At 66.0% G+C, this 416,864-nt stretch carries 376 protein-coding genes, 1 tRNA gene and 22 pseudogenes; 177 read left to right on the forward strand and 222 right to left on the reverse strand.

Annotated elements, in window-relative coordinates; genetic code table 11:
- Positions 1-906 (forward strand): plasmid replication initiator TrfA, encoded by a 906-nt coding sequence (gene trfA / locus THSYN_RS29300; protein WP_100922654.1) that lies wholly within the window; start codon positions 1-3, stop codon positions 904-906.
- Positions 907-2,152: 1,246 nt separating this feature from the next.
- Here the strand turns inward: trfA and THSYN_RS29305 are convergent.
- Entirely contained in the window at positions 2,153-3,139 is a 987-nt protein-coding gene (locus THSYN_RS29305) for a site-specific integrase (protein WP_100922655.1), read from the reverse strand.
- Between the two features lie 304 nt (positions 3,140-3,443).
- On the opposite strand from THSYN_RS29305, the gene THSYN_RS29310 reads away from it, so the two are divergent.
- The 4 genes from THSYN_RS29310 (at position 3,444) to THSYN_RS29325 (ending at position 5,997) form a co-directional block, all read left to right on the forward strand.
- Complete coding sequence (locus THSYN_RS29310) at positions 3,444-4,484, forward strand: DNA-binding protein (protein WP_100922656.1); 1,041 nt, start codon at positions 3,444-3,446, stop codon at positions 4,482-4,484.
- 48 nt (positions 4,485-4,532) lie between these two features.
- On the forward strand, positions 4,533-5,456 hold the full coding sequence (locus tag THSYN_RS29315) for a carotenoid oxygenase family protein (protein ID WP_100922657.1): 924 nt from the start codon (positions 4,533-4,535) through the stop codon (positions 5,454-5,456).
- The gene (locus THSYN_RS29320) at positions 5,431-5,637 is read left to right on the forward strand and encodes a hypothetical protein (RefSeq protein WP_157818018.1); all 207 of its coding nucleotides are present in this window, start codon (positions 5,431-5,433) and stop codon (positions 5,635-5,637) included. The genes THSYN_RS29315 and THSYN_RS29320 overlap by 26 nt, the downstream gene beginning before the upstream one ends.
- 84 nt (positions 5,638-5,721) lie before the next feature.
- Entirely contained in the window at positions 5,722-5,997 is a 276-nt protein-coding gene (locus THSYN_RS29325; RefSeq protein WP_100922659.1) for a carotenoid oxygenase family protein, read from the forward strand.
- A gap of 124 nt (positions 5,998-6,121) precedes the next feature.
- Here the strand turns inward: THSYN_RS29325 and THSYN_RS29330 are convergent, their stop codons facing one another.
- The 6 genes and pseudogenes from THSYN_RS29330 to THSYN_RS34465 form a co-directional block, all read right to left on the reverse strand.
- Entirely contained in the window at positions 6,122-7,126 is a 1,005-nt protein-coding gene (locus THSYN_RS29330) for a DUF6081 family protein (RefSeq protein ID WP_100922660.1), read from the reverse strand.
- Positions 7,127-7,440: 314 nt separating this feature from the next.
- The gene (locus THSYN_RS29335; RefSeq protein ID WP_100922661.1) at positions 7,441-9,003 is read right to left on the reverse strand and encodes a CapA family protein; all 1,563 of its coding nucleotides are present in this window, start codon (positions 9,001-9,003) and stop codon (positions 7,441-7,443) included.
- A complete protein-coding gene (locus THSYN_RS29340) occupies positions 9,000-11,804 on the reverse strand; it encodes a DUF3160 domain-containing protein (RefSeq protein ID WP_100922662.1) in 2,805 nt (934 codons plus the stop codon). Before THSYN_RS29340 ends, THSYN_RS29335 begins: the two co-directional genes overlap by 4 nt.
- Before the next feature lie 29 nt (positions 11,805-11,833).
- Positions 11,834-12,979, reverse strand: a complete 1,146-nt coding sequence (locus tag THSYN_RS29345) for a lysozyme inhibitor LprI family protein (protein WP_157818019.1) — start codon at positions 12,977-12,979, stop codon at positions 11,834-11,836.
- Positions 12,980-13,225: 246 nt separating this feature from the next.
- A pseudogene (locus THSYN_RS29350) lies at positions 13,226-13,666 on the reverse strand (tRNA(His) guanylyltransferase Thg1 family protein); the annotation flags it as partial.
- A 305-nt stretch (positions 13,667-13,971) separates the two neighbouring features.
- Positions 13,972-14,121 (reverse strand): hypothetical protein, encoded by a 150-nt coding sequence (locus tag THSYN_RS34465; RefSeq protein WP_157818020.1) that lies wholly within the window; start codon positions 14,119-14,121, stop codon positions 13,972-13,974.
- Between the two features lie 95 nt (positions 14,122-14,216).
- On the opposite strand from THSYN_RS34465, the gene THSYN_RS29355 reads away from it, so the two are divergent.
- Positions 14,217-14,651, forward strand: coding sequence for a YqaA family protein (locus THSYN_RS29355; protein WP_172965399.1), 435 nt, complete (start codon positions 14,217-14,219; stop codon positions 14,649-14,651).
- Positions 14,652-14,694: 43 nt separating this feature from the next.
- A pseudogene (locus THSYN_RS29360) lies at positions 14,695-14,868 on the forward strand (OsmC family protein); the annotation flags it as partial.
- On the opposite strand, the gene THSYN_RS36400 reads toward THSYN_RS29360, so the two are convergent.
- The 4 genes from THSYN_RS36400 to THSYN_RS29375 are packed head-to-tail and all read right to left on the reverse strand — an operon-like array spanning position 14,821 to position 16,280.
- On the reverse strand, positions 14,821-14,997 hold the full coding sequence (locus THSYN_RS36400) for a hypothetical protein (protein ID WP_236849025.1): 177 nt from the start codon (positions 14,995-14,997) through the stop codon (positions 14,821-14,823). The pseudogene THSYN_RS29360 and the gene THSYN_RS36400 sit on opposite strands and share 48 nt — an antisense overlap.
- Before the next feature lie 4 nt (positions 14,998-15,001).
- Positions 15,002-15,511, reverse strand: coding sequence for a YkgJ family cysteine cluster protein (locus THSYN_RS29365; protein WP_100922664.1), 510 nt, complete (start codon positions 15,509-15,511; stop codon positions 15,002-15,004).
- Positions 15,512-15,522: 11 nt separating this feature from the next.
- A complete protein-coding gene (locus tag THSYN_RS29370) occupies positions 15,523-16,026 on the reverse strand; it encodes a hypothetical protein (RefSeq protein WP_100922665.1) in 504 nt (167 codons plus the stop codon).
- The gene (locus THSYN_RS29375) at positions 16,026-16,280 is read right to left on the reverse strand and encodes a GNAT family protein (RefSeq protein ID WP_100922666.1); all 255 of its coding nucleotides are present in this window, start codon (positions 16,278-16,280) and stop codon (positions 16,026-16,028) included. Before THSYN_RS29375 ends, THSYN_RS29370 begins: the two co-directional genes overlap by 1 nt.
- Before the next feature lie 95 nt (positions 16,281-16,375).
- Between THSYN_RS29375 and THSYN_RS29380 the strand changes: the two genes are divergently transcribed.
- The 3 genes from THSYN_RS29380 to THSYN_RS29390 all read left to right on the forward strand — a co-directional run bounded on the left by THSYN_RS29380 (position 16,376) and on the right by THSYN_RS29390 (position 18,774).
- The gene (locus THSYN_RS29380) at positions 16,376-17,857 is read left to right on the forward strand and encodes an ankyrin repeat domain-containing protein (RefSeq protein WP_100922667.1); all 1,482 of its coding nucleotides are present in this window, start codon (positions 16,376-16,378) and stop codon (positions 17,855-17,857) included.
- Between the two features lie 102 nt (positions 17,858-17,959).
- Positions 17,960-18,301, forward strand: a complete 342-nt coding sequence (locus THSYN_RS29385) for a hypothetical protein (RefSeq protein ID WP_100922668.1) — start codon at positions 17,960-17,962, stop codon at positions 18,299-18,301.
- Between the two features lie 257 nt (positions 18,302-18,558).
- The gene (locus tag THSYN_RS29390) at positions 18,559-18,774 is read left to right on the forward strand and encodes a hypothetical protein (protein ID WP_157818021.1); all 216 of its coding nucleotides are present in this window, start codon (positions 18,559-18,561) and stop codon (positions 18,772-18,774) included.
- A 146-nt stretch (positions 18,775-18,920) separates the two neighbouring features.
- Here the strand turns inward: THSYN_RS29390 and THSYN_RS29395 are convergent, their stop codons facing one another.
- The 3 genes from THSYN_RS29395 to THSYN_RS35055 form a co-directional block, all read right to left on the reverse strand.
- Entirely contained in the window at positions 18,921-19,649 is a 729-nt protein-coding gene (locus THSYN_RS29395; protein ID WP_100922670.1) for a glutathione S-transferase C-terminal domain-containing protein, read from the reverse strand.
- Between the two features lie 114 nt (positions 19,650-19,763).
- Positions 19,764-20,651, reverse strand: a complete 888-nt coding sequence (locus THSYN_RS29400) for a 5-bromo-4-chloroindolyl phosphate hydrolysis family protein (RefSeq protein WP_100922671.1) — start codon at positions 20,649-20,651, stop codon at positions 19,764-19,766.
- Between the two features lie 12 nt (positions 20,652-20,663).
- Positions 20,664-20,807, reverse strand: a complete 144-nt coding sequence (locus tag THSYN_RS35055) for a hypothetical protein (RefSeq protein ID WP_172965400.1) — start codon at positions 20,805-20,807, stop codon at positions 20,664-20,666.
- 32 nt (positions 20,808-20,839) lie between these two features.
- On the opposite strand from THSYN_RS35055, the gene THSYN_RS29405 reads away from it, so the two are divergent.
- The gene (locus tag THSYN_RS29405; protein ID WP_157818022.1) at positions 20,840-21,070 is read left to right on the forward strand and encodes a hypothetical protein; all 231 of its coding nucleotides are present in this window, start codon (positions 20,840-20,842) and stop codon (positions 21,068-21,070) included.
- 80 nt (positions 21,071-21,150) lie between these two features.
- On the opposite strand, the gene THSYN_RS29410 is transcribed toward THSYN_RS29405, so the two are convergent.
- The 5 genes from THSYN_RS29410 to THSYN_RS29430 form a co-directional block, all read right to left on the reverse strand.
- Complete coding sequence (locus tag THSYN_RS29410) at positions 21,151-21,822, reverse strand: TIGR04282 family arsenosugar biosynthesis glycosyltransferase (protein ID WP_100922673.1); 672 nt, start codon at positions 21,820-21,822, stop codon at positions 21,151-21,153.
- 3 nt (positions 21,823-21,825) lie between these two features.
- Positions 21,826-22,791 (reverse strand): arsenosugar biosynthesis radical SAM (seleno)protein ArsS, encoded by a 966-nt coding sequence (gene arsS, locus THSYN_RS29415; RefSeq protein WP_100922674.1) that lies wholly within the window; start codon positions 22,789-22,791, stop codon positions 21,826-21,828.
- A gap of 41 nt (positions 22,792-22,832) precedes the next feature.
- Complete coding sequence (locus tag THSYN_RS29420; protein ID WP_100922675.1) at positions 22,833-23,738, reverse strand: sterol desaturase family protein; 906 nt, start codon at positions 23,736-23,738, stop codon at positions 22,833-22,835.
- Positions 23,735-24,451 carry a TIGR04283 family arsenosugar biosynthesis glycosyltransferase gene (locus THSYN_RS29425; RefSeq protein ID WP_236849026.1) on the reverse strand — a complete coding sequence of 239 codons (717 nt, stop codon included), beginning with the start codon at positions 24,449-24,451 and terminating at the stop codon, positions 23,735-23,737. The genes THSYN_RS29420 and THSYN_RS29425 overlap by 4 nt, the downstream gene beginning before the upstream one ends.
- 315 nt (positions 24,452-24,766) lie before the next feature.
- A complete protein-coding gene (locus tag THSYN_RS29430; protein ID WP_100922676.1) occupies positions 24,767-25,705 on the reverse strand; it encodes a nucleoside recognition family protein in 939 nt (312 codons plus the stop codon).
- Positions 25,706-25,919: 214 nt separating this feature from the next.
- Between THSYN_RS29430 and THSYN_RS29435 the strand changes: the two genes are divergently transcribed.
- The 14 genes from THSYN_RS29435 (at position 25,920) to THSYN_RS29495 (ending at position 43,694) form a co-directional block, all read left to right on the forward strand.
- The gene (locus THSYN_RS29435; protein WP_100922955.1) at positions 25,920-26,540 is read left to right on the forward strand and encodes an IS607 family transposase; all 621 of its coding nucleotides are present in this window, start codon (positions 25,920-25,922) and stop codon (positions 26,538-26,540) included.
- Complete coding sequence (locus THSYN_RS29440) at positions 26,537-27,736, forward strand: RNA-guided endonuclease InsQ/TnpB family protein (RefSeq protein ID WP_100922677.1); 1,200 nt, start codon at positions 26,537-26,539, stop codon at positions 27,734-27,736. The genes THSYN_RS29435 and THSYN_RS29440 overlap by 4 nt, the downstream gene beginning before the upstream one ends.
- Positions 27,737-27,883: 147 nt before the next feature.
- Positions 27,884-29,971 carry a protein-disulfide reductase DsbD family protein gene (locus THSYN_RS29445; protein WP_100922678.1) on the forward strand — a complete coding sequence of 696 codons (2,088 nt, stop codon included), beginning with the start codon at positions 27,884-27,886 and terminating at the stop codon, positions 29,969-29,971.
- A 41-nt stretch (positions 29,972-30,012) separates the two neighbouring features.
- Complete coding sequence (locus THSYN_RS29450; RefSeq protein ID WP_418219958.1) at positions 30,013-30,660, forward strand: thioredoxin family protein; 648 nt, start codon at positions 30,013-30,015, stop codon at positions 30,658-30,660.
- A 70-nt stretch (positions 30,661-30,730) separates the two neighbouring features.
- Positions 30,731-30,883 carry a PIN domain-containing protein gene (locus THSYN_RS34470; RefSeq protein WP_157818023.1) on the forward strand — a complete coding sequence of 51 codons (153 nt, stop codon included), beginning with the start codon at positions 30,731-30,733 and terminating at the stop codon, positions 30,881-30,883.
- A gap of 93 nt (positions 30,884-30,976) precedes the next feature.
- Positions 30,977-33,166, forward strand: coding sequence for an ATP-binding protein (locus tag THSYN_RS36405; RefSeq protein ID WP_100922679.1), 2,190 nt, complete (start codon positions 30,977-30,979; stop codon positions 33,164-33,166).
- A gap of 3 nt (positions 33,167-33,169) precedes the next feature.
- A complete protein-coding gene (locus THSYN_RS29460) occupies positions 33,170-33,628 on the forward strand; it encodes a response regulator (RefSeq protein WP_100922680.1) in 459 nt (152 codons plus the stop codon).
- The gene (locus tag THSYN_RS29465; RefSeq protein WP_100922681.1) at positions 33,625-36,129 is read left to right on the forward strand and encodes a hybrid sensor histidine kinase/response regulator; all 2,505 of its coding nucleotides are present in this window, start codon (positions 33,625-33,627) and stop codon (positions 36,127-36,129) included. The genes THSYN_RS29460 and THSYN_RS29465 overlap by 4 nt, the downstream gene beginning before the upstream one ends.
- A gap of 547 nt (positions 36,130-36,676) precedes the next feature.
- Positions 36,677-38,047 carry a replication initiation protein gene (locus THSYN_RS29470; RefSeq protein ID WP_100922682.1) on the forward strand — a complete coding sequence of 457 codons (1,371 nt, stop codon included), beginning with the start codon at positions 36,677-36,679 and terminating at the stop codon, positions 38,045-38,047.
- Positions 38,048-38,276: 229 nt separating this feature from the next.
- Positions 38,277-38,591, forward strand: a complete 315-nt coding sequence (locus tag THSYN_RS29475) for a hypothetical protein (protein WP_100922683.1) — start codon at positions 38,277-38,279, stop codon at positions 38,589-38,591.
- Positions 38,592-38,702: 111 nt separating this feature from the next.
- Entirely contained in the window at positions 38,703-39,359 is a 657-nt protein-coding gene (locus THSYN_RS29480) for a cobalamin B12-binding domain-containing protein (RefSeq protein ID WP_172965401.1), read from the forward strand.
- A 12-nt stretch (positions 39,360-39,371) separates the two neighbouring features.
- A complete protein-coding gene (locus tag THSYN_RS29485) occupies positions 39,372-40,388 on the forward strand; it encodes a uroporphyrinogen decarboxylase family protein (RefSeq protein WP_100922684.1) in 1,017 nt (338 codons plus the stop codon).
- A 4-nt stretch (positions 40,389-40,392) separates the two neighbouring features.
- On the forward strand, positions 40,393-42,036 hold the full coding sequence (locus THSYN_RS29490) for an ASKHA domain-containing protein (RefSeq protein ID WP_100922685.1): 1,644 nt from the start codon (positions 40,393-40,395) through the stop codon (positions 42,034-42,036).
- On the forward strand, positions 42,033-43,694 hold the full coding sequence (locus tag THSYN_RS29495) for a sensor domain-containing diguanylate cyclase (protein WP_100922686.1): 1,662 nt from the start codon (positions 42,033-42,035) through the stop codon (positions 43,692-43,694). Before THSYN_RS29490 ends, THSYN_RS29495 begins: the two co-directional genes overlap by 4 nt.
- Here THSYN_RS29495 and THSYN_RS29500 read toward each other — a convergent pair.
- Both THSYN_RS29500 and THSYN_RS29505 read right to left on the reverse strand, forming a co-directional pair.
- Positions 43,616-44,329 carry an SGNH/GDSL hydrolase family protein gene (locus THSYN_RS29500; protein WP_157818024.1) on the reverse strand — a complete coding sequence of 238 codons (714 nt, stop codon included), beginning with the start codon at positions 44,327-44,329 and terminating at the stop codon, positions 43,616-43,618. The genes THSYN_RS29495 and THSYN_RS29500 overlap by 79 nt on opposite strands.
- 346 nt (positions 44,330-44,675) lie before the next feature.
- Positions 44,676-45,584: a LysR family transcriptional regulator gene (locus THSYN_RS29505; RefSeq protein ID WP_100922688.1), complete on the reverse strand. Its 909-nt coding sequence runs from the start codon at positions 45,582-45,584 to the stop codon at positions 44,676-44,678.
- A gap of 280 nt (positions 45,585-45,864) precedes the next feature.
- Between THSYN_RS29505 and THSYN_RS29510 the strand changes: the two genes are divergently transcribed.
- Positions 45,865-47,514, forward strand: coding sequence for an NADH-quinone oxidoreductase subunit L (locus THSYN_RS29510; protein ID WP_100922689.1), 1,650 nt, complete (start codon positions 45,865-45,867; stop codon positions 47,512-47,514).
- Between the two features lie 2 nt (positions 47,515-47,516).
- The gene (locus tag THSYN_RS29515) at positions 47,517-50,084 is read left to right on the forward strand and encodes a YbcC family protein (protein WP_100922690.1); all 2,568 of its coding nucleotides are present in this window, start codon (positions 47,517-47,519) and stop codon (positions 50,082-50,084) included.
- A gap of 190 nt (positions 50,085-50,274) precedes the next feature.
- Here the strand turns inward: THSYN_RS29515 and THSYN_RS29520 are convergent, their stop codons facing one another.
- The 4 genes from THSYN_RS29520 to THSYN_RS29525 form a co-directional block, all read right to left on the reverse strand.
- The gene (locus tag THSYN_RS29520; RefSeq protein WP_100922691.1) at positions 50,275-50,841 is read right to left on the reverse strand and encodes a hypothetical protein; all 567 of its coding nucleotides are present in this window, start codon (positions 50,839-50,841) and stop codon (positions 50,275-50,277) included.
- Between the two features lie 344 nt (positions 50,842-51,185).
- On the reverse strand, positions 51,186-51,815 hold the full coding sequence (locus THSYN_RS34475; RefSeq protein ID WP_157818025.1) for a hypothetical protein: 630 nt from the start codon (positions 51,813-51,815) through the stop codon (positions 51,186-51,188).
- A complete protein-coding gene (locus THSYN_RS34480) occupies positions 51,793-52,263 on the reverse strand; it encodes a hypothetical protein (protein WP_157818026.1) in 471 nt (156 codons plus the stop codon). Before THSYN_RS34480 ends, THSYN_RS34475 begins: the two co-directional genes overlap by 23 nt.
- Positions 52,264-52,450: 187 nt before the next feature.
- Positions 52,451-52,681 (reverse strand): conjugal transfer protein TraD, encoded by a 231-nt coding sequence (locus THSYN_RS29525; RefSeq protein WP_100922692.1) that lies wholly within the window; start codon positions 52,679-52,681, stop codon positions 52,451-52,453.
- Positions 52,682-52,826: 145 nt separating this feature from the next.
- Here THSYN_RS29525 and THSYN_RS29530 point away from each other — a divergent pair, with 145 nt between their 5' ends.
- The gene (locus tag THSYN_RS29530; protein ID WP_100922693.1) at positions 52,827-53,048 is read left to right on the forward strand and encodes a MobA/MobL family protein; all 222 of its coding nucleotides are present in this window, start codon (positions 52,827-52,829) and stop codon (positions 53,046-53,048) included.
- Between the two features lie 13 nt (positions 53,049-53,061).
- Here the strand turns inward: THSYN_RS29530 and THSYN_RS29535 are convergent.
- A pseudogene (locus THSYN_RS29535) lies at positions 53,062-53,238 on the reverse strand (DUF190 domain-containing protein); the annotation flags it as partial.
- A 76-nt stretch (positions 53,239-53,314) separates the two neighbouring features.
- On the opposite strand from THSYN_RS29535, the gene THSYN_RS29540 reads away from it, so the two are divergent.
- The 4 genes and pseudogenes from THSYN_RS29540 to THSYN_RS29550 all read left to right on the forward strand — a co-directional run.
- Entirely contained in the window at positions 53,315-53,443 is a 129-nt protein-coding gene (locus THSYN_RS29540) for a type II toxin-antitoxin system Phd/YefM family antitoxin (protein ID WP_100922695.1), read from the forward strand.
- A 55-nt stretch (positions 53,444-53,498) separates the two neighbouring features.
- Positions 53,499-53,702 (forward strand): hypothetical protein, encoded by a 204-nt coding sequence (locus THSYN_RS34485; RefSeq protein WP_157818027.1) that lies wholly within the window; start codon positions 53,499-53,501, stop codon positions 53,700-53,702.
- Positions 53,703-53,764: 62 nt separating this feature from the next.
- A complete protein-coding gene (locus tag THSYN_RS29545) occupies positions 53,765-53,938 on the forward strand; it encodes a hypothetical protein (RefSeq protein WP_236849028.1) in 174 nt (57 codons plus the stop codon).
- Positions 53,939-53,953: 15 nt separating this feature from the next.
- Positions 53,954-54,310: pseudogene (locus THSYN_RS29550) on the forward strand (hypothetical protein); the annotation flags it as partial.
- A gap of 441 nt (positions 54,311-54,751) precedes the next feature.
- Here THSYN_RS29550 and THSYN_RS29555 read toward each other — a convergent pair.
- Both THSYN_RS29555 and THSYN_RS29560 read right to left on the reverse strand, forming a co-directional pair.
- Positions 54,752-55,051 carry a type II toxin-antitoxin system RelE/ParE family toxin gene (locus THSYN_RS29555; RefSeq protein ID WP_335582528.1) on the reverse strand — a complete coding sequence of 100 codons (300 nt, stop codon included), beginning with the start codon at positions 55,049-55,051 and terminating at the stop codon, positions 54,752-54,754.
- 11 nt (positions 55,052-55,062) lie between these two features.
- Positions 55,063-55,305, reverse strand: a complete 243-nt coding sequence (locus THSYN_RS29560; RefSeq protein WP_100922698.1) for a type II toxin-antitoxin system ParD family antitoxin — start codon at positions 55,303-55,305, stop codon at positions 55,063-55,065.
- A 205-nt stretch (positions 55,306-55,510) separates the two neighbouring features.
- Here THSYN_RS29560 and THSYN_RS29565 point away from each other — a divergent pair, with 205 nt between their 5' ends.
- Both THSYN_RS29565 and THSYN_RS29570 read left to right on the forward strand, forming a co-directional pair.
- Entirely contained in the window at positions 55,511-55,717 is a 207-nt protein-coding gene (locus THSYN_RS29565) for a hypothetical protein (protein ID WP_100922699.1), read from the forward strand.
- A gap of 124 nt (positions 55,718-55,841) precedes the next feature.
- Positions 55,842-55,982, forward strand: a pseudogene (locus THSYN_RS29570) (Fic family protein); the annotation flags it as partial.
- 1,119 nt (positions 55,983-57,101) lie between these two features.
- Here the strand turns inward: THSYN_RS29570 and THSYN_RS29580 are convergent.
- The 4 genes from THSYN_RS29580 to THSYN_RS29595 form a co-directional block, all read right to left on the reverse strand.
- Complete coding sequence (locus THSYN_RS29580) at positions 57,102-57,347, reverse strand: BrnA antitoxin family protein (protein WP_335582529.1); 246 nt, start codon at positions 57,345-57,347, stop codon at positions 57,102-57,104.
- Positions 57,348-57,366: 19 nt separating this feature from the next.
- The gene (locus tag THSYN_RS29585) at positions 57,367-57,636 is read right to left on the reverse strand and encodes a BrnT family toxin (RefSeq protein WP_100922701.1); all 270 of its coding nucleotides are present in this window, start codon (positions 57,634-57,636) and stop codon (positions 57,367-57,369) included.
- A 489-nt stretch (positions 57,637-58,125) separates the two neighbouring features.
- On the reverse strand, positions 58,126-58,752 hold the full coding sequence (locus THSYN_RS29590) for a GNAT family N-acetyltransferase (RefSeq protein WP_100922702.1): 627 nt from the start codon (positions 58,750-58,752) through the stop codon (positions 58,126-58,128).
- Between the two features lies 1 nt (position 58,753).
- Positions 58,754-59,053 (reverse strand): type II toxin-antitoxin system TacA family antitoxin, encoded by a 300-nt coding sequence (locus THSYN_RS29595; RefSeq protein ID WP_100922703.1) that lies wholly within the window; start codon positions 59,051-59,053, stop codon positions 58,754-58,756.
- Between the two features lie 228 nt (positions 59,054-59,281).
- Here THSYN_RS29595 and THSYN_RS37540 point away from each other — a divergent pair, with 228 nt between their 5' ends.
- From THSYN_RS37540 to THSYN_RS36415, 6 genes and pseudogenes are all read left to right on the forward strand, one after another.
- Positions 59,282-59,383 carry a ribbon-helix-helix domain-containing protein gene (locus THSYN_RS37540; protein WP_418219959.1) on the forward strand — a complete coding sequence of 34 codons (102 nt, stop codon included), beginning with the start codon at positions 59,282-59,284 and terminating at the stop codon, positions 59,381-59,383.
- A 37-nt stretch (positions 59,384-59,420) separates the two neighbouring features.
- On the forward strand, positions 59,421-59,567 hold the full coding sequence (locus THSYN_RS37545) for a hypothetical protein (protein WP_418219960.1): 147 nt from the start codon (positions 59,421-59,423) through the stop codon (positions 59,565-59,567).
- Positions 59,568-59,650: 83 nt separating this feature from the next.
- Positions 59,651-59,845: a PIN domain-containing protein gene (locus THSYN_RS29605; RefSeq protein ID WP_335582530.1), complete on the forward strand. Its 195-nt coding sequence runs from the start codon at positions 59,651-59,653 to the stop codon at positions 59,843-59,845.
- A gap of 5 nt (positions 59,846-59,850) precedes the next feature.
- Positions 59,851-60,108, forward strand: coding sequence for a hypothetical protein (locus THSYN_RS35560; protein ID WP_216644827.1), 258 nt, complete (start codon positions 59,851-59,853; stop codon positions 60,106-60,108).
- Positions 60,105-60,641 (forward strand): annotated as a pseudogene (locus THSYN_RS29615) (tyrosine-type recombinase/integrase); the annotation flags it as partial. The gene THSYN_RS35560 and the pseudogene THSYN_RS29615, both read left to right, overlap by 4 nt.
- A gap of 320 nt (positions 60,642-60,961) precedes the next feature.
- A complete protein-coding gene (locus THSYN_RS36415; protein ID WP_236849030.1) occupies positions 60,962-61,258 on the forward strand; it encodes a hypothetical protein in 297 nt (98 codons plus the stop codon).
- Between the two features lie 802 nt (positions 61,259-62,060).
- On the opposite strand, the gene THSYN_RS29625 is transcribed toward THSYN_RS36415, so the two are convergent.
- The 11 genes and pseudogenes from THSYN_RS29625 to THSYN_RS36420 form a co-directional block, all read right to left on the reverse strand.
- Positions 62,061-63,458 carry a TfuA-like protein gene (locus tag THSYN_RS29625; RefSeq protein ID WP_100922705.1) on the reverse strand — a complete coding sequence of 466 codons (1,398 nt, stop codon included), beginning with the start codon at positions 63,456-63,458 and terminating at the stop codon, positions 62,061-62,063.
- The gene (locus tag THSYN_RS29630) at positions 63,431-64,684 is read right to left on the reverse strand and encodes a YcaO-like family protein (RefSeq protein ID WP_100922706.1); all 1,254 of its coding nucleotides are present in this window, start codon (positions 64,682-64,684) and stop codon (positions 63,431-63,433) included. Before THSYN_RS29630 ends, THSYN_RS29625 begins: the two co-directional genes overlap by 28 nt.
- Positions 64,681-65,490 carry an amidohydrolase family protein gene (locus THSYN_RS29635; protein WP_100922707.1) on the reverse strand — a complete coding sequence of 270 codons (810 nt, stop codon included), beginning with the start codon at positions 65,488-65,490 and terminating at the stop codon, positions 64,681-64,683. The genes THSYN_RS29630 and THSYN_RS29635 overlap by 4 nt, the downstream gene beginning before the upstream one ends.
- Entirely contained in the window at positions 65,487-66,713 is a 1,227-nt protein-coding gene (locus tag THSYN_RS29640) for a radical SAM protein (protein ID WP_100922708.1), read from the reverse strand. Before THSYN_RS29640 ends, THSYN_RS29635 begins: the two co-directional genes overlap by 4 nt.
- Positions 66,714-68,138: a PqqD family peptide modification chaperone gene (locus THSYN_RS29645; RefSeq protein WP_100922709.1), complete on the reverse strand. Its 1,425-nt coding sequence runs from the start codon at positions 68,136-68,138 to the stop codon at positions 66,714-66,716. It lies immediately after the preceding gene.
- A gap of 174 nt (positions 68,139-68,312) precedes the next feature.
- Complete coding sequence (gene tnpC, locus THSYN_RS29650) at positions 68,313-69,998, reverse strand: IS66 family transposase (protein ID WP_157817550.1); 1,686 nt, start codon at positions 69,996-69,998, stop codon at positions 68,313-68,315.
- 71 nt (positions 69,999-70,069) lie between these two features.
- A complete protein-coding gene (tnpB, locus tag THSYN_RS29655; RefSeq protein WP_100918902.1) occupies positions 70,070-70,426 on the reverse strand; it encodes an IS66 family insertion sequence element accessory protein TnpB in 357 nt (118 codons plus the stop codon).
- Positions 70,414-70,824 (reverse strand): hypothetical protein, encoded by a 411-nt coding sequence (locus tag THSYN_RS29660; protein ID WP_100918903.1) that lies wholly within the window; start codon positions 70,822-70,824, stop codon positions 70,414-70,416. The genes tnpB (THSYN_RS29655) and THSYN_RS29660 overlap by 13 nt, the downstream gene beginning before the upstream one ends.
- A 110-nt stretch (positions 70,825-70,934) precedes the next feature.
- Positions 70,935-71,732, reverse strand: coding sequence for a hypothetical protein (locus THSYN_RS34490; protein WP_157818029.1), 798 nt, complete (start codon positions 71,730-71,732; stop codon positions 70,935-70,937).
- 310 nt (positions 71,733-72,042) lie between these two features.
- Complete coding sequence (locus THSYN_RS29665; protein WP_100922710.1) at positions 72,043-72,270, reverse strand: hypothetical protein; 228 nt, start codon at positions 72,268-72,270, stop codon at positions 72,043-72,045.
- 170 nt (positions 72,271-72,440) lie between these two features.
- A pseudogene (locus THSYN_RS36420) lies at positions 72,441-72,593 on the reverse strand (universal stress protein); the annotation flags it as partial.
- Positions 72,594-72,890: 297 nt separating this feature from the next.
- Between THSYN_RS36420 and THSYN_RS29675 the strand changes: the two are divergent.
- Both THSYN_RS29675 and THSYN_RS29680 read left to right on the forward strand, forming a co-directional pair.
- Entirely contained in the window at positions 72,891-73,178 is a 288-nt protein-coding gene (locus tag THSYN_RS29675; RefSeq protein ID WP_100922712.1) for a ribbon-helix-helix domain-containing protein, read from the forward strand.
- 41 nt (positions 73,179-73,219) lie between these two features.
- Positions 73,220-73,465, forward strand: coding sequence for a type II toxin-antitoxin system RelE/ParE family toxin (locus tag THSYN_RS29680; RefSeq protein WP_236849043.1), 246 nt, complete (start codon positions 73,220-73,222; stop codon positions 73,463-73,465).
- Between the two features lie 316 nt (positions 73,466-73,781).
- Here the strand turns inward: THSYN_RS29680 and ihfA are convergent, their stop codons facing one another.
- Positions 73,782-74,126, reverse strand: a complete 345-nt coding sequence (gene ihfA / locus THSYN_RS29685; protein WP_100922714.1) for an integration host factor subunit alpha — start codon at positions 74,124-74,126, stop codon at positions 73,782-73,784.
- Between the two features lie 453 nt (positions 74,127-74,579).
- Here ihfA and THSYN_RS29690 point away from each other — a divergent pair, with 453 nt between their 5' ends.
- A complete protein-coding gene (locus THSYN_RS29690; RefSeq protein ID WP_100922715.1) occupies positions 74,580-75,539 on the forward strand; it encodes a PDDEXK nuclease domain-containing protein in 960 nt (319 codons plus the stop codon).
- Positions 75,540-76,428: 889 nt separating this feature from the next.
- Here THSYN_RS29690 and THSYN_RS29700 read toward each other — a convergent pair.
- The 3 genes from THSYN_RS29700 to THSYN_RS34500 are packed head-to-tail and all read right to left on the reverse strand — an operon-like array spanning position 76,429 to position 77,771.
- Positions 76,429-76,896, reverse strand: a complete 468-nt coding sequence (locus tag THSYN_RS29700; protein ID WP_100922716.1) for a protein-export chaperone SecB — start codon at positions 76,894-76,896, stop codon at positions 76,429-76,431.
- 16 nt (positions 76,897-76,912) lie between these two features.
- A complete protein-coding gene (locus THSYN_RS34495; protein WP_157818030.1) occupies positions 76,913-77,206 on the reverse strand; it encodes a hypothetical protein in 294 nt (97 codons plus the stop codon).
- Complete coding sequence (locus THSYN_RS34500; RefSeq protein WP_157818031.1) at positions 77,196-77,771, reverse strand: hypothetical protein; 576 nt, start codon at positions 77,769-77,771, stop codon at positions 77,196-77,198. Before THSYN_RS34500 ends, THSYN_RS34495 begins: the two co-directional genes overlap by 11 nt.
- 1,096 nt (positions 77,772-78,867) lie before the next feature.
- On the opposite strand from THSYN_RS34500, the gene THSYN_RS29705 reads away from it, so the two are divergent.
- The 14 genes from THSYN_RS29705 to THSYN_RS29770 all read left to right on the forward strand — a co-directional run bounded on the left by THSYN_RS29705 (position 78,868) and on the right by THSYN_RS29770 (position 89,999).
- The gene (locus tag THSYN_RS29705; protein ID WP_100922717.1) at positions 78,868-80,283 is read left to right on the forward strand and encodes a form I ribulose bisphosphate carboxylase large subunit; all 1,416 of its coding nucleotides are present in this window, start codon (positions 78,868-78,870) and stop codon (positions 80,281-80,283) included.
- A gap of 52 nt (positions 80,284-80,335) precedes the next feature.
- Positions 80,336-80,680 carry a ribulose bisphosphate carboxylase small subunit gene (locus THSYN_RS29710; RefSeq protein ID WP_100922718.1) on the forward strand — a complete coding sequence of 115 codons (345 nt, stop codon included), beginning with the start codon at positions 80,336-80,338 and terminating at the stop codon, positions 80,678-80,680.
- A 226-nt stretch (positions 80,681-80,906) separates the two neighbouring features.
- Entirely contained in the window at positions 80,907-83,366 is a 2,460-nt protein-coding gene (locus THSYN_RS29715) for a CsoS2 family carboxysome shell protein (RefSeq protein ID WP_172965403.1), read from the forward strand.
- 120 nt (positions 83,367-83,486) lie between these two features.
- Positions 83,487-85,061 carry a carboxysome shell carbonic anhydrase gene (locus tag THSYN_RS29720; RefSeq protein ID WP_100922719.1) on the forward strand — a complete coding sequence of 525 codons (1,575 nt, stop codon included), beginning with the start codon at positions 83,487-83,489 and terminating at the stop codon, positions 85,059-85,061.
- Positions 85,058-85,312 (forward strand): carboxysome peptide A, encoded by a 255-nt coding sequence (locus THSYN_RS29725; RefSeq protein WP_100922720.1) that lies wholly within the window; start codon positions 85,058-85,060, stop codon positions 85,310-85,312. The genes THSYN_RS29720 and THSYN_RS29725 overlap by 4 nt, the downstream gene beginning before the upstream one ends.
- Positions 85,312-85,605 (forward strand): carboxysome peptide B, encoded by a 294-nt coding sequence (locus THSYN_RS29730; protein WP_100922721.1) that lies wholly within the window; start codon positions 85,312-85,314, stop codon positions 85,603-85,605. The genes THSYN_RS29725 and THSYN_RS29730 overlap by 1 nt, the downstream gene beginning before the upstream one ends.
- Positions 85,606-85,646: 41 nt before the next feature.
- Positions 85,647-85,967: a BMC domain-containing protein gene (locus tag THSYN_RS29735; RefSeq protein ID WP_100922722.1), complete on the forward strand. Its 321-nt coding sequence runs from the start codon at positions 85,647-85,649 to the stop codon at positions 85,965-85,967.
- Positions 85,968-86,053: 86 nt separating this feature from the next.
- Complete coding sequence (locus tag THSYN_RS29740) at positions 86,054-86,374, forward strand: BMC domain-containing protein (protein ID WP_100922723.1); 321 nt, start codon at positions 86,054-86,056, stop codon at positions 86,372-86,374.
- Positions 86,375-86,399: 25 nt separating this feature from the next.
- The gene (locus THSYN_RS29745; protein WP_100922724.1) at positions 86,400-86,876 is read left to right on the forward strand and encodes a ferritin-like domain-containing protein; all 477 of its coding nucleotides are present in this window, start codon (positions 86,400-86,402) and stop codon (positions 86,874-86,876) included.
- A gap of 28 nt (positions 86,877-86,904) precedes the next feature.
- The gene (locus tag THSYN_RS29750) at positions 86,905-87,168 is read left to right on the forward strand and encodes a 4a-hydroxytetrahydrobiopterin dehydratase (RefSeq protein WP_100922725.1); all 264 of its coding nucleotides are present in this window, start codon (positions 86,905-86,907) and stop codon (positions 87,166-87,168) included.
- Between the two features lie 205 nt (positions 87,169-87,373).
- Positions 87,374-87,628 (forward strand): hypothetical protein, encoded by a 255-nt coding sequence (locus THSYN_RS29755; protein WP_100922726.1) that lies wholly within the window; start codon positions 87,374-87,376, stop codon positions 87,626-87,628.
- Positions 87,629-87,736: 108 nt separating this feature from the next.
- Positions 87,737-88,726: a LysR family transcriptional regulator gene (locus tag THSYN_RS29760; RefSeq protein ID WP_172965412.1), complete on the forward strand. Its 990-nt coding sequence runs from the start codon at positions 87,737-87,739 to the stop codon at positions 88,724-88,726.
- Complete coding sequence (locus THSYN_RS29765) at positions 88,719-89,333, forward strand: BMC domain-containing protein (RefSeq protein WP_100922728.1); 615 nt, start codon at positions 88,719-88,721, stop codon at positions 89,331-89,333. Before THSYN_RS29760 ends, THSYN_RS29765 begins: the two co-directional genes overlap by 8 nt.
- Positions 89,334-89,375: 42 nt before the next feature.
- On the forward strand, positions 89,376-89,999 hold the full coding sequence (locus THSYN_RS29770; protein ID WP_100922729.1) for an NUDIX hydrolase: 624 nt from the start codon (positions 89,376-89,378) through the stop codon (positions 89,997-89,999).
- Here the strand turns inward: THSYN_RS29770 and THSYN_RS29775 are convergent.
- From THSYN_RS29775 to THSYN_RS29795, 6 genes and pseudogenes are all read right to left on the reverse strand, one after another.
- A complete protein-coding gene (locus tag THSYN_RS29775) occupies positions 89,923-91,227 on the reverse strand; it encodes a PAS domain-containing sensor histidine kinase (RefSeq protein ID WP_157818032.1) in 1,305 nt (434 codons plus the stop codon). The two genes, THSYN_RS29770 and THSYN_RS29775, sit on opposite strands and share 77 nt — an antisense overlap.
- 239 nt (positions 91,228-91,466) lie before the next feature.
- Positions 91,467-93,254 (reverse strand): SulP family inorganic anion transporter, encoded by a 1,788-nt coding sequence (locus tag THSYN_RS29780; protein WP_100922731.1) that lies wholly within the window; start codon positions 93,252-93,254, stop codon positions 91,467-91,469.
- 72 nt (positions 93,255-93,326) lie between these two features.
- Complete coding sequence (locus THSYN_RS34505) at positions 93,327-93,602, reverse strand: hypothetical protein (protein WP_157818033.1); 276 nt, start codon at positions 93,600-93,602, stop codon at positions 93,327-93,329.
- A 41-nt stretch (positions 93,603-93,643) separates the two neighbouring features.
- Positions 93,644-93,739: pseudogene (locus THSYN_RS36425) on the reverse strand (alpha/beta fold hydrolase); the annotation flags it as partial.
- A 95-nt stretch (positions 93,740-93,834) separates the two neighbouring features.
- A complete protein-coding gene (locus THSYN_RS29790; RefSeq protein ID WP_157818034.1) occupies positions 93,835-94,812 on the reverse strand; it encodes a ParB/RepB/Spo0J family partition protein in 978 nt (325 codons plus the stop codon).
- 60 nt (positions 94,813-94,872) lie between these two features.
- Complete coding sequence (locus THSYN_RS29795) at positions 94,873-96,303, reverse strand: glycoside hydrolase family 1 protein (RefSeq protein ID WP_100922733.1); 1,431 nt, start codon at positions 96,301-96,303, stop codon at positions 94,873-94,875.
- A 198-nt stretch (positions 96,304-96,501) separates the two neighbouring features.
- Here THSYN_RS29795 and THSYN_RS29800 point away from each other — a divergent pair, with 198 nt between their 5' ends.
- The 3 genes from THSYN_RS29800 to THSYN_RS29810 are packed head-to-tail and all read left to right on the forward strand — an operon-like array spanning position 96,502 to position 98,553.
- Positions 96,502-97,113: a LemA family protein gene (locus THSYN_RS29800; protein WP_100922734.1), complete on the forward strand. Its 612-nt coding sequence runs from the start codon at positions 96,502-96,504 to the stop codon at positions 97,111-97,113.
- Between the two features lie 2 nt (positions 97,114-97,115).
- Positions 97,116-98,051 carry a TPM domain-containing protein gene (locus THSYN_RS29805; RefSeq protein WP_100922735.1) on the forward strand — a complete coding sequence of 312 codons (936 nt, stop codon included), beginning with the start codon at positions 97,116-97,118 and terminating at the stop codon, positions 98,049-98,051.
- A gap of 10 nt (positions 98,052-98,061) precedes the next feature.
- On the forward strand, positions 98,062-98,553 hold the full coding sequence (locus THSYN_RS29810) for a TPM domain-containing protein (protein ID WP_100922736.1): 492 nt from the start codon (positions 98,062-98,064) through the stop codon (positions 98,551-98,553).
- Between the two features lie 18 nt (positions 98,554-98,571).
- Here the strand turns inward: THSYN_RS29810 and THSYN_RS29815 are convergent, their stop codons facing one another.
- The 7 genes and pseudogenes from THSYN_RS29815 to THSYN_RS29850 all read right to left on the reverse strand — a co-directional run bounded on the left by THSYN_RS29815 (position 98,572) and on the right by THSYN_RS29850 (position 103,432).
- On the reverse strand, positions 98,572-99,021 hold the full coding sequence (locus THSYN_RS29815; RefSeq protein ID WP_100922737.1) for a cupin domain-containing protein: 450 nt from the start codon (positions 99,019-99,021) through the stop codon (positions 98,572-98,574).
- Positions 99,022-99,031: 10 nt separating this feature from the next.
- Positions 99,032-99,776 (reverse strand): annotated as a pseudogene (pxpA, locus tag THSYN_RS29825) (5-oxoprolinase subunit PxpA).
- A 33-nt stretch (positions 99,777-99,809) separates the two neighbouring features.
- Positions 99,810-100,814 carry a 5-oxoprolinase subunit C family protein gene (locus tag THSYN_RS29830; RefSeq protein ID WP_100922740.1) on the reverse strand — a complete coding sequence of 335 codons (1,005 nt, stop codon included), beginning with the start codon at positions 100,812-100,814 and terminating at the stop codon, positions 99,810-99,812.
- A complete protein-coding gene (pxpB, locus tag THSYN_RS29835; protein ID WP_100922741.1) occupies positions 100,802-101,494 on the reverse strand; it encodes a 5-oxoprolinase subunit PxpB in 693 nt (230 codons plus the stop codon). The genes THSYN_RS29830 and pxpB overlap by 13 nt, the downstream gene beginning before the upstream one ends.
- A gap of 126 nt (positions 101,495-101,620) precedes the next feature.
- Positions 101,621-102,190 (reverse strand): Uma2 family endonuclease, encoded by a 570-nt coding sequence (locus THSYN_RS29840; RefSeq protein WP_100922742.1) that lies wholly within the window; start codon positions 102,188-102,190, stop codon positions 101,621-101,623.
- Positions 102,191-102,593: 403 nt separating this feature from the next.
- On the reverse strand, positions 102,594-102,947 hold the full coding sequence (locus THSYN_RS29845; protein WP_100922743.1) for a ferric reductase-like transmembrane domain-containing protein: 354 nt from the start codon (positions 102,945-102,947) through the stop codon (positions 102,594-102,596).
- 308 nt (positions 102,948-103,255) lie between these two features.
- A complete protein-coding gene (locus THSYN_RS29850) occupies positions 103,256-103,432 on the reverse strand; it encodes a CsbD family protein (RefSeq protein WP_100922744.1) in 177 nt (58 codons plus the stop codon).
- A gap of 515 nt (positions 103,433-103,947) precedes the next feature.
- On the opposite strand from THSYN_RS29850, the gene THSYN_RS29855 reads away from it, so the two are divergent.
- Entirely contained in the window at positions 103,948-104,391 is a 444-nt protein-coding gene (locus tag THSYN_RS29855; protein ID WP_100922745.1) for a hemerythrin domain-containing protein, read from the forward strand.
- A gap of 38 nt (positions 104,392-104,429) precedes the next feature.
- Here THSYN_RS29855 and THSYN_RS29860 read toward each other — a convergent pair whose 3' ends face one another.
- Positions 104,430-106,139, reverse strand: coding sequence for an alpha-keto acid decarboxylase family protein (locus tag THSYN_RS29860; RefSeq protein WP_100922746.1), 1,710 nt, complete (start codon positions 106,137-106,139; stop codon positions 104,430-104,432).
- A gap of 1,090 nt (positions 106,140-107,229) precedes the next feature.
- On the opposite strand from THSYN_RS29860, the gene THSYN_RS29865 reads away from it, so the two are divergent.
- The 3 genes from THSYN_RS29865 to THSYN_RS29875 all read left to right on the forward strand — a co-directional run bounded on the left by THSYN_RS29865 (position 107,230) and on the right by THSYN_RS29875 (position 111,991).
- A complete protein-coding gene (locus THSYN_RS29865) occupies positions 107,230-107,424 on the forward strand; it encodes an alanine-zipper protein (protein ID WP_100922747.1) in 195 nt (64 codons plus the stop codon).
- A 262-nt stretch (positions 107,425-107,686) separates the two neighbouring features.
- On the forward strand, positions 107,687-109,768 hold the full coding sequence (pta, locus tag THSYN_RS29870) for a phosphate acetyltransferase (RefSeq protein WP_100922748.1): 2,082 nt from the start codon (positions 107,687-107,689) through the stop codon (positions 109,766-109,768).
- A gap of 177 nt (positions 109,769-109,945) precedes the next feature.
- Entirely contained in the window at positions 109,946-111,991 is a 2,046-nt protein-coding gene (locus THSYN_RS29875) for a tetratricopeptide repeat protein (protein ID WP_236849045.1), read from the forward strand.
- Positions 111,992-112,121: 130 nt separating this feature from the next.
- Here THSYN_RS29875 and THSYN_RS29880 read toward each other — a convergent pair whose 3' ends face one another.
- The 3 genes and pseudogenes from THSYN_RS29880 to THSYN_RS29890 form a co-directional block, all read right to left on the reverse strand.
- Positions 112,122-112,448 carry a type II toxin-antitoxin system PemK/MazF family toxin gene (locus THSYN_RS29880; protein ID WP_172965404.1) on the reverse strand — a complete coding sequence of 109 codons (327 nt, stop codon included), beginning with the start codon at positions 112,446-112,448 and terminating at the stop codon, positions 112,122-112,124.
- On the reverse strand, positions 112,445-112,669 hold the full coding sequence (locus tag THSYN_RS29885) for an antitoxin MazE family protein (RefSeq protein WP_100922750.1): 225 nt from the start codon (positions 112,667-112,669) through the stop codon (positions 112,445-112,447). Before THSYN_RS29885 ends, THSYN_RS29880 begins: the two co-directional genes overlap by 4 nt.
- 468 nt (positions 112,670-113,137) lie before the next feature.
- Positions 113,138-113,822, reverse strand: a pseudogene (locus tag THSYN_RS29890) (PDDEXK nuclease domain-containing protein); the annotation flags it as partial.
- Positions 113,823-114,276: 454 nt separating this feature from the next.
- Here THSYN_RS29890 and THSYN_RS29895 point away from each other — a divergent pair.
- Positions 114,277-114,423, forward strand: a pseudogene (locus THSYN_RS29895) (HU family DNA-binding protein); the annotation flags it as partial.
- 184 nt (positions 114,424-114,607) lie between these two features.
- On the opposite strand, the gene THSYN_RS29900 reads toward THSYN_RS29895, so the two are convergent.
- The 9 genes from THSYN_RS29900 to THSYN_RS29940 all read right to left on the reverse strand — a co-directional run bounded on the left by THSYN_RS29900 (position 114,608) and on the right by THSYN_RS29940 (position 143,161).
- Positions 114,608-116,068 carry an ImmA/IrrE family metallo-endopeptidase gene (locus tag THSYN_RS29900; protein WP_157818035.1) on the reverse strand — a complete coding sequence of 487 codons (1,461 nt, stop codon included), beginning with the start codon at positions 116,066-116,068 and terminating at the stop codon, positions 114,608-114,610.
- Positions 116,065-116,469, reverse strand: coding sequence for a hypothetical protein (locus THSYN_RS34510; protein ID WP_157818036.1), 405 nt, complete (start codon positions 116,467-116,469; stop codon positions 116,065-116,067). The genes THSYN_RS29900 and THSYN_RS34510 overlap by 4 nt, the downstream gene beginning before the upstream one ends.
- A 632-nt stretch (positions 116,470-117,101) precedes the next feature.
- Entirely contained in the window at positions 117,102-126,062 is an 8,961-nt protein-coding gene (locus tag THSYN_RS36790; RefSeq protein ID WP_100922754.1) for an Ig-like domain-containing protein, read from the reverse strand.
- 36 nt (positions 126,063-126,098) lie between these two features.
- On the reverse strand, positions 126,099-129,911 hold the full coding sequence (locus THSYN_RS34515) for a S8 family serine peptidase (protein WP_157818037.1): 3,813 nt from the start codon (positions 129,909-129,911) through the stop codon (positions 126,099-126,101).
- 5 nt (positions 129,912-129,916) lie between these two features.
- Positions 129,917-133,864, reverse strand: a complete 3,948-nt coding sequence (locus THSYN_RS29920; RefSeq protein ID WP_100922755.1) for an Ig-like domain-containing protein — start codon at positions 133,862-133,864, stop codon at positions 129,917-129,919.
- Between the two features lie 15 nt (positions 133,865-133,879).
- Positions 133,880-134,401: a hypothetical protein gene (locus THSYN_RS29925; protein ID WP_172965405.1), complete on the reverse strand. Its 522-nt coding sequence runs from the start codon at positions 134,399-134,401 to the stop codon at positions 133,880-133,882.
- 610 nt (positions 134,402-135,011) lie between these two features.
- The gene (locus THSYN_RS29930) at positions 135,012-135,770 is read right to left on the reverse strand and encodes a ProQ/FINO family protein (protein WP_100922757.1); all 759 of its coding nucleotides are present in this window, start codon (positions 135,768-135,770) and stop codon (positions 135,012-135,014) included.
- A 117-nt stretch (positions 135,771-135,887) separates the two neighbouring features.
- A complete protein-coding gene (locus THSYN_RS29935) occupies positions 135,888-137,042 on the reverse strand; it encodes a hypothetical protein (RefSeq protein ID WP_100922758.1) in 1,155 nt (384 codons plus the stop codon).
- Positions 137,043-137,044: 2 nt separating this feature from the next.
- Positions 137,045-143,161 (reverse strand): hypothetical protein, encoded by a 6,117-nt coding sequence (locus THSYN_RS29940; protein WP_157818040.1) that lies wholly within the window; start codon positions 143,159-143,161, stop codon positions 137,045-137,047.
- A 309-nt stretch (positions 143,162-143,470) separates the two neighbouring features.
- Here THSYN_RS29940 and THSYN_RS29945 point away from each other — a divergent pair, with 309 nt between their 5' ends.
- Positions 143,471-143,872, forward strand: a complete 402-nt coding sequence (locus THSYN_RS29945) for a hypothetical protein (protein ID WP_100922760.1) — start codon at positions 143,471-143,473, stop codon at positions 143,870-143,872.
- A 116-nt stretch (positions 143,873-143,988) separates the two neighbouring features.
- On the opposite strand, the gene THSYN_RS29950 is transcribed toward THSYN_RS29945, so the two are convergent.
- From THSYN_RS29950 to THSYN_RS29970, 7 genes and pseudogenes are all read right to left on the reverse strand, one after another.
- The gene (locus tag THSYN_RS29950; protein ID WP_418219961.1) at positions 143,989-144,222 is read right to left on the reverse strand and encodes a helix-turn-helix domain-containing protein; all 234 of its coding nucleotides are present in this window, start codon (positions 144,220-144,222) and stop codon (positions 143,989-143,991) included.
- Positions 144,196-144,320 (reverse strand): annotated as a pseudogene (locus tag THSYN_RS37070) (recombinase family protein); the annotation flags it as partial. The pseudogene THSYN_RS37070 and the gene THSYN_RS29950, both read right to left, overlap by 27 nt.
- Positions 144,321-144,559: 239 nt before the next feature.
- Entirely contained in the window at positions 144,560-144,784 is a 225-nt protein-coding gene (locus THSYN_RS29955) for a recombinase family protein (RefSeq protein WP_335582533.1), read from the reverse strand.
- A gap of 348 nt (positions 144,785-145,132) precedes the next feature.
- Entirely contained in the window at positions 145,133-145,303 is a 171-nt protein-coding gene (locus THSYN_RS34520) for a hypothetical protein (RefSeq protein WP_157818041.1), read from the reverse strand.
- Positions 145,304-146,224, reverse strand: coding sequence for a type IV toxin-antitoxin system AbiEi family antitoxin domain-containing protein (locus THSYN_RS29960; protein WP_100922761.1), 921 nt, complete (start codon positions 146,222-146,224; stop codon positions 145,304-145,306).
- 293 nt (positions 146,225-146,517) lie between these two features.
- Complete coding sequence (locus THSYN_RS29965; protein WP_100922762.1) at positions 146,518-146,706, reverse strand: CPXCG motif-containing cysteine-rich protein; 189 nt, start codon at positions 146,704-146,706, stop codon at positions 146,518-146,520.
- Between the two features lie 156 nt (positions 146,707-146,862).
- Positions 146,863-147,687, reverse strand: a complete 825-nt coding sequence (locus THSYN_RS29970; protein ID WP_236849032.1) for a site-specific integrase — start codon at positions 147,685-147,687, stop codon at positions 146,863-146,865.
- Between THSYN_RS29970 and THSYN_RS29975 the strand changes: the two genes are divergently transcribed.
- The gene (locus THSYN_RS29975; RefSeq protein WP_236849033.1) at positions 147,637-148,533 is read left to right on the forward strand and encodes a coiled-coil domain-containing protein; all 897 of its coding nucleotides are present in this window, start codon (positions 147,637-147,639) and stop codon (positions 148,531-148,533) included. The two genes, THSYN_RS29970 and THSYN_RS29975, sit on opposite strands and share 51 nt — an antisense overlap.
- A 36-nt stretch (positions 148,534-148,569) precedes the next feature.
- On the opposite strand, the gene THSYN_RS29980 is transcribed toward THSYN_RS29975, so the two are convergent.
- Positions 148,570-149,271, reverse strand: coding sequence for a glutathione S-transferase C-terminal domain-containing protein (locus tag THSYN_RS29980; RefSeq protein WP_100922765.1), 702 nt, complete (start codon positions 149,269-149,271; stop codon positions 148,570-148,572).
- Between the two features lie 307 nt (positions 149,272-149,578).
- Here THSYN_RS29980 and THSYN_RS29985 point away from each other — a divergent pair, with 307 nt between their 5' ends.
- The gene (locus tag THSYN_RS29985; protein WP_100922766.1) at positions 149,579-150,049 is read left to right on the forward strand and encodes a hypothetical protein; all 471 of its coding nucleotides are present in this window, start codon (positions 149,579-149,581) and stop codon (positions 150,047-150,049) included.
- Positions 150,050-150,147: 98 nt separating this feature from the next.
- On the opposite strand, the gene THSYN_RS29990 is transcribed toward THSYN_RS29985, so the two are convergent.
- The 3 genes from THSYN_RS29990 to THSYN_RS30000 are packed head-to-tail and all read right to left on the reverse strand — an operon-like array spanning position 150,148 to position 151,795.
- Positions 150,148-150,558, reverse strand: a complete 411-nt coding sequence (locus tag THSYN_RS29990; protein ID WP_216644828.1) for a hypothetical protein — start codon at positions 150,556-150,558, stop codon at positions 150,148-150,150.
- Positions 150,555-151,373, reverse strand: coding sequence for a sterol desaturase family protein (locus THSYN_RS29995; protein ID WP_100922767.1), 819 nt, complete (start codon positions 151,371-151,373; stop codon positions 150,555-150,557). Before THSYN_RS29995 ends, THSYN_RS29990 begins: the two co-directional genes overlap by 4 nt.
- Positions 151,370-151,795, reverse strand: a complete 426-nt coding sequence (locus THSYN_RS30000; RefSeq protein ID WP_236849034.1) for a hypothetical protein — start codon at positions 151,793-151,795, stop codon at positions 151,370-151,372. The genes THSYN_RS29995 and THSYN_RS30000 overlap by 4 nt, the downstream gene beginning before the upstream one ends.
- Before the next feature lie 679 nt (positions 151,796-152,474).
- Here THSYN_RS30000 and THSYN_RS34525 point away from each other — a divergent pair.
- Positions 152,475-152,645: a hypothetical protein gene (locus tag THSYN_RS34525; RefSeq protein WP_157818042.1), complete on the forward strand. Its 171-nt coding sequence runs from the start codon at positions 152,475-152,477 to the stop codon at positions 152,643-152,645.
- Positions 152,646-152,812: 167 nt separating this feature from the next.
- On the opposite strand, the gene THSYN_RS30005 is transcribed toward THSYN_RS34525, so the two are convergent.
- From THSYN_RS30005 to THSYN_RS30030, 6 genes are all read right to left on the reverse strand, one after another.
- Positions 152,813-153,325: a hypothetical protein gene (locus THSYN_RS30005; protein WP_157818043.1), complete on the reverse strand. Its 513-nt coding sequence runs from the start codon at positions 153,323-153,325 to the stop codon at positions 152,813-152,815.
- A 201-nt stretch (positions 153,326-153,526) separates the two neighbouring features.
- On the reverse strand, positions 153,527-153,946 hold the full coding sequence (locus THSYN_RS30010) for a c-type cytochrome (protein WP_100922769.1): 420 nt from the start codon (positions 153,944-153,946) through the stop codon (positions 153,527-153,529).
- Complete coding sequence (locus tag THSYN_RS30015; RefSeq protein WP_100922770.1) at positions 153,943-155,520, reverse strand: flavin monoamine oxidase family protein; 1,578 nt, start codon at positions 155,518-155,520, stop codon at positions 153,943-153,945. Before THSYN_RS30015 ends, THSYN_RS30010 begins: the two co-directional genes overlap by 4 nt.
- A gap of 234 nt (positions 155,521-155,754) precedes the next feature.
- Positions 155,755-156,084 carry an integration host factor subunit alpha gene (locus THSYN_RS30020; RefSeq protein ID WP_100922771.1) on the reverse strand — a complete coding sequence of 110 codons (330 nt, stop codon included), beginning with the start codon at positions 156,082-156,084 and terminating at the stop codon, positions 155,755-155,757.
- 63 nt (positions 156,085-156,147) lie between these two features.
- A complete protein-coding gene (locus tag THSYN_RS30025; RefSeq protein ID WP_236849035.1) occupies positions 156,148-157,452 on the reverse strand; it encodes a Y-family DNA polymerase in 1,305 nt (434 codons plus the stop codon).
- 494 nt (positions 157,453-157,946) lie between these two features.
- Complete coding sequence (locus tag THSYN_RS30030) at positions 157,947-158,813, reverse strand: phosphodiester glycosidase family protein (RefSeq protein WP_157818044.1); 867 nt, start codon at positions 158,811-158,813, stop codon at positions 157,947-157,949.
- A 1,945-nt stretch (positions 158,814-160,758) separates the two neighbouring features.
- On the opposite strand from THSYN_RS30030, the gene THSYN_RS30035 reads away from it, so the two are divergent.
- Positions 160,759-161,202, forward strand: coding sequence for a helix-turn-helix domain-containing protein (locus tag THSYN_RS30035; protein ID WP_100922773.1), 444 nt, complete (start codon positions 160,759-160,761; stop codon positions 161,200-161,202).
- 30 nt (positions 161,203-161,232) lie between these two features.
- Here THSYN_RS30035 and THSYN_RS34530 read toward each other — a convergent pair whose 3' ends face one another.
- From THSYN_RS34530 to THSYN_RS30065, 8 genes are all read right to left on the reverse strand, one after another.
- Complete coding sequence (locus THSYN_RS34530) at positions 161,233-161,394, reverse strand: hypothetical protein (RefSeq protein ID WP_157818045.1); 162 nt, start codon at positions 161,392-161,394, stop codon at positions 161,233-161,235.
- A 209-nt stretch (positions 161,395-161,603) separates the two neighbouring features.
- Positions 161,604-161,738 (reverse strand): hypothetical protein, encoded by a 135-nt coding sequence (locus THSYN_RS36795; RefSeq protein WP_257791274.1) that lies wholly within the window; start codon positions 161,736-161,738, stop codon positions 161,604-161,606.
- A gap of 11 nt (positions 161,739-161,749) precedes the next feature.
- The gene (locus THSYN_RS36440) at positions 161,750-162,109 is read right to left on the reverse strand and encodes a thioredoxin domain-containing protein (protein ID WP_236849036.1); all 360 of its coding nucleotides are present in this window, start codon (positions 162,107-162,109) and stop codon (positions 161,750-161,752) included.
- Entirely contained in the window at positions 162,066-162,362 is a 297-nt protein-coding gene (locus THSYN_RS36445) for a disulfide isomerase DsbC N-terminal domain-containing protein (RefSeq protein ID WP_236849037.1), read from the reverse strand. The genes THSYN_RS36440 and THSYN_RS36445 overlap by 44 nt, the downstream gene beginning before the upstream one ends.
- Positions 162,363-163,297: 935 nt before the next feature.
- Entirely contained in the window at positions 163,298-164,053 is a 756-nt protein-coding gene (locus THSYN_RS30050) for a hypothetical protein (RefSeq protein WP_100922774.1), read from the reverse strand.
- Position 164,054: 1 nt separating this feature from the next.
- Entirely contained in the window at positions 164,055-169,034 is a 4,980-nt protein-coding gene (locus THSYN_RS30055; protein WP_100922775.1) for a hypothetical protein, read from the reverse strand.
- Positions 169,035-169,173: 139 nt separating this feature from the next.
- Positions 169,174-171,372, reverse strand: a complete 2,199-nt coding sequence (locus THSYN_RS30060) for an AAA family ATPase (protein ID WP_100922776.1) — start codon at positions 171,370-171,372, stop codon at positions 169,174-169,176.
- Between the two features lie 2 nt (positions 171,373-171,374).
- Positions 171,375-171,800, reverse strand: a complete 426-nt coding sequence (locus tag THSYN_RS30065; protein WP_100922777.1) for a hypothetical protein — start codon at positions 171,798-171,800, stop codon at positions 171,375-171,377.
- Positions 171,801-171,981: 181 nt separating this feature from the next.
- Here THSYN_RS30065 and THSYN_RS30070 point away from each other — a divergent pair, with 181 nt between their 5' ends.
- From THSYN_RS30070 to THSYN_RS30080, 3 genes are all read left to right on the forward strand, one after another.
- Positions 171,982-172,992 carry a helix-turn-helix transcriptional regulator gene (locus THSYN_RS30070; RefSeq protein WP_100922778.1) on the forward strand — a complete coding sequence of 337 codons (1,011 nt, stop codon included), beginning with the start codon at positions 171,982-171,984 and terminating at the stop codon, positions 172,990-172,992.
- A 360-nt stretch (positions 172,993-173,352) separates the two neighbouring features.
- Positions 173,353-173,685, forward strand: a complete 333-nt coding sequence (locus THSYN_RS30075) for a type II toxin-antitoxin system prevent-host-death family antitoxin (RefSeq protein ID WP_100922779.1) — start codon at positions 173,353-173,355, stop codon at positions 173,683-173,685.
- Positions 173,682-174,197 carry a PIN domain-containing protein gene (locus THSYN_RS30080; RefSeq protein WP_100922780.1) on the forward strand — a complete coding sequence of 172 codons (516 nt, stop codon included), beginning with the start codon at positions 173,682-173,684 and terminating at the stop codon, positions 174,195-174,197. Before THSYN_RS30075 ends, THSYN_RS30080 begins: the two co-directional genes overlap by 4 nt.
- A gap of 34 nt (positions 174,198-174,231) precedes the next feature.
- Here THSYN_RS30080 and THSYN_RS36450 read toward each other — a convergent pair whose 3' ends face one another.
- From THSYN_RS36450 to THSYN_RS30150, 14 genes and pseudogenes are all read right to left on the reverse strand, one after another.
- On the reverse strand, positions 174,232-174,411 hold the full coding sequence (locus THSYN_RS36450) for a TrbI/VirB10 family protein (RefSeq protein WP_236849038.1): 180 nt from the start codon (positions 174,409-174,411) through the stop codon (positions 174,232-174,234).
- 124 nt (positions 174,412-174,535) lie between these two features.
- Positions 174,536-174,928, reverse strand: coding sequence for a TraB/VirB10 family protein (locus THSYN_RS36455; RefSeq protein ID WP_236849050.1), 393 nt, complete (start codon positions 174,926-174,928; stop codon positions 174,536-174,538).
- 86 nt (positions 174,929-175,014) lie between these two features.
- Positions 175,015-175,278: pseudogene (locus tag THSYN_RS30090) on the reverse strand (TraE/TraK family type IV conjugative transfer system protein); the annotation flags it as partial.
- Between the two features lie 183 nt (positions 175,279-175,461).
- Positions 175,462-176,142, reverse strand: coding sequence for a toprim domain-containing protein (locus THSYN_RS30100; RefSeq protein WP_100922781.1), 681 nt, complete (start codon positions 176,140-176,142; stop codon positions 175,462-175,464).
- 30 nt (positions 176,143-176,172) lie between these two features.
- Complete coding sequence (locus THSYN_RS30105) at positions 176,173-177,948, reverse strand: ribonuclease catalytic domain-containing protein (RefSeq protein ID WP_100922782.1); 1,776 nt, start codon at positions 177,946-177,948, stop codon at positions 176,173-176,175.
- A gap of 217 nt (positions 177,949-178,165) precedes the next feature.
- Complete coding sequence (locus THSYN_RS30110) at positions 178,166-180,415, reverse strand: ATP-dependent helicase (RefSeq protein WP_100922783.1); 2,250 nt, start codon at positions 180,413-180,415, stop codon at positions 178,166-178,168.
- A gap of 9 nt (positions 180,416-180,424) precedes the next feature.
- Positions 180,425-181,438, reverse strand: coding sequence for an AcrVA2 family anti-CRISPR protein (locus THSYN_RS30115; protein ID WP_100922784.1), 1,014 nt, complete (start codon positions 181,436-181,438; stop codon positions 180,425-180,427).
- A gap of 213 nt (positions 181,439-181,651) precedes the next feature.
- The gene (locus THSYN_RS30120) at positions 181,652-182,395 is read right to left on the reverse strand and encodes a PRTRC system protein B (RefSeq protein WP_100922785.1); all 744 of its coding nucleotides are present in this window, start codon (positions 182,393-182,395) and stop codon (positions 181,652-181,654) included.
- On the reverse strand, positions 182,382-183,512 hold the full coding sequence (locus THSYN_RS30125) for a hypothetical protein (RefSeq protein ID WP_100922786.1): 1,131 nt from the start codon (positions 183,510-183,512) through the stop codon (positions 182,382-182,384). The genes THSYN_RS30120 and THSYN_RS30125 overlap by 14 nt, the downstream gene beginning before the upstream one ends.
- A 201-nt stretch (positions 183,513-183,713) precedes the next feature.
- Positions 183,714-183,932 carry a PRTRC system protein C gene (locus tag THSYN_RS30130; RefSeq protein WP_100922787.1) on the reverse strand — a complete coding sequence of 73 codons (219 nt, stop codon included), beginning with the start codon at positions 183,930-183,932 and terminating at the stop codon, positions 183,714-183,716.
- Between the two features lie 24 nt (positions 183,933-183,956).
- Positions 183,957-184,748 (reverse strand): PRTRC system ThiF family protein, encoded by a 792-nt coding sequence (locus tag THSYN_RS30135; protein WP_100922788.1) that lies wholly within the window; start codon positions 184,746-184,748, stop codon positions 183,957-183,959.
- Between the two features lie 7 nt (positions 184,749-184,755).
- The gene (locus tag THSYN_RS30140) at positions 184,756-185,217 is read right to left on the reverse strand and encodes a PRTRC system protein E (protein ID WP_100922789.1); all 462 of its coding nucleotides are present in this window, start codon (positions 185,215-185,217) and stop codon (positions 184,756-184,758) included.
- 67 nt (positions 185,218-185,284) lie between these two features.
- On the reverse strand, positions 185,285-187,042 hold the full coding sequence (locus THSYN_RS30145; protein WP_100922790.1) for a PRTRC system ParB family protein: 1,758 nt from the start codon (positions 187,040-187,042) through the stop codon (positions 185,285-185,287).
- A gap of 1,052 nt (positions 187,043-188,094) precedes the next feature.
- The gene (locus THSYN_RS30150) at positions 188,095-189,444 is read right to left on the reverse strand and encodes an IS701 family transposase (RefSeq protein ID WP_157817463.1); all 1,350 of its coding nucleotides are present in this window, start codon (positions 189,442-189,444) and stop codon (positions 188,095-188,097) included.
- 235 nt (positions 189,445-189,679) lie between these two features.
- Between THSYN_RS30150 and THSYN_RS30155 the strand changes: the two genes are divergently transcribed.
- From THSYN_RS30155 to THSYN_RS30195, 10 genes are all read left to right on the forward strand, one after another.
- Positions 189,680-190,090 carry a hypothetical protein gene (locus tag THSYN_RS30155; protein WP_100922791.1) on the forward strand — a complete coding sequence of 137 codons (411 nt, stop codon included), beginning with the start codon at positions 189,680-189,682 and terminating at the stop codon, positions 190,088-190,090.
- 245 nt (positions 190,091-190,335) lie between these two features.
- Entirely contained in the window at positions 190,336-190,725 is a 390-nt protein-coding gene (locus THSYN_RS30160; RefSeq protein ID WP_100922792.1) for a hypothetical protein, read from the forward strand.
- Positions 190,726-191,214: a hypothetical protein gene (locus THSYN_RS30165; protein ID WP_100922793.1), complete on the forward strand. Its 489-nt coding sequence runs from the start codon at positions 190,726-190,728 to the stop codon at positions 191,212-191,214.
- A 53-nt stretch (positions 191,215-191,267) separates the two neighbouring features.
- Positions 191,268-192,125, forward strand: coding sequence for a hypothetical protein (locus THSYN_RS30170; RefSeq protein ID WP_100922794.1), 858 nt, complete (start codon positions 191,268-191,270; stop codon positions 192,123-192,125).
- On the forward strand, positions 192,122-194,872 hold the full coding sequence (locus THSYN_RS30175; protein WP_100922795.1) for an SNF2-related protein: 2,751 nt from the start codon (positions 192,122-192,124) through the stop codon (positions 194,870-194,872). Before THSYN_RS30170 ends, THSYN_RS30175 begins: the two co-directional genes overlap by 4 nt.
- Positions 194,775-195,287 (forward strand): helicase-related protein, encoded by a 513-nt coding sequence (locus THSYN_RS30180; protein WP_100922796.1) that lies wholly within the window; start codon positions 194,775-194,777, stop codon positions 195,285-195,287. The genes THSYN_RS30175 and THSYN_RS30180 overlap by 98 nt, the downstream gene beginning before the upstream one ends.
- Positions 195,288-195,556: 269 nt before the next feature.
- Positions 195,557-196,267 carry a DNA-binding protein gene (locus THSYN_RS30185; RefSeq protein WP_236849039.1) on the forward strand — a complete coding sequence of 237 codons (711 nt, stop codon included), beginning with the start codon at positions 195,557-195,559 and terminating at the stop codon, positions 196,265-196,267.
- Positions 196,268-196,312: 45 nt separating this feature from the next.
- Positions 196,313-196,501: a hypothetical protein gene (locus THSYN_RS35065; protein WP_100922821.1), complete on the forward strand. Its 189-nt coding sequence runs from the start codon at positions 196,313-196,315 to the stop codon at positions 196,499-196,501.
- Between the two features lie 158 nt (positions 196,502-196,659).
- The gene (locus THSYN_RS30190) at positions 196,660-197,658 is read left to right on the forward strand and encodes an Rpn family recombination-promoting nuclease/putative transposase (RefSeq protein WP_100922822.1); all 999 of its coding nucleotides are present in this window, start codon (positions 196,660-196,662) and stop codon (positions 197,656-197,658) included.
- A 200-nt stretch (positions 197,659-197,858) separates the two neighbouring features.
- Positions 197,859-198,971, forward strand: coding sequence for a hypothetical protein (locus THSYN_RS30195; RefSeq protein ID WP_100922797.1), 1,113 nt, complete (start codon positions 197,859-197,861; stop codon positions 198,969-198,971).
- 60 nt (positions 198,972-199,031) lie between these two features.
- On the opposite strand, the gene THSYN_RS30200 is transcribed toward THSYN_RS30195, so the two are convergent.
- The 4 genes from THSYN_RS30200 to THSYN_RS30220 form a co-directional block, all read right to left on the reverse strand.
- Entirely contained in the window at positions 199,032-199,397 is a 366-nt protein-coding gene (locus THSYN_RS30200; RefSeq protein WP_100922960.1) for a DNA-binding protein, read from the reverse strand.
- Between the two features lie 360 nt (positions 199,398-199,757).
- A complete protein-coding gene (locus THSYN_RS30210) occupies positions 199,758-200,924 on the reverse strand; it encodes an IS4 family transposase (RefSeq protein ID WP_100922798.1) in 1,167 nt (388 codons plus the stop codon).
- A 110-nt stretch (positions 200,925-201,034) separates the two neighbouring features.
- The gene (locus THSYN_RS30215; protein WP_236849040.1) at positions 201,035-201,475 is read right to left on the reverse strand and encodes a GNAT family N-acetyltransferase; all 441 of its coding nucleotides are present in this window, start codon (positions 201,473-201,475) and stop codon (positions 201,035-201,037) included.
- 20 nt (positions 201,476-201,495) lie between these two features.
- A complete protein-coding gene (locus THSYN_RS30220) occupies positions 201,496-201,708 on the reverse strand; it encodes a hypothetical protein (RefSeq protein WP_236849041.1) in 213 nt (70 codons plus the stop codon).
- Between the two features lie 267 nt (positions 201,709-201,975).
- Between THSYN_RS30220 and THSYN_RS30225 the strand changes: the two genes are divergently transcribed.
- The 7 genes from THSYN_RS30225 to THSYN_RS30255 all read left to right on the forward strand — a co-directional run bounded on the left by THSYN_RS30225 (position 201,976) and on the right by THSYN_RS30255 (position 208,642).
- Positions 201,976-202,194: a hypothetical protein gene (locus THSYN_RS30225; RefSeq protein ID WP_236849042.1), complete on the forward strand. Its 219-nt coding sequence runs from the start codon at positions 201,976-201,978 to the stop codon at positions 202,192-202,194.
- A gap of 195 nt (positions 202,195-202,389) precedes the next feature.
- Positions 202,390-203,802 carry a transposase gene (locus THSYN_RS30230; RefSeq protein WP_100922801.1) on the forward strand — a complete coding sequence of 471 codons (1,413 nt, stop codon included), beginning with the start codon at positions 202,390-202,392 and terminating at the stop codon, positions 203,800-203,802.
- A gap of 205 nt (positions 203,803-204,007) precedes the next feature.
- Positions 204,008-205,345 carry a hypothetical protein gene (locus tag THSYN_RS30235; protein ID WP_236849051.1) on the forward strand — a complete coding sequence of 446 codons (1,338 nt, stop codon included), beginning with the start codon at positions 204,008-204,010 and terminating at the stop codon, positions 205,343-205,345.
- Positions 205,345-206,979, forward strand: a complete 1,635-nt coding sequence (locus tag THSYN_RS30240; protein ID WP_100922802.1) for a DUF935 domain-containing protein — start codon at positions 205,345-205,347, stop codon at positions 206,977-206,979. The genes THSYN_RS30235 and THSYN_RS30240 overlap by 1 nt, the downstream gene beginning before the upstream one ends.
- A 2-nt stretch (positions 206,980-206,981) precedes the next feature.
- On the forward strand, positions 206,982-207,233 hold the full coding sequence (locus THSYN_RS30245; protein ID WP_100922803.1) for a hypothetical protein: 252 nt from the start codon (positions 206,982-206,984) through the stop codon (positions 207,231-207,233).
- The gene (locus THSYN_RS30250; protein ID WP_100922804.1) at positions 207,226-207,429 is read left to right on the forward strand and encodes a hypothetical protein; all 204 of its coding nucleotides are present in this window, start codon (positions 207,226-207,228) and stop codon (positions 207,427-207,429) included. The genes THSYN_RS30245 and THSYN_RS30250 overlap by 8 nt, the downstream gene beginning before the upstream one ends.
- Positions 207,422-208,642 (forward strand): phage minor head protein, encoded by a 1,221-nt coding sequence (locus THSYN_RS30255; protein ID WP_100922805.1) that lies wholly within the window; start codon positions 207,422-207,424, stop codon positions 208,640-208,642. The genes THSYN_RS30250 and THSYN_RS30255 overlap by 8 nt, the downstream gene beginning before the upstream one ends.
- A 3-nt stretch (positions 208,643-208,645) precedes the next feature.
- Here THSYN_RS30255 and THSYN_RS34540 read toward each other — a convergent pair.
- Positions 208,646-208,718, reverse strand: a tRNA-Asn gene (locus THSYN_RS34540).
- A 36-nt stretch (positions 208,719-208,754) separates the two neighbouring features.
- On the opposite strand from THSYN_RS34540, the gene THSYN_RS30260 reads away from it, so the two are divergent.
- From THSYN_RS30260 to THSYN_RS30345, 20 genes are all read left to right on the forward strand, one after another.
- On the forward strand, positions 208,755-209,282 hold the full coding sequence (locus THSYN_RS30260; RefSeq protein WP_157818048.1) for a phage virion morphogenesis protein: 528 nt from the start codon (positions 208,755-208,757) through the stop codon (positions 209,280-209,282).
- Between the two features lie 202 nt (positions 209,283-209,484).
- A complete protein-coding gene (locus THSYN_RS30265) occupies positions 209,485-210,564 on the forward strand; it encodes a phage protease (RefSeq protein ID WP_100922807.1) in 1,080 nt (359 codons plus the stop codon).
- Entirely contained in the window at positions 210,561-211,322 is a 762-nt protein-coding gene (locus tag THSYN_RS30270) for a hypothetical protein (RefSeq protein ID WP_100922808.1), read from the forward strand. Before THSYN_RS30265 ends, THSYN_RS30270 begins: the two co-directional genes overlap by 4 nt.
- A gap of 5 nt (positions 211,323-211,327) precedes the next feature.
- A complete protein-coding gene (locus tag THSYN_RS30275; RefSeq protein ID WP_100922809.1) occupies positions 211,328-211,774 on the forward strand; it encodes a Mu-like prophage major head subunit gpT family protein in 447 nt (148 codons plus the stop codon).
- Positions 211,775-211,884: 110 nt separating this feature from the next.
- Positions 211,885-213,051 (forward strand): IS4 family transposase, encoded by a 1,167-nt coding sequence (locus THSYN_RS30280; protein ID WP_100922798.1) that lies wholly within the window; start codon positions 211,885-211,887, stop codon positions 213,049-213,051.
- Entirely contained in the window at positions 213,044-213,634 is a 591-nt protein-coding gene (locus THSYN_RS30285; protein WP_100922810.1) for a hypothetical protein, read from the forward strand. Before THSYN_RS30280 ends, THSYN_RS30285 begins: the two co-directional genes overlap by 8 nt.
- 10 nt (positions 213,635-213,644) lie before the next feature.
- Positions 213,645-213,872: a hypothetical protein gene (locus THSYN_RS34545; RefSeq protein ID WP_157818049.1), complete on the forward strand. Its 228-nt coding sequence runs from the start codon at positions 213,645-213,647 to the stop codon at positions 213,870-213,872.
- On the forward strand, positions 213,869-214,195 hold the full coding sequence (locus tag THSYN_RS30290; RefSeq protein ID WP_157818050.1) for an HU family DNA-binding protein: 327 nt from the start codon (positions 213,869-213,871) through the stop codon (positions 214,193-214,195). Before THSYN_RS34545 ends, THSYN_RS30290 begins: the two co-directional genes overlap by 4 nt.
- 3 nt (positions 214,196-214,198) lie before the next feature.
- The gene (locus THSYN_RS30295; RefSeq protein ID WP_100922812.1) at positions 214,199-214,642 is read left to right on the forward strand and encodes a gp436 family protein; all 444 of its coding nucleotides are present in this window, start codon (positions 214,199-214,201) and stop codon (positions 214,640-214,642) included.
- Complete coding sequence (locus THSYN_RS35565; protein WP_157818051.1) at positions 214,639-216,303, forward strand: hypothetical protein; 1,665 nt, start codon at positions 214,639-214,641, stop codon at positions 216,301-216,303. The genes THSYN_RS30295 and THSYN_RS35565 overlap by 4 nt, the downstream gene beginning before the upstream one ends.
- On the forward strand, positions 216,300-216,878 hold the full coding sequence (locus THSYN_RS30305) for a hypothetical protein (protein WP_100922813.1): 579 nt from the start codon (positions 216,300-216,302) through the stop codon (positions 216,876-216,878). Before THSYN_RS35565 ends, THSYN_RS30305 begins: the two co-directional genes overlap by 4 nt.
- Complete coding sequence (locus tag THSYN_RS36460) at positions 216,875-217,192, forward strand: hypothetical protein (RefSeq protein ID WP_236849049.1); 318 nt, start codon at positions 216,875-216,877, stop codon at positions 217,190-217,192. Before THSYN_RS30305 ends, THSYN_RS36460 begins: the two co-directional genes overlap by 4 nt.
- Positions 217,189-217,641, forward strand: coding sequence for a hypothetical protein (locus THSYN_RS30310; RefSeq protein ID WP_236849046.1), 453 nt, complete (start codon positions 217,189-217,191; stop codon positions 217,639-217,641). The genes THSYN_RS36460 and THSYN_RS30310 overlap by 4 nt, the downstream gene beginning before the upstream one ends.
- Positions 217,642-217,922: 281 nt before the next feature.
- A complete protein-coding gene (locus THSYN_RS30315; RefSeq protein WP_100922815.1) occupies positions 217,923-218,588 on the forward strand; it encodes a response regulator transcription factor in 666 nt (221 codons plus the stop codon).
- A 151-nt stretch (positions 218,589-218,739) separates the two neighbouring features.
- Complete coding sequence (locus THSYN_RS30320; RefSeq protein WP_236849005.1) at positions 218,740-219,960, forward strand: sensor histidine kinase; 1,221 nt, start codon at positions 218,740-218,742, stop codon at positions 219,958-219,960.
- Between the two features lie 116 nt (positions 219,961-220,076).
- The gene (locus THSYN_RS30325) at positions 220,077-221,297 is read left to right on the forward strand and encodes a TolC family protein (protein WP_100922816.1); all 1,221 of its coding nucleotides are present in this window, start codon (positions 220,077-220,079) and stop codon (positions 221,295-221,297) included.
- A 215-nt stretch (positions 221,298-221,512) separates the two neighbouring features.
- Entirely contained in the window at positions 221,513-222,622 is a 1,110-nt protein-coding gene (locus THSYN_RS30330; protein ID WP_100922817.1) for an efflux RND transporter periplasmic adaptor subunit, read from the forward strand.
- A gap of 10 nt (positions 222,623-222,632) precedes the next feature.
- A complete protein-coding gene (locus THSYN_RS30335; protein WP_100922818.1) occupies positions 222,633-225,731 on the forward strand; it encodes an efflux RND transporter permease subunit in 3,099 nt (1,032 codons plus the stop codon).
- Between the two features lie 7 nt (positions 225,732-225,738).
- Positions 225,739-226,140 carry a hypothetical protein gene (locus THSYN_RS30340; RefSeq protein WP_100922819.1) on the forward strand — a complete coding sequence of 134 codons (402 nt, stop codon included), beginning with the start codon at positions 225,739-225,741 and terminating at the stop codon, positions 226,138-226,140.
- Positions 226,137-226,463 (forward strand): DUF3240 family protein, encoded by a 327-nt coding sequence (locus THSYN_RS30345; RefSeq protein WP_100922820.1) that lies wholly within the window; start codon positions 226,137-226,139, stop codon positions 226,461-226,463. The genes THSYN_RS30340 and THSYN_RS30345 overlap by 4 nt, the downstream gene beginning before the upstream one ends.
- A 127-nt stretch (positions 226,464-226,590) precedes the next feature.
- On the opposite strand, the gene THSYN_RS34555 is transcribed toward THSYN_RS30345, so the two are convergent.
- Positions 226,591-226,758, reverse strand: a complete 168-nt coding sequence (locus THSYN_RS34555) for a hypothetical protein (protein ID WP_157818053.1) — start codon at positions 226,756-226,758, stop codon at positions 226,591-226,593.
- Positions 226,759-227,058: 300 nt separating this feature from the next.
- Here THSYN_RS34555 and THSYN_RS30355 point away from each other — a divergent pair, with 300 nt between their 5' ends.
- From THSYN_RS30355 to THSYN_RS30365, 3 genes are all read left to right on the forward strand, one after another.
- The gene (locus THSYN_RS30355; protein WP_157818054.1) at positions 227,059-227,292 is read left to right on the forward strand and encodes a hypothetical protein; all 234 of its coding nucleotides are present in this window, start codon (positions 227,059-227,061) and stop codon (positions 227,290-227,292) included.
- Between the two features lie 158 nt (positions 227,293-227,450).
- Positions 227,451-228,449: an Rpn family recombination-promoting nuclease/putative transposase gene (locus THSYN_RS30360; RefSeq protein WP_100922822.1), complete on the forward strand. Its 999-nt coding sequence runs from the start codon at positions 227,451-227,453 to the stop codon at positions 228,447-228,449.
- 200 nt (positions 228,450-228,649) lie between these two features.
- Positions 228,650-229,762: a hypothetical protein gene (locus THSYN_RS30365; RefSeq protein ID WP_100922797.1), complete on the forward strand. Its 1,113-nt coding sequence runs from the start codon at positions 228,650-228,652 to the stop codon at positions 229,760-229,762.
- A 60-nt stretch (positions 229,763-229,822) separates the two neighbouring features.
- Here THSYN_RS30365 and THSYN_RS30370 read toward each other — a convergent pair whose 3' ends face one another.
- The 3 genes from THSYN_RS30370 to THSYN_RS30380 form a co-directional block, all read right to left on the reverse strand.
- Positions 229,823-230,191 (reverse strand): DNA-binding protein, encoded by a 369-nt coding sequence (locus THSYN_RS30370; RefSeq protein WP_172965406.1) that lies wholly within the window; start codon positions 230,189-230,191, stop codon positions 229,823-229,825.
- A gap of 227 nt (positions 230,192-230,418) precedes the next feature.
- Positions 230,419-230,937 carry a GNAT family N-acetyltransferase gene (locus THSYN_RS30375; RefSeq protein ID WP_236849006.1) on the reverse strand — a complete coding sequence of 173 codons (519 nt, stop codon included), beginning with the start codon at positions 230,935-230,937 and terminating at the stop codon, positions 230,419-230,421.
- A 2-nt stretch (positions 230,938-230,939) separates the two neighbouring features.
- On the reverse strand, positions 230,940-231,155 hold the full coding sequence (locus tag THSYN_RS30380; RefSeq protein ID WP_236849007.1) for a hypothetical protein: 216 nt from the start codon (positions 231,153-231,155) through the stop codon (positions 230,940-230,942).
- Between the two features lie 120 nt (positions 231,156-231,275).
- Here THSYN_RS30380 and THSYN_RS30385 point away from each other — a divergent pair, with 120 nt between their 5' ends.
- Complete coding sequence (locus tag THSYN_RS30385; protein ID WP_236849008.1) at positions 231,276-231,689, forward strand: hypothetical protein; 414 nt, start codon at positions 231,276-231,278, stop codon at positions 231,687-231,689.
- A gap of 376 nt (positions 231,690-232,065) precedes the next feature.
- Here the strand turns inward: THSYN_RS30385 and THSYN_RS30390 are convergent, their stop codons facing one another.
- Positions 232,066-233,514 (reverse strand): nucleotidyl transferase AbiEii/AbiGii toxin family protein, encoded by a 1,449-nt coding sequence (locus THSYN_RS30390; RefSeq protein WP_100922825.1) that lies wholly within the window; start codon positions 233,512-233,514, stop codon positions 232,066-232,068.
- 9 nt (positions 233,515-233,523) lie between these two features.
- Complete coding sequence (locus THSYN_RS30395) at positions 233,524-234,321, reverse strand: type IV toxin-antitoxin system AbiEi family antitoxin domain-containing protein (RefSeq protein ID WP_100922826.1); 798 nt, start codon at positions 234,319-234,321, stop codon at positions 233,524-233,526.
- A gap of 866 nt (positions 234,322-235,187) precedes the next feature.
- Between THSYN_RS30395 and THSYN_RS30400 the strand changes: the two genes are divergently transcribed.
- Both THSYN_RS30400 and THSYN_RS30405 read left to right on the forward strand, forming a co-directional pair.
- On the forward strand, positions 235,188-236,078 hold the full coding sequence (locus tag THSYN_RS30400) for an RpnC/YadD family protein (RefSeq protein WP_157818055.1): 891 nt from the start codon (positions 235,188-235,190) through the stop codon (positions 236,076-236,078).
- Between the two features lie 542 nt (positions 236,079-236,620).
- Positions 236,621-238,336, forward strand: a complete 1,716-nt coding sequence (locus THSYN_RS30405; RefSeq protein WP_100918684.1) for a hypothetical protein — start codon at positions 236,621-236,623, stop codon at positions 238,334-238,336.
- Here THSYN_RS30405 and THSYN_RS30410 read toward each other — a convergent pair.
- From THSYN_RS30410 to mobI, 13 genes are all read right to left on the reverse strand, one after another.
- Positions 238,316-239,488: a hypothetical protein gene (locus tag THSYN_RS30410; protein WP_100922828.1), complete on the reverse strand. Its 1,173-nt coding sequence runs from the start codon at positions 239,486-239,488 to the stop codon at positions 238,316-238,318. The genes THSYN_RS30405 and THSYN_RS30410 overlap by 21 nt on opposite strands.
- A gap of 5 nt (positions 239,489-239,493) precedes the next feature.
- Positions 239,494-240,585, reverse strand: a complete 1,092-nt coding sequence (locus THSYN_RS30415) for a response regulator transcription factor (RefSeq protein ID WP_100922829.1) — start codon at positions 240,583-240,585, stop codon at positions 239,494-239,496.
- Complete coding sequence (locus THSYN_RS30420) at positions 240,585-241,886, reverse strand: TraB/VirB10 family protein (protein ID WP_100922830.1); 1,302 nt, start codon at positions 241,884-241,886, stop codon at positions 240,585-240,587. The genes THSYN_RS30415 and THSYN_RS30420 overlap by 1 nt, the downstream gene beginning before the upstream one ends.
- Complete coding sequence (locus THSYN_RS30425; protein ID WP_100922831.1) at positions 241,883-242,926, reverse strand: TraK domain-containing protein; 1,044 nt, start codon at positions 242,924-242,926, stop codon at positions 241,883-241,885. The genes THSYN_RS30420 and THSYN_RS30425 overlap by 4 nt, the downstream gene beginning before the upstream one ends.
- Complete coding sequence (locus tag THSYN_RS30430) at positions 242,923-243,510, reverse strand: TraE/TraK family type IV conjugative transfer system protein (RefSeq protein WP_100922832.1); 588 nt, start codon at positions 243,508-243,510, stop codon at positions 242,923-242,925. The genes THSYN_RS30425 and THSYN_RS30430 overlap by 4 nt, the downstream gene beginning before the upstream one ends.
- On the reverse strand, positions 243,507-243,800 hold the full coding sequence (traL, locus tag THSYN_RS30435) for a type IV conjugative transfer system protein TraL (protein ID WP_100922833.1): 294 nt from the start codon (positions 243,798-243,800) through the stop codon (positions 243,507-243,509). Before traL ends, THSYN_RS30430 begins: the two co-directional genes overlap by 4 nt.
- A gap of 208 nt (positions 243,801-244,008) precedes the next feature.
- Positions 244,009-248,553, reverse strand: a complete 4,545-nt coding sequence (locus THSYN_RS30440) for a sacsin N-terminal ATP-binding-like domain-containing protein (protein ID WP_100922834.1) — start codon at positions 248,551-248,553, stop codon at positions 244,009-244,011.
- A 58-nt stretch (positions 248,554-248,611) separates the two neighbouring features.
- Positions 248,612-248,938: a type II toxin-antitoxin system RelE/ParE family toxin gene (locus THSYN_RS30445; protein ID WP_100922835.1), complete on the reverse strand. Its 327-nt coding sequence runs from the start codon at positions 248,936-248,938 to the stop codon at positions 248,612-248,614.
- 4 nt (positions 248,939-248,942) lie between these two features.
- The gene (locus THSYN_RS30450) at positions 248,943-249,212 is read right to left on the reverse strand and encodes a type II toxin-antitoxin system Phd/YefM family antitoxin (RefSeq protein ID WP_100922963.1); all 270 of its coding nucleotides are present in this window, start codon (positions 249,210-249,212) and stop codon (positions 248,943-248,945) included.
- Positions 249,213-249,604: 392 nt separating this feature from the next.
- On the reverse strand, positions 249,605-250,273 hold the full coding sequence (locus THSYN_RS30455; protein ID WP_100922836.1) for an IncC plasmid conjugative DNA transfer DtrJ family protein: 669 nt from the start codon (positions 250,271-250,273) through the stop codon (positions 249,605-249,607).
- Positions 250,266-252,671, reverse strand: coding sequence for a conjugative transfer system coupling protein TraD (traD, locus tag THSYN_RS30460; protein ID WP_100922837.1), 2,406 nt, complete (start codon positions 252,669-252,671; stop codon positions 250,266-250,268). Before traD ends, THSYN_RS30455 begins: the two co-directional genes overlap by 8 nt.
- Complete coding sequence (gene mobH, locus THSYN_RS30465) at positions 252,668-255,028, reverse strand: MobH family relaxase (RefSeq protein WP_172965407.1); 2,361 nt, start codon at positions 255,026-255,028, stop codon at positions 252,668-252,670. Before mobH ends, traD begins: the two co-directional genes overlap by 4 nt.
- Before the next feature lie 98 nt (positions 255,029-255,126).
- The gene (mobI, locus tag THSYN_RS30470) at positions 255,127-255,669 is read right to left on the reverse strand and encodes a conjugative transfer protein MobI(A/C) (RefSeq protein ID WP_100922839.1); all 543 of its coding nucleotides are present in this window, start codon (positions 255,667-255,669) and stop codon (positions 255,127-255,129) included.
- A 638-nt stretch (positions 255,670-256,307) separates the two neighbouring features.
- On the opposite strand from mobI, the gene THSYN_RS30475 reads away from it, so the two are divergent.
- From THSYN_RS30475 to traF, 6 genes are all read left to right on the forward strand, one after another.
- Positions 256,308-257,297 carry a ParM/StbA family protein gene (locus THSYN_RS30475; protein ID WP_100922840.1) on the forward strand — a complete coding sequence of 330 codons (990 nt, stop codon included), beginning with the start codon at positions 256,308-256,310 and terminating at the stop codon, positions 257,295-257,297.
- Positions 257,287-257,568: a hypothetical protein gene (locus THSYN_RS30480; RefSeq protein WP_100922841.1), complete on the forward strand. Its 282-nt coding sequence runs from the start codon at positions 257,287-257,289 to the stop codon at positions 257,566-257,568. Before THSYN_RS30475 ends, THSYN_RS30480 begins: the two co-directional genes overlap by 11 nt.
- Before the next feature lie 133 nt (positions 257,569-257,701).
- Positions 257,702-258,658, forward strand: a complete 957-nt coding sequence (locus THSYN_RS30485; RefSeq protein WP_236849009.1) for a lytic transglycosylase domain-containing protein — start codon at positions 257,702-257,704, stop codon at positions 258,656-258,658.
- The gene (locus tag THSYN_RS30490) at positions 258,643-258,990 is read left to right on the forward strand and encodes a hypothetical protein (protein ID WP_100922842.1); all 348 of its coding nucleotides are present in this window, start codon (positions 258,643-258,645) and stop codon (positions 258,988-258,990) included. The genes THSYN_RS30485 and THSYN_RS30490 overlap by 16 nt, the downstream gene beginning before the upstream one ends.
- Entirely contained in the window at positions 258,977-259,471 is a 495-nt protein-coding gene (locus THSYN_RS30495) for a FlhC family transcriptional regulator (protein ID WP_157818056.1), read from the forward strand. Before THSYN_RS30490 ends, THSYN_RS30495 begins: the two co-directional genes overlap by 14 nt.
- A 37-nt stretch (positions 259,472-259,508) precedes the next feature.
- Positions 259,509-260,432 (forward strand): conjugal transfer protein TraF, encoded by a 924-nt coding sequence (gene traF / locus THSYN_RS30500; RefSeq protein ID WP_236849047.1) that lies wholly within the window; start codon positions 259,509-259,511, stop codon positions 260,430-260,432.
- 167 nt (positions 260,433-260,599) lie between these two features.
- Here traF and THSYN_RS36590 read toward each other — a convergent pair whose 3' ends face one another.
- Both THSYN_RS36590 and THSYN_RS30510 read right to left on the reverse strand, forming a co-directional pair.
- Positions 260,600-260,995, reverse strand: a complete 396-nt coding sequence (locus THSYN_RS36590) for a hypothetical protein (RefSeq protein ID WP_100917962.1) — start codon at positions 260,993-260,995, stop codon at positions 260,600-260,602.
- Between the two features lie 31 nt (positions 260,996-261,026).
- On the reverse strand, positions 261,027-262,361 hold the full coding sequence (locus THSYN_RS30510; protein ID WP_216644545.1) for an ISAs1 family transposase: 1,335 nt from the start codon (positions 262,359-262,361) through the stop codon (positions 261,027-261,029).
- 177 nt (positions 262,362-262,538) lie between these two features.
- Between THSYN_RS30510 and THSYN_RS30515 the strand changes: the two genes are divergently transcribed.
- The 4 genes from THSYN_RS30515 (at position 262,539) to tnpC (THSYN_RS30530) (ending at position 266,511) form a co-directional block, all read left to right on the forward strand.
- Positions 262,539-263,825 (forward strand): ISKra4 family transposase, encoded by a 1,287-nt coding sequence (locus THSYN_RS30515; RefSeq protein WP_100922845.1) that lies wholly within the window; start codon positions 262,539-262,541, stop codon positions 263,823-263,825.
- A 174-nt stretch (positions 263,826-263,999) separates the two neighbouring features.
- Entirely contained in the window at positions 264,000-264,410 is a 411-nt protein-coding gene (locus tag THSYN_RS30520) for a hypothetical protein (RefSeq protein WP_100918903.1), read from the forward strand.
- The gene (gene tnpB, locus THSYN_RS30525; RefSeq protein WP_100918902.1) at positions 264,398-264,754 is read left to right on the forward strand and encodes an IS66 family insertion sequence element accessory protein TnpB; all 357 of its coding nucleotides are present in this window, start codon (positions 264,398-264,400) and stop codon (positions 264,752-264,754) included. Before THSYN_RS30520 ends, tnpB (THSYN_RS30525) begins: the two co-directional genes overlap by 13 nt.
- A 71-nt stretch (positions 264,755-264,825) precedes the next feature.
- On the forward strand, positions 264,826-266,511 hold the full coding sequence (gene tnpC, locus THSYN_RS30530; protein ID WP_157817550.1) for an IS66 family transposase: 1,686 nt from the start codon (positions 264,826-264,828) through the stop codon (positions 266,509-266,511).
- A 249-nt stretch (positions 266,512-266,760) separates the two neighbouring features.
- Here the strand turns inward: tnpC (THSYN_RS30530) and THSYN_RS30535 are convergent.
- The 11 genes and pseudogenes from THSYN_RS30535 to THSYN_RS30585 all read right to left on the reverse strand — a co-directional run.
- Positions 266,761-267,258 (reverse strand): annotated as a pseudogene (locus tag THSYN_RS30535) (reverse transcriptase N-terminal domain-containing protein); the annotation flags it as partial.
- Between the two features lie 574 nt (positions 267,259-267,832).
- Positions 267,833-269,230 (reverse strand): IS701 family transposase, encoded by a 1,398-nt coding sequence (locus THSYN_RS30540; RefSeq protein ID WP_157817576.1) that lies wholly within the window; start codon positions 269,228-269,230, stop codon positions 267,833-267,835.
- A gap of 112 nt (positions 269,231-269,342) precedes the next feature.
- Positions 269,343-269,792 (reverse strand): single-stranded DNA-binding protein, encoded by a 450-nt coding sequence (locus THSYN_RS30545; protein WP_100922847.1) that lies wholly within the window; start codon positions 269,790-269,792, stop codon positions 269,343-269,345.
- 369 nt (positions 269,793-270,161) lie between these two features.
- Positions 270,162-270,677, reverse strand: a pseudogene (locus THSYN_RS30550) (NAD(P)H-binding protein); the annotation flags it as partial.
- A 1,730-nt stretch (positions 270,678-272,407) separates the two neighbouring features.
- Positions 272,408-273,145 (reverse strand): CDP-alcohol phosphatidyltransferase family protein, encoded by a 738-nt coding sequence (locus tag THSYN_RS30555; protein WP_100922848.1) that lies wholly within the window; start codon positions 273,143-273,145, stop codon positions 272,408-272,410.
- Complete coding sequence (locus tag THSYN_RS30560; protein ID WP_100922849.1) at positions 273,142-274,116, reverse strand: RibD family protein; 975 nt, start codon at positions 274,114-274,116, stop codon at positions 273,142-273,144. Before THSYN_RS30560 ends, THSYN_RS30555 begins: the two co-directional genes overlap by 4 nt.
- Before the next feature lie 82 nt (positions 274,117-274,198).
- The gene (locus THSYN_RS30565) at positions 274,199-274,756 is read right to left on the reverse strand and encodes a cytochrome b (protein ID WP_100922850.1); all 558 of its coding nucleotides are present in this window, start codon (positions 274,754-274,756) and stop codon (positions 274,199-274,201) included.
- Positions 274,757-274,877: 121 nt separating this feature from the next.
- Entirely contained in the window at positions 274,878-275,804 is a 927-nt protein-coding gene (locus tag THSYN_RS30570) for a class I SAM-dependent methyltransferase (protein WP_100922851.1), read from the reverse strand.
- Positions 275,797-276,789, reverse strand: coding sequence for a glycosyltransferase family 4 protein (locus tag THSYN_RS30575; RefSeq protein ID WP_100922852.1), 993 nt, complete (start codon positions 276,787-276,789; stop codon positions 275,797-275,799). Before THSYN_RS30575 ends, THSYN_RS30570 begins: the two co-directional genes overlap by 8 nt.
- An 89-nt stretch (positions 276,790-276,878) precedes the next feature.
- Positions 276,879-277,283 carry a 6-pyruvoyl trahydropterin synthase family protein gene (locus tag THSYN_RS30580; protein ID WP_100922853.1) on the reverse strand — a complete coding sequence of 135 codons (405 nt, stop codon included), beginning with the start codon at positions 277,281-277,283 and terminating at the stop codon, positions 276,879-276,881.
- A gap of 12 nt (positions 277,284-277,295) precedes the next feature.
- Entirely contained in the window at positions 277,296-278,324 is a 1,029-nt protein-coding gene (locus THSYN_RS30585; RefSeq protein WP_236849010.1) for a zinc-dependent alcohol dehydrogenase, read from the reverse strand.
- 362 nt (positions 278,325-278,686) lie between these two features.
- On the opposite strand from THSYN_RS30585, the gene THSYN_RS37075 reads away from it, so the two are divergent.
- Positions 278,687-279,766: a transposase gene (locus THSYN_RS37075; RefSeq protein ID WP_157818057.1), complete on the forward strand. Its 1,080-nt coding sequence runs from the start codon at positions 278,687-278,689 to the stop codon at positions 279,764-279,766.
- On the forward strand, positions 279,763-280,539 hold the full coding sequence (locus THSYN_RS30595; RefSeq protein ID WP_236849011.1) for an ABC transporter ATP-binding protein: 777 nt from the start codon (positions 279,763-279,765) through the stop codon (positions 280,537-280,539). Before THSYN_RS37075 ends, THSYN_RS30595 begins: the two co-directional genes overlap by 4 nt.
- A 175-nt stretch (positions 280,540-280,714) precedes the next feature.
- Here THSYN_RS30595 and THSYN_RS30600 read toward each other — a convergent pair whose 3' ends face one another.
- Complete coding sequence (locus THSYN_RS30600) at positions 280,715-282,421, reverse strand: uracil-xanthine permease family protein (RefSeq protein ID WP_157818058.1); 1,707 nt, start codon at positions 282,419-282,421, stop codon at positions 280,715-280,717.
- A gap of 515 nt (positions 282,422-282,936) precedes the next feature.
- Here THSYN_RS30600 and THSYN_RS30605 point away from each other — a divergent pair.
- Complete coding sequence (locus THSYN_RS30605) at positions 282,937-284,724, forward strand: solute carrier family 23 protein (protein ID WP_157818059.1); 1,788 nt, start codon at positions 282,937-282,939, stop codon at positions 284,722-284,724.
- Positions 284,725-284,753: 29 nt separating this feature from the next.
- A complete protein-coding gene (locus THSYN_RS30610) occupies positions 284,754-285,266 on the forward strand; it encodes a hypothetical protein (protein ID WP_100922856.1) in 513 nt (170 codons plus the stop codon).
- On the opposite strand, the pseudogene THSYN_RS30615 reads toward THSYN_RS30610, so the two are convergent.
- From THSYN_RS30615 to THSYN_RS30625, 3 genes and pseudogenes are all read right to left on the reverse strand, one after another.
- Positions 285,259-285,987 (reverse strand): annotated as a pseudogene (locus THSYN_RS30615) (ATP-binding cassette domain-containing protein); the annotation flags it as partial. The gene THSYN_RS30610 and the pseudogene THSYN_RS30615 sit on opposite strands and share 8 nt — an antisense overlap.
- A gap of 28 nt (positions 285,988-286,015) precedes the next feature.
- Positions 286,016-286,438: pseudogene (locus THSYN_RS37550) on the reverse strand (ABC transporter transmembrane domain-containing protein); the annotation flags it as partial.
- Between the two features lie 92 nt (positions 286,439-286,530).
- Positions 286,531-286,851: an NHLP leader peptide family RiPP precursor gene (locus tag THSYN_RS30625; protein ID WP_100922858.1), complete on the reverse strand. Its 321-nt coding sequence runs from the start codon at positions 286,849-286,851 to the stop codon at positions 286,531-286,533.
- Positions 286,852-287,065: 214 nt separating this feature from the next.
- Here THSYN_RS30625 and THSYN_RS30630 point away from each other — a divergent pair, with 214 nt between their 5' ends.
- From THSYN_RS30630 to THSYN_RS30650, 5 genes are all read left to right on the forward strand, one after another.
- Positions 287,066-287,587 carry a hypothetical protein gene (locus THSYN_RS30630; RefSeq protein WP_100922859.1) on the forward strand — a complete coding sequence of 174 codons (522 nt, stop codon included), beginning with the start codon at positions 287,066-287,068 and terminating at the stop codon, positions 287,585-287,587.
- Between the two features lie 32 nt (positions 287,588-287,619).
- Complete coding sequence (locus tag THSYN_RS30635; protein ID WP_100922860.1) at positions 287,620-287,958, forward strand: STAS domain-containing protein; 339 nt, start codon at positions 287,620-287,622, stop codon at positions 287,956-287,958.
- Positions 287,959-288,181: 223 nt separating this feature from the next.
- Positions 288,182-289,096: an ABC transporter substrate-binding protein gene (locus THSYN_RS30640; protein WP_236849012.1), complete on the forward strand. Its 915-nt coding sequence runs from the start codon at positions 288,182-288,184 to the stop codon at positions 289,094-289,096.
- 95 nt (positions 289,097-289,191) lie between these two features.
- Positions 289,192-291,270, forward strand: coding sequence for a SpoIIE family protein phosphatase (locus THSYN_RS30645; protein ID WP_157818062.1), 2,079 nt, complete (start codon positions 289,192-289,194; stop codon positions 291,268-291,270).
- Positions 291,198-291,482, forward strand: a complete 285-nt coding sequence (locus THSYN_RS30650) for an ATP-binding protein (protein WP_236849013.1) — start codon at positions 291,198-291,200, stop codon at positions 291,480-291,482. Before THSYN_RS30645 ends, THSYN_RS30650 begins: the two co-directional genes overlap by 73 nt.
- Before the next feature lie 144 nt (positions 291,483-291,626).
- On the opposite strand, the gene THSYN_RS30655 is transcribed toward THSYN_RS30650, so the two are convergent.
- The 13 genes and pseudogenes from THSYN_RS30655 to THSYN_RS30720 all read right to left on the reverse strand — a co-directional run bounded on the left by THSYN_RS30655 (position 291,627) and on the right by THSYN_RS30720 (position 307,042).
- Positions 291,627-292,670 (reverse strand): GNAT family protein, encoded by a 1,044-nt coding sequence (locus tag THSYN_RS30655; RefSeq protein WP_100922862.1) that lies wholly within the window; start codon positions 292,668-292,670, stop codon positions 291,627-291,629.
- Between the two features lie 153 nt (positions 292,671-292,823).
- Positions 292,824-293,663 (reverse strand): FAD binding domain-containing protein, encoded by an 840-nt coding sequence (locus THSYN_RS30660; protein WP_100922863.1) that lies wholly within the window; start codon positions 293,661-293,663, stop codon positions 292,824-292,826.
- Entirely contained in the window at positions 293,660-294,136 is a 477-nt protein-coding gene (locus THSYN_RS30665; RefSeq protein WP_100922864.1) for a (2Fe-2S)-binding protein, read from the reverse strand. The genes THSYN_RS30660 and THSYN_RS30665 overlap by 4 nt, the downstream gene beginning before the upstream one ends.
- A gap of 182 nt (positions 294,137-294,318) precedes the next feature.
- Positions 294,319-294,540: pseudogene (locus THSYN_RS36475) on the reverse strand (molybdopterin cofactor-binding domain-containing protein); the annotation flags it as partial.
- A gap of 3 nt (positions 294,541-294,543) precedes the next feature.
- Positions 294,544-295,947 carry a transposase gene (locus THSYN_RS30675; RefSeq protein ID WP_100922865.1) on the reverse strand — a complete coding sequence of 468 codons (1,404 nt, stop codon included), beginning with the start codon at positions 295,945-295,947 and terminating at the stop codon, positions 294,544-294,546.
- Positions 295,944-296,573 carry an IS607 family transposase gene (locus THSYN_RS30680; RefSeq protein ID WP_100922866.1) on the reverse strand — a complete coding sequence of 210 codons (630 nt, stop codon included), beginning with the start codon at positions 296,571-296,573 and terminating at the stop codon, positions 295,944-295,946. Before THSYN_RS30680 ends, THSYN_RS30675 begins: the two co-directional genes overlap by 4 nt.
- A 111-nt stretch (positions 296,574-296,684) precedes the next feature.
- Positions 296,685-297,878 carry an MFS transporter gene (locus tag THSYN_RS30685; RefSeq protein WP_100922867.1) on the reverse strand — a complete coding sequence of 398 codons (1,194 nt, stop codon included), beginning with the start codon at positions 297,876-297,878 and terminating at the stop codon, positions 296,685-296,687.
- 139 nt (positions 297,879-298,017) lie between these two features.
- The gene (gene hisC, locus THSYN_RS30690) at positions 298,018-299,127 is read right to left on the reverse strand and encodes a histidinol-phosphate transaminase (RefSeq protein WP_100922868.1); all 1,110 of its coding nucleotides are present in this window, start codon (positions 299,125-299,127) and stop codon (positions 298,018-298,020) included.
- A complete protein-coding gene (locus tag THSYN_RS30695; RefSeq protein ID WP_157818064.1) occupies positions 299,124-300,533 on the reverse strand; it encodes an ATP-binding protein in 1,410 nt (469 codons plus the stop codon). Before THSYN_RS30695 ends, hisC begins: the two co-directional genes overlap by 4 nt.
- A gap of 260 nt (positions 300,534-300,793) precedes the next feature.
- Positions 300,794-301,342, reverse strand: a pseudogene (locus THSYN_RS30705) (zinc-dependent alcohol dehydrogenase); the annotation flags it as partial.
- Positions 301,343-301,408: 66 nt separating this feature from the next.
- Positions 301,409-303,124, reverse strand: a complete 1,716-nt coding sequence (locus tag THSYN_RS30710) for a hypothetical protein (RefSeq protein ID WP_100919993.1) — start codon at positions 303,122-303,124, stop codon at positions 301,409-301,411.
- A 307-nt stretch (positions 303,125-303,431) separates the two neighbouring features.
- Positions 303,432-305,069 (reverse strand): oleate hydratase, encoded by a 1,638-nt coding sequence (locus THSYN_RS30715; protein ID WP_100922871.1) that lies wholly within the window; start codon positions 305,067-305,069, stop codon positions 303,432-303,434.
- 203 nt (positions 305,070-305,272) lie between these two features.
- The gene (locus THSYN_RS30720) at positions 305,273-307,042 is read right to left on the reverse strand and encodes an oleate hydratase (RefSeq protein ID WP_100922872.1); all 1,770 of its coding nucleotides are present in this window, start codon (positions 307,040-307,042) and stop codon (positions 305,273-305,275) included.
- Positions 307,043-307,537: 495 nt separating this feature from the next.
- On the opposite strand from THSYN_RS30720, the gene THSYN_RS36800 reads away from it, so the two are divergent.
- Positions 307,538-307,663, forward strand: a complete 126-nt coding sequence (locus THSYN_RS36800; protein WP_257791271.1) for a hypothetical protein — start codon at positions 307,538-307,540, stop codon at positions 307,661-307,663.
- Positions 307,664-307,679: 16 nt separating this feature from the next.
- On the opposite strand, the gene THSYN_RS30725 is transcribed toward THSYN_RS36800, so the two are convergent.
- Both THSYN_RS30725 and THSYN_RS30730 read right to left on the reverse strand, forming a co-directional pair.
- Positions 307,680-308,516 carry an SWIM zinc finger family protein gene (locus tag THSYN_RS30725; protein WP_100922873.1) on the reverse strand — a complete coding sequence of 279 codons (837 nt, stop codon included), beginning with the start codon at positions 308,514-308,516 and terminating at the stop codon, positions 307,680-307,682.
- Positions 308,517-308,518: 2 nt separating this feature from the next.
- A complete protein-coding gene (locus tag THSYN_RS30730; protein ID WP_100922969.1) occupies positions 308,519-311,611 on the reverse strand; it encodes a DEAD/DEAH box helicase in 3,093 nt (1,030 codons plus the stop codon).
- A gap of 451 nt (positions 311,612-312,062) precedes the next feature.
- Between THSYN_RS30730 and THSYN_RS36805 the strand changes: the two genes are divergently transcribed.
- Genes THSYN_RS36805 through THSYN_RS30740 form a run of 3 tightly spaced genes read left to right on the forward strand, consistent with a single transcriptional unit; the run spans position 312,063 to position 313,721 of the window.
- Positions 312,063-312,185 carry a hypothetical protein gene (locus THSYN_RS36805; protein ID WP_257791272.1) on the forward strand — a complete coding sequence of 41 codons (123 nt, stop codon included), beginning with the start codon at positions 312,063-312,065 and terminating at the stop codon, positions 312,183-312,185.
- Positions 312,182-313,408, forward strand: a complete 1,227-nt coding sequence (locus THSYN_RS30735) for a hypothetical protein (protein ID WP_100922874.1) — start codon at positions 312,182-312,184, stop codon at positions 313,406-313,408. The genes THSYN_RS36805 and THSYN_RS30735 overlap by 4 nt, the downstream gene beginning before the upstream one ends.
- Positions 313,392-313,721 (forward strand): GNAT family N-acetyltransferase, encoded by a 330-nt coding sequence (locus THSYN_RS30740; RefSeq protein ID WP_100922875.1) that lies wholly within the window; start codon positions 313,392-313,394, stop codon positions 313,719-313,721. The genes THSYN_RS30735 and THSYN_RS30740 overlap by 17 nt, the downstream gene beginning before the upstream one ends.
- Positions 313,722-314,046: 325 nt before the next feature.
- Here THSYN_RS30740 and THSYN_RS30745 read toward each other — a convergent pair whose 3' ends face one another.
- The 5 genes and pseudogenes from THSYN_RS30745 to THSYN_RS30765 all read right to left on the reverse strand — a co-directional run bounded on the left by THSYN_RS30745 (position 314,047) and on the right by THSYN_RS30765 (position 318,641).
- Complete coding sequence (locus THSYN_RS30745; RefSeq protein ID WP_172965409.1) at positions 314,047-316,032, reverse strand: tetratricopeptide repeat protein; 1,986 nt, start codon at positions 316,030-316,032, stop codon at positions 314,047-314,049.
- 478 nt (positions 316,033-316,510) lie between these two features.
- Positions 316,511-316,970 (reverse strand): annotated as a pseudogene (locus THSYN_RS30750) (polysaccharide deacetylase family protein).
- Positions 316,970-317,842 (reverse strand): GNAT family N-acetyltransferase, encoded by an 873-nt coding sequence (locus tag THSYN_RS30755; RefSeq protein WP_100922876.1) that lies wholly within the window; start codon positions 317,840-317,842, stop codon positions 316,970-316,972. The pseudogene THSYN_RS30750 and the gene THSYN_RS30755 overlap by 1 nt, the downstream one beginning before the upstream one ends.
- Positions 317,839-318,036 carry a hypothetical protein gene (locus THSYN_RS30760; protein WP_100922877.1) on the reverse strand — a complete coding sequence of 66 codons (198 nt, stop codon included), beginning with the start codon at positions 318,034-318,036 and terminating at the stop codon, positions 317,839-317,841. The genes THSYN_RS30755 and THSYN_RS30760 overlap by 4 nt, the downstream gene beginning before the upstream one ends.
- Positions 318,037-318,206: 170 nt before the next feature.
- On the reverse strand, positions 318,207-318,641 hold the full coding sequence (locus THSYN_RS30765) for a YqaA family protein (RefSeq protein WP_100922878.1): 435 nt from the start codon (positions 318,639-318,641) through the stop codon (positions 318,207-318,209).
- 63 nt (positions 318,642-318,704) lie between these two features.
- Between THSYN_RS30765 and THSYN_RS30770 the strand changes: the two genes are divergently transcribed.
- Positions 318,705-319,553 carry a tRNA(His) guanylyltransferase Thg1 family protein gene (locus THSYN_RS30770; RefSeq protein WP_100922879.1) on the forward strand — a complete coding sequence of 283 codons (849 nt, stop codon included), beginning with the start codon at positions 318,705-318,707 and terminating at the stop codon, positions 319,551-319,553.
- On the forward strand, positions 319,546-320,463 hold the full coding sequence (locus THSYN_RS30775; RefSeq protein ID WP_100922880.1) for a nucleotidyltransferase domain-containing protein: 918 nt from the start codon (positions 319,546-319,548) through the stop codon (positions 320,461-320,463). Before THSYN_RS30770 ends, THSYN_RS30775 begins: the two co-directional genes overlap by 8 nt.
- On the opposite strand, the gene THSYN_RS30780 is transcribed toward THSYN_RS30775, so the two are convergent.
- From THSYN_RS30780 to pglW, 17 genes are all read right to left on the reverse strand, one after another.
- Positions 320,395-320,802, reverse strand: a complete 408-nt coding sequence (locus tag THSYN_RS30780) for a carotenoid oxygenase family protein (RefSeq protein ID WP_157818066.1) — start codon at positions 320,800-320,802, stop codon at positions 320,395-320,397. The genes THSYN_RS30775 and THSYN_RS30780 overlap by 69 nt on opposite strands.
- Before the next feature lie 654 nt (positions 320,803-321,456).
- On the reverse strand, positions 321,457-321,627 hold the full coding sequence (locus THSYN_RS34575) for a hypothetical protein (RefSeq protein ID WP_157818067.1): 171 nt from the start codon (positions 321,625-321,627) through the stop codon (positions 321,457-321,459).
- Positions 321,628-322,389: 762 nt separating this feature from the next.
- The gene (locus THSYN_RS30785) at positions 322,390-324,489 is read right to left on the reverse strand and encodes a DEAD/DEAH box helicase (RefSeq protein ID WP_100922882.1); all 2,100 of its coding nucleotides are present in this window, start codon (positions 324,487-324,489) and stop codon (positions 322,390-322,392) included.
- Complete coding sequence (gene brxD, locus THSYN_RS30790; RefSeq protein WP_100922883.1) at positions 324,486-325,796, reverse strand: BREX system ATP-binding protein BrxD; 1,311 nt, start codon at positions 325,794-325,796, stop codon at positions 324,486-324,488. Before brxD ends, THSYN_RS30785 begins: the two co-directional genes overlap by 4 nt.
- Before the next feature lies 1 nt (position 325,797).
- A complete protein-coding gene (gene pglZ / locus THSYN_RS30795; RefSeq protein ID WP_100922884.1) occupies positions 325,798-328,512 on the reverse strand; it encodes a BREX-2 system phosphatase PglZ in 2,715 nt (904 codons plus the stop codon).
- Positions 328,512-332,231 carry a BREX-2 system ATPase PglY family protein gene (locus THSYN_RS30800; RefSeq protein ID WP_100922885.1) on the reverse strand — a complete coding sequence of 1,240 codons (3,720 nt, stop codon included), beginning with the start codon at positions 332,229-332,231 and terminating at the stop codon, positions 328,512-328,514. Before THSYN_RS30800 ends, pglZ begins: the two co-directional genes overlap by 1 nt.
- Positions 332,232-332,298: 67 nt before the next feature.
- Positions 332,299-333,720 (reverse strand): KAP family NTPase, encoded by a 1,422-nt coding sequence (locus THSYN_RS30805; RefSeq protein ID WP_216644824.1) that lies wholly within the window; start codon positions 333,718-333,720, stop codon positions 332,299-332,301.
- Between the two features lie 52 nt (positions 333,721-333,772).
- The gene (locus tag THSYN_RS30810) at positions 333,773-335,119 is read right to left on the reverse strand and encodes a tyrosine-protein kinase family protein (RefSeq protein WP_100922887.1); all 1,347 of its coding nucleotides are present in this window, start codon (positions 335,117-335,119) and stop codon (positions 333,773-333,775) included.
- Positions 335,119-335,568 (reverse strand): hypothetical protein, encoded by a 450-nt coding sequence (locus THSYN_RS30815; protein ID WP_100922888.1) that lies wholly within the window; start codon positions 335,566-335,568, stop codon positions 335,119-335,121. The genes THSYN_RS30810 and THSYN_RS30815 overlap by 1 nt, the downstream gene beginning before the upstream one ends.
- Before the next feature lie 196 nt (positions 335,569-335,764).
- Positions 335,765-336,025: a FitA-like ribbon-helix-helix domain-containing protein gene (locus THSYN_RS30820; RefSeq protein WP_100922889.1), complete on the reverse strand. Its 261-nt coding sequence runs from the start codon at positions 336,023-336,025 to the stop codon at positions 335,765-335,767.
- A gap of 46 nt (positions 336,026-336,071) precedes the next feature.
- Entirely contained in the window at positions 336,072-336,203 is a 132-nt protein-coding gene (locus THSYN_RS36810; RefSeq protein WP_257791273.1) for a hypothetical protein, read from the reverse strand.
- Positions 336,200-337,375, reverse strand: a complete 1,176-nt coding sequence (pglX, locus tag THSYN_RS30825) for a BREX-2 system adenine-specific DNA-methyltransferase PglX (RefSeq protein WP_100922890.1) — start codon at positions 337,373-337,375, stop codon at positions 336,200-336,202. The genes THSYN_RS36810 and pglX (THSYN_RS30825) overlap by 4 nt, the downstream gene beginning before the upstream one ends.
- An 83-nt stretch (positions 337,376-337,458) precedes the next feature.
- Positions 337,459-337,746, reverse strand: a complete 288-nt coding sequence (locus THSYN_RS30830; protein ID WP_100922891.1) for a hypothetical protein — start codon at positions 337,744-337,746, stop codon at positions 337,459-337,461.
- A 132-nt stretch (positions 337,747-337,878) separates the two neighbouring features.
- A complete protein-coding gene (gene pglX / locus THSYN_RS30835; protein ID WP_100922892.1) occupies positions 337,879-340,356 on the reverse strand; it encodes a BREX-2 system adenine-specific DNA-methyltransferase PglX in 2,478 nt (825 codons plus the stop codon).
- Positions 340,357-340,614: 258 nt separating this feature from the next.
- Positions 340,615-340,950, reverse strand: a complete 336-nt coding sequence (locus tag THSYN_RS30840) for a type II toxin-antitoxin system PemK/MazF family toxin (protein ID WP_100922893.1) — start codon at positions 340,948-340,950, stop codon at positions 340,615-340,617.
- Positions 340,937-341,161: a ribbon-helix-helix domain-containing protein gene (locus THSYN_RS30845; protein WP_100922894.1), complete on the reverse strand. Its 225-nt coding sequence runs from the start codon at positions 341,159-341,161 to the stop codon at positions 340,937-340,939. The genes THSYN_RS30840 and THSYN_RS30845 overlap by 14 nt, the downstream gene beginning before the upstream one ends.
- Positions 341,162-341,245: 84 nt before the next feature.
- The gene (pglW, locus tag THSYN_RS30850) at positions 341,246-345,481 is read right to left on the reverse strand and encodes a BREX system serine/threonine kinase PglW (RefSeq protein ID WP_100922895.1); all 4,236 of its coding nucleotides are present in this window, start codon (positions 345,479-345,481) and stop codon (positions 341,246-341,248) included.
- A gap of 191 nt (positions 345,482-345,672) precedes the next feature.
- On the opposite strand from pglW, the gene THSYN_RS30855 reads away from it, so the two are divergent.
- Complete coding sequence (locus tag THSYN_RS30855; RefSeq protein ID WP_100922896.1) at positions 345,673-345,912, forward strand: type II toxin-antitoxin system ParD family antitoxin; 240 nt, start codon at positions 345,673-345,675, stop codon at positions 345,910-345,912.
- Between the two features lie 11 nt (positions 345,913-345,923).
- Positions 345,924-346,178 carry a type II toxin-antitoxin system RelE/ParE family toxin gene (locus tag THSYN_RS30860; protein WP_236849015.1) on the forward strand — a complete coding sequence of 85 codons (255 nt, stop codon included), beginning with the start codon at positions 345,924-345,926 and terminating at the stop codon, positions 346,176-346,178.
- On the opposite strand, the gene THSYN_RS30865 is transcribed toward THSYN_RS30860, so the two are convergent.
- The 3 genes from THSYN_RS30865 to THSYN_RS30875 form a co-directional block, all read right to left on the reverse strand.
- Entirely contained in the window at positions 346,159-347,019 is an 861-nt protein-coding gene (locus THSYN_RS30865) for a transglutaminase family protein (protein ID WP_100922898.1), read from the reverse strand. The genes THSYN_RS30860 and THSYN_RS30865 overlap by 20 nt on opposite strands.
- Positions 347,020-347,196: 177 nt before the next feature.
- Positions 347,197-347,874, reverse strand: coding sequence for an HAD hydrolase-like protein (locus tag THSYN_RS30870; RefSeq protein WP_100922899.1), 678 nt, complete (start codon positions 347,872-347,874; stop codon positions 347,197-347,199).
- A gap of 314 nt (positions 347,875-348,188) precedes the next feature.
- Positions 348,189-349,274 (reverse strand): phospholipase A, encoded by a 1,086-nt coding sequence (locus tag THSYN_RS30875; RefSeq protein WP_100922900.1) that lies wholly within the window; start codon positions 349,272-349,274, stop codon positions 348,189-348,191.
- A gap of 200 nt (positions 349,275-349,474) precedes the next feature.
- On the opposite strand from THSYN_RS30875, the pseudogene THSYN_RS36480 reads away from it, so the two are divergent.
- Positions 349,475-349,606, forward strand: a pseudogene (locus THSYN_RS36480) (multinuclear nonheme iron-dependent oxidase); the annotation flags it as partial.
- Between the two features lie 8 nt (positions 349,607-349,614).
- Positions 349,615-349,962: a hypothetical protein gene (locus THSYN_RS30885; protein ID WP_100922902.1), complete on the forward strand. Its 348-nt coding sequence runs from the start codon at positions 349,615-349,617 to the stop codon at positions 349,960-349,962.
- 141 nt (positions 349,963-350,103) lie between these two features.
- On the opposite strand, the gene THSYN_RS30890 is transcribed toward THSYN_RS30885, so the two are convergent.
- From THSYN_RS30890 to THSYN_RS36490, 3 genes are read right to left on the reverse strand one after another with little or no spacing between them, the layout of a single operon-like run.
- Positions 350,104-350,280, reverse strand: a complete 177-nt coding sequence (locus THSYN_RS30890) for a zf-HC2 domain-containing protein (RefSeq protein ID WP_335582525.1) — start codon at positions 350,278-350,280, stop codon at positions 350,104-350,106.
- A 19-nt stretch (positions 350,281-350,299) separates the two neighbouring features.
- Positions 350,300-350,440 (reverse strand): hypothetical protein, encoded by a 141-nt coding sequence (locus THSYN_RS36485; RefSeq protein WP_418219957.1) that lies wholly within the window; start codon positions 350,438-350,440, stop codon positions 350,300-350,302.
- Complete coding sequence (locus THSYN_RS36490; protein ID WP_236849016.1) at positions 350,437-350,625, reverse strand: cytochrome-c peroxidase; 189 nt, start codon at positions 350,623-350,625, stop codon at positions 350,437-350,439. Before THSYN_RS36490 ends, THSYN_RS36485 begins: the two co-directional genes overlap by 4 nt.
- 493 nt (positions 350,626-351,118) lie before the next feature.
- Here THSYN_RS36490 and THSYN_RS30900 point away from each other — a divergent pair, with 493 nt between their 5' ends.
- The 9 genes from THSYN_RS30900 (at position 351,119) to THSYN_RS30940 (ending at position 363,386) form a co-directional block, all read left to right on the forward strand.
- Positions 351,119-353,482 carry a hypothetical protein gene (locus THSYN_RS30900; protein ID WP_100922905.1) on the forward strand — a complete coding sequence of 788 codons (2,364 nt, stop codon included), beginning with the start codon at positions 351,119-351,121 and terminating at the stop codon, positions 353,480-353,482.
- Positions 353,483-353,733: 251 nt separating this feature from the next.
- Positions 353,734-354,051 (forward strand): BrnA antitoxin family protein, encoded by a 318-nt coding sequence (locus THSYN_RS30905; RefSeq protein ID WP_236849017.1) that lies wholly within the window; start codon positions 353,734-353,736, stop codon positions 354,049-354,051.
- A 187-nt stretch (positions 354,052-354,238) separates the two neighbouring features.
- Positions 354,239-355,264: a hypothetical protein gene (locus THSYN_RS30910; protein ID WP_100922906.1), complete on the forward strand. Its 1,026-nt coding sequence runs from the start codon at positions 354,239-354,241 to the stop codon at positions 355,262-355,264.
- Positions 355,231-355,506 (forward strand): hypothetical protein, encoded by a 276-nt coding sequence (locus THSYN_RS30915; protein ID WP_100922907.1) that lies wholly within the window; start codon positions 355,231-355,233, stop codon positions 355,504-355,506. The genes THSYN_RS30910 and THSYN_RS30915 overlap by 34 nt, the downstream gene beginning before the upstream one ends.
- A gap of 35 nt (positions 355,507-355,541) precedes the next feature.
- Positions 355,542-357,836 (forward strand): tetratricopeptide repeat protein, encoded by a 2,295-nt coding sequence (locus THSYN_RS30920; protein WP_335582534.1) that lies wholly within the window; start codon positions 355,542-355,544, stop codon positions 357,834-357,836.
- Between the two features lie 479 nt (positions 357,837-358,315).
- Positions 358,316-358,792 carry an RpnC/YadD family protein gene (locus THSYN_RS30925; RefSeq protein WP_216644825.1) on the forward strand — a complete coding sequence of 159 codons (477 nt, stop codon included), beginning with the start codon at positions 358,316-358,318 and terminating at the stop codon, positions 358,790-358,792.
- Between the two features lie 234 nt (positions 358,793-359,026).
- On the forward strand, positions 359,027-360,955 hold the full coding sequence (locus THSYN_RS30930; RefSeq protein WP_236849018.1) for a PhoX family protein: 1,929 nt from the start codon (positions 359,027-359,029) through the stop codon (positions 360,953-360,955).
- A gap of 423 nt (positions 360,956-361,378) precedes the next feature.
- Positions 361,379-362,299, forward strand: a complete 921-nt coding sequence (gene ppk2 / locus THSYN_RS30935) for a polyphosphate kinase 2 (RefSeq protein ID WP_100922910.1) — start codon at positions 361,379-361,381, stop codon at positions 362,297-362,299.
- Between the two features lie 133 nt (positions 362,300-362,432).
- On the forward strand, positions 362,433-363,386 hold the full coding sequence (locus tag THSYN_RS30940) for an acetylxylan esterase (protein WP_100922911.1): 954 nt from the start codon (positions 362,433-362,435) through the stop codon (positions 363,384-363,386).
- Between the two features lie 315 nt (positions 363,387-363,701).
- Here the strand turns inward: THSYN_RS30940 and THSYN_RS30945 are convergent, their stop codons facing one another.
- Positions 363,702-365,684 carry a VTT domain-containing protein gene (locus THSYN_RS30945; RefSeq protein ID WP_100922912.1) on the reverse strand — a complete coding sequence of 661 codons (1,983 nt, stop codon included), beginning with the start codon at positions 365,682-365,684 and terminating at the stop codon, positions 363,702-363,704.
- 776 nt (positions 365,685-366,460) lie between these two features.
- On the opposite strand from THSYN_RS30945, the gene THSYN_RS30950 reads away from it, so the two are divergent.
- Positions 366,461-368,137, forward strand: coding sequence for a DUF6399 domain-containing protein (locus tag THSYN_RS30950; RefSeq protein WP_100918590.1), 1,677 nt, complete (start codon positions 366,461-366,463; stop codon positions 368,135-368,137).
- A 69-nt stretch (positions 368,138-368,206) separates the two neighbouring features.
- Here the strand turns inward: THSYN_RS30950 and THSYN_RS30955 are convergent, their stop codons facing one another.
- The gene (locus tag THSYN_RS30955; RefSeq protein ID WP_100922913.1) at positions 368,207-368,422 is read right to left on the reverse strand and encodes a type II toxin-antitoxin system PrlF family antitoxin; all 216 of its coding nucleotides are present in this window, start codon (positions 368,420-368,422) and stop codon (positions 368,207-368,209) included.
- 923 nt (positions 368,423-369,345) lie between these two features.
- Here THSYN_RS30955 and THSYN_RS30960 point away from each other — a divergent pair.
- Positions 369,346-370,281 carry an HNH endonuclease gene (locus THSYN_RS30960; RefSeq protein WP_100922914.1) on the forward strand — a complete coding sequence of 312 codons (936 nt, stop codon included), beginning with the start codon at positions 369,346-369,348 and terminating at the stop codon, positions 370,279-370,281.
- Positions 370,282-370,398: 117 nt separating this feature from the next.
- The gene (locus THSYN_RS30965) at positions 370,399-371,370 is read left to right on the forward strand and encodes a CorA family divalent cation transporter (protein ID WP_100922915.1); all 972 of its coding nucleotides are present in this window, start codon (positions 370,399-370,401) and stop codon (positions 371,368-371,370) included.
- A 76-nt stretch (positions 371,371-371,446) separates the two neighbouring features.
- Here THSYN_RS30965 and THSYN_RS30970 read toward each other — a convergent pair whose 3' ends face one another.
- The 5 genes from THSYN_RS30970 to THSYN_RS30995 all read right to left on the reverse strand — a co-directional run bounded on the left by THSYN_RS30970 (position 371,447) and on the right by THSYN_RS30995 (position 377,072).
- A complete protein-coding gene (locus THSYN_RS30970; protein ID WP_157818069.1) occupies positions 371,447-371,710 on the reverse strand; it encodes a hypothetical protein in 264 nt (87 codons plus the stop codon).
- Between the two features lie 562 nt (positions 371,711-372,272).
- Positions 372,273-373,304 (reverse strand): phosphate ABC transporter substrate-binding protein PstS, encoded by a 1,032-nt coding sequence (gene pstS / locus THSYN_RS30975; RefSeq protein WP_100922917.1) that lies wholly within the window; start codon positions 373,302-373,304, stop codon positions 372,273-372,275.
- 467 nt (positions 373,305-373,771) lie between these two features.
- Complete coding sequence (locus THSYN_RS30985; RefSeq protein WP_100922919.1) at positions 373,772-375,631, reverse strand: pyruvate kinase; 1,860 nt, start codon at positions 375,629-375,631, stop codon at positions 373,772-373,774.
- Positions 375,632-375,893: 262 nt separating this feature from the next.
- Entirely contained in the window at positions 375,894-376,361 is a 468-nt protein-coding gene (locus THSYN_RS30990) for a hypothetical protein (RefSeq protein ID WP_100922920.1), read from the reverse strand.
- A gap of 159 nt (positions 376,362-376,520) precedes the next feature.
- A complete protein-coding gene (locus THSYN_RS30995; RefSeq protein ID WP_100922921.1) occupies positions 376,521-377,072 on the reverse strand; it encodes a pyruvoyl-dependent arginine decarboxylase in 552 nt (183 codons plus the stop codon).
- A gap of 73 nt (positions 377,073-377,145) precedes the next feature.
- On the opposite strand from THSYN_RS30995, the gene speB reads away from it, so the two are divergent.
- From speB to THSYN_RS31025, 6 genes are all read left to right on the forward strand, one after another.
- Complete coding sequence (gene speB, locus THSYN_RS31000) at positions 377,146-378,030, forward strand: agmatinase (protein WP_100922971.1); 885 nt, start codon at positions 377,146-377,148, stop codon at positions 378,028-378,030.
- Between the two features lie 718 nt (positions 378,031-378,748).
- Entirely contained in the window at positions 378,749-380,179 is a 1,431-nt protein-coding gene (locus tag THSYN_RS31005) for a bifunctional enoyl-CoA hydratase/phosphate acetyltransferase (RefSeq protein ID WP_100922922.1), read from the forward strand.
- Between the two features lie 10 nt (positions 380,180-380,189).
- A complete protein-coding gene (locus THSYN_RS31010; RefSeq protein ID WP_100922923.1) occupies positions 380,190-381,389 on the forward strand; it encodes an acetate/propionate family kinase in 1,200 nt (399 codons plus the stop codon).
- 32 nt (positions 381,390-381,421) lie between these two features.
- Positions 381,422-382,201 (forward strand): enoyl-ACP reductase FabI, encoded by a 780-nt coding sequence (gene fabI, locus THSYN_RS31015; RefSeq protein WP_100922924.1) that lies wholly within the window; start codon positions 381,422-381,424, stop codon positions 382,199-382,201.
- Positions 382,202-382,245: 44 nt separating this feature from the next.
- Complete coding sequence (locus THSYN_RS31020; protein WP_100922925.1) at positions 382,246-384,675, forward strand: alpha/beta fold hydrolase; 2,430 nt, start codon at positions 382,246-382,248, stop codon at positions 384,673-384,675.
- 178 nt (positions 384,676-384,853) lie between these two features.
- Positions 384,854-385,081 carry a DUF2283 domain-containing protein gene (locus tag THSYN_RS31025; RefSeq protein WP_100922926.1) on the forward strand — a complete coding sequence of 76 codons (228 nt, stop codon included), beginning with the start codon at positions 384,854-384,856 and terminating at the stop codon, positions 385,079-385,081.
- A 96-nt stretch (positions 385,082-385,177) separates the two neighbouring features.
- On the opposite strand, the gene THSYN_RS31030 is transcribed toward THSYN_RS31025, so the two are convergent.
- The 4 genes from THSYN_RS31030 to phoU form a co-directional block, all read right to left on the reverse strand.
- Entirely contained in the window at positions 385,178-385,678 is a 501-nt protein-coding gene (locus tag THSYN_RS31030; RefSeq protein WP_100922927.1) for a GNAT family N-acetyltransferase, read from the reverse strand.
- Between the two features lie 120 nt (positions 385,679-385,798).
- Positions 385,799-386,263, reverse strand: coding sequence for a hypothetical protein (locus tag THSYN_RS31035; protein WP_216644826.1), 465 nt, complete (start codon positions 386,261-386,263; stop codon positions 385,799-385,801).
- A gap of 667 nt (positions 386,264-386,930) precedes the next feature.
- The gene (locus THSYN_RS31040) at positions 386,931-388,406 is read right to left on the reverse strand and encodes an esterase-like activity of phytase family protein (RefSeq protein ID WP_100922928.1); all 1,476 of its coding nucleotides are present in this window, start codon (positions 388,404-388,406) and stop codon (positions 386,931-386,933) included.
- A gap of 8 nt (positions 388,407-388,414) precedes the next feature.
- Positions 388,415-389,083, reverse strand: a complete 669-nt coding sequence (gene phoU, locus THSYN_RS31045) for a phosphate signaling complex protein PhoU (protein ID WP_236849019.1) — start codon at positions 389,081-389,083, stop codon at positions 388,415-388,417.
- A 526-nt stretch (positions 389,084-389,609) separates the two neighbouring features.
- On the opposite strand from phoU, the gene THSYN_RS31050 reads away from it, so the two are divergent.
- Both THSYN_RS31050 and THSYN_RS37080 read left to right on the forward strand, forming a co-directional pair.
- Positions 389,610-390,218 carry a DUF2887 domain-containing protein gene (locus tag THSYN_RS31050; RefSeq protein WP_335582526.1) on the forward strand — a complete coding sequence of 203 codons (609 nt, stop codon included), beginning with the start codon at positions 389,610-389,612 and terminating at the stop codon, positions 390,216-390,218.
- Positions 390,203-390,475 carry a DUF4351 domain-containing protein gene (locus tag THSYN_RS37080; protein ID WP_335582527.1) on the forward strand — a complete coding sequence of 91 codons (273 nt, stop codon included), beginning with the start codon at positions 390,203-390,205 and terminating at the stop codon, positions 390,473-390,475. Before THSYN_RS31050 ends, THSYN_RS37080 begins: the two co-directional genes overlap by 16 nt.
- A 118-nt stretch (positions 390,476-390,593) precedes the next feature.
- Here THSYN_RS37080 and THSYN_RS31055 read toward each other — a convergent pair whose 3' ends face one another.
- The 4 genes from THSYN_RS31055 to THSYN_RS31070 form a co-directional block, all read right to left on the reverse strand.
- The gene (locus THSYN_RS31055) at positions 390,594-391,346 is read right to left on the reverse strand and encodes a hypothetical protein (protein ID WP_100922929.1); all 753 of its coding nucleotides are present in this window, start codon (positions 391,344-391,346) and stop codon (positions 390,594-390,596) included.
- Between the two features lie 48 nt (positions 391,347-391,394).
- Entirely contained in the window at positions 391,395-391,691 is a 297-nt protein-coding gene (locus tag THSYN_RS31060; protein WP_100922930.1) for an XRE family transcriptional regulator, read from the reverse strand.
- Positions 391,684-392,043 carry a type II toxin-antitoxin system RelE/ParE family toxin gene (locus tag THSYN_RS31065; RefSeq protein ID WP_100922931.1) on the reverse strand — a complete coding sequence of 120 codons (360 nt, stop codon included), beginning with the start codon at positions 392,041-392,043 and terminating at the stop codon, positions 391,684-391,686. The genes THSYN_RS31060 and THSYN_RS31065 overlap by 8 nt, the downstream gene beginning before the upstream one ends.
- Before the next feature lie 81 nt (positions 392,044-392,124).
- Entirely contained in the window at positions 392,125-392,397 is a 273-nt protein-coding gene (locus tag THSYN_RS31070; protein WP_100922932.1) for a hypothetical protein, read from the reverse strand.
- Between the two features lie 421 nt (positions 392,398-392,818).
- Between THSYN_RS31070 and pstS (THSYN_RS31075) the strand changes: the two genes are divergently transcribed.
- From pstS (THSYN_RS31075) to THSYN_RS31100, 6 genes are read left to right on the forward strand one after another with little or no spacing between them, the layout of a single operon-like run.
- A complete protein-coding gene (gene pstS, locus THSYN_RS31075) occupies positions 392,819-393,877 on the forward strand; it encodes a phosphate ABC transporter substrate-binding protein PstS (protein ID WP_100922933.1) in 1,059 nt (352 codons plus the stop codon).
- 9 nt (positions 393,878-393,886) lie between these two features.
- Entirely contained in the window at positions 393,887-394,858 is a 972-nt protein-coding gene (pstC, locus tag THSYN_RS31080) for a phosphate ABC transporter permease subunit PstC (protein ID WP_100922934.1), read from the forward strand.
- A complete protein-coding gene (gene pstA / locus THSYN_RS31085) occupies positions 394,858-395,760 on the forward strand; it encodes a phosphate ABC transporter permease PstA (protein ID WP_100922935.1) in 903 nt (300 codons plus the stop codon). The genes pstC and pstA overlap by 1 nt, the downstream gene beginning before the upstream one ends.
- A gap of 31 nt (positions 395,761-395,791) precedes the next feature.
- A complete protein-coding gene (gene pstB / locus THSYN_RS31090) occupies positions 395,792-396,616 on the forward strand; it encodes a phosphate ABC transporter ATP-binding protein PstB (RefSeq protein WP_100922936.1) in 825 nt (274 codons plus the stop codon).
- Between the two features lie 25 nt (positions 396,617-396,641).
- Positions 396,642-397,727 carry a phosphate ABC transporter substrate-binding protein PstS gene (gene pstS, locus THSYN_RS31095; RefSeq protein WP_100922937.1) on the forward strand — a complete coding sequence of 362 codons (1,086 nt, stop codon included), beginning with the start codon at positions 396,642-396,644 and terminating at the stop codon, positions 397,725-397,727.
- A 30-nt stretch (positions 397,728-397,757) separates the two neighbouring features.
- The gene (locus THSYN_RS31100; protein ID WP_236849020.1) at positions 397,758-398,507 is read left to right on the forward strand and encodes a hypothetical protein; all 750 of its coding nucleotides are present in this window, start codon (positions 397,758-397,760) and stop codon (positions 398,505-398,507) included.
- Here THSYN_RS31100 and THSYN_RS31105 read toward each other — a convergent pair.
- Complete coding sequence (locus THSYN_RS31105) at positions 398,470-399,810, reverse strand: DUF3422 family protein (protein ID WP_100922938.1); 1,341 nt, start codon at positions 399,808-399,810, stop codon at positions 398,470-398,472. The genes THSYN_RS31100 and THSYN_RS31105 overlap by 38 nt on opposite strands.
- 287 nt (positions 399,811-400,097) lie before the next feature.
- On the reverse strand, positions 400,098-400,331 hold the full coding sequence (locus THSYN_RS31110; protein ID WP_100922939.1) for a TraR/DksA C4-type zinc finger protein: 234 nt from the start codon (positions 400,329-400,331) through the stop codon (positions 400,098-400,100).
- A gap of 355 nt (positions 400,332-400,686) precedes the next feature.
- Between THSYN_RS31110 and THSYN_RS31115 the strand changes: the two genes are divergently transcribed.
- The gene (locus THSYN_RS31115; RefSeq protein WP_236849021.1) at positions 400,687-402,273 is read left to right on the forward strand and encodes a CHAD domain-containing protein; all 1,587 of its coding nucleotides are present in this window, start codon (positions 400,687-400,689) and stop codon (positions 402,271-402,273) included.
- 109 nt (positions 402,274-402,382) lie between these two features.
- Here the strand turns inward: THSYN_RS31115 and trhA are convergent, their stop codons facing one another.
- Positions 402,383-402,997: a PAQR family membrane homeostasis protein TrhA gene (gene trhA / locus THSYN_RS31120; protein ID WP_100922940.1), complete on the reverse strand. Its 615-nt coding sequence runs from the start codon at positions 402,995-402,997 to the stop codon at positions 402,383-402,385.
- 205 nt (positions 402,998-403,202) lie between these two features.
- Here trhA and THSYN_RS31125 point away from each other — a divergent pair, with 205 nt between their 5' ends.
- From THSYN_RS31125 to THSYN_RS31135, 3 genes are all read left to right on the forward strand, one after another.
- Complete coding sequence (locus THSYN_RS31125) at positions 403,203-404,984, forward strand: extracellular solute-binding protein (RefSeq protein ID WP_100922941.1); 1,782 nt, start codon at positions 403,203-403,205, stop codon at positions 404,982-404,984.
- Between the two features lie 83 nt (positions 404,985-405,067).
- Positions 405,068-406,540, forward strand: a complete 1,473-nt coding sequence (locus THSYN_RS31130) for a type 2 periplasmic-binding domain-containing protein (RefSeq protein WP_236849022.1) — start codon at positions 405,068-405,070, stop codon at positions 406,538-406,540.
- Positions 406,541-406,559: 19 nt separating this feature from the next.
- Positions 406,560-407,234, forward strand: coding sequence for a hypothetical protein (locus THSYN_RS31135; protein WP_236849023.1), 675 nt, complete (start codon positions 406,560-406,562; stop codon positions 407,232-407,234).
- A gap of 131 nt (positions 407,235-407,365) precedes the next feature.
- Here THSYN_RS31135 and THSYN_RS31140 read toward each other — a convergent pair whose 3' ends face one another.
- The 6 genes and pseudogenes from THSYN_RS31140 to THSYN_RS31165 all read right to left on the reverse strand — a co-directional run bounded on the left by THSYN_RS31140 (position 407,366) and on the right by THSYN_RS31165 (position 411,855).
- Complete coding sequence (locus THSYN_RS31140) at positions 407,366-408,094, reverse strand: esterase family protein (protein ID WP_100922943.1); 729 nt, start codon at positions 408,092-408,094, stop codon at positions 407,366-407,368.
- A 198-nt stretch (positions 408,095-408,292) separates the two neighbouring features.
- Positions 408,293-408,505 (reverse strand): annotated as a pseudogene (locus THSYN_RS36495) (acetylxylan esterase); the annotation flags it as partial.
- A 21-nt stretch (positions 408,506-408,526) separates the two neighbouring features.
- On the reverse strand, positions 408,527-409,159 hold the full coding sequence (locus tag THSYN_RS31150) for a DUF4010 domain-containing protein (RefSeq protein ID WP_100922944.1): 633 nt from the start codon (positions 409,157-409,159) through the stop codon (positions 408,527-408,529).
- 345 nt (positions 409,160-409,504) lie between these two features.
- Positions 409,505-409,966: a GNAT family N-acetyltransferase gene (locus THSYN_RS31155; RefSeq protein ID WP_100922945.1), complete on the reverse strand. Its 462-nt coding sequence runs from the start codon at positions 409,964-409,966 to the stop codon at positions 409,505-409,507.
- Positions 409,967-409,980: 14 nt separating this feature from the next.
- Complete coding sequence (locus THSYN_RS31160; protein ID WP_100922946.1) at positions 409,981-410,346, reverse strand: DMT family transporter; 366 nt, start codon at positions 410,344-410,346, stop codon at positions 409,981-409,983.
- 345 nt (positions 410,347-410,691) lie between these two features.
- Positions 410,692-411,855: a glycosyltransferase gene (locus THSYN_RS31165; RefSeq protein ID WP_100922947.1), complete on the reverse strand. Its 1,164-nt coding sequence runs from the start codon at positions 411,853-411,855 to the stop codon at positions 410,692-410,694.
- A 197-nt stretch (positions 411,856-412,052) separates the two neighbouring features.
- Between THSYN_RS31165 and THSYN_RS31170 the strand changes: the two genes are divergently transcribed.
- Together THSYN_RS31170 and THSYN_RS31175 are read left to right on the forward strand one after the other, a co-directional pair.
- Entirely contained in the window at positions 412,053-412,865 is an 813-nt protein-coding gene (locus tag THSYN_RS31170; protein WP_100922948.1) for a UDP-2,3-diacylglucosamine diphosphatase, read from the forward strand.
- A 321-nt stretch (positions 412,866-413,186) separates the two neighbouring features.
- Positions 413,187-414,197, forward strand: a complete 1,011-nt coding sequence (locus THSYN_RS31175; RefSeq protein ID WP_100917404.1) for an IS1 family transposase — start codon at positions 413,187-413,189, stop codon at positions 414,195-414,197.
- Positions 414,198-414,805: 608 nt separating this feature from the next.
- Here the strand turns inward: THSYN_RS31175 and THSYN_RS31185 are convergent.
- Complete coding sequence (locus tag THSYN_RS31185) at positions 414,806-415,690, reverse strand: ParB/RepB/Spo0J family partition protein (RefSeq protein ID WP_157818070.1); 885 nt, start codon at positions 415,688-415,690, stop codon at positions 414,806-414,808.
- 92 nt (positions 415,691-415,782) lie between these two features.
- Positions 415,783-416,649 carry a ParA family protein gene (locus THSYN_RS31190; RefSeq protein ID WP_157818071.1) on the reverse strand — a complete coding sequence of 289 codons (867 nt, stop codon included), beginning with the start codon at positions 416,647-416,649 and terminating at the stop codon, positions 415,783-415,785.
- Positions 416,650-416,864 lie beyond the last annotated feature (215 nt).

Raw genomic sequence — 416,864 nt, forward strand, 5'->3', positions numbered from 1 at the left:
ATGCTTGCAGATCCAAGCACCCTCACCGACAGTGACGAACATTCCGGTTCGAGTCTCGCGGAAACGATGTCGCGTTTGGAACGTCGGCTCGCACAGCGGGCCCCTCAGAATTTTCCCAAAAGATCCCAGCCGACGATTGCTGAAACAAGTATCCTCCAACTACCGATCTGGCCCGAGCAGCGACGTGGGGTCCCCAACGACTTAGTTCGCGGAGCGCTGTTCACGGTCGGAAACGTCCGCATCAAGCGCAATTTTCTCAAGAACAGCTTAATCGCTACGCTGTCGGGTCTGGAGATCCGTTACACCGGGGAAGAACTCCGGCAAGACGATCAAGACGTCTTCCTGCAAATTGTCCATCTCGCCCGCTTGGTGCCACTAGGCGCCCCAGTTACTTTCACGGCGCACGCGATGCTCCAGAGTCTCAAGTGGCACCCGAACGTCCGCTCCTATACTCGCCTGCGCGACACGATCACAAGGCTCAAGGCCACGGGGCTGGAAGTTAGAGGTGACCAACGAGGGTATTCCGGATCCCTGATCAGAGATTTCTCTTGGAAGGACGACTCCACGGGCAACAACTCAAGGGTCTGGGGCGTCCGCCTGGAACCGGAGATTGCAGCACTTTTCAACCATGTCGCTTACAGCCAGATCGAGTGGGAACAGAGACTTGCCCTAGGCCACCTGGCCAAGTGGCTGCACTCCTTCTACCATACGCACCGGCGACCCGTGGCGATCAGGGTCGATACAATTCGCCGGTTATGCGGATCCGCCACGAAGGACCTGTCAAAGTTCCGACAACTGCTGCGCGATGCCCTCCAGGAACTTTGCGCAGTCACATTTCTAACCGACTACGCGATTAATCCAGAGAGAGATCTCGTCCGCGTGGTCCGCTCGACATCAACCGAGTAGGCGCCACCGACCCCCGTTGGGCTGGTTGCCAAATTCAGGGGCCGAAAGGGCAAGGAATTCGTGTCGTGAAGTAGACCGTCAGCACCCCGCGGTGCTCCCCCGGGCGCCCACCCTGGAACGACATCTCGCCCGCTCACGAGTTTTTTTGCCGAGTTCGTGCGGCAACCCAGCCGTTCTTCACCGCAACCTCTCGCTAACCCTAAAGTCTCGCTTCTCGCCAGATCCTTAGATCCTTACGCTGGTGCGCAGACTGCAACCGCCGCTCCTTCGGCCTACCCCACTGCACGACCAACCTCCGGAAAGCAGGCGGCTGGCCGGTGGCCGATCCTTTGTAGACAAGAGCGCTTGGCGTGAACTGACTCGCGCTCGTGCTCCGTCTCGACAAATCCTCCTGTTCGTAAGACTCACCGCGATCCGCGATCCGCGCTCGTGCAACGAGGTAGGACAAGCCGCCCAATCTTCGTGGGGCAAGGCTATTCTCGTCTCAGTCCAGATCCGGGAGCCGCGTTGTCGACCTCGTGCATCGAAGTAGGCAGTTCTCACCCCACCCTCGGTCTCCAGTCTCGTGCAATGAAGTAGCGGATGCGCAGTTGTCCCCGGGTCGCCTGTCAGCGCCGCAACCGCCAGCGGCACCCCGCTACCACGCCAGTCAAGGTCGGTAAGTGCTTACTCGTCTTCGAGGATCGTGTTCGCTGCTCCCCGATTTCCCACACCGTCCACACGCCGCCAACGCCCTCGGACTCGCTTGTGCGGCACCCAACACTCGTGCAATGAAGTCGCTGATTCGTGCAACGGAGTAGACCCATGCGTGCAACGAAGTAGGTGATCTCGTGCAAAGAGGTAGATTATTTCGTGCTTTGAGGTAGACAAAAGTCGATTTTTTGCATATTTTTTTTTATATTACATCATGTTACAGCGTTCTCGCGAAACCCTAATCTTTATCTTAATCTTCTTTTTAATCGTTTCTTAAGAAAGCTCTCTAACTTGTGTCGACTCCCCAGGGAGTTTCCGTGTCAGCCAAGTCCTGACTGGACATCGGTTAACTTCAAACTCGTGGAACCGGCAATTGCGGTCCCAGCCGAGGCCCAAATACTGTTGCGCACGGACGTTACGGCCTACCTGGGCCTGCGTGAGAAAGACCAGCCTCAGATGAGGGAGACGGTGCAGTGGTCGGCCTGTCGCGTGCTTGGTTCACGCGATGACGGCATCGCTGCGAGGCGGGGAAACTGCTGGTGTCGTGTCGGCGTCAGAGCAGACCCTCTCCGGCATGATCTTGGAACTCCGCACTGCGGCGCACGTAGACCATCACGGTTTTCGGGTCCTTGTGGCGGGAGACCTCCATCATCTTGAACAGACTCGCCTTGGCCAGCGCCGCCGAAGTCATGAAGCCGGCGCGCAGGCTATGGCCGGCGTAGTCGTCGGGATCGAGGCCGACGGCGCGCGCGCAGCGCTTGACCACCCCAGCGATGCTGTGAGCGCTGAGCGACTCCCCTGACACCACGTCGCCGCGGTACATGCGGCGAAAGACCGGCCCGTTGATGATGGCCGCGCCGGCAAGCCAGTCGCGCACCGCCCGCACCGGACAGTAGGCCTCGCCGCGGATGACCGGCACGATCTGCCCCAGCCCTTCGGCATCCGTTTTTGACTGACGGATATGCACCCGCAGCCCGCGCTGGGCCTCCTCGAGATCCTCCACGCGCAACGCCGCCAGTTCCGCCCGGCGCAACGCGCCGGCAAACCCGAGCGTGAGGAGGGCCCGATCACGCCGTCCCTGGTGCGTCGTGTTGTCCAGCGTATCGACCATCGCCCGCAACACCTCAGCGAGCGCCGGGGCCTTCTGCTGCGGCGCCGCGCCACGGGTGCGGGCAATACCGTGCAGGGTGCCGCGCACCAGTTCCGCGTTGGTCGGCGGCTCGTAGTCGCATAACCGGTGGGCGAGCCGGATCGCCGCGGCTCGACGGCGGATGGTGCTCACCTTGCGGCCCTGCTCGGCCTCCGCGGCGAGGTAGGCCGCCACCGTCTCTGGCGTGGCGGGCAGGGCGCACAAGCCGCGGGCATCACACCAAGCGGTATACAGTGTCCAATCAGACCGGTAGGCGCGGCGCGTCGCTGCGGCGTGCCGCGCGGCGAAGTAGTGCGCGAGGCGGGTCCGGTCAGCGTCGCCCAGGAGCGCGTCCGCGGTGACGGACGGCGCGCCGACGGGCCAGGGCAGGGGCGGGGCGTTGGCGGCCATGGTGGTGCGGTTCCTGGGTCAGCGGGCGGGGTGACGCGCAGCGTTGCGCGGCTGGGGTCCGCGTTGGCGTGGGCGCGGCGGGCTGCGGCATTCGCCATGGTAGTCCAAACGGCGTTAGCTAACGAGAAAGGGGATTATCGCAATCTATCAACAAAAAAGCAGCGTTTCTCACTGAAAAGCATATAACATACTCTCAGTGTTTTTCTCTCGTGACGCACGGCAGGCTACGCCAGGACCAGGCCGGGCAGGGCAGGGTGCCGCCCATGCTGAGCGACTGGGCAGTAACTCCAGGGTACGTAGACAGATGGCCAGCATCACGACAACCCGCGAGTCGGCCAAGACGGCGGCCCTGGCAATCCTGCGCCGCGGCGAACGCCCGACCGCGGAGAAGGTCCGCGCCGCGCTCGGTCACGGGGCCCAGCAGACCATCCTCAGCGCCCTTGATGAATTTTGGGCCGAACTGGGCGAGCGGCTGCGCGAGCCACGACTACCGACGGCGGTGGTCGACGCCGCCGCGGCCTTGTGGTCGCTGGCCCTGCAGGAGGGTGCGCAGCAGTGGGACACCGAGCGGGCCGCGGCCGCGACCCGGGTGGCGGAACTGGCGGCCCTGATCGACCAGTTGCGGGTGGAGCAGGCGGCGATGCTGACCCAGTGCGACCAGCACCAGGGCGAGAACCGACAACTGACGGCGCGCTTGGATGAGGCGACCTTGGCGCTCGGTGCCACCCGGCAGGAGGCGGCCGACTTGACGCATCGGGTGCAAGGCCTCGAAGCGGTCGCCGCGGCGTTACGCAGCGAACTCGCGGCGGAGCGCACCGGTCGCGCGGGCGATCAGGCAACCTGGCTCCAGCAGGTCGATGAAACCCGCCAACGGCTGAAGGCGGCCGAGGGGGCCTTGGCCAAGACCCAGCGGGCGTTGGACCAAATCCGGGACACCGAGGCGGCGCAACGCGCCGACTTGGCACGGACCAGCCAACGCGGTGCGGACCTGGAGCGACACCTCCAGGAGCAGGTGGCCGCCGTCGCCGACCTGCGCACGCGCATGGAGGACCAAGCCGCGCAGCAGCGGGAGCTGCAAGCCGCGCTGGCGACGGCGACGCACGAACGCGACCAAGCGGCCGGTGCCGCGGCCCAGGCCGACACCGAGTGCGCGACCCTGCGCGCCCGCTGCGCCTACCTCGAACAGGAGCGTCAGACCCATCTGGCACAGCTCGCCGCGGGCAGTGAGGCCTCGGTGGAGGCCGCCCGGGCGCTCCGGCGGGACCTTCAAGAGCTGCTCCGGCCGGTACTCGAACAACGCAATCCACCGACCGCGCCAGTGCCGGGGGCAGTGCCGACCCCGTGAGTGTCGCGGTCAGGGCACGCCAACCCATCCCGGAGCACCACCGATCCAATGACCGCCACCCTCTCCAGCGCCGACATGGTCGAGATCCTCGCCGCGGCCAATGGTACCGTCGCGCAGGAATATACCGACCACGATCTGGTGTGTACCCAGGGCGCGGTGCCCCCGGACTTGGACGGCACCCTGTACCGCAACGGGCCGGGCCGCCTGGAATGCGGCGGCCTGCCCTATGGCCACGCCTTCGACGGGGACGGCCACGTCCAGCGCCTGGCCTGCGCCGGGGGACGCGTGCGCTATACCAATCGCTTCGTGCGCACTCCGGACTTCGTTGCGGAAGAAGTGGCCGGCCGCCTGCTGTATCGCGGGTTCGGTACCAATCGGCCGGGCGGGGTGCTGGCCAATGCCCTGCGTCTACGATTCAAGAACACCGCCAACACCAATGTCATCTGGCATAGCGGTCAGCTCCTCGCCTTGTGGGAGGGCGGGCTGCCCTACCGCTTGGACCCCCGCAGCCTCGCGACGCTGGGGGCGGATGACTATGCCGGAAAGCTGCGCAATCCGTTCTCGCCCCTCGACCGCTGGCTGACCCCGGAACTACCCTTTTCCGCCCATCCACGCCGCGATGCGACCACCGGCGACCTGTTCAACTTCGGCGTCCTGCCCGGTGCCAGGCAAAACCGGCTGATCCTCTACCGCGTGGCCGCCGACGGCACCCTGGTCGAGCGCCGGGTCCAGGTACTGCCCCATTGCAGCTTCATCCACGACTTCGCCCTCACCCGCCGCTACCTCGTCTTCCTGGTGCCCCAGGCGGCCTACGATTTCACCCGGGTCCTGCTCGGGCTCAGGACCCTGGTGAGCTCACTGCGCGTCGCCGGGGAGCGGCCCCTGGAGGTGTTGCTGATCCCGCGCGACGGTGGACCCGCGCCACCTGGCGGCCGGTCCGGGGTTCGTGTTCCACATCGCCCAGGGCTATGACCGCGCCGATGGGACGCTGGAACTGGACCTGGTCCGCTACCCCGAATTCCCCCGGCTCGAGTGTCCCGCGTCAGTGTTCGCGCCCGACCGCCCGATCCTGGCCCCGAAGCTCGAGCGTCTGACCATCGACCCCGTGGCCGGTACCTGCCGCACCCGCCCCCTTGAGTCCGCGGATCGCTGAGCTGCCGCGGGTCGCACCGGGCGGTGACGGGCCGCGGCGCTACATTTTCAGTCTCGGTGCCCCGCCGTCAGGCCGCGCCCCTTTTTGACGTGCATCCAGCGGCTGGATACGCAGACCGGGGCGGACCTGGTCCAGGAGTTCCATCCCGACCTCCCGGGCGAGCCCATCCCGATCCCCGGCGGTCGCGACGAGGCCGCCTGGGTGCTGACCCTCGTCTACCGGGCGGCGGCCCGCCGCACGGACCTGGTGATGCTGCGCGGCGCCGACTTGGGTCTCCAGGCGGTCCTGCCCCTACCCCACGCGACCCCGCCCGGGTTTCATGGGAATTGGGTGGAGGCCGCGGTACTGGGGGGCTCCTGATCACCGCTCGGGCTCGCCGGGCACGGAACCGAGCGCCCCCGGCGTCTTCGGGTGAGGGCCGATGGTCCCGGCGGGAGCCGGGTTGCTACATCATGGCGCAGAGGTGCCGCGCGCAGCAGTCTTGTCATTTGGTCTTCCTGGTGACCCTAAAACTATCCCAGGTGCCGATCGCGCCTTGTCCGAACAACCGCTCAGACAGCGGGATCGACACGCTCAACTCAGGCGCCGCAGGATGCTGGTAAGGAAATGCGTCGAGCAGGCTGAACAGACCATGGCCGATGACGAACGAATTGAGGCGATCTTTCAACGGTTCCCCATCACCGGTGGAAGGCGCGTAGCCCGTATAGGACATCCCTTGCTTATCCAGTGGGATGCCGACATTGTCAACGCGGGTGAAGACCTGTCCGTTAAGGAAGTACTCGACGTACGATTCGTGCGGCCCGCGCGTGTAGCGAATGGCGACCTTGGCGGTTTTGCCGGGTTTGATCTTCGCTGTTTTGATGATCTGGGTGTAGGCGAGGTCGAGCGGGGTTCCCGGACTGGCCGTCACGACGGTGGGTAACCTTTCGATCAATGCGAATGCCGTGTCACCTGCGATGAACCAATCAAACAGCTGCCCCGTCTCGAAATTGATCATGTTGAGCACGACGCCGGCTTGCTGCCCCGGCAGCAGGGTCTGCTCGAACGGCTTGTCACACGGGTCACCAACATTGAGGTAGGATCCAGGAGGGCCATAGCAGCCGACGATGATGCGGCCGTCCTGCGTGCCAGGCGTCTGCGCAGTAATGTTGGCGGAGAATTCCAGTGAACCTGTCTCTGGTACCTCAAAGCTTTGCGTGCTGATCCCCAGGTATTTCAGATGGTCGAACACGCTGTAATCGGCGCCGACGTGGAAGGGCGCCGCGCTGACGGTCGTCCCGAACTTCGTGACGGAGCGCGTGCCGCCCGCGTTCAACTCCAGCGGGCCGTAGATGTTGGCCCACATCTGCTGATACTCGCTTTCGCCTTGCGCGTCGTATTTCACCACTTGGGTGCCCGGCGGGGCCGTCCCAGCCATGGTGCTGCCTGCCACGACCAGTAGTGCTGCCGCTGTCAACGCGACAAGACATCCGCGATCAGCGATGTTCATTGCAAACCTCACAATTTCAGTCAGCCCCCGCACGGCCCGCGAATGCGATGCACCGGACAGGAATACCGTATTCGCGCCGTTGTGTCCCGGTCTCACGATCGGTTTGGCGTTTGGTTCTGCCTGCATGGGCTTAGCGGCACCACTGTGCTAAAGCCTGAGCATATTAGTAGGAGAAACCAGAAATCGACCTAAGTCAAGACAAATTTTCAGCGGGAACTTGCCGGGCGATGGTGTCACCCGTGCGCCAGGCAAATATGGGGCTTGGACGTTGTGTACCTGTGGTCTTCGGGCTGTCCACTGATCCAGCCCGGCGGCTATCCGTCGCTGGGGTCACCGCCAGGGATCACTGGCGGCCCGGGTCCCTCGAGGGTCTCTATCCAGAGTTCGCGACAGCGTGCGAGTGCGGCCGCAGCGTCCCAGCCCGAGAAGCCGAAACCGTTCCAGCGATAGGCCGCGACCCGGGTGCGCGGCGTCGCGGGGTCCGGTACCAGAAAGGAGTCGCCGCGGTGCAGGGCGCACAGGACCCTGCTGTCGTCCGGCAAGAGCGCGGTGTCGAGCAGCGGCCAGGCGAGCGCGCTCCCGCGCCAGCGGGGGACCAGCCCCTGCGGCGAGATTGCATAAACGTAGGGGCGCGGGTCGTCCGCCAGGTCCAGCGACGACGGGTGTCGTTCCAGGGCCAGCAGCAGGGTCGGGCCCTGCGCTCCTGCAAGCCGGCCGGCATCCAGAGCCAGGAGTTCCAGCGGCCGGGTCTGCCACCGCGCGTGGCCCGACTCCAGGGCCGCGAGCGCGATCCGCGTGGGTGCGCCCGGCGTATCCGCGGCGACTGACACCGGCCGCAGCACCAGCCCCGCCACCCTGAAATCGGGGCCCAGGGCGACCGTACAGGCGTCGCGTGGCGCTCCCGTGGCAGGGCTCTGCGGCGACGCCTGGACCAACTGCGGGAAGGCGCTCCCGACCGGCGTCCGGGTGGCGATCAGGGTGCACCTCAGCCGCCCCTGCCCGATCCGGCAGTCGGCGAGTGCACCCTGCTTGGTGGCCGGGTATTTCTGATCGAAGACATGATTGCCGAGCGAATAGAATACCGGCTTGCCGTCCAGACATTCCGCCGGCTGGACCACATGGGGGTGGTGACCGACGATCAGGTCCGCGCCCTGACCGATCAGCCAGCGCGCCGCCCGGCGCTGTTCGATCGAGGGCCACTCCAGCAGTTCGCTGCCCCAATGCACAGAGACCACCACCAGGTTCGCCAGCCGGCGGGCCAGGCGCAGCCGCTGCGCGAGCAGCCGGGAGGGCAGGGCGAGGCGCCGGCCCTGGGCGTCCGGCACCATTGAGAAGGCCACCAGGCCCAGGGTCACGCCGCCCAGGCGCCGGAAGCGCGGCGATCCCTCAAAGTCGACGGCGTCCAATCCGGCCCGCGCCAGCGCCTCGCCGGTGGCCCGCAGCCCCGCTTCGCCCAGATCGCCCGCGTGGTTGTTGGCCAGCCCGAGGGTGCGAAAACCTGCCGCGCTCAGGCGCTGCACTGCGGTCTCGGGGATGGCGAAGCAGGGTCGGGGCTGGGGACTTGGCACACACTCGGTGGCGACACCCACCGCGCCCTCCAGGTTGCCCAGGACCCAATCGGCCTGGCGGAAGAGCGGCGGCCAGCGGTCCCAAGGGCCCTGGCCAGTGCGCTGCATCTCGGCCTGCACCTGGCGCGACAACAGGATATCTCCAGTGAAAAGGAGTTGAACTTCACCCGCAACCCCCGCCAGGCCCCGGCGGTCGGCCCCGGCCAGCCCTTCCCCGCAGCGGCCCCCGGGGGGCCACAGGAACAGGAACAGGAACAGGACGAGGATCCCCCTCCAGGCCCCTGGCCCCCATGCGTCCCAACTGATCAAAACGGGTCTCCGTCGGGCAGGCCGAGTCGCGACACGAAGGGGGCGATCCAGGCCGGATGCGCCTGGGTGCCGAGCATCTGTCGCCAGGCGGCGTCATCCAGGAGCCGCGGCGAGGCAAATTCGTAGAATGAGTAGACGGCCCCCTTGACCAGTTGCCGGCGCCCATAGAAGGGCACCACCTGATCCCATTCCATGGGGCGGCCGACCGCGGCCATCAGATAGGGACCATCACCCGCCACGTCGGCGATCTTGGGCATGGGGTCGGGGTTCGATAAGGCGAGTTCCTTGTTCGCCAGGCTCTTGAACACCAGGAAATGGTGCTCGGCGACTCTGGCCACATGATAGATCGCCTCATAGTCCGCGCCGCTCAGACCCTCGCCGCGGTCCTGCCGTTCGGCCATCGCCTTGAAGCGTCTGGCCTGGTCCGCGGTGTCGTGCAGCCGCCCCGAAACCGCCTGGCGCAGGGGCTCCAGTTCGCTCCCGTCCTCGGTGGCCATCTCGCCGCGCAAGAGGCCCGCGCTGTCGTCCACCAGGGCCTGGAGCAAGTCGAACAGGGTGGCGATCGCCTCGAAGGTCCGGGGGTCCGGCTCCACCGCCCCGCGCGGCGGGCTGAAAACGATGTTCTCGAAGCCGGACTCGCCGCCTTCTGCGGCCACCCGTTCGTTGACCAGCACGGTGGCATGACGCAGTGTCGCCCAGGAGGCCAGACCGGTCTGTAGCCGCTTCGCCTGCCACAGTGCCCCGTCACCCTGGTCGGGTGCCTTCAGGTCCCCCGCCCATTGCATCGCCAGGGCGTCGATCCAGCGGTTGTAGAGGTCGCCACCCGTCCCCGCGGCGTGGCGCTGCCCCAGCTCCGCGAGGACCGGGCGTAACCGCGGGTAGCGGTCCAGCTCGTTGCGCAGCAGGCTGCTCGCCAAGGGGCTGCCCAGGGCGGCGGCGAGGTCCAGCGCCGAGGGGAGGATGCGCGGACCCGCGGGACCGGTGATCTGCTCGGCTTCGGGCCAATCGGGGTGAAAGACGGTCGCGAGCAGCACCTCGTTGTCGAATCCCCAGGAGAGCGGGAACAGCGCCGCCTGGTCGGCCGGATGCCGGGCGTAGGCGGGCAGGGTGCCCCTGTCGCCCCAGACCAGGGGGGCGCGCGAGGGTGCGATGAAGGCGCGGTAAGGAGACACCCAGCGGGCCGCCGCCGCGCGCAGCGCCGACGGCAGGTCCTGCAGGGCCGCCACCGGGGCGCCCTTGGGGGCGAGCTTGGTGAGATAGGTGAAGGCCTTGAAATAGTTCTGGAACTCCGGGTCGGCGCTATAGTGCCCGCGCGGCAGCAATTCGCCATAGGTGAGCGGTATCCCCAGGGCCGGTGACTGCGCCACCCCCTGGGCACGCTGGATCAGGGCGACCTCGGGGTCCTGTGCACCGCTGGTGGGGTCGCGCAGCGCGGCCAAGGTGGCGAAGACCCGGGCCCAGGGCGAGGCGGGGGCAGCGGTCCGGAACTGCCGGTCGGCCGCCGCCACCAGATCCCAGAAGGCGGGGATCGACTGGTGCCGCTCAGTGGTGATGAAGAGCCCCTCGTAGGCGGCTGCCAGCAGTTCCCAAAAGATGTCCGTCGTCACCAGATAGGGACGTGCCGGGGTCGGCCCGCCCTCCTGATCGAGGGCATAGGACTCGCTCTCATAGAGGCTGTAGACCTGCTCCAGGTCCAGGTCGCGCAGCAGTCCGCCGCGGCGCTCGATCAGGTCGCGGTCCGCCGGCGCCTGCGCGAACAGCCAGGCGTTGGTTACATCCGCCAGCGGGACCGTGATCGGACAATAGACCAGGCGCAAGCCTGAGTCCGTGCGCTCGACCCCGACCAGGCCCCGGCCGTCGGGGACCGAGGAGGGCGTCCCGTCGAACCGGTGCCCCGCGCACTGCGGGCTCCGGCGCTGCCCCCGGTCGAGGATGACCGTCACCCCCGTGCTCCCGGGCTGCCACTGGATCAGCCCCAGCCCGTTCGGCGTGACGGTCACCGAGCCCCCGCGCAAGGAGTTGTCCAGGAGGTCCCGGGTGCCGGCCCAGTGGTCCCCGGCATAGGTGGCCACATGGAAGCGATGCCCCTGATCTTCCCACAACAGGAGATGGCCGCCGGGATGGAATCCCAGCGGCAGGGCCCAGTCGGCGGCGATCTCGCTCGGTGGACCGGCGGCGTCCGCAAACCGCGTGAAACCGCCCTTGGGTCCGATCGCCTGATAACCGCGCCGCCCGTCCTCGGTGATGGAGCGGATCGCGTAGCGTCCGTCGGCCCCCTTGAGCCCGAAGAAGAGGCGATAGGCCAGGACCGGGTTGCCGGCCCCGTCGCGGCCCGTCTCGAAGGGGCGGGGACCGACCATCAGGCGCCGGATCTTCTGCGGCGAGCGATAGATGGTCTCCAGCCGGCGGCTCTGCGGGTCGGCCGCGACCTGGGCGATGACCTGTTCGCCGCCCTGGGTCCCGGCCAGAAAGAGGCGCTCCCCGCGCGGGTGCCAGGCCAAAGCCCGCGCGGTGAAACCGTCGGGCAGGGGCCGGTCCGCGACCGGCCGGGTGCCGTCCAGGGTCCAGAAGCGCAGGACCTGACCGCCGCCAGCCCGCCGCACCAGGGCCGCAACCGTGGCACCAGCGGGTGAGACGTCGGTATCGATCACCGTCTCGTCCGCGTCCAGGGCCAGGCTGGTCTCGGCCGCAGGTGAGGGGCTGACGGCGAGTTGCGGCGGATCGAAGAGGTCCGTACCCGGTGCCGGCGGCCCGCCGAGCAGGGTGAGGACGATCAGGGCAATGAGGTGACGGGGTTTCATATGATGTCGCTCCAGGGTAAGGGGGCAGATCAACCCTTGAGGTCCGGACGTGATCCGCCCGTCAGCGAGCCCTCCAGCCGTTGCAGACGGGTTTCCAGGGTGTCCAATCGCTGCGTCGTCACAGTGCCGACAGACGTAAGGCTTCCCGCCGCCTCCAGGGCCGCGACCGCCCGCGCAACGACCTGCGCCTCCGACTCACCAGGACGCCGCAGGTGGTTCAGGCGTTCGCGGGTTTCGACATCCAGACGCAGCGCTGTGGTTCTTACCCGAGGCTGGCGTTGGCCGCCAAGGCCCCGCACAAGCGTAAGCAGACGCACGTAGGCGGGTTGGGTGGCGCCGGTTCGGGAGCGACTCAGCCAGGCGAACAAGCCCAGGGCCAGGGCTAGCGTGAACACCGCAACCGCGAGGCCATGCCCGTTACTCGTTGGGGACGCAGCCGAGGGTTCCGTGGTTGCCGGTGAGCGCAGTTCGGGTAGGGGCAGTTGCGGTATGGTCGATTCGGGCACGGATGTCGGCGGTCCGACGGCCGGCATGACGGTTTGCGCGGTTGCCGCAGGAACTGACTCAACGTCGAGGTTCGCGGGTGTCGGCGGGCGTGCGGTTGCCGGTGCAGTCGTCTGTGCCGATGGGGGGACGGCTGGCGCTGGAGAGACCGCAGGGGTGAGTGTCTCGGTCGGGGCCGCCAAGAGATCTTCCAACTGACCGATCCTCTCGGCGTAGACGGCGCGCAGGCAGTCAACGGTGTCGCAGGCCTCGCGTTGTTTCTTCAGCCAGGCCTTCTGCATCTGTTCAGGCGCCAGGCCGCGCGCCTGCAATTGCGCATAGAGAGCCCCCATTCTGAGGTCTTGGGCATGAACCTCAGGGGCCGCGCAGACGAGGTGCTCGACGACCGTTTTCGCCTGATTGCAGTTCCAAACGGCAACGGGTTTCCACGGGGCACGCGGTGGCGGCGGCCGGGTCGTCACTTGACTTTCGGTTGGCTCCTGCGCTTCGACACAACCATCTTTGTAGGCGTATAAGTTACCGCCGCCGTTCCTGGCACACCAGGCGTCGCCTGCCGGGTAGCGGCAGGCGCTCGCGGGGTTGTCAGTAGCAACACAGGTAGCGCCGACGAACCGCGCTAAGCCGGCGCAGAAAAGCGCCGCCGCACATTGGCTGATAACATTCCTTTTCATTGTGAAATCCGCAAGTTTTGAGTCTATTCCAAGGTGCGTGGCGGTTCAGGCGCCTGGGGTGGCAGCCGGGGCAGGGGAGGGGAGACGCTGGTCGTTTCAGTCATCGTCGTCCTCAGCGCGGGTGCAAGCGTGATCCGCAGCCCGGTCACGGGCGGTCTCGGTACTGGTCCGGTCAGCGGTGCCGCGGCGCGCCGGCGCCTCCACGAGAAAGCAGTGGCCTTCCAGCAGGCGGCCAAGCGCCCGCTCGTAGTCCTCCTTCCAGGGTAACTGTTCGTCGGTGTGCAGTTCCCGCCGCGTGGTCAGGGTGACTTCCCCGGTGAGGGGATTGCGTCCGACCCGCTCGCGTTCGACCCAGTAGACGGCGAAGCCGCGTTTCTGCCAGGTCGGGAGCGCATCGAAGTTGACTCCGTGCTGGAACAGCAACTCATGCAACAGCAGCGAGATCTCGTCGCTTTCGCTGTAGGCGAGGAGGACGTTGAAGCCGCAGGTCATCAGGTGCCGACAGGCGGCGGCCATCAGGTCGCGAAAGCCGGGGTCGAAGGGCGCCTCGAACTGACAAACCTCCTTGGTCAAGCGGGTGAAACCACGGCCGTCGAGGCGGGCCACGATCTGGAATCCCGGCGGGACCGGGTGGTCCAGGGCCGCCTCGAACTGGCGCATACGCGCCTCCAGGTCGGTGCTACGCATGGTTCGCCTCGCGAATGGTGAAGGCCCCGTCGGCGCCCCAGACGTCGAACAGGGGTTGATCCGCAGATGGGTGTCCACGAACCGCTCCTTGAAGAAGGTGGACTTGCCGGCGGCCTGAATGCCGGAGAACAGGACCATTTCCATCGTGCCTCCGCTGATCAATCGTGGGTGGACCGGCTGGCTCACCCCTTCGGACCCCAATGGCCGTGCCGACGGGCGCCAGACGCGCCCTCGCGCCGCACGCCTGGACGATCCAGTCGCTCACGTTGGACACGCCGCTCGTGGGGACGTGCGCTTGCGCGGGCTCATCCTAAAGCATCCTGACGGCGCCAGCCGCAGAGGGCGTCGCGCGGGATGTCGGTCTCCTTCACCAACTGCGCCACGCTGACGTTGCGGGGCGGCAGCAGCTTCGCCACGATGCTGTCTTTGGACTCGTCCGAAGAGGTTGTCAACATGCGTCGCCTTGTTCATGATCCCGCGATGCTTGCGCGGCCCCAGGTCGGTGATGCCCTATCCTCACACAAGTCCTCCCAGGGAGAAGCAACTTCTGATGTCCTCGGCTTATGTGGGGCTCTTCCTTGCGGCCTTCGGGGCTGCCACCTTGCTACCGTTGCAATCCGAAGCGGTCATGGTTGGGCTGCTGCTGCTGCGAGACCATCCGCCTTGGGCGCTCGTGACAGCGGCGAGTGTCGGTAATGTACTGGGCTCGGTGGTGAACTGGCTGCTCGGGCGCGCGCTCGCGCGGGGGCGCGCCAGGACCTGGTTGCCGGTGGGCGCGCAGCGGTTGGCAGCAGCGCGGCGCGGCTACCACCGATACGGTCGGTGGTCATTGCTGCTGAGTTGGATGCCGGTCATCGGCGATCCGCTGACCCTGGTGGCCGGCGTGCTGGGCGAACCGCTGTGGCGCTTCGTGCTGATCGTGTCGTTGGCGAAGTTGGGACGCTACGTGGTGATCGCCGCCGTCACGTTGGGCATCGTTGCGTAATGCTCGACCGGCCGAAGCGCGGTAGCAAATCCCAGACCCTGACCCAGCCACCGGCGGCAGCGGGCAAGCGGCCTGTTCCGGCGACATGCTGCTCGAGGCCTTGGTGGCCTGTGCGGGCGTGACCCTGAACGCGGTTGCCACGGCGCTTGGCATTGAGTTGCGAGACGCCTCACTGCTGGCCGAAGGCGATCTGGACTTTCGCGGGACGCTCGGGCTGCCGGCTGACCGCCTTGATCTCCGATACCGCCTCCTTCAGGCGTTGGGCGGCCAGACTGGAACCGCGCCAACTGAAGCCGCGGGCGCGCAACCGCGGGCGAAAGGCCCAGGGGTAACTGGGGCGCTTCATGTGGTCAGGGTGCCGGTGACGGCGGCTCGAACCACTCGGTCAATGCACGGGGCTCGCCCAGGTCGGCGAGTTGGCGATCGATGGCAGCGTGGTTGCCCCACACCACGTCTGCCAAGGCGCCGCCGGCGACGCGGGCTTCGAGGTCATGGCAATAGAGCCCCAGGTGACGCTGTACATAGAAGCCGTAGGTGCGGCAGGCCACCGGGCGCTGGGCATAGACCAGACAGGCGTTGGACGTCCGGTCCAGGAGCGGGCAGACAACAGGTCGTGACCGCTGGCCGACCAAGGCCGCCAGGTTCCGGCGGATCTCCCGCAACGGTTGCGGCGCGAGCGCGGCGAGGCCCGCGCGCAGCAGGTCCCATTCCGCTGCCGTGAGTTGGGGTACGTCGGCGAGCGCCCGGCAACAACTGGCGCAGCCTTTGCCGCACGGCCAGTCGGGATGCTCCCCCCGGATCTTTCGCACACGCGCGTCGATCTCGTCATGGAGTCGGGCCAACGGCCAGGGAGGGAACATCAGCCACCCGGCTATTTGAGTTTGATATCTTCGCGTTTCGCGTCCGCCATGGCCTCCGGTTCGAGATCCTCGGCGTAACGATTCAGGCGGACGAAGAGTCCCCAGCCGGCGAGCAGCACCCCGGCCGCGACGACGATGCTCGCGGCATAGAGCAAGTGTCCCGGGTCCTCGTGCGCTGCCTTGAAGGTTGCAACCAGGCCTTCGATGGTCAGCGCCACCACGACGACCACCAGAAAGCGCGATAGAAAACGTCGCACGCGGGTCGGCCCGCTGATGTGCGCGTCGCGCATGACCTCTTCTTCGGCAATGGTCTGTGCGATCTGCAGCGCCACCACCGCCGCCGCCAGCAAACCCACGGCCTCGATAACCGCTTGCGCGGCACCGCGATCCAGCCCCCCCATCACGGCGAGCCAGCCTGTTTTGGCGGCGATCACGATGAGCGCGAGGGCCGCGCAGGCAAAGAGAATGGCCATGCATCCGTGGACGATCGAAAACGCGCGCCGCAGGGTCTTCATCAGGTCATCATGACACAGCAACGAGAGGATATGGGTCTTGCCTGAGTATGGACTATCTGGAATCGGCTTCGGTTGGTCTGTCCGAGCCGCAGCCGGATATAGTGCTCGGCCATGGGCGCCGAGAAGGGGTGCGGGACCGAGATCACGGTGTCGGCGACCTCGCGTCGACCGGCCGCGGTCTGGAGACCGGCGCAGTCGCTCAGAGCCAGGGGGCGCAGAACGAGCCGCGCGGTGGTAATCTCCTTTTCGGGCATGGTCTTGAGTCCGCAGATGCAGGCGACTGAACAAAGCGCGATGATAGCCGCGGGCGGCCGGCGCGGGAATCCGGGTCGCGCTCGGCGCGGCACCGTTGGCCCCGCGGGCTGTCCCCGACCCCGACGCGCTGCCCCGCGCCGTGGCGCGCGGCAACTTGGAGGAGACGGCCGCGCTGCTCGGGCTGGGCGCCGACACCGACGGCCGGCTCGGCGGGCGCACCGCCCTGATGATCGCCGCGGAGCGCGGTCGGCGCGACCTCGTAGACCGGCTGATCGTCGGCGGCGCCCGGGTCGAGGCCGAGACCGAGCGCGGGGAAACCGCCCTGATCTTCGCTGTGCGGGGCGGGCACCGCGCGGCCGCCCAAGCCCTGCTCGCCCACGGTGCCGATGCCAATACCGTTGACCTGACCACCGATGTCTTGGGGCGGCCGGTGCAGTCGGGGAAGGGCGAGCGGTTGCAGGCGCCGTTGCGGGTTGACCTGACCACCGATGTCTTGAGGCGGCCGGTGCCGCCGCCGTCCCCGCGCTCTGCTCCCGCTCCGACTGCCACTGCCGCCGCCCCGAACGGGGCCGCGGGCACCCGGCGTCCCCAGCCGCCACCCGTGGGCCGCCCGGTGCTGCGCATCGCCGTGGACAATGGCGATGTCGCGCTGGCCTCGGCGCTGCTCGCGCATGGCGCCGCGGTCAAGACCCCCAGCGCCGGGAGCCGCCCGATCCTGGCCGCCGCGCTGGCGCACGACGACAGTGCCATGGCACTGGCCCTGTTGAAGCAGGGCGCCGGTCTCACACCGGAGCGTGATACCGCCTGGACCGCCCGGGTACTGCCCGCGCCGCCGCGGGCCGAGCGGTTGTTGCCGCCGCCCGCGTTGCCGCCCGGGGTCCCGGTCGTCCTGCCGCCGGGTGTCGGGGACCTGCCCGCCCCGGACCTGTCGGCGACCGTCACGAAGACCGCCTGGACCCCGCTGATGGCCGTGGCGACCTGCTGCGACGCCGCGGTGGTCAAGGCCCTGCTCGCCAAGGGCGCGAACGCCGATTGCCGCACCCGGGGTGATGAACCAGCGCTCTGTGTTCGAGACAGCGGTTTGCCGCGCGTTCCCTCGTCGTCTGATCGCTGCACGCCGGGCCGGGATTGGACCCCCCTGCGCGCCGCCGCGTCCCTGGGCCACCTCGGGGTGGTGCGCGTCCTGGCCGCCCATGGGGTCGATGTCAATGCCAAGGGTGCAGACGGGGTCACGGTCCTGACGGCAGCCCTGGAAGGCAAACACCTGGGGACGGCCAGGCTGCTGCTCGACCAGGGCACCCCCAATGCCGGGAGGGAGGTCGGGCGAGGTACCGGGGTGATCGCTGGGGTGGCCGCCGGGCCGGCCGGCGCCGCCGCGTTGTTCGAGGCCGCGCAGCGCGGCGAGGTCGAGCTGGCCCGGGGCGCCGCTATCAATGCCCGGGACCCTCGCGGACGCATCGCCTGTCCGTCGCCGGCGACCGGCATCAGAACGCGCTCTCGATCCGGCCCGGACCGACCGCGGGGCCGCCGACGCCCCCGGGGCCCTGAGCATCGCCGCCGCCCTGGGGCACTGTGAGTTGGCGGCGCTGCTGCCGGCCCGGGGGCGCGGGTCGATGCCCGCAACGCCGACGGCTGGACGGTCCTGACCTAAGCGGTCCAATACGGTCATCCCGAGGCCGTGCCACTGCTGCTGGAGCAGAGTGCCGAACCCGCCGTGCTGGCCCGGATCATGCCGCCAGGCACCCATGTGCGACTGATGCTCGCTGCCCTGCTGCCCTTTGCCGCCTGTGGTCTGCAATGGCTGCTGTGGGGCTACATCGCCCCTATGCCTGGCTCCTGTTTTTCCCGGCGGCCGGTTCGACCTGTCTTTCGCCGCGACGCCCGAGTCTGCCGCTGGGAGTCCGTTGCCATGAGCGACGCGGCCGAACCAAGGGCGGCGATGCCGCTCAAGACCTTCCTGCGCCGCCTGATCTGGATCCTGCCGGTGTTGCTGCCGGCGGCGTGGCTGGCCTACGGATGAACTCTCCCAGCCAGCGCGAGCCGCCGGCTTTCATCAGTCGGGTGGTATCTCAAGGCGCTGCGCGGCGATCCAGTGTCCGGCGTGGGTCAGCGAACAGACTGCCGCGCGATGTCTGGCCTATCATATCGAATCCATGAATTACAGAGAGCCAAGCAATGAGACCTAACACCGCTAAGACTCCGCTTCCCAGCGACAATCGGCGTCGCGCCGTACGCCACGCATTGCGCTATCCGGTCTTGCTGGCTGACTGCGACGCAATGACCCGCAACATCAGTGGTTCGGGCGCGTATTTCGAGACGGATCGCCGGATGGTGGTGGATCAACCAATCAGCTTTGCCCTTGTGTTACCTGCCGCCCCCCCCGACGCTGCCGCCAAGCCCTATCCCTGGCGCGAGGGGCGTGTCGTGGATGGGCGAGTCGTGCGGGTAGATACGGGCGAGACGGGGCAGGAGGGTATTTGCGTCGCTTTTTAGCACTGTCCATGCCGGGCGTTGCGCGGGAGGCGCCGGCTCCCCGCGTTACGCAGAGGTTCGTTTGCGCAACCGCCATAGCGTATGGAATGCCCGAATTCTACGGTGCCCCGACGTGGCGGCTGATGGCACACGTGTTGGGTCAACCCCTAAATGGCGGCTCTGTCGCCCAGGCAATCAATTCTGGGGACGCCTACGACCGCATGGATGTCACGGCAGTGGCGGACGAGAGTTTCATGCTCATCGACGAATCGCTTTAAGGGTGTCGCGATTTCGTAGAAATGGATGTTGGCAATGAATCCATAGATGTTGGCGTCGATGCTGGTGGGCGTGTCGCCATGTACGTAGCCATGGGTCGGAATAAGATCGCCGAGCACCCCCAGGTCGGCAAGTCCGCGCGCTATCGCGTCATCGGGTTCGTAACGGCCGATGCCCTGAAAGTAGTAGCGCTGGCGGTTGAATTCCTTGGCCTTGAGCAGATCTTCGTCGGTCAGGCTCGGGTGTTCGCGTTTCAGTGCCGAGCTGAAGGCGGGCCAGTATCGCTCGTCCTGCCAGCGTGAATACGACATAACCCAGTAAAGATCATCCAGCATGCGGGTAATCAGCAGGTTCATGTTGCGCTGCGAGCGGGTGAGCGCGGCATCGATGGTCAGGCCATGCGTGCGGATGAGATGGGCGATGATGGTTTCGCTGTCTCCAACCGCCTCGCCGTCATCGACGATGTAGGGGAGTTGGCCGCGCGGCGCCGGCGATGAGTCGAAGATGTGTGCCTGCTCGAATGGCAGTCCGGCCAGCCGCAGGAATGCGTAAACCTTCAGCCCATAGGGATTGTTATCGGCCACACCGAACAGCGACGGGAAAGAATAAAGCGTCAGCATCGGGCATTCTCCGTTGTAGACTTCACCAGCCCCGCTCGCTGAGCCGTCGCGTGCGCCGCCTGCGCGGTGCCTCCCCGCCGCGGTACCGACGGGCCGCCAGCCGCGTCTGCTCCATCAAATGATCCCTTCGCGTTTGAGCTGTTGGGTCAGCACCTCGATTTTTACGTCAAGTTGCTCCACGTCGCTTTCCAACAACGTCTGCTGCTGTTCCCGGAAGACGTCCTCGACCGTGATCAGCGCGTGGCGGAAACGTTCATCGAGCTCCGGCGCGCTGATTCGATTGTGGGTTTTCGCATAGTCCTCGACGACGTTCTGGACCCCGTCGAGATAGATGTTGAGGAATTTGCGCGCCCGGCGCAGCTCACGCGGGTCTTCCTCCAGTCGGTCGAGGATCGCTCGCGCAAGTGCGATGATGCGCCGCAGCCGCGTGCCCAACTCGGGCTGACGGATGTCGCGGCTGGCCTGCTCGATGGCGGCGAGCGCGCGCTCGGCTTGTGCCAGCATGGTCAGCGCTTGTTCGCCGATGCCGGTGTGCAAGTCTCTGCCGGTGTGCAGGTCGAAGCCGTAGGTGAGATAGCAGCCGAGCAGGGCGACGAGTGCGAAGGCGGCGGCAATGGCGGGGGGGTGACCGACCCCGAGCCAGGCGGTCGTGCCGGTGGCGAGGCCGATGAGCGCGCTGCCCAGCGTCTTGACCGGCCACTGCCCGCCGGCGAGCCCCCCGGCGCGCAACAGTCCGCGCCGCACCAGCAGTGCGCCGCCCAAGAATAGGGCGTAGGCGATGGCGTTGCCGAGGAACGGCGCCAGTTGTCCCCGCGCCAATGACACCGCGGCGGCAACCGGAAGCGGGAGCGGTACCAGGAACAGCAGCAGTCCCGCGACGGATGACGGCCGGGTGGCGCCGAAGCGGGGTGCCCATCCGTGGTTGCGCACCCGTTTCCACAGCAGCCTCAACAGGGCGGCGGTGATCAGGGCGACAGCAGCGAGCAGCAACAGGCGCGGCATGGCGTGGCTCTTTTAGCCCGGGGCAACGACAGGGGCACGCGCGTTGGCGGCCGCGGCGGGGGATGCGCAGGAAACCAGCAGCGACTGCCAGGCAGCGACGCCGATGGCGCTGAGAATCAGCAGGATGCCGACAACCCTGCGCAGGCGCTCGGGCATGGATACAGCACTCCAGGGCAATGGTCAGGTTCATGGACGATGCTGCTGTCGCGGCGACCGCATCGACGTTCGCAGAGGAATCGGACAATAATACACGACAAGCGGATAACGTGGCCGTGCTGCTTGCGGAACTTGTCGGCGTTCGGCGATCGGCCAGTTTCAACCAGGATAAGCCGGGATGCCGGGCCTTGATCATTGTTCCGGCCGGTGGCCGCCTTCTGGAGTCCAAGGCTTCAGCCTTGGTCTTGTACATCCAAGGCTGAAGCCTTGGACTCCGACCCGGGGTGGTCGGAACGATGATCAAGGCCGGATGTCGGGCACGGATGGCTCCGCGGGCGCTTGGCTAAGCAGGCGGGGGCAGGCCGAGCGCCGCGGGCAGAGAGACCAGATCCTCGGGACGGTCGATATCACGCAGGCACTCCAGACGGGACCAGCGCCAGCCGAGTGCGTCGAGCCGCTGTCCCGTGAGCTCGGCGACCCGGTCGCTGCCCCAGGGCATCCGCTCGAAGAGCGAGTCATCGACGCGGCGCAAACCCAGCAGGACATAGCCGCCGTCCAGTGCCGGGCCCAGGACGGCGTCTTGCTGCCCCAGTGCGGTGAGCGCCGCGCCGAGATAGTCCGGCGAGAGCTCGGGGCAGTCGCTGCCGACCAGGATGACGGCCGCGGCGCGCGTCAGGGCCGCGCGGGCGGCGTGCGCCAGGCGCATGCCCAGGTCCTGGCCCTCCTGGACATGGAGGTCGAGCGGCCAGCGCGCTGCCAGCCCAACGAAACAGGGGTGATCTGCATCGGGAGTGACCCACAGCTCGACCCTTGCCAGCCCCGCGGCGCAGAGCCGTCCGACGGTGTCCTCCAGCAGCCGCCGATGCAGGCGGGCCGCACCCTGCGCACCCAGCGCGGGGATGAGGCGGGTCTTGGCCGCGCCGGCCACGGGTGCGCGCCCGAAGACGAGGATGCGGGCGTCCAGTGCGCAACCGTGCGCCGGGGTCTGGCGCTGACCTTGCCGCTGGGCTGGCATGACTCAGCCGGCCAGCGCGCCCGAGCAACTCGATCCCTGTCCGGCGGTGCAGCCATAGCAGTGGTCCGCCACCTGGATCGGCAGCCCCGGCAGGCGCGCCACATCAAGGTCGCGCAGGTGCAGGCGTGAGCGGGTGCCGACGTGGAGCGGGAGGTCGAGCATCTGATTGAAGTCGCAGTCGTAGACGAAACCCCGCCAGTCGATGCTGATCAGGTCGCGGCACATGACCGAGCCCAGGTTATCGGCGCGATGGGCTGATTTCAGCAGTTGCAGATAGGCGTCGAACCGGCCCGTGGAGATCAGGGTGCTGCCGAAGCGCTGGATCGGCATATTGGCCAGGGTATAGAGGCGGTCGAACCGGATGCCGTATTCCTCGGCCAGCCGCGCCCGATAGGCCGTCTCCAGGCCCGTCTGTGCGGGCGGCAGCACCGGGCCCTGGGGGTTGTAGACCAGGCTCAGCACCAGCAAGGAATCGCTGCTGCCGTAACCCAGGGCGTTGAGCCGTCGCAGGCCGGCGATGCTGGCGTCGAACACCCCCTTGCCGCGCTGCGCCTCGACCTCGTCGCGCAGGTAGCCGGGCAGCGAGGCGATGATCTCGACGCCCGCGGCGGCCAGGAATTCCGCCAGGTCCTCCTGGCCGGGTTCAGCGAGGATGGTGAGATTGCAGCGGTCGATGACGCGCACCCCCAGGGCGCGTGCCCTGGTCACGAGGTCGCGAAAGTCCGGGTGCAGCTCGGGCGCGCCGCCGGTGAGATCCAGGGTCTCGATGCCGCCGCGTGCCAGTACCGCCAGGATGGTGTCGATGGTGTCCCGGTCCATGCGCTCGGTGCGGTTCGGCCCCGCCGCGACATGGCAATGCAGACAGGACAGATTGCAGCGGTAGCCCAGATTGGCCTGCAGGGTCTTGAGGTCGCCGCGACGGAGCGCGGGAAAGTCGCTGTCGCGCAAGCGCGGGAGTGTGGCATGCATGATCGATTGGCCTGGCTCAACTGGTATGGAGGTTTCACTGGTTATGCGCGGGCCGACTGCGCGCGACCGATAGTGCGCACGAGTCCCATCAGCTCATCCAGGTCGCGGCAGGCCTGCAGGCGCTGGGCGTCGATGCACAGGGCCGGTGCGGCCCTGGTCCCAGGCGGCGGTCCCGGCGGCAACTCCGCCAAAAAGGGGATGGCAAGCAGCCGCAGCGGACGCTGCCAGGCGTCGCCCGCGAAGCGGCCGATGCCGAAACGGATCGCCTGGGTGTCCTCGCGCAACCGCAGCGATCCGAATAGCCGGTCCCAGAAGGAGAAGATGGTGCCGTAATTGGAATCCGTCTCGATCCGGATCGCCGAGTGGTGCACGCGGTGCATGGAGGGCGGGACGATGAGCCGCCGCAGCCCCCGCTCGATGTGCACCGGCACGGCCAGATTGCTGTGATGCAAGAGGATCACGGCGACCATGACGGCCTTGTAGAATACGAAGGTCTCAAGGCTCATGCCGAGGGCGACGATCACGGGCAGGTTCGCCAGGCCCGACAGCAGGATCTCGCCGGGATGAAAGCGCAGCGCTGTGGTGCAGTCCATGGCGGGGTCCGTGTGATGAACACGGTGGAAGCGCCACAGGAAGGGTATCCGGTGATTGGCGCGGTGCCAGGTATACATCCAGAGATCAAAGAGCAGCAAGCTGATCAGGGCGCCGCCGAGCCCGCCGGGGTCGAGGCGCGCGCACAGCCCCCAACCCTGCTCGCTGCCGAGACGCAAGGCCCAAAGCAGGAGCGGTGCCAGCGCCGCACCGACCACGCCGCTGGCGATGGCCAGAGCAAGATTGCGGGCGCCATGGACATAGCGCCGGTCGCGGGCCTGGTAATAGGGCTGGACACCCTCGGCCACAAAGAGCCCCGCCAAGACGGCGAGGCCGACCCACAGGTCGAGCGTCATGCCGCATCACCCCGCGGGAGCGCGCCGCGTTGCCGTTCATAGATGGCCGCGAGGCGCGCGGGCGGGGCGCCAAGCAGGAAGCGCGCGAGCAAGAGGCCGTTGGCCAACTGCTGTCGCGCCGGCCCGTTGGCCAGAAAGCGGCTGGCCGAGGTGGTCACCGCGCTCGGCAGCTTGGCGATGCGGCTGCACTGGTGGCTGCACTGGCGCACGCGGCGGGCCAGTTCCACGTCCTCGAACAGCGGCCAGTCGGGGAAGCCGCCGACGGCATCGAAGAGGTCGCGCCGGATGGTCATGGCCTGATCGCCGAAGGTCGTCAGCCGCGACTCGAAACGCGAGCCCCAGGCATAGGCATTGAGCAGCCAGTGGCGCCGGTCGAAGGCGAGCCGGAAGCAGGCCATCCCGATGCCGGGGTCGCGAAAGGCGGCCGCGAGGACCATCGCGGCATCGCGGGGCAGGTCCGTGTCGTCGTGCAGGAACATCAGCAGCTCGCCCGCGGCGGCGCGGGCCCCGCCGTTGCACTGGGTCCCACGACCGCGCGGTGCCCTGACCAGTTGCCAGCCCTCAGGCAGCGGCGGCGCCGCGCGCGCAACCAGGTCGTCGGGCTCGCAGACAATGATCTGCGCACCGGGAAGACACGCGGCGGTCCGAGCGCAGCGCTCGCGCAGCGCCATGCCCAGGCCCCGGGTCGGGACGACGACGGAGACTGGCCGCATCGGTGAACTATCTCTAAAGTGAAGGTCCTAAGCTGCCTAGGTGGGTGCGCCGGGAGTTGCTGAAAACCCCCAGTATCCCAGTCCTTCGGCTCGGCGCTGCGCCTCCGGCGCTGCTCGCGTCCTGACCGGGCCTGGTCAAGTGCCCAGGTGCGAAGGCGCTTGAAGACACCGCGCGCCATTGCGAATGGGGGTACGACATCATGTGCGACGGGCGGATACGGGGTCTGGCCATCGTCGGAACGATGATGCTGCGCTGACCCTGTGTGGAAGCAACGGCGCTCGCTGGGAAATGGCCTGGGTGCGAGGCCCCGCCCCTCAGGTCCAGGTGAGATGGCCGAGGGTGCGCAGCGCGATCCCAATGCAGGCGCCCAGGGCCGCCGGCTTCCAGACCGCGGCGACCCGGCGACCGGCCGCGATCAGCACGGCGACGCCGACCAGGTCCAAGGGCGAAATCAGAAAGTCGGCGCTGGCGTTCAGGAGTTCGACGCTGAGCTGGCCGGCGCGGCGCAGGTCGTCCACGACCCCCATCATCGCCGTGCCGCCGGCCAGGTATTTGGTCAGGCTGGGCAGGACCAGTACCGGGTCGATCCCGGCCGGCCCCAGGAGCGGTGCCAAGGCCGCGGTGATCAGGTCGATGACGCCGAAGCGCTTCAGGGCAGTGACCGCGACCAGCGACAGCACCAGCATGGGGATGGCACCGATGGCGATCTTGAACGCCTCGGCGCCGGCGCGGTTGATGACGTCGAGCACTCCCTTGGCGTTGTCGGCGACGGGGTGATGCAGGGTTTCGTCCAGCGTCGCCTCGGCGCACGACAGCCGCCGGCCGAAGAGATAATAGGTCGCCGCCGCCGCGGTCAGGCCGCCCAGCAGCGAAAAGACCAAGGTGGGGCCGAACGCGAGGCCCATCGTCAGCATCGGGAACACGACATTGGCCTGCGCCATGGCGAAGACCATGGCCAGGGTGGCGGCCAGGTGGCGGTCCGAGGTGCCGCGCTGCTCCATCATGGTCAGGGTCGCCAGCGGGGCGGCGAAGCTGACAAAATTGATCTGCAGGGCGGCAAAGACGCCGAGCCCGGTGAGTCCGAAGGGGCGCAGCGCCGGCGTCAGCCGGGCGACGAGCCAGTCCAGCGCCCCGCGCGCCTCCAGGAGGCGCATCAAGGACAGCATGACCACCATCACCGGCAGCAGGACGAACAGGGAAAGATCGACCGCGGTCCGGCCGGCCTTGAGAATGATGTCGATCAGGATGTCCATTGAAATCTCGGTAGGCTGTACATCATCTCCGGGGCTCCTGACTCATGGATGCCGCAGCGCGCAGCGCCGCCTTCGGGTCGCGCCGTCTCGCTGCGGCGGCCCGTCACCCTCAGCCGACGGTAGGGTAAACGTTTTGGTCGCAGAACAGCAATTTCGGCAGGGGCTTGAACTGTTGCGATTAAAATTGTACATTTTTGCCAAACATGAGCAAAAAGTGTACAAAGTAAGGATAGGCGAGGCGGCGAAAGCTCTTGGGGTTTCGCCCGCGACCGTGCGCCGCTGGGAGACCAGTGGCAAGATCACGGCCGAGCGCACCCCCGGCGGACAGCGCCGCTACGACCTGTCGGCGCTGCTGCCCGACAAGTTCAGCCTCGATTCGCCAACGCGACGCACCGTCGCCTATGCCCGTGTTTCGTCGCATGATCAATCCGCAGACCTTGAACGCCAAAAGCAAGTTCTTGAACTGTACTGTGCGAAACAAGGATGGACGTTCGGTGTCGTTGCCGACCTGGGTTCCGGCATGAACTATCACAAGAAGGGCCTGAAGCAGTTGCTGCGTGACATGATTGCGGGCGACATCGGACGCCTCGTGATTACTCATAAGGATCGCCTGCTACGCTTCGGCGCTGAATTGGTCTTTGCCATCTGTGAGGCTAAACAAGTAGAGGTTGTCATTCTCAACCAAGGCCAGGACACCACATTTGAGGAGGATCTAGCGACCGACGTGCTTGAAATCATCACTGTCTTTTCCGCCCGCTTATATGGCAGTCGTTCGCACAAGAATAAAAAGCTGTTCGATGACATCAAACAGGCCGTATCGGATTCGCAACCATGATCCTGTCGCACAAGATCGCCCTCGACCCTAACAACACCCAGCGCACCTACTTTGCAAAGGCGGCAGGAACCGCGCGCTTTGCCTACAATTGGGCACTGGCCGAGTGGCAGGTGCAGTACCAGGCCCATCTTCTTAACCCGCTGTTAGCTCAACCCAACGAAGGCGCCTTGCGCAGACAGCTCAACGAGATCAAGCGCGAGCAATTTCCCTGGATGCTCGAAGTTACCAAGTGCGCCCCGCAACAAGCCATCATGCAGTTGGGCACGGCCTTCAAGAACTTCTTTGCCGGTCACGCCAAGCACCCGTGTTTCCACAAGAAAGGTCTTAACGATAGCTTCGCCTTGGATAATGGGCAATTCGTCCTCGACGGTTCGCGTATCCGCCTCCCCTATCTGGGCTGGGTGCGGATACGCGAGACGTTGCGTTTCCCCGGCAAAGTTCTGTCGGCAACGATTTCTCGCACAGCTGACCGCTGGTTTGTCGCCGTCGTCATGGACACCGATCAGACCCTCATCCGTCCCGCCGAAAACCAAGGCGTGGTGGGTGTGGATCTCGGTGTCACGACCCTGGCGACCCTTTCCAACGGTGAGCAAGTCATCGGCCCCAAGGCCCACAAGGCGGAATTGAAACGCATGGAGCGGCTCAACCGAAGCCTCTCGCGCAAGGTGAAATTCTCTCGCAACTGGCGCAAAGCCAAAGCCAAGCTGGCACGCCTTCATGCGCGCATCGCCAACGTGCGCCAGGACGCGATGCACAAACTCACCTCCGATCTGGCGCGGCGCTTCCATACCATCGGTATCGAAGACCTGAATGTCAGTGGCATGGTGCAAAATCGGCACCTGGCGCGCGCCGTCTCGGACATGAGCTTTTTTGAGTTCCGGCGTCAGTTGGAATACAAAACCGCCATGCGTGGCGGTGTCGTAATGCTGGCCGACCGCTGGTATCCCAGCAGCAAAACATGCTCGGGATGCGGGCACAAAATCGATTCTCTGCCGATGTCCGTGCGGCACTGGGACTGCGCGGCCTGTGGTTCTCACCACGACCGGGACCTGAATGCGGCGATTAACCTCGCCAAGTACGCCGCGAGTTCCGCGGTGTCTGCTTGTGGAGGGGAAGGCGCTGGCGCGGGCCGCAAGGTCCGCGTGAAACCGGCCCCCGTGAAGCAGGAAGTCAACTTTATTCATGTTTGCGCATGAATTTGTAAGTTTGATAGAACGGGAATCATCTTGGCGATGGGTCGGACATTAATGCACCTGTTCAGACCAAGGGCGCCTGGTGGCGCCGTGCTCCGCTCGGTCCGGCGTGACGCCTTGCGTTGCGGCTGCTCGCTGGCCGCATGGGCAATGGCCTGGCCAGCCCTGCTGCTCGCGCCGCTGCTGGCCTGGGGCAACCCGGTCAGCACTGAGAATGTGACCGCAGACTTGCTGGCGGAGCACAATCCCGCGGTGCCCGGGCAGCCCCTGGAACTGCTGCTGTCCCTGACCATCCGGCCCGGCTGGCACACCTATTGGCGCAACCCGGGGGATTCCGGCGAGGCCCCGCGGATCGACTGGACGCTGCCGCCGGGGGTCAGCGCCGGGGCGCTCCAGTTCCCGGCCCCCGCGCTGATCCGGGTCGGTCCGCTGGCCAACTTCGGCTACTCGGGCCGCGCCCTGCACCCGGTGCGCCTCTCGATCCCGGCGCACTGGCCGGTCGGGGAACCGATCCCGGTGCGGGCACACGCCCACTGGCTGGTGTGCGAGGAGCACTGTGTCCCGGAGTCCGCGGTCCTGGAACTGACCCTGAACACCGCCGCCGCGGCCGGTCCGAGCGACCCGCCAGCACGGGAGGCCTTCGCACAGGCGCGCGCCGGACTCCCCGCGGGGACGCGCGGCGGTGCGACCCTGACGCCGACCCCGGGCGGGCTGCGGCTGTCGCTGCCGCGCGCCGGGCTGGGCGAGGCGCCGACCGCCGTGCGCTTCTTTCCCTGGTCCTGGGGGCTGATCGAGCCCGCGGCGGAGCAGCCCTGGCGGTTGACCGCGGACCGGCTGGAAATCGACCTGACCCCGGGCGAGACGGCCGGCACGGCGGACCCCGGCGGACTCCTGACGCTGACTGGGGCCGGCGGGGCCATCCGCTCCTTCGAGGTGGACGCGACGCGGCCCCTGCCGACCCAGACGCCCCCTGGGATCACCGCGCCGAGCGCGCCGGCCCTGGGCCTGCCGCTCGCCTTGGGGCTTGCCTTCCTGGGCGGACTGATCTTGAACCTGATGCCCTGCGTCTTCCCGGTGCTGGCCATCAAGGCCTTAAGTCTGGCGGGGCAGGGGGGGTTGAGCGCCCGGGAGCGCGGCGCCCATGGGCTCGCCTACACGGCCGGGGTCTTGGTCTTCTTCGCCGCGCTGACCGCGGTCCTGCTCGCCGTGCGGGCGGGGGGTACCGCCATCGGCTGGGGCTTCCAGCTCCAGTACCCGCCCTTCGTGGCCATCATGGCCTATGTCTTTCTGGTGTTGGGTCTGTCGCTCGCGGGTGCCGTGACCCTGGGCGGCCGGCTGATGGGCCTGGCCGGGGGTGAGGTGGGGGGCGGGATCGCGGGCGCCTTCGGGACCGGCGCCCTGGCGGCCCTGGTGGCGGCGCCCTGTACCGCGCCCTTCATGGGCGCCGCTTTGGGCTATGCGCTGACCCTGGCCTGGCCACTGGCGCTGGCCATCCTGCTCGCCTTGGGGCTCGGACTGGCCGCCCCCTTCCTGGCCCTCTCGCTCACCCCGGGCCTGGCCCGCCGACTGCCGCGGCCGGGGGCCTGGATGGAGCACCTGAAACAGCTCCTGGCCTTTCCCATGTTCGCCACCGCCGCCTGGTTGCTCTGGGTGTTGAGTGTGCAGACCGGGCCGGCGGGCCTGGCCCTGGTGCTCGCCGGGATGCTGGCCGCGAGCTTCGGGCTCTGGGCGCGCGAGCGTACCGCCATGGCCGGGCGCAGTTGGCGGCGGGCCGGGGAGGGGGCGGCCCTTGCCGGGTTGGCAATGGCCCTGTGGCTCGGTTTCGCGACCGCGGACTCCATGGCACCGCAGCAGTCGGGCGCTGCGGCGGCGCCCCAGGCGGGACTGGCGGCGCAGCCCTATGCGCCCGAGCGCCTCGCCCAGGCCCGGGCCCAGGGACGGCCGGTGTTCGTCAACATGACCGCCGCCTGGTGCATCACCTGTCTGGTCAACGAGCGGGTGGCGCTGAGTGCAGCGGGCGTCGCCGCCGCCTTCCGGGCCGCGGATCTGCTCTATCTGAAGGGCGACTGGACCGGCCGCGACCCGCAGATCGGCGACTATCTGGCCGGTTTCGGACGCACCGGGGTGCCGCTCTATGTCTACTATCCCGCGGGCGGCGAGCCGCGGGTGCTGCCCCAGATCCTGACCCCCGCCATCGTCTTCGCGGCCCTGGGGAGCGCCGACGGCGCCCCCAGATAGACCCCAGCCGATCGATCCCCATCAAGTCCCAGGAGAGTCCCATGCCCCACACTGACCAACCCGTACGCAAGCCCCGCCCCCTGGTGCCGGTGATGCTCGCCCTGCTCGGGGCACTCGTAACCTGGGGGCTCGCCTGGGGTGCCCCCCAGGCACCCCAGGTCGGGCAGCCGGCGCCGCCCTTTGCCATCGCGGACACGGCCGGCAAGACCTGGAACCTGGCCGATCTGAAGGGCAAGACGGTCATCCTGGAATGGACCAACGACGGCTGTCCTTACGTGCGCAAGCACTATGGGGGCGGCAACATGCAGGCGCTCCAGCGCGAGGCGACCGCGGCCGGCAAGGTGTGGCTCACGGTGATCTCCTCGGCCCCGGGCAACCAGGGCCATGTGACGGCGGCCGCGGCGGACCAGTTGACGGCCGAGCGCAAGGCGGCACCGAGCGCCGTGCTCCTCGACCCCACGGGGACCATGGGCCGGACCTACGGGGCCAAGACCACCCCGCATCTCTTTGTCATCGACCCGGCCGGCACCCTGGTCTACATGGGCGCCATCGACGACCGCCCGAGTTCCGATCCGGCCGACATCCCCGGCGCCCGCAACTACGTCCGGGCGGCGCTCACGGACCTTGACGCCGGCCGGCCCCTGGCCAATGCGGTGACCCGGCCTTATGGGTGCTCGGTCAAGTATTGAGCGGTAACCTTCGCTGCGCAACGAGACGCGGGAGACCTTGGCCCGCGCCGCCAAGACTGCACGCTGAGCCATGCGCGTCGTGCTGGATACCAAGGGCCTGGTCAGCGCCTTGTTGGTTGAATCCTCGCCCCCGGCCCACCTCATCACCCATTGGAAGCAGGGACGATTCACGCTGTTGACGGCGGCCCCGCAGATTGACGAACTGATGCGGATTACCTCGTGATTCAACCAGCAGGATGCGGCAACCAAAAAGGCCGACGGAAACGCCGTGCGCCAGAACGGTTAAACTGACGGGAACCGCCGACCGGACCCCCCCATGACCGTCCCCGAGCCCGAGACCCGACCGACCCTGCCGCTGACCGTTTTTCTGGTCACCGCGGCCTTGTTGCTGCTGGTCGCACTGGCCGTCTTCCATGGCCTGCGCGCCGAGCGCCAGGCCAGCGTCGAGGCCGCCTTGCAGGCGGTGGCCGAGCTGAAGATCGGCCAGCTCCATACCTGGTTGGGTGAGCGCACCGTGGACGTCGCCTTGTTCGGGTCGGACTCGCAATTGGCGAGCGATTTCGATCGCTGGTTGAGCCAGCACGGACAGGATGATGCGGCACTGGCGGAGATTCAGGCGCGTCTCGCCGCAATGAAACGCAATGTGGGCTATGACACGATTGCGCTCTTCGATGCCGCGGGCAATGAACGCATTCGTAGCGAAGGGATTGCCTCCCAGGCGGAATTCGGGCCGCAGGCCAGCGCGGCAATGCGGCAGGACCAACCCCAACTGGTTGACTTTCACCGGCAGCCGGGTCAACCGATCCGCATCGGCATGGTCGGACCCATCAAACGCATCGCGGCACAGGGCACCGAAATCGTCGGCGCCGTCTATCTGGGCGCGCCCGCACAGCGGCAAGTCTTCCCGTTGCTGTTGCACTGGCCGCTGCCCTCCCAGACCGGCGAGACCGTGTTGGCCAGACCCGAGGGCGAGAGCATCCTGAACATCGTCACGCGCAAGGCGCCGCCGATGACCATCCGGGTCCCGATCGAGCAGCCGGGACTGCTCTCGGCCCGCGCTCTGCTTGGCGAGTCCGGCATCCAGCGCGGCTCCCGCGACTATGCCGGCGACCCGGTACTCGGCTACGCCGCCCGGGTCCCGGGGACACCCTGGGTCCTGGTCGCCAAGCAGGACACACGCGAGGTCGATGCCCCGCTGCGGCAATGGGCGCTGTGGGTGGTGCTGGTCACGTTGTTGCTCTTGGGCGGAACGGGTGGGGTGAACTGGTTCTGGTGGCGCGCCAAGTCGAGTCACTGGCGCACGCGCATCCTCCAACAGGAGTTGGATCAGGCCTTGGCGACCCAGCAGGCCACCGCGGCCCTGTTCGCCAGCGAGGAGGTCAATCGCGTCACCTTCGAGCAGGCCGCCATCGGGATCGCCCATGTCGGCGTCGATGGGCGCTGGCTGCGTGTCAACCACAAGCTGTGCGAGATCCTCGGCTACCCCATCGCGGAATTGCCGCGCATCGCCCTCCAGGACATCGAGCATCCGGACGACCTTGAGTCCGATACCGCGGCGATGCACAAGCTCCTGGCGGGGGAGCGGCCGGTCGATTCGGTGGAGCGGCGCTATGTCCGCAAGGATCGCTCGCTGGTCTGGATCAACCGGACCATCTCGCTGGTGCGGGGCACCGACGGCGAGGCGCTGCATTTCATCTTTCTGGTCGAGGACATCGCGGTGCGCAAGCAGTTGGAGGCGGAACGCAGTGCCTATCGGATTCGCCTTGAAGCCGACGTGGCATGCCGGACCCAGGAGCTGGAAACCGCCAACGCGGACCTGGAGAGTTTCAGCTACTCGGTCTCGCACGACCTGCGCGCGCCGCTGCGCGCCATCGACGGTTTCAGCGCCATCCTGCGCGAAGACTATGCGCCCCAACTGGATGCAGAAGGGCTGCGTCTGTTCGGCGTGGTCAGCGACAACGCCCGCAAGATGGCCCAATTGATCGACGACATCCTGGCCCTGTCCCGTGCCGGGCGGATGGACCTGGAACTGGCGCAGCTGGATATGAATGGCCTGGTCGACGCGGTCTGGGCCGGGCTGGCGCAGCAGCGTGCCGGGCGGCCGGTCGAGTTCCATCGGGCCGACCTGCCGTCGGTCTGTGCCGATCGGCGCGCCTTGGAGCAAATCTGGCAGAATCTGCTCGACAACGCCCTGAAGTTCAGCTGCCACCGCGACCCGGCGCGCATCGAGGTCAGCGCGGAACGCCAGAATGACCTGATCTGGTTTGAGGTCAAGGACAACGGGGCGGGCTTCAATGCGGACTACCGGGGCAAGCTGTTCGGCCTGTTCCAGCGGCTCCACGGTATGGACGAATTCGCCGGCACCGGCGTCGGCCTGGCCATCGTCAAGCGCTTCGTCCAAAAACACGGCGGACAGGTGGCGGCCGAGGGTGCCGTCAATGTCGGGGCCAGGTTCCGCTTTGGGCTTCCGGTCAGACCGGATCAGGCCCTGTCCGGGAAGGAGTGAATCATGAACATGACCGATTCGGTGGTCGATATCCTGCTGGTGGAGGACAACCCCAACGATGCTGAGCTGGCGCTGCGTGCACTGAAGAAACACAACCTGGCCAACCGGGTCATCTGGGTCAAGGACGGCGAGGCCGCACTGGATTATCTGTTCCATCGCGGCCAATACGCGGGGCCGAATGGCCTGCCACGCGTGGTTCTGCTCGATCTGCGCCTGCCCAAGGTCGACGGCATCGAGGTGCTGACGCAGATCCGCGCCAACCCGCAGACCCACGATCTGCCGGTGGTCGTGCTCACCTCGTCGAAGGAGGAGCGCGACCTGGTCTCCACCTACAAGCTCGGGGTGAACAGCTTCGTCGCGAAGCCGGTCGCGTTCGACGAGTTCGCCCGGGTGGTGGCCGATCTCGGTATGTACTGGGTGCTGATCAATCGCGTGCCGCCCGATATCCGATTGCCGTCGTGAACGGCCCATTGCGCGTCCTGCTGCTGGAAGACAATCCGGCCGATGCTGAGCTCAACGAGCGCAGTCTGCGCAAGGCCGGGATCGACTTCGAGTCGCGACGGGTCGAGCACGAGGCGGACTTCGTCGCGACGCTGGAGACCTTCCGCCCGGACCTGGTCCTGGCGGACTATCACCTGCCGGACTTCGACGGCGGGCGTGCACTGGCCCTGGTCCGGGCGCGGGACCCCGAGCTGCCGTTTATCTTCGTCAGCGGCGCCATGGGTGAGGACCTGGCGGTGGCGGCCCTGCACCAGGGTGCCAGCGACTATCTGCTGAAGGATCGGCTCTCCCGCTTGCCGGCGGCGGTCACGCGGGCCCTGGCGGATGCCGAACAAAAGGCCAATCTGCGTAACTCGGAACAGTCACTGCGCGCGAGTGAAGAGTGCTATCGGATGGCGACGCAGAGCATGCACGACGCCTTTATCCTTATGGACGACGAGGGCCGCGTCATCGAATGGAACCCGGCCGCCGAGCGGATGTTCGGCTACACGCGAGAGGAAATCCTCGGCCGTAACCTACACGAGACCCTGGTACCGCAGCGCTTTCGCGGCGCCTATCGACACGCCTGGCCGCGTTTTCGTCAGACCGGTGAGGGTGAGGCCATCGGCCGCACCCTCGAGTTGGTGGCGCTGCGCCGGGACGGTCAGGAGTTTCCCATCGAGCTGTCGCTGTCCTCCATGGACGTGAACGGCCACCGGCAGGCGGTGGGACTGATCCGCGACATCGGCGAGCGCAAACGGCTGGAGGCGGATCTCGAAGGCTATCGGCAGCACCTCGAACAAGTGGTCGCGCAGCGCACCGCAGAATTGGTGGAGGCCCGCGACCAGGCCGAGGCGGCCACGCGTGCCAAGAGTGCCTTCCTGGCCAATATGAGCCACGAGATCCGCACCCCCATCAACGCCATCGTCGGCCTGACCTATCTGTTGCGCAAGCGGCTCACCGACCCGCAGTCCATCGCACAACTGGCCAAGGTCGGTGAGGCAAGTCAGCACCTCCTGTGCATCATCAACGACATTCTGGACCTGTCCAAGATCGAGGCCGAGCAACTGAGCCTGGAGGAGATCCCGTTCGTCCTGGCTGAGGTGGTCGATCATACACTCGGTATCCTGGGTGAACGGGCGCTCGCCAAGGGCCTGACGATCGAGCGGGACATCGACTCCGCGGTCCCTGCGGCGGTGCGCGGTGACCCCCTGCGCCTGGGACAGATCTTGCTGAACTTCATTGGCAATGCCATCAAGTTCGCCGAGCGGGGTCGGGTCCAGGTGCGTATCCGGGTGGCGGAGGATCAGGGGGAGACCCTGCTGCTGCGTCTGGAGGTGGAGGATCAGGGGATCGGACTGACGGCGGATCAACAGGCGCGGTTGTTCGAGGCGTTCGCCCAGGCCGACGACTCGACCACCCGACGCTTCGGCGGTACGGGTTTGGGGCTGATCATCTGCCGCCGCCTGGCGAATCTGATGGGTGGTGGCGTGGGCGTGACGAGTATCCCGGGCCAGGGCAGCACCTTCTGGTCGACGGCCCGGCTGACCCGGGTCGCGGTGCCGGAGGCCGCGCCGGCGTGCGCCGGGATGGGGCCAGGGGCGGAGCCCCCGGAGTTGATCCTGGCGCGCGATTACCGGGGTATGCGCCTGCTCCTGGCGGAGGACGACCCGGTCAATCAGGAGGTGGCGTGCGAGATCTTGAGCGGCCTGGGTCTGGTCGTGGACTTGGTCGCAACGGGTCACGAGGCGGTCGAGCGCGCCCTGGCGAGGGAGTACGCGCTGGTGCTGATGGACGTGCAAATGCCGGAGATGGACGGGTTGGAGGCGACCCGCCGCATCCGCGCGCAGCCGGGACATGCCCACTTGCCTATTTTGGCCATGACCGCCAATGCCTTTGCAGAGGACCGGCAGCGCTGCCTGGACGCCGGCATGGACGACCACATCGGCAAACCGGTGGAACCCGAACAGCTCTATGCGGTCCTGTTGCGCTGGCTGCCGCGACCTGCCGCGCCGGGACTGGCCGACGTGACCGCACCGGCTGCGCAGTCCGACGAAGTGACTTTACGACAAACCTTAGACGGCATCGCCGGAATCGACCTGGAGGTCGGGTTGCGCTACGCGCGCGGCAAACTGACGAGTTACGTGCGATTCTTGACCCTGTTCGCGCAGGGCCACGCCGACGACCTGGTTGCACTGCGTCGGCACCTGGCGATCGGTGCGCTCGACGAGGCGCAGCGGTTGGCGCACGCCCTAAAAGGCGCCGCCGCTACCCTCGGGGCCTTGGCCGTGTGCCTGCGGGCGCAGGAGCTTGAAACGGCCCTCGGTGCACGGGCGCCGCGGGCCGACATCGAGGCGCGCATCGCTGCCTTGGACGCCGATCTCGCCCCCCTGCTGGTAACCCTTGCGCGGTTCAGGCACGCGCCGCCGCCCACGGTGCCCGTACCGTGCGAGCCCGATCAGGTCCGGGAGCCCCTGGCCTGACTGGAGTTGCGCTGTGTTCAAGCGAAACATGCGAGGCAGTCTCCGGGGACCTGAGTAGTTACGAAAAAAAACAACAACAGACGGAACTGACTACCTGCGGCCGAACGGTCGGAGATTTGGGCCTTGTTGTTGACATATGTTCTTTAACAACAGTTAAGATGTTCCATAAGTCAATGTTAAATATATTAAAAATTGCTCGAAAAGTCGAAGATTTGGGGTCGAACGGTCGAAGATTTGGGGAATTGAGCGTAAGACATTGTTTACAAAGGATCTGAAAGGTCGGAAATTTGGGCAGCAACGGCTTTGAAGCTTTTTTGTTTAGATAACTAACGGAAATTATATTAGAAAAATATCACCTGCCGATCTCTAAAGGTCGGAGATTTGGGCGAACAGTCGAAGTTTTGGGGCGTAAAGGTCGAAGATTTGGGTCAGCGGTCGAAGATTTGGGGGCGGGGTGGGGTTCAACCCGACTCCACTAGAGTTGACGATCGCTTCCTTAGGAGATCAAAGGTCGGAGATTTGGGGGGTCGGGTCGAAAAATAGCTGTTTGCCGTCGACCTTCTGGGATACCCTTCAGGCAAGCTGGACGACCGACGACCGACGACCGACGATGCGCGATCTCGCTACCAACACCGAGCAACTCCTCAAGCCCACCGCGACCATCCATGTGGGCAACAGGCTCTCGTTGATCGAACGGAAAGTATTCAACGCGATCATCTGGCATTCGCAGAAAAACCGCTTTACGAGAAACTCGAACAGTATGTCGGTGGGACTCTTGATGTCGCTCATCGGCCTCGAGCGAAGTAAGAATATGGATGTCATTAAGGACGCGTTAGAGAAGCTGACCACCAACCCGATCATCTGGAATACGCTCAAGAAGGATCGCACGACTGACTGGGGTATCTGCACCTTTCTTGCCGGGGCCGAGCTGTCCGGGGGTCAACTGCGCTATGTTCTTAATCCACTTCTAGTCGAGAAGGTCAAGAATCCGACATTGTTCGCAAAGATCCAGCTTTTGGTGCAAACACAATTCTCGAGCAAGTACTCGCTTGCGCTGTATGAATTTCTACTGGACGAGGTGTGCCGCGCCGGAAGCCCCAAGACGCACAGGGTGCAGGTACCGCTCGACACCGTGCGGTATGTGCTTCAGTTCGACGGGATCTACAAGCACCTCAATAACGACGTTCTCAAACCCTGTGTGCTCGAAATCAATAAGAACTCTGATATATCGGTAGGCTATCAGGGAATAAAAAAAGGTCGCGCGGTTGCGGATCTGTTGTTTATGGTGGAGCGGACGGCGATGCAGATGCCGCTTGCCGGTCTGATGGTGTTGGAGGGGGCGGCGGAAAGTACGATCGAGGACCCGCGTCCGCCGGATCTTCTCGTGGCGACGCTGGTCGAAAAGGGCGTGGCCGAAAGCAAGGCGCGAATGCTTGTGGAAACCTATGATGAAGAGCGGATACGCGAGAATTGCGCACACGTCGAACGGGAGCACGAGGCGGGCAAGGTCAAGAACCTTTGCGCCTATCTAATCCGGGCGATCGAGGAGGATTACCGTCCCAAGAAACCTCAAAATGAGGCGGCGCAGGCTTGCGGCCGCGAACGACGGCAGCAGGCACCCGATGAGCTGGCCAGCGAGTGGAACCGGTACCGGGAGCGGCGGGTGCGTGAGCGTTTCCTTGAATTAGAACCGCAAGATCAGGAAGCACATCGCACCGCGTTCGTCGAGCGACTAGGGGACCTCAATCCCCTCATCCACAAATATTACAAAAAAGAAGGGTTCAAGAGCCGTATGGTAGAAGCACAGTTCTTTGTCGACTTGCGCGAACAACTCCTTGCGAGCCCAGAGGAACTCAGTTGCGATGCCTACCAGGAGTGGCGGCGCAGCAGCGAGGTACGTTCGCGGGAGCGTTTATAACCGATGATGGGAACTCGACTTTGGTCATTTTTGCAGTTGGGCGACGGCCCCGCGCGTGACGCCACGGCGGTGCCGAAGCCTGTGCTGAGCAGGGGGTTGCGGCGGCCGATCGTCGCGGCCAGCCGGTACCCGCCAGTGGCCGTGGCGCGCGAGGACAGGCAGGGGAAGGCAGGCGGACCATCAATAGTGTCTGTTCCGAAGTCGACCAAGACACCGGACGTACCCACGGATGCCCCACCTGGGGGTCGAGACCCAACGCCAGTGGGCCGCCAAGGCCATCGCCCGCACCACGCCGGCGTTGCTGGCGCTGTTTTCCATCGTCTGCTTGATGGTGCATCGGCTGCGTGAGCACTGGGCGTCCTTGCCGCGCTCGACCGCTTGGTACCTCAAGCCGCAGGCCACCTCTTCCGATTGCCTGGCGCTGGTGCGCCGCACCATCTGGGCCGAGGGCAATGACGTCAACTCGCTTGCGGATCAGGATCAGGTGGTAATTTCCCGCCCCGCTTGGGAGGGCGTGCTCGCGCAACTGGCCGCGACCGCCTGAGCGGCGTCGCGCGGCGTGAACGTGCCTGGCAAGAAGCCTTGCATCTGCTACCATTGATGCCACTGATCGCGGCGGCCCCGGTCGCGATTCCTCACCGCCGAGACCGTGCCGATGGCCGACAACCGCCCCGAGGAGACCATGCGCCGACTGGTGATGGCGCTGCTCGACGGTGATCAGGCCGAGGCGGTCGGCGCGGCGCTGGCGTTGCGCGCGGCGGGTATCGACAACGGCCGCATCATCGCGGATGGCATCGAGGCTGCCATGGGGCACCTGAACGCGAAGTGTACGCTGCAGCAGTTCAATCTGCTCGAGATCATGCTGTGCGGGCGCGCCGTGACCGCGGTGATGAAGGCGCTGTTCCCGGCGGAGGCGCCGTTGGTGCCGACGCAGGGCACCGTCGTGCTCGCCGCGCTGGAAGGGGACGTCCATGACCTCGGCAAGAACATCGTCCGGATGATCCTGACCGTCGAGGGCTACCGCGTCGTGGACTGCGGCAAGGACTGCCTGCTGGACCACGTCATCGAGACAGTCGGTCGGGAGGACGCGATCATGGTCGGCATCAGCGGCCTGATCTCCACCGTGGTCCCGCAGGTGCGCCGGGTGCGGGGCATGCTCGATACCGCGGGGCTCTCCGCGGTGCAAGTGATGACCGGCGGCGCGGCGCTGAAGCAGGTCTCCGCGGCCAGCCTGAACGTCGATTTCGTCGCCCAGACCGCCTTCGACGGCCTGCATTATCTGCGGGCGGCCGCACCCGGCGTCGGTCGCTGAGGGATGCAGGCCATGAACAGCCTCGAGCGCATCGCTGCCGCCGCCGCGTTCGGCACCCCGGACCGGGTCCCGGTGGTGGCCCAGGTGTTTGGTCACGCCGGGGTGCTCGCGGGGGTGGCCGTCGGCGACTACGTGCGCGACGGGGCGCTGCTCGCCCGCTGCCAACTGGCGGCGCTCGCCCACTACGGCTACGATGCGGTATTCGCGCTGATGGACGTGACCGTCGAGGCCGAGGCGCTGGGCGCGCGCCTGCGCTGGCCGGCGGAGCGCTATCCCAGCATCGAGACCTACCCGCTCAGGCCCGACCGACTCGATTTCGCGCGGCTCGCGACGCCGGACCCCGCGCACGCGGGGCGTATGCCGGAGCTGTTGCAGGCGGCACGCCTGCTGCGCGACGCGGTCGGCGACGAGGTGCTGGTCGTCGGCTGCGTGCTCGGGCCGATGACCCTGGCATCGCAGTTGCTTGGGTTCGAGGCGGCCATTTATCTCGCGATCGACGAACCGGAGCAGTTCGGCCGGCTGCTCGACTTTGCGACCGAGGTCGCGATGCGCTTCGGCGTCGCCCAAATCCAGGCCGGCGTCCACCTGCCGCTGGTATTCGACCCGTCCGCGTCACCGGAACTGCTGCCACCGCAGTTCTACCGCGAGTTCCTGCTGCCGCGCCTGGCCCGCCTCTTCGGTGCCTTCAAGGCCGCGGGCGCGCCGCTCAATTGGTTGCACACGGCGGGCGCGGCGGAGTCGATCCTGCCCTTTTATCCGTTGGTGGGCGTGGATATCGCCAATATCGACTACGCGGTTGACCCCGAGCGCGCGCTGCGCGCGTTGCCGCACACCTGCCTGGACGGCAACCTGAAGCCGCTCGCGTTCGTCTGCGACACCCCGGCCGACATCGCCGGCGCCTCGGCCCGGTTGTTGGACCTGTTCGCCGCGCGCGGCGGGTTCATCCTGTCGTCGGGGTGCGAGATCCCCCCCGAGGCCCGACCCGAGAACATCACGGCGATGGTCATGGCCGCGCGCCGCGTGGGCTGACACGATGGCGACCCTGGCCGTCCACACGAAGGGCGAGGTGCAGCGCTTCGCCTTTTCACCAGGCCCGGCGCTGTTCCGGCTGCTCGTCGCGGCCGAGGTCCCGATCCGCTGCGGTTGCAACGGCCTCGGCGGCTGTGGGCTCTGCCTGGTGCGGGTCATCGCCGGGAGCGCCGACGCGCCGGCACCACTCGAGGCACTGCATCTGGACGACGCGCAGCTTGCCGCGGGGGTGCGGCTCGCGTGCCAGGTCGTCCCGCGTGGCAATCTCGAGGTCGAGGTACTGGCCACCGCCGCACGCCCGGCCTGGCGCTGGCTGCGCCACGACGAGACCGCGCCACCGTGGGTTCCTTTGCCGGCGGCCCACCCGGCAGCGACCGATTCGGCGCGGACTCGTGCGGCTTCGGCCGGTCGGCTCGGGGTCGCCGTGGATCTGGGCACGACCACGCTCTCCCTGTCGCTGTTCGACCTGGCTACCGGCCACTGGCGCGCCGGTTGTCGCGGTCCGAACCCGCAAGCACTGTTCGGTCAGGACATCCTGACCCGGCTGATGGCCGCCATCGAGTCGTCGGCGCAGGCCGGGCAGATGTCCCAGGCGGTGGTCGAGGCGATCGGTCTGGCCATCAGCGGGCTGGCGATCCGCGCCCGCGCGCAGACCGCGGACATCGCCGCGGTGACGGTGGTCGCCAATCCGAGCATGCTGGCCCTGTTGACGGGGGATCGGATCGCGCGCCTGATCGATCCGCGCAGTTGGTCGCAGCCGCTCACCTGCCACCCGACGGACCTTGCGGCCTGGGCGCTGGCCTGGGGCATCGACGCCGCGGCCCGGATCGACCTGGTGGCGCCGCTGGCCGGGCTCATCGGCTCCGATCTGTTGGCTGGGTTAATCGCGACCGGGCTGACCGACGCGGCCGACCCGGGCCTGCTGATCGACTTCGGCACCAACTCCGAGCTTGCGCTGTGGGACGGTACGACCCTGTGGGCCACCTCGGCGGCTGGCGGCCCGGCGTTCGAGGGGAGTGGCCTGGGCTGCGGTCTGCCGGCCGAGCCCGGCGCCATCGACCGGCTGGTGTTCCGCGACGAACGCCCGGTCTGGCATGTCATCGGTGGCGGCCCGCCGCACGGCCTGTGCGGCACCGGCCTGGTGGACCTGATCGCCGGGCTGCGACGGGCGGGGCAGCTCACCGAACGCGGGCGTTTCGCCCCTGAGGTACCCGCGACCGTACCCCCGACGGGCTTTGCCCTGGCGGCCGGGGGGCATGGCGTGCGCTTGAGCGGTGCGGACGTGGACCTGTTTCAGGCGGCGAAGGCGGCCATCGGGGCCGGTGTCGCGCTGCTGCTCGAACACGCCGGCCTCGAGGTCGCGTCGCTCGGGCGGGTCTGCGTCGGTGGCACCTTTGGGAGTGGTCTCGACATCGCCAACGCCCAGGCGATCGGGCTGCTGCCGGCGATCCCGCCCGCGCGGGTCGAACTCTGCGGCAACACCGCGCTGGCCGGCGCCCGCGCGCTGCTGCTCGCGCCGGAACCCGGTGCGCGGCTGACGGCGATCCGGGCCCAGGCGCGCGTGATCAATCTGGCGCGCGAGCCGGACTTCGACGACCGGTTTCTGGACCAGCTCTATCTGCGCCCGCTGACGGGCCGGTCACGATGAGCGCGGCCCATCCGGCGCTGCGGGTGATCGAGGTCGCCCAGTATCTGACCGGGCTGACCGTGGCGCAGGACGTCTGGGGCGAGGCGAGCCGCGCCGTCATCAGCCTGCTGGATGCCGACTGGTGCGCCGTCGGGGCGCTGGACGACGCCGGCGCGATCTGGCTGCACGCCTGGGCCTTCACCGAGCCGGTCTTCGCCGCCGATTGGTCCGTGGTGCCGACGGCGGTCGGGCCCGACCCCCACCCGTCCGCCCAGCCGCCTCCCCAGCCGGGGCCGGCACTGCGCCACTGCATCGCCGAGACGCTCGACAGCGGCTTTCTCGGGTTCTATGTCCGCACCGACCCCGACCCCGGCACCGTCATGTGTCTGCCGATCACCCAGGAGTCGCGGGTCACCGCCGTGCTCGCGGTCGGGCATCGCGGCGGCGAACCGCCGTCGAACGAGTGCCTGAACGTCTATCTGGCGGTGGCCGGGATGGTCGGCACCGCCGCGACGCGGCTGGCCTCGGAGTGCGAGTTGCGCGAACACCGTCGCCACCTGGCCGCGCTGGTCGAGGAGCGCACCGCCGCGTTGCGTGCGACCAATCGCCAGTTGCAGCGCGAGGTCCGTGAGCGGAAAAGCAATCAGGCGATCCTTGCGGCACGCCTGCGGCTGATCGCACTGGCCCCGTCGCACGGGCTCACCGAACTGCTGCGCGCCACGCTGGACGAAGTTGAAGCGCTCACCGGCAGCACGATCGGCTTCTATCATTTCATCGATGCGGACCAGCGGACGATCTCACTGCAAACCTGGTCCACCAACACCATCCAGAACATGTGCCAGGCCGTGGGTGAGGGCCAGCACTACCCGCTCGATCAGGCGGGGGTCTGGGTCGACTGCGTGCGCCAAGGCCGCCCGATCATTCACAACGACTACGCCAGTCTGCCGCAACGCCGGGGCCTGCCGCCCGGACACGTCACCATCGTCCGGCAACTCACCGCCCCCGTACTGCGCGACGGCCGCATCGTCGCCATCCTCGGCGTCGGCAACAAGCCGCGCAACTACACCGTCCGGGACCAGGGCGTCGTCGCTGCACTCGCGGACCTGGCCTGGGACACCGTCGAGCGCAAGCGCCTGCAGGATCTGCTGCAACACCAGGCGACGACCGATGAACTCACCGGCCTGCCGAACCGTCGTCTGTTCATGGAGCAGGCGGCGCAGGAGCTGGCGCGCTCACTGCGCTACGGATACGACTGCTCCATCGCGATGATCGACCTCGATCACTTCAAGGAGATCAACGACGTCGCCGGGCACGCGGCGGGCGACCAGGCCCTGGTCACCATGGCGCGGGCGTACCAGGCGAGCCTGCGCGAGACCGACCTGTTCGCACGCGTCGGCGGCGACGAGTTCGCGCTGCTGCTGCCTCAGACCGGCCCGGTGTCGGCCCGCGAGGTTGTCGAGCGGCTGCGCGCCGCGCTCGCGGCCGGCCCCGGTGAAGATCCGCAGGCTGCGCCGACGCTGACGATCAGCGTCGGTATCGCGTCGTTCCCCGGCGTACCGGGGGAACTGGACGCGCTGCTGCGCTGCGCGGACCAGGCGCTCTACTGCGCCAAAGCGGCCGGACGCAATTGCGTTTGCATCGCGCCACCGGCGTCGAACAGTTCGATGCGCGCCCCGTAGGTCGCGTCGAGCAGCGGGATCAATGTCCGGAGCTCGGCATTCAGCGCCTGGCCGCGTTGGTCGTTCGCGTTGTCGAGCAGGTCCCGCGGGGTCCTGGTCCCGACCAGGATACGCTGCGCCCCGCCGGCATCGAGCCGCTGCATCGCGGTCGTGAGATTGGCCTTCACCCCGTCGATGCGCTCCTGCAACGTCAGATTGATGCCGGACCACTCGAACAGATCATTCGATCCGGCCCAATAGACGAACAAGGCGTTCGGGTCGGCGGTACCGCCGGCGAGGCTGGCCTCCCAGGTGTCGAGCTGCCTCAAGACGCCGGTATTCGCGAGGTCGGGCGGGGTGGTACCGACGATGCGAAAGTTGTTGTCGGTGCCGCTCCAGGCGCCGGCAACACCGTAGTTGGTCAGCGGCACGCCGAGGTCGGTGGCGACGTATTCCATGGTCAACGGGCCATTGGAGAAACGGCCGTTGACATTGGGTGCCGGGACGGTCGCCGGGTTGATCGTGAAGGCGCTACCGATATCGACGTTGGAGTCACCGAACGCCACGATCCGGGTGATCGGTGCGGCGCTGGTGGCGGCGGCGGCGCTGCCCAGCAGCAGGGCGGCGGCCATCAAGACCATGGGCTTTCTTGGCATGGGGTGACCTTCGTCTGTTTGGGGGACCGAAAGAAGACGGCGGCGCGGTGGCCTGGCCCCCGCGCGACCGAGTGCTCGCGCAGCCCAGGAGGCCCAGTTGCAATGCGCTTTGTCAATCGCCAGCATTATCAACCTGGGACTGCACCCGTCAAGCGCCCGTCTTCGCCGGGCGGGGACGGGCTGCGGAGGCTACTGAACGAACTCGCCAGCGGCCGCGGTCGTCATCCCGCTCGTGCGCCGCGTCGCTCGGGACAACAAAGACTTATGCCTTGATCGGCAACGGCAGTTATTCCTGTGGTATCGCGGCGAAACCAAGACCCTGCGTCTGCTCCCTGGATAATCCGGCCTACTGCCCTCTTGCGAAGATCTGCACATGCCCGCGCAAGAACTCCAGGAAGGTGGCGGCCACCACCGAGCGCTGTTTGCCCTTGGGCCGCACCACGTACCAGGCGCGTACGATGGGAAAGCCCTCCACGTCCAGTTCGGCCAGCCCGCTCTGGCTGGGACCGAGGTCGAGCGTGCTGCGCGAGAGCATGGCCAGACCCAGACCGCCCGCCACGGCCTGCTTGATGGCCTCGTTGCTGCCCAGCTCCATCTTGATCCGTAGCGGCGTGCCGCGCTCCTGGAACACCCGTTCCATGGTCATGCGCGTGCCCGAGCCTTGCTCGCGCACCAGGAAGCGCTCGGCCGCCAGCTCGGCGAACGGGATCCTCTGGCGCCCCGCCAGCGGATGGGCGATCGGTGCCAGCACGATCAGCGGGTTGTCCATGAACGACTCGCTTTCGGTATCCAGACCCTCCGGCGGCACGCCCATGATGTAGAGGTCGTCCTGGTTGCGGGTCAGGCGGTCGAGCAGCCGGTCGCGGTTCACCACCTCCAGGGCGATGTCGATGCCGGGGTACCGGGCGCAGAAGGGGCCCAGGATACGCGGCATGAAGTACTTGGTGGTGGTGACCGCGGCGATCCGCAGGCGCCCCTGCTTGAGGCCCTTGAGATTGTCGATGGTCTGCTCGAAGCGGCCCCAGGTGTCCAGCCAGTCGGCGCAGGTGGCGAAGAGCTCCTGGCCGGCCTCGGTGAGGAAGACCTTCTTGCCCAACTGCTCCAGCAGGGGCAGACCCACCTGCTCGTGCAGCAGACGGATTTGCTTCGACACCGTGGGCTGGGTGACGTGCATCTCCTCGGCCGCGCGGGAGAAGCTGCGCAACCGGGCAACGGCCTCGAAGGTCCGCAGTTGGCGCAGGGTGACATGCATCATGGCCGGTCCCTCACTCGGAAAACGATAGCCTTAAGGTTATCGTTTCCATGATGACAATTCATTATTTTTTCTGGATCGGCCGCCCTAGACTCCTCTGCCATGGGCGGTGCAGATCCCTGCGGCCGCCACTGTTTTCAGCCACAGAGGAGCCCCAGGATGAGCCAATCTCCCATCCCGCCACACCCGCGGGCGGCCGGGCCAGGCGGCGGCCGGCCGTCGTCTCCGTTGGTCTGCACCGACCGGTCCGCACGGGCGCTGCCGGCCGCCGGGGGAGGCCGCCATGTTGCCTGATGGCCCCACCCACGGCCTGGTCCTGGCCGCACCGCTGCTCCTGCTGTCGGTCGGCCTGGTGCCGGCCGCCTGGGCCAACGCCTGGCCGGGACTGATGGCGCGCCTCTGCGGCGCCGCCGCCTGGCTGGCGTTCGTCAGCGCACTGCTTGCAGCAGTGGCCTACCCGTTTGAAGGCACCTATGCCTGGATTTTCTACCGGGTCGAGCTGCCCGGCGGCCTGGGGGCCTTGACGCTGGGCACCTATGTCAACAGCGTGACGGTGATCATGCTGATGCTGGTGGCCTTCATCGGTGCCATCGTCACCCGCTACGCGTACAACTATCTGGACGGGGACCCCAACCGGGGCCGCTTCAACAAGTGGCTGGCGCTGACCCTGGCAGCCATCCTGACCCTGATCGTCTCCGGCAATCTGCTGATGTTCGCCCTGGCCTGGATCGCGACCAGCCTGTGCCTGCACCAGCTTCTGATGTTCTATCCGGAGCGCCCGGCCGCCGTGCTGGCCGCCCACAAGAAGTTCGTCGCCAGCCGCGTCGGGGACCTGAGTCTGCTGGTCGCGGTCGCCCTCATCGGTCTCACCCTGCACACCCTGCAGTTCGACGAGCTGTTCCGCATCCTCGCGGCCATGGAGGGGCCGGTGCCGATTGCGCTCGAGATCGCGGCCCTGCTGATCGTGATCGCCGCGGTGCTGAAGTCCGCCCAGTTCCCCTTCCACGGCTGGCTGCTCCAAGTCATGGAGGCCCCGACGCCGGTGTCTGCCCTGCTGCACGCGGGGATCGTCAACGCCGGTGCCTTCCTGGTGATTCGCATGAGCCCGGTCATGTCCCATTCCCAACTCGCCATGGGCGTCCTGGCGGTGATCGGTCTGTTCACCCTGGCGCTGGCCTCCCTGGTCATGCTCACCCAGACCAATATCAAGGTCTCGCTGGCCTGGTCGACCACGGCGCAGATGGGCTTCATGCTCCTGGAGTGCGGCCTGGGTCTCTACAGCCTGGCCATGCTGCACCTGGTGGCCCACTCGCTCTACAAGGCCCATGCCTTTCTCGCCTCCGGCAGCGGGGTGGACGCCTTTCGGGCGCCGGTACTCCCCCATGCATCCCCAGGCGTTGGGCCCGTCCAGTTGCTGCCGGCGCTGGCCGGCGGCGGACTCATCGTGCTGGCGGTGGGCGCCGCCTTCGGCGTCACCGCGGGGCACCAGCCGGCGCACCTGGCGGCCGGTACGGTGGTGGTCATCGCCGTGACTCAACTGCTGTTGCAGATGGCTGGCGTGATGCGCGGCGAGGACTTCCTGCGCCGCGGTCTGGCGCTGAGTGCGGTGGTCGCGGTGGCCTATTTCACCCTGCACGCCCTGTTCGATGCGGCCCTGCAGGGGAGCGTCCTGCCGGTTCAGGATGCGGATGGTCCCTTCCAGGTCTGGCTGGCCCAGGCCTTTGTCGGCGTGTTCCTGGTCCTGCTGGTCTTCCAGCAGGTGCTCAAACAGGCCCCGGCGTTCCTGGGCGACGGGATCTACATGCACCTCTACAACGGCCTCTACATCGACGTGTACATCACCCGGCTGATCGAGCGCATCTGGCCGGGCCCGCTGCCCGCGCCCGGGACGCCGCCTGCCCCCTTCGCTCCAGTCACCTCCCCCGGAGCCTGATCATGACCCTTAACGACGCCACCATCCCGACGAAATCCGCAGTCCCGGCGGCGAGCGTGCCGGCCAGCGCCGACCAGCCGGCGGCGCCCACCCCGATCATCGACGCCGCCGAGCTGGATCGGCGTATCGATGCCGCCTGCGAGCGCATTGCCCCCCTGTGGCCGCTGAAGAACTTTGTCGCCGTGAACCCCTTCTTCGGGCTGCGGGACCTCGGCTTTCAGGACGCCTCCGACGTCCTGGCGCGGATCACCGGCACCGGTCTCTACATGTCGCGGGGCTATTACCGCGACCAGTTGGCCAGCGGGCGCATCGGCCGGAATGACCTCAAAGCCGCGCTCGAGCGCTGCGGTAGCCACCTGGATGCCGACACCGTGGAGCACACACTGGCCGCCCCCGCGCCCGAGCCGCGGCTCGGGATGGCCCCGGTGAGCGAGGTGCTGGAGCGGGTGGAGGGCGGCCTCTGGTCGAGTTTCGTCGCCGAGCGCATCAGCCTGCACTGCGCCGCCCATTTCGACCTGGGCCAGGCGCTCGTCGCCATGCCCTGGCGTCAGCTCCCGCTCTACCCATCCTGGCGCAAGGCCGCCGGCATCGACCACAGCCCGGCGCTGATGGGACTGCGCGACTTTCGCCGCGCCGTGGCCCGTCTGCCGACGGAGCCCCGCGGCGCCATCGCACTGGCCATCGAGCGGCTCGGCATCCCGGATGCGGCGGTGGAGCGCTACCTGCACGCCTCGCTGATGAGCGTCGGCGGCTGGGCGGCCTGGACCCGGTATCTGCGCTGGCAGGCCGAGCTGGTCGGCAGCCGCGACGACTCCATCGTCGATCTCCTGGCCATCCGCCTGATGTGGGACATGCTGCTCTTCGAGGAGAAACGCTCGCCCGCGCTGGCGGCCCGCTGGCAGGAGATGCTCGCGGCGAGCATGCGACCGCCGTCCGCCAAGCGCCAGGCCTCCGCTGAGATCGACCGCATCCTGCTCGTGGCGATGGAGATCGGCTTGCAGCGCCGCGTGATCGCCGGTTTGGCCCGCGTGCCGGACCGGCCCGCGGCCCGCCCGGCGGTTCAGGCGGCGTTCTGCATCGATGTGCGCTCCGAGGTCTTCCGCCGCGCGCTCGAGACCGTGGCGCCCGGGGTCCAGACCATCGGCTTCGCCGGCTTCTTCGGCATCTTCATCGAGCATGTTCCCCTGGGCTCCGCGGTTGCCCGCAGCCATGTGCCGGTGATCTTCAACCCCGCCTACCGCATCTGCGAGCGGGTCAAGGCCGGGGACCGCGAGGGCGTGCAGGCGCAGCGGCGGCTACGCCTCGGTCTGTTCAAGGCGTGGAAGGGCTTCAAGCTCTCCGCTGCCTCCTGCTTCTCCTTCGTCGAGTCGGCCGGGCTGATGTACGCCCCCAAGCTGGTCACCGACAGCTTCGGCTGGAGCCGCCCGGTCCCCGACCCGCACAGTCAGGGTCTCGACCCGGAGACCCTGGCGCGCACCGGGCCGACCCTGGAGGCCGTCCCGCCGGGACAGTGCGAGACCGGGCACATAAGCGGGCACGCAAGCGGGCACGGGGCCTCGGGGATCCCCGAGGCGGAGCGGCTCGACCATGCCGAGCGCATCCTGCGCGCCATGGCGATGACCGCGGGCTTCGCCCCCCTGGTGCTGCTGGCCGGACATGGCAGCACCACGGTGAACAACCCCCACGCCACCGGCCTCGACTGCGGCGCCTGCGCCGGCCAGACCGGCGAGGCCAGCGCCCGGGTGGTGGCCGCCCTGCTCAACGACCGGGCCGTGCGGCAGGGCTTGGCGGAGCGGGGCATCGCGATCCCCGAGGACACCTGGTTCCTGGCGGGCCTGCACGACACCACGACCGACATCCTGCGGCTCTTCGACACCGACGAGGTCCCCGACGCCCTGGCCCCGGACCTGGAACGACTGCGCCAATGGCTGGAGCAGGCCGGCGACCTCACCCGCATGGAGCGCGCCGCACTGCTCGGCATCGGCGGCCGGCCGGACCGCGCGGTGGAGGCCGAGGTGCGCCGGCGCAGCCGCGACTGGTCCCACGTGCGCCAGGAATGGGCCCTGGCCAACAACGCCGCCTTCATCGCCGCGCCGCGCGCGCGTACCATTGGCCTGGACCTGGGCGGGCGCGCCTTTCTGCACGAGTACGTCTGGCAGCAGGACGAGGGCTTCAAGATCCTGGAGCTGATCATGACCGCCCCGATGGTGGTGGCCAACTGGATCAACATGCAGTACTACGGCTCGGTGGTGGACAACCGCCGCTTCGGCAGCGGTAACAAGCTGCTGCACAACGTGGTGGGCGGCGCCATCGGGGTGCTGGAAGGCAACAGCGGCGAGCTGCGCGTCGGGCTGCCCCTGCAATCCCTGCACGACGGCCGGCGCTGGGTACACGAGCCGCTGCGCCTCAGCGTCTTCATCGAGGCCCCGGAGCCGGCCATCGACGCGATCATCGAACGCCATGCGCTGGTGCGCCAACTGGTGGACAACGGCTGGCTGCACCTGTTGCGCATCGATGAGGACGCTGGGGTCCATTGGCGCCTGCGCGGCGGAGGGTGGGAGCGGCCCTGATCATAATTCCGGCCACGGGTTCGTAGGTCGGCCTTCAGGCCGAACGCGGCGCCCCCGTCGGCCTGAAGGCCGACCTACAGCGGGGCGCCAACCGCCGCCCGGGCGGCCGGAACGATGATCGAGGCCGGTGGGAGCGCTGCGCCACGGCGCCGGGGGCCACCCTATGACGGCATTCTATGCCCTCCGCAGGCTATTCGCTTCTGTCCCGCATCGTCGCCGCACGGCCGCCAAGCTCGATCAGGCTCGCCCGGACCTTGGTCCAATAGCTCGCCAACACTTCCTCCATACGCGTCTGTGCAACCTGCTCCACGCACCAGAGTTGAACGCAGTACCGAAACAGTCGCTCACAAGATGCCGACACGGCCGATGATATTACCAATTCCTCGATCGGATTAACCATGTCTTGATCTAGACCGCCATACGTAATCCCTGGTACGAACGGGACATACGCGTCGTCATAATACTGTACTTTTGAAAAGCTTTCTAAGTCCAGTTCAGGCAACTTTTTGTCGTTGCTCCTCTGAATGACTCGCAACATCCGCGGTGGTGTGATAGCTCGATTGCTGACACTGAGGATCGGGTTTCCATCTTCGGCATCTGCGGGCCACTCCGGACGCCAGTCAGTGGCTATCGCTTCCGGCAAGGCATCACGTAAAAGCTCTGCCCAATACATCTCCAACATCAAGAACTGCAGATCATTTTCGCGATATAAGACGAATGGAAAATCCGGGTGGCTTTTGATGCGATCCAATTTCATTGAAATGCTCTAGGAAATAAAATTGGGTGAAGTTCCGAACGAATCCACATCGAAACGATTGTTGTCCCTACTGAAACCGTAAAAAGACCGGCTGCCCAAGAAGCCGCGGGGTGGGCGTTTCGATATGAAGCTTACACAGATCGAATAGAATGGCTGTCGGGATGCGATACGGACCACGCACCAGTCGTATATCTGATCTTGTCGTCAACATCGTCTTAAAATTATCTTGTAGTAACGGGAATTCGGCGGTCTGCGTGATGCCTAACGTCGGTGGTGTTCTTGATATTCGGTTTTGAGTCCCTGCTACCGAGCGCAATCCACTCCCAGCGAGCCGGCGCCCGAGGTCACCGCGGCGGAAGCGTTTGTGACGAAGAAGCCGGCCGGCCAGCGCCGGGGGCAGGCTCCGAAAGGGGCGGTCTGACCGTTTGAGGTTCCGTTTGGCCATCACATTCAAACTTGCCTGCTGTCAAATTGAAATGTGTTTTCACAATCATCTTTCTTTTGTTTGAGTCAAGCCCCAGACAGAAAATGCTGTGGTAAGTACGAATACTTCCGGAACTCGACGAATTTTCCGTTGAGTAGATAGTTAATAATACTTGGTAGGGGATATTCGCTTCCAAAGGAACGGCGGTAGGCTGGCTCTTGGCCAAAATTGCAGTCCCATATTCTATGCACTGCTCTGGGTTGCCCGCTTTGCCAAAGTGTTGTCTATTGTCTTGATCGACTCTTAGTTTCCACGATGCAGTGCTGGGATGAGCCGCAAGACCTTTATTGAAAGACACGCTTATTTCGTATAAGAAGAAATGGTTGCCTCTTGTTGCGTCGTCAACGGGGAAAGAAAAGCAGGGTTGATCATGCTTCAAAGTGACTACTGCTTCTCCGTCGGAAAGAGAATCGCTAGCAATAGCCTCTCTTACGAAGACCACCGTCAGTATTAATAAAAAACACCACCTACTTAGGCAGAAATTTCGCATTTCCTGGATCTCCTAAGAACTCGGTTAATACGCTTTCGAGAAACTCTCTATGTCCTAAAGGATCAAAGCCTAAAAACCTTGCGCCATAATAATTTTTTATTATGTCGCCCTGTTGTTCAAAGTTAAAATCCTCCAGTTTCTTGCCTGCATCTGTTTTAACGTCGTATTTGTATACGTTGCTTGCTCTGTAATTCGTTGTAATTCCGGCCATCTTCACTCCATAACCTAATTGATATTGCCATACATGAACCATTTCATGCATAAACCATAATTTATAGACAGTATCTTCCATAGAAAAATCAGATTTGAAATGCTTAGGGTTGAAGTAGATTTCCCCATTTGGGGTCATTGCTGTATCATCATCTTGGATGCCAAACCACAGATATTCTTTATTGTGTACCCTGACTCTTGTGTAATCAATCGAACTTTGAAATATGGGGCGAGCCATTTGTATTTCACCGACAGTTAACGGCCTTGACTTGCCGCTCCTATCATGATGAGTTCCAATAGGTCCTACGCTCTTAAAATTTTGCCCTGTTGCTGGCACCCTACCTGATGGCATTTGCTCGCACCCTTGTGTATTAGCTTAACAGTTTTATCAGACGGAATATGTATCGCCCGTCTGCAACAAAATTCTATTGTGCCCCACTTTCTTTTTGCCTACCGTTCTTCTTCTTCGACTGCGCCCGTTCGGCAAGAAGAGCATCCCCGGCGCGCTTCCACTCACTGCGGCGCGGATCGTCGGCCGGAACCTTCGACATGCCCAGCAGCGCTCCAAGAAATTCGCCGTCGTCCATGTTCTGGAGCCCGGCCAGGTCCGAGAGGCCACCGCGTTGGATCAGCCGATGAGGCGCTTTTCTAGCCACCCTTCTTTCTTGGCCTCGGTCGTCGTCATCGAAGGTCGGTCAAGTCGGCAAGGGCGCAGCCCACGCCGAGTACATTGCCCGTGAAGGCAAGGACGCCGCCCGCCTGGAGCGCGGCGAGAAGCTGAAGGCGACCGATGCCGGCAACATGCCAGCCTGGGCCGCCGCGGAACCCGCCCTGTTCCGGCAGGCCGCCGACCGCCACGAGCGCGCCAACGGCACCGCCTACCGCGAGTTCGAGCTTGCCCTACCCCGCGAGCTGACCCCCGACGACCGGGTTGCCCTGGTGCGCGACCGGGTCCGGCAGGAGATCGGCGACCGCCACGCCTACCAGGGGTCACCTCACGAAACGGAAAAGATCTTACGCTAAGGCTCTAAGTGGCTCAATCTGCGTGGTTCCGCAAATCGATGAAGCGGTCGGCCTCGTCCTGCGTGATGACGAAACTCGTCTCCACGGGCAGGTCCCAGGCCAGTTCAAGAAAGTGCCCTTCGTGCAACCGCCCATGACGGCCGAAGCCGGCGAGTGCCCGGAAGGCGGAGCCGCCATGCAGACCGATCTTCTTCGCCTCCTCCGCGTGACAGCGATCAGCATGTTATGTATTGTTCGTAACATACAGAGTCAGAGGTATCGGGTTGATGATTACCGTCAGTTCAGTAGAGTTTCAGCGCAACTTCGGACGCTACCAGGATGTCGCCCTGACCGAGCCGGTAGCCGTCACGCGCAACGGCCGTGATCGGCTCGTGCTCCTGTCCGTGGACGAGTAGGCCTTGATCATCGTTCCGGCCGCGGTCCGGACGGAGTCCAAGGCTTCAGCCTTGGATGGGTAAGCCCAAGGCTGAAGCCTTGGACTCCAAAAGAACACCGCTGGCCGGAACGATGATCAAGGCCGACGAGTACCACCGCTTGAAGCAGCGCGACCGGCAGGTGTTGCGGCTGGAAGACTTCACCGAGGATGACCTGAAGGCCATCTTGGCGGTTGAGCCGTCGGCCGCCGCCGCCTTTGACCATGAAGTGAACGGGTAACGCGGTGTCGTTGCCACAACCCGTTCCGGGCCTGGTGATCCGCTACGCCTATTTGTGGGCGGATGAGCACCAATCGCTTTGCTTGGCCGGGTCCGGACGTGCGCTGTGCCCAAGCCGGCGAATTGGTGAGCGTGGCCTATGGTGAGTTGCCAGGGGCTCTTTTGAAAGAGATCAAGACGAAGTTGGTGCAAGCACTGACGGCCCGCCTGGTGCGGGTCGTCCCGCGCACCGAATAAGGGGGCGATCCTCCCATGCCTGCGCTGGTCCCCCACCTGCCTTCGCCGACCCTGCCCGCCGTGGTGGAGGCTACCGGGGACCGGGCGCGACTGCGCTTCCTGGAGTTCTTCGCCTCAGCCATCCGCAACCCCCACACCCGCCGGGCCTACGTCCGCGCCGCGGTAGCGCTCCTGGACTGGTGCGCAGCCGCCGGGGTCCCGTCCCTGATCGCGGTGCAGCCGTTGCACGTCGCCACCTGGATCGAGGGACAGACCCGGACCCACGCCGCCCCGACGGTGAAGCAGCGCCTGGCGGCGATCCGCCACCTGTGGGTCCGGTTGCGCGAGAAGGGCGGCAAGCGCCATGAAATGCCCTGCCACCACAACCTTGAAGGGGTCACCTCACGAAACGGAAAAATCGTACGCTAAGGCTCTAAGTGCCTGTCGTGAATAGCCCGGCAACCCATCGGGGCCGCTCCAGGCGCATCCCGGATGGGCTGTGCCGGACTTGGAGCACCGGCAGGTATCCGCCTGGCCCTACGTCCTCGCACCCCTTCGCGTGTCTGGGGTTCGAGGCGCAGTGGCCGCGGGCACGCCCGGGGCCTGCTGGGGCGGGGCGGTGCGTCGGCACCACCTGATCGAGCGGAACCCGCGCCGACCCCGGGGGTCGCGGTGCCGCGCCGGTGACGGACCGCCGCCGCGTCCCGCCCGTCCTTTTTCCCCTTTTTCGGCCTGGGCGGGATAAGCACGGCTTATCACGGGTGAGTGGGCGGCCCGCGCAACGGCGGCGTCGGTGCCGGTTCAGTGCTATTTTACCGTTTCGTGAGGTGACCCCTAGTTGTCGCCGGACGCTGAAAGGTTGGCCTCCAGGTCCATGCGCTCGTGCAAGACGCGAACAATCTCAATCTGACCGCTGCCACTCTGACGATAAAAAGCAATGTGCTTTTCAATCTGGTGCTTGCGGTAGCCGGGACGGATGTCGTCGCAATCTTTCCCCATCAGCGGGTTGTCCGCCAAGGCACGAAAGCCTGCGTCCAACAACGTCAGATAACGGGTGCGCTGGTCACGGCCCCAAGTGGCTTGGGTGTAGCGGCCGATGCCCTTCAAGTCAGCATTGGCCGCCTTGGTCAGCACAAACCGGGGCATCAGTGCGTACTTTCGCTGTCAAGTTCGGCCAGCAACCCGCTCAGGGAATAGTCCGCCCTGCCGCTGGCTTCACCGTCCGCGAGCGCCTGACGCAAGGTAGACAGCTTCAGTTCGTGTTCTTCCAGAAGCCGCAAACCGGCTCTAACCGCCTCACTGGCCGAGCCGTAGCGACCTTGGGCGATCTGCTGGGTGATGAATTGCTCGAAGTGAGTACCAATGGTCACGCTAGTGTTTTTCTGCATGGGGGCTTGTTGTTTCTGGTTCGGAGTACCTTAAAATAATATTTTTTGGTACATGGCACAATGGCTCTGTTCCCTTGGCGTAAAAGGCGTACCTCACGAAACGGAAATTCGGCACGGTAAGACCTCGCGAGCATCCCTCGCCCGGTGGTCTTCTCGCAAGCGGTGGTTTTCGAGAGGTGACCCCTATGAGTCTGCCCAGCCCCTGTTGCTGCTGGGGCCGCTCGGGATCGCCTGGCAGGGTTGGCTGGCCCTGATCCCGCTGGCCCTCTGGTATGGCTGGGTCCTGCGCCCGCTGCGGCGCGCGGCCCCAGAGCAACGCACCGCACGCTTGGCCGAGGTCACCGGCAAACTCCTGGTTGTGGTGCAGATCGCGGCCTTGCTGGCCGTGATCGTCTGGCTCAAGCGCCTATGAGTGCTGCGGCTGGGCCACGCCGGGGGAGCGGGGTACTGGGCGGCCCGTGTAAAGCCGAACAATGGGTGTTATCGGGTGTCTTTGTGGCTTGATAAACGGGTGTAAACGGGTGTAGAACTGGCGGATGATCCAGACCGCATCGCTTGAGATCACCCCCGAGATGCTCGTCCTCGTCGCCGGGATCGACGAGTTCAAGGGCGCCTGGCGGGCACTCGGCACCCTGGCGCCCGAGCGGCTCGCGGCCCTGCGCCGGGTCGCCACCATCAATTACGGTGACAGTTTACCAAATACAGCAATTACAGGTTGCGTTCAACGCCCATCCGCATTCAGTGCATTTAGTAAACTGTCAACGTAACCCCACAAATCCCGGCGAGATCAGAACCTGACCTCGCCGCTATCTTGCGGATACCGCAGAAGCTCCGGGACCCGACTGTGGTGCATGATCCAGGCTGCGGTCGTTGGGCAGATCCATCCAGTGACATTAACCAGCGATCGGTAGTCAGCATCAAGATGCCTGGTGAAGATGGGCTCGTGGTGCGCAATGCGGTTGCGCAGGGTCCTTAGGTAGTCAAGCGGCCTGTGAGTATCGGCGCGGCTTAAGCGACGTAGACACCGGTAAGCTGGCCATGCATGGCGTTGCGTAGAGCAACTTCGAGGCCCTGTAGGGGTCCGTAGAAGGCCGCGCTGACAGCGGTGTTCCAAGTGTAGAGCCGGACGGCTTGCTCGCGGTCCCCGCCAGCCGCGTTGACATATGTCGCTAATCTTTCGGGGGAAAGAGACGTCTCGAGCGCATCGAGCACGCCTCCTTCAAGGCCGAAAATCTTGACACTTGTGGACTCAGCCATATACTCTGTAACCGTAAGCCCCGGACCCGCCTCTGCTTCGGCATGCGACCGGGGCTCAGCTTTTTTGGATGCCTGATTTTACAGGCTTTCGCCCGACCACGGCCCTGTCCGAGCGATATCCTGTCGCTAAAATCTACCCCCAGACCCCCGGGAATCACGGCAGATCTGCACGTCCCGGGGTCGCGCACGCACCAACCCGGCATCCTCGACTCGTACAACTTCTCCGCCGCACTCTTGGCCGCGTGATCATCCAGTTGAGCGTGCACGGATGAACTTGCCCTCTTCCGTGCACGCGATCCTCGCCTTAGGGCAGCATTCTATCACCCTGTGCCCGCGGATTGGCGAAAGGTCTCTCTGACACTCGCCATTGGAAAAGAAGCTGTCTACCGGGAGAGCTAGCAGAGAAGCGACCTCGCAGATTGCTCGGGGATAGCGATTCCGTGGTACGTCCCCTATTTTCCGACCTGCATTGCAAACCTCTCATCCTTGGCCCCACATCCTATGTTCCGGGTTCATACTTGAGCCTGGCCCTTTTTCCTCTATGAGTGTGCGCGTACATAGTCCCTCAAGACAGCATCCAGGCGCGTCTGCCAGCCGGGGCCGCCCGCTTTGAAGAACGCGACGACTTCGGGGTCAAGTCGGATCGAGACGGCTTGTTTCGTGACCAACGACTTGGGCCTACCCAGCGGGCGCAATTGGGCCATCTCCGCGGCGGACAGATCGCGGGTGTCCGGGTCGGCGGCGATACCCTCGCGGATGCGTGCGTCTTCTTCCTCGCTGTTCAAGATGAAGACACGGCCGGACTTAGAGGTGATGGATGTAAGTGCGTTTTTCACTGTTCGTCGTTCCGCGCAAGCTGATGATGCGATAGCAGTCATTCTCTTCGGTGAGCACCACGCAATAAATCAGCTGGCCGATGGGCGCGAAGCCGACCCAGCGTTGTTCACCGTAGGCCTCCCGGGCGTCCTCGCTCGCCAATAGCAGATCCCATTCCAGGTCCGCCGCCAGCGCGAGCGAGACGCCATGGTTGGCGATGTTCAGGCGGTCTTTGGCGGGATCAAAGGCGATGTCCATGCTCGTTATTGTATATACATAAACAGCGAAAGGCAAGTCGAAACCTTGACCCGCGCCGCGGGGCTAGGCTGTCTTTGCCGCTGGGGTCCCGGTGGTCGGGATTGGTGTCCCGGAGTAACGGCGGACCGACCGCCACCAAGACGGCATTTTGTTGTTGCCGCTATGCGCCATCCCATCGATCCCAAGGTTGACTGCGTCTCCAAGGCCCTGATGGAATTACGGTGACAGTTTACCAAATACAGTAATTACAGGTTGCGTTCAACGCCCATCCGCATTCAGTGCATTTAGTAAACTGTCACCGTAACTGAAGATCCTGCCGCGCGCGACTTTAGCCCAGATGCCAGGCATTCGCCACCTACCCGTGCCTGGTCGGCGAGGGGCGGGGCAGTGCAGGGCCTGACAATCTTTACAACGATGATGGGCCTTGATCATCAGATCTGAAACTTGCGTTGACATCACGTGTAGGCACAGGGCGTATGACCAGGGCGGTCATGGTATTTCATCGTCGAAAGCGGCGGCTTGCGGCGAAGGCTCGACCGCCGAAACGGCCTTCAGATCCTCTGCCGTGAAATCATCCCGGCGCAACACCTGGCGGTCGTGTGGTGTCGAGCGGTGCAGTTCACCGCTCGACAAGACGATCGGCAGAAACAGGGTGCGCGGGTGCGTCGGTGAAGGATCAAACCCATGAACCTCATAAAAGCGCCGCGCCGACTCGGACAGGGCATGGACCATGAGCGCCTTGACGCCCACCAGTTGCGCCACCGTGGCCGTACGGAAAATGGCATCGCGCAACAGTGCCTTGCCGATGCCGCGGCGCTGCCACGCAAGATCAATCGCTAAGCGCCCAAGCAGCATGACGGGAATCGGGTTCGGCATATTCCGCCGGATACGTCCGGGCGCCTGTTCGCTGCATACGGAACCGGTCGCCAGACTGTAGTAGCCGATGACCTGGTCATCGTTGCACACCACATAGGTGCGCGACGCGCCGCGTCCTTCGTTGCGCCGGGCGTGGGTTTTCAGCCAGTGGTCGAGGGCCGGCTCGCCGCTCTCAAAGATCGTCAGGTCATGCGTCGCCGCGAGGGGCGCCGGCGCCGTCCAGGTGCCAACCGTTGGCAAGTCAGGTCTCCCAGGGCGCTTTGGTTGCCAACAAGGCACGCAGTCGGGGATTGTCGGCGGGCGGCGCGTCCAGCAACGCCTGAAACGCCGCAAATGCCGCGGCGTCCAGCACGAACACGCGCTGGTCCAGCAACACGTCCTCGGCCTCACGGCAGGCCGTCTCCAGCATGAAGTCCGAGCGGGTCTTGCCCAAAATCCGGGCCGCCTGGTCGATCAGGTCGCGTTGGTTGCGTTGGGCGCGAATGTTGATGTTGATGTCCCGGGTCTGGCCGCTGGTCTCCTGGGATTCGAGGGATGACATGAAGCGCTCCGTGGGGTGTTGGCTACTTGCAGTAGGTTTAGCCCGATGTGCGTACGTTGTCAATACGTCAGATTTAAGGGTGTCCGGGCCGGCGCTGCCTATCATTGATAATGTCCTTTATCAGTGATATGACGCGCCCGACTCGACCGGCCCCAGCTCGGTCTTGCACATCAGAGACTAAAATGTTAAGAATATAGGTGCTTATGTGCGTAACACCCGAGGTGCCCCATGCTCGCAACCAACACCACGCGCTGGACGGTCACGGTGTCGAAGGACACCGACATTGCCGTGCGCACCCTGCTCGCCCAGCGCGGCCTAAAAAAGGGGTGACCTGTCCAAGTTCATCGAGGACGCCGTGCGGTGGCGCGTGTTCGACCAGACGCTTGTTGAGACGCGGGCGGAGTTTGCCGACCTGGCGCCGGAAGCCCTGCAAGACCTGATCGACGAAGCGACCGAAGCGGTGCGCAATGAGACACGCGAGACCCTGGCCCGCGCCGCGAAGACCGCACGCTGAACCATGCGCGTCGTGTTGGATACCAACGTCCTGGTCAGCGCCTTGTTGGTGGAAGCCTTGCCCCCGGCCCAACTCATCACCCAGTGGTTGAAACCCTGCCGACGGTCGAAGCATCCCCCGACCCCTACGACAATTACCTCTTGTCGATGGCGGCCGGCGGCGCAGCGGATTACCTCGTGACGGGCGACAAGCCGCACCTGCTGGCACTCGGGCGTTACGCCGGGATCAAAATCGCGTCGGTGCGCGACTTCATGACGCTGGCAGGGCTGTTGCCATGACCGGAATGAACGAGCAAGACCGCATCCGGGCCGACACGCTGGAGCACCTGCGGCAAGCCATCCGGGACGGGTTGGACAGTGGCCCCGCAACACCCTGGTCTTCCGACGAGGCGCAGCAGGAAGGCCGCCAACGCCGGGCCGAGCGACGCCAGCGCGACCGACAGGTTTTAAGGCTCGAAGATTTCACTGAGGAGGACCTGAAGGCGATCTTGGCGGTTGAGCCTTCGCCGGCAGCCGCCGGCTTCGATGATGAAACGCCATGACCGCCCTTGCCCCCCTCCTGCCTTCGCCGACCCTGCCCGCCGTGGTGGAGGCCACCGGAGACCGGGCGCGGCTGCGCTTCCTGGAGTTCCTCGCCTCAGCCATCCGCAACCCCCACACCCGCCGGGCCTAGGTCCGCGCCGCGGTAGCGTTCCTGGACTGGTGCGCAGCCGCCGGGGTTCCGTCCCTGATCGCGGTGCAGCCGTTGCACGTCGCCACCTGGATCGAGGGACAGACCCGGACCCACGCGGCCCCGATGGTGAAGCAGCGCCTGGCGGCGATCCGTCATCTGTTCGACTGGTTGGTTACGGGGCAGATCGTCCCGACCAACCTCGCCGGTTCGGTGCGGGGACCCGCGCACCGCGTCAAGACCGGCAAGACCCCGGTCCTGGAGGCCGAGGAAGCCCGCCGCCTTTTGGACAGCATCGACACGCGCACCCCGTCGGGCTTGCGCGACCGCGCCCTGATGGCCCTCATGGTCTATTCCTTCGCCCGCATCGGCGCCGCCCTGGGGATGAAGGTCGAGGACGCCTACACCCCAGCCTCATTCGGACTCCCGGAACCCCCGGACCTCTTCGAGTATCTCCCGATGACTGCGCCGCGCGATGCGCTCGTAGGCCAGTTTGTTCGTGAGTTGACCCCGACGACTGCACCCGCCCGGCCTACCTGGCGGCGCTGCAGCCCGGTGCCGCCCGCATTGACCTGCACGGCCAGCCAGCCGGTGTGGTCACGCAACGGGAAGCCGGCGATGCCCAAGCGCTGTTGCGCGGGGAGGTCCCGCCACCGCGCCCACCGCAGACTGCTGCCCCTGCGCCCGACCTGCCCCAGGACGCCCCTTTGCACGCGGAGAACATCGTGTCCGGCCACCTCGAACTCACCGTGACGTTTTCCGAGTTACCGACGCCCGTCCAGGTGCAGGCCGGGCTGAAGATCGGCATCCAGACCGACCGCGCCCTGGTGGTCGCGGTCCTGCCGCCGAAAGCCTGGAAGAAGCTCGCCCAAGCCGCCGACGCCTGGCCGCACTGGGTGGCGGCCCTGAGTGGCCGACTCGGCGCTCAGGCCGGCGCGGCGGCTGGCCCGGTCATCGTGCTCGAACAGCCCGCCTTGCAGGTCTTCGAGAAGAAGGCCAAGCCCGCGGCGGACGCGACCTGACGCCGGGCGGAAGGTGTCAGATTGCGGTCTGAGAGGTCCGGTCGGACCCGCCAGGTAACTGAAACATAGACCTAACCTGACGCATTTTCGGGCGCGAGCCTGACATCAGGCTGGGGTATACGTCCACCGGACCCATCGTCCCTGTTCCCGTAGCGACACATCGGAAAAGCAAGTGTACACTTCAGACGACATCTTGCGGCTGGCAAAAGCCGCTTTACGATAGCGTCTCCGGCATTTCACCTGACAGGCACCCACCGTAATGGAGCGCCTGTCAGGTTGTGCTGCTGCATCTCTTACCTACGCGTCGATCAGCATTTGCAGGATACTTGCTGCCACTGGACCGTGTGGGTAGGGCACCCTGCGCCGGACATTGATGCCTTGCCCGTCGTCGCGCGGACTTCGGGAGCTTTGTAGACGGCTTTCTTCACGACTGCGCCTTGCTTTAAGGCATCAACTTTGTCAGCGATTTTCTTCATATGATTCTCTGATTGCGGTAGATAACCAAACAACGCCCTTGCGCCAACGCACAAAGACCTTCGCGAGAATACCACGGCGGTCGACGCTTTGTCAACGACGCCATTTTTATCAGGGAGCAGAATATTCTTACGTTCACAACCAGTGGCGCGGACAACGGAACCGGCATCCCAAGGCGCTCACTTCTCCGAGCTACTGCTGCGTTAGGTGGGTTAGGCCATAGCTAGAACCCATCAACTTCCGCTTCATTTTCTGCTGGGGTTTATCTGTACTATCTCTATAAGATTCTCTCTGTTCCGCGCTTCGCTTGCATTAGTGCTGTGCCTATTCACACCGATTCGCCAGCACTCGTATCATTTTGCATACCATTGTCTTCGGTCAGCAGCATTCTTACGACGTACCGCAGACGGTGCGCTGGCATCCAGGACAAATAACGCGCGAAGTGGTCCTCAGGACTCTTGACACCAAGTCGCAGCAGATGCGCTTCCAGCAAAACCTGTGCATCGACGCCACTGCCATAAGAAGACTGCTTTCGTGCTTCCTGCATTATCCTGAGCAGGCGCTCCTTCGCTTTAACATAATTGCTTTCGACCAGCAAGGTGAGAAGAAGACCTCGTTGAATATTTAAAGTAACCTCTTCAAGAACTCGCTCGCATACAACTTCTTCTGAGGCTAACTCATCAATATCAATGTCATCCAGCGGGCCAAGATTGCCTGCGCCCCCATCATCCTCACCTACCAACTTCAAACGGCACGCCGCGACCTCATCCGACTGTGGCACTATTCCTAAAACTCGGCCTAACTGACATAACAAAGTGCGAACAAGTCCATCTTGGAACAACCGAGCACCTTCAGAGTCCGCCACAACGGCAAAATCCAGCAAATCGCGCAGTACGGGAACGTCGTCAGCCCCCGGTATCCCGCGATCTATTGGGCTGACCACCTCAAGCGGCCGAGAGAACAACGCTTCATCCCAGAACGGTCCGCAGGGAGGCTCGATCGAATATTCCGTAAACCCAGGCGCTTTTCTGCCATCCTCCGCCCAGTCCCTCATCTTTCTTAGCATTGCCAGCGCGTCCATTTTTTTCAGGTCAACCCGAAACTCCGGAACCGTACGCCGGAGCCGCGCTATGTCCAACGCGGTCTCTGGGAAAGACTCTGGATTCAGAATGTGGTCCCAACTTCGATCGATAAAGCACATCTTCTTTGCCCGCGCGATCACGCTAGTCGCAACATTGGAGCTTACGATATCGAGGCGCACGGCCTCATCCATCGTTGCCCGGATGTTGGCCAGCGCATCGAATCCGGGCATCACGGACCAACCCCGACCCTTCAAGTAGACGCACGGCACGGCAACTTCATCATCACCATCCCACTCTCCAGATACAAACCGCTGGTAGATTTGACCCACGCCTATCATGCCATAGCGATGTAATTCAGCCGCTCTCAACGCCCCGATACTTGCCGCGCCATAAACGATGATCCCACGGGATAGCGCATAAAGTATATCTTTGTGGAGAACCGCTGCGGTCAGGTGAAATAATCCGTCCACGATCCCTATTACCTGGGGTCGGAACTCGGAAATCGCCGCCGGGATGTCGCCAGCGCATACTGGCCCAAGATACCGCGCGTCACAAACGCTGCTCGCCTCGCTTTCACCTACAGTCATCCCAATAAAGCAGATCATTTCCATAGCCCTTAAGCTCTCGCCACTGAACTTTTCCATGCTCGATAGGATTCCATTCGTTGCGCAAGAGGTCTATGGTAGCCGCTCAATCCGGGAACAAGAACCTTTACAACCGGAACCCCGATCTTCTCATCGGTTATTTCTCTTTGTAAAATTCTTGTGAATCCCTCCGACCTGAGACGGTCGACGACAATCGCGAGCATGCCATGTAGTCGCCTTGGGAGAGTCATTGGCGCAGCCGCGGGTACAGTCGCGCCAGCTAATTCCGCTTCATATCGTCCGCGTCTCAAGAGACTTTCTCCAACTTCGTGCAACACCCGATAATCTGCACGAGCGTTGTCCTCTCTCGTGCCGCTAATCATCGTGATTCTACCTTGCGCCGCCTCGGTGATCGCTCTGGCAGCGGCCACATTTGGGTCCAGGTGCGCTCCATGGCCAACATTGGTGTGAAATAGAGTGTCCCGGTCTTCCAGATAAGCAGAATAGCAACATATCGCGAACGGATTCTCATTCGAGAAAATCAAGAGGCCCAACCCTGCTGAATTAACTTTTTCTATTAGTTCTTTGACGTATGGTGCCCCAAATGTTGCAGTATCAATGCGTGGTCGCGGAACGGCCTCATGCTCCATAAGGTGATCGGCGCATGTTTCAGCGTCGCGCTCGATTACCTCCAACAACCCATGTAAGCAGGCTTCGCCGATCGAGTTGCCCGAGGCGAGACCATTTGTTGAAGCATAGGCCCATCGTGCCGCCTTACGATACGATCCCAACCGCTGTACGCAAATAGTATCGTGCGGCACCCAAAAGACCGCGCCACTGACTATGTCTCTGACATCAATCCAGGGCAGCACCGTGTCGACCGAAACCGGACCGTAAACGGCATCAGCCAATTCGGCGGGACTGATAAACCTTTCTCCTCTCATACCCGAGAGGGTTTCCCAGCGAGGCGGCGGGCTAAATCTTTCCCAAGTCGCTTGCTCTATCGATTCCATAGCTGCTGATACGCGAGCCTGAACGGGAGTGCACCCTTTACCCTGGCTTACCGAAAGCGTGATGGCTAAGGGACGAATGGCTTGCCAGGTAGGGATGCCTACCACGTCCAATCCCGTAACGTCTGCAAGTCGAGTAATGCCGGCTCGCTCTATTGCGCAGTGGATGCCCCCAAATGTGTCCTCTGCTGATTGCAGGCGAGCGGACCCATCAGCCACGATTAGCTCGGCATCTGCCCCAACTGTCTCCAATAACGTTGTGTCGTCGCCCCTCATACTTCGCGCCTATTATCACGGCTGGAAGACATATGAAAGACCGCACACGCGTTGTCCCGAAAAAACGCGTTCGTAGCCTTCACTCGCGCGGCGGCGGCCAGCAATTTCTGTACGTTGTGACAATAGGACGAGATCACATCTAGTCCTGGATGATAAATGGCCTGAACAGGATAATCCGACCCAAACAGAAGGCGGTTTGGGCCGATCGCGTCGAAAGCGCAAGCAAAGCTATCAGGATCACAGAAAGAGAACTCGAGATATACGCTCGATGATTTCTTGGCAGCATCTAGCGATTCCTGGAAAGGGCGCGCGTGAAACAATATCAGCGCCTGGGAGAAACCTCTAGGAAAGCACCGAGACACATCCTTTGGCATACAACCTCGATTACCCGTATGCACGGCTACAGGAACCGACCACCTCTCCGCCGCAGTGATTACGGGTCGCATCAGAGACAGCATCATATCGTACTGGTCCGCATAAGGATGCAATTTAATGCCCACATATCCATCCGGACACTGCGCCATCTTAAGAATATCTATAGCCGATTCGCGGACGGGCGACACCCACAGCCAATTGAGCACTCTATCTTGCAAAACAGCAGGAAATACATCTGAAAAGCCCGCCTTAAGCCGCTCTGTCTGTTCGTCCCAAGAGAATGGAGCGCAGACGAAGCGTTCCATTGGCAATCGGCCGCACAGTTCCTCCAGATACACCGGCGGAAAACAGGCATTCTCCCCGTACGTGCCACAATGTACATGCACGTCGAAAATGGAAAAGCCGTCCGGGAGCGCCGTATCCGCGTTCATTTCACTCTCGCCAAATCACCGAGCCGATCGAGCAATGCGTCGGTATCTCTTGCTGCCTGGTCCCATCCAACCTCGAAGCGATCTAAGAGTTGACGTACGAGAGCGTCGCGCGTCCCGCCGCACCACAGCGTTTCAATCAGGTCCATCGCAATTGTGTCCAACACGTACGACTCCGAAGGTCTGCCCTTGCGCATGAAAAATATGTGCCACCGGTCCATGAGTGGAAGAATAGCGATCCCGTCTGGTATCCGTCTAAATGATCGCTCGTCATTGCTGGAAGGCAAAGCAATATCGTCGAAGCGTGCGAGACAACCTATGCGGCATTGGTTGCGAAGCAAGTCAGCGCAGCCCCCGCATGTTTCTACGGGCTGTAGATGTAACTCGTCTCGAAGTCCTCGGAAATACGCTCGCGCGTGTTCCCATGACTGGAAAAAAGTCAGCGGTCTTGCCAATATGCCGTTTCGGGGTCGCGCGGCACAGTAGCTCACAGTGAGGTCAGGAAAGACGTCCAGATTAGGTTCACAGCCGATCAATCCATGATAGCCCGCGCAGTGAGCAGATAGATAGCGATGTTCATAATCAGTGAAAATGCATCGCGGCATTGCGCATAACTCTGCGCTCACGGCAAATCCTTGCTCGCACAGGAGTCTTGCCACGCTGTAGTAATGAGAGCCTATCTGTCTATTTCCTATCTGCGCCCATAGCGTCCGGACATCCAGTGCAATGCGTACGCGCGTGATATCGCATTCCTGGTAGTATCGGATTAGATAATCATAATCGGAGAAAGGCCGCACATCACTCACTGTTATCGCCAGTGTAACGCGAGTCGGGCACGCGGACACACGAGCAAGATTGGAAGAAAAACGAGCATACGAAGATCGGCTGTAGGTATCGGGAAAATCCGCGTTTACCAAGAATTCCTCGATAACATTATTGCTAGACCAGTGATGCAGACGGCTTATCATAACGTCTTGGCAAAGCAAATTTGTCAGAAGGATAATGGATAATCCCCGCTCGCAGGCACTCTCGACCATTTTCGCAAAATCTGGGTGCAGGGTCGGCTCTCCACCTAGAAGCGTGATAGTGCGTTCGGCTGATGCGACCGCAATATCAAGGCAATGCAGGTAGTCCTGAAAAGACATTGTGCTGTCGCTATTGCGTCTCCCAGGAATAAGGCAAAACGAGCAGTTCTTGTTGCACCGTTCCGTCAGCAATAGGTTCATTCAGACAGTGCCTCCGCCATCCGCTTCTAAAGTAGACGGGGGGCCGCCGTATTTGCGGTGGTATTGTGCAATTCGGCATATGGCATCGGCTTTTCCTACTGGGTTCCCCGTTTCCTGGTAAGTGGTAGCCATGCATCGCGGACACGCGGGTATGAGTTCACATCCAACACACTCAGTGAAGGATCGGTTGCGGTAGCTGCGAATCTGTCGAGTGGGTTCGTTCCGATCGGAAAGTATCTCTCGAAGAGGTTGTTCTCTAATATTACCTAAACGGTATGGGAAGGCTATACAAGGACGAACATCTCCGTTTACGTTGATGGCCACCATGGTATTGGCTGCCCCGCAGATAGGGGACTCCGGGTCGTCGATCGGATATGAAACAAGGAGTTGGTTCTGGTCGCCCAAACCGGCTATATTGGTGGACCCCTCAAAGATGACATCGGACATGACACCTTTTTGATCCAACCAGATTAGGTCGTCTTCGGTGAGGCGTTCAATCAGCGGGTCGTCGGTTCCGTCCAGACGACGGGTTACAAGCAAATCGAAACCGATAGGTGCATCAATGCTTGTGGCAAACTCCTTCAAGCCATCGAGTTGCTGATAGTTGGACCGTGTGACGACGCAAGATATGCGACAACGCTGTCCTAATGCGTGGCAGAGCCTTAGTCCAGCTACGGTTCTGGCATGACTGCCTGGTTGTCTCACGAATACGTCGTGAGTGGCGGCGTCCATGCTATAAAGGCTTACTTGAACTTCTGTTACGTGCAGTCTCCTAAGCTCGGCTACAAACGCTTCGGTCAGGAGAGTGGCGTTGGTCTTGAGTATTACGGAGAAACCTAACTGGCGGGCGTACGCACACGTCTCAATGAGGTGGCGCGCCATCAGAGGTTCGCCGCCGGTTAGGGTAACTTCTAGGCAGGAAAGCTCCCGGAGTTGTTTAAGCAAGTCGCGAAGCTCAGATATGTTGAGCGGGTCTTTCAGCGGCCCTATAGCGCCAACATCCGGGATGTAACAATGTTTACACCGAAGATTGCAAACAGTCGTTATTTCGATGAATGCTTGTAGCGGTAAAGAGTGTTCGCTACAGTATTTCTTGACCTCCTTCCTAGGGTCGGTCTTGCTTTCCATGGGAAGAGCCAGCGCTTCGGCAGGATCGCCGTTGTGCTCGATGAGCCCTAGGGTGCGGAAGGATGCATAAGTAATCTCCAAATCCCGAAGCGCGACATCGTGACCGATATCGTATTGTTCGCAGATCTCCTGAACTGCCTCTTGACCAACCACACCGTCGGCTAGCATCTGGAATATAGCGGCGGCGGTCTCGTTAAGGAATAGCATGGAACCGCGGTCAGTGAGTATTACGTGTCCTTCCGGCAAGGCTGCATGAATGCCGAGCGCGGTTCCGGTAGCGTGGGAGCCCCGCGTCATTGGCGAACCCAAGGCCCGCCGTTGTCGCTGTTGGCGGAGCGGGCGAGCCGCCAGTAGCAAGCTGGGATGACGTCTGCCTGCCCGTGCGCGCCCACGCCCCAGCGCGGTGACGGGTCGGGACCTTGGGCGGTGTGGGGAGGAGGCCCGCACGGGCGGCACGGGGCCGCCGCGGGATCAGTCCGGCGCGGGTTCGGCGGCCAGGCGCGCCAGCGCCGTGGTGTAATTCCAGGGCATCCAGGCCGGCGGGTCGAGTGCCACCGCGGCGGGATGGCGCTGCAGCGCGACCAGGTAATCAAACGGCGCCACTTGGTGCAGTTCCGCGGTATGGATCAGACTCATGAACAGATCGCCGACCTTGGCGCCGTTCAAGGTGCGATAAAACAGCGAATTGTTGCGATGCAGGATGGCCTTCTTGAGCGCCCGCTCGCAGATGTTGTTGCTCAGCGGGGCGCCGGGTACGCGCAGAAACAGGGTCATTTTTTGCCAATGATTCTGCATGTAGCGGATCGCCTGACCGAGCCCCGAGTTGGGCTCCACGGCGTGCGTCTCCAACTGCGTGGCCATCCAGTCGTGGAGCGCCTGCATCCGCGGGCCGCTTTCCTGTTGGTGCAGGAGTAAGCGCGCGTGCGGGTCGAGTCCCTGGTGCTGGGCCTGGTGGTCAGTGTGGAACACGGGACGCAGGGTTTCCAGCACGAAGGCGACCTCGTCGGGAAAGGCGTCATGGACCTCGACGAACTTGCGGCGCCCATGGGGAATACAGGACGCGGCCTGCGTGGGATGATCCCCCGGGGTGTTGCGCGCCAGGGCGTCGGACATCTGGATCGGGGGCACGGGGTCGTGGCGCCGGTTGAGGACCTCGGCGAGGTGCTCCCCGGCATGACAAGGTCCGGTTTTGAACAGGGCGATCGGGCCATTGACGGTCTCGGCGACGACGCCGCTGGTGAACACCCCGGTGCGCTCGGCGTTAGCTCCCGGGGGCAGCGCCTCGGCCCGCGCCTCGGCGGTGAATTTCAGGATGCGCATGGTGGTGTCGTCGTTATAGAGCACCGTGCCCTGCGCCGCCTGCTGGGCCAGCTCCTCCACCGCGGGGGCGAGGCACGGCGCGGCCGCCGCGACCACATCCCATTGGGTAGTGGCCGGCAGGGGGATGGCCAGCGCCTGCTCCAGGCGTTGGATGCGATGAAACGGCAGCCCGCAGCCGTATTTCAGCAAGGCGATCATGGCGGCGGCGGTCGCGTCGTATTTCGCCGCGCCCACGCCCGCGGGGGGGTCGGCCGTAAACACCGTGCCGCACAGCCCACAGCGCAGCCGCTCCAGGGTGTAGACCTGCGCCTGCAGGGGCGCCACGCCGGTGACGCGCACCAGGACGGCGGGCTCCTGGCGTTGGACATAGACCCGGCCGGTGCAACCGGGCTCGGGACAGGGGTCGCCCTGCTTCAAGGTGGCGTGGGCAACCGGGATGCGCGGGGCGCGGGGATACTTGTCGGCCCCGTTGCGGCCGTGGCCAGTGCGTGTCTTTTGGTGGGGCGGCAGCGTGGCATCGCCGTCGCTGGCGCCCGGCGCCGCCGGGTCGGCGTCGGCCGGCGGCGCCGGGGCATCGCGCGGCGCTGGCTGGTCCTTGCCCAGGACCGTGTCCGTGGTCTCGGTGCGGGGTCCGAAAATCAGCCGACGCACCCGCTCCAGGGTGGTGGTCGTGGTCTCCAGTTCCTCGGTCAGGCGCGCCAAGGTGTCGACCGCCGCCTTGAGGGTGGCGTGGTCATCCACCGGCAGCGCTTGGGTACGGGTGCGCTCGACAATGGCATCGAGTCGCGCGATGGGGACCGACACCCGCGGGGTGCGCGGGTTCTTACGCCGGCTCATGCCGCGACTGGCCGGTGGTGCAGGAGCGTCGTGTTCATACACGGCGTTATACCGCATCGTACACCGCCACGTCACGCCCCCGGCGTCAACGCCCGCCACACCGGCGCCCCCGCCGCGGCGCGCCAATCCCCACCGGCGAGCAATACCGCCAGTTCCTGGGGGGCCAGCACCTGCCCCGGCGGGCCGCTCGGCCAGTGCCGAAAGCGGCCTTCGGACAGGCGCTTCTGACACAGCCAGAAACCCTGGCCGTCGTAGACCAGGAGCTTGATCGCGGTACCGCGGCGGTTGCGGAAGACGAAGAGTGCTCCACTCATGGGCTCGTCCGCCAACACCTGGCGCACCCGCCGGGCAAGACCATCAATGCCTTGGCGAAAGTCCGCCGGGTCCGTCGCGACCAAGACCCGCAACTGCGGGGTCAGGGCAAGCACGGCGCCGCCTCCCACAGGCGACACGCCACCGTCGCGACCTCGCCGGTCGCCGCCCCGGTCCACTCGATGCGCAACGAACGACCACGGGCGTCGGACAGGGTCAGCACGCAGCCCGGCCCCGACGGTGGTAAGCCCAGCATCATTTCCACAAAGGCCGGCGGCGCCGTGGTGGGCACCGGCAGGGGCGCTGTCCGCGCCGTCAGCCGCCGCTTCAAACCGGCGTAGTCCAGTCGCAGCGTCGTGGCGACCTTGCTTACCCCATGGCGGGCGGCCAGTTCAACCGCCCGCGACCACAGTTCCGCGGGAATGCGCGCGCCCTGGGACGTGGTGTTGCGCCAGTGGGCAAAGGCCGCGGCCGTCTGTGCCAGATCGGCCGCGGCGGGAAGTGACAGTGACATCGTGGAGCCTCCGGATCACCAAAAACGGGGCTCCTACGCTACCGGGCTAGGGACGGGATTTCATGCAGCCTTACCGGAAGGACACGATGCGTGGCTCATGCGGGTAGTCCTTATGTTGTGGCGGTGATGGTGCGTAGATCAGAGATGTGTCGCAAAAGATCCAGGTATTGCGTGTAGTCCTGTGCGGATGATGTGCGCTCTATGACTTTGAAGTGGCGGACACCAAGGTCATAGTAACGGAGTAAGTCATTTACGGTAGGTTGCGTCCGCCAGTCTTTGCGTCGCGCTCCTTTACGCAGGTTAGGACATTGGAATAGTGCGTTCGTATTTCCATCGCGGTTTGCCTCCGAATTATGCCGGTAATGGGATAGGCAGTTGGTCCCGAAGCCGGCACATTCGTTATTTATGAAAACCTCCAACTTTCTCCAGTGCTCTGCTTTGGAAATAAGGTCAAAGTTGTATGTTTCGGGGACAGGGCAGACGACGACATCAAAATTTGAAAATAGGGAGAACTCATGCCATCCTTCACTGAGAAAGCCGATGGTCGAAAAGGTGAAACGAAAATCAGGAAAGCGATCTCTAATCTCTTTTGCTATCCAGTGTCGGGCGACGATAACGCCATTCCTCGGATGGTACGCTTCGGCTAGCAGGTCCCATGTGCGCGAATCGATGGTGAGTGCGTCTGGACCAAGAACAGTGCTACAACAGACGTTAAATGGGATGCTTCGCTCTCTAAGATAATGAAGTACGCTCAGGAAGTTCTCTTTGGAATCATGCACGATACGACCACCGTCGAGTGCGAACGCTGAAGGTGCGCCGTAAAAAGAGATGTCGATGCCTCTTGTGTGCTTGAGTAGCTCTTGGATACGAGTCAGATCGAGTTGGCTACCGATCGAAAGATGTAGCATGCTTTCCTCTTCGCGCCATGATTCAGGAGAACGAGAAGGCTCTGGCTAGCCAGACGCGCCGTAGTAGGGGTCACCTCACGAAACGGAAAAATCGTACGCTAAGGCTCTAAGTGGCTCAATCTGCGTGGTGCCGCAAATTGATCTTGACCCGGCGCCTGCCGCGAACGGTCCGCGGTCGCGGCTGATCGAACGGGCAATGCAGCAGCGCCGTGACTAATCCTTGGACATGATCCTCGCCCTATCTTCCTGTTGATCGTTCTGTACTCCTCGATCAGGGTGATCCAGACGCACGAGTCCAGATAGGCTAGCTTCATTCGGACTCCCGGAACCCCCGGACCTCTTCGAGTATCTCCCGATGACTGCGCTGCGCGATGCGCTGGGGCTCGACCCGGTCCAGCACCGCCGTCAGTGCCGCCCATTGCGCCGACGCAAGCTCGTCCTCGTCCTCGATCATGACGCGCACAGGCCTGCCGCGATAGCGGTCCGGCAGTTTGGCGGTCAATATACCGTCGTCGGAGACATCGGCCTCGACCTGCATCGCAAGCCTCTCATGTGTTGGTCTCAGAGCCCCCGCGCGGCTCAAGCAGCGGTGTCGATGCGCCCCGATGGCGTTACGAGTGCCCGCGACCCTCGCGATGCACTACGGATCGACGGGGACTGCCCGCCCGCCGCGACCTGACCGCAATACGGCGAATCATAACACGGAGATCAGGCCCGCGGCCGGACCACTGTCACCGCGCAGGGGGCATAGGCGATCACCCGCCGGGCGACCGAGCCGATCAACTGGCGCTCGAACAGGCTGTGCCCGCGGTGCCCGACCACGATGTGGTCGATGCCGTGGCCCTCGGCGTAGATCACGAGATTCAAACCTCCCGCAGCGATGTGGGCGAGGAAGCGGTCGGCCTCGTCCCGCGTGATGACGAAACTCGTCTTTATAGGGAAATAGGGGACGTACCACGAAATACATTTCTGATGGCACTCCCCGCCAAACTCCTGAAGGAAAGCTGAAATAAATCAAGGCGCGTCTGGGCCAAGTCGTCACGAGACTGCGTCGGCGGGGCCGTGGAACACGCAGCACCGGTCGTCCAGGGCCTCGGGCCCCACAACGAACAACCGACGGCCTCCTCGCAACACCGCCAGTATGATATTCTCATACTAATGAGCACCATCGAACGCATCACCATCACACTCACCGCCGAGATGGCACAGGCCGTGCGCGGCGCCGTGCAGGCTGGCGAGTACGCCTCCAGCAGCGAGATTATCCGCGAGGCCCTGCGCGACTGGCGGCATAAGCGGGCGTTGCAGGAACAGGAGTTAGGCGAACTACGCGCGCAGGTCCAGGAGGGGCTGGCCGACATCGCGGCCGGGCGCCTACGCGACTTCGACGCCGAGCGCATCATTCGTAAGGGAGAGCAACAATTAGCGGCTCGCGACGCCTGCGCATAACCGACAGCGCCGAGCAGGATCTCGTCGATATCTGGTGCTTCATCGCCCAGGACAATCGCCGGGCCGCATCGAAGCTGATCCGCGAGATCGAGGGGCGTTTCGCGACGGTCCAGGCGCATCCGGAGATTGGCCCGCGCCGCGAGCGGCTGGCCCCGGGGTTGCGGGCGCATTTCCACCGCGACTACGTGCTGTATTACCTGTTTACCGACGAGGAAGTCATCATCGTGCGCGTGGTGCACGGCGCGCGGGATGTTCGGGCGCTGACCTTCGACGAGGGCACTCAGTAACCCCGCGAGGCTCGCCGTGGCGTCGGGTGCCCCGGCACCTTGCGCTGGCCCCGGCGCGGCGCGCCAGGCCCGCCGGCGGACACCGGCGGGCGTCCGATCGTGCAAACCGTAGTACCCTCAATGACTTAGCGTCGAAGCATGTTCCTACGCGAAATCTGAAGCCCTGACCCAACGCGGGAGCCGCAGATTTCGCGTAGGACCACCGAAAACGATCAATTGGTGACCGATGTTTCGGCGCGGTCCCGAAAATCCGACAGGCTACTCGCGGCTTGGCGCCCGCTGGCGCGCAATCCGCGCCGGCCCAGCCCTGGCGTGTTCAGGTCGTGGCGCGCCGTTCGTCGGACCCCGCAGCGGCAGCGCTCGGCTGCGCGGATCCGGCATCGGCTTCGACCCGGGCCTTGAGCTTCTGGCCGGGCCGGAAGGTCACGACACGGCGGGCGGTGATCGGGATTTCCTCACCGGTCTTTGGATTGCGCCCCGGGTGCTCCTTCTTCTCGTGCAGGGCGAAATTCCCGAACCCGGACAGTTTCACGTCCTCGCCGCGCTCCAGCGCCGTGCGCATCGCCTCAAAGAAGCCCTCGAGGATCTCGCTGGCCTCCCGTTTGTTGAGCCCAAGCTCGTCGAACAGGTGTTCTGCCATGTCGGCTTTCGTCAAGGCCATACCTTCAATCCTCAGTGGTGCGCGAACATCGACTCAGGACGAGCCAACACAGACCCCATCGTCTAAGCCTCTGCTTGGGCGGTCATTGTCTGAGCAGGCTCTTGTAAAATCAATCACAATGCAAGACTATTTTAGGTGATCTGGCGTTTGATGTGAGCAATGGAGTTAGGTCCGCGAAGGGGCGGCGGCCAACAGGCGGTCCTGGAGCACGGGGATCTGCCCGCGCCGCCCCTCCCGAGCCTGGTCTTGCGCCACCTGGTGACGCTCCCTCGGACCTGATCGAGGTCTCGCTCGCCTGGTCGGGGCGAGGGTTGCTCCTCGGTCGCTCAGGCCAACGGCGATGGCTTGGATCCAGACCGCGGAAGACCGAGTGTTGCCCGGTCTGGCTTGCGGTAACGGAGGAGCAGGCTTCGGTTCAGGAGATATGCAATGAGTAAAGCATCCGTCGATGGTATGGGGGTCGAGTCGGCAGCACTGAACGGACTGGTGGGCCAGTTGCGTGACCTGATCGCCCAGGCACGCGCCCAGGCGCTGCGTACAGTGGATGCCGTTCAAGTACGTGCCTGCTGGGAGATTGGCCGCCATATCGTGGATTTCGAGCAGCAAGGCCACGCCCGAGCCACTTATGGAGCGCGACTGTTGCCGCAATTGGCGGAACGCCTGTCGCATGAGTTCGGCGCGGGTTTCGATGCGCGTAATTTGCGCCACATGCGCAGCTTTTTCCAAGCCTTTCCATTTTGGAACGCGGTGCGTACCGAATTGAGTTGGACGCATTACCGCACGCTGCTGCGACTGGATAGCGAGGCGGCAAGGCAGTGGTATGTGAACGAGGCCATTGCCCAAAATTGGAGTTCACGAGCGCTGGAGCGCCAAATTGGCACCCTCTATTACGAACGCCTGCTGTCCAGCCAGGACAAGGCGGCCGTCCAGGCTGAAGCAAGCAGTCAGGTAGCCCCCTTGAATCAATCCCCGCGTGCGTTTGTGCGCGACCCCGTGCTACTCGAGTTTTTGGGCTTGCCGGGTACGGGCCGTTTGCTTGAAAGCGAATTAGAGCAGGGCTTGATGGATAAGCTGCAAGCCTTCCTGCTGGAACTGGGCAAGGGTTTCGCCTTTGTCGCGCGGCAGCAGCGCATCAGCACCGAGAGCAAAGATTTTTACATCGACCTCGTCTTTTACAATTACTTACTGAAATGCTTCGTGCTGTTCGACCTGAAAACCGGCGAACTGACGCATCAGGACATCGGCCTCGCTGTCAGTCCGCCATGGGTCGGCGCGCCGCCGCCCGTCCGCCGGGCACGGCGCCGGGTGTGTCACCTGGCGCGGGGTTGGTCTGGCAGTGGCCCCCTCGGCGGCGCGGCGACGGTCACGACGCGCCCGCGGGGCCGGCCCGTGTGCGTGATACAGAATGACTAATTCTGTCTCAGGGACCCCCGAAAAACGCCCCAGAAAGGGCGCCCGCGCGGGCCCAGAGGGGCGTTTTTTGGGGTTTTCGCGGGCTGCCTTGATACACTTCCCTTAAGCCTGGAAAGAGCATTTTTTTCACGCAAAGACGCAAAGACGCAAAGTTTTTCAATGCGATATCTCTGTCGTATGGTTCACCTACCGGGTGACGGGATCATCGCCAGCAAAGTTCTATTCTTCTTTGCGTTCTTGGCGTCTTTGCGTGAGCAATTGCCGATTCTAGGTTAAGTCATCGGTATCACAGGCACGCTGCCATGCCTCACCACTGCGCGGTTTGGGAGAAGGTATCCGATCCTTATGAAAGCTAGGCAGTCACACACGTAGCGAGGCCAAGAACCGGACCGACCGCGGGGTGGCCGCGGGATGCGCCACGGGCTAGGCTGGAGTGCTTCCGCCTATCCTTGCGAGTATTTCAAATCATTTCGCTGTTCCCGGTAGACTGAGAAGATTCCGAAACGGTGGAGGGGGCGATCGACGTGGCAACCAACGTTCTGCGGTCGGTGCGGTTACCGACCGATGAAGAGGCCATTCTGGCCGCGGATAGCAGCCGGTTGCTCGCGGCCTGCGTGGGCACCGGCGAGCGGGCGCGACTGCGCCTGATCGACGGCGACGCGGACGTGACGGTCCCGGTGTCGGCGATCCATCTGCTGGTGGACATCTTGAACCAGATGGCCCAGGGCAACGCGGTCTCGCTAGTGCCAGTACATGCGGAGCTCACCACCCAGCAGGCGGCGGATCTCCTCAACGTCTCGCGGCCTTATCTGGTCAAGGGCGTAATCGGGGACAACCCACGGTTTCCCGCTCGATTTATCGATCTAGACCGAAAACCGTGGTCTGTCGCCTATTTCCCCCTGTCCCCTATTTCCCCCCTATTTCCTTTAACAGAAATAGTAGGTATTTCCATAAGCGGCAGCAAAATAGGAGCTATGCCGGCCCTAATAGTTAAGGCGTGAACATGTTCGCGAATATATGGATATAATATCAATGGGGCATTGTGTTCTGCCCAGTGTTCAAGTTTATCCATCGGAAATCGTTCTTGGTCTACTGTAAACTTAGCAAGAAGATGGATCTTTAAATCGAACTTGGTGGTTATGTCTTTTTCCTCAATAATTTCTGGTTGCCCTATTCTTACGAATAATCCGATATCAATGGTGCTGTCGTTAATATCAAAATCAGAGTGGCCGATTCCTATCTGGAATCGGCCTTCATCGGACTTTTGTGTTTCGTATAGGCCATTTACTCTAATAAATAGCTCCTTTACCTGTATGCCCAGTAGCTGGATAGGGTGTAACTTAAAATTATCGGCCATTATATTCTCCTTAGTATCATGACGCAGCCAATGGGAATGGCTCTTCGTTCGCCGCGATAAAAGATTTATCCGTAAAAGATGTATATGCGCTTTCTTTTAATTTAACATATTTTATTTCTGTTGTGACAACGTGGTACCTCTGTGTTTCATCTGGATACAGATAATTTTCGGCAAATTTAGCGATTTGCCTAATGGTCGCAGCAAACTGTGAATTTTTGCTTGCGGATATCTCTGCCAGCAACTGCTCTATTGGCATTTCTTCGATTTCTTTTGCTGCCAATCTTGATGCATTCTCCAGGCTAGTATTCATATTCTGTTACCATATCAGATGCAATTATTTCAATGCTGCTCGTATTTAGTACTACAACAGCTTCCCCGCAGTTTCCAAAGTACCGACCGATTTTTCCTGGCGATCCTTTTGGGGTGGAGATATCTGAAATGATGGCGTCAAACTTCACACCCCTGTAATTTTCAATTTTTTCAACAAATAATTGATAAAGGGTAGAAACTAATATTTCTTCTGGCTCAGTAATTTTTGCTCCGCTGGTTTTTATTCTTTTAAGTTGTTTGTTTACTAAGCTCCTGACTTCTTCTCTTATTTGGCCGTGGCTCAGGTCCAATGTTTTATCTTCGGTAGTGTTGAGTTTCATCGCTATCAGGCAGCAATCAGTATTTTTGCCTAGTTTGTTATATTCACCTCTTTCTTTTGAGTACTTCCACCACATAAATGACAAGTATCTTGCGTAGCAGTCTTCATTGAAGTAGCGCCAAAAATAAACTCCAGGCCCCGACATTCCTGATATAGAGGTTATGAATCCTTCTTTATTTATTTTTTCTGATACTGAAACGCTTGTTCCGTGAATTCCAAAAATCATACATTAACCTTAGATATTCTCTTCTTGGTTCGCTTTTGGCGAAGACGCGCCTAATTTTTTAGACTGAATCTGCCGAACTGTCTGCTAACCGGCGACCGCCCCGAACTGAACCATAAATCCGATTCGGTGTCCAGGGGGAGGGCGATTCTGACGTTGCGGATATTGGGGTCGCGGGCGCAATGGAACAGAAAAACCAGGTAAGGGCCGCTCCGGGATTTCAGGGGCCGACGCACCTCCTCGCCAGTGTCCCTGAGGTATACCCCAGCCTAAGGTCAGGCTCGCGGCCGAAAATGCATCAGGTTAGGGTCGATTTTTCAGTTACCTGGCGGGTCCGACCGGACCTCTCAGACCGCAACCTGACGCCTTCCGCCCGGCGTCAGGTCCCGTCCGCCGTAAGCCTGGCCTTCTTCTCGAAGACCTGGGCCTTGATCATCGTTTCGGCCGCTGCCCCGAGGTCTCACACCGGAGGTCGACGCTTTACCGTGAAAGTCCGGCGGGGCCTGTGGGAGCGGCTTTACCGTGAAAGTGCGTAGTCAGGCCATCCTGGCCTGACGGTGTCGGGGCTGGAACAGTCAGGGCTGGAAGCCCTGACTACGCCGCCCCGCACGCTGGCCATCGAGCTAGCGGTCGAGAGGACTTTCATGTTCCGGGGTGGCGCGGGTGCCATGACCGTTAGCTGGACCCGGGGCACGCTGACGCGCCGTCGACCGGCTAAAGCTCGACCTCCTGTCCCCTGCGGCCGGAACGACGATCAAGGCCAACAAGGCGGCGCGAGCCGCCTTTTTTGTGCCTGCGCCCGGCGTCGAAGTCGCGCACGCCCCCGGAAACTCATGTCGCCGCGAAATTCCTGAGACCGCAGGAAGGGGCTTAGCGTAAGTTTTCGCGCCGATGATTGTCAGACCCCGAACCCGTTGCGCGCGGCGCAGACCCCACCACGCGGCCCCCGGGGCGGCCCGGCGCGGCGCCGATAGATCAGAGTCTATGGCTAGCGAACGAAATATGTATTGGATGTCCGGGTTACCGGTTATCTATGCTACGCCCAACATCAGGAATCATTTTGTCTCCGCCAACCCAGCAACCGAATCAGGAGTCGCTCATGGCTGTTAAGACCTATGACGCGGGCGTGAAAGAATACCGCGACATGTATTGGACCCCGGACTATGTCCCGCTCGATACGGACCTGCTCGCCTGCTTCAAGTGTACCGGTCAGACCGGTGTGCCGCGCGAAGAGGTGGCAGCGGCGGTGGCGGCGGAATCCTCCACCGGCACCTGGTCCACGGTGTGGTCGGAACTGCTGACCGATCTGGAGTATTACAAGGGCCGCGCCTATCGCATCGAGGACGTGCCGGGGGACCGCGAGTCCTTCTATGCCTTCGTGGCTTATCCCATCGACCTGTTCGAGGAAGGCTCGATCGTCAACGTGCTCACCTCCCTGGTCGGTAACGTGTTCGGCTTCAAGGCGTTGCGTCATTTGCGTCTGGAGGATATCCGCTTTCCCATCGCCTATATCAAGACCTGTAACGGCCCGCCGGCCGGTATCCAGCTCGAGCGTGACCGGCTCAACAAGTACGGCCGCCCCATGCTGGGTGCCACCATCAAGCCGAAGCTCGGACTGTCCGCCAAGAACTATGGCCGGGCCGTCTACGAGTGTCTGCGCGGCGGCCTGGACATGACGAAGGACGACGAGAACGTCAATTCGCAGCCCTTCATGCGTTGGCGCGACCGCTTCGAGTTCGTGGGCGAGGCGATTCAGAAGGCGCAAGCCGAAACCGGCGAGCGCAAGGGCCACTACCTGAACGTCACCGCCCCGGACCCGGAGCAGATGTACGAGCGTGCCGCGTTCGCCAAGGAGGTCGGCTCGCCCATTATCATGCACGACTTCCTCACCGGCGGCTTCACGGCGAACACCGGGCTCGCCAACTGGTGCCGCAAGAACGGGATGCTGCTGCACATCCACCGCGCCATGCACGCGGTCATCGACCGTCACCCCAAGCACGGTATCCACTTCCGGGTCCTGGCCAAGTGTCTGCGCCTGTCCGGTGGCGACCATCTGCACACCGGCACCGTGGTGGGCAAGCTGGAAGGTGATCGCCAGTCCACCCTGGGCTATGTCGATCAGTTGCGCGAGTCCTTCGTGCCCGAGGATCGCTCGCGCGGGGTCTTCTTCGATCAGGACTGGGGCTCCATGCCCGGCGTCATGGCCGTGGCCTCCGGCGGCATCCATGTCTGGCACATGCCGGCACTGCTGGCCATCTTCGGGGACGATTCGATGCTGCAGTTCGGTGGCGGCACCCAGGGCCACCCCTGGGGCAACGCGGCCGGCGCCGCGGCCAACCGGGTCGCGCTGGAGGCCTGCGTCAAGGCCCGCAACCAGGGCCGGGAACTGGAGAAGGAGGCGCGCGACATCATGACCGACGCCGCCAGACACAGCCCGGAACTTGCCATCGCCATGGAGACCTGGAAGGAGATCAAGTTCGAGTTCGACACCGTCGACAAGCTCGACGTGGCCTGACGCTCAAGCCGCAGTCCAGAACCCCAGTGAACCGACCGCGAGGATTATCTCAATGCGAACCAACTCCACGGTGGGCGACTACCAGACCGCCCAGACCCTCGAAACCTTCGGCTTCCTGCCGAAGCTGACGCAGGACGAGATCTACGACCAGATCGCCTATCTGATCGGTAACGGCTGGACGCCGGCCATCGAGCACGAGCACCCGAGCCGCTCGACCGATCACTACTGGACCATGTGGAAGCTGCCGTTCTTCGGCGAGCAGGACATGGACCGCGTGATGGCCGAGATCGATGCCTGCCACCAGGCCTACCCGACTCACCATGTGCGCCTCATCGGCTACGACAACTACACCCAGAGCCAAGGGGTGTCGTTCGTGGTCATCGAGGGTCGCACCTGACGGACCCCGGTTCTCAGGCAGCGCGTGGGGCGGTTTTAGGGCATTGATCGTCGTTCCGGCCGCAAGGAGACAGGAGGTCGAGGCTTTAGCCGGTCGACATCGCGTCTTCGCGGCCCTGATCCGGCTAAAGCCTCGACCTCCGGTGTGGGACGCCTGGGTGGCGGCCGGGACGATGATCAAGGCCGGTTTTAGAGCAGAGGCGGTTCTCGAGTAGATGGGTGAAGACATGAAACCAGAGAGCAACGTAACGGGGACGAGCGGACGCGCGCTGGCACAGGCGCGGCGCCAGGCCTTGTCGGGTGCCGGCAAGGCGGCCATACAGTCCGTCGCGGCGGGCCCGACCCGTCGGGAGGCCGAGCGCCCGAGCGATCCTCAGGCGTCGCTCAGGGTGCGTGCGGCACCGGTTTCAGCCCCGCCGATCGCGCCGGAGCCGGGCCGCGTCCCGGTGGCGGGTCGGCGCGCCGCGGTGCCTGCACCGCCAGCCCCCAGCGCCAACGCCGGCCGCGCCGCGGCGCTCGCCCGTCGCAAGGCGATGTCCAGCAAGGGTAAAGTCGCCGTCGACCGGAAGGATCGGGTGCGTGACGGGGAGCGCACCAAGCCGGTGGACGAGCCGGGCGCCGCCAAGAATGCCTCACGCCAGGACGGGAATTGCTCCTGCGGCGCCAAGGACACGAGCGAGCGCGGGGGGAGCGACGTTTCCCTCTCGCGGGCCGCGACCCCCAGTCGCGGCAACGGGCGGCCCAAGCCGCGCGGGCCCCGCCGCAACGATACGCGAATGAACCCAGGGCGCGCCGCGTCGCTGGCGCGCCGCCAGGCCCAGTCCTCCCGCGGCAAGGCGGGCGTCGGCGCCGCCGGGCTGAGCGCCGCCCAGACCGCGCGGGCGGCCAATCCGGAGCTGTCCGGCCGTGAGTTGGCCAAGGCGCTGCGCGAGCAGCGCAGCCGCCGCGGGGGTGCCGGCCGGAAGCAGTCCGCACCCACCGGGCGTGCGCGGGCGGCCCGCACCGCAGCAGCACCGGGCGCGGCAACGGGCGCGGCCCAGGATGCCCCCTGGAAGGTGGGTGCCAGTGAGACCTCCCACGGCCAGACCGTGACCGGCACCATGGTCGGGCGCTCGCGCGACATGACCGGGGACGAGGCCAGCACCTGCCGCACCGTTACCGGCACCGAATACATGGGTGCCGACATCTTCCGCGACTTCTGCCAGGGCGAGCCCCCGAAGGCCCCCAGGCGGGTCGGCGTGAGCCCGACGAATCGCGGCAACCCGGTGACCGGCAACCAGGTCGGACGCAGCACCAAGGTGACCGGCGACGAACCCGGTACCTGCCAGCAGGTGACCGGGACCGAGTACATGGGCGCCAATCTGCAGGAGGCCTTCTGCGGCCGCACGCCTGAAAAAGGTCCGGCCAAGTCCGACAGTGCCGCGACCCGCGGCGGCAAGCGGGTGACCGGCAACAACGTCGGACGCTCCGGTAAGGTGACCGGCGACGAGGTCGGTGCCACTCGTTCCCTCACGGGTACCCAGTACATGCAGCCCGGCAGCCCCGCTGCCGGTCCAAGCGCCGCCCCACTCAAGGTCGGCACCAGCGCGACCCTGCTCGGCGGTACCGTGACCGGCACCATGATCGGCCGGCACCCGGCGCTCACCGGCGATGAGGCCGGCAGTTGCCGCAACGTCACCGGTGACGACTACATCGGCCTGGAGCAGTTCGGTCAGTTCTGCGCTGCGACGCCCGCCCGCACCGAGCGCAAGGTCGGCGTCTCCGCCACCCTGGGCGGCGAGCGGATCACCGGCACCATGACCGGGCGGGCGCCCCGGATGACCGGCGACGAGCCCGGCACCTGCCGGGCCGTCACCGGCACGCCCTACGCCGGGGTCGAGCAGTACCGTGCCTACTGCGAGCCGACCCAGGCCAGCCGGGCCGCGGCCCGCATGCAGCCTGACCAGCGCCGCATCCGCCCGATGATGACCGGCATCCAGCCCGGCGTCGGCGGCCGGATGACGGGCGACGCGAAAGGGGCCTGCGAGCCCGTCACCGGCACCCCCTACAGCGATGCCGGGCAGGTCCTGGCGGTGTGTGCCGCGGAACCGGCAGAGCCCGGGAGCCCGGACTTTCCCCAGCCCCTGCCCAGCACCGGCGAGGCCGGCGGCGCCGAACCCGCGCCCTGGAGCGACTTCAGCATCGCGTCACCGGCCCACGCGTCCAACGCGCCCCAACCGGCCCGGGGTGTGACGGGCGCGCCACTGGAGGGCGGTCGGATCACCGGGCCCTTCGGCATGGCCAGCGGCAAGGTCACCGGGATCGTGGAGACCGGGTTCGGGCGCAACGGCCGCGCCCCGCTGGAGGCCGACCTGTCCGCCGCGCCGCCAACCGTCCACGGACGGGTCAAGTCGCGGATCAGCGGGGAGGGCATCAATGACGGCATCACGGTCACCGGCGACGACTGGGACCCCGGCGACCGGGTCACCGGTACCGCGGGGACCTCGGCCCCGGTGCGCAACCCGAGCCGTCGCGGCGCCCAGCCCCTTGGGCTGCCGATGGCCGCGGCCATGGCCGTAACCAAGGCCGCGACCAAGGCGAAGGGTCGTGCCGAGGGCATCCCGGAGCCGGTCAGTAAGGTCACGGGCGGCAGCGGCAACACCGACAAGGGTGCGATGGTCACCTACTCGGGCGGGGCCCGCGGCTGATCGCCAGACACGGATCGATAGACACGGATCGACGGACACCATTCGACGGACCTACACAGGGCCGAATCCAGAAAACACCACGAGCGGCACAGAAATCAGAGCGTCCCCGGAAAGACAGTCATGCAGCGCACTCACTCCAGAACACTCAGCCGCGCCCGGACCACCGGCACCGCACCACTGCGCCGCCCCGGCGCGGTGGGGGTCGGCGTCGGCGCAAACGGTGCCGGAGCCGGCGCCGGCGTCGGCACCGGTGTGGCCGGCCCCCGCCCGGCCGCGGGCCTGGCCACCCGTCACGTCCTGGCCCACGCCGAGGAGAATGCGCGGCTCCACGACTATGAGCAGGGGGTGAAGTCCGCCTTCGATGCCATCGTGCCGACCTTGAAGCGCATCTCGGCCCTGCAGCACGAGACCGACTTCGAGGCCCAGGCCCAGGCCATCGCCCAGCGGGCGCTCGGCTTCACGCTGCCGGAAGACATCCTGGCGAATGCCTGGGTCGCTCAGCTCGACCTGCGCCGCCTCTATGCCTGGTGCACCTTCGCGACCTACCGGCGGTTCTGCGACGACTTTTACACCCGGGACCCGCTGGTGGTCGATGACGAGACCCTCTTCAACGGCGGCTTCGAGGGCTTTCTGCAGACCTGCGGCTTCCACACCCTGGACCTCTCGCCCTGTGCGGACGGCCGCCTGGCGCACCTGGTCCGCTATGTGCTGCGCCTGCCCCACCGGGCGGTGCGTCGCAAGTCCTACGCCGGGGCCCTGTTCGACATCGAAGACAGCATCCAGAAGTGGGTCGAGGTGGAGATGCTGCGCATGCGCCGCGGGCTGCCGAACACCGCGGACGCGCCGACCCGGTATCTGAAGGCGGCCGTCTACCACCATAGCTCGGTGGCGCCGGACCAGGAGGGCTGCGCCGCCCACGGCTCGGATGACGCGCGGGCCGCCGCCGCGGGGCTCGAGCGCCTGCGGGGTTTTCAGCAGGCCATCGAGAACAGCTTCTGCTGCGGGGCCTCCATCGACCTCCTGCTGATGGGCCTGGACACCGCCACGGACGCGATCCGCGTGTACGTGCCGGATGCCGATGGCGCCATCGACCTCGGCCGCTCGGTGGATGCCTTGGCGCTCTACCGCAGTACCGCCCGGCTGGACGCCTCCGCTGCCCTGCGCGAGGTCCAGGAGGCGGTGCGCCGCACCTCGCCCGGGGTGGCCGCGGGCATGGCACGGCTCATCGAGCGGCTGATCGTGAACAACTTCTCCCAGATCGCCTATGTGGGCACCTATCAGGGCGAGCACTACGACGACATCGGCCATGCGGAGCGTTTCATTGGGGCCGGCGTCGGCTTCGAGGAGATCCAACTGCGCAACCTCATGTATTTCGCCTACCTCCACACGGTCGAGGAGGCCACGGTGGACCTGGACGTGGGCCTCAAGATCTTCACCGGGCTTAACGTCTGCCGCGGGCTGCCCACACCGGTGGTGGTGCGCTTCGACTACCACGGCCAGGTACCGGGTGCGCGGGAGCGGGCCGTCGGGCACTGCCGCCGCGTGACCGAGGCACTCAAGACGCGCTATGGGGAACTCTTCGGGCGCGGCCTGTTGCACATCCTTCAGGTGGTGCGCGACTGCAACGCCGACGCGCCCATCGAGATGCTGTCCTGCACCGTCAACGCCGAGCGCATGGCCGGGGGGGAGCGATGAAGATCTGTCAGGTCGAGCGGCCCCTGGTCGCGACCAATCGGATTCCCGGGCTGGAACACCGGCACCTGCAGGTGGTGCGCGACGGGGCCATCAGCGCGGTGGCTGTGGATGCGGTCGGCTGCATCCCGGGGGACTGGGTGATCTGCGTCGGCAGCTCCGCCGCCCGCGAGGCGGCCGGCAGCAAGGAGTATCCGAGCGATCTCACCATCGTCGGCATCATCGACCACTGGCCACCGCCGGAGAACCCGTGATGGACCTGTTCGAGGTGGAAGGGCCGCTGGTCTGCACCCGGCGCATCGCTGGCCTCAAGCAGGCGAGCCTGCGGGTGTTGCGCGATGCCAAGGGCAAGCGCCAGGTGGCGACGGACCCGGTCGGGGCGCGGGCCGGCAACCAGGTGTTCACGGTCAACGGGTCCGCGGCCCGCTACGCCCAGGGGGATTTCGCCGTGCTCACCGATCTCACCATCGGCGGGATCATCGACGACCGGGACCAGGCACCAGCGGGGTCGGCAACGGCCGCGGCGGCAACGTCGGCAGCCGTTTGAAAAAGTCAAATCAATCGAGTCAATCAGCAGGAGACAAGGCGATGGCAACTGAACACTACGGTATCGCACTGGGCATGATCGAGACGCGCGGGCTGGTCCCCGCCATCGAGGCCGCGGACGCCATGACCAAGGCGGCCGAGGTGCGCCTGATCGGCCGCGAGTTCGTCGGCGGCGGCTACGTCACCGTATTGGTGCGCGGGGAGACCGGTGCGGTCAACGCCGCCGTGCGGGCGGGTGCCGACGCCTGCGAGCGGGTCGGCGACGGGCTGGTGGCGGCCCACATCATCGCCCGTCCCCACCGCGAGGTGGAGCCGGTGCTCGGCACCCCGTTCCCTGGCACGGACAATCCCGTCATCAGGTAACCAGGTAGTCAGGTAATCATCTTCGCCGCCCGGCGGTGCGGCGCGTGCAGTTCCAAACCAAGACATTCCAAAGTGGAGACCAGGCGATGGCAAGCGAGATCTACGGTATAGCGTTGGGCATGATCGAGACGCGCGGGTTGGTGCCCGCCATCGAGGCGGCGGACGCCATGACCAAGGCCGCCGAGGTGCGGCTCATCGGGCGCGAGTTCGTCGGCGGCGGCTATGTGACGGTGCTGGTGCGCGGCGAGACCGGCGCGGTCAACGCCGCGGTGCGCGCCGGTGCCGACGCTTGCGAGCGGGTGGGTGACGGGCTGGTGGCGGCCCACATCATCGCCCGCCCCCACCGCGAGGTGGAGCCGGTGCTGCCCACCGGCGGGGTCGGCGAGACCCTGGCGCGGGCCGCCTGACCCAGCACCCGGGTGACGCGATCCCATGCGGCAGAACAGCACTGACCAGCGAATCCTGGGCTATCTGGGCCGGGCCCTCAGCCTGGAGCTGTCGGCGGTCCAGACCTATAGTACCCAGGCGCGACTGGTCGCGACCTGGGGGCTGGACGGACCGGCGGAGCGCCTGCGCGAGGAGGCCCATGAGGAGCTGCAGCATGTGGAGCGGATCATCGCCCGGATGCTGGCGCTCGGCGCGGCACCGAACGGGTCCCAACTGCGCCCGGCCCTGGTGGGGGGCGACCTGCTGTCGCTGCTCCAGGCCGACTATGTCTTCGAGCTGGAGCTGGTCGGGCTGTACCGCGATGCCGCCAGACATGGCGAGCGGATCGCCAGTCGGGACGACCGCGTCTTCTTTGGGGCCCTGCTCGCCGAGGAGCAGGCCCACGCCCGGGAGTTGATCGAATGGATAGCTGCGCTCGAGCAGCCGGTCGAGCCGCCCACGCGGCGCCGGGCATTGCGGTGATCTTTCAGGTGATGGGTGGAGAAAATCGATGAGTCAACAATGGCAAGAGAGGGCGCGTCCGGCATGTCTGGAGCGCCGCTACCGGTTCGCGAGCTACGACGCGCTACGCGATTTTCTCGATCAGGCCGCCGCGCTCTCGGAGCGCGAGGGGCTTTACCCCGACCTCGGCTTCGGGCGCGACTATGTGAACATGACGATCCACGCGGACGAGGCTAGCGGGTCCCTGGATGAGCGGCAGCGTCGCTTTGCCCAGCTCATCGATGAGATCGGTGATCAAGGCGTCTTGACCTGAGTCCGGGCGCAGCCCAGGATCGCAGGTCCGCGGGGGTGCAATCAGCACTGATGTGGTGACCGAGATCCCGGGTCCGCTGTCGTTGTCGTTGTCGTTGTCGTAATCGAATAATCCGACAACGACAACGACAACGACAACGCTAAGACGCTTGTGGACGACCGCTCGGCAGTCGGCACCGCCAACCAATCGAAGAGGCATTCAGGGTATGACCACGACCGAGCGCACCGGCGACACGCCCGTCGCACCACCACGCCGCACCAAGACCGCCGCCGCCCCGGGCGAGCCCGCTGCCGCCCAGGGCGAGCCCGCCGCCGCCCAGGCCGACTCCGCCGCCCCGCGGCCCCGAGCCCGCGCGTCGACCACGCCCGCGGTCGCCGTCCTCGGGCCGGCACGGACGACCACGCTAGCGGCCGAGTCAGTCGATCCCTATCGGTCCGTCGAGCGGGTCTGGCCGGATTGAACCCCGCTCCGCAAACCGGGATATCAGGCCGCCCAGCCTCACGACGCGCCCACCGGAGAGTCATCCTTGCCTCCCTCCCGAGATCCGACCTACACGCCGCCGGCGGCGATGCCCGATTACCTGATTCGGCAAGCCAGTCTGCGCCAGCTCCAGGTATTTGAAGCCATCGTGCGGCTCGGCAGCTTCACCCGTGCCGCGGACGAGCTCTTTGTGTCCCAGCCCACGGTGTCCATGCAGACCAGGAAACTGGCGGATGCCCTGGGACTGCCCTTGCTGGAGAACGTCGGGCGTCAGGTCCGGCCGACCGAGGCCGGGGCCGAGCTCTATCAGGCCTGCCGCGCCATCTTCGAGATCTTATCGAACCTGGAGATGAAGGTGGCCGACCTGAAGGGGATCAAGTGCGGGCGCCTGCGGCTCGGCGTCATCACCACCGCCAAGTATTTCGCGCCCGAAATACTGGGTGCGTTCTGCAAGCGGTATCCCGGGATCGAGGTCGCACTCAAGGTCTCCAACCGGGATCGCATCATGGATCGCATCAACGCCAACGAGGACGATCTCTACATCCTGGGCGAGTTCCACGGCGATCAGGTCGAGGTCGAGGCGGTCCCCTTTGCCCCGAACCCACTGGTGGTGATGGCCCCCCGCGACCACCCGTTGGTGGGGGAAAAGACGATCCCACTCACCCGCATCGCCGAGGAGACCTTCATCCTGCGCGAGCCCGGCTCCGGTACGCGCGACGCGACGCTACGGGTCTTTGAACAGCACGGCTTGCGGCCCCGGGTGCGCATGGAACTCGGCAGCAGCGAGGCCATCAAGCATGCCATCGTGGGTGGGCTCGGACTGTCCGTGATGTCGCTGCACACCCTGACCTTGGAGGGCACGCAGGGACCGGTCGCGCTCTTGGACGTCGAGGGCTTTCCAATCATGCGCAGGTGGTATCTGGTGTATCCAACAGGCAAGGAGTTGTCCCTGGTCGCACGGGCCTTTCTGGCGTTCGTGATCGAGAGCATACCGGGGATCAGCGAGCGCATGGAGAAGATGTGGCCAACGCTCGCCGCCCAGTCGACCACCGCCAAGCCGGCAGCGCAGGATGATTAATCTAAGAACCTACGTCTATATCGACTCGCTGCAGCCCCAGCTCGCCGCCTATATCGCGACGGTGTCCCAGGGCTTTCTGCCGGTACCCGGGGATGCGTGCCTGTGGGTCGAGGTCTCGCCCGGGATGGCGGTCCACCGGCTGACCGATGTGGCGCTGAAGGCGACCCGCGTCCATCTGGCCCAGCAGGTCGTCGAGCGCACCTTTGGCTCCATGGTGATCCACCAGCGCGATCAAAGCGACGTGCGCGAGGCCGGCCGGGCCGTGCTCGCCAAGCTGAAGTCCCGCGTCCAGGACCGTCAACCCTGCCGCGTCGCCTGGCATGAGGTGATCCGCGGCATGACGCCGGACCACTGCGTGCTGATCAACCGCCAGGATCGACGGGGCTCCATGATCCTGCCGGGCCAGAGCATGTTCATCCTCGAGACCGAGCCCGCCGGATACATCGTCTATGCCGCCAACCAGGCGGAGAAGGCCGCCAACATCACCCTGATCGACGTGCGCGCCGTCGGCGCTTTCGGGCGCCTGATCCTGTCCGGCCGCGAGGGTGATGTGGACGAGGCCGCCGCCGCGGCCATCGCGGCCGTCGAAAACCCATCCGGCACCTGAGGTCCCTGCTCCAACCCATCGGCACCAGCGAGGATCGCCGCCATGCACCGCCGCGCACTGCTCAAACGACTCGCTGCGCACCAGACCCGCTTCATGGAGGAGTCCGCCTATGTGGCACGGGCGCGGGTGTTCATTCGCGCGCACGAGGATTGCTTCCACAGCGATCTGTGGCCGGGCCACGTGACCGGCTCGGCCTGGGTGGTCAATCCCAGCCGCGAGCGGGTCCTGCTGCTGCACCATCGCAAACACGACCAATGGTTTCAGCCCGGCGGACACGCGGACGGAGACGGCGACATCCTGCGGGTCTCGCTGCGGGAAACCGCGGAGGAGACGGGCCTCGACCCCTCGCACATCCGGCTGGTGGACGACGCCCTGTTCGACGTGGACATCCACAGCATCCCGGAGAGCGAACAGGGCCCGGCCCACGAGCACATCGACATCCGCTTCCTGGTGGAGATGGACGACGACCTGTCGATCCCCGGCAACGACGAATCCCACCAGGTGCTGTGGGTACCGCTCGCACAGGTGGTGCGCTTCAACAACAGCCTTTCCACGCACCGCATGGTTGAAAAGACCCGCCGGCTTCGCCCTAAGTCCATAGCGAGACGGGCGCTTGGCTCAGAGACAGCGTCAGGGACACGCTGGTACCAGGCGCCAGAGGGGTGAAAGCGAGCCGGCCGCCAATGTCGCGTGCCCGTCTCTGCATGTTCGCCAGACCGCGCCCCGCCGCCGGGACGGCGGGCAGCCCGATGCCGTCATCGCAGACGGCGATCCGCAACTGGCCATCCGGATGACAACAGGCGGCGACCCGGATCTGCCGGGCCTGCGCGTGCTTGACCGCGTTGTTCAGGCTTTCCTGCAGGATACGCAGTATATTCAGTAGCGTCCGCCGCTCTAACGGCGGGCAGGCCGACAGCTCGATCACCCAGTCGACCTGCATCCCGAGACCAGACAGGCGGCTCTCACAGCGGTAACGATAATCGGCGATGGCGTCGTTCAGGCTCAGATCCTCGTGCCCCAGGGCTTCGACGACCAAATGGAGGTCATCGAGACACTCGCGCAATAGCGCGCCCACCTCGGCTCGGTTGAGCACGCGGTACTCGTTGCGCAGGCAAGCGCTGGCCAGTTGAGAGGCGAATCCGTCATGCAGGTCCTGCAGCAGTTGCTCGCGCTCCTGCATCCGCGAACGTTCCGCCAGGCGCAAGCGCTGCGCTGCTTCCGCCTGCTTGCGCTCGCTGATGTCGCGGGTGACGCCAAGGATTTCCACAAAGGTGCTGTCGGCACTGATCGGCAGGCAGGCAATGACATCGGTCCAGACGGTGGAGCCGTCTTTACATTTGTGTTCGAGCTCCAACCGCATTGTCCCCGTTGGCGTTCCGGCATGGAACTCAGCCAGAAAACGACCGAACTGCTCATGGACCAGGGCCTGCGAAGCGGGAGGAAAAATGTCTTCAAATGATTGCTGCAATACCTCCTCCGGCGTAAAGCCCCGTAATTGCTGCACCGAGGGGCTGACGAAGGTAAACCGGCCGTCCAGATTCATCGTCCAGATAACATCGATGGCCGTCTCGGCCAACAACCGGTAGCGCTCCTCGCTGATCCGTAGCCGCTCTTCCATCTCCTTGCGCTCAGCGACATCGACCACGAGCGCGCGACATTCCAGCGCATTGGCAGCGAGGCTCATCGCGAGCGCCGCTTCCAAATTCGCTTGCGACTCCCGCAATTGCTCATTCTCGATCTCCAGCCCGTGCTGGCGAACCCGAAGCTCATGCACCAGGCGCTCGAGGTCGCCAACTGACTGCATGGCAGTGGTGTCCGGCGGCTGCCGAACCAGGTGCGGTTCCGCCTGGCGGGGCAAGTCAGCGGCCGCGGTGCCGGCTGGGTCGGAGTTCATCGGTCTTTGCTCACTCGATCTGTGCACTGGTCTGGCGCAGTTCATCGGTCTGGGGAGATGGCGATCGGCATCGACGGCAGTCGGTGCTTGACCGGGCCGGCGATGTCCGTGCCGGTCGACGGCAGCGGGCAGGCCGCGCTCATGTGGCAGCGAACCTTATACCACGCGCCGTTACGAACTGCTTGGACAGTCCATGGAGGTATCGGCTCGGAATCGAGCTGGGTCTTGGCCCGGCCGCTCTACCCCTGGTCCTCCCAGTCCAGCCATTCCACCGGGTAGGTGCTGAGATAGCCGCTGACGGCTGCACCAAGGGTCGGAAAGAAGGCCGCTTCGCCAAGCCGCGCGAACACCCCGAAGCGCTTCAGCTTATCCTTAACGGGGTCTTTCATCTCGGCAAAGCATAGCTTGATGCCCGCCGCGTGCAAGGTCTCGTCCAATTCGGCCAGCATGTCGGCGGCGGTGACGTCGACGCTGGTGACCGGTTCCGCGGCCACGACCAGCCAGCGCACCGGCGTGGGTGAGGTCGCCACCGCGTCCAGCGCACGGCCCTGGAACCACTCGGCGTTGGCAAAGAACAAGGGCGCATCCCAACGGAACAGGACCAGGCCGGGGATGAGGCGCGCGTCGGGATGGCGCGTGATGTCGTGGTAGCCCTTGACGCCCTCGGCGCGTCCCAGGACCGCGCAGTAGGGGCGCCAGCCATCCCACAGAAACTCGATGACGGCAATCATGATCGCCAGGCCGATGCCTGGAATCGCACCCAGGACGACCACCCCGGCGAGGCAGCCGATGGAGAGCCAGAACTCCCAACGCTGGATGCGGTAGATGCGACGCAGGTCGGCGACCTCGATCAGGCCGATGGCCGAGGCGATCACGACGGCAGCGAGTGCACTGCTGGGCAGATTGCGCAGCAGGTCAGGTACCAGGATCAGGAGCAGGGCCACGGCGAGTGCGCCAACCACCCCGGCCAACTGGGTTTTGGCGCCCGCCGCCTCGGCCACCGGGGTGCGCGACGCACTGCTGCTGATCGGAAAGCCTTGAAAGAACCCGGCGGCCAGGTTGGCGGCGCCGAGCCCTACCATCTCCTGATTGGGGTCGACGGCAGTGCCGGTGCGTGCGGCATAGGTACGCGAGAGCACGCTGGTGTCGGCGAACGACACCAGGGCGACGGCGCCACCGCCGATCAGCACCGGCACCAGGTCATCATCGGTGATCCACGGGATGGCGAACGCGGGCAGACCTTGGGGGAGCGCGCCCAGGACCGACACGTTGGCGCTGGCCGCCAGGTCCAGCACCCCGACGATGAGGGTCGCGCCCACCACGGCAATCAGTATCCCCGGCACGCGCTGACTGCCCCTGAACAGAAAAATCACCATCAGGGTGCCCAGACCGACCAGCAACGCGGTCCAGTTCGTGCTTCCGGCCAGCACCGCCTCGACGAAGGCCCGGGTGCCCTCCAGTGGACCATCGCCCGCGGCCGGGAAGCCGAACAGCTTCGGTAGCTGGCTGATCAGGACGGTCGCCGCAATGCCGTTCATGTACCCGTAACGGATCGGCTTGGAGAGGAGTTCGGTGACGAATCCCAGGCGTGCCGCACCGGCGAGGATGCACAGGGTCCCGGAGAGGATCGCCATCATGCTGGCCAACGCGACCGCCCGCAGGGGGTCGCCGCCGGACAACGGCAGAACGACGGCGAGGATGACAGCGGCCAGCGCGGAATCCGGCCCCAGTACCAGGATGCGGCTGGGGCCAAACAGCGCATAGGCCAGGAGCGGAACGATGGTCGCGTAGAGGCCATAGATCCCCGGCACGCCGGATGCCACGGCGTACGCGATCCCGACGGGCACCAGCATCGTCGTCAGCACCAGTCCCGCCAGGAGGTCGTGACGCAACCAGGCCAGCTTGTACTCGCGCAGGGTCTGGAGCCCCGGCAGCCAACGCATCCAGCCACGCCGAGCGGCGGCCGTCTGAGGTCGCGCAAGGCGGCCAGGCTCTGGGTGAGGCGGGGGAGAAACTGAATCGCTCATGTGATCGCGCCAGCCTGGAGGGGGAAATCGAACGCTAACACAGTGCCCCTCGGGACGGACATACGCCGACCGCTATTTCTTCGCGGGTGTCGTCTCTATCTTGACCTGCACGGTGCCGTCCTTTTCCATGTGATTCGGTCCGCCTGGCTTTTCTGCACTGCAACCAAAAAGCGCCACCGCGCTGATCACGACGATTACCCGATAGCAGCGGATCGTTCGAGAAAGCGATGCCTGGCGCCACCTGCGATAGGCCGTTCGTGGAGAATCACCGTTGCGGACCGCGACCGGTTGCGTTGCGGGTGTTTCAGCCTGACCTGCCGTCTTGTTCTTGCCCATGATCGTGCGCATTATTCCGTCTTGGGTCTGAGTGCCACGAGCTGACGGTGCTTTGCCGTGGTGTCCATGTCGTTGCCGCTCCAGGGCTGACTCGAGCGGCCGTGACCGCGGCGGTCATGGGCAACGCAGCGATAAATCTCCGAGGATAAAGTTATTACCGCCGGCGGTAAGCGCCGGGGAACACGCCGCCTGGGTGCGCTGAGGTTCGCTTGTGCCGCCTAGAGATCATTCCTTCGCTGAGTCCTCAACCATCCTCAAAATCGATCCCAGGCGCCAGGAGTTCTGCGACGGTCTGGAATTCGTCAACCGATGCAAACCGTACCATGACCCGACCGTGCCCCGTGCGCGGGTCGAAGTCGATCTGAACGGGAAAGCCGCAGCGCTCTGTCAAGAGCCTCTCGGCCCGTCCTAAATCGCCGGATGCGTGCTTTACCTGCCCCGCCATCCTGCCCGTGAGACCCGCGCGCTTACCGATCCCGGCATCCCCGGCTTGAGCCACCGTTTCCTCTCGCCGGAGGACCTCCGCGACGAGTCGTTCAACCTCGCGGACGCTGTAGGGTCGCCGCCGCGCACGGGCCGGCGTCCCTGGCAGTGCCGCCACCTTGTGCGCCAATACACGCGCCCGTTCTGGCCATGCAGTGAGCCGCGAGAGTGCCCGCGCCTGTCCGAACGATAGCGCCCCCTGCTCGATCAGATCGAGAACCGGCGCGGGCAGCGTCAACACACGCAGATAGTGGGCCCCTTCGGCCCGGGATAGCCCAAACAGCTCGGCGGCGGCGGTCAACGACCAGCGTTGCTCTTGGCGCAACACGCGCATGGCGCGGGCGATCCCCATCTTCGCTCTGCCGCACCAGGGAAGATGCCCTGCGCCTACGGTCGTGCCCGGGAGTCGCGCGGTATCCTGATCGGCATCCAGCGCCGCCAACTGCTGCGCGAGTCCATCATCGACCGGTTGCAACACCCTGGCCGGTAAGGTGTCGAACCGGGCGGCTTGCGCCAGGCGCCAGGCGAACTCCCCGACCAGCAGTTCATACCCGCCCGGTTGGCGCGGACGTACCAGTACCCGGTCGCGCAACGCCGGATTGTTCAGCCAGGCCGCGAGCGCCGCGGGATCGGGGGTCGGTGCCAGTGAGCGGTGGGGTGAGCGGTAAATGTGTTCGATGGGGACGGCAATCACATCTCGCTCGGCAGGCGCTGGGATCTGGTGGTTCGGCCAAGACACGATTATGCGCTCCGCGGTGTCATGCGACAACCTGGGTGAGGGGCCTTAGTGAATCGTATCTTACCGCTCGTGACGCAGGCTCGCCCCGTTGGTGGCGATGACCTCGGTGTACCAGTCGAAGGACTTCTTGCGGTAGCGCGCGAGGGTGCCGGTGCCGTCGTCGTTGCGGTCGACATAGATGAAGCCATAGCGCTTGCTCATCTCGGCGGTGGTGAAGCTGACCAGGTCGATGCATCCCCAGGCGGTGAAGCCGAGCACCTCGACACCGTCGGTGATGGCCTCACCGAGCTGGACGAGATGGTCGTGCAGGTAGGCGATCCGGTCGTCGTCGAGCACGGTCCTGACCCCGGCGACCACGCTCAACCGATCCCTGGCCCCCAAACCGTTCTCGACGACGAACAGGGGCTTGCCCCAGCGGTCCCAGAACTGGTTGCAGATGATCCGCAGGCCGGCGGGGTCGATCTGCCAGCCCCACTCACTGGCCTTCAGGGTGGGGTTGGGCACGCCCCCGAGGATATTGCCCGCGCCGCTGATCTGCAACGCGGGGTCGGCGGTAGCGCAGACGCTCATGTAGTAGCTGAACGACACGAAGTCGACGGTGTTGGTCAGACATTCGCGGTCCGCGTCCGTGATGTCAAGCGTAATGGCGTTGTCCCGGAAATAGCGCAAGGCGTATCCGGGGTAGGCGCCGCGCGTGTGCACATCGCCGAACATCAGGTTCCGGTGGTCGGCCTGCATCACGGCCACCACGTCGGCCGGGTGCGGCGTGAGCGGGTAGGTCGGCAGCGCCGCCAACATGCAGCCGACCTTGGCGTCGGGGATCGTCTCATGCGCGATACGGGTGGCCAGGGCGCTGGCCACGAGTTCGTGGTGGACGGCCTGGTACAGGTCGGACTTCGACAGTTGGTCCCGCGGGGTGTTGATCGCCCCGCTCAGGAAGGGCTCGTGCAGCACCGAGTTGATCTCGTTGAACGTCAGCCAGTACTTCACCTTGGACCCATAGCGCTCGAACAAGACCCGCACATAGCGCGCGTAGAAGCCGATCAGCTCCCGGCTGACCCAGCCGTTGTACTTTTCGCACAGGTGCAGCGGGGTCTCGTAATGCGAGATGGTCACCAGCGGCGCGATGCCGTGCCGGGCACAGGCGTCGAACACCCGGTCGTAGAAGGCCAGGCCCTCCTCGTTGGGGGTCTCCTCGTCGCCGTTCGGGAAGATTCGGCTCCACGCGATCGACAGACGCAAGACCTTGAAGCCCATCGCGGCGAACAGTGCCAGATCCTCTGCATACCGGTGATAGAAGTCGATCCCGACCAGCTTGAGGTTGTCCGGGGTCGGCGCCGCGGTCCGCGGGCCCTTGATGCCCTTGGGTGCCACGTCCTGGATCGACAGGCCCTTGCCGCCTTCGTCGTAGGCGCCCTCCAGTTGGTTGGCAGCGGTGGCCCCGCCCCACAGGAAGCCGGGCGGGAAGGGTGTCATGGTCGCTGCGGTCATGGGCAGTATCCGTTTTTCGCAGCCCCTCGGGCCGCCGAGTGTGACGAGCATCGCACACCAAGGGCGGTTGCGCACGCGCGCGATCGGCGGCGCGAGGGGGGCCGGTAGCCCCGCGGGGTCGGCGCTATGGATCTGGAGTCGCCCGGTCAGGAACGATAGAATCGCCCATTGCCCTAAACCACGAGTGAGGACGATCCCATGCCGCGACGCGTATTGGCGGGTGTGTTGGCATTTCTGACCCTGGCGTCACTGAGCGCCTGTGGTTACAACCGATTACAATCACAGGACGAGCAGATCACGGCCAGTTGGTCGGAGGTGCTCAACCAATATCAACGGCGTGCCGACCTGGTGCCCAATCTGGTGAATGTGGTGAAGGGCTATGCCGCACATGAGAAAGAGGTGCTCACCCAGGTGACGCAGGCGCGGGCGCAGGTCGGGCAGGTGCAGATGACGCCGGCGCTGATCGATGATCCGGCCGCCTTCAAGCAATTCCAGGCGGCCCAGGGCGAGCTCGGCAGCGCCTTGTCGCGCTTGTTGTTGGTGGCTGAAAATTATCCGCAACTCAAGGCCGACGGCCTGTTCCGCGACCTGCATGCCCAACTCGAAGGGACCGAGAACCGGATCACCGTCGCGCGCAATCGCTATATCAAGGCGGTGCGGGAATACAACACCACGGTGCGGAAGTTCCCGTCCAATCTCACCGCGATGCTGTTTGGTCAGGGGTTGAAGCCGAACTTTACGGTCGAGAACGAAGGCGCGATCTCGCGCGCGCCCCGGGTCGAGTTCGGCGCGCCCGCCCCGGCGCAGTGACGATGCCGCGCCCCTGGTTGCCCGGTCGGTGGCCCCTCCTGCTCCTGTGGGGATGGTGGTGGGCGCTTGCCGCGGTGCCGACGCAGGCCGAGGTGGCCGTGCCGCCGCTGCGCTCGCACCTGACCGACCTCACGCAGACCCTCACCGCGCAACAGCAGCAGGCGATCGAACACGATCTTGCCGAGCTCCAGGCGCGCAAGGGGGCGCAGATCGCCGTGCTGATCGTGCCCAGTACCCAGTCCGAGAGCATCGAACAATACGCCCGCCGCATCTTGGACGCGTGGCAGTTGGGACGCAAGGGGGTGGATGACGGCGCGCTGCTGTTGGTGGCGAAGGATGACCGCCGACTGCGGATCGAAACCCAGTACGGACTGGAAGGCGTGATCCCCGACGCCACGGCCAAGCGCATCATGGTCGAGGACATCACGCCGGCCCTCAAGCGCGGCGATTTCTACGGCGGGATCGCGGCCGGCCTTGGACGCATGATCGGCTTGGTGGACGGCGAGCCGTTGCCGCCGCCGCCCCCGCCTAAGCAGGACCCGGACTGGTCCTCGATCGAGGACCTGTTGGCGGTGCTGGTGTTTGCCGTGGTGTTTGTCGCCGGTGCGTTGCGCGCGCTATTGGGCGAATTGTTCGGCGCGGCGGCGGCGGGTGCGGTGGTCGGCCTGGGTCTGTGGCTATCGGTCGGCTCCTTGATCCTGGCCGGCGCCGGTGCGATGGCCGCCTTCCTCATCGTGCTGCTCGGCCGTCGCAATCGCAGGGGCAGGGGCGGGAGCAGGAGGGATAAGGGACGGCAGCGCCCCAGCGATTGGGGCTGGTGGAGCGGGGGCGGGGGCTTCAGTGGCGGGGGCAACTCCGGCGGCGGGGGCTCCAGCGGCGGGGGCTTCAGTGGCGGTGGCGGCTCCGGCGGCGGGGGCGGCGCCTCCGATAGTTGGTAAGGAGAAGACGATGCGTCGGTTCTTGCAACACCTTTGCTACTTTCCCTGGCGCCTGCGGCAGTTGTTTCCCCGCCCCGTGCTGGATCGGATCGAACACGAAATCGCCGCCTCGGAAAGGCACCACAGCGGCGAGATCTGCGTTGCCATCGAAGCCAACCTCGACCTGTTGCAACTCGTGCGCGGTACCACCGCGCGGGCGCGGGCACTGGAGGTCTTCAGCGACTTGCGCCTGTGGGATACCGAACACAACAACGGCGTGCTGATCTATCTCTTGCTGGCCGAACAACGGGTGGAGATCGTTGCCGACCGGGGTATCAACGCCAGGATCGGCCCGCAGTCCTGGGCGCAGGTCTGCCGGGACCTGGGCGACGCCTTCCGCCGGGGCGAATTCGAGACGGGCGTCTGCCACGGCGTCCGCGACATCGCTGCGCAACTGCGGACCCATTTCCCGGCGACCGGCGCCCACTCGAATGAACTGCCGAATCGCCCCCTGGTCCTTTGACAGCGCAACCTGTCGGTATCACACCCGCATGAAGGCAGCCGCCACCGGGTCGGCGCGCAGCCCCTCCAGGTCATGCGCGGTGGGCAAGACCGGCCGGTCCCGCTCCCGGTTGACCAGGCAGAGAAACCCGAGCGGCGCGTCCGGGTCGGCGCGCAATTGGTGCCAGGTCCAGGGCGGGACCCGCAGCAGGTCATGCGGTCCCAATGAATGGACCCCCTGGCCGACCAGACAGGCCCCGCGGCCGATCAGTACCAGGACGGCGTGGGCGTGCGCGTGCCGCTCCAGCGTGGAGTGACCGCCGGCGGCGATCTCAAAATAGCGCAGCTCCGCCGCGAGCGTCTCGTCGCCGACCAGGACCTGGCGGGTGATGGCCTTGAAGGGTGCGCTGCCGCTCGGTTTGTAGTCGAGCAGATCGATGCCTGCCCAACGCTGGCCGGGCAGCGAGCGCCGGACCGGAGAATCGCTCATGTCTGTTGCCTTATGTCGAAGTGGTCCGGGTGTTCGCGCCCGCGACGCGGCCCGGGTGCAGCACGCGGTGAAGGGCGCGCGCCAAGGTCAATGCCTGTTCGCCATCGCCATGCACGCACACCGTTTGCGCGTGCAGTGGGATCATCCGCCCGGTCCGTGAGCGCAGCCGCCCGGTGTCGCGCACCGAAAGCACCTGGGCGAGTGCCTCCTCAAGGGTAGCAATCACGGCGTGCGGGTGCGTGCGCGGGGTCAGGCCGCCATTGTCTTCATAGCGCCGGTCGGCGAACAGTTCCGCAATGAATCCGCTCCCGGCCAGGCGCGCGTTCCTGCAAGACGCTGCCGGGCAGCCCCATCACGGCAGCGCCGCCCAGCACGGCACGCACGGCACGCAGGAAGGCGTCAGCGGCGGACGGGTCCTGCATCAACCGGTGATAGAGGGCGCCGTGCGCCTTGACATGGGCGACGGCCAGTCCGCAGTCATCCGCCTCCCGCCGGAACGCCGCGAGTTGACTGGTGCAGTCGGCCTCGATCTGCGCCGGGGTAGCGCCGGTCTCAGTCCGCCCGAAGCGTGCGCGGTCAGGATAGCCGGGGTGCGCCCCGATCTGGATGCCGTGTCGTTCGGCCAGCCGCAGCGTCGCGCGCATGCGGGCGGCGTCACCCGCGTGACCGCCGCAGGCGATATTGGCGCGTGCAATCAGCGGCATCAGCGCGGCGTCCTGACCGCCGCCCTCCCCGAGATCGGCATTGATGTCCATGGTTGAGCTAGGCCCTTTGGCGCGGCACCGGCCTCAGCCCTGTGCGGCGCGCCACGCCAGTTCGTGTTTGATGATGAGTAACCGCCGTTCGCGCTCCCGCAGCAGTTGCTGCGCCTGCGCGAGCCCGCAGGGGACGAAGCGCACCGCGTCACCGGGGCGCAGTTGCGCCAGGCGCGTGCCCTCGACGCCGGCCGTCACCCCGATCACCGGATAGCCCCCCGTCGTCTGATGGTCCGCCAGGAGCAGGATGGGATTGCCGTCCGGCGGCAGTTGCATGACCCCGCGGCAGACCCCGGCCGACGGGTACCGGCAGGACCTGAGTGTCAGGGCGGGCCCCTGCAGACGCAACGCCTGGCGGTCGGACTGCGGCAGCACGCGAAAGCTCGCCCCATGCAGGGCCGCCAGGTCCTTCGGACCCAGCCGCGACTGGTGTGGACCGGTCAGCAACCGCAGCGGCGCGGCGTTCGGCACGCCGCTGTCGCGCCACATCGACACCTGCCAGGGCGGCGCGGCGAAGTCCCCGTGCGTGTCGGTAAGCCTCGCATGTAAGCGCGGGTAGGACTCCTGCTGCGCCCCGAGTGCCAGCACATCGCCCCGGATCAGTGCCCGCCCCGCGTGCCCGCCGAAGCGATTGCGCAAGTCCGTACCCAGTCCGCCCAGGACCGCGGGCGTGTCGATCCCGCCCTGCACACACAGATACAGACGGGCGCCCTCGGTGACCTGGCCGATCTCCAGTACGCCGCCCTTTCTGATCCACACCGGCCGCCAGCCCGGCACCGGCACCCCCGCGCAGGATAGCTCGGCGGCGGCACCGGTCGCCGCGATCAAGGTATCCTCGGTGCAGCCGATCCGCGGGCCCGCCCAGGTGATCTCGATGGCCGCCTGGTGCCCGGCATTGCCGACCAGCCAGTTGCCCACGCGCAACGCCACCGTATCCAGGGCGCCCCCGGGGGTGACGCCCAGGGCCTGAAAACCCGGACGGCCGGCGTCCTGGATGCTGGAGAGCTGCCCGCCGCGCAGGATCTTCAACTGGTGCACAGGGCCTCGAAGCCATGCCGATCAACCGGCGTGAAGCTTACCTGATCCCCCGCCCGCAGGAGGCTGGGCGGGTCGCGATACGGGTCGAACAGGCGCACCGGGGTCCGCCCCACTACATGCCAGCCGCCCGGCAATTGCACCGGATAGATGCCGCACAGGTCCTGCGCGATGGCGACACTGCCGGCCGGCACCGCGCTGCGCGGGCTGGCCCGCCGCGGCACTTGCAGGGCCTGCGGCAGGCCCGCCAGATAGGGAAAGCCGGGCGCGAAGCCGATCATCACGACCTGGTACAGCGCGGCCGCGTGCCGCTCGATCACCGCGTCCACCGAGAGACCCAACTGCCCCGCAACCCGCTCCAGATCCAGACCGAACCCGGCCTCATAGCAGATCGGCAGCCGCTGCTGACGGGCCGCGGACGGCTTGGCCGGCGCAGCGTCCAGGGCCGCCAGCGCGGCGCACCAGGACGGTGCCGTCCAGCCGCTCACGGCGAGGCGCACGGGGTCATAATGGATGCAGACACTCTGGACGCCCGGCACCAGGTCATGCACGAAAGGCCAGGACCGCGCCTGCACCGCCGCGCAGAATCCAACGATGGCCGGGCGCAGCGCCGCCTCCGGGGCCGCGTCGAACTCGACCAGTACGGCGCTGTCCCCGAGTGGATCGACCCGGCGTAGCGTCATCGCCTCATCCCCTGCAGAAGGGGTCTTAAATCGAACCGTTTCCGATCCCGCGCGCCATGGCCGGAGCGGGCCGATAGCGGCGCATCAAGATCGGTCGCAATGCCATGAAAGCAAAATTTCCGGCACTCACAACGGCACGCGTTCGTACATTTCACGCAAGAGCAACCGACACCCCACCGAGACCAGTTCGAGCTTGTCATCGAGCCCCCGATATTCGGTCAGCAACCAGCGGCTACCGGCCTCGCGGACATAATGTTCCACCCGGGATTCGGTTTGCGCCACCAGTAGATAATCCTGCAACGAGGCCAAGGTGCGGTAGTGTTGGAACTTGGTACCGCGATCGTAGTGCTCGGTAGAGTCGGACAGTACCTCGATAATCAATGTCGGATTGAGAAGGGTGTCGACCTCGGCGTCCTCGAATTGTGGATCGGCGCAGGCGATCACGATGTCCGGGTAGGTATAGATGCCGGTCTCGCTGACCTTCACGCGCATGTCATTGTTATAGACCTCACAGGGGGTTGCTCGCAATTGTGCATGAAGTGCTGCAAAGGTATTCCCGCATACCAGGTTATGTTCACGACTCGCCCCCGTCATGGCGTAGATCTCGCCGTCGACATATTCGTGGCGGGTTTCCTGCCGGCGCTCCCAGGCCAGGTATTCCTGCGCGGTGACATGCGGTCTTGCTTGGAGGCTCATGACGTGCTTCTTGGAGCTGAATGGGCGTCGTGTCGATATAGTTGGCAGTCATGTCGATGGTCAAGAGGGCAACATGGCCCTCACCGTGAAGTCCAACGCGGCGGCATCGGCGAGCAAGGTCGTATCGCTATGCTGGATCAGGGCCAACTTACCCGACCGGGGAATGACAGTTGAACTTGGCAAGATGCACTGCTCTTGCGTTCACGGAAAAGATGACGCAAACAGCATGCGATCAGGATTTTACACACGGATTTTCGGGATATGCAAGCTCTTTTTTATGCATCGCCGCGGGCGGACGGGTTGCTGTGGCGCGGCGATGCCGCCGGTGGTTTCGGGCCGGTTTCCGCAGGCCTAGGAGTCGCTGCACGGCCCTGAATGTCAGCGAGCGGCGCGCTGACGAAGGCTAGCGCAGGTCGAACAGTTCCTGATGAAAGTCGCCGGCTGCCAGTCCTCTGAGGCTAAAGTCCTGGTGAATCGCCCGATTGAAGGCGGCTGGACCGCAAAACCAGACATCGGCGCTTGGCCATTGGGGCACCGTCCGACAGATGTGTTCCACATCGAGCCTGCCGTCCTGGGCGGTCACCAGCAGATGCAGCCGCACCTGTGCCGCCTGTGCGAGTACCCGGACCTTGGCGATGAAGCCCTCATCGGGCGCGTTGGTGCTGTAGAACAGGTCGATTGACTTGTCATCCGAGCGGTGCGCCAAGGCCTCCATGCGGGCGATCAGGAGGAAATAACTCAGCTTGATATTCGTCATAAGCGGAAATGCGCTGGGGTGGTCTCGTTGAGGGCCTTGACCATCGTTGCGGCCGCCCCGGGTCGGAGTCCAAGGCTTCAGCCTTGGAGGGTGACATAGGTCGCGGCCGGGGGGCCGCTCCTACGCCGTAGGAGCGGCCCCCCGGCCGCGACGGGTTACCGCAAGGGCGCGTGGCCGACCCTACGATCAAGGCCGCACCGCGGACCCACGACCCTGCGCCAAGCGCGGCGGCCGGGACGCTGATCACAACCGTCGCGGGTCCCGCCGGCAGCGGCCGGCGTGTCCCTGGTGGAGGGCAGCCGTCTAATTCAGATCGCCTTCTTGATGTCTTCCCGGAGATCGGCCACGCCCGCCTCGACCTTGCCGAGGTTCTTCTGGACGATGCCTTCCGCCTCCAGGTCGTCATTGCCCACGACCCGCCCGGCGACTTCCTTGACGGCGCCTTTCGCTTCTTCGTAACGGCTGGTGACTTGTTCTTTGTTCATGAGAGGTCTCGTGATGATGAGTGTGAACATGACCTTTTGTCAGCCATGACCCCGGCCGGGTAACGAGTGTCCCCGCGCTGTCAGGAAATGCTACGCGCGAAACCGCGGTAACTCGGTGCGCCAGCGCACCCACACCAGGATGACAAAATGTTGTTGTAAATTAATCAGTTTGTTGCAGTGCACCATTCCGGCCAGGCGTCGGCAGCAAGTGCCAGGTGAGGCGCGGGCGCTCCTTCCGAGAGGAAAAAAACAATACATAAACAATCGGCAAGCGGTGCAAGGCCCGCCGACGCAAACCAGCGGGCAGGGGCCGTTGTCGACCTGCAACATCGTCCGAAAATACAACAAACATTAATAAAAACATAACGTTATTGACCAAACGCGGCGCTTGGTCTAGACTTGGATGCAGCGTTACCGGGTGGGCCCCCGGGGCTGACAGGTACCCACCAATCAGCCTCCCGGAACCTGTATCAAGTCGCTGGTGTTGACGCAACAAGAAAGAGAGGAAGACCGCCATGCAAACCCTAGACGGCTATCGCAGCACGCATTCGGATCTGCGCCAAATGATCGACGATCTGCGCTCGCTCCTCACCCCCGAGCAACTGCGCATTCGCCCCAATGCCCGGATGGCCTATGAGTTGTTGCTCGATCTGGGTGAGCGGGTGCAGCGACACCTGGCCGAAGAGGATCGCGGTCTGTATCCCAGCCTCCTGATCCACGATGACCCCAAGGTCAAATCGATCGCCTGGGGCTTCATCAGCGGTGAGCGGCCCCTGCGGATGATTTTCGATCACTACCACAAGCACTGGCTGAAGAACGGCGATTTCAATTTCAGCGACGATTTTCTGGCCGAGACCCATCAGGTCTTCGAGATGATCGGACAGCGCCTCGACCGCGAAGAAGAGGTCCTCCTGCCCAAGCTGGTGGAGATCGGCATGTTCCATCAGGCGCGGGCCTGACCGGGACGCCAGGGGCGAGCGTCCATCGGCCGCCCCTATCAGCCGTCCTGCACCACCGCCCGCAACCGCTCCCCGAGCCGGTTGAGTGCCGCGGAGCAGTCGTCCGGGCGCAGGCCCACCTCGATCAGCGAGGGGCCGTCGCGGAAGGCGAGCGCTGCCCCCAGGGCCTCCTCGAATGCCTCCTCGGTGGGGGCCAGAAAGCCGCGCAAGGGGCCGAACAGCTCGCCCAGGCGGTGGAAGCGCCAGTCGGCGATGTCGTTGAACGGGCCCTCCAGGATGAAGCGTTCCGTGGTGTAGCCACGGTTGTTGCAGAGGATCACGATAGGGTCCAGGCCCAGCCGGGCGGCGGTCGAGAGCTCGGTGCCGGTCATCTGGAAGGCGCCGTCGCCCACCAGCACCAGCGGCCGGCGACTCGGGCGGGCCACCTGGGCGCCCAGCGCGGCGGGGACCCCGAATCCCATGGTCGTGTAATAGGCCGAGGCGAGGAACTCGCTGCGCTCGTGCACCCGCAGATCCACCGCGGCGAACAGACAGTCCCCGGAGTCGGCCACCACCTGCATGTCGGGGGTGAGGAAGTCGTTGAGTCGGGCCATCAGCCTGGCCATGGTCATGGGCGCCCCGGGCCGCGGAAAGTCGGGGGCGGTCAGCGGACCCGGGACCTCCGGCAGCGGCCCCGGGTGGGGCTTGACCGCCGTCGCGAGCGCCGCGATAAAGTCCCGCAGGTGCACCCGCGGGAAGCGGTGGCGATGCACCCAGACCTCCTCCTGGCCCGCCCGGACCATGCGCGCCGGGTCCAGGCGCGCGGTATTGATCCCCAGATCGATGTCGTTGGGGGTGACCCCGAGCAGCAACAGCAGGTCCGCCCGCTCGATCACTGCACGCGCGCCCTCCGGACCCATGGCCCCCTCGTAAACCCCCAGATAGCCGGGCTGGCGCTCCGCCACCACGGACTTGCCGGTCAGCGTGGCGGCCACCGGCAGCCGCGCCTGGCGCACGAAGTCCGCCAGCAGGTCCTGGAGCCCGCGGCGATGGACCTCCACCCCGGCGAGGATGGCCGGAACCTGGGCGCGGCCCAGCAGGGTCAGGGTCTCCTCCACCGCCTCGGCCAAGACCTCGGGGTCGCTGGCGCCTTCCGCCTGGTCGGCGGCGGGGTCCCAGCCGGGCGTCTCCCGGGGGATCGGGAAGGCCGGGGTGTCGACGCGGTCGCGGGGCAGCTCGATATAGACCGGTCGGCTGTAGCGGCGCGCCGCGTCCAGGGTGCGGTCGATCTCGCGCAGGGCCGTGTAGGGATCGTCCAGCACGGCGCAGGCAACGGTGATGCGCTCGAAGATCTCGCGCTGAAAGCGGAAGGGACCGAAACGATGGTGCAGCTGCGGGTCGTCGCGCTGCTCGGCGACCCCCGGGGCGCCGCTGACCACCACCACCGGGGAGCACTCCGCATTGGCCCCGGCCACCGCGTTCACCACATTGAGCGCGCCCACCCCGTAGGTGACGGCCAGGGCCCCGAGCCCCCGGCAGCGGGCATAGCCGTCCGCGGCGAAGGCGGCCGTGTCCTCCCGGGTGGTGCCGATATGGCGGATCTCGGAGCGGCAGAGCCGGTCGTAGAAGCGCAGTACATAGTCGCCGGGGACGCCGAAGAGGTGATCGACCCCCGCCTCCTTGAGGCGGGCGATCAGGTAGTCGCCGATCCGGGGCCAGTCGGTCGGGGCGCATTCCGGCGCTCCGGACAGGGTGGAGGTGCCGCTCATGGGGTTCCTGCGCGTGGCGCGTCTGATGGATTGAATCGGTGCCCGCCCCGGCCCTCGCTGCCGGGTCGCGCGCGGCGTCCGGTTGCCCCCGAGCGCCGCTGCAGCATTAGTGTAGGTCGTCGGCGCGGGGGTGTCTGGCCGGTATTCGCTCCGGGTCATCGTTACCCGCGCTTGCTCTGCGCCGCGCGACGCATTAGCCTGCACCGCCATGGATGAACTCGGCACACCCCATGATCGTTATTTCCGGCAGGACCGCGGGCGTCTGGAGATCGCCCGGGACGCCCCGCGCCGGACGCCGCGGGCGCCCCGGCCGAACTCGGCCTTACGACGCTGGAGCCCTCCAAGGACACCTGAGGGTAGGCGCAGACCTGAGCGCCGACTGCTCAGCGCGAGTTGGTCCGCGCCCGCCGCGCTGGTGCCAACCCGGGGCAACGACGGCAAGTGACACGGAAGTTCCCCTTTCACTTCACTCATCAGTTTGTTGTGGTCAACATGGCATCCAACTTGTGTCCGGCTTGTGGCGCACCCAAGCACCCGTTGAAAGCCTGCGAGGCTTGTGGTTTTACACACCGCGGGAGTCTCCCACCTGCAATCACCGATAACGCCGGTATGCCGGAGGCCGCGGTTCCTGCACCGCGGTCACGGTCAACCCCGACGCAACCAGTGCGCGTAACAACGAAGCCGCGGTCGCGTTTGGCGAGCCTTTCAGTGGACCCCGCGGTGGATTAGGTTGCGCTGGGCGGGTGCCGGCCTCAGGTCGCCGCGGCGCCCGGGGCGAGCCGGTGCCCATGCGCTGTTTGAACAGCAGCAGGCGCCACGCCCGCCGCTCGATCATAACGGATCGTCGGCTGGCCGGTCCCGGTCGCGCCGCAGCCCGCCGCGACGCCCGCTTGGGTCCTGGCCTGGCGGCATCGGCGCGCGACGACTAAGCGCTGTTTTCGCTATCCCTTTCTTGCCCGCCCCGGACCGCCACCGGTTCGCGGTCCGAAGATCAAGGCGCGACGCGTCGCAGCGCGTAGTACCATGACAGCGGACCTGTGCTATAAAAAAAGGGCCTGGAGACCAGGCTCAACCAACGGAGACTTTACCGATGACAAAAACCCTCAAGCTCGTTTCCCTGTCGGCCGCCGCCCTGATCGGGGCGACCCTGATCGGCGGCTGCACCGACCAGACCGCCCGCGATATGGCCACGCAGGCCCTGGACGCCGCCAAGGCCGCCCAGTCCTGTTGCGACGCCAATACCGAGCGCCTCGATCGTATGTATCAAAAGATCATGCGCAAATAAAAGCGGTCTACGGAGCCGCGCCGGCTTCCCGCCAGCGGTGGGAAACCGGCGTTGCCGGGGTCGTGGTGCCCCGCGAGGGCCTTGATCATCATGAGGCCAATCAGCCAACTGCGGCGTCTGCGGTCCGCACAGCGGACCCTACGCAATCCCTTCGCTCGCGTGCTGCTGGTCATCAGCACCCCCCCTCAGGAGCAACGGGCCTTAGGGTCACTTGCGGCTTGCGCAGTGCCTGCAAGACCCCTTTGCCAAGCGAGAACAGCCCATGAATTCCAGCTTCACCCAGACCTTCCTCGTGACGCCGGTACGCCAGGGCGTGGGGCTGACGTCGGCGGCGCTGGGCATCGTGCGCGCATTGCAGCGCCTGGGTGTGGCGGTCGGATTCGTCAAACCGATCGCCCAAGAAGAGGAAGACAACTCGGATTACTTCGCCCGGGAGATCTTTCAGATCCCGGTACCCGCGGCGCTCACGCTGGCGGACGCGGCAGAACGGATCGCCGCCAACCAGACCGGCCAATTGCTGGAGGACGTGGTGGCGCTGTGCATGAGCGCGGGCACGGGGGTCGGCGTCCTCGTCGTGGAGGGATTGCACGCCGACGCGGAACACGCCTTTGCATCCCAACTCAATGTCGATCTGGCGCTCAGCCTCAAGGCCGAGGTCGTGCTGGTCGCCGACGCCTCGCTGCCGCATGCCGTCACCGAATCGCGCCTGGCTGCGAGTCAATTCGCGAACGAGGATTGCCGCGTGGCCGGGGTGATCTTCAACAAGGCCCCCGCGGGTTTCGATGCAGCGTCGGCCCGCAACACGCTGGGCCAACTGCGCATCTGGGGTGTGGTTCCGGAACACCCCAGCCTGCGCGCGCCGCGCACCCTGGACGTGGCGCAGCACCTGAACGCCGAGGTGGTCTTGCGGGGCGAACTCGACACCCGTCGGGTCACCGAGGTCGTGACCGCCGCGCGTTCGGTCGCCGAAGTGATCCCGCGACTGCGCCCGGGCGTGCTGGTGATCACCTCCGGTGACCGGGACGACGTGATTCTGGCCTGCGCCCTGGCGGCCGCTCGCGGCATTGAACTGGCCGGCCTGTTGCTCACCCACGCGAGCGTCATTGCCCCGCAGGTCATGGAATTGGCGGCCCCGGCCTTGACGCGCGGCCTGCCGATCCTGCGCTCCGATGACGACAGCTATGGGACGGCACGCCGCGTCAGCCATATCCCGACAACGGTGCCCAAGGACGACATCGCGCGCATGAACGCCGTGCTCGATTGCGTGGCCGAGCACCTGGACGCCGCGACGATTTCCGCCGCCTTTCACCTGCGGGAGAACACCAAACTCTCCCCCCCGGCCTTCCGCTATCAACTCATCCAGAAGGCGCGGGCCGCGCAAAAGCGTATCGTCCTGCCGGAAGGCGAAGAGCCCCGCACCCTGCGCGCCGCGGTGATCTGTGAGGAAAAGGGCATTGCCCACTGTGTGCTCCTGGGCAAGCGCGAGGCGATTGAAATCGTCGCGGCCTCCCAGGGCCTCACCCTGCCTGCCGGTCTGGAGATCCTTGATCCCGACGCCATCCGCGGCAACTATGTCGCCGCCATGGTCGAGTTGCGCAAGGCCAAGGGCCTGACGCCGACGCAGGCCTTGGAGCAGCTCGAAGACGTGGTGGTGGTGGGCACGATGATGCTCGCGGTCGGCGATGTGGACGGCCTGGTCTCGGGCGCCGTACATACCACGGCCAATACGGTGCGCCCCGCCATGCAGTTGATCAAGACCGCGCCCGGCTCCTCGATCGTCTCATCGGTCTTTTTCATGCTCATGCCGGACCAGGTACTGGTTTACGGCGACTGTGCCATCAATCCGGATCCCACCGCAGACCAACTGGCCGAGATCGCCAAGCAGAGCGCGGACAGCGCCGCCGCCTTCAGCATCACGCCGAAGGTGGCGATGATCAGCTACAGCACCGGTGTCTCGGGCAGCGGCGACGACGTGAACAAGGTGCGGCAGGCCACCGCCATCGCCCAGGCGCGTTACCCGGAGCTGGTCCTCGATGGCCCGTTGCAATACGACGCGGCCTCAACGGCCGCGGTGGGCCGACAAAAGGCGCCCGACAGCCCGGTCGCCGGACAGGCAACCGTCTTTGTCTTTCCGGATCTCAACACCGGCAACACCACCTACAAGGCAGTGCAGCGCAGCGCCAATGTCGTGTCGGTCGGCCCGATGCTGCAAGGCCTGCGCAAGCCGGTCAATGACCTCTCGCGCGGCGCACGCGTGGATGACATCGTCTTCACGATTGCGCTGACGGCGATTCAGGCACAACAGACGCAGGCGGCGCAGGTATGCAGTGCCGCATCGACATAACGGCCAATCCGCTTGGAGTTGAAGAATGACGGCAGAGCGCAGCAGCAACCCGACCGATCCAGTCCATGATACGCCGGCCGGGGCGTCGCCGACTATGATCCGCGCCGGCCGGTCTTTGCCGTCCCTTACCGCCAACTGGCCGATCAGTTCCGCGGCCGGGAGGCGGCATTGGACGAGGTGCGGCAACAGCTCGACGCCGGGCGCCGCACCTGCATCACCCAGGCGGCGGGCGACCAGGACCAGGGCGGTCTGGGCAAGACCCAAGTCGCCGTGGAGTACGCCTATCGCTATCGGGATCAGTACCCCAATGGCGTCATCTGGCTGTCCGCCGACTGGGACCTGGACGCCCAACTCGTGGATCTGGCGGTCAAGCCCCGCTGGATCGCGCCCGAGTCCGAACGCCGCTACGCGCTCGACATCGCCCGCCACCGGCTGCGCAGCGTCGCGGACTGCCTGATCGTCTTCGACCAGGTACAGGACCCGGCGGCGCTGCGCGACTACCTGCCCGAGCCGGCCGCGGCCACTCAGGTTCTGATCACCAGCAACGCCGGGCAACCGGACTACACGGCGGTCCTCATCGCCCCACTGGACCCCAACGCCGCCCTGCGGCTGTTGATCGAGACCGCCGGTCGCGAGCCGGAGGGCGAGGCGGAACTGGACGCCGCCCGCACGATCACCCACACCCTGGACGGCCTGCCGCTGGCCCTGGAACTGGCAGGCGGCCAACTGGCGCATGGCGCGCCGCGCTTCCAGGACTATCTCCAACGGCTGCGCCAGGACCGCGGGCAGGCAGCGCCGGAGCGCAGCGACGACGCGCTGGACTCAATCCTGCGGATCGGCACCGGAGTCTACGCGGAGCAGCCGCTCCTGCCGGCCGTCTTGGACGCACTCGCCTGGGGCGGTCCGGCACCCATGGGTCGCGACCTGCTGGCCGCCATGCTCGGCGCGCAGGACGGCGCCGAACTCAGCGCCGCGCTCGATCTCGGCAGCGCACTGCGCATCATCCGGCCGGTGCCGGACAGCACCCGTTATGCCATGCACGGGCGGATAGCGCAGCTCCGCCGCGCCCAGGCCCCTATCGCCGGGCGGCCCGACTTGGCGGCGCAACAGTGCGCGCGGGTCACGGCCTGGTTCAGCGCCCGGCTCGATGACCCGCAACAGTTGCCGGACTTCGAGGCCGAACTGGACCAGTTGCGCGAATGGCATGACCATGCGGTCGAATGTGCCCCACGACTTGCCGCCCGGCTCACCTGGCTGCGAATCTATGTGCCCTTGCAGCGCGGCCAGCCGCAGGAGATCCGGCGGCTGCTCGAACAGGGACTGGCCGAATACAAGCAGCACGGGTGTGACGATCAGGCCCTCTTCGCCTGCCTGCACCACGACCTGGCCTTCGCGCTGGACGCGCTCGGTGACTCCAAGCGCGCACTGGCAACGGCCGAGCAGGCACTCGCCATCCGCCGCGGGCTCTTTGGCAATGACCATCCGGATACGGCCAGGTCACTCGGCAATGTCGCCAACTACGCCGCCACCCTCGGCGACCCCTTGCGCGCCCTGGAATCGACTGAGCAATCGCTCGCCATCCGCCGCGGCCTCCATGGCGAGTGGCATCGCGACACCGCCGCGTCCCTCAACAACATCGCCACCTACACCTATACGCTGGGCAACCAGCAACACGCACTCGACATGGCAAGCCAGGCACTCGCCATCCACCGTGACCTCTACGGCGAGCGCCATCCGGATACCGCCGCGTCGCTGCTGAGCGTCGCCTATTACACCAATGCGCTGGGCGACCCGCAGCGGGCACTGGAACTGGCCCAGCAGGCCCTGCTCATCCACCGTGACCTGTTCGGCGACCGGCACCCCGACACCGCCATCAGCGTCAACACCATGGCCACCTATGCCGGCGCCCTGGGCGACCACCAACGCGCCCTGGACCTGGCCCAGCAGGGGCTGGCCATCCAGCACGAACTGTTCGGCGTGCGCCACCCCGCCACGGCCAAGTGCCTGCACAACACCGCAGGCTATCTATTGAAACTCGGCAAGACCACTGAAGCCTATAACCAGGCCCAGGCGGCCCACGACCTCTTCCGCCAACTCCTGGGTGCCAAGCACCCGCAGACCCTGAGTACCGCCCAACTCCTCAGCCGCATCAAGCGTCCGGGGTTTCGCATCCCATCGTTTCGCAAGGGCGGCAGCGCCAAGAAGGCGAAGCCGAAAAAATAGCCAAGCGCCTGTCTTGGCGTGGCCCAGTCGACGGCGGTGTCCTACGGCGTAGGAGCGGCCTCCAGGCCGCGACGGATGTCACTCTCGATGTGGCCGGAATAATGATCAAGGCCGCCATAGCCGTTGCCCATCATTTTGCAATGCCAAAGAAAACGGCCAAACAACGCTCAACCTCTATCATAGTATCCCCATCGATGCGCCCGAAGGCTTGCCCGACCTTGTCGCGCTTCACGGTCATCGCCTTATCGACCATCACTTGTGACGGCTGCTGCAAGCCGTTCTCGGCGCTCGGCTGAACCGTGATCCGAAACAGCGGCGCGGCAACCAGCGTGCTGGTTACCGGCAGTACGGTGACGGTGGCGTGCTCGCCGAATTGATCCGCCTGAATCACCAACGCGGGTCTTGGCTTGCCGAAATCGCCTTGCATGGCGATGGTCACAAAGTCCCCCCGCATCATGCCGTCCAGCCAGCCACATCCGCCACGGCTTCATCCATGAATCGCTGCATATCCGCGTCGGCCAGATCCGCCTGAGCGGCAATCAGCGACTGGCGGCGGCATTCTTGCGCAAAGTCCGGCCGTCGCGTATCAGGCACCCAGATTTGCACCGGGCGAAGTCCTGCCCTACGCAAGGCATCGCGATGCTTTTGAACACGGGCGTTCACGGGAATCGTTGCCAACGCAAATCTCCGGTTGTCTCCTCACACCAAACAGTATAGTCAACAAGACCGTTACATGCAACACCCTTTCGGGGTCTCGGGTCTGAGGCACAGTGGAACCCGAGCCGTTGCCGGTCCAACTCAGGCCGGGCGCGCAACAGCGCCTCGGTCCATTCTCGATGGATACGCTCGGTTCGATCAGGCGTAGTCGCGCCCGCTCGCCGGTGCCCACGCAGGCCGCGAGCAACCTTTTTTGGCCCTTTTTCGGGGGTCCCTGAGACAGAATTATTGGCCTCAATCATCGTTCCGGCCGGCAGCCACCTTCTGGAGTCCAAGGCTTCAGCCTTGGTCTTACATATCCAAGGCTGAAGCCTTGGACTCCGACCCGCGGCGGCCGGAACGATGATCGAAGCCGAATTATTATTTCTGTATCAAGGGGCGCCAAGGCGGGGGCGCGCCGAGGCGCCGACCCCGGGTCGTAGCGGACTATTTCGAGGAACCTTCGTGAACCGAATAGCGCACGACTGAAGCATCTTTTTGCGAACACAAAATAATGCCCACCGTCGGGTTGTCGTCGGGGCTGCGCTTCAGATCGTCGTAGATGCGCACATACATATCCATTTGGCAGTAGTACGGGGTCGCGCACAAACGCACGCGGGGATTGATTCAAGGGGGCTAAGTGACTGCTGGCTTCAGCCTGGACGGCCGCCTTGTCTTGGCTGGACAGCAGGCGTTCGTAATACAGGGTACCAATTTGGCGTTCCAGCGCTCGTGAACTCCAGTTTTGGGCAATGGCCTCGTTCACATACCACTGCCTTGCGGCCTCGCTATCCACTCGCAGCAGCGTCCGGTAATGCGTTCAACTCAATTCGGTACGCACTGCGTTCCAAAATGGAAAGGCTTGAAAAAAACTGCGCATGTAGCGCAAATTACGCGCATCGAAACCCGCGCCGAACTCATGCGACAGGCGTTCCGCCAATTGCGGCAACAGTCGCGCTCCATAAGCGGCGCGAGCGTGGCCTTGCTGCTCGAACTCCACGATATGGCGGCCAATCTCCCAGCAGGCACGCACTTGAACGGCATCCACTGTACGTAGCGCCTGGGCGCGTGCCTGGGCGATCAGGCCACGCAACTGGCCCACCAGTCCGTTCAGCGCTGCCGACTCGACCCCCATGCCATCGACGGGTGCTTTGCTCATTGCTTATCTCCTGAACCGAAGTCTGTTCCTCCCTTACCGCAAACCGGACCGGGCAACACGCGGTCTTCCGCGGTCTGGATCGTAAGCCATCGCCGATGGGCTGAGCGACCGAGGAGCGACCCTCGCCCCGACCAGGCGAGCGGGACCTCGATCAGGTCCGGGGGAGCGTCACCAGGTGGCGCAAGACCTGGCTCGGGAGGGTCGGCGCGGGCAGATCCCCGTGCTCCAGGACCTCCTGACGGCCGCCGCCCCTTCGCGGACCTAACCCCATGGCTCACATCAAACGCCAGATCACCTAAAATAGTCTTGTATTGTGATTGATTTTACAAGAGCCTGCTCAGACAATGACCGCCCAAGCAGAGGCTTAGACGATGGGGTCTGTGTTGGCTCGTCCTGAGTCGATGTTCGCGCACCACTGAGGATTGAAGGTATGGCCTTGACCAAAGCCGACATGGCAGAACACCTGTTCGACGAGCTTGGGCTCAACAAACGGGAGGCCAAAGACCTGATCGAGAGCTTTATTGAGGAAATCCGCACGGCGCTGGGGCGTGGCGAAGAAGTCAAACTGTCCGGGTTCGTTAGGTTATGTGAAGTGATGGCCGATAGGGGGCGCGCGTTCGTGACCCAATGTGGTCTTTCACCACGCTGTTGAAGCGCCTCCACGGGAGTTTCCCGCTCCCTGTCTTTCGACAGCAACTCCACATTTGGGCGCCCCCCGACGATCCTTGGCGGAACCAGCACTGTGGGTTCGGAGCCCGCGCTCAGAAAGGCGCCCAGAGCGATTTCAGGTAGGGTTGCAGCGTGTCTTCGTCGGCATCGGAAAGCCGGCCCGAATTCTTGATCTGCCAGGCGGCAGTCTCGAAGCTCACGGCGTAATCCTCGTTGAGACGTTTGATGGCGTCCTCAATGGCCTGCCGACGAGCATCCGTGGTGCGGATGTATGCGAGTTCGGCTTCGGCTGCGCGGCCGGCCGCACCGCGGGGCAGCAGAAACTCGGCGGCGAAGGCGTTGGCGCGTTGCTCCAAGTCTGGTGCTACGCGCCCGCCGAGAACCTCGACCGCGGGCAGTGCACCCTCGGCGTCCACCAACAGGTGACAGATCTCGTGGGCGCAGGTAGATCGCTTGCCGGTCGGTAGGCGCGAGCGCAGACCACGGGTATTGACGAGCACCGTCGGCCGATGCTCCTTCCCCCAGACCGCGATGGCGTCGAGTTGCTCGCTCCCCAGGTCGTGATCGCGCACATCGACGCTCCATTGCTTCAACAGGCCCTCCGGATCGGTTCGCCCCTCCTCATTACTCAGATATTCCCGCAATGCCTGCGCCAAGCGGTAACCTTGCACATAGGGCACATCCTCCTGGTGGTCGCGCATGACCTCGGCAGCGAGCGCGCGTGGCTCGGCAAGCGCTGGGCCCGTGCCACTGGGTATGGACTCGATATCCGCCAGGATCTGCCGAAACGCCGGGCCATCCAAGGCACCGCCGATCATCCGCGCAGCGGCTTTAAGGCTGTAGGGCACCACATCGGCGGCATCCAGCGGCCGGGGCCAGACTTGTTCGAGCGTGTGCGACGACAGGCCTGTGGCAGCCTCCAACCTGCTGCGCCGATCCAGGTCTTCGCGCGCGCGCCAACGGTTCCATGCCAGCGTCGAGCGAGCATCGTTAAGCGTCTCAGTGCGCGCCAGGATGCACTCGGCCAGAGATTGCAGGGTGCCCATGGTGTCGGCAAAGTCGAGCTGCCATTCGCGCCCGGCCGTGGCAACGCGCATCCGCAACCCTTCCCGTAGCAGCAGTAGGCCAGGCGGGAAGGCGCCCTTGAGCGATTCGCCTAAATCATGAACAAGCAGGAAGTCGTCCAACAGCCCTTCTTCGGCTTGTGCTTGCCTTTGCGCCAGGCTGCGTTGGCGCAGCTTGGCCCGGCCGCGCAGTTCGCCAAGATGCCGCGGTGCCTCAAAGCGGGACGCGAATTCGATCGGATAGGTCTCTTCTTCCTCGAGGTAGGGCCAGGCGACCGCGAGGAATTCCGGCAGGTCGATCCAGCTCCAGCGAATACCTTGCGGTTGGCCCACATCGCCGTACGGGTTGCCCCAGATCAGGGTAGTGTCAACCCAGATCTGTAGGTCACCCCAGGTGCGGCCCACCGGGCCGACGCTGCCGTAGTCGTCGCGCCAGTGGAGGATACAGCGCAGCGCGCCGGGTTTACCGAAAACCAGCTGGTCGCTCAAGATCGCTTTATCACCCATTTCTGCTTCAGCCATTTCTTCAAACGGTCGCTCTCGTCCTCGGCTACGGCTTGGGCTTCGAGCCGGGGCAGGATATCGTCCGGGATGTGGCGCGCCGCGACCGGCCAGCCATGCCAAGTCGTGCCGCCATCTGACGTACGTGCCTGATAGACGGCACCGTCGTGGTAACTCCAGAGTCGAAACGGGGTATCGGGCTGTCGCGACCTGTACTCCTCGATCGCATCTTCGAGCAGTTCCTGGGCGGCTTTGAGAGAAAAGCCCTTGGGACATTCACCGACTTCTTCTCCGTACTTGTCGACGATCCGTGCCTCGCGGCCTGTTCCCAGGTGCTTCGGTCTGTTCTCGCCCTTGTCGTACTTGTACTTGTGTTGCGGCTCGGCCATCGAAATTCTACGCCGTCGAATGTTTCCGTTGCGTCGATGTTACTTCCGTTGGATTCACGGCGGCAACTGTTGGATCGGCTCTCCCGAGCAAGACCCTCGCGCCAGGGCGTCATCAACGATGATCACGCACGGGACTTGATCGCCGACACGGACGTGGCCGCGAGCCGCGCGACCCTTGCACTGGTCGGGCCACGGCGCGAGTGCCCCCGTCACTGCGCCGACAGACCAACGGCCGATAAGGTTCTTTATGTGAAGTGACGGGCGCGGGACGAGCGTGCTCATGGCCACTGCCGCCTCAAGCCCCATGGTCAGGGTCTCGATACCGTCGATTACCAGAGGGTAGGTGCGGACACTTAGAAGGTGCCGGCACTGCCCAGGGATGTTGCCGACATACGCGCCCGCGATGGGTGGTGAAATGAAGCAGGCCATTGAAGTTGGCGGCTGCGTCGATCAGATGCGTGTCGATCACGATCCACCCACTGCCACGGCCAGCGCAATTCATCGCAGTCGTCACACCGCCGCCGTGGGCGGTGATGGTGCCCACACCGGACAGAGCGCCAACCCGGCGGTCGGCACTGCGCGTGAAGCGGACGGTAGCCGTCCTCACGCGTGTCCGGCGACTGGACGCGAACTCAAGGTGCGACCACCTCGAGATGGACCGTACCCGCCGTGCCATCACCATAAGCACCGTCCCCACCCCGGGTCTGGATATTGCCGCCCGGCAGGCTCAGCGTGCCGCTGTAGCGGATGCCGATGCGCCCGCCGCCACCACCGACGTGGCTACCGCCGCCGGTGGTGCCGCCACTGGCCGTGATCAGCCCACTGCCCGTCAGGTCACCGGTACGGATGTTGACCGTGCCGCCGGATCCCTCGCCTGAGGCCGAGCCGGTGGAGAGACTGCCGTCGGCATGGATCTCCCCGTCGTTCTCGATGGCCCCGGCAGTGATGAAGACCCGGCCGCCGCCGTCGCCGCCCGTCCCGCCCCAGGCGCCACCGCCGCTGCCCAGGTCCGCAGGGTCGGTCGGGCTACCATAGACGAGGTTGGTTACCCCGTCGGCCCCGCTGTAATGGCCACCGATGCCGCCGTAGCTCCCGCCGTTACCCCGCTGGGCGCCAGCCGTGAAGTCCAGGGTATACGCGGTCTCGCCCAGACCCCCCTTGTTGCCCCCAAGGTACCCGCGGCCGGTGACGTCGATGCGCCCTGTCGCGTCGATCGTCAGCGTCCCGGCCTCGATATCGAGCATGGCCGCATAGGTCGTCGTGGTCTCCGGATGCGTCATCAACCCATGCTCGGTGATGCGCAGGGTATCGGTGACTGTCAGTCGATCGCCCAGATCCAGATGACCGGCCCCGCGCAGCGTCAGATTGGTGTAGCGATAGTCGCCGACATAGCCCTTGCCCACAGCCGCCACATCCATGAAGTCCACACCGTTCTCGTTGGGGGTCTCCACCACGATCTCGGTCCCCGTGTTGGCGAGAATGGTGAAGGACTCCACCTGCTCGAGGTCCGGGTTGATCCGCAGACCCACCAAGGCGTTGGTCAGGAGGGGTATCTCACCATCGGTCGTCAGGCTATCGGCCGTCACCGCGGTCGTCACCCCGGGGCCCATCAGCGAGAACGGCGTGCCCATCGGCGAACTGACGCCCGTGTCGTTGTCGTCGATGATCAACTCGTCCACACCGCCGATCTTCAGATAGACGGTCCCGGCGCCGCCGCGGGTGTTGTCGTAATAGCCCCGACCGCGCCAGGCGCTGATCGCCCGCAGACCGGCAAAGGCGTCGGTGCCGTCCACCGCGTCCGCGTCGATGGCCACCCGCCCGCCGCCGCCGCCGACGTGGTTGCCGCCATTGGTGGTGCCGCCGTTGGCGGAGATGCTGCCGGCACCGGCCAGGTGCGCGGTGGTGATCCACACCGAACCGCCGGCGCCCTCGCCCGAGGCGCTGCTGCTGGAGAGACTGCCGTCGGCGCGGATGGCCCCCTCGACGATGACCGATTCGCTCGCCTGGATGCGGACATACCCTCCGCCGTCACCGCCGACTCCACCCCAGGCACCGCCGCCGCTGCCGAGTCGATTCGGCCGCGCGGGATCACCATAGACCGGACTTGCGTTCCCGCTCGCACCGCTGTAAGAAGCACCGAGCCCGCCGTGACTGCCGCCGTGGCCACGCTGAGCGCCGGCCGCAAAGCCCAGGGTGTGGGCAGTCTCGCCGAGCCCTGACTTGTTACCGCCAAGGTACCCACGCCCCGTCACATCGATGGCACCACCGGACTCCACGACGACCCGCGCAGCCTGGATCTGCAGACCGGCCTCAAGACCGCCGCTATGGGTCAGGGTGGAATTGGCGCCGATCGACAGGGTTCCGAGCACCCGCAGTCCCGCATCGGCCACTACCCGGGCGCCGTTGCGCAACACGATGTTGTCGAAGGTCAGACCGCCCGGGATGGTGACCGTGTCGGTCGGCTGGACAAGCCCCAGACCGTCGATGGTCAGGTCGCCATAGGTCTGACCCGCACCCTTCAGGTAGAGGGTCCCATGACCGCCGTCACCAAAGTAGCCATCCCCACCACGGCTCTGGATATTGACCTGCGGCAGGCTCAGGGTACCGCTGTAGCGGATGGCGATCCGTCCACCGCCGCCCCCGGTGTGGTTGCCGCCGCCGGTGGTTCCGCCATTGGTCGTGATCAGCCCGTTGCCGGTCAGAGTTCCGGTGCGGATATTGACCGTGCCGCCGGACCCCTCGCCTGACGCCGAGCCGCTGGAGAGGCCGCCATCGGCATGGATCGCCCCCGCATTATGGATCGCCGCCGCGGTGATGAAGACCCGACCGCCGCCGTCGCCGCCCGCCCCACCCCAGGAACCGCCACCACTACCGAGGTCCTGCGGGTCGGTCAGGCTGCCATAGAGTGGGTTGGCCGCGTTCCCGCCGGCCCCGCTGTAATGGCCGCCGAGTCCGCCGTAGCTGCCGCCATTGCCCGACTGGGCGCCGGCGGTGAGGTCCAGGGTGTGCGCGGTGCCGCCGAGCCCGGCCCGGTCGCCACCGAGATAGCCGTGACCCGTCACGTCGATGCGCCCGGTGGCGTCGATCTCCAGGGTGCCGACCTCCAGGTCCAGCACCGCCTCATAGGTCGCGGTGGTCTGCGGGTGCGTCAGCAGGCCGTATTCGTCAATACGCAGGGTATCGGTGACCGTCAGCCGATCACCCATTTCCAGATAACCGCCGCGGCGCAGCCGCAGGTTGGTGTAGCGATAATCGCCCGCGTAGCCCTTGCCGACCGCTGCCACATCCGCGAAGCGGACACCATGCTCATTGGGCGTCGCGACCCGGATGCTGCCGGTGTCGTTGGCAAGGATCGTGAAGCACTCGGCCTGATTGAGGTCGGGGTTGAGCCGCAGCCCCACCAAGACATCGGGGAACAGCGGCAGGACGCCGTCCGTGGTGAGGGTATCCGCGGTCACCGCCCGGGTCAGGCCTGGCCCCATCAAGGGCAAGGGGGTTCCGGTCGCCGCCGTGGTCGTGGACTCGTTGTCGTCGATGATCAGGTCTTCGACTCCGCCGATCTTCAGATAGACGGTCCCGGCGCTGCCGCGGGCGCTGCCGCCGGTGTTGTCGTAGTAGCCCCGCCCACGCCAGGCGCTGATGGCCCGCAGACCGGCAAAGGCGTCGCTGCCGTCCACATAGTCGGCGTAGATGGCCACCCGGCCGCCGCCGCCACCGGTGTGGTTAGCGCCGCCGGTGCCGCCGCCGTTGGCGGAGATGCTGCCGCCCCCTGCCAGGCGCGAGGTAGTGATCCACACCGAACCGCCGGCGCCCTCGCCGGAGGCGCTCCCGCTGGAGAGGCCGCCATCGGCGCGGATGGCCCCCTCCACAATGACCGCCTCGCTGGCGATGATCCGCAGAGAGCCGCCGCCGTCGCCGCCGGCCCCACCCCAGGCGCCGCCACCGCTGCCGAGCCGATCCGGCCGTCTGGGATCGCCATAGACCGGGTTGGTCGTGTTCCCGCCGGCACCCCCGTAATGGCCGCCGAGGCCGCCGTGACTGCCGCCGTTGCCCGATTCGGCCCCGGCCAAGAAGCCCAAGGTGTGTGCGGTGCCCCCGAGCCCCGCCTTGTCGCCCCCGAGATAACCACGACCCGTCACGTCGATGGCGCTGCCGGACTCGACGATCACGCGCCGCGCCTCGATCTGCAGACCGGCCTCGTTGGCGGTCGGACTGGTGAGCAGCGAATTGTCCCGCAGGCGCAGGGTCTGCGCGAGCTTGATCGGTTCCTGGACAATCACCCGCGCCCCGTTCTGCAGGGTGATGGCATCGAAGGTCTGGCCGGGCGGCATGATGAGATCCGTGAAGGGCGAGTTGGCCCCTTGCCCGTTGAGCACCAATTCACCGCCGGCCTGCCCTTCTGCGAGCAGGTAGACGGTGCCATCCGCCCCGTCCCCGTAGTAGCCGTCGCCGCCCTTTGCCGTGATACCGGCCAGGTTCAGGGTGCTGATATCCAGCGAGCGGATGGCGACGCGCCCGCCGCCGCCGCCGGTGTGGTTGGCACCGCCGGTGCCGCCACCGTTGGCCGTGATGGTCCCCTTACCGGAGAGCGTGCGGGCCGCCAGATTGATGCTGCCGCCGGAACCCTCGCCGGAGGCCGAGCCGCTGGAAAGGCCGCCGTCGACGCGGACTGCGCCGTCGACCGCGAGGTTGATGGCCGAGAGCAAGACCCGCCCGCCGCCGTCGCCCCCGGCACCGCCCCAGGCGCCGCCACCGCTGCCCAGGTCGACCGGGTTGACCAGATTGCCGTTGACCGGGTTCGACACGGCGCTTCCGGAGCCGCTGTAATGACCGCCGAGACCGCCGTAACTGCCGCCGTTGCCCGACTGGGCGCCCGGCAGAAAGCCGACGGTATGGGCGGTACCGCCGAGCCCGGCCCGATCACCGCCGAGATAGCCGCGGCCGACCACATCAAGGCGGCTGGTCGCGTCGATGCTCAGGGTCCAGACCTGCACATGCAGGCCGAAGGCCTCGGTTTGCGTGGTCTCACGGTGGGTGAGGACAGCGCCGTTCAGGAGTTCGACATTGTGGAAGGTCCGGTCGCCGACCAGGGTCAGCGTGGCGCCCTGGACGCGGACGTTGCGGCCATCGAAGGCGGCGTCGGCGATCTCGGTATTGCTGGTGATCAGCAGCACCGAGGCGCCGGTGGCGAAGGTGGCAGTGGCGCCTGAGTCTCCCATCGGCGCGCCCTGGACATCCGCGGGCAGGGGCTCGCGGTTACCGGCCAGGTCTACGCCGACGGTCGCGAACTCATAGCTGCCGTCTCCCCCCATCCGGGTCGCATCGAAGGCGATGGTACCGGTCGCACCGCCGGGGGACGGGAACTCCCCGTTGCCGGTCCCGTCGGCGCCGGTGTAGCGGTTGAAGGTGCCTAATCCATTACGGCGGAACCACAGCTCGACATGGGCGAGATCGGTGAGCCCATCGGTGACCTGATAGCTGACCTGGGTGACCACGCCGGTGCCCGGACTGGCTGCGGCGGTTGCAAGCGTCGCCGGCGGCGTGATGTCGGCCCCGGTCAGGATCACGTCCACCGGGATCGCCGCCCCCTCATTGCCGGCCGCATCGCTGGCAAAGGCCAGCAGCCGTAGTTCGGTGCCGGGGGTGCCGGGCGGCACGGTGAGCGTGAAGGCGGCGCTCGCCGGGGTCGCGGCCGGCTGCACCTGGACCTGATCGGCCAGGGTCAGGGCGCCGGTGGTGGCGACACGGATCGAGGCCACGCCCACCGCGTCCGCCGCGGTGACCTGCACCAGGATGTGGTCGCCGAAGTTGTACGGGGTCTGCGGCGCGGGCGCGGTGATCGACACCGTCGGCGCGGTCTGATCGACCACGGTCAGCGTCACCACCGCGACCGGGGCGCTGTGCCCGGCGGTGTCGGTGGCGGCGGCCTCCAGACGCAAGGTGCCGCCGATGGCCACGTTGCCCGGCACCGTGAAACTGAGGCTACGCACGGCATCGTTGGCGGCCGGGCTCACCACGATCTGGCGGCTGTCGGTGACGGCGCCGCTGGCCGTGACCGTGATGCCGGTGACACCGCCGACCGCGTCCTGGGCGCGCACGGTGACGCCAATGACGGCACCGGGTTCGACCTGACCGCCGGTGGCCGGGGTCAGGATCGCGACCGTCGGCGAGGTATCCAAGGTGCTGTTGACGGCCACCGGCACCGCGACCGCCGGCAGGCCGCCCGCGGTCACATAGACCAGCGTCGCGCCGTTGCCGACCGCGGTGATGCGCCCACCGGCGGTGACGCTCGCCACTGCCGCATCGGCGCTGGAGAAACTCGCCTGGGCGGTCAGGGTCTGGGTGCTGCCATTGCTGTAGCGCCCGGTGACGGCCAGTTGACTGGTCTCACCGAGGAAGCTCAGGGCGATCGGCGTGGGCGTCACCTGCAAGGATTGCAGCGTGACGATGGACACCGTCACCGGCACCCGGGCCTCCCGCCCACCGGCGGTGACGACGATCTCGGCCGTACCGCTGCCGACCGCGGCCACGCGGCCGGCGGTGGTGACCGTGGCCACCGTGGGGGCGGTCGACGCGAAGCCGGCGGTGGCGGTCAGATCAGCACTGGCGCCATTGTCATACTGGCCGGTGACGGTGAGATCCGCCACGGCGCCGGCGCTGGTGAAGGACAGGTTGACCGGCGCGACGGCGATGGACACCAGGGTCGGCAGGGCCGGCACCGTCACTTGGGTCGGCGCGCTCGGGGTCGGCGAACTGGCGAGATCGAAGGCCTGGGCCTGGATGCGATCCCCGGCCGCGGCGTCGATGAGGGTGCTGAAGTGCCCGCTGCCGTCGGCAGCGACCTGGGTGCTGAAGCCGGTATTCAAATTGGTCAGTGTGACCCGAGCCCCGGCCACACTCTGGCCGGCGATGCGGACCTGATTGGCGGCCGTGGGCTGCGGCGCCTCGAGGGTCGGTGCGGCCGGGGCGGCACCCGTCGGCAGCGCGACGACGATGAATTCCAAATAAGAACCAGCGGCGGCCGGGTCGTTACTGACACCGACGCCGTTGGTCGCGACCAGATAGAGTCGGTGGGCGCCGGGGCTGAGCCCGGCGGTGGCGATGCGCACGGCGGTCCCGGCGACGGTGAGCGGCTGCGGCAGGGACGGGGCATCCAGATAGACCTGGGTCTGCGCGATGCCGCTGGGGTCGGTGACCGCGATGGTGACGGTGAGCGGCTCGCCTGGAATCACCTGTTGGCCGGCGGTGACACCGGTAAAGCTCAAGGTCGGCGGGTCGGTGTTGGCGGCGAGCGCGAATGGGTAGAGGGCCTCGCCGGTCTGGCCGAGGCCATCCTGGGCTACCGCGCGGACCTCGTGGTCGCCGAGCCCGAGCCCGAGGGTACTGAGGATAGCCTGGAAGGGCGCGATGTTGACGGTCTTGAACGGGGTCGTGGCACCGTCAAGGAAGAATGCCACTTGCCGCACGCCGGCACTGACCGCGGTCGGGGTCAGGTCCAGCGATAACCCCTGACGGAGCGTCTGGGTCGGGGGGACTGGCAGGCTGATGGTCGGGGGCGTCGCACTCGGCGCGACCAGCAAGGCCAGGGTCGCGTCGCGGCTATTACCGGCACCGTCGTAGGCCGTGACCAGGAGTTGATAGTCGTGGCCCGCGGTCAGGCCGGCGGAGTCGATCGCGAACAGGAACGGCGGGGCGTCCCCGGCGAACACCGAGCGCTGATCGATCAACCGATACAGCGCACCGGCCACGCCCAGGTCCTTGATGCGCGCCTCGACCCGCGCGACCCGGCTACCCTGGTCGGTGGCATAGGCATTGAGCTGCACCACCTGGCCGGGGATCACCCGGTTCGGGTCCACCGGCGGGGCGACCGACAGGGTCAGTTCCGGCGGCGTCAGGTCATTGTCGCCGCTGCCGGTGGTGGTGAAGCGGCTGCTCCATTCCTGGGTCATCGCGAACCCGTCCTGGTCGGTCACGGCGGTGGTAATGACCACCGTGTATTCGGCATTCGGCGCCAAGGTGCCGATCACCGGGCCCCAGACCACGACGGTCTTGCCGTTGAGGGTATCCAAGCGCAGCAGGCCGAGGAGCCGCCCACCACTGCTGTCGAAGACGTTGAATGACCCGGCCTCGCCGGTGCTGAGCGAGGCGGCGTTCATCGCCTCGCTGAAGAACGCCACCACCGGCGACTCGACGCCGACCCCGGTCATGTTCGGTGCCGGCAATACGCTCACCGCCGGGGTGCCGTCCGTCGGCACGCGGTCGGACGGGAACTCGCCGACCAGACAGCCGAGGCTGCCCACCACCACTCGCAGGCTCAGGTTTTGATCCGCCAGGGCCATGCAGGTGGTGATCTCACCGGACTTGAGCGGCAATACCCGGAACACCTCGGTGGCGGTCTCGCCGGGCAGCAGATGGCCAAGATTACGCAGATCGGCACCTTCGATTTCGGTGCAGGCGGGCGTGCCGCCGGTGTCGATGATGCAGCGCAACAGATGGGCGTCGAAGCCCATGTCCAAGTCCAGACTCGCGTAGAGGGCCGGGATATCGTCAGTGTTGGTGATCTTGACTTCCAGATCGTAGGGCACGCCGGCGGTGACCCGATCCGGATGCACGACCTGGACATCGAGGGTGGGCGGCCCGCGGACCTCGACGCTGGTCTCGGCGCTGCCGCTGAACGGGATCGGCGCATCCTCGGGGATACCGGGCCCGGTGAGCGCGCCGCCGAACTCGACCCGCACCGGGCGCACGCCGATCTCATCGCCGCGCACCACGAACTCGCGCTCGGACTGTCCCGGCTCCGCGACGTTACCCGGAAGGATGGCGCCGAATACGGCGACCCCATCGGCCGGTAACATGCTGGTGAGTCCGGCAGTCGGAAAGGCGATCCTGGCACTCACGTCGCTCAGCGTGAAGATGCCCGAGGTGTTCATCAGCAGCAGGCGGACCGAGAAGAACTCCTTCAGTGACTTGATCCGCCCCTCGATGACGATGATGCCGGGCAGCGAGATGTCGGGTTGTCCCGGCACCGTGACCGACTGCTGAAAGACGATAATCTGGGTGTCCTGGATGTTGGGCCTGCCGCCGCCGTCGCCGCGCCCGCCTGGGATGGCGTAGGTCTCGACGCCGATCTCTTCGGGGACGGCAATCCGACTCGCGATCGGGACCGACACCGGCACTGGCCGGTTGCCGATGGTGAGCACGATATCGAACACCGAGACGTTGTAGTTGGCGGGGTCGTCCAGCGCGATCACGCCGTCGGCGACCAGGGCCTCGATCTGCCGCGGCGCGAGCCGCTCGGAGGTGATGCGCGACACTACCACCGACTCCAGGGAGACCTGGGTGATGGCGACCGACTGCTCGGCGCGGTTGCCGTTGGCGTCCACTGCACTGACGCGGACGTTGTTGACCGCGTTGCGGGTCAGCGGCAGGTTCAGGTCGAAGCCACCGCCGGCGTCGGGCAGGGTCTGGGTCGCGCGCCCGCCGGGGCCCACGACCTCGACCTGCACCGCGGCGAGGGCCGGGGCCAGTGGCAACAGCCACAGCAGCAGCCAGCACAGCAGTGCGCGGCGGGGGGCGCTCCAGGACCAAGACATCACAGGCACTCCGGCGTTCATTGGCATCCCCCGCGACTACTCGGTAAAGACCAGTTCGACGAAGGTCGGGCCGACCGGATTCAACTCCACCGGCCAGGCCTTGGTTTGACCCCGATTGCTCACCATCACGACCACGGTGGGGGCACCGCCGCCCATGGCTGGGGCGAGCAGATCCGGCACATGGAACTCGCCGTTGTCGTTGGTACGGAAGGCGTTCTCGGGCGACGCGTCCCCCGGCAGGGTGCCGGCCGGGGTCTCCACATGGACCAAGGCACCGGTGAGCAGGGCGCCGGCGGTGTCCCTGACCGTGCCGGTCAGGCCGAAGTAATAGCGCCCGACCTTGCCCTCCGCCTGGGCTACCAGCAACGAGCGCCCGCGACTGTCCACCTCCACGTCGCCAGGCTGATCCAGGCCGCTCAGGATCACGCGCCCGACCCCGCCGGGCGGGATGAAGGTCAGGGTGCCGGCGTCGCTGTCGGTGACGTACAGGTTGCCGACGCTATCCAACGCGAGCCCAGCCGGTGCGCGAATCACCGCGGTGCGCACGGTCACCGCGCCGGTCAGCGCGGGCTGGTCCGCCGGCAGGATCGACTCGCCGTCGGCATCGGTGACGACCGCCTGGAAACTGTACCGACCCGGGGTGCTGCCGGTACTGAGATTGAAACTGCTCGCCGCGCTCACCGACGCCGCACTGATGGTCCCGAGGTTCGGCGGCACCGTGAAGGCGACCTGGTAGAACTCCGGGTCCATCGCCACCGATGCGCCCTCGATCTGAAAGCGCAGATCAAAGTTCAGATTGGTCTGGTAACGGCCGACGATCTGCTCCGGGAACACCCGCACATCGGCCTGCGCGAGCCGCAGTTCCCGATCCGAACCCGCCTCGACGGTGAGCGTGGTCGTGGCCTCCGGCGGCAACACGAAGAAGCGCCGCACCGCGCCCTGGTAGCCGGCGGCCAGGATGCGCACCGGCTTGCCGGACGGGACGGTCAGCACCCGGCGCAGATCGCCGGCGGCACCGGCGACGTGTTCGGGCAGGATGTCCGTCTGCCAGGTCCTGGTCACGCCGCCCCCCAGCGTGACCTTTGCGGTCACGTGGATGCGGTCGATCCCGCCCCCGGCGAACAGCGTACCGGGATCGAGCTTGAGGTCGCCGGAATCGATGAGGTCAGTCAGCTCCGCGAGCAATGCCGCGGCGTTCATGCCGCTGTCGTCGATCTGCGCGTCGTTCCAGAGGTCCGGGTCGGCCATGACGGCCAGGTCGTCGGCGGTCGCGACGCCGTCGCCGTTGAAGTCGACGCGCGGGTAGACATTCTCCAACGCCGGGGCCTGGATCAGGCGGTCGCCGTTCAGGTCCCGCTTGAGGCTGTCCAGCGGGCCGTCCAGGAAGGCCCCGCGGGCCTGGACCTGCAGCAGCGCATCGCGGAAGCGGCGGAAGTCCGCCAGGTCGATGCGCCAGGTCGGCGCCGCGGGGGGCGCGATGCCGCTGCCGTGGGCGTCCGCGGTGACGAGCCGGTCATTGCCGTCCAGGCTGCCGTCGTCGATGTTGACCAGGGCCTTCTGCACCCACTTGCGCTTGCCGGGGTCCGCGGTGCGGATGCTGTCGATGTAGACCATGGCAGCAAAGGCATCGATGGCCGGGGCCGCCCCACCGCCGCCACGGCTGGTTTGGCGCAGACACTCCAGCACCTGGGCGGTGGTGAGTTCCGGGTCGACGGACAGCAGCCACGCGACCAGACCGCTGACATGGGGTGCGGCCATGGAGGTGCCGCTGTACTCGGCATAGCCGCTGAAGCGGCTCGCGCCGGTGGCCGCCTCATCGGTAAAGGTGCCGTCCGGCTTCTCCCACAGGGGCACCGAGCTCAGCACATCCACGCCGGGGGCGCTGAAGTAGAACTGCGCACCGACCATGTTATTGGCGATGCCGGAAAATTCGGCCCGAATGATGTTTGCCCGGTTATCGGTCTTGTCCAGGGCCTCAACGACAATGACGTTGCCCGCGCCGTTGTAGGCCGCCCAGGCCATGGGGCTGTTGTACTGGGCGCTGATCACATTCCATTGCGCGGCCCGGACCGGAATGTTCGGGTCATCAAACTGAGCCGGATCGGAGTGGAGCTGGCCGGCGATGTCCCAGCGGTCATTGCCAGCGGAGACCACAAACATCACGTTGCGGCCGGACTCCGGATGACGGGTTGGGTCCGCCCACCAAGCCACGCGCCGGGCGATCTTGCCCTGGGCCTCCACAAAGGCGCGGATCACCGGATTGTTGTCCGGCGTCGAGGGCACGCGGGTCAAGCGTATCTCACCACCGGCGGCGGGGTCCGGCTGACCGGAGAACAGGGCCGGCAGATAGTAGTCACCGGGGTCGGTGTAGTTACCATCCCCGTTGCCATCGTAGGTCCAGTTCTTGCGGCCATTCTTCTTCCAGTTGTAGCCCTGGCTGCTGTTGATCACCCGCACATCCGGGCGGGCGTGGATGAGGCGGCGCATCTGCCCATAGAGCATGTCCCCAAGGCTGGTGAAGAACGCCCCCCAGGTGCCCATCCCGATGCCACCGTTGCTCGGCTGACTGGCAATCACCGCGAACGGCGAGGCGCCGTCGATCCCCTTGCCGTCCCCCCAAGTGGCGGCGATGGTGCCGGCCACATGGCTGCCGTGGCCCTCGGTGACGGTCTGGTCGGTCACACCCTCCCAAATCACCGTGCCGCTCAGGTCCGGGTGGATGCGAAAGGTGCGGGTATCCGACAGTCCGACCTCGATGCGGCGGTCGAACTTGCCCACATGCGCCTTCAGGTTCCAGACCTGCGGGAAGTTGGCGTATTCCAGCCCCCAGTTGCCGCGGGACGGGGCCAGGGTCCAGTCCCAAATGAAGTCCGTTGCGAAGTCGTAGACCTGTTTCTCACGCAGTACCTTCAGCGTGCCGGGCGTGGCCGGTGGCAGCGCCGTGGCGCTGATCAGCGCATCGTGGGCCACCGCCTCGACCGCCGGCAGCGCCGCCAGCGTCGCCACGAGGGCCCGGATCGCGCTGTGATCGTTGCTGTCCGGGATCTCGATATACGCCGTGCCGATGGCCGGGAGGCCGCCCACCACCCGCGCGTTGGCGGCGGCCGACGCGGTGAGCACCGGGCCGAGGCTTGCCCCCTCGCGCAGCATGACCATCAGCCGGGTGCGGGAGACGGGCTGGAAGATCTCGGGCTCCACGCTGAAGTGGGCCGGGTCCGCCGGGGTCAGCGGCAGGTCCGGCACGCCCCCCGCGGGGTCGATCAGGCGCACCTCGGCAATCGCCTGCACCGCCGGGTTGGCCACCGCCCGCACCGCGACCCGCACCACCGGCTCCGGCGGCAGGGTGTCCGGCGCCTGGTAGATTGCCGGGGTCCCCTGGGTGATGGTGCCATGCACCGCGTCGCCGCCGTCGCCGCCGGCCACGCTCCAGACCAGCGCCGACGGGCCGCCGGCGACCAGGGCAGTGAACGGCGCGGTCCGTTCCAGCGGCAGATTGACCGCCGTCGGGGTCAGCGTCAGGGTCAGCGGGGAGACGAGGAAGGGCTCCGCGGTGGTCGCTTCACCGTCCGCGGTCAGAACCCGCAGCGGGTCGGTCGTGGCGCCCGCCGGAATGGTCACCCTGACCTCCTCTTCGCTGCCGCCCTGCACCTCCAGGGCGAGGTCTCCGATCCTGACTGTCAGCGTCTCGGGTGCCAGGTTGGCACCGACCAGACGGACTTCGGTGCCCGCCGGGCCGCCCGTCGGGCTGAAGTAGTCGATGACCGGCGGCGCGGCGGCCGTCAGCGATGCGCAGAGGGCGAGCAGCACCAGCAGCGCGCCTTGAAGGGGGGTACGGATTCGCCTGATCATCGCGCTTACTCCGGCTCGAACAGGGCGTCGAGGGTCGGCACGCCGTCGGTGAAACGCAGCACGCGCCAGCCGTCCAGCAGGAACAAACGGCCCTCGCCGTCAAAGGCCATGTCGATGGCCCGCCCGGCGGAGTGCTCGTCGGGCGGGATCGTCGCCCAGATCTGGCCGACCCGCCGGAACGGGTCCCAGGGCTGGTTGACCGGCACCCGTTTGATCTGCATGGTCGAGTTGTCGACGATGTAGAGATCCTCCGCGACCGGATCGGCGGCGCGCCGGATCACCATCGGCCCGGACAGGGTCGGCCGCGCGAACATCAGCATCTGGCTGAAGTAGTTGATGCTGCCGGTGAAGCTCCGCGCCCCGTCGGGTTGCGCGAAGCGGAACAGGCGCCCGCCGAAGGCGTCCTCCGAGGCCGGGTTGGCCGCATAGAGGTTGCCGAGGCTGTCGATGGCGAGCCCCGCCTGGACGATCAGGCGCCCGTCGCGCAGCGAGGCCTTGAAGCCGGCGTCGACAAAGCGGATGCGGCTCGCCCCGCGGGTGCCGACGCCACTGCCGGGGGCAATCAACTGGTAGAATGCGCCGAGTTCGGCATCGCTGTAGTAGGCGATGTCCCGATCCGGGTCCGGGTCCACCTCGATGCCGTCCAGGGTCACCGAGAAGTCCAGTGGCCCCACGTAGAGGGACCGCGGCGCCGAGAAGTCGCTCATCAGGCGACGCGCCCCGAAGGCGAATACGGACTTGGCGCCGGCGAAGCTGGCTGGCCACCAGTCCCCGCCCGGTCCGCCGACGTCCGGGTCGACGCCTTGGTAGCGAGTCGCCCGCAGGGAATAGAAGCTGGTGCCGTCCGGCGGGTCCGGGTCCACCAGCAGCAGATCGTCGCCGCCGTCGAAGCGACCGCGGGCCGCCAGTTCCGGCACCTGGTCACCCTGGAACCGATAGAGATCGTAGACGAAGGCCCGACCGGGCCGGGCGGGGTCGTCGCCGGTGCTGCGCCGGAAGGCGGCCTTGACCAGCGCGGTGCCGTCCTCCTGGGTCTCCAGGTCGAGCCCGGTCAGCAGCGGTGCAGCCGGGACATGGAGCGCGACATTGGCGTTGATCATCGCCGCATGCATCTCGTCGATGGCCGGGCCGGCCAGGAATATCGGCGCGGCCAGCGTGCCGAGCAGCGAGCCGCTGGACATCAGCATGCCGCCCAGCATCACCGACACCGCCGCCTCGGCCATGCCGACCTGAATCTGGCCCTGGATCACGCCGTCCTTGGAGGTGAAGAAGTTGCGCCAGAAGCGGGTGAAGGGCCGATTGGCGGACGGGAACGGCGGTGACGCGGGCAGCACCTGCGCGAGCAGAATCTGCTCGAGCACAGGCGCGTCCGTCGCAATGGTCGGATCGTAGCGGGTGGTCTGCGCCGCGAGCATGGTCCCGGCCAAGCGGCCGAGCAGACCGTTCTTGCGCAGGTGGACATAGGTGAACAGGCTGTTCAGCAGCAGGTGCGACTGCAACGCGTTCAGCCGGGTGTAGGGCGACAACACCGGGGCCTGCGGCAGCAGCGTGCGCCCGCTGTTGAAGACCAGCACCGCCAGGGCATTGCCGGGCGCGGTCGGATCCTGCCAGGCGGCGTCGATCTCCGCCTGCAGGCCGGCGAGCCATTCGCCGAGGTCCGGCGACCCGCTGCCGGTCCAGCGGAAGCCGGCGGACAGGCCGTATAGCAGCGCCTGCAGGGACAGGCCCTCGCCGCGGCTGAGCGCATCGGTCAGTGCGGTGATCCCGGTGTCGGTGACGGACACCAGGCCATCGCCGGTGAGTGCGGGGTTCAACTGGTTGCCGTAGGCGTCGTGCACGCCGGCCTCGTCGCCGCCGACCAGCAGCAGGGCCTCGGTGATCAGGCCACGCAGCCGGGCCGGGTCGAGGACCGTCGCCGGGTCGCCGAGCCCGCGCCCGAGGATGCTGAGGGTGCTAATGGACGGCGCCGAGGTCGGGTCGAACACGGTGGCCGCGGCGTCCAGGGCACCGACGGCCACCGGCAGGCCGATCCGGGTCTCCACGGTCTGGCTCAGGAACCGCCGGTTCGGGGCGTTGACGATGAGCTGGTAGGTGCCGGGCGGCATGCCGGTCAGCGTGAACCGCCCGTCGGCGCCCAGGGCGACCTGGAAGTTCGTCCCGGACAGGGCCACGGTACCGGCAGTGACCGGCGCGCCGCTATCGGGGTCGCGGATCAGGCCGGTGATGGTCGTGCTGCCGGGCTCCACCGTGAAGGCGTTCACCGACACCGCGACCGCGCCACCGGTGACGATGCGCGGCGCACGTGGTCCGGGGTTGGCAGCCGGGTCGATCCGGATGCGGGCGACCGCCAGGTTCGACGCCAGCACCGTCAGGGATTCCACGGTGATGCCGGCGCCGGCCTCCAGCCGGCTCTCGCCGGCGACGAAGGCGGTCGCGTAGCGGCCGTCCGCGGCGCCGGAGAACTGGACGTCCAGGGTCGCGCCCTGGGGTGCACTGGTCGGCACCAGGCCGGTGATGACGCCGGCCCCCGGCGACGGCAGCGGCGGCAGGCCGCCGGGGGCGTTCACGGTCCCGAGCACCCGCTGGGTGGCCTGGAACGTGGGCGATCCCACCGGCGCCACCTGCAGGACCAATTCGCGGGCCTGGCCGGTGCCGGGCTGGGTATCGGTGACGGTGATTGTCAGGGTCGCGGGTCCGGTGGTCACCTTGCCGTCGGTGGCGGTGAGGTCGATCCGGTACTCCCCGGCCTGATCATAGTCCGGGGCGAAGGTCAGCACCCCCGCCGCCGCGGCGAACACGGCGTTGACCGGCAACGCGTCGGCGGTGATGCGCACCGCATCGCCATCGAGGTCACTGGCGCTGATCGGCACGTTCAATACGCCACCCTCGGCAACCGTCGCCGTCGCGGGCAGGTCCAGCACCGGCGCCCGGTTGGTGTCGCTGACCTCTACCCGCACCGCGGCAGTGCGGGTGTAGCCCTCCGGGTCGCGGGCGGTGAACGTCAGGTAATGGGTGCCCTGCTGGGTGTAGTCCGGGCTGAAGCTCAGGCGGCCGGTCGCGACCGGACCCGGGGTCGCGTCGAAGCGGGCATTGGTCAACGGCGGAGCCGCGGTGAGGGTCACGACGCCGCCGTCCGGGTCATCGGCGCTGACCGGAATCTCCAGCGTCCCGCCCTCCGCGATGTTGTGGTTCGGCACGATGGTCAGGGCCGGCGGACTCGGCGGCGGGGCCTGGGTCACGGTGATCTGCACGGTCGCCGGGGCGCTGTCCTGGCCTTGGTTGTCGGTGACGACGAGCGTGAAGGTATGGCTGCCCGGCGCGAGGGGCAGGGTCGGATTCACGACGTCGCCGGGGTCCGGCGCGCCGGTCCAGCGCCAGGCGACGACTGCGCCATCCGGGTCCGTCGACCCACTGCCGTCCAGGGTCACCGCGACAGTGCTGCTGTCCCAGGGGACGACGGCTGCGATCGCAGCCCCGGCGTCGGCCCGCGGCGGCTGGTTTGGCGGCGGCGCCGGAATCTCCCGCTCCAACCGCAGCGTCGCCACCAGTTGCCCACGCCCGCCGCTGAATTTGAGCTGGCGCTTGTGCGTGGCACCAGCGGCGAAGGCCGCGCCCTGGCCGGTCAGCAGGCCGTAGAAGGGCTCGTTGGCGGCGGTGGCACCCATCGGTTCCAGCGCGGTCTTGTTCGCGCTCGCGACCACCAGCCGGTACTGACCGGGCAACGCGGTGCGCCCGGTGTTGGACACCGAGACATCGAGCAGAAAGGTCTGGGTGCGGCTGTCCAGGATGGGCCGCGCCTGGGTGATCTTAAACGCCGGGTCGGTGACCGGCAGGAACTCGGCCGCGGCAGGTGTTGCCAGGGTCAGCAGACCGAATACCAGGCCCAGCGCCGCGAACCACCCGCGGGGACCAGGACGTTGCGTCGAAGGGTAGCGGGCAGCGGTACGGGGCATGATGGCGTCCTTGAGTTACAGGGTCGCGAGAGGGCGACCGGTGCGATACCAGTCGGCGCGGCGGGCGAGCAGGCCGAGGCCCGGCAGCAGCATCAACAGGGTTGGCGGCAGCGGCACCGAGGCTCCGGCAATCGCGACATTGCCGATGGCAAACCAGTCGTGCTCGTTGAAGTCGCCATCCTCCAACAGGAACTCGAGCACGACGGACTGACCGGCGAAGGCGTCGATCCCGGTAATGGCGGCGCCCGTGCCACTGGCGCCGCTGGTATCAACGCTGGATGGAAACAGGTCAATGTGGTCGCTGAAGTCCGAGAGCCACAGCACTGCCTGCACGAAGTCGGGGTTTTGCGGGTCGCCGGCGGTCAGCGCCCACTGGTAGTCGAAGCTGAGTGTTTGGGCACTGGGGTCGAGATCGAAGGACTGGAACAGCGAGACCTGGTAGTAGTCGGCGTCGTTCGCGAGCCGGGCGAAGCCGCCGCCCATCAGCTTAAACTGGGGCTCGGTCGGCGGATCGACCAGACTCCGGCCCAAAGTCACGCTGTCGCGTACCGCGCCCGTCCAGCCATCGAAGTTCGCAAAGGCACCGTTGACAAAAGGCCCAGCCCAGGCGACTGACTGCGTCAGCCCCAGGCAGAACGCAGATGCTAATAAAATACTGATTATACTTGGCATTATCCTACCCATGGTTGTGCCGCGTCACCGCAGCAGGGACTGCCGTAGCGCCTGGGGTGTTTCCTCCCCGCTCTTCATTACCGCCAAATACAGAATAAGGAATTCGTAAGTCAAATTGTCATCATAAAATCATAGGAAATCCGAGGACCGGCGCCGACGAGCCGCTTCCGACCGATCGGCCGCGGGGTGACGGACACGCCCGAATAACGGCTCAAGAATAACCGGAACAACCTCGGCATGCCGGCGGCCGGCTCTTGGACCGGAGCTCTCGGAACCTGCACTACTGGTTACCAATTCGTTACCAAGGGCCAAGTTGGCTTTGCGCTGAAAGCCCGGCCTGTCGTTGCGCTGGGGCATACCCCAGCCTGATGTCAGGCTCGCGGCCGAAAATGCGTCAGGTTAGGGTCGAGTTTTCAGTTACCTGGCGGGTCCGACCGGACATCTCAGACCTCAACCTGACAACGTCCGCCCGGCGTCAGGTCGCGTCCGCCGCGGGCTTGGCCTTCTTCTCGAAGACCTGCAAGGCGGGCTGTTCGAGCACGATAACCGGGCCAGCCGCCGCGCCGGCCTGAGCGCCGAGTCGGCCACTCAGGGCCGCCACCCAGTGCGGCCAGGCGTCGGCGGCTTGGGCGAGCTTCTTCCAGGCTTTCGGCGGCAGGATCGCCACCACCAGGGCGCGGTCAGTCTGGATGCCGATCTTCAGCCCGGCCTTTACTTGGACGGGCGTCGGTAGCTCGGAAAACTTCACGGTGAGTTCGAGGTGGCCGGACACGATGTTCTCCGCGTGCAAAGGGGCGTCCTGGGGCAGGTCGGGCGCAAGGGCGGCAGTCTGCGGTGGGCGCGGCGGCGGGACCTCCCCGCGCAACAGCGCTTGGGCGTAACCGGCTTCCCGTTGCGTGACCACACCGGCCGGCTGGCCGTGCAGGTCAATGCGGGCGGCACCGGGCCGCAGGGCCGCCAGGTAGGCCGGGCGGGTGCAGTCGTCGGCCAGCGCCGACTTGACCTGGCGCTGGACCTGGAAAGCCGCCGCCTGGCGTTGCGCGCCGTTGGCGGCGTCCGGGAGCGCGCCGCCCTGCTGGTCGATCCTGGCCAGGTCCTTGTGGATGTGCCGCTTGAGCGGACGCGGGTTTACCCAGTCGAAGCAGGCGGGGTACTCCGCGGCCAGATCCCGCGAACGCACAGGCGCGGGCGCGGTGGATGCGACCAGGGCATTCAGGGTCAGGGTGGGCGACATTGGGCGTTTGAAGGTTGGGCTTTGACAATCTTCGGAACGGTTATCGAAAGCTTTCCATAACTGTTCCGAAAATTGTCAAAGTCCGTCAGCAGCTCAGCCGCGTGGCAGCCCCAGCTGTCAGCGGTGAGCGTCGCCGCCAGCCGGTTGCCAGAGATCGGTCTTGTCGAGCAGCCGCAGCAGGCCGAGCAAATCCTCAGCGGATAATGGCTCCAGGTGGGCCAGCGCGTTGCGCGCGCGATGCAGCGCCGCGAGCAGTTCGGCGCGCTGGGCCCCCAGCCGGCCCCGCAGTTGCCAATGCAGGTGTCCGAGCTCTAAGTCTTCAATGTGTATGATCGGCGCCCGGCCCTCGACCTGCACAGGCACCCGCAGTTGTGCACGATGGCGCTCGATCAGCCGCCGCCGCAGGGTTTCTATCAGTGGGAACAAGACCCGCACCTCGGCGCGCCAAAGGTGCTCGGCAATCGCGCTTGCGCTGGCGGCGGGGTCGAGCGCCAGGGCTGCGAGGTGCAGCGTCTGTTCGCCCGTAAGTTGTTCGAGAACGCCGGCCTCCCAGGTATGCGGGGGCGCCTCATGCCAGCCACGCGCCGCGGCGAACCCGATGAGCGTTGACTGCGGCCGACACAGGCCGGGGATCGTCTCGTCGCGCAGATGCACGGCCAACAGTGGATCGGCGCCGGCCAGGGTGGCGATCAGTTCGCGCCGCAACCGGCCGGTGAACGGTGGCAGCTCAATACCCCGAAGCAGGGTGGCGGCCCACAATTGCATGTCCAATCCATCCAGCCGGCCGCGCCATTGCAACACCGCGAGGGATGGGTCCACACGCGGCCAGTCGGTACGCGGGAGGCCGCGGGTTTCGGTGCAGAGCACCGGGCGGTCCGCCGCGGGCAAGGTCGCGGCGGCGCGTGCAAAGGCCAACAACCAGTCGCGCCAGGGGGGCCATGGCTCCGTTGTGAGTGGACCAATCCACAGGACGCGATTGCGTAAACGCGCCGCCTGCACCAGCCCCAACAGCGTCTCGGGGGCGGCGGTACTACCCCACAGGGCCTGCACGACGGTTGACATGGGTGTTGCCGGGCCGGTTGGCGCGATGGCAGTCCAGCACCAGAGGCTGTCACGGGACACCTCTGCCTCAAGTGCCTGCGCGAGGCCGGGCGGGGCCCCCAGGGGCAGACCCAAAACGACTGAGCGCCCCCGACGCAGGGCGTCCAGCGTTTCGTCGAGGAAGGCGACCGGGCCAGGGGCCGCCCACCAGGCGGCCCAGGGCGCGTCCATGGTCACGACGGGAGCAGCTCGGCAAGGTATGGATCAAGCCGGCGCGCGCCCTGCGGCTCGGCGCGGATCACGCCAGTTGTCTCCCCCCACGCAAGGACTACCTCCAGTTGATCCGGCTCGGCATCCAGCAGGGACAGTTCCTCGGCGCTCAGAGGTTCCCCTCTCCAAATGGCCATGGTCCGCAAGATGTCGAGCACCTCGGCCAGTGTGTCAAACTCCTCGCGCAACGCATCCGCCGCAACATCCGGTGCGAGCAAGTCGATGGTCTCGCGCCAGCGCTCCGGGGTCTCGACCAGTGGGGCAAGGGCTGCCTGCAGTGGTCCGTGCCAGAGTCCGGTGGCAGCGGTAAGTCTCTCCAGACGCGCCGGCTCGATGCTGCCAAGGCGGTTGTCCCGCAGCCAGACCTTCAGGGTTTCGCTGGCCCAGGGCTTGAGTGAAATCAGTTCTGGTAGTATCCGCCCCGCGACCGGTGCCGCCTGATGCCAGCACCAGGCGCGCCGCGCATCGCCGATGAAGACAACGCGCACGGTGCGGGACTTGCTTCGCCGGTTGGTCAGGACGCGCTGGACCTCGGCCACGGTTGCCGTCGACCAGTCGGCGGCGTTCGTGACCAGATAGATCAGATGGGTATTTTCCCCTTGCCGGTCGAGGGCCTGGCGCAGCGCAGCGGGCAGGTGACTGGCGGGCTCCAGTGACTGCCACTGGACCTCGATGCCCGGCAGGGTTGCGGCGGCCTCCTGCAAGGCCGGTGCGACTTCTTCGATCCCCGCCAGCACCAAACCGAAAACGAGGCTGATTCCGGTGCTCGGCTGCAGCAGCCGATGCTCCTGTTCCGCGGTCAGCGGACTGCGCATCCAGGGCTCGCTCCCCCGCGGGCGTCGATGCACCGCGGCGGTATAGGGCGGTGGCGGTTCTTCCGCCGCGGCATCCTGCAGGTCCTGTTCGATGCTGCCACGGGCACCGAGGAGGTTGACCAGATTCGGCGAGCGCAGGGCGTAGTTGCCCTCCGTGCAACGCAGGATACCGAGCCCCACCATCTCATCGAGCAGCACCCGGAAGGCCTCCGCGGTGCGGTCCGGAAAGCCGCGCTCCCACCGGCCCAGGGCCTGATCGCGAATCCACACGACAGGGAAGCCGCTGGCGCTGCTGACAGCCTCGTCCCGGCGCTGCAGCGTCTCCCGGGCGATGGCCAGCGCGATCAGCCGATAGCGCGGGTCCAGTGCCAGGGTGATCTGAAACCGGTCGCGGATGAAGGTACGCAGATCGCGCCGTTGATAGGCGGTCTCGACGTGCCCGGAGCTGATCTGATACGGCGGCGTCTGTTCCGGGTCGAAGTTGGCCTGATTGGCGTCGTTGAGGTACTGAAGGAGCTTGCTGCAGAAATCCTGGATCAGGTTTGGCGCATAGTTGGCGTAGGCCAGGATGCGGTTGACCACATCGTCATCGATCGTGTAGCCGAGCGCCCGCAGCGGCATGGTCACCAGTCGGAACGCCTCCCGCGCCTCGCCATTTTCAATCAGCGGTCCCACGCACAGGGGCTGCGCAAGGTGGGCGACCGGGGTATTTGGGTCACGGCTCGCGCGCTGGACATTGTGCAGCCCGGCCATCACCACCTTGAAGCGCCGCGCGGTGCGATCCATTACACCCTTCAGCGCGCGCAGCACGGGATAGCCATCTTCGGCATCCTGGGCAAAAAAGTTGTCGGACTCATCCAATAGCAGCAACAAGCGGCGGCGTTCGTCCGCGTTCAGCCAGTCCTCGATCTGGCGCTGGATGGTGTCGGCCCGCTGGACCTGGTCCTTGACGATCTGCTTGTCGAGATTGCTGGCAATGACCAGCCAGACCTCCGCGGGCGGGCGCCCGCGACCGATTTCCTTTTCGTTCAGATCGATCCAGACCACATGAAAGCCCGAGTCAGGGCTGTGATGGCGTCGCTGGACCTCTTTCAGCAGTGCGGTCTTGCCTAACTGGCGACCGCCATAGACCAGGTTAGTGCCCTGTCGGTCGACGATGCGGGCGATGGCCTCCCGCCGGCCCATGAACAGTTCATCCGGCACATCGCCGCCGGTGGAGCTATAGGGGTCGACGGCAGTGAACGGCAACGTGCATTCGAAGAATGCCTTTAGCCGCTCCGCCGGGGCGCAGCCAGCCAGATACAGCACCAGCCATTCATCGAGTAGCAGGAAGGTCTGCCCCTTCTCCCGGCTCCGGCGCGCCAGCGTGCGACGCTCGGCCACACTGAGTCGCCCCGGATAGAAGACCAGCACCGGCACCCCCGGCAACACGGGGTCGCGACCACCGCTGATGGCGCCCGCGATCTCCTCGGCCCAGGACGCCCCTGGCTTGGTACAGACCAACCGATAGCGGCCATGGGCACGGGAGCCGAATGCGGGGATTGGGCAGAGATCGCGGTCCTGAATGCGCTGGGTCTCGATCTGCACATCGCGACTGGACGCGCGGCGCGCGGGCAGGGAAATGGCCTTGACCGCCTCGAAGCCGAGCAGTCTGAACAGGTTCGTCATCGCCGCGACATCCTGACCCGCCTCGGCGTAGCGCACCGCTTGCCCCCAGGCGCGCAGCAATGCCAGCGCTTCCTCGAACCGGGCCGGACGGGGGGCGAGTTCGGCGGGCCAGGTCTCCGGCGCGCACCGATCAATGATCTCGCGGGTCCGCTGCTCCCCGAAGCTGGCCGCCGCCGCGGCGACAAAACCAGGGAAAAATGCGCGCTGATGCTGTGGCTCACGGTGGTCGTGGGGCGGCTCCGTACCATTCTCCGCATGCGTGACGTATTCGGTCGCGGTGACGATGTCGCCCTTGTCCAGCAGTGCATGCACGCGCTCGCGCAGTACTGGATTGCGCCGCAGATCGTCGTGGGCGGCCAGACGCTCACGTTCCGCATCGACGCGGTGGCGCTTATGTTCCGCCAGCGTTGCCTCGATTTGAACGAGTTCGCCCAAGGCAATTCCGAAGTCCGTGTCGGTCCGCGCCGCCAGGGCTTCCAGTTGCTCGGCCAGGGTGCTGCGCGTGGTCTCGTCCAGAAAACCGAAATCGAGCGCGTGGGCAATGCTGCGCTCGGCCTCACGCAGCCCGTCGTGCAGGCGCCGCTTGCAGCGCTCGATGCCGTGCTCGCGCCGTCGTGACCAGTCCTCGATCAATGGCTCGCCGACGTGGTGCCCGAGCGCAATGACCCGTGCAGTGGTTTCATGCAGACAGTCGGCGTCCGCACGGTCAAAGGCCGCCGCCAAGCTGTTGGGCTGCATACCTTGGGCGATCAGCAGCGACTCATAAATTCCGCTGCCCGGCCCCTCGTCCGGTTCCCAGCAGGCGTTCAGAACCAATCCGGGGATTGGCACCAATGCCTGGCCCAGCATCTGTTGCCACGGCAGTCGGGGGAGGGGCTTCAATTCAGGGTCGATCAGGTCATTCAGGTCAATCAGTGCGGCAACAACACTCGCGAGCGCCGCCTGGTCTAACAGGTCGCTTCCGATGAGCGGGCGCAATTCATCGATGGCCTTGCCGATCAGGCTGCGGGTGCGGCTGACCCATTCACTGAGCCCCGTTGGCCCGCTACCATCGCCGTTGTCACCCTCGTGCTCATTGAGGCGGCACCAAGTCTCCACGTACCCGACTGCCTCAAGTGCCGCCTGCACAAGGTCCTCTCTCGCGGCCCCTTCGATCGGGCGCATTTTTGCGCCACCCTTGCGGCACTCGTCGTCCGTTACGCGGACCCGAGCGAGGACCTTGGCACGATCACGCCAGTCCGCAGCCAGAGATCGGACCAAGTCCAGTTGCGAGACGTCGTCGGCAATCACCAGATGAAGCAATTCAGCCAGATCACCGGTTTCGAGCCAGTGCTTCCAGACGCGCGTCGCCGCCGCGTACTTGATGGTCTTATGCTGCGCCTCGCGCAGGAATGCCTCGGTCTGCTCCCGCAGCTGACTGCGCTCGCGGGCGCGCGCCGCAGCACTGCTCTCACCTTTGAAAGCGGCCTCCGAGAGCGTGGCGCGCAAGCGACCCGCGTCGATGACCGCCATTGCGACAGCGCGCAGTACCTCACGTTCGATCTGCTGGTATTGACTCTCCAGGATGCTGCGGGCGGAGGTGTGATACGGGGCGATCAGGGCCGGACGCAGGGTCATGGCCAGCACCAGAAGGCCATTGGCCCGGCGTTGCCGGACCTCCCGCCGGTCGAGATCGGCCAGCAGCAAGTCGGACAAGCCCTCGCGCAGCGGCTCCACCACTGCATCGGTTCCCGCATTGACCAGCGGCGCAAGCACCAGCGTCGAGAGGCTGCGAGCGGTGAAGATACCCGCGGCGAGTGCGCCGCGGGTTTCAAGGGAGTTCGCGAGATGGTAGGCCAGCGCCGGTTGCCCGTCGCGCACCAGGACCCAGACGGCAGCGTTAGCGGCGTCGTCGGTCAGGTGCCCGCTCGTCGGGTGCGCCGCGGCCAGCAGGTTATGCAGGCTGGTCTGCGCGGGCCAGGACGCGACCGGGGACTCCAGGCGTTGGGGAGCATTACCCGTTGTGGCCAGGCGTCCCGTCGGCGCCGTCCCGGTTGCCGGATGATGCGTCGACGCCGGCTCAGGTGGGGGTTTGTGCAACGGGGCTGGTGGTGCGTGTGGCGGCACATCCACCATTGCCGGGTGGGCGGGGGGTTCCGTCACCGGTGGTGGGGTGGTGATCGGGGCAGCGCTCAGCACCGGCCCAGGTGCGGGCGGGATGACGACCGCAGTTGCTGGCGGCGGGCTGGCGATGGTGTCCACTGCCGCGGGTTGTGCCGCGCTCGGGCCACAGGGTTGCGTCACCGACATGGGAAGCGCAACCCGTTGCGGTTGCTGGATGGGTTCCGGCGTAAGCGGGATTGAGGGTTCATCGGGCACTGATGTTGGCGTCCAGGCCGCATCATGCCCATCGCGCTCTACCGGTGCGGGCGCTGGGGCGACTGTCGCCGCTGCCTCGATCAACCAGTGGGCGATGTTCATGCGGACCCGCGCAAGGCCATTTTCGTGATCTTTCGCCTCCTCGGACAGGGCGCCGATCCCGTTCCAGTCCTGCGCCTGCATGGCGCGCGCCATGGCTGGCTGGACGCCAGCCAAGGCAATTTGGATGCCTGCCGCGGTTTCGCGCAGCCCCGCCAGTTTCCCCAGCGAGGCTGCTGCGGGCAGGAGCGGTTCAGCTTCGACCCTTGTGGGCCAGGCCTGTGCCCAGCTGGTGAGTTGCTCCAGCGCCTGCGCGGCTGCAACGTCTGTGGTATCGCACAAACGCTCCCGCACAATGCTGACCAGTGCCTCGAGCAGGCGTTGTGCCTGGGCGCGGTCCAGCACTCCAGCCAAAGACCGCAGGGCGGCGATGGCCGCATTGATCCGGCTCCGCTCGGTCGGCATCGCCTGCCAGGCGGCTATTGCGGCATGGGTTGCCGCCAACTGCGCAGCGGCGTCGTCGGCGAAGCTGGTCTGGTCGGGGTCGCCGTCGCCCAATGCGGGGGCGGGTGAAGGCTCGGGGTTCGTGCCCGCAGTGGCGGGCAGGAGCGTGTCGCTGACGGCGGGGGCCGGTGTCGCGTCCTCCTGCGCCAGTGGTGCAGTGTCGTCGTCAGGTGCTTCGCCTGCGGCAGTCTGAGGCCAGAGCGTGGCGACGCGATCCACAAGCCAGGTATGGACGCAACGGAATGCCGGGGTATCCATCGCCGGGATGCCAACGGCCTGGTCACGCACCCAATCCACCGCGTTTTGTACGATTTCGCGCGCGCTACCTGCAGGCTCTGGGGGGTGCCGGAGCTGGTCAAGGGTCCCATCAGACAACTCACGTCGCAAGCGGCGAGCGCCCTCGCGAAAAAACTGCCACCACGGGAGGAGCAGGGACGGCGGCTTACTTGCCCGTCGCTGACCGCGCTTCTCGAAAACCTGTGCAAACCGGTGCAGCAGGTCGTCATCGTTCGTGCTGGAGAGCAGGGCGGCATAGAAATCAGACTCTGCCATGGGCGGGCGCTTCCATTGCTGCGGCATAGCCTTGGCTGCCTTCACCGCAATGAAGTTGCGCGCCTGAAAAGAATATTCGAGCACCTCCCGGAGTTGCTCAGGCGTTGGGATAGTGCAGGGATGAAACGGTGGGCGTGGTTCCATGGGATGTACCTAGATGATCGGGCGGGCAGCATTTTCGCAGCGCCCATCACCTGTCAAGTTATCCGTGTGCATCGCCGGTGTCGTCCGTTGCCGCACGTTCCAGCGCTTTCCGGTTGGCGTCAGGTGCGATGACCGCTTGGTGAGTGGAGTAATCAGAGCGTAATTAGGCGTAATCAGGGACAGACCGGAGTATTTCCAGAACTTCCCAATGTAAGACAACGGCTTAGCCAGGTTTTTATACGGTGGCTTGGGGCACGCACGAGGTGTCATCATCTCCGGCGGGCGACCAAACCTGCTGGAGACCGCCCCGTGCATGCGCTGAACATCTTACATCACTGCCTGGCCCCGCTGCTGGCGCATATCCACCGCCGCCGCCTGGCGACCTTGCTGGAGGCGGTGGCCGCGAGCGTCTCCGGTCCGCAGCTGACCCTCACGGACATCGGGCGGCGCTGCGCCGGGTCGGCGCGGCTGCACCACAAGATCAAGCGCGCCGATCGCCTGCTCGGCAACACCCGGCTGCAGGGCGAGGCGCGCACGGTCTATGGCGCACTGTGCCGGATCTGCCTCAGGCGTATCCGCGAGCCGGTGATCGTGGTCGATTGGTTGGACCTGAAGGCCGACCAGTCGTTGCATCTCTTGCGCGCCTCGCTGCCGGTCGGGGGCCGCGCGCTGACCCTCTACGGGTCTGATCAGGATACGTGCAAAGATTAGTAATCTCGCCTTGAGTTTGCCAGGCCGTTAGCGCAAACCACTGAAAGAAAAGATATGTACCGATTGGCAAGCGTCGCCGCCGAGGCTGGTACTGCGAATCGAGCCGGCGGCCGAGTTCAGGTCACTGATTCGTGAACCACCCGTTGGACGGTGCTGACACCCACCCCGAGTTCGGTGGCGATCTTCTTGATTCCTTTGCCCTGTTGGCGGGCCACCCGGATCGCTTGCTCCACGCGGTCAGGCGTGCGCGGCCGGCCCAGCCGTTTACCTTGTGCCCGGGCCCGCTCCAAGCCCGCCTTCACCCGCTCCTGGATCATGGCGCGCTCGAACTGCGCGAACACCCCACACATCTGGAACATGGCGGTACCGCAGGGGTCGTGGTGTCGATCCCTTGCTGGTGCAAATACAGATCAACGCCCTTGGCCTGAAGGTCCGACAGCAGCGCCATGAGTTGTTGCAGGGATCGCCCGAGCTGGTCGACTGACTAGTTCTACTTTGTCACCTTAATTCGGTGGCGCTGAGTGCAAGGATACGGATATTTCGACCAATCCAGCATAAGGCGTTATAAATCATATATTTGCAATTAATGCAGCGAGTCGAGCGCCAGATTCTATTTTGAATAGGGGATATTTTCCCCGTCGATAATATTAATATAATCAAAGCGTTGGACAAGGTGACAAAGTAGAACTAGGCCATTAACAGGTCAAGCTCGCGCCGCAGGATGGCGCGGTAGAGCCGGTCATAGGCCGGGCGCCGATCGCGGCCCTTCGCCCCGCTGACGCCGTGGTCGACGAACTCCTCGACGACCTGCCAACCCATGCGCGCGGCCACCGCGCGCAGTTCCCGCAGCTGATTGTCCGGCGTCTGCTCGCCCGTCGAGACCCGCGCGTAGATCGCCACTTGCTTCATCATGCCCTCCAGCCTATACCAGAAAACACTTGGTTTTTGTACTCTCTTGCCGATATTTTTAACTATCTGATTTTATTAGTTTGGTGGATGCCGCTTTCGGGGGTGTTTTCCGTACCCGCTGCGATGCCACCCCCGGCACACCGAAGTTACTAAATTTTGCACGTATCCTGATCAGACCCGTGGTGCGGATAGCGGGTGCTGGTCGCGCCGGTGGCGCCTCGCCCCCGGGGGTCGCCGTGAATAGCGTACCGTGGTACATACCGCGTAATTACATACTAACCAGGCACCGGCGCCACGGCGGCGCCGGCCGCCCCCTACCCGTGATAAGCCCGGCTTATCCCGCCCAGGGCCTCAAAAGGCCCGCCCGGACCCACTAACGGCCTGTGACCCGCCCTTCATGACCATGGCCGTCTGGAGATCGGGCGCTCCCGAAACGGCCGTGAGGATAATGTGCACGGCCTGGCGGAAGGGACGGTAGTCCGGGTTCTGCTCGACCCACTCCCGGGTCGCGATCTGCTCCACTCACGCCTCCTCGGCCTCGTCGATGTTGATGGACAGACACCAGGTCTCGGAGAACCGCGGGCTGTAGCCGGCCTGGGCGTAGAGCTTGCGGGAACCGCCCCGTTGGGCGAAGGTCCGCCAGACCTCGAAGGTCGGATGGGTCAGATTGAGACGCTCGGCGAGGACGTAGCCCGCCCGCACCTTGTCGATGTTGGTCCCGTGGCGGTCGATCTCGTCGACGATGAGGCGCAGATAGCGCGGCGCCTGTTCGGCAAAGAGGTCTAGCACATGGTAGATGCCGCCGCACAGATCGGGTTCGCGGAGCATGTCGAGAAAGGTCCGCCCGATGGTGGCGACGCGGCGCGGCTTGCCCTGCACGGTCACGTAGGCCCCGGGGTCGCAGTGCGAGCTCGTGTGGACGCTCAGAATCTTGCGTTGAATCTTGTCGAGCCGCAGGCGGCGCAGCGGCGGGAGTCCCGCCTGGAGATAGGCCGCGAGGCCCTCGGCCCCGAGGTCCTTCTGCATCCTCTCGGTGGCTAGCCGGCCCCATTGGGACTGGGGCAAGGAGGTCACGAACAGCAGCTTGGGCAGACGGTCGGTGAGACCGTGGTACTCCATGGCGGTCAAGTGCGAAAGGTAACAGAAGGGGTCGACACAGCAGATGATGTCCTCCGCCGCCGCCTGGTCCTGACCCAGCACGACAAAGACGTCCTTGTTGGGGACATCCTTGGTGCGCTGGAGGATGCCGTCCGTCACCAGGCCACCGAGCAATCGGGTGTAGTCGGCGCGTTCCGGGACATCCTTCTGAAGTCGGTCCAGGGGCTCGCCGCGGTAGGTCTTCGCCTGGTAGAGGCGAAACACCAGGCTACCCAGATGGTAGTCGGTCACGACCGGCTGGTGAAGACGGCCGATTTCCAGGGCGATGGCGGTGCGAAGCTCCACTTGAATAGATTTATTATACTAGGTCTATATGTCCTGAGGACATATAGACCTAGTATTGAGAAATGTCAAGATTTAGTCTCAGAAGACCGATGGTGCTCGATTGTCGGTAGTCCGGCAGGCTGCGTCCCCGACACCCGATCGCCGCGGATCGGCCTCTCGGTGCCCCGTACGGCACCGATCGCCATGCCGCCCCAACAGGCCCACGCCGTCCTGCAGGACGGCCGACTTGCCAACGCCAGCAACAGGCTTAACTCCTGGTGCGAGTTGGAGGTGCGTAGCTCTTGTGCTGCTGGTCAGTCATCGTCGCGGTGGGTCGTCAGGCGGGTCAGGTCGCCCGCACCGTCCACCTCGGCCTGGAATTCGATCGGGCGGCAGCAGACCGGGCAGTCCTCGATGTAGCGCTGGCTGCCGGCGGAGCAGTCCACCAGGGTCGCGAACTCCTCACCACAGTAGGGACATTCAACGCTTCGATCGTCCAGCATCGCCGGCTCCGCGTGGGGGACAAGGACAGGAACAGGTCCGGCATCGCTCACCGGGCTGCCGGGGTGGGTCGCTCGCCACGTCGCGGATCCCGACCCATGAACTGGATGCCAATCACCGACCCTTCAAGCGCGTCGGGGACTGGTCGCGCGCTGGCGTCAGGTCGTCTCCCGCTCCGCCACCAGCATGGTCGCTGGCCCCTCCCCTGCCAGGCCCAACTCGATGCGGTGACGGCCGAAGGCGTCGGCGCGCTCGATGTAGCGCATGGCCGAGGCGGGGTCCTTCCAGCCCACGTACTCCATCAGGTCCTTGACGTCCCACTGGTGGGCGTTGGCCCAGGTCGCGAAGCCGCGGCGCAGGGAGTGGCCGCTGTAACGATCGGGTTCGGCTACGCCCGCATCGGTGAAACGTTTGCGCAGCACGGGCACCAGACTGTTCGGGTGGAAGCCGGTCGTACCCAGGTGCCCGTCCGGGCCGATGCGCCGGAAGACCGGTCCATCGGTCAGGCCCGCCGCGTCGATCCAAGCGACGTAGGCCGCGACCGGGCACAGGCGCGACAGCGCCGCAACCTTGAAGGTGGTGCCCTGCGCGTGCCGATCGGTCTTGGTGCGGGGCAGGTAGAGCGTCATCCCCTCGCCGGGCACCGCCTCAATGTCCTGTATGCACAGGCGGCTCAACTCGTCGCTGCGAAAGGCGCGCCAGAAACCGAGCAGGATCAAGGCCCGATCCCGCGTGGCGCGCAACCATCCCGCCCGCTCGCCAGGCGCACTCGCCCGGGCGATCTCCGCCGCAAGCCAGGCGTCGATGCGCGTCAGTTCCGCGAGCGGCAACGGCAGAGCGCGCTGCGCGCGGGCGGGGTGCAGTGCACCGATCCCTTTGAGCACCCGACGCACCAGGGGTGCTTTGGTCGGATCGACAAACCCCTGATCGCGATGCCACTGGGCGAGCGCGGCCAGGCGCAGCTTGAGCGGGATGACGAGCAACTGCTGAGCGCGACGCTGCGCACCGCGGTCGCCGGACTGTCGCGTCAACTGCACGCGCAGGCGTGCGCCCTGGTAGAGAACGCTGAGTCGCGCCATGCGGCCGAGGCGAGCGCACTGCGCGCCGACAGCGTGCGCCTGCAACGGGCCCTCGCCGACGTCCAGGCGCAGGCCGGGCAGCTCGGCGAGGCGCTCGCCAGCGAGCGCGCTGCCCATGCCGCGACCCACGAGGCCTTGCAGGCGGAACGGGTCCACGGCGCGGCGCTCGGCAACGAGAACGGGGCCCTTGGACTGCGGCTCGCGGAGCACGTTGGGCACATTCAATCCCTGGAGGATAAGCACCGGCACGCGCGCGACGCCCTGGAGCACTACCGGCAATCGGTGAAGGACCAGCGGGATCTCGACCAGCGCCGCCACGAGACCCAGGTGCAGCAGGTCCAGGCGGAATTGCGCCAGCACGCCCAGACCTTGGTCGCCAAACAGGACGAGGTGACGCATCTGAGCCACGACAACGCCCGCCTGGCCGCCGAACTGACCGAGGCCCGCCGTGAACTGCGCGCGGCACAGCAGACGCTGCGCGAGACCCAGCGGGCCCGAGACGGCCTCGTCGCCGTGCAGGCGCGCCTGGAGGCCGCCCACGCAACGCTGACCGAGCAACTGATGCTCGCCGAGGCCGCGCGCCAGGCGTTGGTTGCCGAGGAGCGTGCGTTACAGACGCGGGCCGCCACACAGGAGGCCAGCGCCCGCGGGCTCCAGGCGCGGCTCGACGCGCAGGAGTCTCTTTACACGGACCTTACGCGGCGACTCGACGGTCTGGACCTGCGCTTCGCCGCGGGGCCGCGGTCATAGTCACTGACCCTAACTGGCGGTCCTTGCCCCAGGCCATCAATTCTGGGGGGCGCCGACGACCGCATGGATGTCACGGCAGTGGCGGACGAGCGTTTCATGCTCATCGACGAACCGCTTTAAGGGTGTCGCGATTTCGTAGAAATGGATGTTGGCAGTGAAGCCATAGATGTTGGCGTCGATGCTGGTGGGCGTGTCGCCATGTGCGTAGCCATGGGTCGGAATAAGATCGCCGAGCACCGCCAGATCGGCCAGTCCGCGCGCCATCGCGTCATCGGGTTCGTAACGGCCGATGCCCTGGAAGTAGTAGCGCTGGCGGTTGAATTCCTTGGCCTTGAGCAGATCGTCGTCGGTCAGGCTCGGGTGTTCGCGTTTCAGTGCCGAGCTGAAAGCGGGCCAGTACCGCTCGTCCTGCCAGCGTGAATACGACATAACCCAGTAAAGATCGCCCAGCATGCGGGTAATCAGCAGGTTCGTGTTGCGCTGCGAGCGGGTGAGCGCGGCATCGATGGTCAGGCCATGCTTGCGGATGAGATAGGCAATGATGGTTTCGCTGTCCCCAACCGCCTCGCCGTCATCGACGATGTAGGGGAGTTGGCCGCGCGGCGCCGGCGATGAGTCGAAGATGTGCGCCTGCTCGAATGGTAGCCCGGCGAGCCGCAGGAATGCGTAAACCTTCAGCCCATAGGGATTGTTGTCGGCCACACCGAACAGCGACGGGAAAGAATAAAGCGTCAGCATCGGGCATTCTCCGTGGTAGAATCAGGTCGCGATGGCAATGGACGATGGCGTGATTGAACCGGGCGGTCATGGTGCCCTGCGCAGTCGGTGAGCAGGTCGTTGCTCTCCGCCCCCAACTGTGCCCTTGATCGCTCCAAGCCAAGGGGCGCCGGCCGCGGCGAGGGCGACGCCCCACCGCCACTGTACTGCACGCCGCGGCACCCAGGCTGAGCCAGGCGATTGTCTTCCCCCCGTCAAGTGTTTGGTTTCCCCCGCGCAGGCCCTCGCAACGGCGGCAGGCGGGGCCGTCATGGCGTAGGATAGGCCCATGAAAACCGCCGTGCTCGTCGCCCTCCTCCTGTGCTGCGGACTGCTCGCCGCCGCCCCGCTGCAGGTCGGTTCCCCACTGCCTGCCCTAAAGCTGAAGGACCAGCACGATGCGCCTCAGGCCATCACCGCCGACACGCGCTATCTGATCTTCGTCGCCGAACGCGCCCCCGCGGCGCTGGCCGAAACCGCCCTCGACGGCCAGACCATAACCACACTGGCGAGCGCGCACGTACGCTACGTTGCCGACATCAGCGCCATGCCAGGGATCATTACCACGGTCATCGCGCTGCCGAAGATGCGCAAGCGACCCTACCCGATGCTGTTGGGACGCAGTGCTGCGGAGACGGCCATGCTGCCGCGCGAGCCGGCCAAGGTGACGCTGATCGAGGCGCAGGGTGGGATCATCACGACCGTGCGGTTCATCGCCGACGCCCTTACCTTACGCGCAGCACTGGGGCTTACGCCTTAGTGGGAAGCGTACAGCGACGCTGGCCATCAGCCCCAACGCTGAGTCGGCGCGCGGGCCAGGGCGGTGGCGCGCGTGGTCGCTCCGCCGGGCAGACCGGGTCAGGGGGCTTCGCCGCGGGCCGCGCGAGCGGACCCTTCGGCCGACTGCGCGCCACAGAGAGCGCGCACGAGTCCCATCAGCTCATCCAGGTCGCGGCAGGCCCGCAGGCGCTGGGCGTCGATGCACAGGGTCGGCTGGCCGTCCCCCAGACACAGGACCGCCGGCAGGGTGACCGCAACGTCCGGGAAGCGGGCATGCAGCTCATCGCGGTGCAGAAACTCGCAGTCGGCATCCAGGGTGTCGAGAAAGGCACGCCAGGCGCGCCGCTCCTGAAACCAGCCGTAGGTCACCTTGCAGAGCACGCATTGGTAGGTCTGCGGCGACAGGATCTTGTGCGCCGCATCGGCCAGGGTGTTGAACAGACCGGTGTCGGCGTTGTAGACGAAGAGAAGCCGCGGGCGTGCATTCATGGCCGGTACGCCGGTGCGGCCCTGGTCCCAGGCGGCGGTCCCGGCGGCAACTCCGCCAAAAAGGGGATGGCAAGCAGCCGCAGCGGACGCTGCCAGGTGTCGCCCGCGAAGCGGCCGATGCCGAACCGGATCAGCTGGGTGTCCTCGCGCAACCGCAACGATCCGAACAAGCGGTCCCAGAAAGAGAAGATGGTGCCGTAATTGGAATCCGTCTCGACCCGGATCGCCGAGTGGTGCACGCGGTGCATGGAGGGCGGGACGATGAGCCGCCGCAGCCCCCGCTCGAGGTGCACCGGCACGGCCAGATTGCTGTGATGCAAGAGGATCACGGCGACCATGACGGCCTTGTAGAGTACGAAGGTCTCAAGGCTCATGCCGAGGGCGACGATCACGGGCAGGTTCGCCAGGCCCGACAGCAGGATCTCGCCGGGATGAAAGCGCAGCGCCGTGGTGCAGTCCATGGCCGGGTCCGTGTGATGGGCGCGATGCAAGCGCCACAGAAAGGGGATCTGGTGATTGGCGCGGTGCCAGGCATACATCCACAGATCGAAGAGCAGAAAGCTGATCAGGGCGCCGCCGAGCCCGCCGGGGTCGAGGCGCGCGCACAGCCCCCAACCCTGCTCGCTGCCGAGACGCAAGGCCCAAAGCAGGAGCGGTGCCAGCGCCGCACCGACCACGCCGCTGGCGATGGCCAGAGCAAGATTGCGGGCGCCATGGACATAGCGCCGGTCGCGGGCCTGGTAATAGGGCTGGACACCCTCGGCCACAAAGAGCCCCGCCAAGACGGCGAGGCCGACCCACAGGTCGAGCGTCATGCCGCATCACCCCGTGGGAGCGCGCCGCGTTGCCGTTCATAGACGGCCGCGAGGCGTGCGGGCGGGGCGCCAAGAAAGAAGCGTGCGAGCAAGAGGCCGTTGGCCAACTGCTGGCGCGCCGGCCCGTGGGCCAGGAAGCGGCTGGCCGAGGTGGTCACCGCGCTCGGCAGCTTGGCGATACGGCTGCACTGGTGGCTGCACTGGCGCACGCGGCGGGCCAGTTCCACGTCCTCGAACAGCGGCCAGTCGGGGAAGCCGCCGACGGCCTCGAAGAGGTCGCGCCGGATGGTCATGGCCTGATCGCCGAAGGTCGTCAGCCGCGACTCGAAACGCGAGATCCAGGCATAGGCGTCGAGCAGCCAGTGGCGCTGATCGAGTCGGTTGCGGCCGGCGACGGTCGACCTACGTTTGTCGGCCGCCACATCTCACCAGCGCACAAAAAAGGCGGCTCGCGCCGCCTTGTTCAGTCCCACAGAACCCATGGTCAGCCGCCGCCAAAGCCACCCAGGGCGTAGGGTACGAGGGGGACCAGGCAGATGGCGACAGCCATCCACAAGGCGGTGTTGGTCTTGGAGCGCAGGGTCGCGTCACTCATGGCAGTAACCTCAAGTCAGATGGCTGGACCGTATCTCTGGTTCGTGTAGCAAGCTGGACAATGGCTTAGTGGTCGCTCCGGGAGGATCAGGACCCCGAAGCCTTGTCGCCTGCCTACGGTTCAAACTATAGGTTGCGCCAGCGGAAAGCTGAAATCGTTATTTCCTACCGTAACGATCAAGTATTGACGAGGCCAAACCGGACGCGGCGGTCTTGGCCGTACCGGATGCAGCGGCAGCCCACCGCGGGCCCCGCGGTGCCCAACCCCGGGCGAGGCCCTCACGCACCTGGTCAACCCGGCCTGGAGCACCAGCCCCCATCTGACCGTTCGCTGCCGGTAGGGCCGATTTTCAATCATGATTGAAAATCGGCCTGGAGCGCCCGACCCCCATCTGAGCGTTCGCTGACGATTCCACTCAGCTTGTGGCTAACCGCGCCGCCTTACGCTGTGCCCAAGGTCGCGATCAACCGCGGCCTTGTCACGCCACACAGCGTCAGGAGTCAGCGATGTACACCTACCCACTCCACTGCCAGAACCAGCGTACCGCCGCGAAGGCCCGCACCCCGCGGCCGTCCCAGTCGGCTGCCCGCCACAGCATCGAGCAAGACCTGAAGGTCGCCGACATGATCGCCCGCGCCATCAACGACAACTCGTCACAACTCTATCGCGGCGCCTGAACGTGCTCCCGCGACCGCTCGCGGCCGGCACCTCACCCAGTACGCGGGCCTACCACCGCACCGGACCAGCGGACGGAAATCATGCCGGCTTGCCGGAAGGACACAGTCGTATGCCGGACGTCGGCGCGGTTCGCGGCATCCGGTCTGTTGAGCGGCAGCAACCCGGATCAGTTCTCGTCGTAGTTCAATCCGCTCGTCCTCGTCTTGACGATCCGGCCCTTGATTTTGTCGATGGAGGTGTTGACCTCGAATCTGTCGGGTTCGGAGTCGAGGGAGGCGATCGTCCTCTTGCCGTCGAAGACCATCAACTTGACGTCCCGTATGCCGCAGAGCATTCCCATGCACTCGGTCACGGCATAGGTAATCCCACCCTTCCGGAAATAGAGAGAATATATCGTCGATCGAGGCGAGGGAGACTGCTCGTCGGCGAAGAAGAAGCCGTCACGTGGCGCAGTGTATTCCAGCTCGACCGCGCCCTGGCGGCCGAAGCGGTAGGAGATCTGGCCGAAGGGGGGGCTGGACCTGTCGGCGCACAGGGACAGGATCTTATCCCCGCTGAATCCCCCCTCCGTGGAGCCGACCAGACCGCTGAGGAGATCTGTCTCCCCCGGCAGGCAATGAGTCTGGGCCGAGGCGCTCGTCGAAGCCAGAAAGGCCGCAACCAGAAATAGTCTTCTCATATTTAACAACCCGAGACGTAATATGGCCCTGATCTTAGCGGCACCAAGGACCCCGGGCAAGCGGGTTTGCAGTCGATGAGGAATGGCAATTCCTGGCGCTCGTCTCCTGGCGCTCGTCGTGCGACCATCGGCCCTCTGCTGCCCATGGCCAGGACCGACGAGGGTTGCCGCGGCGCCGCTGATGGCGCCGCTCCCTTATGGCTAATGCGAAACCGGACAGTCCCCCGCCGCCGGTCGTAGCGGGGCCACCGCCTCGACGCTCAGCGGTGCCCCCTGGTGAGCGTTGGCGGCGGCGAGGTAGTTGGCGATGGCCGCGATCTCGGCGTCACTGGCAAAGGCGCAGAGCGGGTACATGTTGCCGGTCCCGTGCAGGGCCTTGACGGCGACATAGACGGCGCCGGCGGCGGCGATCTGGGGGTTACCGAAGAGGGCGGGATAGGGGCCGCCGCTCAGGGGCACGGGATCCTGCCCGTGGCAGCCGGCGCAAAATTCGGCGTACAACGCGGCCGCAGAGGGTTCAGCCGCCCCACCAAATCCCTCGAGGACGGCGGGTGCTTGCGGATCAGCACCCGCCGCGGCAGCGGCGACGAGCAGGATCGGAAGGATCAGCACGCCCTTCATGACCGTAGCTCCCACTGCTGTGCAAGCCGTTTCAGCCCCGCATGGGCCGACTGGACGGCCCCCTCCATCCACCCTGGTATCTGGCTGATGTGCTCCCCGGCGAAGATGACCCGCCGGTCGCCGGCGGCGATGCGCGGCAGGTCGCGGGCGCGGGCGTTAGCGGACCAGTTGCCGAAACAGCCGGCGCTGAACGGCGTGCGCGCCCAGGCGATCGACACGGCAGAAGCGAAGTCCGTCCCCGCCCCGGGGTGCAGGTATTGGAGGTCCGTCAGGGCCCGGCGCGCCCGCTCGGCGGGTGTCAGGGCGGCCAGGGGCAGCGAGTCGCGCACGCTGTAATAATGCGTCAGGACCCCGGTGGGGGCGCCCAGCCGGGCGCTCGGGTAGATGATCATGAGGTCCGGGTCGTCGAGGTAGGAATAGCCGCCGAAGACCTGTTCGTCCTGCTCCCAGAAGCGGCGCCGGAAGGCGAGCCCAACCTTGACCACCGGCTCATAGGGCAGGCCCGCGATGATGGGGCGCAGCGCCGGGTCGAAGTCGCTGTCGATGCGCGCGAGCACGATGAAGGGGATGGTGCAGACCGCCTGCTGCGCCCGCTCCTGGTGGACCTGGCCCGAGGCCGCGTCGCGCCAGTGGACCGTCACGCCCGCGGCGTCCTGGCGGATCCGCATCACCTCGGCGCCCTGGCGGATGGTCCCGGCCGGGAGCCGTGCGGCCACGGCCCGGGCCAGGCCGTCGATGCCGCCGGTGACCGTGAGGACTGGGGTCGGGTACTTGGCGCTGTCGACCCAGTCCGGGACGGCGCTCAGGGGTCCGTAGGACCAGATCTGGTCGGCCGGCAGCGGGGGCGCGGGCTCACCGGGTGCGTCGACCGCGCCCGGCGGGACCCGGTAGCCGCGGGCGGCAGTGCCGACATAGCGTCCGGCGGCGTTCAGTTCGCCGAAGCCTCGTGCCCAGGCAGCCAATTCCTTGTCTTCCAGACCCGGTGCAGTCCCGGCGGGCTCCAGCAGGGCCACCAGGCGCTGCATCGCATAGCCCAGTTCATCCCGATCCAGTTCACGGAAGCGCAGCCTCCGGCCGGTAAGCGGGTGCCCGGGCCGGCGGCGCAGCAGCCAGTTCTGGCCCAAAGGGCCGCTCTCGAACAACTCCACCGGCACACCGAGCGTGCGGACATAGGAGAGCACGCCCAGGTGATCCGGCTTGATGCGGTTCGCGGCCGGGTTCAGGTAGTCCCCCGGGGCGAAGTCGCAGACCTGTTCGGCCCCGCCGAACTCACTGATCCGATCCCCCCGGCGCAGCGTCCAGCAACGCCCGCCCACCCGCTCGCGCGCCTCCAGCACCCGCACCCGGCAGCCGGCCTGGTGCAGTTCATAGGCGCTGACCAGCCCCGCGATCCCGGCCCCCAGGATCAGGACTTCCCGCCCCCGGGCGCTGCCCGCCGGCAGGATGGCAGCGGGCGACCCCGTCCCCTCACTCGCCTCCAGGCGCCCGGGCCACCGTGTCCCCGCCAATAACGCGGCCGCGATCAGCAGCTTCCGCCGGCCACGATTGAGCCCTTCACCGTCATCGTTCTTCATCTGTCGCCGCCCTCCGACCGCGTCCGTTGAAGATGGCCTCACCTGCGTCTAACCAGTTCATAAAACCCCGACCAGCGCAATGCGTCGAACGATAACAAATAGTTGTAGCGTGGGACGACGCACCGGGGGCGGCGGCAGCGGCGGCCAACCAGGCACGCCGCCGGCGCGGCAGCGACCTCGGCGCGTACCGGCGACCCACGCCGACCGGATAACGCGTTTTCAGGCGTCGGCGGGTTATTCGCTTGGCTCCGCACCAGTGGCGCTCGGCGGCACGGGTGCCGTATAGGCTTCCACCCGTGCTTTGAGCTTCTGGCCCGGATGGAAGGTTACGACGCGGCGCGCGGAGATCGGGATCTCCTCTCCGGTCTTCGGATTGCGTCCCGGGCGCTCTTTCTTCTCGCGCAGTTCAAAGTTCCCGAAGCCGGACAGCTTGACCTCATCGCCACGCTCCAGGGACTTGCGAGTCTCCTCGAAAAAACTCTCGACGATATCTTTGGCCTCACGTTTGTTGAGCCCGAGTTCGTCGAACAGGTGTTCTGCCAAATCGGCTTTGGTCAAGGCCATCCCGTCACTCCCGTCATCGTCACGAAAAATGGACTCACGTCGGGCCCCGACAGGTCCCCCCGCTCACGCTGCTATCAAATCGGCAAGTATCTGATAATAAGCGCGTAAAATCAATTGTAAAAGGAGGTTACCAGGGGGGCTCTGCGGCGGCGGGTGCGGGCCGGCGGTCGGGTCCCACGGGTTGGCGATGAACAGCCCCCGGCGCAGGGCGTCGGCGCCAAAGCGAGCATGGATACGCGCCACCGTCACCGTAAGACGCCGCTCCCGGTCGTTATCTGTGGGGCGCGCGGCGCCGCCGTCGAACCGGTCCGGCTGGACCGGCTCCGGGGGCCCAGCGCGGCGATCCCCAGACCGATCAAGCGCACCGGCTTCCCCTGCCAGCGCCCGGCCGCAGAGGGCGACCAGGCGGCGGACAACAGGGTGCGGGGCGTCGCTGCGCCGATCGAGGCGTCGTTGACGGGTCTGGGTCTCGAAGCCGCGGAAGCGAATCTTCAGCGTCACGGTGTGCCCTGCGAGCCCCGCCTGCCGGGCCGCGGCGGCGACCTCGGCCGCCAGGGCGCGCAGGGTGTCGTGCAGCACTCCAGGATCGGTGACGTCGACGCCGAAGGTGGTCTTCTTGGATAGGGAATGGCGGGCGGCGCGCTCACCGACCCGGTCGGAGGCGAGGCCCGCGCCTGCTGGTAGAGGCTGGTGGCGACGCGGGCCCCAACTGGGCCTGGAGTTGCGCGAGCGACCAGCTGCGTAGGTCCGCGACCATGCGTAGTCCCAGCCGCGTGAGCCGGGGCAGGGTCCGATGGCCGCCCCCCCGCACAGGACGCCGACCGGTTGTCCGCCCAGAAAGTCCAGCACCTGCTCCTGGGGCACCACGATCAGGCCGTTTGGCTTGCCGAAGTCGGAGGCGATCTTGGCCACCAGCCGATGCGGGGCGATCCCGACCGAGGCGGTCAGTCCGACCGCGGCGCGGATCGCTTCCTTGATCCGCCGGCCGATGGTCTGCGGCGGACCGATCAGGTGTTCGAGCCCGCTCACATCGAGAAAGGCCTCGTCGATGGAGATCGGTTCCACCACCGGGGCACCGGCGACCATGACCGCGCGAATCTGCTGGGCGACCTCCAAGTAATGCCCCATGCGCGGGCGCAGGTAGACCGCGTCGGGACAGCGCCGGTGGGCCTCGTTGATGGGCATGGCCGAGTGGATGCCGAAGCGCCGCGCCTCGTAGGAGCAGGTGGCCACCGCCCCGCGTCCGCCGGACTGGGCGCCGACCACCACCGGGCGTCCCCACAGGGCTGGGGCATCGCGCTGCTCGGCCGCGGCGTAGAAGGCGTCCATGTCCAGGTGCATGACCCAACGTGGGGGGCCGGTGTTCATGATCCGGACACTCGACAAGGTCAACGAAACCTGAGGTTAGCACGGGCGTCGGCAGGCCCGGGGCGGCGCCCCACTCGCAAACGAGAGGTTTTCGCGAGGCGGTGCGTGCGTTAGGTGTTGTTGGTTCGGCAACCCGATGAAAGAAATGAGAAACCCTGCTAGAACCGCTCCAGAAGGGCTGTATGGCGTTCGGCGAGGGCAAGCGGGGTGGATCAGCCGTTGCCGCGTGAGACGGGTCAGAGGGCGATTGCGCAGGGCGATGGCCCGTGCTGACGCTGGGCGTGCGGCATTTTCCGTTTCGTCAGGGGACGCCTTGCACGACGGCGCGGTCCACGTCGCCGCCGCGGCGCGACGGCCTCCAGAGCCTCGGTGTGGTGGACGTGCGCGGGGCTTCTGGGAGCGCTCCAGCGATCACTTGGTGGCGGGCCGGAGGTTCCTGGACGTGGCCGCGAACGCCGCAGTGTGGGCGAACTCAACCGCCGCCACGGTGACCATCAGCGCCGGTCGGCGCGTGCTGCGGTAATGCCGAGGACGTTCGCGACGGGGCGTTCCTGACCGTCGCTGGGCTGGTTGAGCACGCGCCAGCGCCGCGTGGCCGGGTCGCGCAGCACCATGACCGTGCTGCCACCGCCGTCGAGGTTGATGGCGCTCTGGCAGCCCAAGCGGATCATCTCGCTCGCCAGTTCGCCGTAACTCATCCCGCTCGACCCACCCTGGCGGCCGTCGACCACCAGGATCACCAAGCGCGTGCGCTGGCCGTTGAGTCCGAGCACGGTACGCGGATGCTTATCCTGGTTCTGGTGCGCGACGATGTTCCCGCGCTCAACGAGCATGACGTTGCCGGCGACGATCGCCCGGGCGTTGGCCGGCGGTTTGGCGACCCGCTCGATCGCAACCCGGCCCGTGGCGCGCACGACCAAACTGGGTCGCGGCCGGTCACCGATCGACCAGGCCCTGCCGCCACTGACCGCCGGTCCGACCACGTTGGCCCACACGCCAGGCTGGTACACAGGCGCCGCCGTAGCCGTCGGCGGCTTGCGAATACTGAAGAAATCGCCGTTCACCGCCAAGTCGAACCCGTCGCGGGCCGCAACCGCCGTCGGGGTCATCAGCGTGGTTTCCCACGCGCCCGGCCCGTCCGGGTCAGGACCTCCCGGTGAGACGCGGATCCGCAGCCGCGGGTTGGTCACATCCACTTCGGCAACGAACAGACGCAGCGGCGGAGACTGACGCGTTTCCTGATGATAACGCACGCCGGGAAACGGCTGTTCAGCCGGAAACACGGCCAGCAACGGCGCGCTCCAGAGCGCCAGCAAGAGGCTGCTGACGAAGAGGGTCGCCGGGCGCGTGATGGTCATCATCCAGGTCTGCCCGAGCGTCTGCGCGGCAGGGTGCTGGCCGCACGTCCCCGGGTTTGGGCGCGGAACCCGGGCGAAGGTAGACGGCCAGCGTGTGCGGCGGCGCCAGGTTCTTGAGGCCGCACCCGAGGTGGGCGAGGACGCGCCGCTCGTCGCCGGGCTCCCGGCGTTTTCTCCCCCGGCGCGTCCACCAGCACCTGCTGCAAGCGTATGGCCATCGGCGATCCTCCTGAAGACCGACTGTTCGGCCAGTTTGACCTTTTCGAGGGGCTGGGCCACAACAGCCATCCAGGGGCCGATCTGGTAACTGACTGCCGGGCCGACCACCGCGCGTTGCTCGGCATGCTCACCCGAACCCGGTAGCGCCACGGGACCGGCCGCGGGCAGTGACGCTCACGCCCACGGCGCCGTGGTCCTCGGGATCGAAGGGCCGCGTGCTGGAGGGTGGCGCGGTCACCGAGGGGCGATCGGGGAACAGCGGGGGCGGCGGGTCCAGGTCGAAAAGCTCCAGCGCACGGCCGTCATGGGAACGCCTGCGTAGCTTACACGACCGGGTAGCCTGGTGGTACGGGGGCCAGGTGGCGAACCCTTCGTGGGCGTCTCCCCTCTTAAATCTCAAAAAAATCAGTTTCGCGCGGCCACTGCCGCGGTACTAATTCTTAAGTACTAAAAGAGTACTAAGAAGTACTAGGGGCCGCCAGCGGTCCATTTTTTGCTTTTATAACCAATTACTTGCACTACCTTTCGGCCGGCATTCGCACCCTCAGAACCCGGTCCTCGCGCCCTCGAAACACGGTGCCCGCACCCTGAAAGCACGGGGGCTCGCACCCGTGGAACCCGGTGCTCGCACCCTCAGGACCCGGTGGTCCTGTGGATAAGTGTGGATAACTTGCGCGCGCTTCGCACCCTCAAGACCCGGTGCTTTGCGCACGCCGGCAGGGCTCGCCAGCGCGCACCAAGACGCTGCTTTCGCTGAGGGACATCACACATGCTGTTGGTCGGCATTGACGCCCTCGACCACGCGCGCGGCGTGGGCCGCGCTGGCTGGGGTTATCTTGCCGGGCGGGGCGGGGCCGGAACGCCGGCGACATGAGCACGTTCTGGGGTCGGCGCAATGACGCAGCGCCCGGTAGGGTGCGCATCGACGGCAGCCATCACGACTTTCCTGGAAACACAATGTGCAGAACGAACGGCGTGGAGCGCCCCGTTCCGTCGATAAGAAACGAGGTGATAAACCCCTCTTGCTGCATAATCATTAACTGCTTGGTAGCGTGTCCTCGTCGTAAATATTGAGCGCTGGTCCGGAACGATAGACGCCACCGCCATCCCATGACGACCGCAACTTCACCCATCCGCGTTTGAACATTTCAATCGCGGTTTCGCGCGTGACCGGGGGGAACAGTGGGAGCCGCGTGAGCGTGGTGGGATATTCGGACGTTGCGCACAGCGCAGTCTGTTCCAGCCCCCGCTGACGGGCGACGGTATCCAGCGCTTCAGCCGCGGCCGCCACGCGGGCTTGGTTGGCATGACCATTGAGATGTCGCTTGGCAGGAGTCGCTGACTCCGCGGGTGCGGCAGCTGCTGTCCCGCCGGTCTCTGCATCAGCTTGCGTTCGCTCGGCCTGTTGTTCGCCGTCGTGCGCTAAGCATTTTTGGATATCTGGGCGCCGTGCTTGCCGGGGCAGCGCGGGCGTGGGGCGTGCGGGCGCACGGTTCGGTCCAGCCCGCTCCCGTGCGCGCTGCTCCAGTTGCGCCAAGCGCTGCGTCAGCGTGCTCGTCGGTCATCATTTCCTCGTTTGCTGCAAGCCCCCGGCGGGGGTTGGTCGTGGTTGCCCGAACTCTTGATATCATGCATACTCCAAACTACTTTCAGATATTTTCTGAGGTCAGACAGTGCGCTCACTGCCCCGTGAATATTTTTACTGGCCGTTAGCGTTCAGGCTGGGCAGATGAACGAAGACAACGTCGTGGTGTTAAATGGTGACCGCTTGAAGCAGGCGCGCAGCACTGCTGGTTTGAACCAAGCCGAGTTGGGTCAGCGGTGCGGGGTGAGCCAGTCCCACATCAGCGGCATGGAGCGCAGCGTGCGCGCGCCGTCGATCGAGCTGCTCGACACGCTGTCGCAGGCCTTGGGCGTCAGCGCCCATTGGCTGATGGGAGGCGACAGCGACGACACGCTGGCGACCACGGAGATCGGTCGTGAGCACATCTTGGCGGAGCGCAAGACGCCGGTCGGCCTGGCGAGCCTGGCCGGGGACGAATGTCTGTGCGAGCATTTGCACATCCGCTCAATCGAGTGGCGGGCGTTGCGCTCGTTGCAGCCGCCCAATGGGCTGAACAAAGAGGGATATTTGGTGGTACTGCTCGCGTTACGCGGCCACCGGGCCACGTAACGTCGGTGTGTTGTTGGCTGACCCTCCTGGTCACGCAGCGGTTGGGCGCAATGGGCTGGTGGACGACACCCGCTTCGGGGCGAACTCCGCCGGACGCTGATCCGGTCCGGCGACCAGCGGGCCTGGGGGTTGGGGGGTGGCGCAGCCGACGGCGACCAAGGCCACTGCCACGATGATCCCGAAGTGCTTCATAAGAAGGGCTCGCTGTTGGTCGTGGTGGTGATCGTGCGTGGACGGCGTTCCGACGCGGGCGGTGGTCCGGCCCCGTCCGTCAGGCGGTAGATTTCCGAGGTGGGCAAACACAGCGGCCGACTGGGAAAGCCAGAAGGTCGCGTTGTCGCTGGCGCAGCCGGCCAGTGCCACCACAGTGAGTCCCAGCAGCCACCACGGTCCGGCGTTGCTCACTGTCCCTTCTCCCCGCTGCCAGGCGTGCCGGTCGTGGGGGCGGCGAGCCACCCCGCCAGGTCAGCGGGGCGGCCCTGGTGGATACGACCGTCCGGCGCGATCACGAAGGGGGTCCCCCGCACCCCGAACATTTGTGCCGTGATCAGGGTGCGCTGCGCCGTCGGCTGTCCGCAGGTGCTGGTCGCTGGCGGCACGTTGGCGCGGTGTTCCAGCAGTGCCGTGAGGGCAGCGGCACGGTCGGTCGTGGCCAGGCAGTGCAAGCCAGGACCCCGGGCTGGGAGTCCTCGGCGATGGGCAAGGGGATCAAGCGGAAGCGATAGCGGTCCGTCAGCGACGCCAAATCCTTGAAGAAGGCGGCGCAGTGGGGGCATTGCGGGTCGACGAAGGCCACGACCTCAGGACCCGTGCCGAGGTCGAGCGCACCCAGGTCGGCGACGTCGAGCTTCAGGTGCTTCAGATCAATGCGCCCGGCCAGTTCCTCGGCCTGGGTGAGCGAGGTCAAGGCCACGCCGTGCCATAAGGTCGTAGGCTTTGCCCCGGACCACGTAGCGCCCGGTGTCGGAGATGAACAGGAGTTGCCCGTCGGTGGTCTCGACAGCCTGGAGACCGCCCACGGGCAGCCGGGCCATGCGACGGATCGCCGTATCGCTGCTGCCCAGGATCGTGCCCAAGGTGGCAGCGGGCTCGGCCCAGAGGGCGTGGGGCGGCGCGGCGAGTGCCGCGGCGAGAAGCCCTGAAAACCTGGAAAAGCGCATTGACGGAGACCCGGACCGGCTGTGAAGGTGCCGTCAGGGTGCCCGATCAGGGGGGAGGGGCGTGAGCGCTGAAGGTTCGGTTTTCTGGGGGGAATGCGGGAAACGCAGGTGCAGCCGCCAACCCGAACGCCCGGGGCCATTGAGACAAGTCTCCTTTGTAGGGTTGGGACTGGGTCCCGCGAACCAAAGGGCTGAATCTTCAGCCCGGCTCCCCGAGGTGGGACCGGGTCGCCTGCGAAGCGCGCGACAGTGAGCGACACAAGACGCCTGCGGGCCGTGGGGATAACGTGCAGCTGGGTTATTCCCAGCCGAGAGATGGTTCTTGGTTGACCGGTACCGACCCATTGCGGACATAGTCCGATTGCGGATGGCGGTCTGCTATGAGGTACAGATCAACCAATCTATGCCCCGAACCGGCGAGCCCAGTCTCCCCGGTCTCACCTCGACGGCGGCTCGCGCGTTCGCTCGAGGCTGCGATCGAGCCCGACTGGATTGCCGCGTGCCAGCCAGGTGTGCTGCCGCCACCCCTCTACCTCGGCCCTGGGATCTTCGTGTTCGCCCGTTCGGCGAGCAAGTGGGCGCAGGTCGCACAAGTGTTGGAAGTGTTGGTCGCCGATTCAGCAGCTGCTGCGAGCGCCTGTCTGCCATATCAGTTGACGGGCTACCCACTCGCAGTTAACGGGACCGCGCCCGGCTGCGACAGGCATTCTGAATCGGGCAGCCTCAGGCTCGGCGCGGAGATTCCCTCACATCGCGTTTTGATCCTGCGGGCGTTGTGGGAACGAAGCGTCGCCGGAAGTCCGCGAAGGACTGCGTCAGACCGACCGACACCTGGCATGATCCCGGATCAACCACGGTTGGCGGGCCTGGAGGGGGCGGTGTTGCACGCAGGAAAGATTGCTGCCGACACTCATGATCTCAAGTCGCCGCGACGGTCAAGGCGCAATCCGCTCAACCCAGGCTCGGTTTGCATCATCCGGGACATGGGCCAGGGCCCAGGCCGCGAAATTGAACGCCGTGCCCGCGAAGGTCTGCGCGCTGACCGGGTAAAGGTAGGTGGTCACCGCGTCGTGAAAGTCGGCCTGGCCGGCAAACGACCGCCAGTTGCGATAACCGGCCGCGCGATGGTCAAACATGGCCTGAACGACGATGCGCCTCAAGGTCGGATGCATGATCCCATAGAACGAATTCCAACGGTCCTGCGAGCGTAGCCACTGCCACTCCCAAGCAATCGCGAGCGCCTCTTCGTGCCAACGGTCGAAAGAGCCGCCGAGCAGACGCCGGCAGAAATCACAAACGTAATGGAATCGCTCGTGTTGATAGACGGACTGAACCAGCAGCTGCAGGACGCGCTCAGCATCCCCGGTGGTCACAAAGGGAAACCGCCCTTGGGCCAGCCGAATCAGGCTTTTCCAGTAAGCCTCGATATTCCCGCGGTAAAGCGTAATGACGCCGGGGCTGGTCATCCATTGGTAGGTGCCCAGCCGCGTCAGCGGCGGCGAATGCTCGGGAAAGGATTCGCTACTGTCAGGGACTCGATCGCGAAAGAGTTCGAGGTCTGGTGCGTCATCAAAAATGCCTGGTGGCAGCAGGCCATCATTCGGAGGCTCGTCGATTGGCATCGATACGTCCCGCCGCCGTTGCGGAGCATCGGCGAGGATTTGTGTGATGAGGGCATCTGCGATCGACATATTACTGCTTGTCGCTGCGGCGATTTAACCGCAGCAAGAGTCCATCTGGCGTCATCCCCTTGGCCAACAACTCGCCAAGGACCTGGTCGGGATGCTTGATGAGGTCGTCGACCATAGAGGTGAGGTCGACCGCCTGGCCATCGGGCTTGACGGCGATGAGCTTCCAATCCCCTTGGTAACGAGCATCGTCAGGTACATCGGGGCATGCCTGACGCACGCGGCTCGCGACCTTGCGCTCGTTGTTTGACAGGTGGATGTAGACCACACCATCACCGGCCGGCAGCCCCTTGGTCTCGTAGCGGACGGCAACGGGTTTGCCAGCCTTCTCCTCCAGTCCCAGGAAGTCGAAGCCGGCGTTGCCCCAGATGCGCGACACATGCAGGGCCTTCTGGAGAGATTCCGGGCCGCGTTCGTCCATCCAGCTCAAACGCGCTTCCTCGATCGCCTTCCGGGTCTTACCGGACCCCGGCGCGGCGGCCTTCAAGACTTCCCAGGCATTCTGGAGGCGCTCCTCCCCGGCGTCTTGGGCGCGTTGCAGGACCTCATGCGTCTTAACTGCGATGTATGGCAATACGGCCTGCTCCGCCTCGTCGCCAATGGCCGATCGGATAGCGTTGGCCTGATCGCGTTCGTCGCCGGTCGCGGGCGCCATTTCCACCTGGGATGGAGCCGTGAGTGACACACTGGGTGCGCTCCAGCCCAGAACCGTCATCGCTAGCAAATCGGTCACCGGCTTATACCTGGGGGCGAAGTTGCGCAAGGTCTCTTCGATCCGATTCTTCGCAATGTCGTCGGTGAGATCGGTCACACCGGCCAACTCATGGCGAAGCCATTGCGCGGCCGCCTCGTGACAAGCCATCTTCATGAGCCCGAAGGCGTTCTGCTTGAGCCAGTCCTGGCGCCGCGTGTGTAGCTCTTGAAGTTGTTCGTCGGGATGCCCGTGCCCGCGTCTCTGGTGGAGTGCGTAGGCATCGAGTCGGCGTCCCCAACCGTCATCTAGCCAACCCTTCCAGGCAAATTCATTTTCCGCCTCCACCGTCGCGACCGGCCGGAAAGGACGCTCGCGATCGGTCCAAGGCGCGTGATCAAGAGCCTCGGCGATCGGGTGCACCTTGGTATCAGGTGGCCAGCACTCGCCATCAAGCGGACGCAAGTCATCTCCGCGAAGCCGCTGGAGCCGGTCGAACGGGGTATCCTCGCGGCTCAGCCGTGCACCGGCCCCGGCGAGGGCAGCCGCGACACGCTCACGGAAACCGCGCTGCTCATCGTCGGTCAATGGATCAAGAATCACCCTGTACCCGTCGACCAAGGCACTGGCACCCTCGTGTTCCAGCAGGCGTCGCCAATCCGCCCCGGTGGTTCCTTCCGGTTGACCCAGGGTCCCCAAGGCATACGCGAACAGCGGGCCAAGACTCCTATTCCCAAGCAACAGGTCAGCCACCGCGTTGCCGAAGTCCGCCAATCGCGGCGGCGTGCCATCGGCCTTAGTGTCGAAGAGGATCTGACCTGTCTCCCGATCCTCATCGTCGGAACGCCCGCCTGGCGCCGTGAGCAGCAGGACGTGCCCCTCGCTGCCCTTGAGGAACTCCGCGGGTCGACGCACGGGACCCTCCAGAGCGATCTCGATCCAGGCGTCCTCGACATGCACCAGCCGCCCGGCCGATGCATTGCCCCAACGCTTGCGCACCGCTGTCGCGTCTGGCGTCATGATCCTGGACGCCTGGGCGAGGGCCAACAATCCCGGTAATGCCTCAGAGATACGCTGCGCCAGCTCGCGAGCCATCGAATCGTCTTGCCGCCGGTTCTCGGCGCCCTTGACATGCTCCTTGGCGAGCACCGCGCGTCGCCCAAGCTGTGCATGACGCGAGAGTACGCTCGACCCAAGCGTGATGCTCGCCAACGCCAGGTCGGGAAAGAACCTGCGCACGATTTCCTGCTGTGCGTTGTCCTGCGCGATCCAGGCATCCACGTCTGGATCATCCACCCAGCGGACCCGCCGGGCATTAAGCGGTACGTCGCGCCTTCCCGAGGCATCATGGACGGGTATCGGCGGATGTGGGAGGTCGGCTGGTGGTTGATGCATGAGCGCCTCGATCGCCTCCTGCGCCACGTCCAGGAGGTTGCGCAATCGATCGGGCGGTAGCGCGAAAGGCTCAGGATAGCTGTCACAAAGCGTCTTCAGGATCTCGCATGCGGCTTGGCCGTTTTGGTTTCGCAGATGCTCCGAGCTGAGCGCCGGTAAGGCGCCGAGCGCTTCAAGGAGTAGACGGGTTGGCTCGCCAGCGTGACCGCCAAGGCGGTAGGTTACGACCGCGCGCCGGTCCTTCCCTGGCTGTTGCGTGACAACCTGCGCGGGGCGGACGGCGCGCGCGCCTTGTATACCTTCCGGCGCGATGACCCACTGGGCCTGGCCCACCGGTACCCATGCCAGGCCCCGCAGTGTATTCGTGATGGCCGTGGAGGACTTCGTGTTGCCATCCGCCGGTCGATTTTCGCACTCGATCAGCCTGGCGAACGCGCCCTGCGACCAGGCATCGCGGAGCGCGGACGCAAGCCGCGTGGGGTCTTGGCGCGTCGACTCATCGGTCGCCAGGCTGACTTGGCCGATCTCGTCGTTACCAGGCGCGCACAACTGGGGCGGAAGCTCCCGCGGCACGATGAGTCCGTCGCTGCCCTTCTCCACCAGCAGGACGGGCGGCACCCCGCTTGGCGGTTTCGGGGCTACGCCCAGATAGTCGAGAAACGCTTCGACATCCACACCCCCTTCCGCGGGCAACCCCATGGTCTCGATATGCACCTGTCCGCGATGCAGTTGACGCGCGGGCGCCCACAGACTCTCGGTCATAGGCAGGAACAGTGTTGCGAGCGCGCGTCCCGCGGCGCGGACCGGATCCGAGTGGCCGAGCGACGGGTCCGCGCGCCACGCCAGTCCGAAGCTCTCGGGCTGCTTTGATGGAGCGTGGCTGGTGCCGAGTTCCATTGTGAAAAGGTCGGCCGCGAGCCGGATCAACTCTTGCTGCTGTCTGACTGCCTCACTCTTATCCGGGTCGAGTGCGGATACGCCGCTGAACTTCCCGATATCGTTCGGTAGCTGCCGGAGCTCCGCAAGCACCTCCCAGCGACCGAAGTCCACTACTCCGGTGGGTCTGGACTCGGATTGACCAAATGGGCCGAGTGGAAACGCCGTGATGGCCCGCTTGTTCTTGAGCAGCGCGGTGGGCAGAATAATGACTCGCTGTTCGGTTCGACGCAGGAAGACTCGGAAGGCGGATCGCACTTGCGAACCTTTCTGCACTTGCGAACCTTTCTCCAAGCGGTCGGGGAGCGGGACGGCCGGTACCAGCGCGCTTGACCCCAACCCGATCGACTCGGTCAATGGCAGGCACGGCACCTCGGCCTCCCGCAATGCCTGGCAGAGCGCACTCGCTGCCTGCTGCCAGGTCGGGGTGTGACGACGGCATCCGGTCAGCCGATCCAGCCATGCCGCGGAAGCATCCCAGAATTCCTGAAATACCCCACAGGGAAGCAACCCCTGACGATTTTTGCCCAATGCCTCTGGATGAATGAAAAACGCCTGGGCCAGCTCGGCCCATCGGGTATGGCACTCGGTCTTCCAGGGCTGATGGTCGCGATCGAAGAGCAGGACACCGAGCTCACCGACCAATGCCCCGAAGCCCTGTTCACGGGGAGTGAGGAGAAACCACAGGTCATCGCGAAAGCCCAGCGACGGCATGCCGTCGGCAGGGCACGAGCGGATAATTTTCCAGGGTCTCTGCGCTGCGGCATGATTCTGTGCACCCAGGCAGGTCAGTGCTGCCCATAGCTGGAGGTCGGCAGCGGCCTCGATCAGTTTATGGTTGTAACGACCCACTACGTTTTCGCCCAGGTCCATGCTTGTGCGATCGGCCTTGACCTGGAAGTCGCCGTGCAAGTCCACGGCGAAGTCCGATTTCAGAAGCGTTGGGAGGTAATTGAACACCGGCGTCTGGCCGGCTATACGTTCAATAGACGCCTCATCGGCGGTCCCGCTGCGGTCGGGCCGCGGGGGCCAGGCCAATGCGACACCCGGTTCAGCGATCGGATGCTCGGCCAATTTGGCGAGCGGCGCCAAGGCGGGTGAGCGCCAGTGCACCACCGACCAGTCTTGCCGGTCGCCCATCACGGGCCACGTACGCAAGACGCAGCGTTCTTTCCCGGGCAGTTGGATAGACACCATGATCGACCGGCGTTCGGGCCGCAACCCGACGAAGTGCAAACGCGCTCCCATCAACTCCGCGAGATGGCTCTCCACGTCCTTGCGAACCCCCGGGCGGAGCGGCACGACCACGGCGGTAACGAGGATGTCGGACATCGGTGCCTTGGCCAAGGCCTCCGGCGGTCCCTCCGCGAATAGCGGTAATGGTAAGGCGAAGCTCGCGCGCTCGGTATCGTCCAGGTTGGCAACGATCGGTGGGGTAGCGTTGCCCCAGCATTGCTCGACCGCCCGCCGGGCCGGCGCATACGCCTGCGCGCGCTCCAGCCAGAGGCTTCTGCCTGCCGGCCAGTGCATCTCCACTCCCCACCAACCAGCACCGTCGCGACATCGGCTCCAGACCTGGACGCGTTCAGCGACGCCGAATACCGAGCGAAAGCCAATCCCCTTGTTGCCCATCGATTCGTCCGCGGATTTGTTGGACGAGTGCAGCGACAGCAGTGCGTTGAGATCGGCGCGCCGCTCGCGCGAAGGCGGGGCCTCATAATCGAAGTCCGGGTCGAGCGTGACCGCAGCCCCATCGTTGGCAACGACCAGCGAGGCACCCGCGTCGGCTTCGTCGAGCAGCGCCACCCAGATGTGCTCCTTGGCGCGATCGAGCGCGTTCTGCAGGAGTTCGAACGCAACCCGCCCCGAATATTGCAGCTTAACCGATGCCTCAGAATTCCGCAGCACCTGGGCCTGCTCGCCCCGAGTCTTGCCGTAGCTCTCGAGGTGCTTCTGGAACACGGTTACCACCTCGGCGTGGGAAGGCACGCGACCGCAGCCATTCTGTTTGGGGCCTGCTGATTCTGTCATGCGGGAGGTTTCCATTCGAATCGTGAGGATGCGACCTTCAATAGGCCGACGTTAACATAATTCCCTGGGGTTATCGCAACATTCGATGTTCCTCCCCCTTCAACCGACCTTCCCACACCAACCGCCGCAGGAACTGCTCCGGCGTCAGTGTCTCCCTTAGCAGCGCCCGCTGGCGGCAGACCGTGGCGAAGTCACCGGGGGTCAGTCCGTTGGCCTCATCCAAGTGCCGGGCCAGGTCGGGCGGCACCGGCGCACCCACATCCCCCAGTGCCTCCCGGGCGAACAGCGCGCGGCGCTGCACCGGGGTCAGTGTCCGGAAGTGCAGCTTGAAATCGAATCGCCGCAGGGCCGCGGCGTCGATACCCGACATCAGATTGGTGGCGGCAATGAAGATGCCGGGATAGCGCTCCATCTGTTGCAGCAGTTCATTGACCTGAGTGCGCTCCCAGTGATGCCGCGCCTGGCGCCGATCGCTCAAGAAGCTGTCAACCTCATCGAGCAGCAGGACGGTCGTCTCCGGGTCGCTGTCGCGAAACAGCCGTGCCAGGTTGTGCTCGGTCTCACCGACATAGGCTGAGAGCAGATCGGACGCCTGGCGCGCGACCAGTTCGCGGTCCAACGCCTCGGCCAGCACCGTGGCGAAGGCGGTCTTGCCGGTGCCGGGCGGACCGTAGAAGCAGAGGCTGCCGCGGCCCTGGGCGTGCAGGGCGCGGGCGATGGCGCTCGGTGCGATGCCCCCGGCCAGGTTCAGATAGGCGACATCGAAGGCGGTCTCCACCCGCCGCTGCCGCAGTGCCGGGGATCCGTGCAACAGGGTGCGCAGCGCGGCGACACCCTCCCGCACCGTCCGCTCGGGCGGTGCGTCCGGGCACAGGTCCAGCAGCCGACGGGCCGCCGCCAGGCGGGCCGGTGTCTGAGCGACGTCCGCGGCTAGTTCGTCGAGCAGGTCGGGCGGCAGACCGCGGTCGCCCAAGTGCTGTTCGGCCAGCTGCCGGCGTACCGAGCGCGGTGCGGCCGTGAATCCGACCGGCAGGAGGAACCGACGCAGGAAGGCCGGGTCCATGCCCTCGGTACTGTTGGTAATCCAGATCGTCGGGACCGGGTTCTCCTCCAGGATGCGGTTCATCCAGCCCTTCTGGCGGCCCGGCGGCCGGCGGCGCATGAATGAGAACAGTTCGTCATCGGTGTCTAGGACGTCCTCGACCTCGTCGAAGATTAGCAGGGCATCGCGGCGCCGCGCCAGCAGGCGTTGCGCCAGCAGATAGGCCGAAAGGCGCCCGCGGCGCGCGAGTCCGTCGCCGTCGTCATCGGCACTGCGCACCTGCCAGGCACAGAGCCCACAGGCCGCGGCCAGGGCGCGCGCCAGCTCGGTCTTGCCGGTGCCGGGCGGGCCATAGAGAAGCGCATTGACCCCCGCGGCCCCGGTGGCCGCGGCCTGACCCAGGACCCCCTGCAACCGGCCGGCCGCGGCTGCCAGATGCGCAAAAGAATCCAGCCGCCAGACCGCGGGCGGTGCCGGCTCGATCAGGAGCCCGAGCAGTGCCGCCGCGTCCTGGGGTGCCGCGTCCAACAGCTCCCGCAGCAAGTCACTCGGGGGGAACATGTCCTCCATGTCCCCCGGGGCCTGCCTGGACTCCAGGAGCCCGAGCCGGCCTAGCGGGGCGCCTTTGGCGAAGACGGCACGCAAGTCCCCCGCTTCCTGTCCGAGCAGCATGGCCAGGCGTTCGAGATTGGTCCGCGCACTCGCCTGACCGCTCGCCCGAAGCAACAGGCGAAGCGGTTGCGACTGCTCGCGCTGGTGGACAAACTCGAGCACCTCGACGCTCGCCGCATCCAGACCCAGGATCTCGCCGAGCAGGGCGACGGTCGGGGTGGCGGGCGCCGCGGCGTCGGCCGCGGCCAGGCGGTTCAAGACCCAGCGCGGCAGCGTCTGGAAGAAATCGCGCAACCACTGACGTGCCTCGCCGTCCAGCTCCAGCGGGTCCAAATCGTCCCACTCAGCGGACGGATGGCCCTCGAGCAGGGACACCAACTCCGAATCCGGTGCATCTTCCTCGCCCCGTTTGATGACCAGCGAGTTCGCGACGGCCCGCGGGTCGAGCAAGGGTTGGGTCAATAGCCACAGGGCCCCCAGGAAGTTGCGGTCGGCCAGTTGCCGACTGGCCTGCGGGTCGTTGCGGATCCATTGCAGCGCGAGCCGGGCGGCGCGGCGCGCCTCGGCGGGTACGGCGCTGAAGTCCCGGCGCCAGAGGGTACGATGCAGGGCCATGGTTAGCGATCCTCCTGAACGAGTTGAAAGCGGCGGCTGTCGTAATGGAAGGTCACGAACTCGCCACGGTTGGGGTCCTCGTCCCAGATCACCCCGAGCACGCAATCGAGCGGCTCGCGAAAATAGGTGCTGCCGGACTCGCGCTCGGAGTCCCAGACCGGGTTGTCGAGCACCGCGACCACCACCGCGGGACGGCTGTAGCGCGGGACCCGGCGGTTTTTTAGGCCTGGCTTCCACGTCACCAGATCGCCAGGGGCGAAGCGCTGGGGTTGGATGAGCGCCCGATAGCGCTCGCGCAGGACGGCGCCGAGGTCACCGCTGAGGGCCTCCAGCGGTTCGTCGTCGAACAGTGGCGTCGGTGACTCGTCGGTCAGGCCGATGAGCGCGTGCAGCTCGCGGGAGGACAGGGGGCCGTGGTTGCGGGGCATGGCAGACTCCTCTCTATGATGGTTGCGGTGAACCCGGTGCTTGTTCCGGGGCTACCAGGAACCCCGTTGGGCGGCAAAACGCGCGCGGGTGTTTATGTGGTTTTCGCGGCGGCTGATCGCCTGGGCCTGGAGTCTATGAAACCATGCCGATGCGACATCCTCTGTCGTATACTGCCCCCCGATGAGCGCCACCCATGCCACCCGCCTTGAACGTCTGAATCGCCTGGAGCAGTTACTCTCACCCGGCACGCCGCCGGACCAGTGCCCGGACGGTGCCCGGCTGCTGGAAATCCTGGGTGACGCCTATGGGACGGGGGATAAAAAGGCCCGGCGCCGGGCCCTGCAACGGGACCTCGGCGAGCTGGTGAACGAAGGACGCATCGCACCCGCGAATCCCGGCGGCAAGCCGCTGCGTTACCGGCGGGTGGCGGACGGACCGGATGAGGACCCGGCGGTCTGGGACTGGACCCTGCAAACCATCCACGACCTGGCGGCCGAGGCGGTCCCGCGTCGTCAGCTCGAACGGTTGTGGCAGCGGCTACTCACCAATACCGCGGAACCGCGACTCGACGAGGCGCGACTGCGCATCGTCCCGGACACCTTTCGGCTCCAGCCGGCGGAACTCCGCAAAGGGGTGTTGAAGGCGGTGATCCAGTCCTTGATTCAGCGTTGCGCGCTCCAGGTCCTCTACGTCAAACCCGAGGGCCAGCGTGCCGAGGTCTGTCTGCATCCCCAGGCGCTGGTTCAGCGTGGACCCATCCCCTACCTGTTTGCGTTCAAGAATGCCGAGGACGAACCGCTGCGTCTCTATGCCCTGCACCGCATGGTCCGCGCCACCGCCTTGGCCGAGCTGCCGGCCCGGCTCGCCGCCGGGTTCGACCTGGACCAGGCGATTGCTGATGGCCGGGCGGATTTCGGTCAGGGCGAGCTGATCGACTTGGAACTGCGGGTCCGGGGGTATTTGACCGAGGTCCTGAGGTACTGTCCGCTGGCGGCGGGTCAGCGCCAGGAGGATGAGCCGCCGGAGTCCGACTTCAAGCTGCGGGTGTGGGCGCGGGTGCCCTCGACCGGACAGTTGCTACGCTGGCTGCTGGGGGCGGGGGACAATGTGGAGGTGATGGGGCCCGCGGACTTGCGCCGGATTGTCGCGGCGCAGGCGGCGAAGGCGGCAGCGATCTATCGGGACTCGTGAGCGCCGCTCGGTCCTGCTTACGGGTTGGCGAGCGGGAATGCTGTCGGAGCGACATCGGCCATTGGATTGCGGAGATCGACCGGCCGGTCATGGCCGAGTGCGACCATTGTGGCCGCAAGCCGAGAGGCGACCCGCGACGATGTGCGGCACACGTGTTATCCGCTTGCCACCCCGTCAGCGGGTATCTTAATCCGACAGCTTGACCATCGCAGGCCGTGGACTTTCCTCGCCCCGCTGAGGCGCCATCCTGGGCGCTCAACACTTCGAGAAGACACTCGATCAGAGGGCAACCATGGCCCGGGCCCACGACGCGCCCCCATTTATGCTACGCTTCGTGGGCACACTTATCTGGGGGCACTCATGGAAACGCTCGATGTCTTCTCGGTCCGGGATCTGCGCACCCGCTCCGGCGACCTGCTCAAGGACGCCGAGCTTGGGCAGATGTCGCTCATCACCAAACATGGCCGACCCGCCATCCTCGCCCTGCCCTTCGACCGACGGCTGCTGGACCAGGGGGTCCACCGCGCCCTGGCCTTGAGCCTGTTCGAGGGTCGGCAACTGACCCTCGCACAGGCGGCCAAGATCGCCGGGCTGTCGTTGGACGGCTTTATCGACCTGCTGGGGTCGCTCGGCCTGGCCGCGGTGGACTATCCGGCCGAGGAGTTGGCGGGCGAACTGGACATCGCCTTGTGAACCAGGTCGTCGTCGCGGACGCGGGGCCATTGATCGCCTTGGCCCGCATTGACCGGTTGTCGCTGCTCGCATCCCTCTACGAGTCTGTGCAGGTCCCCGAGACCGTGCTGGTCGAACTGTGCGTGGATTCAGGCCGGCCGGGAGCGCGGGTGTTGTCGGCCGCCCTCGCCCGCGGCGTCATCCAGCCGCAGGCGCTGGCGCCCGGTGCCGAGGCGGAACTGGCTCGCCTCTGCCTGTCGCTGGACGCCGGCGAGGCCTCTGCGATCCTGCTGGCCGAGCAGACCGACTGCCGCTTCTTGCTGATCGACGAGCGTCGCGGGCGGGACGTCGCCCGGCGCCGTGGGCTCCCGGTGGTCGGTCTGGCCGGGGTGCTGCTGGCCGCCAAGCGCTCCGGTCTGTTGGAGTCCGTCGGGCCCCTGTTGGCCGACCTGTCGCATCAGGGATATCGGCTTGCGGATGCGCTGGTCGCGGAGGTCTTGCGGCTGGCCGGAGAGGCGGATCGCAGCAGCTAAATCGGAGGCACGCGGCGGCGCCTCAGCCGCCCAATCACCTCCCCAACCGCAACGACACCCCCTTGTTCACAATCAACTCCACCGCCCGCCCCGCATCGACCTCCAGCACCGGAAAGATCTGCTCCGCCATTTCCATGTAATAGTCGGCCAACCGGTCCATGGCCCCGCCGACCCCACCTGCCGCCCCTGCCGCCGCGGCCTGGGGGGTGAACATCGACTGGTACTGCAGTTGGCTCCCGCCGGTACTGATCGGGATGCTCGGGACTGGGTGAAGACCTTGGCGAAGGAGGTCAGGAACCCGGCCTGCAGGGCCTTGGCGAGCAGCGCGCCGTGCTTGCTCACCAGGCGACCGCGCACCCGACCTTATCGTCCTTGCTCACCGCGTAGGCGTCGAGCGAGACCTCGATCACGCCACCGTCGGTGCGCACGCAGGTCAGGGTCTCGCTGCGCAGCAGGGCGCGTTCCGAGCCCAGGTCGCCGAAGCCGCCGACGATCACGAAGCACTCCTTCACGTCGGCGCGATAGCGGTTGGGGAGGGTGGCATCATGTTTGATGCGCAGCAGCGCCGGGGTCGGGTCCTTGCGGGCGCCCGGCCCGGTCGGGGCGTCCAGACCGTTGAGCAGGACCCCGCGCAGCATGGCGCTGGCCGGGATGAAGAGGGCGTCGCGCGGCTGAGTGGGTGCCCGTCCCTTGCCCTGCGCAGCGGAGGCACTGACGACCCGAATCTCCATCGGTCGCGCTGGATTGCGGGCCGCGCCCGGCGCCTGTCCTGGCGCAGCGCGGGTGCAAGCAGCGGGTCCAGGGCTTGTCTGAGAAACTGTGCATTGGTCGGACTGACGTTGCCGAGCAGCTCCGCCACGAACAGCGCCCATGCCTCCTTGACCTCCTGACTGGCCGAGGAGCGGGCGATCGTGACCTCGCCTTCGAGCACCGGCGGGACCAGGACCACGGTGCGCTCGGTCTGGTTCAGCGTGATCGCGAGCGCAATGTTGGCGCCGATCAGCAGCAGGATGACGATGCGGTTGTCGCGGTTCTCCAGCGCCAACCCGTTCCAGGTGGCCAGGAAGCGGTTGAGGTTCATGGCAGCCACCGGCGGGCGAAGGGGTTCGGGGTGGTCTGTCCGCGCAGCGGCAGCAGGCCGTGCCGGTAGAGGACATGCAGGGCATAGCCGTCCGGCCGCCGCTCCCGGATTCGGCGGGAATGCGGGAGACTGGCGGATCGGATCGCCGTCGTCAGTGGCAGCGCCCCGAACGAGCGGGATTGGTCAGTCGCGAGGATGCTGAGCGGGGCGCCCGCCGCCGAACACCGTGATTGCTGCTTGCGCGTCCGCCGCGCCGACCCGCCACAACGTGCGCGTCGCGGGATCGAGACAGGTTGCCGCGAGGACATGCAGGTCGGTCCCGGCGAGCCCGCGGTAGCGCCGCATGGCGATCTGCGGATCGCCATGCGTCTTCAGTTGCCCGGCAACGGCCCGCAGTTCCTGTTCGCAGCGAACATGGTGCTCGCCATGCTGGGGATGCCCGACCGACTCGACCATGAGGGTCGCGAGCGGCGCGCGCGCGATGCCCACGCGACCGTCGTCGAGCAAAGGTCGCATCCAGCGGTAGAAGAACAGCGTGACCAGGGCCCCGCAGTGGATGCCGTCGGCATCCGGGTCCATGAGCAGGATCACACGATCGTACCGCAAGGCCTGGAGCGCGAACGCGTCGCCCAGCCCCGTGCCAAGCGCCTGTGTGAGGGCCGTGAACCACGGATTGGCCACGACCTTCTGTGCGGTTGCGCGGACCGTGTTGAGCGGCTTGCCTTGCATCGGCAGCACCGCCTGGAACTGCGCGTTGCGCATCCGGCTCACGGCACCCGCGGCCGAATCGCCTTCGACGACATACAGCTCCGCGCCGGAGCCGAGGCCATGGTAAGTGCAGTCGTCGAGCTTGAGCGGAGGCATCGAGTCAATTACGAGCGTTAGGACGCAGCGTCAGTCGGCCAGCAGCCCGAAGACCCAGCGGTCCCGCTGCGCATCGAAGCCCCGGACGTAGAGTCGCCCCCGGTCACCCAGCCGCGCCAGGACGCGGCCATCGGAACCGGCCCGCACAGCGATGCCGTCCGGGTCGATCGCCACCGGCTCGCCCACCACCCCCGCCACATCGGCTGTATAGACCTTGATCTCCAGCGGCGGGGCGTCGAGCAAACAGTAGAGCCGATTGGATCGCAGGCCCATCACCGTCGCGCGCCGACGTGGCCGCTCGGCCTCGGGCAGACCCAGGTCCGCCTTGAACAGTCCATTGATGGCGACCCGGTTGACGTCCTTCAGCAGCCGCGACTGAAGCTCCCGGGCGCGGTTGGCGCCGTCAATGACCTGTCGGCGCACCGTGCGATCGTCGCGCGCGACGCTGGGCGGTGCGCCGGTCAGCTTCGCGATGGTTTCGTGGTGCAGGAAGATGCCCACGATCTCCCGCATGGGGGCGGTGAAGCGGCCGTAGACCTCGGCCCCCACCCCCGTATGGGGCGCCGGCTCCGCCGAGTAGGTAGCGCGCAGGTTGGTGATCACCGCCTGTCGACTCACCACCTGCGCGAGACGCCCCTCCTCCCCGTCGGCGGGCAGCCCACGCAGATAGTCGGCCAGGCTCTGACCGGCTTGCCGATGCCAGGTCCAGACCGCCGCGTCGAGCCTGCGCAGCGCGACGAGCCCGACAATCCGGCGCTCCAACTCGGCCAGCGCCGCGGGCGGCGGGGCCGGGTGGACCCGGTAGATCGGCTCGATGGCATCGTCGGCGCTGTCACCCTCCAGGAGAAAGCGCGCCCCCTGTGTGTTGCAGAGCACGGAGACCTCTTCATTCCAGCGTTCCACGGGGTTCACCACCGGTCGCACCGCGACCAGTCCGCGGACGCCGTCGACCAGGGTCAGATCGACCTCATCGCGCCGATAGCGCACCACCCCCTCCCGGTCGCGCCGCCGCGCCAGGGTCTCGCCCAGGTCGCGAAAGGCGGACAGGCTTGCGAGCAATTCAGGCGCCTCCGGACCGGCGCCGGCGTCACCGGCAAGCATCCGCGCCACCTGCTCGAACGCCAGCTTGGCGCGACTCTGGACCCGTGCCCGCACCCAGTCGCACCGAACGACTTGGCCGTCGGCGTCGAGCTCCAGGACCATGACCAGCGCCCGCCGTGAAACCGCGGGCGAGAGCGAGACGATGCCTTCGGACAGCACCCGTGGAAGCATGGGGATCGTGAGTCCTGGCAGATAGAAGCTCGCTGCACGCCGCAGGGCCTCCGCGAACAGGGCGCTGCCCAGGGGCGCGAACCAGGAAGCATCCGCCAAGGCGTAATGGAGCCGAAAGCCCGTCGCCAACGGTTCGACATGGAGCGCCTGATCCAGGTCGCGGGTCGCGGGGCCGTCGATGGTGCAAAACGGCAGCCCCGTCAGGTCCGCAAGCTGCGGGTCGTCGATCCCTGGGCGCGCTCGTAGCGCGTCCGCATCCGCCATGACCCTGGGCGGAAACACGGGATTCAGCCCGTGGCGTACGGCCAGCGCATAGACCACGGCCAGGGCGCTGCCGGAGGTGGCGACACGCTCGCGCACCCACGCGCCCCGTGGGTCCGTCTCGGCGAGTACATAGTCGCCTTCACCGACCTCCTCGCCCGCGGCCAGCGGCGACTGGCTCGCGGGGGTGGGGCCGAAGCAACGCTCCAGGACCAAGTGACCCTGGACCCGGATACCCAGGCCCAGAAACGATTCGCGGTCAGAATGCTGCATTACCACCTCGGATTCGTCGGCAGGGCGCTTGGTTCAGGTAACTCATCGGGGACTATCCCCACCACCACCAGTCGCAGGCTCAGGCGATCCGGGTGTTTGGCGCGGCGCCCTCCCGTGCGCTCGTGATGGACGGACGCGTGGACGACCGCACTCGGGAGACGGCCCCGGGCGGGATCGAAACACCCGCCACTTCCTGCGGAACGCGGTTCAAGCGCCTTCACACCCGCTCCATGGCCACGACGCCCGACTTGATGTAGCGATGGGTCCCGCCGAAGTTGATGTCCAGGATGTCCTTGTCGCGAACGCCGACCACCAGGCCATCGCCAAAAAAAGGATGTCGTACCCGGTCGTTGATGCCCCAGTCGCCGGGGGGCACCGGCACCGTCTGTGGCTCAGCCGGCGCTTGGTAGCGCTCCTCAAGCCCGACTTCCCCCAGATAGCGGTTGAGCACCGGTGCCGCCTGAAGCGACGCCTCCGGCAACGATGCCCCGGGATCGGCGCCGGACAGCCGATGGGTGATCGCTTCCCCGAGTGCCGTGCTGGTGCGCAGATTGGCCTCGAAGGCGAAGGGGCTGGCGGCGCTCTTCGCCCGACCGGGACCCCGGGTGGGGATACCGAGCCACACCGCATCGAAGCGCGCATCCGGCGGCACGACCAGCAGGAGTTGTTCCTGGACGCGGGTCATTGCCACATAGGCGAGCCGCCGTTCTTCCTCGGCACTGGCTCGGCGCGACGGGAACAGCCCGTCCTCCAACCCGGTGACGATGACCAGGGGGAACTCGCGCCCCTTCACCTGGTGAATCGACGACAAGAGCACGGCGTCGCCGCCGGCCTCATAGCGTTCCCGCGCTCGCCGCAGCGCATCCATGCGCGCGACGAACTCACCCACCGTGGTGCGGGTGCGCACCGCCCAGTCCAGGAGCGTCTGATAGGCCAACTCCTTTTCGGCCGCCGCCTCACTGGTCGCCGCGGTGGCGAACGCGCTCACCAGGTCGGTGGTGCTGGCATAGAACCGCAGCGCATCGGCGGCCGGTAGGTCGGCCCACCCCAGAGCCTCGTGCCATACCTGCGCACGATCACCGATCCGCGTTTCGTGGTAGGGCTTCTTGGCCTGGCGGGCGGTCTCCATGAGCAGGGCCGGGGCCTGCGCGGGTGCCCGCACAATGGCATCCGCCAAGGCATCCAGGGTGGCCGCCGTGAGCCACAGGGTCGGGGTCGAGAGCATGTGCCGGACGATCTCGCGCGCCCGCGGCTCGGCGAAGAGGGTGCCGGCGGCGAGGCGCAGGTAGCCCAAGAGCCCGGCGATCTCGGGGACCCGAAAGAGGTCGTCCTTCGCCTTGACGTAGGGGATGTCACGCTCCAACAGGGCCAGTTCCAGGCTCAGCGTCTGGGCCCAGAGTCGGGCGAGGACCGCGACCTCGCGCAGCGACCGCCCGGCGCGCCGCCAGCCGTCGATGGCCGCCACCACCGCCGCCTGGTCCCCGGCCGAGGTGGCACGGAGCACCTCGATGGCGGTGTCCGGCGTGGACAGCGCCGAGACGCACAGGGTGTCCATGCGGTTGCGGTTGTGGCCGATCAACTGGGCGGCGGCCAGCGACACCCGGTGGCCGAAACGGAAGGTCCGGGACAGGGTGTAGCGGGTCGCCCCGGGGAAGTACCGGGCGAACTCCTCCCCCATGATCTCGGGTCGCGCACCGCGCCAGGCATAGATGCACTGCGAATCATCGCCCACCGCGTTCAGGTGGGCGCGGGTACCCACCAGTTGGATCAGCAGTTCGACCTGGACGCGACTGACATCCTGGAACTCATCGACTACCACCAGGTCCAGCTTGTTCGTAACCAGCGCGAGCGCTGTGGGGTTGGCCCGCATCACCGCCACGGGGTCCGACAGCAGGTCGGCGAAGAACCGCAGGCCCGCGCGCTCGCGCGCCTGCTCGAAGAGGACGAAGGCCCGCACGAAGTAGGCGCACGACGGCAGCAGGCCAAAGGTCCGGAAGGCGTCCGCGGCGGACAGCAGGTCCGACTTGACCAACCCGATGAAGGCCCGAAACGCCTCGAACGCATCCTGGCTCGGGTACTCGTCGCTGCCCGCCTCTTTCAGCGCCGCCAGGGCGGCCTCGCGGGCGAGTTTTTTCTCCACGGCTTCGCTGGTTTCCAGGCGACGACGCGGCAGCAGGTCATGCTTCTCGAACAGCGTGGTCAGCGACAGCCCCAGGCTGTGGAAGGTGGACACCTTGGGCGCGGCGCGGTGTGTCGGCAGCGCCCCCGCCAGCCGGGTCTGAAACTCCTTCGCCGCTTCGCGGTTGAAGGCGAGTACGCGGATGCGTTCCGCCGGGACCCCCTGCTCCAGCAGGAACAGGACCCGGCCGACCAGCATGTGGGTCTTGCCCGAGCCGGCCACGGCGTAGGTAAGGCTGTGGCCGCCGGTGTGCTCGATGGCGCGCAGTTGTTCGTCGGTGTAGTTCATGGATCGCGCCTAGTGGTCCCGCACCGGTCGCACCGTCACCGGCAGACCATGAACCCGGTCCGCCCCGACCAGAATCGGCGGCAACCAGCGCACCACGCGCTCGCGTTCGACATCCAGGGCGCCACGCCAGAAGGAGTGCCAGTGGGCAGCACGCACATGGGGTCGCGGCGATGTCCGTTGACTGTCCAGGGCCGATTCCCTGGGTTCGCGCGCCTCCGCGGCGTGCCGCAAGACGGCCCCGATGCGCTCCCCGACGCGCCAGACCGACGGGTTATCCGGCGGAAACAGGCGCAGGCCCTTCTTGGTTCGCTTCGTGACCGGCCAGGGTGGGCGTTCGTAATCGGCGTCCTCCGCGCACAGGTACAGCAGCAGGGACAAGAGTCTCCCATAGACCGACTGCGCCGCGGCGGCAAACCCGTCCGGAATCCCACCGCCCGCGACGCCTGCAGCGATCCCCTCCCGCCACTCCGCCTCGACCTGAGCAAGTCCTTCTTCCAAGGTCCCGACCAACGGGACATGCCCGATGGCAAGTTGCACATCGGTGTCCAGGCCCAGGGTCAGGATGTCCTGGCAGCGATCCGCTCGCCAGTCGAGCCAGGCGAAGGCCCCATGCACCGGCGCGTCACCGCCGCCGATCAGGGGCGCGCAGAGCCCCGGTGTCTCCACATAGACGCCCCACGCCGGCAACCGGCGAAAATGCTCGCCGGGGATGAGCCCTGCGATTGGCGTCTCCAGCAGCGCCGTGTAGAGGTCCGGGTCGAAGCGGAACACCTGTTGCGTCGCCCGCCACGCGGCCAGACCGGCGAGTTCAAGGGCCGGAGCGACGATCTCCCACGCATGGGACGGCAGCGCCCTTCCCGCGGCGCGGTGCGCGGTCGCCAGCGCCACTCCGGCCACGTCGAGCGGCGCATAGACATAGGTGGGCCACGCGCCGGCACGGCGCTGGCGTAAGTCTTCCAGGGCGCGCCAGGACCCAGGGTGGACATGACCGAAGGTTTCGAGGATTTGACGGGGGCGAAGCATTGGCTCGCAACTCCTTTTCACTTGACTACACCAAACACAGGGCAGCTTCGGCGGCGTCACAGCGCCACTCGCAGTGACGTTGGTTTCCCGCGCCCGGCTTGCCACAGGCCGTCGCCCGGGGCCGCAGTTGCCCTGGGTGATCGCCGTCTCGAACGGGTCCATGGGTGCCAAATCTTGGCACCTGCACGTTACGCTGATTTCGTCCGGAACCATCTAACCGCTCCGCTCCAACCCCAGCCAGGCCTCCAACCGCCGCCCCATGGGGACCAGAGCCGCGGGCGGAAAGCGGGTCGCCTTGGCCCGCGCCAGTTCGCGCCAGAACCGCACATGGTCCCCGTCGCTGGTCTCGCCGCGGTCCTGCCGATAGGCCAGGTTCCCCCGAAAGTTACCGTGACTGAACAGGGTGTCGAAGATCGCACGCTCGTACCCGGGCATGGCATCAATGCCGTCCAGGTGCGGGACCGTGGCACTGCCGAGGCACACCCGGCCGTCCTGGTAGACATTCCACAGCGGCGCATGGAATAGCGGCGTGCGCGCCGTCGGCCGCCCGCGTGACTTGATGGCGGCGAGCCGGATGGCGCCATCGGTGGCGGCGAACACCAGGGTTGGCCAGGGCACGTCCAGGCGGATCGACCCGTCCTTTTTCCCACGAAAGAGGATGGGGCGCACACTGCCTGGCACAGACCAGACCAATGCTTCGTCGCCGCAGGCCAGCAGGTTCGGCGGGGTCCACCGTAACTCACTGGTGCGCTCCCCGAGCAGGGTTTCTAGCAGGGCGCGGGCATCGGCCACGGTCAGCGGCCGACCGGGGAGAATCCGAGTTCCGCCCGCGTCATCGTCCAGCGGATGATAGGTGATCCCGCCCCCGCCCTCGCGGCGCTGTTCATGGAAGACGATGGCCCCGGTGGGGCGTGTCGTGGTGATGTTGGGCAGCGCCCTGCTGTCAGTGAGCGGCATCTTCGACCTCAGCGCAGGACGGGGCGGCCAGGATCAGGCCCATCGCGGTCGCCGCGTTGGTCAGGGCGTCCAGGATGGACCGGGCACCGCCGGCCACGAAGGGATAACTGGCGATCATGCGCTCGCCTGTCTGGGCGACCTGATCGAGGGTGTCTTGGAGTGCATCCCCGAACCAGGGCAGCCCGGGGTCCAGTTGGATCAGCCAGTCGAGCGCCCACGCACCCTCATCCTCCGCGGTGGGCGCGGCCGGAGAGCGCCCCACTGCGGCCCGGAGCCGGGCACATACCAACCGGAGCCAGCGCGCCCAGGCCAGGTCGACCGGATGCGCATCGCCACGCTCCAGGTACGCGACTAACCGAGCGGCCTTGGCATCCACCTGCGCGACGGTCAGCGGGCGGCGGCGGTGTTGGCGTTTCACGAACGCCTGCCAGCGGTCCCGCACGTCAACCCAAGACGCCAACTCGGCGGCCAGGTCCACCGCGTCAGCCACAGACTCGGTGCCCCATGCCAACAGCCCGCACTCCTGGCTCTCCTCGACGCAGGCGGTATGGAAGGCGTCGGGGTCGTTGCGCACTGCCGCGGGCACCGCCAGAAAGGCGTCCAGGCGCTCCTCCACGGTCCAGAACAGGTCCGGCTGCCAGCCGCGGGTGATGTCGATCCCCAGGGTCTGGCTCATCAGGATGCAGACCCGATAACACAGGCGCGCCAGATCGGGATGCAGCGTGAGAAACGGCAGGCGATTGCAAACCAGGGCCGCGCCCTCGCCCACGAGGTGGATCGCCCCGTCGCCCTCCTCCCGCCCTTCCATGCCGATCAGCAAGGCCGGGTGCAGCGCCGGGTCCACCAGGTCCGCGACCTGCGCGTTCAGATAGTCGCCGATGGCCCGAAGGGCAGTCGTGGCCAGTCCATAGAGGGGACGGGCATCGCCGCCGTCGTTCGCGTCCAGGGCCACGGCCACCGCCTCGCCATCCACCAGCCCGGCTTCCAGGGTGAACTCCAACAGGCCAGCGACCGCTTGCCAGTCGTGTTCCAGCCAGTCGGCATAGGCACGGCGGGCGTCCGTCTCCCCATGGAAGGTGCCTGGGGCGGCGCGCAGAGGAAACGCGAGTGGACTCAAGCAGGTGGGAGTGCCCTCGGGTCGAACCCGCCACGCCGCCGATCGTTGGCGGCGCGACTGAGGATCTGACCGATCCGGCGCTGTTGCCAGCCTTCTGTGACCCTGAGCCCGCATGGGGTGTGCTCCTGTGCCGGTGGCATTGCGCGGTGATCCGCCCAGGCGCGGAGCCGGGCGGTGATCTCGCCGGGGTTCATTGCCGGCCTATCCCTTGGTCTTGACCGTCGGCCGCTCGACGGGATAGACCAGGGTCCCGTCCGCGCGGAACTCGGGCGCCGCCAGCGTCGCGCCTTGGACCTGGGGGAAGTTCGGTGCGTACAGCGCCAGCGCGTCCTCGGCGGACAGGGAGGCGTCAGGGTCGGCCAGTTCCAGGGCGCCGAGGCGAAAGACGCGGGGCGGGGTCTCGATGGTGGTTGCGGTCATGGGATAGTCCTTATGGTCTGGGGATCAGGCGGCCTGGCGCGCGGCGACGAGTCCAAAGCTCGCCCAGGTGCGGGGGTCGATGGCCAACTCGCGCACGCGCACGCCGGTGGGGTTGATGAAGAAGCCGTGGACGCCGATGGTGCCGTGTCGCACCAACTGCCACAGCAGATCGGCGGCGGCGACGGCCACCCAGCGGTTGATGAACAGGTCTTGGGCGGCCAGGGCCTCAGCGGCGGAACAGCTTGGCGTGTCGTCGGCGTCCAGGCGCTCGGCCTGCGCCAGTTCCGGGAACAGGTCATAGACGTTGGGCAGGCGGGCCGGGTCCGCCCTCCAGCCCGCCAGATGGCCCAAGACGACCTGACCGGTGCGCGCCCCATTGCCAAGGTCGAGCCACAGGGTGTCGCGCCAGCGGTAGGGGTCCAACAGCCAATCGTGGGTGCCGATTTCACGGCGCACCCGGGCCTTGTCCACGCACGTGACCAGTAGATCGACCCGCGGCATGGCGGCGAGCACCGCCACGGTGAGGGCCTCGGCATAGCCCCGCCCGCTCAGACCGCCGAAGGTTCCGTAACGGTGCATCAAGAGTTGTGCTTTGTTTTGGCCCCGGTCGGCTGGCCAGAAGCGTTGCCGCACGGTATTGGTCGTCGAAACCGTATCGGGGTCGAACACGGACATCTGGAACCCTGGGTGTCCCAGGGCGCGCAGAGCACGGTCGATCCGTGCGAGCCCGTCGAGGACTTCGCTGCCGCTGCCCCCGGCACCCGCCAGGACTATGCGGATGGGGTTCGATACCCAATGGTTTGGTAGGACAAACATGACCCGCTCAGGCGAACAGATTGTTGGGGTCGACCGGCACGGCCGGGGCGGACCGCGCGGGCGCCGGCACCGGGGTCGGGGTCGGGGTCGGGTCCAGCGGGGCCGCAGCAACCGCAGAGGTCCCCGCCGCCGCTTTCGTGCCCTGCTCCAGCAGCCGGGCACCTGCCTTCCCCGCTTCCTTCAACGCCTCCAATGAAGTGACCTTCATTTCCACATCCCGGCGGCGCTCGCCGTAGGTGGCGAGCAGCGCGGGCAACCGGGCATCCAGTTCCGCGATGCTCCCGGTGATCCGCAGCGGCATCGCCAGCGCCGCGCGCAGGGGCGCCGCATCGCCTTCGAGATTCTCCACCGGCCGGATCAGAAGGGGCTGGACCAGGAGGGTCAGGCCGCCATCCGGGTTACGGGCGATCTCGAAGCGGAGGCGTTCGCCCGCGGTCAGGACGCCGACAAGTTGTTCAAATAGGTCCATTACGGTCTCCGTTGGTATTGCGGGCATTGTTGTCGGTTGGGTTGCGGCGGCGCATCCGGGGCGGGTATCAGGTCCGCCGCGCCAGGGTCTTGAACCGCCCAACCACGGCCTGGGGCACGAAGCAGGACCAGTCGAAGGCGCCCGGGGCCAGCGCCGCGGCGATGATCGCGTCGACCTTGCCTTGCATCAGCCGGGCGTACCTGGCTTCGCCGTGGGTGGCGTCGTACCAGGCAGCGAAGCCGGCCTCACGCAACAGCGCATCCATGCCCGCCTTGCGGTGCGCCCGCAGGAACGGCTCATCCACGCGGAATCGCTGCGTCAGGTCGGTCTGGGTGGTGGTGAGGATTGCCACCGTCGCCCCGGGCAGATCGCCGTCGTTTCGTTCCATGAGGACGTAGCGCACCAGGGCCGCTTCCAGGGCGACACACTGCGCATCGGCCAGGGCCACCAGGACGGTCATGGCACTCGCGCGTGCAATCGGCACGGCGACCACCCCGAGTTTCTCGGTGTCCGTGAACCCGGTATCCCGCAGCAGGGCATAGAGGCGCACGGCACGGGCAACGCGCGCATCCTCCTGAGCCAGGTCCGCCGCGATGGCGCGCAGCTTGGCATCGGTTACGTCTTGGACCTTCTGGGGGGTCGCTTCGGCGTGCGGACTTTCACCAGCCGGTTGCTGGGTTGCCGCTGCCTGCCGCTTCTTCGGCCGTGCGGCCGGTGCCGCGACCGTACCCGGATCGGTGGCGGCGGGCGCGTCCTGCGGGGTCGCAAGCAGACGACGGTAACCCTGCTGCTTCTCGGCCCGGCAGGTCGGGTTGAAGCACACGTCCTCCGTAATCTGCCCCTCATGCCCTGGGACCGTGGCCAGCAACACACCGAAGTTGGCGCACCCCCGGCACCCCTGCCCGAACTGCTGCGGACCCACGCCGTGGACGCCGGTTGCCTCCAACACGGCGAAGGTGCCCGGCGCACGCTCCGTATCGAGCCAGACGGCCTGATACTGCTCCGCCAGGGACAACTTCTTGCCTGCCAGGGCGACCATCGTTTTACCGCCGAAACATTTCATGTTGGCGCACTTGGCGCCATCGAGGTAGGTCTCGAACAGTTCACGCTGGACGGCCGAGTTATGGTGGCAGTCCAAGCAGCCCGTCTTGTCGAAGATCGCCGGTTTCAGTGGGCGGGCGACCTGGCCGATGCGCTCCAAGAGCGCAGCGACGGAGATCCGTTGTGCGATGATCCGGGGCAGGTTGGCGTCCTGGTTCTCGGCGGGCAGGGTGGCCAGCAACTCCCCGTGGCCCAGGTTCAGGGTTCGCGCATCCAGCGCCGCCAGGACCGCCGGGGTGCAGTTCAGCAGGGCCAAGCGACTCTTGAGCCGCGTCTCGCTCCATCCCAAGCGCCGCCGGGCCTCGTCCCGGTCGCCGTGACAGAGGGTCAGCAGGTCCCGCGCCTTCTGCGCTTCCTCGCTTGGGACCAGATCGTCCCGGTGGGTGTTCTCGACCATCGACATCTGCATGGACTGGAGGTCATCCACCACGCGCACGAACGCAGGGATTTCGTCCAGCCCGGCCTCGCGGGCCGCCCGCCAGCGCCGCTCCCCGGCGATGATCTGGTAGCACCCGCCGTCGATGGCACGCACCACGATGGGCTGGATGATGCCCTGGGTGCGGACCGACTCGACCAGTTCACGCATCTTGGCCACGTCGAAGTGGCGGCGCGGGTTGTGCCCCGCGCGCGGCGTAATCACGCTGACAGGCAACCAGGAGAGTTGGCCGTCCTCGGCGGACGGCGGAGGTATGGCAGCTTCCGGGATAACAGGGTGGGTTTGCATGGTGCCTCTTATTGGTCTATCGGTCATTCGTGGATTCGATACGGAGGTTCCAGCGAGACAGGGATTCCCGCTACTTGCGCCCTTTTTGCGGCATCGCCGTCGGTGACGGACGCGGACAACCAATGACCGCCCAGGAATCCTTGCTGGGTTGGGGAGCCGGTGTCTTGTTCCTCCAGTGCTTACCCTCACAGTGATCTAGGTTAGATGACTCGCTCGGGGCGTGAGAACGCCGCCGTGCCACTGGCCCCGCGACAGGTCCAGGCGAGCGCGCCAGTGATCGCTGGGGTGATGCGGTACGGGTCTACACCAGCCCACCAATAGAGGACCGTTGCGGCGGCACGGGACCGCGGCACGATCTGGACATCGAGGCGCTTCGCTTGCCACAAAGGGAGCGGGGTACGAAGCTTACTGGAGTCGTCACCAGCCGCACGGATCGGATGCTCAACAAAACTGTTCATACCCCACCTCGTAGTCGTTCCACGTTTCCGAACCACGCGATCCGGATGTTAATGGATCGCTGATCCAACACGCCCTAAGACTCACGCGGCCGACCCTTGCGCCAATCAACATCCTTGTTCCACGCGCCGCAAGCTGATTTTCGACTGGGCTTATCGCCCGGCGCCGAGCCGCTATAGGTGCCATTATAACGCCCCGACTTCTTTCGTCAATAGTGTTATAAATTTATTACTTTTCGCTTTACGCTGTTCGCCGCACTTGCTAGGCTGCTCCCCATGGACCACGTTTCGTCAATGCAGAGGTTGATATGAGCGGCACCCCGCGACCGGCGACACCAGTAGAACGCTTTTCAGCGTCCGTAACGGACGGCAATCTAAAAGGGGCGCTTGATGCGCTGGTATGCCTCCCGGTCAATGTAATGCGCGAAGTTCTATTAACTCGACTTTGGCCATTTTAGGCGCATCCGCTCATCGTGCCAGCCGCGACCGGCAATCGCGGGGCCAGGGTCCGCACGGCGGACCCTGGGGGACCACGGAGCCAACCCGTCAGGCCCGCTCCGCGGCGGCGCGGCGGCGCGGCACGCCGCGCGACGCGGCTCAGGCGGTCGCGGCCAGTTGCGCGAGCACGCGCTCCCAGGCGGGGCGGGAAATTACCACCTGATCCTGATCCGCAAGCGAGTTGACGTAATTCCCCTCGGCCCAGATGGTGCGGCGCACCAGCGCCAGGCAATCGGAAAAGGTGGCCTGCGGCTTGAAGTACCAAGCGGTCGAGCGCGGCAAGGACGCCCAGTGCTCACGCAGCCGATGCACCATCAAGCAGACGATGGAAAACAGCGCCAGCAATGCCGGCGTGGTGCGGGCGATGGCCTTGGCGGCCCATTGGCGCTGGGTCTCGACGCCCAGGTGGCGACGGACCTCGGCGAAGGTGACTTCGATCGACCAGCGCAAGACGAACCATTCGATGACGCGTACCGACGGCACGGTCAGGTCAGTGGTGAAGAACGCCTCGGCGGCCAGCGGGTCGGCCGGATCGACGACCAATACCCAGCGGATCGGCAGGGGCGGCCACCCCGGGGTATGCCAGAGACAGACCCCGCTGAGCAGACGCAGCGTCTTGGTCTCGCCGCGATACCACTGAACCGTGGTCTCGGTGCCGTGCGTACGCGCCTCCTCCAGGCGTGTGGCCAACTTGGCCAGGGGTGGGCCTTTCTTCGGCTTGGGGCCACGCCGTCCCGGCGGCACCGGTGCGGGCGGCCCGAACAAGCGTGCATCCAGGCGCAGGCGCGAAATCAGGGCCGCCTGCGCGCTGAGGCACTCCCAGCCCAGGCGCACACAGGAGTAGCTGCCGTCCCCAACGAGGACCCAGCGGCGGCGCGTGAGCCCGCGCGCCACCAGCCGGACCATGACGAGGGTCCAGTCGATCACGGTCCGATGGGCCTTGCCAGCCGCGACGTTGGCCCGTTGCGAGGGCGCCAGCAACGTCAGGAACGGCAATGCCCAGGGCCGCCGACTCCACGGCAAGGGGACGATCAACGCCATGCAGATCCATTGCAGGCCCAGACAGGTCACCACGCGACTTTTGCTCGAGCGCACGGCATCGCGGTACATCCCCTTGGCAGCAATGCGCGCGCCCTTGCGCCGCTCCAGGGTCTCGTCCACGACGATCAGCAACGGCCAGCCGGGCGGCAGCAGCGCGATCAGCAGCCCCAGCAGGATCTGCGACCCCTGCACCCCCGACCAGCGCCCGCGACTCAGCACCCGGTGGTAACGCTCGAACCGGGGCGCGTGCCCCAGCCCCATGACCCGCAGGGCCGCGGCCACCGTGCGCGGGCCTTGGGCCAGCAACGTGCCGGTCAACAAGACCTGCACATGGCGCCAGGTCGGCGCGGTGAACAGCGGCGCAAAGGGCAGCAAAGTCGGTACAATCGAGGCGGGCAGGTGGGGCATCAGGAGGTACGTCCGGTGTCTTGGTCGACCTCGGAACATACACTGTTGGTGCCCCGCCTGCCTTCCCCCTGCGTGTCCCCGCGTGCCACGGCCACGGGCGGATGCTGGCTGGCCGCGACGATCGGCCGCCGCAGCCCCCGCTCAGCACACGCTTCGCCACCACCGCGGCGTCACGCGCGGGGCCGTCGCCCAACTGCAAAAATGGCCAAAGTCGAGATTAAATGCGGGTTTTCGAGTGGCCTTTGAGAAGACCAGGCCAAAAGTCCTGGCCTATGTTCAGGTTCAGTTGATGCAGGCCGTTTCAGCGCGGGCATTGCCCCGTAACCCCTGGAAAGATGAACCAGAACTGCCAACCGATGCAGTGTTCGGTTCAACGCCCGCGGTCATCGGGGATAACGAGTGGCGCGTGATCGTGCGCCCCAGCGTCTTGGACGGACTCCGTACCGAGTATCAATGGCGCCGGATTGGCTCGCTCACCTGGCGCCAGGCTGGAGAATGGCCGACCTACAACTACAACGATGGGATGTATATGGGTTGCCCGCGGTCTTTGGCGGACAAGGTGTTCTTCCCGAACGAGTCGGCAATCAGGCGAGCGCTCGGCCTGGTGGGCGTTTCTCAGCCCTCGCAACAGGCGTTTACGTTTTAGGGGATCAGGCTATGCGTTCAGAACGTAATCGAAGACAAAAACATGAGCGGTAGCAACACCAAACGCTCCGTAGTCTGGTTCTCCTGGAATCGGGGCTGGGATAGGGTCCTGTTCTTCGGTGCCGGTGTCGGCTGGGATCTCAATGGGGAGCCGTGTCTTATGGTCTCACTCGGACCGTACATCATGATTCTGGGTCGTCACTATAAACGGACCGAGCGTTAGGTCAACTCCAGGAGTATGCACCCATGTCCTACTGCACCATGCTCGGAATCACTCTGCGCCCCGACGCGCCGGTCTGGAACGCGCGGGCCATCTACACCCAACCCGGCGAGCGCCCGGACTTGCTGCCGGATCGCCAACTCATGGATGGCCCGGACGCCGCTACCAAGAAGGCGCTGGCCGACGCCCTCAACGCGGGGCCGCTCCGGACCTTCCTGCAATCCGTGACGGACAGCAAGCTGAACCCGGCCGGGTTTGCTCTGATGTCCGTCGAGGACCGCGGGCCTGGCGCTATCACCATCCGGGGGACGCCCAATAGCAGCTATGGCTATCTGTATGTGTGCGCGTGCTTCACCGCGGACATTGAGTCAATCACCCCGGCGAGTGCCGGCGCTTTTGGGCACTCGGGAGTTTAGATGAAGATTGATCCAAGGCGTTTCTATCTGGTGGTGCGGACGCCCCATGAGCGTGCCGGCACCTTGTACCGTCCGGGCGAGATCATCCAGACTCCAGCGGGTCGACCGCGTTCGTTCGCGACCACCGATCGCGCGATGGGATACCGTGACCTGCATCTGGGCGCTCACTTCCCAGTCGATGCGCGACTGGGTTCTGAACTCACGGTCGCCCCGACAGCAACGACCGATGCTCCGAGCACTCTGCCGACCGCCTTCCCAGTACGCCGCGCTTCTCAACGAACGATCTGGGCGAGCGTTGTGGTTAACTTATGGGCGGATGATCCCCTGGATGCCGAGGACGAATGGGACGAGGCCAAGGCCGAAGCGCTGCGCACGGCACTTGATCGGCTCGGGTTAGCGCGCATCGTGGAACATGCCGTGCAGGCGACCATCGCCGCGGACCCGGAGTCGGTTCGATTCAACCTCGCGGCAGCCATCGTCATTGACTAGACGACCAGCGAGCGCCGTCGCCTGGTTTGTCATCTCTTCTATGGGGGTGGAACATGAATAAGAATCCTGGCCAAGTCTACGCCGAACTCTGGCGCGAGTATGTCGCGGCGCGACGGGCATTCGATGCGCGATCCAACGCACTCGCTCAACGGGAGGCAAGCGAGCTTGCGATCGAGGCATTTTCCCAACAAACCTTTTCCAAGGACACCTATGAGTCCCGGACGGACCTGACGGAACGTGCCGCGGCGATCGTCGCCCGCCTGGTTTGTCTGGCGAGCGAGGCGTTCACGCCCGCCAGCTGCCCGGTGCTGAGTATCCCGTATGGGGACTTGCAGACCCGTTTCGTTACTGATGCGTGCGACGACCGAGCGGGTCGGGGTTACGTCTTTCGCCCCGAGCGGTTCGACCCGGCGGGGTTGTGGCGCGAACTGGAACGCGACTATGGCGGCGAGAAGGGCGTTGAACTGGCCTACCGCAAGGCCGCGTGCGGAATCGACGGCGAATTTGACCTGCGACCAGGGGCGATTGTCGAGCGCCGACGTGAAGGCATCGTCTTGTCTATGCGGGTCTTTATCGACAGCCTAGCGGAGACCCGCAGCAGGAAACCGTTGACCTGGAGCCGACAGGGTGAGCTTGCTCAGCTGCTGGGCTACCTGCAGGCGTTCGCGGTCTGGGCGGAGGATTCCAGCAATCTCGCGGGCGGGCTCGACGATGCGAAACGCCGACTGTGCGACCGTGAGTACGGGGTGGTCTCCCGGCAACGGATCAGGGTCTCCCCGGCCCTGCACATTGTCACCTATCACACCCGGTTCGAGTTCATCTTCGGTGCCGCGATCGGTGCGCAACTGCAACTGTTCCTGGCCCTCTACGGACGCCATTCCCAAGCCGCTGATGCCCAGGAGGCTGCGTGACCATTGCCACACCGGTCCCGGCCCGGAACCCTGCCCCTGACTGGCGCCACACCCTGCGCGGCCGGGCCTCGCTCGGTAGTCAGGCAAAACGTCCGGGGTCGCTTGCGGGACTGCACGCGGCCCGCCTGGCGCATCTTGGCCAGTTCTTTACCCCGGACCTCCTCGCCGCCTGGATCTGGCACATGGTCGCCCCCGCTTTGGAGCGCGCCCTGGCCAGGGACGGAGAGGGCGTCCGGGTACCCCTGATCGACACCAGTTGCGGCACCGGTGCCCTGCTTCAGTTCGCCGATCCGGCCCGCCATGAATTGGCCGGGGTCGACGTGCATGCTCCCAGCGTCACGGCGCTGAGCGAGGCTGCCCGGGTCGCCGGGTTCCAGTGCCACTTCTCAACGGTGGGCATGGAGCGGATCGACCCGACGGGCTTCGGGATCGCCGTGATCAACCCACCCTTCTCGCTGCACTTGGAGGCCCCGACCCTGGTTGCTGGCTCGGCCACGAGCTACGGGCGCTTCGGGCCGGATACCTCGGCGCTGTCGCACGCCTACGCAGTGCAGCAAGCACTGGCAGCCGCCGACGTGGTGGCTGCGGTCCTCCCCCGGTCCTACGCCGAGACCTTACTTGCGGACCCTGGAGCCTGGCCGCGACTGGTGGCCATGTTCCACGCCCCGGCCTGGTGCTTCCGCGACCAGGGGGCTGATGTGCGGGTGTCCGTGCTGTTCTTCGCCAAGGACCCTCGGGCACCCGGCGCCGCGGTCCGTGTCGAGACCCTGGACGACGCCCTGACCCTGGCGCCGGACCTGAGCCTGTCGTGCCGCACTACGCGCCACCTGAACCCCCGGCTGCGCGAAACCGGGATCGTGGACGAGGGACCGACCATCACCCGCCCGGTCACGGGCAACCCCAAGGTCCGGCTCGGCCACTCAGGGCGCAAACTGACCCTTGGCTTTTCCTGCGGCCTGATCGAGGCCAAGGTCCGTAACGCGATCCTGGGTGAGCGTCTCACCCCGACCGGCATCGAGGGCCACCGCTACCCCAAGGGCCTGCGCTACACCGGCCAGGGCGCACTCGACCTTGAGGTACACCTGACCCAGGCGGACCCGCTGGCATCCCTTGAGGCCCTGTGCACGCTGATCCGCGCCGCTGGCGCCGACCTGGAGGTTGATCCCGGACTCCCCCGGTATATCCAGAAGCGGGCGCGGCGCCTGCGCATCGAGCGCACCCCCTTTCGCCATACCGTCCTGGTCAAGGCCGACATGGCGCACGGCCCGGCCGGCGCGCTCGTCGGCAAGGCGCGCACCCTGCACCTGGTGGACCCTGATACCTGGGGCTCGCCGGTTATCAAGGCGGGGGCAGAGGTTACCTTCGCCCCCGACGGCGCCGGGTCCTACCGGTACCGGGTCGGCGGGCGCGACTTCGCCTTGGCGGAAGAGGACCTCAACCGCCGCTTCGCCGTCGTCACCGGACAGGCGCAGGATCGGTGGGAAACGGTCCACCCCGGACGCTTGGCGGCCTTCCCCGAGCGGGCGGCTGCACTGCGCCGCCGCGGACAGGCCCTGGGCCTGGATGGGTTCCTGTCCTGGGACTACCAGTTCGACGACCTGCTGGAGTTGTCGATGACCCGCGGCGCTGTCGCCGCCTGGGCGGTCGGACTCGGCAAGGCGCGGCTCGCGGCCGGGCTAATCCTGCTGTCCGGCTGTACGGCTGGGCTGATCTGCACCGAGGCGTACCTGATCGACGAGCTACGCACCGAACTGGCCAAGCTCCCGATCCCGGCCACGGATTGGCAGGTCATCCAGAGCCCGCGGGATCTGGACACCCTGCGGCGGATCAACGTGATCAGCTACCACCGGCTGCGGGGACCGATCCACGGCGCCCACCAGCGGCGGACCTACGCAAGCCGGCTGCGGCACCGGATCGGCTGCCTGGTCGCTGACGAGGGGGACCTGTTGCGCAACAAGGGGACCGCCCAGACCGCGGCCTTGTGGAAGCTGGCGGCCAAGCGGCGCTTTGCCCTGTCCGGCACCCCACTCGGGAACTACCCGCGGGATGCCTTCTCGGTGCTCGCCTTCACCGGGGGCGATGCGACCGCCGCTCAAGTGTACGGGATGCACCGCTGGTATCTGGACCCGGCGTTGCGGCAGTCGACCCGCGACTGCGTGCCCGGGGTCGATCGGGTGCGCGAGCAGTTCGTTACCTTCGAGTGGGTAACCAATGAGTTCAAAGACGACATGACCACCGGCGCCAAGCGGGAGGTGCCGAAGCTGCGTAATCTGTCGGCCTACCGGGCGGCGCTGGCCCACCACATCAAGCGGCGTGTGGCTCAGGAGCCCGATGTGGCACGGCACTTCCAGATCCCGGTACCGGAGCGCCGCGTGACCACCCTGGATTGGGACCCGGCGCACCTGGCCCACTATCTGCGGGTCGCCGAGGACTTCCGCCAGTGGTACATGAAGGGCCAGGCCAATTCCCGCGAGCGCAACCTGATCGCGCTGCTGGCGCGCATCCAGGCGGTGCAGATCGCAGCGGCGATCCCGCAACGCCGCTCGGACAAGTCCCCGTTCGTCTACGACGGCGGACTCACCAGCAAACAGCGGTACGTGGTGGACCGGCTGGGGACCTTGATCGAGGACGGCCACAAGGTCATCGCCTATGCCGAATGGCCGGAGTTGCTGGAGATCATCGGGCGGGCGTTGGATCGGCACGGGGTCGAACACGTCACCATCACATGGCGGCAAGCCCATCGCTGAGCGGATCCGGGAACTGAACACGCGCTTTCGCGTCGGCTCCGCCCCGGTGCTCTTGGCGAGCCTGGGGGTTGCGCAGAAGGGGCTGAACATCCCGGAGGCCGACCGGGTGCTGTTCCTCACCCGCTCCTGGACCGCCAAGACCGAGGACCAGGCCGAGGGCCGGGTTCTGCGGCCCCAGCAGACCCGGCCCGTAACGACGGAGTTCGTCCACTTGCGCGGGTCGATCGACGACTATCAGGGGCAGATGGTCGCGCACAAGCGCGACGCCATCAACGCCGGGCTGGACTGGGGTACCCCGGCGCTGGACGACGTGGAGTTCCTGCACCTGGATACCCTCTTGGGGCGGTTCGTCGAGGACTTGGCGGGGCTGATGGGGTGCCGGACCCATGAAGTCCGGGATCGACTGGCGGCATAGGGGCAGATGATGAGCGATATCGAGGTTGTCATTGGTGACGGGTCAGTCACCATCCGCCGCTCCGGCCGTTCAGCGCCCATCGTGGCGCAGGTCCTGGGGCTTGATCGGAGCCCAGACGGGGAAGTCACCTGCATCTGGCTCGATCGTCTGGTGCATCGGCCGGGGGAGGAATGGACGGGCGATTGGTCCGTCCGTGGGGCCGTGAGTTCGATCATCGAGCGCAGTCGAGTCGGTGCTGTTGGCGCTTTCGACCGCTCACCGGAATCACCATGAGCGCCCACGGAGCGACCCGCCAACGCGCCTTTGAGGCCGCCTGCACCCTCGCTGCCGCCGGCAAGCGCCCAACGATCGCCGCCGTCCGCGAGGGACTGGGTGGCAAGGGCTCGCAACAGGCAATCGGCGCCGGGATCGACGACTGGCTCGACGAGGCCGCCCGGCGCTTTCAGATCCCCGGTATTCCCGAGGCGCTGCGAACGCAGGTGGTCGCGGTCTGGAATCAGGCGTGCCGGCTGGCCGGCGAGCAGTGGTTCGACGCGAAGACGCCGCTGGACGCCCCGGTCGCGGCGGTCGCTGGGCAGCGCGACGCGGCCAGGACCGAGAACGAGCGCCTGGTCGCCGAACTGGACCGTCAGGGCGCGACGCTGCGGGAAACGCAGAACGCCCTGGACCTGGCCCGCAACACGCTCGCCGCCCGTATCGAGGCCCTCCAGGAGACGACCGAAGCCCTGGCGCAGTCCCGGGCGCATGGCGAGCACCAGGCCCGCCAGCGGGATCATGCCGAGCGGGTTGCCGCGGCGGCGGGGGAAAGCCTCAGGGCAGCCCAGGCGCGCATCGCCCGGCTCCAGGTGGAGCAGGAGGTCGCGACGGCACGGGCCGAATTGCTGAGCGCGCGGAGGCGACGACCCAGGGGGCTGCCGCCCAGGCCCGCAGGGATCAGGAGGCCACACGGTCGCTGGTATACGAACTTCGGAAGTCCTTGACGGAAAGGGACGGGCAAGTGGCAGCGCTGACTTGCCCTCACCGGTATGCCGCGGGACTGGGGCGCACTGCCGGGCTGGCTGCTCAGGCAGTCGGCACCCGCCGTGGCCAATGCAGCCAACAGTGGTCCCAACTGGCCAGCCCTCGCGCTCTTCGCCGCTACCGCCGTGCTCGGCATGGTGCTGCTGGCGCTGGGTCTGGCCCGGGTCCGCTGGCTGGGCGGGCGCGGACGCTAACCTGGGTCCGCGGTGCGGACCGAGCCCCGCGGCGAAGCCGACCGGTGAAGGTCCGCGCAGCGGACCCGGCCCGGCTACAATGGGGCTCAATGATGCGGAGCACCCGTGCCGACCCGCATCGCGCTCAAGCCGCCGACCTTGACCCGCGAACGCCAGCCATGACCCCACCCCGCCACCCCCGTCGTCCCCGCGGTTCCCGCAAACGGCGCGCCCCGGCCGCCGGGCGTCACCACGACCACAGCTATAAACAACTCTTCGCCCACGCCGAGATGGTCCGCGACCTGCTGACCGGCTTCGTGCGTGAGGACTGGGTCCAGTCCCTGGACCTGGCTTCGCTGGAGACGGTCAAGGGCAGCTATGTCACCGACGATTACCGCGACCGCGAAGACGATATCATCTGGCGCGTGCGCTGGGCCGACGGCTGGTGCTACGTCTATATTCTGATCGAGTTCCAGAGCACCGTGGACCCCTTCATGGCGGTGCGGATAGCGTGCTATGTCTCGCTCCTGTACCAGGACCTGATCGCGCAGAAGGCCCTGACCGCGGCCGGGACCCTCCCGCCGGTGCTGCCGGTGGTCCTTTACAACGGGGAGCTGCGTTGGACGGCGCCGACGGAACTGTCCGCGCTGATCGACCCGGCCCCGGGCGGGCTCACACACTATCGCCCCCACTGGTCCTATCTGCTGCTCGACGAAGGGGCGATCATCGGCGACGCGGCCTACCCGGCTGAGGTCCAAAACCTGGTCGCGGCCCTGTTCCAGTTGGAAAAGGCGCGCGACGAGCCGACTTGGCTCGCCGTCTACGCACGTCTGGTGGCACTCCTGGACAGTAGCGCCCTGGATAGCCTCAAGCGCGCCTTCGGCCGCTGGATCTACCGCAGCTTCATCCGCAAGAAGCGCCCCGGCATCCGCCTGCCGGACATCAATGATTTTCACGAGGTGCATACCATGCTGCAACAACGGGTCGAACAGTGGAACGCGGAGATCCTCGAGCGGGGACGCAAGGAGGGGCACAAGGAGGGCCTTGCGCAGGCGCGCCGTGAAATGGCCGCGGCACTCCTTGAGCGAACCGCCCTGGACGACGCGGCCATTGCCGAGCTGACTGAACTCTCCCGCGAGGCGATCCGGGCCCTGCGCACGACACCGACCGAACATTAGGCGTCGCGTCGACCGTGGCGGTCCTGTGCGGGGCCGGGCTGGAATCCTAGTTCGAGGCGCTGCTGACCCCGGGTCGCGCCAACCTGCGTATCCGCGCCCGGGTTTGCCGGTTCCCAAGCTCCGCTTGGAAACCCGGTTGGCATCATGGCCGCCGTGGACCTGCGTTACCGACCGATCCCGAGAACCCGAGAGACGCCGAGATGTCGACACGCGCCTGGTACGACTATTACATCATCGCTCCCCACACGGGAACGCTGTCGCTCGCCATGCGATTCTACAAATGGGGCGATGCCACGCCCGAGAACGCACTCGACGAGTATCTGCGGTTCCGCAAGACCCTGAACGCGCATGACGGGCGTCTGCCCGTCGCATGGCTCGACCGCCTGCTACGCGATCAGTTGGGCGAGCTGCACCCGGAGCTGCCGCCGCAGTTCGCCACCGGGGCCTTTCTGTTCCTGCTGCAGCGCGCCGCGGAGTGGATCGAGTGCGACCACTGGCGACGCTTCGATCCACCGGAGGAGCGCGCGGATTTTCCTTTGTGCTGGGCCCTCGAGGAGGCGCTGGCAACCGAGCCGTTCGAGATTCCGCCGCACCCCGATCCCTTGTTGGAGCGGGTCAGACGTTTCATTGCAACGGCACGTTATCTCCGTCCCTGGCGAGTCTACGGGCTGCGGCTCAATCTGCTGGCCTGGTTGCAGTACCTCACCCAGCCGACGCGCAGCGCCGACATGGGCTCGCTGGCCGGCGACTGGGACCCCCACTGGGATATCGCTTACCGGTACCGGCTCTTTTTCTGGATCCACCCGGATGACCCATTTCGGATCGAGCGGATCGCCATCGAGCTGTGCGACCGCGACGGCTCGAACCTGCTCACGGCCGCGGACCCAGAAGACGACGACGAGTGGCAGCGCGAGGAGATGGACAGACTGCGGGAAGCGATTCGCGAATCGGACATCGCAATTGCAGCCTTGGAGACACTTCAGCGCGACTACGCAATGCCCGCGGATCGCTTCTGGCAGTTCCGCGAGCGGCCGGACCCGCAGGAGACGCGGCAGCGCGCACGCCGCAAAGAGTTGCAGGCGAGCTGCAACATACTGTTGATTCAAGTTGAGAAACGCTTTGGAGCGGTGATTGCCGCCGACAGCCGGCCGCTCATGGAGCGGATCGACGAATTCGATCGGCTGCTGACGCTGGCAGACGCGGTGATCAACAGTCCCGACAGCGACGCTTGGCTGGCCGCACTGGGTGAATCGGTGCGGCGAAGTCTGCCCGAGACAGACGACCGAACGCCCGACCGCAACAAGCGCGACTGAACGATGTGCAATCCGGATCACTCCGGCCGATTCGATGCCCTGCTGTCGCCAAGAAGAGGATCAACCGACGAACCCGGTGCTGATTGACTCCAGGTAGCCAATCGCATCCTCGGTCCGGCCTTCCTGTACCAGTTGCAACAGGGACTTGTGACGGAACTCAGGAATGGGTTCGTTCTTGACCAGGAAGATGGCGCGTTGTGCATCCGGCTGCACCGCCGCGGCGGCCGACACCACTCGCATCAGGTCACGCAGTGCGGATTGCAGTCTTGGCGATTCCGGGTGGGTGCGCAGGGTGTTGCGATGGACCCCCGCCAGCTCGGCCAGATCCTGCTGCAGGCCAAGGATGTCGGCGACGCCCGCTGCAGAGAACCGCGACGTCCCGGGTTCCCGCGTCGATTCGAGCACATCTGCGAAGCTGGCGGCCATGGCCTTGCACCTGAGGTGCATTTCGTAAATGCACATTCTGCGCACAGTACAGGCACAGATCAAGTCTCAGCCCGTCCCGCGGCCTGTCGCAACGGGTAAGTCGCCTGCTCCAGCTGCCGCAAGAGGAACCGGCACTGTCCTGGATCGCCGGCCCGCTGGGGCCAGGGCATTGACCCGTTCGGCGGCCATGGGCGGGCGATGCTTGATCCATTGGGTTGCGGTGAATGTCACTGGTTGTCGGGGCGCGGAATCGACGACAGCGGCAGAAACATCGGTGTCGGCTCTGGTCGGTCGAGCAGGAGGCCTTCGACCACCGACACCGGCTCAAAGCCATAGCGAAGATCACTGGTGTCCCAACGTTTAATCAAATAAATTCAATTGCTTACCTTCCGGCGGGTCCCGCGGATCGCAGTCGCGATCAGTAAGCAATTGATTTATCGGGGTGCGTTCGAATATAGTCAGACTCAGGACCTGTAGCAAAGTGTAGAGACTAACATCCATATTCAAACGCTTCTTTAGAATAGCTATTAATACGTAAGTCGCTATTGCTATCCAGATTTGCGATTTGACCGCGTTCTCGGATGTGCCAAAGAACGCCTTTATGCGCAGGTGTTGCTTGATCCATTTGAAGAACAGTTCCACTTGCCAACGGCAGCGGTAGAGTTCCGCAATCGTGAATGCCGGTAACGCGAAATTGTTAGTCAGGAATACGAATGTGTGGTCTGTCGCCGCATCATGATACTTGATGCGCCGAAGCTTTTCCGGGTAGAATTGCGGCGTGTGAACGCCGGTCGGGACGACGGTCTGATCGCAGATTAGACCGGTTGCCTTATCGATCGGTCGGGAATAGACGCGTCGCAGCTTCGTATTTGATTTCGCCCGCGTGACAAAGAAGGCCGCAGCGAGTGTGAAGCGATATAGGCGCGCGAAGTCCAAGTACCCGCGGTCCATAATGTAGAAGGCGCCGGGTTCCGGAACCAGGAAGTCGAGGGCGTTGACATCGTGGAGCTTGCCATCGGAAATATGCAGGAATGTCGGTATGTTACCGCGCAGATCCAATAGCGTATGCATCTTTACGGCCGCCTTCGTGTGACGGAACGGTGCCCACGGAAACAGCGACAAGCAGAGATCGATAGTCGACGAGTCCAACGCATAGACGGTATTGGCAAGATCGATCCCGAAGGAATCGTTGACATAAAGATCGCGCGCAATCCCAATTAGGGCCTGAGCGAAATCCGCGTAGATGCGCCAGTCACGGACCTTATTGGCATTGGCCAGGGTATTGCGCGCGATTCCCCCGCGAATGCCCATATGGTAAAGCTTGCTTTGGTGGGCGCGCAAACAGGCTTCAATGTCGCGCAGACTCTCCCGGTAGGTTAACTGCGCAAACGTCATACAGAGAAACTGGTCCAGACATGTGAACGACTTGATCTTGCGATGGCCGCCGTAACGCTGTACGCATTGCCAGAAAATCGGCAGTGGAAGATGCTCGGTGATCTGCGCGAATACCAGTTTGCCTGCGTACATGAAGCCGTGTCTCCCGCCCGTTGGATGGGGCGGAAGATTGGCGCACGGAGCGAGCGGCGTTCAAGTCGATTTTCCAGAGAAACGCCGCTTTCAAAAGAAATATCAGAATCTTACAGGGTCGTACACGAAACGCGTTGGGACACTAGTGAGCGAAGATAGAAGCTCCGGGCCGCGGGCTTCGCATCGACGACGACGCCGACGCCGACACACCCGATCTCGTCGGCCATCCGGCGGGCAAGGGTCAAGGCGAACCGAAGCAGGGCCTGGCCGACCCCGCGGTCCCGCGCCGTCTCGGCGACCGCCAGTCGCGCCAAACGTAGCGTCGGCAAGGGGTAGTGCGGCAACCGGCGACGGCGGTCAGCGGGAAGCGCGTCGATTTCGATCGCGGACGGCGAAACGGTGACGAAGCCCAGGATCGCGTCATGCTCGACCGCGATGTAGGTGACGCCAACATGGTGGCGGAATTGGTTTTGGCCCGCAAAGCGATGGAAAAAGCGGTCGAGGTCTGGGTGTCCGCTGCGGAACTGGTCGCGATCGTCGTCACGCTCCAATCGCCGAATCCTCAGGCTCATCAGGAGTTGCTGGGAGCGGGCTCGGGGTCCTCGCCGAAGAGTTCGCGCATGGCCCGATTGGGGCCATCCTGAGACGCCAGCCGCTCCAGCAGCCGCTCGCCCGACGCGACCGTGACCACGAGGCGCGGGGGTATGACAACCTCCTCAGGGATCTCGTCGATGGCCTGTAGATGGTGCAGCAGGGCCTGCTCGATCACGAACCCTTTCTTCATGCCCCGGGCACGGACGTAGCGTTCCAGGCGGTCTCGGGTTTCGGGAGAGATATTCGCGGAAATCTGGGTCACGTCTCACCTGCTCGCGCTGGTTTCTACAAAACCGTAGAGAAGTCTAGCATAACACCAAAGAGCGCCTGCGCCAGCGGTGCGGTAACGCTCAAGAAAAGTTCGCCCGGCGGTTTCTCTGCTCGGGCTGAACTGCTGGTCCATCGGCCGCGGCGCAGCATCTCTACCGGAACCGCGGGCGCCGCGGGCGGGGACTCGGTGTCCGAGCGCGACGGCCAGCTTGTCACGCTCACGACCACGGTCCAGGCGGAACAGCAATCGCGGGGCGCAGATACCCAGCACTGGCTCAACCGCCTCGCCGCGCATCAGGCGGCAGTGGCTGATGCCTGTGCTCGGGAAACGGCGCTGCCCGAGGAGAAGAAGGCCCTGACGCTGGCGGCAGGACCTTCGGAAGTTGCAGTCCGGGCTCAACGATGATGAGCGTGCGCGCGGCACCGCTCGCCAAGGCTGATTTCGCCGGGCAGGTCCGCTCCCGACCCAGAGCGGACGCTGGCTCCCCAAATCTCAATGGCAGCAGTCCACCGGACAGCGGACATTTGCCGCAGCCCCCCGGTTACCCTGCTATGCTGTACATAAAAACAGCTATCCGCATGGTCGCACCGCGCTGCCGACATGGCCGCCAACCCACCGGGATGCCGACCCGCTGTCTACGCCCGTCGTCGCCCCGAGCAAACCGTCCTCTACCGCCTCGTCCAGCAGCACCTGGAGACCTACCTCGCACTGGCTTGCGACGGCGATGGTCACGCGGTACCCGGCTACGTGGAGCGCGAACTCCGACGCTATCTGGAGTGCGGCATCCTGGCCTACGGTTTTTGTCAGGCGCGTTGCCCGGCGTGCGGCCAGGACTTCCTGGTGGCTTTCTCCTGCAAGGGGCGCATCTGCCCCTCATGCAATGCCCGGCGCATGGCCGAGACCGCCGCCCACCTGGTCGATCACGTTTTCCCGCCCCTGCCGGTGCGCCAGTGGGTGCTGTCCGTACCCAAGCGCCTGCGCTGGTACCTGGAGCGGGAGCCCGGGGCCGTGACCGCCGTGCTGCACATTTTCCTGCGGGTGGTCGAAACCCATCTGCGCAGAATCTGTCCCGAGGCCTCTGCGCGGGCCCGCTTCGGGGCGGTGAGCTTCGTCCACCGTTTCGGAGCTTCGCTCAATCGCCACATCCACTACCACTGCTGCATCCTCGACGGGGTGTTCGAGCCGCTGCAAGCCGGCGGGGTCCAGTTCCGGCAGGCCTCGTCACTGGCGCCAGAACAGGTTGCCGTAATCGAAGCGCAGGTGCGCCGCCGCGTGCTGCGCTGGTTCTCCCGCCGCGGGCTGCTCGATCCCGATGATGCCCGCGACATGCTGACTTGGGACAATAGCGGCTTCTCGCTCGACGCCTCGGTGTGCATCGCCGGCGACGACCGGGCTGGACTGGAGCGGCTGCTACGCTACTGCGCACGCCCGCCCTTCGCCCTTGAGCGGATCGAACAGGTCAGCGAAGACCGGATCGTCTATCGTCTGCCGGAGCCACAGCGTGACGGACGCACTGCGCTGTCCCTCAGCCCGCTGGAGCTCATCGACCATCTCGCAGCCCTGATCCCCCCGCCACGGCTGCACCGCCACCGCTACCATGGGGTGCTGGCACCCAATGCACCGTTGCGCCTAGCCGCCACCGCCTACGGGCGCGATGCGGACCCGACTTCCCCACCGCCACCGCCCAAAGTTTCAGCGCCCACTACCGCGGCGCCGAGTAGCCGCTCACCGGCGCACTACCTGCGGGCCATGCTGCTCGCACGCCTGTTCGCGTCCCTGCCCCTGGTCTGCCCGAACTGCGGTGCCGACATGCGCATCATCGCTTTCATCACCGAGGCCACCCCAGTGCGGCGGATTCTCTTGGCTCTCGACGAGCCAGCCGAGCCGCCCCGCATCGCCCCAGCCCGCGGGCCGCCGGCCTGGGACGACCCACCGGTCGAGGCCGTACCCGACTGGGACGCCCTGGCGCAACCGTCCCCCGAGTATGTCTTCAACCAGGAAGTGCAGTGGTAGCCTCCTTCCGTCGTCGCCACCCGCCAGCGACGCGCCCCTCCCTGCACCCAGGCCCCGGCAAACCACCCTTCACACCCATTCGTACCTCTCCGAGATGGCGACCTCGCCCCCGTCCCCGCCCGTCGGCGCCCTCGCGGGGCTTGCCACGCTCCTCCCGGCGATGCTACGTTAGCCCCGCCTCAGCCGCCCGTGGCCGCCCGTGCGGTTGGATTTCCTATCCCCCCGCCAGATCCAGTCCTTCCGGGTGCGCTTCGGCTCGGGCTTCCGCATCACGGCGCTCAGCAGCCGGCCGGAGAACATTCACGGCCTGCAAGGCGTGGTGGACCTTGACGAGGCGGCGCTGCACAAGAACGTGCGCGCGGTCCTGGAGTCCGCCACGGCGCTCCTGATCTGGGGCGGCAAGATTCGCGTCTGGTCCACCCATCGCGGCAAGCGCAACCCCTTCAACGAACTGCTGACCGACGTGCGGGCCGGGCGCTACGGCGCCCGCGCGCGCGCGATCCGCATCACCTTCGACGACGCGGTGGCCAACGGGCTCTATGAGCGTGCCTGCGCCATGCAGGGCAAGGCGGTCACCGCGGACGGCAAGCGCGAGTGGTACACCGCTATCCGCGCCGCCTACGGCCCGCGCACCGCGGCCATGCGCGAGGAACTGGACGCCATCCCGCGCGACGGCTCCGGTACCGCCATCCCCACGGTGTGGATCGAGCGCGCCATGCCCGAGGTGCGCCCGGTGCTGCGCATCGTCTTCCCCGACGACTGCACCCACCAGAGCGAGGGCGCGCGCGAGGCCTGGTGCGCCGTGTGGATCGCCGCCCACCTGCGCCCGGTGCTCGACCCATTGTGTCGGCCCCAGCAACCGGGAGCGGCCCCCGGGCCGGGCGCCCGCTGGGCGGTCGGCATGGACTTCGCGCGCCATCGCCATTTCACCGTCATCGTACCGGCGCTGCTGTCGCAGGAGCTGCGCCGCGATGCCCCCTTCATCGTGGAGCTGGCCAATGCGCCCGCCCGCCAGCAGGAGCAGATCCTGTGGACCCTGCTCGATGCCCTGCCGCGCGGGCGCTGGACCTTCGCCGGGGACGCCACCGGCCCCGGGCAGACGCTGATGGAATACACCGGGGACCGCTACGGCCGCGCCGCCCTGGACGCCAAGACCGGCCGCTACAGCGGCGGCCCTATCCATGAGATCGTGCTGAGCCGCGCCTGGTACGCCGAGCACATGGGGCGCTACCTGCAACTGTTCGAGGACGGGTACCTGACCCTGCCGCGCGATGCCAGCCTCGAGGACGACCACCGCGCGGTCGAGTATGTCGACGGCATCCCGATGGTGCCGAAGCTGGAGCGCAAGGACCTGAAGGACCCGGACCTGATCCGCCATGGCGACGGCGCCATCGCCGGCTGCCTGATGGAATTCGCCGCCAGCCACCCCGCGTCCGGGCCGATCGAATGGGAGTCCGTCCCGCGCGGCACCCGCGCCGACCCCGCCCGTGCCTTCGACGACCCGCTCGCCGCTGATGATGACGACCGCCGAGGACTCTACTGATGGCCGGACTACTGCGCACCGCCGCCGCCGCGCTCGCCGACTACTTCGGCCGCCCGGTCGCCCCCAAGACGCTGGCCGCGCGCCAGACCGAGGGCGCCACCACCCAGGCGCTCGCGCGTACCTTCGCCGGGCACCCGGTGCGCGGCCTCACGCCGGAACGCCTGGCCGGGCTCCTGGAAGGCGCCGAGAGCGGCGACCTGACCCAGCAGTCCGAGCTGTACCTCGATATGGAGGAGCGCGACCCGCACCTGCACGCCGAGATGGCCAAGCGGCGCCGCGCCATCCTCAGCGTGCCCTGGAGCATCGAGCCGCCGCGCGACCCCAGCGGCAAAGAGAAGCGCCAGGCCAAGGCCGTGGCGGAGCTGCTGGGCGGCATCCCGGATCTGGAAGACGTGCTGCTCGACCTGATGGACGCGGTCGGGCACGGCTTCGCGTGCCTTGAAGTCACCTGGTCCGGCGCCGGCACCGAACGCCTGCCGGTCCACATCGAGCACCGGCCGCAGACCTGGTTCCAGTTGGACCAGGGCACCCGCACCCAGTTGCGCCTGCGCGACGGGTCCGCGGACGGCGCCGAACTGTGGCCCTACGGCTGGCTCACCCACACCCACCGCGCGCGCTCCGGCTATCTGGCGCGCGCCGGGCTCTATCGCGTCCTCGCCTGGCCCTGGATCATGCGGCAGTTCAGCCTGCGCGACATGGCCGAGTGGCTGGAGATCTACGGCTTACCCATGCGCTTGGGTTACTACCCCAGCGGCGCAGGGTCCACCGAGAAGGCCACCCTGTTCCGCGCCGTGCGCGACCTGGGCCGCCACGCCGCCGGCATCATGCCCGAGGGGATGCGAATCGACCTGCTGGCCGCCGCCGAGGGCCAGGCCGACCCCTTCCTCGCCATGGTCCAGTATGCCGACGCCGTCATGTCGCGCGCCATCCTGGGCGGCAGCCTCTCCAGCACCCCGGCCGCGACCGGCATGGGCTCCGGCGTCGCGGACCTGCAAGGGGAGGTCAAGCGCGACCTGCTGCTGTCCGACGCACGCCAGGTGCAGAGCACCCTGGGCCGCGACCTGGTCTATCCGGTCGCGGCGCTCAACGGCCTGGTGGATGATCCGCGCCGGGCGCCGGTGTGGCGCTTCGACACCCGCGAGCCGCAGGACCTGACCGCGTTCTCGACCTCCTTGCAGCGGCTGACCGCGTCCGGCATGGGCGCCTTCATCCCGGTCGCCTGGGTGCGCGAGCAGACCGGGATCCCGGAGCCGGCCGGGGATGAGCCGACCCTGGGAGCCGGGGCGTCCCGCCCCGGCGCGGCCGGCGAGCCCGCGGTCCCCGCTGATGAGATCACGGCCCTCGCCGCCGCCGCCACCGGCCGGGGCGAGACGCCCCGGCTCCCGCCCGACTACGCCGAGACCCACACCGCGGCCCTGGCGCGGCTGGCGGAACCCGCCATGCTCGCCATGGCCGCCGCGGTGCGGGGCGAACTGGATGCGGCGCTGGCCGCGGGAGAAGACATGGCGAGCTTCAACGCCCGGTTACTGGGCATGTATCCGGAACTACCGGGCGGTTCCCTGGTCGCGGTGCTGGCCGAGGGCCTGGCGGCGGCTGATCTGGCCGGGCGGTATGACATCGACCATGGAGCCTGAACATGACTGATCCGCTGGTGATCCATGACAAGGTCGATGACGTCATCAGGGACCCATCTGGCTATGTCCGCGTCTACCCCGGCGCCGCGACGTGGGCGGACGCCGATGACGTCGAGATCGACCTTGAGGGCGCTGACCTGCTGATCCCCCTGTCGTGGGTCCCGACCGTCATTGCTGCACTTCAGGCGGCTGTTGCCCGGTGCTGCCCGGTTCCACGCACGGGGCGCGGCCGGGCGGGCGCTGCCGATGACTGAGCGCCGCGCCTACTGGGAGTGTTGGCATTTCGAGTTCCGCGACAGCGGGACCAGGTCGGTCTGTCGGCACCCGGCCTATAAGGTCCCCACGCCTTGGGTGCTGGCCATCCTGCGCGGCGAGCCCTGCGGCGGCGACAACGCGCCCCTGTGGGCGGCACGGCCAGCGCTGCCGGAGGGCGCGGCCGACCATGCCTGACCCCGCCTACGGCTCCCTTCCCTTCGCCGAGCAGATCGCCTTCTTCAAGACGAAGCTGAACCTGCCCACTGAGCGCTGGGACGACCTCCTGGGCGCGGCGCACGACCGCGCCTTTGTGGTGGCCGGGGCGACCAAGGCGGACCTGCTCGCCGACCTCAACGCGGCGGTACTCAAGGGGATCGAGCAGGGCACCACGCTCGCGGAGTTCCGCCGCGACTTCGACGCCCTGGTGGAGAAGAACGGCTGGACCGGCTGGACCGGGGAGGGCACCGCGGAGGGCCGCGCCTGGCGCACTGAGGTTATTTACAGCACCAACCTGCGCACCAGCTATGCCGCCGGGCGCTGGGCGCAGATTCAGGAGGTCAAGGCGACCCGGCCGTACCTCCTTTATCGTCACAGTGACGGCGTCATGACCCCGCGCCCGGAACACCTGGCCTGGGACGGCCTGGCGCTGCCGGTCGATGATCCGTTCTGGAAGACGCACTACCCGCCCAACGGCTGGGGCTGCCAGTGCCGGGTGTTCGCGGTCAGTGACCAGGACCTGGAGAAACTGGGTAAGGCCGGGCCGGACCGGGCGCCGGTGCCGCCGGGGGATACCAGCGGGATCGGTCGGGGGTGGGATTATGCGCCGGGGGCGAGCCGCACCCGCCCGCTGGCTGAATTGATCGACACCAAGCTGACCCGGCTGGAGGCGCCAATCGGCGCGGCCTTGGCCGCGGCAATGGCTGATGCCTTGGCGTTGGAGCGTGACCTGGCATGGAAGGAGACCTTCGACGACTGGAGCGGCACGCAAGCACGCGGGCGGGTGGCAGTGGTGGGCGCGCTGCACCCGCCGGTCCTCGATTGGCTGCGTGAGCACGGGCACCCGCAACCGGCGACTGCCGAGATTGCCATCGCCGACTATCTGCCGTTGGGTCCCAAGCAGACGCGCCACGCGGCCGCGCAAAACGCCTTGAGCCCCGACGAGTGGCGCGCGCTGCCGGCCTTGCTGCGCAACCCGGGGGCGATCTATCGGGATACCCGCTCGGGTAAACTGATGTTCGTCAGCGAGTCACTTGGACCGGCCAAGGTCGCGGTGGAGTTCGACCCCGGCAAGACGCGCAAGCAGGGTGGGCTCAATCAGATTGTCAGCGCCTTTCGGGTCGATGATATGAACATCGCAGGCGCGGTGAAGGGTGGTGAGTGGGTGCCGATCACGGTGCCGGGGAAGTAGGGGCGGCACCGGGGGGGAGTCGAACCTCCATAAGCGGTAAATGACCGTCCTGTAACCGATGCAGGTACTCGGTGCCTTAGATCAGATTAGCCCAACGGGGAGCAGAACACCAATGGCCGGCGTCAACCTCACCATCACCGTCGACGACGCCGCCGTGCGCACGGCCCTGGGCGCCCTGATCGCCAAGGTCGGGAAGCCCGCCGCGGCCCTGCGCGATATCGGCGAGTACCTGCTGCTGGCCACCGACCGGCGCTTCCGTGCCCAGGCGGCGCCGGACGGTACGCCCTGGGCACCGAACAGCGACGTGACCCTGCTGCGCCACCTGAACCGCGGCGGCAAGGGCTTCAAGAAGAACGGCAGCCTCAGCGCCCGCGGCGCCAAGCGCCTGGGGTCCAAGCGCATCCTGCGCGACTCCGGCCTGCTCCAGGGCAGCATCCGCTATCAACTGGAAGCCGGCGGCGCCGCGGTGGCGATCGGCACCAACCGCATCTATGGAGCGATGCAGCAATTCGGCGGCACCCGCGCCCAGTGGCCGCACCTGTGGGGGGACATCCCGGCGCGGCGCTTCCTGGGGTTGGCTGCGGCCGATCGGGAGGAGATTCGGGCCATCCTGCGGCGGCATCTGAACCGCACGCCCTGACCGACCGCGGCCGGGGATCGGAACCCCGTTTAAACCCCGTTTAAATCGCTCACCAATCGAGCGGCCGGGGTGACCCGGTGCACCCGCCGCGGCGCGGGGGGCCCGGGGCTCAAAACGCCGCTTATCGTGTCCGCCCGTAACCGCCCCAAAACGGCGCAATAACCGCCCCCCAACACCCCCGCGCGTCCGTCAGGATGCGCCCATGCCAACCCCCCCCCGCATCGCCGCCCTCGCGCTCCCCGCCACCGTCGGGGCGGCGCAACTGCTGTTGCCCGCCGGGACCTTCGACGCCCCGCGCGGGGCCATGCTGGGCGCGGGCCCCTGGTGCCTGTCGGACGACCGCGGCTATATCCTGGCCGAGGCCCTGGGCCGGCGCGTCAAGGATATCCCGGTCGATTACGAGCACCAGACCCTGCGCGCGGCGCAGAACGGCCAGCCGGCCCCCGCCGCCGGCTGGGTGCGCCCGGCGACCATCCGCTTTGAGCCTGCCGTTGGCCTGGTCGCCCCGGTGGACTGGACCGCCCGCGCCGCCGCCGCGATCGGCGCCGATGAGTATCGCTACCTCTCCCCGGTCTTCACTTATGACGCGCGCGGCCGGGTCATCGACCTGCTGCACCTGGCCCTGACCAACACCCCGGCCCTGGACTGCCTTCCGGCGGTCGCACTGGCCGCTGCTTCCCTACTTCTCACCCCCCCGGAGTCCCCGATGGATGAGCTACGCGAGCGCCTGCTCTACCTCCTGAACCTGCCGCTGACCACCACCGGCCCGGAGCTGCTCGCGCAGCTCGACACGCTCAAGTCGATGTTGGGCAACGGCCCCGACGGCACCGCGGCGACCTCGCTGCCGGCGCTGTTGGCCGCGCGCGAGACCCGCATCGCGGCCTTGACGGCCCAGGTGCAGGCCGCGGTACCGGCCGACCTGGTCGCCGACCTGCAACGCCAGGTCGCTGCCCTGACCAACGACGCCCAGACCCGCACCCGCGACACCCTGCTGACCGCCGCCCTGAGCGACGGCCGGCTCACGCCCGGCTCGCTGCTGCACACTCATGCCCAATCCCTTGTGCTCCCGGCCCTGCAAGGGCTGCTGGGCTCCCTGACCCCGATCGCGGCCCTGTCCGGGACCCAGACTGGCGGCCAGGCCCCCGAGGCCGTCGCCGCGGCGGCCGCGGCGGGCGAGTGGACTGAGGCCCTGGCCCAAGAGTTCGGGTCGCCCGAGGTTTATGCCGCCTTCCAACGCGCCGAGGCCGCCGGCAGCGTGCGCATTTTCGGAGCCGCCCAATGACTACCCTATCCGTCAACAAGCCCCGCCCCTTCGAGGGCGGCGACCTGGGGCAGTACGCCATGGTCGCCAGTGACACGATCTATGAGGGCGCCGCGGTCGGCCTGGTGGATGCCACCGGCCACGCGCGCCCGCTCACCAGCGCGGACCGCTTCGTCGGCTTCGCCACCGGCCCGTTCACCAGCGGCAGCACCGCCGGGGTGGATTTGGTGCAGGTGCAGCGCCGCGGCGCGGTCCAACTCCCGGTCACCGGCGCGGCGATCACCGATGTGGGCTGCCCGGTCTACGCCGCCGATGACGACACCTACAGCCTCTCGCCCGTGGGCGGGGTGTTCGTCGGGTTCGTGCGCCGTTGGGTGTCCGCGGCGCTGGCCGTGGTCGAGTTCGATCCGGCCTTCGCCGATCCCTGGGGCGCCTGGCCCATCCGTGAGGCGGTCGCCGAGGCCAAGACCCTGGACGCCCAGGACAGCGGCAAGCTGTTCTGGATCACCGCCGATGCCGGCGTCATCACCCTGCCGGCCATCGCCGATGGCCTGGGCGGGTGCGCCATCGCCTGCGGCGGCAGCTACGGCACCGTACTGGTGACAGTCAGCCCGGCCGCGGCCGACATGATCCTGGCCGCGGACCTGGCCGGGGTCGACAACAAGGACCTGATTCTGACCAAGGCCACCGCCCGCCGCGGCGATCACGTCGTGCTGATGCACGGCGACGCTGACGGCTACATCGCCACGCGCCTGGCCGGCACGTGGGTGAAGGAGTAACCGCCATGCCTACCCCCAGCTTCCCGGCCCGTCTGTCCACCTCGCGCGCCATCGTCGGCGCCATTCAACAGGCCATCGAGCAGGACAACGCCGAGGCGTGGATCGCCCGGGTCTTCTCCGAGGTCTTGTCGTCGGATCAAGAGGTGGAGGATTACGCCTGGATCGGCGAGACGCCCAAGATGCGTGAGTGGATCGGCGGGCGCCAGGCCGTCGGGCTCACCGAGAGCAATTACAGCCTGCGTAACCGGCCGTTTGAGGCCACGATCAAGCTGCCGGTGGCGTGGATGCGCCGCGACAAGACCGGGCAGATTCGCCAACGGATCTCCGGCCTGGCGTTGGCCAACACCGAGCATTGGGCCGACCTGGGGTCCGCGCTGATTGAGGCGGGCGAAGCGGCGAAGTGTTACGACGAGCCACTAGTGTCCCAACGCGTTTCGTGTACGACCCTGTAAGATTCTGATATTTCTTTTGAAAGCGGCGTTTCTCTGGAAAATCGACTTGAACGCCGCTCGCTCCGTGCGCCAATCTTCCGCCCCATCCAACGGGCGGGAGACACGGCTTCATGTACGCAGGCAAACTGGTATTCGCGCAGATCACCGAGCATCTTCCACTGCCGATTTTCTGGCAATGCGTACAGCGTTACGGCGGCCATCGCAAGATCAAGTCGTTCACATGTCTGGACCAGTTTCTCTGTATGACGTTTGCGCAGTTAACCTACCGGGAGAGTCTGCGCGACATTGAAGCCTGTTTGCGCGCCCACCAAAGCAAGCTTTACCATATGGGCATTCGCGGGGGAATCGCGCGCAATACCCTGGCCAATGCCAATAAGGTCCGTGACTGGCGCATCTACGCGGATTTCGCTCAGGCCCTAATTGGGATTGCGCGCGATCTTTATGTCAACGATTCCTTCGGGATCGATCTTGCCAATACCGTCTATGCGTTGGACTCGTCGACTATCGATCTCTGCTTGTCGCTGTTTCCGTGGGCACCGTTCCGTCACACGAAGGCGGCCGTAAAGATGCATACGCTATTGGATCTGCGCGGTAACATACCGACATTCCTGCATATTTCCGATGGCAAGCTCCACGATGTCAACGCCCTCGACTTCCTGGTTCCGGAACCCGGCGCCTTCTACATTATGGACCGCGGGTACTTGGACTTCGCGCGCCTATATCGCTTCACACTCGCTGCGGCCTTCTTTGTCACGCGGGCGAAATCAAATACGAAGCTGCGACGCGTCTATTCCCGACCGATCGATAAGGCAACCGGTCTAATCTGCGATCAGACCGTCGTCCCGACCGGCGTTCACACGCCGCAATTCTACCCGGAAAAGCTTCGGCGCATCAAGTATCATGATGCGGCGACAGACCACACATTCGTATTCCTGACTAACAATTTCGCGTTACCGGCATTCACGATTGCGGAACTCTACCGCTGCCGTTGGCAAGTGGAACTGTTCTTCAAATGGATCAAGCAACACCTGCGCATAAAGGCGTTCTTTGGCACATCCGAGAACGCGGTCAAATCGCAAATCTGGATAGCAATAGCGACTTACGTATTAATAGCTATTCTAAAGAAGCGTTTGAATATGGATGTTAGTCTCTACACTTTGCTACAGGTCCTGAGTCTGACTATATTCGAACGCACCCCGATAAATCAATTGCTTACTGATCGCGACTGCGATCCGCGGGACCCGCCGGAAGGTAAGCAATTGAATTTATTTGATTAAACGTTGGGACACCAGTGACGACGAGCAGTACTTCTTCGACACCGACCACGCCAACCCATCCGCCGGCGCGGGCCAGACCCAGAGCAACAGCGTCACCTACAACGTGACCACCCCGGCGACCCCGACCACCGCCGAGATGTCGGCGGCGATCATCTACGCCATGCAGTGCATCATCGGCGCCAAGACCGAGAAGGGCCGGCTGCTGAACTCCAGCGCGCGCCGCTTCGTGGTGCGCGTGCCCCTGACCTTCATGGGCGCCGCGGCCGGTGCGCTCGGTTCGACCGTCATTGCCGATACCGTCAGCGTCAGCAATACGCTGGTGACGCTGGCGACGCTGGCCGGGTATCAGATCGAGTTGTGGGTCGACCCGCGCTCGGTCTGGACCACCAAGTTCGCCGTCTTCCGCGCCGACGGGCGCAACCCGGCGCTGGTGCGGCAGGAGGAACAGGCGCTGCAGATCAAGGCGCAGGCCGAAGGCTCGCCGATCGAGTTCGCCGAAGACGTGCACGAGTACGGGCTCAATGCGACCCGCGCGGCCGGGTATGGGTTCTGGGAGTCGGCCGTGCTGGTGACGCTCAACTGAGGCCGCGCTGATGAACAACTTCCTCTATTTGGTCACGCGCCTCCCGGGCGCCCCGCCCGTGAGGGCGGGGCGGACCTGGCCGCTCGGCGCCAGTGAAGCCTATTTGACCCCGGCGCAGGCCTGGACCATCGCGCAGGACCCGGGCTATCGGATCGGCGGCATGGATCTGGAGCTTGCCGCCGACCCGCCCGCCCCCTCACCAGCCCCCGCGGCCAAGAGCCGCAAGAGGACGCCTTGAACAAGTCCCAACTGAGCAACGCCGTCGCCGATGCCCTGGGGGTCGCCAAGTCGAACGGTGCCGCCGCCGTCGACCTGGTCCTGGGCGCCATCGGCGCCAGCCTCGCCGCGGGGCACGACGTGACCCTGCACGATTTTGGCACCTTCCGTCTGACCCACCGGGAGGCGCAGCCGCCGCGCCAGAGCGCCCTCAACGGCAAGACCTACGCACGCCCGGCCCGCACCAGCGTGCGCTTCAAGCCGTACGCCGCATTGCGGGCGCGCCTGCCCAGCGCCGCCGCGCCGACCGACCACACCCCGGCCGACCCGGCCGACCTGGACTGACCCATGGCCCACAGCCCCGCCTATTGCACCAGCGCGGACCTGCTCGCGATGCACATCGCCGATGAGGCGGAGCTGATCCAACTGACCGACAGCGCCGGCCTGGGCGTCATCGACGAGGCCAAGGTGGCCGGCGCGGCCGAGACCGCCGCGGTGGAGATCGACCCCTATCTGGAGGCCCGCACCAGCGTCCCGCTCACGGTAGTCCCGGGCGCCATCCGCCGCCTGGCGGCCGTGCTGACGCGCTTCTATCTCTACAGCCAGGCGCCCACCGAGCATGTGCAGCGCCAGTACGACGCCGCCATCAAGTCCCTGGAGGCGATGGCCGCGGGCAAGATCGGCTTCGGCGCCGCCCCGGCCGAGGTCCCGGCCGCGCCGCCGGAACCAGGCCTGCAATGGGAGAGCGGGGCGCACGCCTGGGGCCGGGATAGCGGCGGGGGGCTGGCGTGAGACGGCGCGGCGCGCTGACCCTCGCGCTGGCGCTCGCGCTGGCGGGGCCGGCGCCAGCGGCGCAGTTGCGCATCCCGGCGCTGGCGGGCGGGCGCGCGAGCGTGCAGTTGGTGGATCAGGCCGGGGAGCGCCCGGTGTTGGGCTTCCAGGCGGCGCAATGGGCGACCACCTACACCGCCCTGGACCTGGACGCGGAGCAGGTCCTCACCCTGACCCCGACCGCGGACATCGCCGTGGCCGGCGGCGGGGCGACCTGCTATCTGGTCACCGTTACGGCCAGCGGCGGGCGCGGCGGGCGCTATTGCGTGCAGATGCCGGACACCGCGTCCGTCTATGAGCTGCGCGACCTGGCGGGCGCGGCGGCGATCGACCCGGCGCAGGTCCTGGCCGGGCGGCTGCTGCCGCCGCCAACGGGCGCCTCCGCCGGTTGGGGGCTGGTGTTGGGGGTTGACCTGGCCGCGGCCTGGAGCGCGACCGGCGGCGGCTCCGGGTGCAGCACGCTCGCGTGCCTGCTCGATGGTCCGGGCGCGCTCGGCACCGCCGGCCAGGTGCCGCGCGTCGCCAGCGGCGGCGCGGCCTGGGAGTGGGCGAGTGTGGTGGGCGAGGTTGGGCCCCTGGGGCCCGCCGGTCCGCAGGGCCCGGCCGGGGCGGCTGGCGCCGACGGGGCACCCGGCGCGGCAGGCGCCGCGGGCGCAGCCGGACCGCAGGGGCCCGCGGGGCCGCAAGGTGCCGCCGGGGCTGATGGCACCGCCGGTGCAACGGGCCCGGCCGGGCCCAACGCGATCAGCGCCAGCACGAGCGTGAGCGGGCTGACCGGCGTGCTGCGTGTCTCCGCTGGCGCCGTCGCGGGCTCCGCCACCGCCGCCGATATCGGCGCGGAGCCGGCCGGCGTCGCCGCCGCCGACATCACCGACGCCACGACCGTCGGCCGCGCAGTCCTGACCGCGGCCAGCACGGCGGCCGGGCGTACCGCGCTCGGGGTCGGCGCCCTCGGGACCCATGCGTCACTCACCGACGCCCCGAGCGGCCAGTCCGATCCCAATCTATTCGCGGTCACCAAGATGGGCGGCATCTTCGAGATGCTCGGCGCCTCCGCGACCCGCACCGCGCTTGGACTCGGCACCGCCGCCACCACTGCCGCAAGCGCCTACGCCACCGCCGCCCAGGGCAGCCTGGCCGCGAGCGCCAGCCAGCCGGGCCACACCCAAGCGTGGACCACGATCACCACGACGCCGACCACGCGGACCGGCTACGGCATCACCGATGCCGAGCCGTCGGGCGGCACCGACCCCCTGCGCTATGAGTACATCGAGTGGGTCACCTCCCCGGGCGCGACCCTCACCGCCGGCCTCCTGGGCACCGCCAATCTCCCCGCCGCCGCCACCCTGACCCGGCTGCACGTCGGCTGCGCCACGGCGCCCACAGTGACCGCCGCGGTGTGGGACCTGCGCCGCTCGGCCGACTGGGGCGCGACCGCGTTCGCCAGCGTGCTCTCCAGCACGCTGTCCCTGTCGGCCGCCCGCGAGGGTTCGACCACCAGTTTCGCGTCCGCAACGATGGCCGCGGACGATGCGCTACAGGCGCACATCACCGCCGTGGACGGCGGCGGCACCGCTAAGGACTGCGTACTCACTGTCTACTACACGAGGTCCGCACCGTGATTCAGATCCCTGTTGATGTCCCGGGCACCGCCGCCCGCTGGGCTATCCTGACCCTCTCGACCGGCTCGCTGCTGCGCCGCCGCACCTGGCCGGACCCGACCGGCGCGGCCCTGCAAGGGCTCGGAGCGGACTACGTATACCTCCTGATGCAAGAGGAGATGCCGCCCGACTACGACTCCCGCGTGCAGGCCCTGGTGCCGACTGAGGAGATCAACATCTCCGGCAATCAACTGCTGACCACCTACACCACGCCGACGCTGCCGGCGGAGCAACTGGCCCTGGCGATCGATCAGCAGGCCGAAGCCCGCATCGGCATGGCGCTGGACCTCCTGCGCATCTCCACCCCGGCCGACATGGTGGACGCGCTCGGCCTGATCGCCGCCCGCGTGGAGGGTGTGACCCTGCCGGACGCCAGCCAGGCGCGCGTGGATCAGTTCATGCTCTTAGCGACCAACTACACCAACGCCGTGAAGGCCCGTGCCGAAGCCCTCAAGACGTGGGTCGCCGACCATCCCGGCCTGGCCCCCGACCTCGACGCCGGCTGGCCCGACCTCCCCACCGGGGCCGCCGCGTGAGCCCGCGCCGCACCCCGCTCCTGCTGGGGTGCGCCCTCGCCCTGGGCCTGGGGGCCTGGGGCGCGGGCGGGCGGGACTTGGCGCCCGGGTGGTATGCCCATCCCACGGGGGCCGTGGCGAGCACGATCGTGCTGCAGCCGGGCCCGGACCTACGGATAGGGCTCGGCGGCTGGTGGCGGCTGGCGGACGGCACCGGAACGAGCGCGACGGACTCGTCGGGGCTGGCGCGGCACGGGACGCATTTCCTATCCCCCTCGGACGCACTGCGCTGTCCCTCAGCCCGCTGGAGCTCATCGACCATCTCGCAGCCCTGATCCCCCCGCCACGGCTGCACCGCCACCGCTACCATGGGGTGCTGGCACCCAATGCACCGTTGCGCCTAGCCGCCACCGCCTACGGGCGCGATGCGGACCCGACTTCCCCACCGCCACCGCCCAAAGTTTCAGCGCCCACTACCGCGGCGCCGAGTAGCCGCTCACCGGCGCACTACCTGCGGGCCATGCTGCTCGCACGCCTGTTCGCGTCCCTGCCCCTGGTCTGCCCGAACTGCGGTGCCGACATGCGCATCATCGCTTTCATCACCGAGGCCACCCCAGTGCGGCGGATTCTCTTGGCTCTCGACGAGCCAGCCGAGCCGCCCCGCATCGCCCCAGCCCGCGGGCCGCCGGCCTGGGACGACCCACCGGTCGAGGCCGTACCCGACTGGGACGCCCTGGCGCAACCGTCCCCCGAGTATGTCTTCAACCAGGAAGTGCAGTGGTAGCCTCCTTCCGTCGTCGCCACCCGCCAGCGACGCGCCCCTCCCTGCACCCAGGCCCCGGCAAACCACCCTTCACACCCATTCGTACCTCTCCGAGATGGCGACCTCGCCCCCGTCCCCGCCCGTCGGCGCCCTCGCGGGGCTTGCCACGCTCCTCCCGGCGATGCTACGTTAGCCCCGCCTCAGCCGCCCGTGGCCGCCCGTGCGGTTGGATTTCCTATCCCCCTCCCCCTCCCCTCCCCCATTTCCTATCCCCTATTCCCCGTGTCAAACTAGGGTCTACCATGCGTCTGCTACTCGTGGAAGACGAACAAAGCCTGGCGGCCGCCCTGCGGCGGGACCTCACGGCGGCTGGTTTCGCGGTTGATTGGGTGGCCGACGGACTGGATGCCCAGGTCCTGGGGGCGGAGTCGAGCTTTGATGTGGTGGTGCTGGATCTTGGCTTGCCCGGGCAGTCAGGGCTTGCGGCGTTGAGCGCGTGGCGGCAGATCGGTGTCACCACTCCGGTGCTGGTACTCACCGCCCGCGATGCCTGGCACGAGCGTGTGGACGGGCTCAAGGCCGGTGCCGATGATTATCTGGGTAAGCCCTTTCACACGGAGGAGTTGATCGCCCGACTCAACGCCCTGGTCCGGCGCGCCGCCGGGCATGCGGGCGGGGGGCTGGTGGTCGCTGGCTTGCACCTGGACGAGGATCGCCAGCGGGCGCTGCTTCCGGATGGTCAGCTAGTGGAGTTGACCGCAACCGAGTTCCGGCTGCTGCGCTATTTCATGCTCAACCCGAACAAGCTCTTGTCGAAGACCCGCCTGCTGGATCACTGCTATGACGACTCCGCCGACCATGACGGGAACACCATCGAGGTCTACGTCCGGCGATTGCGCGACAAGCTCGGCAAGCACTGGATTCTCACCCAGCGCGGTCAGGGCTACCGCTTCCAAGGGGACCCCTAGCGGCCGGGAGTGCCGGTCCACCACCGCGTCCATCGAGGGTCGCCTGCGCCTGGGGCTGAGCCTGAGTCTAGCGCTACTGATCAGCGCGGCCTGGTGGCTGGGTCACGAGGCCCTGCACCGCACCGCCGACGCCTATGTGGTCTCGCGCTTGATGCATGACGCGGAGGCCCTCCTCACGTCCCTGGATGTCTCCCCCCAAGGTTTGGTCCAGGTGCGCCCGCCGCACCTGAGCCCAATCTATGACGAGCCCGACTCAGGGCATTACTTCACCCTGCGGATCATCGACGGGGCAACCGCCCGCTCCCGGTCCTTGGGTGACTTTGAACTGAAGGCGCCGAACCTGAGCCCTGGGGTGACGGCCCATTGGCACACTGCGGGTCCCCGCGGACAAGACCTCCTGACCCTGGGTGGCGGTTTCCGGCACCAGGGCCATGACCTGACCCTGGTGGTCGCCGAGGACTTCAGCCCCGTGCGCCGCCCCCTGCGATCCTTTGAACAACTCTTCGCCCTGATGGCGGTGGGCGGACTGACTGCCATGCTCTGGGTGCAACGCCGGATCGTGCGGCGCGCCTTTGCCTGTCTGAGGCCGGTCTACCGGGACATCGTCGCCCTGGAGCGGGGTGAAGCCAGCACCCTGACCGAGGTCGTGCCAGCGGAAATCTTGCCGCTGGTGTCGAAGATCAACGGCCTGCTTACGCTCTATGCCAAGCGGCTGGAGCGTTCTCGCAACGTCGCCGGCAACCTGGCCCACGCCCTCAAGGGGCCCTTGACCCTGATGACCCAGACTCTGGACACGCAGCCGACGGGTTCGGACCCGGCCACCCAGGCCGTGTTACGCGAACAACTGGAGCGGGTCGGGGCGCTCTTGGAGCGGGAACTCAAGCGCGCCCGCTTGGCCGGGGCGGGCGGCCCCGGTCTGCACTTTGACCCCCAGGCGGAATTGCCGGTTCTCAAGCGACTGCTGGAACGGATGTACCCGGATCAGGATCTGTCCCTGGAATGTCGGCTGGACCTGTCCGGGGTCCTGGCAGCAGACCGGGAGGACATGCTGGAGCTTATCGGCACCCTCTTGGACAATGCCTGCAAGTGGGCTCAGACCCGGGTGAGCTGCTTTCTCATGCAGACCCCCGACGGCGTACGCCTCTGCATCGAGGACGACGGCCCCGGCTGCCCAGAGGCCGAACTCGACGCGATCGCCCAGCGCGGTGTGCGGCTGGACGAGTCGGTCGCGGGTCATGGGCTCGGACTCTCCATCGTGCGCGAGATCGTGGACCTTTACGGCGGCCGTCTTGAACTTGGCCGTTCCACGACCCTCGGCGGATTGCGGGCCGCCGTCAGCTTGCCCGTCCGCTGTCTCGAACCAACGTCCTGAGCGGGCGCAGGCCGCTATTCAGCTTCGTTTCAGCTTGCACGGGTAGAGTCCAGAAAATGGACTCTGTGACCCTGATGTCGCGCGCCCTCCGTTCATCGCCCCCGAGCAATGCCCGGATGATTGCGCTCACCCTGACCCTGCTTGCCGCCCTGACGGCAACGCCCACCCGTGCTGTCACCCTGGCGGAGGCCGTGACTGGCGCCCTGCAGGTCGAGCAGCAGGAGTCCCGGGTCGCTGCCCTGCGCGGGGAAAGTGCCGCCATCCGCCGCCAGGCGGGAGGCCTGTTGGCAGCGGACCCGGCGTTGCGGGCCAAGTCGGTCTCCGACGCCCTAACGGGGAACGACGGGGCCTATGAACTGGAGGCCATGGTCGATCTGCCCCTGTGGATGCCGGGCCAGCGGAGCGCAAGTCAAGGAATTGCCACGGCCATGGGCAACCAGGCCGATGCCCTGGTCCGGTTACTGCGCTGGGAGATGGCCGGGCGGGTGCGGGAGGCGGCCTGGACGACGGCCTTGGCCCAAGGTCGACTGCGCCAGGCCGCCGCCGCCCTGGCAGCGGCGCGCAGTCTGGAACAGGACATCGGCAAACGCACCATGGCCGGCGAGTTGGCGCGGATGGACCTCCTGGTGGCCCAGCAGGACACCTTGACCCGGGAAGTGGACTTACAGGCTGCGCAGCTCGACTACAACCAAGCGATCCAAAGCTACATTCACTTGACCGGCTTACGTACCGTCCCGGAGCCCCTGGTCGAAACGGCGCCGCCACCCTCCGGTACCCCGACCGAGGCCCACGCCGACTTGCCTGCCGATCATCCGTTACTGGCCAGCAGCGATGGCGCCGTGGCCAAGGCTCGGGCCGAGCGCGAGCGTGTCCACAGCCAGCGCCGCGGCAATCCGCTGTTGAGCCTGGGCGCCAAGCGGGTGCGTGACGGACGCGGGAGCGAGGCCGCAGACGCCCTGCAGCTGGAGATCAGTGTCCCCTTCGGTCTGACCAGCTACTCGGCCCCGGCCATTGCGCTTGCGGAGCGGGCCTATACCGAAGAAGTGACAACCCGGCGCCGTACCCTGATCGAGGCCGAGCATGCACTTGAAACCGCGCAGATCGATGTCGCGGGTGCCACTGAGGCCCTGGCACTGGCCACGCGACGTCAGACGGTGACCCAGGATGCCTTACAACTGGTGCGGCGCGCTTTCAACCTGGGTGAATCCGAACTCACGACCCTGCTCCAGGCCCAGGAGCGTGCCCGCCAGGCGAGCCTGGACCTGGAGTTACGGCGGTTGGAACAGGGGCGCGCCGCCGCCCGACTGAATCAGGCCCTGGGGCTGGTGCCCGAATGAACCACCTCTGCCAGGCATCGTTGGGGGTCGAGGAGTTGAGTACGCAGATGAATGCAGACGAAGTCCGTAGAGTGCATAAGGCGCTTGCCAAGGTGCCGGGTGGCGCATACGGCGAACAGTCGCGCCGCATCCACCAAGCGCTTGCATGGCGATCAGTGGGGTTGAGGATTCGCTCCGCTTATCCATCCGACAAGAAGCGGTCGCTCGGTCTCTCGTTGTCCCTGTTGCTCCTGCTGGGTATCCCCGTGCTGGCCGCTGCGGCGGAACCCGATGTCGGAGCCAGTGCTGCAACCGGCACCAATTTGATCGCCCTGGAACCAGCCCAGCAGCAGGCTTTCGGCATCGTGCTGGCAGCGCCGACGTCGGCGGGCGAGAGCCTGACCCGGCGCTATCCCGCCCGGGTGACGGTGCCCAATCGCCAACAGCGGGTGGTCTCTGCCCCCCAGGCTGGGATCCTCTCGGCCCTGCTGGTAGCCGAGGGCGAGCAGGTCGCCGCCAATCAGATCCTGGCGGAGATGCGCAGCCCGGAATTGGTGGAGGCCCAAAGCCGCTTCCTGGAAGGTGTAACCCGCCTGGCCCTGGTCGAGACAGAACTCAAGCGCGATGAAATGCTCCACAAGGAGGGCGTGATCGCCGAGCGCCGCCTGCTGGAGACCCAGGCCAAACAGCGGGAACTCCTCACTCAGGTGGATCAGGGGCGCCAGCTCCTGGGCCTCGCCGGACTGTCGCCGACGGCCATCGACCAACTGGCCCAGACCCGCAAGCTCAGCAGCACGCTGCCGATCCTGGCGCCCATCGCCGGGGTGGTGCTGGAGCAACTGGTGAGCACCGGTCAGTCGGTGGCCGCCGCCACCCCGCTCTACCGGGTGGCCCAGCTCAAGCCCTTATGGCTGGAGATCCATGTCCCGGTGGACCGGGTGGGCGGTCTCGCCGAAGGTGGTCGGGTCCTGCTTCCTGGGCTCGGCACCGAAGGCGCCATCATCGCCGTCGGGCGCATGGTTCACGCAGAGGATCAGGGTGTTCTGGTGCGGGCCGCGGTCACTGAGGGTACAGAGCAACTACGCCCGGGCCAGTTTGTGGAGGTTCAGTTGGCCAGTGTGGCCCCCGAGACCGGTTGGCGGGTCCCCGCCGCGGCGGTGGTGCGCAATGCTGGAGCGGCCTACCTGTTCGTGGCACGTCCGGGCGGCTTCGTGGCTATGCCGATCCAGGTGCTCGCGGAGGAGGAGCAAAACGCGGTCGTGGCCGGTTCGCTTGGTCTGCAGGATCAGGTGGCAGTGAGCGGCGTCATCGCCCTCAAGGCCGCCTGGCTCGGCGCTGCACAATGACGATCACCCCATGCTCGCCCGTCTGATCCAGTTCGCCCTCACCCAGCGGCTCCTGATGCTGCTCGCCGTACTGCTCCTCATCGGGGCCGGTTGGTCCGCCTTCCGGAACACCCCTATCGACGCCTTCCCGGACGTTTCCACTACCCAGGTGAAGATCATTGTAAAGGCGGCGGGCATGACCCCGGAGGAGGTGGAGTCACGCATCACCGCCCTGATCGAGGTGGAGATGCTCGGCATCCCCCGCCAGACCATGCTGCGCTCCATCGCTAAGTACGCACTCACCGATATCACCGTGGACTTTGCGGAGGGGACGGACATCTACTGGGCGCGCCAGCAGGTGGCGGAGCGTCTGAATGCCATCTGGGGGGACCTGCCCGCCGGGATCACGGGCGGCATCGCCCCCATGACCACACCCCTGGGGGAGATGTTCATGTTCAGCATCGAGGGCGGGGGGCTGTCGCTCGCCGCCCGCCGCGATCTGCTGGACTGGACCATTCGGCCGGCCCTGCGCTCGGTGCCGGGGGTGGCGGACGTCAATGCCCTCGGTGGTCACGTCACCACTTTCGAGGTGGTGCCGGACAACGCCCGTATGGCCACTCATGGCATTCGGCTCGCCGACTTACAGGAAGCCATCGTCGCTAACAACCGCAATGACGGGGCGGGTCGGCTGGACGAGGGGGAGGAGGTCCTGCTGGTGCGCAGCGAAGGAGCCATCCGCACCCTGGATGACCTGGCCGCCATCGTCGTGGGCGGTACGTCCCAACAACCGGTGCGGGTGGCGGATATCGGCACCGTTCAGTTGTCAGCCCTCACCCGCTATGGGGCCGTGACCCGCAACGGCAGTGGTGAGACGGTCGAAGGCCTGGTCCTGGGCCTGCGCGGGGCCAATGCCCGGGCGGTGGTCGAAGGGGTCCAGGCCAAGCTCGCGGAGCTCGAACCGGCTTTGCCAGAGGGCGTCAGCGTCGAAGTCTTCTACAACCGCGGAGTCCTGGTTGACCGGGCCGTGGAGACGGTTGCGCGGGCCTTGGCGGAGGCCATCATCCTCGTGCTGTTGCTCCTGGTACTGTTCCTGGGTGACTTGCGGGCAGCCCTGACCGTGGCCCTGATTCTGCCCCTGGCGGCTCTTGCGACCTTTATCCTGATGCAGCAATTCGGCCTCTCCGCCAACCTCATGTCTCTGGGGGGGCTGGCGATCGCCATCGGTATGCTGGTGGACGCGGCGGTGGTGGTGGTGGAGAACGTGGTCACCCAGTTGGCGCCCCGGGAGCACGGCGGGGGCGGTGGCGGGCGCCTTCCGCGGCTACATCTGATCTATCGGGCCACCCGGGAGGTCGCAGTACCGGTGTCGTCCGGCATCCTCATCATCGTCATCGTCTTCCTGCCCCTGCTGACCCTTGAGGGGTTGGAGGGCAAGCTGTTCGTGCCGGTGGCCCTCACGATTGTTTTCGCGCTGCTCTCCTCCCTGCTCCTGTCACTTACGGTGATCCCGGTGCTGGCCTCTTTCCTGCTCGGGAAAGTTTCCCACGGGGAGCCCTGGCTGGTGCGCTGGGCGGCCCGGCTCTATATGCCGCTCCTGGGCTGGAGCCTGCGCAACCCCTGGCCGGTCATCGTGGTAGCCATGGCCCTGTTGGTTGGAGCCGGGGCACTGTACACCCGTATCGGCAAGACCTTCATGCCGACCCTGGATGAGGGTGACCTGATCGTCCAGTTGGAAAAGCTGCCGTCCATCAACCTAGCGGAGTCTATCGCGATCGATCAGCGGGTCCAGCAGGCCATCCTGCGGGAGGTCCCGGAGGTCAAGTCCATCGTCGCCCGGGTGGGCTCGGACGAGTTGGGACTTGACCCTATGGGGCTCAACCAGACCGATAGTTTCCTGGTCCTCAAGCCCATGACCGAGTGGTCCGTCCCCACCAAGGACGCCCTCACCGAACGCATCCGCGCCGTGATCGAAGGCTTTCCGGGGGTGGACTTCGCTTTCACCCAGCCCATCGAGATGCGCGTCTCGGAGATGCTGACCGGCGTGCGCGGGGACCTGGCGATCAAGATCTTCGGCGCTGATCAGGGTCAACTGGACCAGGCCGCCGAGGCGATCGTCGGGGTGCTCACCGGGATCAAGGGTGCCCAGGACGTCTATACCCCCCGCAATGCGGGCGCTCAGTACCTGAATCTGGTGGTAGACCGATTGGAGGCCGGTCGCCTGGGGATCGACGGGGACGCCCTGGCCGGCTTTCTGCGTGGCCAGATCGAGGGATTACCGATAGGGACCGTCTACCGGGAGGGCAAGCGTAGCCCGCTGGTGATCCGCGGGCCGGACGCCATGCGCACGTCCCCGGCGCGCTTCAGTGGCCTGCAGTTGGCCTTGCCGGAGGGGCGCGCGGTGCCGCTGGCCAATCTGGTGGACATCCAGCGCATCGAGGGTCCGGTGGCCCTATCACGGGAGCGCGGCAACCGGATGGCGGTGGTCATCGCCAACGTGGACGGGCGCGACCTGGTGGGATTTGTAGAGGAGGCGAAAGCCGCGGTTACCGCCAAAGTCATACTGCCTGCCGGCTATTGGCTCCAATGGGGTGGCCAGTTCGAGAACCAGCAGCGAGCCGCCAAGCGCCTTGCACTGGTGGTCCCCGTGGCCCTAGTCCTGATCTTCCTGGTGCTCTTCTCCACCTTTCGCTCCGTCAAACAGGCCCTGCTGGTACTCTCGAACGTGCCCTTTGCGCTCATCGGCGGTGTCGTCGCGCTGGCGCTCACCGGGGAGTACCTGTCCGTACCGGCCTCGGTGGGCTTCATCGCGCTCTTGGGTATTGCAGTGCTCAACGGGGTCGTGATGGTGACTTACTTCAATCAGCTCCAGTCCCTGGGGCGGCCCCTGATGGAGGTAGTGACCGAAGGTGCAAGACGGCGTCTGCGCCCGGTGTTGATGACCGCGAATATCGCCGCTTTCGGGCTGCTCCCCCTGCTGTTCGCGACCGGTCCGGGGTCGGAGATCCAGCGCCCCCTGGCCATCGTGGTCATCGGCGGCCTGGTTTCATCGACCTCACTAACGCTGATCCTGCTGCCCATTCTGTATCAACGTTTTGGCAGGCGCAGGCCGGCCAGAACCGACCGTCGGTGATCTTGCCATGCATGCGAAACCCTTTCTTGTCCTGTTGCTTGGGCTGATGCCGGCCCTCGCCTGGGGTGCCCCCGACCTGGTTCTTGAGTTGGACCAGACGCAGCGTCTGATCCCCAGTAACGTGCGCTACGAGCGACTTGGGAACAGCGTCCTGATCTCTGGTAAAATGGTGAAGCCGGTGGAAGGCCGCGGCCGAATCCTCGGGCATGCACACGTCCAGGTCCTGACCATCGACGGCCAGATCCTCGCCGCCATCGAGGTCCCCCTCACCAACTTCCAACCCAGCGCGAAGAGCCCGCAACGGGCAGATTTCGCAACGCGCATCGACCCGCTGCCTGTGGGTGCGCGAGTCATCAGGGTGCGCTACGACGCTAGCGGGCGCACCGGGGATGCGGGAGACCCACCATGAACTGGGATGCCAGCGCGTCCGGTGGGACGCTGCTACTCAATTTGATCGTGCCGCCAGAGGTTGCCGATGCGGTCGCCGAGTGGCTCTTGGAGCGGGATGACGTGCCCGGCTTCACCAGCGCGCTGGTCGCGGGCCACGGGTCGTCGGAACATTCCATGACCTTGGCCGAGCAGGTAGCAGGACGCAGTCGCCGGGTCATCTTCTTCACCTACCTGCCGACCGTCGTCGCCGAAGCGGTGCTTGCTGAAGTCGGAGAATCCTTCCGCGGGAGCGGTCTCAATTACTGGCTAACTCCGGTCGTCGCTGCTGGGCATCTCGCTTAGCGCGGACCTATCGTTTCTGAATCGCTCAATCACAAAGACTTGCACGGTACCGCTCACCGATGATGTCCGGATCAGGGCCGGCCGTTCCGAAGGGCCATGCCCCGTTCGCTGTGCCCCGCAGGATGACTCAGCCGGCGTCCCGCGGCGGCCTCTCTTTCGACTCGGCCGCGCGGTCCTCGCCGTCCGTGAGCCGTTTGTCTTTGCGGACGCTTCTGAGTTGGGAGTAACTGAACCAGCCAACCAGTCCAATGACGAACAGCAGTTCGATCAATCCGGACAGATTGCGCTCCTCCATTCAATCACCCCCTTTCAAGACTGAATCTTGTCAGTTGATAGACACGGCACCGCGGGGTATCTCAGTCAATGGTGGTACCCGATTCATGTAGCCCGCAGCTCGCTCCATGCTGCGTAAACGATCACGCTTTTCCATCCGCTCGAACAGATCCAGTACCCAGACGACGCGATTTTCGATCTTGGCGGGCTGGGTGTGCGTCATCGTCCCGTTGATGGCCTGCGGCAGCCGGACGCGTGGATATCCACGCGTGCCCGGTACTGGTCACGGTCGGCGGGACCTCGATTTCCTGAAAAGGCCCGGGTGGGTACCCCTCAAAACCCTCGAAACCACCTTGCCCTCACCGGTATGCCGCGGGACTGGGGCGCACTGCCGGGCTGGCTGCTCAGGCAGTCGGCACCCGCCGTGGCCAATGCAGCCAACAGTGGTCCCAACTGGCCAGCCCTCGCGCTCTTCGCCGCTACCGCCGTGCTCGGCATGGTGCTGCTGGCGCTGGGTCTGGCCCGGGTCCGCTGGCTGGGCGGGCGCGGACGCTAACCTGGGTCCGCGGTGCGGACCGAGCCCCGCGGCGAAGCCGACCGGTGAAGGTCCGCGCAGCGGACCCGGCCCGGCTACAATGGGGCTCAATGATGCGGAGCACCCGTGCCGACCCGCATCGCGCTCAAGCCGCCGACCTTGACCCGCGAACGCCAGCCATGACCCCACCCCGCCACCCCCGTCGTCCCCGCGGTTCCCGCAAACGGCGCGCCCCGGCCGCCGGGCGTCACCACGACCACAGCTATAAACAACTCTTCGCCCACGCCGAGATGGTCCGCGACCTGCTGACCGGCTTCGTGCGTGAGGACTGGGTCCAGTCCCTGGACCTGGCTTCGCTGGAGACGGTCAAGGGCAGCTATGTCACCGACGATTACCGCGACCGCGAAGACGATATCATCTGGCGCGTGCGCTGGGCCGACGGCTGGTGCTACGTCTATATTCTGATCGAGTTCCAGAGCACCGTGGACCCCTTCATGGCGGTGCGGATAGCGTGCTATGTCTCGCTCCTGTACCAGGACCTGATCGCGCAGAAGGCCCTGACCGCGGCCGGGACCCTCCCGCCGGTGCTGCCGGTGGTCCTTTACAACGGGGAGCTGCGTTGGACGGCGCCGACGGAACTGTCCGCGCTGATCGACCCGGCCCCGGGCGGGCTCACACACTATCGCCCCCACTGGTCCTATCTGCTGCTCGACGAAGGGGCGATCATCGGCGACGCGGCCTACCCGGCTGAGGTCCAAAACCTGGTCGCGGCCCTGTTCCAGTTGGAAAAGGCGCGCGACGAGCCGACTTGGCTCGCCGTCTACGCACGTCTGGTGGCACTCCTGGACAGTAGCGCCCTGGATAGCCTCAAGCGCGCCTTCGGCCGCTGGATCTACCGCAGCTTCATCCGCAAGAAGCGCCCCGGCATCCGCCTGCCGGACATCAATGATTTTCACGAGGTGCATACCATGCTGCAACAACGGGTCGAACAGTGGAACGCGGAGATCCTCGAGCGGGGACGCAAGGAGGGGCACAAGGAGGGCCTTGCGCAGGCGCGCCGTGAAATGGCCGCGGCACTCCTTGAGCGAACCGCCCTGGACGACGCGGCCATTGCCGAGCTGACTGAACTCTCCCGCGAGGCGATCCGGGCCCTGCGCACGACACCGACCGAACATTAGGCGTCGCGTCGACCGTGGCGGTCCTGTGCGGGGCCGGGCTGGAATCCTAGTTCGAGGCGCTGCTGACCCCGGGTCGCGCCAACCTGCGTATCCGCGCCCGGGTTTGCCGGTTCCCAAGCTCCGCTTGGAAACCCGGTTGGCATCATGGCCGCCGTGGACCTGCGTTACCGACCGATCCCGAGAACCCGAGAGACGCCGAGATGTCGACACGCGCCTGGTACGACTATTACATCATCGCTCCCCACACGGGAACGCTGTCGCTCGCCATGCGATTCTACAAATGGGGCGATGCCACGCCCGAGAACGCACTCGACGAGTATCTGCGGTTCCGCAAGACCCTGAACGCGCATGACGGGCGTCTGCCCGTCGCATGGCTCGACCGCCTGCTACGCGATCAGTTGGGCGAGCTGCACCCGGAGCTGCCGCCGCAGTTCGCCACCGGGGCCTTTCTGTTCCTGCTGCAGCGCGCCGCGGAGTGGATCGAGTGCGACCACTGGCGACGCTTCGATCCACCGGAGGAGCGCGCGGATTTTCCTTTGTGCTGGGCCCTCGAGGAGGCGCTGGCAACCGAGCCGTTCGAGATTCCGCCGCACCCCGATCCCTTGTTGGAGCGGGTCAGACGTTTCATTGCAACGGCACGTTATCTCCGTCCCTGGCGAGTCTACGGGCTGCGGCTCAATCTGCTGGCCTGGTTGCAGTACCTCACCCAGCCGACGCGCAGCGCCGACATGGGCTCGCTGGCCGGCGACTGGGACCCCCACTGGGATATCGCTTACCGGTACCGGCTCTTTTTCTGGATCCACCCGGATGACCCATTTCGGATCGAGCGGATCGCCATCGAGCTGTGCGACCGCGACGGCTCGAACCTGCTCACGGCCGCGGACCCAGAAGACGACGACGAGTGGCAGCGCGAGGAGATGGACAGACTGCGGGAAGCGATTCGCGAATCGGACATCGCAATTGCAGCCTTGGAGACACTTCAGCGCGACTACGCAATGCCCGCGGATCGCTTCTGGCAGTTCCGCGAGCGGCCGGACCCGCAGGAGACGCGGCAGCGCGCACGCCGCAAAGAGTTGCAGGCGAGCTGCAACATACTGTTGATTCAAGTTGAGAAACGCTTTGGAGCGGTGATCGCCGCCGACAGCCGGCCGCTCATGGAGCGGATCGACGAATTCGATCGGCTGCTGACGCTGGCAGACGCGGTGATCAACAGTCCCGACAGCGACGCTTGGCTGGCCGCACTGGGTGAATCGGTGCGGCGAAGTCTGCCCGAGACAGACGACCGAACGCCCGACCGCAACAAGCGCGACTGAACGATGTGCAATCCGGATCACTCCGGCCGATTCGATGCCCTGCTGTCGCCAAGAAGAGGATCAACCGACGAACCCGGTGCTGATTGACTCCAGGTAGCCAATCGCATCCTCGGTCCGGCCTTCCTGTACCAATTGCAACAGGGACTTGTGACGGAACTCAGGAATGGGTTCGTTCTTGACCAGGAAGATGGCGCGTTGTGCATCCGGCTGCACCGCCGCGGCGGCCGACACCACTCGCATCAGGTCACGCAGTGCGGATTGCAGTCTTGGCGATTCCGGGTGGGTGCGCAGGGTGTTGCGATGGACCCCCGCCAGCTCGGCCAGTTCCTGCTGCTGCAGGCCAAGGATGTCGGCGACACCCGCTGCAGAGAACCGCGACGTCCCGGGTTCCCGCGTCGATTCGAGCACATCTGCGAAGCTGGCGACCATGGCCTTGCACCTGAGGTGCATTTCGTAAATGCACATTCTGCGCACAGTACAGGCACAGATCAAGTCTCAGCCCGTCCCGCGGCCTGTCGCAACGGGTAAGTCGCCTGCTCCAGCTGCCGCAAGAGGAACCGGCACGGTCCTGGATCGCCGGCCCGCTGGGGCCAGGGCATTGACCCGTTCGGCGGCCATGGGCGGGCGATGCTTGATCCATTGGGTTGCGGTGAATGTCACTGGTTGTCGGGGCTCGGAATCGACGACAGCGGCAGAAACATCGGTGTCGGCTCTGGTCGGTCGAGCAGGAGGCCCTCGACCACCGACACCGGCTCGAAGCCATAGCGAAGATAGAAGGTCCGGGCCGCGGGCTTCGCATCGACGACGACGCCGACACACCCGATCTCGTCGGCCATCCGACGGGCGAGGGTCAAGGCGAAGCGCAGCAGTGCCCGGCCGACCCCGCGGTCCCGCGCCGTCTCGGCGACCGCCAGTCGCGCCAAACGTAGCGTCGGCAAGGGGTAGTGCGGCAACCGGCGGCGGCGCTCGGCGGGAAGCGCGTCGATTTCGATCTCGGATGGCGAAACGGTGACAAAGCCGAGGATCGCGTCATCCTCGACCGCGATGTAGGTGACGCCGAGATGGTGGCGAAACTGGTTTTGGCCCGCAAAGCGATGGAAAAAGCGGTCGAGGTCTGGGTGTCCGCTGCGGAACTGGTCGCGATCGTCGTTAGGCTCCAGTCGCCGAATCCTCATGCTCATAAGGGATCGCTGTGAGCGGGCTCGGGGTCCTCGCCGAAGAGCTCACGCATGGCCCGATTGGGGGCCTCCTGAGACGCCAGCCGCTCCAGCAGCCGCTCGCCCGACGCGGCCGTAACCACGAGGCGCGGGGGTATCACGATATCCTCAGGGATCTCGTTGATGGCCTGTAGATGGTGCAGCAGCGCCTGCTCGATCACGAACCCTTTCTTCATGCCCCGGGCACGGACGTACCGTTCCAGGCGATCACGGGTTTCGGGAGAGATATTCGCGGAAATCTGGGTCACGTCTCACCTGCTCGCGCTGGTTTCTACAGAACTGTAGAGAAGTCTAGCATGACACCGAAGACCGCCTGCGCCGGCGGTGCGGTAACGCTCAAGAAAAGATCGCCCGGCGGTTTCTCTGCTCGGGCTGAACTGCAGGTCCATCGGCCGCGGCGTAGCATCTCTACCGGAACCGCTGGCACCGCGGGCGGGGACTCGGTGTCCGAGCGCGGCGGCCAGCTTGCCGCGCTGACGGCCACGGTCCCGGCAGAACAGCAGGCGCGCGACGCCGACACGCAGCACTGGCTTTCCCGACTCTCTGAACATCAGGCGGCAGTGGCGGAGGCCCGTACCCGGGAAACGGCGCTGACCGAGGAGAAGAAGGCCCTGACCTTGGAGGCGCGGCGCTTGCGGCAGGACCTTCGGAAGGTGCAGTTCGGGCTCGACGATGATGAGCGTGCGCGCAGCACCGCTCGCCAGGGCTGATTTCGCATTGCAGGTTCGCTTTCGACCCGTAGATGCCGTCAGTATGACCATACTGAGCGTCCACAAGGTAAGTACCCTAATAGAATAATCTAAACAACCAAATTATTGTAAATACTTGATTTATAGAGCTTTACACTATTTATGCTCTTATGGCGGTTGACAAGAAGTACTTAGCGGTAAGCGGTCAGTCACTCACTTCATAGCGTTAAACCACACAACATGCGGCTCATACCGATGAGGTATTGCAGGAAAATATTCTTAGCAACGAGAAGCAGAGACAATATTGAACCATTCTTTCCATCTATCCGCCGTCCCAGAATCGGGCGAAGAATCTGTCCTGAGGCGCCACCCCTATGCACAACGGGAAGGCTGAGAATCAGTATTTGATATCCACTAAGAATCCGGTCTGACCAGAGCACGGATAACCGCCCGGCGCCTTGTGTGGATTCAAACTGGGAGATTGATTTTCTCGGCGGAATTTTTTCCCGCACAGGCCACATTGGTAGATGTAAGTTGGCCTCTGTGACTGAGGCAAAGACGATCGGCCGCTCCGCTGGTGTGCAGGGTGCGACAACGAGGACGTTCTACTTGCTGCCCCGAGCCCTGCCGAGCTTGACGAGCGTGGCGTCTGGAGGACACGAACCGGCCCCTCCGGCGTCAGCTCGACGGCATAACGTGGCGCAAAACTGTTGTCTGTCGTATGGGCACCTTCAATTCGGTCGACGCGATAGCTGCGATGTTCGTTTGCATCAACGTTCCAGGCATGAAGGACAATATTTCCGTCCTGTGTGCGCCGCAAGGAGTATGGTTCTATACGGCGGGTCGAGCCTTGATAGTCTAGATTTACGCACAACCGGTTAGCAGCGGCAAAGCGGATGATTTCGATATAGGACTGGGCCGGGCCGCTTAAAGGAAGCCGGATGGTCCGCTCCCGGATAACCACCTCGCCGCGCCCCAACGTGTAGGCGGCAAGAACGATCGGGGCTGCGCCGCCAGCCAGCCATGAGAAAAACTGGGGAAGCATCTCCCAAAAGGACGCTACCGGTGGCAATGCCGGAAGCTGGTGCGCCAGCATCGAAGTCCAGGCGCCCTCAAGATCTGCTTTATGAGCGTCGAAGTCTCCAGCGTTTGGTACCGGGATACCTTTGAACTCACATTTCTGGCGAAGGACATCGAGCAGAACCGAAGCGGTGGGGCGCGCGTCTTCGTGTCGGTAGAGGTTGATTACATCGTAGAGGTCGCGGGGCCTGGTACGCTCGGCGAGCGCACGTATTTTTTCCGCAAAGACTTCTTCATAGCCATAGGCCAAGACGGAAATGCCGTCGGTAGGACTATCACTATAGGGATGAAAGACCGGGACCTTCACAGGCGGCAGCACCAGACGCTCATCTGCCGTGAGATCAAGTTTAATGCGTGGCATGCCGCCAGCGGTGGGGGAGACCGAACCGCGATAGCTGAGTTTGCCCTGGCAACTCATCTGGCCGCGTGGGTTCGCGTAAATGTCAAAACTTTGTGACTTAGCAGGAAATTCCAATCCGCTGTTTTCGTAAATCCATTCGGCGATCTCGCCGAACACAGGTTGCAGAAAGCCTTCCCGAAGATGCGATTTATCCTTCAGCGTAAAATCGAGGTCTTCAGAAAATCGGTAGGTTTCAAAGTAGCACTTCTTTAGACAGGTGCCGCCCTTGAAGATCCAATTGTCGGCCAGCGCATCATGGGCGTAGATGCCAGCGAGCACCCACCCCAACGCGTAGTCTTTTTCGACAACGTGAGGATTGAGATTGAGGTTAGACGCAGCATCCAAGATCTCGCGTTTAGTGATCATACGCGCTTCTCATTTGACCCAGGTTTCTGGTACGCGCAGCCGCCATCTAGTTACCAGGCGAACGCACTGAAGCGCCGGATCAAGCTTGGCGTGACCTTGGGTAAGACGATCTCTTGCAGCTTGGACCAGCGCCCCGCCGCGGGGATGTCTCTCGGCAAGAAATCCAAGCCGTTTGAATATGGCTCCGTTTCCAATACGTTCGGCATAACCGATAAGTCGGTCCGCGTCGAGCTCGGGTCGATTCAGATAGCGCTCGAAACAATCGCCAACATGCTGAATACCGCCGCCTAATGCAGGATCATCGAGAATATCGACGATCGTCCGATGAATATCTGAAACGGCTACTTTCGTTTGCCCGCGCCAAACGGATTTGATGCCAAATATCAGATCCTCCCGTATGTGCTTAAGCGTAAAGACGGCGCTTTGGCACTCAATCGATTTCTCCCGAACCGGACGGGTCGTGCAGACGACGATGTCGCGGAATATTTGTTCGGTCAGGTCCCAATGCTCGGCCGCCGTACGACCCGCGATATATGCAGGCGAAAACAGGGCCGGAACCAGAATCCAGGAGTCCTGAACTACCGTTTCGGCGTTTAGGAAATCAAGCTGCACGGGAACGTAGGTACCTTTTCCAACGCGGCGCATCCAACCCTGCGATACCCAGCGCGACAAAAGCTTGGCCGCACGTGTACGAGGGACGCCAAGGGCCTGGACCGCATCTTCAATGCGCACGACATCGCTGGCTGCATTAATTACAGCAGCAAGCCTGGTTTTTCCGATCGACAGATTTTCGTATGAGGGCACCATGAATTATCATTATCTCATTTTTTCGCGTAAAGTGTGAAATTATTGCATCTCAATATACTTTTTTCCGGTTCTTCTAGGGGATCGGCAGACGGGGCGGGAGTTAGGTTTCGGGGGTTGGGGAAATCCGCACAAGTCCGGCAAAGGCCCCTGCCATCCAGTAAGTGTCTGATCTTGCGGTTTTCTAGCCAGGAAGTTTCGGTCGACGTACTGAAACTCGACTTTGGCCATTTTTCCGCCTGGCCAGAGTCATGATAATCAACGAGTTATCTTGGACGGAAAAATTAGCAGGGGGTCCTCGCCGGGGTTCGCATCGGTCCCACTGCTCCCTAACCCCATCCTGATTTTTCGTGCTTTTATATTTCAATCAGTTAGCCATATTTGCTGTTAGGAAAATGGCCAAAGTCGAGTGAAAAAGATATATCACAATAGAAGTGTTTCTCGAAAATCGTGAAAAGATGACATGATGATATAGTTCCTTGTGAAGGCGTAGTCGATCTTCTTGGGGGCCTGCTGAGCTACAAGACGTTGGCCGCAACGGAACCTGGGAGGGCATGATGGTCAGGGGGACAGGGGTGCGAAGAGGCAGTAGAGGTAGGCGTTGGGTTAGCCTTGGTGTTCTCGACCGAAAGGTTGCGGGGTTTGTGGGCTGACTCGTGAATGCTTGTGGACGAGCAATTTTCGGCAGCTTTGGATTTCATCACGGTCGCCCGGCAAGGCTTCCTTACCGACCGCTCATGGCCGATTGGGGAGGGCCAGTCGACGCCCGATCGATGCCGACCGGCTTTGCCGGGCGGACAGCTATTCCATCGGCCGCTCGCTGCGTCGCACCGCTGCCGGAACCGCGGGCGGCGGCTCGGTGTCCGAGCGTGACGGCCACAGTGCAGGGAGATGCAGAACAGCAGTCGCGTGACGCCGAGCTTGGCCGGCGACTGGCGGACAAGCTGGTGCGCGTGGTGGACAGCACCGGGCGGGAGGACTGGCTCCTCATCCACGTCGAGGTCCAGGGAGACGCTGAACCCGACCTGGCCGAGCGGTTGTTTGTTTACAATTACCGCATCTACGACCGCCACCGGCGCCCGGTGGTCAGCCTGGCCGTGCTGGCCGACGAGCGCGCCGACTGGCGCCCGGACCACTTCGGCTGGCAGCGCTGGGGCTGCGAGGTCGGCATCCGCTTCCCCTGCGTCAAGCTGCTCGACTACCGCGCCCGCTGGGCGGAGTTGGAGGCCTCGACCAACCCCTTTGCGGTGGTCATCCAGGCGCATCTCAAGACCCAGGAGACGCGCCACGCCCCCGAAGAACGCTACTGGGCCAAACTGGCGCTCGCCAAGAGCCTCTATCGACGGGGTTGGGCGCGGGACGACATCCTGGAACTGTTCCGCTTCATCGACTGGATGCTGCGCCTGCCCGAGGTACTGGAAGAACGCCTCTGGTCCGAGATTCAAACCTTTGAGGGGATAGAGCACATGCCTTACGTCACCAGTGTTGAGCGGATCGGCATCCGTAAGGGCCTTCAGGAGGGTATTCAGCAGGGTATCCAACAGGGTATCCAACAGGGTGTTGCGCAGGGGCTGCAACACGAGCGTCTGCTCCTCGTGCGCCTGGCCCGGTGGCGCTTCGGAGCCGAAGTCGCCGAGCGTAGCGCGCCGCTGCTCGACCAAGTCCCCAACGCCCAGGCGCTGGAAGACCTGGCCGGGACGCTCCTCGCTAGTCCGGATGGGGGGACCTGGCTGGAAGCGTTGAATCAAGCCGCGGGGTGATCCACGACCTTGGTCATGTCAGGCGAACCTGATCATCGTTCCAGCCATCCTTGGGTCGGTCTCGGCACCGGCCCGGCGGCACGTTCGGCCCACTTACGACTGCGTGCGAGGCTTGACGGTCACGGGGGTACGGGGAGGTTGCCGTCATTCGATGTCCCGCGGGAACCCCCGCCATTGCAGGCAGCGAGATCGCGGGGCTACCGCAATGGCGAGGCCAGCGACAAGAATTCCCGGCAGGCCGCCGGCAGTTCAAGCCGAAAGCCGTGCCAGTCATCCCGCAACACACCGTCGAGATACCACGGCGGTACATCGTCGAGCGTGTCGACGACCCACCACCTAGGATGTTCAATCTGACCCAAAAAGGCGCTGAAAAGCCCATGCAAGAAGCGTGTTGCCGGGAAGGCCCGGCTGTCGGTTCTGTGCTCGGGTGGGTACGATGACGGTGCGACACTAGCTCATGCCCAGCCCTTGACAAACGGCGAACGGTTGGCCAGCCTACTGGCGCGGTGATCTGACCGCCTTGCCGGAGCGCGCACGACGTGATGAACGCATTCAAGAGCCCAGTGAGCCGTCTGGCCAACCTGTTCCAGCGGTCACGTGATGCCTGGAAGGCGAAAGCGTTGGAGCGGCAGCAGCGCCTGCGGGCCGCGGAGGTCAAGATTCGGGATCTGGAGCACAGCCGCGCGCAGTGGAAGGCGCGTGCGCTAAAGGCGGAGCGTGGGCGAACGGGCGCCGAAGAGGCCGCGGCGCCGGCGGCTGACGAACCAGTGGATGAGCCACCACAGCTTGCGCTGTCCCCGCCGGTCGGCCATCACTATTCGGTCATGGTCATGCAGTTGACCATGCGGCTGTATCTGCACGCGGGGCTTGGCAGTCGCGGCGTGGCGCGGGTCTTGAATCTGTTCGGCGCGACATTCCCGGTGGCGGCGCCAGCCCACACCACGGTGCTGAACTGGATCTATCGCTGCGGTCTCGCGATCCTCAATCGCCAACCGGAATGGCGCACGGATTGGATCTACGTCGCTGATCATACCATCGCCTTGGGGGCATCCAAGTGCCTGGTAATCCTGGGTATTCCGGTGAATGCACTGGCTCGGAGCGGTTACAGTCCGGGTCACGGCGCCATGCAGGTGCTGGCCGTGGAGATCACCACACACAGCACGGGGGCGTGGGTCGCGAACGTGCTCAGGCGCGTTGCGCAACGCACCGGTCCCCCGGTCCAGATCGTTGCCGACCACGGCAGCGACCTGCGCAAGGGCATCGCCTTGTTTCAGGAGCACGCCACTGCCTGCGTCTATACTTATGATATTTCTCATCTGATCGCGACGCTGCTCAAGGCCGAGATGGGCCGGGACGCGCGCTGGGAGTCCTTGCTGGCGCACTGTCGCAACGCCTGGTCAGCCTTGCAGCAGACCGATCTGGCCTTCTTGCTGCCGCCTCGGCAGCGCCTCAAGGCGCGTTTCATGAATCTGGATGTCCAGGTGCGGTGGGCACAACGGCTCCTCGCCTACCATGATCGCGGCGACTTCAGCGCGATCCGCGCGCAATACGTCCTGAAGTGGCCGGCATGGGAGCACCTGTGCGCGCGGTTCGGCGCCGCCCGGGCGCACCCATTGCGGGCCATCGTCGGCATTCGCTATCCCGACCGGGCGGCTTTTTGCCAGGCACTGCAGACACACTCAGACCTCGAGAGTGATACGCTCGACGATGTGTTCTGGCAGCAAGCGGACGCTGGGTACAGCCGCTTCCTTGACGGCTTTGCCTGGCTACTGTCCTACCGGGATGACCTGGTGGATTACGCGCAAATGATGGCGCAATCCAAGCTGATTCAGTCGCACCTCAAATCCAAGGGCCTCCAGCGGGGCTCCCAGGAATCACTCCAGGCCACGCTGCCACCGCAGTCAACGCTCACCCCACGCACGGCGGCCTTTACCCAACAGATGCTCGCGAAGGTGGCAGTGGAAGCCGCCAAGATCCCGACTGATAATGTCTGGCTGGCATCCTCCGATATCATCGAATCGGTCTTCGGGAAATACAAATGCTTCACCGCCAGGGGGCCACTCAAGGAGATCGGCAAGCTGCTGCTTGCGATTCCTGCCTTCATCGCCGACCTGGCGACTCCGTTGATTCGGGAGGCGATGGAATCGGTGCGTACGATTGATGTCGAGCACTGGGCGCAAGCGCATATCGGTGCGTCGATGCTGGCCCGGCGTCGGCATGCTCTCATTGATTCGTTATCAAACACTAAAACTGTATGAAGATAATTTGTGAAATAGGTCCGATATTGAACACCCTACCCACCACCCCCGCTGCCAGTCCTGGCGAAGCGCCGGCAGCAGGCGGGTTCCACTCGCCCAGTCGGACAACGACTCGACCAGGGCACTGGTGAGCAACTGCGGCGGGGGATGCACCAATGCGCAGCCGAGGATCAGCGCCTCCCGGTAGGTTTGTGCGATGGCCCCGAGCGCACCGGCGAGTTGGCGGTCAGACCCGGCGCCGAGTTGCGGTCGAATACGCGCGTTGGTGTAGGTCTGCAGCTCATGCAGCCGCCGCCACATCCCCGGGTACCGCGGCACCCCCCACAGGAGCTCCAGGATCACGGTCACGCGGTGGATGCGCATGGCTTGGAGCACGACCCATGACCTGGCCGCGGTCGTCTCCGGACCGCCGCTGGCCGTGCGGTCGAGACCCTGGAGCACATGGGCGAGCAGGTCGACCCATCCCTGCGCGACCCGTTCGACAAGCAAGGCGCCGGGCTGACGCGCACCGGTCCGTGGCGGACGCAGCCGCACACGGCGCACGAGCGCGCGTACCCGCGGAGCGAGAGAGTGCAGGGCCTGGACGGCGGGCCCCGGCTCCACTGGCAGGCGGCAGAGACTGGTGCAGAGCGTGGCCAGTGCCGTGGCGTTGGCCCGCAGGCTGGTCGCATCCGCGGGCGCCCACTGCGCGGCAATGGCGGCCTGATCCCAGCGCTCGATGGTCTGACTGCCATCGCCTAACCCGCTGTCCCAGAGCGGTTCTGACGCGGGCGACAGCGAGTCCACGGACGCGCTATTCATCGCGAGCGCCAACTGCAACTGCGTGTCACTACAGGGTGCCATGAGCACCGAAACGCGTGGGTCCTCATCGTCCCGGTGCACCAGCCGCTGCGGCGTTGCCGAGACGACGATGAACCGCAGGCCCGGTGACAGCGGATGTTCGACCAGGAACGCGAGAATGCTGGCATGGGTGTGGCCGGCGACCGGTAGCTCGATGAGGAACACCTGGTGGCGGCGTTGCGCAAGCGCCCGCAACGCCTCGCCCAGGCCGACGCATACCGTGGGCCGCTCGCCGAGCGCCCACAGGCGGCGCGCCCAGGCGGGGGCCTGGTGCTCCGACAACACCAGCAGGTGGCGGGACTCACTGTCCATGGCGGTCAGACGAACTGGCCAACGACGGTGCCGCCAAGCACACCGATCCCAAGGAGGGCGACCAAGGCCAGGCCCCGCCACCGTCGGAGTTGCTGCCGGACCGGCGCGAGGTGCTGAACGACGACCGCGGTGACGAGGGCATGGGCCTGCGCCTCGCTTTCGGTGGCGATCTGTTGCAGACGCCAATTGATCTGCCGGGCCATCTGGATCCGAAACCCCTCGTTGATGCTGCGTAGCGCCGACATGAGATCTGGTGGCGAGCGCCCCACCCCGATGACCTTGGTGTGCTCGTGCGCGCGCAGGTCGGCGAGGATGACCGGGAGTTGTCGCTCCAGGAACGCAGTAAACAGGGGGACGAGATGCTCCTCTGGCAGGGGCCCCACCCGGTGCGGCGGCGCCTTCATCTGGTCGCGTTCGCTCTCGACCAACGGCAGACCATCCAGGGGTGCCGCGGGACCCGACAGCCGCGCTGGGGACTCCCGGCCTTGCTGCATGCCGCGCCTGGTCATGCGCTCGGAATCGTCGGCCACCCCCGCCGAACGCGGTGCTGCCGGTTCAGCGGAAGGTGGCGGAGAATGGATCAGGTGGTCCGCGTTCGCCCCGAGGAGGTCATCGCTGTCGGGGTAGAGGGGCAGGCCGTCCACGGTCGCGTGTTCTTCCACCAGGTAGGCACTGGGTCCCGGCGGCGGGCTGGCGATCCAAGCAGACGCTTGCCCAACCACCGCGGCGGTCTCCAAGTCCTTGACGACCTGGTTCGCCCAGGCACCCGCCTGCGCACTCTGGAAGACGGCCGCAGCACCCGCCGCAAGGCCCTTGGCGCCCATCCGCTGGCCCGCGCTGTCGTCGTCGATGAGGTACACCGGCAGCGTGGGATAGTTGGTACGCAGTCGCGCCAGGACCTGTAACCCGCTCAGTCCAGGCATGACCACGGCCATGATAACGGCCGCGGGTAGGGCGAGCGCGCACCGACGCAGGGCCCCCTCCCCCGCTTCCTCGGTGGTGACGAGCGCCCCGCCGCGCGACAAGGCCGTGCGCACCAGGCGCTGTCTGGTAAGGTCGGGAACGACGAGCAGAATGCGTGGTTTCGGGGTCGACATTATTTCAATTTGAGCGACGTGCCCTTGTTGATGATGAGTTCAATCCCGCGCCCCGCATCGACTTCGAGCACTGGGAAGGTGTTTTCGGCCATCTTCATGTAATACTCGGCCAACTTGTCCATCGCCCCGCCGACGCCACCGGCAAAGCCGGCCTCGGCCGCCTGGGGGGTGAACATGGACTGGAACTGGACCTGGCTGCTGGTGGCGCCGTTGCTGAACGCCGTCGCCGGGACCTGCGTGAAGACCTTCGAGAACGCGGTCAGGAAGCCGGCCTGCAACGCCTTGGCGAGCAGGGCGCCCTGCTTGCTCACCAGGCGGCCACGGATGCCGACCTTGCCGTCTTCGCCGACCGCGTAGGCGTCGAGTGGGACTTCAATGACCCCACCGTCGGTGCGCACGCACGTCAGCGTCTCGGCGCGCAGGTAGGCGCGCTCCGACCCGAGATCCCCAAAGCCCCCGACGATCACGAAGCACTCCTTGACGTCGGCGCGGAACCGATTGGGCAGGAGCGCGTCGTGCTTGATCCGCACCAGCGCCGGGGTCGGCTGCTGGCGGGCGCCCTGCCCGGTGGGGGCGTCCAGGCCATTGAGGAGCACACCGGTGAGGATGCTGCCGGCCGGGATGAACAGTTCGCCCGGGGCCGGGGCGGCGGGTCGGCCAGGAGGCGGCGCGGGCGGCGGCGGGGCGCTGACCACGCGGATGTCCAGGGCACGGCCGGCACCGCTCGCGTGCGCCCCGGGCACCGCAGGGCTCGGCGCCTTGGTGGTCGGCGGGCTGAACATTTGATTCAGTGGCCGCTCGCCTGGCGGCGTGGGCACTGGTGCCGCCGGTGCCGACGTCGGCGGGATCACCGGCTCGGCCAATCGGCCCGGGGGCCGCACAGCAGGCAGCGACACGGGCGGCAGCACCGGCTTGGCCGTCTCCACCTGGCGGCGCAGGCTCTCCAGTTGGTCCTTCAACTGGGCCATCTCGACGCGCTGGGCCTCGACCACGGCGGGGTCGACCGGGGGCACGTCCGGTTTGTCCGGCGGTTTCGCCAACGCCTTCTTCACGTCATCGACGTGGTGCTCCATGCGCTCCAGTCGGGCGGCCAGGCCTTTGATGCCCAAGGAGCGTGGATCGGTGTCGGTGAGCAGGTTGCGCACCAGCTTCTCTTGGGCGCTCCCCTTGGGGGTGGGTGGCCCGGCGCTTTGCACCGCGAGCGCAGCCAGGACGAGTAGCACGGAGGCGCCAGCACCCCAGGCGACCACGCGCTGGACGCCGGGCGACAAGGAAGCCCACTGGGTCTTGAGATTGATCACCGAGGTATGCCGCTCGGCTCAGTCGCCACGGCGCCCGCTTGGAGCACCAGGAACACCTCGGTCTCTTGCCCGGGCGCCAGGGTCTTCAACGGCCAGGCACTGACCGCCGCGACGACCCCCTGATCCAGCGCGCAGGCAGACTCATTGGCCGCCACGGTGCCGGTTCCGGTATTGCGCACGCCGAGCGTCAGCACGCTGGCGCTCGCCCCTTGGCTCAACTGCGTCTTGGTGATCGTGAGCCCTGCGGCGCAGTGCGCCTTCGGGCCGCCGTCCTTGACCTGGAACCCGGCCGGTAGTCGCCGCTGGGCCATGGCCCGCAACAGGTCGGTCAAGGCGGCGACGTAGGCGTCGCTACCGCGGCCCTCCCCCCCGGCGAGCGGCAGCAATGCCGACTTGCCGCTGTCGGGTGCCGCACCGCTCGCACCCTTGCCGTGATACCCGGGGACGGTGAGGCGGATCTCGCGCGGCGGCACGTACCGTGGGGCCAGGGTGAGCGACAACGCCAGGTCGTTGCTCTGCCCGTCGCTGATGTACAAGGAAACGGGTTCCTCGGTGGATGTGGCCACGTAGACCACCTGGCCATCGACACTGGTACTGGCCGCGGAGACGGTACGCACCACCGGAGTCGCAAAGGGCGTGACGATACGGTTGAGATGGTCGATGGCAATCTCGATCAACGCCGTGGTGCCCGGGGCGATACTGACGTTACGGGGTCCCAGTTCCATCGCGACGGGTGAGGCTTGGCCTGCCGACTGTCCCATCCCGACCCGCAAGAAGCCGCCACGGTGCTCCGGGGCACTGCTGGTCCGGCGGGCGCTCAGATCGCGCCCGCCGACTTGTCGAATGGTCGGGGCGCCCCCGGGGACGCCCTCCCCGGTCCCGGTCAGGTCGGCGCGCGGTCCCGCCGCCGCGGTGCGGACATCCAACAGGTCGCAGGAGACCCGCGGGATTGCGGCCCCGGGGTCGGGCTCCGGCGCGGCCTGGGCAGCGCCGAGCGCGAGTGAGATGCACAGGGCGAGCAGAGTCGGTTGGCGAGTCATCGCGGGCTCCCTTCGGTTGCGCCGATACGCGGCTCCCCGGGATAGGAATCCAGGAAGACCACGACCGGACGATAGTTCTTGAACTCGACGCGCAGGGCATAGGTGCGTGAGGTGTTGACCGGCTTGGCGGCCGGTCCGCTGGTGACGTGGGTGCCGGTGATATAGATCGTGCCGCTCGCCGGATCGCGACTGATGGCCCGGGGCTCGAAGGCCAGACTGACCTTTTCCCGGCGAATCTCGGCGACCTGGGCGTCCAGGACCCGCAGCACGTCGACCCGCAGGGCGGGTGACAGCAGGGGTTCCAGGGCCTTGATCAGGAACTCGGCGTTGCTGGGGGTGACGTTTCCGAGCAACTCGGCGACGAAGAGGGCCCAGGCTTCCCGGACCTCCTGACTGGCCGAGGAGCGGGCCACCGAGACTTCCGCTTCCAGGACCGGCGGCACCAACACCACGGTGCGATCGGTCTGGTTGATCGTTACCGCCAACACGCAGTTGACGCCGATCAGCAGCAGGATGATGATCCGATTGACCCGATTCTCCAGCGTCAACCCGGCCCAGGTAGCGAGAAATCGCTGAAGGTTCATGGTAGCCACCGCCGACAGAACGGATTGGGGGTGGTACGCCCACGCAGCGGCAGCAGGCCGTACCAATAGAGGAAGTGCAGGGCGTGCCCGTCGGGGCGCCGCTCGCGGTACTTGGAATACAGGCGCACCAGGAGGACGCCCAGGATGATCAGTTTGAACATCGTGCTGGGACTGCCGGTGAAGATCCCGATGACCAGACACAGCACGATCGGGACGAGATCATCAACGCGCCACAGCAGGATCAGCGGTGGATCGTCGATGTACTTGGGGATTTCGGTTGGGTCAGCCATGGGCGCAGTGTGCTGCCCAGCAGGCGGGGACCGTGAGAGCCGAAAGTTCCGATTCTTGGGGGGAATGCGGGAAACGCCGTCGGCCCAAGACCGGGAACGCCCGCACCGAGCGCTCGCGTCGGTTCAGGGTACACGCCGAGACGCACCCGTAAGAACTAAGTCTTACTCTGACGCGCGTGTTTTCCCACCGTTCCCATTGGCCGTGCTTTCACTTCACCTTGAGCAGGCTCCAAACGAAATCCAATCCGCTGCCGACGTAATCGCCGTCGCCAAGCTCGATGACAAAAGTGATGCTCGGAGCTTCTGCCGCCGGTGGTGTTGATGGGACCCAAGCTGCCAAAGCCTGCAGCGTCTGAGACGGGACTTTCAGTTTCTTCCAACGCCATTCGCCCCTGACCCGACCATCTATCCATCCGCCTGCCAGTCGGCTGACTGGCTCCGATATCCATTTGACCCGGAAACTCAGATCGCCCGCATCGGTATCAGATGCTTCATTCGGTTCAGGTATGAGTATTACCAGGGCGTAAGGAATCTCGCGCCTAGCGCAGAATTGGGCCTTGCAGATCTCCCCAAAGCTCCAATAAATGCTTTTCTTCGTCATCAACTTGACCTCGATGTGAAGAATCTCCAGTCCGGCCGCAAAGATTACTAAATCCGTCTCGCCGAAATCGTCTCGGTGATGCAGCTTGATCTCGAAAGCCCCCCCGATTAGCTCGTCTAAGCGAGCGTGAAGCCAAGCCTCTGCTTTCTGACCCTGCTGCTGCGGTTCTTGTCCGCGATGCCGAGAAGGCGATGGAGCTTGCGGCGCATCGCAAACCGCTGGTATAGGTACTGGCGTTGCGTCTGTTTCAGGGTCAGCCACTGGGGCCGTCCGTGGCGTTTGGGTCGGTGAGCTTCGGTGGGTTGCCGTCCACGATGTCGGTTGGTGGTGTAGCTCACTCGATGCTTTCGGCAGCGTCGTCGGGAGATGCTCGTCGCGGTCGATTGCGGGTCGCGATGGGGCCTTCGGCGGCTGCGCGTCCACCGGAGTTTCGGTGTTCGCATCCGCCCTCAGTTCAAGATTAGTGACAGTGACAACTTGGGGAAGCGGGGGTTGACTGGGCAACGGCTCCGCTTCGGGCGAAATCGGGCCTTCCTGATCCCATCGTTGCAATTCGTCGGGCGCAATGCCTTTGATCCGAAGGAATTCTATGCCAGCTTCCGGCGACTTCGCTGCTTCCACTGCCTGTAAGAGCCTGACGATCCCGTCTTCGACTAGCTTGTCGAGTTTCGACTTTTGGTTGAGTCCTTCTGCCACATGATCCCACAGCCCAGCTCCCTCCCCGGCACCGACATGCAGGATGTCGCCCACCCAGAGAAACGGCTGATCGATGCATCCCAAGGTCCCGCCCACTGTCAGGGCGACGTTAACCTGAAGCGGGCGGTGTGCTCGAATCTCCCGCGGCCATCCATCCCGAAGCCGCGCAGCCGCAGTCGGCCCCCCGGCGTGGTCAAACCAGGCGAGGACCAGCGAACGGACGCACTCGCACCACCGCAACCGTTCTTGGGCCGACCCGCAAGGTCGATGCTCAGCAACGTCAAGCCGCACCAAGGCACTGACTGCACGATCCTCACGCCCGAACATCTGCAATAATCGTCGCCCGTCCCTGACGCTGGCGAGCAATAGTCTGTGACCCGCCATCAAGAGCGCGGACCTGAATCCCTCAAAGCGAGGCTCATCGAGAATCGTCAGCTCGGATAGTGGAGAAAACACCAAGGTTTCGTCCGCGGCCACGCAAGGCAGCCGAGTATCGCGTGACCAACCATCGGCCTTGGCTTCCAACCGACTCAGGGCGCCCAAGAAACCATGAAGTTCATTGATCGGCGGCTCCCCAAACGGCCAACCAGCCAGCATGGAAAGCCAACCGCGCCACTGGTCAAGCGAGTAATCGTTCACACTGGCTCTTGCGCCGAAATCCAGCGCGAATGCCTCTAAGTCGCGCGTATCACTGGGATCACAGCCGGCAAGGCTAGGCCGGGGAAGCCATTTCAGCCAAGCACCGTGACTGCCGCTGCCGATTAGGAGGTCGCACAGGGCTGCGCTGCCATCCGGGAAGAGCGGCGATGGCTCCACCGAAAACAGCCGCGAGTTCTTGATCTGCCAGGCGATGAAACTATCCGCCGGTGTCGACTCGAATTGATTGATCTTCTTGATCTTCGCGCCATTCGGCCCGCGCCGACCAACGATAATCTTTCGTCGGGAAAGATGCGCCTTCAACTCCCAAAGCTCGCGTAGCGCTCTTAACCCAGCGGCGATCCCCTCAAGCCCGCCGATGAACTCTTCAAGCCCCTCGATGGCCCAAGCGTCGACCAAAGGCCAGCGCCCAACGGTGCCAGTTGCGACGCCTTGATTGCTTTTCTGAAGCGCCAGGCGACCGACCGTACTCCAGTAGCTGGGCCACCCAGCCAATCCCGAAAACTCGTTAGGCGGCGCATCAAGCGAAGCATAATCTTTCGGCCAGGTCCCATAGTCGTTGCTGTCATCAAGGTGCCTACGCCATTTCGGGGTCCAAGATACCCCAATGAACCGCAGCACGGGAGCAATGTTTTTGCCATACGGTAGCTGTTCCGGAGGGCCGAGGAGAAAGCGCTGACTATCCGAGCGGGCCACAAAGTTCTCGGCCCAAGGGTTATCCCAATCGGCACCTGCATAGACCCTATCTGCCGGCTGCCAACCATCGTGTCGGGTCGGCACCCAAATATGTTGGCCAAGCTGCTTCCGCAGTAGACTCTCGTGAACGTCGCTTGTCTCGTTGGCTTCACAGCCGAGCGAATGCAGGGCAAGCAACAGCTCGTTGCCTCGCTCAAGCCACCAATGTGAGTTTTCTTCCACTGCAGGAATAACTGCGTGCTTCAGCAGTTCATCGCGCCCATGCCCATGCAACTGACCCAGTCGAACGTCACGGGAAACCTGCGTATCCCAGAGCTTTCTCTTCTTAAGAGACGCTTGAAAGTCTGTTTCGAGCCAGTCGGCGCGGATAAAATTCGGCAGCGTTGGTTTATCTGCTCGCGGTTCAAAGAATGCACCACTATCGAGCCCCGAATCGGCCAAAGCACGATACGCTCCGTCAGCAACGCGCCAGATGGTCAACCGATGAGCGAGATTAATGAAGGACTTCTTCTCGCGCTCTACATCCTTCCATTCGTAGCGAGGCCAACAAATTTCCTGGTAGGTTTGCGCGAGAGTATCATGGGCGTTGCCCGCAATCTCGGGCGAGGTCGGCTGCCATCCCAGCAATGCCCTGATGTGCTCTCGCGGCGTCAGAGTGCTTGCGCCCAGATCGCACAAAATCGTGCTCGTGTCGCCGTTACACCAGTGCGGATGCGGCAACCCTGTTATCTCTGCCGCCAACGGGTTCGTCTCAAGCAGATTGCCGAGCCCGTGGTGCCATAGCTTCAGGTCTCGCGGAGCCGTTACCGACCCGGCAATCGTGCGGACAAATGCCGTCGACTTGACCTCATGGACAAGCCGCTGTTGCAGTTCTGCTTCGACAACATTACTCTCTCCACTGGAGTTGCTGGGACGCGGCGCAAGATAATACAGAGCGCCTGGACCGTACTGGGAGACCAGGCCGGGTATTAGTCTCTCCCGCAGCAGTTCGGACAACGCATTGATTAGTGTGCGCTGGTAGCTCAGATCGTCCTCGGCGAGGCGGCTGCGATCGGCTTTGAGCAGGAAGGTCCCATGCACGGCGATGGCCGGGAATGGTGAAAGACAATCGGTCGCAAAAAAGTTGGCAACCCGTGCGGCGCTTTCAGCGTCGTCGCCATCGACCTGATAGGCGAACCCAATCTCGGCGAGCCCGACCTCGTCAGACTTGGTGGGCCTCACTGAATCCGGCAGCAGGCGTCGAATCACCTGATAATGGGCGACCGGATGGCCGTCTTTGTTGATGTACAACTGATAACACCGAGTATTATCCGAGCTGCTCCGGTGCTCGCGGCGATCAAGCCGCCAATCGGTCAGAAGTCCGTCGAGGCTAACCTTGATTCGGCTCAGTTTGTCCAAGAAGAGCCATTGCCGGGGATCAATGTTCGCCAGTGCCTCTTGGACCTCCGTGAGCTTAAGCTTATCCGGCAGCAGCCTGAAGCGAAAGATCGTGGACCAACCTTCGGACACCAATACTTGAATCTGTGCATCCGACTGCGTATCCGGCTCTGGCGACAACGGGACCTGGAGCAGAGGCATGCGGTCATCGGGCCAAGGACCATCCTCTTCGATCTTGTCAACACCCGCTTTGCCGATCTTCTGGCGGATCTTTGTCGCGGCCTCTGTTCGATCGAAACGGGCGGCAATCCGTCCCGAGAAAAGCTCGATTCGGTCGGTCCAGTTCAATACCGACTTGAAGCCGGTACCTTTGCTGCCGATCATGCGCCGTGGGCGCTCGCGGTCCATGTGCGCCTGCTTTCCACTGTAGTTCAGCGTACACAGGGCACGGAATCCGCGATCAGTGAACGGCGCGCCCTCGTTCGCGACGATCAGCTCTCGGTCAACAAGCCGGATGAAAAAGCCGCCCTGCCGCTCGCCGTCGGAGAGTGCATCTTCCACATTTTGCAAGAGCTCAAGAATCGTGCGCTTTGCGTATTCGCGGCGTTCCTCGTTCTCGCGATTGCCATCGCTGCAAATCTGGATCGGCTTCGCCCGATAGGCGTTGAGTGTTTCCTCGCGCGTCTCGGTGACGACGTCTGGGGGACTGGGCTGGTCGGGACTCATGGTTGCTGGAACCGAGTCACGCCAGACCGCGGTCGGCCGGGGCTGGTGCCTGCCATGCTCAACCTGCGGGGTCCTGGGACTTGGCCGATGCCGGCAGCCGCAACAACCGTTCGCTGCGCCAGACACGAACGATGCGCACCCGCAACGGGTCCCGGCGATAGACAATCCGGAAGGGCGGATGGATCAGCTCGCGCAGAAAGGCTTGGTCAAACTCCGGAACGACCCGCCCGATGTCGGGGTGGTCGGCGAGAACCTCCACGCGTTCGAATATCTCGGCGACGAGCCGGTCGCCGACCTCCGGTACCCCTTCTTCGGCGTACCATTCCTGGATACCTGCCAAGTCGCTGAGGGCGGACTCGGCGAAGCTGACCCTAGCGACGCTCATGCCCCTAGGCCAAGCCGAATCTGGCCTTGGCCTCGGCGAGGGAGACCTCGCGGCCAGCGTCCAAATCGGCCAATCCCACGACCACCGCGCGCATGAAGGCGCGCTCCTCCGCGGCGTGCTCGTAATCGGCCACGGACTGCATAACGGCGACCCCGCGCCCTCTGCTGGTAAGCAGCACGGGCCGATGGGCCTCGGCAGCATGTTTGACCACTCGACCAGGATTGACCTTGAGGTCCGTTAACGGGACTACGTCTTCGGAGAATTTCACGCTCATGGGCGCCTGCCTCTGGGCTTGCTTGGTGCGGACAGTAGCACCTGTTAAGTGGTCTGCCAACATCGCTGACAACGGGAAGCGAGCCAAAGGAAGAAATTCTTAAGGGGACCGCAGTGATAGCCGCTTCCTCGGGGGTCTCACGCCAGATCCGAGACCTTGACCGTTGCGCGTGACGCCGGGACATACATGCGTGGAGTCCGGTATGGGGTGACTTGCGGTCTCTGACCGAGAAACCGCGGACGGCGGCTCCGGGTCGTGAGTGGTCTTCCGCCTGAGGGCCGCTGAATTGATCCGGTCCTGACGGGCCACCGTCCCGGCGCCACTCGTGATCCTCAGCGAACCGAGCACCGAAGCACCTCACCAACATCCGCAGCACCAGGTATGCCGGTGACTTACAAACGCTTCTGGCTGTTTGCAAGCACAAGCCCCAAAAGCACGGCGACGACGACCACCCCGACCGGCACGCCCGTCGCCGGTAGCGGGATGGGAGCAACCAACAGCATCAAGGTCCCGATCAGTATCCAAAGCAGCGCCCGCACCGCCCAGAAATGAATCAGCGGACTGGCATAAGAAAAGCCGTGCTGCCGGATACGCCGCCGTAACCACGCATCGTACGCGGCGGCCACGCCCAGGATCAGGCTGAACGGCCACCAGAAGAGCAGGACCGCCAGGCGCTGACAGGCCTGCCCGAGCGACCACCACACCACCTGCACCCGCCCCGCGAGCCAGGGCCAGACCGGGCTGTCCGCCAATTTCTCCAACCCCGCCCCGGCCATCCGCTGATCGGGGACCAGAACGTGGTAACTCCACGCCTCCAAGCCGGTGCGGACGAAACACGCCCGATACCAGCGCACGGCGCGGTCGAGGATGACGTCGGCCTGCGCCGGTCCCACGGCGTCCACCAGCGACGTCAGTTCTTTGGCGCTGACCTGGCGCGTCCAGTCGGTCGGCACCAGGGCGGCGAACAGGATGAACTCCATGACGAAGAGCAGCAGGCCCGCGGCGAGGGTCCAGAGCCAGATGCCCTTGCCGTCGGTGCCCTCATGGGAGTCGTCAAGCATCCTGGGACCCGGTCACCGACGCCAGGTCGCGGCCAGTCGATGGCAGGACGGCACGTAGCCGACGGCCCAGGATGCGCCGTTGGTCGGCCGTCATGACCTGCGCCAGCACCGCATGCTCGGACGCGGCGAGCGCCCCCATGAGCGCCTCGAAGAAGGCCGCAAAGCGCTCGCGATCGGGCACCCCGGCCTTCTTCGCGGCTTTGTGGGAGTTGATCGCGGCCACGGCGATGGTTTGCAGGCGGGCGTAGCGGGCTTCATCGGTGGGATACCCCGCCCAGAGTCCCAGTGCAAGGCGTTCGAGTAGCCCGCGGCTGTCCGGCCAGTCGATCTCGACCTGGGTCAGGGCCTCGCGCTGGGAGCGTTTCAGGGCCGCGTTCAGGTATCTTTTTCCCATAGCATGTTCCATTTGGTTCGGTAGCGTCGCGGCGTCGGGGGCGTCCGGCTCAGCCGCACCGTCGTCCGCGGTGGACGCGCTGGCGGCTGATGGCCCAAGGGGTCCGGCTGACCGCTCAGGAGGAACGGCCAGCAGCGCCGTGGGGCGCGGGTCGCCACCTGGCCCAGTGGCCGGCATCGTGACTGCCGCCTCGGCCGCACCGCGCAGCGCACCCAGGATCGGCAATCGACCCTTGACGATCCGCCCTCCCGAGAGCTTCGCGATGTACTCGAAGTTCGGGAGCTGCCCAAGCCAGGCCGGGCTGAACAACTCCACCTCCTCCTCGACCACGCGCTCGCCGGTGTTGCCGGTATAGAGCACCGGGTTGCTGGCATCGGTGGTGCTGCCATGCGAGCGCATGATGCTGACCACGCGGGTCTTCGGCAGGCTTTCGGCCACGTATTCCTGGGTCTCGGCATCGAGCACGCGCAACGCCACCAGATTGTTGATGTTGCCCAGTACCTGCCGGGCCTTGGCCTCGCTGCCGGTGCGGGCGGCGAAGTCGGCGAAGGTCTGGGCAGCGATCACCAGGCGCAGACCGGCACCACGGCCTTTGTTCAAGAGTTGGATGAAGGGGTCGTTCACCACTTCGGCCGACTCGTCGATGAACACGTTCACCGGACGCGGGCGCCCCTGGTGGTTGTAACGATCACCGGCCACCGCGGCCAGGTCGGCGATGAGGATCGAGCCGATGGCCGACCCGACCATGGTGTCCGACAGCGAGTCCAGACCGACGTAGAGCACTTCGTCGGCGTCGATCACGTCGGCCAAGTTGGTCAGGCGCCGCGGATCAGCCGCCTCGCCCGCGGCCGGTGACAACAGACCCTCCAGGTCCCCGGACGTGAGCATGCTCAGGATCGGCATCAGGCTCGCGACCATCTTGGAGAAGTGCACTTGCTCGCGTTCGTAGAGTCCGAGCAGCCCTTCCAGCACAGTCGAGGGATGGTCGCTGCTGACCCGCTCGCGGTAGTAGCGCACCAGCGCCTTGACCCGGGCAGTTGCATCGCGGGCACGGGCCAGGAGGGTCGCCGCTTCGGTCTCCCAGTCGGGGCGATAGGCGGCGAAGTGCCGCCTCAGCGCCCGTTCAACCAGAGCCTCGGCACCACCTTCCAGGTAGTGGCGCAAACTGACCAGACTCGGTCGCTCCTCGACCGCAAGCAGGCCTTGGACCACATTGCTCAGGGCCATTTGCCCGAAGCTCTTGAAGGGATCGTTGCCGGTCTCCGATGGGATCAGGGCCGCCACCCGGCTCGCCAGTTCGGTGGCACGGTTAAAGCTGTGCAAGGGGTCGATACGCACCGATTCGGCGGGAAAGGCCGGATGGAAATGCACGAAGCGCTCCGGGGTGCCGGCCAGGACGCACGCGCGCTGCGCCGTGTCGCGCAGGTCGCGGTCGCCTTTGGGGTCGATGATCAAGACCGCCTCACCACGCAGTACGGCTTGGGTGACCAGGAGGTCGAAGGTGCGGGTTTTGCCGGCGCCCGTGACCCCGACGATGAGCATGTGCCCGTCGGTATGCGACAGCGGGATACGCAGGTCCTGATCGCGTCCCCCCAAACCGTGCAGCCAGGTCGCACCCATGCGCTGCGGATCGCGCGGGGCAAACAACTCCGGTCCTGCCCGCATGAGGTCCAAGGCGCGTTGCGTGTGGATGGGGAGCCAGTCGAAGCCCCAGCCCAGCCACAGGTCCCCGGACCAGGACGGCAGGCGGGCCGCGAAGTCCTCCGGGGCGATGCACCCCAGCGAGTGTCCGCGCAGCCATTCGTGCTGGCTGGCGATCCGCACCGCACCCCGGACCCAGGTCAGCGCCATGGCGAGCGCCAGCCACGCGAGCCAGTGAAAGGCCCCCGTCGGCAGGCCCCACAGACCCGCGGTGACCGCGGCGACCACGGCCACGACGACCCACAGGATGAGCGCCCGGCGTTCATAGTTGGGGCGCCAGGGGTCGGCATCGGCCGCGGTCATGCGGCGGCGACCGCCGCTCCGCCGTCAGGGGTCATCCGGCAACCGGGCCGGTGCATCAGCGCCAGTTTCAGCGATTGCGGCTTGAGTCCTGCCGCCTGCGCCGCGGCGGCAATGTCCGCGGGCGTCACCACGACCAGGGCGCCCGGCCCGGTCGCACCCGCGGCCGCATGTGCCGCACGGACCTGGGCGATCAAGGCAGTGGCGACTGCGCTCGGGCTCTGTCCGGCCGTCGGCGCCGGACTGGAGGGGGTTGATTCAGGCGCGGTCGCCGTCGGTGTGGAACCGTGGGCGTCTTGAACGGGACCGGCGAGGGCCGACGGTGGCGGATTGCCCTGGATGGCCACAGCCAGCGTCCGGGGCGTACAGAGGTCCAACGCTCCGGCCGGCAGCAAGGCCGCGAAATAGCCGCTCGCTTCGACGTTGAGGGCGACCCCGTGGACCTCGTCACTCATCCGCACGTGCTGGTAGGGCTTCAGGATGTCGACCGCGAGCAGCGCGTCGTCCCACAGGGCCGCCACCTGGACCTCCACGGCGGGGCCAAACCCGTCCAGGCCAGCGGGCGTGCGGACCCAAATCTGATGGCCGGGTTGCTCCGGGAGGTACAGCACGGCCGCGGGCGCGCGCGCGCCGGTGCGGATCGCCGCCGCCAGGGCCAGCAGCAGACGCGCCCCCGTGCCGGGGCGTCGCGCCTGGAACCACGCCGTGGCCGCCGTACGGGGATCGGGGGCCCCCTGGGTGGCCGCGCCGGGGGCAGTTGGTGCCGCCGCCTGGGTCGTCATCGGCCGCGGCTGGCGCAACCGCTCCGCCGCCTGCTCAATGGGGGACAGGACCCGTCCTGTGCTGACCGGGAGCGGCAGCGCGGGAACCGCCGCAGGCCGTCCCTGGTCGGCGGCGGACGGTGGCGAAGCTTCCGCGCCAGCGACGGGCGGGAGGATGTCGGGCACGTCCAGGCGATCCGCCACGTCGTCCACCTCGTCGTCGTCCCACTCCAGCCCCAGACGCCTGGCTTCATCCCGGCGGGCGGCGTCATCCTCGGCCGCCGCTGCACGGTCCATCAGTACCGGGCGCGACCCCCCCTGCGGCGTACCGACCGGGTACCCCAGGACCTGGCCCGGGGTCGGGACCACGGCCCGCACCACGGCCTCGCCAACCAGGCCGACCGGGGCCGGCGCCGGCCCGGACAGCAGATGGTGCGGCGACGACAGGCGCAGCAGGGTCAGCGTGACCGGCTTGCCGTCGCGCGCCAGCGGGGCTGGCGCCAAGCGCCAGTAACGGCGCACCCCGTCGCCCTCCGTGGGGGGAAGCGCATACCGCCGCTCGATCAGCAGGTCCGCCAGCGTATCCGGGTGCCGCGGAATACCCGGGACGCGATCGGCAGCGAGCAGTTGGACGACTTCATCGCCCCCCTGGGGCCAGACCACGTAGAGACTGTCACCCAGCATCCACAGGCGCGCGCCCGGGGTGTTGATTTGCCAGGTACCGGCGCGCACCAGCCGCGCCATGGCGTCGAGCAGGTAGCGCTCAATCGGCACCCCCAGTGCGGTCGCCTGGGGGTCAATGCGGTTGGTCTTCAGATCCCGCTCGACCGAAGCGCGGTCGGCGTTGCTGACCAGTTGGGTCAGCGTCGCCTGCTCGTTCACCCCGGCCACCGCGTCGATCATGGCGTTGCCGATCTCCGGGTCCGCCGCGAACAACATCCTGAACACATCCGGCCCCAGCACCCGCTCGACGGCGAACATCCCCACCGACTGATGCCGGTTGTGGCGCCGCTCGCGCCAGTGTAGGTAGTAACTGTCGAGGCCGTGCCGGGCGGCCCAGTCGGCGATCGTCTCATGCATCGGCGACCAGGTCAGGGTGCCGTCACGGTTGGTCACCGACAGGTCGGAGATGGGCTTGCCGAGGTCGTGACACAGGCCCGCCAGCGCCGCCGCCAGGCGCCACAGGGGCTCATGCACGCGCCGCACGGCGGGCTCCCGGTCCATAGCGAACACCTTCCCGGCACTCGCCTGACCGGCCCAGAAGGCGACCTCCAGACTGTGATGCAGCAACCCGCCGGCACCGCGGTGATGGTGCGCCTCGGAGGCCGGCAGGAGGTGGACGAAGGCGGCGAAGCGGTCGACGACCGGGCGTACCTGCGTCTGGAAGAAGGTGGGCGTACAGCCAATCCCGTAGCGCAGCTTGCCCACCAGTTCGGCCTGGGTCGCCAGCAGTTGGGCCGAAGCCACCACCGGAAGGCCCTGCAAAAACGGCGGATAACGCGGGATGTCGGGGGGCGCAATCAGCGCTGGCGCGACCACGGGGGCGACGGTGGGCACAGGTTGGGCGGGTCGGCGGTGCAAGAAGTCGAAGATGTTCATGGCGCCCATGATGCCAACGGGGGCGCACCGGGCGTGAGTGCCGAACATTCGATTCTTGGTAGGGTATGCGGGAAGCCCCCCGCGTCTTGCCCGTCCAACTACCCAGCCGGGCACGCCCGCGCCGCCTGCACCGCACGGGCGGCGCTGCGCAGTTGCACCCGGGCCTGGCTGAGCTGGCGGGCCGCCGCCCGGATGCGCCCGAGCGTCTCTTCGGCCTCCATGATGAGGTCGATCTGCCACGGCCGCGCCTGCGCGCGGAAGGCCGCCCGCTGGTAGCGGTCCCCCGTCCCACGGGGGATGTAGGTGGTGTGGCAGCGGCGCCCCGCACGGCCATGGGCGAAGGTAAAGGAGACCCACTCCACGGCGAAGGCGCCGGGGGTCGACTGCGGGCTGTGCTGGGCGCGCACGCGCACCCCGAGTTTGCCCCACTCGCTCTTCGGGTGGTCGCGCCCGACATCGGTCAGCCGGGCCTGGAAGCGCTCGATCGCGGCGTGGGCGTCCTGCGCCAGCGCCCCCAGACTCTCCTCGACCAAGCGGTCGATCAGCGCGCCCGCCCCGGCCAGCCCACTTTCGGTGGCCGTCCCTGACTCATCCCCCTGCCCCGCGGCGCGCATCGCGGCCGGCACGTTGGTATCGCTCATCACCTTTCCACAATCTTATCTTTTGGAGTAGCGCCCACCGACTACTCACGTATGCTTCATCAGGGGCGCCGGTGCGCCGCATGGGCAGGATGGCCGCGGCCCGTATTCACCTGGCGGGTGAAGAACGGTGCGCGCTTTTCACGTCAGCGCATTTGCTCATTGTTACAGGTCACTGCGTCGCATCGCAACCCTGCGGGTCATCACGCACCCTGCGCGCGGCGCTACTCACGTCATCGTGGCGTCTGCGCCACGGCCTGACGCCGGGCCTTGGCTAGGCACGTCAGCGCGCGGCGACGCTGGCTTGCACGTCTGGCGGTGGGTTTCTATTTCAGTGGCTTGCGGCCACTCCCCGCGATCCGGTACTCACATGACGGGGCCGCCGATCAACTACTCACGTCTATTCGGCGACGGCGGCCATCCGAAGTCGCTGGTCGACGCGCCGGCACTTCCCGCATTCCCCCCACAAAACCGAACTTTGGGCACTCACCGCGCAGGTCTTATTCATGGGACCCTCTGCTGCACGTTCTCGACCCGCTCTCGACGTCCCGGTTCACGCTGCTCGCCGAACCGCCGTTTTCCGGTCCTGGTCTATGACCTGGGAGACCCGCGTCGACCTCTTCTCTACCTGTGGAGCCGCCATGCCCATTGCCGCCCTCGATATCGGTTACTCCAACCTCAAGGTGGCCAGCGGTCGCCCTGGCGGTCCGCCCCGCGTGATCATCCGCCCGGCCGGGGCCGCACCGGCCGAGCGGTTGGGCGAGCGCATCCGACACGCAAACCCAGACACCACGGACGCACCCATCTTCGTAGACATCCACGGCCGCCGCTGGGCCGCCGGGATCGAGCCGGCTCGCCTCGACGGCTGGGTGCGCTCGCTGCACGCGGACTACGCCAGCACCGATGCCTATCTGGCGCTGGTGCGCGCCGGGCTGGTGCTCACCGGCGAGCGGTGCCTCGACACCGTGGTGACCGGCCTGCCGGTCGGGCAGGCCAGCGACCCGCGCCGCTGCGAGGCCCTGCGGCAATTGATCCTGGGCGCCCACCAGACGGGGGTCGGCGTCATTGAGGTGGCGAAGGTACGCGTCGTCCCCCAACCCGTGGGCGCCTACCTGGACCTGGTGTGGTCGGCCACCGATCCGGCGCTGCTGGAGCGCATCGAGACCGGCGCGGTCCTGGTCCTGGACGCCGGTTTCTACTCCTTTGACTGGGCGCTGGTGGTCGCCGGCGAACTGCGCCGGTCCGCCTCCGGCACCAGTCTGGAGGCCATGTCCGTCCTGCTGGAGCGGGCCGCGCGACAGCTCGCCGAGGTCTATGGCGGCAAGCCGACCCCCCTCGCCCTGGAGGGTGCGGTGCGCGCCGGGCGCGCGACCTGGCTGCAAGCGGGCCACACCGTGACCTTGGAGCCGGTGCTGCGCCAGGCAGCAACCGAAGTCGCCGGGGTCGCCTTGGAGGCGCTGCGCCAAGCGTTGCGGCGCGAGGAAGCGAATGTCGACCTGGTGCTGCTCGCCGGGGGCGGCGGGGCACTCTACGGGGCAACGCTCGGCCGCCTGTTCCCGGGGGCCACGGTGGTGGTCTCGGACGACCCGGTGGCGGCCAACGTACGGGGATTCTTTCGTCATGTCCGCTGAGCAAGGTGCACGCATCCCCCGCTTTCAGGTCCAGATCACGGCCGCCTACGCCGAACTGGCGCAGGACCTGGCACGGCTGCCGCCGCGCACCCGCCCGGAGCGGCTGCGGGCCCTCGCCATGGTGGGGGTGGCGGTGATGAGCGGGAAGATCGGGGCCCTCAGCACCCCCGGCACGGCGCTCCCGGCGCCGTCGGAGCTGTCGGAGCCAACCGCTGACCCACAGTTGGGGCGGCGCTTGCGGTTGTTGGAGGCCATTTCCGCCGATGCCTAAGTTACGCAGAGTACATCTTTCCGATCTTTTTTATAGTATTTTAAGATATCCATTATTCTTCGTGACCGCCGGACTCCTGATCGCCCTCCCGCGACTGGGGGTGGCGGACACGTCTGCTCCAGGAGCAACCACATTGGCTGGAACTGAATTTGAGCGCGCCGCCCAGGCGCACGGCGTCCGCCCGGCGCTGTTGTACGCCCTGGCGGTCGCGCGCAGCGGCCAGGTCGATGCGCTCGGCCGCGTCGCGCCCTGGCCTTGGACGGTCATTGAGCGGGGCCAACCGCACTACTACCAAGACCGCCCCCACGCCGCGCAAGCACTCCTCGCGCCGGAATTTGGGCCCGTCCAGAACACCCGCGACGTCGGTCTGACGGGGATCAACAGCACGCACCTGGGGACGCGCGGCGCGGCGGCATCCGACCTCCTGGACCCGGCGACCAACCTGCGCCTGGCCGCCGCGATTCTGGCCGACGGCCTGCGTGCGACCCCGCACGACCCGGCACTGGCGATCGGCCGCGTCGCCTATCCCACGGATGCCCGCGCAGCGCGGGCCTTGGGGCAGCAGGTTCAGGGCATCGCGACGGCCTTAGGCGCAGCGCCCAGCGGCGCGCCGGCACCCCGCATCGGCTGCCGCGTTCCTCCCCCGGTGCCGGCGGCGCCTGTTGCCGCCGGGCGTGGCCCCGCCGCGGCGGCGCAGCGGCCGAGCGTCGTCGACCTCATCAAGACGGCCGCCGCCCGCCATGGGGTGGACCCCGCGTTTGCGCTGGCCATCGCCAAGAACGAGAGCGGCTTCCGCCAATCAGCCCTGAGTCCAAAAGGAGCGCGCGGGGTCATGCAATTGATGCCCGGGACCGCCGCTCGCTACGGCGCTGACCCACACGATCTGGGGCAGAACATCGAGGCCGGGGTGCGCTATCTGCGTGATCTGGCAGATCTGTTCGGCGGTGACGCGGCCCTGGTGGCGGCGGCCTATAACGCGGGAGAGCACGCGGTCGTCAAGCACGGCTGGCGCGTACCCCCCTATCGCGAGACGCAAGCCTATGTGCCACGGGTACTGGCGGCGCGGGAGCACCTGTGGTCTCAACCCTGACGCTGAACGCCCCGACGCACGCGGAGACGATCCGCCGACTCAACACCGCCTTCTTCCTGGCCGCGCGGGACGCCGCACGCGAGAGCGTCCCGTTCGCCGTGACCGCCTTCGGCGTCCCCGAGATCCTGGCGCAGTGGTTACTGACCGCCGCCCCCGATGAGGTCATGGCGCTGGCGCGACTGCCGGTCTGTGCGTTTGCGGTCCGCTTGCCCGCCCGGGCGGTGCAGACCGTCTGCCGGCCGGGACCCGCGCGCGCGGTGGCGACGGATGGCCCGCTGGTGGCGATGCATACGGCGCTGCTGGCCGTGGGGGGCGCCCATGAGTGCGGTTGAGCGCTACACCGCCCTGCAGTTGGCGGTGCGGCTGGTCCGGCACGGCGTCAAACTCTCCATTGTGCATTCCGGCACCGGTGTCGCCCGCGATTACCTGCGCACGCTGCACCGCGAGATCCACGGCCATTCACCGCGTGGGGGGCCGCTCGTGACCAGCGTGGGCACCGTCATCAAGACCCGCCCGCAACAGGCCCAGGCCTCGCTGTTCGCCGCCTTGTATATGAAGCTCGACGGCCATGGACTCTACCAGGCCATCAACTACACCGCCTTGCTCGATGCCTTCGAGATGTACCTGGCGCTGCTCCCGACGCCGCAGGCGGCGCTGCTCGACATCAATCTGGCCTGGGCCACCGCGCGCGACCTGCGCGGCGGCCAGGCGGACCTACAGCACTGCCCGGCGTGCGCGGTGGGGTATCTGGTGATGCGGGCGGGCCATATTGGATCAACCTGTCCTCTGTGTTCACTGTATGCGCGCGTCTAATTTCCCACGCTGGTCGCTGGTTGGGCTGGGCCTGGTCATGGCCTGCGCGGCCAGTGCCGAGCCTGAGGGGTTTTGCACCGGCAAGTCACAGGGTTGGTTTTGGTACCGCCACGACCCCACGCCGCCCCTACCCCCAGAACCGGTGCCCCCTCCCCCGCCCGCCCCCGCGCCGACCGCCGGACCATCACCGGAGGCGCCGGCGCCGCAACCGGTGCCACTGTCCGCCGCCTGGATGCGCGAGCACCTGGATCGCTATCGGGATCGCGCCATCGATGACCCGACCCCGGAGAACGTCGCGGCCTTCTTTTACTTGCAACGGGTGGTCCTCGATAAGTCTTCGACCTTCGCGAAAGTCGCCGCGCGCGTGGTCCAGGGCAATCCCGACCTCGACGAGATTACCCAGCGCCCCACCGCCACCTTCGGCGCCAACCTCGCGAACAAGACGGCTGGGGACGCCCGGGACGCCGTGCTCGGGCGCATCGCGCGGCTTGCGGCGGTGTGGTTCTTCTTTCGTTCTGACTGCCCCTACTGCGAAGCGCAGGCCCCGTTGCTCGAGCGGATGGCCCAGCGCTACGGCTTCACCGTGCTCCCCATCTCGCTCGACGGGAAGCCGCTACCCAGTGGCGCGTTTGCGACCTTTCGCGCCGACGCGGGCCAGGGCCAGGCCCTCGTGGTGCGCGCCACGCCGACCATGTTCCTGGTGCACCCCGCGCCCGACGGACCCACGGTCGCACCGGTGGCCCAGGGGCTGCTGTCGCTGGCCCAGTTGCAGGAGCGCTTCGTGACGGCCGCCGTCACGGCCGGCTGGATCACGGAAGCCGACGCCAATCCAACCCGGGCCGTGACGACCGACGCGGGCGCCGCGACACCCACACCCACGGGCGACCTGCCCGACGACCCCGCCGCCCTGGTGGCCCGCCTGCGAGGCAGGGTCCCGTCAAAGTCCGGGGGCTTGACGTAGCGGCGGGGGCCTCGGGCGATGCGAAGCGCGCGGGTGACGGTCGGGCGGTAGATCTGGCGAAGACGATCGCGGGGTTGGGCGAGGCGCGCGAAGGGGAAGTGCGCGGGCGCAGGCGAGCGCCAGCCTCCGCCGGAGCGGCCGTGCGTCAGCGTCAGCGGCGTCGGGTGTCAGACGCCGATGGCGGCCAGGGCCCGGCGCGGTTGGTGAGCGAAGGCGCGCAGGGCGCTGGCGATATTGGTAAAGCCGTGCAGACGAGCCAAGGCGATGGCGAAGTTGCGCAGGCTGGCCATGATGGCCGGTCCGTGGCCGACGCGCACGCGCGAGCGATCCTCGTCGAAGGTGACGTCGCGGACATAATGGGAGCGGTTCTCGATGCCCCAGTGGCCGCGGTTGAGTTGCAGGAGTCGCGGCGGGTCGGCCAACTGCGGTGGCAGGCTGGTCACGGCGAACACCGTCTCGTCGCGTTGCTTGCCCGACGTGAGTTCGGTGACGGCGCGTTCGATGCGACAGACCTGGGCGACGTGGGGGAAGTTGACGTAGTCGTTGAGGGCCGTGGAGGCCATCAAGCGGCGCTGCTCCAGGCGCCCATGGCCCTTATCGAGGGTCGTGGTGCAGAGGGGGGAAATGCGCCTCGGTCAGGGCGCTGAGGTCGGCATAGAGGGTGGGCTGATTTTCTTTGACCGTGAAAAAATAGTGGGCCTGTTTCTCCTCGACCAGGAAGCGCGCGGTCTCGCGTTGGGTATGCAGCGCATCGGCGGTGACCACCCGTCCCGTGAGGTCCAAGGGTGCGAGCAGCGGTTTGAGCTCCGGGATCTCGTTGGTCTTGGCCGGGATCTCGCGCTGCGCCACGGTCACGCCCTGATCTTGGAGGAACGCGCTGAGCAGATGCACCTGGGTGCCGTCGGGGCGCACCGCCCCGCGCAGGGCCTTACCATCGACGGCCACGGCATCGTCGGCAGCGACGAGGCCGAGCAGCCAGTCACTCAAGGTGGCATCAATGGCGGCAACGTCGCTGGCTTGCAGGACGCGGCGCAAGGTCGGCTCGGAGGGTGGCTCGAAGCGCTCGGTGCGGGGATTGTAGCGGGCGTGTAGACGCTTGAGTTGGGCCTGGGTCAGGCGCGCTGCCCACTCGGCGAGCGCGGTATAGCCGCGGTTGCCGGCGAGTACGGCGGCGAGGCCGATGCTCAACACCGTGGCCTGGGGATGGCGTTTACCGCGCGGACGGCGCCGATCGGGCAGCGCGCGCAGACGCTGCTGCAGGTCCTGCATCTGGGCCGTGGTCAGGGTGACGGATTGCATTGGCGTGCTCCAAGGGGCGGGTAGCACGGGGGCGCACAACAGCGCCCGGGCGCGTGGGTGCAACGGATAGACGAGTGCCTGCTTGGGTTCGCCATGGGGGGTATAGCGGCCGTTGCAGCGCGCAAAGCCGCGCGTGGTGCCGACCACCTGCCAGTTGGCGGCGCGGTAACAGGCACCGGTAAAACGCGTTGGATCGACGAAGGTCTCGGCCAGCAACAGGCGGTGACCATGGACGCGCAGCCAATCGTCGGACAGGCGCCGCAGGTTCAGCGCCAGGATGCGCGAGGCCAGATTAGGGACGCGCCCGGTGGCGGGGAGGATCAAGAACCGGGCGTTGTTGGCCAGCAGATGCAGGCGTTGATAGTGCAGCACCCGCGGCCAACCGATCCAGGCATCGCGGGCCGCGCACTTGAGCGCCGCCGCCTGCCAGCCGAGCAGCGCCAGCCAGCACCCATCAAGCGTGGCAACGTAGCGTAAGGTCTTGCCGAATAACGAGCGTAGGCCCAGGTAATGATGCGCCTCGACCAGCGCATCCCACGCGTCCCGCTCCCCGGGCAGGATCAGGCGGACCTCCAGACGCCGGAGTAACTCCGACGCGGGGCGGCAGGACTGGCAAGGAATTTCGGCCATGCCGACTGTTGTAAGACATTTCGGGCCGAAAATCCAGTTCTGCGAACATCGGTCACAAGCTCAAGGGGCTACGGGTGAACTCGACGGAGCCCTGGCCTGCGAGGGGTGCGGCCTTGACATGATGTGCCTTTGAGGAGTATTTCGTAACCTTCTGTGACTAGACGAGAAGGTGCAGTCGTGACGAAGGTAGTCAGGATCTCGGGTGACGAGGTGACGGTCGAGGTAACGGTGCGGCTCAGCGGTAGCCTGCTGGACATGGAAGGAGCCATCCAGGAGGCCACCAACGCGGTGGGGCGCTGCGCCACCGAGGAGGCGCTGCAGCGTTTCGACACCGACGGCAGTGCGATCCGTGTCGGCGCGATCAAGCTGACCGCGCGCGGGCGCGATCCGAAGGAGTACCAGACGCCTTACGGGCCGGTCGAGGTCGAGCGTTATGTCTACCAAAGCTCGCGCGGCGGGCGGATCTACTGTCCGCTCGAGCACCAGGCGCGGATCGTGCGCGGGGCGACCCCCCGATTCGCCAGTCAACTCAGCCACAAGTATGCGCAGCTCAACGTGCGCGCGGTGCAGACTGACCTTGAGCAGAACCACGGTCGGACGATCGCTACCTCGTATATTCAAAATGTTGCGGAGTGGGTAGGCACCATCGCCACGGCCAAAGAGGAGGACTGGGAGTACGCGATGCCGGCGCTTGAGACGCCCATCGCGACCGTCGTGGTCAGCCTCGACGGCGCCATGATCCCCATGGCCGACAGTGCGGGCTGGCGCGAAGCCATGGTCGGAACCCTCTCGCTTTACGACGACGAGGGCGAGCGCCAGCACACCATCTACCTCGCTGCGGCACCCGAGTACGGCAAGCAGGAGTTCCGGCAACGCATGGAGCGCGAGATCCAACGCGTCAAGCGGCACCTCCCCGAGGCACTGTACCTGGGCATCGCCGACGGGGCGGCAAGCAACTGGCGGTTCCTCGAGCAACACACCGACCGCCAGTTGATCGATTTTTTCCATGCAACGGAATACGTGGGCAAAATCGCCCAAGCGACCCATCCGCAGCGCCACGCCGAGGGCCCGCGCGCGCAGTGGCAGAGCGCGCACTGCACGACGCTCAAGCACGACCCCGCCGCCCTTGACCTGCTCATCGGCGAGGCCGCGCGCCTGTCGCAGCGGCACACCCTCTCGCAGACGCTGCGCGACGACGTTCTCAGCGCTTGGACCTACTTCACCAACCATCGCCATCAAATGGACTACCCGGGCTTCGTCGCCGCGGGACTGCCGATCGGATCGGGCGTCACCGAGGCCGCCTGCAAGACCTTGGTCAAGCAACGGCTATGTGCCTCCGGGATGCGCTGGAAGAACAAAGGGGCCAAGATTGTGCTCAGCCTACGCGCACTGACGCAGACCACCGGACGATGGGCACAGTTCTGGCCGAAGATCGACCAGTTTGGGGCTGAGTGCTACGGTTAGGCACATTATTCGGAGGCCGCATCCGGCGATATCCGCATCCAGCACCCATTTCGCACTGCCCTTCCTGGACAGATTGATATGGAGCTTCTGTGTCCTTCCGGTAAGGCTGCATGAAATCCCGTCCCTAGCCCGGTAGCGTAGGAGCCCCGTTTTTGGTGATCCGGAGGCTCCACGATGTCACTGTCACTTCCCGCCGCGGCCGATCTGGCACAGACGGCCGCGGCCTTTGCCCACTGGCGCAACACCACGTCCCAGGGCGCGCGCATTCCCGCGGAACTGTGGTCGCGGGCGGTTGAACTGGCCGCCCGCCATGGGGTAAGCAAGGTCGCCACGACGCTGCGACTGGACTACGCCGGTTTGAAGCGGCGGCTGACGGCGCGGACAGCGCCCCTGCCGGTGCCCACCACGGCGCCGCCGGCCTTTGTGGAAATGATGCTGGGCTTACCACCGTCGGGGCCGGGCTGCGTGCTGACCCTGTCCGACGCCCGTGGTCGTTCGTTGCGCATCGAGTGGACCGGGGCGGCGACCGGCGAGGTCGCGACGGTGGCGTGTCGCCTGTGGGAGGCGGCGCCGTGCTTGCCCTGACCCCGCAGTTGCGGGTCTTGGTCGCGACGGACCCGGCGGACTTTCGCCAAGGCATTGATGGTCTTGCCCGGCGGGTGCGCCAGGTGTTGGCGGACGAGCCCATGAGTGGAGCACTCTTCGTCTTCCGCAACCGCCGCGGTACCGCGATCAAGCTCCTGGTCTACGACGGCCAGGGTTTCTGGCTGTGTCAGAAGCGCCTGTCCGAAGGCCGCTTTCGGCACTGGCCGAGCGGCCCGCCGGGGCAGGTGCTGGCCCCCCAGGAACTGGCGGTATTGCTCGCCGGTGGGGATTGGCGCGCCGCGGCGGGGGCGCCGGTGTGGCGGGCGTTGACGCCGGGGGCGTGACGTGGCGGTGTACGATGCGGTATAACGCCGTGTATGAACACGACGCTCCTGCACCACCGGCCAGTCGCGGCATGAGCCGGCGTAAGAACCCGCGCACCCCGCGGGTGTCGGTCCCCATCGCGCGACTCGATGCCATTGTCGAGCGCACCCGTACCCAAGCGCTGCCGGTGGATGACCACGCCACCCTCAAGGCGGCGGTCGACACCTTGGCGCGCCTGACCGAGGAACTGGAGACCACGACCACCACCCTGGAGCGGGTGCGTCGGCTGATTTTCGGACCCCGCACCGAGACCACGGACACGGTCCTGGGCAAGGACCAGCCAGCGCCGCGCGATGCCCCGGCGCCGCCGGCCGACGCCGACCCGGCGGCGCCGGGCGCCAGCGACGGCGATGCCACGCTGCCGCCCCACCAAAAGACACGCACTGGCCACGGCCGCAACGGGGCCGACAAGTATCCCCGCGCCCCGCGCATCCCGGTTGCCCACGCCACCTTGAAGCAGGGCGACCCCTGTCCCGAGCCCGGTTGCACCGGCCGGGTCTATGTCCAACGCCAGGAGCCCGCCGTCCTGGTGCGCGTCACCGGCGTGGCGCCCCTGCAGGCGCAGGTCTACACCCTGGAGCGGCTGCGCTGTGGGCTGTGCGGCACGGTGTTTACGGCCGACCCCCCCGCGGGCGTGGGCGCGGCGAAATACGACGCGACCGCCGCCGCCATGATCGCCTTGCTGAAATACGGCTGCGGGCTGCCGTTTCATCGCATCCAACGCCTGGAGCAGGCGCTGGCCATCCCCCTGCCGGCCACTACCCAATGGGATGTGGTCGCGGCGGCCGCGCCGTGCCTCGCCCCCGCGGTGGAGGAGCTGGCCCAGCAGGCGGCGCAGGGCACGGTGCTCTATAACGACGACACCACCATGCGCATCCTGAAATTCACCGCCGAGGCGCGGGCCGAGGCGCTGCCCCCGGGAGCTAACGCCGAGCGCACCGGGGTGTTCACCAGCGGCGTCGTCGCCGAGACCGTCAATGGCCCGATCGCCCTGTTCAAAACCGGACCTTGTCATGCCGGGGAGCACCTCGCCGAGGTCCTCAACCGGCGCCACGACCCCGTGCCCCCGATCCAGATGTCCGACGCCCTGGCGCGCAACACCCCGGGGGATCATCCCACGCAGGCCGCGTCCTGTATTCCCCATGGGCGCCGCAAGTTCGTCGAGGTCCATGACGCCTTTCCCGACGAGGTCGCCTTCGTGCTGGAAACCCTGCGTCCCGTGTTCCACACTGACCACCAGGCCCAGCACCAGGGACTCGACCCGCACGCGCGCTTACTCCTGCACCAACAGGAAAGCGGCCCGCGGATGCAGGCGCTCCACGACTGGATGGCCACGCAGTTGGAGACGCACGCCGTGGAGCCCAACTCGGGGCTCGGTCAGGCGATCCGCTACATGCAGAATCATTGGCAAAAAATGACCCTGTTTCTGCGCGTACCCGGCGCCCCGCTGAGCAACAACATCTGCGAGCGGGCGCTCAAGAAGGCCATCCTGCATCGCAACAATTCGCTGTTTTATCGCACCTTGAACGGCGCCAAGGTCGGCGATCTGTTCATGAGTCTGATCCATACCGCGGAACTGCACCAAGTGGCGCCGTTTGATTACCTGGTCGCGCTGCAGCGCCATCCCGCCGCGGTGGCACTCGACCCGCCGGCCTGGATGCCCTGGAATTACACCACGGCGCTGGCGCGCCTGGCCGCCGAACCCGCGCCGGACTGATCCCGCGGCGGCCCCGTGCCGCCCGTGCGGGCCTCCTCCCCACACCGCCCAAGGTCCCGACCCGTCACCGCGCTGGGGCGTGGGCGCGCACGGGCAGGCAGACGTCATCCCAGCTTGCTACTGGCGGCTCGCCCGCTCCGCCAACAGCGACAACGGCGGGCCTTGGGTTCGCCAATGACGCGGGGCTCCCACGCTACCGGAACCGCGCTCGGCATTCATGCAGCCTTGCCGGAAGGACACGAGCTTCTCGGCCGCGTCTTGGCAGGCCCGGTACCTACGGAAGCCGTAAGAGTTTGGATCTGCTGTCGTTTCGGCAATTGGCTCCAATGCTAACAGGTAAAGAGCCTGCATGGCCCTATCCTTCATCGTTGGAATCCCTAATGGACGCTTCTTTCCGTTTGCCTTCGGGATAAGCACCCTCCGCAGCGGTTGAGGCTTGTACCCCCGCCGCCGCAGTGACATGACCCCTCTGGCCTTTGATTCCGGGTTGCGCCATACAACCTTGTCAACACCCGGAGTCTTCTTTCCCTTGTTTGCGGTCACTCGTTTAACCGCGATGGCCTTACCCGCGAACGAATGGGTTAAGAGCCAGCTTAGGGCTTTCACCTTGTTCCAGCGCCCTTCCTTTACTGCCTTTGCAATACGCGCTTGCAGCCGACGTACCGTTTGGTGAGCTTTGACCCAATTGATGTCGTGCCAGCCCACTTCGCAGTCGGGGGCTGCACCAATAGCAGATGCTATCGTCATTTGCTTTGCCCCGTTGTTTCGGTTCTACAAATTCTCTTGCAATCCAAGACCAGTCGGAAGTCTGCCCTCTTTCGAGTGGAATAATGTTTCAACCCCTATCCAGGCGGTTACGGCCCGGCATTCGCTTTCTCCGACATCCTATACCCGCATGTCCAACAGCCTCTCTGATGATTGGCCTGCCCTTGCGGGCGAAGATACGGGTTTACCATGTTCCGCTTTGGTGACGACGAGAGTTTAGGTGCCAGCTTTCTCCCGGTGGATCGCCATCTTCGCTTGACAACCATTCAGTGCCAAGACCTGTCCACTTACCATTTTGGTCACTGCCTGTCAGCATCTTTGGCAGTTTCGAAATAACGGGATTTACCACTGATTCACATAGGTTCACCATACTCTCAAGCCTAGCCCCCTAACGCACGATGCTAGCGTCGTTGGTTCGCCCTCGCGGGTTCGCCTTCTCCCTTACGGGATGGGTTACATTGTCAGAGCAGCTTCACACGGATTCGTTACCGATTCCGCGTGTGCCCTTAGTTCTACTTTGTTAACTTGAATTCTGGCCGCTTTTCAACTAGCCTGGCTAGGCTATCTTGTAACGCCGCTCGATATCGCTACGCCGTTGATCATGCCTGACCGCCATTTGTGCAATACGCTTTTCAACCATAGCCTCATCCTGCGTTAGTAACGCGATAATCATCAGCCGAACGTCCCGGCAGCTTAATAAAGGGTATTCAAGTTTGTGCGTAATACGCTCTTTTACGATAAAGGAGAGTGAGAGCATGACAAGTGCCATATGATGGTGCCAGGCATTCCATTTCCTAACTTGATAATCAGACATCCCGATTTCGGATTTAGCCTCCTGAAAGGCACGCTCCACCCAATATCGTTGGGCTTGCATGTATGCTAGCCTTTCAATCGGTGTCTCCATGTAGTCAACGTTGCTTAGCGAGTATTTGATCTTATTGTCGGCCAGATTTCGGCTTATTACCAAGACTCGCTCTATTGCACGATCACCTTTGCCATCCCAGACCCACACTCTTTCCGCATGAATTGAGAGCGTCAACGGCCCCTTAACCGCATCGCGAACTGTAACGTTTCGCCATGCATGAGAACTTAGAGAAGTGCCATAGTTCTTCACCGTTATGGGATCTATATCTGTTTGTGGCTTCGTCGGTTGGCGACCCGGCCCAGGCTTCTTCTCAGGAACTGAAATCGTTGGTTCAACGGTATAAATTAGCTGATTGCAATGAACGTCGAAAACAAACGTTAAGCCCATGTTATCTATAGCATTACTTAATTCCCATCCATGTCCGTAGACGCCGTCTCCACCGACCCAGCCAAATTCCACGCCTGCCGCCATATCTGCTGTCACCATATCGAGCGCCAGTTCCAGCTTGGTCTTGAAAGCACGCGCGTCAGGAGGTATGCCCGCTCTTTCACAACGCTCTGGATTGCTGGTCCATGACTCTGGTAGAAAGAGGCGACAGTTAACCAACGTGCTGTGACACTGCCAAACTAAGCTCGCGTAGACGCCAACCTGGCAGTTATCCACTTTTCCGACCACCCCAGCATATTGTCTGGAAACACCCGCCGAATAGTTGCCTTTCTTTAGATGTGCGGATTCGTCAATAATATAACCGACGTCACGAGAGCGATAGTCGTGTTGGTCGGCATACAGATCAGATGTATTTTGGGCAACTAAGCGCATGACTCTCTCTGAAGACCAGGGGGAATCCGTGATAAAGTGTTGAAGCTGCTGATAGCTGTTATCCGGCATCTCGATCTCTTCGTTAAGGCGTTCGATGTTACGCTTACCAGACTCTGTTTTCAGAAGGCCGTTGATGTAACCTCGACATAACTCATAACCATCGGAAGTTTTGGTCAGAAAGCATTCATGATAGCCTTCAAGATGATTTGATAGATGCTTTACTATCCTTTTCAAAGCATAGTCCGGTTGACCATAGTTTGTTTTATTCACCAGGCTTCTCTTACACGCTCCGAATATATTTTTACCGCTGCTAAAATTATATCAAATTCAATGGCCTATTGCAATTTAACAAAGTAGAACTAGGGGAACTCCGTTGGAACAATCACACAACAAAGCGACTTTCATGTCGCACAAACGGGATGTCGTCATCGTAGAACGGCGCCGGCTCCGACTCAACTGGGGGCACCGGGTCCCGCGCCGGTTCGCCGTGACCCTGCGAGCGTGCGCCGCCGGTCGGCTTGGCGGACGTTGTCACCACCAGCGAGTCGCACAGCATGGCCCAGGACTCGCGCGGCTCGCCGTCCACGGGGGTATAAACGCCGCGCGTCATGCGCCCCAGGGCGGCGACCATTTGTCCCTTCTGCGCCCGCTGCAAGGTCTGCGCGGCGGCACCAAACGCGAGGAGACCCACCCATAGGGTTTCCGGCGCCGCCGCATCCCGGGGCGTGACATCGACGGCGACCTGGACCGTGGTCATGTCCTTACCGCTCTTGGTGGTGCGGGCCACGGGATCGCCACCCAGGCGACCGTACAAATTGGCGATCAGGCTCATGGGGTGGGCTCCTTGGTTGACGGCGCTCTTTGGTGATTCGTGCCCAGCCCCTTGAAACTGGGGGCGCGGCAGTGGGATCTGAACAGTGAGAACGAGGCCCTGGCGCCGCTCGCGCCGGGCGAGACCTCCTCGCGCGGTATTCAGCCACGGTTGAGGGTCGACGGTGGAGCAGCGTCAGGAACCTTGCGGCCGGGTGCCGGGCTCCAGGACCGCGTGACGGCCGCGCCGCCTGTGAGGACCTGACCAGGCGTTGCCGGTATCGCCGGCGGACCGCTCCCGCGAGCGCGCCCGCGGCCACCGACCTGCAGGAACATGGGGCCTGACCTGACCCTCCTTGCCGCCCGCTCCGGCGCGGTGGACCCGGCGTTGGTTGGACAGGGCGGGCGGCGATTTGGTCCTCACCCGGCGCGGCGTGACCATGACCGGCAGGTGATAGACCAGGTCGCGCATCACCTCGAAGGCGGCGGAACCTGGGCCGACGATGATGCCGGCGCGAATCCCGGTCACCGGTACCCGCCCCCGGCGCAGCACCTCGCCGGTCTCCCGGCGGGAGACGATGTGCTCGGAATCTGCGTCTTTGGGGACCAGGCCGCCCAGGTAGCAGACCCGCTCCACGCCGGTCCTCGCCGCCGCGGCAGCGAAACGGGCCGCGGCCCGCAGGTCCAATTGGCCGGAGTTGCGGCCTGCGTCCATGGAGTGGACCAGCTAGTCGGCGATTCCGACGCCCTCCAAGGCGACGGGAAGGTTCTCGGGGTTCAGGGCGTCCGCCACCACCACCGCACCGCGCCAGCCCCGCGCCTCCAGCACCCGGGGCTGGCGGGAGGAGACGCGCACCGGCACCCCCGCCGCGAGGAGCCTGGGGACAAGATGGGTGCCAAGGTAGCCGCGACCGGGACCGACCGGCCTGAGTCGAAGGCGCGCAACAGCATTCCCGTCAACTCCGGCAGGCCGCCCAGCGCCGGCCGCCGCGGTGTGAGTTCGGGGGTGAAGCCCTGCGCGACCAGGGCGTCGCGCACTGCCGTGCGCCCCGTGATCAGGTGCACCGGGACCTCCCAGGTTGCACCCTCGCCGCTCACCGCGGCCGCCGGCTGATGGTCCCCCAGCACCAGCAGCACCAAGTCCAGGTCGGGCCTCAGTCGCAGCCAGCCCGCCAGCACCTTGAACAGGTAAGCGAGCGAATCCGCATAAGCCGGACCGAGGTCGGTGAGGTCGGGCCGTTGCGCAAGGGCCGCGGTGATCTGCGCGGGCTCAAAGGGATTTGCTGTCAGCATGCGCCCCCAGTCCGGCTGGTAGGGCGGGGTAGGACTGAAGGGGATGTGGGAGTTGATGGTGGGAAAGACCGCAAGGCGGGGCCGGCCGTCCGCGCTGGTCAGGTCGGCATCCAGTCGGGCCAGGGCGAACTGGTCCGGGATGCGCCACCAACCCAGGGCCGGACCCCGATAGTCCAGGGCCGCTGCACCCAGGATCGTCGCGTATCCATAGAAGGCCCCCTCGGGCCAGGCCTGGCGCAGCCCCGGCATGACCGCCAGGGTGCGGTAGCCGGCTTGGGCGAAGCGGTGGACCAGCGTTTCCCTCCGCTGGGTCAGCAGCAGATCGTAGTCGGCGCCCTCGGCCACCTCCACACCGGAGAGGAGGCTGGCGTGGGCGAGCCAGGAACTGCCCCCGAAGGTCGGGGAGCGGACGAAGGCCGAGACCGCCCCGCGCCCCGTCTGCGCCACCGCGCCCGCCAGGTCGGCCCGGCTGGCGGCAAGGGCCCGGGCGAGGCGCGGCTGATCGTAGGTCACCGCGCCGTAGGACTCGGCAAACACCATCACGACATGGGCGCCCTGCACCTGCGCCAGGTCCGACTGCATTGGCGGACTCGGCGGCAGCGCGCGCGGCCCCGTCCCCAGGGCCTTGAGCACGAAGGCGGCCTGCTGGGCATAGGTCTTGGTCACCGGGAGCGAGAAGGCGTACTCCCAATCCACGCGCGGGCTCAGCACCCCGGCCAAGTAGGCGGCGGCCACGGCACCGCAGAGCACCGTCAGGACCCGGCGCGGGGCGGGCTGGCCGACCGCAGCGCCGACCTGCCGCAGGGCCCAGCGCAACAGCGCATAGACGATCCCCAACAGGAGCGCCAGACCAAGCGCGCCGCCGAGCACCAGGGGCACGGGCGCCGCCTCGATCAGCATGGCCGCCACCCCGGGCAGGTGCCGGGCATCCCAGAAGAGATTGATGGGGCGGCCGTAAAGGGCCGGGGCGGTGACCGCGGCGTAGCGCCCGACCGCCAGCAGGGTGAGGAGCACGGCGAGCCCGGCCAGCAGGCGCCGGGAGGGCGGGCCCCAGACCCGTGCACCCAGTGCAAGCGCCAGCACCAACAGGGCGATCTCCGCGGACAACTCGCGGCGGACTTCCACCCAGGGAGTCGGCCAGTGGTTCTGGAAGCTCAAGGCGGTGTTGAGCAGCACGAGCGCGGCAACCAGGGCCAGCCAGCGCCATATGGCCGGCCGCCGCGGTTGGGAACCGGCCTGCGCGCTACCGCGATCCGGCATCGATCGCTGCCCCACGCTCGTGCGCATCGCCCACCCCGCCTGGGTCCCGGCCGCGCTGGTGCATTTGCGGTGTGTCCCGCGGGGTCATGGCGTGCCTCCGGTGGGCGGGTCCAGGCCAGCCTGCCGGGCGAGCCGGAGGGTGTCGACGGCGAACGAGTAACAGAGCAACGCCAACCCGACGGCCGCCACCGCCGCACTCCAAACCGGGGGGAGGAGCGGTGCCAGGGCCAGGGTGAGCGTCAGCACCTGAACAACGCAGATCGCCTGCCGCCGCCGACTGGGGGGCAAGGGATGCCGCAGCATGGGCCACCGGTAACCCGCCGCCACGAACAGGTAGCGCAGCAACCCCGCGGCCAGCACCCAGGGCCCGGCCTTGCCCAGTGACCACACGAGGATCGCCAGCACCGCCACCAGCAAGGCGTCCACCTCCATGTCGAAGCGTGCGCCGAAGGGGCTCGCCCAACCCCAGCGCCGCGCCAGGTGTCCGTCCAACCCGTCGAGTCCCGCGGCTGCCAGGGCCAGCAGCAGGGCCGTCCAGGCCACCGCCGCAGTTCCGACCTCCCCCACCAGGCCAGCCAGCAGGGCCGTGAGGACGGCGCGCACCAGGGTCACCTGATTGGCCGGGCCGCAGCGCACCTGCGGCCGGTGCAGGGGCAGGAAGGCGGCCATGATGGCCAGGACCAGCCCGAAAGCCGCGAGCGACTTGATGAGGAAGGCGTCGCCAAGGCCGAGCGCGGTGTCCAGACCCGACCCGAGCGCGATGAGCAGCAACAGCCCGGCGAGGCCGTTGCGCACGGCGCTGCCAGTGAGCCCCGCGCTCAACGAACCCGAGTGATCGGGGCCTCGCAGTCCCACTCGCCCTCCCGCCTGATCCGCCGTGGCTCGCAATCGAACAGGATGTCCTCCCCCATGCGGAAGATGCGGCAAGGGGGGCGCATACAATCACCCAGGGACCTCGTGGCGGGGAGGGTGACCCCGCGGCGCCCCTCGCCGATGAACAGCGGTGCCACCGTGACCTGTAACCGATCCAGGAGTCCGGCACGCAGGAAGGCGGAGACGGCGATCCCGCCCCCCTCGATGAAGACCCGGCGCAGCCCGCGCCGATGCAGTTGTGCCAACAGGGGGCGAAGCTCCAGGCGCCCGTCCAGCACTGGAGCCCCGATCACATCGGCCTGGCCGTGACGGCCGGACCCGGTCAGTGCGTCTTCACAGACCACCAGGGTCGGTGCAGCGCCGTCGCTGAAGACCCGCCGGTCCACGCCAAGCCGACGGCTGGGGTCAAGCACCACGCGCACCGGGCTATCGCCGGGGACCAGCCGGGTGGTCAGCCGCGGGTCGTCGGCAGCGACGGTTTCTGCCCCGACCAGGACCGCGTCGCACAGGGCCCGCATGCGGTGCAGATGCAGGATGTTCGCGGGGCCGGTGACGAAGCAGGAATCGCCCCGGCTGGTGGCGATATAGCCGTCCAGGCTCTGCCCCAGGTGACCAACCGTCAGGGTTGGATGGGTCTCCTGCGGCAGGATCGGCAGATAGAGATCCAGCAGGTCCCGGATCCCGGCCGGGCACCCCGGTGCCGCGGCCCAGCCGTCGCTGGGGCACCAGCGCAAGAGCGCATCGCGGCTGTCCAGCTCCACCGTCCGCAGCCCCGCCGCGGCGGCGGTGAAGGCGGTCGTCCGGGGCGGCAGGGGACCTGAGCGCGCCAGGCGGGAGGCGGCCAGGATGGCCGACCAGGCGACCGTTTCACCCCGCGGATGCGCGGGCTGGGGTAAGGGGGCAAGGCGGGCTGGCTGCATTAGTGGTCCTGACGTATCAGCCGCCCGTGGGGCCGGTCTGCAGGTCGACTCCATTGGAAACGGGCCAGGCCCAGTGACCGGCTCAACCGAACAGGCTCATCCGCGCCATCACCCGGTCGCGCTTGACCAGCCAGTGTCGCAGCGCGCCGGCGACGTGCAAAACGATAAGACCGAGGATCGCCCAGCCGACCACGCCGTGGACAAAGAACAGGGTCTCGCTCTGCGCCTGGTCCTTGCCGATGAGTCCAGGCAGGGTCCAACCGAAGAATTGCACCGGGTAGCCGCCCGCCGCCGTGGCAAGCCAACCGATGACCGGCATGGCCACCAGGGCGACGTAGAAGAGGCCATGGACGACGCGGCTGGCGACGTGTTCGGACGTCGCCAGCGGCGGCCGATAGGGTGGCGCGCCAAGGCTGACCCTGAGCCCGAGGCGCAGGATCATCAGGGCCAGGATCATGACTCCGAAGGTCTTGTGGTAAGCGTACAGGGCGTTGGTTGCTGCGCCGCCGAAGGTCTCCTTGACCCCGTCGAAGCCGAGGAATCCCAGGGTCATGCCGATCGCCAGGACGCCCAGCACCAGGATGACGATCAGCCAGTGCAACAGGCGCTGCACCAGGGGATAGCGGTCGGTCTCAATCATGATTCCCCTCGTTGGCCCACGCGGCGCGCTCGGCTGAACGCCAGCGCTAGAACTGGTTACCGGTTTGCGGCTTTCAACCTTCACCGCTCCCGGCTGCCGGAACCCGGCAGCGCCTTTGAAATCATTTGGGCAGCAGCAGGGCGTCCTGGTGACCCACCCGGATGCGCGAGCGCCGGCCATCGATCCCGGCCTGCCGGACCGCTCGCCACTGTTGGATGGATGCCTTCAGCGCCTTGCGCTGCGAGCCCGGGTGCGCGTCGGTCTGTGCCAGCGCGGCGGCGGCCCAGCCCTCCGTCAGGGCCGACTGGATCCCGGTTTCATGGGGGTCAAGCAGCCAGTCGCTATCCGCCAGCTCCACCGAAAACCCCATCGCCTCCGCCAACTGCGCCAGCCGTACTGTCGCGCCGGGCCCGAGGGCGGGACCAAACCCCTTGTCGCGACGTTGGTGGGTGTTGACGAGGCCGATGACGCGCGGGTCGAGGGGGTGCCCAGGCTCGATGACCACCCGACCGTCGTAGGTCAAGGCCAGCAGCAGGGGCGCACGGGCGGCATGACAGCGCCCGATCAGACCCGCGAGCCAGGGCTCGGAGACGAGATCCAACAGCGCCGAGGCGGTTACCAGGGTCCCGCGGTCGAGGTCGAGGGCCGCGGCACCGCGCGCCAGATCGAGCGTCCGGGTGTGAATCTCCCAGGGAGGCGCTGGCCCCTGGATGCGCAGCCCGTCGGCCTGCGCAGCAGTCGGCAGACCCAGGCCGCCCGCCCACTCGGCAGTCCGGCGCGGCAGGGCGGCGAGCAGCTCCCGGTCCCGGTCCAGACAGATCCAGCGCTGTGGCACGTTCAGGCAGGGCGAAAGCCGTGGGGCCAGATAGCGCAGATTGGCCCCGGCGCCGCAGCCCAGGTCCAGCACGGTCAGGGGTGCCGTCGGATTGTCGGCCTGTTGCGCGCGCTGCGACAGCCAACCGGCAAGGCGCTGCACCAGGTGCGCGCAGCGGGCGCGGGTATCGGCCGCCTCGCGCAGGGCCAGCCAGTCCGCGCTGAAGTCACCCACGCCGGACCTCCTCGCAGGCGGCAGCGAAGGCGGCAGCGAAGGCGGCGGCGGCCTGCGGCCAGGTCGGGAGCCGCAGACCGGCGGCGCGGGACCCGGCGGCGAGCCGGCGGCGCAGGCCCGCATCCGTCAGCAGCCCCCGCAGCGCCGCGGCGAGGGCCGCGGGGTCGTCCGGCCGGACCAGGACGCCGGCCCCCGGAGGGACGGTCTCGGGCACCGCGCCGGACCGGGCAGCCAGAATCGGCACACCCCGGGCGAGGGCCTCCGCAAAGACCATCCCGTACCCTTCGAACCGGCTGGCCAGCACGAAGAGGTCGGCCTGCGCATAGTGCCGATTGAGCTCCCGCCGCGCGAGGACTCCGCGGAAGCGCACCCGCGCGCGCAACCCCAGGTCGTCGCGCAACCGCGGCAGGGTGCCGGACCATGCGGGGTCCCGGTCGGTGGCGCCGACGCAGTCGAGTCCCCAGGGGAGGTCGGCAACCTCCGCCAGCGCCCGCAGCAGGACATCATGGCCCTTGCGCGGGACCAGGGCACCGACGCTCAGGAGGCGCGGCTGACCATCCGGCGAGCCCAGGGCCGCCGGTGCCGGGTCCGTCCCGGGCTCCACCACCCGGATGCGCCCTGCCGACACCCCGTACGCCGCGAGCAACCGCGCAGTGAAGCCGCTGGTGACCAACACCAGCCGCGCCTGGGCCAGGGCGCGGGTCTCGGCTTGGCGCAGCGCCGCGGCCCGTTCGGGCGGGACCCCGGTTTCTTCGGCCAGGGGGTGGTGGACCAGGGCCACGAGCCGGAGACGCTCGCCCTGCGCCTGCGCCAGCTCGGGGAGTGCGCCGAAGGCGAGCCCGTCCACGACGGCGAGGGCCGCATCGGGGATGGACGCAAGGACCGCTTCGGTCTGTCTCAGGGCCGCCTGGGTCGGCACCGGAAAGCTCGCGTCCAAGACACGATGCTCTACCCGCCAGCCCAGCCCGGCCAGGCCGGCTATCATGCGCCGGTCGTAGCCATAGCCCCCGGTGGGGGTGTCGAGGTCCCCGGGGATCAGGAACCACAGGCGCCGGCGCGCGGCAGTGGGCGGGTTCAGACCGGCAGCTCCGCCTCGTAGGCCGCCCAGGCGAGGTGCGACTCGCGCAGGACCACCCGCAGGGAGCCGAGGCCCCGGGCGGCATCGCCCAGCTCACCGGCGCGGATGCGCGCGACCAGGCCCTCGAAGATCTGCCGTGCCATGAATTCGGTGGTGGTGTTCTGGCCCCGAAGATCCGGGTGCTCGTCCAGGTTGCGGTAGTCGAAGGTCGCCAGGACCGCGCGCAGGGCTTGGCTGGCGAGGCCGATATCGACCACCAGGTTGTCGTGGTCCAGTTCCGGTCGGCGCAGTTCCAGGTCCACCACATAGGTGGCGCCGTGGAGCCGCTGGGCCGGGCCGAAGACCTCACCGCGGAGGCTATGGGCGATCATGACGTGATCGCGTACGCACAGGCTGTACATGGGCGTCGTCCTCTATGAGTAGCGAATGCGGTGCATCAGGGTGTCGCCGGGGTCGCGGGCCAGGCGCGCCTGGACCGCCGGCAGGTCGTCGAAAGCGTCCTCGCCGGTGATCAGCCGATCGAGGACCGGGTCCGCCAGCAGCGACAGGGCCAACGCCATGCGCCGGCGATGGTCCCAACGCGCCCGCTGGGCGGTGGCGACGCTGCCGACCTGGGACGAGCGGATGGTCAGCCGGCGCCGGTGGAAACCCTGGCCCAGGGGGAGTGGGACCTCGCGCGTTCCGTACCAACTCAACTCCAGCACGGTCGCCTCGAATCCCGCGATCCGCAGGCCCTGCGCCAGACCCGCCGGGGCACCGCTGGTGTGGATGACCAGGTCCGCGTCGGGGGTCGCCTCCGGCGGCCCCGCAAACCCGACCCCGAGGGCGGCGGCGATGGGGGCACGCCGGGGGTTCAGGTCGATCAGCTCGACCTGGCAGCCGGGGATGCGTCCCGCCAGCCAGGCGACCAGGCAGCCGAGGGTGCCGGCACCGATGACGGCGATCCGCTCCCCGAGACGGGGGCTGGCGTCCCAGAGCCCGTTGACCGCGGTCTCCAGGTTCGCGGCGAGCACCGCGCGCCCCGTCGGTACCTGTTCCGGTAGGAGGTGGAGCGCCGCCGCCGGGACCCGGTAGCGGGTCTGGTGCGGATGCAGGCAGAAGACCGTCCGCCCCAGCAGGTGCGCGGGGCCTTCCTCCACCACGCCGACGCTGCAGTAACCGTACTTGACCGGCCCGGGGAAGTCGCCAACCTGGAACGGCGCGCGCATGGTCTGGTACTCACTCGGCGGTACCTCACCGCGAAATACCAGGGACTCGGTCCCGCGGCTGATGCCGCTGTAGCGGGTGCGCACCAGGGCATCCCCGGGGGCGGGGTCCGGCAAGGGTTCCCGGCGCAGCTCGCCCCGGCCGGGCTCGGTCACCCAGAAGGCGCTGGCCTGTCCCGGGGGCGGCGTCAGCCCAGCGGGTGAGCATGTGGGTCCTGTCTGTCGTCGATCGGTCATAATGAAAATCGAAATCAGCGATGGGGCCGATCGAACCCTGCGCGGATCCGCAGGCCCGGTCCGCAAGTCGGTCCCGCGGGGGGCAAATACCAGGCCCCTCTGCGGCGAGCCCCTGACCTGGGACAGGGACCGATGCGCCAGGATACTCCCGGCGACCCTCATCATTGCCCCGGCCGCACCAGCATGTCTGCCCATGGCTCGGATGGAGTGACCCGCCAGGGGCGCGCGGCGCCGTTACGCCCTCCTCCACCCAACCTGAGGTTGCAAGGCCCATGACAACTCACATCGACCCCCAAAACAGATGCATCAGATTCTCCGAATATTAGAGTAATGTGATGCGATTGCCCTGAGCGTTATCCAGGATGACCGTGCAACCACAGCCCCCTTTAGCCCGACTCCATGACGAGATCGACGCGCGTGTGCGAGACATCCGGGGGGAGCATCCCGACTGGCCGTGCGGCAAAGGCTGCGGTAATTGTTGCCGGACGCTCGCCGACGTACCCCAACTCACGGCCGCGGAATGGGACCTGCTGCGCGCGGGCCTCGCCGCGCTCGCGCCGCAACCGTTGCGGGAGATCCGCCGGAACCTGGCGGCCTTGGTTGGCCAGCGGTCACGACCGGTTGTCTGCCCGCTCCTGGACCGGACGTCCAACGCCTGTCTGGTCTATGCCCAGCGTCCGGTGGCCTGCCGCACCTACGGCTTCTATGTGCAACGTCACCTGGGGCTCTATTGCCATGGCCTCGAAGCCCGCGTCGCCGGCGGCGCCTTGGCAAACGTGGTGTGGGGCAACCACGCTGCCATTGATCGCCAACTCGCCGACCTGGGCGAGCCCCGTGCATTGACCGAGTGGTTCGAGCAATGGATAGCCGAGATTGCGATAAAGAAAGGACATCAGGATTTTGTGGCCATAGTTACGGGTCGCAGTAACGATGAGATCCAAGTGCTTGGGGTGCTGAAGGATCGTAGCAAACAGACCGTAAAGGAATTCTTCTCAAGTATTCCCAAGCGGTTACGAATATCTGTGCGGTACGTCTGTTCCGATATGTATGATGGTTTCATCAATGCCGCTAAGGAAGTGTTCGGGAAAAAAATTCGGATCGTTGCGGACCGCTTTCATGTCGCTAAGCTCTATCGTGAAGGACTCGAGAATCTACGCAAGAAAGAATTGAGACGTCTTCAGCGAACACTTTCGGCAGTCGATTACAAGAAATTAAAAGGTGCAATGTGGGCGTTACGTAAGAAAGAAGCAGATTTGACAGACGAGGAAAAAGCGATCCTGGAAAAACTGTTTGAGTATTCGCCGCGATTGAAGCAAGCTCATCTATTTCGTAACCAACTGACAGCGATCTTCGATAAACATATTACCCGAGCCCAGGCGAAGCATCTACTCAATGGTTGGGCGGCCCGTGTCAAGCGTAGCGAGGTTCGCTTTTTTGGATGACCAGCGCCAGCCAGGCAATGCCGCTGCCGGATACCACGGTCTCCCTGTTGGAGGTCAGCGGGCTGCGCGTGCACTATGACGGGATTCAGGCCCTGCACGGCGTCTCCTTCAGCGTGCCCCGGGGGCAGATCGTCACCCTGATCGGTGCCAATGGCGCCGGCAAGACCTCGATTCTGCATGCCATCTCCGGACTGACGCCCTACAGTGGCAGCGTCACCTTCGCGGGCCACGACCTGCATGGGGTGCCGGCCCATCGGATCGTCGGCCTGGGTATCGCCCAGGTGCCCGAGGGACGGGGCATCTTCGGCAACCTGACGGTGCGCGAAAACCTGCGCCTGGCGACTTGGCAGCGCCGCGACCGGGAGCGAATCGAGGAGGATTTCGAGCGGGTCCTGGTCCGCTTCCCGCGCCTGCGGGAGCGCCTTGGACAGGCCGCGGGCACCCTGTCCGGCGGCGAACAGCAGATGCTGGCGGTGGGGCGGGCGCTGATGAGCCGGGCGAGTCTGCTGTTGCTGGACGAGCCATCCATGGGCATGTCGCCGATATTGGTGCAGGAGATCTTCGCCATCATCCAGGAAATCAACCGGGAGGGCACGACGGTCCTGTTGGTGGAGCAAAACGCCAACATGGCGCTACGTATCGCCTCCCACGCGCATGTACTCGAAACTGGTCGCATCACCCTCGCCGGCAGCGGCCAGCAGCTCCTGGGCGATCCGCGAGTCAAGCAGGCCTATCTGGGGACAGCCCTGAAGCATCACTCTGTCGCCGGCTGACTAACCCGGGTCAGGCAAATCGACGCTGATGCAGTACGGTCGTCCGCGCCGATCGCATCGAGCCAATCCGGCGGTTTTCTCTGCACGCTGACCGCTTATACGGTGGTGGGAGTGAAGCCAGGCGGATAATGCTATATTCTCAGCGGCTTCACCAGCACTGGCGGATGATCCCTGGTCAATGATCGAATTGCAGCCGTAGCTGGGCGCGGCCATCGCGTTCACCCTGATCGACGCGATCGGCCAGTTTTTGGATCAGCATCCCGGGCAGCGTCGCCATGGCCTCAGCGAGCGCCGCATCATCCGCGTCGGCGTCCATGAGTGCCTGCCAGTCGACCGCTTGGGGCGCGGCAAACTGGATGCCTGGGCCAGGATAGTCCAGCGTCAGAATCAACTTGTACTCGTCAAAACTGGCCAACAAGCGCGCCGGGCCCGCGAGCGCCCGGGCCTGGTTAAGGGTCTCCAGTGCCTCGCCCACCGCGGTACCGGCGCGGGCGATGACCTCCGGGCGCGCCCCCCAGTCCGCCCCGCAGTCTTCAAGAAACCGAGTTGCCTGCGGACCCGGCCGCGCTTGGTCCAGCAGGAGTTCACGGGAACGGGAGACGCCGATACGGAAGAGCAGATTCAACCCGATCGCAACCATGGTCCCGACCACCAGCCCCGAACCGAGAATGGGTTTAAGCTCCGGGGATACCGACGCCGTCAGTCCCGGGACCATGAACACCGCCGTACCAGCGGCCAGACCCAGTCCGACGACCGCTTGCCGCCGACTGTTGAGCATCCGCGACATAATCAATTGCGCGCCGGAGACCATCACGTAGCCTGCGGTATAAATCAGGATGGCACCGACGACGGCGGGCGGCAGCAGGATGATGAACGTGGCGATCTGGGGCAGGCAGGAAATCGCGATGAGCAGCACGCCGGTCACCATTCCCGCGCGCCGTGCGGCGACCCCGGTCATATGGGCGAGGCCGAGGTTGGCCGAGGAGATGCAAGTGGTTAAGGTGCCGGCGAGGCCGCAGACGATGTTGCACAGTCCCATGCCGTTCAGCAAACGGCCGATCATCGGGAGATCAGGACGCCGCCATTTTTCATTATTCATCTTGTCAATCACCACCCCGCCCCCCACCGCGTCGACGGCATTGATCACGAGGACCAGAACAAGGGGGATGATCGCCGCCGGAACCCAGGTGGGCGTTGGCGGGATGTAATTGCCAACCGGTAGCGAAAGCGGCGGCTGGATCGCGACCTTGGCCATTTCTGCGGCGCCAAAGTCGCCGGTCAGTACCGCCACGAACATCCCCGTCGCGGCACCGATGATCAGGGCCAGCACACGAAGGCGGGCCCCCGTCCAGACTGAGACGGCGACCAATGATCCCAGGGTGGTCGCAGCGATCAGTATTGACGTTGGAGCGATGCCACCGCGCTCGAGCCCGATAGCGCGTTCTACGCCACCCGGGATCAGGCTCATGCCGAGCAGGACCAACAGCGTTCCGGTCACCTCGGGCGGAAAAAGGACTTGCAGCCGGGGCAAAAAACGTCCCAGCCCAATAACGACGATACCCCCTGCCAAGAGGCCGCCCGCCGCGGCACTCGGGCCATGGGCGTTGGTCACAGCGATGAACGCCATCATCGTAAAGGGGTCCGGGATATGCACCAAGAGGTGGCCCGCGCTGACCCGGGTGGTCAAACTGTTCAGCAGGGTACCAAGACCCATGACGACCACCGACAGGGATACGAAATCCCGCAGCGGCGCGTCCGCAAGACCGATGCCTTTGCCGGCAATAACGACATAGATCAACAGCATCAGTGCCACCAGCATATGCTGTATACCCACTGCCAGAACCGTGGGTAGGGGCGGTGTTTCCTGGGCGATATACAGCATATCGCGAGGCCTCTCCCGCTTTGCGTCAACAAAGGGAGGCAGAACACGATCGAAATGCTTTCTCCAGTTCATCGGAGTCTCGTTCGTTCGGGGCCAACAGTGGCCCAACATTGTGCCGCCACCCGCCGTCCCCCAAGGTCACCGCACGCACGCGCGGGTATGCTGGCGTGTGCAATCTCCTCCAACTCGGGGCGGTCTCAGCAGTGCCGCTGCCGGCGGGTGGGATTGCAGCCCCTCGTGGTCGTGCTTGCGGCTGAGACATACTTGACCGATCATACCATCCTTGGCCGCTGCGGCCAGCGGTTCCCGCGGCCAAGCAAAACCGCACTGCGAACAAGTTATCAAAATGCAGAACGCAGACCCACCGCCAGCAGTCGTCAACAACATTTTATTCGCAATGTCGGGCGGCCGCGCAGGGATTGCACCCGAACGCCCTCGCGTTGTCCGCAAGAGCAGTGGACGAGCGGCCGTGCCGGACCTGGGCGCTCGACGCGATGATTACCCCGAGACCTGACATGGACTGGCACAATGCGTTCGACCGCCTCTTGCCGCCGTTTGCCGAAGGCAAACGCGAGAAGCCGCGCGATATGCTCTATCTCGCGTCGGATCGCCCGCCCTGGTCGACCACCCTGAGCGTGAGTATCCAGCACGCGATCATGGCGCTGATGCTGTTGATCTACAGCATGATCGCCGGTCAGAGCATGGGGCTGGCGGGCGCTCAACTGCGCGACTTCTTGGCTCTTGGCATGCTGGTCATGGGCCTGGGCACCGTGCTGAATGGTCTGACGACGCGCTTCAGCGCCGGCCATCTACTGATCAATCAGCAGGGTCCTTTGAACATCACCATATTCATCGCGGTCGTCGAGTTCTCCGGGCCGGGCGCCGCCGCCGGCGGGGTTCTGGTTTATGCACTGATGATGTTGATTCTTGGGCGTTTCTTGCCGCTGCTGCGGGTGCTGTTTCCGGCTGAAGTGAGCGGCGTCTTGTTGGTGCTGCTGGGCATGGGCCTCGTACCGGTTGGCATCCGGCGGGCCTCCGGTCTGGCGGCGGGGACCCTCAACCCGCTCGACCCCAGCGCCGTGCTGATCGCTGCGGTCACCCTCGGGACGATCTTCGGCTTGGCGGTGTGGTCCCCTGGCCGCGCGCGAATCCTCGCATTGCTAATCGGTGCCGCCGCCGGACTGCTGGTGGCTGTCCTGACCGGTGTGCTTGGCAGCGCCGAACTGGCGCGGGTGGCGGCGCAACCCATGTTTGCCTTGCCCGGCGAGTATTACCGGCCGGCACCACCGACCTGGGTCCCGGCGGCAATCGTCCCTTATCTCTTGGGATCGATTATGGCGGCCGTGGATACGGTGGGTTCCGGCGTGATGATCGACAAGATGAATAATGAGCGATGGCGTAGACCCGATCTGCCGATGATCGGTCGGTTACTTAATGGGCTGGGCCTCTGCCACCTCTTGAGCGCTTTGACCGGCACCATCGCGACCTCGATTTCTTCGGTCAATCTGGGGCTGGCGCATGTCACCGGGGTGGCCGCGCGACGGGCCGGGGTCGTGACAGGCCTGCTGTTGATCGCGCTGGCCTTACTGCCCCAGATCACTGCCTTCGTGATCCTGCTGCCGGCACCGATCGTTGGGGCGATCCTGATCTACACGGCCGCCTATATGATGGTGTCGGGGGCAGAGTTGATCCTGTCGCGCCTGCTCAATGCGCGACGTCGCGCCACCGTGGGGCTGGGTCTGGTGGCCGGCACTGCCGTATTCATGGTCCCGGAGTTGACCGCCCAAGTGCCCTTGGCGTTCAAGCCTATCCTGGGCTCGGGCCTGGTCGTCGGGGTGTTTTGCGCCATGCTGTTGAATTTTATTTTTCGTATCGGTGTTTCCCAGCAAGGCGAGTGTGTGCTCGATGGTGCCGGCCCGCAAGCGCAAGCCACCCGCTTTCTGGAGGACCGCGGGGCCGACTGGGGGGCCCGCCGCGAGGTCATCGGACGGGCCGGCCTGGCCGTCGGCGAGGCCCTGGAGGCCTTGCGCACGGCCGGCGTAATAGCCGGGCCAGCGCGGCTGGTTGCCCGATTCGATGAATACACCCTGAATTTGCTGATAGACTACCCAGGCCAGGCATTGCATCTCGCCGCCATGCCGGCGATGGATGCCCAGGCGCTGCTCGACCTGGATCAGGACGAGGAGGCGTTCGAGGCGGCGATGGCGACACTCTCGGGGGCGCTGATCCGCCACCTGGCCGACCGGGTCGAAACCCAGGAACAGTTAAATCGGGGGCAATTGCGGTTAAGTTTCATTCATTGATGCCAGGATATTCGAACTTTCAGCTTCAGATGACCGTTATTTTCGCTGACATCCTCGGCGGGCTTGGGCTGTTCTTCATTGGCATCAAGCTGATCGGCAGCCATCTCAAACAGGATGACGCACTGACGGCCCTTGACCTGGTGGAACGGGAACAGGGCCGACTGCTGAACTGTCTCCCGGCCTATCTCAGCGCGGCCGATATGGAACGTACCGGGGAGCTGGCGACACCCATCCCGGCCCTGCTCCAGGGCAACCGGGCCCTGGCCGGTCAGATCGCCACCTTCATTACCGAGCTGATCAACCGCCAGCAGGACCGCCTAGCCTTGGACCGCATGCTCAATCTGCAAAGCCGTAATCGCCTCATTGATGATTTGCGCGAGGGCGTGTATGAACTCGACGGGTTGCTTGCGCGTACCAGGCCCACCGCCGCAAGCGGCAACCAGGCATTGGAAAGCAACATCACCGAGGCCTTGCACTTCCTCTTGCTGGCCCTGCACTTGTGTCCTTTGTGTCCTGGTGGTGCAAGCGGTCTTTCTAGGTGAGCTGCCGCTCGGCCAGTCGGGCGAGTACCCCATTGGTCACCATCAGCGCGTCATAATTCTCTGCCTCGACGATGCGTCCGCCCGCCAAGACATAGATGCGATCGGCGTGGACGACGGTACTGAGACAGTGGGCCACCACCACCCGTGTCACCCCCAGACGCTCCAGGCTATCGGTCACCACCGCTTGGGTACGATTGTCGAGTGCGCTGGTCGCCTCGTCGAGCAGCAGTATCTTGGGCCGGCCCACGACGGCCCGGGCGATCATCAGCCGCTGCATCTGACCGCCCGAGAGTGCGCCGCCACCTTCGAGGATCACCGTCTGCATTCCCATCGGCATCTGGCGGATGTCCTCCGCCAGCCCCACCCGCTGCGCTGCCTCCCAGGCATCGTCCAGGGTGCCGCCGGCGGCGCCGACGATATTATCGAACAGTGAGCCCGGCATCGGCTCGGCGTTCTGCATCACCACACCCATCTGGCGGCGAATGGCGGTGGCGTCGAGGCTGGCCAGGGCCTGGCCGTCGAAGAAGACGCCGCCGTTCTCCGGCGTCTCGAAACCCAGCAACAGCCGCAGCAGCGTCGATTTGCCTGATCCGGAGGCCCCGACCAGGGCAATGAACTCTCCCGGGGAAACCGCCAGCGACACATCGTCCAGGATCAGAGGTCCTTCCGGGGCGTAGCGGAAGTGCAGTCTGGTTGAGGGCCGCCTGCCAGGCGCCGATCCGTTCTGCGGCCAGTTGATGGCGGCGGCCTTGGGCAAAGAGACTGGCCCAGCGGGCGAAGGCGCGATCCTCGCCGGCCGCAAGCCGGATCTTGGTCTCCCCCAGGATGAGTTGCAGCAGGCTGTTATTCAGTTTGCCGGTCAACTCGGCCAGGGGACGTTCCTGGCGCAGGCGCAGATAGCCCAGCAGCATGCTCAGTACGCAATAAACGCTGATGAGCAGCGCCGCCCAGAGCGCCAAGCGGGTGTCGTAATAGAACATCAGCGCGAAGCTGAAGATGCCGCTCAGGATCGCATTGACACTGGCGGTGGATGCCAGGGTCTGGATCTGGGTGATGGCCATGACGCGGGTCGCCAGGTCGCCGGCGGAATAGCCCTGGAAAAAGCTCATCGGCAAGCGCAGCATCCGGTCCATCGCGATCGAGGCCCTGGCGAGTGCCCCCGTCACCGACATCAAGTCCTTGAAGGCATGATTGCGTGTGGCCTCGGTGGCGACTCGGCGCGCCTGCAGACGGTTGTATTCGTCGACATTGGCCAGACGCAGATTCAGATCGGCGGCCTCGAACAGGAGCCGGTGCAGGGTCCACTATAGTACGCCACGACCGTCTTCCCAGACCCCACAGGCACCCAGCCGCCTCCCGCCGCCCCGGCGAAGGCCTCGTCCGAGAGGTCCTTCAACTGTTCTGGGATCACCAATGTAATAACGTGCGCGGTGTTCTCCACCGCCAGAACCCGGACGCCCTCGGGCACCTCAATGCCCTCGGCCTTGAGCGTCCCCACCGGGTCGGCCAAGAGGCGCTGCTTGAAGGCATCGTCGGCCCAACACTTGGCGATGAGTTGCTGATACTGTTTGGCGTGGTCGTTCATGGTCCGGTCCCCTTGGCGATAGGATGGCAATGGGTAACCCGCGTGCCGTCCATCCCGACTGCGGCCCGCTGGGAAACTCCCTGGCGCACCACACTCGCGAGCGCGTGGATACTTAGCTCGGCGCACTCCACTCCGATCAGCCCGTCGGTACCGACGACCAGTTCTCACATATACGGCTGCCCAGATGATGTTGTAGGGGCGGATTTGATCGCAAGTGCCCTTGGCGTTCAAGTCCGTCCTGGGCTCAGTCCTGGTAGCCATGGTAGTCCTGGTAGTCCTGGCAGTCGGGATGTCTTGCGCCATGCTGGTGAATTTCCTATTTCATATCAGTGTCTCCCATCAGGGCGAGTGTGCGCTTGCTGGCGCCCGCCCGCAGACGCCCCGCTTTCAGGACGACCGCGGGGCCGCCTGGAGGCGGCGGCGCACGGGCATCGGACGGCCCGGCCTAGCCGTCGGCGAGGTCCTGGAGGACTTGCGCTCGGCCGGGGTGATGGACCGCCCGGCCCGGTTGGTTGCCCGATTTGAGAAATACACCCTGAGTTTGCTGATAGACTATCCAGGCTGGGCGGTGCAGTTCGCTGCCATGCCGACGATGGATGCCCGGGCGCTGCTCGATCTGGACCGGGATGAGGAGGCGTTTGAGGCGGCGATGGCGACACTCTCGGGGGCGGCGATCCGTCACCTGGCCGACCGGGTCGATACCCAGGAGCAGTCAAAGCTGGGCAATTTCTGTTAAGTTTCAATCATTGATGCGAGGACCCGGGAATCATGAGTATGCTATCGAGTAAGAGCGCCGGTGTACTGATCCTGATGCTCAATGGCCGGCTGGATACCAACAGCGCGCCTGAGGCCGATCGACAGATCGGTGATGCAATCGATCAGGGTGAGACGCGGGTGCTGGTGGATTTTTCCAAGACCGATTATATCTCCAGCGCCGGATTGCGAATTCTGCTCAAGGCCACCAAACGGCTCAAGCAAGCCGGCGGCGCCTTTGCCCTGTGCAACGCCAACGAGCAGATCCATGAAGTGCTGGAGATGAGCGGCTTCGTGACCATCATGTCCTGTTATGGGAGCGTCGAGGAGGCCCTGCAGGCCATGAACAAATAACTGGCCTCAATCGTTGTGCCGGCCACTGCGATGATCCAGCAATATGTTCATTGATAAGAGTCGTGTTAAGCGGGCCACTCATGCGTGGCGCCGAGTGGCCCCCTTTGCCACCCTCGCCGTGGTACTCATGGCCGTGGTCGGGTTGGCGTTCGCGCAATCCGTAGCGCCTGTTGGGCTCCCGCCGGCTCCCGCGGCGTCTGGCGCCCCGCCAGTTGTCGTCCGATTGGCGCTGCAGTGGCAGCCACAGAGCCAGTTTGCAGGCTATTACCTGGCGCGCGACCAGGGTTGGTACCGGGCGGCCGGACTGGACCTGAGTCTGGTACATGCGAGCGTCGCCCAATCCTCCGTTGATTTGCTGCGCACGGGTGCGGCGGATCTGGTCACACTCTTTCTTACCGATGCGATCATTGCGGCGGCGCCACCAGCCAACCGATCTACGCAACCGCAAATCGTTCAAGTGATGCAAGTGGTACAACGCTCCAATCTCATGCTCTTGGCCTGGAAGGATATGGGCGTCAGGCAGGCCAAGGAGCTTGACGGGCAGCGAGTCAGCTATTGGCAGGGGGCTTTCGCCGCCGCATTCCAGGCATTCTTTTCCATCAACGGGGTCAGTCCCAAGCCGATACCCCAGTATCAGTCGGTCAATCTCTTCCTGGCGCGAGGCGTGGCTGCTTGCGCGGCCATGGAATACAACGAGTACCACCGGATCTGGCAGGCCGGAATTGACGCCGGGCGCATCACCGCCTTCCGAATGCGCGACTTTGGTCTCGGCTTTCCCGAGGACGGTCTCTATACCACGTCATCCTGGGCCAGCCGCAACCCCGAACTCGTACGGGCCGTGCGCGGGGCGACCCTGGCCGGCTGGGTCTATGCCCGTGACCACCCGGAGGAGGCGCTCGACGCAGTCTTGGCCGAAGCCCGCCGAGCCGGCGTGGCCGCCAACCGACCCCACGAGCGTTGGATGCTCCGCCACATCCTCGATTCCATCTTTGTTCCCGGGTCCTTGCCCGCGGCGGTTGGCCGCCTCGACCAGCGTGCATTCGCGAGTACGGCGCAGACACTGCGGTCTGCTGGGCTGTTGGAACAGGCGCCCGAGTTCACTGCCTTTGCGCCATTTCAAGCAGAGGAGGCGCCATGACAGAACGATCGGGCAATAGCGATGCGTTCGTCCCGCGGCACAGCATCCGTACCCGCCTGCTCCTGTGGACCGTTGGTGTCACGGGACTGCTGCTGATGGCCGTCGTCGGGTGGAATTACCTGGGCATGCGCGAGCGGCTGGAAACGGAGGCGATGAACCGGGCGGCGTTCCTGGCCGAGGGGGCTGCCGACAAGATCGATGCCAAGCTGGGTCTATTGCAGGGTCTCGTCCAAGGGATGGCTCTCACACTGCAGGCGCAGGCGTTGGATGTACCGTTCGCCCAGGTACGGGCGCTGCAGGACGCCGCCCTGCGCGATTATCCGGAGGTCTACGGTACCGCGGTGACCCTGCTGCCTGCCATGCGCCCCGCAACCTGGCCGGATTCCGCGCCGTACGCCTATCGTAACCAGGGTTCGTTGGCATACCAGAATCTGGACGAGGGGAATCACTCGCAGCTCGGTGAGGACTGGTTCGCCCTTCCCAGATATCTGGATCGGGGGGTGTGGAGCGAGCCTTACCGCTGGACGAATGGCGTCAAGATGGTGACCTACTCCATGCCGATCCGCATCCAGACGCCGACCGGAGCGGTGTTCGCAGGCGTCGTCACCTGTGATATCGGCCTCGATTGGCTGGACCGCGCCCTGGCGATCTTGCCGGTAGGCAAGAATGGATACGGCGCGTTGCTGACCCGTAATGGTACCTTCATTTCACACCCGGTGAAGGACGTCGCCCTTAATGAAAGCATCTTCAGTATCGCCGAGGCGCGTAATAGCGACTCGCTGCGAGCGGTCGGCCTGCGCATGGTGTCAGGTAGTCCCGGGATGATTCCATGGTTGAGTTGGGCCACTGCAGATGCCTCCTGGCTCGCCTGGCAACCGCTCAAGACGGCCGACTGGACGATGGCGACCGTGATCTCACAGGCCCAACTGCGGACCGACATCCTGCGCCTGAGTCAGAGCCAGGCATTGGTAGGGGCGGGCGGGTTGGTGCTGCTCGTGCTTGCGGTCTGGCTGCTTGCCCTGTCGATCACGCGTCCGGTGGAGGCGTTGAGTGCGGCGGCGGCCACCTTGGCGTCGGGAGATCTTGAGGCCGCGCTACCCAGGCCGCGGGGGACCGATGAGATCGCGCAACTGACTGCTGCCTTCGGCGCGATGCGTGACAACCTGAAACACCACATTGCGGACCTGGCGGCAACCACCGCCGCCCGCGAGCGCATGCACAGCGAGTTGCGAATTGCCCATGACATCCAGATGGACTTGATGCCTAAGACCTTTCCCATCTTGCCAGCACGCGCGGACCTGGATCTCTTTGCGCGTATGGAGCCGGCCCGCGAGGTGGGTGGGGATTTTTATGATTTCTTCTTCCTGGATCAGGACCGGCTGGTGGTCGCGATTGGCGACGTCTCCGGCAAGGGCATCCCGGCCGCGCTGTTCATGGCGGTTACGCGCTCTTTTTTCCGCTCGTCATTCAAGATCGACGCTGATCCCGGGCGGGCCTTGGCCCGGGTGAGCGATGACCTGTCGGAGGGGAACGATTCCTGTATGTTCGTGACCCTATTCTGCGCGGTGGTTCGCCTCAGCGATGGTACAGTCGACTTCGCCAATGCGGGCCATAACGCGCCATTGCTGGTGCGTTTAGACGGACGGATGGAATGGATCGCGAACCCCCACGGGGCCGCGGCGGCCATTATGCCGGGGGCTGTGTATGAGACCGGCCATTTGACCTTGGCCGCGGGTGACGCCCTGTTGCTGTATACCGACGGCGTGACCGAGGCCATGAACCCTGAGCATCGGCTGTACGGTGAAAAGCGGCTGGCATCCCGGATGGAGGGGGCGCCCGCGCTCAATTGCGAGGATTGTGTCGGCGTACTGGCCGGGGATATCCGCGCCCACGCCGCCGGGGCGGAGCAATCCGACGACATCACCATGCTGATGTTGAGACGCGTGGTGACCAGTGCCCCGGCGGCCCCTCCGGATGGCGAAGGCTGTCTGCGGCTGGACATCGCCAATCACCAGGAGGGCCTGGCGAATGCGCTCGACCAGTTGGATGGATTCCTCGCGACCGCCGCCCCCCCCAGGCACTGCCCTATGTTGCCCGACTGGTGCTCGAGGAATTGGTCACCAACACGATCAAATATGGTTATTCAGACGATGACGTGCATAACATCCGCGTAGTCTTGCGGATCGGACCACCCGCCACGATGGTCATTGAGGATGACGGTCAGCCGTTCAACCCGCTGCTCGATGCGCCAGCGCCCGATCTGGGGGCCGCGACCGAAGAGCGTCCGATCGGGGGCCTGGGCCTGCACATGGTGAAGAAGATGACCCGCTCACTGACCTACCGGCGCGAGGGCGGGCGCAACCGCGTCGATGTCGTGTTGGGCTGAGGGTCAAGTCGGCCTTGGTGCATTGCTTCAACCCTTGCCGCCATTATCGAACGCCGAAGTTCACGCCGGCGCTCCCATTCGTGTTCGTTGTCGCTGTCGTAATTCGGATACGACAACGACAACGACAAGAAGCGGTGGCGAAATCTATTTCTTACCGCACTGTTGACCGAGGTGGACGCTGTCCCAATCCTGCCGAAGGAGTGCCAGGATCTCACGCGCCCGGTCGGAGTGGAGCTGGATCTGATCGAAATCCGGTGGGCACAGGAGCTTCTGCATGAGCAGCCCGTCCGTATCGAACCAGCGCGGCAGTGGACCACCCAGAAAATAACCCTCTTGGCGCAGATGCTCCACCCCCGCCCCGACACAGGGCTGGGCCAGGTTCAGCCAGACCTGGAAGACCCAGACCCCGCGCGCCGTCGCCTCCTGCTCTAGCGCCGTGAGGCGTTCGATGAAATCGCCACCGGCATGGGCCACCGCGATCCGGGCGACCCTGGCGAAATCGAACAGGGTCATGGTGATCGCCGATGGCGAGGCGGTCGGCAAGGGTTCATCGGCCGTCGCCAGTTCCCGCGGTTCGTCGAGCGGCTGATAGAGAAAGCGCAGTTCCTTTTCATAGACCGGCGGCAGGAATATCCGGTGCGGCTTCGGGCGATAGGAACGGAAGATCAAGAGGGCCGCGACCCGTCCGGTGGCACTCTGTTCCTGGGTATAGGCCTCGGCGGGCATCAGGGCGATTTCCAGGGCCATTTCGACGAATCGGAGTCCCGCCACAGCCTTCTGCATATAGGGATGATTGCACACCGGCTCGCCGAAGACCTCATGGATGTCCGGCTGCTGGGGCACCCATTCCTCGCAGATGAATTCCAGCAGTCGCTTGGTGAGGCCGAGGTTGCGGCAGTCCTTGCGGACCAGTCCGGCCCCGGCCTCGTAGACACAGGGGTCGGGGGCCGACCGGTACAGGTGCTCCACGCCCACGATCTCACCGGATTGACGGACGGTGATCGAATAATAGTCGCCGGCGGCATTGGCGCGCGCGATGGCGGCGGGGTCATAGAACAGCTTGATGGGATAGCCTTCGCCATAGACATCGCGAAACAGCGCGGTGATTCCCTCACCATCGCCTTCGCGAAACAGGCTGATTTCAAGGCCGGTGCCGCTGTCGGAGCGGTTGGTGTTATCGATTGCCATCGTGCTCCCGTTCAATAATCAAGCGAGTACAGAATAACGAAAATCCTGCTACCGTTCCCAGTCGTGATCCTTGTCGGTGTTGCAGAGGACAGCGATTACGACCACGACCACGACAACGAACAGATACGGTCGCGAAATCTCCGGCGTGCTGTACTAGACCAGTTCCGACAACCGCAACAGGAGATTCCCGGCCACCGTCCGCCGGTACTCGGCATCGGCGCGGCCATCGACAATGGGCGAGACGGCCTGCTGGGCCTTGGCTGCGGCCTCGCGCAGCAGGGGCAGCGACAGGTGCCGCCCGATCAGGCACCGCTCGGCCTCGGGGCAGACCATGACGGTGGGTCCGACACTGCCCCAGGCGAGCGCCGCCCGTTCGGTTACGCCGCTGCCATTGACCTGCAACAGCGCCGCCAGACTGACTACCGAGCAGGCCAGCGCGTTGCGCAGCCCGACCTTTTCGAAGTGCTGCACAGTCCAGCCTGAGGGTTTGGGCACCCAGACGGAGCCGAGGATGGCGCCCGGTGGCAGCGCGGTCTGTCCCGGCCCGGTGATGAATTGGCGCAGTGGCATGCGGTGCGACTCGGCCGGGGTGAGCAGTTCCACCTCGGCATTCAGGGCGTAGAGTGGCGGTAGGGTATCACCGGCCGGCGATGCCGTGCAGAGATTGCCGCCCAGGGTTCCCATGTTCCGGACCAGGGGCGAACCCAATACCCGTAAGGCCGCGACCAGCACCGGCACCTGGGTCTGCACCAGCGCCTCGGCCAGCAGCTCGGTATGGGTGCAGGCCGCGCCGAGACGCAGCCATTCGCCCCGTTCCTCCACGCCCCGCAATTCGTCGATCCGCTCCAGATGGATCAGCGCTGGGGGCGCGAGCAGACCGGCACGGCGTTTGACCAGCAGGTCGGTGCCCCCGGCATAGACCATGGCACCGGGGGCCTGCGCCAGCGCGGCCCAAAGGTCCGACAAGGAGTGCGGGGTGAAGACCGGGATCATGACGGCGCCTCCGCGCGCAGGACGCGGGCCGCTGCCTCCACCGCATCGATGATCATGTGATAGCCGGTGCAGCGGCAAAGGTTGCCGCTCAAACCCTCGAGGATCAGCGCCCGGCTGGGCGCCGGGTCGCGCCGCAACAGCTCGACCACGGCCAGGATCATGCCGGGGCTGCAAAAGCCGCACTGGACCGCGCCGCAGTCGATGAAGGCCTGTTGGACCAGGTGCAGTTGCCCCGCGGGCGCCAGCCCCTCGATGGTGGTGACCTCGCGCCCCGCCAGTTGCGCCGCGAGCAACAGGCAGCTTAGGCGCGTCGCGCCGTCCACCAGGATGGTGCAGGCACCGCACTCGCCGACACCGCAGCCCTCCTTGACTCCGGTCAACCCCAGGTCCTCGCGCAACAGGTCCACGGCCCGCCGATCGGGGGCGACCTCCAGTTCCCGGGTCTCGCCATTCACCGTCAGCCTGAGCCTCATGCGGCGTCTCCCCTGGACCCGGTGTGGGCCTCCAGGGCCGCCAGCACCCGCGGTGGTGTGAATGGGGCCTGATGCATCCGCACCTCCAGGGCCTGCTCGATGGCCCCGGCGATGGCCGGCAATGGCCCGTTGATACCGACCTCGCCGATGCCCTTGCTCCCGAAGGGTCCGGTCTCCTCGATGGTGGTGATCGCCAGCGCTTCGATCCGCGTGTGGGGGATGCGATAGGGACCGGCAGCGTGTTCCAGGGCCAGTTCCAAGACCTCGCCGCCGAGATGGGCATAGGCACCGGTGTCGTAATAGAGCCGGCACTCCAGTGCGTGCAGGCTCCCGTCGGCCTGCGCGCCCAGTCGGTAATGCAGTCGCGCCGCATGGCGCTTGTAGCCGGCGAGGATGCTTTCCTGTTCCTAAAATTCTGAGCAAAGTTGCTCAGTGATGAAGTTAGGATTTATCCGCACTTGGTTGATAGGCGTTGCGGCCTGCAACTCAAGCCTCTTGACGCTCAGTTGCGCCGGAGAACGTGACAGCAGCACCCGTCGGACTTCCCGGTGCGGCATGTACCGCTTGATCTCCGGGTCCGCGAGCCTTGCCAGCACGTTCAGAGCCGCGTTATGGTCTGCCTGCAGAACGTCCCCGGTGACCCGGTAAAACTTGTCGCCACGGCGCTTGCCTTCCAGCAAGCCAGTAGTCGAGTCCATTTGCGACGTGAAGGAACCATTGACGAGCACATGCTCGGCATCGCGCTGCTTACACACCGAGTCCAGGGCCTCGGCGAGCACGCCTTTTGCCCATGAACTCATGCGTCTGTTGTATCGCTTCCATTGCTGCTTCCTGGCAATGGGCGAGGTCAAATCTTCGGAGACCACCAGGGCCGCCTTATCCACGATGGAGTGCGCCGATTGATAGGCGATCGTGCGCAAGCGCTTCTTGGTGCGCACCCTTCTTGCTTCGAGCTTCTTGCGACCCAGGTTATTAGTGAGAATCCGGTCGGCCTTGGCCTGGTGGCCGCGCTTACGGTGCTTCTTTTCCAGCGCATGAAGCTGGTTGCGCTGCTGACCGGTCTTGGCACCCGTGTCGCTATATGCCGTCAGTACGGCACCGAAGGCCTGCCCATGCGCGGCGCCGTCGGAGTCCGTGAACGCTTCGGTATAGCCCTTGTCGATCCCAAGTGCCTGGTCCTCGTGCCGGCGTCCCTCATCCTTGTCGGTCGCGTAGTGGATTTCCGTGAAGCCGTCCTTCACGCACACACGGAGGTTACTGCCGGTCAGGTCGACGTTCTTGCCATTGGACGTCGTGACCAACTGGATGTCATCACCGTACTTCTTGGCCACGCGGATCGTGATAACCAGTTGACCGTCAACAACTTCAGACGAATGTTTATCGGAACGGACGATGAACTGGTTCGTCGTGTGACTGACGCCGTGCCGGAAGTGCTTGCGCATCTGGCGATGGAGGAAAAGGTCTTCCATCCACTGATCGGCCGTGAGTAGGGTGTAGAGCCGTTTCCGCTCGGCTGGGTCCGCGGTCCTGGCCGCGATAGCCTGTCGAACTTTGAGCTTCGCCGCCGCCTTGTATGTCAAAATATCGTTGACTACATCCTTGGTGGTTTCGTTACGCACGGTGCCGTCCACCCACAGGCCCGAATAGAGGTCTTGGGCGGTGATGGCCTTACGGATGTCGCTAGCGGACTTGCCGACGTTGCCCAGCGCCCCGTATCGTCGCCAAATATCGGCGCGCAGGTAGCCCATCGCCTGACAGATCGGCGTGAGTTCCGGCGGGACATCGGCTTGCAGGGTGCGCGTGACCTTCATTCGCAAAGCGCCTTGGGTTGTGTTGCGGCACAGTCGGGGAAATCGGCCTTGATTTCGTGCTTGTATTTGCGCAGTCCATACAGCCGGCAGGAGAAGGTGTGCACGATGGCCAGCAAATCCTCGACCATCTCCTGTTGCGGCGAGAGCGATTCCTGATTCACTACCACCACCTCGCAACCGTTATGCCTGGCGATGTGCTCGAACAGGTCGAACCCGAAGCGCATCAGCCGATCTTTATGGGCGACAAGCACTTGCCGGACCTCGCCGCGCCCGATTTGCTCCACCAGGGCGAGAAAGCGTTTGCGCTTGAAGTTCATCCCGCCGCCAATCTCGGTCATCCATTCATCCACGGCGATCCCAGCGCCCAGGCAGTAGGTCTCCATCGCCTTCACCTGAGAGGCCAAATCGTCCTTCTGACCGGCGCTCGACACGCGGCAGTACACCACCACCGCGCGCCGCTCCGGCACGCCGCCCGTCAGCAAGCGCACGTCCGCTTCGTCGAAATAGCGATGCCCGGACGGATGACGCTTGGCCACGAGCTTACCCTCGCGCTCCCAACGCCGGATCGTCGAGGGCGCTTTCCCGATCCGTTTCGCGAACTCGTTGATGCGGTAAGTTTTGCTCACGCGAGCAATTATAGATAATAATAAATAAGAATCAAACAACAGTTAACACCTCCTGGCCCGTCACCTTGGCGTGGGCGTCCACGCGCGGTACGGCCAACCCGATTTCCATCATCACGGTCGTGGGTCTCCCGGGGTCGGGCGAACGGCCAGCAGCAGGCCGAAGGCGAGGAGCAGGACCACGGCACCGCCGATAAAGAGACCGCCGATCGGCCCCCCGGCCGCCAGGAAGGCACCGCCCAGCCAGGGGCTCAGGAAAAACCCCGCATCCATCATAAAAAGCGCCAGGTTGGTGTTGACGCCGCGCAGGGCCGGCGGTGAGGCCATGAAGAGCGCCGAGTTCAGCAATGGCAGACTGACGCCGAGACAAAGCCCGTAGAAGACGGCCGACAGTGCGAGACCAGTGATGGAATCGGTCCGGGCCAGGGCGAAGAGGCATAGGGCCAGGCAGAGCGTGCTGATCCGAAGCACTGGCAACTTCGGAAACCGATCCAGGACCAGACTGCCCAAGAGTCGCGTCAGGATCAGTGTTGAAGTCGACAGGCCGAAAAAGAGCCCCACGTCGACGCCGCGGAACTGACCGGCAAAGTCCTTTATGAAATAGAATACTGAACTGTAGGCCAGATAGTAACCGAGATTGACCAGCAGCAGCAGGGGCACCTCCGGCCGTTGCAGGTCCTCCTTGAGTTCCCGCCGACTGGGTCTTTGAGTCAGGGTCCGGTCCATGCCCGCCACCACCGCGGCCAGCCTTCGGCGACCCGCCAGCAGCAACAGGATGGCCGGGATTGAGAGCAGTGAGACCCCGGCATAGATCTGCGCCGCGCTCGCGACCTGGGGCAGCAGCCATTCGGCCAGTGGCGGCATCAGTGCGTAAGGCAGGAGCGTGGTCAGGCTGAACAGGCTGAAGCCCTGGGCGCTCCGTCCTTCCGGGATCAACTGCACCATCAGTGTGATGCTGGCCGACACCAACAACACGAAGGTGGCCCCATGCAGGATGCGCAACAGGATCAGGCTCGGCACGCTCAGCGCCCATTGGTAGCTCAACAGGGTCATGACCAGCAGCAACAGCCCCGCCAGCAAGACCCGCGTCGCATTGGCTACACTGATCAGGGGAATCAACAGCAGGCGCAAGACGAAGGCGGTAAAGGGCTCCAGCCCCACCAGCAGCCCGCGCCATTCCGCCGGGATGCCGATCTGTCCGAGATAGCTGTAAAATCCGTAGAACACCGCGATGTTGCAAAAGGCAAAGAAAGAGATGCCCGATAGCAGGATGAATTCCGGGGACAGCAGTGATTGGGGGCGGGGCATGGGGGAAAGATGAGGGATAAGGGATGAGAGATAAGGGATGAATCGAGCCCGAGGCAAGTCGAAAGGTTGTAGCCTCCCGGTAGGATGGCTGGAGCGAAGCGAAACCCATCTGGTGCCGCCCGCGAAGACGCCCGACCGCTCACCGCGAAATCAGGGTGCGCAGGGCGGCGACGAAGCCCTCCATGACCTCCAGCCGGGCGAGGCTGACCCGAATCCAGTTGGGGAAACGGAACCCGGTCATGCTCCGGATCATGAACCCCTGGTGGAGCAGCCGGCGATAGGCCAGGGTGTCGCTCATCGGCAACTGGATCATCATGAAATTGCCCTCTCCAGCGACGTACGGCAAACCCAGCTGAGTCACTTCCTCCCGCAGCAGCCCCTTGCTCTCCCGCACCAGCGCCCGGGTGCGAGCGACATGGGCGTCGTCATCCACGGCCGCGACCGCGGCGAGCTGTGCCAGGGCATTGACCGAATAGACGATACAGGTCCGCCGGATCGCATTCACCAGGTCCAGACTGCCGGCCAGATAGCCGATCCGCAGGCCAGCCAACCCATACATCTTGGAGAAGGTCCGGAAGATCACCAGATTGGGATAATCGTCGATCAGCCCCATGCCATCCGGGAAGTCGTCGGCCTCGACGAACTCGCAATAGGCTTCATCCAGCACCACGATCCGCTCGCCCGCGACCCGCTCCAGAAAGCGCGACAAACGGTCGCGGTCCCAGTAGGTCCCGGTGGGATTGTTGGGGTTGCAGACGAACAGCACCTTGGTGCGAGCGTCGATGGCGTCGAGCATCCCCTGATCGTCGAAGCCGTGGTCTCGCAGCGGAACCAACCGGGCCTCGATGCCGGAAAAAGTCGCGAACCATTCATATACCGCGAAGGTCTTGTCCGCGGTCACGATATTGTCGCCGGGCTCGCAGAACGCCTTGATGACGAAGCCGATCACCTCATTGGCACCGTTACCGACCAGGAATTGATCGGGGTCCTTGCCGAAGCGGTTGGCCAGCCGCTGCCGCAGGTGCCAGGCATCGCCACTGGGATAGAGTGCGGCGAGCGGTGGTGAGAACCCTCGGATTGCCTCCTGCGCGGCCGGCGGTGGTCCCAGCACATTCTCGTTGTTGTTGAGCCGGTGTAGCTGCGCACAGCCGTAGAGCCGCATCAGTTCGGCATCCGGCTTGCTCGGGATATAGGGCTCGAAGCCCCGCACATAGGCCGGCAGCAAGCGATCCAGCGGCGGTGGGTTCACGGCCTGGCCTCGGTCTCGAATTGGGCCTCGCACTGGAACACCAGCGTATCGCCCTGGCCGGCATTCGGGAGTATCAACCGGGGCCTGAAACCGGTCGCCAGCAGCGCGGGGGTGAAGTGGCCCTGCCAGGCCTGCCCCAGGTCCATCTCGAAGAACAGGTCGTAGAATCCCTCCTGACGCAGGACCCGGACATGCGCAGACAGGTTCGCCAACGCGTCCGCGCCCCACCAGAGTGGGCGCAGTGTCACTTCACCGGCCGGGCGGTTGAATGCGGCAGTCAGCACCGAATAGGGATCGACCATCGCCCCCGACGAGGCGAGCGGGACCTGGGTGCGCGCGAAGGCCAGCCGCCGATATTCGCTGGTGAGGAAGGGCTGCACCTCGGGATGGCACCAGGCGATGGCACCGGCGTCTTCGATCAATTGGCGGTAATAGGCCGGAATCTCGGTCACTGAGCCATCGGGGGCCTGATGGTGCAGGGTGCCCAATGCCTCGAAATAGTCCGCGGGCAGATCGGGCGCCGGATAACGACAGAGCAACCCGACCGCACGGGACTTGGCCAGGCTGCCGAGCAGTCGATCGAGCAGCCGGCGCGCGATCGTCGCCGACTGCCCGAAGAGATAGGGACCATAGCACTCCACCAGCCGGTCGCCCTGCCGACGCCAGAGCAAGCCACCGCCCGGATTAGCGGCTGCGTCCACGGCGACGGCGGCCTGGTAGACCCCGGCAGCGGCCATATCGACGACCTTGCCAGTGGTGGCGAACTCCGCCGGCAGGCGTCCAGACGGCAAGGCCTGAATGCGTTGCAGCAGGAGATGAAGCTCGGCGGCGTCGGGTTCCTTGATGGTCACCGCGGGTCCCGCATCCGGGATCGGGAAGGGCGTGGCGTCCGCGGCCGGATAGGCCCTGTCCTTGCTCATCGCCAAGTGGAATTCACCGCCCTGTTGGGAAAAACGCAGCCGATCCACCATGCGGGCAGCGATCAGCAGCCCCAACTCGGCGGAAGGTTCGTCATCACCGGTGATCGAACGCGAGGTGATGTTGAAGGCCCGGAGGTCGAGGGTGTGGCTCGGCGCGGTAAAGATCACCGTCACCTCATGGCCGCCGCCCTGACACTCGATGCGCAGATCCTGGTCTGACGCCGCACCTTCGGCCAGGTAGATGAAGATCTCCTCCGCCGCCAGGGTGAGCGACAGCGCCTCCCGGTCCCCCAAGCCGAGTGCCCGGGCCGACTGTTCCACGAAGCTCGTGCATAGGGACAAGAAGCACCGCCTGAGCGTGACGGCGAGGCGCAGGGTTGCGGGCCTGGCAGGTTGAGTGTCCATGAGGATCACTGACGGCCGGTTGGCGCTCAGGTAGTTGGCAGGGTGGGTGCGGCTGGGTGCCGGGGACAGAAGCCCTGACATCCGTCCGATCTCAAAGCAGCATTCGCCGACCAATCCTACTCCTGCGGGGCATACCCGGGCAAGCGGGCGGGCAGTTCCGCAGCGGGTCTGTATTCAGGCGCTCTCCGGTGGGAGTCTGCCAGACCTCCAGGCGGTAGAGGGTGTTGTGCGCCGCGATGCGCAGGTCCTGCACCACGACGTCGCGGTACCCCTTGAAGCGCGAACCCTCCGGCACCGCCAGGCGCGGGGGGCGCACAACGGTCTCGTGAATGGTGAGCTGTGGGGTTCAGGTCGATCAGCTCGACCTGGCAGCCGGGGATGCGTCCCGCCAGCCAGGCGACCAGGCAGCCGAGGGTGCCGGCACCGATGACGGCGATCCGCTCCCCGAGACGGGGGCTGGCGTCCCAGAGCCCGTTGACCGCGGTCTCCAGGTTCGCGGCGAGCACCGCGCGCCCCGTCGGTACCTGTTCCGGTAGGAGGTGGAGCGCCGCCGCCGGGACCCGGTAGCGGGTCTGGTGCGGATGCAGGCAGAAGACCGTCCGCCCCAGCAGGTGCGCGGGGCCTTCCTCGACCAGGCCGACGCTGCAGTAACCGTACTTGACCGGCCCGGGAAAGTCGCCAGCTTGGAAGGGCGCGCGCATGGTCTGGTACTCACTCGGCGGTACCTCGCCGCGAAATACCAGGGACTCGGTCCCGCGGCTGATGCCGCTGTAGAGGGTGCGCACCAAGGCATCCCCGGGGGCGGGGTCCGGCAAGGGTTCGCGGCGCAGCTCGCCACGGCCCGGCTCGGTCACCCAGAAGGCGCTGGCCTGTCCCGGGGGCGGCGTCAGCCCAGCGGGTGAGCATGTGGGGCCTGTCTAGGGTGTTCAATATTTCACCTATATCGCAAATTAAATTCATGCAGTTTTCGTGTTTGACACAAAATCAATGAGAGCACGCCGACGCCGGGCCAGCATCGACGCACCGAGGTGCGTTGTCGCCCACTGCTCGACATCAATAGTACGCACCGATTCCATCGCCTCCTGAATCAACGGAGTCGCCAGGTCGGCGATGAAGGCAGGAATCGCAAGCACCAGCTTACCGATCTCCTTGAGCGGCCCCCTGGTGGTGAAGCATTTGTATTTCCCGAAGACCGATTCGATGATATCGGAGGAGGCCAGCCAGACACTATCAGTCGGGATCTTGGCGGATTCCAATGCGACCTTCGCGAGAATCTGTTGGGTAAAGGCCGCCGCCCGTGGGGTGAGCGTTGACGGCGGTGGCAGCGTGGCCTGGAGTGATTCTTGGGAGCCCTGCTGAAGACCCGTGGATTTGAGATGCGACTGAATCAGCTTGGATTGCGCCATCATTTGCGCGTAATCCACCAGGTCATCCCGGTAGGACAGTAGCCAGGCAAAGCCGTCAAGGAAGCGACTGTACCCGGCGTCCGCTTGCTGCCAGAACACATCGTCGAGCGTATCACTCTCGAGGTCTGAGTGTGTCTGCAGTGCCTGGCAAAAAGCCGCCCGGTCGGGATAGCGAATGCCGACGATGGCCCGCAATGGGTGCGCCCGGGCGGCGCCGAACCGCGCGCACAGGTGCTCCCATGCCGGCCACTTCAGGACGTATTGCGCGCGGATCGCGCTGAAGTCGCCGCGATCATGGTAGGCGAGGACGCGTTGTGCCCACCGCACATGGACATCCAGATTCATAAAACGCGCCTTGATGCGCTGCCGAGGCGGCAGCAAGAAGGCGAGATCGGTCTGCTGCAAGGACGACCACGCGCGGCGACAGTGCGCCAGCAAGGACTCCCAGCGCGCATCTCGGCCCATCTCGGCCTTGAGCCGCGTCGCAATAAGATGCGATATATCATAAGTATAGACGCAGGCAGTGGCGTGCTCCTGAAACAAGGCGATGCCCTTGTGCAGGTCGCTGCCGTGGTCGGCAACGATCTGGACTGGTGGACCGGTGCGTTGCGCAACGCGCCTGAGCACTTGTGCGACCCACGCTCCCGTGCTGTGTGTTGTGATCTCCACGGCCAGCACCTGCATGGCGCCGTGACACGGGCTGTAACCGCTCTGGGCCAGTGCACTCACCGGAATACCCAGGATGACGAGGCACTTGGACGCCCCCAAGGCGATCGTATGGTCGGCGACGTAGATCCAATCCGTGCGCCATTGCGGTTGGCGATTGAGAATCGCGAGACCGCAGCGATAGACCCAGTTGAGCACGGTGGTGTGGGCTGGCGCCGCCACCGGGAGTGACGCGCCGAACAGATTCAATACCCGCGCCACCCCGCGGCTGCCGAGCCCCGCGTGCAGATACAGCCGCATGGTTAACTGCATGACCATGACCGAATAGTGATGGCCGACCGGCGGGGACAGCGCAAGGTGTGGTGGCTCATCCGCTGGTTCGTCATCCGCCGGCGCCGCGGCCTCTTCGGCTCCCGTTCGCGCACGCTCCGCCTTTAGCGCACGCGCCTTCCACTGCGCGCGGCTGTGCTCCAGATCCCGAATCTTGACCTCCGCGGCCCGCAGGCGCTGCTGCCGCTCCAACGCTTTCGCCTTCCAGGCATCACGTGATCGCTGGAACAGGTTGGCCAGACGGCTCGCTGGGCTCTTGAATGCATTCATCACGTCGTGCGTGCTCCGGCAAGGCGGTCAGATCACCGCGCCAGTAGACTGATCAAGCGTTCGTCGTTTGTCAACGGCTTGGCATGAGAAAGTGGCGCACGCGTCATCGTACTCCCCCAAGCACAGAACCGACCGCCGGGCCTTCCAGGCAACACGCTTCTTGCATCGACTTTTCGGCGCCTTTTTAGGTCAGATTGAACACCCTAGGGCCTGTCAGTCGTTGATCGGTCATAATGAAAATCGAAATCAGCGATGGGGCCGATCGAACGCTGCGCCTCGAACCCCTTATCCGCCTGGCTGAGGACACCTAGCGGAATAAAGCACGCGCAACCGCAATGCACGTGAGCGGGTGGTACTGCCCGAAGTACATTGGCGGGACCACCAGCGACGGCTTGACGAACGTCTTGACCGCATGGATCGCGCCCCGCACGCTGTACTCCGTGGTGAACACGATCCCGTTGGGGATCTCTACGAACTGCCCGAGGAACGCGAAGTTCTTTGCGCCCGCCGGCACCACTGCAGGCCGGTCGCCCCTGGCTCTGCTGAGAAACTGGCTGCTGCTGTAGGGCAGCATACAGGGGATGCAGGTGGAGGTGTCGAGGATCTCGTTCTTCTCCACCTCGTCCTGGTCGAACTGCAGGTGGCCCAACAGCTCCTCCAGGATCTCGCGACCTGTGCACTCGGGCATGGTCTTCTTCACGAACTTGCCGATGTTGTTGTCCCGCAGCGCCGTCACCCAGATGACGCACGTAGCGCGGGGCTGGTCGGGAAACAAGGGCTGCCGGTAGGTGTGCAGATGCATGATCCACGGGGAGGCCGTGATGGGCAGCGGGCTCTGGCGACCCATCTGGCGCTCCACTAACCACTCGAACTTGCGCTGGAATAATCCTCCGCGGAAGGTGACGGTGAAGGTCATCATCCTGGACTGCGAAAGGTCGCGCAGGAACTGGTCGGGGCGGCCGAAGTCGGGCTGCCGGGCGGCGATCTTCTTCCACAGGGTCCAGGCTCCACCAAGGTTCCGGCTGCCGACCGCGGGCTTGTCCACCGGGCGGTCGTGGGCGCCGAACGAGGCATTGCTGATGATGGAGCCGATAGTCAGGAAGACGAGGTCGGTGTCGCGCACCTGGATGGAAGGTTTGGGCTCGCCACCCTCGGTCTCGAGGTGGATGCGCTCAATCCACCTCTCCTTGCCGCCGGAGTCGATCTTGAAGTCGACGTCTGAAATCCTGCAGTTATAGTGGACGTTCACGCCCCTCTTCTGCATGAAGCGCAGGGCGGGCAGGATGAACGAGTGGAAGTTGGTAAAGCGGGTACGCTCCAGAGCTGCCATCGTGTTCATGTTCGGCATCTCGTGAAAGAACAGATGCATGTAGCGCTTCATTTCCACTGCTGAATGCCACGGCTGGAAGGCGAAAAGTGATCGCCACATGTACCAGTAATTGCTGGTGAAGAACGCTTCTCCAAAGATGTCCGTAATCTTTGCACCGTCTGGAATCAAGGACTCGGGTGTGGCCAGCAGTTTTGCCATCTTCAACTTTTCAGCCGTGTTGAGACCGAGTTGATATCCGGTGTCCTTCTTACCATTCTCATGCAGAAGACGAACGACAGTGCTGAGTCTGCATTCTTCACGGTTCTTCTGATGATCTTGCAGGCACGATTCATTATCGTTGTACGGGATCATGGACCACAGTTCTTTGGTGCAGGGATATACCTTGTCTTCAAACATGCGACTGCCCTGCATAAAGTATGCCGGTTGGTCGTCCACGATCATCTCTGAGGCATCACAGCTCCCTCCGACAGTATCGGTGTCGCCCTTCTGCTCAAAGATATGGATATTGGATGGATTGAAGTCAGCCTTCTGGATCAGATACATCGCAGCAGCAATGGAGCCCAGGCCAAGACCATTAAGATAAACCTTGACAGAAGAATCTACCGGCTTTTCCATTATAGAGTACCTCTCATTTTCAGGAATTATCGCTGAAAAGCAAACTGTCGGGACCCGGCAGATTATCACTGCAGGCGATCAGCTTTGAAGCTCAGCCGGGCTGCCGGCAGGCTCAGGGAATGAGCGACCGGGGCAAACCGGCGGCATCGCCAACCGAGCGAGCCGCCCCCGATGCCCCGGAATCCGCTCCCGTTCCAAGCCGGTTAATCGGCCCCGACAAGACCGTACTCGCGCAACAGTGCGCCGATCTGGGTTTCGTCGAGCTTTTTCATCAGCAGATTGCGCAGGAACACAGGACCCGGAATATCGATCTCCTTGCCGTCGCGCAGGCGGCCGATCGCGGACAGGAGCATACGAATGTCGTAGGTGGAGTTGAATACCTCCGGCACGCCGCGCTCGACGTCGAGCAGTGTGTAAACAGCCTCCATCGGCGTTCGTACGGAGTACTCGGTGGTGAAGATGCAGTCGCGCTCCTTGGATTCCGCGAACTGCCCAATAAAGGCGAAGTTGACAGCGCCCGCGGGCACCACATCCGGGCGATCGCCGGCCTGACGTGGCATGTAGAAGGCGGTCACGTACGGCATCATGACCGGCACGGTAATCGCACCCGTTGCGGCCAGTTCGGGGATGTCCTCGACCGGCACGCCCAGGTGGTAGAGCCATTCCTGGGTGATCTCCTCGCCGCAGCAGTCCTGCATGGGCTTCTTCACGTAATCGCCGGGTTGCTCGACGAACAGCGCGTAGACCCAAACCACGATCTGTCCCTTGGGCTGCTGCTTGAAGTGCGGCTGCCGGTTGACCGTCCAACTGAGCAGCCAGGATGAGTCCTTCGCGGTCACAATGCCGCCAGTCACCACCTTGCCGCTGAACGGATCACGCTTGGCGATCTTCTGGATGTACTTTGGGATGCGCTCATCGAGCGTCGTGACGGTGGCCGACTCCCATTTGGTCTCGGGGATGTGCGAGCCGAACACGTCCGGGCGGCCGAACGCCGGATCCTTTGCGGCGATGCGCCGCCAAAGATCCCATGCCGGCGCAGGTCCTACATTGAGATTTGCCGGTGTGTGGTGGTCACCGTTGGCGGAGTTCTCGGTGAGCGAACCGATGGTCATGAACACCAGGTCGTCGGGGCCAAGATCGACGCCGTCTTCGACAGCGTCCCTACGCCAGTGAATGCGGGTAGCCTGTTTGCGTCTGGATGCGATGTCGAAATCGACATCGGTCACCTCGGTTCCGTAATGGAACACCACGCCATGATCCAGCAGCCACTTGACCAGCGGCAGCACCAGCGACTCGTACTGGTTGTACTTGGTGAATTTCAGCGTGGAGAAGTCCGGCATACCGCGGATCTGGTGGATGAAACGGTGCAGGTATAGCTTCATCTCCAGCGCCGAGTGCCACTCCTCGAAGGCAAACATCGTGCGCCAGTACAGCCAGAAATTGCTGCTCAGCAATTCCTTCCCGAATACCTCGTTGATGCGCTTGTTCTCCATCTCTTCGCGAGTGGCCAGGAAGAGCTTGACGATCTCCTTCTGCGCCTGCTCGCTGAGCGTGAACAGGCCGGCGGTCTGCGCGTCCTCGCCTCGGTTCACGGTGGCACGCTGCAAAGAGAAGTTCGGATCGTCCTTGTCGAGCCAATAGAACTCGTCGAGTACGCTGGCGCCCTCGATCTCCAGCGACGGGATTGATCGAAACAGGTCCCACAGGCATTCGAAGTGGTCTTCCATCTCGCGCCCGCCGCGAATCACGAAGCCTCTTTGCGGCTCCTTGATGCCGTCCAGCGCACCACCGGGCAACTGTTCCTGCTCCAGGATGTTGATTGTGTTGCCAGGCATCTGCCCGTCGCGGATCAGGAAGGCTGCGCCCGCCAGTGCAGCCAGACCCGAGCCGACAAACCAGGCCGTTTTGTTCTCTGCGCCCTTGGGTTTGCGCGGGCGGGCGAAGGCTTCGTAGTTGCCTTTGCTGTAGTACATAGATCTCTCCTTTTTCTTTGCCTAACGGGGCTGGACACGCCGGTCGGTTTTTGCCCGGTCATGATATGATGACCTGGATGGGACTCTTTTTTCCCTCTAACAGTAAATTTGTCTCTCTTTTTCCTCGCTTTATCTTTGAAGGTTTAGAGTTGACAGAGATTACATACCAACCCATAACCTCGCGGTAAAATTCCACTGCCTTCGCTACATCGGGAGATGAAGCTCAGCCCCGGCGTCGTGCCCCAGTGGCCGAGTAGGCGCGGTCGGACATCGCGCGTCCGTAAATCGCAAGCAGACACCCTCTCCGCCCGGCTGGTCTGTGCGTTACAGAACATAGGGTTGTGAAAGCGTCGAGATACAAGCGAAAGACAGGTATGTGTGTTGGTTTCACGACAGCGCCATGGCGCCAATCGGGTGATGTGGGACGAGCGATTCCGCGGGGCGAGGCGATCCGAGTCACCGCCCCACGCAAACGCGATGGCCCAAGACAGGTGAATGGATAGCCAACTCCCGGCAACAGGAATGATGGCGCCCCTGGTTCCTCGGCGCTGCAAGTCCAAGCCCAGCGTGCGCGCCGACTTCGGCATCACCACGAAGCGCGCCGACGCCCGACGCGCCTGAGGTCTACGACGAGGGGCTACAGCGAGTCCTTATTCTTCGAGCGCACGCGCAGATAGACCTCCTCCATGACCGCGACGAACGAGCCCTCCCGATCCCAGAATGGGGGAAAATCCCCGGCCTTTTTGACCAGAATGCCCGGCACGGCGGCCGGGGTGGCCGGTTCGATCTCAGTCGGCAGGCGTCGGCCACCCTGCCAGAAGGAGCGATAATCCGGGGGCGCGGGCGCGGGCAGCGGCCGGGTGTAGTAGCTATCGGCGGCGACCAGGGGCAGGGCGTGATCGTCCACCACGCCAGCCAGGGCCTCGCCCAAAGGGGTACGGCTCAGTGCTTCGCGCAGGGCCGCGCGCGACAGGCCGCGCAGCTCGAACAGGAGAAAGGGGTCGTGGTCGAGTTGGGCGGCGAGGCGGTAATAGACCCCGGCAATGTGTTTGCAGGGATTGGCGTGGTCCGGACAGGAGCAGTTGGTCAGCCGGAAATCTTTGCGGTCACGCGGCAGCAGCGGGAGTTTGACGTCGGCAAAGGCCGCCTCGATGGTGTCCGGCATCTCGTTCAACAGCAGCTTGCAGACGAGCCCGGCGCGGCCCCCCAGATAGGCGATGGCCTTCTGCCAATCCGGCGCCGGGATGGGGGTCATCTGGATCTTGGTGGTGTAGCGCGGCTCCTTGTAGACCCCGTAATAGGGATTGATGTTGCCGCGCACCGTGGCCGTCACCACGGCGTCGGCGATGGCAAATTTCAGGATGCGGCTGTCGCTGCCATAGGCGCGACCGCGGGCCAGACGGCCGCTGTCGGTGAAGCCTTCCAGAGCCGCCAGGAAGCGTTGTCCCCACCAGGTCTTACCGGGACTGGCCATGCTCAGTCCCCCACCGCGTCACGGTTGAGACGAATCAGCGCCTTGAAGCGCTCGTTGTCCAACTGCGCCAGCCACGACTCGTCGTTGCCGACGATGGCCCCGGCCAGGGCCTTCTTGCCCTCGATCATCTCGTTGATGCGCTCCTCCAGGGTGCCCAGGGTCACGAACTTGTGGACGAAGACGTTCTTCTCCTGGCCGATACGGAAGGCCCGGTCGCTGGCCTGATCCTCGACCGCCGGGTTCCACCAGCGGTCGAAATGGAAGACGTGGCTGGCCTTGGTCAGAGTGATGCCCACCCCGCCGGCCTTGAGCGACAGGATAAAGACCGCCGGCTCGGTGCGCGGGTCCTGGAACTCGGCGATCATGGCCTCGCGCTTGGTGCGCGCGGTGCCGCCATGCAGGTAATAGGTCTGGTAGTGCAGGTCGTGCCGCAGCAGGTGATCGAGCTGGGCACCGATCTCGGTGAACTGGGAGAAGATGAGCGCGCTGTCACCGGCGGCCATGACCTCCTCGAGCATCTCCGCAAGACGCTCCAGCTTGTGCGAGCGCGCCGGGGTGAAGGCGCTGCCGTCCTGGAGGAACTGCGCCGGGTGATTGCAGACCTGCTTGAGCCTCATCAGGGTGGAGAGCATCAGGCCCTGGCGCTCGATGCCCTCCTTCTCGTCCAATTGGCGCTCCACCTCGCGCACCACGCCCTCGTAGAGCGCCGCCTGTTCCTTGCTCAGATGGCAGTATTGCAGCGCCTCGACCTTGTCTGGCAGGTCCGCGATGATCGCCTTGTCGGTCTTGACCCGGCGCAGGATGAAGGGCGCGACCAGGCGCTTGAGGGTTGCCGTCTGCACCGGGTCGTGGTCGCGCTGCACCGGGATCTCGAAGCGCTTGCGAAAGCGCGCCTGGGTGTCCAGGTAGCCGGGGTGTACGAAGTTGAAGATCGACCACAGGTCGGTCAGGCGGTTTTCCACCGGGGTGCCGGTGAGGGCGAGCCGGTGGCGGGCCGGGAGCTTGAACACCGCCTTGCTCTGTTCGGCCTGGGGGTTCTTGATGTTCTGCGCCTCGTCCAGGACCACGCGATGCCAGTCGATGGCGGCGAGCAGCTTCTGATCCTTGCGCACCAAGGCATAGGAGGTGATGACCATCGCGTGCGGCGCGGCGCGGGTACCAAAGGCCGCCGCGTCCCGCTCCCGGTCCGGGCCGTGATGGATCAGGGTCGACAACTGCGGGGCAAAGCGCGCGATCTCCTTCTGCCAGTTGCCGATTACCGAGGTGGGGGCGACGAGCAGGGTCGGCGGGGGCTGGTCCGCGCCGTCGCGTTCCATGACCAGGCGGGCGATGACCTGCATGGTCTTGCCCAGGCCCATGTCGTCGGCCAAGCAGCCGTTGAGCCCCAGACGCTCCAGATAGTGGAGCCAGGCGACGCCGCGCCGCTGGTAGTCGCGCAACTCGGCCTTGAGCCCGGGCAGATCGGCGATCGGCTCCAGGCGGCTGGGGTCGTGCAGTTGCTCCAGCAGTGCGGCCAGGGCATCGTCGTGGTCGACCTCGAAGCTGTCGTCCTCGGCGGTCCGTTGCAAGAGGTCCTGGACCCGCAGCTCCGGCATCTCCTGGCCGTGCTGGTGCCAGAAGGCGAGCATCTCCTGCATCTTGTCGCGGTCGAGTTCGACCCATTGCCCACGGAACTGCACCAGGGGCGCCTTGGTCTCGACCAGGTGCCGCCACTCGTCGGCGGTGACCTCCTGGTCGCCGATGGCGAGTTGGTAGCGGTACTGGATCAGGTTGTCGAGGTTGAGACCGCTGGTGCCGGCCGCCGCGCGGCTGGTGGACTTGCGCGGGGCGGAGCGCAGCCGAATCTTGAGCCGCCGCCGCCCCTGCGGCGTCCACCAGGCCGGGACGATGACCTTGAAGCCGGCGTCCTCCAGCACCCAGGCCATCTCCTTGAGAAACCCGAAGGCCGCGTCGAGGTCCAGCGCCACCGACTGTGGTTCGGCCGTCTCCAGTCCGGCCCAAAGGGTGGGATAGACCCGCGCGGCCAGGCCCAGGCTGAGCAAAAGGTGCCGTTCAAAGTCCTGGCCCACTTGGCGCCGCAGCCGCGCTCGCCCCGCGGCCGGTTCGGACCAGTAGTCGGCCAGCGCCAGGCGCTGCGACGGATCATCCCGCGGGACCACGACGAACTGCAAGGCCCAGGTGTCCTGACCGCCGTCCGGCGGTTCCAGAAGTTGGAAACCCAGAGTGCAGGCCGCGTCCTGGGCGGTGCCGGTGATGCGGGCGCGCCAGCCCTGCCATTGACGGTAAGGCTCCAGGCCCGTGCCGGGCGCCTTCCAGAGTGCCGGCGCCGGGGCCAGACAGGCCGCCAACAGGGTGCGGTCAGTCTTCTTGGTGAGCACCGCTGGCCAGGGGGTCTGGCGCACCAGCCCATCGAGCAACACCTCGGCACAGTGACGCAGCAGCGTCTCGCCTTGCGCCAGCCCATCCACGCCGGCGGCGCAGACGGGCGGCATACACGCGCTGGCCTGGGCGAGCAACTGATCAAAGGGTTCCGGGGCCCACTGCCAGGCCCCATAGACCTCATCGGGCGGTTGCTTGCGCTTGCCCTTGGGGGTCGGCGGTTGGCGGTACACCAGCGCCGGCAGGTACTGATCCCGCACGAGGAGCCGCTTGAGCCCCTGGGTGAACCAATACCAGAACAGGAAGTCACTGCCGGGCTGGACCTCCCCGGCCTGGTGCAAGGCGAGGAAATGCATGTCGCTCAACTGTTTGACCGGGTTGACCAGAGGGTAGCAGTCCAGGGCCCAGGGGTGGAGAACGGCCTGGGCTTCCAGCAGGTCGTCAGCCCAATACTTCGCCAATTGCGGCGACGGCAAGGGGGCATCCGCGACGCTCGGCAGTTGCACGGGGTAGGTCTCGATGGCCGCGTGCGGCGCGCCCAACAGGTCCAAGAGCGCGGGCCAGTCGTCTCTGGGCAGTTGAAAGGGATGTGGCGAGATGGCCGCGGTGCGGCTGGTGGGCTGCCGCTGCGGCACTTCCACCCACAGGCGTAACGCGCCCGCCTGAACGAAGGTGTCGCCGGGCTCGGGCAGCCAGAAGGCGTGGAGGACCTTCATTGCACCGGACACCCGATCGCGCGGGCGCCACGCCATCGTTGGATGTCCGTCACCGACCGCAACAAATGAGAGGAATCGCTCGGATGCGGGTCGCAGTCGTGGTGCACGCAGGAGGCCCGGGGCTGATCGTTCTTGGGATGAGCCCATCGTACCTGAAACCGGACCCTGTCTGCCGCCATGCCGGATTTGAGCGCTGGAGACTGTGGTGGCCATTGACACTACCTGCAGGGCCTGGCAGAGGCGGGCTGTGCGCCGTGACACCGAGACCTGAATCGGTCTTCATGTCGTTACGCGACACCCCATCATCTCGGGATGCGGCGGTCGAGCACCGGGTAACCGACCACGGCGTCCGCGGCGGAAGCACCAAGATTCCGCGCTAAACTGCGCCTGACCTGCGGCCAACGCGATCCGCCCGCCTCGCCCACTCCACAGCCCACCATCCTTGTTGAGCATGAGCACGATTCCAACCGCTTGCCAGACCATCATCGACCGGCCGCTCGCGGTCGCGCCGAACCGCCTCGAACCGGGCGAGTGCCTGCCGGCGGTCGCCGTCATCGGCACCCTGACCAGATGAAGCGCCCCAGTTACCCCTGGGCCTTTCGCCCACGGTTGCGCGCCCGCGGCTTCAGTTGGCGCGGTTCCAGCCTGGCCGCCCAACGCCTGAAGGAGGCGGTGTCGGAGGTCAAGGCGGTCAGCCGGCAGGACCCGCTGGTGGCGGCCGATGGGGCGATCATTCTGATGGAGAAGCTATGGCCGGCACTGGAGCAGATCGACAGTTCCTCCGGGGCCTTGGGTAGCGCGGTCGGCAAGACGGTGCACGCGCTGCTCGATCTCCTCATCGCGGCCCCGGCCGACGCGGACCTGCGCGAGGAGTGGCTCACGCGCCTGTGGACGGCGGTGCAGGAGGACGGGGTGGATTTCCTTACGGAAGTCAGCGAGCGCTGGGGTGAACTCTGCGGGACCCCGGCGCGCGCGTCCCAGGCGGCCGATGAACTGCGCGTGCTGGTGCAACGCAGTTGGAGCGAGCCGCATGGGGCCTATTTTCGCGGCACCCCGGCCTGTCTGTCCTGCCTGCTGGCGGCCGGGCGTCACCAGGAGTTGCTGGACCTGATCGACACCGCCCCCTTTCTATGGTGGCACGACCGACGCTATGGCGTGCGCGCACTGACCGCCATGGGGCAGACGGACGCGGCGATCCGCTACGCCGAGGCCTCGCGGGGTTCAAACGATAGCCCCGTCGTCATCGCGCGTGCCTGCGAGGAGATCCTGCTCGCCGCCGGGCGCTCGGACGAGGCCTACCGCCGCTATGCGCTGGCGGCCAACCCAGGCGGGACCCATCTGGCTACCTTCCGGGCGTTGAAAAAGAAATACCCGCAAAAGGACCCGCGCGGGATCCTCGATGACCTGATCGGCGGCACGCCCGGGGAGGAAGGCAAGTGGTTTGCCGCGGCCAAGTCGGGCGGGTTTCTTGACCTGGCCGCCGAGTTGGCCGGCCGCTCGCCGGTGGATATCGCGACCCTCATCCGCGCGGCCCGCGATCACCTCGCGAGCGACCCAGCGTTTGCGCTGGCAGCGGCCACCGCCGCCCTGCGCTGGATGGCACGCGGGCACTTCTACGAGATCACCTCCGGGGAGGTCTGGCAGGCGACCGAATTCGCCTTGCAGGCGGCCGGGACCGTCGGTCGCCTGGAGGACACACAAGGGTTCGTGCGTACCTTGATCAACAGCCGGGATACCTATGCCTTCGTCAGTGAACAGTTGAAACGGCGGTTCCAGACAGATGGCCATCCGCGCTGAGCGGCCGGCGGACCTTGGGTCGATCGAGGCCGTCACGCGCGCGGCGTTCCGGGACCACCCGTTCAGCCAGCAGACCGGACACCTTATCGTGCGCACGTTACACGCGGCCGGCGCCTTGACGCTGTCGCTGGAGGCTACGATCGAAGGGGCGGTGGTCGGGCGGGTCGCGTTCTCCCCGGTCACGGTAGATGGTCGTGACGACGGTTGGTATCGCCTCGGGCCGGCTTCGGTCTGGCCAGCACAGCAGCGCCGTGGTATCGGCAGCGCGTTGATCCGTGACAGCCCGCGGCTCGGCCGCCCCGGGAGAACCTGAAGGCTGTCCATATCCGCTGTGGCCGCTTCTGTGGATAGCCTGTGCCCAACGCGGCGCGCCCCCCGCCTGACCAGCGGGTTAGCCGGGTCGGCTAACGTTTTGCCGCACCTCGTGTCGGCGGTGGCCGGCAACCGCAGCGAAACGGCGGCGCCCTCCCCTGCTTTATCGTCGGTTGGGTCAAGCGTGCCGGCCGCTGTTGCGTCTGTCCTGACGGCCATCGATGACAGTCCGGCCGTCCTGGAGGCCGGCTAGCGTTGGCATCTCCACGGCTTCACGTCGAACGGATTGGCATCCGAACGTACCGCCCAGGGCCGCCGTACTCCCGCTACACCCTGCCTGACCTTTTGGAGGCCGGCAACAAGGACCTGAAGGTCTCCAGCAAACGCCCCCCGGCGGTGGCGCGTGCCACGCGCGCCTTGGCCACGGCGAGCAGGCGCTGATCATCATCGGTTTCGACCATCTGCTCCAGGCTGGCCATTAAGGTGTCGGCAGACGCGTCGGCGCCCTGGGCGCGGTTCAACATGGCCATGGCACCGTAGAGGGCAAAGGCCTCCTGGATGTGAAGCCGCGAGCGTAGCGCGAGGCCATCCAGCAACTCCTTGGCCGCCTCCAGCTCCCCGTCCTCGATCAGGAGGCCAGCCAGGTTGCAGCGCGCAAAGAGATAGTCGGGATGGGCCGCGATCACCCGATGCAAGAGCTCCCGGTACTCGCTGTCGCGACCCTGACGGGCGCGGATCGCCGCCAGATTACCCAGCGCGATTTGATAGTCTGGGACGCGCCGCAGAATGGCTTGGAGTCGCGCCTCGGCGGCGACGAGATCGCCGTCGCGCATCAGGGTGCGGGATTGTTCGAGCAGTAGCTGGAGGTCCTCCGGCAGATCGGGTAGGACCGGCGCGCGATAGATCTCGGTCGCGATGAGCTTGACCTCGCTCAATGCCTTGCCGTCCCAGTAGCAGAGGGTCTCGTCGGCCCCGCTCAGACCGGCCTCGCGCAGGGCGTGCAGCAACCCGCGGCGCTCTTGGACAGTACCGACCGGCACACGCGCCAGGTCCCGGACGATGGCGGCCGCGTGCCGTTCGGGCTGACCGCCCGCGGGGGGCTGGGCCACGGACTCGCGCTTCAACCGATGCTTCAACAGTTGCGCGGCGAAGGTCCGTAGGCTCGCGTCGCCAGCCAGGTAGATCGTCTCCAGATAGGCGTCGCTGGCAGTCAGCTCATCGAGCCGGGCATTCAGGTGCGTAGCGCCCGCCGCGTGCAGTCGATGTACCCAACCGACGGGGAGCATGTGGCTCCACTCGAACAGGGCCGGATAGGCCGGGGGCGCGCCATCCCGTTGCAGGGCGGCCAGATTCTCCGCGGCGGTCGTGAGCCCCGGGCGCTGCGCCAGGGCCTGCCTCCACAGCGCCCGCGCCTGTTCGGCGTCGCCAAGCCGACTGGCCGCCCCACCTCCCTGTTGGAGCCGTTCGGCCCACAGCGGACCGGTTTCGCCAGCGGCCCAAACCGCCTGGCCCGCACGCTCAAAGGCATCCCAGGCGGCTTGGTCCTCATGGATCAGCAGCAGGCCGGCGACCTGGCCGTAGGCATCCTCGGCACGCCGCGCCTGGGCCTGGACCAAGGGGACAGCCAGGCCCCTGGCGCCGGTCTCGTCGCCCAGATACAGCCGTAGCCGCAGCGCCCAGTCGAGGGCGAAGAGGTTGCCGGCGTCGTGCTGCCAGGCGTCCAGAAAGGCGGTCAGCGCCTCCTCAATGCGGCCCACATGAAAAAGGGCGAACCCCCGATTGTTGCGGGCCGAGGTGATGGCGACACCATCGAGCACCCGCGCCGCGCCCGCGAAGTCATGGACATTCAGGTGCAACTGGCCGATGTCGAACTGCTCCGCCTGTGCGCGGGTCGCCGCGCTCCCGTCGGGCTGCTGCAGCATCTCGGCCAGGCCCTCAAGGTTCATGTGGGAGGCCCCAGTCAGGGCGCCCAACTCCCGCAGCCGGTCCGCGACCCGGTAAGCCAACAGGAGGTGATGGCCCTCGATCGCCAACTGGAAGAGCGCCTCCAGGGCGCGCACGCTCCGGGGCCGGCGTTCTGCCCACTGGTAGGCGGCCAGGGTGGCCGCAGCCCGACTCTCGCCCTGGTCCAGGGCATCCAGCAGCAGCCGGTTGGCGCCGCCATGATCGGGGAAGTGCTGCACCAGGGTGCGGGCGCGCGCGATGGCCCGCGGATAGTCCCGGGCACCCAGCAGGCGCTCCACGGCCTTGATTTGGGCCGGCGCGGGCAGCCCGCCCTTCGTCTGGCGGGTATTGGAGGGCTGTTTCGACACCGCGGTTACTCCTATGGTCTGGTGTTGTAGAGCCCCCTACTGTAACGCGGGCGGACGTTCGGCGACGGCAAACGCCGCGTAAGAGCCTCATCGGTGGCATCGACCTTACCCAACGGACAGCCAGTAGGTAACGCGGCGTCAGCCGCCGACGCATCGGTGACCCACCAGGCTGGCCATCCGCTGAGTGCAGCGACAAAAGCAATGACCAGTGACAGGGAATGCAACCCCGCCGAGGAGGCGCGCGCAGGCGCTCGGCCAGTGCAGTTTACGCCGTCGATGGTCATGTGCTCAGGTCGAGATCGATCCTGGGAAGCCGGGATGCCTTTGGTAAAGAATCCGGCTCATGGGGCGAATGGTGTGGCACCCGCGTGGGCCCCCTATGCTGAATCAGTTCGACCCTGTCCGGTGCGGCGCAGGGCGTCGATGCCCCCCATCGTCGCCCTGCCGCTGCCCGGGTAGCTCGCCAGACTGGGCCAGATCAGGCGGGATGCTCGGCCATCCAGTGCCTGGCAATCTCTTCGCGTCGGCAGATCCACACCGCGGCGTGGTGCTGGACGTAATCGAGAAAGCGCGCCAGCGCCAGCGCGCGGGCCGGGTGACCGCTGATACGAGCATGCAGCCCGACGCTCATCATCTTTGGGCACCGCGCGCCTTCCTGCCACAGCAGGTCAAAGCCATCTTTGAGCCGACGCAAGAAGTCGTCCCCGGAGGCAACCCCGTTCGGCAGCAGGTAGCAGGCATCGTTGTTGACCAGCGTGTACGGAATTACCAGTTGTGCGGGCGATCCAGCGAGCCAATAGGGTAGGTCGTCGTTTGAGAATGCTGGACTCCGCGCCTTCCTCGATATTGAGCACGAATTGCACCGCGACGCGCGCATCGTTCGGCCAGCGCGGATGGGGTGGGCAACTGCCGTAACCGACGAGGTCGCGCTCCGACATCAACCCAGCTCGAAGGTCGTGACGCCGAAGATGCGCTGGTGCGCCAGGTTCGGTGGCGGACCCAGATACATCCGGGCGCAGCCGAAGACCTCGATCATCTGGTGGTGGTGCGCGAGCGCAAGCGCGGCGGGGTTGTTCTGCGGCGTGTCGAGGAACAGCGGGCCGCCGACGGCGAACACGGCCAGGTGTGCGTAGAGGGCCATCGCTGCTTGGGCGTCGTCAGCGAACAAGGGGCCGATCTTGCAGCCTTCCCGACAGCGGCGAACCACGCCATAGCCGCTCAGTTTCCCAGCACGCCGGCAGCCTAAGGCAAGGCCGTCAGATTGGGCGATCCACCCGCTCAAGAACGCCGGCCGCGGGGCGGGGAAGCAGGTGCGGTCGTACGCCAGGAGCTGTTCGAAAGGAACCTCGGCGAGCGGGACAATCGCTTCGTTGCCAGCCACCAGGGGTGCCGGCGAGTCCGGAATCTCGGCGCGGAAACGGATGTCGCGATGAGCGAAGACGAAGCCGCCCTTGGCGTAATAGTCCTGCATGGCGAAGACCCCATCCATGCCGATGCTCGCTCCCGGGCGCAGCCGTGCGAGCAGGCGCTCCCGGCGAGCATGCCAGATGGCATTGCCGAGACCTTTGCCGCGAAATGCCGGCTGGACGATAAAGAAGCCCATGAAGCCGAATTCGCCGTCGTACGAGGTGATGGCGCCGCCGCCAATCAACCCGCCGTCGAGCTCCGCGGCGATGAAGGCGGCGGGGTCGGTGGCCCAGAACAGCTCGGCATCGTGCAAGCCGGGATTCCAGCCCTCCTGCGCGGCCCAGTCGACGAGCGCGTCCACCTCGGAACGGGTCATGCTTCGGATCACAAGCCCATGGGTCATAGTGAGGCGCTCGCGCAAATAGCGGTCGTGGGATGCAACCCGGCAATGCGAAGTGCCTGACCCGTATCGATCTTGCAGCTGATATCTTCGCCGATGCGCCCGTGCGCCCGCAGCGTCATCAGCGCGGCCGCGGGGGTGTCGCGATAGCGCTCTTTCAGTGGCGCCTGGATGGATCGCAGATCTTCAGATTTCATGACGGAGCCCCCTGGCGATTCCTAAGAGAATGGTTGCCGCTCAATTTCGGATGCTCCTGTCGTTGGATGCCCATGCCAGGGTTATCTGGGGGCACCGCCAGCGCTCTCCAGGGCCTGACGCTCGCTGGCAGGGGCCGGGGCCGGGGCCGGGGTCGGGATTGGATACTGCGCTACGCAACGATGCCCAACGTGACGGCGGCGATCACCACGTAGCGTCCCACCTTCGCCAACGACACGATCAGCACGAAGCGCCACAGCGGTTCGCCCAGCACGCCGGCCATCAGCGTCAACGGGTCGCCGATGACCGGCATCCAACTGAGCAGCAATGACCACCGACCGTATCGCCGGTAGCCGCGCCGTGCTGCCGCCAACCGCTGCGCGCCCACCGGCAACCAGGTCCTGGCGCGCCCCCGCGCGAGCGCGCGCCCGAGCAGCCAGTTCACCACCGAGCCCAGTACATTACCGACACTCGCCACCGTCACGAGCGCCCAAAGCGGATGGTCCCGCAGCAGCAACAGCCCAACCATGACCGCTTCAGATTGCAACGGTAGCAGGGTGGCAGCCCCGAAGGCCGCAAGAAAGAGCCCCACATAAGCCGAGGACATTAGAAGTTGGTTATCCCTGGGAGACTTGTGTGAGGATAGGGCATCACCGACCTGGAGGCGCGTATGCGCCAGTTCGAGGCGGCCCTGGACCACCAGGTCCCGCCGGGATTCCAGATCGTGGCCCGCCTCGACGGCCGTGGTTTCACCCGCTTGACCAAGGAGGTTTGTCAGTTCGAGGCGCCCTTCGACCCCGGCTTTCGCGACCTGATGGCCGCCGCCTGTCGGCACCTGATGACCTGCGGCTTCAACGTCCTCCTCGCCTACAGCGAAAGCGACGAGATCTCGCTGCTGTTGCATGCGCAGGAGATGACCTTCGGCCGCAAGCCCCGCAAGTGGATCTCCATCCTCGCCGGTGAGGCCAGCGCGGCCTTCTCCCTCGCCCTGGGCCGGCCGGCCGCCTTCGACGCCCGGCTGTCCGTGTTGCCGGGGCGCGAACAGGTGGTGGACTACTTCCGCTGGCGGATGAACGACGCCGCGCGCTGTTGCCTCAACGGACACGCCTATTGGTTACTGCGCCGCCAGGGCCTGTCGGCCCGCGCCACCGCGCAGCGCCTGCTGGGGATGGCGCGCACGGACAAACATGAGTTGCTGTTCCGGCACGGAGTCAACTTCGATGCGCTCCCGACCTGGCAGAAACGCGGCTTCGCCGTCTACTGGGTCGAACGCGAGCGGGTCGGACGCAATCCCCTCACCGGGGAAGTGACCCTGACCACGCGGCGGGAACTGCACACCGACGAACAGTTACCGTGGAAGGACGACTACGAGCGGGCGCTTGGTCGCCTGCTGGCAGGCCACTCCTTCCTCGTGGAGGCGCCGGCGCACCGCGGCACCAGTGACCGGACCAGTACCGAGACCGCCCGTGACCGGGCTGCGGATCGCGCTTGCACCCGCGCTGAGGGCAACGATGACTGAAACGACCAATGTATCCCCCTCCCCCGCCGCGGACGATCGCCGCGCGGCCATTCTTCAGCGCCTGGCCGCCATCGAGGCCGAACCTTGGAACGGTGCCGGGGTGCGCATCCTGTACGCCGGCGAATCCGGGAGCCGCGCCTGGGGCTTCGCCTCCCGCGACAGCGACTGGGATGTGCGCTTTCTCTATGTGCACCCGCCGAGTTGGTATCTGTCGGTCGCTGATCGCCGGGATGTGATCGAGTTGCCGATCGCCGACGACCTTGACATCAACGGCTGGGAACTGCGCAAGGCCCTGCGCCTGTTGCGCAAGGGGAACCCGGTCCTGCGCGAGTGGCTGCACTCGCCGATCGTCTATCGGGCCGCCCCCGGCGTGGTCGAGCGCCTGCGCCGCCTGGCCGGCACCCAGGCTTCCCCACGGGCCGCCCTGCACCACTATCTGCACATGGCCCAGCGCAATCACCGGGAATATTTGCAGGGTCCAGAGGTGCGGCTGAAGAAATACCTCTACGTCCTGCGGCCGCTGCTCGCCTGCCTGTGGATTGAGCGTGGCCTGGACCAACCGCCGGTCGAGCTGGCGCAGTTGGTAGACGCCCTGCTCCCCACGGGAGCGGTGCGCGCCGCCGTCCTCGATCTCGTGCGGCGCAAGTGCGCCGGAGAGGAATTGGAACGGGGTCCCGCCATCCCCGCGTTGGACGCCTTCCTCGGCCGTGAGTTAGTTCGCTTGGGTGAGGGCATCGCGATCCCGCCGCAGGCAGCAAACGAGGTCGCTGGGTTGGACGCGTTGCTGTGGGACACGGTGATGGGGAGCGCGACTGAAGCGCCCAGCGAGCCCGACCGGTGCTCAGGACCCACCCAGCACCGCGGCCTCCACCCAAGTCCCATGAAACCCGGGCGGGGTCGCGTGGGGTAAGGGCAGGACCGCCTGGAGACCCAAGTCGGCGCCGCGCAGCATCACCAGGTCCATGCGGCGGGCCGTCGCCCGGTAGACCAGGGTCAACACCCAGGCGGCCTCGTCGCTGCCGCGGGGGACCGGGATGGGCTCGCCCGGGAGGTCGGGGTGGAACTCCTGGACCAGGTCCGCACCAGTCTGCGTATCCAGCCGCTGGATGCACGTCAGAAAGGGCGCGCGGCCTGACGGCGGGGCACCGAGACTGAAGATGTAGCGCCGCGGCCCGTCACCGTCCGGTGCGACCCGCGGCAGCTCAGCGATCCGCGGGCCCAGGGGGCGGGTGCGGCAGGTACCGGCCACGGGGTCGATGGTCAGACGTTCGATCTTCGGGGCCAGGATCGGGCGGTCGGGCGGCCTTGATCATAACTCCGCCCAAGACCAAGCGCAGAACTCGGCCATCGGTGTCGGGGAGGTTGGCAGGACCTCCGAACTTTCATACCCTTGGAAGTGCAAACTAACCCGGGGTAGTCAACAATGTCCGAAGATCCTGCCGCAACTGACTTTAGCCCAGATGCCAGGCGTTCGCCACCCGGCCGTGCCTGGCCGGCAAGCGGCGGTGCACGGTGAAGCACCGCACCCGCTTGGAGCGGGCGGAGCACCTTGGGCTCGCGGCTGGCCAGTTGGCGCAGGGACACCCGCTGCGGCAGGTGTGTCGAATTTCATTCTGCTGGAACAGTGCGCGCCCGATCGCACGGCGGCCACCTGAACGCAGGCCCTGGAGACGGCGCTGGCGGGGATGCCGGTGACCGTGATCCAAGGCACCAGTGATGAAGCCAAGGCGTTACGGCACCACCAAGAGCAAGACCTCCGCGCCCATCGACCTGCCCGGGTTACCGGCGGAGCGCTCCAGCAGGCTCAAGGCCAGCATGCGGGCACCGACCCGGGGGCGACATCAAACCTGCTGTGTCCGACTCCGGGCGCAGTCTTGTGAACGGGCCGAGGCCAGCACCAGGCTCAGGCGCCGCGATAGAGCTGGGACGCGTTGTCCCGGATGGCGCGGGCGATCATGTCGGAGACCTTCAGGTCTTGCTCGATGCTGTGGCGGGAAGCCGCCTGGGACGGCCGCGTGGTGCGGGCCTTCGCGGTGGTACGCTGGTTCCGGCAGTGGAGTGGGTAGGTGTACATCGCTGATATTCCTGACGCTGTGTGGCGTGACCAGGCCGCGGTTGATCGCGACCTTGGGCACAGCGTAAGGCAGGGCGGGTAGACACAAGCTGAGTGGGATCGTCAGCGAACGCTCAGATGGGGGTCGGGCGCTCCAGGCCGGGTTGCCCAGGTGCGTGACGGCCTCGCCCGGGGTGGGCGCCGCAGGGCCCGCGGTGGGCTGCGACTGCATCCGGCACGGCCAAGACAGCCACGTCCGGTTCGGTCTCGTCAATATCCGATCGTTATGGTAGGAAATAACGATTTCAGCTTTCCGCTGGCGCAACCTATAGTTCAAACCGTAGGCAGGCGACAAGGCTTCGGGGTCCCGATGCTCCCTCCCGGATCGACCACCAACCCATTGTCCAGCTTGCTACACGAACCAGAGATACGGCCCAGCCATCTGACTTGAGGTTACTGCCATGAGTGACGCGACCCTGCGCTCCAAGACCAACACCGCCTTGTGGATGGCTGTCGCCATCTGCCTGGTTCCCCTCGTGCCCTACGCCCTGGGCGGCTTTGGCGGCGGCTGAGCATGGGCTCTGTGGGACTGAACAAGGCGGCGCGAGCCGCCTTTTTTGTGCGCCGACGCGATGTGGCGGCCCACAAACGTAGGTCGACTGCCAGGGCGCGCAGGCGGGTTTCCGCCTCCACGCCCTCGGCCCTGCGCCCGCCCTCCTCCACGGCCCGGCTGTAGGTACTGTAATGGTCTGGCCAGGAAGCGATCTTGCGCCGCTCCGCGGCTCATAACCCGGGTGTTGGGTCTCCCCCCTGTTCGACCACCGCCCTCGCCGTCGACATATCCAGCACCCGGGCTGCCGTCATGGCCAGCATGGCGAACGGCGGCAACGCGTCGACAAATTTGACGGCAAGTGGTGCGGTCCGCGCCATTTGGCGGGTCAGGTGCATCGCGTCGGCCTCGCACATCAGGCCGCGCACCTGCGACCCGTCGAATGCACCTCGCCCCTCCAGATAGAAGTCGTTGCTGCGCAGGGAACTGAATCCGGGGCCCAGCAGCGCCGCCAGGGTGGCATTGGCGCGTCCGCCGGCGAAGGTCCACCAACGCCAGACCCCGTCACCCAAGTGCTGGATGCTGGTGCGCTCCGGGTTCAATTGGGGCAGGTCTGCCAACAGGTCCTGGAACCTGGCTTGGGCGCGCCGAGACAACGGGAGTCCCGCCCCGCCGGCGCACAGGATACGCTGGACCCCCTGACAGAGCGCAAAACCCAGGGCCCGGGAACTGGCCATCCACCGCGCCTTGCCCTGCTCGCCGCTCGGCTCGACCCAGACCACGCGTTGCGGCCAATCCACGCCTGCCACCCGCCAACTGCGCCCGCCGAGCAGCAGGATGCAGGGTGCCCCGCTCCCGCTCTGCAGCGACAAGGGATCGACGCTGCCCAACGCGACGGTCCCATGCCGCACCGCGACCTGGGTGGGGGTCGCAAAGGATGACAGCAGGTCGAGAAAATGCCGGCGACCGTAAAGCCGCTCGCCGCGGCGACCGAAACCAAGCAGACCGTCTTGCTCCGCCAGTATGTCGCTGGCCAGCATGAACTCGGTCACCGCCTCGATACCCGCCGGCGCAAGCTCCGGGAACAGGGCCGCCAACTGCTCCCGACAGGCCGCCGCGGCCAGCCTGCCGGCCCCTTGCAGCACCAGTGCCATCGCCTGTTGCGCCACCAGATGCCAAGGCTCGGGCGGCGGCTCGACCGGTTCCACGAAGCCGGCCTGCCACAGGGACACCAGGGCGCCGGCGATCAGCAGGGCCTCGTCCGTGGTCGTCAGGAAGAGGCAATTGCGCGGGCTGCCGGGGCGCCTGCCGGTGCGCCCCATCCGCTGCAGGAAGGACGACACCGCCGCCGGCGCGTCGATCTGGATCACATAGTCGAGATCTCCTACATCGATGCCCAACTCCAGGGTACTGGTGGCGACGATGACGCAGTCGCTGTCCTGGCCGAAGGCCTGTTCCGCGTGATGCCGCTCAGTCAGGCTCAGCGAGGCGTGGGAGACGAAGGTCCGCACCCCCAAGTCCCGCAGGGCGCTGCTCAGTTCTTCGACCCGGGCGCGGCTGTCACAAAACACCAGGCGCTTGGCGCCGCGGTGCAACCGGGAGATCACGGTCGCCGCATTCGCGAGGTTGCCGACGAAGTCGATGGTGACTTCTGCCTCCCCCGCGGGCGCGGGCTCGCCGACCACGACGCCCGCGGCGGCCCCAACGCAACCGGCCGTCAACCAGCCGAGCAGTTCCCGGGGATTCCCGATGGTCGCCGACAGCCCGAGCCGCTGGATCGGCCCGGCGGCAAAGGTCCCCAGCCGTCCCAGGAGCGAGCGCAGGTGCCAACCCCGGTCGTCCCCGGCGAAGGCGTGCAGCTCATCGATGATCGCCACCCGCAGCGCGCCGAACCAGGCCGGCCGATCCACGCGCAGCGAGATCAACATCCCCTCCAGCGATTCCGGGGTCGTCAACAGAATATCCGGCGCCTCGCGCAGGCTCCGCGTCTTGGCGCTGTGGCTGATATCACCATGCCAGACCTGCACACGCCGCCCGACCAGGGCGGCATAACGGCTCAAGCGGTGCTCCAGGTCGTTGAGCAGGGCCTTCAGCGGGCAGATATAGAGGACGCTGAGCCCCCCCCAGTCCTGCGTGAGCATACGCGAGAGCACCGGCAGGAGCGCCGCCTCGGTCTTACCGCCCGCGGTGGGCGCCAGCACCAGACAATGGTGGCCCGCCAGGATGGGCGCGATCGCCGCCAGTTGCTGGGGGCGCAGTTGTTGCCAGCCGAGCGAATTGACGATGTGGTATTGGACCGCCGGGTGCAGCCGCTCGAATGCGCCGGCGCTCACAGCTCAATGTCGTCCACGCCGCTCGCGGCCCGGCCGGCGCGCTCCTGGGCGGACAGTTCGGTGTCCGCAATCGTCAGGGCATAGTGGGCGCGCGGGTCGAAATCGGGATACTGATCAACCCGGTCAAGTACCTCCCCGACCAGCTTCTTGAGGAAGACCCGCGGCGCCACCCCCACCCGGCCGCCCAGGTTGCCGGTGACCGCTTGGGCGAGCGCGGCGATATAGTCATCGTCGACCCGCTGCACCACCCGCTGCGGTGCCTGGCATCCCAACCCATAGAGATCGCGTACTTTGATCCCGACCTCGGCCAGCAGTTTCAGGTCGAAGCCGGGTAAGCGGATCTGCACGGCCCGCGGATTGTCGAAGCGCGCGTCCGTCATAAAGTCCGTGTGCAGTCGCTGGGCCAGGGGTGCCAGGCGTTGCGCGCCCTGGGGGCCGTCGAAAAAGGCCGGGGTACCGGTCACGAGCAGATAGAGCCCGGGGAAACGCCCGGCATCGATCTCGTCGATCCACTGGCGCAGCGCATTGAGACCCTTTTCCCGGGTGTCGGCACGCATGCGTTGCAGGGTCTCGACCTCATCGAGCACCAGCAGCAACCCGGAAAAACCGGAATCGCGCAGGATGATGAGCAGTCCCGCCAGGAAGTTACCGGCGCCGAAGTGATCGATCTCGCCCTTGATCCCGGCGGCCCGGCGAATCGGCGCCGCCACATTGGGTTGTCCGGACAACCAGGCGATCAGCCCGTCCGCCAGGGCATGATCCGCGGCCTGCAAGGCCCGGCGATAGGCGCGCAAGGTGGCGGAAAAGGCCGGCGCGACCTTGGTCACCGCGGCCAGGCGGGTCTCCATCAAGGCTTGCGTGGCGGTGATCAGGCCCTCCCCATCCTGGGCATCGAGCTGGCCGTCCCCCAGCACGTCCTGCTCCAGCGCATAAAACCAGCCGTCGATGATGCCCCGGAAGGCGCCTTCGCCCGAGTCGGCCGTGCTGATCCGCTCCACCACGCGGCGGTAGAGCGTCTCCATCCGGTGCAACGGGGTTTGCGTTTCGGAGATTTGCACCTCGCTGGTGGCCAGCCGCCGCGTGCGGGCGCGCTCCTGCAACCAGCGGCCGAAGAAGGTCTTGCCGGCACCATAGTCCCCGCGCACCGCCTTGAAGAGGCCGCGCCCGAGGGCCGCCGCGTCCAACTCTTCATCGAGTGTCGCGGCAAACCGCTCGATCCCGACGGCGAGCGCATCCAGGCCGTTTTTCGGCACCGTCCCGCGCCGCAGGGCGTCAATGATCTCGGCGCGTCGGTGCTGACTGACCATGTCAGTTGCCGGCGGCCCTGCGCGTGTTCAGTTGGAATTGGACATCCAGCAATTCCCGGTTGAATTCGATCTGCGCCGTCGTCTCGTTCAGGGTCAGCACCGCGGACTGATCCAGATTGAGCACACGCCGGGCGGCATTCACGAAACCGCTCACGCGCATCAGGGGCATCCCCAGGCGTTGCGCCAGGGCCGTTTTTCCGAGCTTACCGCCCCGGGTGTCGAGCGCTTCCAACAGACCCCGGATCTCTTCGTCGCGCGGCGCGACCCGCGCGGCCAATTGGCGCTGCTGCCGATAGGTCGGGCTCGCCAGCAGGAGCGCAATCCAATCCACCTGGGCCACCGGTCGCACCTGGTCGAACAGGTCGGGCGCGGTTTCGTCCCGGCCGCGCCTTTTCTGCCTGGCGGCGGGCGGCGCGGGCGCCGCAGCCGGCGCCGGGAGCCGGTCCTCCCACCACTCCGGCTGGCTGGGCGGGGCGGGCCTCCAGCCCTCCAGGGTGCACAGGGGTGGGATGAACACGCTCAATGGCACCACCACCTCCTGCGGCGAGACCCCACCGTGGTAACCGAGCTTCTTGCCGCTGTAACGCAGGCGTTCACTCCAGGCGCAGACGATGCGGCTCCCCCCGTTAGGGGCGCACACTCGAGCGCCTTCGAGCAGGGTTTCATCCGCCGCAACCGGACCGCCTTCACCATGGATCGCGTTGCGCCAGCGCTCTCCATCGGCGGCCGTGCGTTGCACGGTCTGCTCATCAATGACATGGCCATGATCGGCCGTGATGATCAGGGTGCGCCCCGCCGCGCTCGCCTCATAGAGCAGGGGGCGCAGCAGCCGCAAATCGTCCAGTGACCAGCGCAGGTGCAGTTGATCCGAACCGCGCAGATGATCGTCTACCGCGTTATAGACCAGACCGACGACACGTCGGGTGGCGGTACCGATCGCCTCGCGCACCGGCTCGGCCAGGTGACCACCCTCGCCGAGGTCGCCTTTGTGGAACAGGATGGGTTTACCGCCCGATTTGGACGCCGCCAGCAGGCCCTCATGGGCGGCGAAGGCGGTCTTTTCCTGAGGTGCGGCCCCGGCCATCAGGCGCCCCGCAAGCAGGCTCGTGCGGCTGATCTCGGTTACGGTCGGCAAGGCCGCGATGCCGACCCAGGCCATCGTGGCCGGCGTGGGAATCTGCTCCATCCAGCCGGCCCGTAGCAGATCCGCACAGAGTTCCCGAAAGATGGGCAAGCTCAAGCCGTCGACCACCAGGAACAGCACCGGCGCCTGCCGGGCCAGGGGGGCCAGGACCTGCTCCAAGACCGACTCCACCGGCAGGCACTCCACGGCCGGGGAAGGTTCGAGGTTCCAGGTCGCAAGCGCTGCGGCAAACCGCTGATTGAAGGCTTCGCGCCGCTCCCGCACCCGCGCGGCCAGCACCCCGTAAGTGGCCGACAGCGCCGCCAGTTCATCGCCGCCCAACAACTTGAACCGTGCCCAATCGACATAGGCGCCTTCGGTAGCATAGTCCTGCGCCAGGGTCGGCAAACCGGGGGCCGGGCTCGCCTTGGTCGGTGGCGCCGCGCCCGGCGCCGGTGTGGGAACCGACGCGGCAACCAGCCAGCGGGCCAGGCGCAAGGCCATCTGCACCCGCTCGATGCGCGTCCCGGGTCGGTCGCCCAGGTCGTGGTGAAGTACCTGACTCGCGGCCTGCTCCACCCGGGCCAACGCGGCCATGGAGGCTTGACCCAACAAGGTGTCCAGGGCCTGTCCAAACACCGCGAGCCGCGCCTCGAAACCGCTCGGCAGCACGTCGCTCAAGCCCGCGTAGTCGACCAGATGCAGTTCCCGCAGCAGGCCCTCCGCCCGCTCGATCGCGGGTCGGGCGGCATCGAACGGAAGGCTGCGCAGCAACCAGATCGCCGCGGCGGCCCAGCGCTGGCCCTGTGACGGTGCGATGCGTCGGTCCCCGGTGTAGCGCTCCAGGCGGACCGCGGCGGCCGCCAGGTCCGGCAGTCCTTCACCCCCGGGCGCAAGCACCAGGCTCCAGAGCAGGCCGATGGGTAGTGCGTACGCCGCGTTGCCCGCGGCCACGCAACCCATGACGATGTCACCCACCGGACCCGCACAGTCGGCGAGCCAGGCCAGGATCTGCGGCTCGGCATCCGCGGGCAGTTGCAGAAAGCGCCCGACCCGCTCCGCCGCCATGGTCCAACGCAGCAGGCTCACCAGGTCCGGGCGCGCCTGCGGCAGGCCCAGGCTGCCGTTCAACACCTGCTTCCACGCCGTTTCCAGGTCGAGGAAGCCCCCGGCAACCGGTGGATAACCGCCTGCCGGCAGGTAATCGAGCAGCGCCTGCGCCATCCAGCCTTGCACCGCCAGACGGGAATCGATCTCGGTTGCCTGGAACACCTGCCGGACCATGTCCCAGCGCTCCACCTGGAACACGCGTCCGCGCGACAGCCGCGCGAGCGTGTCGGCGCCGAGCGCCGCATCGCTTAAGTGCGTCAGCAGGATGACGCCGGCGGACGGCGACGCCTCGACCTGGATCAAGGCCTGCCGTGCCGCGAGGCTGGACGGACACCAGTGCAGCCGAAACGATCGGTTACCCACCGACAAGGATTCCGGCCAGACCGCCGCCGTTGGCGAGCGGATGGCGATGCAGCGGGCTTGCGGGTCCCGCGCCAGCACGGCCCCGACCTGCGCGACAATCTGATTGCGCGTTGGCACCATCAGGTCTTGCCTGTGGTTTTCAGCAACCGCCAGCTCACCGACAGGCGTAGTTCGCGGTCCTGCTCCATCTCGGTACGAATAGCGTCCAGCAGGGTGCACGCCTGCCCTGGGTCGAGATTCACCGCTTCGTCCGCGCGCACCACGACCGTTTCTGGTCCGGGCTTCGGTGGTTCGATCTTGGGTGGTTCGGGCTCCGGTGGCTTGGCCTCCCGTGGCTTGGGTACATCGGTCAACAGCCGCAAGGCCTTGGCCTCTTGCTCGTCCAAGGCCGGCTTGAGGGCGATGACATGCTCGTCGGCGGCAAGGACCTCGCCAATCCGGGCCTTGACGCCCAAGGCGGCCGTGCGACGGTGGTCGGACAGGGCGGTCACTGCCTCAAAAAACCTCCATCCGGCCATGCGCAGTGACTCGTCAAGCTGCTTGGCCCCGGCCAAGGTCCGCGCCATCGCGGCCTCTGAGGTCGCGATGGGGCACTGCGCCAGCACACAGACCACCTGGCCTGGTTCCGCGCTCACCAGTGCCGCCAGCAGCGCCTGGGCCGAGCGCGCGGTGGTCAGCCGGGGGGGCTCGGCGGCCTGGGTCCCATCGCCGGCCCCCTGGGCAACCCCCGCTCCATAGGCTTGCAGGCGCTGTTGCAGGGTGCCTGAGAAGCTCGCCAGCGGCACCCTCGCCTCCCGCGCCTTGCCGAGCACAGCCTCCACCAGCTTCGCCACATTGGCGGCAGTGCAGGACCGCAGCGTCGTCAGTCCGAACAGGGCGCCGGCCCGCGCCAGCGCCCGCTCCCACTCCTCCAGGCTCGGCAGCACCTGCGCACGCAACTCCAGCGTCCCAGGAAGGTTGTCCAGGCTGGGCTGAAAGGGACCCTGGTTGAGAAAGAAAGACCGGTTGGTCTGACCGGCGAAGACGAGCACGATCAGGTTCCCGGCTTCCGTCGGCAATCCCATGGCCGCCGGCAGGTCCAACCACTGGCGCAGCCGCGCCACCGTGATGGGGCCGCCCGCGCGCGCCTGGGCCTGTTCGAAATGGGCCTTCCAGTGCTGACCCAGCACGAAATGGGTCTCACCCATCTCGCCCAGATGCAGTGGACCCGCGATTGAGCGCACCAGCGCCCGGGTCGCCTTGTCCATCACCGGCACGCGGCCATCGGTGGACTCCAGGGCGCGTCCGAGTTCAGCCCAGACCTTCTTCAGGGCGGCCGCTTTCACCTCGGTATCGAAGCGGGGATGGGCGGGGAACTGGTGGCTGAAGAGCTGATCCAGCAGGCCCTCGAAGGCCCCTTTCAGATCCGCGCCCACCGGCGGGCGGGGGCGCAGCGTCGGGTCGAGCGACCGGAACTGGTCGTCCGGGCTCAAGCGGCTGGCAATGGCGTCGCGCGGCTCACCCGCAATGCCATAGGCCACCTCCAGACATTGCCGCAAACGGCTCTGGAGCTGGTCGCGGCTGTTCTTCGCCAGCGCCCGCGCCGGTCCCCGATCCACCAGCGACAAATGGCCCGCGTAATCGTTGAACCGTTCGCCGGTCAGGATGTAGTCCAGTACCACCAGCCGGCCCAGGTCGCGCAGGGTCCGCTCGGAGAAAAAAGAGGGCAGCCATACCAGAGTGCGCGTGTCACCGCCCCGGTATTCGCTAAGGCGAGCCAGGTCGTCGGCCGGGGTCCGGTTGGCCGCGTCGAAGGGATAATCCACCACCACCGTCCAACTGCCGTCGCGCCCACGCAGGCGGTCATCCGCCATTTCGCGCACGTTCTCGTAGACCAGTTCCACCTCGCGCCGGGTCCCGCGCCAGATAGAGGTGTACATGGTGAACAGGTCGTTCGTATCGGCGATACCGAGGCTGTCAAACAACAGCTCCCGAATCTTGCGGCGGCGATTGCCGGCATTATCCTGATCCCCGGCCCCCCGCACGATGGGTTCGATGTCCACCCCGGTCACCGCAATCGAGATCAGTGGATTGGCATCGTCGGTGACCTTGATCTCACCCACCTCGGCCGCCCAGTCACGGCAGCGGCGCAGCACGTCCTGGCCCTCCCGACCCGGGATCGGCGAGCGGAACGAGCCGTGATTGAGCGCGGCCAGCCGCTGCGCGGTCAGCGCCTTGAGGGTCTCCACCTCCGGCACCAGGGCCGCCAGCAGCAGGGTCTTGATGAGGCGCGCGTCATTGCGCAGGTTCCTGGCCTTGCCGACCTCGGCGGACCCCTCTTTGATTGCCTGCCAGGTCACGCCATGGGTGCGCTCCAAGAGTGGCAGCAGCTTCTGGTGATAGAGCCGCTTGGCATTCTCGAAGTGAATGCGCATCGCATCGGAGAAGGGCTCGTCGCCATCGGCGATCACGTCATAGAGGTCCCCCACCGGGATGATCTGACCCAGTTCCAGGTCCTCACGCCGGTCCACCAGCAATTGCAGCATCAGCTTCAAGGCGGTGCGCTCGCGCTGCAGCACCGATGAGACCGCAATCAAGGCCTGTACCAGGGCCGGACTGAAGGGATAGACCTGGCGGAACAGCTCCCGATCCGCGGTGGTGGTCAGCAGGGTATCGAGCACCTCGCGGCGCACCGACAGGAAACCGTGGAAGGCCTGTTCCAGCTCCTGGCGCGAGGCCTCACTGCTTGGGCGCAGCACCCGCCGGCGTGCGATGGCGGGGAGGTTGCGGTCCTCCAGGGTGATGACATGGAAGCGCGCCTCCCAGTGCTTGAGCACATCGGCGAACTGAAGCTGCAAGGCCCCGGCCAGATTATCCCCGACCAGCTCGCGCAGGTCCCGCTGACGCGCGACGAAGCTCACCAGCGGGATCGGGCGGTCCGCGTGGGTGGCCTCCACCAGCTTCACGAGCTTGGTCCCCTCGCTGCTGACGAATGAGACATCCGCCGCCCGGCTCGCCAGCCACAGGATCAGCTCGTCCAGGAACAGGATCACCGCGTCATAGCCCAGCGCCTGGGCATGGCGGCTCATGATGGACAGCCCGAGATCCAGACCCACGAAGCCGCGTTCCTTGACCTGGTGAGTCTCGGTATCAACGTGCGAGAAATTCGCGGCAAACTCCGCGTAGGAGGGAAAATAGCTCTGAATGAGAGCACTGACGAGGCGAATCCGCTCCTCACCATTCGGCGCCTCCAGGGTGGCTGACTCGAAGCTGCCGGCATCCCAGCCGCCATCCAGGTCACCCCAACTGCCGTCCGGAGCCGCGTTGAGCCGGGCTAAGAAGGGCTCATCCCCCAACTGAGAACGCAGCCCTTGGGCATCCTGGAAGAGCCGATCGGCCAAATAAAACCCAGGCACCGGCGCCTCGGGATGCAGACGCCGGACATAATCGGCATACTGGCCCAGGATGGCCGACTCCATGTCACGTGCCCCGATCATGTGATAGGGCACCAGCAGGAACCGTCGCCCCTGCGTCCAGCCATTATGGTGAGCCACCAGGTCCGCCAGCTCAGTGATGGAACGCGCCTGCACATTGCCGGCGAGCAAGAGATTCAACACCGCCATGAAATGGCTCTTACCCGCGCCGAAGCTGCCGTGCAGATAGGCCGCCTTGCTGCTGTGGCCCTCCAGCGCCTGGCGGATGAAGCCCAGGGCATTGTCGAAGCACTGCACCAACTGGGGCGTCACCACATAGTCGCGCAGCGTCTGCTCGGCGTGACTCACCCCCTCGGTCAGCTTCAGGACGAAATCGCCCTGGTGGACCCGCTCGGGGATGGTAATGATGTCCTTCATTAAAGTCATGATGGCGGTCCTGAACGCGTGGCTCTGATACTGGCAGTAATGCCCGTCGTGATTCGCTGGAGGTACGCTACTTCAGCGGCTTGACGCCGCCGCGCCGACCCAGGCCGAAGGCGATGCGGTAAACATCGGGCATCTGCACGCGTTGATCGCTCAGACGATTGATCAGCCCCAGTGCTGCCAGATCTTTCAATACTCCATCGGCACCTTCATTGAGGCTTTGGGGTGGGAGCTTGACCACATGAGTCGTGCGCTTGAGTTCCTCTCTGAGCGATTCGAGCGTTCCCGCCTGGCTCCACATGTTCTCGATATCCGTCATCGTACAGGGTACGGTCAGTTTGCCGCGTAGCGGCTGCATCACCAGATCGACCCAGGGGTAGTCTTCGCGCGTAATCTCGTTGACCCGTATCTGGGACGCGGCTTGCACACCAGCCTGGATGGCACGGTAATCGAGCGCCAGGGGACTCTCGTCAGGGGTGCGATCGGCGGCCTCCCTCAATGCGGCGAAGAAACTGCGCGGGCTGACCTGATCAAGACCATCCTGAAGGTGATTGACCAGCCAGGTGTAGGGCTTGCCGCGCTTGTATCCGCTAGGCCCCGAGGCCATGGCCTTTCCTGCCAGGGCGATGAAGAGCTGTTCCTGGAGACCCTCATCGGTTCTCAGGGGGGCCGGGATCGACCAGGCGTCGCCGCCCCCAAAGTTCTCCCGCTTCCAATGCATGTTTGCCGTGACGCAACTCAGGGATCGAAAGGAGTCCCCACCCTGCTCCGAATTGCCAAGGCACTGAAACAGAAGAGCGTAAAGATCCGCTCGCCGCCACGCGAGTTTGGCCTCACGCGCCAAAAGTTTCGATGCGTCCGGAAAGCCGATGATGTCCCGGTCCTGCAACATGTCCGGGCGCACGAAGACCTTGAATCGAATCCTGCGTGTTGCGCGCAGGTCCAGCGCGGTCTGGAGTAAGCCCCGGGCGAGCGGGCGAATGCTCGGCCAGTCGTCCGCCAATCGATCCAGTGCGTCGAAGAGCACCACCAGGGTCTGGTTCCTCGACTCCAGTTCACGATCAGCCTGCGTCAATAAAGTATCGAAGGCTTCGGGATTTTCATGAACCCATGCCACTCTTGCCTGCCAATCACCTTGCGGGAACGGGGCTGCAAACTCGACTTTAGCGGCACACACCGCGCGCCAGATGGCCCGCGCTGGAAAATCCCTGATGAGGGCGGCGAGCACGGCTTGGCTGGGTGCGTTCTCGGACGATGGTTGTGCACCGAACGCCTGGACCACGCGCAGGTCCGGATCGAAACGTACCTCCGGAAAGGCGCCGCGGATGAAGCGCCGATGCGGCTCCGACGTCAGGTGCGCCCACCAGAAGCTCTTGCCCGACCCGCGAATACCCTGCACCACGCTGTTATCCGGGTCCAGCGCCCGGGCATGGCTGGGCGGAACATAGGTGAAGGCCGGCCCCCGCTCGGGCTCCGCCCCCGCCTGATCCACCGGCGGCAAGGTCTCCCGCAATGCCAGCCTAAGCAACCTCGTCTGATGCAAATCAGCCACTGACATTCTCCACCAGAGAGGTGACTGCATCAAAGAACGGTCCGAATGCACTTTCGATGTCGGCATCGCTCACACCCCCTTTTTCCACCGGCAGCAAGGAGTCGAACTCCTGGAGCCGCTGGCTCCAACGCACGCGCAAGGGAAAATGCGGGGCGTCTTCGTCTCCCAGGTCGAACGTGAAGGCGTCCAGTGGGGTATCGGCGCCGGGCTCGATCTGGTCGTACATGGTATCGGCGAACAGGTCATACGCGTGTTGCTGAAACGATGCGGCGCGTGCCTGCTGGTCAGTTTCAGGGAACAGCGCCTGCACGATCGCCAAGCGTTTACGGACGTGCCGCAGCACTTCGGGGCGCCTTTGCCAATGGGAGAAAAGCTGCCCGTAGCCCTGCCAGTTTTGAGGCGCGTCGGTCGCAAACAGCAAGGCAACAGTGCTCAAGCCGGCAATCGCAATGGCCGCCAGGTCGTGCAGTCCCGCGCGGCTGTCGATCAGCACCACGTCGGGTTGCTCCTGCGCCTCGAGTTCGGTAACAACGCGCTGCATCCTCGAGGCAAAGCGTTCCGGCCCCTGGTGCCGCGGCACATCGGCATAGACCCTTGCCAGCTTGGCAAGATAGGCGGTTTCTCCTTGGCCCATCGTGGCGACTACGCGGATCGAGCCGGTCGTGTGATCCGCCAAGGGGCTATCAGAGATGATGTCTTGGAGTACGCCTTCGGCTTGGCCCACGGCGTCCTCGACAAACCAGTCCACCAGCCCGAAAGCGGCCATACGCTCCGGTGGCAGCAGCAGACCCGAGAGCCCGGGCGATTCCAGGTCGAAGTCGATCAGCAAGACCCGTTTCCCGTCCCGCGCCAGACGGTAGGCCAACATGGCCAAGGCTGTCGAACGCCCGACTCCGCCCTTGACTCCGTAGAAGACGATGCGGGGTGGCTGGTTTCCCTCGGTCTCGGCCTCACGCGGCGTATGCAGCCAGTCCTGGCCCGTGATCTGGCGATCGAGCAGATCGATGACGATCTCGGGGGCGACGGTCCCATCCTCAGACTCGGATCCAGGCACCACTGTACAGTGCCAGTCTTCATGGCCAAAGAGGGCATCCGGATCGGCAAAGTCATCACGAAACAGGACCCCGCCTGGTGCAGTAAAGGCGCCCAGGTCTTGGGATGCCGCTTCCAGACGGTTGATGATGGCCACCGGACAAGCGGATTTCTCGGTATTCACCGCGAAACGCAGTCGGCCATAGACATCGCGGATCAGCCGCACATGGCGTCCCTGCGGCAGCCATTCCGCAACCGCAAGCTCAGCGGCACGCCGCAATGCAGCATTGAATCGTACCGGTTTCATCACATCACCCCATCCGCCGTGGCGGCATCGATCATGTCACCGACCTGCCGGGCCGCCTCGCGCCAGTTGGGGAGAGAACTGGCGGGATATGCCGATGCGGCCCAGTAGCGATGATCGGTGCTCCAGTCGTGGAAGTGAGCGAGGTCAGGAAGCATGGAGAGATAGCGTGTCGCGGCGCGACCGTCTGGGAATATCGTCAGGCCGGAAACCAACTGGGACAAGTCAGGCATGTGTTCCCGATATCCTGTTTTTGGCTTTTTTTTAATATCGCCGTTCGTTTCGATCGGTAGTCCATGCGCCACCAAGAGCGCCTTCAGACCGCATTCGGCCATGAATCCATACAACTGGCCGGCATTGGGGTGACGACCAGCGTTCGCCAAGTGCTCAGCGTCCGCCCAATGCCGCCGAGCGGCTTCCTTGAAATCAACCTGTTTGATTACCGCAGCCATCGTTAACTGTCTTCCCCGTTTGCCTTTGCTAAAGAAAATCGTCTTCTCGCCCCCACGCTCCGGCGTGGGAATACGGTCTTAGCCGCTCCGGCAGGCCGCGTCCGAACGCGACGGCTTGCGGGTCGGCAATTGCTTCCATACTGGAACCTGGGAGCCAGAGCGAAGACGCAGGTATCGATGACCAGGGGGCCACTGGTCATCGCGGCAGACCGTCCTCGTCGTAACCGAGAATCTCGTCGGCGCTGCCGTCGTCCACCACGGGGGCCCGCGCCACGCGCCCAGCGATAGTCATAATCTCGTCCACCGTGGCTCGATGCCGCGTCGCGGGGGCCTCGTCGCGCAGGCGATCCAGCAAGGCGATGGCCTCCTCGTTCACCGAGCGGTGATGCGCCTGCGCCTGCTGTTTGAGCCAGGCGTGCAACTCGTCCGGCACATCACGCAAGGTCATGGTGGGCATGATGGACCTCCCCAGTACCCTCATTCTTACGCTCTTTAGCGTGAGTTTACCTTGATTCGCCGTCGCGACGGACCCGTTTCGCGCCCGGTCCGCGCAGTTCACCCAGGTCCGCCAGATACCAGGCGGTACCGGCCGGGACCAGTGCGTCGCCGCCGGCGAATTGGCGCAAGGTGGTCATCCGGTCTTGCGCCGCCCGCGACGGGTCGTGATGGCGGCGGGTTTCCAGGCGCGCAGGTCGTCCCGGGTCAGGCCCAGGGAGCGGGCCTCGTCAGCGAGGAAGCCGGCGAAATAGTCGCCCATGCGGGTGGCGTGCTCGGCGTCGTAGTCGTTGTGCCATTGCTTGAGCCAGGGGATGAGTTCCAGCAGGCCGGCGAGCAGGGGTTGCAGGCGTGCCGGTTCCCAGCCCTCGCCTTCCTTCATGTCCAGATAATAGGCGGCGAGTGCCGTGGCCTGCTGCAGGTGGTTCCAGCCAGCCCAGGCGATGACCAGACTCCCATCGGCGCCGCGCTCGGCGCCGGGGTAGCTCACCCAGCGTTCCTTGGGCACGTCCAGGCCGCCGCGCAGACGCCAGCAGTCGGGTTTAACGAAATCGGTGGACTTGTACTTGGGAGGGACCGGGATCTCGCCGACCTGCTCGCCGGCGTCCTCACGTCGTTGCAGGTCCCAGGTGGACTCCCATTGCTCACGCTTGCGCAGCCCCGGTTCGGTGTAGCGCAGCACCGGCAGGAAGGGTACGGACTCGGCGGCGACCAGGGCCGCCACCAGGGCGGACGGGTCGAAGTCCGGGCGGCCGGCGTAGATCTCGGCGACCTGCATGAATTCCGGGTCCCGGCGCGCCCGGTCAGCGAGGCGGCTGGTGCTGGTCAGGGCCACCGGGTCCGGCCAATAGGACGGGGTCTCCAGCCGGTCAAGCAGCCAGCCTTTGAGTGCCGTCTGTTCCTGCTCGACCCAGGGGGTGGCGGCCCAGCGGCGTTTGTATTCGGGGCGCTCGATGAGCCCGATGTACTTGTCCGATTCGATCAGTGCAATCCGCGCCTCGACCACTTGCCGGTATCCCGCCGGCCAGTGGTCGGGGATTGCGGTAATAGGCGTGGAGCCGTGGCGGGTGAACCAGGTCGTTTCCTCCTCGCCCGCCGCGATTCGGCGGGCGAGTACGATTTCGAAGGCGCGTTCGCCCAGGTTGATCTCGGGGGGGTTGGGGTATTCGTAATCCGTATCGGCGGCCAGCAGGCCATAGAGCCGATAGCAGCGCCAATCCAGTTCCTCCTGCCAGGCGATCTGTTGGCGGCGGATGGAATCGGCGCGGACGCGGGCGGCATCGAGGCTGGCGCGGGTCGGTAGGGTAGTCATGGGATTCCCGCCAGACTATCGAATCGCAAGCCGGGTATCCAGGAAAAATCGTCATCGATATGACTGTCGGCGAGCCACATCGCTCAAGCATCCCTGCCAGGTAAAGGACGGTCGGCACGCTCTGCGCGTTGCCAGGCGACCGGGTCCTCGATGTCGGCGAACACACCGACTGCAGCGGCCGCCGCCAGTGCTGTCCTTAGTGCCGCGCGTCGCTCGGCGATGGTCCTTGGCGCAGCGGCGGATGGGGCTGGCGCATCCAGCAGTAGCAACACCCGCGCCGGTTGGCCAAATGAGCCGCGCAAGGTCTCGGGTAGATCGAGGTCAATATGGCCTTGAAGTGAAATGGTGGCGGCTAGCTCGATGGCTTGCATCTCAATGCTCCGGTTCAGGGTCGAGCGGGCTGGACAGAAGAGGTCTCACGCCAAGGCGCCAAGCTCGCCTAGGGGCTTGCGTGCAAGCAGAAGCGTCGGGCGCGTCGCCTGGTTGGTCATGGTCAATCACCATCAACCCTCCTTTTCTTCTTGGCGCCTTGGCGCCTTGGCGTGAGATATTTCCGGGTCGGGGGTCGAGGCCGATCCGATCAGGGCCGCCGGGAGGCAGGCGGCGTAGTCTTGGGCGAGGCGGTCGAGGGTTTGGGCGAGGGAAACCGGCGGGTTTTCAGCAAGTGGAAAAGACGCGAGTTTAGTGCCGTCGTGTTCGTAACGCATTTCATAACGCTCATCCGCGCCAGCGGCATTTGCGCCTGGTCGCCCTTTATTTTGGCAGACCTGTTGCATCCAGAAACAGCCAACCGATGAGTTGAGTAGTCCCAATATACCCAGATACTCTTCCTCGCTTGCTTTAGCTGGCAGCTTGATGATCGGTGCGGTGCGATTGAATGACTTGCCACCCCGGTCAAAGACAAAGTTATTGTGAGTAGATATGAAAGCGAAAGTGATCGAGAAGGGATTGCGGTAACGATCCCGTTGAAAGCGACTCCATTCCCACCAAGTCAAACCTATCTCCCGATGGTTTCCATTCGGCTCACGTCTTAGCCATAAGGGTGTGCGGTAAGGCCAAAGAAACTGATGCAGCAATGAGGCTTGTGAATAAGGCAATGGATCAAGATTGCCGTCATAGGGAAAAATCGTCGTATTGGGGCTGTCAATGCGCCAATCGCGTACGCAATCCCCCTCTACATTTATAATGATATTATCAGTGGCAATGCCGCGAGTGATGAGTGAATGGTCGGGCGTAAAATATATATCGTCTGCACGGGTCATGCACACAAAGCCAATCAGAGACATGGCTTTATTCAGGGCTTTAATGGCATGTTCCTCAATGGCCTCCTTTAGATCCGCTGCGCCGCCCCCACCGATGCTCCACGGATGTTTGGCAAATGACGTTCGCGGCGTATCGGCTACCGAGATATAGGCCGATTCGCTGGCGACAATATCCACCTGATCGATGATAGCACTCCATACCAATCCTTGAGTCGGGTCGGCTGGTGCGATAGGTTCGCTTTTGATGCCCATAACGGTGCGGACCCTATCGCACACAGGCGCCCTGTTGCGACCGAAAAAGATAACGGTAGGCGTACCGTGACCAGGGATGAAGGCACCAGATGTGTCAATGACATGACTGAGATCCAACCTGGGCAGAGTCTCTTCTATCAATTTGCTGCCGAACTCGCGCTTCATGAACGAGTTCGCGGTAATGAGTCCCACATACCCGGCGTGCTGACTTCCGTCATCGGGTATCGCCAACTCGAAAAACCGCTCGGTAAATGGCACCCCCAACGAGTATTGCCGGTGGCAACTGCTGTACCGCGCCCGGTAGGCCGCATTGAGCGCGGAATCCTTCACGGTGATATAGGGCGGATTCCCCACCACCGCCTGATACCGCTGTCCAAGGATGGCATTGACCTGCCCCAGATCCTCGGTGGCATAGGCGTGCTCCAGGCTGGTGCCCTTATAGGACTCGCCGCCGAGCAGGTCCATGGTCTCGGTGAGCCCGAAGCGCGGCCCGTGCAGCAGGCTGTCGCCGACGGCCAGGTGAAGCTGGAAGTTCGGCGCATCGCTCAGGACCCGGATGTCGCAGGCGGCCAGCGCGGCGACCAGCAGGCGGAAGCGGGCGATGGCGACGGCGAAGGGGTTGATGTCGACGCCATAGACCCCGTCGAGTGCCTGTTGCACCGTGTCGCGCGGGTTGCGCCCCGGCTCGTGGCGCGCCCGGATGGCCAACAGGCGCGCGAAGGCGCCGAGCAGGAAGTGGCCGGAGCCGCAGGTGGGGTCGATGAGGCGCACCGCCTGGTAGCCGAAGGTGTCGAGCGCCGGGGTGAGGGTGCGGTCGAGGATGAATTCCTCGACGAATTCGGGCGTCTGGAGCAGTGCGTAGCGCTTGCGCGTGGCCTCGGAGAGGTCCTGGTAGAGGTCGCCCAGGAAGCGGGTGTTCCACTCGGGGTCGGTGAAGTCGTGGACCAGGAGGCCGCGGTCCGGGTCGATCTTCTGCCAGAAGGCCATGAGGGCCATGGCGGCATCGCCGGAGCAGCCGAGCCGGAAGACCGGGTTGTGGCGCTCATCAAAGAGGTCCTCGAGTCCCGGGAGGGCGCCGACCTCGCGGAAGCAGGCGAGCAGGTAGTCGCGGTCATTATCGTGCGGCCGGGCGCGGAACCAGCCCTCATGTCGGTCGCGCGCCAGTGCGAGTCGGTTGTTCTCGCCACCCGCCGGACCGGCCAGCCAGGGCCGGGGGATGAGCCCGTTGTCCTCGATGAAGCGGACGAAGACGCAGGAGAGCAGCCAATGCACCGCCGCCTGGGTGATCGCCGCCTCCAGCCAGGCCGTCTGGGTCTCCCCGGTGCGCCCGGCGATGCGGGCCGCCTGCCATTCGCCTTGCAGGGCGGCGCCGAGCGCGCTGTCCTCGCCGATGCGCACGCGCAGGTCGTCTTCCAGGACTTTGAGCAGGCGTTGGAGGTCTTTGAGGAGGGCGGGGGCTTGGATCATGCTTGGATCACTGTAGGGTACCGGGCGGGACGGGGCATTCGCCCCGTCCCGAATCTTTATTGCGTCGCTGATTCGTATTACCCGCGGCTTCGGAGAAAACGTTTCGGACGGGGCGAATGCCCCGTCCGGCGCGGGGGTTGGCGCCTATGGGCGAATGCCCGTCCGGCGCGGGAACGGAACCGGCTAAAACCTCGACCTCCAGTTCGGGCGTGATCGCCCAGGAGGTCGAGGCTTCAGCCGGACGGGGGCGCCGCAGGGTCATAGCGCGAGGTGCAGGCGAATGGCCGTGTCGATTGCGCGCATCTTGTCCGCCGCGAGTCGACCGACCGCCGGCCCTGGGATGCGCTCCTTGGCAATGGTACGGATCTGCTGGGCCTGCGCCTTGGAATCCTTGGGGAGTCCGGATTCGGCAGCGGAAAGCGCCACCTCAAAGGGATAGACGCGTGTCATGTTGGAAGTGATGGGCAGGATCGTGACCGTGCTCGCCGCCCGATTATTGGCATCGTTGCTCACGATCAGCACCGGGCGGCGTTTGTTGATCTCGGACCCCACACTCGGGCTGAGGTCGGCATAGAGGATGTCACCACGCTTCATGGGCAAGCCCGTCGCCGGTGGTCGGCGCCCAGTCCGGGTCGAGCTCGGCCGCCGCCTCACGGTAGGCGGCCTCGAGGTCTTCCTCCCGCAGCCGGCGTAGCGCGTGCTCGATGACCTGGGACCGGCTCTTCATCGCATGGGCCTGACGATAGGTCTCGATCAGTGTCACCGCCTCCGGGGTGAGCGAGATTGACAGCTTTTCTGCCCGCATGGTGTACCTGCTGATTCGATGTTGGTGCTACCGGCTATCCTACTGTGCCTGCTACCGCTCGGCAATCCTGTCGGATCCGCGGTTTCACCTTTGCTCGATCCAGGCCGGGGGGATACGGGCCCACTGGGCAGAGGAGATGACCGGCACGGGAACCCCGTCCACCGCGGGCAGGCCGTCGGCGTGCATGGGCACGAGCAGCCAGAGGGGGGGCGGAGTCTGGCCCTGGCCCGTGCGATCACGCAGCGCTTCGACGAGTCCCATGAGCTGGTAGCGCGCCAGCAGGCCAGGGTCGACCAGCAGGATGGGTTGGTTGGCCTCGAGCAGTCGGTGCCGCACCTGCGGCAGGGCCTTCTGCACCAGGCGGATGAGGTTGGTCCAGTCGCGGCTGCCGGGGGCGGCGGCATCGGCTTGCAGTATGACCTCCCAGCCCACTTTGTGGCGTAGGGACTGGTCTTGCAGCGCCTGGATCAGCAGGGCGTCCAGGCTCAGTCGCGTCGCTCGATGGCGGCGCAGCAGTTGCGCCTCGGCATGGCAGGCGAGGCGTGGCAGGACGGTGAGTGCGAGAAAACCGCCGGCCGTGCGGGCGCGCTCCAGGCGGTCCTCGAACTGCCGGATCAGGACGGCATCGGCGGTGAGGTCATCGCCGGGTTCGCCGCGGGTGCCGTGGCGGGACAGCCAGGTGGTGGTGCCGGCCGAGGGTTCGGTCCTGCCGGCCGGTGAGTAGTAGCCAGGCCCCTGGGGTCCGCTCGGGTCCCAGGCCAGGGCCGCGCCGGCCGCGACGAGCAAGGCGTCGAGCGCCGGGCGGTCGGGGATCGGCGCGCACGCCGGGAAACGACCCTGGATGCGGTCGCGGATGTCGCTGGTCTGGCAGTAACGCGGGCCGGTCAGCGCGCCGAGGGACAGGCGCATGGCCCGCAGCGCGGCCAACCCCTGCGGGTAGACCTCCTGGCGGCTGGAGAGTGCGGCCGTGCGTGACGCGGCCGTCGCCAGTCGCAGCAGGCGCTGGGCCGACAGCGGCGCGACGCTGCCGGGCCGCTCCAGCGCTTCCAGGGTCTTGCGGGCATGTGGTGGGGTGAGCAGGGGATCGGCCCGGGCGATCGCGTCGGCGGCGGCGCCCAGTCGCCTGGCGTAGTCGGCCTGGTCGGGGCCGAGCGCGATCAGGGGCGGCACCTGGTCTTGCTCGAAGAGCTGGTAGCGTGGCTTGGCGAGACTGCCCTCGGCCTCCTGAGCGGCGCGTACCAGCGCGGTGGCCAGGCGCCGGCGCAGGGCCTCGTCCTGGTGGGCGCAACCGCGGGCGGCAAGCAGGACCAGTGCCAGCTCCGGGACGGTCATGACGCCGGCATGGATCTGGAGCAGCGTCTCGAGCTCCCCGCGGACCTGGGTGAGGGGCGCGAGCTTGAGCCAGCGCTCGCGGGCCTTGAGCAGTGTGTCGGAGAGTGCCGAGCGGGCGAGTCGCGTAACCCGCGCGACCGCACCCAGGGTGGGCCAGGGGCGGTCCATGCCGTCGGCAGCCGGCTCCAGTCCCAGGTAGATGGCGAGCGCCTGTGCCGGATCACCGGTGGGCGGATGGTCATCCCCGGCCGGTCGCTTGGGCAGGAGTTGGCCGGCGAGCGCGTCGATGCTGGCGATGCCGGACGCCGGGCCCGCGGGCGGCGGGGTGTGGATCGGGGCTGAACTCAGATGGGGGCCCAGGTCGGGGCGCAGTTGGGCGAGCTGCTTGGCCTTCTGCCGGATCTCTTTGCGGATGCGGTCGCCGACGCCGCTCAAATAACGGAACTTGATGCGCTCCACTGCCAGCAGGTCGCGCAGGTTGTGGATGCCCATGCCGTCCAGGACGTTCTGGGCCTCGACGCTGTAGCCCAGCTCGGCGATGCTGGTCGCGGCGGTGGCGAGGCGGGCCAGCGCGGCCAGGCTGTCGGGCGCGGCGCCGAGGCCCTGGGTATCGGCGAAGGCCTGGCGCCAGGCGCGCAGCATCTCTTCGGCGTTGTCGAAGCGCTCCCGGTAGTCGCGATGCAGGGCGCGCTCGAAAAAGTCGGTCAGGGCGTCGCGCAGGTGGGGGTCGAACCGGTCGGTAGCGAGGCTGACCTCGCACTCGAGCATGGCGGCCTGGGAGACGCCGTCGCCCCAGCGCGGCAGTTCGCCGGTGAGCATTTCGTAGAGGGTGACGGCGAGTGCAAAGCGCTCGGCGGCCAGGTCCCAGCGCGGGGGTTTGCGCAGTGGGAGAAAGGGGTCCAGGTAGGGGTGGGTGCCGGCGCTGATGTTCTCCGGCGCGGCACTGGTGAGCGAAAAATCGAACAGGATGAGTTGGAGCCGCCCGCCGGCCGCTTGGGCGATGCCGATGTTCTGGGGCTTGATGTCACGGTGGGCGATACCGAGGCCCTCCAGGCAATCGACGACCGCAATCAGCTCTTCGCCGAACCGGCTGGCCAGATCCAGGGACAGCCGCTGGTCTTCCTCCAGCCGCTTGGCCAAGGTCTGATCGCCGGCACGGCACATGAGCAGCGCCGTGCGTCCGGCGATGGTGAGGGTGCGGCGCCATTCCACCACATGCGGGTTGCGGTGCAGCTTGGCCAGGGCCTCGCCCTCGGCGACCAGGCGGTCGTTGTGTGAAACCTCGGAGGCGACCTTGAGGACCAACTGCGCCTCCTCGCCCTCAGGGGCCCCGTCCGGCCGCACCAGCAGGACATCGGAGGATGAGCCCTTGCCCAGTCGGCGCAGGACGGTGAAGCCCCCTTCCAGACGGTCGTTGGCGGTGGCGATGGCGGGGTCGACCGTGACCTCGGGGTCGGGGGTGGTGAGGGCGTCTTCCAGGGCATCCAGGGCTTTGAGGAAGTCGTCGACCGTCGGGCAGCGGGCGCTGGTAGCGGGCAGCGTGCTGAGCTGGATGAGGTCCTGCAACGCTGGACCGGCCCCGTCCATCACATCGGAGATGCACAGCCCCGGGCCGGCGCGCAGCCGCTCCAGTTGCTCGATGACGCTCCCCGCCGGCGGCTGGCCGGAAAAGAGATGGTAAGCGATAGCACCCAAGGAGAAGACGTCGAGTTGGGGGCCAAGGGCAGCGCCATCGCTGTCCGCAGTGGCGTGCTGGTGCCAGGCGGTTTCCGGGGCCAGGTAGACGCGGCCGGGGTCTTCGACGCCGTCCTGGACGTGCAGCGTGCCGACCGTGCGCCGCCCATCGGCAGCCGCGGTGCCGCCGGTGCCCGACGCGCGGGCGCCGGTCTGCCAGTTCATGATCTGGAGGCTGGGGAGGCACGACCCGGGGTCCCGCACCAGGATGCTCTGCGGACAGAGCGCCCGGTGGAACAGGCGCTTGCCGTGGGCGTATTGCAGGGTCTCGGCCAGGTGGCGGACCAGGTGCAGGCGCTGGCTCACATTGAGCCGGTCGCCATGCTCGCGCAAAAACAGGTCCAGGCGGCGTGAGCGGGGGTCATGGTCGAAGATCAGTGCCGGGCCCTGCTCGGCTTCCTTGTAGTCACGGACCTTGAGGATGCCGGGATGGTCGATGCCTTCGAGGATTTGGAACTCGCGGATCGCTTGCCGGACCAGGGCGTCACGCGCCTGGGCGGTGGCGGCCGTGGCGTAGGGGTAGATACGCACCCGCCGCCGGATGCTCTCGATGCTGCGGTGCCGGCCCTCCCAGTCCTGCCAGGTCTCACCCTCGGCGAGCAGCGCGCCCAATTGGTAATCGCCCACCAGGCGGTGCTTGTTGGAGGGACGGATACCGGCCTGTGCCATGGCTTGCGCCAGGATGCGGGCCTGGGCCTGGTCGATGCGCTGCCCGTCGCCGGCAGTGCTCAGGGCGGGACCGGCGGTCAGCGCGCCGATGATGCCATCGTCATGGGCGCTCCCCGGTTGTCCGCGCAGATAGACCCCGGCGGCGGCGGTCCCGGACAGCTTGCAGACCAGGTCCGCGGCGCAGAGAAAGACGCAGGGCCGGATCGAGGGTATGCGCGCCCGCGACTTCTGTACCGTCGGCAGGCGCCGCAGCAGACTGGTCAGGCGCTTGGCCTTGCGATCGGCGAGGATCAGCTGGTTATCGTCGCTGTAGGCCAGCCCGTCGGTGGTCCAGGTCCAGGTGTGGGGGTCGCCGGTGAGCACGCCGGGGCGGCTCTCGATCTCCATCAGGAAGAGCGCGGCCGGGGTCAGGATCAGGGCATCGACCTCGTTGACGCGTCCTTCGTCGTCGATGAACTCAAAGTTGGTCCAGGCGTGCCAGGGGTGGTGATCGGGGAGTTGGGAACGCAGCCATTGCAGGGCGTCGCGTTCCCAGGGGAAGCCGGATTCCGTGATGGCGGTCCAGCGCGTTGGACTCATGGGCATGAGAGCGAATCCCTCGGTCGCAGTGTCGGGCGCTGCGCTGACGTCGTCTGGTAGCGGGCGCAAGCGGGGATTTTACCTGACCCAGGTCCCCGATGAGCCGGGGCGGTACCCGGTTCGCGCCGCCGCCGCTGACGACGGCATAGGCACCCGCCAGCGGGCAGTAGACATACTCCGGCCAATCACCGATCTCCTTGCGGAACACTAGCGTTACCATTGGTACTCACTTCGAGCAATTCATCACCCGGCAGATCGCCCAAGGTCGCTACGGCTCGGCCAGTGAGGCGGTTAGAGCCGGTTTGCGGCTTCTGGAAGAACACGAACTGAAACTCTCTACCTTGCGTCAGGCGCTCGCGGACGGTGAAGCCAGCGGCAGGGCGGACTATTCCCTGAGCGGGTTGCTGGCTGAACTTGACAGCGAAAATACGCACTGATGCCCCGGTTTGTGCTGACCAAGGCAGTCAAGGCTGACTTGAAGGCCATCGGCCGCTACACCCAAGCCACTTGGGGCCGTGACCATCGCACCCGTTATCTGACACTGTTGGACGCGGGCTTTCGTGCCTTGGCGGACAACCCTCTGATGGGGAAAGATTGCGACGACATCCGCCCCGGCTACCGCAAGCACCAGATTGAAAAGCACATTGCTTTTTATCGTCAGAGCGGCAGCGGCGGGTTTGCCCTCAGTCCGGCAGCGCACTGACACGCACCGCGACGCTCAGCGATGGGTACTGATCGGGCCGGCCCAGGTAGCTTCCCGCCACCGGCGGCACCGCCTCCGGGTGCCGTGCCACGGCTGCCGCAATGTGATGGTTGCCAGCGACCTCACCGCTGGTGGGGTCGAACCCCTTCCAACCGGCGCCGGGCAGGTAGACCTCGGCCCAGGCATGGGTCGCGGCGTTGCCGGTGCCGCTGCCGGGGGTGTGCAGATAGCCGCTGACGAAGCGGCTGGCCAGCCCCAGATGGCGGCAAGCCTCCATGAGGAGGGCCGCAAAGTCGCGACAGGAACCGCTGTGGCACCCCAACGTCTGTGCCGGTGGCTGGACGCCGGGTTCCTCCCGCATCTGATACCGAAACCCCTCGGCAATGGCGTGGTTCATCTGGTCCAACAGCGTGAAGGTCTCCATCGGTCGCCCCAAGCCCAGGCCGTCGAGCCAGTCCGCGACGGCCGGCTGGTCGCCCGGGTAGACCAACTGCCGGAAGGGGGCGAGTTCGATGCCATCCTCCCGCGCGTAGTCGAAGGGGTGGGTGACGGCATAGTCGTCCACCAGGAAATCGAAGGGGTTATCCTCGTAGTGCTGAATCACCACGCTGCTGGCGATATGCAACCGATCGGCCGGCGCGGTGAAGCCGACCAGCGCCACCGAATTGTCCAATACGTCGCGTTTCCACTGCACGGTATGGGCGGGAACGATCTCCAGGAGCGAGGATTCGATCCGGACGTTGTGATTCTCCCGCGGGCGCAACAACAAGCGATGGGGCAGCAGCGATACGGGGGTGGGGAACCGATATTCGGTGACGTGGTTGATATTGATACGCCGCATGGGGAATCGCTCTTCGGTTGAATTCAACGCATGACCTGAGACTCCATGATACACGCTGATGTTGGTTCCGGGAGGAACTGAGCAAAGACGGCGACCAACGCTCGCGGTGATCAGCGCGGCGCCGGCCGGGTCCCGCCCGGCGCCCGCGAGCCACGCGACGGGCGCACCGCGGGGCAGTTATGTGCCGCGGCTTGATCTCAGTTCGGGTCCGATCTCCTCCATGGACGCGAAGATCCGGTCCGGCCGATGCCCGCGCAATGCCGACGCACTGTTATAGCCCCAGAGGACCACGCCGGCGGCCATCCCCAGACCGTGCGCGGCCTCGATATCCCGGATCTCGTCGCCGATGTAGATCGCAGCCGCCGGCGCGACCCGGGCGGCGCTCAGGATGCGCCGCAGCCGTGCCCGCTTGCCGTGGATCGCCGCGCCGCATTGCAGATAGCGGACCCGCCACAGATTTTCCGGCCCCAGCAGTCGGCGCACGTTGCGCTCCGCGTTGGAGCTTGCGATCCCGAGCACCAGACCGGCCTCGTCGAGTTCGCGCAGCATGGTTTCGACCCCGGGAAAGAGCCGCAGGCCGTCCAGGTCGTCGGTCATGCGCCGACGCAGCGCCTGGGCGAGCGCGGGCAGTTTCCACCAGGTCACGCCCAGCCGGCGTAAGACCGCGCGCGCGGGCAGTTCGCGCAGCCGGTCACGCTCGTCGGGCGCGATCGGCCGGCAGCGGTAGCGCGGTGCGAGCTCGTTCAGGGCGCGGACGAACCAATCGAAGCTATCGGCCAGGGTGCCGTCGAAATCGAAGACGACCAGCCGATAGTCGCCCGGTGCAGCTGTCTGGGGTGGGGGGGTGAAGATCATTGGCGCGATTATGCAGCGCTTTGCGCGATCGTACCAATGATTGCCAGGCCCCCTGCCCTATTCCCGCCGGTTCCCTGACCCGTAACGGCCGGCTCGCGCGGCGCTGGTGCCGCCGTCCCGCGGGTCCGCTCAAACGGCCTCAATGATAGTCTCGGCCAATCCGCCGACTGTGACGTCGCTGGTCCGCACAGCGGACCCTACGGGCGCGGGCTCATAGGGTCCGCTGTGCGGACCAGCGACATGCCGTCCGGCAAGCTGGCCGGGGCGATGATCAAGGCCGCGCAAACGGACCCACACGCCTATCTGCTGGGACGCTAGAGCAGGTCGTTCAAGGCGACGCCGATGCCGATCGCGTTCTGATTCCAGTTGTAATCGATCAGGCTGTCGCCGTAGCCGGTGAAGGCCTGGAGGTAACCGCGCAAAGGGCCGAGGATGGGCGGTGAGGTCCAGGTGAACTGGGCCGCGCCCTTGCCGGTATCGAGATTGCCGCGGGCCATGAGGGTGAAGCTGTTGCCGCGCCACTTGTAGATGGCCGTGACGTCGCCATAGCCGTAATAGTCGGTAATATCCGGATTGTCGTCCTTGTTTTGGTCTTTCTTGAGGGGATACCAGGGCCGGACCAGGAGTGCGAAGTCGCCCCGCTCGACCCCGAACTCGGCGACAATGCGGTCCCAACTGCGCGAGATGGGGTCGGCGCGGCCGTTGGATTGGTGGGTGTAGCCGATATTGAACAACCGCCAGTGGAAGCCGCCGAAGGCATAATCGGGGCGCATGCTCACCAGCACCTCGGGCATATAGTTGTTCTCGCGGAAGGGGCGCGAGAGCTCGGTGTTGTAGACCTGCCACTGGCTCTGTTGGGTATAGGCCGCCCAGACCCCGAAGCGGCGATCGTCGGTCGCCCACAGGCGCGCCTTGAAGCTGAACTGGAACCGTGCCTCGGTCGGGTCCAACTGCGCGTTCGACGTCTGCGCCGCATTGAACAGCGCCTGGAACGGCACCTTGTTCGGCCGGTCGGAATAGCGCGCGACCTGCAGGTAGTTGGGGCGATACAGTGCGATGGTGTAGCGTTCGGCGCCGGGGTTGAAGCCCCAGGCGGTGTCGATCATGGACCCCGGGGCGGGGTCGAAGACGGTCGCCGGTGCGGCGGTCAGCGCGCGGGCCCTGGGGGCCGCCGCGGGCGCAGTCAGCGCGGTGCGCGCGGACGGCCCCGAGGGCGCCGGTTGCGCGGCAGTGCTCCGTCCGCTGGCCCGGTCGTAACAGCCGAGTCGCTCCCGGTCCGCCGCGATGGCCGCACAATCGGCGATGCCGGACACCGCGGCCTGGGTGAGGCCGGGGCCGCCGATGAGCAAGGAGGTCACCAGCAGCGCACTAGCGCGGCTGTGATGGGAAGGATGGGCCATAGGTGCGTCTCCGCAGGTCCTTTCGCAGGACCCGAATAGGGTGCCGAGTACGATAGTCACCGCCGGCGCGATGGTGATGCCGACCAGACTAAGTCGAAGGCGCCGGCGTCGTCGGTACGTTATCGCACCGTCCCGAGTCCCGGGGCAGGATCAGGCACCGCGATAGATCCGTGACCCTAAATCCGGCAGTTGCTCAGGTGCTGACCTATCTCGCCGCGCTCCCCCTGGAGCGAGTCGGGGAGATCCACCTCGCCGGTTTTCATCGCGAGACCGACAGCCTTGGGGACCCCTTGCTCATCGACAGTCACGGCAGCGCGGTGGATGCGGCCGTCTGCCGTCCTTGCGGCTGGCGCTGCATCCATCGCTGACCGCCCTGACCTCACCCCATGCCGTGGTCTCCCTCTGGGCCGCCCATCAGGAGGACGGCGCCGTCCCCGCCGTGAATCCAAGCGTCCCTGAGAACGCCTGGGTATTGCGCAGCGATCGGTCGGTACGGGTGCTGTCCATGTCCCTCGGCGACTGCCGTTTCGTCGGCGCCCTGCAGACCGGCGCCACGCTGGGCGCGGCCACCGCGATGGCCGCCGACCCCGGCGACGGGACTGATGCGGGCTTCGATCTGACCCGCTGCCTGGCCGTCCTGCTGCGCGAGCAGGTCGTGACCGGGATCACCATCGCCACCCGGACTTGAGGCAACTGCCATGACCGAGCCCAAAGCGGGCCTCGATCATAACCCCGGCCACCCTGCCGGGCGCGCGGTCGCCGGTCCGCACAGCGGACCGTAGGGTCCGCTGTGCGGACCACCGGCCCCGCAGTCGGCGCGGCAGCCCGCTCAGTCGCCCCCCGATCGCGAGCGCAACGCCTTGCGCAAAAAAGCCATTTGTTCGCGGTACTGGTGGCAGCCGCCGCACATCAGGGTGTGCAGGCGCACCGCCAGGCGCTCACGCCAAGTGAGCCGACGGTCGAGTTCCTCCGACATCAGTCGGGTGGCCTGTCTGCAGTTCATCATCGACATGGACTCCGTGCGCTCAGCGAGCGAACCAGGTTGCCTCGAGGCAAACACGCAGTCCCATGCGGGCGCGGTGCAGGATGACCCAACAGTTGGACGTGGCAATGGCCAGATCTTGACAGATTTGCGCGGTTTCCAGTTCCAACAACTCCCGCATCATGAAGACCCGGGCGATACGCGGCGGCAGACGATCCAGACAGAGTTCTTGAGATAGCGGTCGAAGGGACTGTCGATCGCCCGGAAGGCGCGGTCCTCGTAGGCGGCGATCGCGTTGGCGGCCTTGACGTAGTCGACCTCGGCGGCACCTGAAACCTCGCCTGGATAAGCGGCAATAAACAGGTCCACATACTCCGGAATGTCGCGCAGGCGTTGCGCCAGGAGTGCCCATGGCGCAATGGGTCACATCCGGCCACGCGCCTTGCGGCAACCCGTCGCGGCCTGGGGGCCGCTCCTACGCCGTAGGAGCGGCCCCCAGACCGCGACGGATGCCACCCTCGAGGTTTCTCGCTCCCACACTCCAGCGTCACTGCCATTAAGTTAAGGCGCACTGGCCGACCGCGTCGCCTCTGCCTGGAGTCCAAGGCTTCAGCCTTGGCGCGCGCCAAGGCTGAAGCCTTGGACTCCAGGCGCTTGGGCTGCGGCGCTTAGCTCAACGGCAGTGACGCCAAATCTGCGGGTCTATCGCGTCCCGGGGCCAGACGGCGCGGACTTGTCCGCGACGCTCGGCGATGGCCATCACGGGTATCCTTGATCGACACGCGCGAACGGCGCGGCCTCGGTCGTCAGGGTCGCAGCCCGCGGCTGTTAAACAAGCACAAGCCCAATCAGGAGCCTGGCAATGACCTGGCAAGACTTTCTGACCACGCTGGCTGGCGGCCTCGAGCGACTGGACGCGCGGCTGCGGGCGGCGGAGTCCGCCCGCGGAACCGGCACCAGTCCTGACCCCGCCAACCCGCTACCTCCACCCGTCTGCCTCGCCAACGGCCACCAGCGCGCCGGGGACGCGCAGTGCCTGATCGACGTCGGCGCCCACTGGACCCGGGCCGACGGGGAGTACGTTCCGGTGGACCACCGCGGTATCTGTCTGCGCGACAAGGGCCTCGCGCGGCCGGGCTCGACGGCGCCCAAGCGCCCGACCGGGGTCACCGCGCTGGCCCTGGACCCGCCGCCGGACCTGTTCGCACAGTGGCAGCGCGCGGTCGGCGCCCAGGCCGCGCCGGAGCAGTTCTTCGCGCGCTTCACACTGGTGGTGGAGGACGCCTCCCCCGACAGCGTGCTGGGGCTGATCGTGCTGCTGGCGCGCCTCAACGGCGTGCCGGCGGACGCGGTGCCGCGCGCCTGGGTCGCCACGGTGGCGGCCTGGGAGCAGGGGCAGAGCCGGGTCGCCGAGCCGTTCGCGCACTGGCCGACGCTGCTGGCGGCCTTGGGGCACGGCTACTGGGACAGCGAACTGTTCCGGCCACCGCCGACGGACGGGACGGCGTCCGGGCGGGCCACCCGAGCGCAAGAGGTCAACGCCGTGGTCGGTGCGGCCTGGCTCGCCTGCCTGCGCTTCACCGTCGCGCTGCTGGCGGCGGACTCCCCGCCGACGCCGCTCATTGACCTGTCGTCGGTCTGCCCCGAGGCCGCGCGCGCCGCCGCCTTTCTGCGCTACGAGGCCGAGCAGTATCGCCACGCCCTCGACCACGCCGAGACCCTGCAACTGCGCCTGCCCATGCAGGGGCCGGGCGGGCGCTCGCGGATCGTCGATGCCTGTCTGATCGAGGAGCAGGCCTTGGCCGGCGCGATGAAGGTGTTGCTGCGCAACGATCGCGTCCATCCCTGGCTCGGCGACGGCTTCGGCCTGATCGGGCTCTATCGTCCGGCGCTCGCCGGCAGCGGCGCCGACATGACCCTGTCGGTCGATCCCGCGCTGGGCGTGCATCTGCCCGAACTCTGGCGGGCCTTGGAACGACTGGAAGACAATGCCTGGGGCGGGGAGCGCCCCAGCGACCAACCCCGGATCGGCCTGGCCGGCTATCCCGACGGTCGACGCCCGGATACCGGCGCGCCCAGCCCGAACCAACCCTGGTGGGACGATCGCGGCAGTTACACCCTGATCGCCGCCCCCGGTCGGCTGCCGGACGGGTCGCCCGGCTCTCGGCTCGACTGGCGGCAGGACGTGCTCGAGGCCCTGTGGACCTGCTACAAGCCCAGCGGTGCACTGCGGTTTCGCTGCGCCGATGGGGTGGTGCGCCCGTTCGAGGCGTGCCCGCCGGCACTGATCGAGACGGCCCCAGCGGCGCCCGACGGGACCACCCCGACGCCGCCCGCCGCTGACCGCCCCAAGTACCGCCTGGCCCTGCGTTGGCCGCGCCCGCCGCGCGATCCTGATGCCACCGGGTCAGCCGCGCCGAACGAACCGGCCTTGCTGACACCGACCCTGCAACGCTGCCTGATCGCGCCGATCGCCAACGCCGGGCTGGCCCCGGACCAGCGCCACCGTCTCGCCCAGCTGCCGGACCCGGAGTGCTTCGACTGCATCGCGCTCGCCGGCGGCGTCGTACTCGTCCATCCCAACGGCGTCGTGCTGTTCGACGACTGGCACCGCACCCCGTTGGACCACGGGGCCATCGAGACCGCAGTGGACCAGGTCGGTCGGCGGCTCGCGCTGCTCGCACAGACCGGCGCTGAGGCCAGCGCCCTGTTGGACCGGATGGACCAGCACATCAGGCACCGCCGGTGGGTGAGTCTCACGGCGGCCGGCAACCTCGACCGCCTGACCGGCATCAAGGTCGCGCTGCGCCGGGGTCTCGACCAGACCGCCAACGCCGCCGCCGACCCGCGCCTGGCCGCCCTGCGCGTCAGCCTGGAGCGGCGTTGGGGCATCGGCGATCGACTGGAGCAATTGGAGCGCACCATCGACGAACTGGAGCGGACTCTACGCGCCTACGCCGAACAGCGCGCCGCCCGCCTGGTCACCTTCCTCACCGTCTTCGGCTTCCCGCTGGTGCTGTTCGCCGGGTTCTTCGACTTTGCGCTCAACGGGATGCCGCGGGACTGGGGCGCACTGTCGGGCTGGCTGCTCGGGCAGGCGGCGCCGGCCGCCGCCAACAATGGTCCCAACTGGCCCGCCCTCGCGCTCTTCGCCGGTACCGCCGTGCTCGGCATGGCATTGATGGCCCTGGGCCTGGCCCTGGTCCGCCGACTGCGCGGGCGCTAACCGTAGGGTCCGCTGCGCGGACCGAACCCCGCGCGAACCCGACCAGTGAAGGTCCGCGCAGCGGACCCTACCTCCTGCTCCGCCATCGGCCGCCGGACAAGCCACCCGCCGCCAGCCGGCGACGAGTATTAACGATTTGCTTGACGTCCGCCATTATTTGTTAATACAATTTGCCCACATGGTTACCTGGGACGAAGACAAACGCCTGCGCAACATTCGTGAAATCAGATACTTTGCCAGAGGGCTTTCCGGTGAATCCTGAAGCATGGGAAAAACTGATTGCCGGCGCCCCCGGCGAGGATCGCCCGCCGACCCCAGCGGACGAGGCCGCGTGGAGCAACGCGGTCGTCGTGCGCGGGGGAGGCATTCCAGCGGTCCGCGCCGCCTTGGCGGCACGGCGCCGCGGACCGCAGCGGGCGCCGACCAAGGTCCCGACCACGATCCGCTTTGACGCTGATGTATTGGCCGCCTTGAAGACCACCGGCCGCGGCTGGCAGACGCGCGTCAATGACGCCATGCGGGAATGGCTCAAAGAGCATTCACCGCCCGACACCGGTACCCATCGCTAAGGGTACGGACGCTGTCTCACGGACCGGACGTCGTTGTCGTTGTCGTTGTCGTAATCGTGGTCGGATTATTCGATTACGACAACGACAACAGCGTACCCGGGATCTCGGTCACCACATCAGATTCCCCCCACCGCCGCCGCGGGCTACCATAACCGCCTCCCCCCGCGCCCAGCCCCAGGCCCGCCCCATGGACACCCCCGCACTCCTCCAGGACCTGCGCCGCCACTGCGGCACCGACCGCCCCGCCGGCCGCGTGATCGACACCCAGGCTGGGCTTGCGGCCTTCGAGTCGCGGGTGTGCGACTGGTTCGCGCACCGCCTGCCGGAGGCGGCACCCGACGCCTCCCCAACGCAGCACCTGGCCCTGCTCGCCCGGCTCTTCCGGGACGCTCCGGGGGGCAAGTCCGCGCTTGATCCGCTCGCGATCATCCAGTTCGAGCTCGGCCTGTTGGCCGCGCTGCCGCCCTTCCTGCCCGCGGATCTGGGCCCGGCCGATTGGCCGGTGACCATCCAGCAGCCGCTCGATGAACTTTTTGCCGTCGAGGGGCGCACCGGGCAGATCGAGTTGCACTGCCTGGTGACGGTAATGGAGTCCTTCCTGCACACCCATTTCGTGGTGCAGGCCAGTCAATGCTGCTGGGGCGCCCTGCGGCACGCGGGCGACTCGGGCGACCGGGGCGACGCCCGGCTGGGGGCCAGCACGGCCCTGCTCCAATGCCTGCGCACCAAAAAGTGCTTCGGCCTCACCGACTGGCTCGACTGGGCCGCGCTGCTCTCCACGGCCAACGCCGAGCACGCGGCCGTGGGCGCCCCGTCCGCCTTCCCGGCGCTCGACGCCATCCTGGAGCCGACGCTCATCACGGCGCAACGCCCGCCCCAGGTCGCCGGGCGCTGGCGCCTGCGCCCGGACGACCGGGGGACGCGCTGGGTCAAGTCCGGGGGCGCGGTCTACGACGGCCTGCGCTTCTGGTGCGTCGACCTGGTGCGCAACCTGCTGCACGCCCATCAGCGCCGGCTCGAGCTGCCGCCGATCGCGCCGGGGCTCCTCACCCTGCTGTGCTATCTGATTTGGCTCTTTGATCCCTACCGCGGCCTCCACCTGGCCCTCATCGGCATCACCCGGTCCGGCACCACCCCGGACGCCGCCGGACCGGTCCCCGACGTGCGCAGCTGGAGTGCGTGCGCTGGCAGGACGACCGGGTGGTGGCGGTGATGCAGCGCCCCAGCGATGCCGCCTGGCCGCTCGACCCCGCGTGGCGCGACCAGGCGCACCAGTCCGAGCCGCACGCCGAGGAGGCCGCCCGCAACGGCGCCCTGCGCGACAGCGTCGATGCCCTGGCGCACGACCTGGAGCGGCGCTTCGGCTTCGACCTGGGCGCCCCTGGGCCGACCGTCGCGCCGACCGCCGCGCCGGCCGCGGCGCCCAGCCGCTACCTGGACCAGAGCGCCTCCTGACCGCCAGCGTCCCGCGCGCCGACGCGCTCGCGGGCATCCGCCGCGCTGCGCTTGCCAGCCCCCACCGGCGCCTGCTCCTCACCGGCTGCTCCGGCATCGGCAAGAGCGTGCTGCTCGCCCAACTCTACCGGGCGCTTGCCGGGCGGGCGGTCTATTTCAGCATGGACCAGCCGCCGCCCCTGGCCGCCGAGCCCGCGGCCCTCACCGGCCCGGGTGCCGGTGCCGAGTCCCTGGGGCCGCCGGTGCGCACCCATACCCTGGCCGGGTTCTGCCGCCTGGCCGACCGGCCCGGGCCGAGCGGGCTGCGCGGCCGGGAGGACGCCTGCCGGGAGCTTGCCGACTGCCTGGCCGCGCTCGCGGCGCAGGACCCGGCCCCGGTCTGGCTGCTGCTGGACGGGCTCAACCAGGCCGCCGACGCCAATGAACTGCTCGACGGACTGCCCGAACCGCTGCCCGCCAACCTGCGCCTGGTGGCAAGCACCCAGGACATCCCCTTCGTCATCGCCACCGCCACGGCCGCGGGCGCCCGCCCCTGGACGCCGCTACCCGCCGCCACCTTGGAGGACGACTGCGCCCGCGCCCTGCTCGCCACCGCCTGGGGCGACGCGCCGGCGCCCGCGATCCCGGCGGACCTGCTGCAGGTCCTGCTCGCGCGCAGCCGACGCCTGCCGGTCTTCCTCCAACCCTGGGGCCAGTGGCTGCACGCCCTGTGGGAGATGCAGGGCGGCGACTGGGCCGCGGTCGCCGCGGTGGTCGCCAAGGCCCCCCATGACCCCTTCCCGGACGGCTATCGCGATCGGCTCGATCAGGCACTCGCCGGCCACCGGCCCGCCTGGCTCCCGGCGGCGACCCTGACCGTGCTGGCCCTGGTCGGCCAACCGCTGTCCGCCGCCCAGGTGGCGCGCGGGCTGCGCCTCCTCTACCCGCACCTGGACGCCCTGGCCGATGCCGCGCCCGCCGCCGGACGCCCCCGGCCGGACCCGGACCTGATCCCGGAACCGGACCCGATCCCGGAACCGGCCCCGACCGGACTCGACGCCCAGGACGCCGCCGAGGCCCTGGCGCGGCTGGGCGGCTTCCTGCTGCGCCAGTCCAGCGACGGCACCCCCCGCTGGCGGCCGGTCCACGAGCGGCTCGGGCGCTGGTACCTGGACCGCCGCATCGCCCCCGCCCGGCTGGGCGACCTGCGCGAGGCCCTGGTCCCGATCGGCGCCGACCCGCTGCTCGATACCCCGCCGGAGGACCCGCGCTTCGCCGCCTGGCTCGCCGACCTGCTCGGGGGCGGCGACCGACTCTTGCAGTTGCCGCCGCGCGAGCGCCTGCGGGTGCTGGAACGGCTCTGGGACGGGGCGCCCAAGCCGGCCGACCCGGACGGGCAGGAGCGGCTGCGGGCGGTCTGGCTGGCCCAACGCGGCCGTACACAGGCGGAGGCGATGGCCCTGGCGGCCGCACTGCGCGACAGCGGCGAGTCGGTGGCGATCCTCGAGGCCCTGCGCGAGCGACTCGGCGCGGCCTTCTCCGCCGACTGGGTCAGGGACCTGGCCGTCGCCTACCGCAGTCGCAGCTTCGTCCCCTATTTTCGGGGGGATTGGGATGCGTTCTTCGCCGACTCCGAGCGCTCCAGAGAGTGTCTCGATGACCTGCGCGCGGCACTCGGCGACGCCTTTCCCGCCCCCTGGCTGGACGAACTGGCCATTGCCTACATGAACCGCGGCATCGCCCACCAGCGCAAGGGCGACCAGGACGCGGCCCTCGGCGACTACGGGCGTGCCATCACGCTCTGGGACGACCTGCGCGGCACCCTGGCGCCCTCCTGCTATCCCGGCTGGCAACTCGGCGAGGCACAGGTGCGCTGCGCGGACCAGGACGGCGCCCTCGCCTTCCTGGTCGCGGACGCCGGCGCACTGCTGATCACGGGCGAGGGCGCGGCCATCCACGCCTTCAACCAGACCGTTGGGCTCGCACTCCCCGGCCCCGCGTCGGCCATCGACTATGCGCGCTTCTTTTGCTCCCTGCTGCGCGTGCGAGCCGGCCGTTTCCAGGTCATCGAATCCGCCGACCAGCTCGCCTGGCGCGCGGACGCCGACCCGGCCCTGGTCCAGCGGGTCGCCTCCGCCCTCCACCCGATCCGCCACACCGGCACCGACGGCGACGCCTTCGCCCTGGAGGCCTGCATCCTCCATGGCGCCAACCTGTGCTGCGCCCGCCTCAAGGTCCACCCCGGCGGCCAGGTGGAGATGCCCGAGGACACCCCCATCGCCGACGACCTGCCGGTCGACCCGGAGCGCTTTGAAGGCCCGGTGCGTCTCCAATCCGCTGCGTCCCCGTAGGGTCCGCTGTGCGGACCGAACCCCGCGCAAACCCAACCGGCGAAGGTCCGCACAGGTCCGCACAGCGGACCCTACCGGGCCGGCGCCTTGACGTGAGCAACGGCCCGATCGCGGGATGAATCGCCCCCGCCCGCACCGCTGCGCGACCCCGTAGGGTCCGCTGTGCGGACCGAACCAAGCGCAAACCCGACCGGCGAAGGCCCGCCCAGCGGACCCGAGCCGGCTACAATGAGGCTCAATGATACGGAGCACCCGTGCCGACCCGCAGCGCGCGCCAGCCACCCACCTGAACCCGCCGACACCAGCCATGACCCGACCCCGCCACCCCCGCGGTCCCCGCAAACGGCGCGCCCCGGCCGCCGGGCGCCACGCGCTGGACGGCGCCGACGGAACTTTCCGCGCTGATCGACCCGGCCCCGGGCGGGCTGGCACACTATCGCCCCCACTGGTCCTACCTGCTGCTCGACGAAGGGGCGATCGTGGGCGGGGAGACCTACCCGGCCGAGGTCCAAAACCTGGTCGCGGCCCTGTTCCAGTTGGAAAAGGCGCGCGACGAGCCGACCTGGCTCGCGGTCTATGCCCGATTGGTGGCGCTCCTGGACACCGGCGCCCTGGATAGCCTCAAGCGCGCCTTCGGCCGCTGGATCTACCGCAGCTTCATCCGCAAGAAGCGCCCCGGCATCCGTTTACCGGACATCGATGATTTTCAAAAGGTGCATGTCATGTTGCAACAACGGGTCGAACAGTGGAACGCGGAGATCCTCGAGCGGGGACGCAAGGAGGGGCGCAAGGAAGGGCTCAAGGAGGGGCACAAGGAGGGCCTTGCGCAGGCGCGCCGTGAAATGGCCGCGGCACTCCTTGAGCGCACCGCCCTGGACGACGCGGCCGTTGCCGATCTGACCGGGCTCTCCCACGAGCTGATCCGGGCCCTGCGCACGACACCAACTGAACATTAGGGGTCGAACTCGAGGGAGCGGCGGCGTGGGCTTCCGTGGACTGCGCTATCGCTTCTCCACCCTAAGGCCGGAACGATGCTCATTTGGAGTCCAAGGCTTCAGCCTTGGATGTACCGGACCAAGGCTAACGGTCATGAAGGCTCATCCGTCACCCCGGCACCTGAAAGCTCCCGGTGGGGGCGGTAACAGTTCCGCAACCTTTGGACGCCCGCGGCGGGTTAGGATCGCGGCTGCGTGCCCCGTTCAGTCCTGGAGTTTTTCATGCGCATCCGTGCCCTCTGCGTCGCCCTCGCGTCCGTCTGTACCCCGCCGGCCCTGGCCCTCTGTCCGGGCGGCGCGCCCCCGGCCCGGGTGGAGTTCACCGGGATGCCGGCACCGGTCACCGTTGAGGAGAAGGCGGCGGTCTATACCGGCGCCAGCCTGCGGATGGTCTGCGCCGACGGTGCCACCACCGAACTGCCGCTGCGTTACCACCAGCTCATGGCCACCGGCGAGCGCGTGGGCGAGGCGGTGGTCGGCGGGCTCTTCACGGCGTCCGGGGCGGCACTGACTGATCGCGATGGTCAGTTGGCGTCCGACGGCCCGGACGGGACCTCGCTCATTCAGGTCGAGGGGCTGACCGTGCCCGGGGGCCTTGGTCATCCCCTGGCGCTGGTTACCAACTTCGAGTACCGGGAGTTGCCCCCCAACGACGGCACCAGCACCGGCTCCTTCTGGTCCAAGCTTCCCGCCACCGTCGGCCTGACGCTGCTGGACCAGGACCAGAAAAGCGGCCTGCTGACGGCCAAGGCGTATCGGGCGATCGACTTCTCCGCGGTCCACGGTAATTGGATTCATTGCGGCGCCACCCTCTCCGGTTGGCAGACCCATGTGGCCTCCGAAGAATACGAGCCCGACGCCAAGGTCCGCGGCGGGGCCGCCCGCGCGGCCGACTCCGACGACAAGGCCGACCTTGCGAGCTTCAGCCGCTATTCGTTCGGTGACCCGGCCGCCGCCAATCCCTACCACTATGGGCTGCTGCCCGAGGTCACCGTCGCGGCCGACGGCAAGACCGGCGTGGTCAAGCACTATGCGGCCGGCCGTTACGCCCGCGAGATGCAGATCATGGCCGCGGATGAGCGCACCGCGATCGGCGGGGACGACGGCAAGAACACCGGGCTCTTCATGTTCGTCGCCGATCGTGCGCAGGACCTCTCCGCCGGTACCCTCTACGCCGCCCGGCTCACCCCGGCCGGCGCGGTGAACGGGGAGCGCTTCAACCTGCACTGGATCAGGCTCGGCCATGCGAGCGATGCGCAGATCAAGGCCCTGGTGGATCGCGGTATCCGGTTCAGCGACATCTTCGACGTCGTCCTGACGGACCCCAATGATCCCAGCTTTACCAAGGTCGTCACCTATACGGGCACCGAGTGGCTCCGGCTCAAGCCGAGTGCCGCGTTCGATACGGCACTGGCGGCCGCCTTCCTCGAGACCCGCCGCTATGCCGCCCTCCTCGGCGCCACCACCGAGTTCTCCAAGATGGAGTACATCGCCTACAACAAGGCCGACAAGAAGTTCTATCTGGCGATCTCGCGCGTCGAGGCGGGCATGGCCGACGGGGCGGGCGCCATCCAACTGGCACGCAACGACGGCGGCCTGGTGCTGGAGATGGACACCGCGGGCGGCCAACAGGACAGCAGCGGCGCCGCAATCGACAGCCCCTTTGTCGGCACCGCCTTGAGTCCGATTCCCGAACTGACGGGCGGCTGGCAGGGCGAGGATAAGAAGGACGCCGAAGGCAATGCGTGCGCGCAGGACCGGGTCTGCGGTCCGGACAACCTTGTGTATGCCGAGACGATCCGCACCCTCTTCATCGGCGAGGACACGGGTCGGCGCAACAATAACTATCTGTGGGCCTTCAACCTCGACACCCGCAAGCTCGCACGGATCCTCTCGGCGCCCATGGGCGCGGAGGTGACCGGACTGGCCGTGGCGCCGAATTACCACGGCCACGCCTATATCATGGCCAACTTCCAGCATCCGGGCGACGAGGATATCAAGGGCTACAAGGGCGCCGACCGGGCTGAGGTACAAGCCAGGATCAACGCGCTCTGGGACAACCGCAAGAAGGCCGCGATCGGGTATCTCGGCACCGATCGAGGCGCCCTGCCCGCTTGGCAGTAAGCTGGAAGCAGAAAGGTTGGGCAACGCCCGCCCAACCGAGTAACGAGTCAAGGGCACGTTAAACACAAGCGCAATCGTTGTCGTAATCGTAGTCGGAGGGGCGATGCAATTTTGGGGTGCGAGAGGGCCTTGATCATCACTCGGGCCGCCGGGAGCGCCGCACCCCAGTGCGGCGCGGCCTATCCGCAGAACGCTACGCTGCGGTCGCTCGCGAGGCCGCGCCGCACTGGGGTGCGGCGCTCCCATCGTCCGAGCGGGTTCAAGCGCGTGCGCTTGTCGGTAGCGAACTATGCCTAAGACCGCCTTCGGTGCCGAACGACGCCGATGGTATAGTGTGACCACTTGGCCCTCTGGCACCCCGACCGGCACGGCGGTCGCGCGCCTTGGGGCACACGCTACCCTCCCCAGAACGGAGCCAATACGATGACCCGCGACGACCACCCACCCGCCGCCAAGGACTGGCTCGCCGCCGAGCTCGAGGATGAACTCGACGAAGACTATGAACTGGAGATGTCCGAGCCTGAACTGTCGCTGGAGCTGCGCGCGATCTTCAAGCGCAAGCACCCGCCGACCCTCGATCGGGCGACCTACTTCAAGGCCCTGCTCAGTCTCCAGGCGGAGCTGATCAAACTCCAGGACTGGGTGGAGCATACCGGCGAGAAGGTCCTGGTCATCTTCGAGGGGCGCGATTCGGCCGGCAAGGGCGGCGTCATCAAGCGGATCACCCAGCGGCTCAACCCGCGGGTCTGCCGGGTCGTGGCCCTGGTCAAGCCGACCGAGCGCGAGCGCTCCCAGTGGTACTTCCAGCGCTATGTGCCGCATCTGCCGTCGGGCGGTGAGATCGTGCTGTTCGACCGCTCCTGGTACAACCGCTCGGGGGTAGAGCGGGTCATGGGCTTCGCCAGCCCCGATCAGGTCGAGCAGTTCTTCCAGGACGTGCCCGAGTTCGAGCGGATGCTGGTGCGCTCCGGCATCCGGCTGATCAAGTATTGGTTCTCCATCACCGACGAGGAACAGCAACTGCGCTTCCTGATGCGTATCCATGACCCGCTCAAGCAATGGAAGCTCAGCCCCATGGACCTGCAATCGCGCGTGCGCTGGGAGCAATACACCAAGGCCAAGGAAGAGACCTTCGCCCGGACCAACATCCCCGAGGCGCCCTGGTACATCGTCGAGGCCAACGACAAAAAGCGCGCCCGGCTCAACTGCATTCACCACCTGATCGAGCAGATCCCCTACGCGCCGGTGCCCCACGAGGAGATTACGCTGCCCGAGCGCGTCTTCAACCCGGACTACGAGCGCGAGCCGCTGCCGCAGGAATTGCACGTCCCGAAGCTTTACTGACCTCCGGCCCGTCGCGGCCTGGGGGCCGCTCCTACGGCGTAGGAGCGGCCCCCAGGCCGCGACGGGTTGCCGCCAGGGCGCGTGGTCGGCGTTATGATCAATGCCTGATCCGTGCCCATCGAGGCCTCCATCGATGCACTTCACCCACGAATACCCGTTCGATCCCAGCTACGGCTATAGTCTGGATGACCTGCGCGCCGTGGCGCCCCCGCCCGAGCCCGCCGATTTCGCGGCCTTCTGGACGGCGCGTTACCATCGCGCGCTGGGGGTCGTACCGAACCCGCGCTTGCGGTCTTCGAGTGACGCCCATCCGCGCTTTCTGGTCCATGACCTGGAATACGCTTCCACTGACGGCTTCCCCATTCGCGGCTGGCTCCTGACGCCGCGCGACGGGCCGCCGCGGCGCGGCTTCGTGCTGGGTCACGGCTATGGCGGGATCGAGTGCCCGCCGCTGAACCTGCCCCGCGCCGACGGGGCCTATCTGGTGCCCTGCTTTCGGGGTCTGAGCCGCAGTCGGCGCCCGCCGATCTCCCCGGACCCCAACTGGCATGTGCTCCACGACCTCGACCAGCGCGATCGTTACATCCTGGGCGGCTGCGTCGACGATGTCTGGACCGGGGTCTCGGCCCTGCTCGGGATCTTCCCCGAGTTGGCGGGGCACCTGGGCTATCTGGGTATCAGCCTGGGCGGCGGCATCGGGGCCCTGGCCCTGGCCTGGGACGCGCGGATCGCTCGGGGCCATCTCAATGTACCGAGCTTCGGCCACCAGCCCCTGCGGCTGCGCCTGCCCAGCACCGGCAGTGCCGCCGCGCTCCAGCGCTACGCCCGCACCACGGGCGGGGTCCTCGACACCCTGGCGTACTACGATTCCGCCATTGCCGCCAGGCATATCCGCAGTCCCATGCAGGTGGCGGCCGCCGTCTTCGACCCGGCCGTGGCCCCGCCCGGTCAGTTCTCGGTCTACAACGCCATCCCGGGCGACAAACGGCTGTTCGTACTTGAGGCCGGACACTTCGACTATCCCGGCCGGGCCCGTCAGGAGCAGCAATTGCTGGCCGAGCTCTGGGCCTTCTTCGCGCCGCTGTGAGGGTGAGATTTCAACCCACGTAACTCGTTGTCGTTGTCGTAATCGTAATCGGAGAAGCGATGCACTTTGGGGTGCGAGAGAATCCCGGACGCTACGATAATCTCGACAACGACAACGACAACGAAAATGGCGCTCTAGGGCCGTAGGGTCCGCTGTACGGACCATGGCGCCAACCGAAACCCTGGCCGCAGCGAGCCACCGCAGCCTCTCAAGGTGCGCACGGCGCGCGCTTGATCAATACTGCGGCCACCTTTCTGCACGGGAGATCGCTGGTCCGCACAGCGGACCCTGCGCCAATCGGTCCGGGCTATTGCGTCAGGCGCCACCAGGTTCAATCAGCACGACCCCGGCGCCCGGCGCGCTGTGGATCACGAGTCCCCCCGTCCCCCCGATGAAGTCCGTCGGCAACGCGAAGTCGTGTGGGATCGTGGCCGGGACTACGACCAGCTCGAGCACCACGTCTTTACGCTGGCGGCTGACATTGCCGACCCACAGCGGCGTGCCGTCGTCCAGCCGGAACCGCGCGGGCCAGAGACGCAGCACCTCGCGCCGGTCAGGCCCGGCGGCCCTGGTCAGGATCAGGGCCTCGTGCCGGCCGTCGTGGACCTGAGGGATCACCGGCAATTCGTCCAGCGGCAGGGAGGGCGACAGGAGCCGCATGGCGTTCCCCCAGTCGAGCACCAGCGCCGGCGCCCAACCGGCGGCGGCGAGGGCGGCGGTGAGGGCCGCGGGGTCGCCGGCGTATTGAATGCTCAGGGGGTGGCGGTTGCGTCGGCTCAGGTCCTCGCGGTGGTGCGGCAGGCGGGCCCCGCCGGTGTCGTGCCAGGTGTTGCGTGCGACGATCGAGGTGCGCTCGGCCGGGGTCAGCCGGGCCAGTTGCCGGTCACCGGCGATCCAACTGTGCAGCGCGAGTCCGCCGACCAACCCGAGCGCGGCGACCGCGGCGAGCATCCCGGAGCGCCGCCGCAAGTGGACATGACGATGCAGCGCGAGCCCCAGCGCGGCGACCCACACCAACCCCAGCGCGCTGCTGTCGACCACGGCGGTCAACCATTCGGCCCCGAAATAGACCCGCGCCACGGCGACCGCCGCGATCGTCGTCGTCGCCAGGGCATAGGGCGCCCACCGGTACCGCTCGGGCAGGCTGCGGGCGATGGAAACGGCGAGGAACCCGTAGACACAGGTCGCGAGCAGCACGGGCCCGCTGGGGAAGGACCATGGCAGCGCCAGTTGCAGGCCGAGATCGGGGCGCGGCACCGCCAGCACGGCGCCGAGCAGCGGGGTGGCGACCAGGGGAAAGGCGGCGGCGGCCAGCCAGTAATGGCCATGGCGCACCTGGCCCTGCCGACGCAGCCAGACGAACACCAGCACCACCAGCGGCAGGACCACGGCGGGCGCCCCCAGGGCGGCGAGGCGCACCATCAAGCGGTCGCCCAGCGGGTCGCGCAGGCTCTGGCCCAGGTCCAGGGCCGCACGATCGAGCGCCAGTTCCGGCGCGGCGAACAGGGTCAGGCCGGTGATGGTCCCGACCAGCGGGGCGCCCAGGATCAGCACGAAGGCGAAACCGGTCAGGGCGCGGGCGTCCGGGTGCCCGGGGTCCGCCAGGGCGTGGGCGAGCCGGCCCATGGTCGGGTGCAGGTCCGACCAGCGCAGCAGCGCCTGGAGCCAGGCGCTGGCGTGCGGGGCGAGCAGGCGATAGACCCGGCGGGCGAGCCAGAAGGCGAGCACCAGGGCGCCGAGCAGGAGCACCGCGAGGATGACCAGCCGCCACGCCGCCTCCGCGGCCAGCTTCAGCGAGGCCCCTAGGACCATGCCCGGCAGGAAGAAGGCGAGGGTCTGGGCGATCGCCGAGGCGACGTTGGCGACATAGAAGCGCCGCGGCGGCATCTGCAGCATCCCGGCGACCAGCGGGACTATGGCCCGGCCGGGTCCGGCGAAGCGGCCGATGGCGACACTCCAACCGCCGTACCGGTGAAAGAATTCCACGCCCCAGTCGAGTTGCCGCGGGTAGCGGGAAAAGGGCCAGAGGTCGCGCAGGTGCGCACGGTAGTGTCGGCCCACCGCGTAACTCAGGCCATCGCCGACGATCGCGCCCGCGGACGCGGCGACGAAGGCCGGCCAGAATGAGATGGCCCCGGTGGCGACCAGGGCGCCGGCCCCGATCAGCGACACCACCCCCGGCACCACCACCCCGATCACCGCCATGGATTCCCCCATGGCGATCAGGAACACGGTGACATAGGTCCAGTTTGGATGACCGACCACCCAGGCGTCGATGCCTTGGAACAGGTCTTCCATCGGCCTAACAGCCCCGCCGCGTCGCCTGACCGGGATCGGTCCGGGCGGTGGCGACGGCCGCGCGCCTGGCCGTTGCGCCGCCCTTAACCATCGTTCCGGCCAGTGGCGTTGCGTCCGCAACCGGAGGTCGCGGCTTCAGCCGGTGGCGGCTCCCGAGATATCCAAGAGAAATCAGTGACGCCTGCACGCCGGACCGGCTAAAGCCTCGACCTCCAGCGGCCGGAACGACGATCAAGGCCGTTGCGCCCGCCGGGCGGACCTTGGCCGGCGCGTCCGCCAGGCGCGCCTTACCCGCCGTAGCCATCGCGATCGGCCGGCCCTTGGGCGTCAGACGGGAATACTGGTGGAGCGGCCGTAATGATGACAGGCGCATAGACCTTGGCGACGAATTCGCGGACCTGGGGGCCGGACGGATGCCGCACGGCCATGGACCGAGCCTAGCAGGGAGATATGGCCGCCGTGTGACGGTCGGCCTCGATCAGGCCCCCGGCCACCAGGCACCGGACCGCGCCTCGGAGTCCAAGGCTTCAGGCGAGAAATAGTGGGTGGGCCAAGAGCGTCCAACCGGCCTTGATCATAAATCCGGCCAAGACCTAGCGTAGGGCTTGGTTAACCCCCACTGGAGAGCGGCAGGACCCGCGAAATTGTGTACCCTTGGAAGTGCAAACAAACCGAGGGAGAAGCACGATGTTCGAAGGTCCTGCCGGGATCGACTTTAGCGCAGACATCGGGTCGACGCCATCGGGCGTGGTCCGGCGGTCGGCCGGCGGTGGGTCGTGAAGCACCGCTCGCGCCTGGAGCGAGCCGAACAGCGCGGGGCGGCCGTGGCCCGCTTGGCGACGGGGCAGCCGCAACGCCACGTCGCCGCCGAACTGGGCGTGGCGCGCAGCACCTTGCAGGACTGGTGCAAGCCGACCCCGGTCGGCGCGGCCCCGGCGGTGTTGGCAGCCTTCGTGGCGACCCCTGAGGGCGTGCAGTGGCTGCACCAAGTGGTGGTGGCGGCGCACTTCGTCATCACGCTGCACGGCGGTGCCGGGGTGCGGATGGTGTGTGAATTCTTGAAGTTGAGTGGGTTGTCGGCGTTCGTCGGCGCGAGCTATGGCACCCACCAGGCCCTCAATGCGGCCTTGGAGGAGATGGTGGTCGCCGTGGCGCGTGAGCAACGGGCGGCGTTGGCGGTGGGCATGCCGCACCGCGCGATCACGGCGTGCGAGGATGAGACCTTTCATCCGCAGATTTTGTTGGTCATGTTGGAGCCGGTGTCGAACTTTCTGCTGCGCGAACAGTACGCCGCCGATCGCACGGCGGCCACCTGGACGCAGGCGTTGCGCGCGGGTCTGGACGGCTTGAACGTGACCGTGATCCAGGGCACCAGCGACGAGGCCACAGCGTTGCGCCGCCATATCCAGACGGATTGTGCGGCCCATCATTCCCCGGACCTGTTTCATGTGCAACAGGAGGTGTCCAAGGGCACCAGCCTACACTTGGTCCGCCACGTGAAACAGGCGGGCGCCAGCGTCGCGGCCGCCCAGACGTCGCTGGACGCTGAGCGGGCGACCGCGCAGGCCTATGACGCCCAATCCCCGCGTCCGCGCGGGCGCCCACCGGCGTTCGCGCCCCGCATTGAAGCCGCCCTGGCGGTCGTGGTGCAGGCCGAAGCCGATCAGGTACAGGCGCAAGCGCGTCAGGCCGAGGCCCGTGAACTGGTGCGTGAGTTGGGGACCCTCTATCACCCCTATGAGTTGGAGCAGGGACAGGCGCAGCCCGTGGCGCGCATCGCGCAACGCTTTGCCGACGTGTGGACGCGGCTGCAACAGCTGGCCGACGCGGCCGATCTGCCAACGCGCGCCCGTGAGCGCCTGGCCAAGGCGCAGCGCCTGACGATTCAGTTCCTTGCCACCATTACCTTTTTCTTTGCGACCGTGCAGGCCAAGGTCGAGGCGCTGAATCTGCCGCCCGCCGTGGAACTGGCGTTGCTCACGCAGCTGATTCCGGCGCTCTACCTCGAGCGCGTCGCCAATCGCAGCACGCTCGCTGAACCGCGCCACCGTCTGCACGCCCTGAGCCGGCAGTTGCTCGAACCGCTGCGCCAACGCGATCATCCGCTCCAGGCCCTCCCAGAGGCCGAGCGCGCGCGCCTCGAACAGGTGGCCGGTGACTGCGCCGACCTGTTCCAGCGCAGCAGTTCCAGCGTGGAGGGGCGCAACGGCCAACTGTCCCTACATCACCATGGCCGACATCGCCTGAGCGACCGCAAGCTCGAGGCACTGACCGCCGTACATAACTTCCACCTCCGTCGCCCCGACGGGACCACTGCCGCTGAGCGCTTCTTCGGCCGGGCCCACGAAACGCTGTTCGCGCAGGTGCTCCAGCGCATGCCGTTGCCCCCGCCGCCAGCGCGCCGACGACCGCGCCCGCCCAAGCCGCCCGCGCTCCTGCCGGTAGCGGCGTAACGGGGGTGGCCGGAACGATGATCAAGGCCGTCCAACCGCCCACCACCAACGGCGCTGGTGTCTCGCCACTCATTCATCGTCCGCCGTCAGGGGGGCATCGAGATCGACCGCGACTGCACCGACGAGCGACTGGATACGCCGCGGGAGATCGGCGTCCACCGCGCGCAGGCGCCCCGGATGGTCGGCAAGGTCCTGGGCGAGAAAACCAAGGAACTGACCGATCAGCGGATCATCCGCCGCGTCGGTGCCGACGCGCGTCAGCACGACCTCAAGGGTGGCGGGCATGACAGGCTCCGATGACAGACAGCGTTTGCGGCTACATATCGTAATGCGCGTGCATTATCTGATCAACGGTGGGTGCCGACCGCGCGGCCCGCGATGCCCCAGCCGTCACGCCGCAGTTGTTCGGTGTAACGGACAACCCGGCGACCTGGAGTCCAAGGCTTCAGCCTTGGACAGATTGCGCCAAGGCGCAAGCCCCGGCCGGCCACCTCGAAGGTGACATTCGTCGCGGCCTGGGGGCCGCTCCTACGGCGTAGGAGCGGCCCCCAGGCCGCGACGGGTTGCCGCAAGGGTACGTGGCCGGAGTCCTTGATCAAGGCCCCGCAACCGCTTGGCCTCGCATCGTAGCGCCCCGGCGCCGACGCATCGCGATCCGCAAAGGCCGTCGGCAGGACCCGCGGCACCGCCGGCGGCCGGTCGTTGCGCGATCGTCCGATGCGCCGCCTCCGGAACCTTACCGCCGGGTTCGTGCCGGCGACAAACTATATTTCCTATAGACTTGACCTGACCTGGATCAACGAATCGCAGTTGCAACGCATCGACCCTTTGATTAATCTACTTCCCCGCAAGTCGGAATTGTCCGGACGGCCCCCAAATCCGGGGCTGGCCTCTCAGCGGACAGCCGGCGCAGGGATTGCGCGCCCCGTGCGTGCGGGAATGCCTCGACCTCGTGCATCGACCGACAATGCCACGTCTCGACCAGGTTCAGGTGGGCGAGTTGGTCCAGGGGCCGTCCCACTTAGAGGGGATACAGTCTTGGCGGCGGGGCGAGGTAGCCATCACCAGGGTGGCTGGAATACTTGGGTGCGGGACTGGATTTAGTACTTTAGTATCCTAATCCGATCTAGAGTACAAGCAGCCCATGCCAGTCGAGGCCAACTGCGGCCGTCTCGAGCTAGAACACGTTAGTTTTGAAAAGAGGGACCATGAATTTATCGAATGAATTGGCTGACTATTGGATTGAAGCGGCTCGCACAGCCGCGGGTGAGTTCATTCATAATGCTGAATGTATATCTGAGAATCCGGCTGTCAAGGCGTATTTCAAGAAGAACAAACACGGCGGTAGTTATTGGCTGGAAATAAGAGAGCCGCGTCCAATTGTTAGGCTTGTAGATATCGAAATTCAAAAAGCAATCAACCCTATTACCTTAAGGGCCCGGATTTGGTATTATAGCGGAGAACCTAGTCTTCCCCGGCGACATAAAGAGTTGGGGTTAGTGTCTCTTGGAAATGAAGAGATTCGCTGTAGCGAGATAGATCCGAGAGAATCGTGGTTACGGCAGTTGGCCGTTAATGGCGTTGCAGTCGAAGGGGTGGAGTACCCTCTGAGAAAAGTAGAGTTCTTAAACAGCGAATCGGAAATAGGTTCCGGACTCGCGGCTATATTAAATGATCTATGGTCGGTTTCGCTGCAAATTGAGAATGGAAATGTAGTAGCTGCGAAAAACTTTTTCCCTGAAGAAATTGGCGAATTGGAGTCGATGCTTTATGAGGGAGCAATCTCGAAGGTCAATGTTAATAAGTTTGAGCGAAACAGAAGGGCGCGAGAGCAATGTATAGATCACTTCGGATCAGAATGTCAGGTTTGCCATATCGAGTTTGGCGAGCTATATGGCGAGATTGGAGCAGGTTTCATTCACGTTCACCATTTGGTTCAGCTGTCATCAATCGGCGAAACTTACGCGGTGAATCCAATTCAAGACTTGGTGCCGGTCTGTCCAAATTGCCACGCTATGCTTCACCAGCGAAACCCGCCATTATCAATCGAAGAACTTAGGGCGAGGTGTAAGTGCGTCAACATAATGGATTGTAAGAAATCAGATAATCACGAAAACGCTAAGCGTCAAAAAACAGTAGTTTAGTATAATTGACGCTCATAAATAAATCTGTTGAAGTACTTAGCCGCTCAGACCCCCACTCTAGACTCTGCGTCCCCGAACGATGAGTCAGTACGCTTGCGATGGGATTGAATCGTCGAAATGGGCGTCGAACTGTATGATGACGGGGGACTGATCTGCGGCTTTCAACTTCAGCCGCAGGGACCAGCCATCGCCCTCGATCTTAGCGCGCTCGATGCGCTGCAACCACCCGGGCAGTGCCTCTGGCTGCATTTCAACCTCAACGATCGGCGTGCCATCGAGTGGGTCAAGGCGTGCGCCTGGCTCAGCCCGGAAAGCCGGGACTTGCTGCTGTCGGGCGAACACAATACGCGCATTGAAGTGACCGGTAGCACCATCGCCGGAGTCCTGTCTGACGTCCTTGCCGACGATCCGGACGAATTCGGCATGTTCCACTTCTACGCCGATCAGTCCTACCTGTTGACTGGCCGGCACCATACGATCTCAGCGGCGGGTCTGTTACGCGCGGACCTGCGTCGCGGCGTGCCGATCGCGAACACCGCCGCCTTGCTGAACCGCCTGTGGGGCCATGTGCTCGCGACGTTTAAGAAGATGGTCGCCGCCTATGGGGAGATTATCGATGATGCCGAGGATCGGGTATTCGCCGGCCGCGATTGCGAGATGAATTTCGGGCAGCATCGCCTGGCGATGGCACGCTTGCGACGCCAGGTGGCCGCCAACGGCCATGCCTTGCGCGACCTTCCCGGGCATCTTCCGCCATGGTGGGACGGGCCGGCGTCCAAGGAGTTGATGAGGTTGGGGCGGACGCTGTCGTCGGTCACCCAGGACCTCGAACTCGTGCAGGAGCGGGCGCGGCTGCTGAACGAGGAGATCGATCGACGCCTCACCGAACGAACGAACCGCAATCTCTATTTCGTTTCCGTTGCGGCGACGGTGTTTCTGCCCATCACCCTGCTGTCCAGCATCTTCGGCATGAATGTCGGCGGCCTGCCGTGGCTTGATGATCCCAACGGGTTCGCCTGGGTCATGGGGTGCATGCTGGCCGCCGTCATCATCGCCGTCGTCTTGATTTACCGGCGCCGCATGCTTTAGCGGTCCAAGCGTCGATCCTCAAGGTCGGGCAACGCTGGGGCCTTGCCCGACCTCGCCGCCGCCGCGCGGTGGCGGTTTACTTCTTGATCATTTCGTCTTTCATGCCGGCGTCGAAGAAGTCCTTGTGTGCCTTCTCGAAGTCAGCACAGGCGGCCCCGCCCTTGGCCAGATTCATCCGCGTGCACTTTCTGGTCCCCTTGGCCAGGTCGGCACAGGCGCCGCCCGGCGCAAACAGCGGGGCGCAATCCTTATGCATTTGCGCCTTCAGGGCCGCCTCGTCCTCTGCGGCCATCGCCACCGCACCGAAAAGAAATAACATGCAGAACACTGGAAGTTTCATATCTTGTCTCCCGATCAGCAAAGGCGTTGCGATACTGCTTGTCGGCAGTATCGACTCGTTGAGCATCGCTGCCCGCGGCGACGCGGCGAATACGATGCGGTTGAACTCTAGCAGCGGCGCAAGGAGATATCAAGGTTCGACAATACTCAGTCATGAAGCCGCAACATTACTTATGCGCATACCGGTCGCGCCGCCCGCAACGCTGGAATGAAAGCGCACTCCGATGTCCTCTCCCCGGGACTTCATGGCTATTTATTCCTCAACCATGGTTCGTGGACGTCACGACCTTGATCATCGTTCCGGCCAGCGGCCACCCTCTGGAGTCCAAGGCTTCAGCCTTGGTCCTGTAAATCCAAGGCTGAAGCCTTGGAATCCGGCCCGCGGCGGCCGGAACGATGATCAAGGCCCGCTCGCCCCGCTCAGTGACCGCGCCGCGACCGTAGGGTGCGCCGTGCGCACCATGGCGCCGACCGAGACCCTGGCCCCGGCGATCAACCGGGGCCTCTCAAGGTGCGCACGGCGCACCCTACGCCAATGGCTCGAGCAATTGCGTCTGGTGGTCCTAGCGTATGTTGGGGATCTCCGCTTGAACGCGCTCGATGACGGGCTTGGGCATCGGGATATAGCCAAGATCGGAGGCCATCGCCTGACCATCCGCGAGCGCCCAGGTGACGAAGTCGCGCAGGGCCGCACCGATCCGCTCGTTGCCGTGCGCGCGGAAGAAGAGCATCCAGGTAAAGGTGACGATCGGGTAGGCCGCCGGGTCAGCGGGGTCAGTCACCCAGATGCGCAGGTCCTTGCCCGTGAGGTCCGCGCCGGCCAGGGCCGCCTGTCCGGACTCGTCGCTGGGGGCGACGAACTGACCGGCGGCATTCTCCAACATCGCCACCTGGGCGTTGGTCGAGGTGGCGAAGAAATATTCGATGTAACCGATCGAACCAACCGTCTGGTTGACGGTGGCGGTGACGCCATCGTTGCGCGGTGCGCCGATGATATTCGGCTGGTTCGGCCAGGACACCGAGGTGCCGGTACCGACCCGATTGCGGAAGGACTCGTTGATGGCGCTCAGGTGTTGGGTGAAGACGAAGGTGGTACCCGAGGAATCGGACCGGCGCACGACCCGGATCCGCCGGTCGGGGATGGTCAGGCCCGGATTGGCGGCGACGATCCGCGGATCGGTCCAGTTGGTGATCTCACCGGAGAAGATCAGCGGGTAGACGGCACGCGGCAGGCGCAGGTTGTCGATACCCGGCAGGTTGTAGGCGAGCACGATCTCACCGGCCGTCATCGGCAGCACCAGCACCCCGCCGCGCACCTGGGCCATCTCCTCGTCGGTCATGGCCGCGTCGCTGGCGCCGAAATCGAAGGTGCGGTTGATGACGTTGCGCACCCCGGTGCCGCTGCCGACCGACTGGTAGTTGATCCGTATCCCCCGGTTGTCCCGGTTGAAGTGACGAAACCAAGCCGAGTAGAGCGGGAACGGGAAGCTCGCCCCGCCGCCGTTGATCCGGACCTGCTGGGCCTGCGCCGGCAGGCTGAGCAGTAAGGTAAGGGCCACGGCGAGCGCGGCGGCGCCGATACGGTGCATAGGCATGCGAGTGCTCCTGACTGAGGTTACGGGGTGGGCCGGCATCGCCCGGGGGGCCTGGATCAGGGTCCCGGCCCCGCGGTGTCGTAGGGTGGACAAGCGCAGCGCAGTCCACCAGCGGCGGCTACGGCCGAACTGCCGAATTGCTGATCGAGGCCGCACGTGGGCCTCGATCATCGCTCCGGCCACCGCGGTGTGTCGGTCGGCCTTCAGGCCGACCGACTGGGAGCGCCGCACCCCAGTGCGGCCCGCCCTGTCCGCAGCACGCAAGGCCGCGGTCGCTAGCGAGATCGCGCCGCACTGGGGTGCGGCGCTCCCAATGGCCGGGATTATGATCGAGGCCCGCACGTGGCACTCGCGGCGCCGCATGACGATCATCGCACCGCGCTGTGACAGGACCATGAACCCAAGCGTTGCACTGGGTTGAGCTGAGCGCACGCCGGGGCAGTCGGGGACCGGCGGCGCGACCGGGCTCAGTCCTCCAGGTCGGCCACGGCCAGGCGCCGCAGGGTGGCGCGCTGTTTGCGGTAGTGCTCATCCATGCGGTCGATGATGCCGGCGAGAAAACGGACGGTCTCGACGATCCTGGGTCCTTTGTTGAGCATGGCGCACTCGGCCATGATGCTCATGCCGGCGTCCGATACCTCGGCGCGCGAGGGGGCGCCGGTCTTGGCCATGCCCTCCAGGATCTGGGTCGCCCAGATCACCGGTACGTGGGCGGCCTCGCACAGCCACAGGATCTCCTGCTGGACCTCCGACAGCCGCTCGAAACCCACTTCCACCGCCAGATCGCCGCGCGCGATCATCACCCCGACCGGGGGCCGGTGCAGGCTCGCCAGCAGCAGGCGCGGCAGGTTCTCGAAGGCCCGCCGGTTCTCGATCTTGAGCACCACCCCCATCCGCTGCGCGCCCAAGCGGTCGAGTTCGGCGTGCAACTGGGCGAGGTCCTGGGGTTCGCGCACAAAGGACAGTTGGACCATGTCGGCCAGCCGGACGATCGCGGGGAGGTCGGCCAGGTCCTTGTCGGTCAGGGCGGACATTGCGAGCGGCGTGTCAGGGAAGTTGATGCCCTTCTCGGCGCGCAGCCTGGCCCCTTTGGGTCCGGTCTGGGTGATGCTGACGGTGATCCGCTCGCCATCGTTGGCGGCGACCACCCCGCCGATCTTGCCATCGTCGAACCAGACGGTGTGTCCGGGACGGGCGAACTCGAAGGCGGTCGCGAGGGTGCAATGGACCTGCGCGGGGGTGACGACCGTGCCGTCCGCGGCGCGTTCGGCACCCTGGCCGGGCGCATCGCAGCGGGTCAGAATCAGCAGCTCGCCGACGGCCAGCGCGATCGGTTCGATGACTTCCGGCACATTGATGAAAGCGCCGCTGCCGACGGTTTCGCCGTCGCGCCGGGCGGTGACCCTGGTGGCTTCCTCCACATAGGCGGTCTGCTCGATCTCGGCCACCCAGGAGGCACCCCGCGCCTCGCGCACCAGCAGGCGGTGTTCCTGGCCGCGGGCGTCGGTGAATTCGAGCTGGTCGCCCATGGCGAGCTGGCCGAGCAGCCCGCCGCTGATCTCCAGGCGCAGGCGCAGGCCCGGGGGCCGCGGCTCGGCCGCCTCGGCGGGGGTCAGCCAGACCCGGCCCGGGCGCGTCAGCCGACCGAAGCAATCGCGCTGCGGGGCGAGCCGCTGCACCCGCCCGCTGGCCCGCAAGGCCCCGGTGCGCAGCTTGGGGCCGGCGAGATCCATGGCGACCCGGCAGCTGCGCCCGCGTGACTGTTCGGCGCGGCGCAGGTTCTCGACCATCGCCGCCCACTCCGCGGGGCCATCGTGGGCGCAGTTGATGCGCATCACGTCCATGCCGGCATCCAGCAGGTCTTGGACGAGTTGGGCATCGGTCGCCGCCTCGCTGGGCATGGTAACCATGATGCGCACGAGGCGGCCCTGGGGTTCGGGTCCCAACAGGGCCAGCGCGTGCTCGCGCAGCCGCTGCGGGCCGGACCTGAAGTCCACCGGGGGCGGCGGCAGGGGCGGGTGCCCGCCGCCGGGCGCCGCGTCCTGAAGCTGCGCAAGGACGCCGATTACGGCGTTGAGGCTCGCCAGGGCATGCGGCTCCAGCACCCCGAGCGAGGACAGACCGAGTGCGCTGAGGTCCTGTTGCAGGGCGCGGATGTCGTGCCGCCGCACGCTGAGATAATGCAGCAGGTTGCGGGCACTGGCGCGCTGCTGCGGCGCGATGGCGGCGAGCTCGTCGCCAAAGCGTTGTTCCAGGGCCAGGGCGCCGTCGCGCAGGGCGACGAGCTGGGCGGCGAGTGCGGCCACTTGGGCGGGGGTGGGAGGCATAATCGCTGGCGCTCTTAGAATGGTGGACGGGGCGGCGCGGCGCACGGTTGGGTCATTAAGATACGACCTTTTCATTGCGGTTCGACGACCCCCGGCACCATCGCGTCCCGCGGCAGGTCAGCGGCGGGGGGTGCCGCCTGCGCCTTGTTCATTCATCCCGATCGTCATGTCGAGCGCCGGCAATGCCGGCATCCAGGCATCCACCGTGGCGGTGCAGGGGCTCTCGACCGGCGCGGCCCCTGCCCAGAGCCGGCCGCTCCTGTCAGGCCGCAGGGGCACGCTTCCTGGTCTTGCGGGCGAAGCGGCGACCGAGGTCATCAAGGCTGTCTTCCAGGGCACTGGTGGTGACATTGTGCAGCTTGGCGTACTGATAGGCCAACAACGCGGCGGCATAGGCCTCGCTGCCGGCGGCGAGGTAGGTATCGTCGATCTTCCCAAACAATGCCTCGATGCTGTGACGCAGCGGATAGAGGGCCTCGACGAGTTGCACGTCGGCGCGGAACTCGGCGAGGCTGAAGCTGGCCGGGAAGATCTCCGGCTGTTCCTCGGCGACCGTCAGCGCCTGGCTGACGAAGGAGCGCTTCTTTTCGCCGAACTTGGGGCTGTCGGCGCGCTCGTCAGGGTTCAGGTCGATCAGGAACGGTAGGGCCTCGGCCAGGGCCGCCAGGGCGGCCTTCGCCTGGTCGCGCTGTTCGTCGGTCAAGGTCGCATCAATCCGGTTCGAGGGCATGGGTCTTCTCCTGCATGCATCCACTGGTTAAACGTTTCGCCCACGGGGCAAAATCAGTATAGGAGTCTTGCGAGGGTGTCAGGCGACAGCTTGGCTGCGGACCGGGCCAGGTCGAGGGGTCGGTGCGACCATCAGGCCCCGGTTGGTGCGGTTTCAGGCTCAGGAAAAAAGGAACACCGCCGCACTGACCGCGCAGGTCCACCGCCCATGGGCGTCGCCTTCGGTGGCCGCGGTGATCGACAGACTCTCGATCACCAGGTTGCTGTGCTCGTAGATGCTGCGGCGCTCGTTCCAGGCGACCTCCGGGTCCAGTTCGAGCCCGAGCGTGCTGGCGAGCATACTGGCGGCGAGGTCTTCGGCATGGTCCCCGCTCTGTGCCGCCGTTTGGCCGAATCCGTGGTGTTCGGAGATGTATCCATAGCCATCGGGGTCCGCGGGTCGGGCGAGTCCGACGCTGGCATGGATGCGGCGGCCGGGCTCGTTGGTCTCGATCCGGGCCATCACACAGAAGGTGATGTCGCCGGGCTTGAGGGTCTCCACCCCGACCTCGCGTGGGATCGACAGGCAATGGGGCGGGACGATCGAAGAGACATAGACCAGGTTCTGCTGCTCGATGTCGGCATCGCGCAGCGCCAGCTCGAAGGCGGTCAGGGCGTGGCGGTGCACGCCGATGCCCCTGGTCAAGAACACGCGCGCGGGTGTCGGAAACACTCTCGATTCCTCTTGGCAATAAGGGACCTGTGCTATGTTCCGGGTGATCTTAGCGACCGGCGTTTACCGAATCATGACACCCACCTTTGCCATCCCGCCCACCTTTCTCGGCAGCACCCTGGACCCCGCGGCGGCGCGCATCTGCGTGGCGGGCGTGCCCTTGGACCTCGGCACCACGAACCGCGCCGGGGCCCGCGAGGGGCCGCCGGCGGTGCGTCGTGCCAGCCGTATGCTGGTCGACGGCGACAACCCGGCGAATTGGCGGGACCCGCGCACGCTGGGGCTCGCGGATGTCGGCGACTTCGCCATTGCCTTAGGCGACCTCCCCGGCTCCCTATCACTGATCGCCGAACAGGCGGCGGCCTACGCCCACCTGGTCACCATCGGCGGCGACCACAGTATCACCTTGGGGCTGCTGCGGGCGCTGGCGCGGCGGTGCGGGCCGGTCGGAATGGTCCACTTCGACGCGCATGTCGATACCTGGCCCGACAGCTTCGGTCAGCCGCTCGGCCACGGCTCGGTGTTCTACCGGGCGATCGTCGAGGGATTGGTCGATCCGCGGCGGATGATCCAGATCGGCATCCGTTCGCCCTGCGAGCGCGCCGTTTACGACTGGACCCTGGCCCAGGGCGTGCGCATCGTCACGGCCGAGGAGGTCCACGAGAGCGGACCGCGGGTCGTCGCCGAGCAGGTACACGCGGTCCTTAAGTCCGGCCCGGCCTATCTCTCCTTCGACATCGATGCCATCGATCCCGGCCAGGCGCCCGGCACCGGCACCCCCGAGGTCGGGGGGCTGTTCACCTGGCAGGTCATGGCGATCCTCAAACGGTTGGCGGGGATCGACTTCCGCGGCATGGACTTAGTCGAGGTCGCCCCCGCCTACGACCAGGCCGAGATCACCGCGTTGGCCGGGTCAGCGGTGATTTGGCAGTACCTCTGTCTGCAGCCGTTCTCTTAGACCTATCCAAACGGAGGTCGAGGCTTCAGCCGGATGCGGCGCCGCTGCCCGCTAAAGCGTCGGCCTCCGGTCGCGTCGCCCCGGCGGCCTTGGTCATGATCCCGGCCACCCGGCACCGGCGAGCGCATGCGCGCAGCCTTAGCCGAACGCTGGGAGCGCCGCATCCCAGTGCGGCGCGGCCTCGCGGGCGACCGCGACGCTGCGTGCTGTGGGTAGGCCGCGCCGCACTGGGGTGCGGCGCTCCCAGTGGGCCGAGCCTTCCCTCGTGACACCGCTCCAGAGATTGGGCAAGTATTCGCCGTCGGCCCGATCCGCGCGCGGGTCGTAGGCTGGGTAGAGCGCAGCGAAACCCAGCAATCAACGCCTTAGGCGCGCGCACACGATGGGTTTCGCTGCGCTCTACCCATCCTACGGGAATACTTGCCCAATCTCTCCAGCGGCGTCACGCCGGTCTTGGGCGCTCTGCGCCCCGAGGGCCAGCCGAATCGGGAAGTCATCAATGTCGACCCCGATGCGGTTACGTGACGCGCCCGTGAGCCCTTGCGGGCTGGGCGCCCGGCGTCGCGGCCAAGGTCCCGACGCCGACCGTTACCCTTCATGCAATCGACACACAATCGACACGTTAGCGGCCTAGCATCTGCTGCAATGCAACACTGCCCTAGTCCGCCGGTTTACCCTGCCCGTGAGCCGGCCCCAGCGAGGACCCAGCGTGGAATCCATGACCGCCGAATTCATCGAGAACCGGACCTTCGACGAGATCCAGATCGGACAGACCGCGGAGCTTGAGCGCACCCTGACCCGGGACGACGTGGCCCTGTTCAGCCAGGTGTCGGGGGACCTGAACCCGACCCACACGGACGAGGCCTATGCCCTGGGCAGCGGGGCCAAGGGGGTGGTCGGTCACAGTTTGTGGGCCACCAGCCTGGTCTCCAGTCTGTTGGGGAATGTGCTGCCCGGGCCCGGTACCGTCTATCTCAGCCAGGAGTCGAACTTCCACCGGCCGGTGGACCTGGGCGACACCCTCATCGCCCGCATCCGGGTGCGCGAGCGCCGCGCGGGCCGCGTCGTCCTGTTCGACTGCGAGGTCCGTAACCAGCGCCACGAGCCGGTCATGGACGGGGCGGCGCAGGTGGTGGCACCGGCCGAGCGCATCCGTCTGCGCCGCCTGGAGGCCCCGGAGGTCTCGGTGCGTCACCACGACAGCTTCGGCCTCCTGTTCGAGGCGGTCACGGCCCTGGAGCCGGTCCCGACGGCCGTGGTCCACCCGGTCGACCAGGTCTCGCTCGCCGGCGCGATCGAGGCGGCACAGGACGGCTTCATCCGGCCCATCCTGGTGGGGCCGCTGGGGCGCATCCGGGCGGTCGCCGACGAATTCGGGATCGACCTGGGCGCCACCGAGATCATCGATGTGGAGCACAGTCATGCCGCCGCCGAGCGCGCCGTGGCCCTGATCCGCGAGGGCCGCGCCGAGATCCTGATGAAGGGCAGCCTGCACACCGACGAGGTGCTCGCCGCCGTGCTGGACAAGGTCAAGGGCATCCGCACCGCCCGGCGCATCAGCCACGTCTTCGTCATGGACGTGCCGACCTATCCCAAGCTGCTGCTGGTCTCGGACGCGGCGGTCAACATCGCCCCGGACCTGGAGGCCAAGGCCGATATCTGCCAGAACGCCATCGACCTGGCCCATACCCTGGGGGTGGCGCGGCCCAAGGTCGCGATCCTCTCCGCGGTCGAGACCATCCGGCCCAAGATCCAATCCACGCTGGACGCCGCCGCCCTGTGCAAGATGGCCGAGCGCGGCCAGATCCAAGGGGGGGTGCTGGACGGGCCGCTCGCCATGGACAACGCGATCAACCCGGAGGCGGCGCGGATCAAGAAGATCGAGTCCGAGGTCGCCGGGGTGGCCGACGTGCTGATCGTGCCGGATTTGGAGTCCGGCAACATCCTCGCCAAGCAACTCATCTTCCTCGCCAACGCGGAGGCCGCCGGAGTGGTGCTGGGGGCACGGGTGCCGATCGTGCTGACCTCGCGCGCCGACAGTGTGCGCACGCGCCGCGCCAGCGCCGCCGTCGCCGTGCTCCATGCCCATGCGGTGCGCCAGGGGCTCATCCTGAAGGACCTGCCCAGGGACCTGGTCAAGGGCGCTTGAGGAGGCCGCCATGAACGAGCTGATCCTCACGCTGAATGCCGGGTCCTCGAGCATCAAGTTCGCGCTCTATGAGATTGTCGATGACGCGCCGACGGTGCGCGTCAAGGGCCAGGTGGAGGGCATCGGCACCGCCCCGCACTTCGTCGCCAAGGACACGCAAGGCCGGCTGCTGGCCGAAAGCTACTGGGAGCCCGGGCCGGCCGGGGCCGGCGGGGGTCAGGGCCACGCCCGCGCCTTCAAGCGGATCTGGGGCTGGCTGGCGGATGCGGCCGGGGGCGGGTCGATCCTGGCCGTGGGTCACCGGGTCGGCCACGGGGGCGAGACCTACGCCGAGCCGGTCCTGGTGGACGCCCAGGTGCTGGAGGTCCTGACCGGCCTGATCCCGCTGGTGCCTCTGCACCAGCCCAACAACCTGGCGGCCATCCGGGCGGTGGCGGCGGACCATCCCGACCTGCCCCAGGTCGCCTGCTTCGACACCGGCTTTCACCGCGGGCGGGCCAAGGTCACCGAGCAGCTCGGCCTGCCGCGGGCGCTGCTTGCGCGCGGGGTCAAGCGCTACGGCTTCCACGGACTCTCCTATGAATACATCGCCGGGCGCCTGCATGAATTGGCCCCGGAGGTGGCGCAGGGCCGCGTGGTGGTGGCCCACCTGGGCAGCGGGGCGAGCATGACGGCCATGGTCGGCGGGCGCAGTGTGGATACCACCATGAGCTTCTCGGCCCTGGACGGCCTGCCGATGGGCACCCGCTGCGGGGTCCTGGACGCCGGGGTGATCCTGTACCTGATGCGCGAGGATGGCCTGGGGGTCGCGGAACTGGAGGACCTGCTCTACAAGCGCTCCGGGCTGCTGGGCCTGTCCGGGGTCAGCAACGACCTGCGCGACCTGCACGCCAGCGAAGACCCGGCCGCCGCGGAGGCCATCGACTACTTCTGTTATCGGATCGGCCAGACCCTGGGCGCCCTGTGCGCCGCCGGCGGCGGGCTCGACGCCCTGGTCTTCACCGCCGGGGTGGGTGAGAACGATGCCGAGATCCGCGCCCGCGTCTGTCGCGACGCCGCCTGGCTCGGCATCCGGCTCGACGACGCCGCCAATCAACGACGCGGCCCGCGGATCAGCCCGGTCGGCGCCACCCCCTCGGTGTGGGTCATCCCCACCGACGAGGAGGCCATGATCGCGCGACACACCCTGCGCGTCGTGCGCGGACGCTGACATCCAACCTTTCAGCCAAACGGGGAGCCACCATGATCGATTCGGACTATTTCAACCTCGAGGGCAAGAGGGGCCTGGTGATCGGGGTCGCCAACATGGACTCGATCGCCTACGGCTGCGCGCGCGCCTTTCGTACCCTGGGTGCGGACCTGGCGATCACCTATCTCAACGAGAAGGCCCGTCCCTTCGTGGAGCCCGCCGCCCGGGCGGTCGGTGCCGAGCTCTTTCTGCCCTGCGATGTGATGGTGCCGGGGGAGTTGGAGGCCGTCTTCGCCGCCATCGGCGAGCGCTGGGGTCGGCTCGACTTCGTGCTGCATTCGATCGCCTTCGCCCCGCGGGCGGACCTGCAGGGTCGGCTGGTGGACTCCTCCGCCGAAGGGTTCGGCCTGGCGGTGAACATCTCGGTCCACTCCTTCCTGCGGGTGGCCCATCTCGCCGAGCCGCTGATGCCCCAAGGCGGTTCACTCTTTGCCATGACCTTCTACGGGGCGGACAAGGTGCTGTCCACCTACAACCTGATGGGCCCGGTCAAGGCCGCGCTGGAATCGGCGGTGCGCTACACCGCGGCCGAGTTGGGGCCCCAAGGTATCCGTGCCTATGCCATCTCCCCCGGTCCCATGCTGACCCGCGCCGCCACCGGGCTCAAGGACTTCGATGAATTGAGGGACGCCGCCGAGGAGCGCGCGCCGCTCGGGCGGCTGGCCGAGATCGACGACGTGGGGGCGGTCGTGGCCATGCTGGCGACCCGCACCGGCACCATGCTGACCGGCCAAATCATCTATGTGGACGGCGGTTACCACATCACTGGTTAGGATCTGTCGTCCTTGCCAATACCCCGAAGACCCGGAGAAACCCCATGTTCACCCCCAACGATCCTTCGCAACCGCCCAAGGTTGCGGATACCGGCGCCGGGCTCGGCCAGTCCATCAACGGGCACGCCGAGGACTACGATCGCTATGCCCGGGACCTGGCCGCCATCGCCCAGACCCACGGCGAGCGGGCGGCGCAGACGGCCAAGGGCAACGAGGAGCGCAACCAGGAGGCCTGGACCAGGGTCGTGCAGGCCCTGCTGACGCCCCAACTGGCCGAGCAGTGGGGCGACTATCTCACCGACGCGGCCCAGCGCGCCGTCCTCTTCACCGATGCCATGCGCCAGCGCGGCAACTATTTCAACGAGCACGAGGAGGGCTCCGACAAGACGGTCCTGAGCTGGGACCATGACCTGGTGATCGACGGGACCAAACTCGCGCGCCCGGTCAACTATTCGCTGGTGCGCATCCGCGCCCCCGCGGGTGTGCTGGTGCGCGAGAACGGCCGCCCCTATATCATCATCGACCCGCGCGCCGGCCACGGCTCCGGGATCGGCGGCTTCAAGCACGAGAGCGAGGTCGGCGTCGCCATCCATCAAGGCCACCCGGTCTATTTCGTCACCTTCACCCGGCTCCCCCAGCCGGACCAGACCATCGCCGACGTGACCGCCGCGGAGGCCGATTTCGTGCGCGAGGTGCGCCGCCGTCACCCGGACGCGCCGCGGCCGATCGTCATCGGCAACTGCCAGGGCGGCTGGGCCGCCATGCTGCTGGCCGCCACCAACCCGGACATCACCGGTCCCATCGTCGCCAACGGGGCGCCCCTGTCGTATTGGGCCGGTCAGAAGGGCAAGAACCCGATGCGCTATATGGGCGGCCTGGTGGGCGGTGCCATGTCCATCAAGCTCATGAGCGACCTGGGCAACGGGCTCTTCGACGGCTCCAACCTGGTATCCAACTTCGAGCGCCTGAGCCCCGGCAACACCTGGTGGAGCAAGTATTACGACCTGTGGCGCGACGTGGATACGGAGGTCGAGCGTTTCGTCGGCTTCGAGCGCTGGTGGAGCAGCTTCTATTACATGACCGAGCAGGAGATCCGCTGGATCGTCGAGAACCTGTTCGTCGGTAACCGCCTGGCGCGCGGCTGTGCCAACCTCGATGCGCGCACCCATGTGGACCTGCGCAATATCAATTCGCCGATCATTGTCTTTGCCTCGCACGGGGACAACATCACCCCGCCCCAGCAGGCCCTGGGCTGGATTGCCGATCACTACCAGGATGTCGATGAGATCAAGGCGCGCGGTCAGCGTATCCTCTACACCCTGCACGAGAACGTCGGGCATCTGGGGATCTTCGTCTCATCCACCATCGCCAAGAAGGAGCACCAGGAGATCGTCTCCACCCTGAAGGCGATCGAGGCCCTGTCCCCCGGGCTCTACGAGATGGTCATCGCCGACGCCACCGGCGAGGGATTGGACCGGCGCTACCACGTCATCTTCCAGGAGCGCACCATCCCGGAGTTGATCGCCGGGTGCGGCGGGGACGACTCCGACCGCCCCTTCGCCGCCGTGGCCCGCTACTCGGAGCTGGTGACCCAGCTCTACGACCTGACCTTGAGTCCCGTGGTGCGGGCGATGAGCACCCAGACGAGCGCTGACCTGCTCGCCAAGACCAACCCGATGCGCGTGCAGCGCGCGGGCCTGAGCGACCGCAACCCGCTGATGAAGAACGTGGAAGCTCTGGCCGAGCAGGTGCGCGGGCAGCGCCGGGCGGCGCCCGCGGACAACCCCTTCCGCCAACTGGAGCAGTTCGGTGCCAACCTGGTGACCCAGGGGTGGGACCAGGTGCGGGACCTGCAGAACGCCATGATCGAGCTGAGCTTCCATCTGCTGTGGTCGCTGCCCCCGGTGGCGGCCCTGGGCGAGCCCCTGTCCCAACGGATCAGCGAGGCGCCGCAGGAGGACCTGCGCACCCTGGTGCAGGTTCAGGATGCACTGGACCGGATCGAGCAGGGCGGATTCGCCGAGGGCGTGATCCGCATGCTGATCCTCATGGCCCACTCGCGCCGGGAGGTACGCCGCTCGCGGTTGGAGCGCTCCAACCAGATGCTGATGACCACCGAACCCTTCGCGAGCATGAAGCCGAAGGCGCGGACCCGGCTGATCCATCGCGAGTCACTGATCGTCGGCTTCGAACCGGAGGCGGCGATCGCCGCCCTGCCCAAACTGCTCCCGGGCGAGGAGGACCGGCGCCGCGCGCTCGCCCTGTGCTGGGAAATCGCCGGCCCGCGCGAGGAGATGAGCCCCGAGACCCTGGTGTTGATGGGGCGCCTCGCCGCGGTACTGGGCCGATCGGCGGCGCTCGGGCATCTCGAACCGCCCGCCCGGCCCGCGTCGCCTGAGCAAACCGATCAGGCGGATCAGGCCGATCAGGCCGATCAGTCCGCGAAGACCAACAAGGTCCGCAAGGTCGCATAGCCCGCAGGAGCGGCCCGAAGAGCCCCGTCGGCGTAACCGCAACAGTCGCGCAGCGACGCGGTGGGAGCGGCTTCAGCCGCGACGGGGCCTCGCTGGTCACCGCGGCCCCGCATCACGGCCAGAGGCCGCTCCCACGCACGACTTTCATCTCCTACCCACTGAAAAAGCGAGTTACAAAGTGAAAGTTCACTACGACGATGAAGTAGATGCTTTGTATTTTGGTCTTAGTGACCAGGAGCCGGACGGAGTAATCGAAATGGCTGAAGGAGTCAATCTCGATACGACTGAAGACGGAAAAATCACTGGAATAGAGATACTCAAGGCATCGACGAGGTTTAACATCGATACGATATTGTCTTACACTCTTGAATTAGACAAGAGCATATTGAAAACAAAGGCGGCCTGACAAGCCGCCTCGATAATTGAGTATTTTGGCGGTTCCAATTGAAACCCCTACGGCTCAGGCCGTATCGGTAACCGACGACACACTCACTATTCCGTTCTAAGGTTCTACGAGAAATGCCGGATGATACACCACCTCGCCGGTGGGCATCTCACCGGCCATCAATAGGCAGACCACGTTTTCGTCAGGTACGCCATGCCAGGCCACGCCCGGATACTGCCTGAATCCGAAACGGCCATAGAAGGCCGGATCGCCGACCAGAACACACCCGTGGGCGCCCCGCGAGCGCAGTACCGCGAGACCGGCTTCGACCAGTGCGCGTCCAATCCCCGCGCCTTGGCGGGCTGGCTGGACTGCTACCGGCCCGAGCAGAAACCAGCCCGGCGACGAGTCGCCGATCGCCGCGGCTGAGAATGCGATATGGCCCACGACCTCGCCGTCACACTCGGCGACCAGCGACAACGCCAGGGCCTCGGCCGCCCGTAATGCCTCCACAATCAGATGTTCTGTCTGCCGACTGTAGGGGTGATCCTGGAAGGCGACGATGTTGATCTCGCGGATGGCATCGACATCGCGATTGGTCTCTGGGCGTACTATCACGTAAATCTCCGCTGAGGGCGACAAACGACAAGGCTGAAGTTGGCGCGCCTCGCACGCTGCCCGCGTCCTGCGACGGCAGTGAAGGCGCGCCGCGCATTGTAGCAAATGGATCGGCCAGGTTCAGTGCCGGAGCGGAAACCTCGGACTGTCCGTGGTGCCCCCTCTGCTTCCACCCTTCCAGAGAAGCCATGGCATCGCGGCGAAAACGCCGAGCAGCGCATAATAGACAGTGCCGGACACCGGATCATGTTTAGTAAAAACCTCGACCGGTGACAAGCCACGGAGGGTAATGCCCATAGTGACTTCCGCCGCGAGCAGCAGCGCGAGCGCAATCATTCCGACCGCCACCCGACTCGATTCTCCACTTGCCGTACCAACGCGACGGCTGATCCAACCCGCTGCGAGCACAATGGCAACGAGCATGAAAAGCGCCTCTACGAGTTCGGCAGTTCTGACCCCGAGTAGCGGGACAACCCAAAGAGTCCGGATAATGCCCAGCACAAATCCCGTGCCGAACACCAGCGCAAAGTACACTGCTCCTGCTTTCAACACATGCATGATGCTCGATGACCTGTCAGTAGCCATGTTGACCGACACCAGGGACAGACCGATTCATCCGCTGTTTCTCAGTCAAGCCCCTGATCTTCTTCTGCGGCCAGTGCAGTGGCCTTGATCATAACTCCGGCCACGCGCCCTTGCGGCAACCCGTCGCGGCCTGGGGGCCGCTCCGACGCCGTAGGAGCGGCCCCCAGGCCGCGACGGATGTCCCCACGAGGTGGCCGGAGTTATGATCGAGGCCCCGCGGTCTGGGGATGTCACGCCCTTTCAGGGCTGGGCTCCTTTACAACAGGCCATCCAGGGCGTTGCCCTGGGCTGGTATGTCGCGCCCCTTCGGGGCTTGAGGGTCGCGGCGACGGGAGGCGCCCCCGTGCGGGATCAAGGCGTCCGGGCGGGAGGATTGACCCCAAACGGGGTCACATATACCAGCCCTGGGCAAGGCCCTGGGTTGTCCGCAGAGATGATCTTAGCCCTGAAAGGGCGTGACAGATCGCGGCCTTGAGCATCGTTCCGGCCGCCCCGGGCCGGAGTCCAAGGCTTCAGCCTTGGATGTACCAGACCAAGGCTGAAGCCCTGGACTCCAGAAGATGGCCGCTGGCCGGAACGATGATCGAGACCCGATCCGTACTTGAGGCCAACCGTGGCGCCTTAAAGCCGGGATCACCAGCCGCGGCGACGGGGCATCCTTACGGGGTCACGCTTGCCCCTTCCCGCCGCGCCGCCGCAGGCCGCCGCGAACGCCGCGCCCCAGGCCCAGCAGGCCGGCACCGATCAGCCACAGGGTCGGGGCCGCGGGGACCAGTTGCTCCTGGTAGCCCGGCAGGTCGCTGAACGGGATGCCCACGACATAGAACTGGTTGGGTCCGGCCTCGGTCGGCAGAAAATCATTGTCGTTGGCGATGAACAGGGTGTGATAGTCGGTGGCGTCGAACACCAGATCGGGGCCAAAGGCCAGGCCCTCGATCTTGGCCGGGATGTCGGTGCTCGCGATCCCGGCGGCATTGAGCAGTGTCACCAGGTCCACCACCGGCAGGGCGCTCTTGGCGACGGCGGTCTTGCCCACCATCGTGAGGTTGGACAATACCGGCTCATTCATCACGTCCGTGGCCCCGGTGATATCGATCTTGAAGACCTGCTTGATGACCGCCGCGCTCCCGTCGCCGAGACCCTTGCCGTCACGCTCATCGACCAGGAATTCGTGATCGTTGACGGCCACCAGATCGCTCACCCCGGACCCGGTAGTCAACTGATACGCATACTCATGGGTCGCCTGCCCGCTCGCAATGTCGAAGGTCACGATCCGCAGGTACTTGTTCTTGTCCTGAAGCGCCGCCGCCTGGACGATACCGACCAGTGTCTTGCCGTCGGGCGTGATGGCCAGGCCCTCCATCCCCTTGTTTGCGACCCGCCCACTGCTATTGTTGGGGTCGTCCTCGGCGGCCGTGGTCGGGCCGAGAGTGGTGACGGCCAGGTTGCCCGGGACCGCGAAGGTGCGGATGCGCTCGCCGGTGGCGCGGTCGAATTGGTAGACGTAGGGCCCGTATTCATCCGAGACGAAGAGGCTGCGGCCATCGCGCGACACGCGCACCGCCTCGGGATCGAAGCGGGCATTGGCGGCGTTGGTGGACCCGGTGCCAACGAAGTTGTCCGAGCGCCCGGTGAAATAGTTGACACCCGGCGAGTTCTGCGACGGCACGCCGCTGCCCAGCGTGTAGCCCGAGCCGGTCCCCAGGGAGCCGTCCCCGTAGTTCAGCGCGGTCGCGCTCCACATCAGCGTGGTCGCATTCAAGGTCGGGTTCAGCAGATAGGGTTGATTGGAACCCGCCACGTAGTTCGGGTTCGTCGCCAGGCCCATGCCGATGGTCTGAAACCGGTCGATATAGGAGCTGGTATTATCGACCAGGGGGTTATAGACGGTGGCGTTGGGGCCGCGGTCCGGGGTGGCGATGAAGGTGTTGCCGCCCGCATAGGCGAGGCCGGACCCGATACCGCCCAGCAGGTCCCCGCGTACCCCGTTCTCCATCGGTGCGGTCAATCCGGACAGGTCCGCATCCGGCCCGGCGGCACTCTGCGTGAGTGTGCCGATGGCGAGCAATACCGGCGAGGCGTGCGTCATGGGCGCGATCAAGGCCGACGCCATCAGGGTCGGCAAGAGTAGGGTCTTGTTCATGGGGGGGCTCAGTTCAAGTCGGGGATTTCACCGGTCGCGAGATAGACCACGCGCTCGGCGATATTGGTCGCGCGGTCGGCGACGCGCTCGTAATAGTGGGCGATCCAGGACAGGGCCAGGGCCGGCGCGGCCACGGCCGGGTTGTCCCGGATCAGGTCGACGACGGCGTCGATGGCCGCACGCTGGAGGGCGTCTACCTGATCGTCCCGGGCCGCCACGGCCCGCGCCAGGGCCTCGTCACCGCCCTCGCGCGTGAAGGCGCGCAGCGCGTCCCGGAACATGCCCAAGGCGGCATCGCCCATCTGGGCGATGCCGGCCGTCAGGTTCCCCGGCAGTTGATCCCACTCCTCACGCAGCAGGATGCGGGCCACATCGGCCGCGTAATCGCCGATGCGCTCCAGTTCCGCCACCAGTTCCAGCGAGGCGGCGATCCTGCGCAGGTCCGACCCGGCGGGTTGGTACGCGGCCAGCGCCAGCAGGGCCTCCTGCTCCAGGATGCGGCGGGCGAGGTTGATGGAGGCATCGCCATCGACCACCTCGCGGGCCAGGGCCAGGTCCTGGGTGCGCAGGGCCTCCAGCGACTTCGCCAAGGCCGTCGCGACCTCCTCCCCGAGGGCAAGCAGCCCCTGTGTCAGCGCCTCGCGTTTCTTCTCGACCAACAGGGGGGATTGGATCATGGTGCGCACCTCTGGGGTAAGCGCCGTCCACCTGCGGCCGACGCTTCGCTATACCGTGAACGTCGCGCAGCGGCGCGGTGGGAGCGGCTTCAGCCGCGACGGGCCGCGTGGGGAACGCGCGGCGGCGTTCGGCGCCGCGCCGCAGCGCGGCCGAGGCCACTCCCACCGGGCATTATCAGGTTCCGGGGTGGCCGACGACCCTTCCGGGCCCTTAGCTTATCGGCATCGTCTTACGGTTTGGTTACCGTAGGCACACCCCTACAGGTTACCGTGAAAGGCGCGCGGCGACGCTGTGGGAGCGGCTTCAGCCGCGACGGGGTGTCGCAGCTGACCGCGGCCTCAGATCGCCGCTGCAAGCCGCTCCCACAAGAGGACTGTCATCGTCCGGGGTGGCTGATGTCCCTGCCATGGCCGTTAGCCCGCAGAGGTCAGTTCGCGGATTGTTGCATGACACGAATGCGGAACTGATCCCATCCCTGCGCACCGAGGTTAGCGCTGGCCGGATATCCGACGCTCCAGCAAATCCTTGAGCCGGACAAGTTCCTATGAATTCCTCTCCGCCGGACCGGAGGCCTTTCGCGTGCTCACGGCGGGGCTGACGCTGGTCGGCGAATACTCCTTCGGGTCGTTGACCTTCAAGGCACTGGAGCGCCGGGCCGACGGGGTCTTTGAGCCGGTAGGGCACGACGGCCCCGTCTACCTGGTCGAGTTTCAGGCCCAGCCGGTTGCGCACGCCTGGTACAACCTGCTGACCAAAATGGGACTCTATGGCGAGACCCACCCATTGGCCGACGTGCGTGCGATTCTGATTTTTCTCGACGAGCGCGATGACCCGGGCCTGCCGCGCGGTATCGGCAACGCCGATCACCCGTTCAAGGCCGTCTATCTCGACCGCTTCCTGCCGGACTGGCTGGAACGTGAGCCGGACAACCCTTTTGTCGCCGTTTTCGCACCCCTGGTGCTCAAGCGCGACGAGGACCTGTGGGCGCTGCCCCGCGCCTGTGGCGGACCATTCAGGACGCCCCGCTGCCGGAGCCCATCCGCAATAGCCTGTCTCAGGTCTTGGCATTTTGGCTCTTCGAGCGTTTTCGTACCAACACCGCGGAGGAGATTTGGACCATGCTGCAACACCTGACACCCTTGGAGGAAACGCAAGCCTACCAGTCGATCTTTGTCAAAGGGGAGGCCAAGGGCAAGATCGAAGGTAAGGCCGAAGGCATCAAGCGCCTGCTCGCCCGCCGCTTCGGACCACTGCCGCGCTGGGCCGAGCAACGCATCGCGGCGGCCTCCGTCGCACAGTTGGACGCCTGGATCGACGGCCTGCTCGATGCCGAGAGCTTAGCGGCCCTGATCGCTCCCAAGGGCGGTGCTGAACCCACCGGGCCAAACTGAGAGACCCCGCCCACTGCGCTGACGCAGAGATCGCCGGTCCGCACAGCGGACCCTACGACGATCGAGCCGACCCAAATCAGCTTGGTCGATGCGGCGCGGTTGCCGATGTCGGCCAGCCTCAGGGCGTCTTCGGCGCCGGCCAGATGCCGATGATGTCGTAGGTCGTGTCGCGCCGGGCGGGGTTGCGGATCAGGCTTTGTCGGTAGTTCACCCGCACGCGCAGGCCGCTCTTGAGAAACTCGAGGGCGCACGCGGCGATCTGGTCTTCGAGGATCGACATGGCCTGGAACTGATTGCCGGCGTTGCCGAGTTGCACGATCACCTCGTCGCTCTTGAGTACGTTGCCGCGGTGGCTGACCTTGGTGATGTAGCCGATGCGTTCGCCGTCCGAGCGGGTGGCGCCGGCGGACCCCGCGGCCCCGCAGCCGCGCGGGGCGGCCTCCGGGTTGACCCGTTTGACCTCGACCACCCGATAATCGGTATCGCCGTTGATGCGGGTCACTTGGAACCAGAGCTGGCGATAATGGATGGCGACGGTGCGGCCGGTGAACGCCTGGATCTTGGGCAGGTCGGAGCGCGGGGCGGAGAAGGCCCAGGGGTTGGTGAACAGCACCTGGTCGCCGTCGCTGACGGAAGCGGCGCTGCTGTCGTTGCCCATCAGCAACTCGCCTTCGACCGATTTGAACAGCGGATTGCCGCGCACGCTGACCTTGGACAGGGTGCCCATGCGCCAGCCCTCGGAATAGGTGTTGAAGGACAGGTAGTCGGACCAGCTCATGGCGACGGCGAGCAGGTAGAAAAGCCCTGCCAGTGCCAGCAGGAGCAGCGGTAGCGACCACCGCCAGCCGAGTTTCGAGAAGATGCGGAACATGGATGCGTGCTCCCGAATGGGTACGGATGCAGGGCGAGTCCGTTGGCCTCAACGCGGGCTGTCGATCAGCTCGATCTTGAGACGCTTGCCGACGATGGCCGCTGCCCGGTTCAGTGTGTCGAGTTGTACCTTGTCGTTGTCGGGGTCAAGCAGGCGGTCCAGTTGCGAGCGGCTGGTCTGCATCCGCTTGGCCATTTTCACCTTATTGAGATGCTGACTTTCCATTGCCTGCTGGAGTTGCCACGCTAAGACCCGCTTGGCCGCGACCTGGTGCGCGTCTTCAAGGCGGCTTTCCTCCTTGAGGAAGTCTTCGAGGCTGGAACCGATGTTTTTTTCATCAATCATCTTTTTCACCTTTCATACGTTTGGCAGCGACGTTCAGTTCATGGTCCGGGGTCTTCTGCGTCTTCTTGATGAAGGCATGGAGCAAGACCATCCGTCCTCCCACCATGCAAAACAGGACGCGGGCGATCCGCCCCGACGACAAGTTGCTGCGCACTTCCCAGAGGCCCTTGTGAGAGCGGATGGCCCGGCACAGCGGCATTCCGAGCGGCCAGCCATACTCCAGAGTTTGCAGATCATCCCCGACAATCTTGCGGTCCGCAGGATCGAGCGCCTTTAGCCACTCCCTGACGGGCTCCCTCCCAAGGTTCGTGCGGTAGAACGCGACCGTGACCCGTTTTTGATCGTCCATCATGGAATGTACCTCATGTAGTACAACGTATCATGAAAGGTACACTCCGAACAACAAAAAGGCTGAAGCCTTGGACTCCAGGCGTCAGTCGTCCAAGCCCTTCTGCTCGGCCATCCGCTGCGCGTCCTCGATCGCCTGCGCGGGCGGCAGGGGCCAGAGGCCGTCCGCGGCAACCGGGTTGGGGCCGAAGCCGGGCAGATCGTCGGCGGCCTCCAGGGCGCCGTCGCGCTGCACGAAGAAGAGGCCCTCCGGGCCGCCGGCGGCGCTGCGCACGATGATCCGGGCGGTTTCCAGCTCTTCGCCGTAGTCCGCCTCAAAGACGTAAATCTGACCGTCAATCACGGATTCGTAAGCCATGTCGTTCGGTTCTCGTTGAGTGGTGGGTGGGTGGAGGCCCAATGCCGTCAAGTTAAGCCCTTCTGGCTCCCACGCTCCCGCGTAGGGGCAAGTGCGGGCGCTGCGCGTCCAGTGCCAAGACCGGACGCGGAGCGCCCGCATGGCATTCCCACGCGGGAGCGTGGGAACGAGAAGCCCCGCCGTCGGCGCTTTACTTTAGGGCATTGGGTTGGGACCACGGGCGCGGGGCGCCGGGACTGTCTTGTCGGCACCCCGTCCCGCGTCCGGGGCGAGACTATACACCGCCACGGAGCGGTTTCTCCCGCGCGCGGACCGTCACACAACCGTCACGAAATATTCATCAAAGCACCCGTTCGGTCCGCGATACTGGCGCCCAACGGGTCTGTCGGCCCCCGGACGATCCACAGCTTGAGGAATAGTAATGCGCAAATCGCCCTTTCTGAAGACCGCGCTCGCCGCCGGCTTCGCCGCCCTGTTCGCCGTCTCCGCCCAGGCCAGCGCCGAGGTCAAGCTCAACGGCTCCGGCGCGAGCTTCCCCTTCCCGATTTATTCAAAGTGGTTCAAGGACTTCAGCGCCGCCACCAAGGGCGTGCGGATCGACTACCAGTCCAAGGGCAGCGGCGCCGGTATCCAGGACCTGATCAACGGGACCGTCGACTTCGCCGCCTCCGACGCCGCCATGAGTCCCGAGGAGCAGGCCAAGGTCAAGCAGGGCGTGGTGCTGCTGCCCATGACCGCCGGCGAGATCGTGCTGATCTATAACCTCAAAGGCGTGAAGGATCTGAAGCTGTCGCGCGAGGCCTATGCCGGCATCTTCAGCGGCAAGATCACCAAGTGGAACGACCCGCTGATCGCCGCCGCCAACCCGGGCGTCGCCCTGCCCGACAAACTCATCACCGTCGTGACCCGCTCCGACTCCTCCGGCACCTCCTACGTCTTCACCGGGCACCTGGCCGCCATCAGCGACAGCTTCAAGACCACCGTGGGCCACAGCAAGTCCCCCCAGTGGCCGAACACCGGCAAGTTCGTCGCCGCCCCCAAGAACGACGGGGTAACCGCGCAGGTCCAGCAGAACGAGGGCGCCATCGGTTATGTCGAGTACGGCTACGCCAAGCTGACCGGCTGGAAGCAGATCGCGGAACTGGAGAACCAGTCCGGTAAGTTCATCGCCGCCGGACCCGCGGGCGGTGCCGCGGCCCTGGCCGCCGCCGAATTTCCGCAGGGCACCCTGCCGGGGAGCGACGTGCCCGACCTGATCGCCTGGGTCTGGGACCCGGCCGGGGACCAGTCCTATCCCATCGCCACCTTCACCTGGATGCTGTTCTATAAGGACCAGGACGACGCCAAGGCCGATGCCCTGCGCCAGATGGTGAAGTACGGCGCCACCGAGGGCCAGAAGATCGCCGACTCCATGGGCTATATCCCGCTGCCCGCGAATGTGGTGGAGAAGGTCCTGTCCGCATCCGCCTTCATCAAGTAGTACGCGACCATGGCCAATATGTTTGAAGCGGCGGACGCCGTAAGCCCGATCTCAGGTCCGCCCAGCGCGCTGGAATACGCCAACGACCGCATCTTCCGCGGGATCGCCTGGGCCAGCGCCTTTATGGTCATCGCCCTGACGGCCTTCATCCTGTGGGAGGTCGGGCGCCAGGCGGCCCCCGCCGTCTACGCCTATGGGCTCGACTTCATTACCGGCACCGAGTGGAACGTCAACAAGGGCGCCTTCGGGGTGCTGCCCGAGATCTGGGGCACCCTCTACTCCTCCCTGCTGGCCCTGGCCCTGGGTGGGCTCTTCGGCATCGCTATCGCCATCTTCCTGACCCAGGACTTCATCCATCACCGCCTCGCGCTGGTCTTTCGCACCGTGATCGAGATGCTGGCGGCGATCCCCTCGGTGGTCTTCGGCCTCTGGGGCATCTATGTCCTGATCCCGCTGCTCAAGCCCGGCGCCGAGTGGCTGCACGACCAATTGGGCTGGTTCCCGCTCTTCAGCACCGACTTGGCCGGTCCGGGCATGGCCCCGGCCGCCCTGGTGCTGGCGATCATGATCCTGCCGACGGTCGCCGCGATCACGGTGGACGCCTTCCACCGCATCCCCTACAAGGTCAAGGAGGCCGCCTACGGCATGGGGACCACCCGCTGGGAGGCGATCCTCAAGGTCATGGTGCCGACCGCCTCGTCCGGCATCCTGGCGGCCCTGGTCCTGGGCTTCGGCCGCGCCCTGGGGGAGACCATGGCGCTCGCCATGCTGATCGGCAACGCCAATCAGATCAGCCTGTCGCTCTTCTCGCCGGCCAATACCCTGGCGTCGCTGCTGGCCTCGACCTTCCCGGAGGCCGGACAGCTCGAGGTGCAGGCCCTGATGTATGCCGCCCTGGTCCTGCTGGCCATCACCTTCCTGGTCAATGTGCTGGGTCAACTGGTCCAGCAATACACCATCCGTAAGTTCGAGGGCAAGTGATGAGCACCATCGACCTATCGGCGGACACCGCCGAGCGCCCGCTTCCCCAATTGAGCCGACAGGGCCTGGAGGCGCGGGCGCTGAAGAGCGGCATCCTCACCGGACTCACCTGGCTCGCCGCGGTGCTTGCCGCGGTGCCGCTGATCTCGGTCATCTATATGCTGATGGTGCAGGGCGGGGCGCGGCTGTTCGGGTCCGGGTTCGTGGAGGTCCTGACCGGACTGCCCCCCGCCGGTTTCGAGCAGGGCGGCGGCATCGGGCCCGCGATCGTCGGGACCCTGGCGATGGTGGGCGTCGCCTCGCTCATCAGCATCCCCATCGGCATCCTGGCCGCCATCTACAACGGCGTGCTGGAGCCGCGCAGTTGGACCGCCAACACCTCGCGCTTTCTGGCCAAGGTACTGACCGGGGTCCCGTCCATCATGGCGGGCGTCTTCGTCTACGCGGTGTTGGTCATCCACTGGGGCTACTCCGCCTGGGCGGGCGGCATCGCGCTCTCCGTCTTGATGCTGCGCACCGTGGTCCTGGCCGCCGAGGAGGCCATGGCCCAGGTGCCCCAGCGCATGAAGGACGCCGCCTACGGCATGGGCTGCACCCGCACCCAGGTGATCTGGAAGGTGGTGCTGCCCACCGGGCTGCCGGGCATCCTGACGGGTGTCCTGCTGGCGGTGGCCGGGGCCGCGGGGGAGTCCGCACCGCTCTTGTTCACCGCGCTCTTCAGCAATTATTTCATCTCGCAGTTGTCGGAGCCGACCGCGTCGCTGTCGATCCTCATCTACAACTTCTCCGGGATGCCGTTCCCGAATCAGATCGAACTCGCCTGGACGGCGTCGCTGGTGCTGGTACTGATGGTGCTGGGATTCAACATCCTGGCGCGCCTGATCGGCCAGCCCAAGGTCTGATTTCAATTGAATTTCGCAAGGTAAACGATCCATGAACGCAGCAGCAGAGACGATGTTCATTGCCGAGCCATACCAGGTCGCGGGCGAGGTCGTCATCGAGTGCAACGTCGCCAAGATCTTCTACGGTGACTTCCTCGCGGTGCGCGACAGCGTGGTGCCGATCGAGAAGAAGAAGATCACCGGCTTCATCGGCCCCTCGGGCTGCGGCAAGTCGACGGTGCTGCGCAGTCTCAACCGGATGAACGACCTGATCTCGGTCTTCCGCTTCGAGGGCAGCGTGTTGTACCACGGCCAGGACGTCTATGCGACGAAGGTAGACCCGGTGCTGGTGCGCCGCTATATCGGCATGGTCTTCCAGCAGCCCAACCCCTTCTCGATGAGCGTCTATGACAATGTCGCCTTCGGCCTGCGGCTCAACCGCTACAAGGGCGATATGGATGAGCGCGTGCAGAAGGCCCTGGAGCGGGCCGCCCTCTGGAAGGAGGTCAAGGACAAGCTCAAGAACAGCGGGCTCTCGCTCTCCGGCGGCCAGCAGCAGCGCCTGTGCATCGCGCGGGCCATCGCCACCGAACCCGACGTGCTCCTGATGGACGAGCCCTGTTCGGCGCTCGACCCCATCGCCACCCGCCAGGTGGAGGAATTGATGCTGGAGCTCAAGGAGCGCTATACCCTGGCGCTCGTGACCCACAACATGCAGCAGGCGACCCGGGTCGCCGACACCACCGCCTTCTTCTCGGTGGACATCTCCAAGGGCGGGCGCACCGGCTATCTGGTCGAGATGGGCCCCACCGGGCAGGTCTTCCAGAGCCCCAGGGAGCAGCTCACCAAGGAATACATCTCCGGTGAGTTCAGTTGATCCGGTCCGGAGCCTGGGAGCCGACATGAAGACCATCGAACAATTGACGGGCATCACGGTGACGCTGGTGCTGGCGACCCTGCTCTGCGCCTGTGGCGAGCAGACACCCCAGGGCGTGGCTCAGACGGGAGGCGCCGGTGTGGAGAGCAAAGGCCTGGCGCTCAAAGGGGCGGGATCGACCTTCATCGCACCACTGCTGACCAAATGGATCGAGGAGTATCGGCGGACCGACCCAGGGGTCGCCTTCACCTATGACGCGGTCGGCAGCGGCGAGGGGGTCAAGCGCTTCCTCGCCGGTACGGTCGATTTCGGGGCCACCGATGCCGCCCTGAGCGACAAGGACCTGGCCCAGGGCGATAACCGGCGTGGGGCGGTGATGATCCCGATGACGGCCGGGATGGTGGTCCTGGCCTATAACGTCCCGGGAATCACGGGCGGACTCACGCTCGCGCGCGATGTCTATCTGGACATCTTTGCCGGGCGCATCCGCACCTGGAATGACCCGCGGATCGGCGCCACCAACCCGGGGGTCGAACTGCCGGCCACCGCCATCGTGCCGGTGGTGCGCCGCGACTCCAGCGGGACCACCTTCATCATGACCAACCACTTGGGCGCCGCCGACCCCTGGTGGGCCGCGCAGGGGCCCGGGGTGGGCAAGCTGGTGGACTGGCCCGGCGCCATGACCGCCGTCGGCAACGAAGGGGTCGCCCAGCGGGTGAAGATCACCAGCGGGGCCATCGGCTACATGGGGTATGAGTTCGCCGCCCGCCTGGGGCTGCCGGTCGCCACCCTGCAGAACAAGGCCGGGACCATGGTGACCCCCAATCCACAGGACGCCCAGTTGGCCCTGGCCTCGGTCGGCGACCAGGTCCCCGCGGACCTGCGGCTGTTCGTGCCGGACCCGGACGGTACCGGCTCCTATCCGATCGTCGGGTACACCTGGATCCTGCTCGACCCCCACTACGCCGACCCGGCCAAGGCCCAGGCGCTCAAGGAGGCCCTGGGGTGGGGGCTCGGGGAGGGCCAGTCCTTCGCCGGCGCCTTGGGCTATGTGCCACTGCCGCCGGCCATCGTCGCCAAGGCCAGGGCCGCGCTCGCCGCGGTCCGCTAGGGATCGGTGCGGCCGCGCGGGACGACCGGGATGGACGACAGTCTTGGTCCGCTCGGGGATGCGAGCCCGGGGCGCTCGCGCCTCACGCAGCGACGCCCGGGGCCGGCCAAGACCTCGGCGAAGGCCGGGGTGCGTCTCGACCTCGCCGCCATCGAGCGGTCGCTGCGGGCGGTGCAGCGCGACTTCGCGCGGATCAACGCGACCCTGGAGATACCCCGCGACCCGCTGAGCGACCGGGTCATCGCCAACCTGCTGGCCGGCTACGCCTATCTGGACAGCTTGCTGGCGCTTGGTCGCAACCCGCTCGCCCTGGGCAACTCCGCCGACCTGCTGCAACTCAATCACCTGGTGCTGTGCGGGACGGACGAGGCGGACATCAAAGACGCCGCCAAACACCTGGCGGAGACCGTGGCGCGCTTCTACGACAGGTCCGGCCCCGGCGGGGTCGGGGAACTGATGGACACCCTGGCCGCCTACCGTGACGAACCCGTCTGGCGGCGCGCGGCGCGCGCCTACATCCAGGTCATGAGCCGGCCGCAACTCTTCATCGAGGGCAATCACCGCACCGGCGCCCTGATCATGAGCGCCCTGCTGGCGGGTGAGGGCAAGCCCCCCTTCGTCCTCACGGTGAACAACGCCAAGGCCTATTTCGACCCCTCCACGCTCGCCAAGGACTCGCGCAAGCGCAGCCTGCAACTCTTCCTGCGCCGGCCCAAGCTGTGCAAGCGCTTCGCTGAACTCCTCAAGAGCGAGGCGGATCGGGGCTTTCTGAGGCCTTAGGCGGTGCCTGTTCTTCATGCGCAAACCCCTTCTTGACCGATCGCAATCCGAGCCAGGCCAGACCGATGACCAAGGGCACCGCGATGCCGATGCCGAGGGTGGCGTCGATGGGGGCGCCGCCATGCTCCAGACCCTTGAGCGCGTAGCCGACGAGCCCCACCCCGTAGTAGCCGATCGCAATCACCGACAGACCTTCGACCGTCTCCTGGAGACGCAGTTGGAGATGCGCGCGCCGATCCATGGATTCGAGCAGCCGCCGATTCTGCTCTTGCAGGGAGACATCCACGCGGGCGCGCAGGAGGCTGGTGAGCCTGGCCGCACGCTCCGCCAGGTCGGTCTGACGCTGCTGGGTCGAGGCACAGGTGGCGATCGCCGGCGCCAGACGGGCGTCGAGAAACTCGGTAAAGGTCTGCAGGCCCTCGATACGTTGTTGGCGCAGTTGCTCGAGCCGCTGCCGGACCATCCCGTAGTAGGCACGCGAGGCGTCGAAGCGATAGGTGGTGCGCGCCGAAACCTCCTCGATCTCGGCGGCGAGGGCGGTCAACTCGGCCAGCAGTTCGCTCTCGAAACCGGGGTCACCCGCGGTCCCTTGAGTGGCCATGCGCGCGGCCAACATCGCCAGGCGACGATCGGCATCGCTCAAGGTGGGGGCCACCTCGCGCGCCAGCGGAAACCCGATCATGGCCAGGGCCCGGTAACAGTTGATCTCCAGGATCCGTTTAGCGAGTCGCCCGGCCTGATTCTCCGACAGGCTGCAGTCGCGCACCAGGATGCGCACGAAGCCGTCGGCATTGATCCGCAGATCCGACCAGATGCGGGCCAACCCACCGACCGCCTCGGAGCCGATGACCGGATAGCCGTCGAACAGCGCGGCCAGTTCGGCGTTGCCTCGCTCCGACATCGCGCAGGCATCAATGGCCATCGCGACCGCGACGATGACCGCGCCGGGCAACTCCCGCAGCCACTCCGCGGGGAGTTCATGCAGCACGGGTTCGGCGAAGGGGTGCGCGTAGGCGCCCTGTTTGCTGAAGGTGTAGGTGACGAACTCGGTGTGACGCTCCCAGCGCACGCGCAGCGGCCCCAAATCCAGCGAGTAGTGGTGACCGATGGTCTCGGGGAGCGGTCGATCATAGTACGCCAGCAGCCGCCTGAGATGCTCCACCTGGCGGTCGGTTTCGTGCTCGCCGCACACCACGGCGAGATACGAAAGTCGTTCCGGGGCGTGCAGCGGCTCGAAGGTGCGGGCGTGAAGCTCGGCCGTGACGGCGTGGCGCAGCGGATGCTCTTGAAAGACAGTGGGCATGATTTGGATACTCCGTTCTTGGACGCGCGAGCGTCACCGGGCTGGCTGACGCAAGGCCGTCATGCGATAGCCGCGAGCGGCATCGCGGCCATCGGTCCACCCGGCCCGGGTGGCGTCGTAGAAGATGTCTGCTCAGGCCGCGAAACACTCTTAGGTCTTGGACCAGCTTGGCGGATCGAAATCCGCAAGTCGCATGATGATTTCAGATAACTATCAGAGCGATTCTGATTTGGCATACCTGCGGGGGGTTGACGCCGCACTGGCGGCGGCGTGCAATCGACGGGGGATCAGTCGCGCGCAACGCGGGTTCCATGGCGCTCTTGCTGCTCCTGACAGGGTGCGCAACGGGTCGCGTTCGGCACATACCGCAAGCGTTTCGCGGGAATCACGTCACCACAGTCACGGCACGATTCGCGGCCGACGGCAACGCTCGCGTGTTTGCGTATTGCCGCAATCGCCAGTTCGGTCACCTGGTCGATACGAAACTGCGCCAGATCGAGTTCGTCAGCGAAGCGTTCCACTGGTGTTGCCTCCGGATGAGTCGTTGCAGTTCAGAATCATCGCAGACGGATGTGACACCGGGATGACGTGGCCGGGTGCGATCAGAACCGATGTGGTGACCGAGATCCCGGGTACGCTGTCGTTGTCGTTGTCGTTGTCGTAATCGAATAATCCGACCACGATTACGACAACGACAACGACGCCCCGTCCGTGAGAACTTTAGCCCGTAGGGTCCGCTGTGCGGACCACCGCTGTGCGGACCATCGCCGTGCGGACCGATGCCGCTGACCGGGGCGCTGACCGGGGCGCTGACCAAGGCCCACTCGAGGGACACTGATCCACTCCGGCGGCATCGCCGCCGGCCGTACAACCAAGGTGATCGACATCGAAATCGTTTATTGGATCTCAAACCCGGCGGGGATCGCGGCCATCGCGCCCCTGGTACAAGGGCGCTGGCGGCTGACGGAGGGTTCCGCCGAGACCCTGAACCGCGGCTACCTCGACACCTTCGACTGGTCGGTCTACCTGGCCGGCGCCACCCTGGAGTGGCGCAGCGCGGCGCCGCCGCCGGTGCTCATCTGGAGCGGCCTGGGGCGTGGCGCTGAGACACTGGTGCAGGTCGCACCCGAGGAGCCGGGTTTCCCCGGGGACCTGCCCCCCGGACCGGTCCAGTCCCGGCTGAGCGAAATCGCGGGGATTCGCCGCCTGGTGCCCGTCATGGGCATCCACACGCGCGTACGGCACCTGAACCTGTGCAACCCGCGCGACCAGACGGTCGCACGCCTGGGGCTTGAGGAATCCCGCTTCCGGGACCCGCGCAGCGGCGCCACCGGTGACCTGCGACCGCGGCTGCGCATCCTGCCGGTGCGCGGTCATGCGCGCGAGGCCGAGGCCTTGCGGGACGCACTGGCGGGCCTTTCGGAACTTGAACCCGCCGATTCGCCCCTCTTGCTGGAGGCCCTGGCCGCCGCCGGGCGGCAACCCGCGGACTACAGTTCCAAGCCCGCGTACAGCCTCGAGCCGCAGGCCCGTGCCGACCTCGCCACCGGGGAGATCCTGCTCGCACTGCTCAACACCCTGGAGGCCAACCTGGACGGGACCCGGGCCAACCTGGATTCGGAGTTCCTGCACGACCTGCGGGTGGCGACCCGGCGCACCCGTTCGGCGCTCGGCCAGGTCCGCGGGGTCTTTCCCGAGGACCAGGTAACGCACTTCAAGGAGGAGTTCGCCTGGCTCCAGCAGGTGACCGGACCAGTGCGCGATCTCGACGTCTACCTGCTTGCCTTCGACAGTTATCGGCAGGCCCTCCCCGCCCCGTTAGGCGCCGACCTGGAGCCGCTGCGGGAGTTTCTCCAGTCCAGCTATGCGGGCGAGCAGGAGCGCCTTGTCCAGGCGCTCGACTCGGACCGCTTCACCCGCTTACAGACTGATTGGCGGGCCTTTCTGGAGGCGCCCGCGGCGGCACCGGATACGCCGAACGGCGCGCGCCCGATCAAGGAGGTGGCCGATCGGCGGATCTGGGCACTGGTCCGGCGGGTGCGTCGGGAGGGCCGCGCGATCCGGCCCGAATCACCGCCGCAAGACCTGCACGAATTGCGCAAGAGTTGCAAGAAGCTCCGCTACCTCATCGAGTTCTTCCAGAGTCTCTATCCCAAGGAGCAATCCCGCGCCCTGATCGCGCTGATGAAGGACCTGCTCGACAACCTGGGCGGTTACCAGGACCTGGCGGTGCAGGCCGCCCATCTCCGTGACCTGGCCCAGCGCATGAGCGACGCAGGCGCGGCGTCCCCCCCTACCCTGCTGGCCATGGGCGCCCTGATCGGCAACCTGCTCGAGCGCCAACAGCAGGCACGGGAGGCGTTCGACCCCGTGTTCGCCGAATACCAGGACAGGGCCAACCAACGCGCCTTCCGGAGCCTGTTTCGGCCAGTGCGCACGCCGGTGCGGACCGCTTCCAAGTGAATCGGGCGGGACGGGTTGGGTCGCCCGTCGGCACCTTGATCATCCTTCCGGCCGGCCCGCGCCGGAGTCCAAGGCTTCAGCCCTGGATATACCGGACCAAGACTGAAGCCTAGAGATACAGCAAGATCGCAAAGTAGTGGCTGACGCTCCCCGCCAGCACGAACAGGTGCCAGATCCCATGGCACCAGGGCCAGCGGTTGTCGAGGACGTAGAAGGTCACCCCCACGGTGTAGAAGAGCCCGCCCGCCACCAGCCAGGCGAAACCGGCCGGCGGCAGGGCGGCGATGAGGTCATCCAGGGCGAACAGGATCAACCAGCCCATCAGCAGATAGATGCAGACCGACAGCAGGCCTCCTCCCCCACCGCGCAGGGTGTCGGTGACCATACCGACGAGGGCCAGCCCCCAGACGGCGCCGAAGAGCCAGATGCCGGTGCTTCCCTTGAGGGCGATCAGGGTGAATGGGGTATAGGTGCCGGCGATCAACAGATAGATCGCGTGGTGGTCGAGGATCAGGAAGAGCGCCTTTGCGCGCCCGCGCAGGCTGTGGTAGAGGGTCGATGACAGGTAGAGCAGGAACAGCGTCACCCCATAGACGGTGAAGCTGAGGATCCGCAGGGTCCCGCCCGCGACACCGGCCAGGGTCACCATCACGGTGACCCCGATCAGGGCCAGCACGGCGCCGACCAGGTGGGTGATGCTGTTGAAACGCTCGCCTGGGTACATCGAGGTGAGGTTCTCTCAAGGGCGGAGCGGCCGACGAAGTGACCGTGCCGCAACGGCGGCATCCTAGTACGGCAAGGTTGCGAGAACGTTACCGCAAGAACGCTGGACGGCGCCGCCGTTACAATGCTGTCACATTCTCCTGTCACACTTGTGAAAAGTTGCGCGGAACCCGTGCGGCCCCCCATCGATCGGCTTCGGAGGTCTCATGTTCACGGACCTGTCGCGATTCCCAGCCGCCGCCCTGGCGGTCTCGCTCCTTGGTCTCGCCCCCGGTGCCGCGTCCGCGGCGGAGGTGGAGAATCTGTGTATCCCGACGGCGAACCAAGTCGTCGTTCGCTTCACCTACGGCTCCGAGAAGGCACCCTGGATCCACGAGGTCACCGACGCCTTCAACCGGCAGGGCGAGAAGACCGCCTCGGGCAAGACCATCTGCGTCCACGCCATCCCCAAGGGGTCGGGCGACGCGGTCAACGAGATCAAGGACGGTAAGGCCGGTCCCAACGAGGTCCACGCGACCAGCCCGGCCTCGGACCTCTATGTCAACCTAATCAATTACGAGTCGACCGAGAAGCAGGGCAAGGACCTGCTGAAGGTCGAGGGCTTTCTGGTCTCGTCCCCGGTGGTGATCGCCATGTGGGAGCCGGTGCTCGCCATGCTCGGCCCGGCCGATCAGGTGGGTTGGGCGGAGGTCTTCAAGCGCTCCAGTGCGGGCGGTTTCCGCTATGGTCAGACCAGTCCGGAGAGTTCCAACAGTGGGCTGTCGGCCCTGGTCGCCCAGTTCTACGCGGGGGCGGAGGCGCAGGCGGGGCGGCCGGTGCCGCGCCTGTCGCTCGCCAAGGTCGAGGACCCCAAGGTCCGCGAATTCGTCGCCAAGGTCCATGAGAGCGTCATCCATTATGGCCGCTCCACCGGCTTCTATGCCGAGAAGATGCGGGCCGGCGGCCCCCAGTACGCGGACGCGGTGGTGCTCTATGAGAGCGACGTGATCCAGGCCAACCAGTACATCCGCGACCAGGGACTCAAGTTCCCCACGCTGGTGGCGGTCTATCCCAAGGAGGGTACCTTCGCCACCAATCACCCCTTCGCCATCGTCAAGCGCGACTGGGTCGACGCGGACGAGGAGGATGGGGCCAAGCGCTACTTCGCCTTCCTGATGTCCCCGCAGACCCAGGCCAAGGCCTTGCAATACGGGTTCCGTCCGAGCGTCGCCCTCGACATGGACCCGAAGATCTATGCCATGGTTTGGAAACCGGACCATGGGGTGCAGCCGTTCGAGACGGTGCACAACTTCCTCGCCACCCCGGGCGGCAACGTCGTCAAGGCCGCCCGCGATGCCTTCCGCGCAATCAAGAACAAGTCCCAGGTGGTACTGGTGATCGACCGCTCCGGCAGCATGGACACCAAGTTGCGCGACAACGAGCGCGGGGTGGAGCGCTCGCGCATCGAGATGGCGGTGGAGAGTGCGAATCTGCTCGCCGGAACCCTCCAGGACAAGGACCGCCTCTCCCTGCTGCTCTATGACTATCAGGTCCAGTATTCCGAGCTGACGCCCAAGGGCCAGCCGATCGCCATGGATGCGGCCGGTAAGGCGCGCCTGGCGGAGACGCTCGCCAAGATTCACCCGGCGGGCGGGACCGCCATGCGCTCGGCCATCGCCACCGCCTGGACCGACCTCTGCCAAGCGATCAAAGCGGACCCGGCGGACCGGTCGATCCGCGTCCTGGTGGTCCTGACCGATGGAATCGACAATGCCTCCAAGGTTTCGGATGCCGACCTGATCCGACAGCTCGGCTTCGCCCAATCCGACGGCGGCGGCGGTTATTTGGGCGATCCGGCCTGCAAGATCCCGGTCTTCGGCGTCGCCTTCGGCAGTCAGGCCGACGACGCGCCCCTCAAGGCTATCAGTGCCGCGGCCGGCGGCGAGACGCGCCGCGGAGACTCCGCGGAGATTCGCGAGATCTTCAAGCGCTTCAGCGAACTCCTGTAATCACTGCACAGGCGAGGATAACCCCGATGTCAGGTTCCGCTAATTCCGCGCCAACTGAACGCCGATCCAGGTCCCCATTCGTAATGCTCGGCCGTACGGCAGCCCGCACCTTGCTGGTGCTCGGTATCGCACTCGCCGCGCCCGCGCTCCCGGCGGCCGAGAAGCTGTTCGATTTCGGTAGCCTCAACGTCGACCTGTCTAAGGTCCAGGCCAAACCCGGCGCGACCCCCGGTCAAGCCGGGACCCCATCGGGCGCCGCCGTGAAGGAGGCGCCGGCCCAACAATTGCCGAGCACCCCGGAGAGCCCGGCCCCGGTCGTCCTGCCGCGCGACGGTCAGGAATCGATCGGAGCGACCGTCAAGACCCAGGCGGTCACCGTCAAACCGGTGGAGGTCGCCGCGGCCAAGACCGGGCAGCAGCAGGTGGTCTATCCGGTAGCGGAGGACCGGCAGGTGATCGAGGTCAAGATCGCTGCCGGCTCCGAAAAGAAGGACTGGTTCGAGGAGGCCGCCCGGCGCTTCATGGCCGACCCGGCGCGCAACAGCATCGACGGCAAGCCCATCCGGCTCACCATCGACAAGATCGGCTCAGCCGAGTCCGCGGCCCTGCTCGCCGACGGCAAGACCATGCACGGCGGGCGCAACGAGTATCAGGTCTGGGCCCCCGCCTCCAGCATCTTCCGCACCGTCGTGGAGGACGCCTTCACCGGCGGCAAGCTGTTCGAGACCGATGAGTCGGTGGCGCGCAGCCCCATGATCTTCATCACCTGGGAGCCGGTGCAGCAGGCGATCGACCAGAAGGTCCAAAAGTCGATGAGCTTCGATACCATAACCGAGGTCTTCTCCCGCGAGTTGGGCGGCGAGAAAATCGACCCGAACGGGCGCAACTTCCAATTCGGCTTCACCCGCCCGCAAGACTCCAACAGCGGCGCCGTCGCCCTGATCACCATGGCCTACGAGTTCTTCGCCAAGGACCGGACGCGCTACAGGATCCGTCTGGAAGATCTCAAGAACCCCGACTTCCAGGCCTATCTGGCCTTTATGAAATACATGTCGGACCAGACCAAGGACAGCACCGGCAAGCTCGCCGAGCCGCTGATGCAGGCGGGCTATGGGGGTCAGCCGCTGTCCAGCGTCTATGTCTACGAGAACCTGGGCGTGAAGCTCGCCTTCATCCGCAAGGCCAATGACCCGGGCGGGGCCAAGCCGATGATTCGCTATCCCAAGTATAATCTGATCTCGGACCACCCCTATTACACCTTGCGTCACGGCAATTCCCCGGCCCAGGTCGAGGCCGCTCGGCGCTTCAAGGATTTCCTGCTGACGCGCGACATCCAACTCCTGGCCCTGCAAAAGGAGGGCTTCCGCCCGGTCAGTACCCAAATCTCCAACCAGGAGATGAACGACGTGCTGGGCGATTTCGTGACCGAGAACGGACTGGTGCCGGACCTGATCAAGGCCTCCCAGATCCTCATCCCGGCCCAGAGCGGCGACGTCATCATGGCCCTGATCCGCACCTACCAGGGGCTTGGCGACCCGATCGGACCCAATCTCTGAATCATCGAGGACCAGCAACATGAGGACACAACGGCCGCCGCCGGGCACGCGGCTACGCGCGCTTTTGCTCGGCACGCTGATGGCGACCACGGTGGCCCAGGCGGCCAGCTTCGGCGATTACCTCAAGCAGTTGGGCAGCTTCTCCTTCGGCGGGAGCGAGTTCAACCCGGCCGATATGGCAGGCAACCAGAAGCAATGGGAGGATCGCGAGCGCTGGGTGAAGGAGGCCTTGGACCAGGCCTATCTGGCCTTGGCGCGCTCCGATAAGGACGTGAACCTGTTCGACTTCCAGAACTATTACAACGTGCTGTCCATCCAATGGACCCCGGAGTATCTGACCGACCCGGCCCATATCGGCAATCTCAACGCCTATGCCACCTTCACCGAGTACCTGTCGCGCTATCTCCAGGTGAAGCAGACGTTGATTTCCAAGATCGCCGAACTCAACCGCCACTATGCAGTATTGAAGCAGATCGACCCGCGCCAACTCACCGGTCCCTTCCAACTGGACACCGGCGGCCAGGTCCAGTCCTATACCCAACAGGCCGCCGGATCAGTGGACGCCACCGCCCACCAGGCGGCCCTGGCCACCGCCGCCGGGGCGGTGGAGAAATACACCGTGGAACTGAATCGCGCCATCGACTATGGGCTCAAGCTGGAAGGCCACTTCAAGCAGGCGGCAGGGATTCAGTAACGGTGATCCAGGTCCCCGGGGCTTGGTGGCTCCGCCGCCAGGTCAAGCGGCACCGTTGCGCCACCGCGCACGGCAGGGCCGCCAGGACTGCCTGCCGGGGACCAGCACAGGGGCGTCGTTGCCCCCCGATCCTACACATACAACGGCGCCATCCGCCGCCAGGATGAGCCGCGATGCGCGCGTCCGTCCCATTCGTGCAGGCTATGCCGAATGCCCTTCTCCCAGAGCAGCCGGCTGAGGTAGCGATTATTGTCGAGAAAGGGGTCCTCATTGCCGACGACCAGCACGATGTCCATCCGCCGCAGCGCCGCGAGACGCTCCGGACAGTAGAGGTTGGCGAGATACTGGACCGGGGTATGGTAATAGACCAAGGCGTCCCGATGGCCGCTGAACAGGTCGCGGAAGTCGTCGACATTCAGGGTCAGGTCATAGCGCCCGGAGAAGGCCGCGACCTTCTGGAACAGTTGGGGGTGGCGCAATGCGATATTGACGGCATGGAAGGCCCCCAGACTGCACCCGTGCGCGATGGTGCAGGGATGCGGGTTCTTCATCGCCATCAGGGGCAGCACCTCGTTCAGGATATACTCCTCGAAGGCGCAATGGCGGCGCAGACGATCGGCGGGGTGGCACCAATCGCAATAGAGCGACTCCCAATCGATACTGTCCACACAATAGAGTTGGAGTTGGCCGGCCCGGATCTTGTGATCCAACGCCGCGACCACGCGCAGGTCCTCGTACTCATGGAAGCGCCCGTCGCGGGTTGGGAATACCAGTACCTTGGCCCCGGCATGGCCGAAGACCAGCAGTTCCATGGTGCGGCCGAGCCGCTCGCTGTACCAGCGGTGGTATTCGCGGTTCATTCTGGGTTGCAGGACCTTACGGAGGTGCCGACGGCTATGTCGGGCGGCTGCGCCGAGCGGCGACGAGGGGATTCTAGCCCGCCAAGGTTACGCTGACGTGACCCGCGGTTCGGCCCCGCGGGCCCTTGGTCATCCTGCGGGCCTCAAAGCGGCGCGAAGAAGGCCCACAATTCGGCCAGCAGGGCCTGTTGCTGATGCGCCTGGTTGGGGTAATCGAAGTGTCCGGCCCCGAGCGATCCGCTCGTCCCAGGCCAGGGCCATGGCCCCGATGCCCCCGCCCAGGCTGATGCCCAGATAACCGAGGTGCCCCGTCAGTGCGGGGACCAGCTCAAGCAGGGCCGAGACTCCGGTCCAGACATCCTCGACGCAGCCGCCCAGGATGTAGCGACTGCGCTGGTCGATGTCCGAGAGTCATCGGCGACGCGGGGGCAGTCACCACGACGTGATCCAGACCGCCACTGGTCCGACGACGGCGGCCACGGCCAGCGGCAGGGCGACGCTCGCCCCGAGTCGCCCGCCGCTGATGGTGGTCGCCATGCCGCCTTTGACCAGTGAGTTGGTCGCCGCCGCGATGACGATGCCGGTGACGACGGTTTGCCGGTCCAACCCGGTCCGGGCCATTCCGGCCAGGGACAGGGTGATGGCATCGACGTCGGCAATGCCCGAGGCGGCTGCCAGGGCCAGGACGCCGACCTGGCCAAGCCAGATCTCGACCCCCTTGGCCAGGACCATGACCAGGGCCAGGAAGGCGCCGAAACCGATGGCTGCCGACAGTTCCAAGGGATTGGTCAGGCCGGTGGCGGCGGCGCCTTGGGCGTCGCCCAAGGTCCACCATTGGTAGAAGGTGGCTTGTGCGGGGGACATGGCAGGGACTCGGAGGATCAGGAAGACCTGCTTTGCGCGTCCCCGCAGGCTATGGTACCAAAGGCGCGGTGACGCTCGAGCGGCCGGGATCAGCCGACACTCAAGGGCGTATCGGCCACGGCGCCGGCGCCGGCCCGACCGTGCTGTTTGCTGAGGACGCCCTGGGATCGCCAAGCGGGTGGGCAGCGGGGTCCATGGCATACCAAATGCCCGAGACGACGCTGACGGCGACCCAGAGGATGAATTTCGGACCTATGATAGTGCTCCTGCCGGAACAAGCACTGCCAAATATGCCGGACGGTTGCGGCGGAATTCTAAACCGTCAAGGTTGCCATGAAGTGACGCCGTCGTGGCCTTGATCATCATTGCACAGGACATCGGCTTTGCCGTCGCGATGTCCTACCATAGAGGTAAGATATACGAGGTCACGGACGCTTCATAGCGCTGGGATATTAAGGTAATAGCCGGATCGGTCGTCGCGGTGCCCGACCGAACCGACCAGTCGAGGTCTCTGACCACAGGCTTGAGATCGCTCGCGACTCACGCCTAGGACTCCGGGAAGTCGAGCACCATCAGCGTGCGCCCCGCGGCCTCGTCTTCCCGTAAGGGTCTGAATCCGTACCCGGCAAAACGCTTCTTGTGCGTGGTTGAAACGAGTATGCACCCGGCGGTAAAACCCGCCCGCACCCAGTCGATACGGGCCTGGACCAGGGCCTTGGCGACACCCTTCCCACGCGCCGCCGGCGCAACCGCGGACAGGTACAGAATATGCGTATTCGAGGCCCAATCCGCGCTTTTGACACCCCCGACGCCGACCACCTCATCGCCATGATAGGCGACGAAGAACTTGCGATAGAACAGGGTGGGCGCCGGCGCCAGTTCCACCCGAATGCGCTGCTCATCGTAACGGACGGGATTATCGAACGCCTCGACGAGCAGCCTGACCGCCGTCTCATGGGTCCGCTCGTCCCCGTGAAGCAGATCTTCAATCCGTGGTTCGTATTTCATTACTAAGGGCCTGGTCAGTTCGCACTGACGACGAACACGCCCGCGCAGATCAGCAGTACCCCCACCGCGCGCATCACGGTGACCTCTTCGCCGATCGCAAAGCCGACCATCAGGGCCAGGGCGAAGCCCAGACCTTCCAGCGGGTACGCCTTGCTGACATCCCAGCGCGCCAATACGGCCAGCCACAGGACCGCCCCCAGCGTATAGAACAGGAAGCCGATGACGATCGACGGACTCAGCATGACGGCCCCGGCGGTGTGCAGTCCGGCGGGCTGCGCCAGCGCCGTCTTGACCGCGACGCTCGACATGCCGGCCTTGATCAGGAATTGCGCCGTCACTGACAGCAGCACGCAGCCGATCGCGGCGATCAGGGTATTCATTTGTTCACCCCTCGGCTGCCCACGCCGCGACTGGACGCCCGCCGGCGAGAACGGTATTGCAACCGCACTGCAGGATCAACGGGGTGTCGGGCGGGCGCCTGGCGATCGGCAACATCGCAGACGGGGCGCGAAAGATTACAAAAGGAGTTACAAGAGGAGTCACCAGGCGAGATTCCAATTGACCGGGGCAGACTGACAGGGTTGTCACGATTATCCGTGGTCTTGATGACACCCTGGTTACCATCGGGGCGGTGCGCGGCGGGGCCTCGCTCATCGCTGCGGCCCGCGCGCGCGGTGCGGACCAGCGGCCTCGGCGTGACCGAAGTGCCCAAAACGGTGAAATGATCAAGGTCCGCGGCGGGATTCCAGGATCTCCCGATAGAACCCCAGCAGCCGCTGCGCGAGCACCGGGGCCGACCAGGACTGGGCATAGGCCCGGGCCTCGCGGGCCAGGGACTCGCGCAGCACCGGGTCGGTGAGGACCTGGACGCAGCGAGCGGCAAAGGCCTGCTCATCCTCCGGTGCGATCAGGCTGCCGCGACCCTCCGCCAGTACCTCCCGCGTCCCCATGACGGCCGTGGAGACGACCGGGACGCCGAGGGCCATCGCCTCCAGGAGCACCAGGCCCTGGGTCTCGGTGCGGGAGGCGAAGACGAAGGCCGCCCCGGCGCTGTAGCAATCCTCCAGGGGACCGTCGCGGCCCAGATAGCCGACGAACAGGATATTGTCGGCGAGCCCGAGCTTGCGGGCCTGGTCCGTCAGGGCATGGCGTGCCGGCCCCTCGCCGGCGACCACCAACAGCACTTCGGGGAGGCGCGCCTTCACCAGAACCAGCATCCGGAGCAAAAAGGCGATGTTTTTCTCGAACGCCAGCCGGCCCACATGCACCAGCACCGGGCGCAACGCGGGGATGCCATAGCGCTGCCGGAAACGGGGTCCGTCCCCGTGGCCGAACTGTCCCAACTCGATCCCGGTGGGGATGACCCGTGCCAAGGTACGCACCCCGTACCCGTGCAGCACCTCGAGCATCGCCTCGGAGGGCACCACCAAGGCGTCCACGGCGTTGCATTGGGCGGTGGAGAAGCGGCGGGCCAGGGCGCGCAGCCAGGCGGCCGGGACCAGGGGGACATAATGGTCGAGGTAATGCTCGAAGAAGGTGTGGTAGCTCTCCACCGCCGGGATGCCCAGCCGCCGGGCCAGCCCCAGCCCGCTGTAGTGGGCGACGAAGGGGGTATGGATGTGCAACAGGTCGAACCCCCGCCGCGCCAGGTCCGGGCGCCGCCGCCGCAACGCACCCACTCGCAGGAGGCGGTCCTCCGGGTCCAGCGGCAGGTAGCGCGACGGGATGCGGATGACCTCGAACGGCTCGGGCGCGGTGGGTCCGTAGTCCGGGGCCAGCAGGGTCACTGCGCACCCCTGGGCGACGAGTTCCCGGGCAAAGGTCTGGATCGAGGTGGAGACCCCGTTGATCCGCGGAAAATACACGTCCGAGATCATCAACACACGCATCAAAGTCACCCGCGGCTCGCAGAAAAAATCCCGTCATGGTAGCGACCGGGTCCCGCCCGCGCCGTGAACGAATGATGACAGAAGCGCCGCAGGTCACGCCGGGCGTACGACTTCACGCCATCTTCATCATTCCTCCATGGTGCGGCAACAGAGATTGCCGACCATGCGCCGAACTCATCGTCGAGGATCCTACCGCGATGTCCGAGATCACGCGCATCAACCCCCTGCGATATCGCAGCATCTTCATCTCCGATGTCCACCTGGGCTTTCGTGGTTGCCAGGCCGGGTATCTGCTGGATTTTCTCCAGTCCACCCACTGCAAACACCTCTATCTGGTGGGGGACATCGTCGACCTGTGGGAGATGCGCCACGGGGTCTACTGGCCCGAGGCCCACAACGCGGTGGTGCGCGCGGTGCTGGAGAAGGCCCGCACCGATACCCAGGTGATCTTCTGCCCCGGTAACCACGACGAACCCCTGCGCGCCCACCTGGGGGCCGACTTCGGCAACGTCCTGATCCGGGACGAGGTGGTCCACGAGACCGCAGACGGTCGGCGGTTCCTGGTACTGCACGGGGATCGCTTCGACAGCGTGGTCCAGTGCGGCCCCTGGCTGGCCCGCCTGGGCTCCCGCGTCTATGGTCACCTGCTGGCCCTGAACGGGTTGGTGAGCCGGGTGCGGCGCCACTTCGGGCTGCGCTACTGGTCACTGGCCGGCTATCTGAAACACAAGGTCAAGAACGCGGTGAGCTATATCGGCAGCTTCGAGCAGGCGGTGGCGGCCGAGGCGCGCCTGCGCGAGGTCGACGGCATGATCTGCGGCCACATCCACCACGCCGAGGTGCGGGAACTGGACGGGACGCTCTACTGCAACTGCGGTGACTGGGTGGAGAGTTGCACCGCGCTGGTGGAGCACCACGACGGCCGTTTGGAACTGCTGCGCTGGACCGATGCCGTTCCCGAGAGCCTCAGCGGACCGCTGCCCGCGTTGGCCCTGGCCGGGGTCGGTTGACCGACCGCGCTGCGCGCAACATCACGCCCCCTTCCCCGCTCGCTTCGTCAGCCCCGGTTCGGGCCAAGGCGCAGTTTACGTAGCCAACGCTCGACCTTGCCATCAGGGATGACGGCACGATGCCGCGACTCGTGCGGATCACCACCTTCCCTATCCTATGTTGTCACGTGACACTTAGTTGCGTCACCCTCAATCCCCATTGAACACATCTACCGCAGCGGCACTGGTTCAGTTTAATTCCTGTTTACAAGACATTGAAATATATGTAATATATCTAGTTCGGCGCGGGTTTCCGTCACTTTTTGAATAAGTGAGAACTTCTTGAACGGACAATGGACATGCCCTCATTGCAATTCACAGAATTGTCGGCATCACAAGACGTATCAAACCGGTCATAACGGTACGCGTTTGCTGTGGCGATGTCAAAGTTGCAATAGGCTCTTTTCCGAGACCAAAGCCACCCTTATCGAGGGGCTCAGGAAACCGACCAGCTTCATCATTCAAGTGCTCAAAACGCGCACTGAGGGGATCGGCTTGAACGCCGCCTGCCGGGCCTTCGCGATTGCGAAGAATACGTTGCTCCTATGGGAGCGTCGCCTGGCCGATTGCAAGGATGTGCTGGTCATATATGCCCTGACGCACACCTTTATTGAGCAACTGATCGAAGGTGATGAGCTTTATACGAAAGTGAATAGGAATGTCCCCCCGGAGGATTGTGAAGGCTGGACGATCGTACTGATGGAAAGGGCAAGTCGATTTATCTGGGCGCTTCAGTGCGGGAAAAAGGATCGCAGCCTATTTTCATATGCCATACAAATACTTAGAGATGTCATCCTGCGTACTGGCGATGTCACTCTAGTCACCGACGGGGAACGTCGGTATGGCAATCTCCTGTTTGAAATTTGCCACGAAGTATTGCGAACCGGAAAACGCGGCCGCCCACCGAAAGTGCTTCGTCGCGGTGTGAAGGTGCGCCTTAAGAATAAAGGGAAAGGAACTGATAGAACGGGGCACTCGCGTCCCAAATACGAAACCCCTCATCCGGAGCATCCAGAAACCGATCAAGATGTGACGCCAGCCGATATTCATGCTAATCATTTGGAAGCATCGAACGCTTCATTTCGGCGAAAGAATTCTGCTTATCGCCGCCGAACGAATACGTACGCGAAGAGCATTTCTGGTTTGCAAAGAACATTGGATATGTTGTGGATTGTCCATAACTTTATTCGCAGCCACTTCACGACAAAACAGGTTCCTGCGGTGGCTCTGGGGATTCTCCAGCAGGGACTCTCGTGGGATGAGGTCCTTAGAGTTCGACAGCCCAGGTTATAAAAATACTACAAAAACATAAGGATAAGGAAGAACCAAACTGAACCAGTGCCACCGCAGCAGACCTGATCATTAACCCCTGCCGCCGAGTTGTTCAGGCTCTCGTGGGCCGCGGGGGCTCACTATCTGCGGTAGTGAGTGGCCTATCGCTGGGAACCAAGCCCCAGAACAGCGCCTCAGGATCTAGTGCGTCCCGTCTTGAAGCAACGTTTCGGAGGATATTTTATGAAAAATAAAACACGAAGTTTTTATTTAAAAATTAGATAGTTACAGAGCTTTTTCGGCCAGTGGTCAAGTTGACCGCTGAAGCCTCCCGCGGATGGCCGCACGCAGAATCTGTGACTGAACCCCCTCAGCCAAGGGGTCTTGTTTACGGATACGCGCCACCATCTGCTCCAACAAGTCACTGTCGCCGGGACCAAGTATGACCTGATCCGAGCACTCCGGCACAAACGCACTCTCTCCATGCCCCACTGTCGTAAGACAGGGGTCATCCGCATTCAACGCTTCCAATGCCTCCCTCACCCACCGGCTCTTGCCCTTACCCCCGTACGCTTTCGCCGCATTCCGCAAGGACTCACGCATGGCACTGGTCATTCGCACGGTCGTCTTCAAAAACGTTGCTCCATCTCGGCGAGAAATGCCTTCCATGCCTTTCCTACCGCTCGATAATCAGACCATTCCAGCTGCGGGAGCCGCTCCTCACCCAGCACGATCTGCATAATCTCTCGAACGACTCCCACATTCGTTGTCGCACCAAGCGTCACCTTCATCATGGGACGTCCGCGCATCCGCTCCGCAGGCGGATTACGCATCTTCTCTGCCTCCGCGACCGCTCGCTCCCAGTTCAAGCCCTTCGCAAGCAGCGACAGGACCACCCCGCGTTGCACGTCATCTCGGATGGCAGACGCCGAAGCCGCAACCAACAAGTCTCGAATGATCCCAGCCAAGACCGCTTCGCGAACATCTTCTGGTCCACGCGCCACCTGCAGATATCGCCGCGCGCTCCGCTCAGCAATCCCCACGAGGCTCGCCAATCGTTCGCCGGTCGTATCCCCTTCTTCTGCAAGTTCTTCAAGAACGCCCAAGACGTTCCGTAACCGTCCCGCCAGGTCGAGATCATCGCGATGAAGATTTTCGACAAGTTGCAACGTACGCACACGCGCTGGTCTTTGATCTGATATCCACGCCGGGATGTTCTTGATCTCCGCCAAACGAGCCGCCCAATAACGACGCTCTCCATAAGCAATCCGATACAGATTCCCGTGTCGGAACACCCGGATCGGCTGGAGAACGCCACTCTCCAGCATGGAATCAGCCAGATCCCGAAGACGCAACAGCACCTTGATTCGCGCCGACTGAGATTCCGAAACCCTTGCCGCGGCCACCGCCACCGGGTCCAAGAGCCATCCAAACTCGTCTTCGGTAATGCGCAATTGCCTGGGGTTATCACTATCAGGTTCGATCCTCTCCACCTCCAAGGCATCCACATGCATAACCCCAGCCTCGACATTGCCCCGTCGTACTGTCTCGCTGATCGCATCAGTGATCGCAGACCCACCGAATCGGAAGCGCTTGGGAGGGGTAGTCATAGTCCAGCCCCCCCTTCACTTAGCGATCTTGCGACGTACTCGCACATCGCGATCGCCTCCAAGCGCGCGGGATCCTTTTCCGCTAAATCGAATACGCTCTTGGGTCGCGCCTGGGCATGGTCGGACTCTGCAAATGCAATTCGCTGGTGGAGGATGACCGGAGACAGCAGGCTCGCAACGGCCGTGTCTTTGCGAAGCGAATCCAGTAGACCTTCGTGCAATGCCACCCCCTTTCTGAAGAGGTTCGGCTGGATTGCCGCGATTTTCAACGGTGGTCGGCTCGTGTCGCGACTATGCATCTCTTGCCTCCAGAGTTGTAACATGCCAAATAACCCTTCAATTGGCTGCGGCTCGAGCGTCGTTGGGATGATCGCGTGAGTGGCGGCGCGCATCGCGCTGATCGTCAGCGGACCTTTAGCCGGTGCAGTATCAATCAAGGCCAAATCGTAGGCGTCGCGCACCTCTGCGAGGACGAGGAACTCGTACAGACGATTGTGGACCTGCTCACGCACATCGCCGACGCGGACAAGTTCAACTTGACGCAGCCGTGGACCATGGCCCGGCAATACCTCTAACCCTTCAATGCGCGTCGGATAAGGATAGACCTCACCTTGAAAATAGACGTCGGCGCTCGAACTGCGCCCCGACCACCCTCCGTCATCACCCTCTTGAAACAGCGGATGAAGGGGCGGCAAGACCCCGTCCGGATCCGCCTGGTCATATTCCATCTCCAGGAACCGACGGGAAAGGTTGCACTGAGCGTCCAGATCGATCGCCAACACCCGCCGCCCCTTGCGCGAGAAATACTCGGCCAGGACCCGCGTAAGCGTCGTCTTACCTACGCCACCTTTATTCTGCACCACTGCTATCACCTGCACCAAACACCCCCAAAAAGCAATACCGTAGTGTCTTGAGCTAAAATAACACTGTATTGCTTTCCCCGCCAGGGTCCTTTATGCTCTCGTCAAGGTACTCGGTTCGCTTCGTGCGACTATGTCATGAGTTTGCTGGTTTTTCCGCTCGCGGACACCGATGAGACACCTCTGGCGGCATCACCTAACATTGAGGCCCCGCGTAC

It is taken from the genome of Candidatus Thiodictyon syntrophicum (assembly GCF_002813775.1).
GTDB lineage: Bacteria > Pseudomonadota > Gammaproteobacteria > Chromatiales > Chromatiaceae > Thiodictyon > Thiodictyon syntrophicum.

Bases quoted from the DNA above. Each gene is read 5' to 3' on its own strand.
- THSYN_RS29595 (WP_100922703.1), bottom strand. From the start codon at position 59,053: ATGTCATCCCTCGAATCCCAGGAGACCAGCGGCCAGACCCGGGACATC.
- THSYN_RS30760 (WP_100922877.1), bottom strand. From the start codon at position 318,036: ATGAAATCTGAAGATCTGCGATCCATCCAGGCGCCACTGAAAGAGCGC.
- THSYN_RS30955 (WP_100922913.1), bottom strand. From the start codon at position 368,422: ATGCCCGCCACCCTTGAGGTCGTGCTGACGCGCGTCGGCACCGACGCG.
- THSYN_RS30645 (WP_157818062.1), top strand. From the start codon at position 289,192: ATGGCCGTCGTCGGGTGGAATTACCTGGGCATGCGCGAGCGGCTGGAA.
- THSYN_RS29645 (WP_100922709.1), bottom strand. From the start codon at position 68,138: ATGACGCGGGGCTCCCACGCTACCGGAACCGCGCTCGGCATTCATGCA.
- THSYN_RS29340 (WP_100922662.1), bottom strand. From the start codon at position 11,804: ATGAAACCCCGTCACCTCATTGCCCTGATCGTCCTCACCCTGCTCGGC.
- THSYN_RS29965 (WP_100922762.1), bottom strand. From the start codon at position 146,706: ATGCTGGACGATCGAAGCGTTGAATGTCCCTACTGTGGTGAGGAGTTC.
- THSYN_RS34525 (WP_157818042.1), top strand. From the start codon at position 152,475: ATGTACACCTACCCACTCCACTGCCAGAACCAGCGTACCGCCGCGAAG.
- THSYN_RS34510 (WP_157818036.1), bottom strand. From the start codon at position 116,469: ATGGCCGAGCCGCAACACAAGTACAAGTACGACAAGGGCGAGAACAGA.
- THSYN_RS29625 (WP_100922705.1), bottom strand. From the start codon at position 63,458: ATGGAAAAGTTCAGTGGCGAGAGCTTAAGGGCTATGGAAATGATCTGC.
- THSYN_RS29370 (WP_100922665.1), bottom strand. From the start codon at position 16,026: ATGAAGACCCTGCGGCGCGCGTTTTCGATCGTCCACGGATGCATGGCC.
- THSYN_RS29485 (WP_100922684.1), top strand. From the start codon at position 39,372: ATGAACAGCCTCGAGCGCATCGCTGCCGCCGCCGCGTTCGGCACCCCG.
- THSYN_RS29880 (WP_172965404.1), bottom strand. From the start codon at position 112,448: ATGATGCGGGGGGACTTTGTGACCATCGCCATGCAAGGCGATTTCGGC.
- traL (WP_100922833.1), bottom strand. From the start codon at position 243,800: ATGGCTGACCCAACCGAAATCCCCAAGTACATCGACGATCCACCGCTG.
- THSYN_RS29800 (WP_100922734.1), top strand. From the start codon at position 96,502: ATGCCGCGACGCGTATTGGCGGGTGTGTTGGCATTTCTGACCCTGGCG.
- THSYN_RS30365 (WP_100922797.1), top strand. From the start codon at position 228,650: ATGTCGACACGCGCCTGGTACGACTATTACATCATCGCTCCCCACACG.
- THSYN_RS36450 (WP_236849038.1), bottom strand. From the start codon at position 174,411: ATGTTCACCCCCCAGGCCGCGGCGGCAGGGGCGGCAGGTGGGGTCGGC.
- THSYN_RS29315 (WP_100922657.1), top strand. From the start codon at position 4,533: ATGACCGCCACCCTCTCCAGCGCCGACATGGTCGAGATCCTCGCCGCG.
- THSYN_RS36455 (WP_236849050.1), bottom strand. From the start codon at position 174,928: ATGGAGATTCGGGTCGTCAGTGCCTCCGCTGCGCAGGGCAAGGGACGG.
- THSYN_RS29560 (WP_100922698.1), bottom strand. From the start codon at position 55,305: ATGCAGAAAAACACTAGCGTGACCATTGGTACTCACTTCGAGCAATTC.
- THSYN_RS30270 (WP_100922808.1), top strand. From the start codon at position 210,561: ATGACTACCCTATCCGTCAACAAGCCCCGCCCCTTCGAGGGCGGCGAC.
- THSYN_RS29770 (WP_100922729.1), top strand. From the start codon at position 89,376: ATGCACCGCCGCGCACTGCTCAAACGACTCGCTGCGCACCAGACCCGC.
- THSYN_RS29930 (WP_100922757.1), bottom strand. From the start codon at position 135,770: ATGTCGCCCACCCTGACCCTGAATGCCCTGGTCGCATCCACCGCGCCC.
- THSYN_RS30115 (WP_100922784.1), bottom strand. From the start codon at position 181,438: ATGCTTCGCCCCCGTCAAATCCTCGAAACCTTCGGTCATGTCCACCCT.
- THSYN_RS30655 (WP_100922862.1), bottom strand. From the start codon at position 292,670: ATGGCAATCGATAACACCAACCGCTCCGACAGCGGCACCGGCCTTGAA.
- THSYN_RS30140 (WP_100922789.1), bottom strand. From the start codon at position 185,217: ATGGACCTATTTGAACAACTTGTCGGCGTCCTGACCGCGGGCGAACGC.
- THSYN_RS30100 (WP_100922781.1), bottom strand. From the start codon at position 176,142: ATGCCTCCGCTCAAGCTCGACGACTGCACTTACCATGGCCTCGGCTCC.
- THSYN_RS29585 (WP_100922701.1), bottom strand. From the start codon at position 57,636: ATGGACATCGCCTTTGATCCCGCCAAAGACCGCCTGAACATCGCCAAC.
- THSYN_RS29795 (WP_100922733.1), bottom strand. From the start codon at position 96,303: ATGACCGCAGCGACCATGACACCCTTCCCGCCCGGCTTCCTGTGGGGC.
- THSYN_RS30200 (WP_100922960.1), bottom strand. From the start codon at position 199,397: ATGGCCGCCAGCTTCGCAGATGTGCTCGAATCGACGCGGGAACCCGGG.
- THSYN_RS31135 (WP_236849023.1), top strand. From the start codon at position 406,560: ATGAGGACACAACGGCCGCCGCCGGGCACGCGGCTACGCGCGCTTTTG.
- trhA (WP_100922940.1), bottom strand. From the start codon at position 402,997: ATGTACCCAGGCGAGCGTTTCAACAGCATCACCCACCTGGTCGGCGCC.
- THSYN_RS29505 (WP_100922688.1), bottom strand. From the start codon at position 45,584: ATGATGCATGTCACCCTGCGCCAACTGCGGACCTTCGAGGCCGTTGCC.
- THSYN_RS30990 (WP_100922920.1), bottom strand. From the start codon at position 376,361: ATGCCCTCGAACCGGATTGATGCGACCTTGACCGACGAACAGCGCGAC.
- THSYN_RS29675 (WP_100922712.1), top strand. From the start codon at position 72,891: ATGAGCACCATCGAACGCATCACCATCACACTCACCGCCGAGATGGCA.
- THSYN_RS30030 (WP_157818044.1), bottom strand. From the start codon at position 158,813: ATGATGACCATCACGCGCCCGGCGACCCTCTTCGTCAGCAGCCTCTTG.
- THSYN_RS30450 (WP_100922963.1), bottom strand. From the start codon at position 249,212: ATGAGCGTGAAATTCTCCGAAGACGTAGTCCCGTTAACGGACCTCAAG.
- pta (WP_100922748.1), top strand. From the start codon at position 107,687: ATGAATTCCAGCTTCACCCAGACCTTCCTCGTGACGCCGGTACGCCAG.
- pglX (WP_100922892.1), bottom strand. From the start codon at position 340,356: ATGATCCAAGCCCCCGCCCTCCTCAAAGACCTCCAACGCCTGCTCAAA.
- THSYN_RS30610 (WP_100922856.1), top strand. From the start codon at position 284,754: ATGACCGTTATTTTCGCTGACATCCTCGGCGGGCTTGGGCTGTTCTTC.
- THSYN_RS30385 (WP_236849008.1), top strand. From the start codon at position 231,276: ATGACACCGAAGACCGCCTGCGCCGGCGGTGCGGTAACGCTCAAGAAA.
- THSYN_RS30665 (WP_100922864.1), bottom strand. From the start codon at position 294,136: ATGAGGCTCAGGCTGACGGTGAATGGCGAGACCCGGGAACTGGAGGTC.
- THSYN_RS30050 (WP_100922774.1), bottom strand. From the start codon at position 164,053: ATGTCGATCGCAGATGCCCTCATCACACAAATCCTCGCCGATGCTCCG.
- THSYN_RS35560 (WP_216644827.1), top strand. From the start codon at position 59,851: ATGAACGAGCAAGACCGCATCCGGGCCGACACGCTGGAGCACCTGCGG.
- THSYN_RS30345 (WP_100922820.1), top strand. From the start codon at position 226,137: ATGAACTGGGATGCCAGCGCGTCCGGTGGGACGCTGCTACTCAATTTG.
- pstS (WP_100922917.1), bottom strand. From the start codon at position 373,304: ATGCCTATGCACCGTATCGGCGCCGCCGCGCTCGCCGTGGCCCTTACC.
- THSYN_RS36805 (WP_257791272.1), top strand. From the start codon at position 312,063: ATGAGCACGATTCCAACCGCTTGCCAGACCATCATCGACCGGCCGCTC.
- THSYN_RS30675 (WP_100922865.1), bottom strand. From the start codon at position 295,947: ATGAAGGTCACGCGCACCCTGCAAGCCGATGTCCCGCCGGAACTCACG.
- THSYN_RS34475 (WP_157818025.1), bottom strand. From the start codon at position 51,815: ATGCGAAATTTCTGCCTAAGTAGGTGGTGTTTTTTATTAATACTGACG.
- THSYN_RS37540 (WP_418219959.1), top strand. From the start codon at position 59,282: ATGCTCGCAACCAACACCACGCGCTGGACGGTCACGGTGTCGAAGGAC.
- fabI (WP_100922924.1), top strand. From the start codon at position 381,422: ATGATCGATTCGGACTATTTCAACCTCGAGGGCAAGAGGGGCCTGGTG.
- ihfA (WP_100922714.1), bottom strand. From the start codon at position 74,126: ATGGCCTTGACGAAAGCCGACATGGCAGAACACCTGTTCGACGAGCTT.
- THSYN_RS30970 (WP_157818069.1), bottom strand. From the start codon at position 371,710: ATGAAACTTCCAGTGTTCTGCATGTTATTTCTTTTCGGTGCGGTGGCG.
- THSYN_RS30900 (WP_100922905.1), top strand. From the start codon at position 351,119: ATGACCTGGCAAGACTTTCTGACCACGCTGGCTGGCGGCCTCGAGCGA.
- ppk2 (WP_100922910.1), top strand. From the start codon at position 361,379: ATGACCCGCGACGACCACCCACCCGCCGCCAAGGACTGGCTCGCCGCC.
- THSYN_RS29940 (WP_157818040.1), bottom strand. From the start codon at position 143,161: ATGGAACCACGCCCACCGTTTCATCCCTGCACTATCCCAACGCCTGAG.
- THSYN_RS31070 (WP_100922932.1), bottom strand. From the start codon at position 392,397: ATGGCTTACGAATCCGTGATTGACGGTCAGATTTACGTCTTTGAGGCG.
- THSYN_RS31055 (WP_100922929.1), bottom strand. From the start codon at position 391,346: ATGTTCCGCATCTTCTCGAAACTCGGCTGGCGGTGGTCGCTACCGCTG.
- THSYN_RS29700 (WP_100922716.1), bottom strand. From the start codon at position 76,896: ATGGCCGATAATTTTAAGTTACACCCTATCCAGCTACTGGGCATACAG.
- THSYN_RS30710 (WP_100919993.1), bottom strand. From the start codon at position 303,124: ATGAATGCATTCAAGAGCCCAGCGAGCCGTCTGGCCAACCTGTTCCAG.
- THSYN_RS30250 (WP_100922804.1), top strand. From the start codon at position 207,226: ATGACTGAGCGCCGCGCCTACTGGGAGTGTTGGCATTTCGAGTTCCGC.
- pglZ (WP_100922884.1), bottom strand. From the start codon at position 328,512: ATGGTGCCAACGCGCAATCAGATTGTCGCGCAGGTCGGGGCCGTGCTG.
- THSYN_RS29310 (WP_100922656.1), top strand. From the start codon at position 3,444: ATGGCCAGCATCACGACAACCCGCGAGTCGGCCAAGACGGCGGCCCTG.
- THSYN_RS29730 (WP_100922721.1), top strand. From the start codon at position 85,312: ATGGACCTGTTCGAGGTGGAAGGGCCGCTGGTCTGCACCCGGCGCATC.
- THSYN_RS34470 (WP_157818023.1), top strand. From the start codon at position 30,731: ATGCGCGTCGTGCTGGATACCAAGGGCCTGGTCAGCGCCTTGTTGGTT.
- THSYN_RS29750 (WP_100922725.1), top strand. From the start codon at position 86,905: ATGAGTCAACAATGGCAAGAGAGGGCGCGTCCGGCATGTCTGGAGCGC.
- arsS (WP_100922674.1), bottom strand. From the start codon at position 22,791: ATGCATGCCACACTCCCGCGCTTGCGCGACAGCGACTTTCCCGCGCTC.
- THSYN_RS30230 (WP_100922801.1), top strand. From the start codon at position 202,390: ATGGCCGCCAACCCACCGGGATGCCGACCCGCTGTCTACGCCCGTCGT.
- THSYN_RS29715 (WP_172965403.1), top strand. From the start codon at position 80,907: ATGAAACCAGAGAGCAACGTAACGGGGACGAGCGGACGCGCGCTGGCA.
- THSYN_RS29390 (WP_157818021.1), top strand. From the start codon at position 18,559: ATGACCCGCAACATCAGTGGTTCGGGCGCGTATTTCGAGACGGATCGC.
- THSYN_RS30315 (WP_100922815.1), top strand. From the start codon at position 217,923: ATGCGTCTGCTACTCGTGGAAGACGAACAAAGCCTGGCGGCCGCCCTG.
- THSYN_RS29545 (WP_236849028.1), top strand. From the start codon at position 53,765: ATGAGCACCAATCGCTTTGCTTGGCCGGGTCCGGACGTGCGCTGTGCC.
- THSYN_RS29540 (WP_100922695.1), top strand. From the start codon at position 53,315: ATGATTACCGTCAGTTCAGTAGAGTTTCAGCGCAACTTCGGACGCTAC.
- THSYN_RS30035 (WP_100922773.1), top strand. From the start codon at position 160,759: ATGAACGAAGACAACGTCGTGGTGTTAAATGGTGACCGCTTGAAGCAG.
- THSYN_RS31020 (WP_100922925.1), top strand. From the start codon at position 382,246: ATGTTCACCCCCAACGATCCTTCGCAACCGCCCAAGGTTGCGGATACC.
- THSYN_RS30120 (WP_100922785.1), bottom strand. From the start codon at position 182,395: ATGCCGCTCACTGACAGCAGGGCGCTGCCCAACATCACCACGACACGC.
- THSYN_RS30445 (WP_100922835.1), bottom strand. From the start codon at position 248,938: ATGAGCGTCGCTAGGGTCAGCTTCGCCGAGTCCGCCCTCAGCGACTTG.
- THSYN_RS30585 (WP_236849010.1), bottom strand. From the start codon at position 278,324: ATGACCGATCGACGACAGACAGGACCCACATGCTCACCCGCTGGGCTG.
- THSYN_RS30660 (WP_100922863.1), bottom strand. From the start codon at position 293,663: ATGATCCCGGTCTTCACCCCGCACTCCTTGTCGGACCTTTGGGCCGCG.
- THSYN_RS29855 (WP_100922745.1), top strand. From the start codon at position 103,948: ATGCAAACCCTAGACGGCTATCGCAGCACGCATTCGGATCTGCGCCAA.
- pxpB (WP_100922741.1), bottom strand. From the start codon at position 101,494: ATGACGCTACGCCGGGTCGATCCACTCGGGGACAGCGCCGTACTGGTC.
- THSYN_RS30025 (WP_236849035.1), bottom strand. From the start codon at position 157,452: ATGAACACCGGCCCCCCACGTTGGGTCATGCACCTGGACATGGACGCC.
- THSYN_RS29850 (WP_100922744.1), bottom strand. From the start codon at position 103,432: ATGAACAAAGAACAAGTCACCAGCCGTTACGAAGAAGCGAAAGGCGCC.
- THSYN_RS31100 (WP_236849020.1), top strand. From the start codon at position 397,758: ATGGACGACAGTCTTGGTCCGCTCGGGGATGCGAGCCCGGGGCGCTCG.
- THSYN_RS31160 (WP_100922946.1), bottom strand. From the start codon at position 410,346: ATGAATACCCTGATCGCCGCGATCGGCTGCGTGCTGCTGTCAGTGACG.
- THSYN_RS36405 (WP_100922679.1), top strand. From the start codon at position 30,977: ATGACCGTCCCCGAGCCCGAGACCCGACCGACCCTGCCGCTGACCGTT.
- THSYN_RS35055 (WP_172965400.1), bottom strand. From the start codon at position 20,807: ATGCCCGAGCGCCTGCGCAGGGTTGTCGGCATCCTGCTGATTCTCAGC.
- traD (WP_100922837.1), bottom strand. From the start codon at position 252,671: ATGACCGCGGCCGATGCCGACCCCTGGCGCCCCAACTATGAACGCCGG.
- THSYN_RS31170 (WP_100922948.1), top strand. From the start codon at position 412,053: ATGTCCGAGATCACGCGCATCAACCCCCTGCGATATCGCAGCATCTTC.
- THSYN_RS36790 (WP_100922754.1), bottom strand. From the start codon at position 126,062: ATGTCTTGGTCCTGGAGCGCCCCCCGCCGCGCACTGCTGTGCTGGCTG.
- THSYN_RS29995 (WP_100922767.1), bottom strand. From the start codon at position 151,373: ATGACGCTCGACCTGTGGGTCGGCCTCGCCGTCTTGGCGGGGCTCTTT.
- speB (WP_100922971.1), top strand. From the start codon at position 377,146: ATGACACCCACCTTTGCCATCCCGCCCACCTTTCTCGGCAGCACCCTG.
- THSYN_RS29920 (WP_100922755.1), bottom strand. From the start codon at position 133,864: ATGCCCCGTACCGCTGCCCGCTACCCTTCGACGCAACGTCCTGGTCCC.
- THSYN_RS31140 (WP_100922943.1), bottom strand. From the start codon at position 408,094: ATGAACCGCGAATACCACCGCTGGTACAGCGAGCGGCTCGGCCGCACC.
- THSYN_RS30475 (WP_100922840.1), top strand. From the start codon at position 256,308: ATGCCCATTGCCGCCCTCGATATCGGTTACTCCAACCTCAAGGTGGCC.
- THSYN_RS30830 (WP_100922891.1), bottom strand. From the start codon at position 337,746: ATGCAAGCCATCGAGCTAGCCGCCACCATTTCACTTCAAGGCCATATT.
- THSYN_RS30480 (WP_100922841.1), top strand. From the start codon at position 257,287: ATGTCCGCTGAGCAAGGTGCACGCATCCCCCGCTTTCAGGTCCAGATC.
- THSYN_RS29980 (WP_100922765.1), bottom strand. From the start codon at position 149,271: ATGCTGACGCTTTATTCTTTCCCGTCGCTGTTCGGTGTGGCCGACAAC.
- THSYN_RS30820 (WP_100922889.1), bottom strand. From the start codon at position 336,025: ATGCCCACCATGACCTTGCGTGATGTGCCGGACGAGTTGCACGCCTGG.
- THSYN_RS29510 (WP_100922689.1), top strand. From the start codon at position 45,865: ATGTTGCCTGATGGCCCCACCCACGGCCTGGTCCTGGCCGCACCGCTG.
- THSYN_RS30265 (WP_100922807.1), top strand. From the start codon at position 209,485: ATGCCAACCCCCCCCCGCATCGCCGCCCTCGCGCTCCCCGCCACCGTC.
- THSYN_RS30020 (WP_100922771.1), bottom strand. From the start codon at position 156,084: ATGGCCTTGACCAAAGCCGATTTGGCAGAACACCTGTTCGACGAACTC.
- THSYN_RS31150 (WP_100922944.1), bottom strand. From the start codon at position 409,159: ATGCCATGGACCCCGCTGCCCACCCGCTTGGCGATCCCAGGGCGTCCT.
- pstB (WP_100922936.1), top strand. From the start codon at position 395,792: ATGAACGCAGCAGCAGAGACGATGTTCATTGCCGAGCCATACCAGGTC.
- THSYN_RS29990 (WP_216644828.1), bottom strand. From the start codon at position 150,558: ATGAATGCACGCCCGCGGCTTCTCTTCGTCTACAACGCCGACACCGGT.
- THSYN_RS29665 (WP_100922710.1), bottom strand. From the start codon at position 72,270: ATGCAGGTCGAGGCCGATGTCTCCGACGACGGTATATTGACCGCCAAA.
- THSYN_RS30005 (WP_157818043.1), bottom strand. From the start codon at position 153,325: ATGAGAAGACTATTTCTGGTTGCGGCCTTTCTGGCTTCGACGAGCGCC.
- THSYN_RS30890 (WP_335582525.1), bottom strand. From the start codon at position 350,280: ATGATGAACTGCAGACAGGCCACCCGACTGATGTCGGAGGAACTCGAC.
- THSYN_RS30430 (WP_100922832.1), bottom strand. From the start codon at position 243,510: ATGAACCTTCAGCGATTTCTCGCTACCTGGGCCGGGTTGACGCTGGAG.
- THSYN_RS30130 (WP_100922787.1), bottom strand. From the start codon at position 183,932: ATGACCGCAACCACCATCGAGACCCCGCCCCGCGTCTTTCGCCTCGGC.
- THSYN_RS29635 (WP_100922707.1), bottom strand. From the start codon at position 65,490: ATGAACGCGGATACGGCGCTCCCGGACGGCTTTTCCATTTTCGACGTG.
- THSYN_RS29745 (WP_100922724.1), top strand. From the start codon at position 86,400: ATGCGGCAGAACAGCACTGACCAGCGAATCCTGGGCTATCTGGGCCGG.
- THSYN_RS30940 (WP_100922911.1), top strand. From the start codon at position 362,433: ATGCACTTCACCCACGAATACCCGTTCGATCCCAGCTACGGCTATAGT.
- THSYN_RS30580 (WP_100922853.1), bottom strand. From the start codon at position 277,283: ATGTACAGCCTGTGCGTACGCGATCACGTCATGATCGCCCATAGCCTC.
- THSYN_RS29405 (WP_157818022.1), top strand. From the start codon at position 20,840: ATGGACGATGCTGCTGTCGCGGCGACCGCATCGACGTTCGCAGAGGAA.
- THSYN_RS31035 (WP_216644826.1), bottom strand. From the start codon at position 386,263: ATGGCTACTGACAGGTCATCGAGCATCATGCATGTGTTGAAAGCAGGA.
- THSYN_RS29935 (WP_100922758.1), bottom strand. From the start codon at position 137,042: ATGGACGCGCCCTGGGCCGCCTGGTGGGCGGCCCCTGGCCCGGTCGCC.
- THSYN_RS29530 (WP_100922693.1), top strand. From the start codon at position 52,827: ATGCCAGCCTGGGCCGCCGCGGAACCCGCCCTGTTCCGGCAGGCCGCC.
- THSYN_RS30695 (WP_157818064.1), bottom strand. From the start codon at position 300,533: ATGTCAGGGCTTCTGTCCCCGGCACCCAGCCGCACCCACCCTGCCAAC.
- THSYN_RS30260 (WP_157818048.1), top strand. From the start codon at position 208,755: ATGGCCGGCGTCAACCTCACCATCACCGTCGACGACGCCGCCGTGCGC.
- mobI (WP_100922839.1), bottom strand. From the start codon at position 255,669: ATGAGCGATACCAACGTGCCGGCCGCGATGCGCGCCGCGGGGCAGGGG.
- THSYN_RS29410 (WP_100922673.1), bottom strand. From the start codon at position 21,822: ATGCCAGCCCAGCGGCAAGGTCAGCGCCAGACCCCGGCGCACGGTTGC.
- THSYN_RS29420 (WP_100922675.1), bottom strand. From the start codon at position 23,738: ATGACGCTCGACCTGTGGGTCGGCCTCGCCGTCTTGGCGGGGCTCTTT.
- THSYN_RS29760 (WP_172965412.1), top strand. From the start codon at position 87,737: ATGCCCGATTACCTGATTCGGCAAGCCAGTCTGCGCCAGCTCCAGGTA.
- THSYN_RS34505 (WP_157818033.1), bottom strand. From the start codon at position 93,602: ATGCGCACGATCATGGGCAAGAACAAGACGGCAGGTCAGGCTGAAACA.
- tnpC (WP_157817550.1), bottom strand. From the start codon at position 69,998: ATGAGCCGGCGTAAGAACCCGCGCACCCCGCGGGTGTCGGTCCCCATC.
- THSYN_RS36810 (WP_257791273.1), bottom strand. From the start codon at position 336,203: ATGACCACCTTGCGCCAATTCGCCGGCGGCGACGCACTGGTCCCGGCC.
- THSYN_RS34490 (WP_157818029.1), bottom strand. From the start codon at position 71,732: ATGCTACATCTTTCGATCGGTAGCCAACTCGATCTGACTCGTATCCAA.
- THSYN_RS29365 (WP_100922664.1), bottom strand. From the start codon at position 15,511: ATGTTCCCTCCCTGGCCGTTGGCCCGACTCCATGACGAGATCGACGCG.
- THSYN_RS30295 (WP_100922812.1), top strand. From the start codon at position 214,199: ATGGCCCACAGCCCCGCCTATTGCACCAGCGCGGACCTGCTCGCGATG.
- THSYN_RS30375 (WP_236849006.1), bottom strand. From the start codon at position 230,937: ATGAGGATTCGGCGACTGGAGCCTAACGACGATCGCGACCAGTTCCGC.
- THSYN_RS30145 (WP_100922790.1), bottom strand. From the start codon at position 187,042: ATGCAAACCCACCCTGTTATCCCGGAAGCTGCCATACCTCCGCCGTCC.
- THSYN_RS30840 (WP_100922893.1), bottom strand. From the start codon at position 340,950: ATGAAGCGTGGTGACATCCTCTATGCCGACCTCAGCCCGAGTGTGGGG.
- THSYN_RS34485 (WP_157818027.1), top strand. From the start codon at position 53,499: ATGGGTAAGCCCAAGGCTGAAGCCTTGGACTCCAAAAGAACACCGCTG.
- THSYN_RS31065 (WP_100922931.1), bottom strand. From the start codon at position 392,043: ATGATGGACGATCAAAAACGGGTCACGGTCGCGTTCTACCGCACGAAC.
- THSYN_RS30765 (WP_100922878.1), bottom strand. From the start codon at position 318,641: ATGTCCTCGGCTTATGTGGGGCTCTTTCTTGCGGCCTTCGGGGCTGCC.
- THSYN_RS30410 (WP_100922828.1), bottom strand. From the start codon at position 239,488: ATGGACAGTGAGTCCCGCCACCTGCTGGTGTTGTCGGAGCACCAGGCC.
- THSYN_RS29660 (WP_100918903.1), bottom strand. From the start codon at position 70,824: ATGTCACTGTCACTTCCCGCCGCGGCCGATCTGGCACAGACGGCCGCG.
- THSYN_RS34500 (WP_157818031.1), bottom strand. From the start codon at position 77,771: ATGATTTTTGGAATTCACGGAACAAGCGTTTCAGTATCAGAAAAAATA.
- THSYN_RS30325 (WP_100922816.1), top strand. From the start codon at position 220,077: ATGATTGCGCTCACCCTGACCCTGCTTGCCGCCCTGACGGCAACGCCC.
- THSYN_RS30440 (WP_100922834.1), bottom strand. From the start codon at position 248,553: ATGAGTCCCGACCAGCCCAGTCCCCCAGACGTCGTCACCGAGACGCGC.
- THSYN_RS30965 (WP_100922915.1), top strand. From the start codon at position 370,399: ATGGGCGTCGAACTGTATGATGACGGGGGACTGATCTGCGGCTTTCAA.
- THSYN_RS29840 (WP_100922742.1), bottom strand. From the start codon at position 102,190: ATGAGCCTCCAAGCAAGACCGCATGTCACCGCGCAGGAATACCTGGCC.
- THSYN_RS29425 (WP_236849026.1), bottom strand. From the start codon at position 24,451: ATGCGGCCAGTCTCCGTCGTCGTCCCGACCCGGGGCCTGGGCATGGCG.
- THSYN_RS34555 (WP_157818053.1), bottom strand. From the start codon at position 226,758: ATGGAGGAGCGCAATCTGTCCGGATTGATCGAACTGCTGTTCGTCATT.
- THSYN_RS30560 (WP_100922849.1), bottom strand. From the start codon at position 274,116: ATGCAGCCAGCCCGCCTTGCCCCCTTACCCCAGCCCGCGCATCCGCGG.
- THSYN_RS31185 (WP_157818070.1), bottom strand. From the start codon at position 415,690: ATGCATGTGGATGCCTTGGAGGTGGAGAGGATCGAACCTGATAGTGAT.
- pstS (WP_100922933.1), top strand. From the start codon at position 392,819: ATGCGCAAATCGCCCTTTCTGAAGACCGCGCTCGCCGCCGGCTTCGCC.
- THSYN_RS29690 (WP_100922715.1), top strand. From the start codon at position 74,580: ATGGGGGTCGAGTCGGCAGCACTGAACGGACTGGTGGGCCAGTTGCGT.
- THSYN_RS29345 (WP_157818019.1), bottom strand. From the start codon at position 12,979: ATGAAAAGGAATGTTATCAGCCAATGTGCGGCGGCGCTTTTCTGCGCC.
- THSYN_RS31005 (WP_100922922.1), top strand. From the start codon at position 378,749: ATGACCGCCGAATTCATCGAGAACCGGACCTTCGACGAGATCCAGATC.
- THSYN_RS29400 (WP_100922671.1), bottom strand. From the start codon at position 20,651: ATGCCGCGCCTGTTGCTGCTCGCTGCTGTCGCCCTGATCACCGCCGCC.
- THSYN_RS30210 (WP_100922798.1), bottom strand. From the start codon at position 200,924: ATGTACGCAGGCAAACTGGTATTCGCGCAGATCACCGAGCATCTTCCA.
- THSYN_RS30065 (WP_100922777.1), bottom strand. From the start codon at position 171,800: ATGCCCCGCAACCACGGCCCCCTGTCCTCCCGCGAGCTGCACGCGCTC.
- THSYN_RS30770 (WP_100922879.1), top strand. From the start codon at position 318,705: ATGCGCCAGTTCGAGGCGGCCCTGGACCACCAGGTCCCGCCGGGATTC.
- phoU (WP_236849019.1), bottom strand. From the start codon at position 389,083: ATGATCCAATCCCCCCTGTTGGTCGAGAAGAAACGCGAGGCGCTGACA.
- THSYN_RS30360 (WP_100922822.1), top strand. From the start codon at position 227,451: ATGACCCCACCCCGCCACCCCCGTCGTCCCCGCGGTTCCCGCAAACGG.
- THSYN_RS30240 (WP_100922802.1), top strand. From the start codon at position 205,345: ATGGCCGGACTACTGCGCACCGCCGCCGCCGCGCTCGCCGACTACTTC.
- THSYN_RS30320 (WP_236849005.1), top strand. From the start codon at position 218,740: ATGCATGACGCGGAGGCCCTCCTCACGTCCCTGGATGTCTCCCCCCAA.
- THSYN_RS30280 (WP_100922798.1), top strand. From the start codon at position 211,885: ATGTACGCAGGCAAACTGGTATTCGCGCAGATCACCGAGCATCTTCCA.
- THSYN_RS30730 (WP_100922969.1), bottom strand. From the start codon at position 311,611: ATGAAGGTCCTCCACGCCTTCTGGCTGCCCGAGCCCGGCGACACCTTC.
- THSYN_RS30715 (WP_100922871.1), bottom strand. From the start codon at position 305,069: ATGGAAAAGCCGGTAGATTCTTCTGTCAAGGTTTATCTTAATGGTCTT.
- THSYN_RS30625 (WP_100922858.1), bottom strand. From the start codon at position 286,851: ATGAACGACCACGCCAAACAGTATCAGCAACTCATCGCCAAGTGTTGG.
- traF (WP_236849047.1), top strand. From the start codon at position 259,509: ATGGCCTGCGCGGCCAGTGCCGAGCCTGAGGGGTTTTGCACCGGCAAG.
- THSYN_RS30815 (WP_100922888.1), bottom strand. From the start codon at position 335,568: ATGGCTGCGGTAATCAAACAGGTTGATTTCAAGGAAGCCGCTCGGCGG.
- THSYN_RS30390 (WP_100922825.1), bottom strand. From the start codon at position 233,514: ATGATCACTAAACGCGAGATCTTGGATGCTGCGTCTAACCTCAATCTC.
- THSYN_RS30165 (WP_100922793.1), top strand. From the start codon at position 190,726: ATGAAGATTGATCCAAGGCGTTTCTATCTGGTGGTGCGGACGCCCCAT.
- THSYN_RS29375 (WP_100922666.1), bottom strand. From the start codon at position 16,280: ATGCCCGAAAAGGAGATTACCACCGCGCGGCTCGTTCTGCGCCCCCTG.
- THSYN_RS29480 (WP_172965401.1), top strand. From the start codon at position 38,703: ATGGCCGACAACCGCCCCGAGGAGACCATGCGCCGACTGGTGATGGCG.
- THSYN_RS30720 (WP_100922872.1), bottom strand. From the start codon at position 307,042: ATGTACTACAGCAAAGGCAACTACGAAGCCTTCGCCCGCCCGCGCAAA.
- THSYN_RS30870 (WP_100922899.1), bottom strand. From the start codon at position 347,874: ATGATCTTCACCCCCCCACCCCAGACAGCTGCACCGGGCGACTATCGG.
- THSYN_RS34480 (WP_157818026.1), bottom strand. From the start codon at position 52,263: ATGGCTCGCCCCATATTTCAAAGTTCGATTGATTACACAAGAGTCAGG.
- THSYN_RS29330 (WP_100922660.1), bottom strand. From the start codon at position 7,126: ATGAACATCGCTGATCGCGGATGTCTTGTCGCGTTGACAGCGGCAGCA.
- THSYN_RS34545 (WP_157818049.1), top strand. From the start codon at position 213,645: ATGAACAACTTCCTCTATTTGGTCACGCGCCTCCCGGGCGCCCCGCCC.
- THSYN_RS30245 (WP_100922803.1), top strand. From the start codon at position 206,982: ATGACTGATCCGCTGGTGATCCATGACAAGGTCGATGACGTCATCAGG.
- THSYN_RS30135 (WP_100922788.1), bottom strand. From the start codon at position 184,748: ATGTTTGTCCTACCAAACCATTGGGTATCGAACCCCATCCGCATAGTC.
- THSYN_RS30845 (WP_100922894.1), bottom strand. From the start codon at position 341,161: ATGCGGGCAGAAAAGCTGTCAATCTCGCTCACCCCGGAGGCGGTGACA.
- THSYN_RS30595 (WP_236849011.1), top strand. From the start codon at position 279,763: ATGACCAGCGCCAGCCAGGCAATGCCGCTGCCGGATACCACGGTCTCC.
- THSYN_RS30255 (WP_100922805.1), top strand. From the start codon at position 207,422: ATGCCTGACCCCGCCTACGGCTCCCTTCCCTTCGCCGAGCAGATCGCC.
- THSYN_RS29975 (WP_236849033.1), top strand. From the start codon at position 147,637: ATGCCACTGGGCGAGCGCGGCCAGGCGCAGCTTGAGCGGGATGACGAG.
- THSYN_RS30370 (WP_172965406.1), bottom strand. From the start codon at position 230,191: ATGGTCGCCAGCTTCGCAGATGTGCTCGAATCGACGCGGGAACCCGGG.
- THSYN_RS31060 (WP_100922930.1), bottom strand. From the start codon at position 391,691: ATGATTGATGAAAAAAACATCGGTTCCAGCCTCGAAGACTTCCTCAAG.
- THSYN_RS29450 (WP_418219958.1), top strand. From the start codon at position 30,013: ATGCCCCACACTGACCAACCCGTACGCAAGCCCCGCCCCCTGGTGCCG.
- pglX (WP_100922890.1), bottom strand. From the start codon at position 337,375: ATGACTACCCTACCGACCCGCGCCAGCCTCGATGCCGCCCGCGTCCGC.
- THSYN_RS30405 (WP_100918684.1), top strand. From the start codon at position 236,621: ATGAACGCATTCAAGAGCCCAGTGAGCCGTCTGGCCAACCTGTTCCAG.
- THSYN_RS30960 (WP_100922914.1), top strand. From the start codon at position 369,346: ATGAATTTATCGAATGAATTGGCTGACTATTGGATTGAAGCGGCTCGC.
- THSYN_RS30060 (WP_100922776.1), bottom strand. From the start codon at position 171,372: ATGGCCCTGCATCGTACCCTCTGGCGCCGGGACTTCAGCGCCGTACCC.
- THSYN_RS30160 (WP_100922792.1), top strand. From the start codon at position 190,336: ATGTCCTACTGCACCATGCTCGGAATCACTCTGCGCCCCGACGCGCCG.
- THSYN_RS30520 (WP_100918903.1), top strand. From the start codon at position 264,000: ATGTCACTGTCACTTCCCGCCGCGGCCGATCTGGCACAGACGGCCGCG.
- THSYN_RS30810 (WP_100922887.1), bottom strand. From the start codon at position 335,119: ATGAAACCGGTACGATTCAATGCTGCATTGCGGCGTGCCGCTGAGCTT.
- THSYN_RS37075 (WP_157818057.1), top strand. From the start codon at position 278,687: ATGACCGTGCAACCACAGCCCCCTTTAGCCCGACTCCATGACGAGATC.
- THSYN_RS30015 (WP_100922770.1), bottom strand. From the start codon at position 155,520: ATGAAGAACGATGACGGTGAAGGGCTCAATCGTGGCCGGCGGAAGCTG.
- THSYN_RS30575 (WP_100922852.1), bottom strand. From the start codon at position 276,789: ATGATAGCCGGCCTGGCCGGGCTGGGCTGGCGGGTAGAGCATCGTGTC.
- THSYN_RS36400 (WP_236849025.1), bottom strand. From the start codon at position 14,997: ATGAAGCGCCCCAGTTACCCCTGGGCCTTTCGCCCGCGGTTGCGCGCC.
- THSYN_RS37080 (WP_335582527.1), top strand. From the start codon at position 390,203: ATGCTGCAACACCTGACACCCTTGGAGGAAACGCAAGCCTACCAGTCG.
- THSYN_RS29720 (WP_100922719.1), top strand. From the start codon at position 83,487: ATGCAGCGCACTCACTCCAGAACACTCAGCCGCGCCCGGACCACCGGC.
- THSYN_RS30725 (WP_100922873.1), bottom strand. From the start codon at position 308,516: ATGGCCAGTCCCGGTAAGACCTGGTGGGGACAACGCTTCCTGGCGGCT.
- THSYN_RS29445 (WP_100922678.1), top strand. From the start codon at position 27,884: ATGGCCTGGCCAGCCCTGCTGCTCGCGCCGCTGCTGGCCTGGGGCAAC.
- THSYN_RS29950 (WP_418219961.1), bottom strand. From the start codon at position 144,222: ATGTGTGGGGTGTTCGCGCAGTTCGAGCGCGCCATGATCCAGGAGCGG.
- THSYN_RS29755 (WP_100922726.1), top strand. From the start codon at position 87,374: ATGACCACGACCGAGCGCACCGGCGACACGCCCGTCGCACCACCACGC.
- pstC (WP_100922934.1), top strand. From the start codon at position 393,887: ATGGCCAATATGTTTGAAGCGGCGGACGCCGTAAGCCCGATCTCAGGT.
- THSYN_RS29490 (WP_100922685.1), top strand. From the start codon at position 40,393: ATGGCGACCCTGGCCGTCCACACGAAGGGCGAGGTGCAGCGCTTCGCC.
- THSYN_RS30685 (WP_100922867.1), bottom strand. From the start codon at position 297,878: ATGCCCCGCCCCCAATCACTGCTGTCCCCGGAATTCATCCTGCTATCG.
- THSYN_RS30455 (WP_100922836.1), bottom strand. From the start codon at position 250,273: ATGCTTGACGACTCCCATGAGGGCACCGACGGCAAGGGCATCTGGCTC.
- THSYN_RS34515 (WP_157818037.1), bottom strand. From the start codon at position 129,911: ATGATCAGGCGAATCCGTACCCCCCTTCAAGGCGCGCTGCTGGTGCTG.
- THSYN_RS36795 (WP_257791274.1), bottom strand. From the start codon at position 161,738: ATGTTCGGGGTGCGGGGGACCCCCTTCGTGATCGCGCCGGACGGTCGT.
- THSYN_RS30415 (WP_100922829.1), bottom strand. From the start codon at position 240,585: ATGTCGACCCCGAAACCACGCATTCTGCTCGTCGTTCCCGACCTTACC.
- THSYN_RS29500 (WP_157818024.1), bottom strand. From the start codon at position 44,329: ATGCCAAGAAAGCCCATGGTCTTGATGGCCGCCGCCCTGCTGCTGGGC.
- pglW (WP_100922895.1), bottom strand. From the start codon at position 345,481: ATGCCCATGAGTCCAACGCGCTGGACCGCCATCACGGAATCCGGCTTC.
- THSYN_RS29735 (WP_100922722.1), top strand. From the start codon at position 85,647: ATGGCAACTGAACACTACGGTATCGCACTGGGCATGATCGAGACGCGC.
- THSYN_RS30985 (WP_100922919.1), bottom strand. From the start codon at position 375,631: ATGCCTCCCACCCCCGCCCAAGTGGCCGCACTCGCCGCCCAGCTCGTC.
- THSYN_RS30395 (WP_100922826.1), bottom strand. From the start codon at position 234,321: ATGGTGCCCTCATACGAAAATCTGTCGATCGGAAAAACCAGGCTTGCT.
- THSYN_RS29710 (WP_100922718.1), top strand. From the start codon at position 80,336: ATGCGAACCAACTCCACGGTGGGCGACTACCAGACCGCCCAGACCCTC.
- THSYN_RS30150 (WP_157817463.1), bottom strand. From the start codon at position 189,444: ATGCCCCACCTGCCCGCCTCGATTGTACCGACTTTGCTGCCCTTTGCG.
- THSYN_RS30190 (WP_100922822.1), top strand. From the start codon at position 196,660: ATGACCCCACCCCGCCACCCCCGTCGTCCCCGCGGTTCCCGCAAACGG.
- THSYN_RS30735 (WP_100922874.1), top strand. From the start codon at position 312,182: ATGAAGCGCCCCAGTTACCCCTGGGCCTTTCGCCCACGGTTGCGCGCC.
- THSYN_RS30275 (WP_100922809.1), top strand. From the start codon at position 211,328: ATGCCTACCCCCAGCTTCCCGGCCCGTCTGTCCACCTCGCGCGCCATC.
- THSYN_RS30185 (WP_236849039.1), top strand. From the start codon at position 195,557: ATGAGCGCCCACGGAGCGACCCGCCAACGCGCCTTTGAGGCCGCCTGC.
- THSYN_RS36485 (WP_418219957.1), bottom strand. From the start codon at position 350,440: ATGATGCGGGAGTTGTTGGAACTGGAAACCGCGCAAATCTGTCAAGAT.
- THSYN_RS31040 (WP_100922928.1), bottom strand. From the start codon at position 388,406: ATGAACAAGACCCTACTCTTGCCGACCCTGATGGCGTCGGCCTTGATC.
- THSYN_RS30180 (WP_100922796.1), top strand. From the start codon at position 194,775: ATGCCGAATGGCCGGAGTTGCTGGAGATCATCGGGCGGGCGTTGGATC.
- THSYN_RS30775 (WP_100922880.1), top strand. From the start codon at position 319,546: ATGACTGAAACGACCAATGTATCCCCCTCCCCCGCCGCGGACGATCGC.
- THSYN_RS29495 (WP_100922686.1), top strand. From the start codon at position 42,033: ATGAGCGCGGCCCATCCGGCGCTGCGGGTGATCGAGGTCGCCCAGTAT.
- THSYN_RS30075 (WP_100922779.1), top strand. From the start codon at position 173,353: ATGGAAACGCTCGATGTCTTCTCGGTCCGGGATCTGCGCACCCGCTCC.
- THSYN_RS34575 (WP_157818067.1), bottom strand. From the start codon at position 321,627: ATGTACACCTACCCACTCCACTGCCGGAACCAGCGTACCACCGCGAAG.
- THSYN_RS30105 (WP_100922782.1), bottom strand. From the start codon at position 177,948: ATGCAGCATTCTGACCGCGAATCGTTTCTGGGCCTGGGTATCCGGGTC.
- THSYN_RS31010 (WP_100922923.1), top strand. From the start codon at position 380,190: ATGAACGAGCTGATCCTCACGCTGAATGCCGGGTCCTCGAGCATCAAG.
- THSYN_RS29515 (WP_100922690.1), top strand. From the start codon at position 47,517: ATGACCCTTAACGACGCCACCATCCCGACGAAATCCGCAGTCCCGGCG.
- THSYN_RS29765 (WP_100922728.1), top strand. From the start codon at position 88,719: ATGATTAATCTAAGAACCTACGTCTATATCGACTCGCTGCAGCCCCAG.
- THSYN_RS30340 (WP_100922819.1), top strand. From the start codon at position 225,739: ATGCATGCGAAACCCTTTCTTGTCCTGTTGCTTGGGCTGATGCCGGCC.
- THSYN_RS30335 (WP_100922818.1), top strand. From the start codon at position 222,633: ATGCTCGCCCGTCTGATCCAGTTCGCCCTCACCCAGCGGCTCCTGATG.
- THSYN_RS30195 (WP_100922797.1), top strand. From the start codon at position 197,859: ATGTCGACACGCGCCTGGTACGACTATTACATCATCGCTCCCCACACG.
- THSYN_RS29705 (WP_100922717.1), top strand. From the start codon at position 78,868: ATGGCTGTTAAGACCTATGACGCGGGCGTGAAAGAATACCGCGACATG.
- THSYN_RS36800 (WP_257791271.1), top strand. From the start codon at position 307,538: ATGGATAGCCAACTCCCGGCAACAGGAATGATGGCGCCCCTGGTTCCT.
- THSYN_RS29845 (WP_100922743.1), bottom strand. From the start codon at position 102,947: ATGACGAATATCAAGCTGAGTTATTTCCTCCTGATCGCCCGCATGGAG.
- THSYN_RS30545 (WP_100922847.1), bottom strand. From the start codon at position 269,792: ATGAGCCTGATCGCCAATTTGTACGGTCGCCTGGGTGGCGATCCCGTG.
- THSYN_RS30875 (WP_100922900.1), bottom strand. From the start codon at position 349,274: ATGGCCCATCCTTCCCATCACAGCCGCGCTAGTGCGCTGCTGGTGACC.
- pstS (WP_100922937.1), top strand. From the start codon at position 396,642: ATGAAGACCATCGAACAATTGACGGGCATCACGGTGACGCTGGTGCTG.
- mobH (WP_172965407.1), bottom strand. From the start codon at position 255,028: ATGAACATCTTCGACTTCTTGCACCGCCGACCCGCCCAACCTGTGCCC.
- THSYN_RS30565 (WP_100922850.1), bottom strand. From the start codon at position 274,756: ATGATTGAGACCGACCGCTATCCCCTGGTGCAGCGCCTGTTGCACTGG.
- THSYN_RS29630 (WP_100922706.1), bottom strand. From the start codon at position 64,684: ATGAGGGGCGACGACACAACGTTATTGGAGACAGTTGGGGCAGATGCC.
- THSYN_RS29475 (WP_100922683.1), top strand. From the start codon at position 38,277: ATGCCCCACCTGGGGGTCGAGACCCAACGCCAGTGGGCCGCCAAGGCC.
- THSYN_RS30425 (WP_100922831.1), bottom strand. From the start codon at position 242,926: ATGACTCGCCAACCGACTCTGCTCGCCCTGTGCATCTCACTCGCGCTC.
- THSYN_RS29355 (WP_172965399.1), top strand. From the start codon at position 14,217: ATGTCCTCGGCTTATGTGGGGCTCTTCCTTGCGGCCTTCGGGGCTGCC.
- THSYN_RS29640 (WP_100922708.1), bottom strand. From the start codon at position 66,713: ATGAACCTATTGCTGACGGAACGGTGCAACAAGAACTGCTCGTTTTGC.
- THSYN_RS30605 (WP_157818059.1), top strand. From the start codon at position 282,937: ATGGACTGGCACAATGCGTTCGACCGCCTCTTGCCGCCGTTTGCCGAA.
- THSYN_RS35065 (WP_100922821.1), top strand. From the start codon at position 196,313: ATGCCGCGGGACTGGGGCGCACTGCCGGGCTGGCTGCTCAGGCAGTCG.
- THSYN_RS30865 (WP_100922898.1), bottom strand. From the start codon at position 347,019: ATGCGGCGTATCAATATCAACCACGTCACCGAATATCGGTTCCCCACC.
- THSYN_RS31165 (WP_100922947.1), bottom strand. From the start codon at position 411,855: ATGCGTGTGTTGATGATCTCGGACGTGTATTTTCCGCGGATCAACGGG.
- THSYN_RS30740 (WP_100922875.1), top strand. From the start codon at position 313,392: ATGGCCATCCGCGCTGAGCGGCCGGCGGACCTTGGGTCGATCGAGGCC.
- THSYN_RS30170 (WP_100922794.1), top strand. From the start codon at position 191,268: ATGAATAAGAATCCTGGCCAAGTCTACGCCGAACTCTGGCGCGAGTAT.
- THSYN_RS30755 (WP_100922876.1), bottom strand. From the start codon at position 317,842: ATGACCCATGGGCTTGTGATCCGAAGCATGACCCGTTCCGAGGTGGAC.
- THSYN_RS34465 (WP_157818020.1), bottom strand. From the start codon at position 14,121: ATGTTGACAACCTCTTCGGACGAGTCCAAAGACAGCATCGTGGCGAAG.
- THSYN_RS30635 (WP_100922860.1), top strand. From the start codon at position 287,620: ATGAGTATGCTATCGAGTAAGAGCGCCGGTGTACTGATCCTGATGCTC.
- THSYN_RS30220 (WP_236849041.1), bottom strand. From the start codon at position 201,708: ATGAAGAAAGGGTTCGTGATCGAGCAGGCCCTGCTGCACCATCTACAG.
- THSYN_RS29815 (WP_100922737.1), bottom strand. From the start codon at position 99,021: ATGAGCGATTCTCCGGTCCGGCGCTCGCTGCCCGGCCAGCGTTGGGCA.
- THSYN_RS36445 (WP_236849037.1), bottom strand. From the start codon at position 162,362: ATGCGCTTTTCCAGGTTTTCAGGGCTTCTCGCCGCGGCACTCGCCGCG.
- THSYN_RS29865 (WP_100922747.1), top strand. From the start codon at position 107,230: ATGACAAAAACCCTCAAGCTCGTTTCCCTGTCGGCCGCCGCCCTGATC.
- THSYN_RS29460 (WP_100922680.1), top strand. From the start codon at position 33,170: ATGAACATGACCGATTCGGTGGTCGATATCCTGCTGGTGGAGGACAAC.
- tnpC (WP_157817550.1), top strand. From the start codon at position 264,826: ATGAGCCGGCGTAAGAACCCGCGCACCCCGCGGGTGTCGGTCCCCATC.
- THSYN_RS29395 (WP_100922670.1), bottom strand. From the start codon at position 19,649: ATGCTGACGCTTTATTCTTTCCCGTCGCTGTTCGGTGTGGCCGATAAC.
- THSYN_RS29520 (WP_100922691.1), bottom strand. From the start codon at position 50,841: ATGAAATTGGATCGCATCAAAAGCCACCCGGATTTTCCATTCGTCTTA.
- THSYN_RS31125 (WP_100922941.1), top strand. From the start codon at position 403,203: ATGTTCACGGACCTGTCGCGATTCCCAGCCGCCGCCCTGGCGGTCTCG.
- THSYN_RS29775 (WP_157818032.1), bottom strand. From the start codon at position 91,227: ATGAACTCCGACCCAGCCGGCACCGCGGCCGCTGACTTGCCCCGCCAG.
- THSYN_RS29810 (WP_100922736.1), top strand. From the start codon at position 98,062: ATGCGTCGGTTCTTGCAACACCTTTGCTACTTTCCCTGGCGCCTGCGG.
- trfA (WP_100922654.1), top strand. From the start codon at position 1: ATGCTTGCAGATCCAAGCACCCTCACCGACAGTGACGAACATTCCGGT.
- THSYN_RS29430 (WP_100922676.1), bottom strand. From the start codon at position 25,705: ATGGACATCCTGATCGACATCATTCTCAAGGCCGGCCGGACCGCGGTC.
- THSYN_RS31130 (WP_236849022.1), top strand. From the start codon at position 405,068: ATGCTCGGCCGTACGGCAGCCCGCACCTTGCTGGTGCTCGGTATCGCA.
- THSYN_RS30495 (WP_157818056.1), top strand. From the start codon at position 258,977: ATGAGTGCGGTTGAGCGCTACACCGCCCTGCAGTTGGCGGTGCGGCTG.
- THSYN_RS29805 (WP_100922735.1), top strand. From the start codon at position 97,116: ATGCCGCGCCCCTGGTTGCCCGGTCGGTGGCCCCTCCTGCTCCTGTGG.
- THSYN_RS30945 (WP_100922912.1), bottom strand. From the start codon at position 365,684: ATGGAAGACCTGTTCCAAGGCATCGACGCCTGGGTGGTCGGTCATCCA.
- THSYN_RS29955 (WP_335582533.1), bottom strand. From the start codon at position 144,784: ATGATGAAGCAAGTGGCGATCTACGCGCGGGTCTCGACGGGCGAGCAG.
- THSYN_RS34495 (WP_157818030.1), bottom strand. From the start codon at position 77,206: ATGAATACTAGCCTGGAGAATGCATCAAGATTGGCAGCAAAAGAAATC.
- THSYN_RS30910 (WP_100922906.1), top strand. From the start codon at position 354,239: ATGGACACCCCCGCACTCCTCCAGGACCTGCGCCGCCACTGCGGCACC.
- brxD (WP_100922883.1), bottom strand. From the start codon at position 325,796: ATGGTCAGTCAGCACCGACGCGCCGAGATCATTGACGCCCTGCGGCGC.
- THSYN_RS30510 (WP_216644545.1), bottom strand. From the start codon at position 262,361: ATGGCCGAAATTCCTTGCCAGTCCTGCCGCCCCGCGTCGGAGTTACTC.
- THSYN_RS30010 (WP_100922769.1), bottom strand. From the start codon at position 153,946: ATGAAGGGCGTGCTGATCCTTCCGATCCTGCTCGTCGCCGCTGCCGCG.
- THSYN_RS29305 (WP_100922655.1), bottom strand. From the start codon at position 3,139: ATGGCCGCCAACGCCCCGCCCCTGCCCTGGCCCGTCGGCGCGCCGTCC.
- THSYN_RS31105 (WP_100922938.1), bottom strand. From the start codon at position 399,810: ATGCCCACTGTCTTTCAAGAGCATCCGCTGCGCCACGCCGTCACGGCC.
- THSYN_RS29725 (WP_100922720.1), top strand. From the start codon at position 85,058: ATGAAGATCTGTCAGGTCGAGCGGCCCCTGGTCGCGACCAATCGGATT.
- THSYN_RS30800 (WP_100922885.1), bottom strand. From the start codon at position 332,231: ATGACTTTAATGAAGGACATCATTACCATCCCCGAGCGGGTCCACCAG.
- pstA (WP_100922935.1), top strand. From the start codon at position 394,858: ATGAGCACCATCGACCTATCGGCGGACACCGCCGAGCGCCCGCTTCCC.
- THSYN_RS30070 (WP_100922778.1), top strand. From the start codon at position 171,982: ATGAGCGCCACCCATGCCACCCGCCTTGAACGTCTGAATCGCCTGGAG.
- THSYN_RS29740 (WP_100922723.1), top strand. From the start codon at position 86,054: ATGGCAAGCGAGATCTACGGTATAGCGTTGGGCATGATCGAGACGCGC.
- THSYN_RS29860 (WP_100922746.1), bottom strand. From the start codon at position 106,139: ATGAGCGGCACCTCCACCCTGTCCGGAGCGCCGGAATGCGCCCCGACC.
- THSYN_RS30110 (WP_100922783.1), bottom strand. From the start codon at position 180,415: ATGAACTACACCGACGAACAACTGCGCGCCATCGAGCACACCGGCGGC.
- THSYN_RS29985 (WP_100922766.1), top strand. From the start codon at position 149,579: ATGAAAACCGCCGTGCTCGTCGCCCTCCTCCTGTGCTGCGGACTGCTC.
- THSYN_RS29780 (WP_100922731.1), bottom strand. From the start codon at position 93,254: ATGAGCGATTCAGTTTCTCCCCCGCCTCACCCAGAGCCTGGCCGCCTT.
- THSYN_RS36590 (WP_100917962.1), bottom strand. From the start codon at position 260,995: ATGGCCTCCACGGCCCTCAACGACTACGTCAACTTCCCCCACGTCGCC.
- THSYN_RS31155 (WP_100922945.1), bottom strand. From the start codon at position 409,966: ATGAAATACGAACCACGGATTGAAGATCTGCTTCACGGGGACGAGCGG.
- THSYN_RS34530 (WP_157818045.1), bottom strand. From the start codon at position 161,394: ATGAAGCACTTCGGGATCATCGTGGCAGTGGCCTTGGTCGCCGTCGGC.
- THSYN_RS30600 (WP_157818058.1), bottom strand. From the start codon at position 282,421: ATGCTGTATATCGCCCAGGAAACACCGCCCCTACCCACGGTTCTGGCA.
- THSYN_RS29440 (WP_100922677.1), top strand. From the start codon at position 26,537: ATGATCCTGTCGCACAAGATCGCCCTCGACCCTAACAACACCCAGCGC.
- THSYN_RS30380 (WP_236849007.1), bottom strand. From the start codon at position 231,155: ATGAAGAAAGGGTTCGTGATCGAGCAGGCGCTGCTGCACCATCTACAG.